Origin of the sequence: Litoreibacter sp. (assembly GCF_039974535.1) — a bacterium.
GTDB lineage: Bacteria > Pseudomonadota > Alphaproteobacteria > Rhodobacterales > Rhodobacteraceae > Litoreibacter.
In genome coordinates this window covers 112,044-471,931 of sequence record NZ_JBDWIU010000012.1, presented here as the reverse complement: position 1 = coordinate 471,931, position 359,888 = coordinate 112,044, and the positions used below count along the sequence as shown (strand labels likewise).

The window sequence follows — 359,888 nt, the reverse complement described above, 5'->3', positions numbered from 1 at the left end:
GATCTGAAACGCGCCCTCAACAATGCCAAAGTCAGGGATAATCACCTGAAACTGCGGCACTTCTCCGTCAAAGAAAATTTGGCGCGCGCGCTCATCCGTGCCCTCGTCGCGAAACACGCCAGACCCCGAGATCGAGGCGCTCTTGACCCCCGCCCCAGACAGCAATTCACGCCAGCCTCCGGCACTCTCCATGGAGGTCACATCAACCTGCTCCGCGTTAAACGATATCCGCGTGGCGCGAAGCCCCGCGATGGTCTCGAACTGCCCGTCACCGGTCAGATCCACTTTCAACAATAAGTCCTTGCCGCGTTGTACGCCCATGGCCCGTCTCCATCCGTTTGTCTCAAAGGAAAACGCCCGCGTATTCACGCATCACGCCCCTCATCATTGCTTCAAAAATACCTAAGTTCCGCCGCTCACCTCCGGCACGCCGATCGCGGCAAATTCACCCGTCATCCACACGCGCCCGAAACGTCATGTCGATACGCCGCACCGCACCAGTCCCTACACGGCTCGCCTTGGCCTTAAGGAACCGGCACGACACCAGCCGCCCCCGCTCCAGCGCTAAATCCGCATCAATCAGCAAATCGCACACCGCAGCGCCCGCTTGTTTCGCCGTGGAAAACCCCGCCGCATCCGTCACCACGGAAATCACAAACTCATGCAGCGCGCCGCCCGCCGATCCGTCCGATCCCGCGCGCACGTTCTCTGGTCCCAAGGTGACATATAGCTCCGGCAGGCTGCCCGCAGGCTCCGCATCAAAGATCGCCCCTCCCACAAGGGCACTCAAACCGCTGTCCCCCGCCAATGCCCCAAAGACCGCCCCTTGCAGGGCTGCTGATACTGCATAGGTCATCCCGTAACCTCCTCAGTGGCAAAGCAGGTCAGGTAGCGCCCATCCAGGTCGTATTCAGCGACACCAAGTATCCGGTACACCCGCGCGCCCTCACGAAACCGCTGATCGGGTTGCGGGCGGGCGTACGATCCCTCCGCCGCGCCTCGCACCACAATCTTGTAGGCCACAGCCGAGACCGTCACCCCCGCTCCAAATCGCTCGCGCCCCGTGCCCGCTTTCATCTGCGCCCATAGCTCACCAAGCGGCATCCACGCTTCCGTGTACCCCCCTGCGCCATCCGCCACACGCACCGCGTGCTCAAGCGTCAGGCGTCTGTTCAACACCACAGCCATCAGCGCGCTCCCAGTACACGAATGTTGCGGTATGGCTCGAGCAAAGACACCACTCCAAACGGCATGGCCTTCACCACGCCGCTCATCTCATGCCGGTGCTCGTAGTAATGCGCGCCCAGCATCAAAATCGCTTGCTGCATATCCGCTGGAATGTCGTCCCAACTGGCGCCGAACCCCGCGGTGAAGCTCACCACCGCTTCACCGTCCTCGGAAATGCTCGGCAAGCAAGACCCTTTGGCAAACAATCGCGGGCGGTGCGTGTCTCGCTCCAAGCCGTATAGCTCCGTATCTACCTCGCTCACGTTACCTTCAACGTCGCGCAACCCAACGCTGGTGATCGCGGTCACAGGGGCCACAGGCAGCGGTTGATGCCCATACTCGGCCCATCTGGACAAACGCCACTGCAAAACCCGCTCGAACAATACCTTGCCCGTGCGCGCCTCCACGGCGGCAAGCGTGGCGCGTAGATATCCTGCCAGCAGGTCATCTTGCAGGCTGTCGTCGGCAAAGCCGGTCCCTAGACGCAAATGCGCCTTAAACGCCTCAATCGGCAGGGCTTCAAAGGGGGTGGTGGTCAGGTCAACCAGCTCCATGATCCATCTCCAAACGGTCAGTTTCAGTAAGTCGCAATTGCGGAGTGCCGGGCGCGGTGCATCCCGCGCCCGGCCGGATCAGCTTTAGGAGGTCGCGAACTTCAGCAGCTTGATCGCGGCAAAGTCCGACACGTCGCCGCCCACGCGTTTGGTGGCGTAGAACAACACATGCGGTTTGGCCGAGAACGGGTCACGCAGGATGCGCAGGTCTGGGCGCTCCGCCACGGTGTAGCCTTTGGAGAAGTCGCCAAACGCAATCGCGGTCTCACCAGAAGCAATGTCCGGCATGTCCTCGCCAATCAGCACAGGGTAGCCCATCAAGCGTGCAGGCTCGCCCGCCGCCAAGCCGTCAGACCACAAGAAGCGCCCGTCCGCGTCCTTCATCTTGCGCACGGCACCCGCCGTTTTGGAATTCATCACAAAGGCCGCGTTGGAGCGATAGCGCGCACCCAGAGAGTACACCAAATCCACAATGCTCTCCGCCGGAGTGCCAGAGGCAAAATCACCGTCCACGCCGGTGGCGATGTAGCCAATGTTGCCCCATGCCCAGATCGCATCATCCACGGCCGTGTGCGTCAGGAAACCCTTGGGCTTGTCCACGCCGTCACCCATGATGAACGCCTCAGACTCAGCCGCCGCGAATTTGTCCGCGATGCGGCCCGCAAGCCAGCCCTCCACGTCAAACGCCGCGTCGTCCAATAGGCGCTGCGATGCCTTCGGCAAGGCAGACAACTCGTGCAACGGAATACTGATGCGGTCGAACTGCGGCGTGTCCGTCTCCGGTGAGGCCGCTTCCGTCGCCCAGCCAAAGCCCAGCTCGGTATGGTCCACCAGCACGTCGTAGGATGTGGCTTCCACATTCACCACATTGGCAATGGCGCGCAGGGACGCGGTGGACTTCAGCACTGTTGCAACCGTGTCGGATGTCTGCGGATCCACCAAGTAGCCACCATCTGCAGCCACAGCAGTGGTCAGACCTTTTTCCTCAACTTCGAGGCCGCGCAAACCATCGTCATCGCCACTTCGTAGATAGGCTTGAAAGGCCTTCTGATGAGGCACCTCGGCCTCAACAGCCGTGGATAAGGCCGGGCGTGCGGTGCGGGCGAAATTCTTGCGATCCAAATGGGTCATACGGTCTTCCTGTGATTGTAGTCGGGATTTCACGTCGGCCTGAAACTGGCCGAAGTCGTTCATAAATCCGGCCATCTCTTGGGCCAGATCAAAAGCCGGAGCCGTGCCATCAGGCGCGCGCCCTCCGGCCCGGGACTTAGTCTCGGGTTTGGTCATGTCATGTCCTGCATGTTGCTACGTTGTGATGCTCAGCCCTCGCTGAGCGTATGACGCAGGGTGCGAAACACCCCCGCTAGGTCCTGCGCCGACGTGTCCAGCGCGGCATCGTCGGATTTACCCGCCACCCGCGCCTCTTGAAGCATCGGGAAGGTCACAAGCGACACCTCCCATAACTCCAGCTCTGCCAAGTGCCTCCGGCCTTTGGCATCCCTCTCGGCCTTCACCGTTCGGTATCCGATGGACAGCCCGTCGATGGCCCCCGCCTCGATCAGGGCCGCCGCCTCAAACCCTTGGCGGGTCTCGGTCAACAGGCGTCCCTTCACGTAGAGGCCGTGCGCGTCTTCGCGCACCTCATCCCAAACGCCGATGGGCTGCGCGGGGTCGTGTTGCCACAACAGTTTCACGCTCGTGCCGCTGGCCTTCAGCCGCTCAAGCGAGCCGCTATACGCCCCCTGACGCACCACGTCGCCGCCCTGATCCACTTCGCCAAATACGGACGCATAGCCCGTAATCGTGGCATTGGCACCCAGCTCGACTTGATCGCCTATTTGGCAAAATTTTCGCTCTAACTCAGGCCCGTAATAATCTGACATCATTCACCTATTTTGAATTATCTACGGCAGAAAAACGCCGGTTACAGTTTCCTTCAACACGGCGGCAGCCACGCCAAAGATCGTCAGCCAAACGCGCTTTTCCAGCCGCTCCAGCCGCGCCTCGATCTGACCCAGCCGGTAATCCAGCGCAGTCCAACGTTCCGCCTGCACCCGCTCCAGCGCTTCCAACTTCAACATCGGGGCCAGCTCCATGCCGCTTTCAAACGGCTCATAAAGATAGCGCGATCCCCCGCCCCTATGTGGGCGCTCTTTGGCCTCCATCAGCTAGGCTCCGCAGGCAGCCCCAACAGCACGCGCTTCTCAGAGGCACTCAAGAAGTCCGCGCCAGCCACGCGCTTCCACTGCGCCTCACGCTCCACGCCCAAGGCGGGGATTTGGTCCAGATCCGCGCTCAAGCTCACCGCCTCGCCGGACAACTCCCCCAGCCAATGCGACACCGATCCCAGCACCTTGGCTGCCAATGGCAGCACCGTCAGACGGTAGAACGCGCGGTTCGCTTCCGCGTAATTGGCGTAAGTCGCGTCACCTGGTATCCCCAGCAACATCGGCGGCACCCCAAAGGCCTGCGCAATCTCGCGCGCGGCGGCCTCTTTGGTCTTCTGAAACTCCATGTCCGACGGTGAGAACCCCATCGGCTTCCAGTCCAAGCCCCCTTCCAGCAGCATCGGGCGCCCCGCATTACGCGCCCCTTGGTGATGCGCCTCCATCTCAACCTGCAGCCGCTCAAACTGGTCGTTGGTCATCGATTGTTGGCCATCCCCACCTTTGTAGACAATAGCGCCAGAGGGCCGTGCCGCATTATCCAGCAGCGCCTTCGACCAGCGCGACGCGCTGTTATGCACGTCAATCGCCGTCGCTGCCGCCTGTAGGGGCGAGAACCCATAGTGGTCATCTTGCGGATGAAAACTGCGAATATGGCAGATCGGGGCCAAGTCGCCCGTCATGCTAAACCGATGCTTGCGTCCCCCCACCGCGTATTCATAGGCCGCAGGCCAGCCGTCCGCACCGGGCACCAAATGCATCCGTTCGGAGCGCAGCACATGCAGCTCCACCGGCACACCGTCCCCAAGGCCCACCGCCTCCAGATACCCGTTCCCCGACAACAATAGCTGCCCGTACAAAGCCTCCAGCATCTCCGCGCGGCCCTGCGCTTGGTTGGGCCGCGACATCAGCGCCAGCACCGGATGCGTCTCAAACCGTTGCGCCTCGTCTTGCAAAACCAGCGGCAAGGCCGCCGCCGCCTCCGCTATCATCTTCACGGATCGGAACCCCACAGGGTTCGCCGCAAAGCCAGAGCGCGTCAGTGACGGCGTGTCCCGTGGGCTCCACGCAATGCCGCGCCCGCCATAAGCCAGCACCTTGCCCGTGGCCGAGGCCTTCGCTTCCGGCACATCCGCCTGCGCCATATCCACCGACCCACGCCGCAAAAAGTCAAACACCATCATCCGGCTCCTGTTCGTCCAAAAGAAAAGGCCCCCTTGGTGCGATCCAAAGGGGCCTCAATTGTCTGTCGTCTAAGGCCTACCTTGGCCGTTCATCGCGTCTTGAGGGCAATTTAGCGCACAGCCCCTAAGATCAAATTACACCACCGTACGGTGCCCTGCTTCGGGCTAAAGTGTGCGTATCCGTGCGTGCGGGGCCGCCGCACCCGTCAACTCGGTCAATGCCCAAACCAAAGCATCCACACGGTCCGGCGACCCAGACCCGTGAAACCCCGTGGTCGTCATCTGGCACATCTGGTCTTCCAATGCGCCCAAGTCGCCAAAGTGTTTCACGCGCCCCTGTTCGTATAAAGCCGCCACAGGTTCCGCCCGCGCCGCCTTGCCGCGCGACGCATGCACAGACCGATACGGCACCAATGGGTCCAACTGGTGGATCAAGGTCTCGACCAAATCCCCCCCTTGGTTCACTTCCGCTACGATCCGGTCCGCGCCGTGGCGCTCATAGGCCGCAATCGCGGCATGCGCCCAGCCCGTCGGGGTCGCACCTTCCACTGTGGCGTCTTCAATCACCACCGCGCTCCAGTGCTTGCCACTGCGCACCAAGCCCGCAACCACAATCCCACACGCGTCCGAGGCTTTCTTCGAAGACACCGCAGGGTCCACCGCCACAACCACGCGCTCAAACTCCGGCAGCTCCGCCACGCGCGCATCTTCCAGCATCCCAGAGGCCCACAAAGCCCCCTCTAAATCGTCCAGCAACAAGCCGTCCAATTCCTGACGCCCCATCCGTGTGTTGCCAAAACGGGCGCGCACTTCCTCCAAGAACGATCCCGCCAAATTGGCGCGGTTCGCTTCCGTCGGCGCATGGGTCACAACGGTGGTGCCCGCGTCCAGCACTTGCTTCAGCACCTTCACGTTGCGCGGGGTCGTGGTGATCACCTGTTGCGGGCAGTCGCCCAAACGCAGGGCGAATTGCAATTGGTCATAGGCGTCACGCGCCTTCTTCCACTTGGCCAGCTCATCCACCCAAGCCGCGTCAAACTGCGGTCCGCGCATGTGCTCTGGTGATGACGCGCTATGCGCTTCCGCCACTGCCCCATTCGGCCAAACCAAACGGCGCCGCGTCGCTTGCCACTCTGGCCGCCTGTCAGGGGGCGAGCACGCCATGATCCCGCTATCGCCAAAAATCATCACATCGCGCACCTGATCGAAGGTCTCACCCACCAAGGCCACCCGTTTAGCTCGACCCGCGTCACCGGGCATGTCGCCCTCAACCATTCCGCGTACCCATTCGGCGCCCGCGCGGGTTTTACCCGCGCCGCGCCCCCCCATGATCACCCAAGAGCGCCAGTCGCCCTCCGGCGGCACTTGGTGCGGATGTGCCCAGAAATCAAACAGATACGGCAGTGCGCACAGCTCATGCTCACTCAACCCGTCAAGAAATGCCTCCTGAACCGCGCGCGGCTCGGATGCTATCAAGTCGGCGCCCGATCTCAAGTCGGGCGTCTCCAAGGTTAAGGGCGTATTCCCCTGCTCGGCCGGCACGCTTTGTGCGGTGTTCATCTAGTTTTCCTTCCGCGTCTCTACTCATATTCAACAATTGCTGAAGCTCTGCTCTCAGCATCGGTTTAAAACTCGGCGGGACCGACTGATCCTCGCGCACTCGTTGCCATTCCCGCCTGACCTTGACCCTCAGGTCTTGGGTCATGTTGGTCAGGTCTTCCAATATCTCGTCTACAGTTTGCGTCACCGATGGGTCCGGCGAACCGGATTTTTCGGGGGTCTCTGTCATGGGGCCTCCTACCTCTGTCGCGCAATGCGATTAGGCTCAGTCAGGGGTCGAAAACGAAAAAAGCGGCCAAGGGTCTGATGCCCTATGCCGCTTTCTCAAATGTTTCCGTCTTGAGAGGTCTTATCCCTCATCCGCGCTCAAAAGTCAAGAAAATCCAACCTCGCTGAACCTGCGAACGCTGTGTCTTAACAAAGAGTTAGCGCATCAGTTGTTAGCGTTCCGTTCCGCTTCAATCTTGCGCCACTCGGCCACGTTTTTGTTGTGGTCTTGGATGGTGACCGCAAAGGCGTGACCGCCCGTGCCGTCCGCCACAAAGAAGATAAAGGGCGTCTCATCGGGGTTCAGTGCTGCCTCAATCGCCAATTTACCAGGGTTGGCAATCGGCGTCGGGGTCAGGCCCGGAATGGCATAGGTATTGAATGGCGTCTCGCGGTCCAGCTCGGAGCGCCGCAGGCCACGCCCAAGCACACCCTCGCCACGCGTAATCCCATAGATCACCGCAGGGTCCGTTTGCAGTTTCATCCCTTGGCGCAAACGGTTGGTAAACACGCTGGCCACTTGGCGGCGCTCTTCGGCGATGCCGGTTTCTTTCTCGATGATAGAGGCAAGGATCAACGCTTCCTCGGGCGACGCCAGCGGAACGCTCGTATCCCGCGCCTCCCAAGCGTCGGCCAAAATCTTCTCCTGAGCTGCCTGCATCTTCGCAATCAACTCGTTGCGGTCACTGCCCGGCTTCAGCTCATAGCTGTCCGGCGCAAGGCTGCCCTCTGCAGGTGTCGCGGCAATCTCGCCTTCCAACACATCCAATGCCTTCAGACTGTCCGCAATCTGCCAACTCGTAGCGCCCTCGGCCACAGCCACACGGTAGCGCACATCACGGTCGTCACGGGCCTCGACATAGACCTGCGGTGCCTCATCTTCGCCTGGCACAAAGCTCGCGGTCTCAACGTAGGCGTTGGTTGCAGGGTCCAACTCGCGCACAACGGCGCTGCGTGCGGTGACACCAATGCGGTAAACCACTTCCGTGCCGCAGGTGTTCTGGCCACCGCGCGTCACGATGTCCACGATCTCCTCCATCGAGGTCTCGGCAGGCACCAAAAAGCTACCCGCTTTCAGCTGCTGGGATTTCTCGGCGTAATCCGCACCGATCCGGAAGATGCGCCCGTTGGACACAGCCCCCTTCGCCTCCAAGTCCCGCGAGACCAAGGCCATCGAGCCACCCAATGGAACACGCACGCAAATTGCGTCCTCCAACGGGCCACTGCTGGTGTATTGCGACTTGCCCCAGCCCACCAATGCGCCAGCGCAAACCAGCAACAAGATGAACAGGGTTAGGAAATTGGAAGCGATGGATTTCCACATGAGCGGATTACACTTTCCCCATAATCAGGCAGGCGTTGGTGCCGCCAAAGCCAAAACTGTTGGACAGAACCACATTAACTTCACGCTCCACCGCCTTGTTTGCACACAAGTTAATGTCCGTGTCAGAAGCAGGGTTGTCAAGATTGATCGTCGGCGGGCAAACATTGTCGCGCATCGCCAAGATGCAGAAAATTGCCTCAATCGCACCAGCCGCACCCAGCAGGTGACCCGTCATGGATTTCGTCGAAGACATCGCCGCATCCTTGCACGCATCGCCAAGCAACCGCTCCACGGCACCCAACTCGATCGTGTCCGCCATGGTCGATGTGCCATGCGCGTTGATGTAGTCGATCTGGCTTGGCTCAATGCCCGCACGCTTCACAGCCGCACGCATCGCGCGTTCTGCGCCCTCGTGATCCGCTGGCGGGGCGGTGATGTGGTGCGCGTCGCCTGATAGCCCGTAGCCCAGCACTTCGCCGTAAATTTTCGCGCCGCGCGCTTTGGCGTGCTCGTATTCTTCCAGCACAACAACGCCAGCGCCCTCGCCCATAACGAAGCCGTCACGGTCCGCGTCCCATGGGCGCGAGGCCTTGGTTGGGTCTTCCGCACCAGTGGTCGATAGCGCCTTGCAGGCGTTAAAGCCCGCGATGCCAATTTCGCAAATCGGGCTTTCCGCACCGCCTGCGACCATCACATCCGCATCGTCCAATGCAATCAGCCGTGCCGCATCACCAATGGCATGCGCACCTGTAGAGCACGCCGTCACAACCGCATGGTTCGGACCTTTAAAGCCATAGCGAATGGACACTTGCCCAGACACCAAGTTCACCAAAGCACCTGGAATAAAGAACGGCGAGACGCGGCGTGGGCCACGTTCCTTGATCAACACCGCAGTGTCCGCAATAGACGACAGACCGCCAATGCCGGACCCGATCATAACGCCCGTGCGTTCCAACGATTCCGTATCCTCAGGCGTCCAGCCCGCGTCTTCCACCGCTTGTTGCGCCGCCGCCATGCCGTAAAGGATGAAGTCATCAACTTTACGCTGCTCTTTGGGGTGCATGTAGTCGGCGGCGTTGAATTCGCCCTCGCCCTCGCCGCGCGGTACTTCGCAGGCGTAGCCGGTTCCCAGATGGGTGGCGTCAAATTTCTCAATGGTGCGCGCGCCGGATTTTCCCGCCAACGCATTCTTCCACGTGGTCTCCACGCCGTCGCCCAAAGGCGTCACCATTCCAAGACCGGTAATTACTACTCGACGCATACCCCACCCCTTTTGTTTTGTAGCACAAGGTTTATCCCTCGCGTCATACACGCCTACCCCCCATAGGGGCAAGGCATCTGCGTATGAATTCACATTAGCGTTTCAGATGGGGCGGGAACTTCCCGCCTTCAACCCCCTGCGCTATAAACCGAGCATGTATCAAGTCTACAGCATCGATCATTCTCTCTATTGCGCGAAACTGCGCCTCGCCTTGCGCACCAAGGGGCTCGAGTGGTCCGATGTGCCCCCACCCAGCGATTACCTCTCCTGGGTTCCCACAGGAAATCTGCCCGCGCTGGTGGATGGCGACCTGACGCTTACTGACAGCGAGGCAATTGCCGAATACCTTGAGGAAAAGCACCCTACCCCCGCAATGCTACCCCAAGGCATTATCCCACGTGCCAAATGTCGTGAGCTGTCGCGGCTTCATGACACAAGGCTAGAGCCAGCCCTGCGCCTGCTGTTTCGCAATGTGGCACCAACAACCCGCATCCCGTCCGAGATTGAGGCCGCCCATATTGAGATTACCAAGCGCCTCACCGCGCTAAGCACGCTCCTTGACCAAAGCCCGCTCCCCCGTGATCGCTTGTGGCTCAGTGATTGCGGGTTGATCGTGACGCTGGAATGGCTCGACATTATGGAGGCCCACGCCGTGCTGCCCTTGTTGCATTGGTCAGACACCGTACGCAGCTACCGTTCGCAGATGCAGGCACTGCCCCAAGTCGCAACAGAGCTGGCGTTTTACCGCCCGCATATGGCGGAATGGATGGACAGCAAGCGCACGCCCTAATTCCCCGCCGCACGTTACTCGCTCACCCCACCATAAACACGTCATAGCGCGTGGATTTGCCCAGTATCTGGTGCGAGCAGGCCCGCACGCCCTCAATCGGGTCGGCCTTTGCAGGCCATTTTAGCACCACCCGTTTGCGCGCATGCTCTAGCGCAGAACGCAGCAGGTCGGCCGCGTCCTCATCGGTGCCCACGATCTCGCGCACTTGGCGCAGCTCCCGCTTCACAAGCGCTGAGTTTTTGCGCGGCGGGTGCATGGGGTCGATCAAAACCGCCTCGCCCCCTAGGTCCGGCAACAGGTCTTTGGCGTCACCGTGCAATAGGGTCATCCGCTCTATGATCTCGCGAAATTCGCCGCCCTCACGCGCGGCGTCCTGCATGCCTTGCGCCAACAAGGCGTGCATCTGTGCCGAGCGCTCAATCATCGTCACTTGCGCCCCAAGGGACGCCAACAAGAACGAATCCCGCCCAAGCCCTGCGGTCGCATCCACAATCATCGGGGTCTTGCCTTTGCGCAGCCCCATGGCCTTAGCCAAATCCTGCCCGCGCCCGCCGCCAAACTTCAACCGATGCCCAACAGCACCACCGACAAAATCAACCCGCAGCTCGCCCTCTTTTGTCATGCTCTGATCACCGCTAAATTTCGTTGAGAGCGTGGCATCCGCGTCCAGTACCCCTGCACGCGCAAGTCATACGCGCACAGCCATTGATTTGAAGGGGAAAGCGCCAAACTTGCTAGAATTTAGCTCTCAAGGGCGCTTTGCAGGATAGCCGTCGGGGATCGACCAGAAGTTCTGCTGACGAGAGGTCAACGGCCTAGTGGCACTCCCCGGTGCCGCACCTGTTTGTAACAACAGCGCTATGTCGGACAAAGCGCCAGGGTCGGTGGCGTAATAGCTGTGGTTAATCAAGCCAGAGGTCTGGGGCACATCGACGAAATCGACATTGCGCACGTTTTTGAAGATTTGACGCTCCGTTTCGTTTAGCGCCGTGTTCTGCAGCCGCCCAAATCTGACGCCATCCATAAGGCGTTGCGACAATCTCAGCGCGCCGTCCGAGCGGTTGGTGTAGACAGTAATGCGTCCGATCGCAGGGGCAAACCGCTCCGCAATCAAGCGCTGACCAACAACACCGAAGTCGAGATCTGGGGCCGCGAGGATCAGGTTCTTAACCTTGAGGACTTTGCGCGGGTTCTTGCCCCCGCCGCGAGCCTCGATGACCAATTCGCGCAGGGCTGTGGTCACAACATCGGTTCCCCTGCTGTGGGCAATAATGTTGATGTCGCGCACCTCGGGAATGTCGGCAAGGACCCGCATCATTTGCTTGAAATGGAACAAGGTAAATTCGCCGGATTCTCGGTCCGTGAAGTACCCCAGAACGCCACCACTGCCCGACGGCCATGAATACAGAATGGGAACGCCATTGCGGCCCGCAAAATGCCAGACATTCGTGAGAGCAAAGGCTGCCTCGTTGAACTCGGTGTTCACTCCATGAACCAACATCGTGACTTCGGAGCCACCAGACTTCTTCAGTTTGCCGCGAATAAGGGACCGGAATTTCTGTATCGCTTTGCGTTGCTCAGCCTGTGCCTTTGGCAAAATTTCAGGCCGACCGTTTCGCACCGCAAACGGCAAAGGCGTCTGCGGGAAATTCCCAACTTTGGCAATGCCGGCGACTTCCAGTTCAAACCCTTTACGGGATCCGTCTTCATTGCTGGTAGAGACGATCTCATCCCAGCCTATGTCGGATTCAAATCCAACCGAAACCGTGCCAAACTTCAACGCCCGAGAGCGCCCTGTCCCAAACCCGCCGCTCACAAGTTCAACGCGGTCTGTTGCATACACCAGCTCAGCGCTAGAGGAGCGATTAAACGGGGAAATGTTCTCAGCGGGGTATTTCGTCCCCTCGACATAAAGCGTTGGGGTGGGCGAAAGCTTAGGAACCGCGGTGCAAGCGGACAGCGCAATCGAGACGAACGTCATGATATATATATATTTAGATAGCATCCGCGCATCTTACCTGAATTTCTTTAACACGCGCAAAAGAATTCGGGGGCTTTCAACCAACATTACCGTGAAACCCGTGAATGACCAATTCGCTCGTGGGTCTCCATGCGTATCCGAAGGCTCCCGCTAGCCAGTGCAGGCATGTTCCGTGATGTATCCACGTGGGCGCCAAATGCGTTCCAAACAACAAAAATGGCGCCCCAGAGGGCGCCATTTTTAGTCTCGTCAAAACTGTAAGCTAAAGCTTAGGAAGCTTCGGAGATGAATTTTGTCGCGTCGCCGAAAGTCTGGATGGTTTCAGCAGCGTCGTCTGGGATCTCGATGCCAAACTCTTCTTCGAACGCCATAACCAGCTCAACGGTGTCGAGGCTGTCTGCGCCCAGATCGTCGATGAACGATGCGTTTTCAACAACTTTGTCTTCTTCTACACCAAGGTGCTCGACAACGATTTTCTTAACGCGGTCTGCGATATCGCTCATGTTGTATTCCTCGTATTTGCTCGGGCATTGCCCGATTGGTGGCGGGTAGGTTTCCCTACCCAGTTGGTGATTGGCCATTTGGCCTGTTATATCGTCGCAGATGCGACAGCCGAGGTATCCCCCAGCAATAGCTGCGCCGCCTATAGCACACCAATTAGGGAACGCAAACGCTTATGCAACCCATTGCTGACCTAAGGTAAGACGCCGCTAGGCTACGCTTAGATCATCGCCATTCCGCCGTTCACATGCAGCGTAGTGCCTGTGGTATAGCCCGCTTGCGTGCTTGCCAGATACAGTGCTGCCGCCGCAATCTCGCCCGCGTCACCCATGCGACCAGCAGGAATTTGCCCAAGGATACCAGCCTTTTGATCATCATTCAGCTTGTCCGTCATCGCGGTGCTAATGAAGCCCGGTGCGATGCAGTTCACTGTGATGCCGCGTGATGCAACCTCGTAGGCCAGCGATTTGGACATGCCCACCATACCCGCCTTGGAGGCCGCATAATTGCCCTGCCCCGGGTTGCCAGTGGCCCCCACAACACTAGAGATATTTACGATCCGGCCCCAACGCGCCTTCATCATGCCGCGCAAAACGCCTTTGCACAGCTTGAAGGTCGAGGTCAGGTTCACGTCGATCACCGACTGCCATTCGTCATCCGACATGCGCATAAACAGGTTGTCGCGGGTGATGCCCGCGTTGTTGACCAGCACGTCCACGGACCCCATCGCCGCAACCGCTTGCTTTGGCAGAGCGTCCACGGCGTCCATGTCGCTCAGGTTGCACGGCAACACATGTGCGCGCTCGCCCAACTCGGCAGCCAAGGCCTCCAACGGCTCCACGCGGGTGCCAGACAGGCCAACAGTTGCGCCTTGTGCGTGCAGCGCCTTGGCAATTTCGCCGCCGATGCCGCCCGATGCGCCAGTGATCAGCGCTGATTTTCCGTCTAGGTTAAACATCTTACTGCCCCTTCTTAATTTAGCTTAACGTGTCACCACGCCGTATTTAATCATTTCACTTCGGGTCATCACATGCACGTCGTCAAACGGTGCGGCCTCTATTGTGAACCAATAAAAAGCATCCGAGCCCAACATATCTTCAGTATAGTCGCGTGTCTGGTCGTGCTCTGAGGAGTCGCGCGGGTAGTCACGCGCCGACCCAAAACCGCTTTTCCATTCATGCACACCCATAACCGCCCCTGCGGCCACGCTGCGCTCGACGCCGGCTAAGAATAAATCAACCCCGCCGGAAAACACCTCCGAGTCCGCAGTCATGCGTGTATTGAGGCCTCGCTCGCGCAGTTGGTAACCCATTTCAGCCACGACCTCATCATCAATCGAGCCTTCAACATCACCCAACACCACTTCCCTCAAGGCAGGATTGTCATCAAGCGCTTGAGTGAATTGACGCAAGGCACGCGTATTTATAAGGCCATCGACATGTAACGCATCTCCTTTTACCTGCAATTGCAGGGTCTGGGACATATTCTCCACCGTCCCACAGCCCGCCAACAAGGCTAGGCCAAAGAGGCCAGCTTTAAGCATTCAGCGCGTCCACTGCCGCCTTCACGTCCGCAGCCGTGCCAACCGCGCGGCTGGTTATGTCGCGGTTGATGCGGCGGATCATGCCGGACAAGGCTTTGCCCGCGCCGACTTCCCAAACCTCTGTCACGCCCTGCTCGCCCATGTAGCCCACGCTTTCGCGCCAGCGCACGGAGCCCGTGACCTGCTCCACAAGCAAGTTGCGAATGGTTGCCGGATCGCTAATAGACGCCGCCAGAACGTTCGCCACCAGTGGCACCGAAGGGCGCTCAATATCAACGCCACCCAAAGCAACCGCCATGGCTTCCGCCGCAGGTTGCATCAAGGTGCAATGGAACGGCGCGCTTACCGGCAAAAGCACCGCACGCTTGGCACCGCGCTCTTTGGCCAGATCGACCGCGCGCTCCACAGCTGCCTTGTGGCCAGAAACCACAACCTGCCCCGGATCATTGTCGTTGGCGGCTTGGCACACTTCGTCGCCTGCAGCTTCCTCTGCCACGGCTTGCACCGCCTCAAAGTCCAGCCCCAGCAAGGCTGCCATTGCGCCCACGCCCACTGGCACCGCCTCTTGCATGGCCAAGCCACGCGCACGCAGCAACCGCGCGGTGTCCGCAACCGAAATTGCACCAGCCGCCGCCAGTGCCGAATATTCGCCCAAGGAGTGCCCAGCCACGTAAGATGCCGCCTCAACGCCCACACCTTCCGACTTCAACGCCGCCATCACCGCCAAGGATGTCGCCATCAAGGCGGGCTGCGCGTTTTGCGTCAGGGTCAATGTGTCCTGCTCGCCGTTCCAGATAAGGTCCGACAGCTTTTCGCCCAAGGCGTCATCAACTTCATCGAACACCGCTTTGGCTTCTGGGTAGGCCTCCGCAAGATCGCGTCCCATCCCAATGGTCTGGGCCCCTTGTCCCGGAAATACAAATGCGCGCATGGACTGCTCCCCTATAATTTTCTTCGCGTTTTAAACGGGTCTATCCGACCCGCCGCCGCCTCACAAGCTCCCCCAAGGGCAACGCGCACAAATCCTGTGCACTGCTTGGTGATTTCCATTACCGTTATACAGAGTTTAAGTAGCCAGCACCAAATTCAGGAATGACCAATGCGCGCCAACAGCACCACCACTTATGGATCCGTGACCAAGAGCTTTCACTGGCTGACGGCCCTGCTGGTCATTTCCATGATCCCTCTGGGCATCTACGCCAACGGGCTTCCCTTCGATACTGGCGAGGCCTTGGCGCATAAGGCGCAGATGTTCTCGGTCCATAAAACACTTGGGGTGTTCATCTTCTTCACCGCCCTCGCTCGCATCATCTGGGCGGTGAGCAATCCCAAACCTGCGCTGCTGAACGCGGATAAAAAGATGGAATCCCTGCTGGCTGAGATCGTGCATTGGTCCCTCTATGCCGCATTGGTTCTTGTGCCCCTGACCGGCTGGGTTCACCACGCCTCCACTACGGGATTTGCCCCGATTTGGTGGCCATTTGGGCAAGACCTGCCCTTTGTCCCCAAGAATGAGGTGCTGGCCCATAATTCCGCCTCCCTACACATTATATTCGAGCGGGTCTTGGCCGTCTCCATCGTGCTGCATGTTCTGGGCGCGTTGAAGCACCACTTCGTCGACAAGGACATCACCCTGAAGCGCATGCTCCCGGGCACGACGGAACCTGATAGCATCCCCCCCCAACATCGCAGCTTCACCCCCATCTTTGGGGCCATCGGCGCCTATCTGTTGGCCTTGCTGGTTGGGGCAAGTCTGGGGCTGTTCTCTGCCCCCGCGCATGATCATTCAGATGGGCATCATGACCACGATCATGATCACGGCCATGAAACTGTGCAAGAAGCAGTCGTGGACAGCGGCTGGGCCGTTCAAGACGGCACCCTATCGATCACCGTGCGCCAATTCGGGGCCGACGTGACGGGCAGCTTTGCCGAGTGGACCGCAGCCATCAACTTTGACGAAAGCGCAGATGAGGACGGCAAGTACGGCGACGTCGAGGTACAGATCGCCATCGCCTCCCTCACCTTGGGGTCCATCACGGGGCAAGCCATCGGGCCAGAATTCTTGGACGCCGCCACCCATGACACCGCCACCTTCAAGGCCGACATCCTAGCAGATGGGGACGGCTACACCGCCAACGGGACATTGACGCTTGCAGGCACCACCTCGCCCGTGAACCTGCCCTTCACGCTCCAGATCGATGGCGACACGGCCACCATGCAGGCCCAGTCAAGTTTGGACCGCAAGGACTTCAAGGTCGGTGAATCCTACCCCGGCGAAGGCTCCGTCAGTTTCGCCGTTGGGGTAGGCGTAGAGCTAACCGCCACCCGTAACTAGAGCTTCGTCAAGGCGTCACTAAAGAAGCTCTCCGCACCGAAGTTGCCGGATTTCAGCGTCACAGCGATCTCCTCGCCCGCGCTTTGGGCAAAGCACCACGGCACACCGGGGGCGATCTCGGCGCCGATGGTCAGCCGTGTCACACCTAGCGCCTTGGTCACGGCGCCTGAAGTCTCGCCCCCAGCCACGACGAAACGCCGCGTACCAAGTTCGCGTGCTTTCACGGCCAAGGTGGCTAAAGCGTCCTCGACCAATGCGCCCGCTTTGGCGATGCCCAATTTGTCTTGCGCAGCCTTCACATTAGAAGGCTCCGCTGTGGCATAGATAATCTTGGCGCTCTCTAAAGGCTGCTTTTCCAACCAAGCCAGCGCCGCACCTACGCCTTCTTGCGCCAGTTCCAGCGGGTCCAGACGGTAGCCATCGGCCTGCCTCAGATAGTCGGAAACTTGCGCGCGCGTCATGGCCGAGCAGCTGCCCGACAAAACTATCGCTGCTTCCGGCAACTTAGGCGTCGCCATCTTCGGTGCGTCTGCATCAAGGGTGCCGTCCTTTAGATACAACTCCGGCAATGCCATCGCGACGGCGCTGCCCCCCGTCAGGAACGTCATGTCGCGGCAAGCCTCTGAGATCACTTGCAGGTCGTCGTTCGACACAGCGTCCACGACCACATGCGCCACGCCATTTTGCTTTAACTCCGCCAATCGGGCACGCAAGGCGTCCGCGCCCTTCTCGACCACCAACCGGTTCGCCAACCCAACGGGGCGTGTAACCTGCGGCTCCAACAAGCGCATCAAATTGCTGTCGCGCATTGGGGTCAGCGGGTGATCTTTCATCGGGCTTTCGCCAAGGGGTTGCTCCCCCACAAACAGGTTGCCCATGAAGATCGAACGGCCATTCTCTGGGAATGCAGGGCAATAAATCGTCTGATCCGCCCCAAGCCGCGCCATCAGGGCCTCTGCCACAGGGCCGATGTTGCCTTGCGCCGTGCTGTCAAAGGTTGAGCAATACTTCCAAAAGAACCGTGCTGCGCCCGCAGCTTGCAGCCACTCCAGCGCGCGCAGGCATTCGGCCACGGCCTCCGCCACCGGCTCCGTGCGGCACTTTAGGGCAATCACCTCGAAGGCCGCCGTATCCGTGGGCGGCGCATCGGGGACGCCCATATGCAGGTTCACCCTCACACCCGATCGCGCCAGAAGCCCCGCTAAATCGGTGGCCCCTGTAAAGTCATCCGCGATGCAACCAAGAACCGTCATGCCATACCCGGCAAGGTGATGCCGCCCTTAGTTGCCAACAACTTAGCCACCGCCGCGTCGTCTTCGCGCCCCATGCCCGCCGCCGAGGCCTCTTTAAACAAGGCCAATGCGGTTTCGGACAAAGGTACCGGATGCGTGTCCGCCTCGCCCGTCACAATGCCAAGGTCTTTGACGAAAATATCTACCGCTGAATGCGGGGTGTAATCCCCCTCCACGATATGCGCTCCACGGTTGCCGAACATCCAAGAGTTGCCCGCGCATTCCTGAATAACCTCATGCAGCATGCCCAAATCCAGCCCGATCTTGGCGCCCAATGTCATGGCCTCCGCCGCTGCTGCAATGTGGACGCCAGCCAAAAGCTGGTTAATCATCTTCACCTGAGAGCCTTTGCCAGCCTCGTCGCCCAAGCGGTAAACCTTGGTGGCAATCGCGTCCAAACAGGCTTCAGCCGCGTCAAATGCCTCGGCGCGTCCTGCGGCCATGATCGTCATCTCGCCGGTCAGTGCTTTGGCCGAGCCGCCCGATACCGGTCCGTCAATCGCCAACATGCCCGCCGCCTCGATGCGCTGCGCAAGGTCCACGGCCCGCGACGGTTCCATGGTAACACATGTGACAAAGACCGTGCCTTGTTTTGCGGCAGCAACCGCTCCGCCCGCCCCGAACAACACGTCCTCGGCCTGCTCCCCGTTCACAACGAAAATGAGCACCACATCAGCCCCTGCGCAAGCGTCACTCACGCAAGCATGGCTATCACCGCCCTTTGCGGCAAAGGCTTCCAGCACGTCCTCACGGATATCGACGCCCTGCGTGGTGATGCCAGCCCTTAGCAATGAAACTGCAGCACCCCAGCCCATAGAACCCAGCCCAATAACGGCTGCGGTAGGTAGTTTTGACATGAGGCCCTCCCAAGCACAAATTTCAATATTATTAGATAATTTCGAAATTTGTGCATTTTCTTGAGAATGCTGTCAATTGCAGATGCCCCTTCCAATCCGCCAAAACAAAAACCCCGCCGGTTACACTACCGACGGGGCTTAGCTGTGTTTAGCACCAAGGTGCTTTAATTATTCAACTTTTTCAGCTTCTACAGAAATCTGAATTTCGACTTCGTCGCTTACATATGGAACAGCAAGATCAACACCATACTCGGAGCGCAGAACAGTGGCCGTCGCGTTGAAGCCCAACCATTCTTTTTCGCTTTGTGGGTGCTTGCCGGATTTGTTCAGAACTGCGTCCAGAACGATAGGCTTGCTTGTGCCGTTGATGGCCAAGTCGCCTGTAATCTTTGCGGTCTTTTCGCCAGTCACTTCGATACCGGTAGATGTGAAGGCGATAACGCCACCCGATGCCGCGTCTAGCATTTTAGGAGAAAGGAAATGTGCTGTGCGCTTTTCCCACCCCGTAAACATGCCTGCAACCGGCATGGACACGCTTACCGAAGACTCGGCTGGGTGTGCCTCATCATAGGCGATTTCGCCTTCAAAGCCCGAAAACATGCCATATGTCGTGGAAAAACCAAGGTGGTTATAGCTGAAAACGATCTGGCTGTGGCTGGCGTCTAGCTTGTATTTGTCAGCCGCGAAGGAAGCAGTGGAGGCCAGCGCGAAAGCGGCGGCAAGAACGAGGGATTTCATGATGGATGGTCCTTTTCAAAATGGCGTAGAGCGAATGTTATTTTCTATTCTTGGCTTGGAAAGGCAATTCCACCCTGATCAACAGATTGTGTGCATATATGCGAAACAGTTGATCGCCCGAACAATCTTAAAAACAAGGGCCAAACCCCTTGCGCCCTGCCCCATCCCTGCTATACCGCGCGAACCTTCGTGAAACTATTTGAACCGCGATGCCACTCGTGGATGGGTGCGAAGGTCCAAGATGCCCGTCCTGTGAAGCACGCCTTAAAAGTAAGAGGAATTACACATGCCAATGTATGAGCACGTGTTTATCTCGCGCCAAGACCTGAGCAACACACAAGCTGAAGGTCTTATCGAGCACTTCTCCGCAGTCCTGTCGGACAATGGCGGCAAAGTTGTCGAGCACGAGTACTGGGGCCTGAAGACTATGGCCTACAAGATCAACAAAAACCGCAAAGGCCACTACGCATTCGTTCGTTCAGATGCACCTGCCCCAGCTGTTCAGGAAATGGAACGCCTGATGCGCCTGCATGACGACGTCATGCGTGTTCTGACCATCAAGGTCGACGAGCACGAAGAAGGCCCATCCGTTCAGATGCAGAAGCGCGACGAGCGTGAACGCCGCCCTCGCAACTAATATTGTTGACTTGAAAATAAGGAGCTAAACCATGGCTGCTAAACCATTTTTCCGCCGTCGTAAGTCCGATCCGTTTGAGGGCGATAACGCCCCGAAGATCGACTATAAAGACACTCGCACCCTGCAGCGCTACGTTTCCGAGCGTGGCAAAATCGTCCCATCGCGTATCACCGCTGTTGGCGCCAAGAACCAGCGTGCGCTGGCCCGTGCCATCAAACGCGCACGTTTCTTGGCCCTTCTGCCCTACGCAGTGAAGTAAGGAGCAAAGCACATGCAAGTTATCCTTCTGGAACGCGTCGCTAAACTCGGCCAAATGGGCGAGATCGTAGACGTAAAGCCGGGCTACGCCCGCAACTACCTCTTGCCACAAGGCAAGGCGATGAACTCGACCAAAGCCAACATGGCGGTTTTTGAAGCGCAAAAAGCGCAGCTCGAAGCCAACAACTTGGAAACCAAGAAAGAAGCCGAAGCAATGGCTGACAAACTTGGCGGCCAACAGTTCATTGTGATTCGTCAGGCATCTGACGCTGGCGCTCTGTACGGCTCCGTTACAACACGTGACGCAGCAGACAGTGCCACAGCCGAAGGCTTCACGATCGACCGCGGCCAAGTCGTGCTGGAACGCCCGATTAAATACCTCGGCGTTCATGAGGTGATTGTACGTCTGCACCCTGAAGTGGACACCACATTCGCACTGAACGTGGCACGCTCTGTTGAAGAAGCAGAACTGCAAGCCTCCGGCAAGTCCATCCAAGAGCTGGCAGCTGAAGCAGAAGCTGAAGCTGAGTTCGAAATTTCCGAACTGTTCGACGATATGGGCGCTGCGGCGGCTGACGACGACGAATTGACTGACGCGGCTCCTGAAGCCCCAGCAGAAGAAGAAGTTAAAGACGAGGAGTAAGCCCCTCTTCACTTCTTACAGATTTAAGGCCGCCTTTTCTAAGGCGGCCTTTTTCTTTGCGGAATATTCTTCACGAAGAAAGCCGCCCCCGAAGGAGCGGCCAAATAGATGCTAAAAAGGCAGTTTAAAATTAGGCAACGCCAGTGTCTGCGCGCAGGCGACGTAGCAATGGTTCTAACTCCATCATGTCGCCACCAAATAGTTTAACGCGGTGATCCCCATGGGCGCGCAAATTGATACGCCCGTAGTCCCAACGGGTCAGAACACTGCGCAGGTCAGTCATCAGGTTGCTACCTTCAAGATCAATGCGGGTGATTTCCTCAAAACGAAACGTTGTGCGGGAACGCTTGAACCCCGTAATCCCGTGACACACCACATGCAGAACACGCCCTTTAAGGTCGACTTGCACCTCGCCGCTCTTTCCGGAAAGGGCGCCGCTAAAGACAAAAGCAGAGGCAACAATGAACAAAACCGAAGACAGCATGACTTTCGATAATATTGGATCACCTGGGAAGTTCGCATCTGCCAGCGTCCAGACCATTCCGCCAGCGGCTATCAACCCCAAGCAGGTCGCGACAGCCGCGATTCTAGCAACATAAGAGAGAGAGCCATCTGGCTTAACTTCTTGAACACGGTATCCTCGCGATGAGTGCTTTACGTCCACGGATGACTGCTGTTCCGGTCCGTCTAATGTGTAATCCATCAAAGTCATTACGTTTCCCTTACCGTAAATTAGATGGAAACAATCTGGCGGTGAAATATGACAACATTTCAGCAAATGTGAGCCATTGCAGCGGCATTTTGGACTGGACAGCAGAACAACAAAAAAGGCCGCCCGCAAGGGCGACCTTCAAAAAATCATTGTAAGTCAGAGGTTTAGGAAGCTTCTTCTTCCAAAGCTTCAACAGCTTTCTCAAGATCCGCCTTTTTAACGGTCTTTTCTTTGACTTCAGCCAGCTCGAAAACATAGTCGACGACTTTGTCTTCAAAGATAGGTGCGCGCATTTGCTGCTGCATCTGTTGGTTTTGCTGAACGAACTCGAAGAACTGACGTTCTTGGCCCGGGTATTGGCGGGCTTGGTTCATGATGGCTTGGGTCATTTCCGCGTCGGAGACTTCGATCTCGTTCTTGCGGCCCATTTCAGCCAACAGCAGACCTAGGCGTACGCGACGCTCGGCCAAACCTTTGTGCTCATCAGTCGTTTCAATCTCAGGTTGTTCCTCAGCTTGAGCCGCTTCTGGGTTCTCTTCATGGTACAACTGCTGAGCGATTTGGCCAGCTTCAGCATCAACCAAGGAAGGTGGCAGCTCAAACTTAACCAATGTGTCCAGCTCGTCCAGCAGCTTGCGCTTTTGAACTGCGCGCGATGCGCCACCGAACTCAGCTTCCAAACGCTCGGCAACCTGTGCTTTCAGTGCTTCCAGATCGTCAGCGCCGAACTGTTTGGCCAGCTCGTCGTTCACTTCAGCGGCTTTAGGCTCTTTAACTGCTTTGATTTTGCATTCGAACACTGCGGCTTTGCCAGCGAGGTGCTCTGCTTGGTATTCAGCAGGGAAGTCGACTTTAACTTCGGCTTCTTCGTCAACTTTCAAGCCAACCAATTGCTCTTCAAAGCCTGGGATGAAGGAGTTGGAGCCCAGAACCAGCGGGTAATCTTCAGCCGCGCCGCCTTCAAAGGCCTCGCCGTCTACTTTACCAAGGAAGTCGATGGTGACTTGGTCGCCGTCTTTAGACTTGGAGCCTTTTTTGCGGTCTTCGAAGTTTTGAGCGTTCTCAGCCAAGTTGGCCAATGCTTCTTCGATGTCTTTGTCTTCCGCCTTAACAACCAGCTTTTCCAGCTTGATCGATTTCAGGTCCACATCAGGAATTTCTGGCAGCGCTTCATAAGCAACGGAGACGTCAACGTCGTCGCCCGGCTTCCAGTCTTCGTTTGTCATTTTGATTTCTGGCTGCATCGCAGGGCGGTCGCCAGTTTCTTCAAAGTGCTTGGACATAGCGCCATCGATGCTTTCTTGCATCGCTTCGCCCATCACGCGTTCACCGAACTGCTTTTTCAGCAGCGCCATAGGCACTTTGCCTTTGCGGAAACCCTTCATCTCAACTTCGGGCTGCGCCTCGAGAAGCTTTTCGTTCACTTTCTCTTCCAGCTCAGCCGCGGTGACTACGATGTTGTAGCCGCGCTTGAGGCCTTCGTTCAGGGTCTCGGTGACCTTCATTTCAGTCGTCCTTATATATAATGGTGCGGGTGAAGGGACTTGAACCCCCACGCCTTGCGGCGCCAGAACCTAAATCTGGTGCGTCTACCAATTCCGCCACACCCGCATTTCGTTGCTTGCAAAAGAGTCGCCTCTTTTGCCTGCTTCGCGCCCATGTAGCAAAGCCCGCCACAGGATGCGAGACGAAAATTACGAATTTCGAAATCAAATGGTAAGGGAAGCCTTACCCATAGCCCCATTCGCCGCAGTTTTATCCCGACATGGCCTTGGACTCGTCAGGGTCACGTCCAGATTTTGCCTCATTTGGCCATCAAACATTGTTCATCGGATAAAAATATAAACGAATGGGAAAATAACATGTCTGCCAACATGAACCAAAACTTCCACAGGGAAACTGAAAACAAAGTGACCGGCCTTCTTGGCGGCTCACAAATTTTGACAATGCGCGGCTATGTGCCAATCTCCAGCTTGAAAGCTGGTGAGCGCATCGTCACTCGCAACGGAATGCGCACCCTTTCGGACTTGCACGTAGAATCCCACATGATGCGCCCCATTCGCGTTGGTCACGGCACACTCGGCTTCTCGCGTCCAAACGCTGACATGATGATCGCACCTGACCAAGAGGTTATGGTTCGCGACTGGCGCGCCGAAATGCTATTTGGCCGTGACATGGTTATCGCGAACATTAGCACAATGGTTGACGGCAAATACATCGCTGAAGAGCAAGAGTTGGCTTTGCACGATGTCTACCAGCTTCGCTTTGACAGCGAAGAGGTCTTCTATGCAGACGGTCTCGAAGTCATCTCCGACTACGCTGAGGCTTCCGTAATGGGCCCAGAGGATATTTACGCTGCCGCATAAGGCCGTGATTTAAGCACGACCTTGCTATCTAGCGTTATTATTTTGGCAGACGGAGCCTCGGTATAACGAGGCTCCACACCACCACACTCGTTAAAACACAACTAAACACCCAATTCGCGAAATACAGATGGGATTTGCTTCGGTAAATCCTCGGCGATGAGCCCCGGCCCAAGCATTGCAGCGGCCTTGGCGTGCAGCAGCGCTCCGACCTCGGTCGCAAAATCTGGCCTTGCCCCTTTAGCCAGCAAGCCCGTGATCAAGCCTGCCAAGACATCGCCCGCCCCCGCCGTCGCCAGGTATGCTGCATTTGGCTCGGAGACAGTGTCCACAACAGCTACAGTAGGACATTCGGGGGTCGCGATGGTTGTCTGCGCCCCTTTATATAGCACTACTGCCCCAGACAAATCTGCCGCGCGCTGCGTGGCGTCCTTCTTTTCATCCAAGGTAAACGGGGTCTCATCCTCGCCTAATCCCGGAAACAGGCGTCTAAACTCGCCCGCATGTGGGGTCAGCACGCAGTTTTCGTGCAGCTGGGTGAACAACTCGCGGTCCTGCGCCATCAAGGTCAGCGCATCTGCATCCAAAACCATCGCGCGCTTGGTGGCCAGCGCCGCGCGAAGAATCAAGGCTTGCTCGCGCTCCAAACCGAAGGCGGGCCCTATACAAATCGCATTGATCCGCGCGTCCTCGGCCAAGATCAGCGATAGATCCAAGGCTTCCGACACCTCACGCAGCATGATTCCCGTCAAATGTATCGCGCATTCAGGCAAGGCGTCTTGCGGCGCGCCAACAGTCACCACCCCTGCCCCAACGCGCAACGCTGCCATCGCCGTCAGTCGCGCGGCACCGGTGCTATATGCCGGCCCAGTTAAAACAAGGGCCGCGCCATGATCGAATTTATGTTGATCGGAGCGCTTGCGAAGAAGGTCGAGTTGCGATGGTGAAATGTTCAAGTTCATGAACCAATATCCTTAACAAACACATAGAGAGCCAATAGGCCCCAACTACATTGTCGTGGCTTTGGGTGTTAGTATGAAATGTGACCGCGAGATCAGCAGCATCGCGTCGCTCCGCATGTAAAAGTTTTCTTTTCGCACGATTTCGCGCCATACTGCCTAAAATTTAATCACATCATGTATCAGCGAGGGACCTATATACTCCTTCACCAGTCTGCCAATTGTACCTCCGAATTGAAAGTGATCTGACGCAACTACGAGCAGCAAAGGGAGTCGATCTGCGATGAAAAAGATTGAAGCTATTATCAAGCCGTTCAAATTGGACGAAGTGAAAGAAGCGTTACAAGAGTTGGGCATTCAAGGCCTCTCCGTGACCGAGGTCAAAGGTTTTGGCCGCCAAAAAGGTCATACCGAGCTCTATCGCGGCGCAGAATACGTCGTAGACTTCCTGCCAAAAGTTAAAATCGAAGTAGTGCTGGCCGACGACCTGCTGGATGGCGCTATTGAAGCGATCATCGAAGCCGCTAAAACCGATAAAATCGGCGACGGCAAAATCTTCGTCTCCACTGTGGAGCAAGCCATTCGCATTCGTACCGGTGAATCCGGCGACGACGCGCTGTAATTGAATACAATCTTAACTGACAGAAGAGGAACCGTCAGATGAGCAACAAAGATCTGTTGAAAACCATCAAAGACGAGGGTGTTGAATACGTCGACATCCGTTTCACCGACCCACGCGGCAAGCTGCAGCACGTGACTATCGTGGCTGACCTCGTCGATGAGGACTTCCTGGAAGAGGGCTTCATGTTTGACGGCTCCTCGATCGCGGGTTGGAAATCCATCGACGAATCCGACATGAAGCTGATGCCAGACGCGAAATCCGCGTATATGGACCCCTTCTACGCCGAGAAAACCATCTGTGTGCACTGCTCCATCGTAGAGCCAGACACCATGGAGCCTTACGACCGTGACCCACGCGGCACAGCCGAAAAAGCGGAAGCCTACCTGAAAACAACAGGTATCGGTGACGTGTCCTACTTCGGCCCAGAAGCTGAGTTCTTCTTGTTCGACGACGTTCGCTTCTCGGTTGAGATGAACAAAGTGTCCTTCGAAGTTGACGCCCAAGACGCATCTTGGAACTCCGACTCCGAATACGAAATGGGCAACATGGGCCACCGCCCAGGCATCAAAGGCGGCTACTTCCCCGTCAACCCAACTGACGCGGTTCAAGACCTGCGCTCGGAAATGCTGTCCACCATGAAGCGCATGGGCATGAAGGTCGACAAGCACCACCACGAAGTGGCGTCCTGCCAGCACGAGCTGGGCTTGATCTTTGGCTCCTTGACACACCAAGCGGACGAGCTGCAAAAGTACAAATACGTGATCCACAACGTGGCACACGCCTACGGCAAATCGGCGACCTTCATGCCGAAGCCAATCGCAGGTGACAACGGCACCGGTATGCACGTGAACATGTCGATCTTTAAAGACGGCAAGCCTTTGTTCTCGGGCGACAAATACGCTGACCTGTCGCAAGAAGCTTTGTACTTCATCGGTGGTATCCTGAAGCACGCCAAGGCGCTGAACGCGATCACCAACCCGTCGACCAACTCCTACAAACGCCTGATCCCAGGCTTTGAGGCTCCGGTTCTGCGCGCCTACTCCGCACGTAACCGCTCGGGCTGTGTACGTATCCCATGGGCCGAATCCCCCAAGGCAAAGCGCGTAGAAGCTCGCTTCCCAGATCCAGCTGCGAACCCATACCTGTGCTTCGCGGCCCTTCTGATGGCTGGCCTTGACGGCATCAAAAACAAAATCGACCCGGGCCCATCGTCCGACAAAGATCTCTACGATCTGCCACCAGAAGAGTTGGCAAACATCCCAACTGTCTGTGGCTCGCTTCGCGAAGCTCTGGACGCTTTGGAAGAAGATCACGAGTTCTTGTTGGCTGGCGACGTGTTTACCAAGTCGCAAATCGAGGGCTATGCAGAGCTGAAGTGGGAAGAGGTTTACGCCTACGAGCACACACCTCACCCAATGGAATACAAACTGTACTACAGCTGCTAATTTCCCGCGGTAAGCAATTCGGAAAAGGCATCCTTTCGGGGGTGCCTTTTTCTTTTGGGAACTATGGCACCGCAGGCAGCTCCGCTGGCGATAACTCAGGTGGCAACTCAGGTGATACCTCAGGCGGCAGGTCATTCAGTGGCGGCAACGCGACGTCGGGGCTGGTTTGCGTCACCTCCACATCCGGCGGAAGCTGAGCGACTTGCTCCAATGGGACCTCGTTCATTGGGGACTGTTCCGGCCCGTCCAGGCGAAATGCACGGCATCCGTTCAGCTGGCCCAAACGTCCCTTCCCGATCAACACCCCATCACGGTCGCACAAATGAGTGCGAAACAAGATATCTTGCGGCAGCGGGATGACGGAGCCTTCCTCTAAGCCCAGTAACGTCGTGGCTGGCAAGCGGATCGAAGGGAGATGCGCCGTCACCTGCAGATCGCAATCCTTAAGGGCAGCGACCATTGCCGGATTGATCTTCTTCGGCTTAGGCTTTTCGACCTCTTTCGCTGCAGGGAACAAGAGTATTGCTTGCGCGGTTTTCAGACCGGGGCCCAAATCTAGCGTGACTTTCAAGACATCATAAGCCGGCTCCGACAGGGACAGGCTTAGGGCCGCGCGGTCTGTTTGTGAGCTGCCGCAACTATATCCTGTCAGGGCTTTGGCGTCGCGGCGATCCACGCTCACCTCCGCCAGTTTAGAAGTCAGGGAAACCGCGAACCCCATACTCAAGGCCGCGTCAATCGCGGTGACAGGGCGCTCAACCCTTGGGGCGGCAGATATACGGCCCAAGGTTTGCTGCTCGATCAACGCATCAACCAAAGCCCCATCAAACACGATCAATGCCTTTGCGCCTTCGCGGCCTTCCAACATATGAGGCACTGCGATATCTGGGATTTGCGCCAATGCCTTTCCCTGCGACAGGCGGCAAGCATGGGTCTCGCGAATGAGCAAATCGATCCCGTGATCCACCTTCGCAGGTCCACGAAACAAGCTATCCGCTATCTCCTCAAGCAATATATGGCTGGCACCGCGTTTGGGTTTGCTGGGGCGCACCATGAGCGCCAATGCGGTGTTAGGTCCGGTCACGTTATCTACCTGCGTGTTCTTGGGTTGTTCCAAGGTAGATTTGACCGCAAGTTCCTGCGAATTGATTAACCGCATCAATTTGAGGGAATTAAATTATCACAACCTGAGTTTAGTCTCGCGACAATGGCAAATGCACCCGGAATGCCGCACCACCCTGCCCCGGAACATAATCCAGACTTCCCCCCAAACGGTGCATTATCTCGCGGCTGATCGCCAACCCAAGCCCCGCACTACCGGCGGCCGCTTGGTCACTCAAACGCGCGAACTTCTCAAAGATCACCGACGCGTCCTTGGGCGCTATACCCATTCCATTGTCAACGAAATCTATATCAACGCTGTTGCGGGATGCGGTCACAAGGATTTTCAATTGCGGCTTATCGGCAATGCAATATTTCTGCGCGTTGGAGATCAAATTGATAAGCACCTGACTTAACCGGTCCGTGTCTGTGTTCAGCGTCACATTCTCGCGCTCCATTTTGCGGCGAACAGACAGCCCCCCTTCCTTGCGGTCGCTCAATCCTGAGGACGCCACTGCGCGGTCCAACAAGTCACGCAAATTGGCTTCTTGCTTGTTCAAGACCACCTGCCCGTTTTCCAACACGCTAAGGTCCAGCAGGTCATCAAGCAGGCGCGTCAGACGGATGCTTTCCTCGTGGATGATGCCTGAGTAGCGGGCGCGTGCCGCGTCATCCATCCCGCCTTCCATCAGAAATTCCGAAAACGAGCGGATCGACGTCATCGGCGTGCGCAACTCGTGGCTAACCTGGCTCAGGAACGCGTCTTTTTGCACAGAAAGTGCGGTCAGCTTGGCGTTGGCCTCGCGCAGTTTTCGCGCGGTTTTCTCCAACTCAAAGGACTGCGTTTCCAGCTTGCTGGAGTATTCCAGCATCTGCGCGCTCTCGTCCGCCACCGCTAGCAAGTCCCGCACCGTAATAGAGGCCTGACCGTTAATTTGTGCGATCATCGCGTGGGCTGTCGCACCGCCCACAGAGCCTGCAAGTTCGCGCTCCAACAGGGTGATGAAATCGGGGGTGGCATCCGGCAAGTAGCCCGCCTTGCCTTGGCGTTCTGCCTCTTTTTGGAACAAGGTTTGCGCCTCTCGCGCACCAAGCAGGCGCTGCGCCATGACCAATAGGTCCTCGGCTTCCGCCTGCCCGCCAATTGGGGCGATGGCCCCGTCGCCGCGGTCAAAAACGTTGACGAAAGTGGCCCCTTGCAATCGCTCCATCGGGGTTGGGAACGACACCAAGGACACCACAACAAAAGCCATTGTATTCAATGAAATAGACCAGAACATGGAGTGCACCAATGGGTCCATCCCCTGTACGCCCATCAAGGCTTGCGGACGTAAAAACTCTAGTCCTAGCGGGCCATGGTCCAGCATCGACATCGGAAACGCGCCGATCGCCGGTATGAACAACGTGTAAAGCCACAGCCCGAAGCCCACGATCAACCCCGCGATGGCCCCGCGACGTGTGGCTCCGCGCCAGAACAAGCCGCCAAGAAGGGCCGGCACCACCTGTGCCACCCCTGCGAAACTAACGAGGCCGATGGCCGAGAGCGCCGCCGTCCCCCCCGTGGTGCGGTAGTAGGTGTAGCCAAGCCCCAAAACGGCCGCGATTGAAATCCGGCGCGACAACAAAACCACACGGCGCATATCGCCGGACATGGTCGCGCCACCGGTTCGAGTTTTCAGCCAAATCGGCACCACAATATGGTTCGACACCATAGTCGCCAACGCAATGGAAGCCACGATCACCATTGATGTGGCCGACGAAAACCCACCAAGGAACGCCAAAAGCGCAAGCCCCTCTTGTCCCAATTCAAGCGGTAGGGTTAACACAAACAGGTCTGGGTTGGCCCCATCGGGCATCACGGCCAGCCCGACCACCGCAATGGGTAAAACAAACAGGCTCATCGCCATCAGGTAGGCCGGAAACGCCCAAGCGGCGATCCGCAGGTGCCGCTCGTCCGAGTTCTCAACCACCAGAACCTGAAACATGCGCGGCAGGCAAATGATGGCAGCCATCGACAGGAATATCATGGCAGTCCAACGACTTGGGCTGGGCTCCCAACGTGAAACAGGGCTGGCCTCGATCACTTGCATGGTGTCCGATAACCCGCCTGAGGCGCCCCAAACCACGAAGATGCCGACAGCAAGCAATGCCACCAGCTTCACGATTGCCTCTAGCGCGATGGCGGTTACAACGCCGTGGTGGCGCTCGTTTGCGTCCAAGTTTCGCGTACCAAAGACGATGGTAAACAAGGCAAGACCAACAGACAGCCAAAATGCGGTGGAGTTCAGGTCTGAATCGCGTGCTACCTCGTTGGGGAAGTCAGTGAACACCGCCATCGACAAGGTCACCGATTGCAACTGAAGTGCTATATAAGGCGTGGTGCCCGCGATGGACAGCACGGTCACAATCACCGCGATGGCCGAGGACTTGCCGTAGCGGCTGGAGATCATGTCCGCGATGGAGGTAATCCGCTCCGCCTTGCCGATCCGCACCAATTTGCGCAAGAGCCACCACCACGCGAGAAACACAATCGTTGGACCCATGTAGATGGTCAGGTACTCCAACCCCGACCGCGCCGCATTCCCCACCGCGCCATAAAAGGTCCACGCCGTGCAATAGACGCTTAGTGACAACGTGTAAGTCCAAGGCGATCGCAGCCATTTGGACGGACCTCGCTCTTCGTGTTGGTCCGCGTAGAAGGCCACGCCAAACAGCACCATCGTGTAAACCAGCGCCACAGTGATCAGAATATTGAAGCTGACCATTAACTGTGGCCCTCGTCGTCTTTATCTTTATCGCGGCTTTCGTCGATTGGCGCATCGGCTCCTGCCAATCCACGCGCAATCGTGGCGCAGGTCCCGATCAGGCAAATCCAGACAAAGAAGAAATAGACCAGCCGCAAGGCAGTCGTTCCCGATTGGTTGCCAGCATTGGGCGTGCCCAGCAAAAGGGCGGGCATGACGAATAGGAACAGGCCAACAATTGGAAGCAGTTTTGCCGCATCACTGAGGCGGCGGTGCTGATAAACGCGGCGTTCCAAAAACAAACTGCGCGAATTGGTGTTGTTGCTGGTTAGACCAATCCGGCGCCGGCCCTGCCCTTTGGGTTGCGGTGATTCCGGCATCCCAAATCCTAGACCTTGTCAGTGGAGGCGGCGTAGAGTTCTCGCACCTTGCCCAGCATCTCCTCGTTGGAGAATGGTTTGGTCATGAAGTGGCTCACCCCGTAGCTTTCCGCCAATTCGCGATCCTTGGTTTGGCCGCGCGCAGTCAGCATCAAGATAGGTAAGTCCTTAGTAGTATTGTCATTTCTCAAGTCTTTAAGGATGTCAAACCCGCTACGACCAGGCAGCATGACATCTAACACCAGGACATTCGGCTTGACGCGCTCAACCGCCTCAACCGCGTCGGACCCTTGCGAATGAATACGCACGGTCCAGCCATCGCGCTCCAAAAGAAAGCTGATCGCCTCGATAATATTAGGTTCGTCTTCGACCAGTAAAACTGATTTTGACATGACCCTCACCTCCCCAAGTTTGGCCGCTTAAGACCATTAGGCCTTAAACTGATCAGTTGTCAAAATGCCAAATTGTCAGCTTTGCGTAATTACAGTCGGCTCTCGCCGTGCAGCACAGTGTGTGCGCGCGCAAACACGGCACGAACTACCGACCTGTATTGCGCTCTCGGAAACCTCCGCATCCTGCGCAATCAACAGCATGATCGCTTGATAAACAGGTGGGTGATCAAAGCGTAACGGGCCAGATGGGTGTGCCAAGGCCAAGGCGATGAATTGCGCGCGGTCTTCACTTTCAATCACTTGTCGAATGGGTACCCCCGGTGACCTTAGCGCGGTATATAATGGCCAAAGTGGACAGCCTGCCCCAAACCACGGCAGAGCCAAACCCGATGGGGACTTGCGTGCGAGCAACGCACCGGCCGCATCACAACTGACCAGCCCGATGTCGGGCACGGTGGCGCTACGTGGCAGACTTGCAAGACGGCGAAACGCGGCTTCGAGCGGGACATTGAAACGCGTAGCCAAACCCGCAGGGTCAAATTTCAACTCAATTGCCGCTTGCGTAAACTCGTCTTGCGGCATCGCCGCTGCATCCGCGCGGTAGTTGGCAAAATAATCTAGCGCTAATTCGCGTGCCTCCTCGCTGTCGACTTCAGCCATCTTGCCTGCGAGCTCTTCTGGGGTGGCGCCCTTCTCCAACTCTTCGAGATGGTAACCGCGCGAATCCAATGCGGCAAAAACTGCCTCTAGCGGCGTCGCACTGCTCGCCTCCTTGCGCGACAAGTGATCCAGATGCGCCGCCATCGAGGCCGAGCTATCCGCCAGCCTGCGGCTTTCCGTGTCGATATTCGAATAAAAGCGCGCCTGCCATTCGGCCCCAAGATCCGGGGTCGCCACCAAGATGGAGGCGGTCGAGCGAATGGCCGAAACCGTCGAGAGCACCTCATGCATCTTATCCGACAAAACGGGGTCATGGGTCAGGCGGTCGTTCAACCCGCCAACTGTTTGCTCCAATGCGCGAAGACGCCGGTGTTGGGCGGTGATTTTCGCGGCCCACCCGGGAAACCGCGCCACAAGATCCTCTATCTGATCCAGCTCCACCACGGTGTCCGCATCCGATGCGGCCGCGTCTTGCAGCTCAGCTACGACGGCTCGCTCCGCCCCTTGGCTCAGGATAGATGGATCAATTCCCAGCACCTCGGACAGAGACAACAAGGTCTTGCCTCCGATTCTGCGGCGGTTGTGTTCAATTAGATTAAGATAGCTTGCGGATATGCCTATTTGACGCGCCAAGTCAGCCTGTTTGAGGCCTCGCATCAAGCGGTGCTCTCGGATTCGAGAGCCGGTTAAAGCTGATTTTGGCATGTGACCTCCTGCAAACCATCACCGGCAATGTGTAGAAATCATGAACGAATCCAACATGCTGCCGCAGTGCGTTGAAAATTACTTTACACTTTCTGCACTGGCAATGTCCATTTGTTTACAAATTTTCAAAGCAAACCCAATGGCTTGTTGCGCGATTTACGAACCCTACCCGATACTGGGGATGGCCTGCAAACCATTCAGGCTGCGGCTTTTCCTGAGGAGGAGGAAGCCAAAATCACTTAGGGAGGATTTAAATGTCCAAATCGAACTTTACACGTCGTGGCTTTCTAAAGACGTCTGCAGTGGCAGGCGGTGCTTTGGCAATGCCGACGATTTACAGCGGCGCCGCTTGGGGTGCCAGCTACCTGAATGAGCCAACAGGCTCGTCAGTAACGCTGGGCTTCAACGTTCCACAATCTGGTCCATACGCGGATGAAGGAGCCGACGAGCTGCGCGCATATGAGCTGGCAGTTGAGCACCTGAATGGCGGCGGCGACGCTGGCATGATGAACACCTTCTCGTCCAAAGCCCTTAAGGGCAACGGTATCTTGGGCAAGAAAGTGGAATTCGTCACAGGCGACACACAAACCAACACAGATGCTGCACGCTCTTCCGCGCGCTCGCTGATTGAAAAAGACAAAGCAGTGATGATCACTGGCGGCTCCTCTTCGGGCGTGGCCATTGGTGTGCAAGGTCTGTGCCAAGAAGCTGGCGTGATCTTCATGGCTGGTTTGACACACTCCAACGACACCACCGGTAAGGACAGAAAAGCCAACGGCTTCCGTCACTTCTTCAACACCGAGATGTCCGGTGCGGCGCTTGCGCCAATCTTGGAGGCCAACTACGGCAAAGACCGTAAAGCCTACCACCTGACAGCCGACTACACTTGGGGTTACAGCCAAGAAGGCTCGATGAAGACCTACACAGAGCGCATGGGCTGGGAGACAGTGAACACTGTCAAAACACCTGTTGGTGCTGGTGACTTCTCATCCTACATCACTCCGGTTCTGCAGTCTGGTGCGGATACGCTGATCCTGAACCACTACGGTGGCGACATGGTGAACTCGTTGACACAAGCCGTTCAGTTCGGCCTTCGTGATGCGCAAGCAAACGGCAAAGACTTCACAATCGTTGTCCCACTTTACTCGCGCCTGATGGCTCGTGGTGCTGGCGAAGCTGCTAAAGGCATCTTCGGTTCAACCAACTGGCACTGGTCCCTGACCGACGAAGGCTCCAAAGCATTCGTTAAATCCTTCGGCGAGAAGTACGGCTTCCCACCATCGCAGGCTGCGCACACATGCTACGTGCAAACGCTTCTCTATGCGGATGCGGCAGAACGTGCTGGCACATTTAACCCATGTGGCATCGCAGAAGCTCTCGAAGGCTACGACTTCGACGGCTTGGGTAACGGCCCAACTCACTACCGTGCTGATGACCACCAGTGCTTCAAAGACGTTCTGGTTGTGAAGGGTAAAGAGAACCCAACATCCGAGTTCGACCTTCTCGAAGTTGTGGAAGTCACACCACGTGCGCAAGTTGAGTACGCAGTTGACCACCCTGACTTTGCGGGCGGCGACTTGGGCTCCTGTAACCCAGGCGCGTAAGCCAAGCTTATAAATACGAACGTGGCCCGCTTCTGCCAAAAGAAGCGGGCCACGGCACCACGCCACCTCAGACGTATGCACGCTCTGAGGTTTCGGCAGGAACACCCCAACAGGCGAGATGGGAAAGATGGACGCAATCATACTTCAACTCTTAAACGGTTTGGACAAAGGCTCCGCATATGCGTTGATTGCCTTGGGCCTGACCCTTATTTTCGGCACGCTCGGCGTCGTGAACTTTGCCCACGGCGCATTGTTCATGCTGGGTGCCTTTTGCGCGGTGACGCTCCAAAAGTTGTTCACGCTCTCGATCATAACGCTCGACGAGACCAAGACAGATTTTCTGGGTAATCCTGCTAAAGTCAAAACCCCTTATGTTGAGGCATGGTTCGGACCGGAGGTCGGCGCGACGCTGATCGGCTGGTCGGTTCCCTTGGCCATTCTGCTCGCCATTCCGGTGATGTTGCTCGTCGGCTTCATCATGGAGCGCGGGCTTATCAAGCACTTCTACAGCCGCCCCCACTCGGACCAAATCCTAGTTACATTCGGTTTGGCCATCGTGATCCAAGAGATCGTTAAATTTTACTACGGCGCGAACCCAATCCCAACACCGGCACCTGAAGTGCTGCGCGGATTCTTTGATTTCGGCGAGTTGCTAGGATACGGCCCCAACACAATCATCTACCCGATGTGGCGGATCGTGTACTTCGTCTTCACCATTATCATCCTCGCAGGTGTGTTCGCCTTCTTGCAATTCACCACCTTCGGGATGGTTGTGCGCGCTGGCATGGCCGACCGCGAAACCGTGGGCCTGCTGGGCATCAACATTGACAAACGCTTCACCATTATGTTCGGCATCGCCGCCGCTGTGGCGGGGCTGGCCGGTGTTATGTACGCGCCAATCAACTCGCCCAACTACCACATGGGCATGGACTTCCTTGTCCTAAGCTTCGTTGTGGTCGTGGTGGGCGGCATGGGCTCTCTGCCCGGCGCTGTTCTTGCGGGCTTCTTGCTAGGTATTCTCGAGAGCTTCTCGTCGATGAACCAGATCAAGCAAATCCTGCCGGGCATCGACCAAATCATCATCTACCTCGTTGCAATCATCATTCTACTAGTTCGTCCTCGTGGCCTTATGGGTCGCAAGGGTGTGATGGAGGACTAAACCAATGCTAGGTCTCGAAAAGAAAGACACCTCCCTGCTGCTCGTCGTCATGGTCTTGACGATGTTCGCGCCCTTCATCTTGAACCCGTTCCCAGTGGACTCAGCGATGGCGCAGTTCAACGCGGGCTACCCTGATTTGATGCAACGCTTTGTGATCTTTGGCATCTTTGCCATCGGGTTTAACATCCTCTTCGGCCTCACGGGGTATCTATCCTTTGGCCACGCGGCCTTCTTGGGTGTCGGATCATACTCCGCCGTGTGGATGTTCAAGCTGCTAGGTTACAACATCATACCGGGCATCTTTTTGTCGGTGATCACATCGGGCCTGTTCGCCCTGTTGATCGGCTACATCTCGCTGCGTCGCTCGGGCATCTACTTCTCGATCCTGACGCTGGCCTTCGCGCAAATGTCGTTCGCACTTGCCTATTCAGTGCTGACGCCACTGACCAACGGCGAGTCAGGATTGCAGGTCTACAACTCCGACCCGCAAGTGTTCCACTCCGACGCGATGCCAAATATCCCGCATCTATTCGGCCAAGAGATGCAGTCCACCTTCAAGTTGGAGCTGGGCGCATGGAGCTTTGACTTCAACACAGGTTACTACTTCAGTGCGGTCATCATGGTCATCATGTTCTACTTGGCGATCCGCATCTTCCGCTCCCCTTTCGGGCTGATGTTGAAGGCGATCAAAACCAACCAAACGCGCTTGAACTACACCGGCCTGAACCCACGTCCCTACACGCTGGCGGCCTTTGTTATCTCTGGCATGTATGCTGGGTTGGCAGGTGGTCTCATGGCATCTATGGACCCGCTTGCAGGCGCCGAGCGCATGCAGTGGACGGCCTCGGGCGAAGTCGTGCTGATGGCCATCCTAGGTGGTGCAGGAACACTGATCGGCCCCGTCTTGGGCGCAGGTTTCATCAAGTACTTTGAGAACATCTTCTCAAAGATCAACGACACGGTTTTGCACCAATGGTTCGCCTTCCTGCCCGACGGCATCGAGGACTTCGTGATCCTCATCATCCACCCCTTCGTGGGCAAGGGCTGGCACCTGACGCTTGGCCTGATGTTCATGGCGATTGTTATCTTCTTGCCCGGTGGGCTTGTTGAAGGTGGCCAACGCATTGCTGCGAAATTCCGTAGCAAGAAGGTCAAAGATGACACCCCTGCCGCCGACCAAACCCCCGCTGAATAAGGAGCATTAGACATGGGTATCCTAGAGATCAAAAATGTCGGCAAACGCTTCGGCGGGCTGCAGGCACTGGGCGACGTAAACCTAAGCGTCGCTGAAAACACCGTACACGCAATTATCGGCCCGAACGGGGCCGGTAAATCCACGCTGCTCAACTGTCTTGTGGGCAAGCTGATCCCTGACACTGGATCGGTAACCTTTCAGGGGCAATCCTTGCTGGGCCGCAAGCCACACGAGATCAACCAAATGGGCGTCTCTCGCGTGTTCCAAACTCCGGAGATTTTCGCCGAACTGACCGTATATGAAAACGTCATGATCCCCTGCTTTGCCCACCGCGACGGATCGTTCAAATTGAACGCCATCTCCGCGGTGCGCCACCAATCGCAGATCAAGGACATGGCCGATGCCATTTTGGAAGACGTCAGCATGAGCGACAAACGCCACATGACCGCGTCCTCGTTGTCGCGTGGTGACAAACGCCGTCTAGAGATGGCTATGTGCCTTGTGCAAGAGCCAAAACTGCTGCTGCTCGACGAGCCTACTGCGGGCATGGCACGCGCCGACACCAACAACACCATCGACCTCCTCAAAGAGATCAAGGAGAAGCGCGACATCACCATGGCCATTATTGAGCACGACATGCACGTGGTGTTCTCCATGGCCGAGCGTATCACGGTGCTGGCGCAAGGCACCCCATTGGTCGAGGACACGCCAGAAAACATCAAAGGCCACCCGAAGGTACGCGAAGCGTATCTTGGTGAGGCGCAGGTTTAGGAGCCGGAAAAATGAATGTGAAACCCGACTTCAACAAGAACGCCAACAACGCGGCCACCGCCCCCGCCTTTTTATCAGTGTGGGACATCGAGGCGTACTACGGCGAAAGCTACATCGTACAAGGCGTCAGTTTTAACGTGCATGAAGGCGAAATCCTCGCCCTTCTGGGCCGCAACGGCGCTGGCAAGACCTCGACCTTGCGCACCATCGCGCGCATGGGTGATCCGCAATTGCAGCACGGTGAAATTTGGCTGGACCACCAGCCACTGCACAACATGGCCGCATATCAAGCCGCCGGTGCAGGCATCGGGCTAGTCCCGGAAGATCGCCGCATTATCCCTGGCCTGACGGTTGAGGAAAACCTGCAGTTGGCCCAAATCGCCCCACCGATCGGCTGGTCGATTGAACGCGTCTACGACTTGTTCCCGCGTTTGGGCGAGCGTCGCAAGCAAGAGGGCGTGACCCTTTCAGGTGGTGAGCAGCAAATGCTAGCCATCGCACGGGCCTTGTGCCGCGACATCAAAGTGCTGCTGCTCGACGAGCCATACGAGGGCCTTGCTCCTGTCATCGTGCAAGAAATCGCGAAAACGCTACAAATCATCCGCGATCAAGGCATCACAACGATCATCGTGGAGCAGAACGCCGTGGCCGCTTTGAAGTTGGCCGACCGTGCTGTGATCCTTGATACTGGCTCGGTGGTCTTTGATGGCTCTGCGCAAGAGGTGCTCGAGAATGACGCCCTACGCGCCGAGTATCTGGCGATCTAAGCCAGCTGGATTTTACTAAGATTTGAGGCGTAGTTTTCACGAACTACGCCTTTTTTCATGGCCTTCGTTAAGATCCTGATGACAGTATTTGCGCACGTTAGATGCGGGTGGACTCCTCTGATATGGAAGGGCAATGCGATGGCGCTGCTTTCTCAACACCTGTCCGGCTTAATGCCGATCCCCAACAGACCCAATCACGCTGTAAGCGTTGTGGCCGAAGTGCCAAGCACCTCACCGGTTATAGGACCACAAGCTCGGCAATCCCAAATCCTAGAAGTAGCCCCTGCGATGGTGTCGGCGGCGGCTTTGTTCGCACCAGATTTCCAGCACAACCCCGCCCTGCGCGACCGCGAGCAGCATGAATTGCAATCACTTTTAAGAACCATGCAGGGAATTGAGACGCCTCCCCCTAAAGGAGAACATGTAGACCTCTTGGTTCCGCGCCCTACCAAAGATGATCCTTAACCGAATTACGCCACGGAAATTCATATCTTTTCACCTAATCAGCCTTGGCCTATAAGCAGACTAGCAAAATCAAAGCCGCATTACCGGACATGGTCTGGCAAGTAAGAACGGCACTTCGGTCGAGGACTAATTAAATGGCAAAAAACTCCCATGACGGCGACGTCGCTTTCGTAAAAGCGTTGGCCGAAGTATTAAAAACTAACGACCTCACCGAGCTTGAGGTGATGCGCGAGTACGGCGAAGATGACAGCCTAAACGTTCGCGTCTCCAAGCAAGTTAATGTTGTACAACAAGCGGTTGCGGCCGCTCCTGCACCTATAGCCGCCGCAGCTCCGGCCGCCGCACCTGCCGCCGCCGCAGCGCCCGCCGCTGACAATGACGATCCCGCCCAACACCCAGGTGCCGTGACATCACCAATGGTCGGCACCTGCTACTTGCAAGCCGAGCCAAACACCCCTGCATTTGCCGCCGTCGGCGATAAGGTGACCGAGGGCCAAACCTTGCTGATCATCGAAGCCATGAAAACTATGAACCACATCCCTGCACCGAAATCCGGCACCGTGAAACGCGTGTTGGTCGAGGATGGCACACCAGTGGAATTCGGCGCGCCGCTGATGATCGTGGAGTAAATCTCCATGTTTAACAAAATTCTGATCGCCAACCGCGGCGAAATCGCACTGCGCGTCATCCGCGCGGCGCGTGAAATGGGCATCCAATCGGTTGCCGTTCACTCCACCGCCGATAGCGACGCGATGCATGTGCGCATGGCCGACGAGGCGGTCTGCATCGGGCCGCCTTCCGGCACCGAAAGCTACCTGTCGATCCCCGCGATTATTTCCGCGTGCGAGATCACTGGTGCGGAAGCAATCCACCCCGGCTACGGCTTCTTGTCCGAGAACGCAGGTTTCGTGCAGGTCATTGAAGACCACGGCCTGAAATTCATCGGCCCAACGGCTGACCACATCCGTGTCATGGGCGACAAAATCACCGCCATCGAGACCATGAAGAAGCTTGGCGTGCCTTGCGTTCCCGGCTCCGGCGGCGGCGTACATTCTGTTGAAGATGCCATGCGCATCGGCGAAGAAATCGGCTATCCGGTGATCATCAAAGCCACAGCTGGCGGCGGCGGTAAGGGCATGAAGGTTGCCCAATCCGCTGATGAGATGAAAAGCGCGTTCCAAACTGCGCGCGCCGAGGGCAAAGCCAACTTCGGCAACGACGAAGTCTACATCGAGAAATACCTGACCACGCCACGCCATATTGAGATACAGGTGTTTGGCGACGGCAAAGGCCGCGCGGTTCACTTGGGCGAGCGCGACTGCTCCTTGCAGCGCCGCCACCAAAAGGTGTTTGAGGAGGCCCCTGGCCCTGCAATCGACGCTGAAACCCGTGCGCGAATAGGTAAGGTTTGCGCCGACGCGGTTGCCAACATTGACTATGCTGGCGCTGGCACGATCGAGTTTTTGTATGAAAACGGCGAGTTCTACTTCATCGAAATGAACACCCGCCTACAGGTGGAACACCCTGTGACCGAGGCCATCTTCGGCGTAGATTTGGTGCGCGAGCAAATCAGGGTTGCCGCTGGCGAGGACATGTCCTTCCAGCAAGAGGACCTAGAGGTGAACGGCCACGCGATTGAGGTTCGGATCAACGCTGAAAAGCTGCCTAACTTCAGCCCCTGCCCCGGAAAAATCACGCAATATCATACTCCTGGCGGTCTTGGCGTTCGGATGGACTCGGCGCTTTATGCCGGCTATTCGATCCCTCCCTATTACGACAGCTTGATTGGGAAATTGATCGTTCACGCCCCTGATCGCCCTGCGGCTTTGGCCCGGTTGCACCGTGCGTTGGGAGAGCTGATCGTTGACGGTATCGACACCACCACGCCTCTCTTCCACGCGCTTTTGGCTGAGGAAGACGTCCAAACCGGTAACTACAACATCCACTGGTTGGAACATTGGCTAGAGCAAAACACATAATCGGGAGTTGCGCGTTAAGCGCAGCCCTGCTTTTCTTGCCCCATGGCCAAAGATGAAACTGCTCTTGAGCTGACACCGGACTTAATCCTGAACGCATATGCGCAAGGGATTTTTCCGATGGCCGAAAGCCGCGACGATGACAGTCTGTTTTGGCTTGATCCGCAACTGCGCGGCGTGATGCCTTTGGATCAGTTTCACATTTCAAAGTCCTTGCGCAAAACAATCCGGCGCGAGCCCTACCAAATCAAAATAGACACCGACTTCGCAGGTGTCATTGAAGGTTGCGCTGACCGCGAAGAGACGTGGATAAACACGCAAATATTCAGCATTTACATGGACTTATTCCAAGCAGGTTATGCCCACTCGGTTGAAGTTTGGGAGGGGGATGATCTTGTGGGCGGCGCTTATGGGGTGTCGCTGATGGGTGCATTCTTCGGGGAATCCATGTTCTCGCGCCGTACAGATACCTCAAAAATCGCCATGGCCTATCTGGTTTCTAGGCTGAAAACCGGCGGATACACCCTGCTCGACACCCAATTCCTGACCCCACATTTGGCGTCGATGGGCGGGATCGAAATCCCTCGCGCTAGTTACCGCCGAGCCCTGCGGGCCGCTCTAGAGGTCGAGGCGAACTTTCACCGGCAACCACAGACGGTGTCCGGTCATCAAGTTTGCATCTGATCGCCCAGACGTCATAGCGCGGGTGATCCATTGCATTCAGCGCCGGACTAGAGGCGACCATCCACCCCTCAAACGCTGAATTATGAGTGTTGCTATCTATGATAGACAGTTGAACGAAAGCGTCGCCGTTCGGGTTTCCTTTGGGGTAGCGGCAATCGCCCATAGTGATCTGCAGCGGGCCGAATTGCGTCGTCTCCCCAGAGGTTAGGATGATATCGACGCTCGCCCCTGCCAGTTTGTCCAAACCGCGCATAACAGCCTGCGCAGCACTAGATGCTGACGAGCGCGTCTCTGATTCCACAGGTCCATTTCCCAGACTAATGACTGTGTTGTTGCCTTCAATCGTGGTTTGCGCAAACAAAGGCTGAGCCAACATTAGAAAAGTCGCGACATAGCGCTTCATTCGTCGCCATCTCCGGCCACAAACTTCATCAGCAGCGTAATTAAGGAGACAGAGCTTTGCGTGTCTTCAATCTCGCCACCGGCTTCCAAGTTGAACGGCGAGCCGCCTGGGATAACTTCGACAAAATTCCCGCCCAAAAGCCCTTCGGAGCTGATGGAGATTGCGCTGTCGTCGGGGATCTCGATGTCGTTCTTCATAGTGAAAGTTGCATCGGCGCGGAAGGTTTGTGGATTTAGCGACAAGTCCGTCACCGTGCCAACCTTCACGCCTGCCATCCGCACATCGGTGCCAATTTTCACGCCCTCAGCCGAGCGAAAGCTCGCGGCCAAAGGGTAGGAATCCCCACCCGTAGAGAAGGAAGTCGCCCCCATCGCGAAGACGAGAAATCCCACCGCTACAGCCAAAACACCTGTTCCGACGATTACTTCTGTTGTGTTTTCAGACATTTGTGCCCCCGCAAGCATTGTGCCTTATTCAGGCGTCCAAGCTTCGTAGTCTTGATGTGCTTGTGGTTTCGCCTGACGCAACGACCCTTGTGGCGCATAAGCCATCGCAGTCCCTGTCAGGTTCGGCTGATGCGGCTTTTCCCAAGATTTATGCGCAATCGGCGCATCGGTCGGTGGCTCGTCCCAAGTGTGGTGCAGCCAGCCATGCCAATCGGGGCTCACGCGGGAGGCCTCGGCCTCGCCGTTATAGATCACCCAACGCCGTTTGCCGTCGGCCGTTTTGTAAAACGTGTTGCCCGCATCATCCTCGCCAACTTTCACACCTTTGCGCCATGTGAATAGCTGCGTGTTCAATGTCTGGCCGTTCCACCAAGTGACGGCGCGAAGAAGAGTGTTGAGAATGCCCATGTCGGCCTCCGAAATTCATCTTGCGTTATATGGACCATCATGCGGCAACAGTCCAGTGTGGCGCGCCCTCTACGGGCTTGGTTTATAGGCCGTAACTTCAATCTCGATACGGTATTTAGGGTCAATCAACCCACACTCGATCATAGTCGCGGCAGGTGGATTGTCGCCAAAGGCTGCGCGTAATGCGGGCCAGCACGCCTCAAACTCGGCGGCGGCGGGCAGCATATAACTGACCCGTACGACGTCCGCAAAACCAGCGCCGGCTTCACGCAGTGCATTCTCGATGATCGTCAGGGCAGATGCGCATTGCGCCGCCGCCCCCAAAGCTGGCTCACCAGTATCCGTCTCAGGGGCTGCAACAGTTCCCGCAACATGGATCCAATCGCCTGCGACAACAGCGCGGCAATACCCGACTTTTGGTTCAAATGCACCGCCTGAGGAAATCCGGCGAATGGCCATTAGCTTGCTTCGGCCTCAGCCTTCTCTTTTGCTTCACCGTAGATGATCAACGGCTTGGCGGAACGGCCAACGGCATCTTCGTTCACGACAACTTCGTCGACGTTTTCAAGCGCTGGCAGCTCAAACATGGTGTCGAGCAGGATATCTTCCAGAATTGAGCGCAAACCACGTGCACCTGTTTTCCGCTCAATCGCGCGTTTTGCAATCGCGAGCAAAGCATCCTCGGTGAAGGTCAGCTTGGCATCTTCCAACTCAAACAGGCGTTGGTATTGCTTAACCAATGCGTTCTTAGGTTCGCTGAGAATGGTAACAAGCGCGTCTTCGTCGAGGTCTTCCAAAGTCGCGATAACCGGCAAACGGCCCACGAATTCAGGGATCAGGCCGAATTTCAGCAGATCTTCAGGCTCGAGATCTTTGAACAGCTCGCCCACGCCTTTGTCATTCTCTTCGCGAACATCCGCGCCAAAGCCCATCGCGGACCCCTTGCCGCGTTGCGCGATGATCTTGTCCAGCCCGGCAAATGCACCGCCGCATACAAACAGGATGTTCGTCGTGTCCACCTGCAGGAATTCCTGCTGCGGATGCTTACGACCACCTTGCGGTGGCACGGAGGCAACTGTGCCTTCCATGATTTTCAGCAAAGCCTGCTGCACACCCTCACCCGACACGTCGCGGGTAATCGAAGGGTTGTCGGACTTACGGGTAATTTTATCAACTTCATCAATGTAGACGATGCCGCGCTGCGCGCGCTCTACATTGTATTCAGACGCCTGAAGCAGCTTGAGGATGATGTTTTCAACATCTTCGCCCACGTAACCGGCTTCGGTCAGAGTTGTTGCATCGGCCATGGTAAACGGCACGTCAAGGATACGGGCCAGCGTTTGCGCCAGCAGTGTTTTACCGCAGCCCGTTGGGCCGATTAGCATGATGTTGGATTTCGCCAGCTCGATATCGCCGGACTTACCCGCGTGATTCAAACGTTTGTAGTGGTTGTGAACTGCCACCGACAGCACGCGCTTGGCGTGGCTTTGTCCAATGACGTAGTCGTCCAGAACTTCGCAAATCTCTTGTGGCGTTGGAACACCGTCGGCCGCTTTTAGGCCAGCCGTCTTAGTTTCCTCACGAATGATGTCCATGCACAACTCGACGCATTCATCGCAGATGAAGACTGTCGGGCCCGCAATCAGCTTGCGTACCTCATGTTGGGACTTGCCGCAAAACGAACAATAGAGGGTGTTTTTACCGTCACCAGAGTTGTTTGCCATTGAGCCACCTATTCCTGAATTACGCGCATCGATGTTGGAACGTATAAATTCGTTTCCGCCTGTGGCTCCAAGTTAGGCCAGCAACAAGGGAGGTACAACGCCAAAAACGAATATGTTACGCCCCGCATCCCAATGGGAAACGAGGCGTTTAATTTAGTTACTTGTCGTCGTCGTCTTTGCTGCGATTCTCAACGATTTCATCGATGTGACCCCAGTCCTTGGCCTCTTCAGGCGACATGAAATTATCGCGATCCAGCGCCTTTTCGACGGACTTCTTCGTTTGACCAGTGTGTTTCACGTAGATGTCGTACAAACGGTCTTTCAGTTTTTGCGTCTCGGCAGCGTGAATCATGATGTCCGACGCTTGACCTTGGTAACCGCCCGACGGCTGGTGAACCATGATCCGCGAGTTCGGCAAGGAGAAACGCATGCCTTTTTCCCCGCCAGCCAACAACACAGACCCCATGGAGGCCGCCTGCCCGATGCACAGCGTCGACACCTTCGGTTTGATGTATTGCATGGTGTCGTAGATCGACAGACCGGACGTCACCACACCACCAGGTGAGTTGATATAGATGCTGATTTCCTTGGAGGGGTTTTCCGCCTCAAGGTGCAACAATTGAGCAACCACCAGATGGGACATGCCATCGTGGATTGGACCGTTGATAAAAATGATCCGCTCCTTCAACAGGCGCGAGAAAATGTCATACGCCCGTTCGCCGCGGCTGGTCTGTTCAACCACCATCGGAACGAGGTTCATATAGGTTTCGACTGGATCGTGCATACCTGCCTGCCTTCTGCTTTTGAGCGCTTCGTAATGCGTAAATGTGAACGCAAGGTTAGTGTCGGACAAAAACGGGTGCAAGCGCATCTCGACGTCTTCGTGCCTACAGATGACTTGGGTGCTATAATTCCGGGTTCAAGGCACGGGGTGTTCATCAACCTTTCCGCGAGTTAACCATGAAACAAGGATGCTTATTCTTGATGTGAACCTTGACACATTCCAATGGTTACGGCTCTCTCACGTTGCTCACCAATCTCGACTGCAGCATAAAGGCTCTCGACGCCAAGTGGGTTATGACCACCTCAACTTTGGCAACTAAAGCGCTGCAAAAAAACGGAAAATCTATGTCAACGACAGCCCCCTTACGTAAAGAAGCTTTGCAATTGTTTGACGTGGCAATATCCGCAGCCGACCCCGCCCGCGCGGTTGAGCGCGCGTTGCACGGCACATCGCTAAGCGCGGACGGGACCCTTTATCTGATCGCAGTGGGCAAGGCCGCCGTCCCTATGATGCGCGCCGCGTTAACATTCGTGAATCCCGACACAACGATCGAAACCATTGCGGTCACCAACCCCGAAAATGCGGCCCCCATCAAAGGTTGCCGCGTTTTGCAGGCCAATCATCCTGTTCCCGACAGCGCAGGCGAGGCCGCCGCCCTAGAGGTTGAGGCCTTGCTTCGCCAAACCACCCCACAAGATCGCGTTGTTGCGCTCATATCGGGTGGCGGGTCGGCCCTGCTGCCTGCCCCCGCGCAAGGGATAACCTTGGACGACAAGGCGCGTGTTAACAAAGTGTTGCTTGGCTCTGGGTTGGATATCAACGACATGAACCACATCCGCCAACAGCTTTCTCGCCTAAAGGGCGGCGGATTATTGCGCGCGGCAGCCCCTGCGCCGGTCACGGCCTACATGATTTCCGACGTTGTGGGCGATGATCTGCGCGCCATCGCCTCTGGTCCGACCGTGGCCCCTATTGGCAACCGCGCCAGCGCTAAGGCCTTGTTGGAAAGTGCAAATATTTGGGACGACATGCCAGACAGCGTCCAAACCCTGCTCACCTCGCCAGAGCCACAGGCGCAGGAGTTGCCCAAGGCGCAGAACCACCTGATCGCGTCCAACCGCCAAAGCTTGGACGCCATGCGCGCCGCCTGCCCCGAGGCGCAGATCATCAGTGACCGACTGGAAGGAAACGTCGCTGACGTCGCCCCCCAACTGGCCGAGGTTTTCCGCGCGTTACCGCAAGACGGCCCCGCTGTGTTGCTGTTTGGCGGAGAGACGACAGTGACCCTAACAGGGAGCGGCAAAGGTGGCCGAAATCAAGACCTTGCCCTGCGAATGGCGCTACAAGGCATCGAGGGGGATTGGGTGTTTCTGTCGGGCGGCACAGACGGGCGGGATGGCCCAACGGATGCGGCAGGCGGCATTGTGGATATGGGGTCAATGACCCGCATGAGAGCTGCGGGCCTTGATGCGGAGGCATTGCTTGCAAACAACGACGCCTACAACGCGCTGAGTGGCTCTGGGGATTTAGTGATGACCGGTGGCACGGGCACGAATGTGGCCGACGTGCAGATATTTATTCGGCGGTAAACGCGAGCCCTAAGGCTCGCGGAAGGCTTCGCGGGATTTGTACAGCGGCTTCGTCAGGTACTGCAGGATCGTCTTTTCGCCGGTGTGCAATTCGACCTGAGCCAGCATACCAGGGCGAATTTCGACCGACTTTTGGCGCTGTGACAGCTTGTCTGTATCAACCGACAGCAGCACTTTGTAGTGCGGGTCGCCATCGGCCACCCGCTCGTCCTTGAACGTATCCGCCGAGATCACCTGAACCTTGCCCTCAAGCGTGCCGTAAATGGTGTAGTCATAGGCGGACAGCTTCACGGTCGCGTTCTGGCCGGGGCGCAGGCTGGCAATGTCCTTGGGCTTTACTTTAGCCTCAACGAACAGCTCCTCCCCCATTGGGATGATTTGGAAAATTTCTTCGCCGGGGCGCACAACGCCGCCGATGGTCGAGATCGCCACGTTGTTCACGATGCCGCGCATGGGCGAGCGGATCACCGTCCGTGCCAATTGGTCTTTGCTCAGTTTCATGTTCTGGCGCAACGTCGCCAGCTCTTTGAGCGTGTCGGAGTATTCGGAGGCGCGTTCCAACTCGGCCCTCGAGACGATCTCTTTGTATTTCGCTTCCGCATCCGTGTTGGTTTTGCGCGCATTGCTGGCCTCGACCAAGGACACGATATTCTGTTGCAGCAAATCTTCCATCAAGAGCGACTCGCGGCGGGTCTCTTTGAGAATCGCGCGGGCGCCGTCTGTGCGGCCTTCGTAGTCGGTTTGGCGCGCATTCAGCAGCGCACGTTCGGAGGCCACGATCTCGGGCTGGCGGCGTTCCAGATCACCCTCAACGTAGAAATCAAACTGGCCAGCAAGCTCTGCCTCTAGGCGCATGCGGCGAATGTCCAGCGCATCGATCTGGTCTTGCAAATCATCCACCGAGGTTTGGAAGTTGGTCACCGACAGGCGGGCCAAGATGTCACCGGGGTTCACCGTGTCGCCTTCAGAGACCAGTAGCTCCGACAGGATACCGCCTTCAAAGTTTTGAATAATTTGCGGGCGTGAGGAAGACACGAACTCCCCGTCCGAGCGCACAATCTCGTCCACCCAAGCAAAGGACGCCCATGCGATGAAAGCTAAAACTGTCAGGCCGATGATGCGGATCACCCAAGATGGTCCACGCAGGTCCTCGTCAAATGCTGCGTCGATAGTGGCCATTACTTGCCCCCTTTCGGCGTGTTGATTTGAACGCCTGCTTTTGTCTTTTTAAGGTGGTCCAAAACTTGCTGACGTGGGCCATCCACGGACAGCTTGCCGCCCTTCAGGATCATGACCCGTTCGGTCAACGCAAGGATCGGCATGCGGTGCGTCGCGATGATCGCGGTGCGCCCCTTCAGCCAAGCTTGCAAGTGGCCAACCAGCGCAGTCTCCAACGATTGGTCCAATGCTGCCGTTGGCTCGTCCAGCAACACCACGGACGGGTCCTGCAGCCACAAACGTGCCCAGCCAATGGACTGGCGTTGGCCGATCGACAGACCAGCGCCGCCATCGTGAATTGGCAGATCCAACCCTTTGGCGTGCTCGCGCACATAGCGGCCAAGCCCCGCAAAATCGAGTGCCGCCAACAGGCGGGCATCGTCGCGCTCTAGGCCCGACAGGTTCAGGTTTTCGCGCAAAGAACCTGCAAAAAGACGAACCTCTTGGCTAAGATACCCAACACCACGGCGCAGGTCCTTGGGGTGGATTTGTCCCATATCGATACCGTCGATCAACACGCGGCCTGTGTCGGGTGCGTAAAGGCCTGACAGCAGTTTAATCAGTGTCGACTTGCCCGAGCCATTCGCACCAAGGATTGCCACATGTTGCCCCGCTGGGATGGCCATGCCACCCAGATCAAGCACAGGTACCGCGTCTTCGTCGTAGCGGTGAACCACGTCGCGCAGCTCAAAGCGGCCCGTGATCCGTTCGCGGCGCAGGTAGCTGCGCTCCGCGTCATAATCTTGCGGGCTTTCCACGACGGCATCCAGTGCCACAAGTGCGGTCTTCACGTTGGACCAACGCGCCATAGTCGCGGCCAGTTGTGTCAGTGGTGCCAAAGTCCGCGAGGTCAAAATGCCCACGGCAATGATCGAGCCGACGGTGAATTCCCCTGCGAACACAAGGAAGGTCCCCAAAACGACTGCCCCAACATATGTTGCTTGCTGAACCCCTTGCGACCAGAAGGTCAGCGCGGAGGACAGGCGGCGTTGCTCAGAAGATTTCAATGCGGACAGCGCGTTCAGCTCGCTCCACAGACGGGCGAAACGCTCTTCGCCACGGTGGGACTTGACTGTGTCGGCCTCGTAGATGGCCTCATGCAGCAAACGGTTGGCCTTGACGGACGCGCCTTGCGTCTCCTCGGTCAATTTCATCATGCGTTTTTGCAAGAAGAACCCCGGCAGAACCATCAAGATGCCGCCCAAGACCAAAACCCAAACCACATTGCCCGCGATGGAGCCAACAAGCAGCAAAAACAAGAAGATAAACGGCACATCGGTCAAAGAGCCGATGGTAGATGCCGTGAAGAACTCGCGGATGGACGAGAATTCGCGCATCGCAGAGAACGTCCCCGACGGCGTAGCACCCGGAGTGCCTGCGCGCATGCCCAAAAGGCGGCTCATCAGCGTTTGTTGGACCGACAATTCGATCTTGCGACCTGCCCCATCCATCATGCGTGCGCGGGCAATTTTCAAGAATGCCTCAAGCGTCAGCGCGCCCATGGCACCAATTGCCAGAACCCAAAGGGTGGCGTGGGATTGATGCGGGATTACACGGTCATAAACTTGCAAAGAAAACAGAGCCACGGCCACAGCCAGAATATTGGCGACGAAGGAGCCCGCAGTAATCTCAATCAGGTGACGTTTGTATTTTGGGAACTCGCCCCAGAACCAATGGGTTGGCTTCGCCTCAAGGCGGTGCTTCTCCTCAACTTGGCGCATCGAGCTTTCAGCCTTCAGCACCTTGCCGGAAAACACTTTAGCAAACTCAGCCAAAGGCACTTCAGTGCGGCGGTCACCAATGGTGTCGTCAAAAATCGTCAGGGTTTGGTCATGTTGCTCCAGCACCAAAACCAGCTGGCCGGTTTTCATCTCAACAAGTGCGGGCCACAGGTCGTTGCGCAGGCGCACTTCGCGCACCGAGCAGACCAAGCCCAAAGACTTCATCACACGCGCCAGCAACTCTGGCGACACACCGCCCTTGTCTAAGGGCTGCTCAATTGCGGCGTCCAGAATGTCGGACGGCTGCAAATCAACACCAAGCAAGCCCGCATAGACGGACACCAAGTCAGCGCGACTGCGCAACTTCTTGGAGAACCGTCCAGCTTTTTCGGGCTCTCTTGGCATTGGGACGCGCAGGCCGGGATCGTTGGCGACTGACGTCGGGGTCTCAACTGGTTTTAGTTTAGCAGTGTTAGATGCTTGGGCAGCTTTGGCCCGTGCCATGTCAAACGCAATGACTGGGCTGTTCATATATCCTCACCATCAACCAGTGCGCCCAAGTGGTGGGCAATCTGCAATTCTACCAGTGCGATCTGGTAGGTCAGGCCAATCTGGTCGCGCTCCGTTGCGACTTTGGTTTCATAAACGCTAACCACATCCATCACCGGACGTTGGCCTGCGCGATACTGGCGATCGAACAAAGTGAAGTTCTCATTGGCCAAGTCGAGCAAGCCCTCCCCTTGCGTATGCTGGCGCTTCAGCGAGATCAGGTTTTGCTCCAACCTGCGCATAGTGCGCGATTGATCTTCTGTGGCTTGGTCCACGCGGCGACTTGCAGCTTCTCTCGTCGCCTCGATTGCCTTCAAGCTGGCCTTCGTTCCAAAGCCGAACCTATTGGCGGCACCTGCGTTCAAACCAACGCCGGACCCGTCGCTGCCCAGAACCGCTTGCCCCGACACGCTGGGCAAGAAGCCCGCACGGTCAATACTGGCCTGCGCAATATCACGGTCCATCTCGGCTTCGGCGCGAAGGATTTGCAGCGGCCTTGCATTCTTAGCACTGGCAACAGACCCTAACCCGCGAACATCGCTCAATGATTTCAATGACATCGCGTTCAACTCTGCAATGGCGGTACGTGCCGCTTCCAGATCTGAGCTGCGTTGGTTTTCTGCTTCAGCTAGTTTCTGGTTCACGACATGTACATCAGCAGGGTTCGAGACCCCACCACGCACACGTTGCTCCATGATCCATGCAAATTCGCCCAAACGGCTGGCGGCACGGCTGCCGGATTCTGCCTGCGCACGACCACGCTCAGCGGTGATGTACAACTCTAGCGCGGTAAAGACGCGGTCATTTGTATCTTCGGCCAAGGTCACAGCCGCAACCTCAACATCAGCCTTCGCAAAGCTACGTTCTGCTTTGCGGCGCCCATTATCAAACAGCACTTGGTCAATGACCAAAGAGGCCACGAATTCACCAAGCGACGTCAAAGACAAGGACGGCCCAATCGTCGGCAACCAGTTCTTGGAAGCCGCCTCGGCGCGCAATTTGGCGGAGCGCAGCTCTGCCTCTGCCGCGCGCGAGTTTGCAGCCAGAACGGACCCCGCAACCTTGCCATAAGGCGAGCGTGCGTCAAGGACCGCTTCGCGGCGTAGCAATCCGTCAATTAGGTCAGAGCTTTCCTTGCCACCGGTCCCACCCGAGAGTGCGACCTGAGGCTCGGCCACGTCGCCGGTTAGGGTTTCGCCTAGATCAATGCTGGATGTGTTGCGCGAGACCGTATCATCCTGTGGCTTGCGCTTCAGGAAGCCAAAGATCGGCGTCGTCTCATGCGTTTCGCCCGTCTGCACGCGTTCGGCAAATCGGCCTGTCGTCTTAACGTTTTTAGTGAGAACGGGACGCTCGCCGGAGAATGCTCCGCGTGTCGCCTCATCGCCCATACAGCCCATTAAAGCTGCAGTTGTGGTGCCTGCCAACACCATGCGCAAAATCGCGCGTTTTCGTGTACCCTGTCCCATGCGGAGCCCCTTCTTGTTAATCGAGAGGTTGGAAAGGGCGTATCCTTTGCGAATACGCCCCCGCCCGCTTTTAGTAGTTTACTGTCACGGCTTGATCGATAATCAAGCTGCCGTCGTCGCCCAATGTGTAGACGTCGAAGACGCGGCCACCAATTGTTTCTGTAGCGCCCGTTTGCTGTGCGCCAGATACGTTGACCACATCGGAGCTTTCGCCGTGGATGATCAAGGAGTTGGTATCGTCCGACAGGCCCAACAGGTCTGCTTCGGACAACGTCAGCTCACTCTCTTGAACAATCGACAAGTCAATTGCGCCCACATCGAAGGATCCCAGCCCTGCGATGGAGACATCAACCGCACCAGGTGCACTGTCGTCGAGCACAACCAAAGTGGCGCTTTCATTGCCCACTGCATCCTCGGAGTTGATCACCAAGCTGGATCCATCAGGGATAAGCTCGTTGAAGGTGAAGTCCAAGCTTGCGTCACGCACACCCGCAATTGCCGGTGTCGTGTCGGTATCATATGCCACGTCCGAAATTTGGCCCGTATCGCTGACTTGGCTGATCGCAACGATTTCGTCCGATAGCTCAGTGCTGATGTTCGACACGCCAGCGCCGTTTGTGAACTCGGTGTAGGAGATCACAACCGGAGCATCTGGCACCTCGGTATCAACTGTCACCGGTGTCGAGACGCTGTCGGGGTTGCCGTTGCGGTCAATGGTGGTGACCGTCACCTCGGAGGTGTATTCGCCTTGCGGAATTTCATTTGGATCGAAGGTGATCGACCAATTCCCGTTGGCGTCGATTACAGCGGCCTGTGCAGGCAGGGTATGGAACGTCACAAGAACTTCTTGTGCACCGGGTTCGGTTGTCCCCGTCAGGGTAAAGCCGGTCCCAGCCTCCGCCGCATTAACGACACCATCGCCTGTAACAGCATTCACGCCCAGGTTTCTGACGACTGTGTCAATTTCAACCGTGCCATTCGCTACAGCCGTGTTGCCCGCAGCATCCGTAAATGTCGCTTGAACCGGAACTGTTGTCTCCACGCCCGCAGGCACATCGCTTGCAGCGAAGGAGGCAACCCAGTCACCATTGTTGTCGGTTACAACCGTGCGCGTGGCACTGCCGAACTCAACTTCAACACGGGAATTGGCTTCTGCCGTCCCTGTGACCTGAACACCATCACTGGCCTCCGCGATATTGACGACATTGTCAGTCTCGACATTCAGCGTATTCACGGAAACATTCGCGATAGTATCGACCGCGAAGGTCGAGCTAGTCGTCGCTTGGTTCCCGACCGCATCTGTCGCTACAGCGGATACATTCACGTCATATTCGCCACCCGGTAAGGTGCTTGACGGGAAGTTCGCAGACCATGTGCCATTGGAGCCCGCAACAACCGTTTGGGTTCCCAATGCTACTCCGGCATCCGTGGTCAAAGTCACCACAACTGAGGCGCCCGCTTCCGCAGTGCCGTCCAATTGTGTGCCGTTGCCGCTTTCGACAAGGTTCATCACGTTATCAGCGCCGGTGTTATTCCCGGTGATCGCTACATTCGTGACCGTGTCGATCTGCATCGTCGTGTTGTCGATATCAGTGTTGCCGTGCTCATCGACGATGGAGACAGACACATCAACGGTCTGCTCACCTGTTGGGATTTGCGATGGCTGGAACGTCACGTTCCACGTGCCATCCGCACCCACTACACCAACCGCCGTGCCACCACCTGCGACCGCAACGGTAACTGTACCGCCCGCCTCGCCTGTGCCGGACATGGTCACACCGTTCGCATGCTCAACCGCGTTGATGATGCCAGTGCCTGCGGCCTCACCGTCGATTTCGCTGATTTCAACATGGGTGATCGTGTCTACTGGGATCGTGGCAGACGTTGTCTCGGCGTTACCCGATGCATCTGTCGCCACCGCAGTTACGGTCACATCATACTCACCACCAGGCAAAGTGTTCGATGGGTACTGAACTGTCCATGTGCCGCCAGAAGACGCCGTAACAGTTTGAGTGCCCAGCGTATCGCCAGTTGGCCCCGTCAGCGTCACCACAACCGACGAGCCCGCTTGCGCGGTCCCGCTCAGCTCGGCAACCGTAGCGGCTTCATCGTTGTTATAGGTGCCATCCGCGCCTGCGTTATTGCTCGTGATCGCCACGTTTGTGATTGTATCCACAACGAAGGTCGAGCTGGATGTCGCGCTGTTGCCAGCCGCATCGGTGGCCACTGCAGTTACCGTCGCATCATACTCGCCATTTGGCAGTGTGCTTGCGGCAAACTCAGCAGACCAGTCACCTGAAGAGGTTGCGGTAACCGTTTGAGTTCCCAGAACTTCGCCATTTTCACCAGTAAGCGTAACAACAACCGACGAGCCCGCTTGTGCGGTCCCATTCATTATGGTCGCACCGCCAACTTCGGCCTCATTGTAGATGCCGTCAGCACCGGAGTTATTACCAGTAATCGCGACCTCAGCGAAGGTATCCACGATCATTTCAGCCGTTGCGGTTGCTTGGTTGCCGTAGGCGTCCGTGCTCGTCACCGTCACAGTGCTCGTGTACTCGCCAGTGCTGACCTGATCTGAGCCAAAATCAACAGCCCAGCTCCCATCCGCGTCAACTACAGCCGTTGCTGTCGCACCGTTTTCTTCGATAGTGACGACAACATTTGCCCCCACTTCACCGGTACCAGTCAGCGTCACGCCGTCGGCGTGCTCAACTGCGTTGATCACATCGCCAGTACCGGTTGCAGCACCGTCTATCGTCAACACGTCAACCGTCGTTACGGTATCAACACGAACCACATCGGTAATAGTAGTAACATTGCCCGCATCATCGGTAGCGGTAATAGTGACATCTACGTCATACTCGCCTTCAGGGACTTGAGTTGTGTCGAAAACAACTTCCCATGTGCCATCTTCGCCCACAGTCGTTTCTTGCGTCTCACCGTCGATCTCAACAACGATGTCCACACCAGCTTCGCCAGTGCCGCCAATCTCTACGCCGTCAGCGTGATCCTCGGCATCAAATACGTGATCAACGGAAACAACACCGGAGTCCAATGCAACCTCAGGCGCACCCTCATCCGTCTCATCAGTCTCATCCGTATCGCCAGCACCGCCACCGCCTCCACCGAGCAATGCAGCACCACCAACCGCAGCAGCCGCCGCAGCGGCACCTAGGCCCGAAGCCCCAACGCCACCCAAGCCCGCAAGGATCGGAGCCGCCAGCAAAGTTGGAACCTCTTCGGACGCGACCGCATCAGCCGCGATGATCGTATCGACATCTGAGCCACCCACATAATAGAGGGCATCATCAGGGCTCCATTTACCGAACACTTGCGCCTCGGCGTATTCCGCGTTGACCAAACCCTCTTGCGCGCCAGCCAGATCAACCTCGGTCAACAAGCCATCAGCACTGATGTAAAGGTCAGCGTCCGCGCTGAAGTATCCCTCGAGGCGGATCTTACGCCCATCAGTCAACGTGACGATAACTGCATCGCCCGACCGCTCGTAACCCGCCACCTGAAACCTGCGAAGGTTCAAGGAAACATCATCACCACTGTTGATAAAAATTGTATCAGCGGCTTCGGCTTCCGCCAGAACGCCACGCCTTACGTTGCCCGCACGATCACGAACTACGAACTCAATCGCTTCCATACTTACTACTCCGCCTCTACTCTCGGGCACTTTTGCGCCTCGATTTATTATCCTTAACGTAAAGCAGAAATGTTCGATTTATCCAAGGGGAAATGCCAATATATTCGCTCATTTTCTACATATTGTGGTTTTCGCCACATTTACAGCAAGATATTAATTCCAAATATTGAGCCGAAAGGCTGATTTTTGACCACCTCGGCCAAATCGGGCCCCACGCACCCTCTTCCAGCCGCTCAACTTGACCCATCTCGGTGTCGAAACATGGCAAGCTCACCATAAATGCCGCGATATTTGTCATTTCCCGCCTGCCAACCTGAAGAGGTCCAGCCAAATACGGACAAAGCCCCCCCACCATTGCGACCAAGTGCACCTTGAAGGCTTATTTTCAATCTAAAACAAGAAATTACTGGGGGAAGTTAAAGTCGCAAAACGCCCTCAACGCGAACGATATAGCGCGTCTCGCGTCAGTGTGTGGCATGAGGGCTGCCCAAGAATTGGGGGCCATATGTTGCCCCTCGCGCGACGCGAATGCCGCGCGAGGGATTTTTAATTACGCAATATCGAAGCGATCCGCGTTCATCACCTTGACCCAAGCAGCCACGAAGTCGTTCACGAACTTCTCGGCGTTGTCGTCTTGTGCGTAAACTTCCGCATAAGAGCGCAGGATCGAGTTGGAGCCAAACACCAGATCAACCCGTGTCGCCGTCCATTTGACCGCATCAGTCTTGCGGTCACGGATCTCGTACAAGCGCTTGGACACTGGCTTCCATGTGTTCCCGATGTCGGTCAGGTTCACGAAGAAGTCGTTGGTCAATGCGCCCACGCGGTCCGTGAAGACACCGTGTGCGGTGTTGTCGTGGTTGGTGCCAATGACACGCATACCGCCAACAAGAACGGTCATCTCATGCGCGCTCAGGCCCATCAGCTGCGTGCGGTCCAGCATCATTTCCTCGGCGCTTACCGCGTAGTCGGCTTTCTGCCAGTTGCGGAAGGCGTCGTGGACTGGCTCCAAAGGCTCGAAGGACGCCGCGTCAGTCGTCGCATCAGTTGCGTCGCCGCGACCTGCGCTGAACGGAACCGACACGTCGAAGCCTGCGGCTTTCGCGGCCTGCTCAACACCCAAGTTACCAGCCAGAACGATAACATCCGCGACACTTGCGCCCGTGTCCGCCGCGATGCCTTCCAGCACGCCCAGAACTTTGGCCAGACGGGTAGGCTCGTTGCCGTCCCAGTCTTTTTGCGGTGCCAAACGGATACGTGCACCGTTCGCACCACCGCGCATGTCAGAGCCACGGTAAGTGCGTGCGCTGTCCCATGCGGTTGAGACCATCTCACTCATGGACAACCCGCTTGCGGCGATCTTCGCCTTAACGGCGCTTACGTCGAAACCGGTGTCCCCCGCAGGAACCACGTCTTGCCAGATCAGGTCCTCGGAAGGCGCTTCTGGTCCGAGGTAGCGAACCTTTGGCCCCATATCGCGGTGGGTCAGCTTGAACCAAGCCCGCGCGAAGACTTCGGAGAAGTAGTCAGGGTCTTTGTAGAACTTCTCGGAGATCTCACGGTAGATCGGGTCTTTGATCATCGCCATGTCGGCGTCTGTCATGATCGGGTTGCGACGCACGGATGGGTTCGCGGAATCGACTGGCTTGTCTTCCTCCTTGATGTCCACCGGCTCCCATTGGTTCGCACCAGCAGGCGACTTGGTCAGCGCCCAATCGTAGGTGAACAGCAAGTAGAAATAGCCGTTGTCCCATTTGGTCGGGTTGGTCGTCCAAGCGCCCTCAAGGCCACTGGAGACTGTGTCGCCACCAACGCCCGTGCCGTTCGGGTTGCTCCAGCCAAGGCCCTGCTCTTCCAAGCCAGCGCCTTCAGGCTCTGCGCCAATCGCATCGGCATCGCCGTTACCGTGACATTTACCAACGGTGTGACCACCAGCCGCCAAAGCGACGGTTTCTTCGTCGTTCATCGCCATGCGGGCAAAGGTTTCACGCACCTGCTTGGCCGTAGCCAGCGGGTCAGGGTTGCCGTTCACGCCCTCTGGGTTCACGTAGATCAGGCCCATTTGGACCGCGGCCAGCGGGTTTTCCAGCGTCGACGGGTCGGAGACATCGTCGTAGCGGGTATCGCTTGGCGGCAACCATTCTTTTTCAGCGCCCCAATAGATGTCAGTCTCAGGTGCCCAGATGTCCTCGCGGCCATATGCGAAGCCGTAGGTCTTCAGCCCCATGGATTCGTAGGCGGCGTTGCCCGCCAAGATGAGCAAGTCAGCCCAGCTGATTTTGTTGCCGTATTTTTTCTTGATCGGCCACAGCAAGCGACGGGCTTTATCAAGGTTCACGTTGTCAGGCCAGGAGTTCAGCGGCGCAAAGCGCTGGTTGCCTGTGTTGCCGCCACCACGGCCATCGGCCAAACGGTAGGTCCCCGCCGCGTGCCACGCCATGCGGATCATCAAGCCACCATAGTGACCCCAGTCAGCAGGCCACCAGTCTTGGCTGTCTGTCATCAACGCATAGAGGTCTTTTTTCAGCGCGTCATGGTCAAGGGATTTCACCTCTTCGCGGTAATCGAAGTCCGCGCCCATCGGGTTTGTTTTGGTGTCATGCTGGTGCAGGATGTCCAGATTCAACGCATTTGGCCACCAATCCATGACCGAGGCTTTCAAATCCGTGTGCGATCCGTGCATCACTGGGCATCCGCCGGTTCCGCTAGCTTTGTTTCCGCTCATTTTCTTCTCCGCTTGCTGTGTTTGATCACGGTGCTTTGCCGGGAAGGTCACGAAAGAATCCCCCCGAGGCACCACGTTCTCGACGCGACATATAGCCCGCCCAATCCATAGTTAAAATTTGTATTTTCTAATCATGTCTATAATCTGTAGTTATGAATCAGATTACCCTTAAACACCTCAGATATTTCGAAGCCCTCGCCCACCATCAACACTTTGGGCGAGCGGCGGATGTCTGCGCAATCTCGCAACCGGCGCTGTCAGTGCAGATGAAAGAACTCGAGCGCATTCTAGGCGCGCCGCTGATTGAACGCGGTGCCCGCCAGATACGACTGACGCGGCTGGGGGAAGAGTTCGCCACCCGTGCGCGTGATGTTCTACGCTCGGTGGATGATCTGGGCGACCTTGCACGCGCGTCCCAAAGTGACTTGTTTGGCCCCTTTCGCATCGGCATTATCCCGACGATTGCCCCCTACCTTCTGCCCGCCTTCGTCAAATCCTTGGCTCTGCACCACCCCGATTTGGATCCGCATCCGCGCGAGGCCATCACGCAGCGCTTGATCGATGACCTTCTGGACGGGCGGCTGGATGTCGCCGTGGTCGCCTTGCCCACCTCCGAGCCAACACTCACCGAGGTGGCCCTTTTTGACGAGGACTTCGTCTTGGTTCGCCCGCAAGAAGACGCCGACAAGCCGGTCCCCAACGCCCAAAGCCTCGCCGAAATGCGACTGCTTTTGTTGGAGGAAGGACACTGCTTCCGCGATCAGGCAATTTCCTATTGCAGCCTGTCGTCTTCCGCCCCGCGCGACTTGATGGAGGCCAGCTCCCTATCAACCTTGGTGCAAATGGTGGGGGCCGGAATTGGCGTCACCTTGATCCCGGAGATGGCCACTTCGATTGAGACGCGGTCCGCATCCGTGTCCATCGCCCATCTCCCCCAACCGCAACCTTCGCGCACGATTGGCATGGTTTGGCGCAACAGCTCGCCCTTAGCGGATCACCTCACAGGCATCGCAAAGTTGTTTCGAGACATCGGCACCGCCAACAAATAAACGGCTCAGTCGTTGTCCGACACGCCTGCCCCTGCCCCCAACATCCGCGACGCCTCGGTGGCAGGCGCATAGGTGCGCTGCGCATACACATTGAGCCGCGCCCAAGTTGTGGCATCCACCTGCCTGCGATGTGCGGGTGGTTTCAGATATTCGCTGCGCCCTGTCACACGGCGGCATGACAACGCATCGGCAGAGGTCGCCCCGACCTGCCCCTTCGGGTCCCCGACCCACAGGCTATAGCCGTCAGATTGCAGACACATGTCTTGCCAAGCAACCTCAACCACAGCCCCTATTTGCAAGGCCGCCCACGCCGCGAAGGGTGCCATCAACATGGGTTGGCACACATTCGTCATCTCGATTGCGGCACCTTCAACCAGCTTTGACGCGCAATCGTTTAACGCCGCACCACTGGCCAAGGGGCAAAGCATCCCCTTAGGCGCGGCCCACGACCCCTCAAGCGACGCGGGGGCCAATTCGCGCATCTCGCGCCCGTCGATCTCATCCAACAGATTTGCCAAAGCCGTGGCCCCTGAAAATTGATGCGAGGCAAGCCAACGGACCGCCTTTCCCGCCTCCTCCGCCATGCCCCACGACAGGCCCGCACCGCGGGTCGCGCGCTTCACCAAAGCATCTATTTCATTGAGGGAATTGCTCATGCGCTGACGTCCATCGGTGGGTACGGCCAATCATCGCCCCCGTGGCTGTGCAGCTCTTCGGGGTATGGCGCGTTGCCAAACAAACAAATGCGCACCCATCGGTCAGAGCGCGGGTCAAAATGCGTGGCCCCAAAGAACGACAGCTTGCAGCGCAACATATCAATCGGCATCAGATCAGAGCCAATCGTGTTGTCGCGAATTTCGCTATAAGGTGCGCGGGCTACGATTTGGGCACGGCGCGCGGTGTGGCGATGTTCAGGATGGGCCAGCAAGAACTCCGCCAAAGTTGCATCATCGCTCCAGTCCTGTAGCGCTTGATGCAGGGCTGCGGCATCGCGCCCCGGAGCCAAAGGTTGCTCATAATCCGCAATTGGTTCTTCAAACCGTTCCCCCAAACGCGGCTCCAGCTTCTCTTCAGAGACATACCAAGCCCGCGCTGAATATTCCTTTTGCGTCCAGTCGATACTTAGCGCCCAATCGTAAGTTTGCGCCAATTGGCTTCGCAGCTCGGCGACCCTCATCGTCCCATCAATGCTAAACATCGCCGCATCACTGTCGGACATTTGCAACTCAAGGTCATCGACCAGCTCACCATATGGCTCCAGCATCAACGAGGCCAAACATTCCTGCGCATCCTGACCAAGCGCGTCTTCGGCCCAAAGGTACAGACTATCCCAAGGCTGCGAAGCACCGAAGTCATATGCATTAATGTAGCCAGATAGAGCATTCATATCATTGCGTAATAATTCCAGCTTACCAACCTGAACAGGATGCTCTGACTGCCACAAATCAACGGACAACATGGACCGGTTGAACAACTCAAGGAAGCTCGTGATATCCTTAGACTTTGCGGTCCTGATTGCCCGAACTCGTGCAATTGCCGTCTCACGAGCAGATACCCAATTGTTGATCAGCTTTGGGTGGTTCAGCAAGAACGGCGCCATGCCAAGGCCCGTTGAATTTCCGATCCCCATGCTGCGGGCGATCTTTGGGTCCAGCACTGCGGAAGTCTCGCCACCGCGCATGTTGGCCATATGCTGCACCAAGTCGCGCACGTAAGTGCGGGTCAAGAAAACAGACAGCATCTCGACCTGAAACGGGGCTGCAAATTCAGGGCGATCTGCGATCATTTCGCGATCCGCTGCCCCCAGCTTTCCAGAGCCGTAAACCGCCGTGGTCCGCATTAAGTACCCCACCTTGGCGATAGCTTCCGCCTCCGGCTGCACGCCCTTGGCCAAACAGGCCACGACCTCCTCCCACAGCCTGACCGAGCGGTTTGCCCGCGACACTGACAATTCGCGGCCCGACACCCGCCCCGCCTCTTGGAGCGGAATATTTTGGCGCAAACGCTCAATATCGTCTTCATTGGGAACCCCATCAAACAGGGTGAACGTGCTGTCCCAAGCCTGCGCGATCACACGGTCAGAGCGTTGGTTCGCGGGTAAATCATGCGCGAAAGCGATTAGGGAATAGGTGCGATCCGGCGTATGGGCACAGTAGACCGCGTGGCCCACTCCGCGTCGGTCAATCGTGAATTCAGGTCGCGAGAACTGCCACTCCTCGCGCCTCATGCGGCGGATCAAAATACGCATAAAGGACAGGCGCGACTGGTGGAACGACCCAAGCCGCGAGAGCCGCATAACGACTTCTGGCGTTCGCAACGGAACGGTCGGAATTTGCGTTTGAGACACGGCTCCTCCCGTTGGCTACATAGGCGTGAAGTTTTCAGCGTAGAAGCGATACCAATTACCACCCATAACGCCTGCGACCTCTTCTTCGTTCATACCGACAGTACGCAGACCTTTTGCGATGTTTTCAAAGTCCCGATTGTCGTTAAACCACTTGGGCATAGGCGGAAAACCGGGCGCGGCGGCTGAGCCCTCGCCGTAGTCGATTTCCTTGCTCCAGCGCCCGACGCGCATCCATTCCACGACGCTATCGGGCTGATCCTGACACAGGTCCGTCCCAATGCCTAAGCTTTGCACCCCAAACTTATCCGCCGTGCGCGCAATCATCTCGCAAAAACTGTTCAGCGTGCAGTCGGTCTTGTCTTTTAGATGATGCGGGTAGACCGAGAAGCCAAGCATCCCGCCATTTTCCGTCACCGCGCGGATGACGTCGTCCTTCTTGTTGCGCAGCGCGGGGGACCATTCATAGGGGTTTGCGTGGGTGATCGCGATGGGCCGCTGAGATAGATCCGCCGCCTCTATTGTTGACCTATCCGCCGAGTGGCTCATGTCCACCACCAAGCCGACGCGGTTCATCTCCTTGATCACCTGATTGCCCATGCGGGTGATGCCGGTGTCCACATCTTCGTAACAGCCCGTCGCGAGCAGGGATTGGTTGTTGTAGGTCAGCTGCATGAACCGCGCGCCCAAGCTGTGCACGATCTCGACCAAGCCGATGTCGTCCTCGATGGGGCTGGGGTTTTGGAAGCCAAAGAAGATCGCCGTGCGCCCCGTTTTCTTCGCCTCATCCACGTCGCGGGCCCATTGCCCCTTCATGATCAGGTCTGGGTATTGCTCGAACCATCGGTTCCACTGCTCGAAGTTCTGCACGGTTTCACGGAAATTTTCATGGTAGGCGATGGTCACATGAACCGCATCAACACCACCCTCGCGCATTTGGCGAAAAATCTTCTCGGACCAATTGGCGTACTGTAGATTGTCGATCAACATCATGCGTGGGAAACCCTATGAATTAAAGGCACTTAGCCGCTGCAAGCGCCGATGGTATTCAGTCGTATTCTGACCCTGCCCGAAAACATCAAACCTGTCCAACGCGGACTGCACCCAGCGGACTTGGATATGCGGATACTGCGCGAGGTGATTTTTCACACCGTATACAACGGCATACTGTAGACCTTTGCCGCGACTTCCGATAAGAGACGGGCAACTCAACTCAAGAGGTCCCCCTATGTCAGATATCATCTATACTAAAGTCGACGAAGCACCTGAGCTGGCGTCCGCGTCCTTCCTGCCAATCATCCAGAAATTCGCCGCTGCTGCTGGCGTCTCTGTGGGCACCAAGGACATCAGCCTTGCGGGCCGCATCTTGTCGCAATTCCCAGAGTTCCTGAAGGAAGATCAACGTCACTCCGATGATTTGGCCGAGTTGGGCCGTTTGGTAAAAACTGCCGAAGCCAACGTGATCAAGCTTCCCAACATCTCGGCCTCCGTGCCGCAGCTGGTGGCCGCGGTGAAAGAACTTCAGTCGCAAGGCTTCGCCCTGCCCAACTACCCTGAAACCCCCAGCACCGACGAAGAAAAAGCTGTGCGCGCAAAGTACGACGGCCTCAAAGGGTCCGCCGTGAACCCAGTTCTGCGCGAAGGCAACTCTGATCGCCGCGCCGCCAAAGCCGTCAAAAGCTTTGCGCAAAGCAACCCGCACCGCATGGGCGAGTGGACTGCCGACAGCAAAACCCGCGTCGCCTCCATGTCTGGCGGCGACTTCCGCTCCAACGAGGTTTCGGCCACGCTAGCAAAAGAAGCCACTGCGAAAATCGTGCTGGAAACAGCCAATGGCGAAACCGTGTTGAAAGACGCAGTAAGCTACCCTGCGGGCACCGTGGTTGACGCCACCTTCATGAGTGCCGCCGCCTTGGACGCGTTCCTCGCCGACGAGATCGAGAAGACCAAAGCCGAGGGCACATTGTTCTCGCTGCACATGAAGGCGACGATGATGAAGGTCTCTGACCCGATCATCTTTGGCCACGCGGTCAAGGTCTTCCTTGCCCCAGTCTTCGAGAAGCACGGCGCCGCCATGGCTGATCTTGGTGTGAACCCGAACTCCGGCCTTGGCGATCTGTTGTCCCGCGTCAGCGGCAACGCCGAGATCAAAGCCGACATCGACGCCTGCATCGCGGCCCGCCCGCCAATGTATATGGTCGATTCCGACAAGGGCATCACCAACCTGCACGTCCCGTCCGACGTGATCATCGACGCCTCCATGCCCGCGCTGATCCGTGCGGGCGGCAAAGGCTGGGGGCCAGACGGCAACGAAGCTGACGCGAACTGCGTAATCCCCGACGACTCCTACGCGCCGATCTACGACGAGAGCGTCAAGTTCTTCAAAGAGAACGGCAAGCTGAACCCTGCCACCGCAGGCACCGTGCAAAACATCGGCCTGATGGCGCAAAAGGCGGAAGAGTACGGCTCCCACCCGACCACATTCGAGATCGCGGAAGCTGGCACCGTTAAGATGATCCTTGATGACGGCACAGTGCTGCACAGCCACAAGGTAGAGGCTGGTGACATCTGGCGCTCCGCCTCGGCACGCAAAGCGCCGATTGAAGACTGGGTGAACCTTGCCATCTCGCGCCAAAAGGCCGAAGGCACCCGCGCCATCTTCTGGCTGGACGCCACCCGCGCCCACGATGCCGAATTGATCGCCTATGTGAAACCGATCCTTGAAGCCCAAGGCGTGGCCGACAAGTTCGAGATCATGGCCCCACGCGAAGCCACCCGTGCCTCGCTGGAGACCATCACCAAGGGCGAGAACACAATCGCCATCACCGGCAACGTTTTGCGCGACTACCTGACCGACCTGTTCCCAATTCTGGAGCTGGCGACATCGGCCAAGATGCTGTCCATCGTGAAGCTGATGAACGGCGGCGGCTTGTTTGAGACTGGCGCTGGTGGCTCTGCCCCTAAGCACGTGCAACAGCTGGTTGAAGAAAACCACCTGCGTTGGGACAGCCTTGGCGAGTTCTGCGCCTTGGGCGAAAGCCTGACGTTCCTAGCGGACGCCAAGGGCAACGAGAAAGCCCGCGTGTTGGGCGAAGCAGTGGATGCAGCCACTCAAGGCATCTTGGATAACGGCAACTCCCCATCGCGCAAAGTTGGTGAGCCTGACAACCGTGACAGCCACTACTGGTTCGCACGCTATTGGGCAGAAGCCTTGGCGGCACAATCCAGCGATGCCGATCTTGCAGCGCATTTCGCCCCAATCGCCAAAGCCCTGGTTGACGGTGAGGCCAAGATCACAGCCGAGCTGGTAAGCGCACAAGGTCCCGCAGTTGATTTGGGCGGCTACTACCACGGTGACGCTGCCAAGACCGCGGCTGTGATGCGCGCATCAGCGACTTTGAACGCCATCATCGGGTAATCCCCCGCCACATACGAAAAAAGGCCGCACATCAACTTGATGTAGCGGCCTTTTTTGCACCTCTTCATAGAGGTAAAACCGCTCTATCCAAACGAAACGAAGGCCCCACAAACATTGCAGGACCTTCGCTATGGCATCGGGAAAACGGGCAAAAGCGCGAGCTTCGACAACTGCCACAGCCTACAGCTCGACACCTGCTATCCCATAAATAAACTGTATTAACGCCCTACCATTACAAACGCACAACTCGCTAACAACCTCAATAACACACTGACTTAAAACCATTTTCAGGTAGCCGCGTGATGAATAATTCCTAGCTGGTCTTTTGAAATTTCTCTAGGTGGCAGGTGGGGGATCGTGGAAAGTTTCCCCTTTGGCGCTCATCATTTTAAGCGCCACAATCCACTCCTTCAACGTCACAGAACGCCATGACGACAAGAAAATTTTGAAGCTATGACGCGTACCAGCCCGCGCGATCACATAGCCACCACTTTCAGTCCGCGAGATAAACCCCTGCTCGATCATTTTGGAGTATTGCTTGTGAATAACGCTGTAGGAAAACCCTGTTCGCGCTGCCGCATCTTTGATCTTCACCCCTTGCGAGTCTGCCTCCCACTCAATGACCTTTAGCCCAGCGATGTAGGAAAACTCCATCTTCACAATACGAGCCAACCGGTCCAACGAGAGTATGAACATAAAGTAAGCTCGCAAAGGTGCCTTGCCACCATTCACCTTGAAGAAACGATACAAAAAATGGCGCACATCAGGGTGAATTTGCCTTTGCCAGTGACGCACCCTACGAAAGCACACCCTCCAGCCGTAGTCCGACAACGAGAACCCGTTGCCATGACGCTCGTACTCGCCGCGCTCCACCCCTTTGTTCATATAATCTCTGATGATAGCACGGTCCATCTGCGCGGCATTCGCCAAACCCGAGATCGTCCAAGGCACGTCAGAAAACGCCATAAGATAGATTTCAATGATGCACTTGTTGCGCACCAAACCAGATTTGGTCAGCGCGGCAATGAGTTCCAAGCCGACCAACTCAATTCTGCGCCGGCGTACTGTATTCTTGAAGTTCAATGATCGTCTCTCGCACTACTTGTATAAAACCGTGCCGAAATATCTGGCGGTCTGCAAGGTCCCTAATCTTTATCCTGCACGCCATCATCACATCAGACATGCGGCCCTTCTTATATGTATTCAGCTAAGTACCAATCCCATTCGTTGGGAAGAGTTGGCAGGTTCGACTTTCCTTAACTGGGAGCCTTAACGTTAAAACAATCAGTGCTTGTTTCTTGGCGCGGTTTAGAAAGCTCGCACTGGCGTCTTCGTTCTTCTAACGGTTGAAGCTCTCGGGGCGCGAATGGGTGCTAGCGTTACCCCAATTGGAACCTATGCGACCCGTCGCATTCCCTTTGGGAGAATTGACAAGGAATACTGATAGCCCCAAATCACGCAAATCAAATTAGGGGATATAAGCGCCAAATATAAACTTAATAAATTGACAAATTAAGCCAAAATGGCGGAGGAGGTGGGATTCGAACCCACGGTAGACTTTCACCTACGTCGGTTTTCAAGACCGGTGCATTCAACCACTCTGCCACTCCTCCGACGGTTACGACTTAGCTGGGCATTTTTGATTCTGGAACCCCTAGGTTGCGTTCTTTCCTCACGCCAATTTTCGCCGACAGACCAAGGGACTACTTTGCAAAATCAAGTTTATTTACTACTGTGCACGAAAGATGACCGTTCGTAGGCGGATGGTCGCGTGTAAAGTCGTAACAAGCGACGGGTAAAGCGCCCTAAAGGGCGTCGGGGCAAAGGGCAGTATAATGGGTCACAAATCTACAATGTCACGCAGTTGGAGAATTGCAATTCTACTGGGTGCTACAACGGCACTTGCAGCTTGCGAAGACGGCCAAGGCTTTGATTTTTTAAAGAAAAAAGAAACTAGTGAGATCGCATCTTCGGATGTAGAAACCAGCGGAAGCGTCAATACCGTTGAACGCGAAGTCGAAGCGCCAGATGTATTTCAAACCAATGAAGATGGCCTTTGGGACGGTCGCCCGTCGTTGGGTGGTGTGTGGGTTGCCTTCCCTGGCGTCAAAGACCCTGAGCGCGTCGTTATCCGCAACTTGAGCAACAACAAAACCGTAATTGGCGCTCTATTCCGTCGCGAGCGGGATAATCCTGGCCCAAAACTGCAACTTTCTTCTGACGCAGCCCAAGCTTTGGGCATGATCGCGGGTCAGCCGACAAAAATGAGCGTGGTTGCGTTGCGCACCGAAGCCGTTCCAGTTGCACAGCCTGCGATATCTCAACCCGCCGGTGATGAAAGCTTGCCTGCTCCCGACACCATAGAGGCCCAATCGCTTGACCCGATCGATCCGGTTGAACAAGCTAAAGCCGCGCTCGATAAAGTCGCAAAACCGGTTACACCTGTACCTGCAGTTACTACCCCCGCCGTCAAACCTACCCCTGCGGCGGCACCTGCGCGCAAATCATCTAGCTTGGACAAGCCATTCATCCAGATCGGGATTTTCTCGGTCAAAGCAAATGCCGACAATACAGCCACATCTTTGCGTGGAATCGGCATCCTGCCATCTGTAAAAGAGGGCACCAGCCAAGGTAAAAAGTTCTGGCGTGTGATTGTTGGGCCTTCCAGCTCATCATCAGAACGCGCTACACTGCTTAAGAAGGTTAAAGAGTTGGGCTTCAATGATGCCTATTTCGTTACAAACTAGATCAAGACCAACTTAAGGATCCGTCATGAGCATCCGCGCTGCCTCGCTTATCGCCGCCCTATCGTCCGCTATCTGCATGAGCTTTGCCGCTCATGCGTTTGATACGTCAGCAAAATCCGCCATCGTGCTAGACTTAAGCACCGACCTGACCTTAATGGAGAAGAACGCCGATATGGCCCTTCCTCCGGCGTCTATGTCGAAACTTATGACCTTGAACATGGTGTTTGAGGCCTTGGAAGACGGGCGTTTGTCGTTGGACCAACGCCTGCCCGTCTCGCAACACGCGCAGAACTACGGCGGCTCGACAATGTTTCTCAACACACGCGACCGTGTGTCCGTTGAAGAGTTGATCCGAGGCGTAATCGTCCTGTCCGGCAATGATGCCGCCGCTGTTTTGGCCGAAGCGATCTCCCCTGATGGGACTGAGCGTGGCTTCGCTCAGATGATGACAGAGCGCGCGCAAGACCTAGGGATGACAAATTCCACCTTTGCCAATTCCAACGGCTGGCCTGCCCCTGCACAACGCATGTCCATGCGTGACTTGTCGATCTTGGCCAAACGCCTGATCCAAGTTTACCCGCAGTATTACGGCTACTTTGCCGAGACCGAATTCGCCTTTGACAACCGCGCGCCTGATAATCGCTTCAACCGCAACCCACTGCTCAAGCTGGGCATCGGGGCGGATGGCTTGAAAACCGGCCACACAACAGAGGCTGGCTACGGGCTTGTCGGCTCAGCCAAGCAAGGCAACCGCAGGATCATATTTGTGCTGTCTGGCCTCACCTCCCCGCAAGACCGCGCAACGGAAAGCGAACGCATCACCAACTGGGCCTTCCGCCAATTTGCCGAGCAACAGCTGGCCGAACAAGGCGTGGTTATTGCCGAAGCCGAAGTCTGGATGGGCACTGCTGCAAATATTGGCATGGCCGCGACGCAAGACATCAAAATTCTGGTTCCGGTGTTGAATAAGGACGGCGTCAAAGCAAAAATTCAGTATCAAGGCCCGCTGGAGGCTCCGATCACCGCAGGCGACAAGATCGCCGAGTTGATCGTGAATGTCCCCGGCATCGGGGACGCGACCCATGACCTTGTCGCCACAGAGACCGTCAACAGTGGTGGCTTCATGGTTCGCGTGCGCACCGCGGCAACCGTGTTGTTCCGCCAGCTCACTGGACAGGCTGCGACTTTGTTTTGAGCGGAATATTTTTGACATTTGAGGGCATTGATGGCTCAGGCAAGTCAACGCAATCACGTCTATTGGCCGGTCACCTAGAAGCTGCGGGCTTTGAGGTGGTGCTCACGCGCGAACCCGGCGGCTCACCTGGTGCGGAAGACATTCGCCGCCTGCTTGTTGAAGGGGAACCTGGGCGCTGGTCCGCCGAGACCGAGATCTTGCTGTTCACCGCCGCGCGCCGCGACCATCTGGAACGCCTCATCACCCCTGCCCTAGAGGCCGGTAAAATCGTTATCTGCGACCGCTTCGCCGACAGCACCCGCGTCTACCAAGGGGCTACGCGCGGTGACCTGCGCAGCACCGTCGATACGCTGCACGATCAGATGATTGGGCGCGAGCCTGACCTGACGCTGATCATCGACATGGACCCCGACATAGCACTAGAGCGTGGGCTAGCACGTGGCTCTGGCGAAGACCGCTTCGAGGACTTCGGGGCCGAATTCCAACACAAACTTCGCGCGGGCTTTCTGGGGCTGACCTCGGAGTTCCCCAATCGCACCAGCCTGATCGACGGCACCAAAGGGGCACAGGATGTGGGCAATGACATCGCGGCCGTGGTTGATGCATTTCTGGCAGACCGCGCATGAGCGACGACGGCCTCCCCACCTCCGACCAGATCGACGGCGCGCCGCACCCGCGCGAAACCGCCATGCTTATCGGTCAGGACATGGCACAATCCAACTTCCTTGAGGCCATCAACGGGGACCGCCTTCATCACGCTTGGATGATTACCGGACCGCGCGGCGTGGGCAAGGCGACCTTGGCGTGGAAACTGGCGAAGTTTTTGCTGGCAAATCCCCCAGTTGATCCAAACGATATGTTCGGTGCCCCGCCCCCACCGACGACGTTGGAGATTGATCCAAACCACCCGATTGCGACCCGCATGACTGCGGGCAGCGAGCCTGGGTTGTTCGTGCTCAAACGCCCATATGACGCGGACAAGAAGAAGTTCAAACAGCAGATCACCGTCGACGAGGTGCGCAAGCTGAAAGGGTTCTTCTCCCTCTCTGCCACCGAAGGCGGACGGCGGATTGTAATCGTGGACGCGGCTGACGACATGAACGTCTCTGCCGCCAATGCCTTGTTGAAGGTGTTGGAGGAGCCGCCAGCGGACGCTTTGCTATTCCTGATCAGCCATCAACCTTCGCGCCTGTTGCCCACCATACGGTCACGTTGCCGTGAATTGCGCTGCGTGACGTTGGATGCAGATAAGATGTCTGGCGCATTGAGTGCGACCGGCGCGGACGTTGGCCCCCATAGTGCCGCCTTGGCGGAATTGTCGGGCGGATCTGTTGGTGAGGCATTGCGGATGCTCAACCTTGGCGGGCTGGAGGTGTACTCCGATCTGGTCGCCTTGGCCGCCACCTTCCCCAAGCTGGACCGCACGATGATGGTGGCTTTGGGCGAAAAAGCCGCCGCACGTGGGCAAGACGCCCGATATGAATTGATGCTGCGATTGGCAGATGTACTCCTGTCGCGTTTGGCACGCGCAGGCTTGGGCATCCCGCTAACCGAGGCCGCCCCTGGTGAATTAGCAATGCTGGCACGCCTATCGCCTAATGAGAATGCGGCGCGTGCATGGGCCTCCGTGTCGGCAAATATTTCGTCACGAGCACAGCATGGGCGTTCGGTGAACCTTGACCCTTCCGCGCTGGTCATTGATATGGTTCTGGCAATGAACGAGGTGGCTGCGAAAACCGCGGCCTAACGAGGCCAAGAATGAGCACCCCCGAGATAACAGACAGTCACTGCCACCTTGATTTCCCCGACTTCGACGGGGAGCTGCCAGAGGTGATCGCCCGCGCCCATGAGGCCGGTGTTACGCGCATGGTCACCATCTGCACCAAGCTGCGCCTAGAGCCACAAGTGCGCGCCATCGCCGAAGCCCACCCATCGGTTTACTACGCCGCTGGCACCCACCCGATGAGTGCCGCAGATGAGCCGTTGGCCACGGTGGACGAATTGCTGGCCCTTGCCAAGCACCCCAAGTTCGTGGGCATCGGCGAGACGGGCTTAGATTACCATTACTCTGCCGAGAGCATGGACATCCAAAAGGAAAGCCTGCTGGTCCATATCGAGGCCGCGCGTCAAACCAAGCTGCCCCTGATCATTCACGCCCGCGCCGCTGACGACGACATGGCCCGCATTCTGGCGGACGAGCATGCCAAAGGCGCCTATACTTGCGTGATGCATTGCTTCTCGTCTTCAAAGGAATTGGGGCAAGCGGCTGTGGACTTGGGCTTCTATCTGTCGATGTCCGGAATTGCCGCCTTCCCCAAGTCTCAAGACCTGCGCGACATCTTCGCAACCGCGCCGCTGGATCGCATTTTGGTAGAGACCGACAGCCCCTACCTTGCCCCGCCCCCCTACCGCGGCAAGCGTAACGAGCCGGGCTATTCCGCCCACACGGCAAAGGTCGGCGCGGAGGTCTTCGGACTGGACTACGCCGAGTTCGCCGCCCAAACACAGGCCAACTTCGAGCGCCTTTTCTGGAAGGCCGCATGAAGCGCCGCTTCACCATATTGGGCTGCGGCTCTTCTGGTGGGGTGCCGCGCCTTGGCGGGCATTGGGGCGATTGCGACCCGAACAATCCGAAGAACCGGCGCAGACGTTGCTCCCTTCTGATCGAGCAGATCGGCCCGAACGGCACCACATCGGTGCTGGTCGACACCTCCCCCGATTTGCGCTCCCAACTGTTGGACGCAAATGTCGGCCGCTTGGACGGGGTGGTCTACACCCACGCCCACGCGGACCACGTCCACGGCATCGATGACCTGCGCATGGTCGTCTACAACATGAAGGAGCGGTTGACGGCTTGGGCCGATGAGGAAACGTCACAGAGCCTTTTGTCGCGCTTTAGTTATATATTTGTGCAACCCGTGGGCTCCCCCTACCCGCCGATTGTGACGCTGAAGCCCATCAAGGGCCTCATTGAAGTCACTGGCGCTGGCGGCACCATTCCCATCGCGCCGTTCAAAGCGAACCATGGCACCATCGATGCCCTTGGGTTCCGCGTTGGTGGTGTGGCCTACCTGCCCGATGTCGCTGATTTCTACGACGAGACATGGGCCGCCCTTCAGGGCTTGGATTACTTCATCATCGACGCCCTGCGCCGCACCCCACACCCAAGCCATTCGCATTTGGAAAACACGCTGGGGTGGATAAAAACACTGGCCGCCAAGAACGCCATCATCACCAACATGCATATCGACCTCGACTACGCCACGCTTGAGGCCGAGACCTCCGACCACATCACCCCCGCTTACGACGGCATGACCATCGAGGTCGACGTCTAGATGGGCGCATTGCTAGAAGTCATTTTGCCAGTTTTCCTTGTGATCGGCGCGGGCTTCTTGGCGGTGAAACGCGACCTGTTCTCGAATGAGGGCGCAGATGCGTTGATGAAGTTCACCCAAACCTTCGCCATCCCCTGCCTGCTGTTTCGCGGGATATCAGAGTTGGAACTGGGCACGTATTTTGAACCTCGCTTGCTGGTCTCCTTCTACCTGCCAGCCCTTGTGGGCTTTATCCTTGGCACCTTGGGCGCGCGCTTGATGTTTGGCCGCCCTTGGGAAGACAGTATTGCGATCGGGTTTTGTTGCCTCTTCTCGAACTCCGTCCTGCTGGGCCTGCCGATTACCGAGCGTGCTTACGGTGCGGACGCCTTATCACCGAACTATGCGCTAATCGCTATCAACGCGCCGTTTTGCTACGCGGTTGGCATCACGTCGATGGAGATTGTGCGCAACAAAGGCCAAGGCATGTGGCCCACCGCCAAGGCCGTATGGCGCGCGATCACCCATAATGCGCTAATCATCGGGATCACCTTGGGGTTCATTGTGAACATCACTGCCCTGCCCCTGCCTGGGGTGCTAACGGATGCGATTGATCTGATGATCCGTGCCGCCTTGCCGGCCGCGATCTTTGGGTTGGGCGGCGTTCTCGCGCGCTACAAGCTAGAGGGGGACATAGGCCCCGTGATCATGATTTGCGCGTTGATGCTGATCATCCAGCCCAGCCTGTCTTGGCTGATTGCGGGTGGCCTTGGGCTGACAACCGGTGCGTTCCGGTCCGTGGTGCTCACCGCAGCCATGGCACCGGGGGTGAACGCCTATGTGTTCGCCAATATGTACGGCGTCGGCAAACGGGTGGCGGCATCAGCGGTGCTGATCTCAACCGCGCTGTCCGTGCTTACGCTATGGGTTTGGTTGGCGGTTATTCCTTAGTGTAGGAGCGCAACAAAACCTGTGCTTCGTGGTTCTCAAGCGGTGGGAATGCCAATTTACCGTTGCTTTGTGCCGTAGCTGCTTTTGGGTCCAGCTGCGCACTTTCGACGGGGACACGTTCCGCGAAGATGATGTGATGCGCGTCAAATCCTAGATAGCCGTAGCGGGCCATGCCCCCCACATCACGCGTGACTGTCACGCCGTTGACGAAATCACGGGCAGCGACCAGCACCTCCCATTCGCCGAACAGCAAGTCCGCTTGCCAACCAGCGAACCGAATGCGGTGGTTGGCAGTTACGCATAGGTCATGCTCATTGTTCAAGGTACCCGCTTTGAAGCGGATCGGGGCCGCGTCGTCCAATGCCTCAAACCGCTTCACCCCCATGGACCGGATGGGTTGCGCCCCGTGGTCCAATGTCTCCACCATGTCGCCGACTTTCAAGTCTTGGATCAGTTTGTCACCCAAGGGCGTCAGAATTTGCGTCCCCAATGCAAAGCTAGGGCTTTGACGTCTTGCACGTGAAACTGGCAGCACGGTCGCACCTGAAAAGTGAACTTGTAATTGCGACATTTTAATTCCTTGGGTGAAAAACTTTGAAATAAATTAGCGGGGAATTCTGTCGCAATGGCGACGGCAACCCCGCCAAGCATGTCAATTCCATGGCAAATCTTCATTGTCAGGAAAAACTCTGTTTCCAAATTGGAACCGAGCCCGCCGGAAATCGCTTAATGGGTCACGCATAATCATACTGTCAAACAGACTATAGGTAACGGAACCGTGATGGGGTATAATAGCTCATCTTTCCAACCAAGGTTTATTGCAATGCATTCTCATATTATGATCCGCAGCGTCTGCGTGTCCCTGTGCACAATGACATCAGCTTCGTTGGTGACATCGGCGGCAAATGCCCAAATGGTGACCCAGCAAGACTACCCTCGCCTTGAGTATAGCGACGCCACCGTCGGCAACACCTTCCTGACCTACCGCAATGTAATTGCTCAACGTCGCCGAGGCACCTCCCAGCCAGCCGTTCGCCAAGACAGCTCTGAAGCTGCAGCGTGGAACGGGATTTCATCGGTGTGGGTGTCAGCAGATACAAAGCAACTCAACGGCACCTATACAGGCGAATCCGCCAATCTGATCTTCGGGGTTGATGCGCTTTTGGGAGATTCCTTCATTGTCGGCATAATCGGTGGGTACAACGACTCCTCTGTCGATTTACCGGGAGGCCAGCGCGTCAAAGCTGAGGGTTTCTCGATTGGCCCCTACTTCTCGGCGCGCTTGTCAGATAACCTGAGCCTTGATGGCTTTATCGGCTTCGGAAATCCGGATTACGATATCGATGGTGGCCAGTTCTCTGGGGACAAGACATTCGGCAACCTGACCCTTAGCGGCAGCATCCCTCTAGAAAAAGCCGAGCTGTCACCTTTCATCAGCGTGGCCTCTGTGCGTGAAGAACTGCCTGCGTTTAGCAGCGTTGCACCCGTTGTGGCCTATGCCGCGACCGAGATCAAAAGCTTCGTGACAACCGTCGGGACCGGCATCCACTTTGATGCCGTGGACAAGGGCAACCTAACCTATCTGCCCAACGCAGGGGTCGAGATTGACTACGTGCGCAATGATGACGGCTTTGGCAATGTCGACAGCTTCACGACCCCGCGCGTCAGCGGCGGCGTGACCATCATAAGCGACGTCGGGGCTTTGAACATCGGGGCAAACGTGTCGCGCACATCAGAAGGCACCACCACTGTCGGCGCTAGTGCCGCGTACTTCTGGCAGTTCTAAGTCATTTGAAAGGCAGGGTATTCGCCATGGGTTTGGCGGGTGCCCACCATCACTCTGCGAGGACCGCGGCCTCGACCGTGTCGTCCCACCCTAAGTAAAGCGCATCGCCGTCTCGGATAACCGGTCGGGCCATCACCTTGGGCTTGGCTGCGATCTGGGCCTCTGCCTCGGAGTTCTTTAGCCAATCATTAAGCGCGCGGTAGTCGTTGGTTTTGCGGTCAACCAGCCGATCGCCGAACTCATTGATCAGCTCGGCCAATTCATCTTCACTTAACGGGTCCGCACGGACATCGCGGAACTCTACTGTCTTGCCTGCTGCTTCAATGGATTTCCGCGCGCGCTGGCAAACCGAGCATGTGCTCAAACCATAGATCAACATGTCAAACTCTCCCTTTACGACGTCTTAGGCACACTCTTGCACAAAAGCGGGCAAAGCAACGGGAAACGTAATTTTTAACGGGGATATGGTGCGGTCGGAGGGACTCGAACCCTCACTCTTGTTACAGAACAGCGACCTCAACGCTGCGCGTCTACCAATTCCGCCACGACCGCAAAATCATAGGGATGTGGGCGGCGTTCTAGCGTGGGTCTTCGCCCTTGTGAAGCGCTAAATCACATCAAATGAAAAAGGCCGGATGTGTATTACACATCCGGCCCCCAGATTATTGTAAATTGCCGCGCCTATGGCTCGACTTTGAAGATCGGCAAAGCCGACGCGGGCTGCACTTGCGGCACCGCATTGGTGTTGTTTGCCAATGACATCGAGGCGTTGCGCAGCAGTGAATTGCGCTCTGGCTGACCCGGTGCAAAGACTGGCGTCGCACCGTTCTCGATGGCTTTGAGCCCCTGATCATACCAAGGCAGCGCCAAGTCAGAGCGTTTGGAAACCCCGAACCCCTGCGCCAAGTGGTGCCCCAAGAGTTCGGAATACACCTGTTCACCCAACACAGTCAGCAACAAGGCCGAGCCGATTGCCACATCCATATTGTCAGTTCGGTAACCAACGGACAGGCAAATCTTCGCGGTGCCTGCCAATTGGACTGGCGACATGCCCGTGCTTAGCACGAAGCCCGATACATCCTGCATCACGGCCGTATGCGGCTTAAGCGACGTCGCGGCCACATGCTCTTGCAACGCGGGGCCGAACCCTTCGCATTGCCGAGCGATTTGATCGGGGGTGAAGCCTTGGATTTTGGCAGACAGCTGCTCCCCTTCGGCGATGGCGTAGGTCCGCGCGAGACAGAATTGCTCGTTCAGCGCCAAGTTGGAGTCGACCATTGTCTCAGTGGTCATAAAACCACCGTTGGTCGAAGTCAGCAAAGATACCTGATTACAATGCGACGCCAACGACACGGCGGTGGTTTGCCCCATAAAGTTAGGCAGTCCCTCTGAGAGCGCGCTCCCCGCGGATCCAGCGCCAGCAACAGCAGTTACGGTTGTGGTTGTTGTCGTAGTCCCACCACCTAGCACCTGCGGCTGCAAAACCTGAGGTTGAGGTGCTACAACCACTGTCGTTGCGGGAATTTGTGGCGTTGGAGTTGCCACACCAGCCGCTTCATTGCGGTAGCGGGTCAAAAGGCCACGCGGACCAGTTGGGCTGGCTGCGATCAATTGCGAGGTTGCGACGCCTCCCGACAAAGCGCGGCTATAGCTTTGCAGCAGGAAGTTCTTCTCATAGTCGGTCAGCTGGCCCGTTGCCGCATACCCCATATGAGCCTGATAATTGGAAATAGCAGCGCGAGAGTTTCGCCCCAATACTCCGTCCGGTGTGCCCGCTGGGAATCCGAAGTAATTCAGAGATGTCTGAATATCGCGGCGCTCTTGGCGTATATACGAGGGAACGGCGGCCCTTTGCGGCTTTGCCTTCTTGTATGTTCGCTTTTTCACGACACGCTTTTGCTTACCAGCGTTTCGCACGACAGCTGAGCCAACCACCCCTGCAACAATGCCCGCAGCGAAGTCACGACCGTCTGCGGCCACGCGGCTAGCGGGTATGGCGATCATGGCCGTAGCGGCACAAGCCATTGTAATATTTTTAAAAAACATGCAAATCCTCCAAGTACAGATAAAATAATTGCCCTAAGATAACATGCTTCACCGGAAAATCTCGTGAAAAATACGTGCAAAGCCAACAAAAAAAGGCCGTTCTAACATGGTAGAGTGGATCACAACTGACGGGCTAACCGACTACGCGCAAGCCGTGGAGTTCATGGAGCAGCGCGCCAATGCCATCCATCAAGGCCTAGAGTCTGAGTGCATTTGGCTCGTCGAGCACCCACCGCTCTATACCGCCGGCACCTCCGCTGACAGCGCCGATCTCGTATCGCCTGACCGCTTTCCTGTGCATGAGACCCGCCGCGGTGGACAATATACCTACCATGGCCCCGGCCAACGGGTGGCCTACGCAATGCTGGATCTGAACAAGCGCGGCCGCGATGTGCGCAAATATGTGCAAAACCTTGAGGCGTGGGTCATCGACACCTTGGCCGAGTTCAGCGTGACGGGTCATATCCGCGAAGGTCGCGTCGGCGTTTGGGTGGAGCGGCCGGAAAAGCCGCTGAACCCAGACAGTACGTTGGCTGAAGACAAGATCGCCGCCATCGGGGTACGCCTGCGCAAATGGGTGACCTTTCACGGGCTGTCGATCAACGTGGAGCCTGACCTAGAACATTTCAGTGGAATCGTTCCGTGCGGAATATCCGAGCATGGGGTCACCTCCCTTGTGGATTTGGGGCTACCGGTTACGATGAACGACGTTGATGTGGCCTTAAAATCAAGCTTTGGACGCGTTTTTGAGGGTGAAGTCTAAAAAGCCGCACAGAATGCGACATTTTGCGCCTCCTGCGGCAGCTTGCTACATTGCCCCCGCGCACTAACGCCTCTAAAACGACCAAACAATAAACGGGGCGACTCTGCCCTGCCTTTAGCGTGGGGACTAACGGCCCTACCGAAAATGAGTGGAAACGGGAGAAACGCATGGCGGACGCAGCCATCCAGGAACATGACCACGACGAACGGGGCTTTTTCACCCGTTGGTTCATGTCCACAAACCATAAAGATATCGGGATCTTGTATCTCTTCACCGCCGGCCTGATGGGCTTGGTATCCGTTCTCTTCACCGTTTACATGCGGTTGGAGCTTATGGAGCCCGGCGTGCAATACATGTGTCTCGAAGGCGCACGTCTGACAGCTGCGGCTGTTGCGGACTGTACCCCGAACGGCCACCTGTGGAACGTTTTGATCACTGGCCACGGCATCTTGATGATGTTCTTCGTCGTGATCCCTGCCCTGTTCGGCGGCTTTGGCAACTACTTCATGCCACTGCAGATCGGCGCGCCTGACATGGCGTTCCCGCGTATGAACAACCTATCCTACTGGATGTATGTGGCTGGCTGTTCCTTGGCTGTCGCATCCCTGCTGACACCTGGCGGCAACGACCAGCTTGGCTCCGGCGTTGGCTGGGTGCTTTACGCGCCGCTGTCCACTTCCGAGCAAGGCATGTCCATGGACTTCGCCATCTTCGCGGTTCACCTCTCGGGTGCCTCCTCGATCCTTGGCGCGATCAACATGATCACCACGTTCCTGAACATGCGCACACCCGGCATGACGCTGCACAAAGTGCCGTTGTTTGCTTGGTCCATCTTCGTGACCGCATGGCTGATCCTTCTCTCCTTGCCAGTTCTTGCTGGTGCGATCACCATGTTGCTGACAGACCGTAACTTTGGCACCACCTTCTTCCAAGCAGAAGGCGGCGGCGACCCGATCTTGTACCAACACCTGTTGTGGTTCTTTGGCCACCCAGAAGTGTACATCATCATCGTTCCGGGCTTTGGTATCATCTCCCACATCATCGCGACCTTCTCCAAGAAGCCGGTCTTTGGCTACTTGCCAATGGTCTACGCGATGGTTGCAATTGGCGCGCTTGGCTTCGTCGTGTGGGCGCACCACATGTACACAGTCGGCATGAGCCTGTCGCAGCAGTCCTACTTCATGATGGCCACTATGGTGATCGCGGTGCCTACCGGCGTTAAGATCTTCTCGTGGATTGCTACCATGTGGGGCGGCTCAATCGAGATGAAGACGCCAATGCTGTGGGCCTTCGGCTTCTTGTTCCTGTTCACCGTTGGTGGTGTAACCGGCATCGTGTTGTCGCAGGCTGGCATCGACCGCGCCTACCACGACACCTACTATGTTGTGGCGCACTTCCACTACGTGATGAGCTTGGGCGCCGTGTTCTGCATCTTCGCGGGTATCTACTTCTACCTGCCGAAAATGTCGGGCCGCATGTACCCTGAGTGGGCTGGTAAGCTGCACTTCTGGATGATGTTCATCGGTGCGAACATCACCTTCTTCCCGCAGCACTTCCTTGGTCGCCAAGGCATGCCACGTCGCTACATCGACTACCCAGAGGCCTTTGCCTACTGGAACTACGTGTCGAGCTGGGGTGCGTTCTTGTCCTTCGCGTCGTTCATCTTCTTCATCGGTGTCATGGTCTACACGTTGACCAAAGGCCGCCGCGTGACTGAGGCGAACCCGTGGAACGAATATGCGGACACACTGGAATGGACACTGCCGTCCCCTCCACCAGAGCACACGTTCGAAATTCTGGCGAAGCAGTCGGATTGGGACAAAGGCCATAGCCACTAAGCGGCCATGCCTATTGAACCTATAAACCTACCTGAAGGGGCCTCGGATTATCCCGAGGCCCTTTCGTCGTATCAGGGCCAAGCCCCGCGCTACCGCGTGCTGCTATACCCTCACCGCTCCCTGCCCCGCAGCGGTTTCGTTTTCTTCATTGCCGCGACCTCCGTCATGCTGTCCTTGCCAATGCTTGCATTGATCAACACGTCCGTGTTTTGGGGCATGCTCCCCTTCATGGTCATCACTGTGGTCGCGATCTGGATGTTCCTGATGCACAGCTACCGCAGCGGTCAACTGGTCGAGGAGCTCAGCCTTTGGCCAGACCGCATCACCTTGGTTCGTCGCAACCCCAATGGTGAATTGCAATCTTGGGAGGCCAACCCATATTGGGTAGAGCTCACATCCCATGACAAACCCGTCCCCAATTACCTAACCTTGCGCGGTGGCCCGCGTGAGGTAGAGCTAGGCGCATTCCTGCCCGCAGACGAGCGCGAACAGCTAAAAGAAGAACTAGAGAACCAGCTTCGGCTCCTTGCTGTAGAACCTCGCTAACTTGCAGGGTTCGTCGCAAAACCTGTTGGCCACCCTCATGTGGAACGACCACATTTACCCCAACTATTCCGCTTCCCAGGGATGGCAAATTTCACATTTCTTTACAAAATCGATAATTTATTCGTAAATTAAAAATCACGATAATTTCTGGGAGGATTCTATGGGACACTATAAGAAATTTTGCACCGGTCTAACCTTGGCAGTTATAGGCCTTATGAGCAGTGTGACGCAGGCCGACGCGGCCAGTTGCATGGAGGTTACATTGACGGGAACCCAAGGTGGGCCGCCCGTTTTCAATGGTCTCGCAGGGGCTGGCACCCTTGTTCGTTACGGCACCGAGGAAAACAACTGCTCCTCAACTATCCTTCAATTCGACGCAGGGCGCGGCACCCTGCAACGCTTGTCCGAGGCCAAAGTTCCCGCAGGGAAAGTTCAGGCCGTGTTCCTCACGCATATTCACTCCGATCATGTCGATGGGCTTGGGGACCTGATGCAAGTGCGGTGGCACTTTGCCTCCAAAGGCCCCAAGGTAGATCTCGTGTGCAACGATGATGTAACCTCCCCCAAAGGGTTCGTTTTGAGCTGTGCCAATCTCGCGAAACACATCGGCGTGCCCTATATCCAATCGGGCGAAATCTCCCAAAGACTGGCGGAAAACGGTGACCGACTGTCTGGCGGCCCATCCGATCTATTCAACATCGGCACCTTTAAAGCCACGAATGACGCGGCCGAAGTTTGGCGCAAGGATGATGTCGTTGTCACAGCCATCGCGTCTCGCCACATTCCCGGGCACGCATCTTACCGCGTTGATACACCCGCAGGAAGCGTCGTCATCGGTGGGGATGCGGGCAATGACAAACCAATGCCGCCACGCGACACCTCCACTTCAGCAAGTGTCGAAGCTTTGGCTAAAGGTGCCGACATCTTGGTCCATAGTACGATCCACCCTGCGATGGGGCCTGAGGGTGACAGCGGCTTCCCGCCCCCGATCTTTTTCCGGCAAAGCACATCGTCAGACCTAGCGGCTTTGGCAGAGCGTGCCGGCGTTAGCAATTTAATGTATACGCATCTTATCCCACCTTTAGGCGCTGCGCGGCAGGGTCCGTTCAAGGTTCCTGGTGGTGGGCTGTCCAAGGCCGACTATGACGCCTCTGCTCGCGAGGCAGGATATTCGGGCAATGTGGTTGTGGGAACCGACTTGGCAACGATTAGACTTGTTGCCGAATAACTCATCATCTCCAATGCCATCGCTCGGGATAAATATTCGGGCGGTGGTGTTGCCTATAAAATCTACGTCAGCTTTCACTTTCTCTGTTAAACACTGAGCACCTATCAGGAGCTCTCCATGATACGACTTTTAGCATTGCTTGGTGCAATCTCATTTAGCGGGTCCCCTGCCCTTAGCGATACTGTCTTAGGTCGCAATTACGTGGTCGTTGACGGGCGCAAAGACACCAACCGCCCCGCCCCTCTCGTCATCGCGATACACGGGTTTCTAGGCAATGCGTCCAACATGCAACGAAAGACCGGCTTTGATCGGCTTGCGAAGCGTCACGGATTTATCGTCGCCTACCCCAACGGGAGGCTTAGGCGGTGGAATGATGGTCGCAGCTCCCGCAACAAGACCGATGACGTCGCGTTCCTATCCGCGATGATCGCCAAGATGGTCACCAGCGGACAGGTTAGATCTGGGCGAGTTTTTGTTGCTGGGCATTCCAACGGTGGCGGAATGGCGATGCGAATGGCCTGTGATCGTCCCGACCTTGTTCGCGGAATATCAGTGGTCGCCACAAAAACCTCAACCAACTACCAATGCCGACAAGGCCCCCCTGTCCCTGCGATCTTCATGCACGGAACTGCCGATCCTATAGCCCCTCATGCGGGCCGTCCCGAAGGAAGCCGATTGGGCGGCACCTTGTCGGCCGAGGCAACTTTGGACCTTTGGAAGGTTCGCAATCGATGCACCGGCGCACCGCGCAGCCGAACCTTCGATAAAAAGAACGACGGCACTTCAGTCAAAGTCACACGCCACACCAATTGCCGCGCCGCCTTGAACTACGTGTTAATTGATGGTCATGGTCACGACTGGCCCAGCCTAAATGGAAAGGCCACGCGCCTCCAAGGTCCGGCATCAAATGAGGTTGGCGCATCAGCGTTGAGCTGGGCTTTCTTCAGCCAGCTCTAAAACGGGCCGTTATCCCAATCGCGCCTTAACCATTGGTCCGACGCTGCCAAAATCCATTTGGCCGGTGTATTTGCCCTTAAGAATACCCATTACGCGGCCCATGTCGCGGATGCTTTCAGCGCCCACTTCCTTGATCGCGTCATCAACGGCAGCCTGCGAAGCTGCCTCGGACAACTGTGCGGGCAGAAAATCTTCGATTACCTTGACCTCGGTCAGCTCACGCTCCGCCAATTCCAAACGGCCACCCTCTTCATAGGCGCGCGCGCTTTCTTGGCGCTGCTTTACCATCTTGCCAAGAATCGCCAAAATTTCGGGGTCGCCCACGCTTTTACCATCGACGCGCAACGCAATGTCTTGATCCTTGATCGCCGCATTAATCAGGCGCAATGTGCCCAAGCGGGCCGCGTCCTTGGCCTTCATGGCCTCTTTCAGTGCGTCTGTGATGCGTGTGCGCAAATCATTGGGCATTAGGTGCTTTCCGTGAAACCTTCGTAAGGCGCGACTTGTACCCAAAACACCGAAACAGCACAATACTCCCTTTACGCGTTGCAAAAAAGGCTATTGGCGTGGTTGACGCCCCCCACGCCCCCCCGTAGATAGTCCAAAGTTTTGCATTCAGCCCTGTGGGAGAAACCGCCATGACCGCCAAACCGACAGCCTGTCTTGTTCTGGCCGATGGCACCGTATTCTACGGCCACGGTTTCGGGGCTACGGGTCAAACCACCGCCGAACTTTGCTTCAACACGGCAATGACCGGCTACCAAGAGATTATGACCGACCCCTCCTATGCGGGCCAAGTTGTGACCTTCACCTTCCCTCACATCGGCAACACAGGTGTAACCCCCGAGGACGACGAAACCGGTGATCCGGTGGCCGCTGGCATGGTCGTCAAGTGGGACCCAACACGCCCATCTAACTGGCGCGCCACTGGCGAGTTGACCGAATGGCTCACCAAGACGGGCCGCATTGGCTTGGGCGGCGTAGACACCCGCCGCTTGACCCGCGCGATCCGTTCGCAAGGCTCGCCGCATGTCGCAATGGCGCACGACCCTCAGGGTAACTTCGACCTAGAGGCCTTGGTCGTGGCTGCTCGCGGATTTGCAGGGCTTGAGGGCCTTGATCTGGCCAAAGAAGTTACCTGCGCGCAGTCCTACACGTGGGACGAGCAACGCTGGGCATGGCCAGACGGCTTCACCAAACGTACCGAGAAAGGCCACAAGGTTGTGGCCGTGGACTTCGGCGCGAAACGCAACATCCTGCGCTGCCTCGCCTCCGCCGGTTGTGATGTGACCGTATTGCCCGCCTCCGCGACTGCTGAAGAAGTGCTGGCCCATAATCCTGACGGCGTATTCCTGTCTAACGGCCCCGGCGATCCGGCGGCCACTGGCGAATATGCGGTTCCGATGATCAAGGATGTGCTGAAGCAGGATATCCCCGTTTTCGGCATCTGTCTTGGCCACCAAATGCTGGCTTTGGCTCTTGGCGCGAAAACCATCAAGATGAATCACGGCCACCACGGAGCCAATCATCCTGTTAAGGACTTGGACACTGGGAAGGTCGAAATCACCTCGATGAACCACGGCTTTACCGTCGACAGCCAAACATTGCCCGAAGGCGTGTTAGAGACGCATATCTCCCTATTTGACGGGTCCAACTGCGGTATACGTTTGGCAGATCGCCCTGTTTTTTCAGTACAATACCACCCCGAGGCCTCCCCCGGCCCACAAGACAGCTACTACCTGTTCGAGCGCTTTGCAGCCGCCATGGACGAGAAATCATCCGTCTCTGCTTAACCGCGTCTTAACCTGAATCGTCCAATTTTCCCACGCTGCCTTTGCGCTGGAGAATTGGATGACTGCCCATATCAAGTCTCACTTTCAGGATGCGACTTTGTCGCCCCAAAAGGCTTGGCACGAAGGGTATAACCCTGACGCATATGGAGACGGGCAGCGCTACAGCCCATCCTTGCTGGGCCAGCAACTGGCAGATCAAGGCGTCCTTAGCTCTCATCAGCTTTTGGTCGCCCTCGCGCTGCAAGCCCGCCAGAACGTCCCCCTTGGGGAAATTCTCGTCGCGCAAGGCTTTGTCTCCGAAGAAGATCTACTACGAACCCTCGCCAAGCAGTTCGACACCTACTTGGTCAACCTTCAGCAATCCCCTCCCAATCCGCACTTATTTGAACAACTCGCCCCGCAAGATTGCTTGCGGTTCGGGTTTGTTCCTTGGCGCGCGCGCAACGGGCACATTATTTTCGCAACCGCCCACCCTGAACGCATCAACAGCATCAAGGTTAAACTTCCGTTAGAGATGGAGAATGCCGAGTTCGTGCTAGCGGCAAATGAGGATGTCCAGAATGCTATTCACGAAAACTACGGCGACCAGCTCGCCGCGCAAGCAGAGATACGCACACATCCAAGCGACAGTTGCCGAAATTGGTCGACGTCCCTGATGCAGGCAGTTTTGGCGGGCTTAGTATTGATGTGCGTCATCGGCGGGCTTTACGCTCCTAATTGGGTCATCTGGACCCTGTTTGGAGCCGCAATCTTCTCTCTGTTCTTGAACACCGCCCTCAAGCTTGGCTGCGCCATAATCGCGGTCCGCAAAGCCCCCGACCCACCGCATCATGATCCCCCAAAATCTGCCGCGCGGTTGCCCAAAATATCTATCCTTGTTCCGTTATTTCATGAACGCGACATCGCAGGGGCTTTAGTTAAACGCTTGGCGCGATTGTCCTACCCGCGCGAATTGTTGGAAATCTGCCTTGTGGTGGAAGCCAGCGACACGATCACAGAGCAAGCCTTAACCAAAGGTGGCCTACCCAAGTGGATGCGCGTGGTGCGGGTGCCAAAAGGTGGGGTTCAAACGAAGCCAAGGGCGTTGAACTACGCCTTGGATTTCACCTCAGGCGCGCTGGTCGGGGTTTACGACGCCGAAGATGCCCCCGCCCCCGGACAGTTGCACGAAGTTGCACGAAAATTCGCACGCGGCGGAGATGATTTAGCATGCATCCAAGGCGTTTTAAGCTTCTATAACGCCGAAACAAATTGGTTATCGCGTTGTTTTTTCTTCGAATATGCAGGCTGGTTCAGGGTCATGTTGCCGGGTTTACAAAAATTGGGGTTCGCTATCCCACTGGGGGGGACAACCTTATTTTTCCGGCGTGACATCTTGGTAAAACTAGGTGCCTGGGACGCCCACAACGTAACCGAAGACGCCGACCTCGGCATGCGCCTCGCACGACGTGGGTATCGTTGCGAGATGATGAACTCCATAACCCAAGAAGAAGCCAACAGTCGCATTTGGCCATGGGTGAAACAACGCTCACGTTGGTTAAAGGGCTATGCTGTCACGTGGTGTGTCCACATGCGTCGACCGGTGCTGCTTTGGCGGGAACTCGGCGCATGGCGGTTTCTAGGGTTTCAAATCCTGTTCCTCAGCTCGCTAATGTCATCCTTCTTAGCTCCCGTTTTATGGTGGAGCATGATCACCTTCCTGACCGGATGGCCAAACCCCGTTTTCGACCCAATGCCAAGCGCTTGGGTCTACATCTCGACCGCGCTTTTAATAACCACCGAGGTCATCACCCTAGCAGTCTTCGCCATCGCCGCGCTCCATATCAAACAGCGGCCTAATTTCAGCTGGATCGCGACCCTGCCCGTCTACTTCACTTTCGGGACTATGGCCGCATACAAAGGTCTCGGGGAGTTGCTGTTCAACCCATTCTACTGGGACAAAACCGAACACGGCATGTTTGGTGGCGCAACTGACGTGTCAATCTGTGCTGATGTCTCCGGCGTCGATCCGCAAGCGGGTCTGGAAAGCCGTCGATAAATGCTCTCGTAGCGCTTTGGAGGCGGCCGCCCCATCACGTGCTTCAATCGCTTGCACAATTGCCAGATGCTCTGCCAAGGCAATTTCTCCGCGCCCTTCGGCTGCCAATGATGTCGTCGCCAAAAGCGCCATAGAACGGTAGACCAAATCAAGTTGACGCACCAAGAACTGGTTGTGCGACGCGAGGTGGATTTGTCGGTGAAAGCGGCGGTTTGCTTGCGATAGCTTCGATGGATCATTCAAAAACGCGTGGTCTTCCTCAACCATCGCGTAAAGTACTTTCACTTCTTCCGTCGCCGCGTGCTGCGCCGCCAATTCTGCGGCCAGCCCCTCAAGTGCGGTGCGAACAGTATAAAGCTCCGCCATCTGGTTGTGATCGAGCGATGCGACAATAAGTGAACGCCCGTCGCGGGACAGCATCGATTGTGTCTCGAGGCGTTGCAGCGCCTCACGGATCGGCGTGCGCGACACCCCAAAACGATCCGCCAATTCGCTTTCAACCAAACGGTTTCCCGGCTTGTAAACGCCAGTATCAATCGCGTGTAGTATCAACCCGTAGGCATCATTCGCGGCAGGTACATCAATGCTCATAAGTCGTTACTCTCAAATTCATTTCGCCACGCTAGCCGTAGGCCTTACGTGGTGCAAGCAAATGGCCGCCGAAACATTATTGCGGTTGCGGCTCGTGGCGTTAAAGTTCTGGGCATGCCAGCAAAACACTTCACGCACATCCGCACTTGGGTCTTTGACCTTGATCACACGCTCTACCCCCCAGAGATGCAGCTCTTTTCGCAGATCGAGGTGCGCATGGCCAATTGGGTCATGAAAGAGCTGGGGGTGGATCGCGATGAGGCCAACCGTCTTCGCGCGAAATACTGGCGCGAACATGGGACGACCTTGGCCGGCCTGATGCGCCTACACGGTGTCGACCCCGAGGGCTATCTGGTTGATGTGCATGACATCGACTTCACTGTGCTCGATCCTGATCCGAAGCTCAGAGAAGCAATAAATGTGCTACCAGGGCGGAAGATCATCTACACTAATGGCACCGCCCCATATGCAAAAAACGTTATAAATGCCCGTGGGTTATCAGGGGTATTTGATGAGGTTTACGGTGTGGAACATGCTGATTACCACCCAAAGCCTGATCAGGCCGCCTTTCAAACAGTCTTCGCCAAAGACGGCCTCGACCCGACCTCATCTGCCATGTTTGAAGACGACCCTAGAAACTTGGCCGTCCCCCACGCTTTGGGGATGCGCACGGTGCATGTCGCGCCAGAACCGCAACCCGAGGATCACATACACCACCACACCGACGACCTGCGCGGCTTTCTGACCCAGATCGCCCGCTGCCCCTTGGCGTCGCCCCTTAAGCGGCTTAACTTAAAGCCATGACTACCGATATTTTCATCTCTGGCGGCGGCGTCGCTGGCCTAATCGCGGCCTGCTTATTTGGCAGCCAAGGGCTAAATGTCACATGTGTGGATCCCGCCCCGCCCGTGACTGAGCGTGATGCCGACGGCGCTGACCTCCGCTCCACCGCGTTTTTGCAACCAGCGATCCCTGTTCTGGAATTGACCGGCGTCTGGCACAGGCTCGCCCCGCACGCGATGCCGCTTCATACCATGCGCATTGTGGATGCGGGCGGTGATGCCGCTTTGCCCCGTGCCACCCGCGATTTTGATGCCACGGACATCTCTGAGATGCCCTTTGGCTGGAACCTTCCCAACTGGTTGATCCGCCGCGAGTTGGTGGCGCGACTGGCTGAGTTGCCAAATGTTGAGTTTCTGCCCGGTACCGCCTGCACCAAAATTTTCACCCGCTCTGCCTCGGCCAAAGTTTGGCTAAGCGATGGCACGATTAGAAATGCCCAACTGGTGATCGCTGCTGACGGCCGCAACTCCCTGATCCGCGACAACATCGGAATTGACGTCAAAACAACCCGTTACGGGCAAAAAGCGCTGGCCTTCGCAGTCACCCATCCGATCCCGCACAACAATGTCTCGACGGAAATCCACCGCACCGGCGGCCCGTTCACCTTGGTGCCATTGCCAGACTTCGACGGCAAACCCAGCTCTGCAGTGGTGTGGATGGAAAAAGGCCCTGAGGCCGCACGCCTACATGCCCTGCCCGAGGACGCCTTCAACGCCGAAATGTCGGAGCGGTCATGCCACCTATTTGGCCCGCTCACCCTCGCCTCCAAACGCGGGCTATGGCCGATCATCGCGCAAGTGGCAGAGCGTTTCAGCGCCGAGCGCGTGGCCTTAATCGCCGAGGCCGCCCACGTGGCGCCCCCGATTGGCGCGCAAGGGTTGAACATGTCGCTGAGCGATCTAAGCGAGCTGTTGGAGTTGAGCAAAACGCTTCCATTGGGCAGCAAGGATATGTTGGGCGCCTATGACAAGAAGCGCCGTTTTGCCGTGCGTGCGCGGGTCGCGGGCATTGATCTGTTGAACCGCACATCCATGTCGCAAGCCGCATGGATAAAAGACCTAAGATCGGCAGGGATCGGGGCGATACATGACGCTGCCCCAATCCGAAAATCGCTTATGAAACTTGGGCTTGGAACCCGTTAAAGCACTTCATCCGTGATCTCTTGCAACGCCTTCAACGTGCCCTCAACGTCGTAGAGCTTATCAAGCCCAAACAGCCCTAGGCGGAAGGTGCGGAAGTCATCCGGCTCATCGCATTGCAACGGTACGCCCGCTGCAATTTGCACGCCAATCGCGGTGAATTTAGACCCGTTTTGCACATCCGCATCATCGGTGTAGCTGACCACAACACCCGGTGCGCCAAAACCATCGGCGGCCACGGACGTGATGCCTTTAGCCTTCAACATCGCCCGCACGCCGTCGCCAAGCGCCCATTGCGCGTCACGGAGTTTCTCGAAGCCGTATTCGCGGGTCTCGATCATCGTGTCGCGGAAGGCGCGCAACCCGTCCGTTGGCATGGTCGCGTGGTAGGCGTGGCCGCCCCCCTCGTAGGCCTCCATGATGTTGAGCCACTTCTTCAAATCAATCGCAAAGCTGTCGGATGTGGTCTCGTCAATCTTGGCACGTGCGCGGGCCGACATCATCACAAGCCCCGCACATGGCGTGGCCGACCAGCCCTTTTGCGGCGCGGAGATCAGAACATCCACGCCCGTCGCTTGCATATCAACCCACGCGCAACCGGACGCGATGCAGTCGAGGACCATCAACGCGCCGACCTCATGCGCCGCGTCGGCCATGGCTGTGATGTAGTCGTCCGGCAGGATCACACCGGCGGAGGTTTCCACATGCGGCGCGAAGACCACGGTTGGTTTTTCTTCAAGGATGCGGGCCACCACGTCCTCAATCGGGCATGGCTGGAACGGCGCGCGGGTGTCGTTGCCAGTTTGGCGGGCCTTCATCACTGTGGTCTCGGACGGCAAGCCGCCTGCTTCCATGATTTGGGACCAGCGGTAGGAGAACCAGCCGTTGCGCACCACCAAGGCCCGCTCATCCCGCGCAAACTGACGCGCCACGGCTTCCATCGCATAGGTGCCACCACCGGGGATCACGGCCACGGCCTCGGCCTTGTAGACGTCTTTCAGCATGCCCGAGATATCGGTCATCACCGCCTGAAACGCCTTGGACATAGAGTTGAGGGAGCGGTCGGTGAACACCACCGAGAATTCGCGTAGACCGTCGGGATCAATGTTTTCGAGCAATGCAGACATGGGTAAACCTCCTGAGTTTGGGAGGGACGTTAGGAGGGATTGTAGGGCGATGCACGAAGAAAATTAATCGAGGGAAGAGGTCATTCTGTCACGTCTCCAGTGCGCGATCAAACGCAGCCTTTAATCCCTCCTCAAATACAATGTCGAGAAACAAAATGTCTTTCCTTTTGATGGCACCTCGTTCTAGCCACTTACACCAACTGCTGAATTCCTTAATCTCGGAAGGACTCAACTTGGTTGCAGCGAAGACTAGTTCATCTGCGGCAGAGTCGCGCTGGCTACGAGTTGAAATTAAGGTGGCTTTACCTGTCTTTCGTTTTTTGCTCGAATTGATAACTGTTTTCACAAAATTACTGGTCGCCTCGGTAAGTTCAGCGCACGCTACAAGAAAACTATGCAAATCTACTAAAATGCTCTCGGGCAAACTTGGCATTCGAGTATCACATGCAATGCCTTTTACTTCTGCTTGAAGAGAAACGGTTTGCCCAAGGCGACGTAGCTCGCGACTGATATTGTCTGATAAGCGCAACTGAGGTCTATTGTGTTTTATGTTAGCCATACGAACCTCTCCGTTCTCAAGCTAGATTGAGCAACATCTCAACACAAGACATCGACAAGGCTTCCTAACTCACAACGGCCCCGCTAACCGCTCCTCGCTCAGCAACACGTTGGCTTCCACATCCCCTACCCCCGGCAAGGTCATGACGCGGCGGCGCAACACGCGCTCGAAGTCGGACAGGTCGCGGGCGACCACGCGCAGGCGGTAATCATAGAGGCCCAACACGTGTTGCACGGTTTGCACCTCTGGGATGGCCGTCACCGCGCGCTCGAAATCCTCTAGGCTGACGCGACCTTTGGTGGCGAGCTTCACCCCAAGGAACACCGTCACCCCGAAGCCAAGCGCCTCTGCGTCCAGATCAACGCGACGGCCGGCCAACACGCCTTCGTCTTGCAACCGCTTGATCCGCCGCCATGTGGCGGGCTGGCTGAGGCCTAATTCGCGCCCCAACGCCCCCGCACTTAAGGTCGCATCGGCCCCAAGAGCGCGCAGGATGGCGAAATCTGTGGTGTCCCAGCTCATATCAGCCCCCTCATATCGGTAGTGTCTCGGTGGCCTTGATGGTGGCCACATGCATCAAGGCCTCCAACTCCGCGATATGTGGCAGGGTCAGGATGTGGTTGCGGTACAGGCTTTGGTAATGCGCCATGTCGCGAGCGATCACCGACAGGCGCACATCGACACGGCCAAGGAAGGTCTGAATGGCGATCACCTCAGGAATTTTGCGGGCGGCATCTTGGAAATCGTCAAAGGCCCGCGGGGCGGTTTTATCAAGCGTGAAGCGCAAAGAGACCTCAACCGCGAAGCCAAGCTTGGACCAATCAATCACCGCGTGCTGCCCTTTCAGGATGCCCTTGGCGGTGAGCTTGTCGAGACGTCGTGCGGCGGTTGCGGGTTGCATCGCGCAGCGCTCCGCCAGCTCCGACACAGGTGCGGTCGGATCGGATTGTAAATAGCGCAAAAGGCGGCGATCAACGTCATCAAGCATGAATTTTTAATATAAGATCGCAAAGGCGAATACTAGAGTGTATATTGTGAAGACATACCATCACTTCAACTCTAGCACCTTATGCCCCAGCCTATATGTTGGCCCCCAATCGAAACCAACCATGAGGACGCCCGACATGCGCGTTTACTACGATCGCGATTGCGATGTTAACCTGATCAAAGACAAAAAAGTTGCCATCCTTGGCTATGGCTCCCAAGGCCACGCCCACGCGCTGAACCTGCGCGACTCTGGCGCGAAGAACCTTGTCGTAGCACTGCGCGAAGGCTCCTCCTCCAAAGCGAAAGCCGAAGGCGAAGGCCTGAAGGTTATGGAAATTTCCGAAGCCGCAGCTTGGGCCGACGTCATCATGTTCACCATGCCCGACGAATTGCAGGCTGAAACATACAAGAAATACGTGCACGACAACATCCGTGAAGGCGCTGCAATCGCGTTCGCCCACGGGTTGAACGTACACTTCGGCCTGATCGAGCCTAAAGAAGGCATCGACGTCATCATGATGGCGCCAAAAGGTCCGGGCCACACGGTTCGCGGCGAATTCACCAAGGGCGGCGGCGTGCCTTGCCTTGTTGCTGTTGACAAAGACGCATCCGGCAAAGCGCTGGAAATCGGCCTGTCGTATTGCTCCGGCATCGGCGGTGGTCGTTCCGGCATCATCGAGACTGACTTCCGCGAAGAGTGCGAAACCGACCTGTTCGGCGAGCAAGCCGTTCTGTGTGGCGGTATCGTTGAGCTGATCCGCATGGGCTTTGAGACCCTTGTGGAAGCTGGTTACGAGCCCGAAATGGCTTACTTCGAGTGCCTGCACGAAACCAAGCTGATCGTGGACCTGATCTATGAAGGCGGCATCGCCAACATGGACTACTCGATCTCCAACACAGCCGAGTACGGCCAGTACGTATCCGGTCCGCGCATCTTGCCTTACGACGAGACCAAGGCGCGTATGAAAGCTGTTCTCAGCGACATTCAGTCCGGCAAATTCGTTCGTGACTTCATGCTTGAGAACGCCGTTGGCCAGCCAACCATCAAATCGTCGCGCCGCGCGAACGACGAGCACCAGATCGAAGTTGTCGGTGGCAAACTGCGTGACATGATGCCGTGGATCTCCGCTGGCAAAATGGTCGACAAAGCGAAGAACTAAGCCCGCAAGGTTCGGCTCCGACCGAACTGTGGCTGAAATCGGAAAAGGCGTCTCGCAAGAGGCGCCTTTTTCATTTACCGATTACCCCATGAGCACCCCATCCCCCGAAAACCCCGGCCTGTTGAACTGGCTCCTCGTCATCGTCCTTGGCATCATCTGGGGCGGCGCCTTCATGTCCGTACGCCTGTCCTTGGACGGGTTCGGGCCGTGGACTGTAGCTGCTTGGCGGACTGGCATAGGAGGTGCGACCCTCGGGGTCATCGGCGCATTCTTGGGGCAAGGCCTGCAAACAATCCCATCCGCACGGGCTTGGTTTTTCGCCATCATCATAGGCGTAGGCGCTGTTGCCCTGCCCTTTGGAATGCTGAGCTGGGGCCAGCAATTCATCCCTTCCGCCTTTGCTGGCGTCGCCATGGGCGCGGTGCCCCTGCTGGTTTTGCCGCTGGTCTACATCTTCTCAAAAGAAGAAGGCATCGGGCCGCGCCGCGTCATCGGTATGTTGTTGGGATTTGTCGGGCTATTCATATTGGTAGGACCCGGTGCCGCCGCCTCCACGGGGCACGAGAACGAATGGCTCGGGCGTCTCGCCTGCCTTGCCGCCGCTGGATGCTATGCCAGCGGGTCGGTCGTCACCCGCCGCGCGCCAAAGATGCCACCGATTGCATTTGCCACTGCGAGTTTGGTTGTGGCCGCCGCCGTTTTGATCCCAATCGCTGCCGTCACCGAAGGCTGGCCTAACAGCTTCCCTGCACAACCCACCACCGCACTGATTTACGCAGCCTTATTCCCAACCGCATTGGCCGCCGTCATTCGCGTGCGTGTTATCACCACCGCAGGCTCGTTATTCATGAGCCTGACCAGCTATCAGGTGCCAATCTGGTCGGTAATACTTGGGGTGAGCTTCATGGGGGAAACCCTTCCCTCACAACTATTTTTAGCGTTGGCGATCATCTTGACAGGCATCGCCATCAGCCAGTCTCGCGCCTTGACTTCGATGTTTAAGCGGTAGCGGCTTGAACGGCCTGCACGACGCTGCCAACAACCTGCGTCAGCTTGGTTTCATCTTCGCATTCCGCCATGACACGGATCAACGGCTCGGTGCCCGACTTGCGGATCAGTAAGCGGCCATTGCCGACCAACGCCGTCTCTGCCTCCGCAATCGCGGCCTTCACACTGGCATCATCGAGTGGCAATTGCCCCGCGCCGTAACGCACATTTTCCAGCAACTGCGGGCAGCGCTCAAATTGCGAGACCAAGGCGCTTGCAGGTTTATTCAGCTGCTTCATGGCAACTAAGAATTGAAGCCCCGCAACCAAGCCGTCGCCGGTTGTTGCATAGTCGGTCATTACGATGTGGCCCGATTGCTCTCCGCCTAGATTGTAGCCACCTTCGCGCATCCGCTCGACCACATAGCGGTCACCGACATTGGTGCGCTCAAGACGCAGACCTTTACTTTCTAGGTGGCGCTCAAGTCCGAGGTTACTCATGACGGTGGCCACCAAAGCGCCGCCCTTCAACCGGCCCTCCTCAGCCCATCTGGTGGCCATCAAAGCCATCAACTGGTCCCCGTCGGCCACGGCCCCGGTCTCATCCAAGATCATCACACGGTCCGCGTCACCGTCCAGGCAAATACCCACATCCGCATCATGGGCCACAACGGCCTCGGCGGCAGTGGTCACATTGGTGGAGCCACAGCCTTCGTTGATATTATAGCCGTTTGGCGACACCCCCACGGGGATCACTTCCGCGCCCAACTCCCACAGGACTTCCGGCGCCGTTTTATAGGCTGCCCCATTGGCGCAATCGATCACCACCTTGAGACCCTTGAGGGTCATGCCATAAGGCAAGGTGGATTTCACCCGCTCGCCATAACGAAAGCGACCATCATAGATATGTTTGGCGCGGCCGATGTTTTCAGATTGTGCGGGTCGGATTTCCTCGTCTAGCAAGGCTTCAATCGCCATCTCATCCTCGTCCGACAGTTTAAAGCCATCAGGCCCAAAGAACTTGATGCCATTGTCGTAATGTGGGTTATGCGAGGCCGAGATCATCACCCCCACATCCGCGCGCATAGAGGTCGTCAACATCCCAACCGCAGGGGTCGGCACAGGCGACAACAGCAACACATCCATCCCCGTAGAGGTAAATCCAGCCGTCAGCGCCGTCTCGAACATGTATCCCGACAGCCGTGTGTCCTTGCCGATAACCACACGGTGGCGGCCTTTACCCTTGCGAAAATAGCGACCAGCAGCCGCCCCAAGCTTCAACGCCATCTCAGCGGTCATCGGGTAGACGTTTGCGCGACCGCGGACACCGTCAGTGCCAAAGAATTTACGTGCCATGGGCGGTAATCCTGTCTTTGTTCCCGCGATTGGTTTCGCGAAGATTTCTATTGTGCGTGCAGTGCCCGCCATAAAGCGAAGGCTTGCCTATGTTCATCTATATCATGTGCACGAACAATATGAACACCCTGCATAAGGCCACTTAACGCCAGTGAGACCGACCCAGATGCGCGGTCCTCCGCCCGTTCCGCCCCACCAATGTTACCGATGAAACGTTTACGTGACACACCAAGCAGGACCGAGCACCCCAACGTGTGAAACAGGCTTAAGTTTCGGATCAGCGCCAAATTATGCGCTTGGGTCTTTCCAAAGCCGATGCCCGGATCGACAATGATGCGCTCCTTGGCCACGCCAGCGGCAATGGCCACCTCCACCCGCTCGGCCAGATGGTCGAACACATCCAGCACCACATTGTCGTATTGCGGGTTTTCTTGCATGGTTTTGGGATCGCCTTGCGCGTGCATGAGGCAGATGGGCGCCCGACTGCGCCGCGCCACTTCGGCCATAGCACTGTCGTAATGCATCGCGGACACATCATTGAGCATCGTCGCCCCAGCCGACAACGCGGCCTGCGCCACGGCGGCCTTGCGCGTATCGATTGAAATCGGCACCTCAATACCTGCAGCACGCAGCGCCGCTATCACGGGAGCGGTTCGCGCGACTTCCTTGTCTTCCGGCACAAAGGCAGCACCGGGCCGAGTGCTTTCTCCGCCAATATCGATGACATTTGCGCCCTGTGCGATCATCGCTTGCGCATGCTCAACGGCCGCCTTTGAGGATGTGAACTTCCCTCCGTCCGAAAAGCTGTCCGGCGTGACATTCAGCACCCCCATGATCGCCGCGCGGTCCTTGGGCAACCCCGGTAGCGTTCTGGGCGCGCTGAGCACATCTAGCGATGCCGACGGCAACTCGGAGGCGGGCATCAACCCATGGCGAACCCCTCGCTCTAATGGTTCCACCCGATCAAACCACAATGGACCACCGTGCAAAAGCACAGCGTCGGTGGGCATTTTTGCGTCCATTTGAACGATCGGGCGGTAATAGATGGTCATAGCCCCAAGCTACCCCAGCAAGTCGCGCGGGGCCAATACCTCATCCACGCTTAGAACATTACCGGCCCCTTGGGCCATCTCGCCGATGGAAATCACGCGGGTCGCGTCAAATTCCTTGGCAAGCCACTGCGTCAATGCAACCGCGTCGCGTGTGTCGACCTCCGAGCCGCCCGTCGCGTCCAAAACCAGCTTCGAAGGGGCCCAAACGCTCATTTGGTTCTGCTTGATCGCCCAATCCAGTTCGGTGCGCGTCGAGACCACCACGCAGCGGCGGTCACGCGCCGCCAGCATCCACGCGTTTTGCTCTAGCGCCAAAAGATCGATCCGCCGTTGCGCAGCGGGGTTCGACGCTTGTGGCGCAAGTGCCTGCCCCATTGGCACGCATAGGACCACGGGGGCATTTGCGTTCTCCAGCACGTCCAGCACTTTGCCCAAATCGTCGGACGCAATCACATCGTTGCCAAGGTATGCAACCAATGGGGCGGCTTCCATCACGACGTCCGCCACGCTCGCCAACATCTCGCGGTCGCGCACGATTTCCACGCCAAGGGCTCCGGGTCCACGGTCTAGTTTTTCGATGCGCACGAAAACCCGAGCAGCCAGCGGGTCTGCAAGGATGTCCTCAGCCACTTTCGCGGCCAAGGTTTCCAGCAAATTCAGACGTTCTGCTTGCAGTTCGCGGTCAATGGCTTCGGTGATGGTATCGTAGGACAAGATCTTGTCCACATCGTCGTCCACCCCGCCTGCCCCAGTCAATTCGGGCAATTGGACCTCGACCACGATGTTGAAGCATATGCGTTGCAAGGTGCCGCGTTCTTGTTGGAAGGCACCGATCTCCACCTCGCGAATGTGGTCACGTAGGGAAATCCGGTCGCGTAACTCATTGCCGGAGGTCGCCTCGGCGCGTTCACTTGGGTGCGCGAATGCCAATCGAATATCAGAACTCATGCTGCGGGCCTTCCAGTCGCGGGGCAGTGTTATGCGCTCTCTAGCAGGCGAAGCCTGTGAAGCAACAGCCCATTTGCGACCTATTTGCGACGATCTACGAGGCTTAGGAGCGCGCGTAGAACAGGTGCACCCCATGTCGTGCTGTACGGCGGAACTTGGAGGCCCAGCGTGGGTTCACAGCAGTGGTGTGATAGAACGTGGCCCCACCCGCCAAGTTGCGCGGCGCGCCACTAAGCATCATGCGTGCGATCTTACCGACACGGGAAAATGCTGAAGGTTCGGTGATCCTCTCAGGTTTCCCGTCGCATGTGTAGGTGAACTGGCAGGCAAATTTGCGCCCTGTTCCTTGGTGGATCACACCACAAACGGTGTCGGGGAACCGCGAAGATGACACGCGGTTCAATATAACTTCGGCAACAGCGATCTGACCTTTAACGGTTTCGCCGCGTGCCTCAAAGTACAGCGCCTCTGACAGACAGCGCCATTCTGGGCCACCCGTGGCTGCTGGCAGCGCATTTAAGGTCTTCGCATCCGTGATCAGTTGGCCGTTTCCAGCGCCCCTGCGACCGATGGGTGTAGAAATCTTAACCAAGCGTTCCGGCCGCAATGACGCCAGACCTTCTTGGTTAACTTTTTCGGCCTTAAGCAGGGCAGAGTTAAAGGCCAATGAGCCGCCAGAAGCGGTCCCTTCAGCAGATGCAAAACCGCCTGTCCAAATCAGGCACAGCGCGCCAGCCGCTTTCATTGCAACGCTACGAAACATCATCACTCACTGCCTTGGGGCCGTGCCCCATCTACACTGGCCCTAGCTGACCATCAGAGGCGGGATTTAATAGGTGTTGGTTAAGGAATCCACCCATCCGACGCGACTCGCGTCAATTCGCCTTAAAAACAAGAATATTCATCTACATATTGTGTATTTTGTTTAAGTCGGAACAAACCCGTCGTCTTCGGGGAACTCGAAAACATCGTCTTCTTCCAATGGAGCGCGAATCGCTAGCTGCGCAGCCGCAAGCCTCGCGACGGGCACCCGGTATGGTGAGCAGGACACATAATCCATCCCCAACGAGCGGCAAAAAGCGATACTCTCGGGGTCGCCTCCGTGCTCTCCACACACCGATAATGTGAGCTTGGAGCGCACCTTCCGTCCCCGCTCTGAGGCCAGTTGCAACAGCTCACCAACCCCATCTTGATCCAACGCCAAGAACGGGTCTTCTTCAAAGACACCTTGGTTAACGTAATCCGACATGAACCGCCCCGCGTCATCGCGCGACAACCCGTAGGTCATTTGGGTCATGTCGTTGGTCCCGAAACTTAGGAAGCTTGCGTGGGTGGCGATGTCGCCCGCCCGAAGTGCCGCGCGCGGTGTCTCAACCATGACGCCAAAGCGGTATTCCAAGGTCTTGCCGGTCTCGCTCATCACGTCGGCCGCGACGGCATCGATGCGGGACTTGATGATTTCCACCTCACGCTTGGCCGAAACCAGCGGGATCATGATCTCCGGCATGACGCTCGCCCCTTCCGAGGACGCTTCGATCATGGCCTCAAAAATCGCCCGTGCTTGCATCTCGTATATCTCGGGGATCGTGATCCCCAAGCGCACGCCGCGCATACCCAGCATCGGGTTCACTTCGGAGAGATCATCAATACGGGCCTGTGCCTCGCGCGCGCTCATGTTCATTGCATCAGCCAGCTCGACAATGCCCGCGCGGGTGGACGGCAAGAACTCGTGCAATGGCGGGTCAAACAGACGTACGCAAACGGGCCGCGGCGCCATGATGCGGAACATGTCTCGGAAGTCTTCGCGCTGCATTGGTAACAGGCGTGACAGGGCTGCTGCGCGGTCCTCCGTGGCTTCGGCAAAAATCGCTTCGCGCAACACCGTCAGGCGGTCTTCGCCGAAGAACATATGCTCGGTGCGGCAAAGCCCAATGCCTTCCGCGTTAAACAAACCTGCGGCCTCAGCGTCCTCGGGCGTATCGGCGTTGGCCCGCACACCGATGTCGCGCAACTCGTCAGCCCAAGTTAGCAATTCGCGGAATGCGCCGCTTAGCCCCGCCTCCTTCAATGGCACGGCGCCAGCAAGCACCTGTCCGTTGGTGCCGTCCAAGGTCACAATGGCCCCTTCGGCAAAAATGCGGCCATCTGTGGTCTTCATTGTACGGGCTTTGGAGTTCACATGAATGTCGGTGGCCCCCGCCACACAAGGTAAGCCAAGGCCGCGGGCAATCACAGCTGCGTGGCCGTTGGCCCCGCCCCGCTCGGTCAGAATACCCTTGGCGGCGTGCATACCGCGTACGTCTTCTGGGCTGGTTTCGCGACGGACCAAAATACAAGCTTCGTTTTGCGCGGCAGCCGTTTGCGCCGAGAACGCATCAAACACCAACTTGCCTGTTGCAGCGCCCGGACTGGCGGCAATCCCACCCGCAAGCAGGTCGCGCACAGCATCAGGGGCGACTTGTTGGTGCAGCAGCTCCGAAATAGCACCAGGTTCTATCCGCAGCACCGCATCTTCACGCGAGATGATCTCGTCATTGGCTAGCTGAACAGCCACCGCCACATCAGCACGCGAGCTGCGCGGCGTGCTCAGCGCGTCAAGGATATACAAGTTGCCCCCCTCAAGGGTGAACTCGATCTGCATTTCTTGGCGCAGGCCCACGCGGGCAACATCACCCAAGCGGCACAGTTCTTGAAAAACCTCAGGCTGGCATTCTTCCAGCGACCTGCCGCGTGGATCACGGGTCAAGAACATGGTGTCGTCTTGCTTGCCACTTAGCGCGTCGCGCCCTTGGCTTTGACGCATGTAGCGACCAACCTCTTGTGCGTCGCCACTGTCAGAATCGATAAACTGGATGACACCGGAGCCACTTTCGCCCTTACCCATCCCGAAGGCCATGCGCTGAACAATAAGCCCCAGCCCCGCATCCTCTGGGGCGCCTTTGGACATGCGCAGCAATCGCGCGGAGGTCCCCTCCCACGCCCGCGCCATGGATTTCAGCACGTTGAAAAGCTGCGTCTCCACGTCTTGCGGGAAGGCTTCGTCGGTTTCGTCTTCATAGGCGTGAAGAGCCATCTCAACAGTCAGGTCGGGGATGTCGAAAATTTCGTCGTCTAGGCGATCCACATCTACCGCGTAGGCACGGATAAACTTCAGGTGCAATGCAGCCGCAGCGTCCGCCCCAAGGCGAGAGGCAAAGAAAGCCTCATTCGCGCGGTTCATGCCGATGTTAAGAATGGTACCCGGCCCGCCCCAATCGGTCTGCACCGGTGAGGAGCGCACGGACATCACAGGCCAACTGCCAAAATAGTCCAGCAGTTCCTTCATGTCGGGCTGCTGCCCACCTGCGATCGCGCGCACGGTCTCCGCCGAGATGGCCACCGTGTCGGGCACAGGCATATCTAGACGGATCAGGCGCTGCAGGCATTTCGCCCGCGCGCCATGCCGCTTGCCGTGGAGCGCCGCAGTGGGCGTAATCAGCTCAAAGTTCAAGTAGTCCAACATACTGCGGCGCAGCATAGGGCAGATCACGCGTCACGCAAGCGTGTCGCGTATTTGACTTAGCGAATTGCTAAAACTGTTACCCTTCGACCTTCGTCAAATCAGCCACCCCGCCGCAAATCACACGGATACGGTGCAACAAACACAAGCGGTTACGGCGTACGATCTGGTTGTCGTCATTCACCTGAACCGCATTGAAGAACGCGTCAATCGGCCCGCGAAGCTGCGCCATCGCAGCCATGGCTTTGGCGAAGTCGCCCTGCTCCATCGCCGGTTTGATCACGGCTTCGGCGGTGTCGAGCGCTTTGAACAGGGCCTTCTCCTCGTCGCTTTCGGCGAACTTGAGGTCAGGGTCCAACTCGTAGGACACGCCGTCTTTCTCTTCTTCCTTCGACAGGATGTTGTTGGCGCGCTTGAACCCTTGGATCAGGTTTTCACCGTCATCAGTTTTCAACGCCTCTGACAGTGCCTCGGCCCGTTTCACCAAAAGGTTCAGATCGTCGCTGCCTTCCATGGCGATACAGGCGTCGATAATGTCATGACGCACGCCCTTGTCTTTGAGGAAGACTTTGAGGCGGTCGTGGAAGAAGGAGAGGAGGTCAAGATCGACTTCGTCATGTGGACCTTTCTTAAAGCGCCCCTCTACACCTGCTTTTTTGTGCTCATCAGCGGTTTGAATGTCTTGAGAAGCTACTGCTTCGTTTACCATCAATTGAAAGCGGTTAAGTGAAGTCGACCATCCAAGTTGCGGAAGTAGGTTTACCTGAACATCATTCTCCAACACCAACCGAATAACACCCAACGCCGCACGGCGCAGTGCAAACGGGTCTTTCGAACCTGTAGGCTTCTCGTCAATCGCCCAGAACCCTGTCAGCAGGTCGATCTTATCGGCCAATGCCACCGCAACCGAAACGGGCGCAGTCGGCACATCATCTGACGGCCCCAAGGGCGAATAATGCTCTTCACAAGCAGCACCCACTTCGGGCGGCATCCCTGCGGCATCCGCGTAGTAGCGGCCCATCAGGCCTTGCAGCTCTGGGAATTCATACACCATCTCGGAGGACAGATCGGCCTTGGCGACACGCGCCGCCTGCTCTGCCAGATCAGGATCAGCGCCCACAGCAGGTGCGATCTCGCGCGCCAAGGCGGCAATGCGCTCGATACGTTCTTTTTGGCTGCCCAGCTTGTTGTGGAAGGTCACGTTCTCCAGCGCGTCGATCCACGGCTGCATTTTGTCACCCTTGGCGATGCGCAGATCGTTTTCCCAGAAGAACGCCCCATCGGCCAAACGCGCAGACAGAACCCGCCCGTTGCCCGCCAGAATGGTGGCCCCTTGGTCAGCGGTCTCGATGTTGGCGACGGTCACATATTGCTCGATCCGGCCCGTTTTGGGGTTCTTCACCGAGAAGAACTTCTGATGCTCTTTCATCGAGGTCTTGAGGACCTCGGCAGGCAGGTCCAAGAACTGCTCCTCGATCTTGCCCATCAACACGACAGGCCATTCCACCAGCCCTGCAACCTCGGCCAAAAGCCCGCGATCTTCGACCACTTCCATGCCCTGCGCGAAGGCCTGATTGGTGGCGTCGGCCCAGATGTGTTCAGCCCGCTCGGAGGCGTCCAACACAACCTTAGCGCGCTTTAGCTTTACCGTGTAATCCTCAAAGGACGTTACAGAAAACGCATCCGGCGCCATGAAGCGGTGACCTTGCGTAGTGTCGCCAGATTTGATGCCGTCGATGTCCAGATCAACCACCTCGGCCCCTGCCTCATCGGACAAGATGCACAGGACCGAATGCAGCGGGCGCACCCAGCGCAGCGTGCCTGTGCCCCAGCGCATGGACTTGGGCCACGGGAAGTTGCGCACGGCGTGCTCCAGCACCTCCGCCACGATCTCGGCGGCAGGACGGCCCGGCTTGTCGATCACGGCGAACCAGACTTGGCCCTTCTTGTCGTCGCGAGCTTCCAGTTGGTCTTGGGTCAGGCCGGTGGAGCGCAAGAAGCCCGCCATCGCCTGCTCTGGTGCGCCGACCTTGGGGCCTTTGCGTTCTTCTTTGACCGCAGGCGATTCCGCCAGCAGCCCTTCCACCGACAGCGCCAAGCGGCGCGGGGTCGAGAAGGCACCAGCGGAGGCATAGCTCAGCCCCGCCTCCACCAAACCGTTGGTGACTAGCTTTTTAAGATCCTCGGCGGCACGGCCCTGCATACGGGCAGGAATTTCTTCAGAAAAGAGTTCAATCAGAAGATCAGGCATATCAGTTGCTTTCTGTCGGTCGTGCTGGGCATTCGGGGCCGACGGCTGTTCCGTCATAGGCCTTTTGCCCGCAATCATTGAGCTGCTGCCACACATAGCCGCGCCCGTCGTCGAAGATGACCACAATGCGGTCCACCCCGTATTCAATGTTCTCGCGGCCCAAGAACGCCAAGGCGCTGCCGTCTTGCAATGCGTCACCAATTTCGGTGGCGTTGAAGCAGTCGAACCAGTCGGGCGCAGTCAAAGGGATCGCGCCATGGGCCAACTCGTAGGATTCCGTCAGCAGGGAGTGCGACATCGGCGTGCTGAAACACGCGCGGTAGCGGATGGGCGATGAGGTCGCGTTGATCGCGGTGATATCATCGGCGATGATTTCCTCCGGCTCCCCGCTTGAGACCGACACCAACTCCACCGCGTCGGGGACCGCCACCTTATCGTAAAAGTGGTAGACCTGCAGGTAGTAGAGGCCCGCGCCCGCTATCAGAGCAATTACCATGATCCCGATCCCAATTATCTTGCCGTTCATGCGGCTGGTTCAGGGGTGTAGCCCCCTGCCGCCGTCTGAACAAAGGCATCCGCACAAGCGACCGTCAGCGTGCGCACCCGCCCGATGTAGGCTTGGCGCTCGGTGACCGAGATTACCCCACGCGCGTCCAGCAGGTTAAACAGGTGGGACGCCTTGATGCATTGATCGTAAGCCGGTTGCGCCATGACGATGCGGCGGCCTGTCTTTGGATCGTCTGCAGGCAGCGCCAAGATGCGGGCGCATTCGGCCTCCGCGTCCTTGAAGTGCTGCAACAGGGTGTCTGTGTCGGCCACGTCGAAGTTCCAACGCGCATATTGCGCCTCGGCCTCGCGGAATACATCGCCGTAGGTCAACGGGATCGGCGCGTCAGGGTCGTTGAACGGCATCTCGTTGCCGTCGTCATAGCCCAGCACATACATCGCCAAGCGCTCTAGCCCATAGGTCAGCTCGCCCGAGACAGGTTTGCAGTCATGCCCGCCGACCTGTTGGAAGTAGGTGAACTGCGACACCTCCATGCCGTCGCACCAGACTTCCCAGCCAAGCCCCCATGCGCCAAGCGGCGGGCTTTCCCAGTCGTGCTCCACAAAGGGGATGGCGTGCAGCCCCATGTCGATGCCGATGGCTTCCAGAGAGCCGAGGTACAACGCCTGCAAATCCGGCGGGGACGGCTTGATGATCACTTGGTACTGGTAATAGTGCTGCCAGCGGTTCGGGCTGTCGCCATAGCGCCCGTCGGTGGGGCGGCGCGACGGCTGCACGTAGGCGGCCGCCCAAGGCGTGGAGCCTAAGGATCGCAACGTCGTCGCAGGGTGGAACGTGCCCGCGCCCACTTCCATGTCGTAAGGCTGCATGACCGCGCAGCCCTTGGCCGCCCAGTAGTTTTGCAGACGCATGATGATCTCCTGAAAGGAGCGCGGTTTTGGTAGCGTTTCAGCCATGATGCTTGCCCTAATGGTAGTTTGGCTTCTCAATAGGCAACCCGTGTGGAGGGGTCAATCAACTCAGCCCCTCAAACAACGCTGTGATCACGAGGTTTTCGGGTGCGCTTGCTGCCCCAGATGATATCTTGCGCCAGATAAGAATCGGGGCGGCCTTAGATCGCCTAGGGGATCAATGGGGATTTGAGTATGTCGCGCAGTGTTTTTGCCGCTTTGTTTTTGACCGCATCGGGGGTCGCATTCTCTGCTGCGGCACAATCTTGGGTGCAGGTCGAAGCATTGCCCAACCTGCGCACGGCCGAGGAACGCGCCCGCGCCTATAGCTCTGCCCTGAAGGATGTGAACGGCTTTAGGCTTGGCTCCGGTTGGTACGCATTGACCCTTGGCCCATATGACGACGAAGAAGCCCAAGATAAACTGCGCGAATTGCGCGGTGCAGGTATCATCCCCAACGACAGCTACATCTCCGACAGCGCGCCATACCGTCAGCAATTTTGGCCCATTGGCGGAAATGCCACGGCCCCAGCCCCATCCACCGCACCCGAAGCTGCACCAGAGGCGACTGAACAAGCGACAGTGGAGCCCCCCACTCCAGAACCGGTAGAACCCGAAATCGTTGAAGAGACACCGCGCCAAGCCCGCGCGTCCGAAGGATTGATGAGCCGCGACCAGAAGAAAGAGCTGCAAGTCGCGATGCAATGGTTTGGCTTCTATAAGTCCACCATCGACGGATCATTCGGCGCGGGCACCCGCAACTCCATGGCACAGTGGCAAGAGGCAAACGGCTTCCGCGCCACGGGCATCTTGACCACCACCCAGCGCACAACCTTGATGGACAGCTACAACGGCGCTTTGGCCGCATTGGGACTGGGCGTGGTCAGCGAGGAGAAGGCGGGTATCGACATCACCATGCCGATCGGCCTCGTGGAGTTTGAAAAATACGAATACCCCTTCGTTCAATACGGCGAAAAGAACGGCAACGGCATGCACGCCATGCTTATCTCGCAGCCCGGTGACGCGGACACATTGTTTGGCCTCTACGAGATCATGCAAACGCTGGAGATTGTACCGCTGGAGGGCGAGCGCTCAAAGGGACGCAGCTCCTTCACGCTGACGGGGCAAAACGACAAGATACACTCCTACACCTATGCTCGCACTGAAGGCGGCTACGTCAAAGGCTTCACCCTCGTGTACCCGCCCGCCAAAGCGGCGGAGATGGAGCGTGTCATTGAGATCATGCAAGACAGCATGGTCATCAAGGAAGGCACCCTGACGCCAGACTTGTCCGACGAGGCCACCCAAGGCGTAGACCTTTTGTCCGGACTGGATGTGCGCCAGCCCACTTTGTCACGCTCGGGCTTTTATGTGGACGGACGCGGCCGTGTTTTGACCACCGCCGAGGCCGTAAAAGCCTGCGGGCGCGTCACTTTAGACGGCACATATGAGGCCAAGGTCACAGCGACAGGAAACGGCTTGGCCCTGCTTGAGCCTGACACCAGCCTTGTGCCGCTGAACTACGCCCGCTTCTCAACCTCCCTTGGTCGCTTGCGCGCACCTTTGGCGGTTGCGGGGTATTCCTATGAAGGCGCGCTGGACGCTCCGACGCTGACCTACGGCTCTTTGCAAGACATTAAGGGTTTGGGCGGCGAGGAAGAGCTGGCACGTCTCGATCTTGCGTCTCTGCCTGGCGACGTTGGCGGGCCGATCATCAACGAAACGGGGGCCGTAACAGGCATGTTGGTTGAGCACGGCATCGATGGCAAAGCGCTGCCAAGCTCCGTACGCTTCGCGTTGAAGGCAGGTGAATTGGCCACATTCCTAAGCGAGAACGGCGTTGTTGTGGATGCCAGCGACAGCACATCACAGCTAGACGCGGAGGACTTGGCAGTGTTTGGCACTGACATGACCGTGCTGGTAAGCTGCTGGGAATAGGCGAAATTGGGCAAGAATGGGGCATATTTGCCCAGTGCCCCCTCAATTTTTGCATAGCTGATAGAACCACAAAACATAACTCGCACGAAAAAGCCTATATTTTACGCACTCTGTGCATTTGCGCACGATCACTGTTTATCAATCGCTCTAACGGTCTTCGATTCAGAGGACTAGGTAGACGTCAAACAGATCCACCAGATTAGGATGATTGATATGACACATAAGAATTCGCTTAACTTCGCCTCCGGCCTTCGCACCACACTTATCGCAGCTGCTGTAACATTGGCCGCTGTGCCTGCTGCCTTGGCTGGCAACACAAACACAGGCTTGCAGAACTTTCTGAACGAGCCCACAGATTTCGTAGTCTTGTCCGAAGGCGCGCCGGGTTCGGTGACCTTCGCCTCCATGATGGGCAACAAACTTGCGATCCAGTATTCGGTTCCGACCCATGCTGGTGACACATTCGGCGAAATCGTCGGCACCATCGACCACCAAGGCGTCTTTGTCGGCAACAGCGTGATGATCACGCAAGACGGTCAGGGCCGCGCGGCTCCGGTTTCCATGTCCTTTGACGACAATGGCTCGCTGCTCGCCTCCGACAATGGTGCAAACTTCGTGCCAATGGCGCTCTACTACACTGAGTAAACAAACCACCGGCGGCATGGGTCCTCCCCCCATGCCGCTGGGCCGCATTGCAGATGTTGCCCCTAGGGTCCGAGCCCGATATGCTCCCCGTATGAAACATGTCCCAAAAGAAACCACCGATGATGCACTTATTCAGGAATTCCTGAACAAAGGCGGCAAAGTCAGCGTAGGAAAAACCAAGCCGCTGAAACCCGAGTTGGGTCTCAGCAACAATGTTTGGAACAACAAGCTGACCAAAGAAGAAAAAGCAGCCCGCGACAAAAAGTAAGCGGGCTTGGCTACAGGTGCCCTAGCTATGGGGTACGCTCGCTTTGTCGAGGCGCCTTACTGGGCGCCAATACTCGTCTACTGCGCCGTCTCTGGCGTGATGTGGATCAGTGTCGGCCCCGCCGCACCCAGCGCATCCTTGATAGCCCGCTTGAAGTCTTCGATTGAGCGAGGCGCTGCGGCCCTTGCCCCGTATGCCTCGGCCAATTTGACGAAGTCGGGGTTGCGCGCGATCACCGCATTTGGGGCGATTTGGGCGCGGGTCATGCTGTCTTCGATCTCTTTCAGCTTGCCGTTGTCCCAAACGATGATCGGCAGGCTCAGCCCCAGCTCCACCGCAGTTGCCAATTCTTGGATGTTGTATTGGAACCCGCTGTCCCCGTTGAGCGAAATCACCGGCTCATTTGGCCGTCCCATCTTGCCGCCAATCGCGGCGGGCAAGGCGTATCCCAAAGTGCCAAAGCCCGACGGATGATGCCAATGGCTGGGCCGAGACATGGGATAGGTCTCATTCGCGACGTAAGCGAATTGCGTCATGTCCGAATAGATCATCGTCTCGGGCGGCAAAACGTCGTGCAGAGCCTCGACCAAAGGCACAATGCCGGGGCGGTCCGCATCAGACTCGTTGCGCCACAGCTTGCGGGTGTTTGCAACCGTCTCCGCACTCCAATCGCTGGAAGACGCCTCCAACATCGGCGCAAGAGCCTCAACGAACACGCGGCAATCCGCCAAGACAGGATCGGTTGGGTGATGGCGATCCACCAGCACCTCTGGGTCGAGATCAACGCGGATCAGTGGGCAATCATGCCCCAAAGGATCACGCCACAAGTCGCATTCTGACAGCTCACTCCCCAGCACTAGCACCACATCGGCCTGTGCCATGATATCTGCGCTGCCTGTGCGCCCCAAGGTCGCTCCGAAGTTCAAAGCAGTATCATCGGCGCAAATCCCGCGCCCCGCGTTGGTCATGAAAATCGCAGCCCCCGATTTGGTTGCGATCTCCGCGGCGAATGCCCCTGTATGCTTGGCACCACCGCCAAAGATCACAACAGGACGGCGTGCCTCCGCGAGCATCTTGGCGATACGCGTCAGTTGATCCGTGTTTGGCGCATCGAAGGCAATCTGCACTTCGCGGAGGGGGGCTTCGGCTGCATCCGCCTCCAACAAGGCGATGGGTGCGTTGATCAACTTGGGACGCGGACGTGACGTCTGAAACTCCATCAGCGCGCGGTCTACCAAGTGATACGCTGCATCTGCCGTGCGGGCCGTTTGCGACCATTCGGCAACCGTGGCCCCTGCCCCTTCTTGATCCAGCATTTGGTGCAACTGCCCACGGGTTGCCACGACCTCATCCAAGCACGATGCGATCACAAGTAACGGCACGCTATCCGAGTAGGCCTGCCCAACCGGGTTCAAAATATTGCACAATCCGGGCCCCGTGATCACATATGCCACGCCCGGCTTACCGGTTGCGCGGGCATAGCCATCCGCCATGAAGCCTGCGCCTTGTTCATTGCGGGCCAGAACATGGGTGATCCCCGCCTCCTCGATCCCGCGGTACATCTCTTGGTTGTGCACACCGGGGATGCCAAAGATCACTTCGACGCCGCGGTTCTTCAACATATGCGACATCTGCGCGCCAAGGGGTTTGATGGACATGTTATGCTCTCCAGAAACGAACAGTGAAAATTGCGTAGACGGCCAAAAGTTCCAGCCGCCCGATGAGCATGGAGCCCGCAAGCAACCATTTGGCGGTGTCGTTCAGGCCCGAGAAATTGCCAGCGGGTCCGATCTCATCCCCTAACCCCGGCCCGATGTTGGCCAGCGCGGATGCAGCACCCGAAACCGAGGTAATGAAATCCAAGCCCGTCATGCCCAACAGCACTGACAGGACCCCCATGGACACAAGGAACAGTACAAAGAACGACATCACCGAGGATATAACATCCTCGCTCACCGGCTTGCCCTCGTAACGGGGTTGGAAAATACCATGTGGTGTGTGGATGCGGCGGATCTGCGACTTGATGGATGCGAATAGCAATTGGTAGCGGAAAATCTTCACCGAACAAGCGGTTGAGCCCGCGCAGCCCCCGACAAGGCCAAGGAAGAAAAACAAAGCCACCGCGAAGCTGCCCCAAAGCTGGTAATCAACGCTGGCGTAACCCGTCCCAGAAATGATGGAGACGACGTTAAACAGCCCCTCGCGAAACCCCACCGAGACCGAGTCGCCAAGGGCATATAGGCGGAACAAGGTCAGCAAGATCGTTACCAAGAAGATCGCCACCAAATACGCGCGAAGCTGGCTGTCGCGCAGCAACGGCTTGGCCGAGCCAGAGAGCAACTGCACGTAGCGCACAAATGGCAACGACGCCAAAATCATGAAAAATGACGCCACATATTCCGGCGCGCCCTGAAACGCTCCAAACGACGCGTCCGAGGTCGAGAAGCCGCCGGTGGACATGGTGGTCAACGCGTGGTTGATCGCCTCAAAGGCCGACATGCCAACCAACGCATAGGCCACCCCACACGCGATGGTCAGGCCGATGTAGAAGTAAGCGATTTGCGCTGCAATTTGCACCGCGCGGGGCAGCACTTTTCCCATTGTGTCGAAGGATTCCGAGCGGAAAATTTGCATGCCGCCGACGCGCAGCTCTGGCAGGAACACCATCGCCACAACGATGATACCAATGCCACCAAACCACTGCAGCATAGAGCGCCACAGCTTCAAGCCCATGGGCAAGTCCTCAAGCTCTGTGAACACCGTGGCACCTGTTGTGGTCAACCCGGACATCGACTCGAAAAACGCGTCGACATAAGACGCCTCGGTCGCGCCGATGTACATCGGTAAGGCTCCGAAAATCGGCAACGCCAGCCACACACCGGTGGTCAGCAAAAACGTTTGTTGAATGGTCAGCCGGTTGCCGACCCCGTTGGATGTTGCCAGTGCGACAAACACCCCCACACCAGCCGTGATCACCGCGCTCTCAGCGAAGGCAGCCCAATGGCCATTGCCAGCCCAAAGGTCCAGCGCCATCGGAATCAGCATGGAAGCCCCAAGGCAGGCGGTTAAAAGGCCAATCACATAGGCCACTGGGCGTGCATCAAACATAGCGCCAAGGCTTGAAGCGGCGGTGGCGCAGTGTCAAGCGGTGGCGCGATCTATGCCTAAGTTTGAGGCAATATGTTTGGGTGGCGCCTCACGCCGCATATTGCGCTTTTGGGATGGCGCGTTGCCCCTCGAGTGCGGATGAAACGCCCCCTATTGTTATAGGGGCGTGTCCCCAATTCCATTTTTGCACCCATGGTGTTCGCGGAAACTAACTTCGGCCTTTTTCAGGCGCCATCTCGTAGCGTTTTTAGTCCTAACGTAACCGCAGCGCCGATTAGGAATACACTCCCAATCCGGTGAACCAGCGCCGTTGCATTGCCCTTCAACTTTGCGGCCAGCCAGTTGGCGCTGGCGCCATAGCTGCTCAAAAAAAGTCCGTCTACGATCAGGTACGTGATCGAAAGGGCCAAGAATTGCGGGACAAAAGACATATTCGGGTCGATAAATTGCGGAAACAGCGCGGCAAAGAACACGACGGCTTTGGGGTTGGCTGCAGAGGTTAGAAAACCTTGGCTCCAGAGCATCGCCAGCGACGCAGATCGTGCCGCATTTGCCGCCGAATTGGTGTGACCTGCGTTGCGCCACATACGAATACCCATCCAGACCAGATATGCCACTCCAGCCCACTTCACGACCGTCAGGGCGTTGTGCGAGGCAACGAGGAGCGCGGCCAGTCCAAGGCCCGCCGCAAGCATCTGAAATGCATTGGCAGTTAGATCGCCGGCCGCCGTCGCAAGTGAGGGCCTAAAGCCATGCGTCAGGCTGTTGGATAGCATCAGCAAGTGGCTCGGCCCTGGCGTGATCATGAAGGCGAGGACCGTCGCAAGATAAGTCAGCCAAATCTCGAAGCTCATTTGCTGATCCGCGTATTTAGATACTCATGGTTCACGCTCGTCTCAACTCCAACACTCATGTCATCTCCTTTGGGATTATGTGTGATGTACAACTTGACCCGCTCCATGAATGGGGCCATTTTTCTAGCAATCGGGCCAGCTTCGGAGACGCAAATTGAACCAAATGGGCACCTCGGCTGCGGATCCAATTCAACAGATTGGACGAGCTGTCGTCATTTTGTCGAAAGACTATGCTCCTGAGCACTGCACCGAGTTGCATCAACACTCACGCGCGCAGTTTCTGTTTGCCAAGACAGGAACGATGCGGGCGCGAACCGCTCTTGGATCATGGATCGTGCCACCCGGGTACGGCTTGCTCATTCCTGCCCACGCGGAACACCAGATCGAGATGTTCGGGATGGTCGCCCTCCGCTCGGCATATATTCATACCGCCGCTCTACCTATGCGACATCAAACAAGGTGCAGCGTCATACATGTATCGCCCCTTCTATTCGCTTGCATTGATCGGCTATCCGCCGAACCAGCAGAATACGATCTTGGCGGGATAGCTGGGCACATTGCCGCAATCATCATCACTGAAATTGCGGACACACCGCCGTCGGCAATGGCTTTGCCATTTCCCACAGCGCCAAAACTTGGCCCCCTTGTTCGCGCTATGCTCAATGATCCGTCCGACCCACGATCAATAGACGATTGGGCGAACGAATTAGCGATGAGCAGGCGCTCTTTTACGCGCTTGTTTCGTAGCGAAACCGGCATGTCATTCGATCAATGGCGTCAGCGGCGGCGGTTTCAGGCTGCTTCGGAGTTAATGGCCCTTAAGATGCCGATGCCTCAAATCGCCGCTGAGGTAGGGTATGGATCCGTGTCTGCCCTTAAAGCCATGCTGGCGAAGTTCGAATAAGGGCTCAAAGCCAAGCTTCACCCCTACGCCACCGTGTACCTCACAAATGTGTTCTCTCGCGGCGAAACCTTTCGTCAACCGCCCTCACGACCTTGACCCCACCCTCACACAGGAGTATCCAAAAGTCCGTGGCGATTTGTTACCGGATTGCGGGCCACGTTAAATATGCTGCTAAAGAGGATGGATTGCTATGAGCCTCCCCCCTTTTCCCGGTGGAGGCTTTTTATTTGGGTGACGCCCAAAAGAGGATAATATGACAAAAGACTGGTCCCCCCGCACGAAATCCGTCCACAGCGGCACACGCCGCTCGCAGTACGGCGAGATGTCCGAAGCGATATTCATGACGCAAGGCTTCGTCTACGACAGCGCCGAGCAAGCTGAAGCCCGCTTTATCGAGAGCGGTCCCGACGAATTCATCTACGCCCGTTACGGCAACCCCACCGTGCGCATGTTCGAGGAACGCATCGCCGCATTGGAAGGCACCGAGGACGCATTCGCGACCGCATCAGGCATGGCAGCCGTAAATGGCGCGCTGACGTCCATGCTGAAGGCTGGCGACCACGTTGTATCTGCCAAGGCGCTATTTGGCTCCTGCCTCTATGTGCTGGAAGACATCCTGTCGCGCTTCGGCGTTGAGGTCTCCTTTGTCGAGGGCACCGATCTGGCCGCATGGAAAGCCGCCGTGCGCGATGACACCAAGGCCGTGTTCTTGGAATCTGTGTCCAACCCAACGCTGGAAGTGATCGACCTGAAAGGCGTGGCCGACATTGCGCACGCCAAAGGTGCGCTGGTTGTGGTCGACAACGTCTTTGCGACGCCGGCCTTCTCAAATGCCGCCGAGCTTGGCGCGGACGTCATCGTCTATTCCGCCACCAAACACATCGACGGCCAAGGCCGTTGTCTAGGCGGCGTGATCTGCGGCACACGCGAGTTCATCCGCAAAACGGCTGAGCCCTACCTCAAGCACACTGGTGGCTCCTTGTCGCCATTCAACGCTTGGGTGATGCTGAAAGGCCTTGAGACCATTCATCTGCGTTGCAATGCGCAAGCCGAGAGCGCGCTGTTCATTGCGGAGGCGTTGGAAGGTCACAACAAGCTGGACCGCACCCTGTATCCCTACCTGAACTCTCACCCGCAACAGTCTGTTGCAAAAGAACAAATGAAGGCTGGTGGCACGGTAATTTCCTTAGATATCCAAGGCGGCAAGGACGCGGCTTTCAGGTTCCTAAACGCGTTGGACATCATTTTGATCTCCAACAACTTGGGCGATAGCAAAGCCATTGTGACCCATCCGGCCACGACGACGCACCAACGCCTGAGTGAAGAACAGCGGGCGGAATTGGGCATCACTGACGGGCTTGTCCGCATCTCGGTCGGCTTGGAAGACAAGGCTGATCTGTTGGACGATATCCGCCAAGCGTTGGACGCCGTTTAACACTGTAAAACAGACCAATTTGGCGCGGCCTCCCAATGGCCGCGCCACCAAGCAGGACCGTTAAGCTGATACCGATCATCAGAAACTCTTGATGGTCATCACAGCCACCCAATGCATCAATGCCGCCACCAGTTGGGCAAATACGCATCTACGCTGACAGACGCCCACGATTTACCCAAAGGGGGCGCAATGCGAGATTTAGACCTAGAGACATTCAAGAAAGTTGTAATGGCCGGAGTTGTCGGCGAGTTGCTATTCGAGGCCTACTCGTGGCTGCTATCTCCCATCCTGTTTGGCCCAATACTGGAGCCTGCCAAGCTGGTCACCGCCATCGTCGCCAAGGTAACCGGCGTCGTTCTGCCTTATGGGCCAGCCTTTGTTATCCACTTCCTAATTGGCTCCGTCCTCTTTGCCTTGATGGTTTACGCATTGAACAAGATTTTGAACAAGGGCTACGTGTTGGCAGGCCTCGTGACGGGCTTGATCTTGTGGTTTGTCGCCCAAGGCATGCTCGCCCCCTTCATCGGGCGGCCCTTCATGATGGAATTTGGCGCGTACACGCAGTCCTCCTTCATAGCGCATACCAGCATGATGCTTGTGATCGGGTTCGTCTTGTCGAAATTGATGGCCAGCAAACCCGACTAAACAACGCAGAGCGAACAAAATAAGTCGGTTTTCCTTTGTCAGGTCTGGTTTGCCCCCCATATAAGAGGGGCAAGCAGCCGCGACCCAAGGAGGGAAGCCCGATGAACGTCCATAGCCCCGAGCCTGATGAGCCGACCCGCGAAGAGGCCGAAGCCGCCCTTGCCGTGCTGCGCCAATGGGCAGGCACCGCCGACCCCGTAGTGGTGGCCGAGTTGGACCCGCTCGTGTCGCGCCTGATCCCCGGTGCGGAGCTGGCCAATTACCCTGCCCTTGCGCGCGCCTACCCCGAAGCATTCGCGGTGGACGAGGCCTATAAAGCCAGCATGCCCGACCTGCAAAACGGCCCCTCCTCGCTGATCCGTGGGGCCAAGCAGCACATCCAACACGTCGGCATTTCGAACTTCAGACTGCCGCTGCGCGTTCATTCGCGCGACGGTGATGACCTTACGCTGGAAACCTCGGTCACCGGCACCGTATCGCTCGACGCGGAGAAGAAGGGCATCAACATGTCGCGCATCATGCGCAGCTTCTACCGCCACGCCGAGCAGACCTTCAGCTTCGAGGTAATTGAAGAGACCCTAGATGCCTATAAGACCGACCTTGAGAGCTTTGACGCCCGCATTCAGATGCGCTTTTCCTACCCTGTGAAGGTCGAAAGCCTGCGGTCCGGCCTGATGGGCTACCAGTATTACGACCTCGCGCTAGAGGTCGTGGACACCTCCGGAACCCGCAAGAAAATCCTGCATTTGGATTATGTCTACTCCTCCACCTGCCCCTGCTCGCTGGAGTTGTCAGAGCACGCCCGCCAATTCCGCGGCCAACTGGCGACGCCCCATTCCCAACGCTCGGTTGCGCGGGTGTCGCTGGAGGTGGATTGCGACGCCGACTGCCTGTGGTTTGAGGATGTGATTGAGCTATGCCGCGCCGCCGTCCCAACCGAGACGCAAGTCATGGTCAAACGCGAAGACGAGCAAGCCTTTGCAGAGCTAAACGCAGCCAACCCGATTTTTGTTGAGGACGCCGCACGGTCCTTCTGCGAACAACTCCAAGCCGACCCGCGCATCAAGGACTTCCGCGTGATCGCTTCGCACCAAGAGAGCCTGCACAGCCATGACGCCGTATCGGTCATGACCGAAGGCCCAACCTTTGCCGCCGACAGTTTGGACCCCAAACTGTTCAACACGCTGTTTCACGTCGGTTAAGCCTAGGCACCCTGCTTGGCTGCATAGATTTGGCCTTTAGCGCAGGCCATGGCAGATTGCAGCGCGCATTCAACGGCCTCATGAATTGACACGGATCTATTGATTTGACAGTGTTTTCTTAGCCAGATTGATGTAAAGGGTTCCTGTGAAAAACTATATCTCCCGACAAACATCGGTAGAAAAAAGCGCAGTTCTTGAGGCACCTGTACGATTTTTCGGAACATGTCGGGTTCGGGAAAACTGTTCAATTGGGCAGTTTACCTTTATAAATGACAAGACGACTTTATTCCCCGAAACCACCATTGGTCGGTATTGCTCAATCGGGAAATCAATCGAAATTGGCGCACCAACCCATCCAGACGATTGGGTGACCAGCAGTCCTGTTGCCTTTGCGATTGAAAGGCATTTTCCCAACGAAAGCTCAATATTTCCCCAGTCCGAATTCAAACAGTACAAGCCGACGGCAATCGGTTCTGATGTGTGGATCGGGTCGCTTTCGATTATCTTTGCGGGGGTAAAAATTGGGCATGGTGCAATCATCGGCGGCGGATCAGTTGTGACCTCCGACGTGCCGCCATACGCCATCGTCGCGGGCACCCCCGCCAGAGTATTGCGGTACCGCTTTGATGAGGCAACAATCCAACGCTTACTTGCCACTCAATGGTGGAAACTGGAGCCCGCAGACGTCGGCAGACTTGATCTTGATAACCTTTCAGAAACTCTCGATGAGTTAGAGGCAAAAGGCTCGGTCTAACTTTTCAAATATTGACTCGCATTCATTATATCTATAATTCCCGATATATGGATAAAAAGCATGCACTCGACGCCTTCGCCGCCCTCAGCCAGCCCACGCGTCTTGACGTGTTTCGCCTTCTTATTAAAGCGGGCAAAGACGGGATGACGGCGGGCGATATTGGCGCGACTTTGGAGGTGCGCCAAAATACCATGTCCACCAATCTGGCGATCCTCACCCGCGCGGGTCTGATCCGCAACGAGCGGAACGGCAGAAGCATCCGCTACTTCGCCAACTTTGACGGGGTACGCGGCTTGCTCGGCTTCCTCATGGAGGATTGCTGCGGCGGGCATGCGGATCAATGCCAACCCCTTATAGATAAGGTTGCCTGCGCTTGCTAACGCCCCCAAAACACACGAACCGAAAGAGACCTTCATGAGCATTGTCATTCACCACAACCCTGACTGCGGCACCTCACGCAACGTGCTGGCGGCCCTAGAGGCCACGGGCGAGGCGTTAAGCGTTGTAGAATACCTCAAAACCGGCTGGACGCGTCCGCAACTCCTCGCACTATTCGCCGCCGCTGGCCTAACCGCGCGCGACGCCTTGCGCACGTCAAAGTCCCCAGCCAAGGAGCTTGGCCTCCTGGAGCCATCCGTCACCGAAGATGCGCTTCTTGACGCGATGCTGGAGCACCCGATCCTCGTGAACCGCCCCATCGTGTGCACCCCCAAAGGCGTGCGCCTGTGCCGTCCCAGCGAGGTTGTGTTCGATCTCCTTGATGCGGCACCCGAAGGGCTGACCAAAGAAGACGGCAGCGCTTTTCACACCACGTCCAAATAACCCCACCCTAAGCAGAAACAGTTCAATGACCGACACCCCCCAACTAGACGACGCGTATTTCGCGCAGCCCACGCTTTTGCAGGCGACACCCTCCAGCACACATAGACCGCGCATCGCGATGCTTTACGGCTCCCTGCGTGATCGCAGCTTCTCGCGCCTCATGACCGAGGAAGCCGCCCGCGTCCTGACCCGCATGGGCGCAGAGGTGCGTATCTTTGATCCACGCGACCTGCCCCTGCCCGACAGCGAGGACGCGGACCACCCCAAGGTGGCCGAATTGCGCGAGTTGGTCACATGGTCCGAGGGCATGGTCTGGTGTTCGCCCGAGCGTCACGGCGCCATGACCGGCATCATGAAGTCACAGGTCGATTGGATACCCCTCAGCCTAGGCGGTGTGCGCCCGACCCAAGGCAAAACGCTGGCGGTGATGCAGGTCAACGGCGGATCGCAGTCGTTCAACACCGTCAACCAGCTGCGCATCTTGGGCCGTTGGATGCGCCTGTTGACGATCCCGAACCAATCCTCCGTGGCCAAGGCCTTCTTGGAGTTCGACGACAACGACCGCATGCTGCCCTCCCCCTACTACAACCGCATGGTGGACGTGATGGAGGAGCTGATGCGCTTCACCTTGCTGACCCGCGACGTCAAGGACGACCTTGTAGACCGCTACTCAGAACGCAAAGAAAGCGCCGAGGAATTGTCGAAACGGGTGAACCAGAAGGCTTAAGCGTCTTCTTTTTCCGGCCCTTCCGGCTCATCCGAGTAACGCTGCAACATGCCCGCTTGCGCCATGAAGAAGGCGAACATCGCGGCCGGAAAGCCGAAGGTTTCGATTTTCACCCAAGCGTCGGTCGACATCAATCGCCACACCAGCTCGTTCGCCACAGCCAATGTGGCGAACATCAGCGCCAGCCGTTTGGTCAGGATCATCCACCCCTCGGGCTTAAGCGGCAAGAAATCGTCCAAAACATATTCCAACCACGACCGTTTCAACAGCAGGCCCAACCCAAGCACGGAGGCGAAGAAGCCGTAGACGATGGTGGTCTTGATCTTGAAGAACTTCTCGTCGTTGAAATAGATCGTCAGCCCGCCGAAAAAGATCACCATAAAGGCCGTTAGCACCTGCATCCGGCTCAGTTTCCCGGTCAACTTCCACAAGATACCCGTCGACAGAAGCAGCAATGGAACGAACAATGCGGTCACAACGATAAAGCCGGAATATTCAGTTCCGCCAATAGTGTAGACCTCTTCCTTCATCTTTATGTAGGCCACAAAGAACAGCAGAACAGGCCCCAGTTCCAACGCCGATTTCAACCCTTGAGAGATTTTCTTCTCAGCCATGCTCTAGCCTCCTACTTCCACAATTACCGCGCCCAATGCGATGAGCGCCATTAACGTCAGGCGGCGCGGACCGACCTTTTCGCCCAAAACCAACCAGCCAATCAAGGCCGCAAATACCGTTGATGTCTCTCGCAGCACCGCCGCCTCGCCCACATTGTCGAGGCGCGTGGCCAGCATGATCGACCCAAAGGACATAAACGCCACAAATGCGCCGATGACCCCACGCGCCATCAAGGGGCCAAGCGTCGGGCGCTCCGTCTTGCGCCACCACAGGTATGCGGCCAGCGGCGGCATGAAGAACAGCCCGTCTATGAAGAAAAACCACGCCAAAAAGGTGAACGGGTTGGCCGTCGCGCGGATGCCGTAGGCGTCATAGGTGGTGTATGCGGCGACCAAAAGCCCCGTGGCCACCGCAAACCAAAGTGCAGGCACCAGCGTATCGCGGTCCACCGTGATGGTGCGCAGGTTATATGCCGCCAGCCCATAGATGCCCGCTAGCAACGTCGCGACCCCCAGCCACTGCACCGCGTTGAAGGTCTCGCCGAACAAGAAATACGCCCCGATGACCGCAAACAACGGCCCCGTGCCACGCACGACCGGATAGACGACCGTGTAGGCCCCTTTGGTGTAGGTGAAGCCTTGCAGCAGCTTGTAGACCACATGGATGACGAAGACCGTCGCGAAGATCGGCCACATATGCGGCTCCGGCCACGGCACCACGAACAGCGCGAAGGGCGCGGCCATCACGCCGTAGCTGAAATCAATCGCGCCGCGCGACAACCATGGGTCATGGCGCCCCTTTTGCAGCGCCCCGAATATGGCGTGCAGCAAGGCCGCCATCAGGGCCAAGGTCAGCGCCAATTGGTGCCCCGCCTCGGTGCCTTCTAGGGAGATGAGCCATTCGCTCATAGGGTCACTCTGTCGCCGTCCCCGTTAGGGCTTGGGCGAATTCTTCAGGGTCAAACGCAGCCAGATCGTCGATCTGCTCCCCCACGCCGATAGCGTGAATGGGCAGCCCGAACTTATCCGCCAAGGCCACCAACACACCGCCTTTGGCTGTGCCGTCCAGCTTGGTCATCACCAAACCCGACACATCGCTGATCTGGCTAAACACATCCACTTGGTTCAGCGCGTTCTGACCCGTCGTCGCGTCCAGAACCAGCAAGGTGTTGTGCGGAGCCGTCTCGTCCTTCTTGCGGATCACGCGAACGATCTTGGCCAGCTCCTCCATCAAGTCGGCCCGGTTTTGCAAGCGACCCGCCGTGTCGATCATCAGCAGGTCCGCGCCGTCGGCTTCGGCTTTCTCCATCGCCTCAAACGCCAAGGACGCAGGGTCGGAGCCTTCAGGAGCCGTCAGCACAGGCACGCCCGCGCGGTCGCCCCAAACTTGCAATTGCTCTACAGCAGCGGCGCGGAAGGTGTCGCCTGCGGCAATCACCACCTTCTTGCCTGCATTAGAGAATTGCAGCGCCAGCTTACCAATGGTCGTCGTCTTGCCCGACCCATTGACCCCTACCACCAACACCACCTGAGGGCGCTTGGGGTAGATCGGCATGGGCTTGGCGACAGGCTCCATGATCTTGGTGATCTCGGAGGCCAGCAGGTCCTTAATTTCTTGGGTGGACAGCTTCTTGCCAAAGCGCCCTTCCGCCATGTTCGCCGTGACTCGCAGCGATGTGTCCACGCCCATGTCCGAGGCGATCAGCAGCTCCTCCAACGCCTCCAGCATATCGTCGTCCAACTCGCGGCGAACAACAACTTTTTGCTCCTTGCGCCCAAGCATCCGGCCCAACAGACCTGGCTTCTTAACGGGGGCTTCCGGCTCATCCGTCCCAGCCAAAATCGCCGCGGCTTGCGGCGCATCAAGTGCTGCGACCACATTGGCCTTGGCGGTTTCTAAGTCTTGCGCTGCTTGGGCTGCGGCGTCCTCTGCGAGTTTCGCTTGCGCGGCGGCGTCTCCTGCTGCCTGCTTAGCCATGCGCTCAGCTTCCTCAGCCTCTGCCGCTTCCTTGGCGGCGCGCGCCTCATCTGCCGCGCGCTTTTCCGCATCTCTGAGCCGCTGCTGTTCCGCCTGTGCCGCTGCCTCCTGTCGGGCCTGCTCTGCTTTCGCTTCTGCTTCAAGCTTGGCGGCGACTTCAGCGGCATGGGCCTCTTGGGCTTGTTGCTCATCTGCCAACCGCGCAGCGGCCTGTTGCGCCTCCTTGGCGGCAAGGGCTGCAGCTTCTACCTGACGGGCGGTTTCTGCGTCTTGGCGGGCTTTTTCCTCGGCCTGCTTGGTCGCTTCTGCTTCCGCCACGCGTGCGGCTTCTTCCTGCGCGGCACGTGCCTCGCTCAGGCGTTTGGCCTCTTGAGCTTCTGCTTCCTTTGCGGCAATCGCCGCCGTCTCAGCGACACGCGCCTCTTCGGTCAATCTTGCGGCTTCCGCCTCAGCCGCCTGTGCAGCTGCGCGCTCCGCGCTGTCATCAACCGGATCGGCTGTAATCTGAGGGGGTTCCACCTGCTCCTCAACGCCACCATCCTCGACAATCGCGTCCAGCCCCTCCTCCAATTTGGAGGACGATTTGAACAGCTTGCTTTTGAGCTTCTTGAAAAAGGACATGTGGGTCTTCGAGGCCTTGAATGTTCTAACTTTAACCCACCTAACCTCTCATGCGGCCAGATGGAAGATGTGGCGCTCAAATGCGTGTCGGGTTAGGTCTGGTTTCATGAGATGGTTCTTTGCACTTTTGCTGATGGCAGCTCCCCTGGCAGCCCCCGTCGAGGCCGCCCCGCCCGACCCGATGTGCACCACGGGAAAATGGGGGCAAGTTCAGTGCATTCGCGCCGAGCATTTCGTTCATGACATGTGCCAGCTCATCGAAGCCACCACCGCGACCCACGGGTTAAACCCGCATTTCTTCACGCGGCTGATCTGGCAGGAAAGCCGCTTCAACCCCAACGCCCTGTCCCCAGCCAACGCAATGGGGATCGCGCAGTTCATCCGCTCCACCGCGACCAAGCGCGGGCTGAAGGATCCCTACAACCCCGCCGACGCGCTGGATCATTCCGCGCAATATCTGGCAGAGATGGTGCAGCGCTACGGCAATGAGGGCATGGCCGCCATCGGCTACAACGGCGGCGAAGGTCGCGCCGAAGGCTTCTTGCAAGGCAAAGGCCTCGCCTCCGAAACTGAAAACTACGTACCTATCGTCACCGGAGTGGATGCCGACGCTTGGCGCGACGGGAAGCCCAAAACCCACGATATGCGCCTCTCCAAGACCGAAGACTTCCGCACAGCCTGCTACGCCTTAGCCAAAAAGCGGCAACTCACGCCCCTGCGCCAAGCCCCGCGCTATAAGCCATGGGGCGTGCAAATGGCGGCAGATCGTACCAAGTCAGGGGCGCGCGCGCAGTTTGATCGACGCACCGCCAGTTGCCGCCGCACTGTAGCTGGCGAAAAGCTGGACCTGATCTATAAGAAGCACCGCGTGGCGAAACTGAAAGGCTGGTACATGGCCCGCATCAGCCGCAATAGCCGCAAATCGGCGCAAAACCTGTGCAACAGCTTGCGTCGACAAGGATGCTCCTGCGCCGTTTACAAGAACAATTGATGAGGTGGGTGCCTAGAGGCGCGTGATGTTTGCACCTGTATTGTGCTAAATAATCCACGCCGCGATTTAGACAACCAGCCGAAAAAGGCAAAGCTTGTTGCAGCCCAAAACAGGCTACACCTCATCCTTGAAGTGCGTCATCACCATGCGAATGGGGTTGGGCGCAGCCTGCCCCAAGCCGCAGATGGATGCGTCGCCCATTGCGGTGCACAGCTCCTCCAACAACGGTTGATCCCATGTATCGGCTTGCATCAGCTTGACCGCTTTCTCGCAGCCCACGCGGCAGGGCGTGCATTGCCCACAAGACTCGTCCTCAAAGAAACGCAGCATATTGAGAGCGGCTTCCTTGGCTGAATCTTGGTCTGACAGCACCACCACCGCCGCCGAGCCGATGAAGCTTCCCAGTGGCTGCAACGTGTCGAAATCCAACGGCACGTCGTTGATCGACGCCGGTAGCAGCCCAGAGGACGGCCCGCCCGGCTGATACGCCTTAAACACATGACCGGACATCATACCGCCAGCGGCCTCGATAATGTCGGTGATGGTGGAGCCAGCAGGCAACAGATGCACCCCGGGATTGGCCACACGCCCCGAGACCGAATAGCTGCGAAGTCCGATGCGGCCATTCTTTTCGGTTGAATTCAAAACCTCAGGCCCCTCGCGACAGATGCGGGCAATCCAGTGCAAGGTCTCAATGTTGTGCACCAAGGTTGGCTGCCCAAACAGCCCGACCTGCGCCACATAGGGCGGACGGTGGCGCGGTAGGCCGCGCTTGCCTTCGATGGATTCGATCATCGCGCTTTCTTCACCGCAGATATAAGCGCCTGCACCACGCCGCAGCTCGATAAAGCCTGCAGGCGCGATGCCCGCCTGTTCAAGGGCCGCGATTTCACGACGCAGGATTTCCAAAACGGCCGGATATTCGTCGCGCATGTAGATGTAGCAACGCTCCGCCTCGACCGCCCATGCGGCGATCAGCATCCCCTCAAGGAACAGATGCGGCGTGCGTTCTAGGTGGTAGCGGTCCTTGAATGTGCCAGGCTCACCCTCATCCCCATTCACGGCGAGGTAGCGAGGGCCGGCGTTGCCACGCACGAAACCCCATTTGGTTCCCGATGGGAAACCAGCGCCACCAAGCCCACGAAGCCCGCTCTCTTTGATCAGCGCTTGCACATCTTCCCAGTTTCCACCCTGTTGAAGCTTTAAGAAAGATGCATAGCCACCTGTTTTTTCGTATTCAAAAAAGGTTTCATAGTCAGGAATATGCGCATGAGTGTCACCGGCCAGAACAGCCGCCTGCACCTTATCCGGTGTGGCGTGATCAATATGGTTGTGGCCGATTTCCAAGACCGGTGCGGTGTCGCAGCGCCCCATGCAAGGCGCGCGCAGCACGCGAACTTCCGAGGCATCAAGCCCATCTTCCAAGGCCTCCTTCAAGGCCTGAGCCCCTGCCAATTCGCACGACAGCGAGTCGCACACACGGATGGTCAGCGCAGGCGGCGGCACCTCATCTTCTTTCACCACATCGAAATGGGCGTAGAAGCTCGCGACTTCGTAGATTTCGGCCATAGAGAGGCGCATCTCCTCGGCCAAGGCACGCAAATGTGCGGCGGACAGATGTCCATGTTTATCTTGGATAAGGTGCAAAAACTCGATCAAAAGATCGCGGTTGCGCGGATGCGCGCCCAGAAGCGATTGCACCTCGGCCAAGGCATCATCGTCATATTGGCGGCCTTTGGTGAACTTGCGCCCACGTCCTTTGCCTGACTTCCACACGCCCTTGCGTTCATCCAATGCCATGATGCTCTCCCGATCTTGCTTGGGGTAAACCTAAGCGTTGCGGGACGCTTGAGAACACGCAAAAACGACCTAAACGCGTCTTGCTGCGCAAGTAGGGCCGCAAAACTTCTAGCCATTTCCATGATTTGGGCACATTCGTTCTGTTTAGGAAACCTCAAACCAAAGTTAACACGGACGAATTCAATGCCACGCTCCTTTCTGGCCTTCACGCTTGCTACGTTGTTCCCGCTGCCGTTCCTCTTAGCAGGTGCAATTTTTGGCGGCTGGGCTGTTTGGATCGCCTTGTTCTACATGACAGCAGTTGTGGCTGGCATTGACGTTGTGGTTCCCGCCTTGTCGCGAGACGGCGAAGCTGCGGAAGATGAAGAAGCGGACATGTTGTCCTTGATGCTGGTCGGGGTCCATTTCTTCTTACTGTTCTTGATGATCTGGGCGTTGTCCGGTCACGGCACCGCACTGCTGTCGATCAATGGTATTGCATTGTTTATCGCTGCCGGATTGTACTTTGGGCAGGTGAGCAGCGCAAACGCTCATGAATTGATACATCGCGGATCATATGGCATGCGCCGCGCTGGTAGCGCCGTTTACACATCGTTATTGTTTGGACACTACGCCTCGTGCTGTTTGCGCATTCATGATCCTTTCGTAGGCACCGAACGCGACCCTGCCTCCGCGAAGATGGGGCAAACGATCTACCAGTATTTAGGCCGTAACTGGCTGACTGGATTTGCCATAGGGTTAAAGGCTGAAAACCAACATTTGACCAAGCTCGGCGCGGACCGTTGGGATCGGCGCAATCCGTTTTTGCAATATGTGGGCGGTGCCGTGGCGTTGTTGCTTTTGTCTTTGTTGATCGCTGGCTGGAGCGGGGTGGTTGTCTGTGTCTTGCTGTCTCTATTTGCGCAGTTGCAAATCCTTTTGTGCAACTACGTCCAACACTATGGATTAGAGCGCTCGACTGATGAGCACGGCAATTATGCCCCCGTAAATGTCACCCATTCTTGGAACGCCCCACATTGGATGTCGTCGTTGCTGATGTTGAATATGCCACGACATTCGGACCACCATGTGCATCCTGAGAAGCGGTTTACCTTGCTCGACATTCCTGCACGGGGTGAGGCACCAATGCTGCCCTACTCCCTCCCTGTTATGAGCTGCATTGCCTTGCATGCTGCCCAATGGCGAAAAGTTATGGACCCGCACGTTGAAGCGTGGCGTAGCGCTTGACGAGGTGAGCTGCAGGGATCATCCTTTGCCTCATGAAAAAACTCGCCATTCTCGTATTATTTGCTTTGCCCGCACAGGCAGAAACCATGATGACTGCAACGGACTTTGAGGCATTTACCAAAAATTCCACTGTTGCCTTCAACCGCCACGGCATGCCCTTCGGAGCAGAGCAATATTTGGACGATCGCCGCGTCATCTGGAGCTTTCTAGACGGAAATTGCCAACGAGGGGTTTGGTACGATGAAGGCGATCAGATTTGCTTTCACTATGACGGTCAATCAAACCCGCTTTGCTGGCATTTTTTCGATGACAACGGCCAGCAATCCGCGCGTCTTGTCGGGGACGATCCTGTGGACGACTTGATCGTCGTAGGTAAGAATAAGCAGCCCTTGGCGTGCCCCGGCCCGGAAGTTGGTGTTCGCTACAGTATTGAGTGAGTGGTTTGCGCCAGCTCGCATGCGGGGGCCAGCCCCCGCGCCCCCGAGGTATTTTAGAAGCAATGATGAAGTAGCGTCAGTCGTCGAAGAGGCTTGGCTGACCTGACTTAGGAGGCTTTGGCTTTGGTACCAGTTTAGCCGCAGCGCCGACGGGAATGCGCGCATCTTTGAATTGCACCTCCAGAGTTGCTGCTTTCTTGGCGGTTTTACTGTCAGTGACCACCTTGTCGCCGTCCCAGACCACCGCGTAGCCACGATCTAGGGTGGCTTGGTAGCCCAGTGTTTCGCGCAGACGGTCTAGCTTTTCCACGTTGGAGCGCCAATTTGCGACTTGGCTTGAGCCAGCTTGCGACGCCGCATGCGTGGCCCGTGACAGACGATCGCGTTGGAGTTTTAAATCGCGATGAAGCCCGTTTGCGTTTAACCCGCTTTTAACGCGGTCCAAATGTGCGCGGGACCTCTCAACGCGGCGTTCTAGCGCGACACCTAAGCGCGTAGTGGCTTGGTCAAGGCGAGCCTGCATCCGCTCTGTTTGGCGCGCCAAAATTGACGGGCGCAGGGGGGAGGCCGCCTTCTCAAAGGCCAGACGTTTGGCGGCGGCCCCTGCCTTGAGGGATGCATCCAAGCGCCCGCCTACAATATCGAAGCGTTGGCGTGCAATTTGCGTCAGTTCCTCGCGGCGTGGTAAAGCTCGGGACACATCTGCGAGGCGTTGCTTGCGGGCGCTGACCATGCCGGTGAGGGCTTGCGCCATGCGTGCGCCATAACTGTCCACCGTTGCCAGCAGCTCCAGCCGCACAGGGACCGCCAATTCCGCCGCCGCCGTTGGGGTTGGCGCGCGCATATCGGACACATAGTCGATCAAGGTGGTGTCGGTCTCGTGCCCAACCGCCGAGATCAGAGGGATTTGCGAGGCCGCAGCGGCGCGGGCGACGTTCTCCTCGTTAAAGCCCCATAGGTCCTCGATCGAGCCGCCACCACGCGCCACAATCAACAAGTCGGGGCGAGGCAACGCCCCGCCCGGGGTCATCGCGTTGAAGCCCTCGATTGCGGAGGTGACTTGGCCCGAACAGGCCTCGCCTTGAACCGCGACGGGCCAAATCAGCACTTTGCGCGGAAAGCGGTCCCGCAAGCGGTGCAAAATATCACGAATGACTGCCCCTTGGGGCGAGGTCACCACGCCAATGATCTCCGGCAGGTAGGGAATGGGTTTCTTGCGGGCGGGCTCAAACAGGCCCTCGCCTTCAAGCTGCTTTTTACGCTTTTCGAGCATCGCCATCAATGCGCCGACACCTGCGGGGCGGATTTCCTCGATCACCATCTGGTATTTGGACTGCCCCGGGAAGGTGGTCAGCTTGCCGATGGCCACGACTTCCATCCCCTCCTCCGGCTTCACGGCCAGCTTGGCGGCTTGCCCCTTCCAGATGATAGAGGCCAGCACCGCGCGGTCGTCCTTGAGGTCCAGATAGACATGGCCCGAGCGGGCAATCATCACGCGCCCCACCTCGCCTTTGATGCGCACGCGGCCAAACTCGCCCTCGATGGTGCGCTTCACCGCGCCCGCGATTTCGGTGACCGTGTATTCCGGCTCGTTGCGCCCGGGTTGATCGTCGTCAAGAAGGTCCATGTCGTAGCTCTTGTGATGCCTGCCCGCGCAGCTTAGAACGCCCGAAACCGAAGGGGAAGCGACTATGAACATATTGATCCTTGGAAGCGGCGGACGCGAGCACGCATTGGCTTGGGCCGTAAAGCAAAATCCCAAGTGCGACAGGCTGATTGTGGCCCCCGGAAACGCCGGAATTGCGGGCGTGGCGGAATGCGCCGCTTTGGACATTATGAACCCTGACACGGTGGTGGACTTCGCCCAGAGCCAGTCCATCGACTTTGTTATCATCGGCCCAGAGGACCCATTGGCTGCCGGCGTGGCCGACAGGTTGCGAGCCGCGGGCATCTTGTGCTTTGGGCCGTCGGCGGCTGCCGCGCGTCTTGAGGCATCCAAAAGCTTCACCAAGGAAATCTGCGACGCGGCCAACGCGCCCACCGCAGGTTACGCGCATTTCACCGACCTTGAAGCGGCTAAGACCTACGTGATTGAGCAAGGCGCTCCCATTGTGATCAAAGCCGACGGCTTGGCGGCCGGCAAAGGCGTTGTTGTGGCGATGGAGTTGCAAGAGGCACTAGACGCGCTGGACGACATGCTGGGCGGCGGATTTGGCGCGGCAGGTGCCGAAGTGGTGGTCGAGGAGTTCATGGAGGGCGAAGAGGCCTCATACTTCATCCTGTCGGACGGTAAAACCGTGCTGCCCATCGGTACTGCGCAAGACCACAAGCGCGCCTATGACGGCGATGAAGGCCCCAACACAGGCGGCATGGGGGCCTATTCCCCCGCCCCTGTTTTGTCTGACGAGATCGCCGCCAAGGCGATTGCGGAAATTGTGCAGCCCACTATTGATGAGATGGCCAAACGCGGCACCCCCTACCAAGGCGTGCTTTATGCGGGCTTCATGATCAAGGACGGCCAGCCGCGTCTTGTGGAATACAACTGCCGCTTTGGCGACCCGGAATGTCAGGTGCTGATGATGCGCCTAGGCGCGCAAGCCTTGGATCTGTTGCTCGCCTGCGCCGAGGAACGTTTGGACACCGCCAAGATCAACTGGGCCGACGACCATGCGATCACAGTCGTGATGGCGTCCAAGGGCTACCCAGGCGCATATGAGAAAGGCACCGTCATTGGCGGGCTTGAGGCTTTGCCAGAGGATAGCTCCAACATGGTGTTTCATGCGGGCACGAAGGCCAATGGCGACCAAATCACGGCCAATGGAGGCCGCGTCCTCAACATCACCGCACGCGGCGCCTCCCTGAACGAAGCGCGCGAGCGGGCTTATGCGATGGTCGACAAGATCAACTGGCCAGAAGGCTTCAACCGTACCGACATAGGCTGGCGCGCGCTTTAGCGGCAGTCCAAGGCCGCGTTCAATGAGGCGCGGCCTTCATGCGGGCCAAGGTCACGCAATTTGAAGTCCTGCCCGTCAAAACGGGTCGCAATCACGCGGCGCCAATCATCCGTGGCGGTGATCATCTCAATCCCGCCATCGCAGTCACGTATGCCGCCACCGATGTCTGTCTCGCCAATGCGGTGGTTGGTCAGCCCGCGTTGATCCGCAACATGTTCCAGCGCACCATTGCGGTAGCGCCAGACCCGCAAAATCTTGGCCAAATGCGGGCGATCGATATAGGCCAACTCAATATGCCCGTCCCCGTCCAGATCAGCCACCCCCACAGGGGATAGCCAGCGGTTAGAGCGCCCGATATGCGGCGTGAAAGCGATCTTGCCAGTCTCGTCGTAGACCGCCAATTGCGCGCCCGTGTTCAACTGACTCTCGACGACCACCACTTCAGGCTTTCCGTCGCCATCAACGTCGGCCAAACGCGGCTCCACATCTTCAAAGACGCGATCCTCGGGGAGCTTGATTTTGACTTTGGTCTTATGTGCCCAATCCTCGACCACCAGCTCTAGCGTACCCCATTCGATGGCGTCGCCTAGAACACCATGGGCGTAGCGGGTGGTCGGATCGGCGTAGCGTGCCTCTACAATTGTGTCGGCAGCGGCTGCCCCGCCTGCAACACAGCACGCGACCAGCCACGCGCGGCGCGCGAGACTGGGCAGAATGCGCGACGTTAGACGCCGCGCCATAATCAGATTTGTTTTTCAGGCAAGCGTACGACAAGGCCGTCCAATGCATCCGTGACCTTCAGCTGACACGTCAGGCGGGATGTGTCCGCATTGGGCTCATATGCGAAGTCCAGCATGTCTTCCTCCATCGCCTCTTTCGCGGGAACCTTAGACACCCAAGCCTCATCCACATAAACGTGGCAAGTCGAGCAGGCACATGCGCCACCGCAATCGGCCTCAATACCCGGAATATTGTTGTCGCGGGCACCTTCCATGACGGTCAAGCCGTTGCTGACGTCAACGACATGCTCTTTGCCGCCGTGCTCGATGTATGTAATTTTGGCCATATCAGTGCCCCTGTCTTAGCAATTTCTCTTAAACGGATGTAGTGCAAGCCGCCCTCTTTTGCCAGCCCTTAGCGACACCGACGATTGCTGCCCGAAAGCCGCACTGCGCATGCCTCTCCTTTTCACAGTCTTGGCCCCTATACTTGTTTTGCGCTACACTTAACGAAACGCGACATCAGATCGCACAACATAGGGCCGAGCAGAAATGCCCCAAACGACCACAACTCGCAGCCTTAGCGCTGCCATTTCGCTTGCTATATTGGCAGGCTGTGCGCCATTGCCTGTTGGCCCAGATGTGACCAAGCTGCTCTCGCCCAACACGATTATGCCCGTCGACATGAAGCCCCCGTCCAACATTCCCGGCATGTGTTGGGGGCATATTCCCGGGCCTCAAATCACGCAGATCGTATCAGACATCATAATCGCCACTCCGGCCCAGATCGGACCAAATGGCGAAGAGCTGTCTCCTGCAATTTATCGTGAAGTCACCCGCCCGCAGACATTTAACGAGGGGGAAGGCCGTTGGTTTACCCGCACCTGCGACGCGGACATGACGCCAGACTTCGTAATGACCTTGCAACGCGCCTTGTCCGTACGCGGGGTATACCGCGGCGACATCAACGGCGTTCTGGATCAGCGCACCCTGCGTGCAGTGCACAAATATCAAACGCCACAAGGCCTCGACAGTGCGGTCCTTAGCCTGTCTGCCGCACGCCAGCTTGGATTGATCGCAGTTGAGATTGAACCAGCAGAGGCCTCAGATACTTAGGCCCCTTCCGGTGCTGTATTGCTTTGCGATGGGACGCCACATGTACCGCAGAACTTGTAGAAAGAGTTCTCACGCGTTCCGCAATTCGTGCATTCGCTAAACAGACAAAATCCGCAGTGAACACAGTAGTCCACTTGTGGAGCGTCCTCCGCCGCGCCCTTTGCACGTTTCTTTTTCGCCCCAAACCCACGGTCACAACTGGGGCAAACGCCGCTTGAGATCTTCTTCACAGCCGTTTCATATTCGATCAGCTTGCGTTTCTCGGTCTCGGGGCGTTGCTCTTCAGATTTCTTGTTCTTGAGATAAGCCGTCATCTTTTTGATCGTGAAATGCGCAAAGATGAGCGCCATTGTGATCCCCACAATGTAGCGCACGTACCCGCCATAAGATGGCAGGTAAGGCACCAATTCCACAAAGAAGGCGAACAGCGAGAACAGGATAAAGCTGCGATAAATCGGCCAGTAGGTCGAGCGCCACTTTTTGGCAATCATCCACGCGGAAATCAACAGCAACGGCAAGGTCAGCGCCAAGCGGAGCAAGAACACCTTCAGCACTTCGAACTTACGAGCGGCCTCATAAGGGGCGTCCGCATCATTATGGATTTGCGCCCGCTCACCGTGAAGTTCCGACAACTGGTCGCGCAATTCTTGTGACGTTCGCTCAAGCTCCTGAATTTCTCGGGCAGCTGTGCGCTCTTCGAGCTTTATTCGCTCAATGGCCTCTACGCGTTTGATCACTTCAGGATCTTGATCACTCGATCCAATTGCTGTTCGTGTCCTCAACCAACGCTCAAAGCTGTCACGTTGGACCTTATAATCGAGAGCAAAAGAATCGACGCGAAAGCGTGCATCCTCAATCGCGTCCTCATTTACGCGTTGCTGCGTCTCCAAGCCCGCGATTTTGACCTCAACGGCATCGAGCTTGTCCGTTTCAACAAATTCAACATGCGAAATCCGCTTACCAGCTGTGGGCACATCGGACATGATCTTGCCGCCCAGTTGGATCAGCAGCCCAGCGATCACGAAGGACATTAACCACATCGACAGCTTGTACCAAAACAAGGGGCGGCGTACGGCTTTCATGACATGTCCAATGCGTTTTGTGCTTCAATCAAAATTGATTAGCAAACCAACGGACGCATAGCAACGTATTGCCCCCCCGCGCCTCAACCAACAGCTGAAACCAACAAAATCGGAGCGCCCTTCCCTATCTATCTATGGGTGGGACACCATCGCGACGGTACAGTGTAGGAGGGACTTGCGCCGGCTTCCTTAGCAGCCTCAATCTCATTTTTTCAAACAACCGGAACCACACGGACTGTTTTGCCCACAAGGCGAAACACCGTCGTCAACAGACTAAATTGGTATTTGTTGTCCCTTTTTAGTAATGATGATAGACATTGCCTCGCGTTCTGCAGAGGGATCAAGTTTCATAGGCTACTCCTTAGATGCCAACCGCTGAGCTAAACTTGGTTCATGACCTACCCCGATAAGGCCTCTCAATTTATGTGAGCCTATTGTCTGCAGATAGCATTTAAGAAGGCGCCCTCATTAAAACTGGCGTTGAATCCAGAGAACAAGCACATCGAATTTCTGGTGTGATCCCATGACAATTGATTAACCTACGAGGTAATAGATTATGTCTGAAAACATTTCCTACCACCGCATTGGCAAGATTAAATGCGCGCTCCACCAAATTGATGATTTCAAGAAATTTATGGAAGTTGACGTGAAGCCCGTTTCGACAACGGAAGAAGAGGTTATTGCAGCACTCTTCAAGTCGGCGACCCTCCCTCCCTCGACTACAATTCAGCAAACCCTGGGAATTGGGCGAGATCGTTACAAAATTGATTTCAGCGGCAGCTCTAGCGCCGTGATGGCGGCAGCGTTGAAGTTGCCTTTCAAAAATTACATGTCCCTATATGGCACATACATTCCCCCAAACCATTACAAGCACGGGTGGAGATCACGGCTGGCCCAAAAAGGGACCGACAACGCTTTGAAAAAGGCGAAGCATTTGGAATGGCGCAATTCGGCTAACCCTCTTTTAGGGGGGCGTACACCTGATCAAATTTTAGCGCGCGGTTTCGGCCCAGTAGAAATCCCTCGCGTCGGGTTCGTCTGGGTCGGCATCGTCTCCACAGGAGGGTCACGCAGCGTCGTGGAAATCCAGACCTACCCCTTTAGTGGCGACAAAAATTTCGACAATAGCATTCGTTGGTTCATGCAACGCGGAACAAGCCTGAACCAAGCGCTTAGGCTGAACAGCCAACATACAGAGGTGTTATATCAACAAGCGCTCATAGGAAGTATTGAAGTTCTACTTGGCGCATTGAAGACTATGCCAGGTAGGTCCGCCCCGTTATCGGTTCTTCGAAGAACTCTAAAGACAGCGGATCAAGTTAATAAGTCATTGGGCGCGATTAAAAGCATCATTTCCAAGACGGAAGCTGCTGAAAAACTGGCGAATTCTAGGGTCGGGATTGAGGGGAAAGTTCAAACCCTCAAAAGGGTCCCTCCGGTTGCCATTCCTGTACTTTGACATAGCGGCATCACGGGCCCAGACTTAAGCAACGAAAAAGGGCGCCCCAATCGGAGCGCCCTTTCCTGTCTCTATTAGGGCGGATCACCCGTCCAAGCTAAGCGCCACGAAGCGTGGGTCACCGTCGCGGCGGATGAGCATCAGGAAGGACTTGCGCCCCGCTTCCTTAGCGTCCTCGATGCGGGCCTCAAGATCGTCAACAGACGAAATCTTTTGCTGGCCAGCTTCAACGATCAAGTCGCCTGCACGTAGGCCCTTCTCAAAGGCGTCGCTGTCTTCAGCCACATCCTTGACCACCAAGCCATCCAGTGACGCGTCCAAACCAAGCTGCTCTCGCAGGTCGTCGGTCAGCACGGCCACGGTCATGCCCATGATCTTGCTTTCCTCGATCTCTTCTTTGTCCAGAACAACCGGAACCGCAGTGGCCTCAGCCTCTTCGCGGCGGCCCAATGTCACCTTCAGTGTCTCGGACTTGCCTTCGCGGATCACAACCACGCGAACCGCCTTGCCCACTTCGGTGTTGCCCACCAGGCGAACCAAGCCGCGTGTGTCCTTAACTTCGTTGCCATCAAACGTGGTGATAACGTCGCCCGCCTCAATACCGGAATCCTTACCGGGACCATCTGGCACGTCAGTTACCAAAGCACCTTTGGCTGATGCGAGTTCCAGCGCTTCCGCCACATCCTCGGTCACATCTTGGATGCGAACACCCAACCAGCCACGACGGGTTTCGCCGAACTCTTTGAGCTGGTCCACAACCTTGGTCACAACGTTAGACGCCATCGAGAAGCCAATCCCGATCGAGCCACCCGACGGGGACAAGATCGCCGTATTCACGCCGATGACGCCACCATCCACGTTGAACAATGGACCGCCCGAGTTCCCGCGGTTGATCGCAGCATCCGTCTGAATGAAATCGTCGTAAGTGCCCGACAAAGCACGGCCACGTTGCGACACGATACCCGCAGAGACCGAGAACCCTTGGCCCAACGGGTTACCAACGGCCACAACCCAATCGCCAACACGTGCGGCGTCGCTGTCACCAAAGGACACGAAGGGCAATGGTTTCTCGCTGTCTACCTTCAGCAAGGCGATGTCGGTCTTCGGGTCGGTGCCGATCAGCGTGGCCGTCAGCTTATCGCCCGAGAAGAACTCGATCTCGATCTCATCGGCTTTGTCGATCACGTGGTTGTTCGTGACGATGTAGCCGTCTTCGGAGATCACAAAACCCGACCCCAGTGCGGAGGAGCGGCGCGGGCGCTGACCCTCTTGCTGGCGATCAAGGAAATCCTTGAAGAAGTCTTCCAGCGGCGAGCCTTCGGGCACAATCGGGCGTTGGCCCTGTCCCGGCTCAACCCCTGCCACAGTTGTGGAGGTCGTGATGTTTACAACCGCAGGGCTGACCTTATCGGCCAAGTCTGCGAAGCTCTCAGGGATTTTAGCGTTGGCTGCAATGGCTTGCGCCAGAACCAATGCAAACCCCAGCACCAACATCGCAAGGGCCTTCATCGGCCTTGCCTGTCGGTCGGTCACTGTAAGAATATCTGCTTTCACGTTTTCGCTCCTCTGTGCGAAGTCTGCCTATCTTGCGCTCCCCACCAATCGCCGAAGAGGGATACGCTGTGCACTCAATCTGTGCATGCGCACGGGGGTAATCAACCTTCAGGTCTGTCGCATTGCTTCAACTCACTGTGAGAGTTGTGACAGTCTAGTTCAAGCCAACATAACACATATGAACATTAACATCGGCAAAATCATGCTCTTAAACGTTACGAAAGTGATGAGCGCGTTACCGCTTCCGTCACCTCCACCCGCATCAAACCTTCGCGTGGTGGCAGGGCTTCTGGTGTCTTAACGTTCCATGCCAACCCCATCCGCGACAATATCTTGATAAACAAATACCCCGGATCAAGCTGCCCCCGCTCAATTCCCAGCCGCGCCGAATGTGGGAAGGCGTGGTGATTGCCGTGCCAGTTCTCCCCAAAGGTGAGCAGCCCCCATCCGGGCAGATTATAGCCTTGCACAGGAAGCCCCTCGACGCACCACCCCTGCTGCCCACGGCGATGCGCGAAGTGACCCACCATCCAATGCCCGCTAAGTGAGACGAAGATGCGCAGGCTGATACCCCAAAGAACCCACGCCCATCCCCCCATAAGATACAGCGGTATTGCGAGGGGCAATTGCTGTGCCATCCATGTGCGCTCAACGCTTCGGTAGAAAGGATCATCCGCCACCTCTGCCTCGATTGTGAACCTAGGGGGTTTAGCGAGGTCGAACCGGCAGCACATCTGCCACCACGCATCGCGCCAAAACCCCGCCTCATGCGATGGATGGGGTGGGCAAACCGGTTGGCGCTGATGCCAGTCGCGCATGTCATGGGCGCGGATCATTCCAAATGGCCCCGCCATGCCTACCAGTGTCCCCAGCCAAACCAAGAGGTATTCGATCCAACGAGGCGCCTCAAAGCTGCGGTGGATAAGCAGCCGATGCATGCCTACTGAATGCCCCGCGCAAATAGTCACGCCAGACAGGACAATAAAGACAAGGAGCGCATCGAGCTGAGGAAAGGCGATAACCCCAAAAAGGCCCGCCACCGCGTGGCCCATCACCCACGCCACCTTGACCGGATCTGCTTTCACCTGCCCCGACACGGCGCATGTGCCCGCCTCGGGGATGACCCGCTCCGTTGCGACCCAATTGACGGGCGGCTCCATACCCTACCCTTCGGCGCGGGTGGCAACATCGCGTGCCAACACATCCATGGCCAGATGCGCCGCCCCTTTGGTCAACGGGGTGAAGAACCACGACGGCGCAAGCAGGCGGTCATACTCCAAGCTGACAGACAGGCGCGTGCCCTCCCCGTCAGGCACCACGGAATAGGTTAGGTATTGGTGCTGCACCCAGCGCCCAATGGGACTGGTATCTGAGAGAACCTTGAAGACCGCAGTCGTTTGCGTGCGCTCCACCACTTGCAAAGTCAGGTAGCCTGTCCCCTCGCGACCCGCGATTTTGACCTTGCGCATGGCACCAAGCCCTACGCCTTCATCGATCACCACGCCCACCGGCTGCGGGAACACCTGCAATATGTCCGGCAATGGGAAGCTGGGAGATGTGGCCACCCCCATCGCGTCCCAAACTTTGGCCGGAGACGCGTCGACAAAGCGTGACGCTACGCCTTCATTCGCGACCCCAAAGGCGTATGAGTTGGGCAAGCCCTCCAAGCTGCAAACACACAGAGCAGCTGTCGCCAAACCCACGCTGCCGAAATCGAACAAACGGCTGTCAGGGCCGTCGCGATCACCTCGGCTCAAAGCATTCACAACGGCAGCACCTCCTTTAAACAGTACATACCCTATAGCGGCTAAAATGGATGCCACCCCCACGACGATGGCGACACAGAACATCACCCCGAGCATCCCTGAGATTAACCCAGCAACCGCGTCTAACGCAGATGCGGTCGCGGGTTGAGGTGCAATGAAGCTTCCAAGCAGCAAGATCGCAGCCATCCCGATGGAGGTTTGCGCGGTACGGCTAAATGCCACCCTCGCGAAGCCCTGCGCAAAGCCGCGTGTGGCGGCGATCCAGCACAGATGCGCCATCAATATGATAAGTAAGGGAGTAATAAACTGTAGGCCGGTCTTTACGTACGCCGACTGCGACACCAGCCAGGCGTAATACAGGGATGCAGCGGCGGCACCGCCATGTGCGATAATTGCGGAGGTCTTAAAAATACGAAGCATTGCGGTCTCTAATAATTTTCACCACACACTGCCCAGATCATGCGGGCTTGTCTATGCTTTCCGTCCCGCTCAGAACGCGCCCTTGGCGACCCAAACCAGAAAAACACCAAGTGCCAATGCCGCCAACCCCAACAGGCGGCGGGTCTCATGGGGGATTTGGCTCATAGCTTTGAGGATGTCCTCCATACGCGAAGGGGCCAGTGCAAGCACCAGCCCCTCAATCACAAGCACAAGCCCTACGGCCAGCGCAATATGGGTTAGCATCAGTTCGCCGCCGCGCCCAAGTCGGACTTCAGGTAGTCGAAGAACGGGCTGTCGGGGTTGATCACCAGCGTGGAGTTGCTGCCTTTGATCGACTTCTCATAGGCATCCAGCGAGCGGCGGAATTCAAAGAATTCCTCGTCAGCGCCGTAGGCTTGCGCGAAGATGGCGTTCCGGCGGGCATCAGCCTCACCACGAACAACGTCTGCGGTCTTTTGGGACTCAGACACCAGCTCTACCACCGTACGGTCAGCTTGCGCACGCACACGCAACGCAGCTTCTTCACCGCGCGCAATCTCGTCCGCGGCTTCACGTTCACGCTCAGCACGCATACGGCTGAATGTCGCGTCAAGGTTCTGCTCTGGCAGGTTGGTTTGCTTCAGGCGCACATCCACAACCTCAAGACCCAGCGGCAATGCTTTGGCGCGGGCTTGTGTGGTAATACGCTGCATTAGCTCGGCACGGTCAGCGGACAGGATGGTGTTAGATGTCACACCGTCCGAACCCAGAACCTCACGAATAACGGGGTTCAGGATGCCTTCCAAACGGGCTTCAGCCGCACGAAGACCGCCGACACCAACCGCTTGGCGGAATTGGATCACATCTTTGACGCGGTAACGCGCGAAGGCGTCCACAACCAAACGACGGTCATCAGATGGGGTAACCTCGGTCGGAACGGTATCCAACGGCAAGATACGCGCATCATATTTGACAACTTCCTGAACAAACGGAACTTTGAATGACAGGCCAGGTTCTTCTTTTACAGATTTGATCTGCCCGAATTGCATCACTAGCGCTTTTTCACGCTCGTCGACGATGAACACCGACGACAGGATCACAAAGATGATCCCCACGAGGGCGATCAGGGATATGGTTCCTTTGGTCATTAGTTGGACCCTCCGGTAGATGTCGTGCGACGCAACTCATTGAGCGGCAAGTAAGGGACAACGCCCTGCCCGCCCTCGGAGGAGCTGTCGAGGATGATTTTGTCGGCACCGGCATAAACGCGCTCGACTGTTTCCAGCCATAGGCGTTTGCGGGTGACTTCGGGCGCTTTCTTGTACTCTTCCAAAACGGCGGTAAAGCGGGATGCCTCACCTTCGGCTTGGTTGACCTGCTGCGCGCGGTACGCTTCGGCCTGCTCTAGCAGCTGGGCCGCTTCACCACGGGCACCAGCAAGCTGGCGGTTGGCATATGCATCCGCTTGGCGTTGCAACGTGTCACGTTTCTGCTCTGCGGCCTGCACTTCACGGAAGCTGTCGATTACCTCACGTGGCGGGTCAGCCTTGTCGAGGTTGAGGCGCACGATGTTCACACCAGAATCGTATTGGTCCATCGTCGCTTGGATCAACTCCTTCGTGGTGTCGGCAATTGCCTGACGATCACGGTTCAAGATCGGAGCCAGCTCGGAACGCGCGATAACTTCACGCATCGCGGATTCAGACACCGCGCGGATGGTTGCACGAGGTTCCGCAAGGTTGAACAGGAATTTGGCTGGGTCGTTGATGTTCCAGATCACTTGGAAGTCCACATCAACGATGTTTTCATCCGTGGTCAGCATTAGGCCCGCAGAGCCGTTGCCACCAAGGCCAATGTCCTCGATTTGCTCGCGGGTTACGGGCAGAACTTCTGCAGTGACCACAGGCCAAGGCGCAAAGTTCAGACCCGGCTCGCCAGTGGCGGAGTATTCGCCAAGGAACAGCTCAACGGACTGCTCTTCAGGCTTCACAGTGTAGAACGACTGGAACAACCAGACCGCCACCGCGCCCAAAGCGATGAGGCCAAAGGTCCCCGCCGTAAATCCTGCACCACCGGAGCCGGAGCCACCGCCGCCTGTGCCATTGTTAGAGCCACCGCCGCGACCGCCCATCAGGACGCGCAACTGCTCTTGGCCTTTTTTCATCAGCTCATCGATCTCAGGGATATCACCGCCGGGTTTGCGCCCGCCGCCATTGTTCGACCCATTGTTGTTGGAGCCGTTAGACCCATCTCGATCATCTCCCCCGCCGCGGTTTCCACCGCCGCCCCAAGGTCCGCCATTGTTACCGGCCATGCAGCATTATCCTCTTGTCAATTCGTATATGTTCTATTGCTTGGTGATAAGTGGGGCCCAACGGCCCCAATATCAAGCGCTTCTTACAGGTGCCTTCATAGTAACCAGCTCTTCCGACATGGTCGGGTGAACTGCGCAGACTTGGTCGAACTGAGCCTTGGTCGCTTTCATCTTCACGGCGATGCCCGCGAGCTGGATCATTTCGCCTGCCGCAGGGGCCACGATGTGGCAACCCAGCACGACATCGGTGTTCTTGCAGACCACCAGTTTCATCAACACGCGGTCCTCGCGGCCAATAAAGCTTTGCTGCATCGGCTTGAACGAGGTGGAGTAGATATCAACCGGACCCGCTTTGCTGGCCTCTTCCTCGGACATGCCGACGGTGCCCAGCTCTGGCTGCGTAAAGACTGCCGCCGGGATCAAGTCGTGATCCACAGGTGTCGGATTGCCATTAAAGACAGTTTCAACGAAGGCCATGCCCTCGCGGATTGCCACAGGCGTCAGGTTCACGCGGTTGGTCACATCGCCAATCGCATAGATCGAGGGCTGGCCAGTTTGGCTGTACTCATCCACGGTGATCGCCCCACCGCGACCAAGCTCAACGTCCACATTCTCAAGGCCCAAACCATCGGTGTTAGGTGCGCGGCCCGTCGCGTAGAGGACTTTCTCAAAAAGTGCCTCGGTGCCGTCAGTTGCTTTGACCTGCACGCCGCCGTCGGCTTTTTGCATGTCTTCAACATTGGTGCCCACGCGCAAATCAATGCCCCGTGCCTTCATCATGTCGGCAATCAGGCCGCGTGCCTCATCGTCGAAGCCGCGCAGGATTTGGTCCCCGCGGTAGAACAATGTCACGTCCACGCCCAGCCCGTGCATGATGCAGGCGAACTCGCAGGCAATAAACCCGCCGCCAACGATCAGCATCGACTTGGGCAGCGCGTCCATATGGAAGATGTCGTCAGACACCATCGCCAGATTGGTATCAAAGCTCTCGTTTGGACGCACAGGACGCCCGCCGGTAGCGATCAAGATGTGTTTGGCAGTTTTCTTTGTGCCGTCGGCCAAAGCGACTGTGTGCGCATCCACGACGGTCGCGCGCGACAAGAAGGCTTCAACGCCGGAGTTCTTCAGCAGGTTTTGGTAAATTCCCTCAAGACGATCCAACTCACCATTCAGACGTGTGGAGAATTTGGTCCAGTCAAAGTCCCCCATGGAAACTTCCCAGCCGTAATCCTCAGCTTCGCTCATCGCGCCGGTGTAGCTGGATGCAAAGACCATCAGCTTTTTGGGGACACACCCGCGGATGACGCAGGTGCCGCCCATACGGCTTTCCTCGGCCAAACCCACTTTTGCGCCGCCGCCCGCAGCCACACGCGCTGCACGCACGCCGCCAGAGCCGCCACCAATTACGAAAAGGTCAAAGTCAAATTCCATCAGAGAGTCGTCCTTACTTAATCTGCTATGTCGACAAACAGGTTGTCCGTCTCTTGCACGTCGATCTGTTCGCGCTCCACGGTCCCGTTGTTAATATCGCGAACTTCCACAGTGCCGTCGCCATTGCCAATCACAACCACGTCACAAATATCGATGAAAAGCCCGTTCTCCACCACGCCCGGTATTTGGTTCATCACCAGCGACAGTTGGCGTGGGTTGCCAATTCGGCGCAGCTCTAGGTCTAGAATAAAGTTGCCCTCGTCCGTGACAAAGGGAGCGGCCCCATTCATGCGCAAGGATGAGTTGCGGCCCAAAACGTCCAAATTCACCAGTGTTTCTTCAATCAAGGCCTTGGAGGTTTTCCAGCCAAATGGGATTACCTCTATCGGCAACGGAAAGGTGCCAAGGGTTTCAACCTGCTTGGATAGGTCTGCAATCACAACCATTTGGTCGGATGCCGTCGCCACGATTTTCTCCAACAGCAGTGAGCCACCGCCGCCTTTGACCAAGTTAAGGTTGTGGTCATATTCATCCGCGCCATCAATCGTCAGATCCAGCCACTTCGCCTCATCCAGCGTCACAATGGGCACACCAACGCTCTGAGCTAGGTCAGCAGTGCGTTTGGACGTCGCGACGCCCGTAACTTTTAGCCCGTCATTTCTGACCATCTCGCCTAGGCATTTCACCATCCATGCGGCCGTGGATCCGGACCCCAGTCCGACCTTCATGCCATCTTCCACATAATCTACCGCTCGCTTAGCTGCGACGAACTTAGCCTTATCAATGGGGGATAGCGTGCCTGACATAGAGGTGTCCTCGAATGGTGTCCGAGGCGCTTATACGCCTTATGCCCGCGCGGTGCGAGACTTAAAGCCGCGAAAAATGTGTTCTCTATACCTTACGCCGCCCTCAGCCGCGTACATCTATTTATCAAGTGGATCGCGCAGCCCAGTCATTGGTCCCTATCATTGACTGGGCGACACCAATGACTTGAGCACCAAGTCAACGTGTTCGACTGGCAATAAAATTAACATCAATCGCGTGTTCACGGTGACTTTGACCGGCCCTGTCACCTCGTTCGACGTGCCCCCGCGTGTCGCAGGCGACATAAGCAGTCCGTCAATAGGGTACTTCAAACCGTGACTGCGGCCAGACACCTCACCCATTGGGTACAAAGAGAACCGCGTCCCCGCTGGCAAGTCGATCTCAAACTCATGCGGAGCCAAGAAGCACAAGTCCTCCTCCCCCATCAATATACAGGCCTGCTCGGGATGGCGGACCAATGCCGTGCAAGCCGCCAATTCGTGATCCAACCGCCCGCCCGTAAATCCATGCGCAAGAATCGCTGGGGCTTCAATCGAGCGTAAGCACTTCTCGAAATCGGTGCTGTCTTGCTCTGCAATATGATGAACGCTGGTTGGGTCCAGCTGCTCTCGGGTTTGGGCACTTAGGCTATCCATATCCCCGATCACGGCCTCAGGAATCGTATCATTTGCCATTGCAAGCTCAGCCCCGCCATCCGCACAAACGAGAATCGGTGCACGTTTAAACGATTGAATTACATGTCTAAAATGTGTCGGACCCCCACCCAAAAGTGTCACAAATAAGGGGGTGTGTACAATTCTTGCCATAGTGCGTGTATTAATGGACACACTGGAAACAAACGGCAAGATTTCTACGTAAAAATCATCTGAATTGGCCTGTTTTTGTTTCCAGTCTGCAAATTCCAAGTGTTAGCTTTGGTCCGTGGTGGGAGAAAGTGAGTTTACCGTGGTTGGTGATAGTAAAATTTTAACAGTCTCATATGGGACGTTTTCATGTACTCTAGAGGGGTTCGACGAACCGTTCTCGACGATGAAAGCAATTGCGGAGTATTTCCGTGATCTAGCGGCTGATGACCGCTACTTTGGTGCGGAGCCTCCGACACCAGATACAGATATGCTGCATAAAATTGCAGAAAGCACGATCCAGCGCCGCGTCGCTGCCGAACTGGCAGAAAACGGTGTGATCTTGCGTCAACAAGAGGCGCAGCAGCCTGTTGCGCCAACGCCCCCTGCCCTTGCAGTTGAAATGCCCAAAGCAGAAGTTCCGGTAGAGCAGACACCGGCACATACCGCTGAGGTCATGACATCCGTTGCAGAGGTGCCAATTGCCCCGCAGCAAACACCTGTGCGCGCAACAGTGGCCCCTGCAATGCCGACAGCTGCGCCGACGCAGGCACCTCAGGAAGCAAAAGCGACTGAGGGCGATACGGTCGCAGAAAAGCTGCAACGCATCCGCGCGGTCGTGGCCCGCGAGAACGCAAGCCCGGCTCCCTTCAGCGAAGACCAGCATGCAGAAGAATTTGCGGCGACGGACACCGACTTCGAAGAAACGGCCCCAAGCGCGCTGTTCGACACTCCGGTTGAAATTGGTCTGAACGACCAAGAAGATGGAAGCACTTTAGACGCTGTCATGGCGGGTTTGAATACACCCGATGAAGACGCCGTCGAGGGCGAAGCTAAAGATATGGCTGATGCGGAAGCTGAGGCCGAGGCAAAAGCGAAGGCCGATGCAGAAGCGGAAGCCGAGGCAAAAGCAAAGGCCGATGCGGAAGCAGAAGCCGAGGCGAAAGCAAAGGCCGACGCGGAAGCCGAGGCAAAAGCAAAGGCCGATGCAGAAGCCGAAGCCGAGGCTGAGCCACAAGCGGATGTTCCTGTAGCTTCCGAAGACGACGGTGTTGCGATCGAAGAAGAGGCACCGCGCACTAAGCCGCGCCGCCGTATCATCGTTCAAAAGATTTCTCGTGCCGACATGGAAGCCGCTCAGGCAGCCAAAGAAGCAGAACTGCCGCCTGAAATGGAAGCAGAACTGATGGCCGAATTGGCCGAAGTGGAAGCTGAAGTCGCAACCATCGACGCGCCTGCCGTTGAAGTGGAAGAAGTTGAGGTCGAGGCTGAAGTTGAGGTCGAGGCTAGCGCCGACGCTGCAATCGACACCGAAGTTGAGGCTGAAGTAGAGGCTGAGACCGAAGTCGAAGCGGAAGACGAACCACAAGACGACGATTCAGACAGTATCTTGTCCCGCCTGACTGGCTCTATGGACACGCCAATCTCCTTCGACGAACCAGTTGAGGACGACGCAGAAGAAACCGCAGAGTTGGAAAGCCTTGATGGGTCAAGCGACGACGATGACGTGTTGAAATCCTTGATGGAAGACAACGCTGAAGCCGTCATCGAAGACGCGCCGGTTGAAGATGCTGACATGGCTGCAGCGAAAGCAGAGCGCGTAGAAGAGCGCAAACGCAAGTCGCTTGCTGCCATGAACGAGGATGACGCGATTGAGCGTTTGATGACGACAACTGGTTCGCGCCTAGATAACGATGAAAGCTCGGTTCGCCGCGCCTCCATCGCGCATCTTAAAGCAGCCGTTGCCGCGACCAAAGCCGACAGCAGCATCGCCAAGGCCGCGGACAAACGCGAGGAAGAAGAACTGGACCAGTATCGCGATGATCTGGCCCGCGTTGTTCGCCCTGGCCGTCCCGTAGCGAAAAGCAACCGCTCGGATCGCCCATCGCCTTTGGTTTTGATCAGTGAGCTACGGATCGATCAACCGGAAGAAGCTGCAGATGCAGTAGCGGCCTCGGCCCCTACCGTTGACGTGCGCCCACGCCGCGTGACCCATGGCAACCTTGCCCTGCAAGACGAAGACGAGCAATTCGACGAAGATGAGAACCTGTTCAACGAAGAAGAACAGATCAGCTTTGCCGAATACGCTGCTAAAGCTGGTGCGTTGGAACTTCCTGACCTGCTAGAAGCCGCCGCTGCGCATTACATTGAAATCGAGAGGGCCGATCACTTCACCCGCCCGATGCTAATGCGCAAATTGGCAACGATTTCCGGCCCAGATGCGCCGTCGCGTGAAGATGGCCTCCGCGCCTTCGGCTCGCTGCTACGCACTGGCAAAATCGTAAAAACCGACAACGGCAAATTCACGCTCTCCAAGAGCTCGAAATATGCCTAAGAGGCCCGCTGGCCGGGTCTGCTCCCGGCTGGGCACCAACCACGGGACGAGGAGCGCAGCAATGCGCTCCTCGTTTCGCGTTTGAAGGGGTAGGTTCAATGAAAACCCCGCACGCCGTCGAGACGGTCATATTCGATCATGTTGGGGGGTAAGCAACACGATCTGCTCATTCTTTGCTGCCAGTCAACCGAACATATCTAGCTCTAGCTGTAGGAACCCACCAAACCACACCGCATGGTCACGGTGATCTGCCAGATGGTCACCTGTTTCCGGGTGCGCAAAAACAATAAGTTCACCGCGATTGAGCGCCAGCCATGGTGCGAGTTCGGCAAACACCTCTGGGCTGCACCCCAACTGGCATGACCACATGGGATGCGGGCCAACCTCGCGTTCATGCACCCGCCCCTTTGCCAGATCAAACGTCGCCTCGGCCGCGTCGGCCAATGCGCGGGCCTGATCAACCGTGTCCGCATCGAAGTAGATATGAGCGTGCCAGCTCTTAATCGTGGTGGGGTCGGTCATGGGGTATCCTTTTGATCCCTAGCGGTCGCACAACCAAGCCCCCAGACACGTCTACTCGTCCGCGTCCGGATCGGCCTGACCGATGCCCTTGAAGATAAACTTAAACGGCAGCGCCCAAACGATTCCCAAGATTACATAAATGGCAATCTCAACCAACACATGGGGGCGCTCCAGCACTCCCAAGATAGACCACGCCACCGCGATATAAAGCGGTAGGCCGATGATCAGGATCACCAGCGCCCAGCGGCGGCGTGCTTTGTAGCTTAGGGCCATCTCAGATCAATCCGAGAACGGGTCAGTGACGAGGATGGTGTCTTCACGCTCTGGCGAAGTCGACAGCAAGGCCACTGGGCAATCGATCAGCTCCTCCACGCGGCGCACATATTTGATCGCCTCCGCAGGAAGATCCGCCCAAGAGCGCGCGCCCTCGGTGGATTGCGACCAACCTGGCATGGTCTCGTAGATAGGTTTGCAACGGGCTTGGTGGCTCGACGCGGTTGGCAGGTAGTCGATGCGCTTGCCGTCCAGCTCGTAGCCGACGCAGATTTTCAGCTCCTCGAAGCCGTCCAACACGTCCAGCTTGGTGAACGCAATGCCGGACACGCCGGACGTCGCGCAAGTCTGGCGCACCAGAACCGCATCAAACCAGCCGCAGCGACGTTGACGACCTGTCACGGTGCCAAACTCATGGCCTCGCTCGCCCAAACGCTGGCCGTCGGCGTCTTGCAACTCACACGGGAAAGGCCCCTCGCCCACGCGGGTTGTATAGGCTTTGACGATGCCAAGGACGAAATCAATCGCACCCGGTCCCATGCCAGATCCCGTTGCGGCCTGACCTGCGATCACATTGGAGGATGTCACAAACGGGTATGTCCCGAAGTCGATGTCCAGAAGTGCGCCTTGCGCACCTTCAAACAAGATACGCTTTCCGGCTTTGCGCTTTTCTGCCAGCACCTTCCAAACGGGGGCGGCAAATTGCAGCACGGAGGGTGCAATAGCGAGCAATTGTTCAATCAACGCTTCGCGATCCACCAGCTCTAGGCCCATTCCGCGGCGCAGGGTGTCGTGATGCTCCAGCAGCCGGTCAACACGGGTCTCCAGCGTTTCGCGGTCAGCCAAGTCGGCTACGCGAATGGCGCGACGGCCTACTTTATCTTCATAAGCTGGCCCGATGCCGCGACCGGTGGTGCCGATCTTGGTGCCGGGATTCGCAGCCTGCTCACGGGCTCGGTCCAACTCGCCGTGTACCGGCAGGATCAGCGGCGTGTTTTCCGCGATCATCAGGTTATCGGCGTTGATCTCAACATCTTGGCCCTGCAACAACGCGATCTCTTTTTCCAAGTGCCACGGGTCCAAAACAACCCCGTTGCCGATGACCGACAACTTGCCCCCGCGCACAATGCCAGAAGGCAATAGCGACAGTTTGTAGACCTTGCCGTCGATGACCAAAGTATGGCCCGCGTTGTGACCACCTTGGAAGCGCGCGATGACGTCTGCACGCTCCGACAGCCAATCCACGATCTTGCCTTTGCCCTCGTCGCCCCATTGAGCGCCGACAACTACCACATTAGCCATGCTGAATTCCTTGTCTCGGAGATTAAACCCGCGCCCGTATACAAGCGCTTGTTCGTGGGGGGAACCCTCAAATGGCGGGTTGCGCCACGACGCCGCCCCTACTACATACCAGCAGAACAATTGCGTCATAGGCCACTGCCCCATGGAAAACATCATTCTCACCGTCCACTTGATCATCGCTTTGTGCTTGATCGGTATCGTGCTCATTCAACGCTCTGAGGGTGGCGGTTTGGGTGTCGGCGGTGGTGGCGGTGGTGCTGCGACCTCTGGGCGCCCTGGCATTACGGCTTTGGGCAAGCTGACATGGGTTTTTGGCATCGCTTTCGTGATCACCTCGATCACCCTGACCGTCCTCGCTGCGCGCAATGCCAACACCGGCTCGGTGCTTGATGGGGCGGTTATCACGGCCCCTGCGGAAGGCGAAGCGCCCGTCGGTGACGCATTGCTGCCACCGACCCTACCATCCTCGGGTGACGCACCTTTGGCCCCGCCACGCGTCGACGAATAAAGCCAAATTACCACTAATTATGGGCGGTTACGTTAAGCCGCCCACATAATATTGCGGCGCACGGTTGCGGGAGCGCCCCGAATCCTTTATGTCTTAAATCCCGTGAGTAAGGGCATTTTCATGCCCTGAAACACCACTAATATTCAGGTTACACGGGACACATCCAGCCATGGCAAGATACGTATTCATCACAGGCGGGGTGGTTTCCTCTTTAGGCAAAGGCTTGGCATCGGCGGCCCTTGGTGCATTGCTGCAAGCACGCGGCTACTCGGTTCGCCTGCGCAAGCTGGACCCCTATTTGAACGTCGATCCGGGCACCATGAGCCCGTTTGAACACGGCGAAGTTTTCGTCACTGACGACGGTGCGGAAACCGATCTGGACCTTGGTCACTACGAGCGCTTCACCGGCGTCGCGGCGCGCAATAGTGATTCCATCTCATCGGGTCGGGTCTATTCCACCGTTTTGGAAAAAGAGCGGCGCGGCGATTATCTGGGAAAAACGATTCAGGTGATTCCTCACGTCACCAACGAGATCAAAGATTTCATCGAAGTCGGTGACGACGAGGTCGACTTCATGCTTTGCGAGATCGGCGGCACCGTCGGCGACATCGAGGGCCTGCCCTTCTTCGAGGCCATCCGCCAGTTCGCCCATGGGCGCCCGCGCGGTGAATGCCTGTTCATGCACCTGACCTTGCTGCCTTACCTGGCAGCCTCGGGCGAGCTGAAGACCAAGCCGACGCAACACTCGGTCAAGGAGTTGCAATCCATCGGCATCGCACCCGACATTCTGGTCTGCCGCTCCGAGCACCCTATCCCCGAAAAAGAGCGCGAAAAGCTGGCCCTGTTCTGCAACGTGCGCCCTGACAGCGTGATTGCAGCCTACGACCTCGGCTCCATCTACGACGCGCCGCTGGCCTACCACAAAGAGGGGTTGGACACGGCCGTGTTGAAGGCCTTTGGCATCTCGCCCGCGCCCAAGCCCAAACTGCATGTTTGGGAAGACGTCTCCGACCGCGTGCACAATTATGAAGGCGAGGTTCGCATCGCCATCGTGGGCAAGTACATCCAACTTGAAGACGCCTATAAGTCGATCAAAGAGGCCTTGATGCATGGCGGCATGGCCAACCGCGTCAAGGTCCGCGTGGAATGGGTCGACGCCGAGGTCTTTGATCGCGAAGACGCGGCACCGCATCTGGAAGGCTACCACGCCATTTTGGTGCCCGGCGGCTTTGGCGAACGCGGCACCGAAGGCAAAATCAAAGCGGCGCAATTCGCCCGCGAAAAGAACATCCCCTACTTGGGCATCTGCCTTGGCATGCAAATGGCCGTCGTCGAGGCCGCCCGCAACTTGGCTGGCATGACCGACGCGGGCTCCGAAGAGTTCGACCATGAGGCGGGTGAAAAGCGTTTTACTCCAGTGGTTTACCACCTCAAGGAATGGGTGCAGGGCAACCACAAGGTCAAGCGCAAGGAAACCGACGACAAGGGCGGCACCATGCGGCTAGGCGCGTATAACGCGACATTGACCGAAGGCTCCAAAGTGGCCGAAATTTACGGCGACACCGCCATCGAGGAACGCCATCGCCACCGCTACGAGGTGGACACTAAGTACAAGGAGGCACTTGAGGAAAAGGGCCTCATCTTCTCCGGCATGTCCCCCGATGGCAGCCTCCCCGAAATCGTGGAGGTCAAAGACCACCCGTGGTTCATCGGCGTGCAGTTCCACCCAGAACTCAAGTCGAAACCCTTCGCCCCTCACCCGTTGTTCCGCGACTTTGTGCGGGCAGCCAAGGAAAACTCAAGATTGGTGTAGCCTATGCTAGAGAAGTGGTTCAAACGCGCGACCCCCGAGGCACGGCCTCTGCCCACTCCGACCGCTGAGCTATCTTTGGGCGCATTACTGGTGCGTATGGCCAAGGCCGACAGCAACTATCATGCGGCAGAAATTAGCGTCGTAGATCGCATTCTGGCCACGCAGTTCAATCTCTCCCCGCTGGAGGCGGCCAAGATGCGTGCAGATTGTGAACGCCTAGAGAAAGCCGCCCCTGACACCAAGGAATTCGTGGAACTGGTGAACGCCAACATCCCCGCCGATCAAAGGAACGCACTTCTTGAGGCCTTGGCGGATGTGGCAAGTGCGGACGGCATTCAGCACCCCGAGGAACAGGCGCTGATTAAGAGCCTCGCCGTAAGCCTTGACGTGTAATATAAGTAAGCAACCGAAAGGATGCCCATGACCAAAGCCTACTGGATTGCCCACGCTGAGATTTCAGACCCGCAGGTCTATGAGCAGTACAAAGCCGCCAACGCAGCCCCCTTCGCGCAATACGGTGCGCGGTTCGTCGTGCGTGGTGGGGCCCAAGAGGTCCGTGAAGGCCAAGCCAAGTCGCGCACAGTTGTGCTCGAATTCCCATCACTGGAAGCCGCGCAAGCCTGCTATGACAGCCCCGCGTACCAAGCCGCTCTCAAAATCCGAAACCCCATCTCCGACGCCGATCTTGTGATCGTCGAAGGCTATGATGGCTAGCTGACGAACAGCCAACACGATGAATGGTGCTCTACCAATATGATTGCTGATTTTTTCAAACGCCTAACGGCAGCTAAAGACGCCCCCCTTGATGCGGGGGATGCCCGCCTAGCCCTCGCAGCCTTATTGGTGCGCGTGGCCCGCGCGAATGATGACTACACCACCTCCGAGATAGCAAAGATCGACGTCATCTTGGTCCGCCATTACCCTGATCTGGATGCCAACGCTGCCGCGGCATTGCGTGCGGAGGCCGAGGAGATCGAAGACACCGCCCATGACACGATCAAATTCACGCGCTCCATCAAGGACGCAGTTGATCTAGAAGACCGTATGGAGGTGGTCGAGGCCCTGTGGGAGTTGGTCCTCGCCGATGGTGAACGTGATCACGAAGAAGAAGGCGCATTGCGTCTGATCGCTCCGCTTTTGGGGATCAATGACCGCGACAGCGCCCTCGCTCGGCAACGGGTAGAGGCACGCGAAGGCGCGAAATGATCCTGCGACGCCCACTTTGCTCCACAACTCATAAGGTGGGGCGCCGCACTCCATAACATCCGACGAACGAGGGCCATATGAAAATCGGAATTCTCGCCTGCGGCCACGCAGCTCCCGAAGTCATCGACAAGTTTGGGGATTTCCCCAGCATGTTTCTGGACATGCTGGATGGTCATGGGTTCACCTTCGAGACTTACGATGTGGAGCACCTACAGTTCCCCACCAACATCAATGACTGCGACGGCTGGCTGCTAACGGGATCACGTCACGGTGCCTATGAAGATCACCCCTTTATTCCCCTGCTCGAAACCTTCATCCGCCAAACTTATGCGGCCCACGTGCCTATGGTCGGTATCTGCTTTGGACATCAGATAATCGCGCAAGCCCTTGGCGGGCATGTCGAAAAATATAACGGCGGCTGGGCCGTCGGGCTGACTGACTACAACTTCGACGACCTAGGCCCGGTGCAATTGAACGCTTGGCATCAAGATCAAGTTTTGAGCGCACCTGAAGGCGCGGTCACAGTGGCCTCCAATGATTTTTGTAAGAATGCGGCACTGATCTACGATACGCGCGCTTTCACGGTTCAGCCCCACCCCGAATTCCAAAGCACCGTGGTCAACGAATTCGTGCGTCTTCGTAAAGGCACTGCCGACTATCCTGACGACAAAATGGATCAGGCCAAAGAGAACACGTCACAGCCCAACAGCAATGACGCACTCGCAGCCAAGATTGCCGCGTTTTTCAAACAGCCACGTGAAGCTGCTGACCCGGCAATCCACACGAACTAGCTATCATAAACCCGCATCTGCAATAGGTATCGTTCACACAAGCCCTTTTCGATTACCTAAAATTAAGTTATAGATTTTCCGAAAGTAGTTTTTGGAAAAGGCGAAACTGCAATGCGTGACCTCCCTGTTGAAGCCCCAAACACCTATAACGCCGAGCCGATCCCCGAGGCCGCACGCGCGGCTATCGACGAGTTGATGCGCTCTGGCGACTTGTTCCGTTACACCGCACCGGAAAATTCCCCCGTCGCATTGTTGGAGCAAGAGTTTGCCGAGCTTCTAGGGGCCAAATTCGCACTGGCAGTATCCTCCTGCTCCGCCGCGTTGTTCCTCTCGCTAAAGGCACTGGATTTGCCGCGTGACGCGAAGGTTTTGATCCCCGCGTTTACCTTTGCCGCCGTCCCGTCTGCGATTGTGCACGCTGACTGCTTGCCCGTTTTGGTTGAGGTTGCGGACAACTACCGTGTTGATATCGCAGACCTAGAGCGCAAGATCGTGGATGCCGACGCTGTGTTGATCAGCCACATGCGTGGACACACCTCTGATATGGACGAGATTTTGCGCCTTGCTGGTTTGCACAATGTACCCGTCATCGAGGACGCTGCCCATTCGCTTGGCACCCAATGGGATGGAAAGAACATCGGGACTTTGGGAAAAATTGGATGCTTCTCGTTCCAAAGCTACAAGATGATCAATGCTGGCGAAGGTGGCATCATGATCACCGACGATGCGGAGTTGGTTGCTCGCGCGGTCATCATGTCAGGCGCGTATGAAAACAACTGGTCCAAGCACGCCATCATCGCCGACGAAGCCGCTAAATGGCAAAACAAGCTGCCCCTCTACAACCTGAGAATGCAAAACCTCAGCGCCTGCGTGATCCGCCCGCAGCTGCCAGAACTTGCGCGGCGCGTCACAAACGGGCGCAGCAATCATGACTATGTGGCCAAACGCCTAGAAGACAGTGGCTACTTTAGCGTCCCTGCCCCGTTGCCCCCAGAATTACGTGCGCCGGATTCTATCCAGTTCAACTTGAACGATTTCACGGCTGAGCAATCCCGCGCCTTCATGGATGCCACCAAGGCGCGCGGCGTGACCACGCAAGTCTTCGGACTGTCAGAAAACAATGCTCGTGCGTTTTGGAATTGGCAATTCATTCCAGGTGACACCCCCGAGTTGCCCCAAACCCGAGCGATGCTGGCCAAGGCCTGTGACACCCGCCTTCCTGCCCGCCTGACACGCGAAGAGCTGGACTACATTGCGGAGGCCATTATTGCCGCCGCCACAGATGTGCGCGGCTAATTCCTAGTCAAGAATACGCATCTTATCTTTAAGCCACGGCATTTTGTGGGTGCAATATTCCACAATGCTTTGCTGAAATAACGGGCGCATCTCATCAGCCACGCGGGCGGGCATGTCCTGCGTAGCCCCCTTGTGGGCCATCAACGATATACGCCGCGAAATCGGCTCGAACGGCAGATCAAACACATCGACCCGCTCGATGAAGCGCTTGGCCCGCATGACGCCCAAAGGGGTCAGAATCGTCCAGCCCTCTCCCTTTGCCACCATCGCCATAATGGCGTGGTAGCTGTCCAACTCGAAACGGTGCGATGCCTGTAGTTTCACCCGTGACAAATGCGACGCAATCTGGCGCCCCATCACATGGCGGGATGTGTATAGGATCAATGGGTTAACCCTAAGTGTCGCCATCAGGTCAGCCCCCTCACGCACCATCCGGCGTGGGGTCACGACCACGAAGGGATCCTCCATCAAGGGATGCACCTCGTAGGATGGGGACAGATCACCCGGCTCAGCGGCGACGACCATATCTAAGGCGCGTGCTTCCATTTGGTCCAGCAGCCGGTGTGAGGCCCCCGTTTCCAGCAAGAACTGCGCCTTTGGCATCCTCTCGGCCAAGCCGGTCAAAAGCGCCGGCGTGACGTCCGCGTCGAAGTCTTCAATCACCCCAAGGCGCAACCGCATCCGCTCCGACAAATCTTTAAGCGCCAGCTCCGAGGTTGCCATTGCGGCCTCGTGCAGGATTGTCTGCGCACGCCGTAAGAATAATTCGCCCGCTTGGGTTAAGGGCATTGGTCGTTCGGTTCGTGTCAGCAAACGCGCGCCAAGGGCGGCCTCAAGGTTGGACAATTGCTGGCTAACGGCAGACGGGCTAGCGCCCAGCCGGCTTGCGGCGGCCGTGATCGATGGCTCCTCTGCAGCGGCGACGAAAATTTCAACCTGCCAAAGCGTGATTTTTCCCGGAGTGTCGACCATTCAAGTTCCCTACAGCAATCCGATAAAGCCCGTTCATCGAGCTTCCCCGTGGGGCGCAAGATACCATTCACACCACCGAACCCAAGCGCCTTTTAAAGCCGCTCAGGCCTCTTACTTTGCCATTTTCGAGAGAGCAGCCTGCATGTCAGCAAGCTGCTTCTTGATCGCCTCAAGTTCGGAGTTGTCTTCTGTGGAGGCTGTTGTTGCTGCATCCGCATCACTTGAGCTGTCTGCGCCCGGTGCACTCCAACCGCCCATCATGGTTTTCATGAAGGCTTCTTGCTGCGCTTTGATCTGCTCAAACCCTGGCACCCCCGCAATCGGGTTGGCAATGGTTTCAACCATCTTGCTTTGCCCATCGCGCAACATGTCGAAGCTTGCTGCAAGGAAGTCTGGAACAATGCTTTGAGCATTGGTGGTGTAGCTGCGCACAAGATCGGTCAACACGTTGATAGGAAGGACATTTTCACCCTTGCTCTCGTTGTCGGCAATGATCTGCAACAGATACTGACGGGTGAGGTCGTCGCCGGACTTCAGGTCAATAATCTGAACATCCCGCCCCTCTTTAATGAATCCCGATATATTATCTAGCGTAACGTAGTCACTGGTCTCCGTATTGTAGAGCCGACGCGAGGCGTAACGTTTAATCAGCAACGGTGTCTCATCAGATTTCGCCACGAAAAACCTCCCAGTATTGCAACGCAGAAAAAATGCTAGCGCAGGTGCAGAAGAAAAGAAAGGGGCGTAAGCCAGGCCCCACTTGCAAAGCATGCCAAAGCCGCGTCATTCTACAAGTGTCGAGATATATTTAAACTAAAGAGTATTAGAAGGAATTGCCTCATGCGTAATTTTGAAGGCCAAGTTATTGCAATCCGTCGTCTCACCGGCGAGGTCGATACAGAAATCACCAAACTTTTGGGGATCAGCGAGCCAGTAAAACCCGGAACCGCAACACATGCGGACCTTGTGCGAAAGATTGAGCTTTGGCGTGGCCGCGCGGCCAACATGGAAAAGGCCATTCGCTCCGAGGAAGGGCTGCTTAACATTTCCCACGCCAGCGCGATCAAGAAGCACGGCAACTTTGACATCAAGCAGAGCTACAACAGCAAGATGGGCAACATGAGCCGATTACGCAAAGATCTGTTGAAGCTGTCGGCCAAGATTGCGGATCTGATCAATGCGGCGACCGCTCCAGTCAGCGAAGACGTTGCAATCATGAAGGGGCTGCAATCCGCCCTAAAGGCAATTACCGAAGGCGGCGAGGACATCAATCTCTCCCTCACTCAATCGCAGCAACTCACCGCGGAGATCAGCAAAGCCAGTGGCCCGTTGGAGCCAATCGAAGGCTACAACCCCAATCAACCAATTGGATTGTTAACCTTGGCTTTGGTGATGTTTGTCACGGCGAAGAAGGTACTTAGCCGCAAAGCTTAAAAGTGCGCATTCCCAAAAGAAAAAGGGTGGGCCCAAGGCCCACCCTATAATTCTGCGCGCTAAAGGGAGGAGTTAGCGGCAGTATTTGAAGCGTCTAAGCTTAAGCAGCTTTCGTTGCTTTCTTAGCAGTCGCTGTCAGCTCGTCAGTTGCTTTTTTAACAGCGGCTGTTGTGTCTTCTTGGATGTCTTTGCCAGCAGCCATCAACAGCTCAACAGTTTCCATTTGAACTTTTTTCGCAACTTCAGCGAAAGCAGCCATGTGCTCTGCGGAAGATTCTGCAGTTGCAGAAGCGAAGTCAGTAGCAGCTTTAGCGTAGTCTGTAGGCTCTGCTTGGGCTTTAGTAACGCCGGACATTTTTGTCAGGGTTTCTTTTGTCCATTTGGAGGACAGCTCAGCAGAAGTTGCTGCTGCGTCCAGTGCAACTTTGGACATTTTTTCGCCCAAGGCAGCAGAGTTTTTAACTGCTTCGTTGTAAGCGGACATGTCTACTGGGAATGCAGCTGCCATGTCGGAGAATACTTTAGTGAAGTCTTGTGTGTTGTTAGCCATTGTCTTGATCTCCAATAATATTGGGTCAGTCGCGACCCTGTAACTTCGTTTGCGTCTGCAGCATATGTACATGCCGCGCCGCAGCATTACAAGTATTTTTCTGCACTGCAGCAAAAAAACTTTCCAATGATAGGCTTCTTGGGCCAAAAACAAGAAAGGCGCAGGGCGATCTCTCGCACCTACGCCTTAAAATACTAGGGTAAGTAAGCTTATCCCTTGTTCGACTTGATTAGCACATAGGTGCCCGGAGCGGGTGCAAGTATAGGAAACGTCTCACTTCCCGGCTCTCTTGCAGCAACCATTGAGGATGACTTCTCCGACAACCACTTGTCCCAACGCGGCCACCAAGACCCCTCGTTGAAATCAGCGCCCGCCCACCAGTCATCCTGCGTGCCCGACATGTCCCCGTTCGTGTAGTGGCCATATTTCTTCTTCGACGGCGGGTTGATAATCCCCGCAACATGCCCCGATTCCGAGACAATGAACGTCTTATCCTTCGAGCCGAACTGTTTGATACCCGTATAGGATCCCCGCCACGCCGCGATGTGATCCGTCTCGCAGGCAATCGCGCAGATTGGCAGCTCAATATCCGATAGGCCCAATGTCTCGCCCAATAGCTGCATCGTGCCCTTGGCAAGCTTGTTGTCCTGACAAAGGTCGCGCAAATACTCAACGACAAAGCGCCCAGACAGGTTCGTGCTGTCCCCGTTCCAATAGAGCAGATCAAAGGCCGGAGGCGCCTCACCCATCATGTAGCTTCGGATTGCAGGCCCATAGACCAGATCATTGGCCCGAAGGTAGGAGAACGTCCGCGACATAAAGAAGGAGTGCAAATAGCCCTTCTCCGCGACCTGACGCTCAATCCCGTCGACGAAGTCATTCTCCAGGAAGATCCCCATCTCCCCCGGATCTTCAAAGTCGGAGAGCATGGTAAAGAATGTCGCGGATTTAACCGTCTTGTCCCCACGCTTTTTCAGCAAGGCCAGAACCAACGACAGCGTGGTGCCAGCAATGCAATACCCCACAGCGTTTAACTGTTTTTGCCCAGTAATCTTCTTTACCTGTTCAAAAACAGTTAGGTAGCCATCGTCCACATAAGTATCGAGACCAACATCCGCGTAGCTTTCATCGGGATTGATCCAAGATACGATAAAGAGCGTGTGCCCCTGATCGACCAACCATTTGATCAAAGAGTTCTGCGGTTTGAGGTCCATCACGTAGAATTTGTTAATCCACGGCGGGAAAATCACGATGGGGGTCGCGTGAACCTTCTCGGTGGTGGGTTTGTACTGGATCAATTCAAACATCTTGTTGCGGTAAACAACCGACCCTTCGGTCGCGGCGATGTTTTCACCAATCTTGAAGGCGGTTTCGTCCGCCAAGCTGACAAGCAGGTCACCTTCATTGGCCTCGATGTCGTGAACGAGGTTCTCCAACCCTTGTACCAAAGAGGCGCCGTCGGTCTCAACCGCGCGCGAAAGCGCATCGGGGTTTGTAGCGAGGAAATTGGTGGGCGCGAACATATCCACGATTTGTTGCGCAAAGAAAGAAACACGCCCCTTCTCATGCGCCTCTAACCCTTCAAGCCCCTGAACTGCATCGGTAATTGCTTCAGAGGAGTACATGTACTGTTGCTTGATAAAGTTGAAATACGGGTGCGTGTCCCACAGTTCTGACTTGAAACGACGATCGCTTGGGCCTTTATCTTCCGGCGGCTCAATCTTGCCATTCGCCAGTTGTTGCTGCGCATCTACATAATGTTTTAGGGATTTCCCCCAGTAATTCACTTGCTGCTCAAGAATTTTTGATGGGTTGTTCATCATTTCCGCCATATAAGCGGCGACGGCTTGCACGTAGACTTCCTGCCCCGGGGCCTGAAGCCCATGGTCTGCGGACTTTTTCTTGCCCATCGCAGCAACGAGACGCTTGGATAATTCGTCCATCTTCGCGAGGTTCTCATTCAACCGTTCCAGCTTCTCGGCGGCGTCATTGTCACTCACATTGTCAGTTTTGGTTGTCATCTCATGCGTTCCACAATATCTTGATGCTGCAACTGCGAAATAACGTCTCCTGCTCTCAAAGCAAATCACGAATTTCCATAGTGGCAAAGTTTAAGCTCGAAAGGAGCCTCCTGTGAAGTATATGGCAACTTATGACCTGATGGAAACTATGCGCGTCACCAATCAATGGTTGGGTGCGACGGCGCAAGCCATGGGGGCCTTTCCTGCAGTGGGGAACGCAAACCCGTTCTTCAAAATGCTGGGCGCTTGGGGCGAGGTTACGGAACGCTCCTTTTCTCGTATGGTAACTAAACCGGATTGGAACATCGCCTCCGTCGTTGGCGAAGATGGCCGCGACCATCTGGTGGACGTAGAAGTTACCGTCGCGAAGGCCTTTGGCGACCTGATCCACTTCAAAGTCGATGACCGCCCCACAAAGGATCGCAAGATTTTGCTGGTCGCCCCAATGTCCGGTCACTACGCCACGCTGCTGCGCTCCACTGTTGTTAGTCTGCTGCCCGATGCGGAAGTCTACACAACCGATTGGCACAATGCCCGCGACATCCCCGTCAGCGAAGGCAAGTTCGACGTCGAGGATTACACCCTTTATCTGGTTGATTTCCTTCGAGAACTCGGCCCCGACACTCACGTTATCGCCGTATGCCAGCCTGCCCCATTGGCGCTGGCTGCGACGGCCTATCTGGCGGAAGAAGACCCATCGGCACAGCCGCGCTCACTGACGTTGATCGGTGGTCCAATCGACCCAGATGCAGCGGCCACTGATGTGACCGACTTTGGTCGCAGAATTACGATGGGACAGCTAGAGGAATCCGCCATCCAACGCGTTGGCTTCAAATACAAAGGCGTTGGTCGCAAGGTCTATCCGGGCCTTTTGCAACTGTCGTCCTTCATGTCCATGAACGCGGAACGTCATAGTACAGCCTTCTCAGAACAAATCATGCGTGTGGCCCAAGACGAGGCTCAAGAACACGACAAGCATAACCGGTTCTACGACGAATACCTGTCGGTGATGGATATGACCGCCGAATTCTACCTTTCAACGGTAGAGCGCATCTTCAAAGGTCGCGAAATTGCCGACAATCGCTTTGTGGTCAACGGAAAACCCGTCGACATGAGCAAGATCACATCCGTAGCGGTGAAATCCGTTGAAGGGTCCGAGGATGATATCTCCGCCCCTGGTCAGTGCATCGCAGCATTGGACCTTTGCACTGGCTTGCCCGACGACAAGAAAGCGTCTCACGTGGAACCCGGTGCAGGTCACTACGGCATTTTTGCAGGTAAAAGCTGGCGCAAAAACATTCGCCCGCTGGTTTTGGAGTTCATTGACGCGAATTCCGACGTGCCCAAAAGCAACGTAGCTCCGCTTAAGAAAAAGAAAGCTTAGGCCTCGAGCCAAGCTTTCATGGCGGCATTGACCGCTTCAGGTTGCTCCAATGTCGGCAAATGGCCGGCATTGGGCACGATGTTCAACACCGCGCCCTCGATCAGCTCCGCCATGAATTGATGGCGGGCCACAGGGCAAAGCGCGTCGTATTCGCCGCATAAGATCAGTGTCGGGATCTTCAACTTGCGCAATGTACTTTGTTGGTCTGGGCGGCGCTGCAATGCACGTGATTGGCGCAGGTACACCCCCTCACCCATTTCCAAGGCCATATCCATAACCAAGTCCAACACCGCTTGGCGTCCTGCCCCTGGTGCCAGATAATCTGGGTTCATATCTTCTCGGATCACCTCGACCAAAGACCCCGCCAGAACGCGGGCGATTTGTGGCTCTCGCGCGGCAGCATAGGTTGGTGTCTCTGACAATGAATTGGTATCCATTAACGCCAATCGCGTTACACGCCCGCCCGCGCGGCGCGCCACCTCCATCGCGACAATGCCGCCCATGGACAGCCCCGCAAGAGCAAAGCTGGACGGTGCTGCGTTCAAAATATCGACGGCCATAGTTTCGACATTCTCATGGGCACTGATCGGAGCAATCTGGATGGCACGGTCACGACCGAAGGCTTTGATCTGAGGCCCGTACAATCGTGCATCGCACATCATTCCAGGCAGTAAAACGAGTGGCTCAGGCATCCATAGCTCCTTGCGAGATCATTGCGCGGTCGCGCCGATTGGTTGTTTTGGAATATCGGAAAAATACAAGCAACGTCACAAAAAACAGAAAGAATGCGCCATTTAGTGTAGGATTTTGAACAAACCACTCACAGCGTTCTCAGCGCGAGCCAACCAAAAACAGCGCAATTCCGCCCCTTTTGTCGTCGAAAGTGCGTGGCATGGCAATCGTCAATCACGTAACTGGCGATAAGGCGTTACCCATTTACCTATGCCACTTATCGGGCTTTCAGTTGTTATTTGACCTGCACACTGGAGACCCATGTTTTCAATCTGGTCAAAGTGAAGTGCCCGAGTATCGCCATCTAAGGTCCTTCGGCCAACGTTTTTGAGGTCCACGCCTTTGGGACAGCTGGTTGGAGCATCCCCCGATATTTGGGAAAATCACTATATCTGGCCGCGCGGGTTTTTTGATCCTCATCGGGCTCCGCTCCGGACGCCAGCAACTTACCTCGTGGTGTGATGTAGCTAGAGATTGTGCGGCGCGCGATGGGTTCCCACGTCAAGTTGAAGGCCGCGAGCTTGGGGAAATACCATTGCTCCGAATAGGGCAAGTGGTCGTGTATCCAATAGGCCAAGTCCCGCCAATCCCGACCTTGGGCGTATTGGTCAGCGAACCAAGGGATTACGATGCTCGCCCCCCCAATAGGTTTTGTCGCAGACCGGTCCCATATGTGGCATTCGCCGGGGTATTCATTACGCGCGCAATTCAATTTATTCTCGTTGCCAAAACGGTTTAGCGCAGGTGACCGGTACCCCGAGCGCACCGTAACGCAGCCAAATGTCTCGTGCAGCGGGTCCAACAGCTCGGTGCAAAAAGCGCGACCCACTTTCAAGGTCAACTCCACATCCTCGGGGATATTTTGCACCTGATGAAAGTTACCAATCTCCGAGTACAAGAACTCGCGCATGAAGAAATGCTTCGACAACCGCTCGCGGCCCAAGGTCTCGAGCGACCACATGGAGGCGGGTTTGCGGCGTGCCATATGCGTCTACAACCCCGCCGCCCAGTCCTTGATCAAAACCACGGTTTCATCTGTTTGGCCCGGGCTAAGGATGTCGCCCGCGACGACGTGGTTGAACGGGTCATCCCCCTCGCCCATCACGCGCGGCGCCAATTGTACCGGTGCGCCCCATTTGGTGGAAATTGCACGCGTGGTCTCAGCAGAGACCACCGCATCCTCATCCGAGAAAATGAACAATGCGGGCGTTGTGACCTGCGTGTAATCCACGCCTCGCGCATGTTTCACCAAAGCCGCCATCGGGATCAAGGCTGTGGTCGGGTAAAGCGTTGTCCAATATTTTGCATGACCCTCATTTTCGGGGTCAAAACTGCGCTCTGCGCCCGCGACCAATGCCGCCCAACTGCGCGCCAGCGGCCATTCCAACAACGTCGCGAACGGGGAGCGCACGCGGAAGTTGGGCGAGACCATAACGATGCCTTTGACCTGCTTCATCAGCTTTGGATTACTGGCGGCAATGGCAATTGCAGTGCCCCCTGTAGAGGTTGAGATCACCAGTACCTCATCGCCAATCCGCCGCCCGATTGCCAACGCTTCTGCGGTGTCTTCCAACCAGTCGCCCGCGACGGTTTCAGCCATCGCCAAACTGCCCCGCCCATGCCCCGTGATGCGGGTGAAAAACAGGTTCGCCCCAAGCTGTTCAGCCAGCTTATCTGGCACAGGCCTGATCTCTTCTGAGGTGGCTGAAAAACCGTGAATATTCACAATTGCCAAAGGTGTTTTCGCCCCAACTTCACCTGCCCAAATGATACGCTTCTCAACCCCTTCGGTAATGTCGTCAAAGGGGGCTTCTTGCGCCTCAAGGTATGCATCAAGGTCATCTCCCAACATATTACTATCAAACGATATATCTACATCTACTGATTCTCTTGGAAAAAACATCCAAATAGCACCACCCACGATGAAAACCGTCAGCAAGACGCGCCCAAGCCATTTACCAAAGGTCTGCATTACACTGCCTCCAACACGTCAACCACCGCGGCCTCGACCATCGCCAATGCCACCTCATCCGAGAAGCGATGATCGGCCCCTTTTAGCAACGTCAATTGCATGTCCGGCCCAGTCGCGTGATCCAGCAGCCGAAGCGCCACGGACATGTCCACATCCGCGTCTGCTGTGCCTTGCAAAAACCGCGTCGGGAATGGCAACGGTAATGACGCACGCAGCACCAGATTATTGCGCCCCTCTTCGATCAATCTCTTGGTGATAATGTAAGGCTCGCCGTAATCGGACGGCAGGGCCACCTGCCCTGTTTCCAGCTCCGCTTTTTGGGCGTCGGTGAAGCCGCCCCACATGCTGTCTTCGGTAAAATCAGGTGCCGCTGCGATGGTCACCAATGCGGCGATTTTCTGTGGTATACGCTTGGCCATCAACAGGGAAATCCAGCCCCCCATGGAGGACCCAACAAGCACCTGCGGCCCCTCGGTCAGCGCCTCAATCGCGTCTTGAGCGTCCTGCGCCCAATCGCCGATTGCGCCTTCTGTAAATTCACCCGACGACTCTCCATGCCCCGAATAATCGAACCGCAAAAATGCGCGTCCCTGCGCCTTGGCCCACGCCTCTAGGTGAATGGCCTTCGTACCGCCCATATCAGATTTGAAACCGCCCAAGAACACCACCCCGGGCCCCGTGCCAGGTGTTTGGTGGTAGGCAATGCGGCGGCCAGAGGCTGTGTCGAGAAAGTCAGGCATGAAGCCTCCGTCAAAAATCATTGCGCATAAGCTAGCGGATGGCACATCGGTTGCAACCGAAAGCCTAGCGTTTGAACTAGCCATGAATTCGCCTATTTCAACATGATAGCGTGCATCCCTGCTTGACCTCAGGTTCAGCGAGCGGCATTTACCCCCTACACATAACCCGCAACCGGGCGTTCCGTGGGCGCCAAACTGACGAGGAGCCAAAACATGGCCTCTATCTCCCTTACATTTCCCGACGGCAATTCGCGTGACTATGAAGCAGGTGTCACCCCTGCCGAGGTCGCAGCCTCCATTGCGTCATCTCTTGCCAAAAAAGCGATCTCTGCCACCGTAAACGGTGAACACCACGATCTGCAGTGGCCGATTGATACTGACGCGCAGATCGCCATCAACACCATGAAGGACGAAGCCCCCGCGCTGGAACTGATCCGCCACGACTTTGCCCACGTCATGGCCCGCGCCGTGCAAGCCCTATGGCCCGACGTCAAAGTTACCATCGGCCCAGTGATCAACAACGGCTGGTACTACGACTTCGACCGCCAAGAGCCGTTTTCATCGGAAGACCTCGGCGCGATTGAGAAGAAGATGAAAGAGATCATCAACCTGCGTGATCCCGTTCGCACCGAAATCTGGGACCGCCCCCGCGCTGTTAAGTTCTACGAAGACAACGGTGAGCCATACAAAGTTGAGTTGATCGAATCCATCCCTGGTGACGAGCCTTTACGCATGTATTGGCACGGCGACTGGCAAGACCTGTGCCGTGGCCCTCACCTGCAACACACTGGGCAGATGCCAGCGGACGCCTTCAAGCTGATGTCCGTGGCCGGCGCTTATTGGCGCGGCGACAGTGACCGCCAGATGCTGCAACGCATCTACGGCGTGGCGTTCCAGAACAAAGAAAAACTGAAAGAGCACCTGCATTTCCTTGAGGAAGCCGAGAAGCGTGACCACCGCAAGTTGGGCCGCGAAATGAACCTGTTCCACATGCAAGAAGAGGCCCCCGGTCAGGTGTTCTGGCACGCAAACGGCTGGAAGGTTTACACAACCCTGCAAGACTACATGCGCCGGATGCAAGAAACTGACGGTTATGAAGAGGTTAACACGCCTCAAGTTGTCGACCGCAAGCTCTGGGAAGCCTCAGGTCACTGGGACAAGTACCAAGAGAACATGTTCATCGTCGAAGTGGATGAAGAGCACGCTCGCGAAAAAGCCGTCAACGCGCTCAAGCCGATGAACTGCCCTTGCCACGTACAGGTGTTCAACCAAGGCCTGAAGTCCTACCGCGACTTGCCGCTGCGCATTGCTGAATTCGGCTCATGCAACCGCTACGAGCCGTCAGGCGCGCTGCACGGCATCATGCGGGTTCGTGGCTTTGTTCAGGACGATGGCCATATCTTCTGTACTGAGGACCAGATCGAGAGCGAAACCAAGAAGTTCATCGCCTTCCTCGCGAAGGTCTATGATGATTTGGGCTTCCACAACTGGACCATCAAACTCTCCACCCGCCCTGAAAAACGGGTTGGCTCCGATGAGACTTGGAATTTCCTTGAACAGTCCTTGGGCGACGCCTGTAAGGCCGCTGGGTATGACTATGACATCCTAGAGGGCGAAGGCGCTTTCTATGGACCGAAACTCGAGTTCACCCTGACGGACGCTATTGGGCGTGACTGGCAATGCGGCACACTGCAGGTGGACAGCAACCTCCCCGACCGCCTAGAGGCCAGCTACATCGGCGCGGATGGCGACAAGCACCAACCCGTCATGTTGCACCGCGCGACGCTTGGATCCTTCGAGCGTTTCATCGGCATCTTGATCGAGGAGCACGCAGGTAAGCTGCCGTTCTGGCTGGCTCCGCGTCAGGTGGTTGTGGCGTCTATTATCTCGGATGCGGACGACTATGTGTATGACACTGTTGCCAAATTGAAGGCCGCAGGCATTCGTGCCGAGGCGGATATTCGCAACGAAAAGATCAACTACAAGGTGCGCGAGCACTCTGTCGGCAAGGTGCCGGTGATTTTGGCTGTTGGGAAAAAAGAAGTTGAGGATGGGACTGTTACTTTGCGCCGGTTGGGGCAGAAGCAGACCTCTGTGGTGGCGGTTGATGCTTTGGTGGCAGACCTCAAGGATGAGGCCTGCCCTCCTGACCTTAAGTAAATATTAAGCAAAGACGGCTTGTACGTCCTTGCCCCAGCCTAAATGAAGCGTCCCGTTATCAATGACGGGGCGCTTCATTAATGTGGGGTGTGCGGTGAGCTGGTCTAGGGGGTCGGCGGCGCGCTCGGCCTCGGTCATGCCGCGCCATGTGGTGGAGCGGGTGTTGACCAAAGCCTCGCCGAATTTCGCCAAAAATCTGGCCAGCTCGGCGCGGTCCAAAGGGGTGGCGCGGACGTCGATAAATTCGGCATCCGGCAGTGCTTTGAGGGCCTTGCGGCAGGTGTCGCAGGCCTTGATCCCGTAGAGTTTCATGCGGTTTTCCTTTTCGATTCTCGCTACAATATGGGCAGTCTTGCGAATAATGTCCATAAATCGCGCAAGTGAACTTATTGTTTATCAATCACTTAACCTAAAAATACGTATCGAGACGTGGCGGAATAATATCAGTTATTGCAGTTTTAAAATGCTGGCCTAATCTGTTGCCCGTGAGACAGATTTAAGTTTCGGCCTACTTCTACGGATGCGGACCACTAACTTGAAGACACTGCTGCACCACCCCGCCACATAACGTGGGCGGATACTAGAAGGAGACACGGAATGGCCACTGGCACCGTAAAATGGTTCAACACCACCAAAGGCTTCGGCTTTATTGCACCCGACGATGGCGGCAAGGACGTCTTCGTTCACATTTCAGCCGTTGAGCGCGCTGGCCTAACAGGTCTGCGTGACGACCAAAAGATCCAATACGAGATGATCGAGGGCCGCGACGGCCGCGCGTCGGCTGGCGACTTGGTAGCACTTGATTAAGGGTTCGCTGCCCGAATAATCGAAAAAAGCCCGCTTATTTTAGCGGGCTTTTTTGTTGGATTTTACTGTCTGCGAGGCGTCTGCGATGTGTCTGCCTTTTGTCGGGCAAGGTAAATCAGGTGGCCCTATCCCAGATTCATTGGCAGCACCCGAACCGAGGGCCTGGTGCGAAACGCGCCCGCCCCGTTGGAGCGGTTCGGGTGTGGCACGATCTTTGTTCGTACGTGGTGGCTCAATACCATACGACAAATAACTGTTGATCTTTGTTAAAGAAATTTTTTAACGTAGCCACATTAGTCCATTTCTTGAGTATTAACAAATGACATTGCTAGCCCAATACCACTGCCTAAATTGCGGACATGAGTTCGAAATAGAAATTCTAGAACGATCAGAAAAGCAAGAATATGAAAAGCAAAACAGGCCGACTCAACCTGTGACCTGCCCACAATGCCATAGGCGAGACCTTCGAACTGGCTGGGGTTAATTACCCTGCAGAGGTCGAATTAATTCGGACCAATAGTATTCGGCAGATGCAAGCTTATCAAATGAGTCCTGCTGCCCTGAAAATCTTAACCCGAGTGGTTTGAGATAGATACTGTGTTCATTCGTTTCTAGGTTCAATTGCTCGCTAAAGCCGCTGTCATTGAATGAAAGCGATATTACCCTTCCCGCTTGAAAACCCATTTGCGATTTTCGTGATATCGATACATGAGAGACACGCTTGCCGTGATTGTACAATGTTGCTGTAAAAGAGTAAGAGTCCACTCGTTCAATAGCGGCTTCAACAGAAGCATTACGATCTGTTAATTCACGTAGTGAATTATCAAAAAATTCGAAAATGAACTCAAACGCCGACGCTAAAAACTCGTCCTTTTCTCGATCCGTCCAAATTTTGGCGATCGCCAAGTTACTAGACCTAACAGCAGGTCTGACGTCCACTTCACTTCTTACTTTCTCGTCCTTTGCTTTGAGTTTCGATGTTGCCCCTTTCGATTCCTCGACTGCAATTTGGCGAATTTCTTTTGCGACTACTGTCATAGCCTCATCACGATCACGCCAAATACTAATGGGTCGCCCGTCAGTAGGAGTTGCCAGAAGTGATCCAAATGGGGCTGAATGCCAATCACAAGAACGGACGATTATGGGGACAACTCTAGCATCACCACATTCATTCATCGAAAGGGCTTGTTTCATTTCATTCCCGTAACAGTAGTCAGAAGCAATAAAGTCTGAACTGATCAATAGAAGAACTATCTTAGAACGGCCTAATTCTTCAGAAATCACATCGTCCAATGATTGCCCCGCCGTAATTCGGCGGTCGTGCCAAACGTCGATCAACTCCTGTCGACGGAGTAAGCTTAAATGGCTTTCAAGTTCTTGTCTAAATTCTTCATCTTTATGACTATAGGAAATAAATACTTGAGTCACTCAACGACCCCCATAAACTCCCGCCATTCGCCTTTGCTCATGCCGGAGGTCTCTTGGGTGACGTCCTCGCCTTTTAGCATACGGCGCAAGCAGTCGACGCCTTTGCCGGACAGCTGCGCGCCGCCCAAGCGGTAGTCCTCGAACGCAGCATAAGCCGCGGGGACCCAATCGGCGACGACCTTACAAATCGCATCCGCGTAAACCCTAATTTCATACTGTGCATGGCTATCTGCACGCAGGCGCAAGAAGTGAAACAGATTATGGAGGTCAACTTTCCAGTACCACTGCGTATAGATGTTAGCGGGCAGGTTCATGCGGGCCAGCTCGCGGGCTAGGCCGTCTTGGCCATCGTCAGAGATCATCTTCTCGTAGTTATCATAGGCCCGAGTGCTGTCGGACTTGAGGATTTCCAGCACGCGTGCGGCCTCCTCTCCCTCCAGAATTTGGCCGCGGCCTTGGTTGTTCACCACGCTTTGCGCGTTCACATGCTCGGGCGCGGGGATATAGAACTCGCGGTCGAGGATGGAATAGCGGGCGGAGTACTCATTCACGTTGGCCGTCCGGTGGCGGATCCACTGGCGGGCCACGAAAACGGGCAGTTTGACGTGCAGCTTGATCTCGCACATCTCGAAGGGCGTGGAGTGCCAGTGGCGCATCAGGTAGCGGATCAGCCCCTCGTCGTTTTGCACCGACTTGGTGCCCTTGCCGTAGGACACCCGCGCGGCCTGACAGATGGCTGAATCGTCGCCCATATAGTCGATGACGCGGATGAACCCGTGATCGAGAACCTCATGGGCGGTGTAGAGGTGCTGCTCCATCCCCGGCACGGTGGCGCGCATGGTTGTATTCGTCTGGGACCGCGCCTCGGCGATTTCCTGAGCTTGTTCGGTGGAAATGGGCATATGCGGTCTCCGGCGCGTAAGGATTCGTAGCTTGAGGGCACATATTGCGTTAAGTGAGGGGCACACATCAAGATGATGTTAGCGTTATCCACAGGCTATTCCCTATCCCCTTGAAAGCGGGGCGATTGTTTAGCAACACTCGACAAATTCGCCCCCAAATGGGCCGCTGCAACGTTGACTTTCACCCCCCATCAACGGACCTTCCGTGCAAAACGCGTCCAAGTGCGCTTATTCGGGCAGTGAGATATACACATGACATTTGATACCGCCATCAAGGCATTTGGCATCCTTTCCATTTCCGCATTGGTCGCCTGCGGCGGCGGCGACGGCTCGAACCCAGTGACGGGTGGCGATGAGGTCACCGCAGCCGATCCCACCGACCCGACAGACCCAGCTGACCCGGCAGAGACTGTGAACGGCCTGCCAGCAGAATTGGCAAACAACCTGAACGCGGTGAACTACGACCCCGCCAACGAGACATTGACGCTAGAGCTAACCGGCTTCGACGCCCCGGGCGAGCCCGCCGTATACGTTCGTGATAGCAGCATTGATTCCGCGGTCGCCGGCTACCAAGCCTACACCCGACAAGACGACCCAACAGATCGCTTCTTCCTTGCCATTGGTGGCACCAGCGCTGGCGGCGAAGTCAGCGCGATTGCCATCAGCGACGGCGGCCAGTTTAACCGCTTCTTTGGGGGCGGCTTCTATGAGCAAGATGGGACGTTCGCAGGCCGTGAAAGCGGGTTGGTATCCTACGCTGGCAACTACGCCGCCACAACCAACCTGAACGCCCTCGGCACGAATTTGGCCACCCCGCCCGCCTCCACACCAGCCGAAATTTTGCCGCGTGAACCCGCGACCATTGAGGGGCGCATCTTCCTAAACGTTAGTTTCCAGGAAAACAGCATCAATGGCCAAATCATCGAACGCGAGTTCACTGAATATCCGGCCATCACCCTAGAAGACATCCGCCTCGTTGAAGGCGTCATTGCAGACGATGGCACATATCTTGGCTCCACGGAGATTGACGTCAATTCATCCAACGGCGCGTTCGGGGGAACCTTCGGCGGAGAAGGCGGGACTGCCATTGCGGGTGTGACTAACCTCACTGACTACACGGATGACATTGAAAACGAAGAAGAGTTTGGTGTTTTCGTACTTGAACGCTGTGGCACTGCGGCCTCCACATCCGACTTGTGTGACGGGGTTAACCCCTAGGCCAGCAAGAGTGAAGGTGTGAGGCATTGACCCTCCCCCTAGCCTTATCAAAATTCAAAATGCGACGTGCACTCATGCGCGTCGCATTGGCATGTGGCATCGCCACTGCGACCATCGCCCCAAGCAGCGCCTTGGCGCAACGCGTCACCGTGTCATTGGACCAAGCCCACAACATCGGCCTAGAAGCCTTTAAGCAGCGCAACTACAAGCTGTCTTACAGCGTTGCCAAGCAACTGCTCCAAGCGCGCGAGGATGACATTGGCGCCCTTATTCTTCTGGCAGCGAGCGCCCCACATGTTGGTGAGCACAAGGAAGGCCGCATCGCTGCGCGCAAAGCCTACCTGAAGTCCAAGAACCCCACCCACAAGTTGAATGCCGCGACCTACGCGGCCGTGGCCGCCGCCAAGGAAAAACGCCCCCTGCTCACCCAATTGTGGTTGCGGCGTGCTTATCAGCAGGCCGAAAGCGACGCGCAACGAACCGCCATCGGAAATCAGTACCGCCAGTACTCGCGAACAAGCCCTGTTAAGTTGTCGTTTGCCGTAAGTGTATCTCCAAGCTCCAACCTGAATGGCGGCTCTGAGAGCCAATTCCTGACGATCGATGGCGCTTTTCCAATTGGCATCCTAAATGGTGCCGCGCAGGCGCTAAGTGGTCTTCGCGCACAAGTCAGAGGTCGCCTGACCTACACATTGTCCGAGGAAGTCGCCCACAAAACGACCCTGACATTCGCGGGGAATGTCTCGCGGGTACGGCTGTCTAGCGGCGCACGCGCCCTTGCGCCAACGGTTAGCAATAGCGACCTTGGGGACACCGAGCTATCCGCGCGCATCACGCATCAAATCGCGCACCAAGGACGCCCCATTCCCGACACCTACTCATTCGCACTTGGCCAAACATGGTTTGGGGGCGACGAATACTACAGCTACGCCACAGCCAGCCTTGGCCGAAGCTTTCGCTTTGGCAAGAAAACACGGCTTAATGTCAGCGCGACCCACACGCACCAGATCTTTGCTGGCACTCAATCGGACATTGGAGTGAGCGTGCTTCGCTTCAATCTCGCACGCCAACTTCAAAATCGTGATGTTTTGCGAGCAAGTTTCAGCTTGAGCGATTCTCAATCCGACAGTAACAACAGCGTCTACCAGTCCTATTCCGCCAGTCTTGGCTACCAGTTGGGCAAACCGATTGGCCCCGCTAGCCTCTCTGCTAATGTGAGTTACAGCGAAACGACCTACGACAATTACCGCATTGGGTTTATCCAAGTCCCCGGGGGCCGCAAAGACCAAACGACCCATGCCAAACTGGACATGACATTTAACGACATAAGCTACATGGGGTTTGTCCCGCAAATGAACATCAGCCACATCCGCACCACGTCCAATATCAGCCGTTTTGAACGCAAAACCACAGGCGTTGGCTTCAGCTTTGTCAGCGCATTTTAACGTGAACCAGAACTCCCCCATAACCCACCGCATTGAGCGCTCCCTTGGAGACTTTGTACGCGCCCGCACCAAAGGTGCCTCGCGCGAGGTCATCATGTTTGTCCTCAAGCAGGGCTGGGCCGCGTTGTTTGGGATGATGTTCCTTATCGCCCTCATTGGCAGCAAGCTTCTTTGGCAAGATGACTGGCCGATAGCACGCTACGACGGCCTGTTTGCATTCGCCATCATCACCCAGGTCGGCATGCTCTACTTCAAGCTGGAAACATGGGAAGAGGGCCGCGTCATTCTTGCACTGAACCTTATTGGCATGGTGTTTGAACTATTCAAAGTCCACATGGGCAGCTGGTCTTACCCCGAACAAGGCCTCTTTGTTCTAGCGGGCGTGCCCCTGTTCGCGGGGTTCATGTATGCCTCGGTTGGCAGCTACATCGCCCGAGTGGTACGAATATTTGACATGCAGTTTGCCCCCTACCCGCCGCTATGGGCCACCTTCGCCTTTGGGGCCGCAGTCTACATCAACTTCTTCACACACCATTTCACCACGGACGTCCGGTTGGGGCTATTTGCGCTCTCGCTCATTTTGTTTCTCCGCAGCCGCATCTGGTTCTACGTGGACAATACCCCCCGATGGGTGCCGCTACCTGCCGCCATTTTCCTATGCGCCCTTGGGCTTTGGATTGCTGAAAACATTGGCACCATGACCGGAACGTGGATTTACGCCGGCCAAGGCGCGTTTGAGCTGGTCAGCTACGCCAAAATTGGATCGTGGTACCTGCTGCTTTGGGTGGCCTTCGTCACCGTCACATTGGTCTCGCGCGGCGCTTTATCGCGTGAAGCGGTGCAACCGCCAGTTAGGTCCTCGCCATCCGCGACGAAGACGCTAGACTGACGGGGACATCGAAGAAGGAGCCCCCGATGAAAGTCGAATTTCTACACACCATGGTCCGCGTGAAGGACCTGGATAAATCCCTCGAATTCTACAAAATGCTTGGCCTGATCGAGCGCAAACGCAGCGATCACGAAGGGGGCCGGTTCTCTTTGGTGTACCTATGCCCGCCAGAGCAAACCGACGGTCGCGCCGACCTTGAGCTGACCTACAACTGGGACGGCGACGACGAACTGCCCACCGACGGGCGTCACTTTGGCCACCTCGCCTACCGCGTCGAGAACATCTACGAGATGTGCCAACAGCTGATGGACGCAGGCGTCACCATCAACCGCCCACCGCGTGACGGGCACATGGCGTTCATCCGCTCGCCTGACAACATCTCGATAGAGCTTTTGCAGATGGACAAGCCGCTGCCTGCCCAAGAGCCTTGGGCGTCTATGGAAAACACCGGCCACTGGTAACCACATGCCACTGCGAGTGATTGCGGCCCCGTTTTTGACGGGGCCGTTCTGCATTAGAGGCTGTCTCTAACCGCCTGCTCCACCGCGTTGACGGCCTCGCGGATGTCTTGTGACGTGGTGCGGTGGTTTACGAGGGCCGCACGTAGGCAGGGGCGGCCTTTGATGTTGGTGGTAGAGAACACCGCCTCGCCACTGAGTTGTAACTTCGCGGCAATCTTGGTGACGTCACCTTGGCTGACATACATGCAGCACACGTTGGAGCTGACTTTGAATGGCAACTCCAGCACATCCGACGCCTCGACCAATTCACCCATCAATGCCGCCTGCTTGCAGTTGTCGGTGATTGACGCGCTGAACGCCCCCTCCCCGATGGACTTGATCGCGGTCCAGATCTTGAGCGCCTTGAACCCGCGAGACAGCTCCAACCCGTAGTCGCACATCCACAAATCGCCGCCGCCCAAACCCTCGGCCTGCTGCTCCAGATAGTTGGGGCGCGAGGTGAATGTGTTGAAGTGCAGCTCGCGGTCATAGATCATGCAAGCCCCGCAGTCATAGGGGATCGACATCCATTTGTGAAAGTCGCAGGCGATGGAGTTGGCCCGCTCCATCCCGTCCACAAGCTGCTTCCAAGGGGCATCAGCCAAGCGCGCCCAAAACCCAAACGCCGCGTCCACATGGAACCAAATGTCTTCTTTGGCGCAAAAATCAGCAATGGCGTGCAGCGAGTCATAAGAGCCTGTGTTGACCGAGCCAGCGGTGCCAACGATGGCCAGCGGCACACGGCCCTTGGCGCGGTCGGATGCGACGGCGTCTTTGAGTGACGCGAGGTCCATTCGCATATCATCATCGGTGTCGACCACATGGATTGCACCCGCGCCAAAGCCCATCACCTCAAGCGCCTTGCCGATGCACGAATGCGTCCCCTTGCGTACATAGACGGAAACAGGCGGCAGGGATTGAATGCCCTTTTGGCGGATGTCATGTCCGAACTGGCGGTTACGCGCGGCGGTGAGCGCTAGGATCGTGGCCTGCGATGTGCCCGAGGTGAGGATTGCGGAGGCCTGCTCCGGCAGGCCGGACACCCCTAGAAGCCAGTCTAATGTGGCCCGCTCCACTTCCATCGCGCCGTGATCGCGCCCGCCGCAATTGCTGTTCATGGTTGCGGCGACCAGTTCGGCGCCGACGGAGACAGGCAGCCCCGCCCCATGCACCCAACCAAAGAACTTCGGATGTGTGTTGCCGGTGGCGTAGGGCATAATGTCTTGGGTCAAATGCGTCATGGATTGCGCCGCACCCACCCCGATTGCATCCGGTGTGAGGGCCATTTTGTCGGCCATATCGGCGGGCTTGGGTTGCCACGGCAACTCCCGTGCGGCCTTCATCCGGTCCAGACAGTCATCCATCAGCTTGTGCATGTCGCGGCTGAAGTCATCCCAGTTCTCAGGGTCGAGGTGGTGGCCTTCGGAGGTCATAGCGGTGTCTCTGGTAATTGGGGGCATTAGGGGGCATCGTTACCCCGCTATGTAGGTCATAGGCGCCCCGACATTCAACGCCGACCTTCGCTATGCCAAAGGAACATCAGCTATTCGCAAAGGACCCGTCACGAATTCGCAAGGCGGGTTCTTTGTGCGGGGAGGTGCAGGAGGACTTTAAGGCAGATGTTTATGCACATTGCAGCGAATGGCAGGTTTGAGCGCAAAGTGACGTCTTATGTTGAGTCAGAAACTACGGCGTCGACTTCAATCTCGACAAGCCATTCAGGATTCACAAAACGGTCAATCGCCATTATCGTATCTACTGGCCGCGCATCCTGACAATAGGCCTTTCGAGCCTCTATCGCCTGCTTCCAGTCGTCGATATCGGTTAAAATCACACGTGTGCGAACGATATCCTGAAGACCTGATCCAGCTTCTTCCAAAGCAGATTTGATGATTTCAAAGCACTGTTTTGTCTGAAGAAAAACGTCGCCGACACCAACTGTATTACCATTAACGTCAACCGGAGCGGTGCCTCCAACAGCTATAAATTGGCCAACTCGAACTGCACGGCTGAAACCAACAATAGCCTCCATTGGGTTTCCGTTTGAGATCAGTTGTCTTTCATGCGCCATAAGTATCGTTCCTAGATGCCAATTCACCTTTAGTCAAATTAAGGGGCTATGTTATGCGGGATTTGAACGGCAGAAATGTCCGCACAGCCCCCCTTCGCCCGAGACCACGGCCTTCCTACTCAGGTAGGGATCAACGCGGCACCGATCCGGCGGCCCTCGGACAGCAGCACGTTATAGGTGCGGCAGGCGGTTGGGGTGGACATCAGCTCCACACCGATTTCGGCCTCGTCCAACGCGCCGCGCAATGGGCGCGGGATTTGGGTGATGTCTGCGCCTGTGCCGATGAACAGCACATCAAGCAATTTGGCGCGGCTGAGGATGGTGTCACGGTCGTCAAACCCGCCCCATGCAAAGCGCTCGGTTGGGAGCAATAGCACCGCCCCCTCGATCACCTCGCCACCGACGCGAAAGAAGCCCGGCCCATAGCTGTCGATGGGCGGCGCGATGTCGTAAGTGATTTCGGTCAGTTGCATAGTCTTAGTCCCAGATTGGCAGCCCCATAAGGATGGCAATTGCGATTATGGCATAGGCGGTTGTGCGGTAAAACACCTCAAAGCGCGGAATGAAGATGGCTTGGCCCAACATAGCCCCCGCGCCGTAGGGGATCAGCAAGAGCACCCCCAGCGCTACGGCCTGCCCCGACAACATATTTTGCACCGCCATGCTGGGAAGCAACAGCAAGCTGCTGATGGTGAGGAACACCAAAGAGTTTGCGCGCACCTGCGCGACGGGGGCCGTGCCGCTGAGTTGGAACAACAACATCACCGGCCCCAAAAGCCCCGTCGCCCCGCCGACGAAACCTGCCGAAAATCCGACGCCAGCCTGCGTGGCTCGGTACTCGGACAGCTTCTGGCGCCAACCACTGACCAATGCGGCGAGGGTCACGGCGGCGACGGCTAACACCGCCCAACGAATGTGGACCACGTCGCTGACGCGCAGGATGTAGATGCCAATGGGTGCGCCTAGGACCGAGCAACCGATCATGGTGAAGACGGAGGGTTTGTCCATCTGCCCCCAAGCGCGAGGCACCAAGGTGACAAGAGAGGCAAGGGCCGAAACTGAAAAGGAGGCGACCGCCAACTCGGGCACCCAAAAGATCGTGGCTACGGGCATGAAGATCAAAGCAGAACCGAACCCTGCAAAGCCGTAGACGATTCCGGCCACGACGGTGATGAAGGCGACCCAGCCCAAGCCCGGTTGGGCAAGGGTTGAGGTCAATAACTCAAGCATCAATGTTGGCGTATTGGCCACCAGCGTTCGGGTCCTTCTTGGACCAATCACGCTTCACACCAAGGAACAGCAGGATCGTCGAGGCCACGAAGATCGAGCTATATGTCCCAACGATAACGCCCCAGATCATGGCGAACACGAAGCCACGGATCACATCGCCGCCCAGCACGAAGAGCGCAATCAGCGCCAGCAACGTGGTGACGGAGGTCATCATGGTGCGAGACAAAGTCTCGTTGATCGACACGTTCAGCACCTCGGCCAATGGCTTGGCCTTATACTTGCGCAGGTTCTCGCGGACACGGTCAAACACCACCACAGTGTCATTGATCGAGTACCCCACGATGGTCAGCAAGGCCGCGATGATCGCGAGGTCAAACTTGATCTGCAACTCCGAGAAGATGCCAAGCGTCAAGATAACGTCATGCACCAAGGCCACCACAGCGCCCAAGGCGAACTGCCATTCAAAGCGCATCCAGATGTAGATCAACACGGCACCGATCGCCATGAGCACGGCGATAGCGGCGGTTTGGATCAACTCGCCCGACACCTTTGGTCCGACGGATTCCACGGAAGGGAATGACAAACTTTCATACGAAAAGGATGATGACGTCACTGGAGTTGTGATCGCAGCTTCAATCTTCTCCCAAGACCCGAAAGGAAGTTCAGCAGGTAACGTATAGACAGCACCTTTGTCGGTTAGTTCGTGGGACGCGGCAAAACCTGCAGACGTCAATTCAGCCTCAATGCCAGCCGCATCTAACTCGCTTCCTGCTACGGCTACCACCTCAAGGATGAGTGCACCGCCAACTGCGCGGCCAAGCCCCTCTTCCACACTACGGATCGTAGCGGGCGTTACCGCCTCGTCGCCCTCTTGGGCTTCGATGCGCACCATGGCGACGTTTTGATCGTCATCAAAGTTGGGATCGAACACCTCGGTGACAGATATGTCGCCAAGCCCTGCTGGCTCCAGCGCGGCGCGGTAAGCTGCCACATCTACAGGCAGCGTGCTTTCGGTACGGATCGTTGTCCCGCCGCGAAAGTCGATGCCGTAGTTCAAGCCTTGGATCAGGAAGGATGCAAATCCCACCACCACCAGAATGGCCGAAATGCCCAACCATAGTTTCCATTTGCCAAAGAAGTCCCAAGACGTCTCGGAAGGTACTAGTTTCAAACGCATCGGATTATACCTCGATCTCTTTGGGGCGACGGCGGTCAAACCAGAACACGATCAACATCCGCGTCACGTAGATGGCCGTAAACACAGACGTCATGATGCCAAGGCCCAGCGTCACCGAGAAGCCGCGCACAGGGCCGGAGCCCATGACGAACAAGATGACGGCCACGATGAATGTTGTGATGTTTGCGTCCAAAATGGCGGAGAGGGCTTTCTCGTAGCCCAGCTCGATTGCGCGGGCTGGTCCTTTGGAGGTTTTCAGCTCCTCGCGGATACGCTCGAACACCAGCACGTTGGCATCCACCGCCATACCGATGGTCAACACGATGCCCGCAATGCCCGGCAAGGTCAGCGTCGCACCGATGAGCGACAGCAAGCCGAAGATCAGGCCCACGTTGATGATCAACGCGACGTTGGCGAAGATGCCGAAAGTGCCGTAGCTAAGGACCATAAAGACCAGCACGGCGATGAAGGCCACGATGCAGGCGATTTTACCCGCGTCGATGCTGTCTTGGCCAAGCTCTGGCCCGATTGTGCGTTCCTCTAGGAAGTCCATCTTGGCTGGCAAGGCCCCTGCCCGCAGCAACACTGCAAGGTTGGTAGATTCCTCCACCGAGAAGCTGCCACTGATCTGGCCAGAGCCACCAAGGATAGCCTCGCGAATAACTGGAGCGGAGATGACCTCGTTGTCCAACACGATGGCAAAAGGTGCGCCGACGTTTTCGCTGGTGAAAATGCCGAACTTACGCCCCCCTGAGGAGTCGAAACGGAAGGTCACCGAAGGCTGGCCGTTTTGGTCAAATGCAGGTTGTGCGTTGGCCAAATCTTCGCCCGACACGATTGGGGTTTTTTCCAGAACATAGAAAGTGCCCCGCTCTAGCGGATCAATGGAAGGGGCAAGGAGCTGACGCCCAGTGATCCGCTCGTTTGCGTTCGATGTGCGTGAGACAACAGCGTGGAAGCCCAGCTTGGCGGTGGTGCCGATCAGTTCTTTCAACTCAGTGGCGGAGCCGATGCCCGGCACCTGAATAAGAATGCGGCGCTCGCCTTGACGCTGAATAGTAGGCTCGCGCGTGCCCGCCTCATCCACGCGGCGGCGGATGATTTCAAGCGACTGCTGCATGGTGCGGTCGTCGGTGGCGGCGCGCTCGGCCTCGGATAGGGTTACGGTGATGATGTCGCCCTGCCCTGAGACCTCAATGTCGTTGCTGCCGGTGCCGGTCAGGCTGACAACAGGCGTGGCCAAGCGGCGCACAAGGGTCAGCGCCTCTTGCAGGCCCGCGGGCTGCGAGATTTTCAGCTTCAACTCACCGGGTGCCGCGTTTTGGCGGCGGATGGTGCCCACGGTGTCGCGGGCATCACGCAATGTATCGCGCACTTCTGGCCAAAAGCCATCCATGCGGCTTTCATAGACGTCTTCCACATGCACCTCGGCCAGCAAATGCGCCCCGCCCCGAAGGTCGAGACCCAAATTCACCAGACCCGACGGCAAAAAGCCCGGCCAACCAGACACGTCGGCGGTAAGTTCCGGCGTGGTGGCGGCACCGGCGTCAAGCGCGGCGGTGGCATCGTTGTGCTTTTCTACGGTGGTGTAGAAACCGTTGGGCAGCGCAAGCGCCAACCCAACAAGCACCGTCAGCAGGATCAAGACCCGCTGCCAGGAAGGCATCTGAAGCATGTTTTAGCTCGCTGGTTCGGTTTTGCTGACCACGGAAGCCAAGGTCGATTTGATCACGCGCACTTTCACGCCCTCAGCGATTTCGACTTCAATTTCGCCGTCTTCTTTGACCTTGGAGACTTTGCCCACAATGCCACCTTGGGTGATCACTTGGTCCCCACGACGCACGGCTTCAACCATGGCTTGGTGGTTCTTCAGCTTCTTTTGCTGAGGGCGGATCAGAAGGAAATACATGATCGCGAAGATCAAGATCAGTGGGAGGAATGAAGCGAAAGCGCCTCCGGCGCCTCCGGCGGCCTGTGCATAGGCAGGTGTGACGAACATCTGCAGTCCTTTTGTTTGTGGGCCATAGCGGCCTTTGTCAGTTGCGGGGCACCCTATCGCCGCCACGCATGAGGCGCAACGGGGATAGTAGCCTTCGATCAATGTGATATATCGGGGTCATATTTTAGATTTAAAGGACTTGGGATGGGAGATTACACCACCGAAACCATTTACCGCTGCCGCCCGCAAGATGCAGCCCTCCTCGTGGCTGCGACTGAGCAAGACGCCAGATTTGATGCCCTTACCAAAATTCATAATAACGCGAGCCAACGCGTGGAGTTTCGAGGCTATAATCATGACCATGAAGCTCATCTTGAAGAGCTTTTTCGGTTCTACCTCCCCGATGAGCGCGTCTCATTGAGCGAATACGCGCAACACCCACTGGTCCATTTTCGTACCGTCATATCCAGCGAGGTCGCTGAGCAAGCAAATGTTGTGCTCGATCTCATTGGTAAGGTTCAACACGACCCCACCCCCATAATTGCCTCGCTTAAGGAGCGCATGCAAAAGGTCGTGGTCTTCTTTGAAGGCGCCGTCGCCGCCCCAAAGCAAAGCCCCTTCATGTTACAAGAACACCAAAGGGGCTTGGCCAGCGCAAAGCAAGCGTTGGAGCAGTTTCGCCTGACGCCCGACGACATTCGCATCGTTTATGAGCTTGCAATGGTAGGCGGGTTTTATTCAGGAGATGGTCCTGAAGAGCTGAATGAAATGGACAAGCGCATCTCCCCTCGCCATCCAATTATCGGATCTCTCGCGCAATCTTTTGGCTTCCTTAAGACAATCGTTGCAACCTACGAAGACGCCGCTGATGCCGGAGAAGCCATCGTACATTTACAGACCTATGGAACTTGAAGCCCCACTCGTCATAAGACCCCCGACATTGTGTAAACTTACACGAAGACGATCCCCCTGTATGACATCCGCATGATCAGCTTGCGGGTGGCAAGGGGTGCAACGGCTTTACGGGCGGAATATTCACACTTACCGTGAGGTGGGTATTGTGAATGCAATTTTGAACAGTCTGAGAAATTTGAATGCAAAATAAAGACCATGAAGCGCAGATTGAGCGCATCAGGAAACTCATCAGCACCGCAAAGGCCAACTGGTTCGGCTTACTGTCATATCTCGCGTTCGTTGGGGTTACATTGCTGGGGGTTGAAGACGCCGACTTCTTCATTCCGTCACGCCAAACAGAACTGCCTTTGATTGGTGTGTCTGTACCAACCGCATTATTCTTCTACATAGCGCCCAGCCTTGGGGCCATGATCTACGTCTGCTTTCACCTTCATCTAATGAAACTTTGGGGACAACTTTCGAAGGCGCCTGCTCACATAGTCGGCGTACCGCTTTCTGATCACATACCACCTTGGTTCCTTGCCGACTACGCCCTTGGGCTGCGAGTAGATGGCGCATTACAGCGGCGCCCTTTGGATAGGCTTGCGCATCACATAGTCAGCGCATTGGCATTTTGGGCCACCCCACTTGCGCTTGCAGCGTTCTGGTTTCGATCCATGCCAAAACATGACCCGTGGCTGACCGGGCTGGCCATCTGCGTCCCGTTACTTCTCACCGTTTACGTTGGAAAACGGAGCCACGAGCAATTGGTTACGTTGATGAAGCCGCTTGCGGATATTCGCACAGTCGGCAGGTTTGCGTGGTTGTTTGTAGCGATAATATCGTTGCTGTTCGGGCATGTGTCATCTTACGGGATCTACGCTAACGGCCCTAGGATGCGTGCACTCAACCTCTCGTTAGGGTTGCCCGTCTCTGCCAATTTAGAAGGGGTAAATTTCTCACAAACTCCCGATGATTGGCAAGATTTCGACGCAGCTAGAGACACTTATCGCCGAGATTGGTGCGCGCATCGCGCCATTTCGCCTCAAGCCTGCGGGCCAGCAGATCAAATAACTTCGGATATAACCAATAACCTCGAGTTCGCGCGCGGCAACTGGTGTAGTGAATTCCTCGAAACGGGCCGAAACTGTACTGACTACTTCGAAGGTCTTGAACAGCAATTTCCCAAAGACTGGCAGGAATTTAGAAAGCATGCGCTCGCAAATTTAGGCAGCGTGAATTTAAGCGCTTACGACCTAAGAAACGCAAACCTTAGCAATGCGCGTCTAGAGGGCGCAAACCTGCAAGAGGCCAAACTGTCAGGCGCGAACCTCCGCGATGCACGACTGGAGGGCGCAGACCTCACCAGTGCTCGCATGGCATTTGCTTACCTCCGCGGAGCGCAGCTGAAGAGCGCACAACTTACAGCTGCACAACTAACCGAGGCGAATCTTCAATTCGTGAGGCTAGATCACGCGGACCTCAACGGAGCGCAGTTGGACGGGGCAAATCTAATGTTCGCCATATTGAACGAAGCAAATCTATTGCTTGCGAGTTTGAAGGGCGCAAATCTGCGCGGAGCGTATCTGACGGGAGCAAACCTTAGCGCGACACAGGTGGACAACCGCACGTCTTTGAACCCAGTTACTCTTCTAGGGGCCGCATTAAGACGTGTGGATTACGCGAACGTGGCATTGGAGCAGTCGCAAATCGATAAATCTTTTGGGGATGCTTCTGTGATACTTCCTCAGGACATCAAACGCCCACCCCATTGGCCAGATTGGGAATTAGCTGGGAAGGACTTCGACGACGAATGGCGTAAATGGCTGGCTGATCCTGCCTCTTACATCCCGCCGGAAAAACCGTCATAAGCCCCTCACATAATGTAAACCTACAAGAGGACGATCCCCATGCATGACATCCGCATGATCCGCGAGACCCCAGAGGTCTTTGACGCAGCCATGAAAATGCGCAAGTCGGATGTCTCCTCTGTGGACGTTCTGGCCATCGACACCGCCCGCCGCGCCAAGATTGCGGCCGCCGAAGACGCCAAAGCCGCGCAGAACGCCGCCTCCAAAGAAGTGGGTGCCGCCAAGGCCAAAGGCGACGAGGCCGAGTTCGAGCGCCTGCGCGCCCTTGTGGGCGAGAAGAAAGCCGAAGTTGCGCGCCTGAACGACGAGGCCAAGCTAGAGGACGAAAAGCTGGCCACCTTGTTGATGAGCCTGCCCAACATCCCCTTTGAGGACACGCCCATCGGCGAGACCGAAGAGGACAACGTCGAGATCAACCGCTGGGGCACGCCGCGCCGCTTCCCGTTCACGCCGAAAGAGCATTTCGTGCTTCCGGGCGTGGTTCCGGGCATGGACTTCGAGACGGCGGCGAAACTGTCCGGCTCGCGCTTTGTGGTGCTCAAGGGCGCCGTTGCCCGCCTGCACCGCGCGTTGGCACAATTCATGCTCGACACCCATGTGGAGAACGGCCTGACTGAGACTTGGGTCCCCGTTTTGGTGAATGAGGCCATGATGTATGGCACGGGCCAGTTGCCGAAATTTGGCGAGGACAGCTACCAAACCACGGACGGCCAATGGCTGGTGCCGACGTCGGAGGTGACCCTGACCAACATCGTGAACGGCGAAACCGTGGATGAGGCCAAGCTGCCGATGCGCATGTGCGCGCATTCGCAGTGCTTCCGCTCCGAGGCGGGATCGGCGGGTCGCGACACCTCGGGCATGCTGCGCCAGCACCAGTTTGAGAAGGTCGAGATGGTGTCGATCACCAAGCCGGACGACAGCCGTGCCGAGTTGGACCGCATGACCGCCGCCGCCGAAAGCATCCTTGAGAACCTGCTGCTGCCGTTCCGCACGGTGGTTTTGTGCACAGGCGACATCGGTTTTGGCGCGCAACGCACGCATGACATTGAGGTCTGGCTGCCTGGGCAGCAAGCCTACCGCGAGATCAGCTCGATCTCGGTGTGTGGTGCCTTCCAAGCCCGCCGCATGAACGCGCGGTTCAAGCCTGCCGAGGGCGGCAAGCCTGAGTATGTGCACACGCTGAACGGCTCTGGCCTTGCTGTTGGGCGCTGCTTGATTGCGGTGCTGGAAAACGGCCAACAGGCTGATGGCTCGGTTGAATTGCCGGTGGCGTTGCATCCCTACTTGGGCGGCAAAACCACCTTGGATCCATTTGGCACGCTGATTTAGGTGACACTTCAGACAGAGGGGCGTTCATGAAAGCTTTGGCCACATTGATTGCGACCATGGCGTTTATGATCGCCCCGCTGATCACGGACGGCTTCGCGGGCTTTCGCCCCGACCAATTCCCCATCCCGCAAGACAACGCGCCGGTGCAGCCTTCGGGCTACGCCTTCTCTATTTGGTCGGTGATCTATCTGTGGTTGCTGGTTTCCGCCATCGCTGGGTATTGGAGGTATCGTGACGCCCCTGAATGGGACGCGGCTCGCCTGCCCCTGATATTGTCGCTCGGGGGTGGTGCCTTTTGGATCAAGCTGGCGACAGTCTCGGTGATTTGGGCAAGTGTGTTGATTTGGGTCATGCTGGGCACGGCTCTTTGGGCGCTGTTCGCGGGGCGTGGGATTAAACCTGCGTGGGCTTTCGCCTTACCTGTTGGGCTATATGCCGGATGGCTGACGGCGGCATCTTGCGTCTCCATCGGGTTGCTGGGTGCTGGATATGGCGTGGGCGGCGGCGCGGTGCACTGGGCGATGTTGATGATCGCGGTGGCGATGCTGTTGGGCGGGATCGTGCTACGCCGTGCGATTGGCGTCTGGAGCTATGCGCTGGCCCTTGCGTGGGCCTTGGTCGGCATCATGGTTCGAAACGGGGTCGAAACCCCGCCCGTCACCCTATTTGCACTGGCAGGAGTTGTGGTAATTTCGGGACTGGCCCTGCGTCAGTTACGCAACCACACCTGAGGCGGCTTTACCCACCGCCCCATTTTGCCTAAAGCTAGACAAAAAACAGGGCGGCAAGCACCATGCGCATTCTGATTACCAATGACGACGGCATCAACGCCCCCGGCCTTGAGGTCATTCACGCCATCGCCACTGAGGTGGCTGGCCCTGATGGTGAGGTTTGGACCGTCGCCCCCGCCTTTGAGAAATCAGGCGTGGCGCATTGCATCAATTACGCCCAGCCCACGATGATTGCGCAGTTGGGCGAGCGCCGCTTCGCCGCCGAAGGTGCCCCTGCCGATTGCGTGTTGGCGGGTGTTCATGACGTGATGGCGGACGCCAAACCGGACCTGATTTTATCTGGGGTCAACAAAGGCAACAACTCGGCCGAGAACACGGTCTATTCCGGCACCATTGGCGCTGCGATGGAAGGTGCTTTGCAGGGGATCAAATCGATCGCCATGTCGCAATACTTTGGACCAGCCAATGCTGGGCTGGAAAACCAGTTCGAAGCCTCCGCCCAACATGGCGCGGCACTTGTCAAAAACTTACTTAAAAACGGCATTTGGGGCGGCGAAACCTACCAAACCTTCTACAATGTCAACTTTCCGCCCGTAGCAGGCGCGGATGTCAAAGGCACGCGCGTTGTACGCCAAGGGCTGCGTCCAACGGGCGGTATGGCCGTTGAAAGCCATATGCCACCCAACGGTCGCAAATACCTGTGGATCAAGGGCAACCCGCAAAACACCAATTCGGGCGAGAACACGGATGCAACGGTCAACATCGACGGCTGGATTTCGGTCACCCCAATGCGCTGCGATTTGACGGCGCATGATTTGCTGGCCGATCTGGAGACGCGTCTGACATGAGCGAGGAAGCGACCTCAGAGGCGGAACGCAAGATGCAGTTCCTATACGGGCTGCGCTCCAAGGGTGTGATGGACCCAAGGGTTCTGACGGCTATGGAGAAAGTTGATCGCGGGGCCTTTATCACTGGGACCTTCGCGGAACGCGCTTATGAGGACACCCCGCTGCCGATTGCTTGCGGGCAAACGATATCCCAACCTTCCGTGGTTGGATTGATGACGCAGGCCTTGGACGTACAACCACGCAACAAAGTTTTGGAGGTCGGCACCGGCTCCGGCTATCAGGCCGCCGTGCTGAGCCACCTTGCGCGGCGCATCTACAGCGTGGATCGCCATGCCCGTTTGACCCGCCCCGTGCGCAGGCTGTTTCAGGATTTGGACATCACCAATGTCACCATCGTCACAGGCGACGGTAGCCACGGATTGCCCGAACAAGCGCCCTTCGACCGCATCCTTGTGACCGCCGCCGCCGAGGATCCGCCCGGCCCCCTCTTGGCGCAGCTGCGCGAGGGAGGTATCATGGTGGTACCGGTGGGGCAGTCCGACGCGGTGCAAAGCCTGATCAAGGTAACAAAGACCCCGCAAGGGTTTGACTACGAAGAATTAATGCCAGTTCGCTTCGTCCCTCTGCTAGAGGGTCTGGGACAGGACTAAACCAAAAGGCCCAGATATAAGGGCCATGGATTGAGGAAGAAGAATATGCGGAACAGGCGTTTCAGCAAGTTATTGCCTATGGTGGCACTGGGTTTCGGGCTATCGGCCTGCGACGGGCAGATAGGGCAAAGCTTTTCCAATCTGGATCTTGATTTACGCGGCAACGCCGGAGGCTTGGATACCTCCAGTGCCGCGCGGCAAGCCACCGGAAATCGCCCCAGCCCTGACGCACGCGGCGTTATTTCCTACCCGAATTACCAAGTCGCTGTTGCCGAACGCGGCGACACCGTGGCCTCCGTCGCAAACCGGATTGGCGTTAACCCACAAGAATTGGCCAGCTACAACGGGTTGCGCACAAGCGACGTGTTGAACAAGGGTGAAGTTCTGGCCCTTCGCGGCACGGTCCCCGCCGCGACGAGCACCGCAACGCCGACGGAAACACAACCACTCGACATCACACAGATCGCGACCACCGCAATTGGCCGCGCACCAACAACGACGACATCCACAATCCCGCGTGTTGATGGACCGGAACCCATTCGCCACCAAGTAGCCCGTGGCGAGACGGCGTTTTCCATCGCACGCCTTTACAATGTCTCAGCCCGCTCTTTAGCGGAATGGAACGGGCTTGGGCCTGACCTAGAGGTTCGCGAAGGGCAGTTCTTGCTGATCCCTGTGGCCAAAGATGGCTCGCCAACAGTGAAGTCCCCTGTGCAAGAAGCGGCTGTCGTGACGCCGGGTGCCGGCACTCCTACGCCGCAGCCGCCATCAGCGGCACAACCCTTGCCAGATGAGAAAATTGAGCCAAAAGTAACCCCTGTAGTAGCTCCAGCGGCCCCAAAAACCGCCGTGAGCAGCGCGTCCAAGCTTCTGACGCCAGTTTCAGGCAAAGTATTGCGCCCGTATAAGAAACGCACAAACGAGGGCATCGACATTGCTGCCAGCTCTGGCACGCCCGTCAAGGCAGCCGCCGATGGGGTCGTTGCTGCGATTACACGTGATACTGACCAAGTTCCAATTCTTGTCGTGCGCCACCCTGGCAACTTGCTGACGGTTTACGCCAACATTTCGGACATTGAGGTGAAGAAGGGCGACAAGGTTTCGCGCGGCAAGACCATAGCCAAGGTCGGCGGCGGCTCCCCTAGCTTCTTGCACTTTGAGGTCCGTGAAGGCTTCGAAAGTGTCGATCCAACCCCGTTTTTGAATTAGAAAATAAGGCGAAAACGAGGAACTTCCTTAAAAACCTTCTCGTTTTCGTCTAAATTGGATCACAGAATACTCAAAATTGGCTGGCATTGTTTACCAATCGTAAACAGTAAGCGAGTCCTTCAGTGTCCATCTTCTACGGATATTCCAATGCCATTTTTGGCACCCAAAGCACCGTAAATGGCGCTGCGCAAAACTATGCGTTTGGGCCACCTACGGGGGGTACTTGGACATGGGCCGGAGAGACTACGAGCTTCCACGTCCGCGAAAACGATGGAGCCATCACCTACAATGGTGACAACACCAACGAACAGGTCAACCCAAACGAACGGCTAGGTGCCATTTGGGAGCAAGTGACGCTGATTGACGGCACTTACTACCAAACAATCTGGGACTACACCTTCGAGGTCACTGGACCTGACGGAACAGTTTACCGGATCGGGGTTATCGACGTTGATCTAAACAATGACGATGATCTCAATGACACAATCGGCGGCGCTTCCGAGGACGGGTTTTACCTTGTATTCCCTGATGGCGTTCCACCGGCTGGTGTGGACTATACCATTGGTGGGATTGTTGAAAATGATGGCGGCACCCCGCATGCTGGATTGGGTGCGCAAGTGGTTTGCTTTGCTGCTGGTACCAAAATTTTGACCGAAAACGGACCGGTTGCAGTGCAATACTTGCAACCCGGGGATCTGGTTATGACCCGCGACGCCGGATTACAGGAACTCACTTGGACGGGCGCGCGTCGTGTCGATGCTCTGGGCGACCTCGCTCCAATCGTTATTAGCAAAGGCGCACTTGGCAACTCTCGTGAATTGGTCGTCTCGCCGCAGCACCGGATGTTGATCGAAGGTTGGCGGGCCGAGTTGCTATTTGGCGAGGAAGAAGTCTTCGTAAAGGCCAAAGACCTTGTGAACGATGAAACGATATACGTGCGCGAAGGTGGTAAGGTGAACTACCACCACATCCTGTTTGATGACCACCAAGTGGTCTTCGCCGAAGGGGCTGCTGCAGAGAGCTTCCATCCCGGGCCACAAGCATTGAGTGCCTTAGATCATGGTCCACGTGACGAATTGCTTGGCCTCTTTCCTGAATTGGCACATGTGACAACGCCTGTCATGCCCGCAGCTCGGATGAGTTTAAAAGGCTATGAAGCCACTTGTCTGCTGAACTGATTTGTTTTCCTACGAGTAAAAGTCCACCAACGGCTGCGTCGTGTCATACCCCGCCTCCTGCAATGCGGGCTTTAGGACTGACCACAGGTTTTCAGCATCGTCAGACTCCTCGTAGGCTTTGACGGCATCCGAGATCAGGGAGACGACTGCATCGTCAACGCTCTCCCCCCCTCTCCCTGCGCCCTCGGGTGGTGGTGGTGGACGAACTGCAACATCAGCTTCGGCTGGTGCCCTTGCAACGGGACCGATACCCGCTTGTTGCGTCAGACTACGCGCGTCGATACCCGCATCACTAAGCACATTCGCCAAACCGCTACCGGGCGTGATGCCTAGGTCCCGAATCTTGGACACGATCTCCCTGGCGTTTTCATCAGAGAGGTTATCCCCGTCATAATCGGACAAGAAATTCGTCAGTTCTTTCCCCTGACTTTCGGTAAGCTTCGGCTCCCGAGATAGTGGCGGCTGCATGCCGCTTACACCTGATATCCCTTGCATCGACTTACGCTCCTGACTTTGGCCTGACTTTGGCCTGACTTTGGAAAGCCCTCAATGCATCAAATACCCAGCCATCCGTAAAGGAGCCGTCAACAAGCGCGAGTTGAATAAAATTCGAACGATTTAAGGGGCGTCGGAAAGAGCTATATTGTCAGCCCGCGCCGCCCTGCCAGATCGGTGAAATACTGCCATGCCACGCGGCCCGAGCGACCACCACGGGTCTGCTGCCACTCAATAGCCTCGGCATAGAGCGTATCCTCGTCAATCTCGACACTATGCGCCGCGCAGTAGCCACGGATCATGTCGAGGTATTCATCTTGCGTACACGGGTGGAAACCCAACCACAGCCCAAAGCGGTCCGACAGGGAAACCTTCTCCTCCGTCGCCTCGGAGGGGTTGATGCCCGCGCCCCGCTCGTTCTCGATCATATCGCGCGGCATGAGGTGACGGCGGTTCGAGGTGGCGTAGAAAATCACGTTGTCCGGGCGGCCTTCGATGCCCCCGTCCAGCACGGCCTTGAGCGATTTATAGTGCTGGTCGTCATGGCTAAAGCTGAGGTCATCGCAGTACAGCACGAAGCGATGATCCGACGCGCGCAGAAGGTTCAGCAGCCGCCCGATGGACGGCAGATCTTCGCGCTGCACCTCTACCAGCTTCAACGGCAAGCCAGCGGCCACGATATCGCCGTGGACCGCCTTTACCAGCGAGGATTTCCCCATCCCGCGCGAACCCCAAAGCAGCGCGTTATTGGCCGAGAACCCGTTGGCGAATTGCAGCGTATTGGCGTGCAACGTGTCGCGGGCGCGCTCGATCCCGATCAGCAGGTCAAGCGCCACGCCATTGACGTTAGGCACCGGCGCCAAGCGGTCAGGGTCGGCGTGCCACAAGAAGGCTGACGCCCCATCGAGGTCCGGCGCGTCACTTGGTGGCGGTGATATCCGCTCCAGTGCTGCCGCGATGCGGTCCATGGGGTCGTCAATCATCCCGTTCATTACGGACCACGATCCTCTGGGTGATCTTCGGTTGGGGCCTCATCGGCATCATCCTCGTCATCCCACAGGCCTTCTTCGCGCAGCTTAACTTCGCGGTCTTTCTCGACCCGTGCGACAAGGAAGATGGAGATTTCATAGAGGCCATAGACCACAATAAACAGGATCAGCTGCGTGGTGACATCAGGTGGCGTCACCAATGCGGCGACGATCAAAATGCCCACAACCGCGTATTTACGGGTGCTGCGAAGGCCATCGGCAGTGGCCAAACCGGCCTTCCCCATAAGCGTCAGCAGCACGGGAAGCTGGAAGCACAATCCGAAGGCCACGATCATTTTCAGTGTAATATCAAGGCTCTCATTGACCTTGCCGTTAAAGACAATGTCGATGCCTGTGTCGCTGGTGGCCTCTGTCACTTCGCCTGACGCCACGATGGCCGCAAAGAACGACGGCAGGTCCGCGAAGCCTAAGAAGAACTGCATGGCCAGCGGGACCACGACGTAATGCGCGAAAGATGCGCCCAGCAAGAACAGCAGCGGCGAAGCCACCAAGAATGGCAAAAACGCATTCTTTTCGTTCTTATAGAGCCCCGGCGCCACGAAGCGCCAAAGTTGGTAACCGATGACTGGGAAGGACACAAACAAGCCCCCCACCATCGAGATGCGGATCAAGGTGAAGAAGTATTCTTGCGGTGCGGTGTACTGCATCACCGGATTTGGATTGCCGAGCGAGCGCATGGTGTTTTCGATCGGGACCAGAAGGAAGTCCAGAATGGCGCTGCCGAAGGTGAAGCAGATAACCATGCCGACGATAAACGCCATGGCCGCGCGGATTACACGGGTGCGCAGCTCGGTCAGATGCTCGATCAGCGGGGCGGAGCTGTCTTCTATATCGCTCTCGGCGCTCATGTGTCGGCTTTCTTGGCTTTGGGCTTAGGCTTGGCGGCGGGCTTTGCTTTGGGCTTGGCTGCTGCTTTGGCTGTCTTTGGCTTCGCGGCAGCTTTGGGCTTCGCAGGGGTCTTCGGCTTCGTGGGGGCTTTGGGTTTAGCCTTAGGCTTGGCGGCTGCTTTTGGCTTCGCGGTTTTCGACTTTGCCGCAGGTTTCGCAGCGTCGGCCGCTTTGCTGCCAGCAGCCTTGATTTTCTCAGCGGCCTCCGCGCGTTCTTTTGCAAGCTTCTGGGTCTCAGAACCTTCAGGGAACTTGTCGAAATTGGTAGCTTCTCGGATTTTGTCCAAGCCCATTTTAGTTGGGTTGGTCGCGGCCTTCACCGTGTTGGCGACATCTTTGACGCCTGCCTCGTCGGCGGCGTCTTCCATCGCGCGGCTGAACTCACGGGCCATGCGTTTGGCCTTGGCGGTGAACTGCCCCAGCGTACGAAACATGCCTGGCAGGTCCTTGGGTCCCACCACGATCAAGGCCACAAGCCCGATCACCAATAGCTCGGTCATGCCTATGTCAAACATAACGCGTGCCTCCGGTTTGCACTACCGCCCTGCTCACGAGGATCAGGCTTTGTCTTTTTCGTCTTCAGGTGTCACGTCTTTGACCGCGACCTCAGCTTCGTCGAGTTCTTTGGTGCTGTCATCTACGCCCTTTTTGAACGCAGTGATGCCTTTGCCGACCTCGCCCATCAGGCCCGAAATTTTGCCACGGCCAAAAAGTACCAGCACAACGACGGCGATCAGCAGAATGCCCGGCAATCCAATATTGTTCAACATGAGTAGCTCTCCCTTAATCGCGGCCCCAAACTTGGGTGCGAGTGAATGTATCTACTTACTATCTAGGGATTAGATGAGGTGGGGAAAAGGCGCAAAACGTCGAAGCTGCGGAGAAAACCCCATGAATTGCCGCGACCTAGCGCTTGTGTGAACACTACTGACAGGTTTATGTCAGTTGTGGGGTGTCACAAAGGCCATATCGGAACAGAATCATTAAGGAGTTTTGAAATGTCCGCAGAACACTCGTCGCAAGTCGCCGAAATCGTCACCTTTGAGCTGAACGAAGGGGTCAGCGACGCTGACTATCTCGCGTTAAACCAGAACAGCCAAGCCTATATCAGCTACGCGCGCGGATATGTGTCACGCCAACTGACCAAAAGCCCTGATGGGCGCTGGACAGACTACACCATTTGGCAAAACATCGAGGATGCCCAAGCCGCACAAGCCGGCTTCATGGCACAGGACTTCGCCCCAGCGATGATCGGCGCTATCAATGGCGAAACCCTACGTATGGAGCATCAAGACGTGCTTTGGAGCCCTAGCTAACGAATGCGGCGCACCGACCGCCTTTTCGACCTGATCTTGCTACTTCGAGATGGTCGCCTGCACCGTGGCGAAGATTTGGCACGGACGCTGGAGGTATCGGTGCGCACCATTTACCGCGACATGGAAACGCTGCAGCTGTCCGGCGTTCCCGTGGAGGGCGAGCGCGGGATGGGCTACATGATGACCGCCCCGATCACCCTGCCCCCTTTGAACCTGACACTGGTAGAGCTGGAAGCCCTGCACCTTGGCATGGCCATTGTCGGCGAAGTGGCCGATGACGAACTGCAAGGGGCCGCGAAAACCCTGTCAGCCAAAATCGACGCCGTTTTACCCGAAGACCGCTCAACACCGCCCACGGGTTGGGGATTTGCTGTCTACCCGTTCAAGGACGCCGCGGGTGGCTTCCGCTTCATGCCGCAGCTGCGCACCGCAATTCGGACGCGCCAGAAGTTAAGCATCACCTATGCCACCGAAGACGGCAGCCCAAGCGAGCGGGTTATTCGACCGCTGCAAATGGAATACTGGGGCCGTGTCTGGACGGTGTCCGCATGGTGCGAATTGCGCAATGATTTCCGCATGTTTCGCGCCGACCGTATCCGCGCATTAAAACCACTGGCAGAGCTGTTCGTGGAGGAGCAAGGCAAATCGTTGGCCGACTTACTCGCCCGCGAAGAAGCGTGTCATGGGGCGGGTAATTCAGGCGGCAACTAAGGCGGGCAACTAAGCGCGCATATATTGCGAAGACATCCGGTAGTCTTTGGACGGCCCGAGCACGCGCCAATCAGTTTCCCATTTTGGCCAATGCATAAAATCATAGCTGACCTGATAATAATCGGGATCGCAGTGATGGTCATCGTCAGGCATCAGACGGTCCAGCGCAATGTTGTGAAATGGGCGCCCATCCTCGAACTCCACCGCGATTTTACCCGCGTCCTCGCCCTCAAAACCGCGCCAAGTGTAGCGGCGGGTGGCGATCATCGCGGGCTGCTTGCCGTACACCAGCTCCCCCTCTTCCACGTATTGCAGCTCTAAAGGGCCGCTGCGGGTAAAGGTGGCATATCCGGAAAACCGACCCTCAAAGCCGTTTCGACGATCCTCAATCACACGTGCCAGTTTCCACTTTCCTTCAAACTGGTCCAAGCCTTCAAGCATCTGATCCTCTTACTCTGTGTAGGTTCCGATCGTCTCGGCACCACTATCACCGACAAACTTTAACGCCGTGCTATCTGCGCTACGCGCCATCTGGTAGCAAGCCCAACCGTCCGCTGGCGGCCATTGGCTGCAATATGTGTCCCCTTCGACCCGCCAATACCCCCAACTGTCACGTCCGCTAGTATATAGCGTTCGACCCGAAGCATAAAAATGCTGGGACGCATTTTCGTACGCCAACCCGCGGTCTCGTAAGGCTGCATCAATCTCATTGCCCGATAACGATGTCCAAACAGTATCTCCCACGCAAGGACTACATAGCACAAATGTTGCGATAATGGCAGCGACGCCCTGTCTCATATGGCTTATCTCCGGTTGTTCCTCACGCGAGGTCAGTTTAAGACGCCCGCAACTGCCACGCAAACTATGAGAGCGCTTCATATGATCCCTCGTTATTCCCGCCCCGAGATGGTTGCCATTTGGTCACCTGAGACCAAGTTCCGCATCTGGTACGAGATCGAAGCCCACGCCTGTGATGCGATGGCTGATCTAGGTGTGATCCCGCGCGAAAATGCAGACGCCGTTTGGAAAGCCAAGGACGTCGAGTTCGACGTGGCCCGCATCGACGAGATTGAGGCCGTCACCAAGCATGACGTCATCGCCTTCCTGACGCATTTGGCCGAGCATGTTGGCTCCGACGAGGCGCGCTTCGTGCACCAAGGCATGACATCTTCCGACGTTCTGGACACCTGCCTGAACGTGCAGCTTGTCCGCGCATCCGACATTTTGATCTCTGACCTCGAAGGTCTGCTTGCAGCACTCAAAACCCGCGCGCTTGAGCATAAAGACACAGTACGCGTCGGCCGCTCCCACGGCATCCATGCAGAACCTACAACAATGGGTCTGACCTTCGCGCGGTTCTACGCCGAAATGGACCGCAACCTGACACGCCTGAAAGCGGCCCGCGAAGAGATTTCTACAGGTGCGATTTCCGGCGCTATCGGCACATTCGCCAATGTTGACCCACGGGTTGAAGAGCATGTGTGCGAGAAACTTGGATTGTCCCCTGAGCCGATCTCGACGCAGGTGATCCCGCGTGACCGCCACGCGATGTTCTTCTCGGTGTTGGGTGTTATCGCATCCTCGATGGAAAACATCGTCATCGAGATCCGCCACATGCAGCGCACCGAAGTGCTTGAAGGCGCGGAGTTCTTCTCCATGGGCCAAAAAGGCTCCTCCGCGATGCCACACAAGAAAAATCCGATCCTGACTGAGAACCTCACTGGTTTGGCCCGCCTTGTGCGCATGACCGTGATCCCTGCGATGGAGAACGTGGCCTTGTGGCACGAGCGTGACATCTCGCACTCCTCGGTGGAGCGCACGATTGCCCCAGACGCGACCATCACATTGAACTTCGCCCTGAAACGCCTCACCGGCGTCATCGAGAAAATGCTGATCTTCCCGGACAACATGCTCGACAACATGAACAAGTTCCCCGGTCTGGTTATGTCGCAGCGCGTTCTGTTGGCCCTGACACAAGCTGGCGTAAGCCGCGAGGACGCCTATTCCATGGTGCAGCGCAACGCGTTGAAAGTCTGGGAACACCGCGTTGATTTCCGCGAAGAGCTGCTTGCGGACGAAGACGTCGTCGCGGCTTTGGGTGTAGATGGCATCAACGAGAAATTCGACATGGGCTATCACACCAAACACGTCGACACGATCTTCAAGCGTGTCTTCGGCTAAGGCCATTACGCGACCAAAATTGTCGAAACGCCCGCCTTTTGCGCGGGCGTTTTGCGTTTTTGTGGCGTTATGGTAGCGTCTTTCGCACAGACAACAGGAGAGAACTCAGATGAAGACCAAAACATTCTTGGCCGCTCTGGCCCTCACCCTGACGCCCGCTCTTGCAGCGGCTGAATGCAGCTACGGCCAACACAAACAAGCCGCGTCCTGCCAAGCAGGGTCAACGTGGGATACGGCCACCGGTGCATGCGTAAGCAGCCCGACGGGTTAATTCGATCAAGTACTTAAGACAACAAAGGGCGGCGCATCGACTTTAGCGCCGCCCTTTGTTCATTTGTCACAAATGCGGGCTACCTCACTCGTTGCTTGTCACGTCGCGTTAATCTCTGGCCCTTCTATTCAGTAGTGCGAGAGTTATTACGGGATGGGATGCTATGGATTTGGTTGCACAGCCACGCGCGGGCGCGGGCTTTGGTATTGGCGGGAAGATTGCCACCACGGCATTTTCCTTTAGCGCCACCGACACACCGATAAAATTGAACGGGGCACAGAAGGCCGCCGTGATTGTCCAAATGATCTTGCATGCCGATGGTACGATCCCGCTGTCCATTATGTCCGAGGCCACGCAAGTGCATCTGGCCCGCGTTTACGCCTCCATGGGGCCGATCAACAAGGCCACTGTCGCCTCCGTGCTGACGGAATTCGCGAAACATCTGGAAGCTCACGGGCTTAGTTTTCCTGTCGATACAACCGCTGCACTCGACGCATTAGAGGGAAATCTAAGCGACAGCCTGCTGGAACGGATGCGCCAGATCCACAGCCCCACCCTGCCTAAAAACACATGGGAATTGATCGCAGATATCCCCCCTGAAGAATTGGCCGAGCGTATAGCATCCGAAAGCCCGCGCATCGGGGCCATCATTATGTCGAAACTTCCAGCAACAGCGTCCACCAATGTGATGGAGCTTTTGGAGCTGGAGACTGCGAACGCAGTAACTTTCGCTATATCCGAGACCGCCGCGGTGAAGCCAGAAACCGTTGATATCGTGGCACAAACGATCTTGGAGGGCCAAGAAGGCGACGCAGCAGCTGGCGCATTCGTTGCAAAACCAGTGGCGCGGGCCGCATCCCTGCTCAACGCGGCAGGCTCGACCCAGCGCGACGCGGTTTTGGACGCGTTGGACACGCTCGACGCGGCCTTCGCGGCACAAGTTCGCAAGGCGATCTTCACCTTCGCCGACATTCTCACTCGTCTGAAACCAACGGACATTCCAGCCATTATTCGCGTCCTGCCCGGCGACGAATTAAACGCCGCATTGAAGGCAGGATCTGGAGAGCATCAAGACGTTGTGGACTTCATCTTGGAGAACTTGTCGAAACGCATGGCCGACGCCATCCGCGAGGAAATGGGCGAAGCAGACACCATCACCGGCAAAGCGGCCGAAGCCGCGATGGGCAAATTGACCGCTGCCATCAGGCAGCTTGAGGAAAGCGGGGACTTGACGTTGATCGTTTTGGAGGACCCGCAAGTTTAAACGAAAAAGGGCGGCCACGATCGGCCGCCCTTTCCCATTCATTGGTTGTTACCGGTGCTTAATGAGCGACTGCACCAGACGCGCCGTTACCCTTGGCTGCGAGTGCGGCCGCGGCGGCTTCTTCTGCGGCCTCGTCCCATTCAATCGCTTCAGGCTCTGAGATCAGCGCCAGCTTCAGCACTTCGGAGACGTGCTTCACCGGAATAATTTCCAGACCCGCTTTCACGTTGTCAGGTATTTCCGGCAAGTCTTTCTCGTTCTCGGCTGGGATCAGCACTGTCTTGATGCCGCCACGCAAAGCCGCCAACAGCTTCTCTTTCAAGCCGCCGATTGGCATGGCGTTTCCGCGCAGGGAGACCTCGCCTGTCATAGCGATGTCCTTACGCACGGGGATCTTCGTCAGTACCGACACGATAGATGTTACCATCGCCAAGCCAGCGGATGGGCCGTCTTTCGGGGTTGCCCCGTCCGGCACGTGCACGTGGATGTCGATCTTGTCAAAGGTTGGCGGTTTTACACCAATCGTCGGCGAGATGGAGCGCACATAGGAGGACGCCGCATCAATCGATTCCTTCATCACATCGCCCAGCTTACCAGTGGTCTTCATCCGGCCCTTACCAGGAAGGCGCAGCGCCTCGATCGACAGCAACTCGCCACCGACAGACGTGTAGGCCAAGCCGGTCACCACGCCGATCTGGTCATCCTGTTCGGCCAAACCGTAGCGATATTTCTTAACGCCAAGGTAGTCGTCCAGATTGTCAGGCGTGATCGTCACTTCGGTCTCGGCTTTGCGCACGATCTTGGTGACGGCTTTACGGGCCAGTTTGCCGATTTCGCGCTCCAAGTTCCGCACGCCCGCCTCACGGGTATAGGTGCGGATCATTTCCAGCAATGCTTCATCGGTCAGCTCGAACTCGCCCTTTTTAAGGCCGTGGTTCTTCACTTGCTTGGAGATAAGATGTTGCTTGGCAATCTCGGACTTTTCGTCCTCGGTGTAGCCAGCCAGAGGGATGATCTCCATGCGGTCCAGAAGTGGGCCGGGCATGTTGTAGCTGTTCGCCGTTGTTAGGAACATGACATTGGACAGGTCGTATTCCACTTCCAAGTAGTGGTCGACGAAGCTGCCGTTTTGCTCTGGGTCGAGCACCTCAAGCATCGCGGATGCCGGATCACCGCGGAAGTCCTGCCCCATCTTGTCGATTTCATCGAGCAAGATCAGCGGGTTCGTGGTTTTCGCCTTCTTCAACGCCTGAATGATCTTACCTGGCATGGAGCCGATGTAGGTCCGGCGGTGACCGCGGATTTCAGATTCGTCACGCACGCCACCGAGCGAGATGCGGATAAATTCGCGCCCTGTCGCCTTGGCCACAGATTTACCAAGCGATGTCTTACCAACACCCGGAGGGCCCACGAGGCACATGATCGGGCCTTTGAGCTTCTTGGAGCGTTGCTGAACCGCCAAATATTCGACGATGCGTTCTTTGACCTTCTCCAGACCGTAGTGGTCATCATCAAGAACCTTCTCGGCTTTCGCCAAGTCCTTTTTGACCTTGGATTTAACACCCCAAGGGATGCCCAAAATCCAATCCAGATAATTACGCACAACTGTGGCTTCCGCGGACATCGGGCTCATGTTCTTGAGCTTTTTGACCTCTGCGTCGACCTTTTCTTTGGCCTCTTTAGACAGCTTGGTTTTGCCAATTTTGGCTTCCAATTCGGCCACTTCATTTTGGCCTTCTTCGCCGTCACCAAGTTCCTTCTGAATGGCTTTCATTTGCTCATTCAAATAGTACTCACGCTGGGTGCGTTCCATCTGGTTCTTGACGCGGGATTTGATCTTCTTCTCGACCTGCAGCACGGACATTTCGCCCTGCATCATGCCAAAGACTTTTTCCAAACGCTCAGCAACGCTAAGGGTTTCCAGAAGCTCCTGCTTTTGGTGAACCTCGACGCCCAAATGACCCCCAACCAAATCTGCCAATTTGTCTGGCACTTCGGTTTCAGCCACGGAGGCCAAGGCCTCTTCGGGGATGTTTTTCTTAACCTTGGCGTAACGCTCGAACTCTTCGGCGACGGTCCGGATCAGCGCATTCACTGTTTCCTCATCGCCCAGAGTCTCCTCCAACGCGATGGCTTCTGCTTCAAAGAAGCTATCATTTTCAACATATTGGGAAATTTTTACCCGCGACTGCCCTTCAACAAGTACCTTCACTGTACCATCTGGTAACTTCAGCAATTGCAGCACATTGGCCAAAACGCCAACCTCATATATGCCGTCAGAGCTTGGGTCGTCTTCGGACGGATCAATCTGGCTCGACAACAGGATTTGCTTGTCGTCTTTCATCACCTCTTCCAAGGCGCGCACAGACTTGTCACGGCCCACAAACAGCGGAACGATCATATGTGGGAACACCACAATGTCACGCAGCGGCAGGACAGGATAAGAAAGGGTCTTTTGCTCGGTCATCATATTTCCTTTTTAGCAAAATCGCCCAAGCCCCGCGTTCGCAGCAACTGTTGGGCAATCTCCGGTGTCGAGCTTAGAGGTGGGTGTCCCCTACTCCTCTTTCAAGCGTTCACCGATTTGGTTGCCATTAGTGTGAACGCCCCAAGCGGGGGATACAAGCGGATCAAGGCGCAAAATCGGCCCAATTTCCCCCTGACTGTCATTGGAAATACCAAATCCAGCCTCACTACTGCCCCAAAGCGTGTTTAAAAAAGGGAAATAACAAGTATTACAACCGTACGGATGCGCACGCATGCTCGCACTACTACTAAGACATTACCGCCGTTTCGCCATGTTTTCCGGCGGCTTAGCCTTGTTCGGCATAGCCGAACTTTCCATTTTGGAATTTGAAATATCAACCATAGGCTATATCGGCTTATTTGTCGGCGCATTGGTAATTTCAACGATCGTTGGGCTGGGCATCTATAAGACCGTTCCTCGATATCGTGGTTTTCTTGAAATTTCGGGCATGTCCGCAATCCTCACAGCAGCAGCGTTATTCTATCTTGGGAAATTTGGCGAGATGGGTACGTTTTTCGCAATATGCGCCATTGCACTGTTGGGAGCATTGACCGCTTTGATCTGGAAGGGCCTACACGGGCGATATGCTCACAAAATTGGGACCGAAACCACGTGGCGAGACCGTTATTCCGGCCATATCCCCTATCCTGCGCGATTGGTTTGGCGACATGTTGTTCCCGGCGCCGCGGAACCTAGCGATCATTGCACTGGCATGATGGCCCGTTATGATGAAGATGACGAGGATGAAGACACCGTTCACGTTACATTCAAAGGCCGCAAAGACCGTGCTGCCGTCTATGCCCTGACTTTTCTGGAACGTGACCACCCCTCGTCGTGTCGGTTTTTCTTTCAAGGAACCGAGGCTGACGGCACATTTGTTGACGGCACTTTCTCGCTTCAAACAACAACTCTAGATCGCGATTCCTGCTTTATTTCCTGCGTCGAAGAACGTGCGGGAATGAGCATCGGACGATTGCTTGAGCGTTGGTTCGACGATGCTCTTGGCTATCAACACGACAGGCTTCTGGAAATTTTAGAGAAGCGGTATGGTGACACTTACGGCCCCAACAAATCCACCATGATGAGCGCGGAGTAAGCGCGGCCTAACTGTGCTATAGGCCAAGGTCCCGATTTAAGGTAGCGTCCCGACATGACGCATCTGACCTACCATATCGACGAGCCGGAATTCATGCATGCAGCCCGCGCCTATTGGTCCTATCGGGGCATAGGTGACCTCGGCAATTGGCTGCTTGCCGCAATCGCGCTCACTTCAGGGACTGGACTTGTATATTGGGGGCTTGGTGTTGGTTGGGTCTGGATTGGCGCCGCTGTGATTTTCGCCGTCATGACCATCATGCGAAACGTTCTGTGGCGGCGCGGCTATCGAAAAATGGTGAAATACACCGCTCCAATTAACGTCACCTTTAGCCACGACATGGTTGAGACGCAGTCGGCGCAGGGACAATCCGCACTGCCTTGGACCACCTTCAAAAAGTATGTGGAAACGCCGGATTATTTCTTCCTGACATTGCCAAAGCGTGGACTGTCGATCATCCCTAAACGTGCTTGTAAAGACGAATGGGAACTCGACACATTGCGCGAACTGATTACGGCAAAGCTTCCCCGCGCAAAGATGCGGTGGACCTGATCACTACAGCCGCTCTATGTCGCCTTCGGCGCGATCCTCGTGGAATTTCTTCACGAAAGCGGACAACTCACCGGCTGCAATAGCACCACGCAAACCCGCCATAAGCTCTTGATAGTAATGTAAGTTATGCCAAGTCACGAGCATCGAGGATATCATCTCACTCGATTTGAACACATGGTGCAAATAGGCCCGTGAATACTGCGAGCAGCATGGGCATGTGCAATCCTCATCCAAAGGACGCGGATCATCCATGTGGCGCGCGTTCTTAATGTTCACCACAGCACGGCGCGTAAACGCTTGCCCTGTCCGGCCAGAGCGCGACGGCAGCACGCAATCGAACATGTCGATGCCCCGCTCTACGGCACCGACGATGTCGTCGGGCTTACCAACGCCCATAAGGTAGCGCGGCTTGTCATGGGGCAACTGATCCGGCGCGTAGTCTAGACAGCCAAACATGGCCTCCTGCCCTTCGCCCACGGCTAGGCCACCAACGGCGTATCCCTCGAACCCAATCTCGGTCAGGGCCTTGGCGCTTTCCTCACGGAAATCTTGCTCTAGCCCGCCTTGCTGGATGCCAAAGAGCGCGTAGCCCGGGCGATCGCCAAATGCGTCACGGGAACGCGCGGCCCATCGCATAGAGAGCTGCATGCTTTCATTGATCCGGTCGCGGTCTGCGGGCAATGCGGGGCATTCGTCAAAACACATCACGATGTCGGAGCCGAGCAGCTTTTGGATTTCCATCGACCGCTCGGGGCTAAGCATATGCTGGGAGCCGTCGATGTGCGATTTGAAGGTGACGCCCTTCTCGGTCAGCTTGCGCAGATCGGCGAGGCTCATCACCTGAAAGCCGCCGCTGTCGGTCAGGATCGGGCGATCCCAATTCATAAATTTGTGCAGCCCGCCCAAATTGGCGATCCGCTCCGCGGTTGGGCGCAGCATCAAGTGATAGGTGTTGCCCAGCAAAATATCCGCGCCCGTCGCACGTACGCTTTCGGGCATCATCGCCTTCACCGTGGCGGCCGTTCCCACCGGCATAAACGCCGGCGTGCGAATTTCCCCGCGCGGTGTTGAGATTACACCGGTACGTGCTTTGCCATCTGTGGCGTGAAGGTCGAATTTAAATCTCTGTGTCATAGGTCCCGCTTTAGGGGTAAATGTTAGTTCTACGCAAGGGACATGGTCACAAATGAATCGCCGCTCGCTGCTTATATCAATGCTTGCAAGTGTGGCACTGCCCGCCCACGGGCAATCGACCCGCTATGAGTTGGAGAACTCTTTGACCGAGCGTGCCAAGTGGCGCAGCTTTGGCAATAAGGACTGGCTCACTGGCGATCCAATTGAACGAGCCCGCTCTGGCCGCTCCCGCGTCAAAACATATGAGTTAGAAAATGTAGGTGGTGGCACCCCAGTGGCGCGCCTAAAGTCGCTTATTGCATTAGCCGAGGCAGGCCCGAAGGGGTATGACGCCGTGCACGTCGGCGCGAAGGTGAAAACCCCAAGGCCACCAACGCAGATGACCCTTGGTCAGATACTTGCTTGGATCAAACGCACCCCGGGACAGCCTCATGCCATAGGGCGTTATCAGTTCATCCCACCCACACTGCGGGTGTTGGTCAAACGTGCTGGGCTCCCCACAACAGTGCGCTTCTCCCCACCAGTACAAGATCAATTGGCAGATTTATTGCTCGCCGATGCAGGTCTGCAAAAGTTCCAAGCGGGTCGTCTGTCGCGCAAACGCTTTATGAATAACCTCGCCAAAATATGGGCTGGACTGCCAAACTCCTCGGGGAAAAGCCATTATGATGGCTTCGCAGGCAACCGCGCCACGATTACGCGTACTTATTTTGACGCGAAAATGCGAGAGTTCTTCCCCGCCGCCTAAGAAACTTAGCCAGATTGCAACAAGAACAAACTAAATCGTGCACCTGCGGTACTGGACGATGCTGCGTTCAATCCTTATATCTTTGCTCAACTACTCTTTATGGACGCTGAAAATGAACCAGCCAACTGAACACCTCGAAGGCGCGCCGCTGATTAAGCCGTCTTCCACCGACCATCCGCTCTACGACAGTGTCGTGGAGGCATGCCGCTCGGTCTATGACCCTGAAATTCCAGTGAATATCTATGATCTTGGCCTTATCTATACCATTGATATTACCGACCAAAACGAGGTCGCTATCATCATGACCTTGACCGCACCGGGTTGCCCCGTTGCCGGTGAAATGCCCGGTTGGATCGCGGAAGCCATTGAGCCAATGGCAGGCGTCAAGCAGGTCAGCGTCGACATCAGTTGGGAGCCACCTTGGGGCATGGAAATGATGTCCGACGAGGCTCGTTTGGAATTGGGGTTCATGTAATGTTTTCTATTCCCGGCAAACAGGCGGTTTCCATCACGGATCGGGCTGCGCAGCAGATCGCGAAGCTGATGGACCGTGACGGGCATAAGGCATTGAAAGTAGGCGTCAAAAAAGGCGGCTGCGCAGGCATGGAATACACCATGGACTACGTGGATGAAGTCGCCGCCAACGACGAAGTGGTTGAGCAAAACGGCGCCCGCGTGATCATCGCCCCCATGGCGCAGATGTTCTTGTTCGGCACTGAAATCGACTATGAAACCAGCCTGCTGGAAAGCGGCTTCAAGTTCAACAACCCCAATGTCTCCGAGGCATGTGGGTGCGGCGAGTCGATAAAGTTCGACGAGAGCCTATTCCAAAAATGAGCGTGGGCGAGGCAGACATTGCCTTCGCTCGCGAACTTTTCGTAAATATCCCAGCCATATCCACCCGCAAAATGATGGGCGGCCTTTGCCTGTACTCTGAGGGTCAGATATTCGCCCTACTCCATTCCGATGGGCAAATTTTCCTGAAATCGCAGGGTGACTTTATCCCCGAAATTGAAGCTCTTGGCGGAACACGCTGGACCTACACGCGCAAGGACGGCAAAGTGACCGGAATGCCGTACTGGTCGCTTCCCGATCAGTTTCTTGACGACCCATCCGAGGCCAGCGCCCTTGCCGCGCGCGCCTTAGAACATCTCTAAAGGACGAAGACCCTATGCGCCGTAAGCTTGCCGCCGGAAACTGGAAAATGAACGGGGTCTCTACCCAATTGGCCGAGGTCGAAGCCCTATGTGCGGCTCATCCTAGCCCCCGCGTTGACCTGCTCATCGCCCCACCCGCGACATTGATCTCGTCAATGGTCGTCAGTGCCGCCAATCACGCCTTGGAGGTCGCAGGACAAGACTGCCACGGCGAGAAAAACGGCGCGCACACGGGCGACATTTCGGGAGAAATGCTAAAGGATGCGGGCGCGTCCTATGTGATTTTGGGCCACTCGGAGCGCCGCGAAGATCACAGTGAGAGCGACGACGATGTTCGCAGCAAAGCCCGCGCCGCATTGGCTGCCGACCTTAAGGTCGTGATCTGCATCGGCGAAAGCCTGGAAGAACGCGAAGCTGCCAACACGTTGGAAATTATCGCGGGGCAATTGGCAGGCTCCCTGCCCGACATTTTGACCGGTGAGAACACGGTCATAGCCTATGAACCTATCTGGGCCATCGGCACAGGCAAAGTGCCTACACTGGCGCAAATCGGCGAGGTTCACGACTTCATCAGATCCAAGCTCCAAACCCGCTTCGGGGAAGGCGTTGGCCGCTCCATCCGCCTGCTATACGGCGGCTCAGTAAAGCCTTCGAATGCGTCCGAAATTTTTAACGTCTCCAACGTGGATGGCGCATTGGTCGGCGGCGCATCCCTTAAAGCCGAGGACTTTTCAGGCATAATCAAAGCCTTGGAAGACGCCATCTGAATGAAGCGCGTCTCACAAGCGCCAACGGATGTCGGGCTAAACCAAGATCCCTACCCCTTCTACGACCGTATTCGCCCACTAGGCCCATTGGTCTGGTGGGAGGATTACAACATGCCCGTAGCTGCGTCCCATGAAGCGGTCTCGGCCCTCCTGCGTGATCGCCGCTTTGGCCGAGAGAACCCTTATCCGCCAGTGATCCCAGATCACCAAAAACCATTCTATGCAGTCGAAGCCCACTCCATGCTGGAGCTGGAACCGCCCCGCCACACCCGCCTGCGTGGCTTGGTCTTGCGCGCCTTCACGTCGCGCCGCATCAAGGAACTGGCCCCTGAGATTGAGACCCTAAGCCACGAATTAATAGACGGATTCCCTGAGGCTTCGTTCGACTTACTTAGCGAATTTGCGCAGAAACTCCCCGTGATCATCATCGCCCGCCTGTTGGGTGTGCCCGAGGAAAAAGCTCCTGACCTTCTGCGCTGGTCCAACGCCATGGTCCGCATGTATATGGCTGCCCGCACCCGCGCAGATGAGGATGCCGCCGCACAGGCAGCCACAGATTTCAGCGCCTACCTGCGCACCTACGTTGAAGCCCGCCGTGAAGCCCCTGCCGATGATCTGATCACGCATCTGATCGCCGCAGAGGAAGACGGGCAACGTCTGTCCACGGACGAGTTGATCACCACATGTATATTGCTGCTCAATGCGGGGCATGAGGCCACGGTTCACACCCTTGGAAATGGGGTCAAAACCGCGCTTGAAACCGGCCTGAGACCGGATACGCCAGATGCCTTTGCCGAAGAAGTCTTACGGTTCGACCCGCCACTTCACATGTTCACAAGGTTCGCGATGGAGGACATCGTCGTCTTCGGTCACAGCTTCAAGAAAGGCGAACAGGTCGGTTTGCTGCTTGGGGCGGCCAACCGCGACCCTGCCGTTTATCCCAACCCCGAAACGTTTGATCCAAACAGAGCTATGCCCGCACACACCAGCTTTGGCGCAGGATTGCATTTTTGCGTCGGCGCCCCCTTGGCAAGGTTGGAGCTGTCCATCGCACTCAAGGCCCTGTTCGACAGATGCCCAAATCTGGCGCTGGCCGCGCCACCGGAATACGCCACAAGCTACCATTTCCATGGGCTCACGCGGTTGATGGTCACGCGGTAATTCAAGAATGTCGGGCCGCGCAAGCGGCTCATTTAGGTCAGGCTGGGAACACGAAGCACCGGTCGCGGCGCATGGTCAGCCATAGGGTCGTGCCAGCTTTCGGCAAGAACACAGCCGGCACCGTCGCCTTCAGCATAGAGCCGTCAGACTCCATGCGGAACTCCACCAAGCTTTCACGTCCCATGAACCGCGCCCGCTCCACAATTGCGCGCGCTGGTGTGCCATCTTGCGGCGTCGGATTGGGACCTTGCCCCTTTCGGTCAAAGTCAATTTTCAAGTGCTGGGGGCGGATCACGATCTCAACCCCGCCCCCGTCCGAATGGCCTGGCGTCAGGAACTGCCCGAAAGGCGTATCCGTCAACGCTCCATTAGACTTGCCGCGTATTACATTGATATCGCTGAAAAACGCAGCAGCGGCCTTATCAACCGGCGCGTTGTAGATATTGTAGGGATTGCCTTGCTGCACGATCTCACCACCACGCATAAGCGCTATTTCATCCGCCATGCGCATCGCTTCATGCGGCTCGTGGGTGACCAGCAAAACGGCGGTGCCTTCTTCTTTTAGCACCTCCAACGTCTCGTCACGAATACCGTCGCGCAAGCGGTCATCAAGGCCAGAGAATGGCTCATCCATCAGCATGATCTTTGGGCGTGGGGCCAAGGCGCGCGCCAAGGCCACCCGCTGCTGCTCGCCGCCCGACAGCTCATGCGGGTACATGTCACCAAAGCCCGACAGCCCAACGCGCTCCAACAACTCGCCTACCCGCATGGCGGCGTCCGCTTTGGCAAGGATCAACCCAAAGCCCACGTTTTGCGACACACTCAGATGCGGAAATAAGGCGAAGTCTTGGAACATCAACCCAATGGAGCGCCCCTCAGGCGGCACCCGCAGCCCATCGCCGCAGATCAGCTGGCCATCGACCCATAGCTCGCCACTGGTCTGACGCTCGACACCCGCAATGATGCGCAAGGTCGTGGATTTACCGCAACCCGAGGGACCGAGAAGACAGGTCACCTGCCCCGGCGCCACGCTGAGAGACAGATCTTCCACGACCCGCTTTCCTGCAAATTGTTTACAGATATTTTTCAGCTCTAGCCTTGGGGTCACGATATGCGTCGCCTTTTAACCGATCAAAACAATCGGAAAATTAGGTAACAGCCTCTCCCCTAGTCGGCAACCCTGCGTGAGCCGATCAGCACAGCTGCGAAGCCCACGACCAGAACGACCACGCAAATTGCCAACAACTGCTCGTACTTAGGCGCATCCGGCAGGATGAACGCCATGAACTCCGCCCCGCGCAAGAAATACGCCGCAGCCCCTGCAATCGCGGCCCCAAAGGAAACCACGTAAGACCACAGTGGGACAGACCAGCCGAAAACGAACACAGCAACCATGATCGGCGTTAGAAACATCGACGCCGTGCCAGAAACCGCAACCGCGTCAAACAGTGTCGAATTCCCCCACAGCGTCAGAGCACCGCCCAACACCATGAAGACCACCATGACCATACGGCCACCCATCAGCGAGCGCGGCGCGAGGCGTAGTTCTTCAACGCACAGACGTGATGCCGATGACAGGGCCGAGTCCAAGGTCGACAATGCCGACACCAGCAGAGACACCAACAAAGCAACGAAGACCCATGACGGGAACATGCCCGCCCAAGTGGTCAACAACTGCCCCTCGTAAGCCGCGCCCAAGTTCGCCGCATGGATGCCAAAGACGCCAAAGGCCAAGATGCACAAGGCAGACAGCCAAAAGGCGTGGAGGAAGGAATTGCGGGTGGTTTTGGGGTCCGCGATAAAACCGCGATCCATCATAACGGGGTCATGCGCAGGGTATGAGAACACCTGAAGCATCGCCACGGCCAACAGCACCCACCCTTGGCGCTGCCCCGACGCCCCTTCCGAGGTGATGATTGCCGCCATTGAGAAGTCAGGCGACGCGATAAGGTAGATGAAGGCTACCCCGAACACGGCCAAGAACAACACCATCTGCACCACATCCGTGCGCAAGGCAGCGCTAAGCCCACCCCACGCGGAATAAGCCAACCCCAGAACCGCAACGACGATGATCGCGTAAGTCCCTGCGTTCGCAACTTCTGGCAAAACGGCGTTAAAAATCAGGCCGACCACTAACAGGTTGGCGAATACTTCAGACAACAGACGCAAGGCGATGACCACGTTGTAGCCGCCCTTGCCTACTGAGCCGAACAAAGCCCCCAACCAATCCTGAACGGAGCTAGCTTCCCGTGTCCGCAGTTGCCCAATGATATAGCCCCCGGTCAGGAACGACAGGTAGTAGGCCGCGTAGGCCAATGTGCCTGGCGCGCCGTAATAGTAGCCAAGAATGGCAGAATTCATCAGTGAGCGGGCGAATATCCAAGTGGTGACTTGGCTCAACACCAAAGTCCAAAGCCCTGGTGCACGTCCGGCTACCTGCCCCTCGAAAAAGCCCTCGACCGAGGCACGACGGGGCGCAGTCACGAAAGAGAACACAATGACCACTCCGAAGGCGGCAATGACGTAGAGGCTAAGCATGGATATTTCCCGTCTTGGAAGTCAGTGTATATCGGCCATAGCAAAGCCCCGCCCTACGGGCGAGGCCTAAGATGAACACCAACAAAATCGTGATGGATCAAAGCGTTGAATTTACGCCGCCACCGTCCAGCAGGATGTTCTGCCCGACAATGAACCCAGAGTGCATAGAACATAGGAATGCACAGGTCGCGCCGAATTCTTCACGTGTCCCGTATCTGCGGGCTGGGATGGTTGCTTCGCGGGCCGCACGTGCGTCATCCACCGAAATCCCTTGCTGCGCGCTGACCCCGGAATCCAGTGATGCGGCGCGGTCCGTCGCGTGAATGCCCGGCAGCATGTTGTTCATTGTCACGCCAGATGGCGCGACTTGGCGAGATGTGCCTGCGACGTATCCGGTCAATCCGGCGCGCGCAGAATTCGACAGGCCAAGCACCGGAATGGGTGCCTTAACCGATTGGGATGTAATGTTAACTACACGGCCCCAGCCTCGCTCCATCATCCCGGGCACCAGCGCCTTGATAAGCGCAATGGGGGTCAGCATGTTGGCGTCGAGGGCGGCAATGAAGTCTTCACGATCCCAGTCGCTCCACATTCCCGGAGGGGGACCGCCAGCGTTGTTAACCAAGATATCGACCTGCCCTGCGGCATCCAACACCTTCAAGCGACCCTCCTCGGAGGTGATGTCGGCGGCAACCGCCGTGACCTCCACCCCAAATTGGTCGCGAATGCTTTGAGCCGCCTCTTGCAGCGGGCCATCAGTCCGAGCGTTCATAATCAGGTTAACGCCAGCCTCGGCCAATGCCTCCGCGCAGCCGCGCCCCAAGCCTTTGCTCGATGCACAAACCAATGCCGTCTTGCCTTTGATGCCTAAATCCATGTCTCGCCCTTTTGATGTGTCTTAATTTGTCTGCGTCAGTGCATGACTAGCACCCAAATTTGGCCTCGTCGATTCGTGAGTTGCGCGCCCAAACAACATCAGGCATCCGTCCTTGGCGCGTAAAAAGGCGTCAGAAGAAGGACATTGTTTCCACCAACCTACACTTTTGAGTGAATTTTAAGCGATTTCCCCTGAAATTGTTGCTTTAGACAAAAGATAAGGGGTAATGAAAACCATACTATGGCGGTGGGGTTCGCCAGAGGGTGCAAGCGTGGGGGCGCGGGTATCTTGATCTGGCTTAGCTGATAATTGCTGTACGTTTACGAGTGAGCTGCCACATGCAACATCAACTACCGACCGAATTCATCGCAAGCCATGCGTTCTTAGTCTACCCTGCCGCGGAGTTCCGCGTCACGAACGGGGTTAACCATGGCGATGCGGTTTCAGGCATCAAAGATGTGTGCCTCGGTGACGGCTACAGCTTGAAGCGCAGCGCGCAAATTTACTCCATGGACTTATCCGAGAAGCTCGGCGCTGGCCCCCGTCCGACATTTTCCGTGTCTGACGGCAGCCAGATCGAGGTGCCCGGCACAAGAACAAGCATCACGGCGCGTTTGACGTTCATGACGCAAATCGGCGCCTCCGTGGATGCGCTGATCATTACCTGCGACGCCCCCCATGCTCGCGACTACCTTTACCCGCTTGGCCCAATCGAAACCGGTGTGGAATACACGCTGATCGCGGCTGAGGACGCCCCAACCGAGGTGCCACTCGCCGATCTCACCGGCATGAGCTTTGGCCGTGGCACGCGTATCACAATGTCCGACGGCTCGCAGCGCCCAGTTGAGCTGCTCAAGGCCGGTGACCGCGTTTTGACACGCGACAATGGCATGCAACCCATTCGTTGGATGGGGTCGCGCACCGTGCAAGGTGCTGGCGAGTTCGCCCCTGTCGTGATTGCGCAAGGCGCTATGGGCAACGCTGAAACCATCACCGTCAGCCAGCAGCACCGCATGCTGGTGTCCGACTGGCGCGCCGAGGTTATGGTGGGGTCGCGCGACGTGCTGATCTCGGCCATTGATCTAGTGAATGACGACACGATCTACGTGCGCAAGGGCGGCTTCGTCGAGTACACGCAGCTGGTCTTCGACCAACACCAAATCCTATACGCCGAGGGCGTGCCTTCCGAGAGCCTGCATATGTCCAAGCAGATCCTAAACGGCCTGCCCGCAGATGTGGCGTCCGAGGTGCTGCAGCTGTTCCCTGACCTGCCGTCCGCAGAGCCAAAATTCAGCCGCGTCCCGCTAAAAAGCAAAGACGCAGTGAACCTGCTGCGCCAAGCGGGCCGGATATAACACCACCCGCTTGCGTCCCGCCTATAGAGCCCTTTATTGGTAAAGGGCTCGATTATAGCCCCTAATCCACGTAGAAGAACTCTTCGCGCACGATTTTCCCGTTTGCGACGTGGTAAACTGCGACCTCTTCCATATCGCTGATCTCGCCGTTTTCTTTGCTTTTGGCCTTCATCTTGAAGATTACCGCAAAGCGGTCATCGCCATGCGGATATGGGCCATCAACATTTGCGTCTAGGATTTCAAAGGCGCTAGCGAACCATTCGTGTTTGCCTTTGATGCCTTCAATGCCAACAGTTTCACGCCCGTTGCCCAAGTCCCTTGCCTCGACCGATACGGCGTCTGTCGCGTAAATCTTGTCTAGGTTTTCCTCTTCGCGGCCCTCGCGGCAGCCTGCGACCAATTCATTTGCGATTTCAATCAATGTCATTGGTTAATCATCCTCGTTATGTTCCTTTAATGTTCCAGACCATGCCCCAGATGCTGCAACTGATCAAGCAACCCTTCTGACCGATTGCGGAACGCCGCTGACGCCTCTATATCCCAACACATGTTAGATCGCGCACATAACCAGCCTGAATTGCCGCCCGAGATTGCTCGTCGACGGACTTTCGCCATCATCTCGCACCCCGATGCGGGGAAAACGACGCTTACCGAGAAATTCCTTCTCTATGGTGGCGCGATCCAGATGGCTGGCCAAGTACGTGCCAAAGGCGAGGCCCGCCGCACCCGTTCCGACTTCATGCAGATGGAGAAAGATCGCGGGATTTCGGTGTCGGCCTCCGCCATGTCGTTCGACTTTGATAAGTACCGCTTCAACCTTGTCGACACGCCCGGTCACTCCGATTTCTCGGAGGATACCTACCGCACGCTGACCGCAGTTGATGCGGCCGTCATGGTGATTGATGGGGCCAAGGGCGTAGAGAGCCAAACGCAAAAACTGTTTGAAGTCTGCCGCTTACGCGACCTTCCTATCTTGACCTTTTGCAACAAAATGGACCGCGAAAGCCGCGATACATTTGAGATTATTGACGAAATCCAAGAAAACCTTGCGATTGACGTGACACCTGCGTCTTGGCCCATTGGCGTGGGTCGCGACTTCATGGGGTGTTACGATCTGATCAATGACCGCCTTGAATTGATGGACCGTGCAGACCGTAACAAGGTCGCCGAGAGCATCGAGATTAACGGGTTGGACGATCCGAAACTGGCCGAACATGTGCCAGAGGCGCAGTTGAAGCAATTCTTAGAAGAGATTGAAATGGCGAAGGAATTGCTTCCCACCTTCAACCACCAAGACTTCCTTGACGGAACCATGACACCGATCTGGTTCGGTTCTGCCATTAACTCGTTCGGGGTGCAGGAATTGATGCAGGGCATCGCGGATTTCGGCCCACAGCCACAGCCGCAAAAAGCCAGCCCACGCGCAATTTCACCTGACGAGACAAAGGTTTGCGGCTTTGTCTTCAAAGTCCAAGCCAATATGGATCCCAAGCACCGCGACCGCGTGGCCTTTGTGCGCATGGCCTCGGGCCACTTCAAACGCGGCATGAAACTGACCCATGTACGCACCAAGAAACCTATGGCGATCTCAAACCCTGTGCTGTTCCTCGCCTCTGACCGCGAATTGGCCGAAGAGGCTTGGGCCGGCGACATCATGGGCATCCCCAACCACGGCCAGCTGCGCATCGGCGACACGTTGACCGAAGGCGAGATGATCCGCGCCACGGGCATCCCCTCCTTCGCGCCGGAATTGCTGCAAACCTGCCGCGCGGGTGACCCGCTGAAATCCAAGCATTTGGAAAAAGCGTTGATGCAGTTCGCAGAAGAAGGCGCCGCGAAAGTGTTCAAACCGGCCTTCGGCTCCGGCTTTATCGTGGGCGTTGTGGGCGCATTGCAATTCGAGGTGCTCGCCTCACGCATCGAGTTGGAATACGGCCTGCCCGTGCGCTTTGAGGGTTCGCAATTCACCTCTGCCCGCTGGGTTACCGGCGACAAGGACGCGGTGGACAAGTTCATCGAGGCCAACAAGCAGCACATCAGCCATGACAACGACGGCGACGTGGTGTTCCTGACCCGCCTGCAATGGGACATCGACCGCGTGGCCCGCGATTACCCCGATGTGACGCTCAGCGCGACCAAGGAAATGATGGTGTAATTCACGCCCTTCGCAGAAGTGTCGATTTGCGTCGGCACTTCTGTTATGCTTGTTATATCATGGCCAGAAATCGGCCTAAAACTAAATTATAACAAACATATAGAGCAGCGCACGTGACCACATCCCAAACACCTGAGAAGATGCCCAAAGGGCTTCTGGCCGCAGCCCATTGGGCCGCCGAACGCACCCCAGAGACACGCAACCGTGCCGTTGATCTCTACCGTGCCATCGCCATCAGTTTTGTCATATTAGGCCATTGGCTGCTGGTCGCTGGTGTGATCCGCGATGGCGAGTTGGAATTCGTCATCCTGCTGGCCGAACAACGCTGGACCCATTACGCAACCTGGTTGTTCCAAGTGATGCCGGTCTTTTTCTTCGTTGGCGGCTTCTCCAACGGGTTGTCTTGGACATCAGCGTGCAAGGATCCTGTGAAGAAATCCGCGTGGGCCTCTTCGCGCCTGTCGCGCCTGTTGAAACCCACGGTTCCTGTCGTCCTCGCTTGGGCCGTTGCAGGCGTCGTAGCGCACGCTTTGGGTGTCTCCGTTGAGTTAATCTCAACTGCATCGCAAGCCGCGCTCGTGCCTGTTTGGTTCCTCGCCGTCTATATCATCATGACCATGGCCGTCCCTGTAACGATGGCGATGTGGGATAAGCTGGGGATCACATCCGTGGGCTTGCTGGCACTTGCGGCAATCTTGGTGGATGCTATCGCTTTTGGCGCAGACCAAGGCTGGCTACGTTGGACCAATTACGCCTTCGTTTGGCTAGCGGTTCATCAGCTTGGCTATTGGTGGGGACAGGCGAAACGCCCTAAGCCTTGGGCCCTTGGTTTTATCGCTATCGGCCTCGCATGGCTCTACATCTTGATTGTGCACTTCGGCTTTCCGGTCGCCATGGTCAGCGTTCCGGGTGCTGAGATGTCCAATACCCGCCCTCCTACTACCGCTATGCTTGCCGTGGGCAGCGTACAAATCGGCATCATCCTTTTGCTCACGGATGTGGCTCAAAGATGGCTGCAGAATACTCGTATCTGGGCATGGGTCATCGTGTTCAACCAGATGATCATGTCGATTTATCTATGGCATATGACAGCGCTTTTGATCGTCGTTGGCATCACGGCCTACCTGTTTGGCGGCATCGGTCTTCACGAGGCCCCCGGCACAGGGTTATGGTGGGCCATGCGCCCAATTTGGGTGATGTTATTCACCGCCGTTCTTATCCCCTTTGTGCTGGTCTTCGTGGTGTTCGAGGCGGGAAGTAGAACAAAGGCCGAGATGCGCCCGGGTCCTTGGCAGGCGATGTTGGGTGCGTTGATGACTTGCTCAGGATTAGTGACAGCCGCCATGGTAGGGCTGGGCAAGGAGAACTCCATTGGCGTCAATTGGCTGGCGGTCGCGTTGGTCGTCTTGGGCGTACTCGTGGCGACACGCCGATTCTCTCGGAGTTAGATCGTCATCAATTGGTTGATTTTTCGTGAATTGTTGCAAACAGGCGCTTGTTTTATACCAATAAAGCGCCTGTTTTCCCGTATTTATTGACCTCTGCATCTACTCGGGCTACATGCTGCGTACCTGTGGAAAACGTCCACAAGTCGACGCAGGGACGCGTTGGAACCTGCGTCCCCAATTTCTGCCGCATGTTGCCCCATGGTGGGGCTGCGCAATTTGGATATACATGACAAAATTCACAGACCTGAAGTTGCACGCCAAAGTTCTTAAGGCGATTGACGAAGTTGGCTACACAGAGCCTACCCCCATTCAAGCCGGCGCTATCCCGCCCGCTTTAGAGGGCCGCGATGTTCTAGGCATCGCGCAGACCGGTACGGGCAAAACTGCCAGCTTTACCCTGCCGATGATCACCTTGCTGAACCGTGGACGCGCGCGGGCACGTATGCCCCGCTCCTTGGTTCTGGCCCCTACCCGCGAATTAGCGGCGCAGGTTGCAGAGAACTTCGACCTCTACGCCAAGCACACCAAGCTGACCAAGGCCCTGCTGATCGGCGGCGTTTCGTTCAAAGAACAAGACGCATTGATCGATCGCGGCGTTGACGTTCTCATTGCCACGCCGGGCCGCCTTCTGGACCATTTCGAACGCGGCAAACTGATCTTGTCTGACGTTAAAGTCATGGTTGTTGACGAAGCCGACCGCATGCTGGACATGGGCTTCATCCCTGACATCGAGCGCATCTTCCAGATGACACCGTTCACCCGCCAAACATTGTTCTTCTCGGCCACTATGGCGCCAGAGATTGAACGGATCACCAACACCTTTTTGTCCAATCCAGAACGGATCGAAGTGGCCCGTCAGGCGACGACTTCAGATACGATCACGCAATTGCTCTATGAGCTGCCCGGCACCCGCCGCGACGCTCAAGCCAAGCAAAAGCGCGACTTCCTGCGCAAGTTGATCGACCAAGAGGGCGAGAAAGTCACCAACGGCATCATCTTCTGCAACCGTAAGGTTGATGTGGATATCGTTGCCAAGTCGTTGAAAAAATACGGCCATGACGCGGAACCGATCCACGGCGATCTGGACCAAAACCACCGCATGCGCACGTTGGAAGGTTTCCGAGACGGCAAAATCCGTTTCCTCGTGGCCTCCGATGTCGCGGCACGTGGGTTGGATATTCCGAACGTGAGCCACGTGTTCAACTTCGACGTTCCGGGCCATGCCGAAGACTATGTGCACCGCATTGGCCGCACCGGTCGCGCGGGCCGTCTTGGGACTGCGATGATGATTTCGACCCCCAAGGACGAAAAGCAATTGGCGGCGATCGAAAGCTTGATCGAAACACCAGTTCCACGCGGCGACGTTGGCGAGCAAAAAGCGCCCGTGTCCAAAGCAACGGAAGCCGATGTAGCAGCCGACACCAAAGAGGAGCGCCCGACGAAGTCGCGCTCCCGCTCCCGCAGCCGTTCCAAGGCCAAAGAGGCTGAGGTGAAGGTCGTGGAAGTAGAGGCCACAACCGAAGCCCCTGCCCCTGTCGATGAGACACCCACTGAAGCAAAGGCCAAGCCTGCGAAGAAGGTGGAAGCTGCAGCTGAAAACAAGCCTCGTGAAAAAGAAGCCGCACCCAAGCAAGAGAACGCACCGCGTTCGCGCTCACGTGGTGGCAAAGGCCGTGGCCGCAACGAAGACCGTGGCCCGAAAGTCGTGGGCTTGGGCGACCACCTGCCAACCTTCATCGAGAAAAGTTTTGCGGAGCGTCGCGCCGACTAAGCGCCACGTCACACCCAATTAAAAAAGCCCCCGAAGCGGAACAGCTTCGGGGGCTTTTTTGTAAGCTATGTCTAAGAGACTTAGGCCGCCAATCTTGAAATCAGCACAACCACTTCGGGCTTCTTGCCAATTTCCTTTTGGGAGGTCTGGCGCACGATCCGCTTGATCTGCTCTTCCAGCTTGTCGTCATTGGCAACGGTCTTGGCATTGGCGCGGCCAAGGAACTGGCCCACCTCTTCCTCCAAGATGTCTTGCAACGGCGCGCGGGATTTGCCCGTCTCTGGCAGGCCGCGAAGCTCACACCACGCATCAGACAGCGGATCATCCTCTTCGTCGATCAAAATGCCAATCACCACCTGCCCGTTCAGAGCCATGCGGATACGGTCACGCACGACCCCGTCCAAAGCCCCGATCTGGACAGAGCCATCTAGGTACAAACGACCCGTCTCGATAAACTCAACCACCTCAGGGCGGTTACCGGACAGCGACACCATTGTGCCATTTGGTGCCACTACAGAGGCGATGCCATTGGCCTCACCGATCTTGGCATGCTCGCGCAGCATCCGGTGCTCCCCGTGGTTCGGGATCAAGATTTGCGGCTTCACCAGACGGTGCATTTCTTCCAAATCAGGACGGTTCGCGTGACCAGATACGTGAATATCCGCCATCTTGTCGTCGATCACATCGACGCCCATCTCACTGAAGTTGTTGACGATTTGGCCAACGGAGGTCTCATTTCCCGGAATGGTCTTGGACGAGAACAGGACCGTGTCCCCTTCGCGCAAGGATATGCCAAGGAACTTGCCACGCGACAGTTGCGCGGTGGCGGCGCGGCGCTCGCCTTGGGATCCTGTGGCCAAGATCAGCAGGTTTTCGCGCGGCACGTCGCGGGCCTCTTCGGGCAAGATGTAGGGCGGGAAGTCGGTGACCACGCCCGTCTCGATCCCAGCCTTCACCATGCGCTGCATGGAACGGCCCATCAGGCAAACCGAGCGCCCTGCCTCACGACCAGCTTCGGCCAAGGTCTTCACCCGTGCGATGTTGGACGCGAATGTCGTCGCCACAACCATGCCCGTGGCCTCGCGGACCAATGGTACGATGTTCGGGCCTACGGTTGCCTCGGAGCGGCCTTCGTGGCGCGAGAACACATTGGTCGAGTCGCAGATCAACGCCTTGACCGGCGCCAAAGCCGCCCAAGCCTCGCGATCAAACGGCTCGCCCAGAACAGGTGTCTCGTCGATCTTAAAGTCGCCAGAGTGAACCACCCGCCCGTCAGGCGTATCGATGACCAATCCAGCACTTTCAGGGATCGAGTGCGAAATGGGCATGAAGCCCACTTTGAAATCACCGACCTGAATCTGCTCGGGCATCGCCCCGATCACATTGATCTCGGAGCCGTCATAGCCATGCTCGGCCATTTTCAGCGCGGCGATATGGCCGGTGAATTTGCGGGTGTAGATCGGAGCCTTAAGGCGGCTATACAGATGCCCCACAGCGCCGACGTGGTCTTCATGCGCGTGGGTGATAAAGATGCCGTCCAACCGCTTGGCGCGGTCCGCGATCCATTCGATGTCTGGGAAAATCAGATCAACACCAGGGGTGCTGTCCATGTCCGGGAAGGTCACGCCCATGTCGACCAAGATGAAACGCTCTTTGCCCGGTTTCCCGTAGCCGTAGAGATACATGTTCATGCCGACTTCGCCCGCCCCGCCAAGGGGAAGGTAGACCAATCGTTCGCCTGCCATTTTTAGCTATTCTTTCTATTGTGCGTATTGATGACCACCAGCCCATGCATGGTCAGATCATCGTCGAATTCATCAAATAGGGCGTCTGCCTGCTGAAACAGCGGCGCCAACCCCCCGGTGGAAATTACTTTCATATCGCGGCCGCGCTCGGCTTTGATGCGGGCGCAGATCTCTTTGATCAGGCCGATATAGCCCCAGAACACACCCGACTGCATGCACGCAACCGTATTCGTACCGATTACTGCTTGTGGCTTGGTAATATCGACGTGTGGTAACGCCGCAGCCGCTTGGTGCAGCGCCTCCAAGCTCAGGTTCACCCCCGGCGCGATCACACCGCCGATATAGGCCCCGTCGCTATCAACCACATCAAAGGTGGTCGCGGTGCCGAAATCCACGACGATCAGGTCGCCGCCAAACAGGTCATGCCCTGCGACGGTGTTCACAAGCCGGTCGGGGCCAACTGCCGTGCCTTCGTCCACGCGTACATCCACAGGCAGCTCGCAGCCGTCTTTGCCCACCACAAGCGGGCGCGTGTTGAAATAGCGGTCTGTGAACACCCGCAGGTTAAAGACAACTCGCGGCACGGTGGAGGAAATGATCACTTCCGTGATCTCAACGTCGATCTTCTCGAACCGCATCAGGGTCGACAGCCAAACGTAATACTGATCCGCCGTACGCTGCCATTCGGTTGAGGTGCGCCACGTCGCGATAAACTGCTCCCCATCCCAGATGGAGAACACGGTGTTGGTGTTTCCGCAGTCGATCGCCAGTAGCATGTTTTAGCCCTTATTTCTTGCCCCGTGCATATACCCCATTGCGTACAGGGTCAAAGCACACCGATTCACTGAAAATACACGTCAGCTGCGGCAATGGCTTCCACACCTTTGGGTGTGCGTAGGATCAGGTTACCGGAGGCATCGATCCCATCAAACGTACCGGTGAATTCATCGCGAACCGTGCGTGCAGTGATCACCTCACCCAATCGCGCGGCTTTAGCCAGCCATGCCTCGCGGATGGGGGCGAAGCCGAAGGTGGTGAATTGAATTTCCCAACGCGCATATGCCGCGGCCAACTCCAATCCGAAGTCCTCCGCATCTACCGAGGCACCGACGCATTGTAAGCTGACCGGAGCAACTGCACGTTGCTCGAGATCGGCCGTATCCGGGGCGTCCTTAAGGTTCACCCCTATCCCAATGGCAAGACTATCAAGGGAGCCACCCTGCCCCGCGCTCGCCAGCAAAATGCCCGCCAGCTTGCCGCCGTGTAGCAGCACATCGTTGGGCCACTTAAGCGTGAACGCTTCCGCCCGCCCCGTCAGCGCCACGCAGGTGTCAAACAGGGCGAGTGCCGCCACGAAGGAGCGTAGCGAGACCAGCTCAGGAGGTTCTTTGGGATGCAGTACCAAGGTGCCCGCGAAGTTACCCTTGGGGTTTGACCATGTGCGACCACGGCGACCATGTGCGGCGGTCTGCTCTTTGGCGATGATCCATGTCGGGCCAGCCAATGTTCCGGCCCGACGGTTTGCTTCCGCCATGGTGCTGTCCACGCTCTCCAGCGTGATCAACCCATAGCCTTCCGGCCACTTAGTGGACAAGTGCACCAGCGGCAGCCATCGCCAAGCCCTCAATGCCGAACAGGTTGATAACGCCCACCAACATCACCGCCGCGGAGCCCATCAAGAACAGCCAATTGACCATCGGCATGGAGCCGTTCAGCTCGTCACGCTCTTCGCCAAAGTACATGTAATAGATGACCCGCAGGTAGTAGAATGCACCAATAACGGAAGCGACCACACCTGCCACAGCCAGCCATGCCATGTTGGCGTCAACAGCGGCTTTTAGGACGTAGAACTTCCCGAAGAAGCCCACCATCGGCGGTATACCCGCCAGCGAGAACATCAAGACCAACATCGCCAAGGCGCGCAACGGCTCTTTCTTGGAGTAATTTTGCAGCGCGTCGATGTCAGTCACCGGCTGGCCGTCCTTCTCCATCGACAAGATGAAGGCGAAGGTGCCGATATTCATGGTCACATAGATCGCCATATAGATCAGCATCGCCTGCACGCCTTCTGCCGTGCCCGACGCCAAGCCCATCAAGGCAAAGCCCATATGCGCAATGGAGGAATAGGCCATCAGGCGCTTGATGTCGCGCTGGCCAATGGCTGCAATCGCGCCAAGGAACATGGAGGCAATCGACAAGAACGCCACGATCTGGGACCAGTCAGCAACCGCGCCGCCAAATGCATCGTGCACAACGCGAGCAAACAAGCCCATCGCCGCCACTTTCGGGGCCGTCGCGAAGAAGGCTGTGATCGGTGTGGGCGAGCCCTCGTATACGTCAGGGGTCCACATGTGGAAAGGCGCGGCTGACACCTTGAAGGCCAAACCAGCGACCACGAAGACCAAGCCAAACAGCAGGCCAAGCGAGACATCGCCCGCATGTACGGTGGAATAGATGCCCGCAAACAATGTCGTACCAGCGTAGCCGTAAACCAGCGACGCACCATAAAGCAGCATGCCCGAGGATAGCGCCCCCAGCACGAAATACTTCAAGCCAGCCTCAGTGGACTTCGCCGAGTCGCGGCGCAGGGAGGCCACAACGTAAAGCGCCAAGGATTGCAGCTCCAACCCCATGTATAGCGCCATCAAGTCGCCCGCAGAGACCATCATCATCATGCCCACAACAGACAGGGCAACAAGGATCGGGTACTCAAAGCGGAACAACCCGTGGCGGGTCATATAATCTTGGCTGAGCAGCAAGATCGCAGCAGCTGACAGCAGGATCGTCACCTTGGCGAAGCGCGAGAAGCCGTCATCCACAAAGGCGCCGTCGAAGGCTTCGTTTGCCCCCCCACCGTTGATGCCAATCCACGCGGCAAGTGCGACAAACACTATGCTCGTGGCCCAAAGCACCAGTGGCGCGGATTTATCCTTGGTCGTATAGACCCCACCCAGCAGCGCCAGCATGGCGAAAAGCGCCAGCAAGACTTCGGGCAGAACGATATTCAGGTCAGCTTGGATCATCTTATCCGTCCTTAGTGTCCGGCCACAGCCGTGGTCACGCCGCCGTCTAGCAACGCAGTATCATAGTTGGAGACCAGCGCTTCTACGCTTGGCCCGATCAGGTCCAGCACCAACGCGGGGTAGACACCCAGCAGAATGGTCATGATGACCAATGGTGCAAAGATCGCACGCTCACGTGTTGTCATGTCGGTGATCGACTTCAGGCTTTCCTTAATCAGGTCCCCCATGACGACGCGGCGGTAGAGCCACAGCCCGTAGGCTGCCGACAAGATCACACCAGTGGTCGCAAACATCGCCACCCAAGTGTTGACTTGGAACACGCCCATCAGCGTCAAGAATTCACCGACAAAGCCCGAGGTCCCCGGCAAGCCAACATTGGCCATCGTGAAGAACATGAAGATCAGCGCGTAAGCGGGCATCTTGTTCACAAGGCCGCCGTAAGCGTCGATCTCGCGGGTGTGCATGCGGTCGTAGATCACGCCCACGCAAAGGAACAACGCCCCCGAGATGAACCCGTGGGAAATCATCTGGAAGATCGCGCCGTCAACGCCTTGCTGGTTCGCCGCGAAAATGCCCATGGTCACGTAGCCCATGTGGGCCACCGATGAATAAGCAATCAGTTTCTTCATGTCCGACTGCACAAGGGCCACCAGCGACGTGTAGATAATCGCAATGGCGGAGAGCCACAAAACATAGCTCGCCATGACGTCCGCCCCAACGGGGAACATCGGCAGCGAGAAGCGCAAGAAGCCGTAACCGCCCATCTTCAGCAAGATCGCCGCCAGAACAACGGAGCCAGCGGTCGGCGCTTGAACGTGCGCGTCAGGCAACCACGTGTGAACGGGCCACATCGGCATTTTCACCGCGAAGCTGGCGAAGAATGCCAAGAACATCAAAGTCTGCAACCCACCCACGATGGTGACGCCTGCAATGCTAAAGCTCTCGGATGCGAAAGTATGTGTCAGTAAGCTCGGAATGTCCGTGGTGCCTGCGTCCATATACATGGCAATCATGGCAACCAGCATCAGCACGGAGCCAAGCAGCGTGTAGAGGAAGAACTTGAACGACGCGTAGATGCGGTTCGCCCCGCCCCAGATACCAATAATCAAGAACATCGGGATCAGCCCCGCCTCAAAGAAGAGGTAGAACAAGATCAGGTCCAGCGCGCAGAACACGCCAAGCATCAAGGTCTCGAGCAGCAAGAAGGCGATCATATAGTCCTTCACCCGCGTCTTCACATCCCAGCAGCTGGCAATGACCAGCGGCATCAGGAATGTGGTCAGCAAAACGAAGGTGACGGAAATGCCGTCAACGCCCATCTTGTACTTCAGGCCCACCAGCCAGTCGCGTTCCTCTACGAACTGAAAGCCCGTGTTGGCGGCGTCAAAGCCGGTGTAGACAAAGATCGACAGCAAGAAAGTCACGCCAGTCGCAATCAGCGCCAGCCACTTGGCGTTGCGTTGCGAGGCTTCATCATCGCCGCGCAGGAACACGGCCAATATCAGCGCCGCAACCAGCGGCGTGAAGGTGATAACGGAAAGTAAGTTGTCCATTAGTGACCGCCCCCGACGCCAGTCTCAATTGTTGGGCCGCCAACTGCGAACCAAGTGATAATTAGAACCACGCCAATCACCATTGCGAAAGCGTAGTGGAACATGAAGCCCGATTGCGCACGACCAGCAAGGCGGGTCAGGAACGGCACGGCACCCAGTGCAACCCCGTTGATCGAGCCGTCGATGACGTTGCCGTCGCCGCGGGTCCACAAGAAGTTGCCAAGCCATTTGGCCGGGCGGATGAAGATAAAGTCATACAGCTCGTCGAAGTACCATTTGTTCAGCAAGAACTGGTAGAGGTGCTTCTGGTTCTTGGCCAAACGACCCGGCAGGCTTGGGTTCTTGATGTAGAACAACCAAGCAGTGAAGAAGCCGATTAACATCGCAATGAACGGTGCGACCTTAACCCAGTTCGGGGCGTGGTGTGCGTTGTCCATCGTGTGGTTGTCGACGCCCATGTAGATAGCGCCCTGCCCTGGGACTTGCGGCTCACCGTGATCACTCTCATCGGCGTGATCGTCATGTCCGTCGTCGGTGCCAGCAGCAACCGCTGCCATGCTCAGTGTGTTTGGATCAACCAATGCGTGGTGCTCGCCTTGGGTCATGCCGAAGAACTTCTCCACATCGTGGTGGTCGCCGAAGAATGGCTTGAAGAACACCATGCCCGCGAAGACTGCGCCCACAGCCAGCACCCCAAGAGGCACCAACATAACCATCGGGCTTTCATGCGCGTGCTCATGCGTGTGCTTGTCGCCGCGCTCCGTGCCGTAGAACGTCATGAACATCAGACGCCACGAGTAGAACGACGTGAACACAGCCGCGATAACCAGCAACCAGAAGGCGTAGCCAGACCCGCCGCCCCATGCGCTCTCGATGATCGCATCTTTGGACAGGAAGCCCGCAAAGCCGATGTGGGTCAGCGGAATGCCAACCCCCGTGATTGCCAAGGTGCCGATCATCATCGCCCAGAAGGTCAGCGGGATCTTCTTACGCAGGTTGCCGTAGTTACGCATGTCTTGCTCGTGGTGCATCGCGTGGATCACCGAGCCTGCGCCAAGGAACAACATCGCCTTGAAGAAGGCGTGTGTCAGAAGGTGGAACATCGCGACCGAGTAGACGCCAACACCAGCTGCAACGAACATGTAGCCCAGCTGCGAGCAGGTCGAATATGCAATCACGCGCTTGATGTCGTTTTGCACAAGGCCCACTGTCGCTGCGAAGAAGGCAGTCGTCGCCCCCATCACCACGATAAACGACTTGGCGTCCGGTGCGAATTCCATCAGAGGCGACATGCGGCACACAAGGAAGACACCAGCCGTCACCATGGTCGCGGCGTGGATCAAGGCCGACACAGGCGTCGGGCCTTCCATCGCGTCGGGCAACCAAGTGTGTAGGAACAATTGTGCCGATTTGCCCATCGCGCCGATGAACAACAAGAAAGCCAACAAGTTCGCCGCGTTCCAGTCAGTCCACAAGAAGTGCAACTGCGTCTCAGCCAGCTCAGGGGTGGCTGCGAAAACATCCGAAAAGTTGATGCTGTCGGTCAGATAGAACAGCCCGAAGATACCAAGCGCGAAGCCAAAGTCGCCGACGCGGTTTACCACGAAGGCTTTGATGGCAGCGGCATTTGCGGACGGCTTTTTGTAGTAGAAACCGATCAGCAAGTAGGACGCGACGCCCACACCTTCCCAGCCAAAGAACATCTGAACCAAGTTGTCAGAGGTCACCAGCATCAGCATCGTGAAGGTAAAGAACGACAGATACGCAAAGAAGCGCGGCTTGTAACTGACGCCTTCGCCGAAGTGTTCGTCATGCGCCATGTAGCCAAAGGAATACAGGTGCACGAGGCTCGATACAGTGGTCACGACGATCAGCATGATCGCGGTCAAGCGGTCCACGCGGATGGCCCAAGAGGTGTCCAACGTGCCAGATTGAATCCAGCGCAGCAGCTCGATGGTTTCGGTTGTACCGTCGAACGTCAAGAAGACGATCCAGCTCAGAAGCGCCGATAAGAACAGCAGCCCAGTGGCAATCACACAGCCCGCCTGCTCGCCGATGAACTTCCAGCCGAAGCCGCAGATCAAGGCACCGATCAGGGGACCAAAGAGGATGATGGTTTCCATAGTGACTTAGCCCTTCATCACGTTGACGTCTTCCACGGCGATGGTGCCGCGGTTTCGGAAGAAGCAGACCAAAATGGCCAGCCCAATCGCCGCCTCAGCCGCCGCAACCGTCAGCACGAACAAGGTAAATACCTGTCCTGCGAGGTCGCCGAGGTAGCTGGAGAAAGCCACGAAGTTAATGTTCACCGCGAGCAGCATCAGCTCGATCGACATCAAGATAATGATGACGTTCTTGCGGTTCACGAAGATGCCGAAAATGCCGATGACGAACAAGGCCGCCGCTACGGTGAGATAGTGCTCAAGTCCGATCATTTGGCGTTTTCCTTCAACATAGTCTCGATTTTTCTCTCAGAAGTTTTCATCACAACCCCTGCCCCGGCTTGACGTCTTTCAGCTCCATCTGCTCGCTTGGGTCGCGGTAGATTTGGCTCAATACGTTTTGGCGCTTGATGTCTGGGCGGTGGCGCAGTGTCAGCACGATAGCGCCGATCATCGCGACCAGCAGGATCAGGCCCGCCGCTTGGAACAGGTAGATGTATTTGGTGTAGATCAGCTGGCCCAAGGCCGCCGTGTTCTGCGTGTCTTCCAATGCCGGTGCAACCGCATCGCGCAGATCAGCCGCGTTCTCAGCACCTGTCCAAGCGCCGAAGACCAAGGCCAGTTCCATCAACAAAATAACGCCGATCAATCCTGCGAGCGGTACGAATTTCGCCAACTCACCGCGCAGCTCCGCGAAGTCGACATCCAGCATCATCACCACAAAGAGGAACAACACCGCAACCGCGCCCACGTAGACGATGATCATCAGCATGGCGACGAATTCCGCGCCGAGCAAAACAAACAGCCCAGCGGAGGATAGGAACGCCAAGATCAACCACAGCACCGAGTGCACGGGGTTGCGTGACACCACAACGAACATGCCCGAGGTCACGACCGTAATGGCAAATAGGTAGAATGCGAAATCAGCGAAGCCCATTAGCTTGTCCCTTCTTCGTCCAGCACTTCCGTCGCAAGCTCCATCGCTTTTGACATGGCCGGTACGCCGCCAAACATTGCCGCTTGTGCAATCGTTTCGGCAATCTCTTGTTTCGATGCACCCGCCTCGACGAGGTGGCGCACGGTAAGTCTGATCTGGGCTTCACCCTGAGCACCTTGAATCGTCAACCCCGAGAGGGTCAGCAATAGGCGCGTCTTGGCATCAAGCCCTTCGGGGCTCAACCCCTTACCCATGAATTGCTCCATCATCTCTGAGGACATGGTGGGCATAATGTTCTCGAAGCCCTTGGGCGTGAAAGCCTCTAGCGCAGGGTTCATGGTTTTCGCCATGTCCTGCCCCATTTTTATGAAGGCCTCAAAAGGGTTGCTCTGGTCGCTCATGCGTCGGCCTCCTCGGCGTCAAACACCTCGATGGCGGCATTCATCGCGTTGATCATCGCGGGAAAGCCGCCGTAAAGCGTCATCTGGAAAATGATCTCGCAGATCTCTTCGCGACTGGCGCCGACGGCACGGGCCGAGCCGATGTTCACCTTCAACTGCGGGCGAGTTTGAGAACCCATCGCCGTCAAAGCCGCGATCGTGGCCAACAGACGTGTCTTTTCGTCCACCCCGCCACGCGCATAGAATTTGCCGTAAGCCACATCCACGACGGTTTCGGCCAAGCCGGGAACCAGCGCGTCATAGCGGGCGCGTAACGCGTCCTCCATGCCGGGGTTCACCTGCTCGGACAATTCCTTGCCGCGTGCGTATGTGCCTAGGCTATCGATCATCTGTAGGGCGCGTCCATTTCTAGGTTCCGAGCGATCTCACCCTCCCAACGTTCGCCGTTCGCCAGCAGCTTGTCCTTGTCGTAGAACAGCTCTTCGCGGGTCTCGGTGGCGAACTCGAAGTTCGGGCCTTCAACAATCGCGTCCACTGGGCAGGCCTCTTGGCAGAAACCGCAGTAGATGCATTTGGTCATGTCGATGTCGTAGCGGGTGGTGCGTCGCGAGCCGTCGTCGCGTGGCTCTGCATCGATGGTGATCGCTTGCGCAGGGCACACCGCTTCGCACAATTTACACGCAATGCAACGTTCTTCCCCGTTAGGGTAGCGGCGCAACGCATGCTCACCGCGGAAACGCGGGCTCAACGGGCCTTTTTCGTGCGGGTAGTTCAAGGTGGCCTTTGGCGCGAAGAAGTACTTCAGCCCCAGTTGCATGCCTTTGAACATGTCGAGCAGCAGGAAATATTTTGCCTTGCGGCCGAAAGATACTGACATGGTTTAACCTCCCACTGCCCAGCGGGCATAGGCCCCGCCGAATGCACCGAATTGAGCAAAGAATGCGACCAGCACGACCCAGCCCAGCGACAGCGGCAGGAACACTTTCCAGCCAATGCGCATCAACTGATCATAGCGGTAGCGCGGCACGATGGCCTTCACCATGGCGAACATGAAGAAGAAGAACGCCATTTTGCCAACCATCCACAAAGGACCATCCGGCAAGAATGGGATCGGGGACAACCAGCCGCCAAAGAACAGCAAGGTGATCAGCGCGCACATCAAGAAGATGGCGATGTATTCACCGGCCATGAACAGCAGGAACGGCGTTGAGGAGTACTCAACTTGGTAGCCCGCAACCAGTTCCGATTCAGCCTCAGGAAGGTCAAACGGTGGGCGGTTGGTTTCGGCCAAGGCGCTGATAAAGAACAAGAACACCATCGGAAGATGTGGCAACCAATACCAGCTAAAGAAGCCGTAGTTGCCATCTTGCGCACGCACGATGTCGCCGAAGTTCAGCGAGCCCGTGGAAAGCACAACGCCGATGATGATCAACCCGATTGAGACCTCATAAGAGATCATCTGCGCTGCAGAGCGCAGACACCCAAGGAACGGGTATTTGGAGTTCGACGCCCAGCCGCCCATGATCACGCCATAAACTTCCAAAGAGCCAATGGCGAAAACATAGAGAATAGCGACGTTCAAATCGGCCAACACCCAAGTGTCATTGAACGGAATCACCGCCCAAGAGATGATCGCCAGCACAAATGCCAGCATCGGCGCTAGCATGAACACGAATTTATCCGCGCCCGCCGGAATAACGATTTCCTTGACCACATATTTCAATGCGTCAGCCACCGATTGCAGCAGCCCAAAGACGCCCACAACATTTGGCCCACGGCGCATTTGTACGGCGGCCCAGATTTTCCGGTCGCCATAAACCAAGAACAGCAGGGAAATCATCACGAAAGCGATCATTGCCAAGCATTGGGCGGCGATGATCAGTGCGATCCCTAGTCCAGATGAAAGAAATTCAGCCATGGTCCCTCAAACTGTTGGTATGCCGGTTTCGGCACATTCTGCGACGGCCACTTCGGCGTCGATTGTTTGCAATCCGTCGGGCAGCGCAGCCGAGATGGTGTAAACCGCATCTCCGGCCCAAAGGCCACCCTCTTCCTGTACGTTTGTGCGCACATGACGTGCAAATCCGAAACCTCGGATCAGCGCGTATTGTGCGGCCGCACATTTTCCATAATCCGCAACGTCCGCATTCGTCCGCGCGCCCTTCATCCGCACCAAAAAGCTGACGAGGTCATCGTCGAGCCGTCTGGTTTCAATGCCAAGATACTTCGGCGCAAAATAGTCCTGCGACGGGTTCTCGGTTGGGGTACAGGCCGCTAGCATGGCTGCCCCCAGAAGGAATATGCGCGTGCGCATGTCACGTTACTCCGCAGCCATCGGGGTGTTCGCCCGTGCTTTGGCATTCGCCGATAGCTCTGCCATCAATTCCGACGCGCGTGCGATCGGATTGGTTAGGTAGAAATCCGTCAAGGCGGGGCGGAAGTCCGCTTTGCCCATCTTCTTAACCTTCAACGGTGTCCAAGTGTTCTCTGGCACAACGTCGATATTCGCCAGATGCGGCACATCGGCAATCAGCGCAGTGCGCAATTGAGCCAAGCTGTCATATGGCAATGCCTCGCCCAACTCCGCAGACAAGGCGCGCAGAATGGCCCAGTTGTCTTTCGCCTCACCCGGCGCGAAGCCCGCGCGAAGGGCCAGTTGTGGGCGTCCTTCGGTGTTCACGAACAAGCCTTGCTCTTCTGTGTAGGCGGCACCTGGCAGAATGATATCCGCGCGATGCGCCCCGCGGTCCCCGTGTGAGCCTTGGTAGATCACAAATGGGCCAGCTTCGATTTCGATCTCATCTGCGCCTAGATTGAAGATCACCTCAGCGTCTTTGATGCCGTCCATGCCCGCGTCATTGGTGCAGCCCGCGTCCATCGCGCCCACACGACCTGCGGCGGTATGCAAGATCATCAGTTTCTTGTCGCCAGATTTCTCGCAGATTGCTTGAACCGTTGCCAAAACTGCTTCGCCGTCCGCTTCGCGCAACGCACCTTGGCCAATGATTGCCACGCAATTCAAATCTTGTAGCGCCGCCATATCGAGGTCGGCGACATGTGCTAGCGCAGCACGGTCCGTTCCCATATGTTCGTATTCGTAGGTGAGGTCGACATTTTCGCCGACAACAATAACATCAGCGCCGCGCGACCACGCCTTACGAATACGAGCGTTCAACACAGGCGCTTCTATACTTGGGTTCGTGCCAATAAGCAGAATTTTATCAGCTGTATCAATATCAGACAGAGACGCCGTACCAGCATACCCAGAGCGGTTACCTGCAGGCAGTTTTGCCCCATCCGTGCGGCATTCAACAACGCCGCCTTGGCCTTCAATCAATTGCTTGAGCGCGAACGCCGCCTCAACCGGGGCCAAATCGCCAACGAGACCAGCAAGTTTTTTGCCCTTCATCGCGGCAGAGGCCGCTTCAAGCGCCTCGCCCCAGCCTGCTTTGCGCAGCTTGCCGTTTTCGCGGATGTATGGCGTGTCCAAACGTTGGCGACGCAGACCGTCCCATACAAAGCGCGATTTGTCGGAAATCCATTCCTCGTTCACGCCATCATGGTTACGCGGCAAGAAGCGCATGACTTCACGCCCTTTCGTGTCCACGCGAATGTTAGAGCCGAGGGCATCCATCACGTCGATGCTTTCGGTCTTGGTCAGCTCCCACGGACGGGCGGTAAAGGCGTAGGGCTTGGAGACCAACGCGCCAACGGGGCAAAGGTCAATGATGTTGCCCTGCATGTTGGAATTCAGGGTTTGCCCCAAATAGGATGTAATCTCTGCGTCTTCGCCACGGCCCGTTTGGCCCATCTGCGTGATGCCAGCCACCTCGGAGGTGAAGCGCACGCAGCGGGTGCAGGAGATGCAGCGGGTCATATGGGTCTCAACCAATGGGCCAAGGTCCAGATCATCTGTCGCGCGCTTTGGTTCGCGGTAGCGAGAGAAATCTACGCCGTAAGCCATCGCTTGGTCTTGCAGGTCGCATTCGCCACCTTGGTCACAAATCGGGCAATCCAGCGGGTGGTTGATCAGCAAGAATTCCATCACCCCTTCGCGGGCCTTTTTTACCATAGGCGAGTTGGTTTTCACCACAGGCGGTTGGCCTTCAGGACCGGGGCGCAAATCGCGTACCTGCATCGCGCAAGAGGCCGCAGGCTTAGGTGGGCCGCCGACGACTTCAACCAGACACATGCGGCAGTTGCCCGCAATCGTCAGACGCTCGTGGTAGCAGAAGCGCGGAACTTCGACGCCCGCTTGCTCACACGCTTGGATCAGGGTCATCGCCCCGTCGCATTCGACCTCAGTGCCGTCGATGATTACTTTTTTTAGGTCGCTCATAGCTCTAAGCCTTCGATTTTTTGTATTTGGCGCGCGAGGTTACGGCGCCGTCCGATGACAGTTGTCAATCTGTTGAGGTGCCGGCCCGCTTTCATATTCCAAGCCCTAGATCGGCTAGCCATCCAATCAAAATTATGATCGCAGCAAAGACAACGCCACCCAATATTGGCTTGATCCAGCCGTAAAACCCCTTGGGACCTCTCATACGAGCTGGATTCTCCCAACCGCAGTGGATGCATTTTTGCCAGTAAAAAGATCGAAACTTTTTGCATTCGATACACCAACTCTGATCCGCGGCCTCCCAAAACATGAGATACCTCAGTAATCGCCTCTTGTCGGGGGTACGTTTTTGATCGTCCATCCATCATTCCGCAGCCACTTGGCAGCCATGTGTTTTCCACATGGTCGCGTCTTTTAAATAGTCCCAGCCAAACGCCTCGGGGCTGTCGCCCTGTGTGTTCAGCATCTCAAGTCTTTCAAGCGCCTCGTCCAAAGTCGGCGTATGCCCGATGGGCACCCACCACATGACGAAGTGCATTTTGTCCAGCACCTCAAACCACTCTTGGCGCTTCTCGTAGAATTGTTTGTGCACAGTGCCCCAGACGAATGTCTCTAGGCTGGCAGCATCTTCCCAAACGGTCAGGTTCGGCACATATTGCGGATCGCCCGCAATCGCGTGCTCGGTCGCCCCCGGCGTGCCGGAGCCTTCCAGCATCCACACAAAGCCAGGCATCCGTTTGCCTAGACCGTTGATCCGCTCAATGTTGTCGATGAACTCTGCGACACGCGGATCACCCACAGGAGCGAGTAGCTTTCCGACGTTCAATTCTGCAAGGTGATGCCCGATCATCTGGACACCTCCGCAATGTCGGCGCACGCAAACACGGCCGCCAAATTGGCAGCAGAGGCGTCGGATCCCGTTTTCATTGCGCTCGACATTCTCATTCCATCCTAGCGCGCGACACAGCGCGCGTTAAACACCAGCTTGTTTCCGTCTTGAGTGAAGGCCCAGTCGTCGCTGACAGGGCTGACCTGCCATTCCGCTTCCGAACCGCCAAAGTTCAATAAGCAATATTTCGTAGCCTCAAAGCGCACGCTTTCACGTACTTCTTCAACACCTGCACCCTTGTTTTCAACCGAGATCGCAATATCGCGCTTGTCGTCGCCCTTTGACAGCTTGGCCTTGAATGGCAAAGCTCGTTCGCTCTCTGCACCGCGAGATTTATCACGCGCCAGTGTCGAACAAGACGCCGTGGTCAACACTAAGGCCGTTATGAGAGCCGTACGGATCATGTCTTCAGTCCCGATCCGTCAATCACTTGGCCAGTTTCCAAAACACCGACGCAGAACACCTTGATGGTCAGCAGACCATCCGCGCGCGTACGCGTGTCAGGGATCGCGTTCTCGCCCTCATGGCAGGCAATCTCGATCGCGCGGATCACCGCACGGTTTTCGTCAGTTGTAGGGATCGCAGTGCCATCTTTATAGCGCATCACGATGCGCGACGTGTCAGCTGCGCGAACAGCTTCAACGATCTCAATCGGTGGGCCTTTCGGGGCCTCTTCCGTTACCGGACCGGTTGGAACACATGCTGCAAGCACAGCGAAGGCGGGGATGAAAGCAAACGCGCGCATCATTCTGCTGCCACTGCTGACACGCGGCCAGTCCGTTTATGTTTGATACGATCCTCGATCTCGTCGCGGAAGTGGCGCACCAGACCTTGGATCGGCCAAGCCGCCGCATCGCCCAAGGCGCAAATGGTGTGGCCTTCGACCTGTTTGGTCACGTCGAGCAGCATATCGATTTCCTCAACCTCTGCTTCGCCAGTGACCAAGCGGTCCATCACGCGCATCATCCAGCCCGTGCCTTCACGACACGGGGTGCATTGCCCGCAAGACTCGTGCTTGTAGAACTTCGATAAGCGCCAGATGGCTTTGATAATGTCGGTGTTTTGATCCATCACAATCACAGCGGCCGTCCCTAGGCCCGAGCGTTGCTCACGCAGCCAATCAAAGTCCATGATGCAATCGTTTTCCATCATCTCGCCGGGCAACATCGGCACCGACGACCCACCAGGGATCACGGCCTTCAGGTTGGACCAGCCGCCGCGAATGCCGCCACAGTGGCGGTCAATCAGCTCCTTGAACGGGATCGACATGGCCTCTTCGACCACGCATGGGTTGTTCACATGGCCCGAGATCGCAAACAGCTTGGTGCCCGCGTTGTTCGGGCGGCCAAAGCTGGAGAACCAATCGCCACCACGGCGCAGGATCGTTGGCACCACGGCAATGGATTCCACATTGTTCACAGTGGTCGGGCAGCCGTACAAACCGGCGCCTGCAGGGAACGGCGGCTTCATACGTGGCATGCCTTTTTTGCCCTCTAGGCTTTCCAGCAGGGCGGTTTCTTCGCCGCAGATGTAGGCCCCTGCCCCGTGGTGCAGGTAAATGTCGAAATCCCAGCCGGATTTGGCCGCGTTCGGGCCAACTAGGCCGGCCTCGTAGCATTCGTCGATGGCGGCTTGCAGCGCCTCTTTCTCGCGGATGTACTCGCCGCGAATGTAGATGTAGCAGGCGTTCGCGTTCATCGCGAAGGAGGCGATCAGGCACCCCTCAATCAACGTATGCGGGTCATGGCGCATGATTTCGCGGTCTTTGCATGTGCCCGGCTCAGATTCGTCGGCATTCACCACCAAATAGCTGGGGCGACCGTCGCTTTCCTTGGGCATGAAGGACCACTTCAGGCCTGTCGGGAAGCCCGCGCCACCACGGCCACGCAAGCCCGAGGCCTTCATGTCTTCGACAATCTTGTCGCGCCCGCCCTTGATGATTGCGGCGGTGCCATCCCAATGCCCACGGGCTTTCGCGCCCTTTAGGGAGCGGTCATGCATCCCGTAAAGGTTGGTAAAGATGCGGTCCTTGTCTGCAAGCATAGCTTTCGCGTCCTGTCTGATCTTCTTGTGTCGCGTCGCGCACCTACTGTCTGGCGTGCCACACTCGTAATAATACAACCAACGCCCATATGAACGCGGCCCCTGCCATCATGTCTAACAGGAAGGCGTATTTCGCGGGCAGTCCAAGCTGCCCCCCGATCACCTGCGCCCCGACCCAGATCAGCATCGTGGCAAAAATCACGATTGCTGCTTGTCGCGCCTGTTTGACCATGCGCGGGTCCTCTTGCGAGGGCCCGCTCATCGTTTAGTCTTAGGAGGGGTCAATAGACCCCGCCCTTTTCCACTTTCTTCGAGAACTCGGTCTGGCCGCCTTTGGCCAAGATCTTGGCTTGCTTCACCCATTCATCACGGGAAACGCGGCCTTTTACGCCCTCAAGATTGTTGTCGGCCCATTCCACTTCTTTTTTGCGCCAGCTGGCAACTTGATCGAAGTGGTACACGCCTTGCTTGTGAAGCTCGCCTTCCAATTTCGGGCCAACGCCTTTGATCTGCTTGAGATCATCTGGGCCGCCGTCACGGGCTTTGGTCAAAAGCTCTGGCTTGCCGTCAGCAGCGACTGGCTTGGCTTTAGCTTTCGCAGCAGCGGGTTTAGCAGTCTTCGCTTTTGCGGCTGGTTTGGCAGCAGTTGCGGCCTTGGCTTTAGGTGCTGCCTTCGCCTTCGGAGCGGCTTTTCCGGTTGCTTTCGCCTCAGCAGCCTTCGCTTTAGGTGCTGACTTAGCTTTTGGTTCAGATTTGGTTGTCGCAGCTGTACCCGAGGTGGATTTCGCCGCAGTTTTCGTAGCCGCAGGCTTTTTGGCTGCAGGTTTCTTAGCCGCTGCCGGTTTCTTCGCGGCGGCTGGTTTCTTCGCGGTGGTTTTCTTCGCCGCAGGCTTTTTAACTGGTGTGTCAGCTTTGGCATCAGCGTCAGCTTCGTACTTCCATTCGCCCTTGCGAGACGCTACGTCCGCTTCGCCCTCTAAATTAGCAGAAGGTTTAACTTTCGGCTCACTGCTCGCCGCAGGGGTTGTCGAGGCTGCTGCTGCCGTGGAAGCGACGGCTGATGTAGACGCACTGGCCGAGGACGTTGTCGCGTCGCCGCTCGATGCCAAGGGGGCAGATGTTGTGGAGGAGCTATCGCTACTCGCAGGCATGGAGGTCGAGGCCTCCGACTTGCCACAAAACGCCAAGTTCAACAGGAACCCGCCAGCGATCAATGTTACGAGCCCCCAGAAAGCTGCGGCTAAAAAGCCGAATTCGCGCATCGACATCAGCAATGCGGCGACCAATACGCCCGCTACCAATGATACGAGCCAGCAAACTGATTTGCAGCTCGACTGATTAGTGTTGTTCTCTCTCATTCTTCGTACTCCCCGTCTGTTTCAGACTAGTAGACGTCGCCTTTTTTTACGCGACTTGAAAATTCCGTTGCACCACCTTTGGCTAGCACTTTGGCTTGCTTCACCCACTCGTCCCGGGAAACGCGGCCTTTGAATCCTTCTAGGTTTTCGTCGACCCATTCCACTTCTTTCTTGCGCCAGCTGGCGACTTGATCGAAGTGGAATACGCCTAGTGTATGAAGAAGGCCTTCAAGTTTTGGGCCTACCCCTTTGATCATTTTCAGATCATCTGCGCCGCCGGATCGTGCCTTTTTCAAAAGCTCCGGTTTCCCGTCAGCGGCAACAGGCTTGGCTTTGGCCCCAGTTTTTGTAGCAGTTTTTGTAGCAGGTTTTTCCGCTGTTTTGGGCGCAGGTTTGGCGCTCGCCTTAGCCGGTGCTTTCGGCTTCGCGGCGGGCTTCGCCTTTGTTTCAGCTTTGGGTTTAGCCTTACCCTTGCCGCCATGTTGCCAAGGGGCCAGCAATGGAACCTCGGTTCCGTCAATGCGCTTCACCGTGTCGCCGATATCAGCCGCCAATTGCACAGACGCATTATACTGCGTCTTGCCGCTGTCAAAATCCGTCAACGATGTCAGACCCTTGCGCGGCTCTGCAGCGTAGCGACCATTTTGCGAACCCGGTGTAGGGACATCACCTTTGGACAGCATATCAATCATCTGACGAAAGCTCTTGGCGCTCAGGTCTTCGTAGTAATCTTTCCCGATTTGCGCCATGGGCGCATTGGCACAGGCACCCAAACACTCGACCTCTTCCCACGAGAACTTGCCGTCAGCAGAAATCTCATGCGGTTTCTCGGCGATCAATTCTTTGCACACCCCGATCAAATCTTCCGCGCCGCAGATCATGCAAGACGTCGTCCCGCAAATCTGAATATGCGCGATAGAGCCGACAGGTTGCAGCTGAAACATGAAGTAGAACGTCGCCACTTCCAACGCGCGGATATAGGCCATGCCCAGCTTGTCCGCCACGTGTTCTATGGCGGGGCGGGTCAGCCAGCCCTCTTGCTCCTGAGCGCGCCACAACAGTGGGATAATCGCGGAGGCCTGACGCCCCTCCGGATACTTGGTAATCTGCGCATCCGCCCACGCAAGGTTTGCGGGGGTGAAAGCGAAGCTATCAGGCTGATCGGCGTGAAGTCTGCGAAGCATGGAGGTCTGAAGCCTTTATCTGTGCGTCAAGGACGGCGCTTACGCGCACGCCCCTACGGTGGAGCGGATACCGCCGCCGGGTTGTTCGATCGCTTGCAGCTGGGCGACTGCCTCTTCTTGCACTTTGTCCAGCTTGGTGTCTTTCCAGCCCGTAAGGTTGCGGATTTCAGCGTGTGTAATGCCGTCAAAATCAATGCAGCCAACCTGCGCCATCGCGGAGGCGTAACGGCCCAAATCGATGTCATCAACACTCAACTCGGGTGAAGGAAGGCAGGCGCTCAAGGTCAAGGCGCCCACTGCGGCGAATGCGGAAAACTTTTTCATCGATCAATCTCTCCAAAAACTACGTCCATCGTACCAATAATAGCGGCCACATCAGCAAGCTGGTGACCTTTGCACATGTAATCCATAGCCTGCAAATGCAGGAACCCAGGTGCTTTAATTTTGGCGCGGTAAGGCTTATTCGTCCCGTCCGCCACCAGATACACGCCGAACTCACCCTTAGGGGCTTCGATCGCCGCATAGACTTCACCTTCAGGGACGTGGAACCCTTCGGTGTATAATTTGAAATGATGAATAAGCGCTTCCATGGAAGTTTTCATCTCGCCACGCGCTGGTGGGGTCATCTTGCCCCGCGCCATCACGTCGCCCTTCTCCACCCGCAGTTTGTCGATGCACTGGCGCATGATCGACAGCGATTGACGCATCTCTTCCATGCGGCACAGGTAGCGGTCAAAGCAGTCGCCGTTTTTGCCAACGGGGATTTCGAACTCAAGCTCGTCGTAGCACTCATAAGGCTGCGAGCGGCGCAAATCCCACGCGAGGCCAGAGCCGCGCACCATCACACCAGTGAAACCGTAATCGAGAATGTCTTGCTCGCTCACGATGCCAATGTCGGCGTTGCGTTGCTTGAAAATACGGTTGTCGGACAGCAGGCCATCGATGTCATTAAGGACATCAGGGAAAGTTGTTGTCCAAGTCTCGATGTCATCGATCAACGCATCCGGCAGATCTTGGTGAACCCCACCCGGACGGAAGTAAGCCGCGTGCAGACGAGCGCCACAAGCACGCTCGTAGAATTCCATCAGCTTTTCACGTTCCTCAAAGCCCCAAAGCGGCGGCGTCAGTGCGCCTACGTCCAAGGCTTGCGTGGTCACGTTCAGCAGGTGGTTCAGGATACGGCCGATTTCCGAGTACAGCACGCGGATCAAAGATGCGCGGCGTGGAACTTCGGTGCCAGTCAGCTTCTCGATGGCCAAGCACCAAGCGTGCTCTTGGTTCATCGGGGACACGTAGTCCAAGCGGTCGAAATACGGCAAGTTTTGCAGGTAAGTCCGGCTCTCCATGAGCTTCTCGGTCCCACGGTGCAGCAGGCCGATATGCGGGTCACACCGCTCAACGATCTCGCCGTCCAACTCCAGAACCAAACGCAACACGCCGTGCGCCGCAGGGTGCTGCGGGCCGAAGTTGATGTTGAAGTTTCGGATCTTCTGCTCGCCCGTCAGGGTGTCATCGAATTTGGAGCCGTCCATCATTTGTCAATTCCCGGAATAGTAACCTTGTCGCGATAAGCCATGACCCACAGCAAAGGGATGACTGTGAACGGTGTGATCGTAAAGATCGCAAACCACGATGGTAGGTTGAACTTTGGCAGGAACATCCAGAAAGGGATGATCGTCAGTAGCGCCATGATCAGATAAAGCCACATTGGCATTAGCCCTTCGCCCCCTCTTCAGCCTTCTCGTCACCCGGCATGATGTACTCGGCACCTTCCCATGGCGACATGAAGTCGAACTGGCGGTATTCTTGAACCAGTTTCACTGGCTCATACACAACGCGCTTCTCGGCCTCATCGTAGCGGACCTCGACATAGCCCGTCGTCGGGAAGTCTTTGCGCAATGGGTAGCCGCGGAAACCGTAGTCGGTCAAAATGCGGCGCAAATCGGGGTGGTTCGAGAACATGATGCCGAACATGTCGAAAATTTCGCGCTCGAACCAGTTGGCCGCCGGGTAAACCTCGCACAAAGACGGCACGATTTCGTCCTCGCGGATCGCTGTCTTCACGCGGATGCGGTGATTTTGGTACATCGACAGGTAGTGGTAAACCACCTCGAATCGCGCCTCGCGGGAGGGGTAATCCACCGCCGTGATGTCCACCATCGTGGAGAAGCGGCAAGCGCGGTCGGTCTTTAGAAACTCCGAAAACGCTTCAAGCGAGCTAGGTGCGATATGCACGGTCAGCTCGCCAAATGCGATCTCGGTGGTCAATACGCAGTCAGGGCGTTTCAGCTCTAGATGAGCTGCAAGTTCTTGAAGGGCAGCAGTCATCGAATGATATTCCCCGTCCGACGGATTTTGCGTTGCAACTGAAGGATACCGTAAAGCAGCGCTTCGGCTGTGGGTGGGCAACCCGGCACGTAGAGGTCAACCGGCACGATCCGATCACAACCACGCACAACGCTGTAAGAATAATGGTAGTAGCCGCCGCCGTTCGCGCAAGATCCCATAGAGATCACGTAACGCGGTTCTGGCATTTGGTCGTACACCTTGCGCAGCGCAGGGGCCATTTTGTTGGTCAGCGTGCCCGCCACAATCATCAGGTCCGACTGGCGTGGGGAGGCGCGCGGTGCTGTGCCGAACCGTTCCATGTCGTAGCGCGGCATGGCGGTGTGCATCATCTCAACGGCGCAGCACGCCAAACCAAACGTCATCCAGTGCAGCGAGCCGGTGCGCGCCCAATTGATGATGTCCTCGGTCGAGGTGACAAGGAAGCCCTTGTCCTGCAGTTCAGTGTTCAACGCTTGCGTGGCGACTTCTTTGTCCCAGCTGGCGGTGTTTGCTCCGGTTGCTACTCCCATTCGAGTGCTCCCTTTTTCCATTCGTAAGCGAAGCCGATTGTCAGCACCGCGAGGAAGATCATCATGGACCAAAAGCCCAGCAGCCCCACATCCTTAAAGGCTACCGCCCAAGGGAAGAGGAACGCGACCTCTAGGTCAAAGATAATGAAGAGGATCGACACCAGATAGAACCGCACGTCGAACTTCATGCGTGCGTCATCGAAGGCGTTAAAGCCACACTCATACGCAGAGACTTTTTCAGGGTCGGGATTTCGGACTGCGACAACGGCCGCGGCTAGAATCAAAACCAATCCCAAACCAATGGCTATTGCCAGAAAAATAAGAATGGGCAGGTATTCGCGTAGAAGCTCGTCCACGTATGTCTCCTTCTCGCCTGCATGATCACAACATGCAGAAGTATTGGCTGCGCTGATCTTTACGCCTGAGCGCCAAGGCGGTCAACCGATGGAGCCCCTGAGATTTGATCGAAAACTCCCATTTTTTGACCACATAAATCTTACTATTTTACTAGGATTTCACAGTTTACCCCCTCACAACGCCGACCGCTCGAAAACCGAGTCGCGCCCTACCCCAAGCGGCGCAGCAGCTCAGGCGACGGGTTGCCCGTGGGCTCTAACCCAATGCTGCGTTGGAATTCAGTAATAGCCGCCTTGGACTTAGGCCCCAACACACCGTCAGCGCCACCGGTGTCAAACCCGTTGACCGTCAGACGCTCTTGCAGGCGCTTGCGGTCCCTGATCGTCAGCCCGTATTTATCCGGCCCGAACGGTGTCTTAAGTGGGCCACCTCCTGCCAAACGGTCCGACAAATGCCCGACACCAAGCGCATAGTTGTCGGAATTGTTATATCGCTTGATCGCCTTAAAGTTCTGCCCCACCGAGAACCGTGGACCACCTGGGTCGGGTTGCAACCCGCCACTGGTCACTTCGCGCCCCCAAGGCTGCGAACGTTGCCAGCCGGAGCGTGCCAAATACGCGGCTGTCGACGCCAAAGCATCAGATGGATCCTCTGCCCAGATGTCGCGACGCCCATCGCCGGTGAAGTCCACCGCAAACAACTGGTAAGATGTCGGGATAAATTGCGTGTGCCCCATAGCCCCCGCCCAAGACCCGACCAAGCGATCCGGCGTGGTGTCGCCTGTTTGCAAAATCTTCAACGCGGCAATCAGCTGCTTCTCAAAGAACGCGCCCCGCCGCCCTTCGAACGCAAGCGTAGCCGTGGCAGAAACCACTGGTATATCGCCACGACGGGTGCCGAAGTTGCTCTCTACGCCCCAAATGGCTGCAACCACATTTGCAGGCACGCCGTATTTGGCCTCAATCGCGTTCAGTCGCGACCGCTCCCGCGCAAAAGCAATACGGCCAGCGGCGATCTTTTCCTCGGAGGCGACGATCGCCAGATAGTCCTCAAAGCTGCGTTTGAACTCCGTCTGATTGCGATCGCGGTCGATCACATCCGGCAAGAAGCCGACCCCGCGCAGACCCGCGCGCAAGGTGGCGTCAGAAATCCCGCTAGACGAGGCCCGTGACCGGAAGCTTTCAATCCAGCGGTCAAAGGCGGCATTGGGGACCGGACGCATGGAAGAGACCGCAGCCTTGGCAACTGGGGCTGTGCCACCACCCGCACTACAGGCTTGCATGGCGGAGGCACCGGTAAGGGCTATAAAATGACGACGTGTGAACATGGACTGCTCCCTCTTGTGGGGTTATTTTGCAGCACTGTAACCGATGCGGCCCCGTCAAGGAACGGGTCAATTCATCACATTTCCCCGTGAAAATCTCCGTGAAAAATTCGCCCCTTGTCCAACGGCTACTGGTGCAGCTATTTCAGCGCCCGCATCACTTGGCTGCCAGCACGTGGCGGAAGGTTCGCCCTGACCACCACTCCTCCCTGCCGGACGATAAATCCCGCCAGCGCATGTGCTCGGGGTCAGGATGCCATTTGATTGCGCCCAGTCAAAGCTGTCGCGGTTCCATTCCTGCATATCTTCGCTGACGTCGTATTTCGCCTTAAACAACCCAACCGTTACTTATTCCATGGCGCTTTCTGCTTGTTAAAGAAAGCCGCGATACCTTGGGCACTTTCATCACTCTCCCATCGTGTCACCAATGCCTGAATGGAGTGCGCAACCTCTGCCTGTGCAGGTGCGCCCCCCAAATGAAGCGCCAGCGCTTTGGCCTCCGCCACGGCCCCCGGTGCACAAGACAAGTAGGGGGTTATTTCCGCCTCAATGGCGGCATCCAAGTCGTCTGATAGGCTTGCTATAATTCCAAGGGCTTGGGCTTCGGCCGCATCGAACACGCGACTAGACATGAACACACGGCGTGCGTTGCCCTCTCCCATGCGCGCAATCACGTAGGGGCCGATGGTGGCGGGGATCAGGCCCAGTTTGGTTTCGGTCAGGCCGAACTTTGCGTCCGTCGTCGCAATTGCCACATCGCACACGCAAGCCAAGCCCACGCCACCGCCAAAGGCAGCCCCTTCGATGCGACCAATCACCGGCTTGGGCATGGCGTTCCATGCGCCCAGCATCGCCGCCAGTTTACCCGCTTCATGGGCACGCGTCTCGCCATCCGCGTCGATCTGCGCCCGCATCCAATTGAGATCACCGCCCGCGCAAAACATAGCGCCCGCACCGCGCAACACCACCGCACGCACGTCACCGTCCGCTGCGAGCTGTGCCGCGCAGGCCGCCAGATCAGCGATCATTTCGCCCGACATCGCATTGCGCTTATCGGGGCGGTTCAAAGTCACCGTGGCCACGCCACGCGGGTCGATCTCTAGCAGCAGGGTTTCAAACATCATGCCTCTTCCTGAGGAGTTAAGTCCTCGTAAATCCAAACCATCCGGTCACAAAACCAAGTCTTCGATATCATCACCAACATCATTCCAAACACGGCCCATTCCCACCAAAATGCCCAAAGCCCCCACGCCATCACAAGTGCTGCAGGAACCGTCATTAGCCCCAGCCAAAATGTTGCGCGTATGTGGTGGGCATCCACCTCGCCTTTACGGGTCAAATACAACTGCTCCCCAAGCACGACTTTGCTGGCCCATGTGCCCAATCGTTTTGGGGCCGGAAAAACGCGCGGGTTGAGCCACGTCCACGCACACACCAAAGCGACCAGAGCCAAGGCCCACCACCCGATCCAAAGGCGTGACCACACCGCGAGCACGAAAAGCGGCAAGATGCTAAATCGGCTCCACACAGACCAAGGGTTCGCATGGCGCGCCCATACCGTGTCATTCATCCCCATGAGGCGCTCAGCAATTGAAAGCGGTTTAATCACGTCAATTACCCTCGCATGCTTTGGGCCAAAGCCGCTGCCTCAGCCACGATATCCGCGTCGATCCCTGTGGCAAACCCTTTGGCTTCAACATGCCTTAGCACGGCCTCCGTCGCGACATTCCCTGCCGCACCGGGCGCATAGGGGCAACCGCCCAACCCACCGACAGCCGCGTCAAACACCCGAACCCCATGCGACAGCGCCACATCAATGTTCAACAAGGCCCGCCCCGAAGTATCGTGGAAATGCCCCGCGAGCTTATCCGCAGGTGCAACCTCTAGAACTGCGTGCAGCATGGCTCCAATTTGATCCGGTGTAGCCCGACCGATGGTGTCCCCCAGTGAAACCTCATAACAGCCCAGCTCAAACATCTGCGCCACCACCCGCGCCACCTGCGCTGGATCAGTTGGCCCGTCATAGGGGCATTCGGCCACGCAGGACACATACCCGCGCACCCGCATGGGGGCCGCATCCATAATCGGGACAAACCGCGCGATGCTTTCCTCAATCGAGGCGTTCACATTCGCCTTGGAGAACCCTTCGGACGCGCTGGCAAACACCGCCACCTCATCCGCCTTCGCGCTAATAGCACCCTCAAGCCCGCGCATATTCGGGGTCAGGGCCGCGTAGGACACGCCATCCCTGCGGGCAATCCCAGCCAAGACCTGCGCACTGTCGGCCATTTGCGGCACCCATTTTGGGGACACAAAGCTGGCGACCTCGATGCGCTTGAATCCAGCCGTAGACAGCAGATCAACTAAGGCGATCTTATCCGCTGTGGCGATCTTTGCGGCCTCATTTTGCAAACCATCCCGCGGGCCGACTTCGAATATCTCGACCTGCTTCGTCATGAGGGGATCTCGAAGAAGTCCTGCGGATACAGGCGCTCCCCAACAGGGGGCAAAGACGCCTGAAATGCGGGCCGTGCCGTGACCCGTTGATACCACGCCTCAAGCAGCGGGTAGCCGTCAATTTTGGTGAAATGCTGCCCAGAATAAACCGAGTAGCCGCAAGACACATCCGTCGCCGAAAATCCGCTATCTAATAGGTAGTCCCGCCCTTGCAGGCGCTCCTCCAATGCGGCGTAGCATTTGCCGATCCGCGCGGCCTCCAGTTTCATCACGATGGGGCTGCGCATGTGGTCCTCGTATAGGGCAACATGCTGTTGGGTTAGAGCGGCGCAATGCTGGGTGATGGTTTCGGCGAAATGCACCCAGACAAGCCAGCTTGCCCGTTCAGGATCGCCTGCAGCGCGGCCCATGTTGGCCTCAGGGAACCGTTCGCAGAGGTACTGCGTGATCGCCCCCGTCTCGAACAAGGTTTCGCCGTCGATTTCCAAGGCAGGCACACGGCCCGAGGGGTTAAGCGCCAGATACTCCGCCGAGCGCAGGTTTTTACCGAACGCATGCACCACTGTCTTGAACGGCACCCTTAGCTCATGAAGCAGCCACAAACTGCGCATGGAACGGGTTTGATGCGCGTGGTGAAGTGTGATGTCAGTCATCAGCGACCTCCATCCGCACCAAAGCCACGCCCGCCGTGACCTGATCCCCAGCACTGGCCATGACCTCAAGCACGGTGCCGTCAGCCGCCGCGCGCAGGGCGTGCTCCATCTTCATGGCCTCCAGCACCAGCAACCTGTCGCCCGCTTTCACTTGTGCGCCTGCCTCCACGTCCACAACCCGCACCAATCCGGGCATTGGGGCGCGGGTGACCCCGTCCCCTGCCCCTTGGCCCTCATCTCTGGCCAGCGGGTCTGGCACCGTGAAGGCGTAGGTATCGCCCCAAAACACGGCCCCGACTTCGCCGTCGCACCAAATCTGGGCGCTGGTTTTCGCCCCATCGATGGACCAAGCGCCTCCGAGATGTGCGACCTCATGCGTGGTCTCGTCGATGGTCACCTTGAAACGGCTGTGGGATAAGGTTTCCACCCGCGCGGTTTGCAACGCGTCAAAAGCAAACTGCGCCGATTGCGCCCCCCCGCCCCAAAGCGACATACCGGCAAAATCAGGCTGCCCTTGGTGAAGTCCCAAAGCCGCGATTGCCGCCAAGCTTTGCGACTTCGTGCAGGGCGCGGGCGCTGCCGTCAACGCCTCCAAGTCGCGTTCGATCAATCCGGTGTCCACTTCGCCCGCGCTAAAACCGCCATGCTCAGACAGCGCCGCAAGGAAGCCGATGTTGGTGACTGTCCCGCCGATTTGCGTGGCTTTGAGCGCACGAGTTAATTGCCCCAGCGCCGAGGCGCGATCCGCCCCATGCACCGTCAGCTTGGCGATCATCGGGTCATAATGCGGGCTGATCTCGCCACCTTCGCGCACGCCCGTATCGATCCGCGCACCTGAGGCGAACTGCAGATGATGCAGCACCCCCGTCGCGGGCAAGAAACCCGCAGGCACGTCCTCTGCATATATCCGCGCCTCGAAGGAATGACCCGTGATCGACAACTCATCTTGGCGCAGGGGCAAGCCTTCACCCGAGGCCACGCGCAGTTGCCATTCAACCAGATCAACGCCAGTGACGGCCTCGGTCACAGGGTGCTCCACCTGCAAGCGAGTGTTCATCTCCATGAAATAGAACCGATCCGTACTCAGCCCGTCGGAGGCATCCACGATGAACTCCACCGTGCCTGCCCCCGCATAGCCCACGGCCTGTGCGGCGCGAACTGCGGCTTGTCCCATGGCCTCGCGCATCTCGGGCGTCATGCCAGGGGCTGGCGCTTCCTCGATCACCTTTTGGTGGCGGCGCTGCAAAGAGCAGTCCCGCTCAAACAGGTGCACCGCTTGTGTGCCGTCGCCAAAGACCTGCACCTCAATGTGGCGCGGGGTGGAGACGTATTTCTCGATCAACACCGCCGCGTTGCCAAAGGCTTTTTGCGCCTCGGTTTGGGAAGCCTCCAACTCCTGTGCGAAGTCGGCCGAGCGGTCCACGCGGCGCATCCCCTTGCCGCCCCCGCCTGCCACCGCTTTGATCAAAACGGGGTAGCCGATTTTGTCGGCCTCGGCGGCGAGCTTGTCTTGTGCCGCATCATGATAGCCCGGCACCACGGGGACGCCCGCTTTGAGCATCAGCACCTTGGCCGCGTCCTTCAACCCCATGGCGCGAATGGCGTGGGCGGAGGGGCCGATGAAGGCCAAGCCAGCGGCCTCCACGGCCTCCACAAAGTCGGGATTTTCGGACAAGAAGCCGTAGCCCGGATGAATGGCTTGCGCACCAGATGCCTTGGCCGCCGCGATGATCGCATCCCCGCGCAGGTAGCTTTCAGCGGGTGTAGCGCCGCCCAAGGATATGGCTTCATCGGCCATCGCCACATGGCGGGCTTTTGCGTCCACATCGGAGTGCACGGCGACGGTGCCGACCCCTAGGCGGCGGCAGGTGTCGATGATCCGGCAAGCAATCTCGCCACGGTTGGCTATGAGGATTTTAGAGAACATTATCAGGTGCCTCCCTAGGGTGCACAAGTCGCCCAAACCTGTGTCTGTAGATCAGGTTCGGGCGAACTCCGTCTGCCCAGTAAATTATAAACGGAATTGAAACAGGAAACGTACTGAGCAAAGTCAGCCAGACCAAGACCCAAGCCGCGGCCCATTTTCGGAGCAGCGCCACGAGGGTGAGATAGCTCACAAAAACCATCGGCAAAACCTCAAGGCTGCCAAGCGTCAAGGCAAGATAGGTCCAAAACGCGCCGCAAATAGAGATGAAGCTTAGCATAATAAGCATCCCGCCACGCATCCGTGCCAATGGATGTGACAATGCCCAAGTTCGCCCGACGTGGACCCATTCCCACTCGATTGTTTTATCCGACGTTCGGTGTGCCGCCGACCCGCCGTAGGTTTCGCCAATGAAATATCTGTCGCGTCCGGGCATTCAACTACATCCTAAACACGCCAAAGCGTGTCTCTTCTATCGGGGCATTCAGGGCCGCACGCAGGGACAGGGCCAACACGTTGCCGACTTTGCGAGGGTCGATGATCCAGCAAGCATTCTCGCCGCGATTGGCTATATGGCCTTTAGAAAACATCGCGTTTAAATCTCTTCATAGCATTATTGAGGTGACGTTCAGTGCGGGCATCTAATGAAACGAGAAGGCATCTGATCGGGGACAACTGCGCCTCGCGAACGGCTACATCTGCTGCCAAGTCATGTGGGTAACAGTAGGCCCCCGTGGAAATCGTTGGGAACGCAATGCTTGTACATCCAGCACCTTCAGCCAAGGCGATGGATTTCTTGTAGCAATCCGCCAGAAGGTCTTCTTCGCCAGAACCCCCACCCCGCCATATTGGGCCAACCGTATGTACGATATGCGTTGCTAAGAGTCCGTGCCCATTTGTTAACTTAGCCTCGCCAGTCGCGCAGCCCTTTAGCAATTTGCATTCTTCGAGTAGCTTTGGTCCTGCTGCACGATGTATCGCACCATCGACGCCACCTCCACCTAGCAACGAACGGTTTGCGGCATTTACGACGCAATCGACATCCATTGTCGTGATATCCCCACGAACGATTTCCATTAATCCTGCCATCACATCCTAAACACGCCAAAGCGTGTCTCCTCTATTGGGGCATTCAGGGCCGCGCGCAGGGACAGGGCCAACACGTCGCGGGCCTTTCGGGGATCAACGATACCGTCATCCCACAACCGCGCGGAGGCATAGAGCGGATGCGACTGCTCCTCGAACATATCAATCGTGGGTTGCTTGAAGGCGGCTTCCTCTTCCGCCGACCAAGTGCCGCCCTTGCGCTCAATCCCGTCGCGTTTCACAGTGGCCAGAACCCCCGCCGCCTGCGGGCCACCCATGACCGATATCCGACTATTGGGCCACGACCACATAAAGCGCGGCTGATAGGCCCGCCCCGACATGCCGTAGTTCCCAGCCCCGAAAGAGCCGCCCACCACCATCGTCACCTTGGGCACCGATGTTGTGGCCACCGCCGTCACCATCTTGGCCCCGTGGCGCGCGATGCCTTCGTTCTCATATTGCTGGCCGACCATAAAGCCGGTGATGTTTTGCAAGAACACCAAGGGGATGCGCCGCTGAGAGCAGAGCTCCACAAAATGCGCGCCCTTTTGGGCCGCCTCGGAGAACAGCACCCCGTTGTTGGCAATGATCCCCACCTGCATGCCGCAGATATGGGCAAAGCCGGTCACCAAGGTCTCGCCGTAACGTTTCTTGAACTCGTCAAAGCGAGAGCCATCAACGACGCGGGCAATCACCTCGCGGATGTCGTAAGGCGTGGTCAGGGACGCAGGCACGACGCCCAGCAGCTCGGACGGGTCATAAAGCGGCGCGTCATATGTGGCGGACGCGCCATCCACCTCGCCGCCCAAATTTCCAACCGCCTGACGCGCCAAGGCCAAGGCGTGGGCGTCGTCTTCGGCCAAGTAATCCGCCACGCCGGACAAGCGCGTGTGCACATCGCCGCCGCCTAAGTCTTCGGCGCTGACGACCTCTCCCGTCGCGGCCTTCACCAAGGGGGGGCCTGCGAGGAAGATGGTGCCTTGTTCCTTCACTATGATCGTCACGTCGGACATGGCAGGCACATATGCGCCGCCCGCGGTACACGACCCCATCACCACCGCGATCTGCGCGATGCCCTTGGCCGACATCCGCGCCTGATTGTAGAAGATGCGCCCGAAGTGGTCGCGGTCAGGGAAGACCTCGTCTTGGTTGGGCAAGTTCGCCCCGCCGCTGTCCACAAGGTAGACGCAAGGCAGGTGGTTTTCCTCAGCGATCTCTTGTGCGCGCAGGTGCTTCTTTACGGTCATCGGGTAATAGGTGCCGCCCTTCACGGTGGCGTCGTTGCACACCACCATGACCTGTCTCCCCCCGACCAAGCCAATGCCCGCAATCACGCCCGCACATGGGGCAGCACCACCGTACAAACCATGTGCCGCCGTGGCCCCGACCTCCAGAAACGGAGAGCCCGCATCAAGCAAGTTCGCCACACGGTCCCGCGGCAGCATTTTGCCACGTTTTAAGTGGCGTTCCCGCGAACCTTCGCCCCCGCCCAGCGCCGCCGCTTGGGCCGCGTCTTGAACGACTCGCAACGCCTCTAGGTTCGCCGCCTCATTGGTGCGGAACGCCTCGGAGCTTGCGGATATGTCGGAGGTTAACCTCATTGCTTGCCCCCCCAGCCATCGCCAAAGTTAAGCCTAATGGCCTGCTCTGCCGTCGTCTCTAGCTTGCATTGCGCGACCACAGATTCGCCACCTGAACCACCAACCCAATATGCGAGTTCAACATCGCAAGATGTGTCTCTATGTCTGCGCCACGCATTGAGCGCATCTCGCGTCATATCAATAAGGTCGACGGATGGCGCACCAATTACCGCGCGATCTACTTCGAACTTTTCCGCCCGTACAATCTGGGACGCCTGCCCGATGGCGAGCTGCCTTTCCCAAAACGTAAACTCATCAATGATACAATCGGTCATCGCGGCATTTGATTTGTGTGGTAGCCCCTCACGGCAAGTCTTGGCACCTTCGCCTATGCATTGCTCGAGGTCTCCCGAAGAATTCTCGATACAAGATTCCATCGTTTGTCCCAGTGAGCTTAACATCACATCCTCGGCGAGAACTGGTGCTCCTGCCAACGCTGCAAACAGAATAGAGCTTAATACGCATGTGTGATATCGCATCACTGCTCCTTAAACTCGCAGTACCCAGCGGCAGATCGCCCGTCTAAGCAGGCAGCAAATTCGCTAGACAACCCTGCAAATTCGCTGACCTCGCACCCCAAGCGCGCACTTTCCGCCCCAGTGGGTTTCGTGCTCGCCACCTCTTGGCACTTTTGCGCGACATAGCCGGTCCATTGCCCCATCAGGTCGAGCAACTCAAACGCGCCCCCCGAGGTGACTGCCTCAATCACATGTGTTTGCAGGGTTTGAACCGTGCCGGACCATTCCTCTCGCATACCCCCAAGGCAGGTGACATGGGCATCCGTTCCGACCTCATGAGACACGCAAGGCTGAAACATCAGCTCCACGCATTGAGGCCAAGTCGTGCTGCCCTGCTCCATGTTTTCCAAACAAGCCAGCACGAGCACTTTATCCTGCGCGATGGTGGTGTCGGCTACGACTGGCGTGCCTATAAGGACGGCAACTAGCGGCAAGTACTTCATAGTAAATCCTTTTCCATATCCCACACGTAAATTCCCTCCATTAGAACCGCGCCTTCATTTCGCGCAAAGTTTGCAAAAACGATGTGTTCTCACGCAAGATACAGGATATGGCCTTGGGTACGGCTTCGGACCCGCCAAAAACTGATTTCTCAGCGGCAGCCGTCCAGGGGATCAATACTCCCGTCGCTATAACATCCCAAAGGAGCTTCACACTCACCCCATCGCCCCCATCATCTCGCGGCCCACCAGCATGCGCCTGATCTCGGATGTGCCCGCACCGATCTCCATCAGTTTGGCGTCGCGGAAAAGTCGCGCCACGGGAGCGTCGGCAAGGAAGCCTGCCCCACCCATCGCTTGCACGGCTTGGTGCGCTTGGACCATGGCTTGCTCGGACGAATACAAGCAGCACGCCGCCGCGTCTTGGCGGGTAATTGTGCCGCGGTCGCAAGCACGCCCCGCCTCGTAAACATAAGCGCGCGCAGAGTTCATCGCCGTATACATATCGGCGATCTTGCCTTGCATCAGCTGGAACGAGCCGATGGGTTGGCCGAACTGCTTGCGCTCCGCCATATAGGGCATGACCTCGTCCAAGCACGCGGCCATGATGCCAGTGCCGATGCCTGCCAAAACCACGCGTTCATAATCAAGGCCCGACATCAGGACGCGCACGCCGCGCCCCTCCTCGCCCAAGACATTCTCGAACGGGACTTCCACGTCGTCAAATATCAACTCGGCGGTGTTGGAGCCGCGCATGCCCAGCTTGTCGAAATGCGCAGAGGTGCTGAAGCCCTTCATAGACTTCTCGATGATGAACGCCGTGATCCCCTTGGGGCCTGCGTCAGGGTCGGTCTTCGCATAAACCACCAAGGTGGAGGCGTCCGGCCCGTTGGTGATCCAATACTTGTTGCCCGACAGGCGGTAGTGGTCGTTGCGCTTTTGGGCCCGCAAAGACATAGACACCACGTCGGACCCCGCCCCTGCCTCTGACATAGCCAAGGCGCCGACGTTTTGGCCAGAGATCAGGTCAGGCAGGAATTGCGCCTTTTGCTCGGTCGTGCCGTTCAATTTGATTTGGTTGATGCAAAGGTTGGAATGCGCCCCGTAGGAGAGCGACACCGAGGCCGATGCGCGCGCGATCTCTTCCACCGCTATGACATGGGCGAGGTAGCTCATGCCCGATCCGCCCTCTTCGTCAGGTACCGTAATTCCGTGCAGACCCAACTCCCCCATCTCGCGCCACAAGTGGGCGGGGAATTCATTGGTCGCGTCGATCTCGGCGGCCAAGGGCTTCACGCGGTCTTGCGCCCAGCGGTGCACCATCTCGCGCAGGGCATTTACATCGTCACCCAAATCAAAATTCATCGAGGCGTTAAACATGTCAGCGATCCCACTTATTGAACACGTGTTCAAATACTAGTCTGAGGATTTTCGCCGGTCAATACCAGCGCGCCATTTGCGCCGCATGAGCGATTTAGAATCAGACGCCTCCCTCAAACACGACTGGCGCAGTTAATCGTCACCATCTCAAAAATATTTTCCGCCGCCCGAAAAAAGGTAAGGAATACCCTACCTCGAAAACGGCAAAAACCGCCTAAGTCATTGCCAAAACAGCATTTACCTTGCACCTGTGGGGGTTGCGTCTCATTTTCAACACAATGTCTGTTCCGATACACTGAGTCAAAAAATGATCTATCTAGCCTTCTATAGGGGAGAGGGTCGGCCGTTTAGCGATACGCTTGTAAAATGGGTTACCCGCTCTGAGTTTTCGCATGTTGAATTGTTAGTAAGTTCCCGACCACCAAAAACCGGAGAAACCCATAGCTGCGTCACGGCGCAAGGAAAAAACGGTGGCGTATGTGAGCGCGACCTGTATTTCCGCGAAGGGGCGTATGAATTTGTTCAAGTGCCTTGGGCCCCCCATGACACATTAGAACGCGCCAAACTGCACATGGGCCGCGGCTATGACTACTGGGGATTGTTAATGAGCCAGTTCATTAACTTACGGCGCCATATCAAAAATCGGTACTTTTGCTCCAAGCTGTGCGCTCAGGCCTTGGGCCTGTCAGAAGCGCATACCTATTCCCCTGGGGACCTCAAACGCATCGTCGAGGAGCACAACCGCGTGTACCGAATGGCCCATATGGCTGCCAAACCAATCACGGTGTCGTCAGCGCAGCCCAAGGGTGTGTTCACACCGCCGCCAGCAAATCTGCCCGATCACCCAGACACTAGGTTTCCGTCATTGGCCCGCCAAGGCCGCTCGGCCTTTCAGCGCGCGGGCTTCGCTTTGAATAATGCGCGCAATGAGATCGCAATCCTCGACCGTGAATGTCAGCGGGAGGCGCATATCCAACAGGCCGGAGAGGATTTCATCCGTCCGCGACAAAACCTGCGGCCGCGCGTATCGCCAACTGTCGTAGCGAGACGTGAAGGCTACGGGCTCTGGCACGCCGAACCACTTAAGCTCCACGCCTCGTGCGGTGCATCGAGACGCAAACTCTTCAATTTCTCCAGCGGACGCCTCGGGGAGCCGAAATTGGATCGATGACCCCACAAACCCACCGCGCGGGTCGCGTTCAATAATTTGCAAACCGGGCGCATTTCGAAGCCCGGCTTCAAGCGCAAGGTAGAGCGTATTCCACGCCTCAACCTGCTGGGGCAGTTTTGCAAGCTGCGGGCGTAAAATGGCCGCTCGCAGGTTGTCCATACGACCCGAAATATTTGGAGTGTCGTATTTCACTTGCTCAAACGCCTCGGCAGGCGGCGATGCCAAGTGCCGCTCGAAAAGCATATAAGAGCCAGACAACATGATCGCCCGCGCCATCAAGTCAGGGTCATCCGAGACCAAGAACCCACCTTCGCCAGAGTTGATATGCTTATAAGTTTGGCTGGAGTAGCACCCGATAGCCCCGTGGCGTCCCGAAGGCGTGCCCTGCCAATCCGCCCCCATCGTGTGGGCGCAATCTTCAACCACCAAGACCCCCGCTGCGTTGCACATCGCCATTAGGCGGTCCATGTCGCACAAATGCCCGCGCATATGTGACAACAGCAGGTACTTTGAGGCCGAAGCCTCGATCTGTGCCTCCAGATCATCCAGATCGATGCTCAAATTTTCGGATGTCTCGACATACAACGGCTCCGCCCCAAGGGAAGCAATCGCACCCGGCACAGGAGCCAGAGTAAAGCCGTTGGTCAGAACCGTATCGCCGGCCTTCACCCCCACCGCACGCAGCGCACATCCTATCGCATAACCGCCCGACGCCACCGCTAACGCGTATTTTGCCCCCGTATAGCTTGCAAATTCTTGCTCAAGAAGCGCGGTCTCCCCCAGCTCCCCTTCAGCCACGTTATAGCGGTGCAGACGCCCGTGCTGCAAAACAGCCATCGCGGCGGCAATCCCTTCGTCTGGAATAGGCTCTTGTTGGGTAAAACTACCTTCAAAAACTTCAAACATCGCAAGGGCCTCCGTCAAATCCAGCCTAGACCTTGGCGGGGCACGGAATGAAGGTCAAGCAATCAGCCGCGACACAATTTCATCAAGCTCGTCAAAGTGGTCCATCAACGCCTCAGGCTTCAACGCCGCCACATCAAAATCCCCAGGCCCGAAGGTCACCAAGATCGAAGGCCTGCCTGCATTTGCCGACGTGTCGCGGTCGGTTTTTGTGTCCCCCACCAAAACGGATTGCGCGGGATCGCCACACGCACGCGTCACCGCCTCGATATACGGGGTCGGGTCGGGCTTGCGCACGGGCAAGGTGTCAGCCCCCACGAGGCTATGGAACACGTCGCGAAAATCCAGCTCAGCCATCAACTGCTCGGCCAAGCCTTCCGGCTTGTTGGTGCAGATGCCCACACGGTAGCCCGCGTCCCGCAAGCGCGATACCGCTTCGCGAGCCCCCGGATACAGTTTGGTATGAGTGGCAATGTCTTTGCCATATGCCTCCAGTAAAATCGGGTACTGCGCATCAAGGTCGGCCTCATCAAAGGGGATGCCCAACCGCTCAAACCCCAAGGTCAACATGGCACGCCCCCCTCGCAGTGCCGTCCCCGCATCGGTTTTTGTGGTTAAAACATCCTCATGCCCCAACCCCCGAAAACACATGTTCGCAGCGGCAAGCAAATCCCCGCTCGTGTCGGCCAAGGTGCCATCAAGATCGAAAATTACCGTGCGCATAGCGGCCTCCTGTAATGCGGCGAAACCTGTTGTGACTTAGGCGCACCTTGCGCTGCAGTACGATATCGATAGAACGAGGCCAACAAGAAGGAAAGGCCGGGCAACCGGAAAAGGTCCCAACTGTGAGCAGAACACCAATTGCACTCATTCTATTGGCCGCTGGCCAAGGCAGCCGCATGAATTCGGACCGCCCGAAAGTCCTGCACGAGATCGGCGCTGGACCGCTGGCCGTTCACGCCTTGCGTGCCGCCACAGCCTTGGAGCCTGACAAAACCGTCGTGGTCACTGGGCACGGGGCCGAGCAGGTCGAAAAAAGCCTTTCCAAGCATTACGACGACTTGGAATTCACGCGCCAAACAGAGCAAAACGGCACGGCCCACGCCGTCGACCAAGCCCGCGCGGCGTTGAGCGGCTTTGAGGGCGACGCCCTCGTCCTATATGGCGATACGCCCTTCGTATCTGCCGAGACACTGGAAAGCATGGCGGAGGCCCGCGAAGACGCGGATGTCGTGGTGCTGGGGTTCAACGCGAAAGACGCAGGTCGCTATGGTCGTTTGATCACCAACGGCCCCTCCCTTGAGCGGATCGTCGAGGCCAAAGACGCAACACCCGAGGAACTGGCCGTAACCCTGTGCAACTCCGGCGTCATCATGTGCCGCGCGCAAACCATGTTCGAACTGATCGCCGACGTCACCAACGACAATGCCAGCGAAGAATACTACCTGACCGATATCATCGGCCTCGCCCGCGCACGCGGCCTGTCCGCCGCAGCCGTCACTTGTGATGAAGCCGAAACCCTTGGCATCAACACCCGCCACGAGCTTGCCGCCGCAGAAAGCGCGTTCCAAGCCCGCAAACGCGCTGAAGCCTTAGAGGACGGAGTTTCGCTGGAACACCCCGACAGCACCTTCTTCGCGTTTGATACCGTGGTTGGCCGTGACGCCGTGGTCGGGCCAAACGTGGTCTTTGGCCCCGATGTGACCGTTGAATCCGGTGCGCATATCAAGGCGTTCAGTCATTTGGAGGGATGCCACGTCGCCCGCGACGCAGTTGTCGGCCCCTTCGCCCGCCTGCGCCCCGGCGCGGAGCTGCAAGAAGGTGCAAAAGTCGGCAACTTCGTTGAGATCAAGAATGCGACCTTGGCCGAGGGCGCGAAGGTAAACCACCTGTCCTATGTGGGCGACGCTCACATCGGCGAACGCGCCAACATCGGCGCAGGCACGATTACTTGCAACTATGACGGCGTGTTCAAGCATCGCACGACCATCGGCGCGGATGCATTCATCGGGTCAAATACCTTGCTAATCGCCCCTGTTGATGTGGGCGCCGAAGCCATGACAGGATCTGGCACAGTGGTGACCGAAGATGTGCCAGACGGCGATTTGGCTTTGTCGCGGGTACGTCAAACAAACAAGATTGGGTTTGCTCGAAAACTGATGCAAATCCTTAGGGCTAAAAAGATGAAAAAGGACGCGTAAATGTGTGGAATTGTTGGAATTTTGGGGAAGAACGAAGCCGCCCCAATCATCGTTGAAGCGCTCAAACGCCTTGAATATCGCGGCTATGACAGCGCAGGCATTGCGACAGTAAACCAAGGCGAATTGGATCGCCGCCGCGCGATCGGCAAACTCGTAAACCTCTCCGACCTATTGGTGCATGAGCCGCTCGCGGGCAAATCTGGCATCGGCCATACCCGCTGGGCAACTCACGGCGCGCCTACGGTGACGAATGCTCACCCGCACCGCTCCGGCCCCGTCGCAGTAGTCCACAACGGGATCATTGAGAACTTCAAAGATCTACGCGCTGATTTGGAAAAAGACGGCTTTACCACCGAAACTGAAACCGACACTGAAACCATCGTTCTTCTGGCCCGCCGCTACCTTGAGCAAGGCCTTTCTGCCCGTGATGCCGCTGAGAAGACCATCGACCAACTGGATGGCGCATTCGCTTTATGTTTCTTGTTCCATGGTGAAGAAGACTTGATGATCGCTGCCCGAAAGGGCTCACCCCTGGCAATCGGCCATGGTGACGGCGAAATGTACGTGGGCTCAGACGCCATTGCTTTGGCCCCGATGACCAACCGCGTCAGCTATCTCGAAGAAGGCGACCGAGCAATTCTAACCCGCGACAGCCTTGAGGTTTACAATGCCGAAGGCAAGCTGGCAAACCGCGCTGTGAAGACGATATCACTGGATGAAGCTCGCATCGAAAAGGCTGGTCACAAGCATTTCATGTCTAAGGAAATCGCTGAGCAACCCGTGGTACTCGCTGATGCCTTACGTGCCTATAGCTCCGCTGACGCCAAAGGTATTGAGTTGCCAAGCGGAACACTCGACTTCACCAAATGCGACCGTATCACGATGGTTGCTTGTGGGACGGCCAACCTCGCCTGCCAAGTGGCGAAATACTGGTTTGAGCAGGTTGCTGGCCTTCCCGTTGATGTCGACATCGCATCCGAATACCGCTACCGCAGCCCTGTTATCTCGGACAAATCCTACGCTTTGTTCGTGTCCCAATCAGGCGAGACCGCGGACACTTTGGCCGCCCTTCGCTATGCCAAAGAGCGCGCGGCTATGATCTTGTCCGTGGTGAATGTGCCCGAAAGCTCCATCGCGCGCGAAAGCGACTTGGCCCTGCCGATTATGGCGGGTGTGGAGGTTGGGGTCGCCTCGACCAAGGCCTTCACCTGCCAACTACTGGCGCTCGCAGCCCTCGCGTTGAAAGCGGGTCACCAACGTGGTCACATTGATGATGCCGCACTGGCCGCCCATATGGCGGACCTGAACCTACTTCCGGGCATATTGAACCAATCTTTGTCCTTGGAAAAAAGCATCAAGCGCGTCGCACGCAAAATAGCATCCGCACAAGACGTGCTATTTTTGGGCCGTGGCCCCATGTATCCCCTAGCACTCGAGGGCGCATTAAAACTAAAAGAAATCAGCTATATACACGCCGAAGGTTATGCGTCAGGTGAGCTAAAGCACGGCCCCATTGCATTGATCGACAAGACCGTGCCTGTGGTGGTCATGGCCCCAACGGACGAGCTGTTCGATAAGACCGTCTCCAACATGCAAGAGGTAATGGCGCGTGGTGGCAAGGTGGTTCTGATCACCGACGCCCAAGGCGCAAAGGCCGCAAGCGACGGTGTTTGGGAGACTGTGATTATGCCTAGCATCAGCCCCTTCCTCGCCCCGATCCTCTATGCGGTTCCCGCGCAGCTGCTCGCCTACCACACGGCGGTTGCCAAAGGCACCGACGTTGACCAACCCCGTAACCTAGCCAAATCGGTAACTGTCGAATGACCCCACAAGACGCGCTTGCACATCTAGATAGCTTGAAGGATGAGACCAAATTCGAGAGCCTCGCGAAGCATCACGGCGTAGATCGCCCCTACCTTGGCATTGCGACACCGGTGCTCGACCAGCTTGCAAAGGACTGGCGTGGTGACGATCTGCACACGCGTCTGACACTCGCAGCCGGCCTATGGGACAGCAACATCCATGAGGCCCGTATATGCGCTGCAAAACTGTTGACCCAAGCCCGTATTCGTCCCGATGACACGCCTGCGTGGGAGTTGTTGGTCGGTTGGTTGGCCGACTTGGATTGCGTGGCCATCGCCGATCAGGTCGCCAACGCCGCGTCTAAGCGCGTGATCTGGGACACTACCCGATTGGACGAGATAGATGGGTGGACCACGTCGGAGCATGTTTGGACGCGCCGCGCCATCTTCGGTGCCACCCAACCTTGGACCAAGCAAAACCGCGCCAAGCTAGAGGACGAGGCCATTCGTGACCGCGCTCTGGCATGGGCCACCATATTGGCCGAGGATCATGATCCCCTTATCCAACGCGCAATTGCATGGTGGCTTCGTGACTTGTCGCGCCATGATGTTCCGCGCGTGCAAACCTTCCTTGAGGAGCACGGCGAGCGGATGACCCGCTCAGCCCGCCGCGAGGCAGCCCAAATGCTAAAACGCCAAGCCTAAAGTCTGGAAACCTTCAGCGTCGCGAGATCGGTCAGCCCTAATCCCAACGCCCGCATAGCGGCTAAGGATATGCGGCTTCCGGCCGAGGCCGCCCCCTCTATCGGGATCAACTTGACCTGAACCACCGCCCCGCCTTCTGTCTCAACCGAGCCTTGGGTTTCTTCGCTCACCAATGGCGTGCGCAGCCAGAAACCTTGCTCCGTTGGGTCGCCCAGGCTGGCCACTGTGGTGCCAAGCTGAGACGTGGCGTTAGTCGGAACAGCCTTGGCGGCGGCCTTTTCAGCCTCTGTCGTTTGATCCAAGGATGCGGCTGATTGTCCGATGCTCGACACTTCAACAGATGCAGGGGCTTCCAGTGGTGTGGTTTCCACCGCGTCCTCGGGAAGGTTGATTGCGCTCAGCGGCTCAGAGGCCGCAGGAGCAGTGGTTTCGGGCCTTTTCCCCAACCCTTCAAACGGATTTTTAAACTCCCCACCGCAAGCGGACAGGGACAAGATGAGGGCGGCTGGAAGGATATATTGCTTCATAACAAATAGTTTATCTGGTCTTATTTGGATCATCAACGGTCTTAGGCGGGTTGTGGCAGTCTCTTGCGCAGACTACGCTGCCCGCATGAAAGCACCTTTGATTGACCCGTTCCAACGTGCCATCACGTACCTGCGCCTTTCCGTCACGGATCGTTGCGACTTTCGCTGCGTCTACTGCATGTCCGAGAACATGCAGTTTTTGCCGAAAAAAGAGCTGCTTACGCTAGAAGAGTTAGACCGCATGTGTACCGCCTTCATCGGGCTGGGCGTCGAGAAGTTGCGCATCACAGGTGGCGAGCCATTGGTGCGACGTGGAATCATGGGCTTCTTTGAAGGCATGGGACGGCATCTGGAAAGCGGGGCGTTGAAAGAGCTGACGTTGACCACTAACGGCTCCCAGCTCGAAAAATATGCGGCTGATTTGTATTCCGCAGGCGTGCGCCGCGTGAATATCTCGCTCGATACACTCAACGAGGCAAAGTTCGCCGAGATCACCCGCTGGGGCCGCCTGCCCCAAGTTTTACGCGGTGTTGAGGCCGCGTTGAAAGCAGGCCTGCGCGTCAAGATTAACGCCGTGGCCTTGAAAGACTTCAACGAGGAAGAGCTGTTTGACATTGCTGCATGGTGCGCTGATTTGGGCATGGATCTGACCTTCATCGAAGTGATGCCCATGGGCGATATCGGCAATGAAAACCGCATCGGCCAATATTGGTCCTTGGACGACCTGCGCGCCAAGCTGGCCGAGGAGTTCACCCTGACCGACCTGTCCGAACGCACCGGCGGCCCTGCCCGCTACATGCGTCTGGAAGAAACCGGCCAAAAGATCGGGCTTATCACGCCGCTGTCACATAACTTCTGCGAAAGTTGCAACCGCGTGCGGATCACATGTACCGGCGAAATATACACCTGTTTGGGGCAAGAGGGTAAATCCGACCTGCGCGGCCCGCTGCGCGCGTCCGAGAGCGACGGCCCGTTGGACGACGCCATTCGCGCGGCGATCGGCATGAAACCCAAAGGCCACGACTTCGACTATTCACGCCAAGAGCTTGGCGGTCAGATGTCGCGTCACATGAGCCATACGGGTGGCTAAGACATGGCTGTTGCGGTTTGCAAAGCCGTGGCTGGCGGGATGGCTCAGCTTATCTGCCGCATCGATAACTCATGAGTTCGTCTCCTTCGGCTACACCCACGGGTATTTCACTGGCGAACGTAATCTTGGCTATGGCGTCTATCCTACAACACCAATGGGTATCGTCATCGAGTCGCTTGTAATCAGTGCGGTCGCAGGCATTGCAATTGCGGTTTCCTGCGCGTTGATTAGCCACCACATAGTTAGGTTGATCCTCGCCGCAGTACTTTGGCTGATCTTATGCCGTCAAATCTACTTCATGACTGCCTATGGATACCGCAGTGATTTTGGGGCGACTTGGCTGTGGCGAGAACCATTTTGGGCGCTGATGTGGTCCCCTTGGCTGACCCCGCTCGCCACCCTGTTAGGGCTTCTCCCGTTCCTATGGAGCATCCGCAACCGATAAGCTCGCTGGTATGCGCTTGCCTCTTGTGCCACACAGTCGCCTAACCTGCCCTTAGCCTTCGAGACCACAATGACCCTATTCGAAATTCTGCTGCTATTGTCCGCCGCCTTTGGTGCGGGGGTGCTGAACACTATTGCGGGGGGCGGTACGTTTTTGACCTTCCCTGCCCTCGTCTTCGTGGGCATCCCGCCTGTGGTGGCCAATGCGACCTCCACCGTCGCGGTACTTCCGGGCTACTTGGGTGGCGCGCTTGGGTTTCGCAAAGAGGTTATGGAGTTCGACCGCAAGCAGCTGTTCCGCTTAATTGGCATCGGCCTACTCGGTGGCGCGCTTGGGTCTTTCTTACTGTTGATCTCATCAGATCGCGCCTTCTCGGCCTTGGTGCCGTTCTTGCTGTTGGCCGCGACGCTGATCTTCCTGTTCGGGGCACGCATCCGAGCTTGGGCCGCCTCGCGTTCGCAGTCTGTCACGCCCTTCGGCTTCATCGGCATGTTCGCGGTGTCGACCTATGGCGGCTACTTCAACGGCGGCTTGGGCATCATCTTACTGGCGCTCTTCTCGCTTTGGGGAATGACTAATATCCACCAGATGAACGGGCTGAAAACCTCCATGAGCTTCATTCTGTCGGTCATCTCAGTCGCGATTTTTGCAGGGGCTGGGATTATCGAATGGAAGGCCGGCCTGATGATGATGGTCGCCTCCACCGCAGGTGGTTATGCGGGGGCGCCTATCTCCAAGGCACTGCCGATGTCCGTAGTGCGCACCATCGTCGCCACAGTCGGCTTTGTCATGAGTGCCGTGTTCTTCTACCGTGTCTTTATCGCTGGGTAAGGCACCCCCACCCAGCGACTTAGCATTTGGTTAACCGGCCGAGAGCCGCTGCTCCACGATTTCGGCCCACCAGCTACATCCGGCGGGAATCGCTTCATCCGTGAAGTTGTATTCGGGGTGGTGAACTGCCGCCGTGTCCCCGTTGCCAACAAGGATATATGCGCCCGGGCGCTCCTCTAGCAAATAGGCGAAGTCTTCGCCGCCCATCACCAACGGGGCCTCTTCGCAGGCGCCGGACACTTTTGTGGCTACCGAGGCTGCGAATTCGGTCTGCTCGTCGTGGTTCACCATGACCGGATAGCCCTTCATGTAGTTCACATTCACCGTGCCGCCAAAGGTGCTGGCCACGCCTTGGGCAATGGCTGGCAACCGCTCTTCCGCCAAGTCGCGCAAGGCGGTCGACATGGTGCGAACGGTGCCCTTTAGGGTGACCGTCTCAGGGATCACATTGAAGGCTTTGCTTTCGGTCTCGAACGAGGTCACGGAGACCACGATCTGCTCCACAGGGTCCGCATTCCGCGATGCAATAGTCTGCAACGCCAAAACCAAATGGGACGCCATCACAGTGGTGTCGATGGTTTCTTGCGGTTTAGCCGCGTGGCCACCTTTGCCCGTCACGGTGATCTCAAACGTATCAGTCGCGGCAAAGAACGCGCCCGAGCGGATCGCGAAACTGCCCACTGGACGGCCCGGCCAATTGTGCATGCCGTAAACCTCGTCGATGGACCAGCGATCCATCATACCGTCTTCGCACATCTCGCGACCACCGCCGCCGCCCTCTTCGGCGGGTTGGAAGATCACGACCACGGTGCCGTCAAAATTGCGGGTCTCAGACAGATACTTTGCGGCGCCCAATAACATCGCCGTATGACCGTCATGGCCGCAAGCGTGCATCGCACCCGGTGTTTTGGAGGCATAGTCCAAGCCCGTCGCCTCAAGAATAGGAAGCGCGTCCATGTCGGCCCGCAAACCAATCGTTTTGCCAGAGGTGTTCGACTTACCTTTGATAACCCCCACGACGCCCGTGCGCCCGATGCCCTCAACGACCTCGTCGCAACCAAATGCCGCCAGTTTCTCTGCAACCAATGCTGAGGTCCGGTGGGTCTCAAACAAAATCTCAGGATTTTCATGGATATCACGTCGCCATTCGGTGATCTCGGGCAGAAGTTCGGCAAATCGGTTTTTAACAGGCATGGGAAATGTCTTTCGGAAGGAGGGATGAAGTTTTGTAATCGTAAAACGTGTTAATCAGCGAGGTGATCCACCAGCTTTTCCATAAATTCCAGTCCCGCTTTGAACTGCGAGACCTCTAGGAATTCATTGGGTTGGTGCGCTTGCGCAATGTCACCGGGGCCACAGATGATGGCGGAGTAGTCTTTTTCCTGAAACTGCCCCGCCTCAGTGCCATAGCTGACCACATGGCTGGCGTTATCGCCAGTGAGACGTCGCACAAGTTGCTCCGCCGCGCCGTCAGCTTCAGGCTGCAAGGGCGGGACGTGAAAGCGTTGGTTGATCTCTATTCGGGTCTCCGGCACGACGGCTTGCATCATGGCCTCCACCTCGGCCACTCGCTCGAACAAGGCGGCGCGGTAAGTCTCGATGTCGTCCCCCGGCACGAGGCGGAAGTCGATCCCGAACTCGCAATCCTTGGCGGTGATATTATGAGCGGTGCCGCCCCAAATCTTGCCCGTATGGGCGGTGGTAAATGGCGGGTCAAACTGCGCGGCCATCGGACTTGGCGTCGCTGACATATTCGCGTCGTTCACTTGGTTGGCCCATTCAATCAGCTTGGCCCCATACATAATGGCATTCACGCCTGTATGCATCAGCGAGGAATGAACCTCGAACCCATGCATATGGATCCACCAGCCGTAGCCCCCTTTGTGGCCAGACACCGCCTTCATCATAGACGGCTCACCCACCACAACTGCGCTGGCGGCGGGCAGATGTTTGCGCATCTCGGCGATCATCGGTGGGGCACCAAGGCAGCCGACTTCTTCGTCATAGCTTAGGGCAATTTGCAAAGGTAGCTTCACGCCACGTTCCAGCGCCATTGGCACAGCGGCCAAGGCAAGCGCGTCGAACCCCTTCATGTCGCAGGTGCCGCGGCCATAAAGCTTGCCGCCCTTCTCAACCACGGTGAAAGGATCAGTGTCCCATGCTTGGCCTTCGACCGGCACCACATCAGTGTGGCCAGACAGCACAACCCCGCCATCAACGCTTGGCCCGACATTGGCGTAGAGCGAGGCCTTGTTGCCTTCATCATTGTAAACCCGCGTGGCTGAAACTCCGTGTCCTGCAAGATAGTCCTCGACCCAGTCGATCAGGTCCAAATTGCTGACGTTGCTGACGGTCTGGAAGGACACCAACTTGTCGAGAATGTCGCGCGCATTCATGATCGCAGCACCATGTGGCCGGCCTCTACCTCGTCGTAGACCGATGGCCCTGGCTCGTGTCCAAGTGGGAATATCGGCGATGGAATGGGCTTGAAATTCAGATCCGATTCCAGCTTTCGCTGGGTAGGATCGGCAATCGGCACCGCTGACAAAAGCGCTTGGGTGTAGCTGTGTTGCGGATTCTCGAAGATTTGGCGGCGCGTGCCCAGCTCGACAATGCGCCCCAGATACATCACGCCCACATGGTGGCTAACGCGTTCAACCACCGCCATGTCGTGACTGATAAACAGCAACGAGATGCCTAAGTCGGCTTGCAGCTCCATAAACAGGTTCAAGACTTGCGCCTGTACCGACACATCCAACGCCGAGACGGCCTCATCCGCAATGATGACCTTGGGGTTCAATGCCAAGGCCCGCGCAATGGCGATACGTTGCCTTTGCCCGCCGGACAATTCGTGCGGATATCGGCGCATGAAGCTTTGCGGCAGTTGAACGCGGTCAAACAAGTCGCTGACCCGTTTGTCTATATCGCGGTTTGAGACCTCACCAAAGTTGCGAAGCGGCTCTGCCACTTGGTCCATCAACTGCATCTGCGGGTTAAGCGAGGCAAACGGGTCTTGGAACACCATCTGCATATCCTTGCGCGCCGCACGCAGGTCAGTGTTGGACATGCCCATGACATCGGTGCCGTCTAACATCACCTGTCCAGACAAGGGATCAATCAACCGCAAAATCGAGCGCCCTACGGAGGACTTCCCGCACCCAGACTCGCCAACGAGACTTAGGGTTTCACCGTGCTTGATAGAGAAGGACACATCCTCAACAGCGTGGACATTGGACACAATGCGCCGCATCAAACCGCCGCGAACCGGAAATCTTGTCGTCAGGTTTTTGACGTCTAGAACGACCTTGTCGTCATAGGTTTTTGCCGCTTTCAGCTCGCGCCCCTCGTCGCCCAGAAGGCGCATAGGTTCTGGCGCATCCTTGCCGCGCATTTCGCCTAAGCGCGGCACGGCAGCCAACAAAGATTTGGTGTAATCGTGCTGCGGGTTGTTGAATATTTGCTCAACAGGGCCGTCTTCAACCTTTTCGCCGCGGAACATCACCACCACGCGGTCAGCGATCTGTGCCACCACCGACATATCGTGCGTGATGAACATGACGGCTGCACCTGTTTCACGTTTCAGCCGGTCGATCAGGGCCAAAATTTCCGCCTGAATGGTCACATCCAGCGCCGTGGTAGGCTCATCCGCGATCAGCAGCTTAGGCTCGCATGCCAAAGCCATCGCGATGACGATACGCTGCCTCATGCCGCCTGACAGCTCATGCGGGTATTGGGACAGGCGCTGTTCAGGCTCGGGGATTCGGACTTGGCGCAGCAATTCAAGTGCGCGTTCGCGGGCCTGAGCTTTGTTCATGTCCTTATGAATACGTAAACCTTCGGTCAGCTGTTTCTCGATGGTGAAAACCGGATTTAAGGACGTCATCGGCTCTTGGAAAATCATTCCAACCTGATTCCCGCGAATCGAGCGCATGGTTGGTTGATCCGCTTGAGTGACATCAATCGGGTCACCTTCCGTAACGTCAAACAGCAGGCGACCGTTGGTGATTTCTCCACCGCCAAACTCCACCAGCCGCATCAATGATAGGGACGACACAGATTTCCCTGAGCCCGATTCTCCAACCACGCAAACGGTTTCGCCAGCTTTAACTTCAAAGCTGACATCCTTCACACCGACGACAGGGCCGTCCTTAGTTTGAAACTCTACCCGTAGGTTTTCAAAGGTGGCTATTGTTGGTGAATCAAGCATGGCTTTCCCTTTTCAGGCGTATGAGTTGAAACGCTAGTTCCATCGCGCCGCCGGTGTCAAACGATGTGCTCGCATTTTGAGCTTGTCGAATAGAAATATTAACTGAATGGTCAAATTTATATCCATTAACGATTTGCAACGCTTGCAATTTGTTTGAAAATGAGTGGAGTATCAGCAAGGCCGCAAAAAGCGACCACAATAAATTTACAAACAAACTGGGGGGTTTGGTGTCGATTTCCAATAATTTGATCCAATACCGTACGACGCCATTTGGTCGCCCCCTATTCAACAAGGAGTGACACAATGACATTAAAAACAACCCTTCTGGGGGCTGCTGCCTCGCTGGCCTTTGCGCCAATGGCGATGGCTGATGGCCATGCCGGAGAGCGTGGTCGTGACGGCAACGTGTCTATCATTTATTGGCAAGCGCCATCTATCTTGAACCCGTTCCTATCTGGCGGGACCAAAGATATCGAAGCCGCGTCAATGATCATCGAACCACTGGCTCGCTACAACGAGACAGGCGCACTGGTGCCATGGCTCGCCACAGAAATCCCAACAACTGCGAATGGCGGCGTCTCCGAAGACCTGACCTCCATCACGTGGAAGATCACCCCGGGCATCACTTGGTCCGACGGCACAGCCTTCACATCGGCTGACGTGAAATTCACCGCCGACTACTGCATGAACCCTGATGGTGGTTGTGCGCAGGTGACCAAATTTGAGGGCGTAACTTCGGTCGAAGCCATTGATGATCTGACCGTGAAGGTCACCTTCGACAAACCTACCCCATTCCCTTACGGCCCCTTCGTCGGCGGGGAGAGCCCGATCATCCAAGCCGCACAATTTGCAAACTGCACAGGCGCTGCAGCCTCCAGCTGCTCGACAGAGAACTTCAACCCAATCGGTACCGGCCCGTTCAAAGTTGTTGAGTTCAAGCCCAACGACGTGATCACCATGGAAGCCAACGACAACTACCGTGAAGAGGGCAAGCCTGCCTTCGCATCGGTGACCTTCAAAGGTGGCGGCGACGCGACGGCTGCGGGTCGTGCGGTTATGGAAACCGGCGAATTTGACTACGCTTGGAACCTTCAGCTGTCACCAGACGTCATTGCAAATATGGAAAAAGGCGGCAAAGGCACGCCGGTTGCAGGATTTGGCCCGCTGGTTGAGCGCATCATGCTGAACCAAACCAATCCATCCGCTGACCTGAGCGACGAAGATCGCTCCGTGATCCGCCCACACCCGTTCTTGGGTGATCCGGCTGTCTACCAAGCCATGTCCATGGCTATCGACCGCCCGTTGTTGGTGGAAGTGGGCTACGGCAAAGCCGGTAAAGTTACTTGTAACTGGGTTCCTGCCCCTGACGCGTTCAACTCCACCTCCATGACTTGCGACCAGCAAGATATCGAAGGTGCGAAGAAAATGCTGGAAGACGCTGGCTGGACTGATAGCAACGGCAACGGCACACGCGACAAAGACGGCGTTGAGCTGAGCGTGCTATATCAAACATCCACCAACGCGGTACGTCAGGACTTCCAAGCCCTGATCAAACAGTGGTGGTCAGAAATCGGCATCGGCGCGGAACTTCGCAACATCGACGCATCCGTGTTCTTCGGTGGTGATGCGGCCTCTCCTGATACGTTCCAGAAGTTCTACGCGGACGTGGAAATGTACGCCAACACCTTTAACGGCACGGACCCACAATCCTACCTTGCGAACGGTCTTTGCGACAAAGCACCATCGCCATCCACACAATGGCAGGGCGAAAACATCTCGCGCTTCTGTAATGAAGAGTACGATGCCCTGCACGCACAGTTGGCTGAGACTGCTGGCATCGAGGCCCGCGCTGAGATTGGCAAAAAGTTGAACGACATTATCGTGCAAAACGGCGGTATGATCCCGCTGGTGCACCGTGGTCGTTTGTCCGCACATGCCAATTCTCTTGGTGGCGTGATCCTGAACGTCTGGGATAGCGAGATCTGGAACACGGCCGACTGGTACCGCGTTAAGTAATCTCTAAACCTTGTGAGGCGGGCCTGCCCCGCCTCACATCTCCCACCCTTCCCTAAGACCTGAACCGAGGCGCCGACTTATGTTCACCTTCACGATCCGCCGGTTGATCCTTACGGTCCCGACGCTTCTGTTCATATCTTTTGTGATCTTCATGATCGTAAAGCTCAGCCCGTCTGACCCGACAGGGAACTTGCCCCTGACGATCCCTTCCGAGGTCCGTGAGCAGATCCGCGAGGCGCTTGGCGTCAACAAACCGCTGATGGTACAATACGGATTATGGCTCAAGCAATTCTTCTGGCTGGAGCCACGCATCTATCTGGAACAGGCTTTCGGCTGGGACATGGGCACCGCTGGTGAAACCCGCCTGATTTCCTACCAGACCCGCTCCCCCGTTATGGACCTGATCATGCAGCGCATGCCGCAAACCTTAATGGTGGTGGGCACGGCCTATCTGGTCGGAATTCTGATCGCGCTGCCCATCGGGATTATATCGGCCTACAAACAGTATTCTGTGTTCGACCAGATCGGCACATTGGTCTCGATGATCGGCTTCTCCGTGCCGCCATTTTTCTCGGGCGTCTTGGTGATCGTGCTGTTCTCGGTCATGATCCCAACCGACAGCTTGTTCTGGCTGCCCTCGATTTATGACACCACCCATGAGGTGGTGGATTGGGAAAGCTTCAAGTACCAGTTCCGACAGATGATCATGCCCGTGATGGTTTTGGCCTTGCAGATCACCGCGCAGATCTCGCGGTTCACGCGGGCCTCCATGCTCGACAACCTCAACCAGGACTATGTGCGCACCGCGCGCGCCAAGGGCCTAAAGGAGCAAAGCGTCGTGCTGGTCCACGTGCTGCGCAACTCCATGATCCCTGTGGTCACCGTGATCGCCCTTGGCATCCCGTCCATCTTTGGGGGCGCGATCATTACCGAGCAAGTGTTCAAGGTGAACGGCTTGGGCCAACTGCTGATCATCGCCATCCAAGGGGGCGACGTGCCAACGGTGCAAACACTGACATTCATCTTCGCGATCCTGATCGTGCTCTTCAACCTGATTGCCGATGTCCTTTACGGCATTTTGGACCCGAGGATCCGCTATGACTGATACAACACAACTTGACGCCCCACCCCGCAGCCAGTGGTGGGATGTATGGGATCAATTCAAAAGCCACAAAGGTGCGCTTTTGGGGGCCATCTTCTTCTTCATGATCATCCTTGGGGTGCTATTTGGCCCATGGATTTGGGGGATCGACCCAACGTTCATCGACATCCGTTCCCGCAACCAAGGCCCCAGCCTTGCGCATCCCATGGGTACCGACCAGCTTGGCCGTGACACTTTTGCGCGAATGATGGCAGGGGGGCGTGTGTCCTTGGCTGTGGGCCTGACCGCGATGGCGCTGGCTTTGGGCTTGGGCACATTGGTCGGGGTCCTCGCGGGCTACTACAAGAAGATTGACGGCCTACTGATGCGGACGACTGACTTGTTTCTGGCCCTACCCTTGTTGCCGCTCCTGTTGGTCATCATCATGCTGTTTCGCGACAAGCTGAACGCTGCCTTCGGGCCCGAGGGTGGTATCTTCGTATTGATGGTGGCAGCCATCGGGGCGACATCATGGATGCAAACCGCGCGGATCGTGCGTGGCGACGTGTTGGCAATCAAGGAGCGAGAGTTCGTGCTCGCAGCTCGCTCCATCGGCACCCCGAACCGGCGTATGATCACCCGCCACATCCTGCCCAACGTGCTGTCCCCGATCATGGTGTCCGCAACCTTGGGCATCGCAAACGCGATCATTACAGAAAGCGCGCTGAGCTTTCTTGGTCTAGGCTTCCCACCGGATTTCCCAACTTGGGGTCGCCTGCTGTTCGATAGCGTCGACTACCTGCAACAGTACCCCGAGCGGGTAATGTGGCCCGGCTTGGCGATCTCTCTGACCGTGTTGTCGGTGAACTACATGGGCGACGGCTTGCGCGATGCGTTGGATCCGAAAATTCGCGGGCGCTAAACTCCCGCGCAAAGCTGACAATCAAAAGGCCCGGATGCTCAACGCTCCGGGCCTTTTAAATTCCGAACATGATGGAAAGGCTTAGCCCTTCATCTTCTTCATCACCATGCCGACAACCATTTGTACGACCATGCCGCCTACGCCGCCGCCGATGAGGTTTCCGGCAATAGCGCCGATGTCCATGCCGCCCGCAGCATCACCGCCCGCAGCGCCCATCAGGCCGCCGATGAGTGATCCGCCACCTACGCCGCCGACCGCGCCAGCAACCAAGTTGCCAATACCGCCCATGCTGCCACCAGCGTTAACTTTACCGCCTGCCATGCCGCCTACGGCACCACCGACAAGTTGTGAAATAAGTGTTTCCATGAGTGTCCCTCGCTCTGTTGTCCCGTTGATCTACGCCAACCGGTGTGCGAAATGATCACTTTTTAGGCGAAACTGTCAACATATTGTGTAAATTGACGTAGCGCCTACCCCATCTTCTCTCGAATTCTGTGGACCATCCACCATACGGTCAAAATAACGATCGGAGTGGTAATTGCCGCCAAACCCAGTTTTGACAACCCAAATGCATAGGCCGCAGGTTGTGTCACATAGAGCACCAGATTGACCGCGTAATAGCTGATCGCCACCACCGACAAACCTTCAACCGTTTTTTGCAAGCGCAGTTGCAGGTCGGCACGTTGGTCCATGCTTTCAAGTAGCTTTTGGTTCTGCGCGGAGCGCTCCACATCCACGCGGGTCCGCAACAGATCGCCCGCGCGAATGGCCCGTTCCGCCATGGTTTGCAAACGCCGCTCCGACGCTTTGACGGTGCGCATAGCGGGATCAAAGCGCCGCATCATGAATTCGGTGAAGGTCTGGCGCCCCTCTAAGCGTTCCTCGCGCAGAACCTCAATGCGTTGGTTCACAATCGCCTCGTAAGCGCCTGTCGCGCCAAAGCGAAACGACGATTGCGCCAACAGGCTTTCCAACTCCGCCGAGGTCGCCAACAACTCGTTCAGCGTCTCCTCCGAGTCGGTCGCCCCTTTGGTCATCGCCATCATAAGCCCTGACAAGGTCGCATCCAGCTCCCCCATTCGAGGGTCAATTTCACGCACCCGCGCCAAGCCCAACATCGACATGCTTTTGTAGGTCTCGATCTCGCACAACCGCTGTACGATCCGTCCGATCCGGCGCCTCCCCGTCCCTTTCGCCGTAAACACAGCCAATCGCATATGCCCCGCGGCATCGATCCGAAAATCCCCCGCAATAGTTGCAGCCCCATCTAGCACAGTGCTAACGGCTAGGCTCTCTGGCACGAACCAATCATCGACAAGTTTCGAGACAACCTTCGTCCCCGGCTCTTCTTCCACACGGATCAGCGCGGAAGTGATCCGTACCCCCGGCGCGTCTGTGAGCCAGTCGGCAGGGAACGCATCAAAAGCCTTAGGATCAAACGGGCGATCCTCCAAGTTTGGCATGAACAGCGTATAGGTTACGAACTCGGTGTGTTGCTCCCACTTGAGCTTGTATTTACCCAGTTCACCAAACCAATGGGTCGCATCAGGCTGTGGGTGTTGCGCACCGTAGCGGTCTAACAGTTGGGTCAGATGAGTGTGGTCCGCACCGCGGTCTCGCTCCGCCGCTTGTTCGGGGCGTTTGATCGCCAAATAGATAGCCCCACAAGGCGCATCCAATGACGGAAACGGGCGGGCGTGTAGCTCGTTGGCCAATGCGTAGCGTAGCGGGTGGTCTTGAATAGGTGTCATGTGTTCAACCGTTGGTCTTGATCTCATGGAGATACGCCAAGAATGTTTGCAAGAAAAGAATTTTATATTAAAAATCAAATAGTTAGAAGTATGCCATGGTATGCAATTAGCTTGATAAGCCCCCCCTTTTAAGACAAGGCGTTGATTTACAACAAAACATAGCCCCAAAGCAAAAATGCCGCCCTGCTGAAAAACAGGGCGGCAAAAGCTCAATCGCTAAAGGATTAATCTTGCAGCTTGTCTTGTGTCTTCGTCTCGAAGTCCGAAGCGTCATGACGCTCGTGCAACTGCCCTTCCAGCGGACCAGAAGTCCGGTTGACCATCACACCGCGCTGGACCGCCGGACGTGCCGCGATCTGCTTTTCCCAACGCAAGACATGCTCGTATTCGTGCACGCTTAGGAACTCGCCCGCTTCATAGCCACCACCGGTGACCATGCGGCCATACCATGGCCAAGTTGCGATATCAGCGATCGTGTAGGTGTCACCTGCAAGGTACTCGTTGTCCTCAAGGTGCTTGTCCAACACATCCAATTGACGCTTCACTTCCATCGCGAAACGCTCGATCGGGTATTCCTGCTTGGTTGGGGCGTAGTGGTAAAAGTGGCCAAAGCCGCCACCAAGATACGGTGCGGAGCCTTGCAGCCAGAACAGCCAGTTCATGGTCTCAGAGCGCTTTTCAGGGTCGGCAGGTAGGAACGCCCCGAATTTTTCGGCCAGGTAGAACAGTATCGAGCCGCTCTCAAACACCCGCGTCAACGACTTGGTGTCGAACATCGCTGGGATCTTGGAGTTCGGGTTCACATCCACGAACCCGCTGGAGAACTGGTCCCCCTCGCCGATTTTGATCAGCCATGCGTCATACTCCGCGCCAGAATGCCCAAGCGCCAACAGCTCTTCAAGCATGATGGTGACCTTTTGGCCGTTCGGTGTCGCCAAGCTATAAAGCTGGAACGGATGCTTGCCGACGGGCAGGTCCTTATCATGGGTTGGACCAGAAATAGGGCGGTTGATCGATGCAAAGGTGCCGCCGGATGGCTGCTCCCACTTCCATACTTTCGCGGGGACGTATTCTTCAGTCATGTGATTGTTCTCCTTTGCGCACAGAGAACCCCGTGCAGCGCGTTTGTGCAATTCCAAAATGCGCACAGAGTTTGTGCGCAGCCATAAAATAAAACAAGCCCCGCCATTTCTGGCGGGGCTTGCAACGTCAAACATATGTTCAGCTTAGTCAATCTTAGGCAGCAAGCTGTCCAAGGACGCCTTCGCATCACCGTAGAACATCCGTGTGTTGTCCTTGAAGAACAGCGGGTTCTCGATGCCCGAGTAGCCTGTGCCTTGGCCACGCTTGGACACGAACACCTGCTTGGCTTTCCAACATTCCAACACCGGCATGCCAGCGATAGGCGAGTTAGGATCGTCCTGTGCCGCTGGATTAACGATGTCGTTGGAGCCGATCACAATAGCCACATCCGTCTCTGGGAAGTCGTCGTTGATCTCGTCCATCTCCATCACGATGTCATACGGCACTTTGGCCTCCGCCAGCAGCACGTTCATGTGGCCCGGCAAACGACCCGCAACGGGGTGGATCGCGAAGCGCACGTTCTTGCCTTGGGCGCGAAGCTTGCGCACCAGCTCAGCCACGGAGGACTGCGCTTGTGCCACTGCCATGCCGTAGCCCGGGATGATCACAACGCTGTCGGCCTCATTGAGAGCCGTGGCCACGCCGTCTGCATCGATGGCGACTTGCTCGCCCTCAACCGCCATCTGTGGGCCAGTTGTGCCGCCGAAGCCGCCCAAGATAACCGAGATGAAAGAGCGGTTCATCGCCTTACACATGATGTAGCTGAGGATCGCGCCAGAAGAGCCAACCAGCGCGCCAACCACGATCAACAGATCGTTGCCGAGGCTGAAGCCAATCGCCGCCGCAGCCCAGCCAGAGTAGCTGTTCAACATGGACACAACCACTGGCATATCCGCGCCGCCGATGCCCGTGATCAGGTGGTAGCCGATGAACAGCGCCGCCAAAGTCATCAAGAACAGCGGGAAGAACCCGCCTGTGTTGAAGTACCAGATCAAGGCCAACAACGAGACCGCAGCAGCACCCGCGTTCAACATGTGACCGCCTGGAAGCTTCTTGGCTGCGCTGTCTACTTTGCCCGCCAATTTGCCGTAAGCCACGACAGAACCTGTGAAGGTAACCGCACCGATGAAAATGCCTAAGAAAAGCTCAACCCGCAGGATCGAAATCTCAACGCCCGATTTATGCGCCAGCAATGCAGCGAAGCCTTCCAGCGCGTGGCGCTCGGCCTCGCCCATGGCCATAACACGGCCCAGCTCGATATGCGCGATTAGGCCAACGAAGACCGCCGCCAAACCAACGAGCGAGTGCATGGCTGCAACCAGCTCTGGCATCTCGGTCATTTTAACCTTGGTTGCCAATTGATACCCAATTGCCCCGCCGCCTGCGATCAGCAGAAGCGACAAGAACCAGTAGCCAGCACCGGGGCCCACAAGCGTTGCAGCCACGGCCAAAGCCATGCCCACAATGCCATACCAAACGGCGCGTTTAGCGCTTTCTTGGCCAGACAAGCCGCCAAGCGACAAGATGAATAATACAGCGGCAACAACGTAAGCCGCGGTGGTAAATCCGAATTCCATGATCTCTACCCCTACTTACGATTTCTGGAACATGGCGAGCATACGCCGTGTCACAAGGAAGCCGCCGAAGATGTTAATGCCGGTCATGAAGACCGCCAGCGCTGCCAGCAAGATCACAAGGAAGGACCCTGATCCGATCTGCATCAATGCGCCCAAAATGATGATCGACGAGATGGCGTTGGTCACGGCCATCAAGGGTGTGTGCAGCGAATGCGCCACGCCCCAGATCACTTGGAAGCCGATGAACACCGACAGCACAAACACGATGAAGTGCTGCATGAAGCTTGCCGGTGCCACAAGGCCCACAGCCAGCAACAGCGCCGCGCCAACCGCAATCAAAGTGACTTGCGTCTTGGTCTCTTTTTGGAAGTCCGCAACCTCTTTGGCCGCTTTTTCTTCCGCCGTCAGCTCTGGCACTGCCGCCTTCTTAGGGGCTGCAGCAATCGCGGCTACCTTTGGTGGTGGTGGCGGGAATGTGATCTCCTTGTCGAAGGTCACGGTCGCGCCGCGGATCACGTCGTCTTCCATGTTGTGGTCGATCACACCGTCTTTTTCTGGTGTAAGATCGAACAACATGTGTCTGATATTGTTTGAATAAAGCGTCGAGGCCTGTGCGCCCATACGGGATGGGAAGTCGGTGTAGCCGATAATGGTCACGCCGTTGTCGGTGACGATTTTTTCATCCATGACGGTCAGCTTACAGTTGCCGCCCTTCTCAGCCGCAAGGTCAACGATGACCGAGCCGGGCTTCATCGCGGCGACCATATCTTCGGTCCACAGCTCTGGCGCTTCGCGGTTCGGGATCAACGCGGTGGTAATCACGATGTCGACCTCTGGGGCCAACTCGCGGAACTTTGCCAGTTGCGCCTCGCGGAACTCTGGCGAGGACACGGAGGCGTAGCCGCCTGATGCGGAGCCGTCCGCTTGCTCTTCCTCAAAATCGAGGAAGACGAATTCTGCGCCCATCGATTCAACTTGCTCTGCCACTTCTGGGCGCACGTCGAATGCATATGTGATCGCGCCAAGCGATGTCGCGGTGCCAATGGCGGCCAAGCCAGCCACACCAGCGCCCACAACCAAAACCTTGGCTGGAGGAACTTTACCCGCAGCCGTCACCTGGCCGGTGAAGAAGCGACCAAAGTTGTTACCGGCTTCGATAACTGCGCGGTAACCCGCGATGTTAGCCATAGACGACAAAGCGTCCATCTTCTGAGCGCGAGAAATCCGTGGAACCATTTCCATCGCGATCACGCGTGCGCCCGCTTTCTTAGCGGCTTCCATGCCTGCCTCATTGGCGGCTGGGTTGAAGAAGGAGATCAGGGTTTGCCCGTCGCGCAGCTTCTTGCTTTCTGCAGTGCTGGGTTGGCGCACTTTGACGACAACGTCTGCGGCTTTCCACAATGCGGCGGCGGTCTTTACGACCTCAACGCCTGCATCTTTATATACTTTGTCCGAAAAGCCAGCCAACGCGCCTGCGCCCGCTTCGATCACACATGTGTGGCCAAGTTTCTGGATTTGCAACGCAGATTCCGGCGTCATGGCAACGCGTGCTTCGCCTTCGTAAGTTTCTTTCGGTGCCCCGATTTTCATTGAGGGTCCCCCATCGTCTAAGTGAATTTCATTCGCAGATAGATCGTCAATATCGTCGCCTTTGACGATTCACAAGCCGATGAGTGGTATACGAAAGTATACTGTATTGATTGAATAGTATCACGCAATATTCTGTCGCACTGGACGTGCGCCTCATCCGCGTTAGGGTGAAGCCAGTGGAAAAGGAAGCCAAATGGAACTTGCGGGCAAACATGCATTGGTAACAGGTGGTGGCACGGGCATTGGCCTCGCCATTGCAAAGGCACTGGCGGACGCTGGCGCACAGGTCACGATATCGGGCCGCCGGATGGACGTGCTGCAAAACGTCGCAAGCCCCTCTATGCACCCTCTCCTCATGGATGTGACGGACCCAGACCAAGTGTCGTCCGGCGTCGAGGCCGCCATCACCGCTCGCGGCCCGATCCAAATTTGTGTGCCGAACGCGGGCATAGCTGAGGGGCGGAGCCTGTCAAAAATGGATCTAAATTTCTGGCGTCGCACCATGGCCACCAACCTCGACGGCGCGATGCTGACCATTCAAGCCTGCCTGCCTTCTATGCTGACAACCGACTGGGGTCGCGTGATTGCAGTGTCCTCCATCGCGGGGGTACGCGGGTTGCGTGGCGCACCCGCCTACACCGCTTCCAAACACGGGCTTATCGGCCTAATCCGAGGGCTAAGCGAGGACTACATGGGCGGCCCCTACACCTTCAACGCGCTGTGCCCTGGCTATGTGGACACCGAAATCGTCACCCGCAGCACCGTCGAGATATCCAAACGTGCAGGCCTATCGGAAGAAGACGCGCTGAACACCATGGTCCGCTCGAACCGCCACAAACGCCTGATCGATGCCAGCGAAGTAGGCGAAGCCGCTTTGTGGCTCTGCGGCGCTGGCTCGGGCTCAATCAACGGGCAAACCGTCGAAATATCGGGCGGGCAGGTTTAAGGGGCCAACATGGATATTTTTAAGAAAACCCGCGCCATGTTCCACCTGCCCGAGAACATGACATATCTGGACGGCAACTCCCTTGGGCCCCTTCCCTATGCCGCGCAAAACCGTGTGGACGCCATGATGCGGGACCAATGGGGTGAGATGCTGATCACCGGATGGAACAAGGCAGGATGGATGGACCAGCCGTCGCGTGTGGGCGACCGTGTGGGCAAACTCATCGGCGCAGAGGCGGGCCATGTGGTGATGGGCGACACCCTGTCGATCAAGGTCTACCAAGCGCTGGCCGCAGCACTGGAGTTAAACCCCTCGCGCAATGTCATCTTGTCAGACAGCGGCAACTTCCCCTCCGATCTGTACATGGCCGAGGGGCTGATCCGCATGCTGGACCGCGACCTAGAGTTACGTGTCGTCGCTCCGAAAGATGTTGCCAGCAACTTGGGCGACGACATCGCCGTCATGATGCTAACGCAGGTAGACTACCGCACTGGCCGTATGCACGACATGGAGCAACTGACTAAACTGGCCCATAACGCTGGTGCGATCACCGTTTGGGACTTGGCCCATTCCGCAGGGGCGGTTCCCGTCGTTGTTGCTGCTGCTCAAGCCGATTTTGCCGTCGGATGCAGCTACAAATACCTCAATTCCGGCCCCGGCGGCCCTGCCTTCATCTATGTGGCCCCGCGCCATGCGGAAGTGGTAAACCCCGCCCTGTCCGGCTGGCTTGGCCATGCGTCCCCTTTCGCCTTCGATCTGAACTACAAACCCGGATCAGGGATCGAGCGGATGCGAGTGGGTACACCGCCCGTGATCCAGATTGCCGCCCTTGAGGCCGCTTTGGACGTTTGGGACATGGTCGATATGCAAGACGTCCGCACCCGTTGCATCGAGCTATCAGAACTGATGATCACCGAGGTCGAGGCACGCTGCCCCGACCTAACCCTTGCCTCCCCGCGCAACTCAACCGAGCGTGGCAGTCAGGTCTCCTTCGCCCATGAGGAAGGCTACGCCATCATGCAGGCCTTGATCGCCCATAGGGTAGTCGGAGACTTCCGCGCACCGAACATTCTACGCTTTGGCATAACACCGTTATATGTGGGAGAAGAGGACATCCTGAAGGCTGCAGAAACCCTGCAAACCATCATGGACGGCCGTCTATGGGATCGCGACGCCTATAAAACCCGCGCCCGCGTCACCTAACGGCGCAAGTGATAGGTTAAGGCCGCGTTGATCACGTAGTCGATAACCTGCGCCTCCGCGTCCAACAACACGCCACGCTTGCTTTGCAACGCCGGCAAATCGCCGAACCTAGCGCGGGCATCCTCGATGATCGTGGTGCTACATGGGACCATCATCGCCGCCTGTCCCGACAGTTGAGCAAGACGAATGGTCGTCCCCGTTTTAGGTGCGTTCGTCAGATAGGCAGGCTCTCTCCATTTCAAGGTTTCGGTCAGAGGTCCAACTTCCGCTATAGTCTCGGCGGTTTGGTAAATAACCTGACGTATCGCCAGAAGGCGCTTCGTCGTCTCAGGGGGGAACCCTTCAAATGCGCGCAAAACGTCAACGGGTGGTAATTCAGCTAAACTCATGAGCCCTCCTTTGAGATTAATCCTACACTACCTCTGATGCCGCTCACAAATCTTGCTATACTCAACACGACCCGACCTGCCAAAATGGCATAGTTTGGGACACAGGCAATAAACGAGCACCCAATGAACACCTTCCTTTTCGCATCGACATTATACCTGCTAGCGGCCTGTGTCGCAGTCCCCTTGGCGGTGCGCCTAGGGTTGGGGTCGGTTTTGGGGTATTTGACTGCAGGCATCATGATTGCCCCGCTCGACAGCTTGGTTGGATCGGACGCGCAAAGCCTGCAGCATTTCGCGGAATTTGGCGTCGTGATGATGCTGTTTCTCATCGGGTTGGAGCTGGAGCCTCGTGCCCTTTGGGACATGCGCCACAGGCTAATTGGCCTTGGAGGGCTACAAGTCGGCCTGACCACCGGCTTGATCCTAGCGGCAGCGATGGCCTTGGGGGTTCCATGGCACGCCGCGACGGCGATCGGGTTGATATTTGCATTATCTTCGACGGCTATCGTATTGCAAACACTGAATGAAAAATCTCTAATGGGAACCAACGGCGGGCGCTCAGCCTTCTCGGTGTTGTTAACCCAAGACATCGCAGTGATCCCGATGTTGGCGCTGGTGCCACTGCTTGCTTGGCCCGGTTTGAGCAATATCACAACTGCTGCTCACGGCAGTGATGGTCATGACGCTGCAAGCAATGTGATAAACATGTTGGACGGCTTGCCGGGCTGGGGCGTCACTTTGGTGACCTTGGCCGCCATCGCCCTTATCGTCATCGGAGGGCACTTCCTAACCCGCCCCATCTTCCGCTACATCCACCGCGCCCGCCTGCGCGAGATGTACACGGCCGTATCACTGTTGTTCGTGGTGGGGGTCGCCGCCCTCATGGTCCTCGTGGGCTTGTCCCCTGCTTTAGGCGCATTCCTTGCGGGGGTCGTCTTGGCCAACAGCGAATTCCGGCACGAATTAGCTGCGGATATTGAACCCTTCAAGGGCCTGTTGCTGGGCTTGTTCTTCATCACAGTGGGTGCGGGGATCAACTTCACAACGCTGATGGGGGCGCCGCTGGTGATCCTTGGGCTTACAATCGGCGTGATGGCGATCAAAGCGGGCGTCCTTTTCGTTCTGACACTTCTGTTTAAGATAAAGGGCCGCGACAGAATGCTGTTCACTTTGGGCTTGGCACAGGCGGGGGAGTTCGGCTTCGTGCTGACCAGCTTCACGGTGCAGCAAAACGTCATCCCAACCGAGATGGCAGAGACGTTGCTCCTAGTCGTCGCCTTGTCGATGCTTCTCACGCCCTTGTTGTTCATCGTTTACGACAAGCTGCAGCACAGGTTCTCGGATCATCGCGAGGCCGCACCGCACGACCACATTGACGAGCAGCAACCCGTCATCATTGCGGGCATTGGTCGCTTTGGGCAAGGCGTGACCCGATTGCTGAAAAGTTCCGGTTTTCAAACTACGGTTTTGGACCATGACTTACCCTTGATCCAACTGATGCGCCGCTTTGGCTTCAAAGGGTACTTTGGCGACCCTACCCGCCCCGAAATGCTACATGCAGCGGGGCTGGCCGAGGCCAAGTTGCTGGTTGTCGCAGTCGATGACAGGAGCGCCGCCAATAGTATCGTCAAATTCGCCCGCAAAGAGCGCCCAGATCTAAAGATCATCGCCCGCGCCCGTGACCGTGCGCATGTATTTGAACTGTACAAAGCAGGTGCCGATAAGATCGTGCGCGAAGTGTTCGACAGCTCCCTACGCGCCGGACGCTACGCCCTAGAGGAATTGGGACTGACCGAACATGACGCCCATGAGCAAGAAGTAGCCTTCTTCCGAATGGACCGTGCCGCCATGTCTGAACTCTCCATCCTTTGGGACCCCAACATCCCCGTTAGAAAAAATGAAGCCTATCTGGAGCGCGCAAAAGAACTTAACCGCGACCTAGAAATTGAGCTCCTCGCAAAGCTAACAAAGCCCAAGGAGCCACAAGGCGACGACACTTAACCGTCTGACACACCTGCCTCAGCGAAGGTTGCCATGCCGCTATGACACGCAACTGCAGCCTTCAGCACACCAATCGCCGCCGCCCCGCCAGAGCCCTCGCCCAAACGCAGTCCCAAGGACAACAGTGGCTCTTTGCCCAAGCCGTCCAACATTTTGCGGTGCGCACCCTCGGCGGATAAATGCCCTGCAACACAGTGGTCCAAAGCCCCTGTACGCGCTTTCTGAAGCACAGACGCCGCAGCGGTGCAGATAAAGCCGTCCAAGATCACCGGAATGCGGTGCGCACGGGCGGCTGCAATCGCGCCAACCATGGCCGCCAACTCGCGCCCGCCCAAACAGCGAAGTACCTCCAGCGGGTCACGCGACGTATGCAGCGCCAAGCCCTCGTCGACAACGCGCGCCTTATTGGCCAAGCCCGCGTCATCCACCCCAGTGCCGCGCCCAACCCAGTCGGTTCCAGTGCCGCCAAACAAGGCCGCACCCAATGCAGCAGCGGGTGTTGTGTTGCCGATCCCCATCTCGCCTGTGACCAATAGATCCGCGGAGGGGTCAACCGCGTCCCAACCCGTTTGCAAGGCTGCCACGCATTCTGCTTCGCTCATCGCAGGGCTTTGGGTGAAATCTGCGGTCGGCGTGTCCAGATCAAGGGCGTGGACGTTCATCGTCGCACCAAAGGTCTTCGCCAATTGGTTAATCGCAGCCCCACCATGCTCAAAATTCGCGACCATCTGCACGGTCACTTCCGGCGGGAAGGCCGAGACCCCTTGCGCGCAAACCCCGTGGTTGCCCGCGAAGATCACAATCTGCGGGGCGTCCAGCGTTGGGCGATCCGTGCCGCGCCACCCTGCGTACCAAATTGCCAAGTCCTCAAGACGACCTAGGGCACCTGGTGGCTTGGTCAGTTGACCATTGCGCGCCTGCGCCCCAGCCACCGCTTGCGCATCTGCGTCAGGGGCCGCCGCAAGGGCGTTGGAGAATTCGATCAATGTTGTAAACGGGGCCATGTTCTGCTCGCGATTGTAAATGCTGCTGCATCTGTTTACCCCTGAGGCACACAGATACAAGTAGATGGCGGCGTCACCTTATGAACAAATCCGACATGGCCCTCATAAAATGCGAAGATATTTGGGTGGCACTGGGCCTTTTGACCCGATTGCCCCTGCCAGATCGCACTTGGAACGAGGCCCGCCCCGCCGCAATGGCCGCATGGGCCTATCCGGTAACGGGTCTAATTGTTGGAGGGATCGCCTGCGCCATTGCCTGCATTCTTATCGCCCTTGGTTTGCCATCAGGAATGGTCGCCGCAGCGGTTTTGTTGTGCTTGAGCCTGTTGACCGGAGCCATGCATGAAGACGGTTTGGCAGATACCGCTGACGGTCTATGGGGTGGCACCACGGTAGAGCGTCGTTTGGAGATCATGAAAGACAGCCATATAGGCGCGTATGGTGTCATTGCCCTGATCGCTGGTTTTGCCATGCGGTGGAGCGCACTGACCGCCCTGCTGACAGCCGGCTGGATTTGGGGACCAATCATCGTCGCTGCCATGACATCCCGCCAAGTGATGTCATATGTCATGGGCGCACTTCCGAATGCGCGCGATACGGGCTTGTCGAATTTAACGGGGCGCCCGTGCGGGAAGGCCCCGATTGTCGGTGCGGCCCCCTGCCTCATCGTCATCCTTTTGGCATTCGGTATCTCGGGACTTCTGCTCGCCTTCATCGCAGCCATAAGTGCATTCATGTGCATCGCAATCGCACGCGCGAAAATAGGTGGCCAAACGGGGGATATCCTCGGCGCAACACAACTGGTCACTGAAATCGCAATCCTCGGCGCGATTGCTGCGCTGGTGCTCTAGTGCCCCAATAGAAAAAGCCGCCCGCCCTTATCAGGCGCGCGGCTTTGTAGATGTCATTTAGACCGGCTTAAGCAGCGACGGTGCGGCTGATCAATACGTCGTCGATTTCTTTCATCGAAGATGGCTCATCCTTGCCTTGAACAACCGCAATTTCGCGGGTCAGACGCTCAAGGGCCGCTTCATAAAGCTGACGCTCAGAGTAGCTTTGCTCGCGTTGGTCGCCATGGCGGTGCAGGTCGCGGACCACTTCAGCAATGGCGATCAAATCGCCCGAGTTGATCTTTTGTTCATACTCTTGCGCACGGCGCGACCACATTGCGCGCTTCACGCGGGCTTTGCCTTTAAGGGTTTTGAACGCTTGGCCCACAAGGTCAGGCGAGGACAGCGGACGCATGCCCACTTCGATCGCCTTATGCGTTGGCACGCGCAGGGTCATCTTGTCTTTCTCGAAGGCCACTACGAACAATTCCAGCTCGATGCCCGCAACTTCTTGCGTCTCGATGTTGACCACTTTGCCTACGCCATGTGCTGGGTAGACAACGAACTCGTTGGGGCTAAAGTCTTGTTTTTTCTTGCTCATTCATATTCGTTCCCACTCGGAAACGCCCTTCTTAAACAGCGAAAAAGACGGGCCGGAGAAATGCCTCCGGTCAATCCTAAGTCTTGTCTGATTTTCAGCACCCGAGTGAAACGTCGTATAGGTGCCCTTGTTCCTTTGAAGGCACCATACCACAGAATCGGTTCAATCAAAAGCCATGCTGGTTTTATGTCTCCCGTAGGCCTTTGACTTCGCGCAAAACTGGCGTCTTAGCCGCCCTCGCCGGGCTTCTCGGAGAAGTACTTCTCAAGCTTGCCATCTTCGCCGTCGCGTTCTTCTGCTTCGGGAAGTTGGTCTTTTTTGGTGATGATAACCGGCCACAGCTCCGAGTACTTGCGGTTAAACTCGACCCATTTTTCCATGTCTGGCTCAGTGTCAGGGCGAATAGCGTCGGCCGGGCACTCTGGTTCGCACACGCCGCAGTCGATGCATTCATCTGGGTGGATGACCAACATGTTCTCTCCCTCGTAGAAACAATCTACTGGGCAAACTTCTACACAATCAGTGTATTTGCAGGCGATGCAGGCGTCGTTGACTATATAGGTCATGAGCGGTGTCCGATTTTTCTTACGCGCTTGTCCTAATGCTCATCACAGGATCATTCAAGACCACGATCACGTGAAAGATCCAGACTGCGGCGATCTTTCTTAGTTGGCCGCCCCCCAACGCGGTCTGCACCGGGGGTCTTCGGCTTGACTAACTGTACAGGGGTTTTATCGATGAAGAGCGTTTGGGCCTCTGGTGCCGGCCCACGCCGATCGCCGCATGCGGCGATCTCCACCACCCTGATCTGATTGCCCTGCGGGAAAGTCAGTGTGTCCCCAGCTCCGACTTTGGTGGCAGCTTTGTCGACTTTATTCGAGTTCACCCGCACATGCCCCCCACTGACCAGTTTGGCCGCCAGCGTGCGCGTCTTGAAGAAACGCGCATGCCAGAGCCATTTGTCTAGGCGGATTTTGGAGGGAGCCCCGGTCAGTCTTTTTTCAGCCCCATCAGGGCTGCTGCAAACGGGTTGTCAGGATCGATGGCTTTTTCCTTCTTAGGCGGGCGAGCCTGATAGTTTTGCGCCTTGTTGTCGCGGCGCGGGCCACCCTTGCCTTTAGGTTTGCCACCCTGCTTGCCTTTGCCACGGTTGTCGCCTTGCGGGCGGCCACCTTCGCGCGGCTTGCGCGTACCAAAGCCACCCCATGTGAAGGTATAGAACACCTCCTTCTCAGGGACTGGAGCGGAAGCTGCGGCCTCAGCATCTGTCTTCTCAGCCGGAGCCTCGGGCGTTTCAGCCTTTGCGGCACCCTCTTGCGTAGGAGCTGCCTCTGCTGGGGCCGCTTCCGCGCTTTCTTCGGCTTTCGGGGCCTCGGCAGGAGCCGCTTTGACCTTGTCACGCTCGTCCTTCGCGGCCTTGTAACCAAGTCCGGCCATCAGGTTCGCGAATTGCTCCAGCGTCATGCCGGTAATCGACAGCATGTCGGCTTTGGCCTCAAAGCCACCACGGCTGTCTTCGGCACGCAGTTGGTCGGCCAAGCGTTCCAACATATCAATCCGGATCGCCCGCTCGCCCGCAAGGCGGTAGCCAGCTTGGGTGTAGTAGCCCTCAGGCGCATCAGCGACGGACGGCACAGTTACCAGACCGGGGGGCGGGGATTCGGGGAATTCCGCCAAGTCTTTTTGCAACGACCACAAAACCAAGCGCAAACGCGTAGGCGCGGGTTTCAGCAGCAAAGGCATGAAGATGGTAAACTGACCAAAGCGAATGCCGTGCTTGCGCAATGCGCCGCGCGCATCTTGGTCCAGCGCCTTCACGTCTGCAGCAACCGCGTCGCGGGTCAAAACGCCCAAGGCTTCCGACACCTGAAAGGCAAAGCCCTTGGCCAAACCGGTCAGCGTCTCGTCGTTGGACAGCGCCATCATTGGCTCAAACGCGGCCGTAATCTTGCGGTCAATGAAGTGTTGCAGGCGGCGTTTGACCTTCTCGGCCACATCCGCACCTGCTTCGTCATCAACGAAAGCCTCGACTTCTGGCTTCAGCGCGGAGGCGCCTTTCACCAGCTTGCCCACGGCCATGTCGCCCCACATCAGGCCACCTTGCTCGGTGAAGTCCATCTCGGTATCGGGCGCGTTGTAAAACTTGTCCGCGCGCAGGTTGAAATGCGGCGTTAAGGCCGCCAGCGCGGCTTGGCGCAGCATTTTGGCCTCGTCCGGGCTAGAGGTTTGATCCTGCCGGAACCGAAACCCATCAAGACGGCCGATCATCTGATCTTCTACCGTCACTTCACCCTTGTCGTTCACGTCAGCCACGAGGCTCTCCTTCTGCTTCAACCGCCGCAGCAACACTGAGGTGCGCCGGTCGACAAATCTTTGCGTCAGCGCCCCGTGCAGGGCATCCGACAATCGGTCTTCTACAGCACGGGTTTCCCCGCGCCAATGGGTTTCGTCTTGGACCCACCCTTTGCGTTGCGCAACATAGGTCCATGTGCGGATAAACGCCAATCGCTTGGACAGCGCATCTATGCCACCATCGGTCCGGTCGATACGGGCAATCTGGCGTCCCAAATAATCGCGCGGCACTTGGCCCTTGTCGTGCAAGTAGCCAAAAATCGCCTCCAACAAGGCGGAGTGTTCGCCCTGACTGATTCCCCTGAAGTCGGGAATGCGGCACACGTCCCACAGCAGTTTCACATCCTGCGGTGTGGATACCCGCGCGTCCACCTCCGTCACCTCGCGCAAGGATTTGAGGGCCAGCACGTCATCCGCGTCCCGTGCGCGGCTCAGCCAGTCATCATCCGTGTGCTTCTCCAGGCTTTGCAGCAAGCGCCCGATGGAGCCGAACTCAAGCCGGTCATTGCGCCATTGCAGCTTCTTAATCGGGGTAAATTGCGCCGAAGTGATCGCGTCCACAATCTCTGGCTCTAGGTCCTGCGCCTCGCCCGTCACCCCAAAGGTTCCAGGTTGCATGTAGCGCCCTGCCCGCCCGGCTATTTGTGCCAACTCGTTGGGCATAAGTCTGCGCATGCGCCGCCCGTCAAATTTCGACAACGCGGAGAAAGCCACATGGCTCACGTCCAAATTCAGCCCCATACCGATGGCGTCCGTGGCTACCAGATAGTCGACGTCCCCGTTTTGATACATCTCAACTTGCGCGTTGCGCGTGCGCGGCGACAGTGCCCCCATCACAACCGCGCATCCGCCCTTTTGGCGACGGATCAACTCGGCGATGGCATAGACGTTTTCAACCGAAAATCCGACAATCGCGCTGCGCGGCTTTAGCCTGCTGATCTTTTTGGAGCCCGTATATGTCAGCTCCGAGAACCGATCGCGCCGCACGAATTGCGCCTTTGGCTCCAGCGCGGCAATCGCGCTTTTCATGGTGTCGGAGCCCATGAACAGCGTCTCAAGTAACCCGCGCGCGCGCAGCAATCTGTCGGTAAACACATGGCCGCGCTCAGGATCGGCGCACAGCTGTATCTCGTCGATCGCTAGAAAATCCGCGCCCATGCCGTCGGGCATGGCCTCCACCGTGCAGACCCAATATGCGGCGCGGTCAGGCACGATACGTTCTTCGCCCGTGATCAGCGCCACAACAGAAGGGCCGCGAAGGGCAACGATTTTGTCGTAGACCTCACGCGCCAACAGCCGCAGCGGCAGGCCAATGATGCCTGTACGATGCGCCAGCATGCGTTCAATTGCGTAGTGGGTTTTGCCGGTATTCGTGGGGCCAAGAACCGCGGTCACGCGTGCCTGTTGGCTCATATCTTGCCCTTAGTATTCAGACGTCGAAACGTATCGCTAAATGTCTTGGCCGGAAACTTTCTTCTCCAGCCGCTCAATAGTTTCTTTTAGGCCTTCGCGGTGGGGATGTATAGCGGCTGCGGCCTTATAGGCGGTTAAGGCGTCAGCGTCATTTCCAAGCTCTTCCATAATGCGCCCGAGCCCTTGCATTGCGCCAAAATGGTTGGGGTTAAGAGCCAACGTGCGCTGAATATCTGCAATGGAGAGGCCGTATTGCTCTGCGTTGAAAAAAGCAGTCGCCCGCGCGTTCCAACCTTCGGCGAATTCTGGCGCATGGTCAATCAAAGCGGTCAGGTGCTCGATTGCCTTTGAAAAATCGCCCGCCTCCATCGCCCGACGCCCGCGCATCAATAGCAAATCCATCGAGGCTGACCCTGATTTGGACCATTCCGCCCAAATTTTGCGTTCAATCGCTTCCACGTCTTGTAGTTCCGGCTCAGCCAGTTGAGTGTAGAGTTCATCCAGTTTCGCCTCATCGGCATAACTCGGACCACTAAGAGCCATAATCGATACGAATGCCGTAACGAAAATATTGAGGACTGTGCGGGAAACCATCATAATGCCTGCAAGTCTAACGGGTGATTTGCGAAAATCAAAACCTACAAATGCCCGTTCAATCACTTTTATAGGAGATCTGGATCATGAGTGACGTAATCAACAAAGCCGTAGAGGCCCTTGCAGGCAAAATGGACGGCGGCTTTGACGGCTCCGTTAAGTTCGTGATCGAGGGCGAAGGCGCCATTATGGTTGACGGCGACGGTGTGCGCGCAGGCGACGACGAAGCAGAATGCACCATGACCGCCGACACCGAAACCTTTGAGGCGATTCTCTCGGGCGACTTGAACCCAACCTCGGCCTTCATGACCGGCAAACTGTCCGTCGATGGCGATATGGGCACCGCAATGAAGCTGGGGTCCGTTCTGTCGTGACCCTTACCCCTGCCCCATTCCACGCCGATGTCGCCAATGGACCCGAAGGCGGATGCGCCTACTGGCTCACCACATCGGATGATGTTCAAATACGCATCGGCGTTTGGAATGGCGGGGACAAAGGAACCGTGCTGCTTTTTCCGGGTCGCACAGAATTCATCGAAAAATATGGGGCAGCCGCAAAGGCCTTTCAGGACCGCGGCTTCTCAACGGTAGCGGTTGATTGGCGCGGGCAAGGCCTTGCCGCCCGCGCGCTCGACAATCGCCTCATCGGTCACGTCGACAAATTCAACGAATACCAAGCGGATGTCGCCGCTGTCATTGCTGCCTTGCCAGAATTGAACTTGCCTAAGCCGCTTGGGCTGTTCGCGCACTCCATGGGGGGATGCATTGGTCTGCGGGCCTTGATGGAGGGCCTCCCTGTCGTTGGAGCTGTCTTCACTGGCCCCATGTGGGACATTGCCTTGGACCCCGTGCGCCGCAGCGCTGGCTGGGTGTTGTCCAGCCTGACACGCAACACACGGTTTGAGCGACTTATAGCGCCCGGAACCTCCGAGACCTCCTACGTGTTGGCCCACCCCTTTGAAGACAACCTGCTGACCCGTGACACGGGTATGTTTGAAAACATGCGTCAGCAATTGATCGCGCATTCAGATCTTGCCCTTGGTGGCCCTTCCTTTGCTTGGTTCAACGAGGCGCTGAAAGAATGCCGCGCTTTGGCACTTAACCCATCACCTGACGTGCCAACGATCACTTTCCTTGGCACCAATGAGCGTATCGTCGACATGGACGCCATTCGTGACCGCATGGCCCGCTGGCATAACGGCGACTTGCGCATAATCGAAGGCGGTGAGCATGAGGTTGCCATGGACCTACCCGATGTTCAGGCAGAGGTCTTCGATGGCGCCGTTGAGTTGTACCTGAAAGCTGCGGCCGACGCTTAGGCGTCGACCAGCACGCCGTTCTCCAGCCGGACAACTCGGTCCATCCGACCAGCCAACTCAAGATTATGGGTCGCTATAAGTGCGGCCAAACCGGTGGAACGCGCCAAGGCCATCAACGCGTCAAACACCTGATCCGAGGTACCCGGATCAAGGTTGCCCGTCGGCTCGTCCGCCAGCAACAATCCCGGTTTGTTGGCCAAAGCACGACAGAATGCGACGCGTTGTTGCTCGCCTCCCGACAACTCACCCGGACGATGCGCGGCCCTTGATGACACGCCGACCTTCTCCAGCAGCTCAGAAGCATAAGCCTCAGCATCGCGCTTGGACACGCCTGCAGCCAGTTGCGGCAGTACGATGTTCTCCAACGCGCTGAATTCCGGCAGCAGGTGATGGAACTGATAGATAAACCCGACCTTGGACCTGCGCGCCGCCGTGCGTGCACGATCACTCCTGCCGCTTAGGTCATCCCCGTCGATCACGACGCGTCCCTTGTCAGGCGTGTCGAGCAACCCAGCAGTGTGTAGCAAGGTGGACTTACCCGCCCCTGAGGGGGCGACCATGGCGACGACCTCGCCAGCGGCGACCTCGAGCTGAACACCGCGCAGCACCGCGATCTCGTTAGGTTTGCCCGTGTTATAGACCTTCTCGACACCGTCGAGCAGCAACGCCGCATTACTCATAGCGCAAGGCCTCCACAGGGTTCATCCGCGCCGCACGGCGGGCCGGAAAGATAGTCACAACGAAGCTGAGGAACAGCGACAATGAAATAGCAGACAGCACGTCGCCCATCTCAAGGCGTGCTGGCAACTTGGAGATCAGCCGGATTGACGGGTCCCAAACGCCCCCACCAGCAACCCAATTCACAACGCCGAAAATCTGGTCAATATAGATGGCAAACAGGCACCCAATGATCATGCCAAGGATCGTCCCGATCACCCCGATGGAGGCCCCGCAGATGAAGAATACCCGCAGCACAGAGCCTTCGGATAACCCCATCGTGCGCAGGATACCAATGTCGCGGCCCTTGTTTTTCACCAGCATGATCAAGCCGGAGACGATGTTCATCGAGGCAATCAACACCAGCACGGAGAGGATCAAGAACATCACATTGTCCTCCATCTCCAACGCATTCAGGAATGCGCCCGAGCTATCGCGCCACGTCCACAAAAGCGCCCCCTCGCCAGCTGCCGAGAGCAACGCGCGTTCTTGCTTGGTGACGTTTTCGGGGTCATCAAGGATCACCTCGATCTCATCAGCCACGCCTTCGCGGTTGAAATATTCCTGCGCCTTGTCGAAGGGCATATAGACCCGCGTGCGGTCAATGTCGTAGCGGCCAACTTGGAAGATGTAGACCACCTCAAACGCCACGATACGTGGAGAGGTGCCGAAAGCTGTCTTGGTGCCATTCGGCGAGATCAGCCGAACTTTATCCCCGACAGACGCGCCCAAGCTGCGCGCAACGCCCCAACCGATGGCAATTGTCATGCCATTATTGGCCAAACCAAATTGCGACAAATCCCCTAGTTTTTGTTCCGGATCGACCACGCGGCGCACGCTCGCCAGATCATCGGCGCGGATGCCGTAGACCTCCGCGCCGGCATTGCCGCCCGATGCCACCGAGGCCATAACCTGCCCCTTCACCAAGGGAGCTGCACGAACAACACCTTCAGCCGCGGCCATCTGAGCCGTTAAGCCGTCATAATCGTCGATGACTTGAGCATAGGTTCCCGTCGATGTGGTTTGTCCCGACGAATAGACCGTGACATGGGCGTTCGCGCCCAAGATCGTGTCTACAAATTCATAGCGAAAGCCGGACCGAACAGCCAAGGTGATGATCAACGCTGCAACCGCCAAGGTGATGCCGATCAAGCTGATCCACGTCATCACGGACACGCCGCCTTCCGCGCGTTTGGCACGCAAATAGCGCCATGCGATCATCCATTCGAACCCCGAAAACGGGGGGGTAGTGGTGGGGCCGTTGCTGCTCAACTGCGTTCTCCGCTTTGCTTTTGCCGTCACGTTTGCGCTGATCCTTTATGCGGGTCAAGTCTGCGGCGGCAACATGTCGCCAACACTTCATTATTGGGCGCAAGCCGAACCTCCAAACTGAATTCAGATCATTTCTCCCAAAATATCACCCGATTTAGGGATTTTCCACCACGCTTTGCGTTGGAAATGCGCCCGATGGTACGACAATATGTCGTACACACTTATGTGAAGGACCGAAAAACAACTCGTCCGTCAAGCGCGTGAAGGCCTTCCAATTTGAAGTCTCGGTTCCTCGCCTGAATGCAAAAAAATGAAAACAGACGGTCGCAATGGGAGACAGTATTATGTCAACGAAATTAGTAATTGGCCTTGATGGGCACAGCTCGGGGGAGCGCGCATTAGAGTTCGCAAAATCTCTAGCTGAGCAGATCGGGACCTGCGAAATACACGTGATTTATGTCATTGAGTGGTCGCCATATTCTTTCCAAACCGCCGAAGAAAACGCGCAACGCCATAAACGCCGTGAAGAGGAAATCTCCACCGCGCAAGAACGGGTTGTCACGCCAGCAATCGCATCGTTGACCAAAGCCGGCCTCACGGCAAATGGCCTCGTCCGTCACGGTAATGTTGCTGACACGTTGAACGATATCGCCAAAGAAACCGGTGCTGCGCAAATCATTGTAGGCCGTTCCACCGAGTCTGGCTTGTCCAAACGCATCTTTGGCAGCTCAACCGCGAACCTCGTGATGGAAGCCAGCGTGCCCGTCACCGTTGTCAACTAAAGGGGCTGACATGAAACGTATCAATCAATTCGCGGCGTCTGCTGCACTTCTGGCCGCTTCTGCAGGCCCTGTCTTGGCGCAAGAGGCCGAAGGTCTCGATGCCCGTGTAAACGCTGCCTTCGCGGCGGCAACTGGGCCTTTTGTGGGCTTCATCTTTGCTCCACTGCCCTTTAACGTGATGGGCCAGCCCTTCCCGTGGATCGTGATGTGGCTGGTGATCGGTGCCGCAGTTTTTACCCTGTATTTCGCCTTCGTTCAGTTCCGTTTCTTTAACCATGCGATTGCGCTGGTGAAAGGCGACTACTCTGATCCAAATGACGCAGGTGAAGTCAGTCACTTCCAAGCCTTAGCCACCGCGCTGTCGGGCACGGTTGGCCTTGGCAACATTGCCGGTGTGGCCGTTGCCGTGGGCATTGGTGGGCCGGGGGCCACATTCTGGATGATCCTTGCGGGTCTTTTGGGGATGGCCTCCAAGTTCACCGAATGCACTTTGGGCGTGAAATATCGCAATGAATATCCTGATGGCACCGTCTCTGGTGGGCCGATGTACTACATCTCGAAGGGCTTTACCGAGCTGGGACTTCCTGGCGGCAAAATCCTAGCGGTCCTGTTCTCGGTGTTCTGTATCCTTGGCGCACTTGGCGGCGGGAACATGTTCCAAGCCAACCAAGCTCACGCGCAAATCCAAGGCGTTCTTGGCTTTGAGTTCTCTGGGTTGATTACTGGCTTCATCTTCGCAGCTATCGTTTTCGTTGTCATCGTAGGCGGCGTGAAATCGATCGCATCCGTCACCGAGAAAGTGGTCCCTTTCATGGGTATCCTCTATGTTGGTGCGGCACTGATCATCTTGATCGTCAACTACGACAAAATCGGCTGGGCCTTTGGCCAAATTTTCGGCGGGGCGTTCACTGGTTTGGGCGTTGCAGGCGGCATGGTCGGCGCGTTGATCCAAGGGTTCAAACGAGCGGCCTTCTCAAATGAGGCGGGCGTTGGCTCGGCGGCGATTGCGCACTCTGCGGTGAAGACCAAAGAACCAATCACCGAGGGTTTCGTATCCTTGCTTGAGCCACTGATCGATACCGTGATCATCTGCACAATGACCGCTTTGGTTATCACCATCTCGGGGCAGCTGATCATTGATCCAGAAACTGGCAACTACATGCTGAATGAAGCTGGCTCCGCAATTGCGACTGTGGACGGCAACGGTGGCGTGGCACTGACTTCGGCAGCCTTCGCATCCGGCATCAGCTGGTTCCCATATGTGCTGGCGATTGCTGTGGTTTTGTTTGCCTTCTCAACCATGATCTCTTGGAGCTACTACGGCCTCAAGGCTTGGACATACCTGTTCGGCGAGGGCAAAACCTCTGAGCTGGTGTTCAAGCTGATCTTCTGCGTGTTCATCGTCATCGGTGCCGCAGCGAGCCTTGGCCCAGTGATCGACTTCTCCGACGCGGCAATCTTCGCCATGGCGGTGGTCAATATCTTCTGCCTCTACTTCCTGATGAAGCTGGTCAAGGCAGAGTTGGCGTCCTACTCCGCGCGTCTGTCATCGGGTGAAATCAAGAAGTTTACTCACTAAGTTGAGCACAAGTTAAAACACTAAGGGGCGCCTCTTATGGCGCCCCTTTTTTATTGCACCGCTTGGCGGGCATCTAATTAATCTTGCGCAGGGCAACGGTCAGCCACGTGGGCAAACCACCGCCACCTCACCGAACGGCAATCAGTCCAGCGCAGCAACCGCTTCGGACAAATGCGCCAAACGCGCGTTCAGTTCTTTGGAAATCTCGGCAATCTCTTCTTGCAGTTGCTTCTTGGTTATCGCCACTGCCTTGCCATCGCTCAACAGGTGATCCAACTCATCCACCGCCGCGGCCAAAAGCGGGGAAATCTCCATGCGGACCTCGTCCGACCCCGCCATCGGCTTGCCCAGACGTTTAAAATCATAGCTTCGGCGTTTGGGTAGGATCGATCCGCGCGGACGGCCGTAGTTAATCTTCAGCACATCCATATCGTTTGATACCCGCACCAAAGAGTAGTGCACAATCTGATTGGGATTGCGGACGCCCATTTCGGACAGGTTTGGAGTTTCTACGCTCATCTGAATTCCTTCACGTTAATGCCGACTAAAATAGCTGGAGCCTTCACAGTATAACTTCGCACATAAAAAGCGACGATTTACTGGTGGGTGGGAAAAATTGCGAAGCAATCGGCCTGTAGCGTTTATTCCACAGGCCGAATGCGGGAAGCTTAATGGTTGGCGTAGATCGCGGCCACCTTGGCCACTGCATCCGCCGGCGACATCTCTTCGCTTTCGCCAGTGCGGCGCGATGTCAATTCGACCACGCCGTTTTTCAGACCGCGTGGGCCAACAGTGATGCGCCAAGGCAGGCCGATCAGATCCATCGTGGCGAACTTGCCCCCTGCCCGTTCTTTGCGGTCATCATAAAGCGGCTCAAGCCCCAAACCGGTCAAAGATTTATACAGGCTTTCACAGGCTGCATCCGCGTCTTCGTCGCCCTGCTTAAGGTTCACAATACCGCAGTGATAAGGCGTGACACCTTCGGGCCAGATGATGCCCTTATCGTCGTGGCTGGCTTCAATAATAGCACCCAACAAACGGGACACACCGATACCGTGCGACCCCATGTGAACAGGCACAGGCTTGCCGTCAGGGCCTTGGACGGTGGCTTTCATTGCCTCCGAATACTTGGTGCCGAAGTAGAAAATCTGACCAACCTCGATGCCACGAGCGGTCTTGCGACGTTCCTCTGGCACTTCATTAAACAGCGCCTCGTCATGCGTCTCGTCGGTGCGGGCGTATTTGGTTGTGAATTCTTCCATTACGCCTGCGCATTGTTCCACGTTGTCGTAGTCAATCTCACGATCGCCAAAGGTCAGATCGGTCACCGCACTGTCGTAGAATACCTCCGACTCGCCCGTCTCCGCCAACACCAAGAACTCATGCGTATCATCGCCACCAATCGGGCCACTGTCGGCACGCATTGGGATCGCTTGAAGCCCCATACGCTCATAAGTGCGCAGGTAGCTGACCAGATGGCGGTTGTACGCATGCAGCGCGTCTTCCTTGGTCAGGTCGAAGTTGTATCCGTCCTTCATGTAGAACTCGCGACCACGCATGACGCCAAACCGCGGGCGGCGCTCGTCGCGGAATTTCCACTGGATTTGGTACATGGTCAAAGGCAGGTCTTTGTAGCTGCTCACGTGGGAGCGGAAGATGTCGGTCACCATCTCCTCCGCCGTTGGGGTAAACAGCATGTCGCGGTCGTGGCGGTCTTTGATGCGCAGCATCTCTTCGCCGTAATCGTCATAGCGGCCAGACTCTTTCCACAAATCAGCAGATTGAATCGTCGGCATCAACATCGCCATATGACCCGCACGCTCTTGCTCCTCATGGACGATATTCTCAATCTTCTTGAGAACTTTGTAACCTAGCGGCAGCCAAGAATAGATGCCCGCCGAGGATTGTTTGATCATGCCAGCACGCAGCATGTAGCGGTGCGACACGATCTGCGCCTCAGAAGGCGTTTCTTTCAGGACGGGCAAAAAGTAGCGGGACATGCGCATGATATTTGGTCTCTCTCATGAGTGGTTGCACTTGGGTTACGCCAATGCCCGCCCCTTGCCAAGTTGGGGCGTATGATTTTTCACTAAATCGAGAAAATCAGCCTGCCTAACGGATCACCGTTTCCGCATCCAACGCTGAGGCCAAGGATGCAAACCGCGCCTGTGCCACCTCGCCAAACAGGGCTTTCGTATCAGGATGCAGCTTCAGTTTCAGGACCCGCTTTTTAGGGTGCCACTTGAGCTGCCCCATCAATTCAGGTCGTTGAACCGAGAACATCGCCCCAAACCGCATGGCTTTGCCCAGCACCTCGGCGTCGCGCAGTTCCCGTGCGGACAGCAGATCGAACAACTCTTGAAACGGGGTGCCATTGCGCGAATTCTTGTAGCGGTGCAGCAAAGCCGTTCCCAAGAAAACGCGTCCTGCGTGATCCAATCCCCCAAGATTGGCGCGGGTGGAATTGTCGAAAACAACCTCCGCACGGTAATCGGGGTGCGCGCGCCAGCTGACATCATGCAACAGGCAAGCGGCTTTTATCAGGCGAATACGCTCTGGCGAGGCCTTCTCAAACAAGGGTTCAATGAAGCGGTACAAAAACTTGCCAAATCCGGGAATACGGGCGTTCGCGGCCTCATCATAACGGCAGGCTTCGATCAAAGGATCGCGGCGTTTCAGCTCAAACGGCATCTGCTCATACAGCAAGCCTTCGCGGATCCCGTAGCTTGAAACCGCCACCGACTTGGGTTTGAACCGCTGGATCAGCGACTTGAGCACTTGAGCCGCAATCGGCACCAAACGCATCCGCGCCTCGGAATTACCGGTCATCGCCCGCAATTCGTCCACGCTAAATTTATTGATCCATTTCACAGTTTGCAGGATTGATTTGGCTGTCATTCGATACTCGTGAAGCACCTTCAACGGATAGCCGCGCCGCTCCATATCCAGCCGCGCGATTGCCCGCCAAGAGCCGCCCACCAAGAACAACGTCTTGTAGTCGCCATCAATTTGGCTGCGCAGATCATCCACAGTGTCGTCAATCACGGCTTTGCGCGCTTTGGCCCCGCCCTTGAGGCTCATCAATTTCAAAGGGCCGATTTGCGAGGACACGCGCCGCCCAACGGCCCCGTCAGACAATTCCGCCAATTCCATGGAGGAGCCGCCGATATCGCACATCAACCCTTTTGCCTCCGGCCAACCAAGAAATACGCCCTGACCAGACAGTCGCGCTTCCTCCGCTCCTTCGGCGACCCAAAGGTTCAATCCGGTCTCGCGGGCAACCTCGGCGCAGAAATCCGGCCCATCCGCGGCGTCGCGAACCGCAGCGGTCGCTACGCAAGTCATCGGCGACACGCCCATGCCCTTTGCCAACAACGCGAAGCGACGCAACGCGGCCAGCGCGCGGTCGCGGCCTTCAGGGTTGAGATGCCCCGTTTCCGCAACGCCCGCACCTAACCCCGCCATTACCTTTTCGTTAAAGAAATACGCAGGGCTGCGCGCGGCGCCGTCAAACACCACCATCCGCACAGAGTTTGAGCCCACGTCAATGGCCCCTACCCGCTTTAGCGCCTTGGATTTTGGGTCGTTGAACAGGGGGCGGCCAAAGGGGCCGTCGTCGTCGTGATGTCCGTCCAAAGCTCGTCTCGCTTTTGGTTCATTTCCCGGCCTCGACCATGCCGCTTGGCAGCCCCACACGTCAATGTGAAATGAGTGCATTGTGCTAAATTTGCCAGCGCAAACCTAGTCCGGTGTGTGGGTCAACTCCGGCACATCCCCCGCGCCCGCCGAGCCACGGCCCGACAGCGACGGGTTCTCCATGAAGAAGCGGTGACAGTTGAACGGGTTCTCTTGCCCGTCAACATCCGCCCGCACGTAGGATCCATCCGGCGACAGTACCCAACTTTGCGTGGTGTCCGCCAGATTGGCGGCCATAATCTGGCTCATCACCTGCGCTTGCACGGTCTTGTTTGTGATCTCGACTAATGTCTCCACGCGGCGGTTCAGGTTGCGGCTCATCCAATCGGCGGAGGACATGTAGACCTTGGCCTTCTTCGATGGCAGCCCGTGCCCATTGCCAAAGCACACGATGCGCGAATGCTCCAAGAACCGCCCGACGATGGACTTCACCCGAATGTTCTCGCTTAGCCCCTTGATGCCGGGGCGCACCGCGCAAATGCCGCGCACAACAAGGCTGATTTTCACCCCCGCCTGCGAGGCGCGGTAAAGCGCATCAATCACATCAGATTCGACCACCGCATTCATCTTGGCCCATATCTCTGCCGGCTTCCCCTCCGCCGCGAAAGAGGCTTCCTTGTCGATCATCTTGATCAGCTTTTTCTTCATACCCGTGGGCGAAAGGTAAAGGTTTTCAAGGTGTTCAGGCTGAGCATAGCCGCCAATGTAGTTGAACACTTTGGTCGCGTCGCGCCCCAAAGAGGCATCACAGGTGAACAGGCTCAGGTCGGTGTAAATACGCGCGGTGATAGGGTGGTAGTTACCAGTGCCATAGTGCGTATAGGTCACCAAAGTGTCCCCCTCGCGCCGCACCACCGTGCTGATCTTAGCGTGGGTTTTATAGTTGATGAACCCGTAGACGACATGCGCACCAGAGCGTTCCAGCTTGCGCGATTGGCGGATATTAGCAGCCTCATCAAAGCGCGCTTTCAGCTCCACCAAGGCGGTGACGGATTTGCCGTTCTCCGCCGCTTCGCACAAAGCCTCCACAATCGGGCTTTGGTTCGAGGTGCGGTACAAGGTTTGCTTGATCGCCACCACATTCGGGTCCCGCGCCGCCTGCGCCAAGAAGCGCACGACCATGTCGAAGCTCTCGTAGGGGTGGTGCAGCAGCATGTCCTTCTGGCGAATGGCCGCGAACATATTGCCGTCGTTGTCTTGTACACGTTCAGGCACACGCGGCGTAAAGGACGGCCATAAAAGGTTTCGAGGGGCGGCAGACACCAGCTCCCCCAAATCAGCAAGTCCAATCATGCCAGCAATTTCAATGACGTCCTTTTCGGTCACCTCAAGCGATTTCATCACCAGTTTTCGCAGCTTGGATGGCGCGCCTGAGCTCATCTTGAGGCGAACAACTTCCCCACGCCGCCGCCGCTTCAACGCCACCTCAAATTCGCGCACCAAGTCTTCGGCTTCTTCTTCAACCTCCAAATCGCTGTCACGCAGAAGGCGGAATGCGCAATGGCCCGTCGCGGAATAGCCAGGGAACATCTCCTCAATCTTGAGGACCAGCAATTTTTCCATCGGCAAGAAGCGCTGCTCGCCCTGCCCCGCAGGCATGGTGATGAAACGCTCAATTTGCGCGGGGATCGGCAACAACGCTTGCAGGGTGCGCCCATCTTTGGCCCGCTCTAGCTGCAGCGCCAGTGAGAAGCCTTCATTCGGGATAAACGGGAACGGGTGTGCGGGGTCAATGGCCAAGGGCGACAGCACCGGAAACACATTTGACATGAAGTAGCGGTCAAGAAACTCACGATCGGCCTCATTCAAGCAATCCTCGTCCAAAAGACGGATATTGCTGGCTTCCATCTCGCCTTTCAGCGCTTCCCACACCGCGTCTTGCTTGGTGATCAACGCACGGGCGTCTTCGTCAATTAGAAGCAGTTGCTCTTCTGGCGTGCGACCATCTGCCGACGGAGATCGTTTGCCCGCATTCGCCAACTCACGCAGGCCAGCGACCCGCACGGTGTAAAATTCATCCAAATTTGTGGACGATATCGCAAGAAAGCGCACACGCTCCATCAGCGGGACACGCGGGTTTGCGGCCTCGCCCAAGACACGCCAATTGAACGCAAGCCAGCTTAGCTCGCGGTTGAAGAACCGATCCGGACCCTGCGCGTCGAGATCAGCGATCTCCACGGGTTGCGGGTAATCGGCGGTCAGAAAGTCGGCACCACACATAGGAAGCGTCTTGATTTGAGAATGTAGGGTCACAATGACGAATGTGGGGATTTAGCGCGGCGGTGTCCAGATGCTCGGATGTTAATCACACGAAATTTCGGCCAAAACATCACGGGCCAAACCTTTGCCAATGGGGCGTTTCTCGGCCAATGCACGCACATCCATAGCCTCGACAAAGCCGCGAACAGCCTCAAAACTGCGGGGCAATCGCGGCATCACATAGTTCAAAAGGTCAGGCTTGATAGCAATTTGGCGGTCCGAAAACATCTTCATCACCAAGGCCATCAGCAACATATCGTCCAAGGCCTCCAACTTCGCGACCGACGTTCCCGACATGCGGCTTTGCAAGTCCGGCAACGCAAAATCCATCCGTGCTGGGGCGGTGGCTGTGGTGACCAGCAGTGGATGAGCGCCCTCTTGCATCAGGTTGTGCAAATGAAACGCCTGCACTTCGGAATCGCGCACGCCGACGATGCGGTGCAAATCCTCTACAACCAGCGGGCCTTGCGCCAAATCCACAGGATCGGCCAAATCACGCGCCGAGACGACACGCGCACCCGCGTCTTGCGCCCAAACCATGGCAAGATGGGTCTTCCCCGCACCAGACGGGCCAACCAAGATCAACTTGTTCAGCGGCCAGTTCGCCCAATCCTCAACGGCGGCGACAGCCAATGCATTGGCGTCAGCTACAAAATAATCCTCCCGCCCCAGCGCTTCTTTCGCGGGCAAGGTAAAGGCCAGTTGTTCAGACATCGTTTATTCGTCTTCCTGCGCCGAGTTGTTGTCCAACCCTTTGTACAGCCGGCTAAGACGGTATTGATCCGTCCCAAAGCGCGTCACCACGCCGATGGAGGCCGCCACAGGCACCGCTACCAGCATGCCGACGAAGCCGAACAACGACCCAAAAACCGATAAGGCGAACATCAGCCAAACAGGATGCAAGCCCACGCTTTCGCCTACCAACTTGGGTGTCAGGATGTTGCCCTCAAGAAATTGCCCAGCCACGAACACGGCGGCCACAGCGCCAATCATGACAGGCGTATCCCAAAACTGGAACAGCGCCAGTCCAACGGCCAAGACGCCGCCAATGACGGCACCGATATATGGGATAAACGAGATAAGGCCCGCGATGAAGCCCACCACGAGGCCAAATTGCAGCCCCACCAGTATAAGCCCTACGGCGTAGAACAGCCCAAGGACCGCGCAAACGGTCATCTGGCCGCGCACAAAGCTTGCGAGTGTTATGTCAATCTCCGCCGCGATCTTGCGGATCTGCGGGGCATGATCGCGCGGTATCAACGTGTCGACTTTAGCAATCAGGTTGTCCCAATCCAGCAATAGGTAAAAGGCCACTACGGGCACGACGACGATGAACACAACCGCATTGATAACCCCCAGCGCAGAGGCAAACACACTTTTGGCAAAGGCACCGCCCCGTTCTTGGATTGTAGCACCGATGGAGGCCAAGGACTGGCGCAGGGTTGAGGTCTCGTCACCAAGGGATGGGAAACGCTCGGACAAAAAATCGCGCAGGCGGGCAAATAATTCTGGCGCGCTTTCGAACAAGCCCGCCGCCTGCCCTACGATCATTGGAATGATCAGCACTGCCATCAAGATGAATACAAACAGCGCAACTAGGCTGATCACGGTGGTCGCGACGACGCGACTGGCTCCCATGCGTTCTAACCGGTCTGCCAAGGGGTCAAGCCCGTAAGCAATTGCCCCACCGACGATAAAGGGCAGCATCACATCGCCCAAATACCACAACGCCAATAAGAACACCGCCGTTGCAATGCCCCAATATTTCGCCTGATCGCGGACTGGTAATGCCATAAACTTTCCTCTTGTTAGGTCCAGATGTGACCTATGGAGAGGCCGGTTTCAAGGTCGGGCCCAATTTCACCGCGAAAACTTGTCGCACCCTGTTATAAAAATGTGATCCGAACGCTATATCTCTGCGTAACCTTATAAATTCACTCAAGTTACGACAGGAACCCCAGTAATGAGCCTCGCGCGCGCCTTCGACAAGTTCTTCAACCACGATGCCTCGGGTGGCATATTGTTGATGTTATCAGCAGTTGCAGCCCTGCTTGTCGCCAACTCGAGCCTAGCCCCGGCCTACGACAGTTTTCTGAATGCCACCTTGTCCCTGACGCTCAACGGCGGAGGCCTCTCGAAAGCGCTGATCTTGTGGATCAACGACGGGCTCATGGCGATCTTCTTCTTCCTGATCGGACTGGAGCTGAAACGAGAGCTGCTTGAAGGGAAACTAAAGAACCCCCGCGACGTGATCCTTCCAGGTGTGGCGGCCCTTGGCGGCATGATGCTGCCAGCCGTGGTCTTCGTTTACTTCAACTGGGGCCTGCCCAGTCTTGGCGGCTGGGCCATCCCCGCCGCAACAGATATCGCATTCGCCTTGGGCATACTCGCCCTTGTCGGGTCACGCGCCCCGGTGTCGTTGAAGGTGTTCTTGCTGACGCTAGCCATTCTCGACGACCTTGGCGCGATCATCATCATTGCTCTGTTCTACACCGCCGAGCTGAAAGTTGACTACCTGCTCTACGCCTTGGCACCGCTCGCAGGTTTGGCATGGTTGAACATGAAGGGTGCCCATCGTTTAGCGCCTGCGATCCTGCTTGGTGCGATTATGTGGTTCTTCGTGCTGAAATCCGGCGTGCACGCGACGCTTGCGGGGGTGATCACCGCCTTCTTCATCCCGTTGAAGGACAAATACGGCAAGTCGCCTTTGCACGCCCTAGAGCACGCCTTGGCTCCCTACGTTTTGTACTTGATCGTTCCGGTCTTTGCCTTCGCAAACGCGGGCGTGGTTTTGACCGGCCTCACCATGGCCGACTTCATCGCCCCACTGTCGTTGGGCATCATGTTGGGCCTGATCGTCGGCAAGCAGCTAGGCGTCTTTGGCTTCGTGTTCGTGATGGTCAAATTGGGGTGGGCGCGGCTGCCACATGGGGCCAATTGGCTGCATATCTACGGCGTGGCCTGCCTTGCGGGTATCGGGTTCACCATGTCGCTGTTCATCGGCAACCTTAGCTTTGAGGACCCAGCAATGATGAACCAAGTGCGCTTGGGCGTCTTGTCGGGGTCGGTCCTGTCCGCGATCCTTGGATACACCGCATTGATGATCGCGTCAGCGCGCAACAATGAAGATCCAGAAGCCCTTCCGGCAGAGTAAGTTCATCATCATCCAAAAATTCCTACGCCCACCTCTCTAAAGGTGGGCGTAGGGTTCTCCATTACCCGCGCGCTTTGCGGATCAGCGCTAGGATGTCTTTTGCGGCTTCAGGAATGTTCGTCCCCGGCCCGAAGATCGCTTTGACGCCCGCGTTTTGCAGGAACTCGTAGTCTTGCTGCGGGATCACCCCGCCACAAATCACCAAGATGTCCCCTGCCCCTGCGGCGTCCAATGCCTCTATCAGTTTGGGTGCCAAGGTCTTGTGCCCCGCCGCCTGAGAGCTGATGCCGATGACATGCACATCGTTGTCCACAGCGTCTTGCGCCGCCTCCTCAGGGGTTTGGAACAGCGGGCCCACATCCACATCGAAGCCGATGTCGGCAAAGGCCGTGGCGATCACCTTGGCCCCACGGTCATGGCCGTCTTGGCCCATCTTCACGACCAACATGCGCGGGCGGCGGCCTTCTTCCTCGGCGAAGGACTCCACGTCTTTTTGGATCGCCGCGAAGCCCTCGTCGCCCTCATAGGCTGCGCCGTAGACGCCCGCCAAAGTCTTCACCTCAGCGCGGTGACGGCCGAATGATTTCTCCATTGCCATGCTGATCTCTCCTACCGTTGCCCGTGCGCGGGCGGCGTCTACTGCCAAGGCCAGCAGGTTGCCCTCACCCGTGGTTGCGCCAGCTTCCAATGCCTTCAGAGCGGCGTCACAGACAGATTGGTCACGCGTGGCCTTGATCTTCTCAAGTCGCGCGATCTGGCTTTGACGCACTGCGACATTGTCCACATCCAGAATATCGATCGGGTCTTCTTTGTCCAAACGGAACTTGTTGACGCCGACGATCACTTCCTCGCCACGGTCCACTTGTGCCTGACGCAGAGCGGCAGCTTCCTCAATGCGCAGCTTTGGCATGCCGGAGGCCACGGCCTTGGTCATGCCCCCCATCTCCTCGATCTCTTCGATGAGCTTCCAAGCTTCTTCCGCCAGATCGGAGGTCAGTTTTTCTACATAGTAAGACCCCGCCAACGGGTCGACCACCTTGGTCACCTTGGTCTCATTTTGCAAAATCAACTGGGTGTTGCGGGCAATCCGTGACGAGAAAGCCGTCGGCAGCGCGATGGCCTCGTCAAACGAGTTCGTGTGCAGCGATTGCGTGCCGCCCAAGACTGCCGACATGGCCTCGTAAGCGGTGCGCACGATGTTGTTGTAGGGGTCTTGTTCTTGCAAGCTGACCCCTGATGTTTGGCAGTGGGTACGCAGCATCGAAGACTGCTCTTTCTTCGGCTCAAACTCCTGCATGATCTTATGCCACAAGAACCGCGCCGCACGCAGTTTGGCGGCTTCCATAAAGAAGTTCATGCCGATAGCGAAGAAGAAGCTAAGCCGCCCTGCGAAGGCATCCACATCCATGCCGTTTGCAATCGCCGCGCGCACATATTCGCGCCCGTCCGCCAGCGTGAAAGCCAGCTCTTGGACAAGGTTCGCACCCGCCTCTTGCATGTGGTAACCCGAGATCGAGATCGAGTTGAACTTCGGCATATCAGACGCCGTGTAGGCGATGATGTCCGACACGATCCGCATCGACGGCTCTGGCGGGTAGATATAGGTGTTGCGCACCATGAATTCTTTAAGAATGTCGTTCTGAATGGTGCCCGATAGCACCGCGCGGTCATGGCCTTGCTCTTCGCCCGCGACGATGAAGGACGCCAGAACGGGGATCACCGCGCCGTTCATGGTCATCGACACCGACACTTTGTCCAAGGGGATGCCGTCGAACAGGATTTTCATGTCCTCAACGCTATCAATCGCCACACCCGCCTTGCCTACGTCACCGACCACGCGCTCATGGTCGCTGTCGTAGCCGCGGTGCGTGGCCAGATCGAATGCCACGGACACGCCTTGTTGCCCCGCATCCAGTGCTTTGCGGTAGAAGGCATTGGATTCTTCCGCCGTGGAGAAGCCCGCATATTGACGGATCGTCCAAGGGCGGCCCGTGTACATGGTAGATCGCGGCCCACGGGTGAATGGCCCTTCCCCGGGCATGGAGCCCATGTGGTCCAAATCAGCCGCGTCATCCTCGGTATAAACCGGCTGGATCGCGATCCCTTCGGGGCTGTCCCACGTCAAACCATCTAAAGGACGGCCGCGCAGCTCTTTCTCAGCGCGTGCTTCCCACGCTTTTCGTCTGTCGTCGCTCATGATGGCTTCCTTCTGTCATGTCTGCCTCGCCGAATGTGCCTCCGGTCGGGTCTAAATAGGTCATTCCCGCAGAACCTGTCGCATTGGCTTTGAGCCAAGAGATATCTGCGCGGTAGTCTTGTTTTAATTTGAGCAATTGGTCGGCATTAAACGGCATGTAGCGTGCGCCCTGCCCAGCCGAGGCCAGCCGAAGTGCCGTGTCGATGTCACCGCGCTCAGCCGCGATACTTGCGAGTTGCGTCGCTGTCGCGGAGGCGTTGGATTTGTGCGGCTTTTCCAATGCCCCCAATGGAATTTCCCGCCCAAGTATACCGGACACCAGAGGGAGCGGGTTAGACACCCAGCCCTCAAACGGCCAAACCACAATCGAGGCGTTTGGGAATATGGTCTTAATATCTGCAATCAGATCGCACCAACGACGTGGCTGGGTCACGAGCCGATCTAATTTCGCAGGAGAAGGCAGACTTGCTCCCATTTCCGCGCGAAACGCCAATTGTGAGGCCCAGTGCAAATCATATGCGCGGATTGCCAAACCAATGCGCAATTTACGCCCCTCAAACGCGGGGCGAACCCGGGCCAGCCTATCCGCGGCCTGCCCATAGAGGCGGACGGCGCTCAGGTTTTGCGCCATGGTGCCGATCAGGTTTTCTTCGCTAATCACAAGCTGTTGCCGGTGTTCAACTTCTAACCGCGCAAACTCCATGCGAAGCCGCCCACATGAACGCTCACCTAGTGCTTTGCCTGGCCCGTTCACCTGTGATGGGTCTTTAATCAGCCCCGCCAACAAGCCATTGCGCGTTTTGTCCGGCCCCCAATACGCCACGCCCGCGCGACGCAACTCTGCCCGCTGGCTGTTCAACAACACCTGCAAACCGGTCGATCCGGTTCTATGCGCCCCTAAATGTAAGCAAATTTCCACAACACACGCCCCCAACGCGCCCGCCACCCTATGCGGCAAGCTGGAGCATTCGGTGTGCCTGCAAAGGCTGATCATTCGCTTAACGGGGGCAATTGGCGAAATTGTGCGCAATCCTCCCATTCCATTCCTGCAAATGCCCCCTATATTGGGGTCACAGGGAGGTGCCATGAAGCACGCTATCACACTTGTTTTTTCAGCATTATTTGCCACCAACACGCTTGCAGCAAGCCTGCCTGAAGAGGCGTTGCAAGATGGGTCACCTATCGGCCCATATGACGCAGTTGAGGCTAATTTGAGTGATTTTCTCTGGCTCAAACGGCCCATTGTGGTGTTTTCCGACACCCCAGCCGACCCACGTTTCAAGCGCCAGATCGAATTACTAGAGGCCCGCGCAGATGCCTTAGTCGATCGCGATGTGGTGGTTTTGGTGGATACCGACCCACAAGAGCCATCCGCCATTCGCGAAAAATTGCGCCCACGGGGGTTCATGTTGGTGCTGATCGGCAAAGACGGCGGCGTGAAGCTACGCAAGCCCTTCCCTTGGGACGTGCGCGAGTTATCCCGCGCCATCGATAAAATCCCGTTAAGGCGCCAAGAACTTGAAGAGAAACGTGCGACACAAGCGCTTGAGCTTGGCAATTGAGCCCTTGCTTCATTGCGCATTAACACAAAATCAGCTAGATTAAGGACAGGAACGGCATTCTGCCCTACCGCAGCCCCAAGAGGTGAGTGATATGTCGAACAAGACGCCAAAATCCCCTCCCCCTATGACTGGCCAGACGGGCCCGCGCCCCGGCTATTAGGTTTCGCAGCACGCCCCGTGCTGTTGCGCAACGCCTTTAGGGCCATTTCCCCACGCGCCAAAGCTTCCTGTTTCAAAGCGATGTAGTCGGTGTACATGCCGATACGCTGGACTTGGTCCATCTCGCGAAACAAATCCGAGCGCAGGTCGTCAATGATCGCATCCACCGCAAACACCTGATTGTAGTACCCGACCACTGGCTGGATCACCGGATCGGGCAGGATGTGCACATCCGCGACCAAAGCCGCGAAAATCGTGTCATTCCGTTCGCTTGGCACTGCGGGGATGTAGCTGCTGTCGTCTTCCATCGCGCTGACGATCCGCGACCAAGTGGCCGATAGATCAAACAGCTTCAGCGTCATGACATAATGATCAATCTCGGCAATCAGGGCGGTTTGCACGTCTTGCACCCGCTCAAGCCGGCGGCGGCGATCCCGTTTGCGGTTTTGCCAGCCGTTAAAGACCCAGCCGAGCGCAATAAACACACCACCCACAACGGCTTGCGGCACCCGCGCGTCTATGAAGTCGGCCCAAGTCACAAGGTCTATTCGAACTCCATAATGATGTCGTCCACCGCCAAGTTGTCCCCTGCGGCCGCGTTGATCTTGGCGACCTTGCCTTTGCGTTCCGCCCGCAGGATGTTTTCCATCTTCATCGCCTCAACGGTGCATAGGGCTTGACCGTCCTCGATCTCATCCCCCACTTCGACATCTACTTTGACGATCAATCCCGGCATTGGGCAGAGCAGCATTTTCGACGTATCAGCCGGCAACTTCTCGATCATCAAACCCGCAAGTTCCGCCTGACGCGGGGTGCGCACATGCACCTTTAGCTCCGCGCCGCGGTGACGCACGCGGAACCCGCCAGAGATCTTGTCGACCTTCAGCACCAGCTTTTCGCCGTCCACCTTCAGCTTGGCTAGGCTGTCACCGGGTGTCCATTTGGAGGTTACGCGCTGTGTCGTCCCATCCGCATGCTTGATCGTGGCGCCCTTTGGGTCCGCCTTGATCTTCACGTCAAAGCGTTCGCCTTGCAGGGTGACAACCCAATCCTTGCCCACCTTGCGGCGGTGGTTGTTCATGGTGCCTGAGATACGCGCGCGGCGAATTTCGGCCACGCGGTGCATCGCAGCGGCAGAGGATGCGATGCGCATCAATGTCTCTTTTGGCAGCTCAACCCCTTGGAACCCTTCGGGATATTCTTCCTCGATGAAGGCGGTTGTAATATCGCCCGACACAAATTTCGGGTGATCCATCACGGCAGCACAGAACGGCAGGTTGTGGCCAATGCCCTCCACCTCAAAGCTGTCGAGCGCCACGCGCATATGCTCAATAGCCTCGGCGCGGGTTGGTCCCCATGAGCACAGCTTGGCGATCATCGGATCGTAATACATCGAGATCTCGCCGCCCTCATAGACGCCTGTGTCATTGCGCACCGCGCGTTTGTCGTTGGCCTTCTCCGCCGGTGGGCGGTATTTGGTCAGACGGCCAATCGACGGCAAGAAGCCACGATACGGATCTTCGGCATAGAGGCGCGATTCCATCGCCCAGCCGTTCAGCTTGATGTCTTTTTGCGCCAGCTTCAGCTTCTCGCCGTAAGCCACGCGGATCATCTGTTCAACCAAGTCGACGCCGGTGATCAGCTCGGTCACTGGGTGCTCAACCTGCAAACGAGTGTTCATTTCCAAGAAATAGAAGTTGCGGTCGCCATCAACGATGAATTCCACCGTGCCCGCAGAAGTGTAACCCACGGCTTGTGCCAAGGCACAAGACTGCTCGCCCATGGCCTTGCGGGTTGCCTCGTCCAAGAAAGGCGACGGCGCTTCCTCAATCACCTTTTGCTGGCGGCGCTGAATGGAGCATTCGCGCTCGCCCAGATAGATGCAGTTGCCATGCGCGTCGGCCAGCACCTGAATTTCAATGTGGCGCGGTTGGGTGACGAATTTCTCAATAAAGATGCGATCATCGCCAAAGGAATTCGCGGCCTCGTTCTTAGAGGATTGAAACCCTTCGCGGGCCTCATCGTCGTTCCACGCGATGCGCATCCCCTTGCCGCCGCCGCCCGCGGAGGCTTTAATCATCACCGGATAGCCAATCTGCGTGGAGATTTTCACCGCCTCATCCGCATCCTCGATCAGGTCCATATGACCCGGCACCGTGGAGACCTCTGCCTCTTGGGCGATCTTCTTCGAGGTGATCTTATCCCCCATCTTCTCGATCGCGCCCTTAGGTGGCCCGATGAAGGCAACGCCAGCGGCTTCTAGCGCTTCGGCGAATTTGGCGTTCTCAGACAAGAAGCCGTAGCCTGGGTGCACGGCTTCCGCGCCCGTGTCCTTGATAGCCTGCATGACCTTGTCGATCACGATGTAGGATTGGTTCGCAGGGGGCGGCCCAATATGCACAGCCTCATCCGCCATTTGCACATGCAACGCTTGCGCATCGGCGTCCGAGTAAATCGCCACCGTCTTGATGCCCATTTTTCGGGCGGTCTTGATGACACGGCAGGCAATCTCGCCACGGTTGGCAATCAGGATTTTCTTGAACATTAGGAAAGGTCCCCTGTTACCCAGCTTTGAGGCTGGGGGTCTTGCATCAAAAAAGGCCGAGGCGTGCGAACGCACACCTCGGCCCTGTTGGTTCGGTTAATTTTCGTCGATAAGTTACTTGCAGACGCCTGCGTCGTCGCAGAACACGCCCGCAGCACCACCCAAGATTGCCCCAGTAAGGGTCGATCCACCAGTGGCCGAAGCGACCACCGCCCCTGCCCCTGCGCCGACAAGGCCGCGCTCGGCGTCGTTATCGCAGGCGGATAGAGCAAATGTTGTAAAAAGACATGTGGCGGCGATGAATGATTTTCGCATGAGGTATCTCCTTGGTTGTTCAAGGAGACCCAATACGAGGACGCATCATTTGAAATCATCTTTTTGTACGCATGGCCATTCGGGCGAAGAGTTGCGCGAAACCTTGTATTGAAGTCGGCACAATTTTGCCCGTGCATAGCCTTGCGCAAAAAAAGAGGTCTGCTCAAATGAACAGACCTCCTTAGGGGGGAAGGGTAACGGTCTTGTATTTGCAAGCTAGCTGCTGGGATTGTGCAACTGGCTTGCATAGGAACGATGCGATGCGCCGTGTCGGTAAGAAACTCCAAAAAGCGAACAACACAAAAGTAAGCGTCCTTTCGCCCAAATTTCAGATATGGCAGCGCGATATCGCTCATTATTCAATGAACTCTTCAGCAAATGCATTGGGGAACGACGCCTGCACGCGGCGATAGTCGATGCGCATCAACGCATCGTAACTCGCTGGATCGAAAGGATCCTCTGCTGCAATAACCTCGCGGCCAAAAAGCCAGCTCAGACGACCAGCGTCCAAATTCCCCCGCTCAAACGGCTCTTCACCGAAATGCTGCACCAAGGCCCAGATGAAACCAGCGTCGGCACGGCGGTCGGCAGGACGGCGGTCGGCAAACCGCTCTCGGGCTTTGATCGGGGTTGGGCCACTTTTGTTGTCGCGACGAATCGTAAACTGGAAATCGCTGCCCGGAAGGCGCGAAGGAAAGCCCTTGTGTTTTAACATGGTGTCACCTGAGTAGTGATGCCGCAACGCCAGCCCACATGGGCACGCGAACGGAGCGCACGAGGGCGGATCGGCGGCATGGTATTGTTGAATGTCTGGGAAGAGGCCGCATTCGCAAATTGCGTTGTCTGGCCGGTAGGGTTTTGCGGGGCGATGCGAAAAGCCCGCCCCGCAAATGTAGTATTAGAACTTGCTGTAAGTTGTTTCTTCAACAACTGGTTCAACAATAACAACTTCTTCTTCTTGTTGGCCGCCGCATGCTGCGACGATTGCAACGAAGCCAAAGGCTGCGAGTGCTTTGATGCTCTTGGACATCTGAGTCTCCTGTTTTGATCTGACGAATCACTAATGGGGCTAATCCCCACTCCTTCTTCGCACACATTAGGGGTCACAGAAATGTAACCTCGACGCAAGGTAGCTGTTCTATTGAAGAAAAAATATATCTCAGATGCATCGATTGCAGGACGTGTTGCTAATGCAACAATCGAATTTTGAGGTGTATATCCACCATTAAGGCATTGATTAAATGTCATAAACCACCCCAAACACAGGTTCCATCGACCACTGAGAAGACATCAAAGTACTGAACAATGCTCGGCGCGGGTTCGCCGAATACCGTCTTTTCAGCGGCTACAGAGATTACAATTTCAGTTGCATTGGGTGCGAACTTGCTAACGATTCTAAGCCCTTCGGTGTCACAGAGCGACTGAATGTCACGTTCAATCACGTCGAATCCAAAATTGCTCTGGTCTGCGATTTCGTTTGCCACCAATCGCAATCGCACCACCCTACGAACCGCTTCATAAGCACCGGCGGGTTCAAATAGCACCTCATGGCGCTGATATTGCACGTCAGATAACGCAATCAATGCATCCTGTTCAGCCGACGCCGCCCCAGTCCCGATCAACAATGCCAATGCCGCTAGCTTCATTCCGGCCGCCTCGCGACGCAATCAATCTCAACCAATGCACCAACGGCCAAAGCCGTCACCCCCACCGTAGTGCGCGCAGGTAAACGGTCAGCTGGGAAGAAGCTTTTGTAGGTTTCGTTGAACGTCGCGTAATCGCGTTCAAATTCGGTAAGGAAGCAGCGGCATTGCACGACATGGCTCAGGTCCAAGCCTATACCTTTCAGTACTGTCTCTAAGTTCAGCATAACTTGGCGTGTCTGCGCCTCCACGCCCTCATCAAGCGGGTCCGTCGTGGCTCCGCCCGGTTTGGTCGGCATCTGGCCTGTAAGGATCACCCAGCCATCACTTTCCACCGCATGAGAGAACGGGGCAACATGCGTAGGCGCGTCAGATATATTGTGAAATTCGGTCATACGAGCCTCATAATGGAATATTGTCGTGCTTCTTCCAGGGGTTCTTCAGCGACTTGCCCCGCAAGGACGCAAAGGCCCGCGCCACGCGGCGACGGGTGGAATGGGGCATGATCACCTCGTCGATGAAGCCCTTCTCGGCCGCGACAAACGGGTTGGCAAAGCGGTCTTCATAATCTGCAGTGCGTTCCGCGATCTTCTCTGCATCGCCCAGCTCAGAACGGTACAAGATTTCCACCGCCCCCTTGGCCCCCATCACCGCAATCTCGGCGGTGGGCCATGCGTAGTTGAAGTCACCGCGTAAGTGTTTGGAGGCCATCACGTCATAAGCCCCGCCATACGCTTTGCGGGTGATCACTGTCACTTTCGGCACGGTCGCCTCGCCATATGCAAACAGCAATTTCGCGCCATGTTTGATCACGCCGCCATATTCTTGGGACGTCCCTGGCAAGAAGCCCGGTACATCCACCAAGGTCAGGATCGGAATTTCAAACGCATCGCAGAACCGCACAAACCGCGCGGCCTTGCGCGAGCTGTCGATATCCAAGCATCCCGCCAAAACCATCGGCTGATTGGCAACCACACCAACGGTCTGCCCTTCTAGGCGGATAAAGCCAGTTAGGATATTCTTCGCAAATTCTTCCTGTATCTCAAAAAAATCGCCCTCATCAGCCAGCTTAACAATCAGCTCCTTCATATCGTAAGGCGTGTTGGCATTGGCAGGCACCAATGTATCAAGGCTCGCCTCAAGGCGAGCTGGATCGTCAAAGAACGGGCGCACCGGGGCCTTTTCACGGTTGTTCAGCGGCAAGAAATCCACCAAGCGACGCACTTCGGCCAAGGCCTCCACATCGTTCTCAAACGCGCCATCCGCAACCGAGGACTTCTTGGTATGCGTGCTAGCCCCGCCCAACTCTTCTGCCGTCACAACCTCATTGGTCACCGTTTTGACCACGTCAGGTCCGGTGACAAACATGTAGGAGGAGTCCTTTACCATGAAGATAAAGTCCGTCATCGCAGGCGAATAAACCGCGCCACCAGCACATGGCCCCATTATCAGACTGATCTGCGGGACGACCCCCGAGGCCATGATGTTGCGTTGGAACACTTCTGCGTAGCCTGCCAAAGAAGCCACCCCTTCTTGAATCCGTGCACCACCGGAATCGTTAATCCCAATCACCGGCGCGCCGTTTTGAATGGCCATGTCTTGGATTTTGCAAATCTTCTGTGCGTGGGTTTCCGACAAGGAGCCACCGAACACCGTGAAGTCCTGCGAGAACACATAGACAAGACGCCCATTGACCGTACCCCAGCCTGTCACGACGCCGTCACCCGCAGGGCGATCTTTTTCCATGCCAAAATCAGTGCAGCGATGCGCCACAAACATGTCGAACTCTTCAAAGCTACCCTCATCAAGCAGTAGCTCGATCCGCTCACGCGCTGTCAGCTTACCTTTGGCGTGCTGTGCAGCGATGCGACGCTCGCCCCCGCCTTGGCGGGCCGCATCGCGGCGATCTTCAAGTTCACTAAGGATATCACTCATGGCGCGGGGCTCCCGTTCTAGTTACAATGAACCTACACATGTGCCGCGCTGCGGCAAAGGATCAAACGGCAAATTTGCAAATAATGCAAAATTCTTGAACTGATAACTGCAAAACTGCAAATAACTAAACTAATGGGTTCACCTTCCAAATTTCGCCGCCTATCGTCCGCCACATGAGTTATTCATCAGCGCGGCTATTTGATCGCGCCACCCCGCCACATCTCATTACGCTTGTCCTCCTCGCTGGAGTGTCAGCCATGAACATGTCTATATTCCTGCCGTCCCTTCCGGTCATGACCGAGGCGTTCAATACGGAATATGGCGTGATGCAATTATCGATCTCGCTGTACTTAGCTTGCACGGCGGTGCTTCAAATTCTGATCGGGCCGTTATCCGACCGCTACGGCCGCCGCCCCGTAGTGATGGGCGCGCTTGGCGTCTTCTCCGCCGCATCCCTTGGATGCTACTTCTCCCCCACAATCGAAGTGTTTTTAACGTTTCGCATGATCGGCGCCAGCGTGGCGGTGGGCATGGTGATGTCACGCGCCATCGTGCGCGACGTTGTCCCGATGGAAGAATCGGCCTCAACCATGGGGTATGTAACGATGGGCATGTCGCTGGTCCCAATGTTCGCCCCAACGGTCGGCGGCTTTATTGATGAGCTGTTCGGCTGGCGCGCCATCTTCTTGTTCACCTTCGCCTTTGGCATCGGGTTGGCATGGCTTTGCTGGGCCGACCAAGGTGAGACAAATAAGGCGAAATCCGTCAGCTTCATCGCTCAGATCCGCGATTACCCAGAGCTTTTCACCTCGCCGCGCTTTTGGGGCTATGCCCTGTCTGCAGCCTTCGCCTCTGGTGCGTTCTTTGCCTTCCTCGGTGGCTCCCCCTATGTGGCCTCCGTGGTTTATGAGCTACCATCTACGACGTCCCGCTACCTGTTTGGCGTGCCTGCACTGGGCTACTTTGCAGGCAACCTCTTCACCGGACGATATGCTGTGCGTATCGGGGTAAACCGGATGATCCTTATCGGCTGCATCATCCTTGTGGTCGGCATGGCGGGGTCGCTGATCGTGACCGCTACGGGCTTTGGGTCTGCCTTCACCTTCTTCGGGTTTTGCACCTTCGTGGGCTTGGGCAACGGCTTGGTTCTACCCAATTCGAACGCAGGCCTTTTGTCCGTACGCCCCCACCTCGCGGGCACGGCATCAGGCGTGGGCGGCGCTATTATGATCGGCGGTGGCGCAGCGTTAGCGGCACTGTCAGGCGCACTACTGGAAGGCGGCAACGGCAGCTTCCCATTACAATGGGTCATGCTCCTGAGCGCGATTGCCAGCCTCTTCGCCATCACCTTCGTCCTACGCCGTGAGAAGGCAATCGCCGCGACTTGAGAATGTAGTTTGCAAAGGTTATGCTCGGAGGTAGCAAAACTGCAAAGGCGCGTGCGACATGGCCCCTCGAAAACTCTATGCTGGCACAAAACTACGTGAACTTCGCACCCGTATGGGGCTGACTCAAAAGGCTTTTGCAGAAAAGCTCGGCGTATCCCTGCCCTATCTCAACCAGATGGAAAACAACAATCGGCCTGTCTCCACTGCCGTGGTCCTTGCTATGGCCAGCGAGTTCGGCTTCGACGTCACCGAGCTGTCGACCGGCGACGCGGAACGCATGGTCACCGATATGTCTGAGGCCCTATCCGACCCGATCTTCGCCGAAATCGCCCCGCCTTTGGCCGATTTACGCCTTGCCGCCTCCAACGCCCCAGCCCTGTCGCGCGCCTTTATCGAGCTGCACCGCGCCTATCGCCAAACCCATGAGCGGCTGGCCTCTTTGGACGAGGTTTTGGGCCAAGAAGCCACGAATTTGCAGCCCAGCCCGTGGGAAGAGGTCCGAGACTTCTTTCACTATTGCGACAATTACATCGATGCGGTGGATCACGCGGCCGAACGGTTTGCCAGCACCATTGGCGGCGACGTTTTGCGCAGTGATGCGTTGAACTTTGACTTGCAGTTCTCTGACTCAAAACAAATTCGCGCCTATGACACGGCCAGCAACACACTCCGGCTTGCAGCCAGCTCCGCGCCGTCGACACAGCGCTTTCAGCTGCTGCACCAGATTGCGCTTCTCGAACAAAATGAGCTTTTGGACGCAACTTTGGACCTCGCGCGGTTCCAAACCGACGCCGCTCGTCATATCGCCAAGATTGGCATGGCTAATTACTTCGCGGGCGCGACCTTGATGCCCTACACCGCCTTCCTAGAGGCCGCGCAATCCACGCGCCACGATCTGGAACAGCTCGCCGATCAATTCGGCGCCTCAATCGAGCAAGTCGCCCACCGCCTCTCGACCCTGCAGCGCCCCCGCGCAAAAGGCATACCCTTCTTCTTCGTGCGCGTGGATCAGGCGGGCACCATCACCAAACGCCATTCCGCCACGCGGTTACAATTCGCGCGCTTCGGCGGCCCCTGTCCCCTGTGGAACGTCCACCGCGCGTTCGAAACCCCGGGGCGATTCTTGCGCCAATTGGCCGAAACCCCCGATGGCGTGCGCTACATCTCCATCGCACGCGACGTCTCAAAACCGGGGGGCAGCTTCACGGCTCCTACGCGCCGCTATGCCATCGCATTGGGTTGCGAGATGACCCACGCCAGTGAAATCGTCTACGCCGATGATATGCTTCCTGCCGGCGCACAAGCCTTTGAACCCATAGGGATTTCCTGCCGCATTTGTCCACGAAAAGAATGCCACCAACGCTCCGTCCCACCGCTGGAAAGCAAGCTTACCGTTGACCACGACCAACGCGACACCCTGCCTTACAAGGTGGATTGATGCGCTTCCTTCTTCGCGCAATTGTCCTGCTCGCGCTGTTCTTTGGCGGGTATTTCACGCTGGAACGCTTCGTCGTCTACCCGCTTGACCCGCGCAGCATCACCCCATCGGATTCCCGCCTCAAGGTGGCGAAGGTCAACGACATGGTCGTCTGGGTTGCGGATGCCAAACGCGGCAAGCCCACCGTCCTTTACCTGCACGGCAATGCGGGCCACATCGCGAAACGCACTGCCCGCTTGCAACGGCTGATGGATCGCGGCTACGGCATTGTCGCCCCATCTTATCGCGGGGGAAATGGCAGCAAAGGCTGGCCAACAGAGACCGGAATATCAAAAGATATCAACGCGATGTATGACGCCCTTACGAGCGGGCAACTCACCGGCACGCCGACCACGCCCATCATCTACGGCGAAAGCATCGGAGCCGCCGTCGCCATCAATCTGGCCACGACTGCGACACCCCGCCCTCGCGCCATAGCACTTGAGGCCCCGTTCACCTCGCTTAAAGACGTCGCTGCTCATATGCATCCGCAATTGCCACTGGCGACGGGGTTGATGCTCTCTAAATGGCCCAGCCTTGAGCGCGCGCCCGACCTGCAATCACCCCTTCTTATCCTTCACGGCGAAAACGACGACTTCATCCCGCCCACGATGGGCCGTGCGATCTTGCAAGCCGCAGGTTCCAAGCAGAAGGAACTTTACGTGGTAAAAGGTGCGGGCCATATCAATATGTGGACAGGTGACGCGCAACGTCGCCTCTATAAGTTCCTGCAACAATTCTGAGGCCTTGATGGACCACCACGCCAAATATCCCGGATTGTCCGATCTCAAGGCCCGCGCCCGCAAACGTATTCCGCATTTCGTGTGGGAATACCTCGATAGCGCTACCGGCACCGAGGCCACGTTAAAGCGCAACCGCACCAAGTTGGACGAGGTGTTGCTGCGCCCCTCCATTCTGCACGGCGAGTTCACCCCCGATCTTGGCACCACATTCTTAGGCCGCGACTACAAGCTGCCCTTCGGCATCGCCCCTGTTGGCATGTCTGGCCTGATCTGGCCCAATGCCGAAAAGACACTGGCGGCGGAGGCCGCGCGTCTAGGCATCCCCTACTCCATGTCCACCGTCGCCACCCAAACGCCGGAAGACGTGGCACCTCATTTGGGCGAGGACGCGTGGTTCCAGATGTATCCGCCTCGCGATCCTGAAATCCGCAAGGACATGATGGCGCGCGCCAAGGCCGCTGGGTTTAACACCTTGGTAATGACCGTCGATGTACCCGTGGCCTCGCGCCGCGAACGCCAAACCCGCGGCGGGTTAACACAGCCGCCGCGCCTGACGGGGCGTTTGGCCATGCAGGCTGCGATGTGCCCTACATGGCTCAACGGCATCCGCAAAACCGGGATGCCACGCATGAAGCTGATGGACAGCTACGCGGAGCAATCGACCAGCCGCTCCTCGACGGAACATGTCGGCTACCTGCTGCGCACCTCGCCGGATTGGGACTACGTCAAATACCTGCGCGATGAATGGGACGGCCCACTGATCCTCAAGGGCGTGTCCAATGCCGACGACGCGGCACGGTTGCAAGACGAGGGCGTGGACGCGCTTTGGGTGTCCAACCACGCGGGACGCCAATTCGATGGCGGGCCATCCACGATCGAAGTCCTACCGGATGTGCGGGCGGCGACCAGCCTACCGCTGATCTTCGACAGCGGGATTGAAGGCGGCCTGGACATCTTGCGCGCCATCGCCTTGGGCGCTGACTTCGTAATGCTAGGGCGGGCATGGCACTACGCGTTGGGGGCCTTGGGCGATTCTGGTCCAGCCCATCTGGCGGACATGTTTGCCAAGGATTTGGCCTCAAATATGGGGCAATTGGGGGCTAAATCGCTCAAAAGCATATCTTCCCGACTTTTTTAGCCCCATGAAAATCAAGGGCATAACAATCGTTTAGCGCTAACGAGGGCTGGCTATACCCACCTCTAACTAGTTTACGACATGCGACTTTGGCCCTATGCATGCCGCAACTGCACAACTAGGGGTCCTCCTACCATGGCCGATTTCCAAAAAATCCTTATCGCAAACCGCGGCGAAATTGCTATCCGTGTGATGCGCGCTGCCAACGAGATGGGTAAAAAAACCGTCGCCGTATATGCCGAAGAAGACAAGCTCGGCCTGCACCGTTTCAAAGCCGACGAAGCCTATAAAATCGGCGAAGGACTTGGCCCAGTAGCCGCCTACCTCAGCATCGAGGAAATTATCCGCGTCGCTAAGATGTCCGGCGCTGATGCGATCCACCCCGGCTACGGCCTGCTGTCCGAGAACCCCGAGTTCGTAGACGCCTGCAACGATGCTGGCATCAAATTCATCGGCCCCAAAGCCGAAACCATGCGCAAACTTGGCGACAAAGCCTCCGCGCGTCAGGTCGCGGTCGATGCAGGTGTTCCGGTTATCCCAGCCACCGACGTGCTGGGCGACGACATGGACGCCATCAAGAAAGAGGCCGCAGACGTTGGCTACCCGCTGATGCTTAAAGCGTCTTGGGGCGGCGGTGGTCGCGGCATGCGCGCGATCAATTCCGAAGACGAGTTGGAAGAAAAGGTCCTTGAGGGCCGCCGCGAAGCGGAAGCTGCATTCGGTAACTCCGCTGGCTTCCTTGAGAAAATGATCGTGCGTGCCCGCCACGTTGAAGTTCAAATTCTGGGCGACAGCCACGGCCAAATTTACCACCTGTACGAGCGCGACTGCTCGGTTCAGCGCCGCAACCAAAAAGTGGTGGAGCGCGCACCAGCCCCCTACCTGTCGGGCACACAGCGCGAACAGATCTGTCAATTGGGCAAGAAGGTCTGCGAACATATCGGCTATGAGTGTGCAGGTACTGTTGAGTTCCTCATGGATATGGACAGCGGCGAGTTCTACTTCATCGAAGTAAATCCACGCGTCCAAGTTGAGCACACCGTCACCGAAGAAGTCACCGGCATCGACATCGTGCGCGCCCAAATCCTGATCGCCGAGGGCAAATCCCTCGTTGAAGCCACAGGCTGCGCGTCGCAATATGACGTCAAACTGGACGGCCACGCGCTGCAATGCCGTGTCACGACCGAAGACCCGCAGAACAACTTCATTCCCGACTATGGCCGCATCACCACCTACCGGTCGGCCACAGGTATGGGCATTCGCCTTGATGGCGGCACCGCCTACGCGGGCGCTGTCATCACACGCTACTACGACAGCTTGCTGACCAAAGTGACCGCATGGGCGCCAACGCCAGAGGCATCAATCAACCGTATGGATCGTGCATTGCGCGAATTCCGTGTGCGCGGTGTGTCGACGAATATTGCCTTCGTGGAAAACCTGCTCAAGCACCCAACGTTCTTGAACTACGAATACCACACCAAGTTCATCGACGAGACGCCTGACCTCTTCGACTTCAAAAAGCGCCGTGACCGCGCCACGAAGATCCTGACATATATCGCCGACATCACGGTCAACGGTCATCCTGAAACCGAAGGCCGCCCCCTGCCCGCTGAGGCCCGCACGCCCAAGGCGCCTGCGCCGCAAGCTCAACCTGCTTATGGTACGCGCAACATTCTGGAAGACCACGGCCCCCAAGCCGTCGCCGACTGGATGTCCGACCAAAAGCAACTGTTGATCACTGACACGACCATGCGTGACGGGCACCAATCCTTGCTGGCGACCCGTATGCGCTCGGTCGACATGATCCGTGTAGCACCGACTTATGCGTCCAACATGCCTGGCCTGTTCTCCATGGAATGCTGGGGGGGTGCGACATTCGACGTCGCCTACCGCTTCTTGCAAGAATGCCCGTGGCAGCGTCTGCGCGACCTGCGCAAGGCCATGCCAAACCTGATGACGCAAATGCTGCTGCGCGCCTCCAATGGCGTGGGCTACACCAACTACCCCGACAACGTGGTGCAGGAGTTCGTGCGCCAAGCGGCGGAGACCGGTGTTGACGTCTTCCGCGTGTTCGACAGCCTGAACTGGGTTGAAAACATGCGCGTGGCGATGGATGCGGTTGCTGAATCCGGCAAGGTTGTCGAAGGCACTATCTGCTACACAGGCGACATCTTGAACCCTGACCGCGCGAAATACTCGCTGCAGTATTACGTTGAGATGGGCAAGGAGTTGAAGGCCGCTGGCGCGCATGTGCTTGGCCTGAAGGACATGGCGGGCCTCATGAAGCCAGCCTCCGCCCGCGTTCTGGTAAAAGCGTTGAAAGAAGAGGTCGGCCTGCCGATCCACTTCCACACGCATGACACCGCAGGTGTGGCAATCGCGACGATTCTAGCCGCCTCCGAGGCTGGCGTGGATGCGGTCGATTGTGCCATGGACGCGCTGTCCGGCAACACGTCACAAGCCACCCTCGGCTCCGTGGTAGAGGCCTTGGCCCACACCGACCGCGATACTGGCCTAGACATCAAAACCGTACGCCAAATCTCGGATTACTGGGAAGCCGTACGCGGCCAATACGCAGCCTTCGAGAGCGGCATGCAGGCGCCAGCTTCCGAGGTCTACCTGCACGAAATGCCCGGTGGTCAGTTTACCAACCTTAAGGCGCAAGCCCGCTCTGTTGGCTTGGAAGAGCGCTGGCACGAGGTCGCGCAGACTTATGCCGACGTGAACCAGATGTTTGGTGACATCGTGAAGGTAACGCCGTCCTCTAAAGTTGTGGGCGATATGGCGTTGATGATGGTTTCCCAAGGTCTGACGCGCGACGAGGTTGAGGATCCGAAGACCGACGTGGCCTTCCCCGACAGCGTCATCGACATGATGCGCGGAAATTTGGGACAACCTCCGGGTGGCTGGCCGAAGGCAATCCAGAAGAAGATCCTCAAAGGCGAGAAGCCGATGACCCATCGTCCCGGCGAAAAGCTGGCACCGATTGATCTGAAGGCCACCCGCAAGGAGCTGGAAGCCAAGCTGGAAGGCGTCAAAATCGACAACGAGGACCTCAACGGCTACCTGATGTATCCGAAAGTCTTCACCGATTACGCCGAACGCCACGAGGTCTACGGCCCTGTGCGCACCCTGCCCACGCGGACCTTCTTCTACGGCATGGAACCCGGCGAAGAGATCAGCGCAGAGATCGATCCAGGCAAAACGCTTGAAATCCGCATGCAAGCTTTGGGTGAGACCGATGACAAAGGCGAAGCCAAAGTCTTCTTCGAACTCAACGGCCAGCCACGTGTCATCCGCGTGCCAAACCGCAAATCAACATCCGCCACAGCACGCATGCCAAAGGCCGAAGTTGGCAACCCCAACCACATTGGCGCGCCAATGCCGGGCGTTGTGGCTACCGTTGCCGCGAAAGTGGGCGCAGCGGTCAAGGAAGGCGACTTGCTGCTAACGATTGAGGCCATGAAAATGGAGACAGGCATTCACGCAGAGCGCGACGCGGTCATCAAAGCGGTACATGTCGTCCCGGGTGGCCAGATCGACGCCAAGGACCTGCTGGTCGAACTCGAAGACAAGTAGCTCCTGCCCCGCCTAATATCCTGCCCCAATATGTGGCGGCTGGAAACGACACAAAATTTTGCCTAGCGATGGATCATTCCCGTCGCTAGGCTTTTCTTTGCGCCCTACATTCAGGCAACACGTAGACTAGGGGATACCGAAATGAAGCTTATTGTTTTGACCGACCCGCATCTGGTCGAAGTTGAGGGGCAAATCATTGGGCTGTCACCCGTAAAGCGCTTGCGCCAAGTGCTTGAGCACGTCGCAAAGTTCCACCCAGACGCCGCACATATGGTCGTCCTAGGCGATTTGACCCACCACGGCCGCTCCGCCCAATACGCCTTGTTGCGCGACTGTCTCGACGGGGTCAAAGCACCTGTGTCTTTAATGCTCGGGAACCACGACGACCGCGAGGCCTTCTTTGAAGCCTTCCCCGACGCGCCCCACACCGCGTCCGGCCACGCGCAGCATGTGGTGCAGCTTGGCCATCATCAACTGATTTGCCTCGACAGCTTGGACCCTAATGCCAAACCCCAGCATTCCGGCATCCTATGTGGGGATCGCATGGCGTGGTTGCGCGATGCACTTGTCGCCGCGAACGGTGCGCCTGTCACCGTGGCACTACATCACCCGACATTTTCCACCGGCTTGGACGGTATGGACGACATCCGGTTGCGCAATGACGCGGAGTTCCATGCCCTGATCGCGGAGTTCCCCAATGTGGTGCAGCTCTTATGCGGCCATGTTCACCGTACAATCAGTGGCGGCGCAAGCGGCACGCCATTTGCCACCTTCAAAAGCACCTGCCACCAATCTCCGCTGACCTTGGGCCTCAAAGGAAGCGATCATTCCATCGACGAGGCCGCAGGATACGGCATCGTCTTATTCACCGATAGCGGTGTTATCGTTCACCACGACGACCTGAGCCCACGCGGAGAGCCCACAGTTGATGGTCACTCCGCCTGACACTTTCTCAGATGGCCCAAAAGGCGTGCCCGCCTAAACCGTGCCTTCAAACGGTGTCCGGTCACCCAAGATGTAGCGCACCAAATCCACGTAATCGAAAACCAGCGAGATCAGGATCACGCCCATCACGGTGCTCAGAATGACCTTTGGGATCATCGGCAGATCCGGTTTACGCCAAACGACAATCAGGAAGAAAATAAGTGGGGTCCAAAAGACGATATGCGGAAGGCCCAGAAGTTTGACGTAACCTAGGGCGCCGTAAAGCTTCTGGGTTAGCAGGCCAGATGCAACGCTCGCGATTGGCGTGATGAGGCCAGCCCACCGCGTCGGCTTCCAAAACACCAAGGTAGCTGGCAGGATAAAGGCGCAAAGGAATAACACTCTAAGCCACATCCCGATCCAAGCGGGCTGCAGTGCGATGGCTTCTTGCATGGTCATTTTGAAACTCCAGGTTGGGTTTCGCTTATGTTGTCGGTGAGGCGATCTTCGTCAATGCCAACAGGATGTCACCACATAATTGTGAAGCCATGGGGCGTTTAATAGGGACCCTGCTTCAGCCCACAGTGCCTAATATCGCTGGGATGCCGGAATGTGCATTTACGCACCAAACCTGTCAATAACACATATAAATACGCTTCTTTAAAATGAAACTTTATATATTTCACATAGTTAACAAAAACTACCGCCAGCCACATCACGTGAATTTACGTTCCAATAACGGCTTCGCTAGTGAGCGTGAGGTTTCGTTGATATCCTCTCGCCGCTTGATCGGCCAACATTGTCTCAACACGAAACAACGAAGATATAGGAAGTGAGACACCATGACTTACACAGCAACCAAAAAAACTGCATCCGCACTCTTCGCCGCAATTATCGGCGCAAGCGTCATGCTTGCTACCCCCAGCACAGCAGAGAGCTTCAACGCTCAAACCGTCCCCGCAGTATCCTACAGCACCGGTGACGCGGTGCTCATACAAGCGAAATCAAGGTATTACGGGCACAAAAGGCATCATGGCGCATCGCGTCATCATGATTTTTCGCGACACTACGGGCATTCTCGCCCTCACCAGTCTGCCCGCAGCTACAGGCGGCTAAGCCATCTTCTGAACCTCCGTCGTAGTCGTGACAGTGGCACTTACGCGCAACAACGCACACGCAACACCGGCTCATACGCGCCCGCCAGAAGCCGGTCGCGCCTCAACCCTTATAGGGGCTAATAGAAATGAATTCCGTCCCAAACCGCTCGACGAAGGCGCCAGAAGTGGCGCCTTTTAGTCGTACGGCGCTCGAAACCCGCTGTCTCACACCTTGATCCTCAGGATTTGAGCAACAACGTCTTGTTGCCCCCGCCCGCCGCACTTAGGTTGGCTGGGAACAAGATCAAAGGACGCCCCATGCGCACACCATTTCTGCCCGCCCCCAAGCAACCTCTTCGTGACATCATCGAGGGCGGCGGCGGCTTGGGCGACCTGCCCGACTGGGATCTAAGCGACCTCTACAAGGCCCCCGACGCCAAGGAATACACCCGCGACATGGAGTGGCTGGATAAGGCCTGCGCCCAGTTCGCATCCGACTATGATGGCAATCTGGCCGATCTGGACGCCGCGGGCCTGTTGGACTGCGTGACCCGCTACGAGAAGATCGACATGATCTCTGGGCGCATCATGTCCTACGCGGGGCTGCGGTATTACCAAAACACCACCGACGACGAGCGCGCGCAATTCATGGCCAACGCGCAAGATCAGATCACGAACTTCACCACCCCGCTGGTATTCTTCTCGCTGGAGATCAACCGCATCCCTGACGAGCAGCTCGACGCGCTCTTTGCCCAAAACGCGGACCTTGCCCGCTACAAGCCCATCTTCGACCGTTTGCGCGCCATGCGTCCCTACCAGCTGTCCGATGAGCTGGAAAAATTCCTGCACGACCAATCCACCGTGGGGGCCGCCGCTTGGAACCGCCTGTTTGACGAAACCATCGCGGCGCTGCAATTCAACGTGGATGGCCAAGAGCTGAACATCGAAGGCACGCTCAACCTGCTAACCGACCCTGACCGCGCCAAGCGCGAGGCCAGCGCCCGTGAGCTGTCGCGCGTTTTTGGCGAGAACGTCAAACTCTTCGCCCGCGTCCACAACACCCTTGCCAAGGAAAAGGAAGTTGAGGACCGCTGGCGTGGCATGCCCACCCCGCAAACCGGCCGTCACCTCGCCAACCATGTGGAACCCGAGGTCGTCGAAGCCCTGCGCAACGCCGTCGTTGCCGCCTACCCCAAGCTGTCGCACCGTTACTACGAGTTGAAGCGCAAGTGGCTGGGCCTTGATGTGATGCAGGTCTGGGATCGCAACGCGCCCTTGCCGATGGAAGACCCGCGCCTTGTGGGCTGGGAAGAGGCACAAAACACCGTCATGGAGGCCTACCACGACTTCGCCCCCGAAATGGCGGGCATCGCGGAGCCGTTCTTTAACCGAGGCTGGATTGATGCAGGTGTGAAACCCGGCAAGGCCCCCGGTGCCTTTGCCCACCCCACCGTCGCGGATGTGCACCCCTATGTGATGCTCAACTACTTGGGCAAACCGCGTGATGTGATGACGCTGGCGCATGAGCTAGGCCACGGCGTCCACCAAGTTCTGGCCGCAGGACAAGGCGAATTGCTGTCCTCCACCCCGCTGACCTTGGCGGAAACGGCTTCGGTCTTTGGCGAGATGCTGACCTTCCGCAAAATGCTGTCCAAGGCCAAGACACAGGCCGAGCGCAAGGTCATGCTCGCGGGCAAGGTCGAGGACATGATCAACACCGTGGTGCGCCAGATCGCGTTCTACGACTTTGAATGCAAACTCCACGCCGCCCGCGCCGAAGGCGAGTTGACCCCAGATGATATCGGGGCGCTGTGGATGTCGGTGCAGGCCGAAAGCCTAGGACCGGCGTTTGAATACATGGAAGGCTACGATACCTTCTGGTCCTATGTGCCGCACTTCGTCCACTCGCCGTTCTACGTCTACGCCTATGCGTTCGGCGACGGCTTGGTGAACGCGCTCTATGCGGTCTACGAGGAAGGCGGCGACGACTTCCAAGACAAGTATTTCGACATGCTCAAGGCGGGCGGCTCGAAGCACCACAAGGAGTTGCTGGCCCCCTTCGGGCTGGATGCTTCCGACCCTAAGTTTTGGGACAAAGGCCTGTCGATGATCTCTGGGATGATCGACGAGCTGGAAGCGATGGAAGACTAGATTTTTCACGTTCGGCCCGCCTCTGAAACGAGGGCGGGCCGGACGTGAACGTCTTACAGTGACAAAAGTGTCTGACTTCGAGATTAGGCCCGATTAAGCCCGTGTCACAGTCCCAATTCAGTCAGGCTGGGGTGATCATCAGGTCTGCGCCCTTGTGGCCAACGGAACTTGCGATCTTCCTCATTGATCGGCAGATCGTTGATGCTCGCAAACCTCCGCTGCATGAGGCCTGATGCGTCAAATTCCCAGTTCTCATTCCCGTAAGACCGGAACCAATTGCCACTGTCGTCATGCCATTCATAGGCGTATCGCACGGCAATTCTGTTGTCGGTAAACGCCCAAAGCTCCTTGATCAGGCGGTATTCCAGCTCCTTGATCCACTTTGCCTCAAGGAATGCACGGGCTTCATCGCGGTTGGTCACGAAGGTGGACCTGTTGCGCCACTGCGTGTCCTCGGTATAGGCCAATGCGACCTTGGCGGCATCACGGCCGTTCCAACCGTCCTCAGCAAGCCGAACTTTCTGGCGGGCGGTTTCCTCGGTAAAGGGCGGCAATGGTGGGCGTGTTTCCATGGGGTGAAATTCTCCTGTCAGGTTTTAAAATTCTGATACACCCTCACTGTCTCAACGGACTTTGCGCGGCAAATAAGAACTTCGTCATCTGGATTTTCTTTCACAACATGCGCCCCGAAGTCGAGATGTGCAATAACGCCGACACAGCTCCTAACCAGTTATCACCCAGAGCAAACTGGACGCACAAAACCATACCGTCAGCAGCATGATAAGCATCGAGATTTTAGCGAGCACTTTGTTTTCTCTGAAATCTTTGTAGGTACAGACGACAATGGGAAGCAGAAGAAAGTACTTCAATATTGTTCCGTAGTTATAGAAGAACCGATCAATAGAAGTCCCAAAAAGAGGTCAGTGATTTCCTGTCCAATCCTTCGCGAAATACATAAAAAATATGCTTGTACCCAGCACGATCAGAAGTGTGTAAATTGCTGAAATCTTCATGGCTATGTAGTTATTGTGGTTTGAACATAGAAACCAGAACAACGAGGTGGCGCGCGCCAAGTGATGGCTATTTCCCCTCATGCGACCAAGCAGCAGGCATTGGTTATGTAGCAGAAAATTCACTCAGGGCTCAAAAGAGCCGCTCGCGACTACACACATGAATATCTTATTAGGAATTTTCTGTCTTCAGGTCAGACTGACATGAGAGTGTCAAAATCACCTAACACTCAACATTTCGTGTATGCCGTGTCCCAGCTCCTTGATTTCGGGCTACACTCCATCAACGCAATTTCCCGCCGTGCAGGCGTGTCACCCAGGAAGGATCATCAAGATGAGCAACAGTGAAGCGGAGACCCTCGCGCGAGCAAAAGATCGCGGCTCTCATGGACGCCAGCAAGACGACGGGGTCCTTGTCATCCGCACGGTGGCGATGCCTGCCGACACCAACCCAGCGGGCGACATCTTCGGGGGCTGGATCATGTCGCAGATGGATTTAGCCGCCGGAAACATGGCGGGCCGCGTATCCCAAGGCCGTGGCGCTACCGTCGCCGTTGAAGCCATGCAGTTCCTGCGCCCTGTCAAAGTCGGCGACGAAGTCACGCTTTATGCGACACTGGTGAAGGTTGGCAGAACCTCGATGCGAGTGCATGTGGACGTCTGGGCGCGCGCCCGCTTTGCCAAGGATGGGGCTAAGGTGACCAGCGCTGACTTCGTCTTTGTGGCTCTCGACGATGATGGCAACCCGCGCCAGCTTCCCGATACCTAAGGCGTCTCGCACTACCCAAAATCGTGCAGCGTCCCTTGGATCACCGAGGGACGCTGCAACTTATCTAATGGCACTCACGCGGCAACAGCGCATCGGGAAATCCCTGAAGGCAAACCGGCCGCAAGAACCGCCTGATCGCCATGGTCCCGACCGAAGTCGCCCCGAAGTTCGTGGAGGCGGGGTATGGCCCGCCGTGAACCATCGCGTCGCTGACCTCGACCCCCGTTGGAAAGCCATTCATCAACAAACGCCCTGCTTTACGTTCCAACACAGGCAGCAGGCTTTGTGCCGCCGCGTGATCTTCTGTGTCCAGATGCAGCGTGCAAGTTAACTGGCCCTTCAGGCTGCGTGCGACGTCCTGCATCTGAGCCGCGTCTTTCACGCGAACGACCAGCCCGAGGGGGCCAAACACCTCCTCCTCCAGCTCATCGTTGGCCATCCACTCTGCCCCTGTGGTCTCAAACAGAAACGGGCTGGCCTCGCGCTTGCCGCAAGTCGTGGACAACAGCGTCTTTACGCCCTCTGCGCCCCCAAAGCGTGTCTGCCCAGAGCGGTACGCCTCCGCGATCCCGTCGGTGAGCATAGTTTGCGGCGCAACCTCCTCCAAGGCAGCTGTCGTGGCGGAAATAAACGCATCCGCGTCAGGCCCGTCGATGACAACCGCCACGCCGGGGTTGGTGCAAAACTGCCCCGCCCCCATGGTCAAAGATCCCGCCCAAGCGGTGCCAATGTCTTCGCCCCGATTTGCCAAGGCGGATGGCATCATAAACATTGGATTGACCGAGCCAAGTTCGCCAAAGAACGGGATAGGCGTGTCGCGTTGCGCACATAGATCAAACAGCGCGCGCCCCCCAGCCAGTGATCCGGTAAAGCCCACCGCGTTGATCAACGGGTGCTGGACAAGTGCCGCCCCCATCTCGCGCGCGCCGTCTTGAATTAGCGAGAAGACGCCCGCATGCACACCGCAGCTTGTGATCGCCGCGTTGATGGCTTCGGCGATGATCTCGCTGGTGCCGGGGTGTGCGCCGTGCCCTTTGATCACAACAGGACACCCCGCCGCCAAGGCCGCCGCAGTGTCCCCACCAGCGGTCGAGAACGCCAGCGGGAAGTTGGATGCGCCAAACACCGCCACGGGCCCGATCGGACGTTGTACCAGTTTCAGGTCAGGCCGTGGGATCGGGGCACGATCAGGCAGGGCCGCGTCGTGGCGCAGGTCAAGATAACCACCATCCAGAATATATGAAGCAAACAGGCGAAGCTGCCCCGTGGTGCGTCCGCGCTCCCCTTGCAGGCGGGCTTCGGGGAGGCCGGTTTCTTGGGTGCCAATCTCAGTGATCGCGTCAGCGCGTGCCTCGATCTCATCCGCAATCGCGTTTAGGAACTCCGCGCGGTCTTGGGCGCTGGAATAGCCGTAGCTCCAGAATGCCTCCTCGGCGGCTTGGCAGGCGGCGTCGACATGGGCGGATGTGCCAACCGAATATTCATGAGATGGCCCATGGGCGGGCGTAGAGGCGGTGCTGGCGTCCCCGTCTACCCAGCTGCCTGCGATAAGGTGTTTTCCGTGCGGTTTAAAAGTCATGTTGCGTCTCGCATTCTTGTCTTGGAATTGGTCATTTGTAAGCGCCGACTTAGGAGCGGTTGGCTTTCCATTCTTCGAACTCGGCCAAGTTTTTCTCGTCCGTCGCGGGGTATAGCCCGATGATGCTCGCCCCTGCCTTTACCTTGCTCAGCACAAAATCCTCATAGGCGGTCATTTCTGTCGCCTCAATGGCGGCCTCCTCGGCCAAATGGGCGGGCAGCACGATGATGCTGTCATCATCCCCCACAAGGATATCGCCGGGAAACACGGGCGCGTCGCCACAGCCGATGGGCACGTTGATATCAATCGCCTCGTTGATAGTCAGGTTGGTCAGGCTCGCGGGGCGGTGGTGGTAGGCGGGCATCTCCAGCTGGGCGATGCTCATCGCGTCGCGAAACCCGCCATCGGTGACAACACCCGCGACGCCGCGCGCCATCAGTCGCGTCACCAGTATATCGCCCGCCGAAGCCGCATAGGCGCTTTTGCGGCTGTCCATCACCAGCACATGTCCCTCTGGGCACATTTCGACGGCGTGGCGTTGCGGGTGCTTGGGGTTGCGAAATTCGATCAACTGGTTCCGGTCTTCACGTGCCGGCATGTAGCGCAGGGTGAACGCAGGACCGACCATGTTCTTCCCCTTTTGCGACAGGGGGTGCACGTCTTGGATCACTTGATTGCGCAATCCACGTTTGTACATGACCGTGCAAAGCGTCGCGACGGACACTTTCTCGAGCATGGCTTTGGTTTCGGGCTTTAGCGGGTGCTCGGTCATCTAGGGGTCCTCCATCTGCGGGTCGGGTGGTAATTTCGTTCCTCGCGGCAGAAATGTAAATTTCACAATTAGATTGCTGCGATACATAAAATGTATCAATTATACCTCTCAATTCCCCTGCATAACGAGCACTTACATGGTCCAAGGACAGTTTGAATTCTTCCAAATGAGGTGTTTCGTTGCCGTCGCCGAAGAGCTTAGCTTTCGCAGAGCAGCGGAGCGCATGAACATGACGCAACCTCCTTTATCCAGACAAATCAAAATCTTGGAAGAACGTGTTAACCTCACCTTGCTGGAGCGCAACAACAGACATGTTCGCCTCACCTCCGCTGGCGAAAGCTTTTACCACAGCGCTATCGACATCATTCAACGCGCAGAGCACGCGATCCTGAATGCCCGTCAGGCGGAGCGCGGTGACGTTGGGAACATCTCCCTTGGCTTTGTCCCCTCTGCCGCGATGAAATTCATGCCATTGATCGCCCAGCGCATGGCGCAAGAGCTTCCCAACGTGGGCCTGACCCCGATTGAAATGATGGGCTACGAGGTGATTGAATCTCAACGCTCCGGCCGCATCGATCTGGGCCTGACGCGAATGGAGCAGCCTCGCGGCGAGATAGAGCGCACAAGAGCGGTCAGCGAACCTTTCGTCATGGCCATCCCCATAGGGCATCACCTGGCGACAAAATTCGACCTTTCAATCAACGACTTCGACGGGGAACCTTATGTCTCCTACACCAAAGACAGGGGCGGCTTTTTGATGGAGACGATGGGCGCGTTATTCTCGTCTTGCGGGATAGTGCCTGACACCAAAATGGAGGCCAGCCAAACCCACGCAGTGATCAGTCTGGTCAACCACGGCCTTGGCTTCGCCATCGTGCCCAAGTCGGCGCAAGTTATGCAGCTAGAGAACATCGTCTACCGCGATGTAAAGCTCCCCAAGCAGTTCCGGTCGGACATGTATCTTGTGTCTCGCTCCGGCCAAAAGTCCGCCGTTCGTGACCGCGTGAAGGACTTGATTATCGACGTCTTGGCAGAGTTTCGCGTGGAAGGTTAGCTAGCACACCTCAGCGGCGTCGCGGCCTGAAAACCAGCACGACCTTGGCCACGGCAACAAGTACCAGCGCGCATAGGGCGGCTTTGGTTATGGTCTCCATTGCGCCCTCAATAAGCAACGCGTGGAGCGTGCTGCCAAGCGCTATCACAACCGCCAACCCCAGATGCAGACCACGCCATGTGTGGGGCTTAAGCCTCAACCTACGTCGCCCCTTCGCAACGAGGGCCGTCGTAAAAACGGCCCACATGGCCACAACGCCCCAGACGGAAAAGGATGTGGGTGAAGTAAAGGTTAACGCGTCGATGACGTCAGGCGGGCTGGTGATCCAAAGCCCTGCGACGTGTCCCACGACACATAAAACCAACGCGCCGCCGATAACGCCGTGCGCGCCTCGTCCACGTCGCGCCTCAAAGCCGGGCAAATACCCTGCCACCAACAGCGGCTGAATAAGCAATAGCGCCATCGCAAAAATACCCGCAAATCCCGCGAAGATGTAAATCGGTCCGCGCCACGCCAAAAACGGGCTAAGGGCGGCGGCCCCGATGGGCACCGCCACAACGGCCAAAAGACCGCCCCATATTAAGATGCTACGAATGCGTCCGCCCTGCCCGCTAGACCGGCTGAAGGACGAAATCCACGTTCAATGTGGTGTCACGGGAGTTGGACATAACAGGGCGTAGGAACACGGTCTCGAACCCCTCACCCTCGAACGCCAGATGCCCATGCGCCTGCCCAAAGGCTGGCACGATCTGCGGCATCTCCAGACGGAAGTTGCCCTTCGCATCGGTCAGGGTCGCCCCGTGGCTTTGCGCGTCACGCTCGTGGCCTTCGGTGGTATGCGCCCAAATCTGGATGCGTTGTCCCGAAAGCGGGGCACCATCGCCCGCCCTGAGCACGCTGCCCGTCATCCAAAACCCGCCGCCGCCAATCCGCTCCACTATTGGGGCACCGGGCTGGTAGTTGTTCGATCCACCGCGCATCGTCGGTGTTGGGGCCAATCCTTGGGCGCGTGCCGGCAGCAAAAGGCCGGACACGGCTGTCGCGGCCAGCGCACCTGTCGTCGCCAATAGCCCACGTCGGGTGGTGTTCAAGTCTGACATAGCATCCTCTCCTTTACCGTGGCGAAATCATAATTGCTTTGCGCTCGATTGATAGGGAGCGGGCGCCAATGCGGCAAGTCAGAGTTTCACAGTTCTGTGAGAACCTGATCATCATGGCCCCAATCCCAAAATAATTTATCTTTGGACCTGCTTACTTCGATGCCCCTTTGCCGGACGAACTAGACATTGAGAGCAGCATAGGTTTCGCCTAGGGATAACAAATGAACATTCTTGCTATTTCTGGAAGTGGCCGCGAGGCCTCCACCAATACAGCCTTACTTAGGGCCGTCTCGAAAATCGCTCACCCAACTCATGAGGTGGTCGTGTTTTCTGGTGTAGCCGAACTACCAGTATTCTCACCTGACGCCGAGAATGGCCCTCTACCACAGCCCGTTCAAGCCTTCGCCGACATGATTAACAAAAGTGACGGGTTGCTCTTCTCAAGTCCCGAGTATGTCAGGGCAATTCCTGGCGGCCTGAAGAACGCAATCGACTGGCTCGTATCCCGAGACGAAATCATCGCAAAGCCCATAGCGTTGATGCATGCTTCTCATCGGGGTGACGATATGCTTGCTCAACTGCGGCTGGTTTTGTCTACCGTCAGCGATAGGTTCATGCTCGACCCTTTCATCGCCTTCGATCTTCTCAAGCTATCTCCCGATGAAATACTTCAAGAACTGATGACCTCAGAAAACCGCGCGAAAGTAGAAGGTTTTATAAAGGATTTTACAGCCCGTTGTTCATGAGCATTAGCGAAAACCCGAAGGTCGTTGCCCCCAATGCCCCGCGCTGCCAAACTGATCGCAGCCAAGCAACAGCAGACGGGTAACGATCCATGACCAGAGACGAGTACAACGCATTTTGCGCCTCCCTGCCCGCGACCAATCATGTGGTTCAATGGGGCAACTCGGACGTCTGGAAGGTCGGCACCAAGCTGTTTGCCGTTTGCGGCTGGAACGATGGTAAGGACGCGTTCACCTTCAAGGTGTCCGACATTGCATGGGAAATTCTACCCGACATGCCCGGTCTACGCCCTGCCCCGTACTTGGCCTCGCGCGGCATGAAATGGATACAGCACTACGAGGAACCCGGCCTGTCCGACACCGAGCTCAAAGCCCATATTGAGGCCTCATACGACATGGCCAAATCCAAGCTCACCAAAAAGCTGCGCGCAGATTTGGGGATCTAACCCGCAGCCGCAAAGACCGCATCGATCAAAGCTTGCGTCCCCTTAGCGTCCTCCAGCGACCACGGATAATCCACGCCCGTCCCAACCGAAGCGCAGAAGGCCTCCACCTGATTGACGTAGTGGTTCGCCGCAGGGAAGCGCTCCATGCGGATATCCCCACCCTGATGCACCTCAATTTGCGCCATGCCGTAGACATTCGGATTGAACGGCGCAGTGAGTTTGATCAGGCCTGCGTCCCCGTGAAAGACTACCTCTTGGAAGGGCTGCATCCGCGTGGACACGTATCCATTATAGGCCGCCCCTGCGATCTGCCCCTGCACGCGTGACAATGTATCCACCCCTGCCACTCGTTCAATCTGGGCCGAGATTTGCTCAAACTCCGCCCCCAGTACGTAGCGCGCGCAGCCTAAGGCATAGACACCAATATCGGGCAACGCACCGCCGCCCAAATCCGCCTTGTTACGGATATTGTCAGGGTCGCGGTTGTCATATGAAAACGCGCAAGTCAGCTGTTTCAAGTCCCCCACAGCACCATTCGCCACAAGCTCCTTCGCCCGTTGCCACTGCGGATGATGGACGATCATATAGGCCTCGGTCGCCATCAGACCTGTGCGATCCCGCGCCTCAATCAAGACGTCGATGTCGCTTGCCTTCATGGCCACGGGCTTTTCTATCAACACATGCTTCCCAGCGGCCATCGCCTTCAGGCCCCACTCCACATGCAATGTATTGGGTAGCGGTATGTAGACCGCATCAATCCCATCATCTGCCAAAAGCGCGTCGTAATCCGTGTGGCGCTTGAGGTCCGGAAACTTGTTGGAAAACCTAGAGAATTTGTCGTCAGAACTGGTCGCCAACGCCGTTAATCGCGCCCCACGTGCGGAGTGTATTGCGGGGCCCATATGCTCAAAGGCAAAGTTTGCGGCACCTAAGACACCCCAGCTCAACGGTTTCGTCATGATCATCTCCTCCAACGGTTTCGCTGAAGGTTAGTGCCTCAACCGTCGCCCGCCAAGCGCCCATCGAGGGCGGCGCGAATAATATCGCGCGCGCGCGCATAGTCCGCCGCGTATTCGCGGTCGCTTGCTTCGGCAGCACTCGCACTAATGCGTTCTTGCAAGTCGCGTTCCGCCGCAATCGCGCCTTCGGACACGACGTCCATAATACTACGCCCCGACGCGTTGACCGCAGTCGGGTCCGCCCCAGCCGCCAGCAAAGCTTGCACAATAGAAACATCGCCTCCCGCAATCATCAAAGGTGGATACCCCGGCATGAAGCTTTGAGACACGTGTGACGGTGGGGGAGCATCCGGATCAGCCCCATGCGCCAGCAAACTTATCGCCAACTCTGGCTGCCCATTTAGCAACGCCAGATGCAACGGCGTGAGCCCCATCTGGGTGGTGCCCGCCACCAGCTCGGCCGGAAGCAATTTCAACATGTTTTCCGCATCCGACGCGCCTGCGAAGTAATTAAACGGTGAGGCCGCCGCATGCAGCACGTTATAGCCGCGCTCGCTGCGCACTTTGGGATCGGCACCATGGGCCAAAAGCAACTTCACCATTGAAGGAACTGCATCCATATGCCCCGTGGCCCAAATTATCGGCACCGCACCGTAGCGCCCTTGCGGGGCGTTGAGGTCTAAATTTGGGTGGGCCGTCAAGAACGCCTGCGCCGAAGCGACACTGCCCTTCAGCATCAAGTCTCGCAATTCTTGGTAAGGTTGGGGCAGTACGTCGACCTCGAAGCTATCCACGTCATCCGTCACCATGTCGAGAACCTGACGGGTGATCAATTCCTCAAAGCGGCCATTATCCCCGACCTGCAACGCCAGTTTCATCTCGGTATAATAGAGATCTAGTGCCTGCATCTTCGCCTCACTCATGGCGGCGGGATGCTTTAAGGATCGGCGCCCTTCATTCAGGTAAGCCCCTGTGACACTTAGACAAAAAATCGTAAACAACACCACAGGCGTCACGCGCGAATACATCATTCAACCACCAATTCGATCACTTCTTACTTAATCCGGCACAGCCCTTCGCCCCGCGACCACGAAAAAGGGCCGCGCATTGCACGGCCCTTGTCTCAATTCAGTTTGGCAAAAGTTAGGCGCTCTCAAGCAGCCCCTTGTCCGCCGCCAATTCACGCATGCGCTCTTGCAACTTCTCAAAGGCGCGGACCTCAATCTGGCGGATACGTTCGCGCGACACGTCATATTGTGTCGACAACTCTTCCAACGTGATCGCCTTCTCTTGCAAGCGGCGTTGCACCAAAATGTCCTTCTCGCGGTCATTCAGCACGTCCATGGCCTCCGCCAGCAATTCGCGGCGGGTTTCCATCTCGTCTTTGGCCTCATAGTCGCTTGCTTGGTCAGCGTTCTCGTCTTCCAACCAATCTTGCCACTGCGTAGCACCCTCGCCGTCAGCCGAGACCACCGCGTTCAACGATGCGTCCCCGCCAGACATCCGGCGGTTCATCGAGATCACTTCTTTCTCGGTCACGTTCAGGTCGTTGGCGATGCGCGATACGTTTTCAGGGCGCAAGTCACCCTCTTCCAACGCACCGATGCGATTCTTGGCTTTGCGCAGGTTAAAGAACAGCTTCTTTTGCGCCGACGTCGTGCCCAGCTTCACCATGGACCACGACCGCAGGACGTATTCCTGAATGGAGGCGCGGATCCACCACATTGCATAAGTCGACAGGCGGAAGCCCTTCTCTGGGTCGAACTTTTTGACCGCTTGCATCAGGCCCACGTTGGCCTCCGAGATCACTTCAGCCGTCGGCAGGCCGTAGCCGCGATAGCCCATAGCGATCTTCGCCGCGAGGCGCAGGTGGGACGTGACAAGCTTGTGCGCCGCACCGCTGTCCTCGTCATCTGCCCAACGTTTGGCCAGCATGTATTCTTCCTCAGGTTCCAGCATCGGGAACTTGCGGATTTCTTGCATATAGCGGTTTAGGCCCTGTTCAGGGCTTGGAGCTGGTAATGATGTGTAATTCGACATAGTGCGTGCCCCCCTTAATAGGTGTGCCAATACGGATAATGAACATATGAGCAGGTTGCGCCCTACTCAAGTTTTTGCAGCGCACATACACTGTGCGCCTTTCTCAATAGTTAATGTAGGAAGCCCGAGGTCGTTCGTTAAGGGGTATGTTACGACTATTCACATAAATGTCAGGAAATTAGCCCAATTCCTCTAAAAGCGCTTGAAAATCAGGCGGCAAAACCGCCTCAAACCGCATCATTTCACCAGAAACAGGGTGTTTGAACCCCAAAGTGGCCGCATGAAGCGCTTGACGTGGGAAGGCTCGGATCGCCTCTTGTGCCGTCTCTGGCAGCGCATTTTTGGCCAATTTCCGCCGACCACCATAAACTGGATCCCCCACGAGCGAGTGCCCGACATGGGCCATATGCACGCGAATTTGATGCGTGCGGCCGGTTTCCAACCAGCACTCCAGCAAGGACACCACAGGCGGCGTGCCAAAGCGCTGCAACAGCCGCGCCCGCGTCACCGCATGACGGCCCGTGTTTTTCACCACCGCTTGGCGCTGGCGGTCGGTCTTGTGACGCGCAAGGTTCGCGATCACGCGCAGGATGTTGCCCTGCTCAAACGCCACCCCCGGCAGGCCGTTGATGCGCGGGTCGGATGCCTCAGGCACGCCGTAAACAAGTGCGTTGTAGCGCCGCTCAACCGTGTGCTTCTCGAACTGCTTAGCCAGTCCCTGATGCGCAATGTCGGTCTTGGCCACGACCAATAGCCCCGAGGTTTCCTTGTCGATACGGTGCACAATGCCCGGTCGCTTCTCCCCGCCGATCCCCGACAAGCTGTCCACGCAGTGATGCAGCAAAGCATTCACCAAGGTACCATTAGGCGATCCGGGTGCCGGATGTACCACCATGCCCGCGGGCTTGTTGACCACGATCAACGCGTCGTCCTCATAGATCACATCCAGCGGGATATCTTCGGCCACGGTGTCGTAATCGACCGCTTCACCAATGGTGATCATCCAAACTTGGCCCAGCTGCGCCTTGGTTTTGGGCTGATCCACAATCACCCCGTCCAGTGACACCGCACCTTGTTCAATTAATTTGACCAAACGTGAGCGGCTCAGCTGCGCCTCCACTGGTGCAAACAAGGCCAATGCCTTATCAAGGCGCGCAGGCGGGGCGTCAGTGATCTCGACCGCGATAGTTTGAGGCGACATGGACAATAATCCCGAAATTCCGGCGGAAGAGCCCGCCAACCTAAAGTTCTTGCGACGCTTGGTAACAACCCTGACCGCAACGATGATTGTGGGCCTTGTAGTGATGATTACATTGGTTGTCATCCGCTTGAACGCTGGTGCGCCGGACATCGCCATTCCAGACTACATAACCTTACCCGACGGCACTGAAACAACCGCCTTCACGCAAGCCCCCACATGGTACGCGGTGGTGACATCCGACAATCGGATCCTGATATTCGATCGCGACAGCGGCGAGCTCACGCAGGAAATTAAGGTAAACTCTCGCCCATAGGTTCAGAGCGTGTCGTCGATAACGGCGCACGGACATGCGCAAATCTCTTCACGGATCGCATCAACTACCAACTTGAAGGGGGATGGTACCGCCTCCCCGGCTCGAACGGGGGACCCCTGGTTCCACAAACCAGTGCTCTAACCAACTGAGCTAAGGCGGCACACTGCGTGGGATTTACCCATAGGTGTGAGCGATTGCAAGACCGCTGATGCGAATAATTCGCCGAATTTGAAATTCCCTTCCGCACCCGCCCCTTGCCTCGCGGCGGCATCAGGGCTACCTCAGGGTCACGCCAAGACAAAGAGGGTCCTATGGGTATCAACAGCGAAAGCGAAATCGCCGGTAACTTGCAAATCGGTCCAACCACCGACGGCATGGTACGTATCTATGTCGAGGCCGACGGCGTTGAGCTGCCTTTCGATTTTGAGCCCGAAGAAGCCGAAGAAATTGCCGAAGAAATTCGTGCGGCCGCAGCTGGCGCCCGCACGATGTCCAAAGGCAAGTAACGCTAGTTCAAGCAGACGCCATTGCGGTAGCTGCCCACTTCGCGCACCACCTTGGACGGGGCCGCCTCAATGCGCCGCCCTGTCAGCTCGGAGCGCAGCACCCGCCCCACCAAATCCGTCAATGCCGTGACGCGGTAGCAAGACACAGTGGGTTCTTGGTGGCCGTAGCCCACGCCGCTGTCATCGGTTAGGAACATGTAGCGGCCACCCGTTTGCACCGCCGCTTGGCGCATGAGGTATTCCGCCTCAGGCCCAACCCCGCTGGCCCCAAGCCCAAACACTTGGATTCCCTTAGACGCCGCCTTGCGTGCCGCTTGCAGGTAGGTTTTGGCGCGATTGTTATGCTCCGGCGCATCGGCGACGTGGATCATCAACCGCTCCCCCTTACCACTTCGCCATTGCATACCAGCCGCCGAGGCTAAAGCTCGACCAGCCGCCTCAGGGTAGTCCCCGCCACCGCCCGCAGACTGCTGACGCAGCCAACCTTGCATCTGCGACTGTTGCTTGGTGAAGCCATAGTTTTTCACCACATACGCATCCCCATCATCGCGGTAGACCACCAAACCATAACGAATATCGACGCCACTTGCCGCCCGCTTGGCCTGACGTGTTAGCCCCTTCAATTCCTTGGTCAGCCACGCCAATTCATCCGCCATTGACCCCGTCGTATCCACCACAAACACCATATCCAAGAAGTCCGGCTTCCAGTCCCCACTAAACGGCAGTTGTACCTGCGCACGCTGGCCAGTCTTCAGGCGTTGCACCATGGGGGCACCCTGCTCCTCTGGGATCGCGCGCAACTCGACCTCGCGCAATAGCCCTGCCCCAAGGCTCGCCGGAAAGACCGAGATCATGCCGTCCACGCCCGAGTATCCAGAATAGAACGGCTCCTGCGCACCCGGCTTGCGCAATGTGATCCGCACCCCCGGTGCAGGTTTGCCGTCGGCCCCGCGCAACTGCGCCAACACGGGCGTCGACAGGTTCGCCATCGGCAGTTTTAGCTCTTTGCGCGATTTGGCCTGATAGCGGGTGAAGGCCGCGAGGTTCAATGCGTCGTCAATATCGCCCGCTGTGACAACGCCGCGCCGCGCACGCCCTGAATTGCGAGACGGAGGCAAAGGAACAGGTGCCGGTGCAATTGTCGGTGCAATTGTTGGCGCGACCTTAGCGCTTGCGGGGGCTATTGCCGGCTCAATCAACACAGGCTCACTTAACACCACTCCTTCTGGCATGTCACATGCGGACAAAATGGCACTGGTCACAAGGGCCATGCAGGGAATCATTCGGGGAAACACTCTGGGGGCTGAAAATGTCTTGATCATGGGGAACTCCAATCAATGTGTACCTTGCACATATTTCAAATTCGCTTGCTGCCGTCAAGAAAAATGTGCATATTGCGCATATGTTGGATTTGCTAGATGCCCTCCTCGCCCCGTTTGCCCGCCTCATGGTAACCCTCGGCGTCCCCTTCCCCGACTTGGCGGAGCGCCTGAAAGCGCATTATGTCGAAGCCGCACGTGAAACCTGCGATGGGAAACCAACCGACAGCCGCCTGTCAGTGATGACCGGATTACAGCGCCGCGACGTCGCCCGCTTGCGCGACTTCCGCCCCAATGAGCCGCGCCTGACCCACCTGTCACGCCTTGTCTCCCTGTGGCAGACCGAGGCGGATTACGCGGATAAACCCCTGCCCAAAAGCGGCCCCGCCCCGTCATTCGAGGCGCTGGCATGGGAAGTGCGCCGCGACGTCCACCCGCGCACGATGTTGGACACGCTGATCGCCGCGGGGACAGTATCGGTGGACGGCGAGACCGTGACCTTGGTTGAGACCTCCTACCAACCGCTGGCGGGGTCCGAGGACCAAATGGCCTATCTCGCGCGCAACATGGGTGACCACCTGAGCGCTGCAACGGTCAACATCACCTCCGACGCGCCGCCCTATTTTGAGCGCGCGGTGCATTACGCCGCCCTCTCGCCCGACCAAGTCGCCACGCTGGAACAGCAATACCGCGACGGGCAAATGCTGTTGCTTGAGAAGCTCAACAGCCAAGCCGCCGCGATGAAGGCGTTGCCAAGCGATGCGTCTCCCGTCAGATTCCGTGCAGGCGGATATTTCTACTTTGAGGACGCAAAATGAAGCGGATAGCAGCGGCGATCTTGGCACTGACTTTGGCAGGGTGTGCCACCCCCGAATACCTCATCCTTGAAGAACCGATTATCGCCGAGACCACCGTTGAGGCCGCCCCACACGCGAAGGTTGAGGAATGCGTTCCCGGCGAAGACGACGGCATCGGCGGCACCGGATGCTCGGTTGATTAAGGGGCCACTGAGGGTAACCCACGGGTTACCCAAGCCGTGCGCCGTTAACACTTTTCTTGTGTTAAAACAGCCGAACGAACCGAACGGCTTTACCTATGTTTACAATGAGTTAACTCAATCAAATCAAAATCAGGCTGGATTTGATGTGATTAGGCAAGGCGTCTAAAGTCTGGGTCGCGCATCTGGTTTAGCCTCAACGCGGCAACGCGCCCGAATTTTTGCGTTAGCACCCTGCGTCGCGCTCCGGCCAGCTTATCTTCAGGGCACATCCGAACGATCTCGGCGTCATAAGCATCAGCGATAATCAGACCTGTGGTGTCGGGCAATAGCTCGGTTGGGAAATCCCCATCCACCGCCCAAAAGTAGCGATCACACCATTGCAAATAGCCGTGCCACTTGGTGTCAGACTGGAAATCCGCGCGAGAAGATTTGCATTCAACAACCCACAACTCCCCTTTCGGCCCAAGGCCCATAACATCCACCCTTTTTCCGCGCTCGGGCGTAAATTCCTCAATGCAAGCAAAGCCATGCGTTGTTAGGTGGCGCGATACACCTCGGGCCAAAAGCTGACCGGGTTGCAAGTTAAATGGCGGTTTCAAGGGCATTCAAGGAATGTGAACAAAACGTAAACATAAATCAACTAAAATGAATCACTTGACGCGATACCTTTTGGTTTCATATATAAATGATACCAAATAGTTTCACTTACAGGAGAGCCCCATGCGCTTCCCCCTACTCGGCTTGGCAACGCTGATTACACTGCCCGCATTTGCAGAGCCACAGATTACCAATCTCCCGACGTCGCAACTCGATTGGCAAACCACCCCTGAAGGGGTCGCCTTCGCCGCACTTGAAGGAAACAGGTTCGAGAGCGCCTATATGGCCATGGTGCGCCTCCCTGCAGGCCTAGCCAGTCCGCCCCACGTGAAAACCGCCAATATGTTTGGCATCGTGGTGGAAGGGGAAATGACACATGTCGCCCATGTGAACCCGCAAACAGCACCCGTTTTATCGGCTGGGGCATTCTATAAGATCCCGAAAGACCTGCCCCATGTCTCCAGCTGCGTATCGGACGTGCCTTGCGTCGCATTCCTGTATCAGGACGGCCAGTTTGATTTCCTTCCCGTAGGCCAGCCATGATCACAGAACAACCCACCTTCAAGGCCCTCGCCGACCCGACACGCCGCGAGATACTGCGCCAATTGAGCGAGACCGACATGACCATCGCACAAGTCAGCGACAACTTTGACATGACCCGCGCCGCCGTCAAAAAACACCTCACTGTACTAAATGACGGCGGATTGATCACCGTCCGCACCCGAGGGCGCGAGCGCGTGAACGCCCTGAACCCCGAAGGCTTCGCCCCTGTGCGCGATTGGCTCAACTTCTTCGAGCAGTTCTGGGACGACCGCCTTACCGACTTGAAATCTGCCATTGAAAAGGACCACTCCGATGACTGAGGCCACCATTCGCAAATCCATCTACCTTAAAGCCCCCAAAGCCACCGTTTGGGATTACCTGACAGAGCCGGACAAGCTGGCCATTTGGTTCCATAAGCCCAAGGTCGCATTAGCTGACGGGCAAGAGTACGCCATGTATGGAACAGAGAGCGGCGACAAGCTGATGTGGGGGAATGTGGTGAAAGCGCAGCCACATGACTACCTTGAATACACCTTCACAATCGCCCCCATGGGCGGTGCCACCAGCTCCGTCAAATGGACGCTGGAAGAGGTGGTGGGAGGCACGCGCCTGTCGTTAGAGCATTCTGGCCTGCCGCAAGGCGAGGACGCATTTGGCCTGACATTGGCATTGGATAAGGGCTGGGACGATCATCTGGGCCGTATGCGAGCCGATGCCCACGCCGATTAGAGCCGATTAACATCGTCCCGCTCCCTTGCGTTGCAGCGAGGGAGCGCCTAAATCGGTTATGACGGTTCTGCCCTTCTTGTAACATGAACGCTACATTCTGGTGGCCTTAAGCAATTCCTCGGGAGCTGGCTCTGTCTGGACCCTGGTTCAGTTACCTGGTGCCCACCTGTACATACAGGTCTGCGGGAATAAGCGTTCTACGGTTGTGGTGGTTCCGTCACCTACCTTCGCCAACCGGAGCCCCGAATGCTGCGCCTTGCTTTGCCCATTGCGATTGGCCTTGCCTCCGCGTCCGCTAGCTTCGCGCAAGTCGATATCCGTTTCACCGAAGGCACCCCCACCGATACGTTCACCCTCACCAATACCGGCTGCGCATTGAGCGCGGTCACAGTGGTGATTGACGGGACGGGTAGCTACGGAGGGATGATCTTCGACACGAAAGATGGCGGCGCGGTCTCTGACGCGGCCCAGCCATTCCAAATCCTTAACGGACAGATAAGCGCGGTGGCCGTAGAGGACGCAGGGCCCTTGCTACGTTTCCAAGTGCTTGATTGGCCCTCCGAGAGTGTCGTCAGCTTCACCATTGATGTGGACGATGTGTTGCGCCACGGCGATCAGGGGCGCACGCAGGTCTCGGGCGGTGAAATTGCGGGCGCGGAAGTGCGCATCAGCAGCGACACCGCATCCGGCTTCGGCGTCTTCGACAATACTCGCCGCGCCACCGTGCGGAGGCTTTGCGGCTCTTAAGCGCGATTTACTTGAAGGCGTCGGGCTGTGCTTCACGGGCCATGTGGTCGAGCACGGCGTTGACGAATTTTGACTCTTTGCCCTCTGGGAAGAAGGCCTTTGCCACGTCGACGAACTCCACAATCACCACCTTAGGCGGCGTCTTGGCGGCAACCAACTCGGCCCCCGCCGCGCGGAACAACGCACGCAGGGTCGGGTCAATCCGGTCGATGGGCCATTTGGCCACCAGCGCGTGGTCGGTCATTTGGTCAATCTGCGACTGCTCGGCCACAGCGCCATCAAGCAGGGCACGAAAGGTTTCAACGTCGCCTTCAACCATTTCGTTGTCGTCGATCACCTCGCCAAAGCGGTGGTCCTCGAACTGGGTGCGCACCTTATCGATGGTGTGATCGCTGTGCTCCATCTGGAACAAGGCCTGCACGGCGTAAAGACGAGCGGCGGAGCGCATAGCGCGTTTTTGATTACCTGAAGTGGTCATGCGATCTGGAAACTCTCATCATCGTCGTTTTTGCGCGGCAAGAATCCCACGCCAGAATTGGAAGCGCCGTATTTGCGCTGCAATGCGATGAGATGCAAGGCCGCTTGCGCCGCTCCGCCCCCTTTGTTTTGATCTTTCGGGTCTGCGCGCACCTCGGCTTGTGCGCGATTTTCCACCGTGAGGATGCCATTGCCGATATTTGCGCCTTGCAAACCCAGCAACATCAACCCGTGAGAGCTGTCATTGCAGACCGTGTCATAATGCGTCGTCTCGCCGCGAATGATACAGCCCAAGGCCACAAACCCGTCGAAGTTGCTTTGGCGAAAGGCAATGCGAATGGCGGGCGGGATTTCCAGCGCACCGGGAACCTCGATCACCTCGACGCTGGCGCCTGCCTTCTCGGCCTCGGCCTTGGCACCTGCCACCATATTGGCCGCGATGTCCTTGTAGTAAGGCGAGACAACGATCGCCAACTTAACCGGCTTGTCGAACTTTGGCGTGTCTAGGATGTGGTGTTGCTCTGTTGCGGCCATGCGATCAGGCTCCTGTAATTGGGCGGGTGCCGACGATGGACAGCCCGTATGCATCTAGGCCCACGACCTTGGGCGACGGCGAATTGGTCAACAGCTCCATCTGCGACAGACCGAGGGCTGCGAGGATTTGCGCCCCCAACCCGTATTGGCGCAGAGTTTGCGGGGATTGCCCGCCCTCAGCGTCGATCTTCATTTGGGTGTCGCGCAGCAGAACCACAACCCCGCGCCCCTCATTGGCGATGGCCTTCATGGCTTGCGCCATCTCGGACGCGGGGCTTGGACCAAGACCCAACACATCCTCGACGGGGTTCAGAGCATGCATGCGCACCAACACGGGGGCATCAGTGCTTAGATCCCCTTTGGTCAGGGCGATATGTTCAGCGCCCATGGTCTCGTCGGTGAAGACCCGCATCGTCCAGTCGCCGCCGAACTCAGAGCTCACCTGTTGCTGCGCGCTTTCCTTGACCAGATTGTCGTGGCGACGGCGGTAGGCGATCAGGTCCGAGATCGTGCCAATTTTGAGGTTATGTTGCTCAGCGAAGGCCACCAGATCAGGCAGGCGCGACATGGTACCGTCCTCATTCATGATCTCGCAGATCACGCCAGATGGGTTCAGCCCCGCCAAGCGCGACACGTCCACGGCGGCCTCGGTATGGCCCGCACGCACCAGCACGCCACCATCGCGGGCGCGCAATGGAAACACATGGCCCGGAGTTGCGATGTCAGCGGCGGTTTTACCCGCATCAATAGCCACCGCCACCGTGCGGGCGCGGTCATGCGCCGAGATACCCGTGGTGACACCTTCGCGCGCCTCGATGGAAATGGTGAACGCCGTCTCGTGGCGTGACGAGTTGTAGGATGCCATGAGGGGCAAACCCAGCGCATCGATACGCTCTGACGTTAGGGTCAGGCAGATCAACCCACGACCATGTTTGGCCATGAAATTCACCGCCTCTGGCGTGGCCATTTGCGCGGGGATCACCAAGTCGCCCTCGTTCTCGCGGTCCTCGTGATCGACAAGGATAAACATCCGCCCGTTGCGAGCGTCGTCGAGGATTTCCGAGATCGGAGAAATGGCGTCTGAATAGTCAGTCATGGGCAGCATCCTTTGATGCTTTGCCAATTAGAGGGTTTGAAGCTGCTTGGGAAGGGTTCGTGCCAAATGCCGCTGTGCTCCGCCATGTTGAAGCGTTTGAGTTTAGGTATTTTTGAAGCGGTGATGGCAGGAAGGTTGCGCATTTTCGAGCAGTGTTGGTCTAGGTGGAGAAGTAGCGCTCGGATGGGATGAAACCTGCCAGCTTACCGGCGACGGACCAGTCTCGCTCAAAGCTCGTGTCGCCGATGACCAGCACGCCGTCGAGCGGCAGCCTTTGCTTGTGCAACGGGGACTGCACCGCACGGCGGATTTCGGACCAGCTTTGCGCGAAATGCGGGGCGCGATCTGTGGGCATGTGCAGGCCTTGGGCTTGCAAAGTGGCCTCGGCCTGCTCCACCGACATGGGCGCGTGGATGAGCGCTGCATGCTCCGCCTTGATGGGGATTAAAGCCGCAGCGCGCGGGCTTTTTTCTGCGTCGCGCATCATGCGCAAAGCATTGTTTGAGAAGAGAAACCCCACCACATCGCGCCCCGTAGAGGCCCGCACGGACGCGTAGGTCTTATAGGGCAGACCTAGGGCTTGAGCCCGTTTGACGCGGGCGCGCAAAATCTCGATTGGAAGGTTGGGAATGAGTTGCGCACGTGCCTTGGTCCAAGCGTGTTTGCGAAAGGCGAAACCTGCCTCCATCGTGGGGCCGTTGTTATGACCGATCTTTGCAAGCGTCATGGCGCATCCTCCCTTGATGCAATCAGACTAGCCTAAAAGATGCGTCACACAAAAGCCGGAGAGACCAAAATATCGTTGGGGTAGCTTTCGCTCCCGATTTTAAAGCCGATTTCGCCTAATTTGGTGAAACCTTGGGCGGCGTAGAAATCACCGGCCTTGGTGTTTTCGCAGTTTACCGCCAGCCATATAGGTGCATCACGGCCTCGCGAACCCGCGTGTAGCAATGCCGTCCCAAGCCCCCTGCCCTGATGACGCGGCTGGATGTAGAGCGACACCACCTCGCCCAAAACAGTACCGCCCACCGGATCAAGGCTGCCCTGATCGAGGTGAATGAACCCGTCGATACCGTCATGATTTTGCGACACGATGAGGACGTGGTCCTCGTCATCGATCCAGCCTTGAAACCGGTCAGGGGTGAATTGCGCCAAGGCAAAATCGGCGAAATGCGCGTTGATGCCTTGGCGGATGTAAGTGCCAAACCACACCTCAATCGCCAAGGCGGCGAGGCTGGAGGCATCCGCAGGCGTGGCCGCCCGCAGCTTTGACGTTATCAATTGCCCCATTCTTGCAGCCGCGCCACATAGCGGGCCAGCGTGTCGATCTCGAGGTTAATGCGATCACCGACCGTCACATCGCCCCAGTTGGTCGCGACTTTCGTGTGCGGGATAAAGTTCACGCCGAAGCGCACGCCGTCCACCTCGTTTACCGTAAGGGAGGTGCCATTAAGGGCCACGGAGCCTTTAGGGGCCACAAACTTCGCCAAATCATCCGGGGCCTCGAAGATCACGCGGGTGCTGTCGCCCTCGGTCGTCATCTCAACCACTTGAGCGACACCGTCGACATGTCCTGACACGATGTGGCCGCCCAACTCATCCCCAAGCTTCAATGCGCGTTCTAAGTTGAGGCGCGTCCCCTCAGCCCAGCCGCTGATGTTGGTTTTTGATACACTTTCCGCCGAAATCTGGACGTCGAACCACGGGGTGTCATCCGTGCCGCGCTCGATCACGGTAAGGCAGCAGCCGTTGCAGGCAATGGAGGCCCCAATGTCGATGCCCACCGGATCATAGGCGCAAGAGATACGAGCGCGCAGGTCGCCCTCCTGAGTGAGCCGGGTCACCCGCCCAACGTCCGTGATGATGCCTGTAAACATTGCTGCAGTCCCTTTTGCTACTTAACTTGGGATTAACGCGACAGGGCAACGGCTGCAAGGTTCCCGCGTCCATAAGGTTTCGATCCCACCTTGCCACAGTTACGTCGAATTCGGGCCTTACCTAGGACGCATGGGGTGGGCAATTTGGGCCCAGCTTGTATGAGTAATTGGTGAACCACGTGAAGGCTATGCTATGACCCTGTCCGGCAAGGACAAAACATTCCTGTTTCTGCAAGGACCGCATGGGCCTTTCTTCTACCGTCTTGGCAAAATGCTGAAAGCGGCGGGTGCGGATATTTGGCGCGTGGGCTTCAACAAGGGCGATGACGCCTTCTGGTTCTCCAACGACAGCTACATCCCCTATTTGGGCAGCCACGACGACTGGGAGGATGAATTCGTCCAGATCGTGGAAGCCAAATCCGTCACCGACTTGGTGCTATATGGCGACACACGCCCTATCCACGCCAAGGCCATTGAGCGCGCCCGTGCGTTGGGCCTGCGCATTCATGTGTTTGAAGAAGGCTACCTGCGCCCCTATTGGGTTAGCTACGAGCGTGGTGGCGCCAATGGACATTCGCGCCTGATGGATATGTCCGTGGGCGATATGCGCGAGGCGCTAGAAGGTCTCGATCTGGACCTGCCCGATGCTCCCGCCCGCTGGGGGGACATGCGCCAACACGTGTTCTACGGCATGGTGTACCACTACTTCGTGTTCTTGCGGAATTGGAAGTACCGCAACTTCCGCCCGCATCGCTCCCTGAGCGTGACCAAGGAGTTTCAGCTCTACCTTAAGCGCTTGCTGACGATGCCGTTCACCGCCTTGCAGCGCCGGCTGGCGACCCTTCGCATCAAGCATGGGGGTTTTCCCTATCATCTGGCGCTTTTGCAGTTGGAGCACGACTCCAGCTTTCAAATGCATTCGCCCTTCGACACAATGACCGACTTCCTTGAGCTAACCATAGAAGGTTTCGCCAAGGGGGCGCCTGCGCATCACCATTTGGTACTCAAGGCGCATCCGCTTGAAGATGGCCGCGTGCCACTGCGCCATGAAATCAAACGCATCGCCAAAAAGCTGGGCGTTGAGCACCGCGTCCATTATGTCCGCGGGGGCAAACTGGCGGGCTTGATGAACACGGCCCGCTCGGCGGTGACTGTAAATTCCACCGCGGCACAACAGGTGCTGTGGCGTGGATTGCCGCTGAAGGTCTTTGGCGAGGCGGTTTACAACAAGCCTGAGTTCGTCTCGACCCAGAGCCTACCGGATTTCTTCACGAACCCGACACGCCCTGACAGCCGTGCCTACCGCGATTACCGTCATTACCTGCTGGAGACCTCGCAAATTCCGGGCGGGTTTTACTCTGCCCGCGGGCGTCGCCAATTGTTGCGCCAAGTGGTCGACATGATGCTGGTACGCGAAGATCCTTACGACGCTTTGGTGGCCGGAACGGCGGCACCGCGCCAACAGCTGCACGTGGTGAAGTAGAGCTGCAATCACACCCGAAAGACCCTAGCGGGAACTTGCCACTGCGACGCACTGGCAACACTTATGCGTGGGCCAAGACGACAGGGCTAGCAATTCTTTTGTCTTTCGATAGGGTTAAAAGAAAAACTTGAGGCAGTCTCATAATCGAGGAGGACACCAGTGAAAAAATTGGGTCCCAGAGCTACGAAATTCGTGGCCTTTACACTAGTGGCCGTAATGGCCGCGTCTTGCGGGTTGCCGAAGTCCGGTCCCGGAAAACGCCAAATCTTCGCGGGCTCTGTCCAAAAAGAAGGCGATGCATTCATTGTGTCTGTGAACAGCCGCGTGACGCTCGCGACCGCTGTGCAGCCCGTATTGGGCTTCAGCGATAGCTTTCTGAATTCAGGTGTTGTTGGCTCGGATATTATCCGTCCAGGCGACACACTTGGCCTGTCAATCTGGGAGAACGTCGATGACGGCCTTCTGGCCCCTGAAGGCGCAAGCGCAACTGATCTGAGCGAAGTCCAAGTTGACGGCGCTGGCTTTATCTTTGTGCCCTACGCTGGCCGCATCAAAGCTTCTGGCAACACGCCAGAGGCGCTGCGCCGCGTTATTACCGGCAAACTGGACACCCAAACCCCTGACCCGCAAGTCCTCGTGCGCCGTGTGGCTGGCGATGGTGCGACAGTGTCATTGGTTGGTGGTGTAGGCCAACAAGGGCTGTTCGCGATTGAGCGCCCCACCCGCACGTTGTCATCTATGATTGCGCGTGCTGGCGGCATCTCCATTGAACCGGAAGTGGCCCAGATCACGGTTATTCGGGGTCAGCAACGCTCCAAGATTTGGTTTGAAGATCTATACTCCAATCCAAAGTTTGACATCGCTCTGCGTCCCAACGACCGCATTCTCGTCGAAGAAGACAGCCGTTCCTTTACCGTTCTGGGGGCAACTGGCGCGCAGAACCGTGTTGAGTTCGTGTCCCAAACTCTGTCCGCGATTGAAGCAATCGCGCAAGTTGGCGGGTTGAACTCCAACCTAGCGGACCCAACCGGGGTCTTCGTGTTTCGCAATGAACCGAGCGAGATCGCCAACTCCGTTTTGGGGCGTAGCGACCTTCAAGGATCACAACGCTTTGCCTATGTCTTGGACCTGACACAGCCCACCGGCATGTTTGAGGCCCGCGACTTCGTAATCCGCGACGGCGATACCGTCTACGTGACCGAAGCACCATTCGTGACATGGAACAAAACAATCTCGGCGCTGACTGGCTCTTTGACGTCCGTCAACGCCTTGTCGAGCATCGGTGGCTAATCTACCGAGCTTTGATGAAGCCGTGGGCGGGTCCTCCCCTCGCCCGCGGCTTTTCTATTTTAACGGGGGTTTCTTCACCCAAACCCGCGTGCGCCGCATTCTTGATCTATGTGGCTATGATCTGACCCTTGGAAAACCATCCTCAGAGGACCTAATTGCAGTTTGGGGCAAAAGCCCCACCTCTGGGCGCGGCGAAAAGGTTGCGGATGTCACCGATGCGAAGCTTGTCCATGTAGAGGACGCCTTCCTGCGCTCGATTTATCCCGGGCGCGATGGCGATCTTCCATTGGGCCTGAGCGTTGATCACAAGCGACCTTATTTTGACTGCGCGGGCCCATCGGATCTAGAAGACCTTCTATCAAGTGAAGCATTCGATGACGCGCATGAGTTGACCCGCGCACGCGAAGCCATCGCGCGCATCAAGACCCTAAACCTTTCAAAATACAACGATTTTGACGCGTCGGCCACGATCCCCAGTCCCGGATATGTCCTTGTCGTCGATCAAACCCGAGGCGATGCCTCGATCAAACACGGCCGCGCCACGGCGGATCATTTCCGCGAAATGTTGACCTATGCGCAAGAAGAGCACCCCAATGCGCGCATTGTCATAAAGACCCACCCGGAAACCACCGCAGGTCACCGTGACGGCCATTTCAGCACAAGCGACGCCGTTGGACGGGTTTCGCTCTACGACGAGAAAGCCAGCCCTTATGCGCTCATGGACGGGGCAATTGCGGTCTACACCGTAAGTTCTGGCATGGGGTTTGAAGCCATATTAGCGGGCCATTGCCCCGTGGTGTTTGGCCAGCCCTTCTACGCCGGATGGGGTCTATCGGACGACCGGCAGCCGGTTGATCGGCGGCAACGCAAACTGACACGACCACAACTGTTTACTGGTGTGATGCTGCGTTACTGTAAATGGTACGACCCTTATCGCGATACCTTGTGCGAGGTTGAGCAAGTCATCGACACGTTGGAGGCCATGACCCGCGCCCATCGCCAAGACAAAGGCGGCCATGTCGCCCATGGGATGCGCCTATGGAAGCGCGCCCCATTGCAAGAAATTTTCGGTCCAAAGCCCCCTGCCAAATCCGGCCAAGTGCGATTTATCGCAGATGCGGAAGCTGCTTTGAAGGCTGCACGCGGTGGGTCATTGCTCGTTTGGGCGAATAAAGAACCCGAAGGTTTTGCACTTAGGGCGCAGACGTTGAAAACCAAAATGCTGCGCGTCGAGGACGGGTTTATCCGCTCCCGTGGGCTGGGCGCGGATTTGGTCGCACCGCTGTCTTTGGTCACCGACGACAAAGGGATCTACTACGACCCAACCCGCCCAAGCGCCCTAGAAGCCCTCATTACCGAGAGCGGAACCCTGCCCCCAGCCGCATTGCACCGTGCCCAGCGCCTTAGAGCCAGCATCGTGAAACTGGGGCTCAGCAAGTACAACCTCGGTGGGGATACCTTTGAGCTGCCCACCGACGGGCGCGAAGTCATACTTGTCCCCGGGCAAGTGGAGGACGACGCCTCAATAAAACTGGGGACCAAGGACGTATCGACCAATGAAGCCTTAGTGAACGCGGTGCGCCGCGACTTTGCGGACGCCTTCATCATCTACAAACCCCATCCGGATGTGGAAGCTGGCCTGAGAACAGGCGACACCTCCGCCGACAACGCGGATTTCATCGCTCATACTGCGGACGCTATGGCGTTGATCGCCACGGCGGATCGCGTTTGCACCATGACATCCCTGCTAGGATTTGAAGCTTTGATGCGCGACGTTAAAGTCACTTGCTATGGCGCTCCGTTCTATGCGGGTTGGGGCCTAACGGATGATCGCGGACCTGTACCTGCCCGACGCGGACCTGACGCCACCTTGGACGGTTTGGTTCATGCTGTATTGATTGACTACCCCCGCTACTACGACCCTGTGACACGGCAAGCCTGCCCCGTTGAGATCGTCGTAGAGCGGCTGGCAAAAGGCACGGTTCCCCCAGCCAGCTTGCGAAACCGCTTACTGGCCAAGGCCCAAGGCGCTGTCGCTGGATACGCCCATCTTTGGCGATAAAAAAAGGCCCCCTCGGGGAACTCGAGGAGGCCTTAGATAGATCAGGTCCGGGGAGTGACCGATCTTGGGGGGATTATCTAACGATGCGCTCAGCAGCGGAGTCGTTACCCAGTGCAAAGAAGGACAGCAGGTCGACGTTTGCACGAGTGGCAGGGCGAGCGGTGAACTGGATTTGGTTTTCCGCAGCGGACCCGTTGGCCAATGCGCCGGCTTGTTGCGACCTGAACACGTCACCTCGCGAGGTGTTACCAACAAAACGTTCGGCGGCGGAGTTGTTGTCCAATGCGAAGTAGGAGGCAGCGTCGGTTACTTGAGCAAAAGCAGGAGCAGTTACGGACAGGGCGATGATTGTTGCGATTACAGTTTTCATTTTATGTACTCACTCTTGTTTATTTTCAGGCTCTTGCCCGATGTGTGTGTCGGCGTGTTGCCGTTTGATGAAACCAATATGACGCCTTCCATTCAGCGCTTCAACGCATGTTAACGGTAACAAATATCAATATTGGTGCATAAATGCACATCCATGACCGCGGACTCGCGCACCCCATAACGCCCGCGTGAGAACCCACTCACGAATTGTGAGACCATTGAAATACCAGCGAATTCGGGCGATTCTCGTTAGTGCTTGCTCGCAGCGGGTTCCGCCCCCATATCTATAGATATGCTAAAACTCGCCCCCATCCTGCTCGCCATCCTCTATGCATTGGTTTCCTATAAGTTCTCTGCATGGAAAACCGCGAAGACCTTGGACGAGCAATCCACGCTGCTGAAAGATCCTGAGCTGGACGGCCTTAATCACGACATGGCCAGCGCGTTGGACCTTCCCAAGATCAAGGTCCATATCTTTGAAATAGAACCAATCAACGGGTTGGCCGCCCCCGATGGCCGCATTTTCATTACTCGTGGTTTTTTCAACAAGTATAAGGAAGGCGAGGTCACGGCTGCCGAATTGGCATCGGTGATTGCGCATGAGTTAGGGCATGTCGCCCTTGGGCACTCGCGCCGCCGAATGATCGACTTCTCTGGCCAGAATGCCATTCGCGTGGCCCTTGCCACGGTTTTGGGGCGCATCATCCCCGGTGTTGGCGTCTGGATCGCCAATATGCTGACCACCATGCTGGCCGCACGCCTGTCACGCAGCGATGAATATGAAGCGGATGCCTATGCCTCGGCTCTGTTGACGAAAGCTGGCATCGGCACGGAGCCGCAAAAATCACTGTTCAAAAAGCTCGACACGCTTACGGGCAGTCTTGGGGCTGGCACCCCTGCTTGGCTATTGAGCCACCCCAAAACCACTGAGCGCATTGAAGCCATTGAAGCCCGCGAGGCCAAATGGGGCGTGACCCTGGATTGACACGAAGCTAGGCTGCCCTTTGAGGAGGGCCCTTCATGCCAACATATACCGGATCATGCCATTGCGGCGCAGTCACCTTTGAAGTCAGCGGCGACATTGAGCAGTTGACCACTTGCAATTGCAGCCTATGCCGCAAGAAGAACGCGCAGATGGCGCGGGTCCATAAGGACGCGTTCAAAATGACGGCGGATTGGGACACGGTCAGCCTGTACCAATGGAACCTGAAGATCGCGAAACACTACTTTTGCAAGACCTGCGGCATCTACACCTTCCACCAAAAACGCTCGGAGCCGGATTACTTCGGGGTGAATGCGCAATGCTTGGACGGGTTTGACCCCGCGTCCGTGCCTACGATACCTGCGAACGGTGCGGCCATGTCGGTGGCGGATTAGACGTCGATTGCCTTGCCCAAACGTGGCAAGCGCGCGCGTTTCATCAAAGAACGTAGGCCCAACGCCTCGCCCGACATCTCGCAGGCCACTTTGTGCACATCGCGCACGACCTGCTCGACCGCTTGCGGGGTGTCCATCCACAGGTCCATCAAAAACTCGTCAGGGCTGAGGCGTTTGACCCCCTCAAAGGCCAAGGTTTGGCGCGGGAAGTCCTTGGCGTTCATCGTGACCAGCACGTCAGCCGATCCGGCAATGGCCGAGGCCAGCACGTGAATGTCGTTCTCGTCAGGCAAGTGGAGCCGCGCCATGTCGCCTGCGCGGGGTTGGATACAGGCCTTGGGGAACTGCGACTTGAGCACCGCCACCTCGCCGCGTGCTTGCACTTCGGCCTCTGGCCCCAGCTTGACCGTGGCCCGCGCCCATTCCTCTAAGATGCGTTCGGACCACAAAGCATCATACAAGCCCAGCCGCGCGCAGCCCACCAGCACTTCACGAAGCACGGTGGGGTAGATCACGCAGGCATCAAGCAACGCCCGCATTAGTCGAGCCGCAGAACGATGGCCTTGAGGTATCCGCTTTCAGCCAGCGCAGGGTGCAGCGGGTGATCGGCCCCAGCGGAGCCCGTGTGCACAATCTGGGCCTGACGCCCAGCTCGGCCAACACCGCGCAAGCTGGCTTGGCGAAATTTGGTCAAATCAGCCGCGTGAGAACACGAGCACAGCACTAAGTAACCGCCCGGCTTCACCAGCTTGGCCGCCATTGAGCCGACACGGCTATAGGCAGTCAGCCCGTTGGACAGCGCCTGTTTGTTAGGTGCGAAGGCTGGCGGGTCGGCCACGACCACGTCAAACTGCTCTCCCTCACTTTGCAGGGCTTCCATCACCTTGAAGGCGTCGCCCTTGCGGGTGGAGAACTTGTCGGCCACGCCGGAGGCCTCTGCCCCCTTCTCGGCCAAGGCCAGCGCCGCCTCGGAGCCATCAACGGCCAAGGCGCTTTCGGCACCAGCTGCCAAAGAGGCCAAGCCAAAGCCGCCCACATGCGAGAACACATCCAAGACGCGCCCGCCTTTGTGCAGCTTCGCAGCCCACGCATGGTTGTCGCGTTGGTCAAAGAACAGGCCGGTTTTCTGCCCGCCCACAACGTCCGCCATATATGTAGCACCGTTCATCGGCACTTCGATCAGGCCGTCATGCTCGCCGATCAAGAAGGAGGACACATCATCCAGCCCTTCCAACCCGCGCGCCCGACCTGCCGCGTTTTTGTAAACAGTGGTGGCGCCTGTGACCTCGACCAAAGCGGCGGCTAAGCCTTCGCATGCGGTCTCAGCCCATGCGGCGTTGGGCTGCATCACCAGGACGTCGCCGAAGCGGTCCACGATCACACCAGGAAGGCCATCAGCCTCCGCGTGGATCAACCGGTAGAACGGTGCGTCATACAGATGCTCTCGCAAGGTCAAAGCGCGGCGCACACGTGCCAGCAGCCAATCCTGATCCAGCACGGCGGCAGGATCGCGGTCCATGACGCGGCAGATGATCTTGGATTCATTATTGATGGTGACCACGGCGATTGGCTCGCGGTCGCTATCCTCCAACACGGCCAGCGACCCAGGCTCAAGGCGGCGGGCGCGGCGGTCGGTGACCAGCTCGTCTGAGTAGACCCAAGGGGCGCCGCCACGGATGGTCAGGGCGTTGGCCTTAGGCTTCAGGCGGATTACAGGATAGGGCGAGGCGGAAAAAGGGAGGGATGTCATATCCCTCCCTTAATAGGTATTTTCAGTGGGCGAAAGCCCGTGTGTTCGGCAAAACCTTAGCGAGTGATGCCTGTATAAGCGTCCGGAGGCGTAATATCCGCCTTTGCGACCACGCGCAGTTCCTGCCCGCCGTTGAAGGATTTGCGCATAAGGCTGGCCAGATGGCTTTGAATGCGTACCTTTTGCGTCTCGCCACGGCGTTCCGCTGCGAAGGCAAGGTCGCCGCCATAGGCTTTCAAAGCTGCTTCTACTTTTATCGGTCCGTGAAGCGCCAAGCCGGTTGCGGCGTCGACCACAGTCAATGTGTAGATGATATTGTGCACGCCACCGACCGAATAACGTGCTTTTTCGGTCAACGAATGGAAGCGGCTCACTGTGATGTCGAAGTAAACTGGGCGATCACCGCGCAAATGGGACAGGCCAAGGGTTATGCCATCGTCGATGATCTTGGCAACCTGTTCATGGCGGTTACCAAATGGATCCTCGCGCCACACAATGTCAGCAATCGGGTAATATCGGTTGGCCTCCGAGGACTTCAAGTCACCGGGCACCCGAACGCGCACATCAGCCAAGCTCCAACCCGCGCTCAATGCGTTTAGCTCGGCCGCTACAACTTGACCGGTGTCAGTTGCGTTTCGTGTAGCCGTTTCAATACTTGAGCCGCTGGACGCACAAGCGCTAAGGCCTGCGGCAACGGTCAATGCTGCGATGGTCTTGATCAAATTCATTTCTCAACCCTTTCGGCGCGGTCATTCATTCGCGCATGTGTTGCGTAAGCTTGGTTAAACTTGATCAACAATTGGGGCAGAAATGAGAAAATCCCAGTTCGCTTTAATGACGAAACTGGGATTTCTTTATGTATCGTAGGCAGCTAGTGCCGCCTGTGAAGGTAGTCTTAGGCAGCTTTAGAAGCGTTCAAAGCTGGTGTCGTGAACTTGGATACGATCCACACGCGAGCAGCTGCGAACAGGCCAACAGTGTATTCTGCGCGCAATTGGCGTGCTTGGCGTTCAATGGCGTCAAGGTCGACAGTGTTTTGGTTATCGATGTTCATATCGGCACTCTTTCGTGTTTGCGTTGTTGAGTTAAACATAGGTCAGCCCAACCAGCGCGACATCCCCTAATGCCCGTATTTCCGCCATGCAAAAAACGCATAGCTACGCCGCAACCCCTTGCCCTTAGGTTATTCTACAACTTCGACAACGCTCACCAAATGACGCAACGTCGATATTGCGACAAATTCAGCTAACCTCCTTAAAGACGTCATCCTCATTTCTCGGAGCACAAAATGACCAGCCAACTAGACGATCTGACCACCATTCTTCACGGCAAAGCCATGGGCGCGATCAAGGGGACCGCCAAGCTGGTCGTTAAGGATCTTGGCTCAATCATTCTATCTGAAGAGGGCGCGATACAATCTGACGAAGACGCCGACGTCACCCTTATTGCCAACGAGGCTTTATTTCGCGCCATTCTCGACGGAGCGCAAAACCCAATCACCGCGGTGATGACAGGCAAGCTTAAGGTAGACGGCAATCAGATGCGTGCGTTGAAGGTCAGTGAGGTTTTAACCGCTTAAACTTTAAGCCGACTTTAAAATCTGCGGGCGCTCGCCCTCGGACCATGCTTTCGCGGCCTCGCCGAAGGCCCCAAACAGCGGACGCGACACAGGATCATGCGCGGCGCGGTATTCTGGGTGCCATTGTACAGACAGACAAAATCCAGGGGCGTCTTTAATGTAGATCGCCTCGGGCGTGCCATCGGGTGCCACGCCATCAATCACCACGCGCTCCCCTGCTGCCTTGATCCCTTGGCCATGCAGCGTATTGGTCATAACTTCCCGCGCGCCCATCAATTGATGAAACGGGCCGCCGTCGGTAAAGCTCACCGTGTGGCGCAACTCGAATTTTTCCTCAATCGTCCCGTCGGGTGGCATGCGGTGGTTCATCCGGCCAGGAAGGTCGCGAATTTCCGGATATAGCGTCCCGCCCATGGCGACGTTGACCTCTTGAAAGCCTCGGCACACACCAAAAACCGGCTGCCCCCGCTCAACGCATGCACGGATCAACGGCAATGCCACACGGTCGCGCGATCGGTCAAACGCGCCATGCGCTTCGGTCTCATCCTCACCGTACTCTTCAGGATGAACATTGGGTCGGCCACCGGTAAATAGGAATCCATCACATACAGACATTAAATCGTCGATATCGATAAGCGAGGGGCAAGACGGCACAATCATCGGCACAGCACCCGACACTTCCGCAATCGCCTGACAGTTCATGGCCCCTGCCATATGAGCAGGATATTCATCATTCACCAAATGTGCATTGCCAATGATCCCAACAACCGGACGCGCCATAACTCATAAACTCCGTTTTAAGTCTATGGTTTTGTAGCCCAAGTCCTAGCGCAGGTATAGATGTGCCCGCGCACAGAGGTTCTGCGCGCAGGCGAGCTGAGTAAAAACTAGGCAATTCTTTGGGCTGCGGCCTAGATCTCTCCTGTCAAACCCGCTGCATCAATCCCCGCCATAGCCGCGATAGCGTCGTTGTCCGATGTATCGCCAGTGACACCCACGGCCCCGATAACCACGCCCTTCTTGTCACGGATCAAAACACCCCCAGGCACAGGGATAACCGCCCCACCGTAGACACCATTTACTGCATTGATGAAATGAGGTTGCTGCTCAGCTCGCGCCAATTGCGCCGTACCGGCCATCCCAAGCATCACCGTGCCGTAGGCCTTGCCGCGTGCAATTTCGAACCGCCCCGGAGCCGCGCCATCCTCACGCTCAAACGCTTGCACATGCCCACCAGCATCAAGCACAACAACCGATAGTGGTTTAAGCTCTAACTCTTGGCCTTTGGCGATCGCTTTGCGCACAATTGTGCGCGCCTTGTTCAATGAAACTCCTGGCATATGTAGCCTCCTCTTATTTCAACGATGGCACTTTAACTTTGACATCATTGCTTCAAAAATACCTCGGGGTGTGGGGCAGAGCCCCACGACTTATCAAGGGGTAGAAAGGGGCAGCCCCCCGACCATTCACCTCACGTAAGACGTGGCGAAGTCAACTCGCTTTCAGCTCCAAACGACGCGCATGCAATACCGGTTCCGTGTAGCCAGAGGGCTGTACGCGCCCCTTGAACACCAAGTCGCAGCACGCTTGGAAAGCAATTCCGTCAAAATTTGGCGCCATTGGAGTATAGCTCGCATCCCCCTCATTTTGCGCATCCACAACAGCCGCCATTTTGCGCATAGCGCCCATGACCGCCTCTTGCGACACCACGCCGTGGTGCAGCCAGTTCGCCAAAGCTTGCGAGGAAATCCGGCAGGTTGCGCGGTCTTCCATCAGACCCACGTTGTTCATGTCAGGCACTTTGGAGCAGCCCACGCCCTGATCAATCCAGCGCACCACATAGCCAAGGATGCCTTGCGCATTATTCTCGACCTCACGCATGATCTGATCCTCGGACCACATCCGGTAAGTCGCCAGCGGGATGTCCAAAATAGTCTCAACATGCGCACGACGCCCGCCCGCCTTCAGCTTGGCTTGCACAGCGAACACATCAACCTTGTGGTAATGCAGCGCGTGCAGGGTCGCAGCTGTGGGGGACGGCACCCACGCACAGTTCGCGCCGGACTTCGGGTGCTCCAGCTTTTGCTCCAGCATGGCACCCATCAGGTCGGGCATGGCCCACATGCCCTTGCCGATCTGTGCGCGTCCTGACAGGCCACATTCCAAACCGATGTCCACATTACGGTTCTCGTAGCCGCCGATCCAAGCCTTGCGTTTGATGAAATCCTTGCGCGAGAACGGACCCGCCTCCATCGAGGTGTGTATCTCGTCGCCCGTGCGGTCCAAAAAGCCTGTGTTAATAAACGCCACACGGGATTTGGCGGCAAAGATGCACTGCTTAAGGTTCACCGTGGTGCGGCGCTCCTCGTCCATGATGCCCAGCTTAACTGTGTTGGCGGGAAGGCCCAGCACCTTCTCAACGTGGGTGAAAATCTCATCTGCAAAGGCCACCTCTTCCGGCCCATGCATCTTCGGCTTCACCACATAGACAGAGCCATTGTGAGAATTGCGCAGACCTTCGGACTTTTGCAAATCATGCATCGCGATCAACGTCGTGACTATCGCGTCCATCAGCCCCTCAAAGACCTCGCCGCCGTCACGGTCCAGCACCGCTGGGTTGGTCATCAGGTGGCCCACGTTGCGCACCAGCATCAGCGCGCGGCCTTTGACGACCAAGTCGCCCCCGTCGGGGGCTGTGAAGTTCAGGTCATCGGACAGCTTGCGGGTAATGGTTTTGCCGCCCTTCTCCATCACCTGCTGCAAATCACCGCGCATCAGGCCTAGCCAATTGGAATAGGCCTGAACCTTGTCTTCGGCATCTACGCAGGCCACGGAATCCTCGCAGTCCATGATCGCCGACACCGCGCTTTCCATGCGCACATCCGCCAGCCCTGCTTGGTCATGGCTGCCGATGATGTGTGTGCGGTCAAATACCAGCTCCACATGCAGCCCGTTGTTGCGCAACAGCACAGCACTTGGCGCTTTGGGATGCCCCCTATAGCCCACAAATTTCGACGGATCCGTTAGCGGCGCATCATCCACCAACAACGCTTCATCTCTGATATGATAGCGGCGTGCGTCAGCATGGCTGGTCCCGTTCAACGGGAAGGCTTCGTCCAAGAAAACCCGCGCGCGTGCCACGACCCGTGCGCCGCGACCCTTGTCGTAGCCAGCTTTCGGCGCGGCTGTGCCCATGGCATCCGTGCCGTAGAACCCATCATAGAGGCTGCCCCACCGCGCGTTGGCGGCGTTCAGCGCATAGCGGGCGTTGGTGATCGGTACCACCAGTTGGGGCCCCGCGACCGAAGCAATCTCGGGATCGACATTCGTTGTATTAATTTCGAAGTCATCACCTTCCGGCAGCAAATACCCGATCTCGGTCAGAAAAGCCTTATAGGCAGCATGGTCATGTACCTGATTTTGGCGCGCGGCGTGCCATGCATCTATCTGGCCTTGAATCGTTTCGCGCTTGTCCAGCAGGGCCTTATTTTTAGGACCCAAACCATGTGCTATGTCTGAGAACCCTTTCCAAAACGCATCAGCCGTCACACCTGTGCCCGGCAGGGCCTGACCCTCGACAAAATTGACCAGAAGGCTATCTACTTGCAATCCATGCTTCTCTACACGCGTGTTTGTACTACCGCTCATCTTGTTTTCCCTCTCATTGGGCCGCTTTTGGAATTGGGTCTTTCTTGCTATCTATGGAAAAAGTTTCCTATAGGCAACAAGCTTGGTAAGAAATAATTACCAATTGGGACATTCCCGCCTAGAAACCGCCCGGCTATGAGCTTGCACGTGGGCATGGCCTCTCCTACGGTTCGCCCTCGGAAACACCCAAGAAGGACCGCCCCATGAAGGACGCCGCAGCGACAATCGACCCACGCACAATCTACCTTAAGGACTACACGCCCCCGTCCTATTTGGTGGACAGCGTGGAGCTGACGTTCAAGCTGCATCCCACTGAGACCCGCGTGATCTCACGCATTGCCTTCCGGCCCAACCCTGATGCAGCCGACAAGACCTTCTACCTACACGGCGAGAAGCTGCAACTGATCTCCGCGACCATCGACGGCGTTGATGCGCAGGCGAAACTGACCGATCTGGGGCTAACCGCCCAAGCCCCCGACGCCCCCTTCGTCTTTGAGGCAGAGGTGGAAATCAGCCCCTCGACCAACACCGCACTGGAAGGGCTATACATGTCCAACGGCATGTATTGCACCCAATGCGAGGCCGAGGGCTTTCGCAAAATCACCTACTACCCCGACCGCCCCGACGTCATGTCCGTGTTCAGCGTCACGGTTGAAGGCAAGGAAAAGGTCAAGCTCTCCAACGGCAACGACCTTGGCGGTGGCAAGTGGCACGACCCCCACCCCAAACCAGCCTACCTGTTCGCGCTGGTCGCAGGTGATTTGGTCAACCTGCACGACACATTCACCACCAAGTCAGGGCGCGAGGTTGATCTGAACATCTATGTGCGTGATGGCGATCTGCACAAAACCCCCTTCGGCATGGACGCCTTAAAGCGCTCGATGAAATGGGACGAGGATGTCTATGGCCGCGAATACGATCTGGACCTGTTCAACATCGTCGCCGTGGATGACTTCAACATGGGCGCCATGGAGAACAAGGGGCTGAACATCTTCAACTCCTCCGCCGTTCTGGCCTCGCCTGACACGTCTACGGATGGGAACTTCCATCGGATCGAGACGATCATTGCGCATGAGTATTTCCACAATTGGACCGGCAACCGCATCACCTGCCGCGACTGGTTTCAACTGTGCTTGAAGGAAGGCCTGACGGTTTTCCGCGACCAGCAATTCTCGGGCGACACACGAGGCCACGCAGTGGAACGCATCGCGGATGTATTGCAACTGCGCGCGCGCCAATTCCGTGAGGACAACGGCCCGTTGGCGCACCCAGTCCGGCCCGATAGCTTCGTCGAGATCAACAACTTCTACACCGCCACCGTCTACGAGAAGGGCGCCGAAGTGATCGGCATGCTCAAAACGCTGATCGGGGACCAAGCCTACTACAAAGGCTGTGATTTGTATTTCACCCGTCATGACGGCCAAGCCTGCACCATTGAAGACTGGCTTAAATGCTTTGAGGAGGTCACAGGCCGCGACCTGACGCAGTTCTCTTTGTGGTATTCGCAAGCCGGCACGCCGCGCGTCTCCGTCAAAGAAGCTTGGAAAGATGGCACTTACACGCTGACCTTTACGCAAAGCACCCCTGCCACACCGGGCCAAGACACCAAAGACCCGCGCGTCATCCCAATCGCTGTGGGCTTGCTTGATGAGACGGGCAAAGAAGTCCAAGCCACCCGCATCTGCGAAGTCACCGACGAGGTTCACGCCTTCCGCTTCACCGGTTTGGACGTCAAGCCGATCCCGTCGATCAACCGTGGCTTCTCGGCCCCGATTATTCTGGAGCGCGACCAAAGCAACGAGGAACGCGCCTTCCTGCTGGCCCATGACACCGACCCGTTCAATAAATGGGAAGCCGGCCGTGCCCTAAGCCGCGATGTGTTGGTGCGCATGGTCGCTGAGGATGCCACCCCGGATCAGGCCTATTTGGATGCCTTGGTGGCGGTAGCGCGCGATGACACACTTGACCCGGGCTTTAAGGCTCTGGTGTTCTCCGGCCCCTCGCAAGACGACATCGCGCAAGCCTTGGTCGACGGCGGACTGACCCCCGATCCGACCAAAATCCACCTCGCCGCGCAGACGTTCAACCTGTCCATCGCGCAAGCCATGCAGGACCTGCTGCAGCGCATCTATGCCGAAATGCAGGTCACCGGCCCTTATAGCGCCAAGTCCGAGGACGCCGACAAACGCGCATGGGGCAATGCGGCCTTAGCCATGTTGTCGCGCCTTGATGGCGGAGCGCAAGCCGCCAAGCAATTCGACGATGCCGACAACATGACCCAGCAACTGGCGGCCCTAAGCTGCCTGCTGCGCGCAGAAGTGGGCGAGACGCAAAATCAGGCGTTCTACGATCAATGGAAAGACGACCGTTTGGTGATCGACAAATGGTTCGCCATGCAAGTGTCCCACGCCAAGCTGGATGCGGCTCCCAAGGCGGCACAGGCGCTGACGGCCCATGCCGATTTCGACATCACCAACCCCAACCGCTTCCGCGCGGTGTTCGGGGCTTTGGCTGGCAACACGGCGGGCTTCCATTCGCCTGACGGGTCGGGCTATGCCTTGCTGGCGGATTGGCTGATCAAGCTGGACGCGATCAACCCGCAAACCGCCGCCCGCATGTCCACAGCCTTCGAGACATGGAAGCGCTACGACGCGGATCGCCAAGGCATGATGCGCGATGCGCTGGAGCGGATCAAAGCCACGCCAGACCTAAGCGGCGACCTCACAGAAATGACAACCCGAATTCTAAACGCATAGGGGCCACAGTTCGGCCCAATTCCGCGCTATAAGAAACCGTTGAAACAAAACATAATGAGTTTGGTAAATGCCAGTAATTTTAGCGATCTTAGGTGCTCTTGGCGCAGCGATTTTTTACTATATCCGCTCACGCGGCCCAATTAGCTCGGGCCGTGACCTGATCGAGGCCGCAAGCGAAGTTCGCCTTGCCGCACGTCGTTTCGGCTTCAAGCGCAATGCCAACCGCCACCCAGCCGAAGACATTGAGGACCCTAAAGTCGCGATTGGCGGTATCGCGGTGGCCTTCTTGGAGATGGACACCCTTCCATCGCAAGAATCCCACATTGAGATGATCCGCGAAATGCAGAACGCTACGCATGTCAGCCTGAAAGATGCTGAGGAGCTGGTTGTCCTAGGACGTTGGTTGATGAGCGAATGCGGCGGTCCAGAACAGGCCGTGTCGCGCCTTGCCCGCAAGCTGTACAAACTTCGCGAAGCAGAGCAATTGGCCCCCTTGATGCAGATCCTCAATGCGATTGGCACCTCTAGCAATGATGGGCTGTCCGACCGCCAACGCGACGCGCTGGCCGACATCAAAACAGCGTTCAAACTATAAACTGAATTGAGAACCCAAAATGGCTCGTAAGACAAAGACAGTTCTGATCACAGGTGCCAGCTCTGGCATTGGCGCAGCGACGGCCGTTCTGGCCTCCAAAAGCGGCTATGACGTAGGTATTCACTACAACGGCGACTTGAAGGGCGCACAGCTTGTCGCACAGATGTGCGAACAAGAAGGCGCGATCACCCATATGTTCCAAGGTGACGTCTCGAACCCCGAGGACGTCGTGCGGATATTCGAGAGCTTTGACGCCGCCTTCCCGCAGATGGACGCATTGGTAAATAACGCAGGTATCGTGGACCAGCCACAGCGGCTGGAAGAGATGTCATATGACCGCCTGCGCCGGATGGTGGACGTCAACTTAATCGGCGCAATGCTCGTGGCCCAACAAGGCGTGCTGCGCATGTCGAAAGCTTTCGGCGGCGATGGCGGCGTGATCGTCAATACCAGCTCGGCTGCGGCAAGGCTGGGTTCAGCCAACCAATATGTGGATTACGCGGCAACCAAAGCCGGAATTGACATATTCACCAAAGGCTTGAGTGACGAAGTTGCAGCTGACGGCATCCGTGTCGCCGCCATTCGTCCCGGCTTGATCGAGACCGCAATTCACGCCAAAGGTGGCCTGCCTGATCGGTGCGACGATCTTGCAGACTCAGTCCCTATGAAGCGCCCGGGCGATGCCGAGGAATGCGCCCACGCGATTGTCTACCTC

General features: G+C 57.0%; 360 protein-coding genes, 4 tRNA genes and 1 riboswitch (1 of these 365 only partly in view). Of the genes, 144 read left to right on the top strand and 220 right to left on the bottom strand.

The genetic code is table 11. From position 1 onward, the window contains the following. The 11 genes from ABJN86_RS15300 to fabF all read right to left on the bottom strand — a co-directional run. On the bottom strand, window positions 1-321 hold a 321-nt coding region (locus tag ABJN86_RS15300; RefSeq protein ID WP_348432279.1), incomplete at its 3' end, for a phage major tail protein, TP901-1 family. Window positions 322-445: 124 nt separating this feature from the next. Then, window positions 446-856: a DUF3168 domain-containing protein gene (locus ABJN86_RS15295; protein WP_348363075.1), complete on the bottom strand. Its 411-nt coding sequence runs from the start codon at window positions 854-856 to the stop codon at window positions 446-448. Continuing rightward, a complete protein-coding gene (locus ABJN86_RS15290) occupies window positions 853-1,188 on the bottom strand; it encodes a phage head closure protein (RefSeq protein ID WP_348363076.1) in 336 nt (111 codons plus the stop codon). The genes ABJN86_RS15295 and ABJN86_RS15290 overlap by 4 nt, the downstream gene beginning before the upstream one ends. Continuing rightward, a complete protein-coding gene (locus ABJN86_RS15285) occupies window positions 1,188-1,781 on the bottom strand; it encodes a head-tail connector protein (protein WP_348363078.1) in 594 nt (197 codons plus the stop codon). The genes ABJN86_RS15290 and ABJN86_RS15285 overlap by 1 nt, the downstream gene beginning before the upstream one ends. Before the next feature lie 84 nt (window positions 1,782-1,865). Next, entirely contained in the window at window positions 1,866-3,068 is a 1,203-nt protein-coding gene (locus ABJN86_RS15280; protein ID WP_348363080.1) for a phage major capsid protein, read from the bottom strand. Window positions 3,069-3,100: 32 nt separating this feature from the next. Then, a complete protein-coding gene (locus tag ABJN86_RS15275) occupies window positions 3,101-3,664 on the bottom strand; it encodes an HK97 family phage prohead protease (RefSeq protein ID WP_348363757.1) in 564 nt (187 codons plus the stop codon). 21 nt (window positions 3,665-3,685) lie between these two features. After that, window positions 3,686-3,946, bottom strand: coding sequence for a hypothetical protein (locus tag ABJN86_RS15270; protein WP_348363081.1), 261 nt, complete (start codon window positions 3,944-3,946; stop codon window positions 3,686-3,688). Then, the gene (locus ABJN86_RS15265; RefSeq protein ID WP_348363083.1) at window positions 3,946-5,127 is read right to left on the bottom strand and encodes a phage portal protein; all 1,182 of its coding nucleotides are present in this window, start codon (window positions 5,125-5,127) and stop codon (window positions 3,946-3,948) included. Before ABJN86_RS15265 ends, ABJN86_RS15270 begins: the two co-directional genes overlap by 1 nt. Before the next feature lie 168 nt (window positions 5,128-5,295). After that, the gene (locus ABJN86_RS15260) at window positions 5,296-6,624 is read right to left on the bottom strand and encodes a terminase family protein (protein ID WP_348363758.1); all 1,329 of its coding nucleotides are present in this window, start codon (window positions 6,622-6,624) and stop codon (window positions 5,296-5,298) included. Between the two features lie 499 nt (window positions 6,625-7,123). Further along, window positions 7,124-8,281, bottom strand: a complete 1,158-nt coding sequence (mltG, locus tag ABJN86_RS15255; RefSeq protein ID WP_348363085.1) for an endolytic transglycosylase MltG — start codon at window positions 8,279-8,281, stop codon at window positions 7,124-7,126. 7 nt (window positions 8,282-8,288) lie between these two features. Continuing rightward, a complete protein-coding gene (gene fabF, locus ABJN86_RS15250) occupies window positions 8,289-9,542 on the bottom strand; it encodes a beta-ketoacyl-ACP synthase II (RefSeq protein WP_348363086.1) in 1,254 nt (417 codons plus the stop codon). A gap of 106 nt (window positions 9,543-9,648) precedes the next feature. Here fabF and ABJN86_RS15245 point away from each other — a divergent pair, with 106 nt between their 5' ends. Continuing rightward, window positions 9,649-10,332, top strand: a complete 684-nt coding sequence (locus tag ABJN86_RS15245) for a glutathione S-transferase family protein (RefSeq protein ID WP_348363087.1) — start codon at window positions 9,649-9,651, stop codon at window positions 10,330-10,332. Between the two features lie 22 nt (window positions 10,333-10,354). On the opposite strand, the gene ABJN86_RS15240 is transcribed toward ABJN86_RS15245, so the two are convergent. The 6 genes from ABJN86_RS15240 to fabD all read right to left on the bottom strand — a co-directional run bounded on the left by ABJN86_RS15240 (window position 10,355) and on the right by fabD (window position 15,288). Continuing rightward, window positions 10,355-10,954, bottom strand: coding sequence for a class I SAM-dependent methyltransferase (locus ABJN86_RS15240; protein ID WP_348363089.1), 600 nt, complete (start codon window positions 10,952-10,954; stop codon window positions 10,355-10,357). 126 nt (window positions 10,955-11,080) lie between these two features. Then, window positions 11,081-12,337 carry an alpha/beta hydrolase gene (locus tag ABJN86_RS15235; RefSeq protein ID WP_348363091.1) on the bottom strand — a complete coding sequence of 419 codons (1,257 nt, stop codon included), beginning with the start codon at window positions 12,335-12,337 and terminating at the stop codon, window positions 11,081-11,083. 245 nt (window positions 12,338-12,582) lie between these two features. Next, on the bottom strand, window positions 12,583-12,816 hold the full coding sequence (locus ABJN86_RS15230) for an acyl carrier protein (RefSeq protein WP_348363092.1): 234 nt from the start codon (window positions 12,814-12,816) through the stop codon (window positions 12,583-12,585). 218 nt (window positions 12,817-13,034) lie between these two features. Beyond that, window positions 13,035-13,772 carry a 3-oxoacyl-[acyl-carrier-protein] reductase gene (gene fabG, locus ABJN86_RS15225; protein WP_348363094.1) on the bottom strand — a complete coding sequence of 246 codons (738 nt, stop codon included), beginning with the start codon at window positions 13,770-13,772 and terminating at the stop codon, window positions 13,035-13,037. A 24-nt stretch (window positions 13,773-13,796) separates the two neighbouring features. Next, on the bottom strand, window positions 13,797-14,357 hold the full coding sequence (locus tag ABJN86_RS15220) for a hypothetical protein (RefSeq protein ID WP_348363095.1): 561 nt from the start codon (window positions 14,355-14,357) through the stop codon (window positions 13,797-13,799). Next, complete coding sequence (fabD, locus tag ABJN86_RS15215; protein WP_348363096.1) at window positions 14,350-15,288, bottom strand: ACP S-malonyltransferase; 939 nt, start codon at window positions 15,286-15,288, stop codon at window positions 14,350-14,352. Before fabD ends, ABJN86_RS15220 begins: the two co-directional genes overlap by 8 nt. A 168-nt stretch (window positions 15,289-15,456) precedes the next feature. On the opposite strand from fabD, the gene ABJN86_RS15210 reads away from it, so the two are divergent. Then, window positions 15,457-16,692, top strand: a complete 1,236-nt coding sequence (locus tag ABJN86_RS15210; protein WP_348363097.1) for a cytochrome b/b6 domain-containing protein — start codon at window positions 15,457-15,459, stop codon at window positions 16,690-16,692. Here ABJN86_RS15210 and otnK read toward each other — a convergent pair. The 3 genes from otnK to ABJN86_RS15195 all read right to left on the bottom strand — a co-directional run bounded on the left by otnK (window position 16,689) and on the right by ABJN86_RS15195 (window position 19,579). Beyond that, window positions 16,689-17,945: a 3-oxo-tetronate kinase gene (otnK, locus tag ABJN86_RS15205; protein WP_348363099.1), complete on the bottom strand. Its 1,257-nt coding sequence runs from the start codon at window positions 17,943-17,945 to the stop codon at window positions 16,689-16,691. The genes ABJN86_RS15210 and otnK overlap by 4 nt on opposite strands. Further along, the gene (gene ltnD, locus ABJN86_RS15200; RefSeq protein ID WP_348363101.1) at window positions 17,942-18,841 is read right to left on the bottom strand and encodes an L-threonate dehydrogenase; all 900 of its coding nucleotides are present in this window, start codon (window positions 18,839-18,841) and stop codon (window positions 17,942-17,944) included. Before ltnD ends, otnK begins: the two co-directional genes overlap by 4 nt. Before the next feature lie 168 nt (window positions 18,842-19,009). After that, window positions 19,010-19,579 (bottom strand): YceI family protein, encoded by a 570-nt coding sequence (locus tag ABJN86_RS15195; RefSeq protein ID WP_348363103.1) that lies wholly within the window; start codon window positions 19,577-19,579, stop codon window positions 19,010-19,012. A gap of 286 nt (window positions 19,580-19,865) precedes the next feature. On the opposite strand from ABJN86_RS15195, the gene rpsF reads away from it, so the two are divergent. Genes rpsF through rplI form a run of 3 tightly spaced genes read left to right on the top strand, consistent with a single transcriptional unit; the run spans window position 19,866 to window position 21,117 of the window. Next, a complete protein-coding gene (rpsF, locus tag ABJN86_RS15190) occupies window positions 19,866-20,216 on the top strand; it encodes a 30S ribosomal protein S6 (RefSeq protein WP_348363105.1) in 351 nt (116 codons plus the stop codon). Between the two features lie 31 nt (window positions 20,217-20,247). Next, window positions 20,248-20,475, top strand: a complete 228-nt coding sequence (rpsR, locus tag ABJN86_RS15185; RefSeq protein ID WP_073139131.1) for a 30S ribosomal protein S18 — start codon at window positions 20,248-20,250, stop codon at window positions 20,473-20,475. Window positions 20,476-20,487: 12 nt separating this feature from the next. After that, entirely contained in the window at window positions 20,488-21,117 is a 630-nt protein-coding gene (rplI, locus tag ABJN86_RS15180; RefSeq protein ID WP_348363107.1) for a 50S ribosomal protein L9, read from the top strand. Window positions 21,118-21,247: 130 nt separating this feature from the next. On the opposite strand, the gene ABJN86_RS15175 is transcribed toward rplI, so the two are convergent. The 3 genes from ABJN86_RS15175 to ABJN86_RS15165 all read right to left on the bottom strand — a co-directional run bounded on the left by ABJN86_RS15175 (window position 21,248) and on the right by ABJN86_RS15165 (window position 23,440). After that, window positions 21,248-21,829, bottom strand: coding sequence for a hypothetical protein (locus ABJN86_RS15175; protein ID WP_348363109.1), 582 nt, complete (start codon window positions 21,827-21,829; stop codon window positions 21,248-21,250). Between the two features lie 164 nt (window positions 21,830-21,993). Beyond that, window positions 21,994-23,334 carry a trigger factor gene (gene tig, locus ABJN86_RS15170; RefSeq protein WP_348363110.1) on the bottom strand — a complete coding sequence of 447 codons (1,341 nt, stop codon included), beginning with the start codon at window positions 23,332-23,334 and terminating at the stop codon, window positions 21,994-21,996. Window positions 23,335-23,355: 21 nt separating this feature from the next. Next, window positions 23,356-23,440: transfer RNA gene (locus ABJN86_RS15165), tRNA-Leu, on the bottom strand. A gap of 251 nt (window positions 23,441-23,691) precedes the next feature. Between ABJN86_RS15165 and ABJN86_RS15160 the strand changes: the two genes are divergently transcribed. Next, window positions 23,692-24,195 (top strand): Hint domain-containing protein, encoded by a 504-nt coding sequence (locus ABJN86_RS15160; protein ID WP_348363112.1) that lies wholly within the window; start codon window positions 23,692-23,694, stop codon window positions 24,193-24,195. Between the two features lie 101 nt (window positions 24,196-24,296). On the opposite strand, the gene ABJN86_RS15155 is transcribed toward ABJN86_RS15160, so the two are convergent. After that, window positions 24,297-25,154, bottom strand: a complete 858-nt coding sequence (locus ABJN86_RS15155) for an NAD(P)H-hydrate dehydratase (protein ID WP_348363114.1) — start codon at window positions 25,152-25,154, stop codon at window positions 24,297-24,299. A gap of 280 nt (window positions 25,155-25,434) precedes the next feature. Here ABJN86_RS15155 and ABJN86_RS15150 point away from each other — a divergent pair, with 280 nt between their 5' ends. Both ABJN86_RS15150 and glnA read left to right on the top strand, forming a co-directional pair. Beyond that, window positions 25,435-25,773, top strand: coding sequence for a P-II family nitrogen regulator (locus tag ABJN86_RS15150; RefSeq protein ID WP_348363116.1), 339 nt, complete (start codon window positions 25,435-25,437; stop codon window positions 25,771-25,773). Between the two features lie 38 nt (window positions 25,774-25,811). Then, window positions 25,812-27,218 (top strand): type I glutamate--ammonia ligase, encoded by a 1,407-nt coding sequence (glnA, locus tag ABJN86_RS15145; RefSeq protein ID WP_348363118.1) that lies wholly within the window; start codon window positions 25,812-25,814, stop codon window positions 27,216-27,218. Window positions 27,219-27,279: 61 nt separating this feature from the next. Here glnA and ABJN86_RS15140 read toward each other — a convergent pair whose 3' ends face one another. From ABJN86_RS15140 to ABJN86_RS15120, 5 genes are all read right to left on the bottom strand, one after another. Further along, window positions 27,280-28,302, bottom strand: a complete 1,023-nt coding sequence (locus ABJN86_RS15140; RefSeq protein ID WP_348363120.1) for a FliM/FliN family flagellar motor C-terminal domain-containing protein — start codon at window positions 28,300-28,302, stop codon at window positions 27,280-27,282. Between the two features lie 109 nt (window positions 28,303-28,411). Next, complete coding sequence (locus ABJN86_RS15135) at window positions 28,412-31,084, bottom strand: ATP-binding protein (RefSeq protein ID WP_348363121.1); 2,673 nt, start codon at window positions 31,082-31,084, stop codon at window positions 28,412-28,414. Then, on the bottom strand, window positions 31,084-31,443 hold the full coding sequence (locus tag ABJN86_RS15130) for a hypothetical protein (RefSeq protein WP_348363123.1): 360 nt from the start codon (window positions 31,441-31,443) through the stop codon (window positions 31,084-31,086). Before ABJN86_RS15130 ends, ABJN86_RS15135 begins: the two co-directional genes overlap by 1 nt. A gap of 8 nt (window positions 31,444-31,451) precedes the next feature. After that, window positions 31,452-31,835, bottom strand: a complete 384-nt coding sequence (locus ABJN86_RS15125; RefSeq protein ID WP_348363125.1) for a response regulator — start codon at window positions 31,833-31,835, stop codon at window positions 31,452-31,454. Between the two features lie 75 nt (window positions 31,836-31,910). Continuing rightward, on the bottom strand, window positions 31,911-33,200 hold the full coding sequence (locus ABJN86_RS15120; RefSeq protein WP_348363127.1) for a short-chain fatty acyl-CoA regulator family protein: 1,290 nt from the start codon (window positions 33,198-33,200) through the stop codon (window positions 31,911-31,913). Window positions 33,201-33,454: 254 nt separating this feature from the next. On the opposite strand from ABJN86_RS15120, the gene ABJN86_RS15115 reads away from it, so the two are divergent. The 9 genes from ABJN86_RS15115 to aat all read left to right on the top strand — a co-directional run bounded on the left by ABJN86_RS15115 (window position 33,455) and on the right by aat (window position 41,821). Next, window positions 33,455-34,804: a substrate-binding protein gene (locus ABJN86_RS15115; protein WP_348363128.1), complete on the top strand. Its 1,350-nt coding sequence runs from the start codon at window positions 33,455-33,457 to the stop codon at window positions 34,802-34,804. A gap of 127 nt (window positions 34,805-34,931) precedes the next feature. Continuing rightward, the gene (locus tag ABJN86_RS15110) at window positions 34,932-35,963 is read left to right on the top strand and encodes a branched-chain amino acid ABC transporter permease (RefSeq protein ID WP_348363129.1); all 1,032 of its coding nucleotides are present in this window, start codon (window positions 34,932-34,934) and stop codon (window positions 35,961-35,963) included. A 4-nt stretch (window positions 35,964-35,967) separates the two neighbouring features. Then, entirely contained in the window at window positions 35,968-37,158 is a 1,191-nt protein-coding gene (locus ABJN86_RS15105) for a branched-chain amino acid ABC transporter permease (protein WP_348363130.1), read from the top strand. Window positions 37,159-37,170: 12 nt separating this feature from the next. Then, entirely contained in the window at window positions 37,171-37,929 is a 759-nt protein-coding gene (locus tag ABJN86_RS15100) for an ABC transporter ATP-binding protein (RefSeq protein WP_348363132.1), read from the top strand. A gap of 11 nt (window positions 37,930-37,940) precedes the next feature. Continuing rightward, window positions 37,941-38,696 carry an ABC transporter ATP-binding protein gene (locus tag ABJN86_RS15095; RefSeq protein WP_348363134.1) on the top strand — a complete coding sequence of 252 codons (756 nt, stop codon included), beginning with the start codon at window positions 37,941-37,943 and terminating at the stop codon, window positions 38,694-38,696. Window positions 38,697-38,834: 138 nt separating this feature from the next. Then, entirely contained in the window at window positions 38,835-39,161 is a 327-nt protein-coding gene (locus tag ABJN86_RS15090) for a hypothetical protein (RefSeq protein ID WP_348363135.1), read from the top strand. A 134-nt stretch (window positions 39,162-39,295) separates the two neighbouring features. After that, complete coding sequence (gene accB, locus ABJN86_RS15085) at window positions 39,296-39,790, top strand: acetyl-CoA carboxylase biotin carboxyl carrier protein (RefSeq protein ID WP_348363136.1); 495 nt, start codon at window positions 39,296-39,298, stop codon at window positions 39,788-39,790. A 6-nt stretch (window positions 39,791-39,796) separates the two neighbouring features. Beyond that, window positions 39,797-41,140 (top strand): acetyl-CoA carboxylase biotin carboxylase subunit, encoded by a 1,344-nt coding sequence (gene accC / locus ABJN86_RS15080; RefSeq protein WP_348363137.1) that lies wholly within the window; start codon window positions 39,797-39,799, stop codon window positions 41,138-41,140. A gap of 42 nt (window positions 41,141-41,182) precedes the next feature. Further along, window positions 41,183-41,821: a leucyl/phenylalanyl-tRNA--protein transferase gene (aat, locus tag ABJN86_RS15075; protein ID WP_348363139.1), complete on the top strand. Its 639-nt coding sequence runs from the start codon at window positions 41,183-41,185 to the stop codon at window positions 41,819-41,821. Here the strand turns inward: aat and ABJN86_RS15070 are convergent. The 6 genes from ABJN86_RS15070 to ABJN86_RS15045 all read right to left on the bottom strand — a co-directional run bounded on the left by ABJN86_RS15070 (window position 41,727) and on the right by ABJN86_RS15045 (window position 45,586). Next, window positions 41,727-42,074 carry a DUF2155 domain-containing protein gene (locus tag ABJN86_RS15070; RefSeq protein ID WP_348432280.1) on the bottom strand — a complete coding sequence of 116 codons (348 nt, stop codon included), beginning with the start codon at window positions 42,072-42,074 and terminating at the stop codon, window positions 41,727-41,729. The two genes, aat and ABJN86_RS15070, sit on opposite strands and share 95 nt — an antisense overlap. 146 nt (window positions 42,075-42,220) lie before the next feature. After that, window positions 42,221-42,670, bottom strand: a complete 450-nt coding sequence (gene mlaD, locus ABJN86_RS15065) for an outer membrane lipid asymmetry maintenance protein MlaD (RefSeq protein ID WP_348363143.1) — start codon at window positions 42,668-42,670, stop codon at window positions 42,221-42,223. 24 nt (window positions 42,671-42,694) lie between these two features. Next, complete coding sequence (locus ABJN86_RS15060; RefSeq protein ID WP_348363144.1) at window positions 42,695-43,078, bottom strand: NADH:ubiquinone oxidoreductase subunit NDUFA12; 384 nt, start codon at window positions 43,076-43,078, stop codon at window positions 42,695-42,697. Between the two features lie 69 nt (window positions 43,079-43,147). Continuing rightward, window positions 43,148-43,537 carry a RidA family protein gene (locus ABJN86_RS15055; RefSeq protein ID WP_348363145.1) on the bottom strand — a complete coding sequence of 130 codons (390 nt, stop codon included), beginning with the start codon at window positions 43,535-43,537 and terminating at the stop codon, window positions 43,148-43,150. Continuing rightward, the gene (gene clpX, locus ABJN86_RS15050; protein WP_348363147.1) at window positions 43,537-44,802 is read right to left on the bottom strand and encodes an ATP-dependent Clp protease ATP-binding subunit ClpX; all 1,266 of its coding nucleotides are present in this window, start codon (window positions 44,800-44,802) and stop codon (window positions 43,537-43,539) included. The genes ABJN86_RS15055 and clpX overlap by 1 nt, the downstream gene beginning before the upstream one ends. A 157-nt stretch (window positions 44,803-44,959) precedes the next feature. Continuing rightward, window positions 44,960-45,586, bottom strand: coding sequence for an ATP-dependent Clp protease proteolytic subunit (locus ABJN86_RS15045; RefSeq protein ID WP_298256757.1), 627 nt, complete (start codon window positions 45,584-45,586; stop codon window positions 44,960-44,962). Window positions 45,587-45,930: 344 nt separating this feature from the next. On the opposite strand from ABJN86_RS15045, the gene ABJN86_RS15040 reads away from it, so the two are divergent. Continuing rightward, window positions 45,931-47,175: a DUF4147 domain-containing protein gene (locus ABJN86_RS15040; protein WP_348363149.1), complete on the top strand. Its 1,245-nt coding sequence runs from the start codon at window positions 45,931-45,933 to the stop codon at window positions 47,173-47,175. 9 nt (window positions 47,176-47,184) lie between these two features. Here the strand turns inward: ABJN86_RS15040 and ABJN86_RS15035 are convergent, their stop codons facing one another. The 5 genes from ABJN86_RS15035 to katG form a co-directional block, all read right to left on the bottom strand. Then, entirely contained in the window at window positions 47,185-48,354 is a 1,170-nt protein-coding gene (locus tag ABJN86_RS15035) for an HlyD family type I secretion periplasmic adaptor subunit (protein WP_348363151.1), read from the bottom strand. Then, window positions 48,354-50,519, bottom strand: coding sequence for an ATP-binding cassette domain-containing protein (locus ABJN86_RS15030; protein ID WP_348363760.1), 2,166 nt, complete (start codon window positions 50,517-50,519; stop codon window positions 48,354-48,356). Before ABJN86_RS15030 ends, ABJN86_RS15035 begins: the two co-directional genes overlap by 1 nt. Window positions 50,520-50,641: 122 nt before the next feature. After that, window positions 50,642-52,132 carry a TolC family protein gene (locus ABJN86_RS15025; RefSeq protein ID WP_348363153.1) on the bottom strand — a complete coding sequence of 497 codons (1,491 nt, stop codon included), beginning with the start codon at window positions 52,130-52,132 and terminating at the stop codon, window positions 50,642-50,644. Between the two features lie 70 nt (window positions 52,133-52,202). After that, the gene (locus ABJN86_RS15020) at window positions 52,203-55,787 is read right to left on the bottom strand and encodes an Ig-like domain-containing protein (protein WP_348363155.1); all 3,585 of its coding nucleotides are present in this window, start codon (window positions 55,785-55,787) and stop codon (window positions 52,203-52,205) included. A 550-nt stretch (window positions 55,788-56,337) separates the two neighbouring features. Continuing rightward, window positions 56,338-58,512, bottom strand: a complete 2,175-nt coding sequence (gene katG, locus ABJN86_RS15015; protein WP_348363157.1) for a catalase/peroxidase HPI — start codon at window positions 58,510-58,512, stop codon at window positions 56,338-56,340. A gap of 152 nt (window positions 58,513-58,664) precedes the next feature. Here katG and ABJN86_RS15010 point away from each other — a divergent pair, with 152 nt between their 5' ends. Beyond that, window positions 58,665-59,561 (top strand): LysR substrate-binding domain-containing protein, encoded by an 897-nt coding sequence (locus ABJN86_RS15010; protein WP_348363158.1) that lies wholly within the window; start codon window positions 58,665-58,667, stop codon window positions 59,559-59,561. A gap of 5 nt (window positions 59,562-59,566) precedes the next feature. On the opposite strand, the gene ABJN86_RS15005 is transcribed toward ABJN86_RS15010, so the two are convergent. The 3 genes from ABJN86_RS15005 to ABJN86_RS14995 all read right to left on the bottom strand — a co-directional run bounded on the left by ABJN86_RS15005 (window position 59,567) and on the right by ABJN86_RS14995 (window position 62,895). Then, on the bottom strand, window positions 59,567-60,217 hold the full coding sequence (locus ABJN86_RS15005; protein WP_348363159.1) for a DUF3726 domain-containing protein: 651 nt from the start codon (window positions 60,215-60,217) through the stop codon (window positions 59,567-59,569). Next, window positions 60,214-61,857, bottom strand: a complete 1,644-nt coding sequence (locus tag ABJN86_RS15000) for a hypothetical protein (protein ID WP_348363761.1) — start codon at window positions 61,855-61,857, stop codon at window positions 60,214-60,216. The genes ABJN86_RS15005 and ABJN86_RS15000 overlap by 4 nt, the downstream gene beginning before the upstream one ends. A gap of 66 nt (window positions 61,858-61,923) precedes the next feature. Then, entirely contained in the window at window positions 61,924-62,895 is a 972-nt protein-coding gene (locus tag ABJN86_RS14995; RefSeq protein WP_348363763.1) for a membrane dipeptidase, read from the bottom strand. Window positions 62,896-63,133: 238 nt separating this feature from the next. On the opposite strand from ABJN86_RS14995, the gene ABJN86_RS14990 reads away from it, so the two are divergent. Then, window positions 63,134-65,323 carry an NADP-dependent isocitrate dehydrogenase gene (locus ABJN86_RS14990; RefSeq protein ID WP_348363161.1) on the top strand — a complete coding sequence of 730 codons (2,190 nt, stop codon included), beginning with the start codon at window positions 63,134-63,136 and terminating at the stop codon, window positions 65,321-65,323. 336 nt (window positions 65,324-65,659) lie between these two features. Here the strand turns inward: ABJN86_RS14990 and ABJN86_RS14985 are convergent, their stop codons facing one another. Both ABJN86_RS14985 and ABJN86_RS14980 read right to left on the bottom strand, forming a co-directional pair. Then, complete coding sequence (locus tag ABJN86_RS14985; RefSeq protein ID WP_348363162.1) at window positions 65,660-66,406, bottom strand: hypothetical protein; 747 nt, start codon at window positions 66,404-66,406, stop codon at window positions 65,660-65,662. 440 nt (window positions 66,407-66,846) lie between these two features. After that, window positions 66,847-66,936 (bottom strand) — tRNA-Ser (locus ABJN86_RS14980). Window positions 66,937-67,158: 222 nt separating this feature from the next. Here ABJN86_RS14980 and ABJN86_RS14975 point away from each other — a divergent pair. From ABJN86_RS14975 to ABJN86_RS14945, 7 genes are read left to right on the top strand one after another with little or no spacing between them, the layout of a single operon-like run. Continuing rightward, on the top strand, window positions 67,159-68,070 hold the full coding sequence (locus tag ABJN86_RS14975; protein ID WP_348363164.1) for an SPOR domain-containing protein: 912 nt from the start codon (window positions 67,159-67,161) through the stop codon (window positions 68,068-68,070). A gap of 25 nt (window positions 68,071-68,095) precedes the next feature. Next, window positions 68,096-69,265 carry a D-alanyl-D-alanine carboxypeptidase family protein gene (locus ABJN86_RS14970; RefSeq protein WP_348363166.1) on the top strand — a complete coding sequence of 390 codons (1,170 nt, stop codon included), beginning with the start codon at window positions 68,096-68,098 and terminating at the stop codon, window positions 69,263-69,265. Further along, the gene (tmk, locus tag ABJN86_RS14965) at window positions 69,262-69,891 is read left to right on the top strand and encodes a dTMP kinase (RefSeq protein ID WP_348363168.1); all 630 of its coding nucleotides are present in this window, start codon (window positions 69,262-69,264) and stop codon (window positions 69,889-69,891) included. Before ABJN86_RS14970 ends, tmk begins: the two co-directional genes overlap by 4 nt. After that, window positions 69,888-71,012 (top strand): DNA polymerase III subunit delta', encoded by a 1,125-nt coding sequence (locus ABJN86_RS14960; RefSeq protein WP_348363169.1) that lies wholly within the window; start codon window positions 69,888-69,890, stop codon window positions 71,010-71,012. Before tmk ends, ABJN86_RS14960 begins: the two co-directional genes overlap by 4 nt. Before the next feature lie 11 nt (window positions 71,013-71,023). Continuing rightward, the gene (locus ABJN86_RS14955; RefSeq protein WP_348363170.1) at window positions 71,024-71,809 is read left to right on the top strand and encodes a TatD family hydrolase; all 786 of its coding nucleotides are present in this window, start codon (window positions 71,024-71,026) and stop codon (window positions 71,807-71,809) included. Beyond that, window positions 71,806-72,600 (top strand): MBL fold metallo-hydrolase, encoded by a 795-nt coding sequence (locus tag ABJN86_RS14950; RefSeq protein WP_348363171.1) that lies wholly within the window; start codon window positions 71,806-71,808, stop codon window positions 72,598-72,600. The genes ABJN86_RS14955 and ABJN86_RS14950 overlap by 4 nt, the downstream gene beginning before the upstream one ends. Beyond that, window positions 72,601-73,530, top strand: a complete 930-nt coding sequence (locus tag ABJN86_RS14945; RefSeq protein ID WP_348363173.1) for an AEC family transporter — start codon at window positions 72,601-72,603, stop codon at window positions 73,528-73,530. Here the strand turns inward: ABJN86_RS14945 and ABJN86_RS14940 are convergent. After that, window positions 73,520-74,101, bottom strand: a complete 582-nt coding sequence (locus tag ABJN86_RS14940) for a Hint domain-containing protein (protein ID WP_348363174.1) — start codon at window positions 74,099-74,101, stop codon at window positions 73,520-73,522. The two genes, ABJN86_RS14945 and ABJN86_RS14940, sit on opposite strands and share 11 nt — an antisense overlap. Window positions 74,102-74,353: 252 nt before the next feature. Here ABJN86_RS14940 and ABJN86_RS14935 point away from each other — a divergent pair, with 252 nt between their 5' ends. Next, window positions 74,354-75,316 (top strand): autotransporter outer membrane beta-barrel domain-containing protein, encoded by a 963-nt coding sequence (locus tag ABJN86_RS14935; protein ID WP_348363176.1) that lies wholly within the window; start codon window positions 74,354-74,356, stop codon window positions 75,314-75,316. Window positions 75,317-75,365: 49 nt separating this feature from the next. On the opposite strand, the gene ABJN86_RS14930 is transcribed toward ABJN86_RS14935, so the two are convergent. From ABJN86_RS14930 to ABJN86_RS14920, 3 genes are all read right to left on the bottom strand, one after another. Further along, entirely contained in the window at window positions 75,366-75,695 is a 330-nt protein-coding gene (locus ABJN86_RS14930; protein ID WP_348363178.1) for an ArsC/Spx/MgsR family protein, read from the bottom strand. A gap of 86 nt (window positions 75,696-75,781) precedes the next feature. Further along, window positions 75,782-75,868: transfer RNA gene (locus ABJN86_RS14925), tRNA-Leu, on the bottom strand. A 129-nt stretch (window positions 75,869-75,997) separates the two neighbouring features. Beyond that, a complete protein-coding gene (locus ABJN86_RS14920; RefSeq protein WP_348363179.1) occupies window positions 75,998-77,362 on the bottom strand; it encodes a peptidoglycan-binding domain-containing protein in 1,365 nt (454 codons plus the stop codon). A 70-nt stretch (window positions 77,363-77,432) separates the two neighbouring features. Between ABJN86_RS14920 and lipB the strand changes: the two genes are divergently transcribed. From lipB to ABJN86_RS14895, 5 genes are all read left to right on the top strand, one after another. Further along, window positions 77,433-78,125 carry a lipoyl(octanoyl) transferase LipB gene (gene lipB, locus ABJN86_RS14915; RefSeq protein WP_348363764.1) on the top strand — a complete coding sequence of 231 codons (693 nt, stop codon included), beginning with the start codon at window positions 77,433-77,435 and terminating at the stop codon, window positions 78,123-78,125. A 167-nt stretch (window positions 78,126-78,292) separates the two neighbouring features. Beyond that, complete coding sequence (ctaD, locus tag ABJN86_RS14910) at window positions 78,293-79,963, top strand: cytochrome c oxidase subunit I (protein ID WP_348363180.1); 1,671 nt, start codon at window positions 78,293-78,295, stop codon at window positions 79,961-79,963. Window positions 79,964-79,969: 6 nt separating this feature from the next. Beyond that, window positions 79,970-80,509, top strand: coding sequence for a DUF2244 domain-containing protein (locus ABJN86_RS14905; RefSeq protein ID WP_348363182.1), 540 nt, complete (start codon window positions 79,970-79,972; stop codon window positions 80,507-80,509). Between the two features lie 160 nt (window positions 80,510-80,669). Continuing rightward, on the top strand, window positions 80,670-81,737 hold the full coding sequence (locus ABJN86_RS14900; protein WP_348363183.1) for an MBL fold metallo-hydrolase: 1,068 nt from the start codon (window positions 80,670-80,672) through the stop codon (window positions 81,735-81,737). 117 nt (window positions 81,738-81,854) lie between these two features. Beyond that, the gene (locus ABJN86_RS14895) at window positions 81,855-82,694 is read left to right on the top strand and encodes an alpha/beta fold hydrolase (RefSeq protein WP_348363185.1); all 840 of its coding nucleotides are present in this window, start codon (window positions 81,855-81,857) and stop codon (window positions 82,692-82,694) included. Between the two features lie 9 nt (window positions 82,695-82,703). Here the strand turns inward: ABJN86_RS14895 and ABJN86_RS14890 are convergent, their stop codons facing one another. Further along, the gene (locus ABJN86_RS14890) at window positions 82,704-83,162 is read right to left on the bottom strand and encodes a GatB/YqeY domain-containing protein (protein WP_348363187.1); all 459 of its coding nucleotides are present in this window, start codon (window positions 83,160-83,162) and stop codon (window positions 82,704-82,706) included. Between the two features lie 170 nt (window positions 83,163-83,332). Between ABJN86_RS14890 and carA the strand changes: the two genes are divergently transcribed. Then, on the top strand, window positions 83,333-84,487 hold the full coding sequence (gene carA / locus ABJN86_RS14885) for a glutamine-hydrolyzing carbamoyl-phosphate synthase small subunit (RefSeq protein ID WP_348363188.1): 1,155 nt from the start codon (window positions 83,333-83,335) through the stop codon (window positions 84,485-84,487). A gap of 58 nt (window positions 84,488-84,545) precedes the next feature. Continuing rightward, on the top strand, window positions 84,546-86,525 hold the full coding sequence (locus ABJN86_RS14880; RefSeq protein ID WP_348363190.1) for a glycosyltransferase: 1,980 nt from the start codon (window positions 84,546-84,548) through the stop codon (window positions 86,523-86,525). Here the strand turns inward: ABJN86_RS14880 and ABJN86_RS14875 are convergent. Next, complete coding sequence (locus ABJN86_RS14875; protein ID WP_348363192.1) at window positions 86,466-87,116, bottom strand: GntR family transcriptional regulator; 651 nt, start codon at window positions 87,114-87,116, stop codon at window positions 86,466-86,468. The genes ABJN86_RS14880 and ABJN86_RS14875 overlap by 60 nt on opposite strands. Before the next feature lie 114 nt (window positions 87,117-87,230). Between ABJN86_RS14875 and ABJN86_RS14870 the strand changes: the two genes are divergently transcribed. Then, window positions 87,231-87,920, top strand: coding sequence for a pyrimidine 5'-nucleotidase (locus ABJN86_RS14870; protein ID WP_348363193.1), 690 nt, complete (start codon window positions 87,231-87,233; stop codon window positions 87,918-87,920). After that, complete coding sequence (locus tag ABJN86_RS14865; RefSeq protein WP_348363194.1) at window positions 87,917-89,101, top strand: UbiH/UbiF family hydroxylase; 1,185 nt, start codon at window positions 87,917-87,919, stop codon at window positions 89,099-89,101. The genes ABJN86_RS14870 and ABJN86_RS14865 overlap by 4 nt, the downstream gene beginning before the upstream one ends. On the opposite strand, the gene ABJN86_RS14860 is transcribed toward ABJN86_RS14865, so the two are convergent. The 4 genes from ABJN86_RS14860 to ABJN86_RS14845 form a co-directional block, all read right to left on the bottom strand. Further along, complete coding sequence (locus tag ABJN86_RS14860) at window positions 89,098-90,225, bottom strand: aminotransferase class V-fold PLP-dependent enzyme (RefSeq protein WP_348363196.1); 1,128 nt, start codon at window positions 90,223-90,225, stop codon at window positions 89,098-89,100. The two genes, ABJN86_RS14865 and ABJN86_RS14860, sit on opposite strands and share 4 nt — an antisense overlap. 88 nt (window positions 90,226-90,313) lie before the next feature. After that, the gene (locus ABJN86_RS14855) at window positions 90,314-90,784 is read right to left on the bottom strand and encodes a hypothetical protein (protein ID WP_348363198.1); all 471 of its coding nucleotides are present in this window, start codon (window positions 90,782-90,784) and stop codon (window positions 90,314-90,316) included. 69 nt (window positions 90,785-90,853) lie between these two features. Continuing rightward, window positions 90,854-91,306, bottom strand: coding sequence for an Lrp/AsnC family transcriptional regulator (locus ABJN86_RS14850; RefSeq protein ID WP_348363199.1), 453 nt, complete (start codon window positions 91,304-91,306; stop codon window positions 90,854-90,856). Window positions 91,307-91,316: 10 nt separating this feature from the next. Next, window positions 91,317-91,772 (bottom strand): Lrp/AsnC family transcriptional regulator, encoded by a 456-nt coding sequence (locus ABJN86_RS14845; protein WP_348363201.1) that lies wholly within the window; start codon window positions 91,770-91,772, stop codon window positions 91,317-91,319. A gap of 136 nt (window positions 91,773-91,908) precedes the next feature. On the opposite strand from ABJN86_RS14845, the gene ilvC reads away from it, so the two are divergent. Continuing rightward, window positions 91,909-92,931 (top strand): ketol-acid reductoisomerase, encoded by a 1,023-nt coding sequence (gene ilvC, locus ABJN86_RS14840; protein WP_348363202.1) that lies wholly within the window; start codon window positions 91,909-91,911, stop codon window positions 92,929-92,931. Between the two features lie 88 nt (window positions 92,932-93,019). Continuing rightward, entirely contained in the window at window positions 93,020-93,940 is a 921-nt protein-coding gene (locus tag ABJN86_RS14835) for a DMT family transporter (RefSeq protein WP_348363203.1), read from the top strand. Here the strand turns inward: ABJN86_RS14835 and glmM are convergent. The 8 genes from glmM to ABJN86_RS14795 all read right to left on the bottom strand — a co-directional run bounded on the left by glmM (window position 93,930) and on the right by ABJN86_RS14795 (window position 104,487). Continuing rightward, window positions 93,930-95,273, bottom strand: a complete 1,344-nt coding sequence (gene glmM, locus ABJN86_RS14830; RefSeq protein WP_348363205.1) for a phosphoglucosamine mutase — start codon at window positions 95,271-95,273, stop codon at window positions 93,930-93,932. The two genes, ABJN86_RS14835 and glmM, sit on opposite strands and share 11 nt — an antisense overlap. A 47-nt stretch (window positions 95,274-95,320) precedes the next feature. Beyond that, window positions 95,321-96,325 (bottom strand): dihydropteroate synthase, encoded by a 1,005-nt coding sequence (folP, locus tag ABJN86_RS14825; RefSeq protein WP_348363206.1) that lies wholly within the window; start codon window positions 96,323-96,325, stop codon window positions 95,321-95,323. Between the two features lie 9 nt (window positions 96,326-96,334). Further along, complete coding sequence (locus tag ABJN86_RS14820) at window positions 96,335-97,273, bottom strand: dihydroneopterin aldolase (RefSeq protein ID WP_348363208.1); 939 nt, start codon at window positions 97,271-97,273, stop codon at window positions 96,335-96,337. Between the two features lie 103 nt (window positions 97,274-97,376). After that, on the bottom strand, window positions 97,377-98,039 hold the full coding sequence (locus tag ABJN86_RS14815; RefSeq protein ID WP_348363209.1) for a cell wall hydrolase: 663 nt from the start codon (window positions 98,037-98,039) through the stop codon (window positions 97,377-97,379). 159 nt (window positions 98,040-98,198) lie between these two features. Then, on the bottom strand, window positions 98,199-100,790 hold the full coding sequence (locus ABJN86_RS14810; protein WP_348363211.1) for a putative PEP-binding protein: 2,592 nt from the start codon (window positions 100,788-100,790) through the stop codon (window positions 98,199-98,201). 61 nt (window positions 100,791-100,851) lie between these two features. Continuing rightward, entirely contained in the window at window positions 100,852-103,023 is a 2,172-nt protein-coding gene (gene glyS / locus ABJN86_RS14805) for a glycine--tRNA ligase subunit beta (protein ID WP_348363213.1), read from the bottom strand. Window position 103,024: 1 nt separating this feature from the next. Beyond that, window positions 103,025-103,549, bottom strand: a complete 525-nt coding sequence (locus ABJN86_RS14800) for a DUF6446 family protein (RefSeq protein WP_348363215.1) — start codon at window positions 103,547-103,549, stop codon at window positions 103,025-103,027. After that, on the bottom strand, window positions 103,546-104,487 hold the full coding sequence (locus ABJN86_RS14795) for a glycine--tRNA ligase subunit alpha (RefSeq protein WP_348432278.1): 942 nt from the start codon (window positions 104,485-104,487) through the stop codon (window positions 103,546-103,548). The genes ABJN86_RS14800 and ABJN86_RS14795 overlap by 4 nt, the downstream gene beginning before the upstream one ends. 189 nt (window positions 104,488-104,676) lie before the next feature. Between ABJN86_RS14795 and ABJN86_RS14790 the strand changes: the two genes are divergently transcribed. The 3 genes from ABJN86_RS14790 (at window position 104,677) to ABJN86_RS14780 (ending at window position 107,332) form a co-directional block, all read left to right on the top strand. Next, window positions 104,677-106,419, top strand: coding sequence for a trypsin-like peptidase domain-containing protein (locus tag ABJN86_RS14790; RefSeq protein WP_348363217.1), 1,743 nt, complete (start codon window positions 104,677-104,679; stop codon window positions 106,417-106,419). Between the two features lie 213 nt (window positions 106,420-106,632). Then, complete coding sequence (locus ABJN86_RS14785) at window positions 106,633-107,064, top strand: hypothetical protein (RefSeq protein ID WP_348363219.1); 432 nt, start codon at window positions 106,633-106,635, stop codon at window positions 107,062-107,064. A 91-nt stretch (window positions 107,065-107,155) separates the two neighbouring features. Further along, window positions 107,156-107,332, top strand: a complete 177-nt coding sequence (locus ABJN86_RS14780; RefSeq protein ID WP_348363221.1) for a hypothetical protein — start codon at window positions 107,156-107,158, stop codon at window positions 107,330-107,332. Window positions 107,333-107,409: 77 nt separating this feature from the next. Here ABJN86_RS14780 and ABJN86_RS14775 read toward each other — a convergent pair whose 3' ends face one another. The 3 genes from ABJN86_RS14775 to ABJN86_RS14765 form a co-directional block, all read right to left on the bottom strand. After that, on the bottom strand, window positions 107,410-108,990 hold the full coding sequence (locus ABJN86_RS14775; protein ID WP_348363222.1) for a thiamine pyrophosphate-dependent enzyme: 1,581 nt from the start codon (window positions 108,988-108,990) through the stop codon (window positions 107,410-107,412). 1 nt (window position 108,991) lies between these two features. Further along, window positions 108,992-110,440, bottom strand: coding sequence for a TrkH family potassium uptake protein (locus ABJN86_RS14770; protein WP_348363224.1), 1,449 nt, complete (start codon window positions 110,438-110,440; stop codon window positions 108,992-108,994). Window positions 110,441-110,664: 224 nt separating this feature from the next. Continuing rightward, on the bottom strand, window positions 110,665-111,294 hold the full coding sequence (locus ABJN86_RS14765) for a LysE family transporter (protein WP_348363226.1): 630 nt from the start codon (window positions 111,292-111,294) through the stop codon (window positions 110,665-110,667). Between the two features lie 163 nt (window positions 111,295-111,457). Between ABJN86_RS14765 and ABJN86_RS14760 the strand changes: the two genes are divergently transcribed. The 8 genes from ABJN86_RS14760 (at window position 111,458) to arsH (ending at window position 117,783) form a co-directional block, all read left to right on the top strand. Next, a complete protein-coding gene (locus tag ABJN86_RS14760) occupies window positions 111,458-112,198 on the top strand; it encodes a helix-turn-helix transcriptional regulator (protein ID WP_348363766.1) in 741 nt (246 codons plus the stop codon). A gap of 118 nt (window positions 112,199-112,316) precedes the next feature. After that, window positions 112,317-112,394, top strand: a riboswitch (SAM riboswitch). Window positions 112,395-112,451: 57 nt separating this feature from the next. Further along, window positions 112,452-113,633: an O-succinylhomoserine sulfhydrylase gene (gene metZ / locus ABJN86_RS14755; protein WP_348363228.1), complete on the top strand. Its 1,182-nt coding sequence runs from the start codon at window positions 112,452-112,454 to the stop codon at window positions 113,631-113,633. A 189-nt stretch (window positions 113,634-113,822) separates the two neighbouring features. Then, window positions 113,823-114,278 (top strand): hypothetical protein, encoded by a 456-nt coding sequence (locus ABJN86_RS14750; protein WP_348363229.1) that lies wholly within the window; start codon window positions 113,823-113,825, stop codon window positions 114,276-114,278. A gap of 101 nt (window positions 114,279-114,379) precedes the next feature. Further along, the gene (gene folE2, locus ABJN86_RS14745; RefSeq protein WP_348363231.1) at window positions 114,380-115,480 is read left to right on the top strand and encodes a GTP cyclohydrolase FolE2; all 1,101 of its coding nucleotides are present in this window, start codon (window positions 114,380-114,382) and stop codon (window positions 115,478-115,480) included. 145 nt (window positions 115,481-115,625) lie between these two features. Further along, window positions 115,626-116,234, top strand: coding sequence for a CatB-related O-acetyltransferase (locus tag ABJN86_RS14740; RefSeq protein ID WP_348363233.1), 609 nt, complete (start codon window positions 115,626-115,628; stop codon window positions 116,232-116,234). A gap of 47 nt (window positions 116,235-116,281) precedes the next feature. After that, window positions 116,282-116,614 (top strand): metalloregulator ArsR/SmtB family transcription factor, encoded by a 333-nt coding sequence (locus ABJN86_RS14735; RefSeq protein WP_348363235.1) that lies wholly within the window; start codon window positions 116,282-116,284, stop codon window positions 116,612-116,614. Window positions 116,615-116,648: 34 nt separating this feature from the next. After that, a complete protein-coding gene (gene arsC / locus ABJN86_RS14730; RefSeq protein WP_348363236.1) occupies window positions 116,649-117,056 on the top strand; it encodes an arsenate reductase (glutaredoxin) in 408 nt (135 codons plus the stop codon). 25 nt (window positions 117,057-117,081) lie between these two features. Then, window positions 117,082-117,783 (top strand): arsenical resistance protein ArsH, encoded by a 702-nt coding sequence (arsH, locus tag ABJN86_RS14725; protein WP_348363237.1) that lies wholly within the window; start codon window positions 117,082-117,084, stop codon window positions 117,781-117,783. Here arsH and ABJN86_RS14720 read toward each other — a convergent pair. From ABJN86_RS14720 to ftsY, 3 genes are read right to left on the bottom strand one after another with little or no spacing between them, the layout of a single operon-like run. Then, window positions 117,780-118,397, bottom strand: coding sequence for an inner membrane-spanning protein YciB (locus tag ABJN86_RS14720; protein WP_348363239.1), 618 nt, complete (start codon window positions 118,395-118,397; stop codon window positions 117,780-117,782). The two genes, arsH and ABJN86_RS14720, sit on opposite strands and share 4 nt — an antisense overlap. A gap of 3 nt (window positions 118,398-118,400) precedes the next feature. Next, on the bottom strand, window positions 118,401-119,306 hold the full coding sequence (locus tag ABJN86_RS14715; protein WP_348363240.1) for an EamA family transporter: 906 nt from the start codon (window positions 119,304-119,306) through the stop codon (window positions 118,401-118,403). A 4-nt stretch (window positions 119,307-119,310) separates the two neighbouring features. After that, window positions 119,311-120,693: a signal recognition particle-docking protein FtsY gene (gene ftsY / locus ABJN86_RS14710; RefSeq protein WP_348363768.1), complete on the bottom strand. Its 1,383-nt coding sequence runs from the start codon at window positions 120,691-120,693 to the stop codon at window positions 119,311-119,313. Window positions 120,694-121,129: 436 nt separating this feature from the next. Here ftsY and ABJN86_RS14705 point away from each other — a divergent pair, with 436 nt between their 5' ends. Further along, complete coding sequence (locus tag ABJN86_RS14705; RefSeq protein ID WP_348363242.1) at window positions 121,130-121,987, top strand: lytic transglycosylase domain-containing protein; 858 nt, start codon at window positions 121,130-121,132, stop codon at window positions 121,985-121,987. A 114-nt stretch (window positions 121,988-122,101) separates the two neighbouring features. Here the strand turns inward: ABJN86_RS14705 and ABJN86_RS14700 are convergent, their stop codons facing one another. Continuing rightward, window positions 122,102-123,787 carry an NAD(P)H-dependent oxidoreductase subunit E gene (locus ABJN86_RS14700; protein ID WP_348363243.1) on the bottom strand — a complete coding sequence of 562 codons (1,686 nt, stop codon included), beginning with the start codon at window positions 123,785-123,787 and terminating at the stop codon, window positions 122,102-122,104. Window positions 123,788-123,970: 183 nt separating this feature from the next. On the opposite strand from ABJN86_RS14700, the gene ABJN86_RS14695 reads away from it, so the two are divergent. Continuing rightward, the gene (locus ABJN86_RS14695; RefSeq protein ID WP_348363244.1) at window positions 123,971-125,014 is read left to right on the top strand and encodes an alkane 1-monooxygenase; all 1,044 of its coding nucleotides are present in this window, start codon (window positions 123,971-123,973) and stop codon (window positions 125,012-125,014) included. A 32-nt stretch (window positions 125,015-125,046) separates the two neighbouring features. Then, window positions 125,047-125,451, top strand: a complete 405-nt coding sequence (locus ABJN86_RS14690; RefSeq protein WP_348363246.1) for a hypothetical protein — start codon at window positions 125,047-125,049, stop codon at window positions 125,449-125,451. 76 nt (window positions 125,452-125,527) lie between these two features. On the opposite strand, the gene xseA is transcribed toward ABJN86_RS14690, so the two are convergent. Beyond that, window positions 125,528-127,078 carry an exodeoxyribonuclease VII large subunit gene (gene xseA / locus ABJN86_RS14685; RefSeq protein ID WP_348363248.1) on the bottom strand — a complete coding sequence of 517 codons (1,551 nt, stop codon included), beginning with the start codon at window positions 127,076-127,078 and terminating at the stop codon, window positions 125,528-125,530. A 64-nt stretch (window positions 127,079-127,142) separates the two neighbouring features. Here xseA and purD point away from each other — a divergent pair, with 64 nt between their 5' ends. Then, complete coding sequence (gene purD, locus ABJN86_RS14680) at window positions 127,143-128,405, top strand: phosphoribosylamine--glycine ligase (protein WP_348363249.1); 1,263 nt, start codon at window positions 127,143-127,145, stop codon at window positions 128,403-128,405. Here the strand turns inward: purD and ABJN86_RS14675 are convergent. Together ABJN86_RS14675 and ABJN86_RS14670 are read right to left on the bottom strand one after the other, a co-directional pair. Continuing rightward, the gene (locus tag ABJN86_RS14675) at window positions 128,402-129,145 is read right to left on the bottom strand and encodes a VCBS repeat-containing protein (protein WP_348363250.1); all 744 of its coding nucleotides are present in this window, start codon (window positions 129,143-129,145) and stop codon (window positions 128,402-128,404) included. The genes purD and ABJN86_RS14675 overlap by 4 nt on opposite strands. 2 nt (window positions 129,146-129,147) lie before the next feature. Continuing rightward, window positions 129,148-129,471: a 2Fe-2S iron-sulfur cluster-binding protein gene (locus tag ABJN86_RS14670; protein WP_348363252.1), complete on the bottom strand. Its 324-nt coding sequence runs from the start codon at window positions 129,469-129,471 to the stop codon at window positions 129,148-129,150. A 205-nt stretch (window positions 129,472-129,676) separates the two neighbouring features. On the opposite strand from ABJN86_RS14670, the gene ABJN86_RS14665 reads away from it, so the two are divergent. Continuing rightward, the gene (locus ABJN86_RS14665; protein WP_348363253.1) at window positions 129,677-130,240 is read left to right on the top strand and encodes a peptidoglycan-binding domain-containing protein; all 564 of its coding nucleotides are present in this window, start codon (window positions 129,677-129,679) and stop codon (window positions 130,238-130,240) included. Here ABJN86_RS14665 and ABJN86_RS14660 read toward each other — a convergent pair. Further along, on the bottom strand, window positions 130,237-131,322 hold the full coding sequence (locus ABJN86_RS14660; RefSeq protein ID WP_348363254.1) for a hypothetical protein: 1,086 nt from the start codon (window positions 131,320-131,322) through the stop codon (window positions 130,237-130,239). The genes ABJN86_RS14665 and ABJN86_RS14660 overlap by 4 nt on opposite strands. A 556-nt stretch (window positions 131,323-131,878) precedes the next feature. Here ABJN86_RS14660 and ABJN86_RS14655 point away from each other — a divergent pair. After that, entirely contained in the window at window positions 131,879-132,781 is a 903-nt protein-coding gene (locus ABJN86_RS14655; protein WP_348363256.1) for a hypothetical protein, read from the top strand. A gap of 84 nt (window positions 132,782-132,865) precedes the next feature. On the opposite strand, the gene ABJN86_RS14650 is transcribed toward ABJN86_RS14655, so the two are convergent. The 9 genes from ABJN86_RS14650 to ABJN86_RS14610 form a co-directional block, all read right to left on the bottom strand. Further along, a complete protein-coding gene (locus tag ABJN86_RS14650) occupies window positions 132,866-134,290 on the bottom strand; it encodes a Do family serine endopeptidase (protein WP_348363770.1) in 1,425 nt (474 codons plus the stop codon). A 260-nt stretch (window positions 134,291-134,550) separates the two neighbouring features. After that, the gene (locus ABJN86_RS14645) at window positions 134,551-135,495 is read right to left on the bottom strand and encodes an acyl-CoA desaturase (RefSeq protein WP_348363257.1); all 945 of its coding nucleotides are present in this window, start codon (window positions 135,493-135,495) and stop codon (window positions 134,551-134,553) included. A 3-nt stretch (window positions 135,496-135,498) separates the two neighbouring features. Next, on the bottom strand, window positions 135,499-136,521 hold the full coding sequence (locus ABJN86_RS14640) for an SRPBCC family protein (protein WP_348363258.1): 1,023 nt from the start codon (window positions 136,519-136,521) through the stop codon (window positions 135,499-135,501). A gap of 69 nt (window positions 136,522-136,590) precedes the next feature. Beyond that, window positions 136,591-136,785 carry a DUF2065 domain-containing protein gene (locus tag ABJN86_RS14635; protein WP_348363259.1) on the bottom strand — a complete coding sequence of 65 codons (195 nt, stop codon included), beginning with the start codon at window positions 136,783-136,785 and terminating at the stop codon, window positions 136,591-136,593. Then, a complete protein-coding gene (locus ABJN86_RS14630) occupies window positions 136,785-137,669 on the bottom strand; it encodes a protease modulator HflC (protein ID WP_348363260.1) in 885 nt (294 codons plus the stop codon). The genes ABJN86_RS14635 and ABJN86_RS14630 overlap by 1 nt, the downstream gene beginning before the upstream one ends. Next, a complete protein-coding gene (gene hflK, locus ABJN86_RS14625) occupies window positions 137,669-138,835 on the bottom strand; it encodes an FtsH protease activity modulator HflK (protein WP_348363261.1) in 1,167 nt (388 codons plus the stop codon). The genes ABJN86_RS14630 and hflK overlap by 1 nt, the downstream gene beginning before the upstream one ends. A gap of 72 nt (window positions 138,836-138,907) precedes the next feature. Next, window positions 138,908-140,266 carry a glutathione-disulfide reductase gene (gene gorA / locus ABJN86_RS14620; RefSeq protein WP_348363262.1) on the bottom strand — a complete coding sequence of 453 codons (1,359 nt, stop codon included), beginning with the start codon at window positions 140,264-140,266 and terminating at the stop codon, window positions 138,908-138,910. Window positions 140,267-140,283: 17 nt separating this feature from the next. Continuing rightward, on the bottom strand, window positions 140,284-141,072 hold the full coding sequence (rpiA, locus tag ABJN86_RS14615; RefSeq protein WP_348363263.1) for a ribose-5-phosphate isomerase RpiA: 789 nt from the start codon (window positions 141,070-141,072) through the stop codon (window positions 140,284-140,286). A 159-nt stretch (window positions 141,073-141,231) separates the two neighbouring features. Further along, window positions 141,232-141,897 (bottom strand): thiamine diphosphokinase, encoded by a 666-nt coding sequence (locus ABJN86_RS14610; RefSeq protein ID WP_348363264.1) that lies wholly within the window; start codon window positions 141,895-141,897, stop codon window positions 141,232-141,234. Between the two features lie 139 nt (window positions 141,898-142,036). On the opposite strand from ABJN86_RS14610, the gene ABJN86_RS14605 reads away from it, so the two are divergent. Further along, window positions 142,037-144,268, top strand: a complete 2,232-nt coding sequence (locus tag ABJN86_RS14605) for a hypothetical protein (RefSeq protein ID WP_348363266.1) — start codon at window positions 142,037-142,039, stop codon at window positions 144,266-144,268. A gap of 183 nt (window positions 144,269-144,451) precedes the next feature. Here the strand turns inward: ABJN86_RS14605 and ABJN86_RS14600 are convergent, their stop codons facing one another. The 3 genes from ABJN86_RS14600 to ABJN86_RS14590 are packed head-to-tail and all read right to left on the bottom strand — an operon-like array spanning window position 144,452 to window position 146,365. Further along, window positions 144,452-144,790, bottom strand: coding sequence for a DOPA 4,5-dioxygenase family protein (locus ABJN86_RS14600; protein ID WP_348363267.1), 339 nt, complete (start codon window positions 144,788-144,790; stop codon window positions 144,452-144,454). Window positions 144,791-144,841: 51 nt separating this feature from the next. Further along, complete coding sequence (locus ABJN86_RS14595) at window positions 144,842-145,063, bottom strand: DUF2842 domain-containing protein (protein WP_348363268.1); 222 nt, start codon at window positions 145,061-145,063, stop codon at window positions 144,842-144,844. A 6-nt stretch (window positions 145,064-145,069) separates the two neighbouring features. Next, window positions 145,070-146,365 (bottom strand): adenylosuccinate synthase, encoded by a 1,296-nt coding sequence (locus ABJN86_RS14590; RefSeq protein WP_348363269.1) that lies wholly within the window; start codon window positions 146,363-146,365, stop codon window positions 145,070-145,072. Between the two features lie 142 nt (window positions 146,366-146,507). Between ABJN86_RS14590 and secG the strand changes: the two genes are divergently transcribed. The 7 genes from secG (at window position 146,508) to ABJN86_RS14555 (ending at window position 151,979) form a co-directional block, all read left to right on the top strand. After that, on the top strand, window positions 146,508-146,873 hold the full coding sequence (secG, locus tag ABJN86_RS14585; RefSeq protein ID WP_348363270.1) for a preprotein translocase subunit SecG: 366 nt from the start codon (window positions 146,508-146,510) through the stop codon (window positions 146,871-146,873). A gap of 169 nt (window positions 146,874-147,042) precedes the next feature. Further along, entirely contained in the window at window positions 147,043-148,686 is a 1,644-nt protein-coding gene (locus tag ABJN86_RS14580; RefSeq protein ID WP_348363271.1) for a CTP synthase, read from the top strand. Window positions 148,687-148,689: 3 nt separating this feature from the next. Further along, entirely contained in the window at window positions 148,690-149,079 is a 390-nt protein-coding gene (locus ABJN86_RS14575; RefSeq protein WP_348363272.1) for a TerB family tellurite resistance protein, read from the top strand. A gap of 27 nt (window positions 149,080-149,106) precedes the next feature. Next, window positions 149,107-149,400 carry a DUF1330 domain-containing protein gene (locus ABJN86_RS14570; RefSeq protein ID WP_348363274.1) on the top strand — a complete coding sequence of 98 codons (294 nt, stop codon included), beginning with the start codon at window positions 149,107-149,109 and terminating at the stop codon, window positions 149,398-149,400. Window positions 149,401-149,439: 39 nt separating this feature from the next. After that, window positions 149,440-149,892: a TerB family tellurite resistance protein gene (locus ABJN86_RS14565; RefSeq protein WP_348363275.1), complete on the top strand. Its 453-nt coding sequence runs from the start codon at window positions 149,440-149,442 to the stop codon at window positions 149,890-149,892. Between the two features lie 77 nt (window positions 149,893-149,969). Further along, the gene (locus ABJN86_RS14560) at window positions 149,970-150,683 is read left to right on the top strand and encodes a type 1 glutamine amidotransferase (protein ID WP_348363276.1); all 714 of its coding nucleotides are present in this window, start codon (window positions 149,970-149,972) and stop codon (window positions 150,681-150,683) included. Between the two features lie 111 nt (window positions 150,684-150,794). Continuing rightward, complete coding sequence (locus tag ABJN86_RS14555) at window positions 150,795-151,979, top strand: aminotransferase class I/II-fold pyridoxal phosphate-dependent enzyme (RefSeq protein ID WP_348363278.1); 1,185 nt, start codon at window positions 150,795-150,797, stop codon at window positions 151,977-151,979. Between the two features lie 3 nt (window positions 151,980-151,982). Here ABJN86_RS14555 and ABJN86_RS14550 read toward each other — a convergent pair whose 3' ends face one another. After that, the gene (locus ABJN86_RS14550) at window positions 151,983-152,951 is read right to left on the bottom strand and encodes a LysR family transcriptional regulator (protein ID WP_348363279.1); all 969 of its coding nucleotides are present in this window, start codon (window positions 152,949-152,951) and stop codon (window positions 151,983-151,985) included. A 111-nt stretch (window positions 152,952-153,062) separates the two neighbouring features. Further along, window positions 153,063-153,629, bottom strand: a complete 567-nt coding sequence (gene phaR, locus ABJN86_RS14545; RefSeq protein WP_348363281.1) for a polyhydroxyalkanoate synthesis repressor PhaR — start codon at window positions 153,627-153,629, stop codon at window positions 153,063-153,065. 162 nt (window positions 153,630-153,791) lie between these two features. On the opposite strand from phaR, the gene ABJN86_RS14540 reads away from it, so the two are divergent. Then, on the top strand, window positions 153,792-154,385 hold the full coding sequence (locus ABJN86_RS14540; RefSeq protein ID WP_348363283.1) for a hypothetical protein: 594 nt from the start codon (window positions 153,792-153,794) through the stop codon (window positions 154,383-154,385). Window positions 154,386-154,485: 100 nt separating this feature from the next. On the opposite strand, the gene ABJN86_RS14535 is transcribed toward ABJN86_RS14540, so the two are convergent. Continuing rightward, window positions 154,486-154,935 carry a phasin, PhaP gene (locus ABJN86_RS14535; RefSeq protein ID WP_348363284.1) on the bottom strand — a complete coding sequence of 150 codons (450 nt, stop codon included), beginning with the start codon at window positions 154,933-154,935 and terminating at the stop codon, window positions 154,486-154,488. A 209-nt stretch (window positions 154,936-155,144) separates the two neighbouring features. Continuing rightward, a complete protein-coding gene (gene phaC, locus ABJN86_RS14530; RefSeq protein WP_348363286.1) occupies window positions 155,145-156,956 on the bottom strand; it encodes a class I poly(R)-hydroxyalkanoic acid synthase in 1,812 nt (603 codons plus the stop codon). A gap of 112 nt (window positions 156,957-157,068) precedes the next feature. Between phaC and phaZ the strand changes: the two genes are divergently transcribed. Continuing rightward, window positions 157,069-158,340 carry a polyhydroxyalkanoate depolymerase gene (gene phaZ / locus ABJN86_RS14525; protein ID WP_348363288.1) on the top strand — a complete coding sequence of 424 codons (1,272 nt, stop codon included), beginning with the start codon at window positions 157,069-157,071 and terminating at the stop codon, window positions 158,338-158,340. Here the strand turns inward: phaZ and ABJN86_RS14520 are convergent. The 4 genes from ABJN86_RS14520 to ABJN86_RS14505 all read right to left on the bottom strand — a co-directional run bounded on the left by ABJN86_RS14520 (window position 158,337) and on the right by ABJN86_RS14505 (window position 161,784). Then, window positions 158,337-159,032 (bottom strand): alpha/beta fold hydrolase, encoded by a 696-nt coding sequence (locus ABJN86_RS14520; protein WP_348363290.1) that lies wholly within the window; start codon window positions 159,030-159,032, stop codon window positions 158,337-158,339. The two genes, phaZ and ABJN86_RS14520, sit on opposite strands and share 4 nt — an antisense overlap. Window positions 159,033-159,376: 344 nt before the next feature. Further along, window positions 159,377-160,033 carry a hypothetical protein gene (locus tag ABJN86_RS14515; protein ID WP_348363771.1) on the bottom strand — a complete coding sequence of 219 codons (657 nt, stop codon included), beginning with the start codon at window positions 160,031-160,033 and terminating at the stop codon, window positions 159,377-159,379. 30 nt (window positions 160,034-160,063) lie between these two features. Further along, on the bottom strand, window positions 160,064-160,924 hold the full coding sequence (locus tag ABJN86_RS14510) for an alpha/beta hydrolase (protein ID WP_348377725.1): 861 nt from the start codon (window positions 160,922-160,924) through the stop codon (window positions 160,064-160,066). 119 nt (window positions 160,925-161,043) lie between these two features. After that, window positions 161,044-161,784: an alpha/beta hydrolase gene (locus tag ABJN86_RS14505; protein WP_348363293.1), complete on the bottom strand. Its 741-nt coding sequence runs from the start codon at window positions 161,782-161,784 to the stop codon at window positions 161,044-161,046. 213 nt (window positions 161,785-161,997) lie between these two features. On the opposite strand from ABJN86_RS14505, the gene thrS reads away from it, so the two are divergent. After that, the gene (gene thrS / locus ABJN86_RS14500; RefSeq protein ID WP_348363295.1) at window positions 161,998-163,944 is read left to right on the top strand and encodes a threonine--tRNA ligase; all 1,947 of its coding nucleotides are present in this window, start codon (window positions 161,998-162,000) and stop codon (window positions 163,942-163,944) included. A 3-nt stretch (window positions 163,945-163,947) separates the two neighbouring features. Here the strand turns inward: thrS and ABJN86_RS14495 are convergent, their stop codons facing one another. Continuing rightward, window positions 163,948-164,256, bottom strand: a complete 309-nt coding sequence (locus tag ABJN86_RS14495) for an ArsC/Spx/MgsR family protein (protein ID WP_348363296.1) — start codon at window positions 164,254-164,256, stop codon at window positions 163,948-163,950. A 285-nt stretch (window positions 164,257-164,541) separates the two neighbouring features. On the opposite strand from ABJN86_RS14495, the gene ABJN86_RS14490 reads away from it, so the two are divergent. After that, entirely contained in the window at window positions 164,542-164,751 is a 210-nt protein-coding gene (locus ABJN86_RS14490) for a cold-shock protein (RefSeq protein WP_021099906.1), read from the top strand. Between the two features lie 480 nt (window positions 164,752-165,231). On the opposite strand, the gene ABJN86_RS14485 is transcribed toward ABJN86_RS14490, so the two are convergent. Both ABJN86_RS14485 and thyX read right to left on the bottom strand, forming a co-directional pair. Next, window positions 165,232-166,179, bottom strand: a complete 948-nt coding sequence (locus ABJN86_RS14485; RefSeq protein ID WP_348363298.1) for a toll/interleukin-1 receptor domain-containing protein — start codon at window positions 166,177-166,179, stop codon at window positions 165,232-165,234. Further along, window positions 166,176-167,081, bottom strand: a complete 906-nt coding sequence (gene thyX, locus ABJN86_RS14480) for an FAD-dependent thymidylate synthase (protein ID WP_348363299.1) — start codon at window positions 167,079-167,081, stop codon at window positions 166,176-166,178. Before thyX ends, ABJN86_RS14485 begins: the two co-directional genes overlap by 4 nt. 252 nt (window positions 167,082-167,333) lie before the next feature. Here thyX and ABJN86_RS14475 point away from each other — a divergent pair, with 252 nt between their 5' ends. The 4 genes from ABJN86_RS14475 to ABJN86_RS14460 are packed head-to-tail and all read left to right on the top strand — an operon-like array spanning window position 167,334 to window position 171,094. Further along, window positions 167,334-168,299, top strand: a complete 966-nt coding sequence (locus ABJN86_RS14475) for a hypothetical protein (RefSeq protein WP_348363300.1) — start codon at window positions 167,334-167,336, stop codon at window positions 168,297-168,299. Window positions 168,300-168,358: 59 nt separating this feature from the next. Next, the gene (locus ABJN86_RS14470; protein WP_348363302.1) at window positions 168,359-169,744 is read left to right on the top strand and encodes a surface lipoprotein assembly modifier; all 1,386 of its coding nucleotides are present in this window, start codon (window positions 168,359-168,361) and stop codon (window positions 169,742-169,744) included. A gap of 1 nt (window position 169,745) precedes the next feature. Next, window positions 169,746-170,633 carry a DUF817 domain-containing protein gene (locus ABJN86_RS14465; protein WP_348363303.1) on the top strand — a complete coding sequence of 296 codons (888 nt, stop codon included), beginning with the start codon at window positions 169,746-169,748 and terminating at the stop codon, window positions 170,631-170,633. Between the two features lie 26 nt (window positions 170,634-170,659). After that, complete coding sequence (locus ABJN86_RS14460; RefSeq protein ID WP_348363304.1) at window positions 170,660-171,094, top strand: VOC family protein; 435 nt, start codon at window positions 170,660-170,662, stop codon at window positions 171,092-171,094. Between the two features lie 53 nt (window positions 171,095-171,147). On the opposite strand, the gene ABJN86_RS14455 is transcribed toward ABJN86_RS14460, so the two are convergent. The 7 genes from ABJN86_RS14455 to yajC all read right to left on the bottom strand — a co-directional run bounded on the left by ABJN86_RS14455 (window position 171,148) and on the right by yajC (window position 177,610). Then, a complete protein-coding gene (locus tag ABJN86_RS14455; protein ID WP_348363306.1) occupies window positions 171,148-172,593 on the bottom strand; it encodes a pyridoxal-dependent decarboxylase in 1,446 nt (481 codons plus the stop codon). A 209-nt stretch (window positions 172,594-172,802) separates the two neighbouring features. After that, entirely contained in the window at window positions 172,803-173,204 is a 402-nt protein-coding gene (locus ABJN86_RS14450; protein WP_348363307.1) for a RidA family protein, read from the bottom strand. Window positions 173,205-173,323: 119 nt separating this feature from the next. Continuing rightward, window positions 173,324-173,677: an Mth938-like domain-containing protein gene (locus tag ABJN86_RS14445; protein WP_348363308.1), complete on the bottom strand. Its 354-nt coding sequence runs from the start codon at window positions 173,675-173,677 to the stop codon at window positions 173,324-173,326. Window positions 173,678-173,681: 4 nt separating this feature from the next. Continuing rightward, window positions 173,682-174,455, bottom strand: a complete 774-nt coding sequence (locus ABJN86_RS14440) for a sulfite exporter TauE/SafE family protein (protein ID WP_348363310.1) — start codon at window positions 174,453-174,455, stop codon at window positions 173,682-173,684. Continuing rightward, window positions 174,427-175,611 (bottom strand): protein translocase subunit SecF, encoded by a 1,185-nt coding sequence (gene secF, locus ABJN86_RS14435; protein ID WP_348363312.1) that lies wholly within the window; start codon window positions 175,609-175,611, stop codon window positions 174,427-174,429. The genes ABJN86_RS14440 and secF overlap by 29 nt, the downstream gene beginning before the upstream one ends. 4 nt (window positions 175,612-175,615) lie before the next feature. Then, window positions 175,616-177,286 (bottom strand): protein translocase subunit SecD, encoded by a 1,671-nt coding sequence (gene secD, locus ABJN86_RS14430; RefSeq protein ID WP_348363313.1) that lies wholly within the window; start codon window positions 177,284-177,286, stop codon window positions 175,616-175,618. Window positions 177,287-177,289: 3 nt separating this feature from the next. Beyond that, entirely contained in the window at window positions 177,290-177,610 is a 321-nt protein-coding gene (yajC, locus tag ABJN86_RS14425; protein ID WP_348363314.1) for a preprotein translocase subunit YajC, read from the bottom strand. A 144-nt stretch (window positions 177,611-177,754) separates the two neighbouring features. Here yajC and ABJN86_RS14420 point away from each other — a divergent pair, with 144 nt between their 5' ends. From ABJN86_RS14420 to ABJN86_RS14385, 8 genes are all read left to right on the top strand, one after another. Further along, window positions 177,755-178,462 carry a hypothetical protein gene (locus tag ABJN86_RS14420; RefSeq protein ID WP_348363317.1) on the top strand — a complete coding sequence of 236 codons (708 nt, stop codon included), beginning with the start codon at window positions 177,755-177,757 and terminating at the stop codon, window positions 178,460-178,462. A gap of 182 nt (window positions 178,463-178,644) precedes the next feature. Next, a complete protein-coding gene (locus ABJN86_RS14415) occupies window positions 178,645-180,315 on the top strand; it encodes a pentapeptide repeat-containing protein (protein WP_348363318.1) in 1,671 nt (556 codons plus the stop codon). A gap of 39 nt (window positions 180,316-180,354) precedes the next feature. Continuing rightward, a complete protein-coding gene (serS, locus tag ABJN86_RS14410; protein WP_348363319.1) occupies window positions 180,355-181,644 on the top strand; it encodes a serine--tRNA ligase in 1,290 nt (429 codons plus the stop codon). A gap of 26 nt (window positions 181,645-181,670) precedes the next feature. After that, window positions 181,671-182,375, top strand: coding sequence for a hypothetical protein (locus ABJN86_RS14405; protein ID WP_348363320.1), 705 nt, complete (start codon window positions 181,671-181,673; stop codon window positions 182,373-182,375). A gap of 62 nt (window positions 182,376-182,437) precedes the next feature. Continuing rightward, complete coding sequence (surE, locus tag ABJN86_RS14400; RefSeq protein ID WP_348363322.1) at window positions 182,438-183,223, top strand: 5'/3'-nucleotidase SurE; 786 nt, start codon at window positions 182,438-182,440, stop codon at window positions 183,221-183,223. Further along, on the top strand, window positions 183,220-183,873 hold the full coding sequence (locus tag ABJN86_RS14395; RefSeq protein WP_348363323.1) for a protein-L-isoaspartate(D-aspartate) O-methyltransferase: 654 nt from the start codon (window positions 183,220-183,222) through the stop codon (window positions 183,871-183,873). The genes surE and ABJN86_RS14395 overlap by 4 nt, the downstream gene beginning before the upstream one ends. Before the next feature lie 45 nt (window positions 183,874-183,918). Beyond that, window positions 183,919-185,082 carry a peptidoglycan DD-metalloendopeptidase family protein gene (locus ABJN86_RS14390; RefSeq protein WP_348363324.1) on the top strand — a complete coding sequence of 388 codons (1,164 nt, stop codon included), beginning with the start codon at window positions 183,919-183,921 and terminating at the stop codon, window positions 185,080-185,082. Window positions 185,083-185,204: 122 nt separating this feature from the next. Next, window positions 185,205-186,260, top strand: a complete 1,056-nt coding sequence (locus ABJN86_RS14385) for a Hint domain-containing protein (protein WP_348363326.1) — start codon at window positions 185,205-185,207, stop codon at window positions 186,258-186,260. A gap of 9 nt (window positions 186,261-186,269) precedes the next feature. Here the strand turns inward: ABJN86_RS14385 and ABJN86_RS14380 are convergent, their stop codons facing one another. From ABJN86_RS14380 to ABJN86_RS14360, 5 genes are all read right to left on the bottom strand, one after another. Next, window positions 186,270-186,728, bottom strand: a complete 459-nt coding sequence (locus ABJN86_RS14380) for a hypothetical protein (RefSeq protein WP_348363327.1) — start codon at window positions 186,726-186,728, stop codon at window positions 186,270-186,272. 170 nt (window positions 186,729-186,898) lie between these two features. After that, window positions 186,899-187,738 carry an ATP-binding protein gene (locus ABJN86_RS14375; RefSeq protein ID WP_348363773.1) on the bottom strand — a complete coding sequence of 280 codons (840 nt, stop codon included), beginning with the start codon at window positions 187,736-187,738 and terminating at the stop codon, window positions 186,899-186,901. Window positions 187,739-187,746: 8 nt separating this feature from the next. Then, the gene (tatC, locus tag ABJN86_RS14370) at window positions 187,747-188,652 is read right to left on the bottom strand and encodes a twin-arginine translocase subunit TatC (RefSeq protein WP_348363329.1); all 906 of its coding nucleotides are present in this window, start codon (window positions 188,650-188,652) and stop codon (window positions 187,747-187,749) included. Next, window positions 188,649-189,206, bottom strand: coding sequence for a Sec-independent protein translocase protein TatB (gene tatB, locus ABJN86_RS14365; protein ID WP_348363331.1), 558 nt, complete (start codon window positions 189,204-189,206; stop codon window positions 188,649-188,651). Before tatB ends, tatC begins: the two co-directional genes overlap by 4 nt. Before the next feature lie 42 nt (window positions 189,207-189,248). After that, entirely contained in the window at window positions 189,249-189,461 is a 213-nt protein-coding gene (locus ABJN86_RS14360; RefSeq protein ID WP_348363332.1) for a twin-arginine translocase TatA/TatE family subunit, read from the bottom strand. A 228-nt stretch (window positions 189,462-189,689) separates the two neighbouring features. On the opposite strand from ABJN86_RS14360, the gene ABJN86_RS14355 reads away from it, so the two are divergent. Further along, on the top strand, window positions 189,690-190,007 hold the full coding sequence (locus ABJN86_RS14355; protein ID WP_348363334.1) for a hypothetical protein: 318 nt from the start codon (window positions 189,690-189,692) through the stop codon (window positions 190,005-190,007). Between the two features lie 3 nt (window positions 190,008-190,010). Next, window positions 190,011-190,718: a YafY family protein gene (locus ABJN86_RS14350; RefSeq protein ID WP_348363335.1), complete on the top strand. Its 708-nt coding sequence runs from the start codon at window positions 190,011-190,013 to the stop codon at window positions 190,716-190,718. A 9-nt stretch (window positions 190,719-190,727) separates the two neighbouring features. Here ABJN86_RS14350 and ABJN86_RS14345 read toward each other — a convergent pair whose 3' ends face one another. Continuing rightward, window positions 190,728-191,159, bottom strand: coding sequence for a DUF6314 family protein (locus ABJN86_RS14345; RefSeq protein ID WP_348363337.1), 432 nt, complete (start codon window positions 191,157-191,159; stop codon window positions 190,728-190,730). Between the two features lie 438 nt (window positions 191,160-191,597). Between ABJN86_RS14345 and purB the strand changes: the two genes are divergently transcribed. The 3 genes from purB to ABJN86_RS14330 all read left to right on the top strand — a co-directional run bounded on the left by purB (window position 191,598) and on the right by ABJN86_RS14330 (window position 194,434). Continuing rightward, complete coding sequence (gene purB / locus ABJN86_RS14340; protein ID WP_348363338.1) at window positions 191,598-192,899, top strand: adenylosuccinate lyase; 1,302 nt, start codon at window positions 191,598-191,600, stop codon at window positions 192,897-192,899. 109 nt (window positions 192,900-193,008) lie between these two features. Then, window positions 193,009-193,170: a hypothetical protein gene (locus ABJN86_RS14335; protein ID WP_348363340.1), complete on the top strand. Its 162-nt coding sequence runs from the start codon at window positions 193,009-193,011 to the stop codon at window positions 193,168-193,170. Window positions 193,171-193,333: 163 nt separating this feature from the next. Then, complete coding sequence (locus tag ABJN86_RS14330; RefSeq protein ID WP_348363341.1) at window positions 193,334-194,434, top strand: FliG C-terminal domain-containing protein; 1,101 nt, start codon at window positions 193,334-193,336, stop codon at window positions 194,432-194,434. 58 nt (window positions 194,435-194,492) lie between these two features. On the opposite strand, the gene lon is transcribed toward ABJN86_RS14330, so the two are convergent. Continuing rightward, complete coding sequence (lon, locus tag ABJN86_RS14325) at window positions 194,493-196,901, bottom strand: endopeptidase La (RefSeq protein ID WP_348363343.1); 2,409 nt, start codon at window positions 196,899-196,901, stop codon at window positions 194,493-194,495. Window positions 196,902-197,193: 292 nt separating this feature from the next. Here lon and ABJN86_RS14320 point away from each other — a divergent pair, with 292 nt between their 5' ends. Further along, a complete protein-coding gene (locus ABJN86_RS14320) occupies window positions 197,194-198,057 on the top strand; it encodes a hypothetical protein (protein ID WP_348363345.1) in 864 nt (287 codons plus the stop codon). Between the two features lie 54 nt (window positions 198,058-198,111). After that, entirely contained in the window at window positions 198,112-198,609 is a 498-nt protein-coding gene (locus ABJN86_RS14315) for a YcxB family protein (RefSeq protein WP_348363346.1), read from the top strand. Window positions 198,610-198,612: 3 nt separating this feature from the next. On the opposite strand, the gene tgt is transcribed toward ABJN86_RS14315, so the two are convergent. Next, complete coding sequence (gene tgt / locus ABJN86_RS14310; RefSeq protein WP_348363347.1) at window positions 198,613-199,743, bottom strand: tRNA guanosine(34) transglycosylase Tgt; 1,131 nt, start codon at window positions 199,741-199,743, stop codon at window positions 198,613-198,615. Window positions 199,744-199,795: 52 nt separating this feature from the next. On the opposite strand from tgt, the gene ABJN86_RS14305 reads away from it, so the two are divergent. The 6 genes from ABJN86_RS14305 to ABJN86_RS14280 all read left to right on the top strand — a co-directional run bounded on the left by ABJN86_RS14305 (window position 199,796) and on the right by ABJN86_RS14280 (window position 203,576). After that, window positions 199,796-200,491, top strand: a complete 696-nt coding sequence (locus ABJN86_RS14305) for a hypothetical protein (RefSeq protein WP_348363348.1) — start codon at window positions 199,796-199,798, stop codon at window positions 200,489-200,491. Window positions 200,492-200,603: 112 nt separating this feature from the next. Further along, complete coding sequence (locus tag ABJN86_RS14300) at window positions 200,604-200,966, top strand: SUF system Fe-S cluster assembly protein (RefSeq protein WP_348363349.1); 363 nt, start codon at window positions 200,604-200,606, stop codon at window positions 200,964-200,966. Then, window positions 200,966-201,328: an iron-sulfur cluster assembly accessory protein gene (locus ABJN86_RS14295; RefSeq protein ID WP_348363350.1), complete on the top strand. Its 363-nt coding sequence runs from the start codon at window positions 200,966-200,968 to the stop codon at window positions 201,326-201,328. The genes ABJN86_RS14300 and ABJN86_RS14295 overlap by 1 nt, the downstream gene beginning before the upstream one ends. Beyond that, window positions 201,325-201,648, top strand: coding sequence for a TfoX/Sxy family protein (locus ABJN86_RS14290; RefSeq protein WP_348363352.1), 324 nt, complete (start codon window positions 201,325-201,327; stop codon window positions 201,646-201,648). The genes ABJN86_RS14295 and ABJN86_RS14290 overlap by 4 nt, the downstream gene beginning before the upstream one ends. 14 nt (window positions 201,649-201,662) lie before the next feature. Beyond that, window positions 201,663-202,415, top strand: coding sequence for a triose-phosphate isomerase (gene tpiA / locus ABJN86_RS14285; RefSeq protein WP_348363353.1), 753 nt, complete (start codon window positions 201,663-201,665; stop codon window positions 202,413-202,415). Further along, on the top strand, window positions 202,416-203,576 hold the full coding sequence (locus ABJN86_RS14280) for a cytochrome P450 (protein WP_348363355.1): 1,161 nt from the start codon (window positions 202,416-202,418) through the stop codon (window positions 203,574-203,576). A 37-nt stretch (window positions 203,577-203,613) separates the two neighbouring features. Here the strand turns inward: ABJN86_RS14280 and ABJN86_RS14275 are convergent, their stop codons facing one another. The 3 genes from ABJN86_RS14275 to ABJN86_RS14265 form a co-directional block, all read right to left on the bottom strand. Next, on the bottom strand, window positions 203,614-204,687 hold the full coding sequence (locus ABJN86_RS14275; RefSeq protein WP_348363775.1) for an ABC transporter ATP-binding protein: 1,074 nt from the start codon (window positions 204,685-204,687) through the stop codon (window positions 203,614-203,616). 56 nt (window positions 204,688-204,743) lie between these two features. Then, a complete protein-coding gene (locus ABJN86_RS14270; protein WP_348363356.1) occupies window positions 204,744-206,114 on the bottom strand; it encodes a sodium:proline symporter in 1,371 nt (456 codons plus the stop codon). 97 nt (window positions 206,115-206,211) lie between these two features. Continuing rightward, window positions 206,212-206,991 (bottom strand): SDR family oxidoreductase, encoded by a 780-nt coding sequence (locus ABJN86_RS14265; protein ID WP_348363357.1) that lies wholly within the window; start codon window positions 206,989-206,991, stop codon window positions 206,212-206,214. Window positions 206,992-207,329: 338 nt separating this feature from the next. Between ABJN86_RS14265 and ABJN86_RS14260 the strand changes: the two genes are divergently transcribed. After that, a complete protein-coding gene (locus ABJN86_RS14260; RefSeq protein WP_348363359.1) occupies window positions 207,330-208,346 on the top strand; it encodes a Hint domain-containing protein in 1,017 nt (338 codons plus the stop codon). Window positions 208,347-208,407: 61 nt separating this feature from the next. Here the strand turns inward: ABJN86_RS14260 and ABJN86_RS14255 are convergent, their stop codons facing one another. Then, on the bottom strand, window positions 208,408-208,773 hold the full coding sequence (locus ABJN86_RS14255; protein WP_348363361.1) for a nuclear transport factor 2 family protein: 366 nt from the start codon (window positions 208,771-208,773) through the stop codon (window positions 208,408-208,410). Between the two features lie 120 nt (window positions 208,774-208,893). Between ABJN86_RS14255 and ABJN86_RS14250 the strand changes: the two genes are divergently transcribed. The 3 genes from ABJN86_RS14250 (at window position 208,894) to ABJN86_RS14240 (ending at window position 213,720) form a co-directional block, all read left to right on the top strand. Next, a complete protein-coding gene (locus ABJN86_RS14250) occupies window positions 208,894-210,501 on the top strand; it encodes a peptide chain release factor 3 (RefSeq protein ID WP_348363363.1) in 1,608 nt (535 codons plus the stop codon). Between the two features lie 113 nt (window positions 210,502-210,614). Next, a complete protein-coding gene (locus ABJN86_RS14245) occupies window positions 210,615-211,949 on the top strand; it encodes an acyltransferase (RefSeq protein WP_348363364.1) in 1,335 nt (444 codons plus the stop codon). A gap of 226 nt (window positions 211,950-212,175) precedes the next feature. After that, a complete protein-coding gene (locus ABJN86_RS14240; RefSeq protein WP_348363365.1) occupies window positions 212,176-213,720 on the top strand; it encodes a DEAD/DEAH box helicase in 1,545 nt (514 codons plus the stop codon). 80 nt (window positions 213,721-213,800) lie between these two features. Here the strand turns inward: ABJN86_RS14240 and ABJN86_RS14235 are convergent, their stop codons facing one another. From ABJN86_RS14235 to ABJN86_RS14030, 42 genes are all read right to left on the bottom strand, one after another. After that, window positions 213,801-215,465: a ribonuclease J gene (locus ABJN86_RS14235; protein ID WP_348363366.1), complete on the bottom strand. Its 1,665-nt coding sequence runs from the start codon at window positions 215,463-215,465 to the stop codon at window positions 213,801-213,803. Window positions 215,466-215,467: 2 nt separating this feature from the next. Next, window positions 215,468-216,241 (bottom strand): type III pantothenate kinase, encoded by a 774-nt coding sequence (locus tag ABJN86_RS14230; RefSeq protein WP_348363367.1) that lies wholly within the window; start codon window positions 216,239-216,241, stop codon window positions 215,468-215,470. A gap of 65 nt (window positions 216,242-216,306) precedes the next feature. Then, window positions 216,307-217,065 carry a biotin--[acetyl-CoA-carboxylase] ligase gene (locus ABJN86_RS14225; RefSeq protein WP_348363368.1) on the bottom strand — a complete coding sequence of 253 codons (759 nt, stop codon included), beginning with the start codon at window positions 217,063-217,065 and terminating at the stop codon, window positions 216,307-216,309. Next, complete coding sequence (gene nuoN / locus ABJN86_RS14220; RefSeq protein ID WP_348363369.1) at window positions 217,049-218,488, bottom strand: NADH-quinone oxidoreductase subunit NuoN; 1,440 nt, start codon at window positions 218,486-218,488, stop codon at window positions 217,049-217,051. The genes ABJN86_RS14225 and nuoN overlap by 17 nt, the downstream gene beginning before the upstream one ends. A gap of 11 nt (window positions 218,489-218,499) precedes the next feature. After that, a complete protein-coding gene (locus ABJN86_RS14215; RefSeq protein WP_348363371.1) occupies window positions 218,500-220,041 on the bottom strand; it encodes an NADH-quinone oxidoreductase subunit M in 1,542 nt (513 codons plus the stop codon). Next, window positions 220,041-222,164: an NADH-quinone oxidoreductase subunit L gene (gene nuoL / locus ABJN86_RS14210; protein WP_348363373.1), complete on the bottom strand. Its 2,124-nt coding sequence runs from the start codon at window positions 222,162-222,164 to the stop codon at window positions 220,041-220,043. The genes ABJN86_RS14215 and nuoL overlap by 1 nt, the downstream gene beginning before the upstream one ends. A 6-nt stretch (window positions 222,165-222,170) precedes the next feature. Next, complete coding sequence (gene nuoK, locus ABJN86_RS14205) at window positions 222,171-222,476, bottom strand: NADH-quinone oxidoreductase subunit NuoK (protein WP_348363374.1); 306 nt, start codon at window positions 222,474-222,476, stop codon at window positions 222,171-222,173. A gap of 49 nt (window positions 222,477-222,525) precedes the next feature. Continuing rightward, window positions 222,526-223,140, bottom strand: coding sequence for an NADH-quinone oxidoreductase subunit J (locus tag ABJN86_RS14200; RefSeq protein ID WP_348363375.1), 615 nt, complete (start codon window positions 223,138-223,140; stop codon window positions 222,526-222,528). Continuing rightward, on the bottom strand, window positions 223,140-223,541 hold the full coding sequence (locus ABJN86_RS14195; protein ID WP_348363376.1) for a carboxymuconolactone decarboxylase family protein: 402 nt from the start codon (window positions 223,539-223,541) through the stop codon (window positions 223,140-223,142). Before ABJN86_RS14195 ends, ABJN86_RS14200 begins: the two co-directional genes overlap by 1 nt. Continuing rightward, window positions 223,538-223,930 (bottom strand): carboxymuconolactone decarboxylase family protein, encoded by a 393-nt coding sequence (locus ABJN86_RS14190; protein WP_348363378.1) that lies wholly within the window; start codon window positions 223,928-223,930, stop codon window positions 223,538-223,540. The genes ABJN86_RS14195 and ABJN86_RS14190 overlap by 4 nt, the downstream gene beginning before the upstream one ends. After that, a complete protein-coding gene (gene nuoI, locus ABJN86_RS14185) occupies window positions 223,927-224,418 on the bottom strand; it encodes an NADH-quinone oxidoreductase subunit NuoI (RefSeq protein WP_298257133.1) in 492 nt (163 codons plus the stop codon). The genes ABJN86_RS14190 and nuoI overlap by 4 nt, the downstream gene beginning before the upstream one ends. A gap of 3 nt (window positions 224,419-224,421) precedes the next feature. Further along, window positions 224,422-225,459: an NADH-quinone oxidoreductase subunit NuoH gene (gene nuoH, locus ABJN86_RS14180; RefSeq protein ID WP_348363379.1), complete on the bottom strand. Its 1,038-nt coding sequence runs from the start codon at window positions 225,457-225,459 to the stop codon at window positions 224,422-224,424. A gap of 6 nt (window positions 225,460-225,465) precedes the next feature. Continuing rightward, window positions 225,466-225,855: a hypothetical protein gene (locus ABJN86_RS14175; RefSeq protein WP_348363381.1), complete on the bottom strand. Its 390-nt coding sequence runs from the start codon at window positions 225,853-225,855 to the stop codon at window positions 225,466-225,468. A 6-nt stretch (window positions 225,856-225,861) separates the two neighbouring features. Further along, window positions 225,862-227,880, bottom strand: coding sequence for an NADH-quinone oxidoreductase subunit NuoG (gene nuoG / locus ABJN86_RS14170; protein ID WP_348363382.1), 2,019 nt, complete (start codon window positions 227,878-227,880; stop codon window positions 225,862-225,864). 364 nt (window positions 227,881-228,244) lie between these two features. Further along, the gene (locus ABJN86_RS14165) at window positions 228,245-228,730 is read right to left on the bottom strand and encodes a DUF3291 domain-containing protein (protein ID WP_348363384.1); all 486 of its coding nucleotides are present in this window, start codon (window positions 228,728-228,730) and stop codon (window positions 228,245-228,247) included. Between the two features lie 101 nt (window positions 228,731-228,831). Then, entirely contained in the window at window positions 228,832-229,173 is a 342-nt protein-coding gene (locus ABJN86_RS14160; protein WP_348363385.1) for a hypothetical protein, read from the bottom strand. Next, entirely contained in the window at window positions 229,170-229,517 is a 348-nt protein-coding gene (locus ABJN86_RS14155; RefSeq protein WP_348363386.1) for a hypothetical protein, read from the bottom strand. The genes ABJN86_RS14160 and ABJN86_RS14155 overlap by 4 nt, the downstream gene beginning before the upstream one ends. Then, window positions 229,514-230,812, bottom strand: a complete 1,299-nt coding sequence (nuoF, locus tag ABJN86_RS14150) for an NADH-quinone oxidoreductase subunit NuoF (RefSeq protein ID WP_348363387.1) — start codon at window positions 230,810-230,812, stop codon at window positions 229,514-229,516. The genes ABJN86_RS14155 and nuoF overlap by 4 nt, the downstream gene beginning before the upstream one ends. 43 nt (window positions 230,813-230,855) lie before the next feature. Further along, a complete protein-coding gene (locus ABJN86_RS14145; RefSeq protein WP_348363389.1) occupies window positions 230,856-231,074 on the bottom strand; it encodes a DUF5337 domain-containing protein in 219 nt (72 codons plus the stop codon). A 19-nt stretch (window positions 231,075-231,093) separates the two neighbouring features. Further along, window positions 231,094-232,170, bottom strand: a complete 1,077-nt coding sequence (locus tag ABJN86_RS14140; protein ID WP_348363390.1) for a hypothetical protein — start codon at window positions 232,168-232,170, stop codon at window positions 231,094-231,096. 26 nt (window positions 232,171-232,196) lie between these two features. After that, window positions 232,197-233,354, bottom strand: coding sequence for an NADH-quinone oxidoreductase subunit E (locus ABJN86_RS14135; protein WP_348363392.1), 1,158 nt, complete (start codon window positions 233,352-233,354; stop codon window positions 232,197-232,199). Between the two features lie 39 nt (window positions 233,355-233,393). After that, complete coding sequence (locus ABJN86_RS14130; protein ID WP_348363393.1) at window positions 233,394-233,678, bottom strand: hypothetical protein; 285 nt, start codon at window positions 233,676-233,678, stop codon at window positions 233,394-233,396. Further along, window positions 233,675-234,886: an NADH-quinone oxidoreductase subunit D gene (locus tag ABJN86_RS14125; RefSeq protein WP_348363776.1), complete on the bottom strand. Its 1,212-nt coding sequence runs from the start codon at window positions 234,884-234,886 to the stop codon at window positions 233,675-233,677. Before ABJN86_RS14125 ends, ABJN86_RS14130 begins: the two co-directional genes overlap by 4 nt. Beyond that, complete coding sequence (locus ABJN86_RS14120) at window positions 234,886-235,062, bottom strand: hypothetical protein (RefSeq protein ID WP_348377726.1); 177 nt, start codon at window positions 235,060-235,062, stop codon at window positions 234,886-234,888. The genes ABJN86_RS14125 and ABJN86_RS14120 overlap by 1 nt, the downstream gene beginning before the upstream one ends. 5 nt (window positions 235,063-235,067) lie before the next feature. Continuing rightward, window positions 235,068-235,682: an NADH-quinone oxidoreductase subunit C gene (locus ABJN86_RS14115; protein ID WP_348363396.1), complete on the bottom strand. Its 615-nt coding sequence runs from the start codon at window positions 235,680-235,682 to the stop codon at window positions 235,068-235,070. Then, on the bottom strand, window positions 235,679-236,212 hold the full coding sequence (locus tag ABJN86_RS14110; RefSeq protein WP_348363397.1) for an NADH-quinone oxidoreductase subunit B family protein: 534 nt from the start codon (window positions 236,210-236,212) through the stop codon (window positions 235,679-235,681). Before ABJN86_RS14110 ends, ABJN86_RS14115 begins: the two co-directional genes overlap by 4 nt. After that, window positions 236,203-236,568, bottom strand: coding sequence for an NADH-quinone oxidoreductase subunit A (locus ABJN86_RS14105; protein ID WP_348363399.1), 366 nt, complete (start codon window positions 236,566-236,568; stop codon window positions 236,203-236,205). Before ABJN86_RS14105 ends, ABJN86_RS14110 begins: the two co-directional genes overlap by 10 nt. 209 nt (window positions 236,569-236,777) lie before the next feature. Further along, window positions 236,778-237,851 (bottom strand): lytic murein transglycosylase, encoded by a 1,074-nt coding sequence (locus tag ABJN86_RS14100; RefSeq protein WP_348363778.1) that lies wholly within the window; start codon window positions 237,849-237,851, stop codon window positions 236,778-236,780. Window positions 237,852-238,237: 386 nt separating this feature from the next. Continuing rightward, complete coding sequence (locus ABJN86_RS14095; RefSeq protein ID WP_348363780.1) at window positions 238,238-239,014, bottom strand: crotonase/enoyl-CoA hydratase family protein; 777 nt, start codon at window positions 239,012-239,014, stop codon at window positions 238,238-238,240. Next, window positions 239,014-239,502, bottom strand: a complete 489-nt coding sequence (locus ABJN86_RS14090; RefSeq protein ID WP_348363400.1) for a DUF6653 family protein — start codon at window positions 239,500-239,502, stop codon at window positions 239,014-239,016. Before ABJN86_RS14090 ends, ABJN86_RS14095 begins: the two co-directional genes overlap by 1 nt. Window positions 239,503-239,507: 5 nt before the next feature. Then, a complete protein-coding gene (locus tag ABJN86_RS14085) occupies window positions 239,508-240,350 on the bottom strand; it encodes a hydroxymethylglutaryl-CoA lyase (protein WP_348363401.1) in 843 nt (280 codons plus the stop codon). Continuing rightward, a complete protein-coding gene (locus tag ABJN86_RS14080) occupies window positions 240,347-241,003 on the bottom strand; it encodes a glutathione S-transferase family protein (RefSeq protein WP_348363403.1) in 657 nt (218 codons plus the stop codon). The genes ABJN86_RS14085 and ABJN86_RS14080 overlap by 4 nt, the downstream gene beginning before the upstream one ends. After that, window positions 240,996-242,930: a biotin carboxylase N-terminal domain-containing protein gene (locus ABJN86_RS14075; RefSeq protein WP_348363405.1), complete on the bottom strand. Its 1,935-nt coding sequence runs from the start codon at window positions 242,928-242,930 to the stop codon at window positions 240,996-240,998. Before ABJN86_RS14075 ends, ABJN86_RS14080 begins: the two co-directional genes overlap by 8 nt. Next, window positions 242,920-243,363 (bottom strand): hypothetical protein, encoded by a 444-nt coding sequence (locus ABJN86_RS14070; RefSeq protein WP_348363406.1) that lies wholly within the window; start codon window positions 243,361-243,363, stop codon window positions 242,920-242,922. Before ABJN86_RS14070 ends, ABJN86_RS14075 begins: the two co-directional genes overlap by 11 nt. A 4-nt stretch (window positions 243,364-243,367) precedes the next feature. Continuing rightward, window positions 243,368-243,517, bottom strand: a complete 150-nt coding sequence (locus tag ABJN86_RS14065) for a hypothetical protein (protein WP_348363408.1) — start codon at window positions 243,515-243,517, stop codon at window positions 243,368-243,370. Next, a complete protein-coding gene (locus tag ABJN86_RS14060; protein WP_348363410.1) occupies window positions 243,507-244,004 on the bottom strand; it encodes a macro domain-containing protein in 498 nt (165 codons plus the stop codon). Before ABJN86_RS14060 ends, ABJN86_RS14065 begins: the two co-directional genes overlap by 11 nt. 11 nt (window positions 244,005-244,015) lie before the next feature. Then, window positions 244,016-245,614 (bottom strand): carboxyl transferase domain-containing protein, encoded by a 1,599-nt coding sequence (locus ABJN86_RS14055; protein WP_348363412.1) that lies wholly within the window; start codon window positions 245,612-245,614, stop codon window positions 244,016-244,018. After that, window positions 245,611-246,132, bottom strand: coding sequence for a lysozyme inhibitor LprI family protein (locus ABJN86_RS14050; protein ID WP_348363413.1), 522 nt, complete (start codon window positions 246,130-246,132; stop codon window positions 245,611-245,613). The genes ABJN86_RS14055 and ABJN86_RS14050 overlap by 4 nt, the downstream gene beginning before the upstream one ends. Further along, the gene (locus ABJN86_RS14045; protein WP_348363414.1) at window positions 246,132-246,614 is read right to left on the bottom strand and encodes a hypothetical protein; all 483 of its coding nucleotides are present in this window, start codon (window positions 246,612-246,614) and stop codon (window positions 246,132-246,134) included. Before ABJN86_RS14045 ends, ABJN86_RS14050 begins: the two co-directional genes overlap by 1 nt. 213 nt (window positions 246,615-246,827) lie before the next feature. Next, entirely contained in the window at window positions 246,828-247,991 is a 1,164-nt protein-coding gene (locus tag ABJN86_RS14040; protein WP_348363415.1) for an acyl-CoA dehydrogenase family protein, read from the bottom strand. An 862-nt stretch (window positions 247,992-248,853) separates the two neighbouring features. Next, on the bottom strand, window positions 248,854-250,068 hold the full coding sequence (locus ABJN86_RS14035) for an aminotransferase class I/II-fold pyridoxal phosphate-dependent enzyme (RefSeq protein WP_348363417.1): 1,215 nt from the start codon (window positions 250,066-250,068) through the stop codon (window positions 248,854-248,856). 54 nt (window positions 250,069-250,122) lie between these two features. Next, entirely contained in the window at window positions 250,123-250,788 is a 666-nt protein-coding gene (locus ABJN86_RS14030) for an HAD-IA family hydrolase (protein WP_348363418.1), read from the bottom strand. Between the two features lie 122 nt (window positions 250,789-250,910). Between ABJN86_RS14030 and glmU the strand changes: the two genes are divergently transcribed. Genes glmU through ABJN86_RS14015 form a run of 3 tightly spaced genes read left to right on the top strand, consistent with a single transcriptional unit; the run spans window position 250,911 to window position 254,773 of the window. Then, window positions 250,911-252,266 carry a bifunctional UDP-N-acetylglucosamine diphosphorylase/glucosamine-1-phosphate N-acetyltransferase GlmU gene (glmU, locus tag ABJN86_RS14025; protein ID WP_348363420.1) on the top strand — a complete coding sequence of 452 codons (1,356 nt, stop codon included), beginning with the start codon at window positions 250,911-250,913 and terminating at the stop codon, window positions 252,264-252,266. Further along, the gene (gene glmS, locus ABJN86_RS14020; RefSeq protein WP_348363421.1) at window positions 252,267-254,090 is read left to right on the top strand and encodes a glutamine--fructose-6-phosphate transaminase (isomerizing); all 1,824 of its coding nucleotides are present in this window, start codon (window positions 252,267-252,269) and stop codon (window positions 254,088-254,090) included. Further along, complete coding sequence (locus ABJN86_RS14015) at window positions 254,087-254,773, top strand: DNA alkylation repair protein (protein WP_348363423.1); 687 nt, start codon at window positions 254,087-254,089, stop codon at window positions 254,771-254,773. The genes glmS and ABJN86_RS14015 overlap by 4 nt, the downstream gene beginning before the upstream one ends. Here ABJN86_RS14015 and ABJN86_RS14010 read toward each other — a convergent pair. Continuing rightward, entirely contained in the window at window positions 254,770-255,300 is a 531-nt protein-coding gene (locus ABJN86_RS14010; protein WP_348363425.1) for a hypothetical protein, read from the bottom strand. The two genes, ABJN86_RS14015 and ABJN86_RS14010, sit on opposite strands and share 4 nt — an antisense overlap. Window positions 255,301-255,385: 85 nt before the next feature. On the opposite strand from ABJN86_RS14010, the gene moaA reads away from it, so the two are divergent. The 3 genes from moaA (at window position 255,386) to ABJN86_RS13995 (ending at window position 257,666) form a co-directional block, all read left to right on the top strand. After that, a complete protein-coding gene (gene moaA / locus ABJN86_RS14005) occupies window positions 255,386-256,390 on the top strand; it encodes a GTP 3',8-cyclase MoaA (RefSeq protein ID WP_348363426.1) in 1,005 nt (334 codons plus the stop codon). Then, complete coding sequence (locus ABJN86_RS14000; protein WP_348363428.1) at window positions 256,383-256,835, top strand: hypothetical protein; 453 nt, start codon at window positions 256,383-256,385, stop codon at window positions 256,833-256,835. The genes moaA and ABJN86_RS14000 overlap by 8 nt, the downstream gene beginning before the upstream one ends. 69 nt (window positions 256,836-256,904) lie before the next feature. Further along, on the top strand, window positions 256,905-257,666 hold the full coding sequence (locus ABJN86_RS13995) for a sulfite exporter TauE/SafE family protein (protein ID WP_348363430.1): 762 nt from the start codon (window positions 256,905-256,907) through the stop codon (window positions 257,664-257,666). A 30-nt stretch (window positions 257,667-257,696) separates the two neighbouring features. Here ABJN86_RS13995 and ABJN86_RS13990 read toward each other — a convergent pair whose 3' ends face one another. From ABJN86_RS13990 to ABJN86_RS13975, 4 genes are read right to left on the bottom strand one after another with little or no spacing between them, the layout of a single operon-like run. Beyond that, a complete protein-coding gene (locus tag ABJN86_RS13990; protein WP_348363431.1) occupies window positions 257,697-258,860 on the bottom strand; it encodes a M20 aminoacylase family protein in 1,164 nt (387 codons plus the stop codon). A gap of 50 nt (window positions 258,861-258,910) precedes the next feature. After that, a complete protein-coding gene (gene argE, locus ABJN86_RS13985) occupies window positions 258,911-260,062 on the bottom strand; it encodes an acetylornithine deacetylase (RefSeq protein WP_348363433.1) in 1,152 nt (383 codons plus the stop codon). Next, the gene (locus tag ABJN86_RS13980; RefSeq protein ID WP_348363435.1) at window positions 260,059-261,873 is read right to left on the bottom strand and encodes an ABC transporter ATP-binding protein; all 1,815 of its coding nucleotides are present in this window, start codon (window positions 261,871-261,873) and stop codon (window positions 260,059-260,061) included. The genes argE and ABJN86_RS13980 overlap by 4 nt, the downstream gene beginning before the upstream one ends. Further along, window positions 261,866-262,114, bottom strand: coding sequence for a hypothetical protein (locus ABJN86_RS13975; protein WP_348363437.1), 249 nt, complete (start codon window positions 262,112-262,114; stop codon window positions 261,866-261,868). The genes ABJN86_RS13980 and ABJN86_RS13975 overlap by 8 nt, the downstream gene beginning before the upstream one ends. Before the next feature lie 62 nt (window positions 262,115-262,176). On the opposite strand from ABJN86_RS13975, the gene ABJN86_RS13970 reads away from it, so the two are divergent. The 3 genes from ABJN86_RS13970 (at window position 262,177) to ABJN86_RS13960 (ending at window position 265,892) form a co-directional block, all read left to right on the top strand. Further along, entirely contained in the window at window positions 262,177-263,889 is a 1,713-nt protein-coding gene (locus ABJN86_RS13970) for a peptide ABC transporter substrate-binding protein (protein WP_348363438.1), read from the top strand. A gap of 79 nt (window positions 263,890-263,968) precedes the next feature. Beyond that, on the top strand, window positions 263,969-264,994 hold the full coding sequence (locus tag ABJN86_RS13965; RefSeq protein WP_348363440.1) for an ABC transporter permease: 1,026 nt from the start codon (window positions 263,969-263,971) through the stop codon (window positions 264,992-264,994). Next, window positions 264,987-265,892: an ABC transporter permease gene (locus ABJN86_RS13960; protein ID WP_348363442.1), complete on the top strand. Its 906-nt coding sequence runs from the start codon at window positions 264,987-264,989 to the stop codon at window positions 265,890-265,892. Before ABJN86_RS13965 ends, ABJN86_RS13960 begins: the two co-directional genes overlap by 8 nt. 81 nt (window positions 265,893-265,973) lie before the next feature. Here ABJN86_RS13960 and ABJN86_RS13955 read toward each other — a convergent pair whose 3' ends face one another. The 5 genes from ABJN86_RS13955 to ABJN86_RS13935 all read right to left on the bottom strand — a co-directional run bounded on the left by ABJN86_RS13955 (window position 265,974) and on the right by ABJN86_RS13935 (window position 271,893). After that, on the bottom strand, window positions 265,974-266,258 hold the full coding sequence (locus ABJN86_RS13955; protein WP_348363444.1) for a hypothetical protein: 285 nt from the start codon (window positions 266,256-266,258) through the stop codon (window positions 265,974-265,976). Between the two features lie 104 nt (window positions 266,259-266,362). Beyond that, on the bottom strand, window positions 266,363-267,643 hold the full coding sequence (locus ABJN86_RS13950) for a DUF3422 domain-containing protein (protein ID WP_348363445.1): 1,281 nt from the start codon (window positions 267,641-267,643) through the stop codon (window positions 266,363-266,365). Window positions 267,644-267,867: 224 nt separating this feature from the next. Beyond that, window positions 267,868-268,725, bottom strand: coding sequence for a glutathione-dependent disulfide-bond oxidoreductase (gene yghU / locus ABJN86_RS13945; RefSeq protein ID WP_348363447.1), 858 nt, complete (start codon window positions 268,723-268,725; stop codon window positions 267,868-267,870). Window positions 268,726-268,869: 144 nt separating this feature from the next. Then, on the bottom strand, window positions 268,870-270,303 hold the full coding sequence (locus ABJN86_RS13940; protein ID WP_348363449.1) for an NAD(P)(+) transhydrogenase (Re/Si-specific) subunit beta: 1,434 nt from the start codon (window positions 270,301-270,303) through the stop codon (window positions 268,870-268,872). 15 nt (window positions 270,304-270,318) lie between these two features. Then, a complete protein-coding gene (locus ABJN86_RS13935; RefSeq protein ID WP_348363451.1) occupies window positions 270,319-271,893 on the bottom strand; it encodes a Re/Si-specific NAD(P)(+) transhydrogenase subunit alpha in 1,575 nt (524 codons plus the stop codon). 193 nt (window positions 271,894-272,086) lie between these two features. Here ABJN86_RS13935 and ABJN86_RS13930 point away from each other — a divergent pair, with 193 nt between their 5' ends. Together ABJN86_RS13930 and kynU are read left to right on the top strand one after the other, a co-directional pair. Continuing rightward, window positions 272,087-272,839, top strand: a complete 753-nt coding sequence (locus tag ABJN86_RS13930; protein ID WP_348363453.1) for an SDR family oxidoreductase — start codon at window positions 272,087-272,089, stop codon at window positions 272,837-272,839. Between the two features lie 9 nt (window positions 272,840-272,848). Then, the gene (kynU, locus tag ABJN86_RS13925; protein WP_348363454.1) at window positions 272,849-274,042 is read left to right on the top strand and encodes a kynureninase; all 1,194 of its coding nucleotides are present in this window, start codon (window positions 272,849-272,851) and stop codon (window positions 274,040-274,042) included. Here the strand turns inward: kynU and ABJN86_RS13920 are convergent. Continuing rightward, window positions 274,039-274,431 carry a DUF1801 domain-containing protein gene (locus ABJN86_RS13920; protein WP_348363456.1) on the bottom strand — a complete coding sequence of 131 codons (393 nt, stop codon included), beginning with the start codon at window positions 274,429-274,431 and terminating at the stop codon, window positions 274,039-274,041. The two genes, kynU and ABJN86_RS13920, sit on opposite strands and share 4 nt — an antisense overlap. A gap of 123 nt (window positions 274,432-274,554) precedes the next feature. Here ABJN86_RS13920 and ABJN86_RS13915 point away from each other — a divergent pair, with 123 nt between their 5' ends. After that, window positions 274,555-276,432 carry a cation:proton antiporter gene (locus ABJN86_RS13915; RefSeq protein WP_348363457.1) on the top strand — a complete coding sequence of 626 codons (1,878 nt, stop codon included), beginning with the start codon at window positions 274,555-274,557 and terminating at the stop codon, window positions 276,430-276,432. Here ABJN86_RS13915 and cobT read toward each other — a convergent pair. Further along, window positions 276,429-277,436 carry a nicotinate-nucleotide--dimethylbenzimidazole phosphoribosyltransferase gene (gene cobT / locus ABJN86_RS13910; RefSeq protein ID WP_348363459.1) on the bottom strand — a complete coding sequence of 336 codons (1,008 nt, stop codon included), beginning with the start codon at window positions 277,434-277,436 and terminating at the stop codon, window positions 276,429-276,431. The genes ABJN86_RS13915 and cobT overlap by 4 nt on opposite strands. A gap of 80 nt (window positions 277,437-277,516) precedes the next feature. Here cobT and ABJN86_RS13905 point away from each other — a divergent pair, with 80 nt between their 5' ends. Then, window positions 277,517-278,287, top strand: a complete 771-nt coding sequence (locus ABJN86_RS13905; RefSeq protein ID WP_348363461.1) for an adenosylcobinamide-GDP ribazoletransferase — start codon at window positions 277,517-277,519, stop codon at window positions 278,285-278,287. 67 nt (window positions 278,288-278,354) lie between these two features. Here ABJN86_RS13905 and ABJN86_RS13900 read toward each other — a convergent pair whose 3' ends face one another. The 5 genes from ABJN86_RS13900 to ABJN86_RS13880 all read right to left on the bottom strand — a co-directional run bounded on the left by ABJN86_RS13900 (window position 278,355) and on the right by ABJN86_RS13880 (window position 283,229). Then, window positions 278,355-278,867: a CarD family transcriptional regulator gene (locus ABJN86_RS13900; RefSeq protein ID WP_348363462.1), complete on the bottom strand. Its 513-nt coding sequence runs from the start codon at window positions 278,865-278,867 to the stop codon at window positions 278,355-278,357. A 227-nt stretch (window positions 278,868-279,094) separates the two neighbouring features. Next, the gene (fdxA, locus tag ABJN86_RS13895; protein ID WP_348363464.1) at window positions 279,095-279,433 is read right to left on the bottom strand and encodes a ferredoxin FdxA; all 339 of its coding nucleotides are present in this window, start codon (window positions 279,431-279,433) and stop codon (window positions 279,095-279,097) included. Between the two features lie 50 nt (window positions 279,434-279,483). Beyond that, complete coding sequence (locus tag ABJN86_RS13890) at window positions 279,484-279,861, bottom strand: RNA-binding S4 domain-containing protein (protein WP_348363781.1); 378 nt, start codon at window positions 279,859-279,861, stop codon at window positions 279,484-279,486. After that, a complete protein-coding gene (locus tag ABJN86_RS13885; protein ID WP_348363466.1) occupies window positions 279,858-282,632 on the bottom strand; it encodes a helicase-related protein in 2,775 nt (924 codons plus the stop codon). The genes ABJN86_RS13890 and ABJN86_RS13885 overlap by 4 nt, the downstream gene beginning before the upstream one ends. Window positions 282,633-282,668: 36 nt before the next feature. Then, complete coding sequence (locus ABJN86_RS13880) at window positions 282,669-283,229, bottom strand: tetratricopeptide repeat protein (RefSeq protein ID WP_348363467.1); 561 nt, start codon at window positions 283,227-283,229, stop codon at window positions 282,669-282,671. 83 nt (window positions 283,230-283,312) lie between these two features. On the opposite strand from ABJN86_RS13880, the gene ABJN86_RS13875 reads away from it, so the two are divergent. Together ABJN86_RS13875 and ABJN86_RS13870 are read left to right on the top strand one after the other, a co-directional pair. After that, window positions 283,313-283,600, top strand: a complete 288-nt coding sequence (locus tag ABJN86_RS13875; protein WP_348363468.1) for an SCP2 sterol-binding domain-containing protein — start codon at window positions 283,313-283,315, stop codon at window positions 283,598-283,600. Next, complete coding sequence (locus ABJN86_RS13870; RefSeq protein ID WP_348363470.1) at window positions 283,597-284,544, top strand: alpha/beta hydrolase; 948 nt, start codon at window positions 283,597-283,599, stop codon at window positions 284,542-284,544. The genes ABJN86_RS13875 and ABJN86_RS13870 overlap by 4 nt, the downstream gene beginning before the upstream one ends. On the opposite strand, the gene ABJN86_RS13865 is transcribed toward ABJN86_RS13870, so the two are convergent. Then, window positions 284,541-285,224 carry an ABC transporter ATP-binding protein gene (locus ABJN86_RS13865; RefSeq protein WP_348363471.1) on the bottom strand — a complete coding sequence of 228 codons (684 nt, stop codon included), beginning with the start codon at window positions 285,222-285,224 and terminating at the stop codon, window positions 284,541-284,543. The genes ABJN86_RS13870 and ABJN86_RS13865 overlap by 4 nt on opposite strands. Next, window positions 285,217-286,482: a lipoprotein-releasing ABC transporter permease subunit gene (locus tag ABJN86_RS13860; protein WP_348363783.1), complete on the bottom strand. Its 1,266-nt coding sequence runs from the start codon at window positions 286,480-286,482 to the stop codon at window positions 285,217-285,219. Before ABJN86_RS13860 ends, ABJN86_RS13865 begins: the two co-directional genes overlap by 8 nt. Window positions 286,483-286,877: 395 nt before the next feature. Here ABJN86_RS13860 and ABJN86_RS13855 point away from each other — a divergent pair, with 395 nt between their 5' ends. Further along, window positions 286,878-287,315: a universal stress protein gene (locus tag ABJN86_RS13855; RefSeq protein ID WP_348363473.1), complete on the top strand. Its 438-nt coding sequence runs from the start codon at window positions 286,878-286,880 to the stop codon at window positions 287,313-287,315. 10 nt (window positions 287,316-287,325) lie between these two features. Then, window positions 287,326-288,894, top strand: coding sequence for an alanine/glycine:cation symporter family protein (locus ABJN86_RS13850; RefSeq protein WP_348363475.1), 1,569 nt, complete (start codon window positions 287,326-287,328; stop codon window positions 288,892-288,894). A gap of 141 nt (window positions 288,895-289,035) precedes the next feature. Here ABJN86_RS13850 and ABJN86_RS13845 read toward each other — a convergent pair whose 3' ends face one another. From ABJN86_RS13845 to ABJN86_RS13820, 6 genes are all read right to left on the bottom strand, one after another. Continuing rightward, complete coding sequence (locus ABJN86_RS13845; protein ID WP_348363476.1) at window positions 289,036-289,413, bottom strand: DUF3461 family protein; 378 nt, start codon at window positions 289,411-289,413, stop codon at window positions 289,036-289,038. Between the two features lie 149 nt (window positions 289,414-289,562). Then, complete coding sequence (proS, locus tag ABJN86_RS13840; RefSeq protein ID WP_348363477.1) at window positions 289,563-290,900, bottom strand: proline--tRNA ligase; 1,338 nt, start codon at window positions 290,898-290,900, stop codon at window positions 289,563-289,565. Between the two features lie 106 nt (window positions 290,901-291,006). Further along, a complete protein-coding gene (locus ABJN86_RS13835; RefSeq protein WP_348363479.1) occupies window positions 291,007-292,530 on the bottom strand; it encodes a Ppx/GppA family phosphatase in 1,524 nt (507 codons plus the stop codon). A 105-nt stretch (window positions 292,531-292,635) separates the two neighbouring features. Then, entirely contained in the window at window positions 292,636-294,810 is a 2,175-nt protein-coding gene (locus ABJN86_RS13830) for an RNA degradosome polyphosphate kinase (RefSeq protein ID WP_348363480.1), read from the bottom strand. Window positions 294,811-294,891: 81 nt separating this feature from the next. Next, a complete protein-coding gene (locus ABJN86_RS13825; protein WP_348363481.1) occupies window positions 294,892-295,563 on the bottom strand; it encodes a DnaA/Hda family protein in 672 nt (223 codons plus the stop codon). A gap of 3 nt (window positions 295,564-295,566) precedes the next feature. After that, a complete protein-coding gene (locus ABJN86_RS13820; RefSeq protein ID WP_348363483.1) occupies window positions 295,567-296,643 on the bottom strand; it encodes an AI-2E family transporter in 1,077 nt (358 codons plus the stop codon). Window positions 296,644-296,812: 169 nt separating this feature from the next. On the opposite strand from ABJN86_RS13820, the gene nhaA reads away from it, so the two are divergent. After that, window positions 296,813-298,003 (top strand): Na+/H+ antiporter NhaA, encoded by a 1,191-nt coding sequence (gene nhaA, locus ABJN86_RS13815; protein ID WP_348363484.1) that lies wholly within the window; start codon window positions 296,813-296,815, stop codon window positions 298,001-298,003. 61 nt (window positions 298,004-298,064) lie between these two features. Here the strand turns inward: nhaA and scpA are convergent, their stop codons facing one another. Beyond that, window positions 298,065-300,200 (bottom strand): methylmalonyl-CoA mutase, encoded by a 2,136-nt coding sequence (scpA, locus tag ABJN86_RS13810; protein WP_348363486.1) that lies wholly within the window; start codon window positions 300,198-300,200, stop codon window positions 298,065-298,067. Then, entirely contained in the window at window positions 300,160-301,119 is a 960-nt protein-coding gene (locus ABJN86_RS13805) for a hypothetical protein (protein WP_348363488.1), read from the bottom strand. The genes scpA and ABJN86_RS13805 overlap by 41 nt, the downstream gene beginning before the upstream one ends. A 166-nt stretch (window positions 301,120-301,285) precedes the next feature. Here ABJN86_RS13805 and ABJN86_RS13800 point away from each other — a divergent pair, with 166 nt between their 5' ends. Beyond that, complete coding sequence (locus ABJN86_RS13800; RefSeq protein WP_348363490.1) at window positions 301,286-301,762, top strand: DUF4174 domain-containing protein; 477 nt, start codon at window positions 301,286-301,288, stop codon at window positions 301,760-301,762. Between the two features lie 122 nt (window positions 301,763-301,884). On the opposite strand, the gene ABJN86_RS13795 is transcribed toward ABJN86_RS13800, so the two are convergent. The 8 genes from ABJN86_RS13795 to ABJN86_RS13760 form a co-directional block, all read right to left on the bottom strand. Then, window positions 301,885-302,460: a hypothetical protein gene (locus tag ABJN86_RS13795; protein ID WP_348363491.1), complete on the bottom strand. Its 576-nt coding sequence runs from the start codon at window positions 302,458-302,460 to the stop codon at window positions 301,885-301,887. A 5-nt stretch (window positions 302,461-302,465) separates the two neighbouring features. Then, window positions 302,466-304,466 (bottom strand): acetyl/propionyl/methylcrotonyl-CoA carboxylase subunit alpha, encoded by a 2,001-nt coding sequence (locus ABJN86_RS13790; RefSeq protein ID WP_348363492.1) that lies wholly within the window; start codon window positions 304,464-304,466, stop codon window positions 302,466-302,468. A 114-nt stretch (window positions 304,467-304,580) separates the two neighbouring features. Beyond that, window positions 304,581-304,781 carry a hypothetical protein gene (locus tag ABJN86_RS13785; protein WP_348363493.1) on the bottom strand — a complete coding sequence of 67 codons (201 nt, stop codon included), beginning with the start codon at window positions 304,779-304,781 and terminating at the stop codon, window positions 304,581-304,583. 355 nt (window positions 304,782-305,136) lie between these two features. Further along, a complete protein-coding gene (locus tag ABJN86_RS13780; RefSeq protein ID WP_348363495.1) occupies window positions 305,137-305,496 on the bottom strand; it encodes a hypothetical protein in 360 nt (119 codons plus the stop codon). Window positions 305,497-305,679: 183 nt separating this feature from the next. Beyond that, on the bottom strand, window positions 305,680-305,811 hold the full coding sequence (locus ABJN86_RS13775; RefSeq protein ID WP_348363496.1) for a hypothetical protein: 132 nt from the start codon (window positions 305,809-305,811) through the stop codon (window positions 305,680-305,682). 214 nt (window positions 305,812-306,025) lie between these two features. Continuing rightward, on the bottom strand, window positions 306,026-306,427 hold the full coding sequence (locus tag ABJN86_RS13770) for a DUF6497 family protein (RefSeq protein ID WP_348363498.1): 402 nt from the start codon (window positions 306,425-306,427) through the stop codon (window positions 306,026-306,028). Next, window positions 306,424-306,819, bottom strand: a complete 396-nt coding sequence (locus tag ABJN86_RS13765; RefSeq protein ID WP_348363500.1) for a RidA family protein — start codon at window positions 306,817-306,819, stop codon at window positions 306,424-306,426. Before ABJN86_RS13765 ends, ABJN86_RS13770 begins: the two co-directional genes overlap by 4 nt. A 7-nt stretch (window positions 306,820-306,826) precedes the next feature. Then, entirely contained in the window at window positions 306,827-308,359 is a 1,533-nt protein-coding gene (locus tag ABJN86_RS13760) for an acyl-CoA carboxylase subunit beta (protein WP_348363501.1), read from the bottom strand. A gap of 173 nt (window positions 308,360-308,532) precedes the next feature. Here ABJN86_RS13760 and ABJN86_RS13755 point away from each other — a divergent pair, with 173 nt between their 5' ends. The 6 genes from ABJN86_RS13755 to ABJN86_RS13730 all read left to right on the top strand — a co-directional run bounded on the left by ABJN86_RS13755 (window position 308,533) and on the right by ABJN86_RS13730 (window position 317,626). After that, window positions 308,533-309,747, top strand: a complete 1,215-nt coding sequence (locus tag ABJN86_RS13755; RefSeq protein WP_348363503.1) for a multidrug effflux MFS transporter — start codon at window positions 308,533-308,535, stop codon at window positions 309,745-309,747. Window positions 309,748-309,805: 58 nt separating this feature from the next. Continuing rightward, complete coding sequence (locus ABJN86_RS13750) at window positions 309,806-311,185, top strand: short-chain fatty acyl-CoA regulator family protein (protein WP_348363505.1); 1,380 nt, start codon at window positions 309,806-309,808, stop codon at window positions 311,183-311,185. Continuing rightward, window positions 311,185-311,967, top strand: a complete 783-nt coding sequence (locus ABJN86_RS13745; protein ID WP_348363507.1) for an alpha/beta fold hydrolase — start codon at window positions 311,185-311,187, stop codon at window positions 311,965-311,967. The genes ABJN86_RS13750 and ABJN86_RS13745 overlap by 1 nt, the downstream gene beginning before the upstream one ends. Before the next feature lie 7 nt (window positions 311,968-311,974). Further along, window positions 311,975-313,105, top strand: a complete 1,131-nt coding sequence (locus ABJN86_RS13740; RefSeq protein WP_348363508.1) for an alpha-hydroxy acid oxidase — start codon at window positions 311,975-311,977, stop codon at window positions 313,103-313,105. A gap of 132 nt (window positions 313,106-313,237) precedes the next feature. Then, window positions 313,238-316,681: a pyruvate carboxylase gene (locus ABJN86_RS13735; RefSeq protein ID WP_348363509.1), complete on the top strand. Its 3,444-nt coding sequence runs from the start codon at window positions 313,238-313,240 to the stop codon at window positions 316,679-316,681. A gap of 141 nt (window positions 316,682-316,822) precedes the next feature. Continuing rightward, window positions 316,823-317,626 (top strand): phosphodiesterase, encoded by an 804-nt coding sequence (locus ABJN86_RS13730; RefSeq protein ID WP_348363511.1) that lies wholly within the window; start codon window positions 316,823-316,825, stop codon window positions 317,624-317,626. Window positions 317,627-317,659: 33 nt separating this feature from the next. Here ABJN86_RS13730 and ABJN86_RS13725 read toward each other — a convergent pair whose 3' ends face one another. Continuing rightward, window positions 317,660-318,064 carry a hypothetical protein gene (locus ABJN86_RS13725; protein WP_348363513.1) on the bottom strand — a complete coding sequence of 135 codons (405 nt, stop codon included), beginning with the start codon at window positions 318,062-318,064 and terminating at the stop codon, window positions 317,660-317,662. 956 nt (window positions 318,065-319,020) lie between these two features. Between ABJN86_RS13725 and ABJN86_RS13720 the strand changes: the two genes are divergently transcribed. After that, the gene (locus tag ABJN86_RS13720; protein WP_348363515.1) at window positions 319,021-320,853 is read left to right on the top strand and encodes a M3 family oligoendopeptidase; all 1,833 of its coding nucleotides are present in this window, start codon (window positions 319,021-319,023) and stop codon (window positions 320,851-320,853) included. Between the two features lie 104 nt (window positions 320,854-320,957). Here ABJN86_RS13720 and ABJN86_RS13715 read toward each other — a convergent pair whose 3' ends face one another. Next, complete coding sequence (locus ABJN86_RS13715; protein WP_348363516.1) at window positions 320,958-321,425, bottom strand: nuclear transport factor 2 family protein; 468 nt, start codon at window positions 321,423-321,425, stop codon at window positions 320,958-320,960. A gap of 871 nt (window positions 321,426-322,296) precedes the next feature. On the opposite strand from ABJN86_RS13715, the gene ABJN86_RS13710 reads away from it, so the two are divergent. Continuing rightward, window positions 322,297-322,632, top strand: coding sequence for an acyl-CoA thioesterase (locus ABJN86_RS13710; RefSeq protein ID WP_348363784.1), 336 nt, complete (start codon window positions 322,297-322,299; stop codon window positions 322,630-322,632). A 64-nt stretch (window positions 322,633-322,696) separates the two neighbouring features. Here the strand turns inward: ABJN86_RS13710 and ABJN86_RS13705 are convergent, their stop codons facing one another. Both ABJN86_RS13705 and ABJN86_RS13700 read right to left on the bottom strand, forming a co-directional pair. Then, entirely contained in the window at window positions 322,697-324,211 is a 1,515-nt protein-coding gene (locus tag ABJN86_RS13705; protein WP_348363517.1) for an aldehyde dehydrogenase (NADP(+)), read from the bottom strand. 49 nt (window positions 324,212-324,260) lie between these two features. Continuing rightward, on the bottom strand, window positions 324,261-324,983 hold the full coding sequence (locus tag ABJN86_RS13700) for a ribonuclease activity regulator RraA (protein ID WP_348363519.1): 723 nt from the start codon (window positions 324,981-324,983) through the stop codon (window positions 324,261-324,263). 136 nt (window positions 324,984-325,119) lie between these two features. On the opposite strand from ABJN86_RS13700, the gene ABJN86_RS13695 reads away from it, so the two are divergent. Beyond that, entirely contained in the window at window positions 325,120-326,037 is a 918-nt protein-coding gene (locus ABJN86_RS13695; RefSeq protein ID WP_348432276.1) for a LysR substrate-binding domain-containing protein, read from the top strand. A 10-nt stretch (window positions 326,038-326,047) separates the two neighbouring features. On the opposite strand, the gene ABJN86_RS13690 is transcribed toward ABJN86_RS13695, so the two are convergent. Both ABJN86_RS13690 and ABJN86_RS13685 read right to left on the bottom strand, forming a co-directional pair. After that, window positions 326,048-326,593: a ferric reductase gene (locus tag ABJN86_RS13690; RefSeq protein WP_348363786.1), complete on the bottom strand. Its 546-nt coding sequence runs from the start codon at window positions 326,591-326,593 to the stop codon at window positions 326,048-326,050. 55 nt (window positions 326,594-326,648) lie between these two features. After that, on the bottom strand, window positions 326,649-327,137 hold the full coding sequence (locus tag ABJN86_RS13685) for a twin-arginine translocation pathway signal (RefSeq protein ID WP_348363521.1): 489 nt from the start codon (window positions 327,135-327,137) through the stop codon (window positions 326,649-326,651). A gap of 221 nt (window positions 327,138-327,358) precedes the next feature. Here ABJN86_RS13685 and ABJN86_RS13680 point away from each other — a divergent pair, with 221 nt between their 5' ends. Together ABJN86_RS13680 and ABJN86_RS13675 are read left to right on the top strand one after the other, a co-directional pair. After that, a complete protein-coding gene (locus ABJN86_RS13680; protein WP_348363523.1) occupies window positions 327,359-327,883 on the top strand; it encodes an NADPH-dependent FMN reductase in 525 nt (174 codons plus the stop codon). An 89-nt stretch (window positions 327,884-327,972) separates the two neighbouring features. Further along, a complete protein-coding gene (locus tag ABJN86_RS13675; RefSeq protein ID WP_348363524.1) occupies window positions 327,973-328,326 on the top strand; it encodes an MmcQ/YjbR family DNA-binding protein in 354 nt (117 codons plus the stop codon). Here the strand turns inward: ABJN86_RS13675 and ABJN86_RS13670 are convergent. The 4 genes from ABJN86_RS13670 to ABJN86_RS13655 form a co-directional block, all read right to left on the bottom strand. Beyond that, on the bottom strand, window positions 328,323-329,285 hold the full coding sequence (locus ABJN86_RS13670) for a Gfo/Idh/MocA family oxidoreductase (RefSeq protein WP_348363526.1): 963 nt from the start codon (window positions 329,283-329,285) through the stop codon (window positions 328,323-328,325). The two genes, ABJN86_RS13675 and ABJN86_RS13670, sit on opposite strands and share 4 nt — an antisense overlap. 38 nt (window positions 329,286-329,323) lie before the next feature. Further along, complete coding sequence (locus ABJN86_RS13665) at window positions 329,324-330,316, bottom strand: ankyrin repeat domain-containing protein (RefSeq protein ID WP_348363527.1); 993 nt, start codon at window positions 330,314-330,316, stop codon at window positions 329,324-329,326. Between the two features lie 112 nt (window positions 330,317-330,428). Then, a complete protein-coding gene (gene rpoH / locus ABJN86_RS13660; protein ID WP_348363529.1) occupies window positions 330,429-331,325 on the bottom strand; it encodes an RNA polymerase sigma factor RpoH in 897 nt (298 codons plus the stop codon). A 178-nt stretch (window positions 331,326-331,503) separates the two neighbouring features. Then, window positions 331,504-332,526 (bottom strand): RluA family pseudouridine synthase, encoded by a 1,023-nt coding sequence (locus ABJN86_RS13655; protein WP_348363531.1) that lies wholly within the window; start codon window positions 332,524-332,526, stop codon window positions 331,504-331,506. Here ABJN86_RS13655 and ABJN86_RS13650 point away from each other — a divergent pair. Continuing rightward, complete coding sequence (locus ABJN86_RS13650; RefSeq protein ID WP_348363532.1) at window positions 332,525-332,839, top strand: DUF6476 family protein; 315 nt, start codon at window positions 332,525-332,527, stop codon at window positions 332,837-332,839. The genes ABJN86_RS13655 and ABJN86_RS13650 overlap by 2 nt on opposite strands. An 83-nt stretch (window positions 332,840-332,922) precedes the next feature. Here the strand turns inward: ABJN86_RS13650 and ABJN86_RS13645 are convergent. Beyond that, window positions 332,923-332,999 (bottom strand) — tRNA-His (locus ABJN86_RS13645). Window positions 333,000-333,150: 151 nt separating this feature from the next. Here ABJN86_RS13645 and ABJN86_RS13640 point away from each other — a divergent pair. Beyond that, window positions 333,151-333,345 carry a DUF6324 family protein gene (locus tag ABJN86_RS13640; RefSeq protein ID WP_348363534.1) on the top strand — a complete coding sequence of 65 codons (195 nt, stop codon included), beginning with the start codon at window positions 333,151-333,153 and terminating at the stop codon, window positions 333,343-333,345. A 2-nt stretch (window positions 333,346-333,347) separates the two neighbouring features. Here ABJN86_RS13640 and ABJN86_RS13635 read toward each other — a convergent pair whose 3' ends face one another. Beyond that, a complete protein-coding gene (locus tag ABJN86_RS13635) occupies window positions 333,348-334,616 on the bottom strand; it encodes a vWA domain-containing protein (RefSeq protein ID WP_348363536.1) in 1,269 nt (422 codons plus the stop codon). 68 nt (window positions 334,617-334,684) lie between these two features. Here ABJN86_RS13635 and ABJN86_RS13630 point away from each other — a divergent pair, with 68 nt between their 5' ends. Then, a complete protein-coding gene (locus ABJN86_RS13630) occupies window positions 334,685-335,482 on the top strand; it encodes a DUF6502 family protein (RefSeq protein WP_348363538.1) in 798 nt (265 codons plus the stop codon). After that, window positions 335,479-335,664: a hypothetical protein gene (locus ABJN86_RS13625; protein WP_348363539.1), complete on the top strand. Its 186-nt coding sequence runs from the start codon at window positions 335,479-335,481 to the stop codon at window positions 335,662-335,664. The genes ABJN86_RS13630 and ABJN86_RS13625 overlap by 4 nt, the downstream gene beginning before the upstream one ends. Window positions 335,665-335,813: 149 nt before the next feature. On the opposite strand, the gene ABJN86_RS13620 is transcribed toward ABJN86_RS13625, so the two are convergent. Then, a complete protein-coding gene (locus ABJN86_RS13620) occupies window positions 335,814-336,269 on the bottom strand; it encodes an MmcB family DNA repair protein (RefSeq protein WP_348363541.1) in 456 nt (151 codons plus the stop codon). Window positions 336,270-336,384: 115 nt separating this feature from the next. On the opposite strand from ABJN86_RS13620, the gene ABJN86_RS13615 reads away from it, so the two are divergent. From ABJN86_RS13615 to ABJN86_RS13600, 4 genes are all read left to right on the top strand, one after another. Beyond that, the gene (locus ABJN86_RS13615) at window positions 336,385-336,804 is read left to right on the top strand and encodes a DUF4437 domain-containing protein (RefSeq protein WP_348363543.1); all 420 of its coding nucleotides are present in this window, start codon (window positions 336,385-336,387) and stop codon (window positions 336,802-336,804) included. Further along, window positions 336,801-337,124 (top strand): metalloregulator ArsR/SmtB family transcription factor, encoded by a 324-nt coding sequence (locus tag ABJN86_RS13610; RefSeq protein ID WP_348363544.1) that lies wholly within the window; start codon window positions 336,801-336,803, stop codon window positions 337,122-337,124. Before ABJN86_RS13615 ends, ABJN86_RS13610 begins: the two co-directional genes overlap by 4 nt. Continuing rightward, window positions 337,117-337,533 (top strand): SRPBCC domain-containing protein, encoded by a 417-nt coding sequence (locus tag ABJN86_RS13605; protein ID WP_348363545.1) that lies wholly within the window; start codon window positions 337,117-337,119, stop codon window positions 337,531-337,533. The genes ABJN86_RS13610 and ABJN86_RS13605 overlap by 8 nt, the downstream gene beginning before the upstream one ends. A 246-nt stretch (window positions 337,534-337,779) precedes the next feature. Next, complete coding sequence (locus tag ABJN86_RS13600; protein ID WP_348363547.1) at window positions 337,780-338,280, top strand: hypothetical protein; 501 nt, start codon at window positions 337,780-337,782, stop codon at window positions 338,278-338,280. 7 nt (window positions 338,281-338,287) lie between these two features. Here the strand turns inward: ABJN86_RS13600 and nusB are convergent, their stop codons facing one another. The 6 genes from nusB to ABJN86_RS13570 all read right to left on the bottom strand — a co-directional run bounded on the left by nusB (window position 338,288) and on the right by ABJN86_RS13570 (window position 342,264). After that, window positions 338,288-338,758, bottom strand: a complete 471-nt coding sequence (gene nusB, locus ABJN86_RS13595) for a transcription antitermination factor NusB (RefSeq protein ID WP_348363549.1) — start codon at window positions 338,756-338,758, stop codon at window positions 338,288-338,290. Then, entirely contained in the window at window positions 338,755-339,291 is a 537-nt protein-coding gene (locus ABJN86_RS13590) for a 6,7-dimethyl-8-ribityllumazine synthase (RefSeq protein WP_348363550.1), read from the bottom strand. The genes nusB and ABJN86_RS13590 overlap by 4 nt, the downstream gene beginning before the upstream one ends. 4 nt (window positions 339,292-339,295) lie before the next feature. After that, a complete protein-coding gene (ribB, locus tag ABJN86_RS13585) occupies window positions 339,296-340,387 on the bottom strand; it encodes a 3,4-dihydroxy-2-butanone-4-phosphate synthase (RefSeq protein ID WP_348363551.1) in 1,092 nt (363 codons plus the stop codon). Between the two features lie 160 nt (window positions 340,388-340,547). Next, window positions 340,548-341,114, bottom strand: coding sequence for a hypothetical protein (locus ABJN86_RS13580; RefSeq protein WP_348363553.1), 567 nt, complete (start codon window positions 341,112-341,114; stop codon window positions 340,548-340,550). A 44-nt stretch (window positions 341,115-341,158) separates the two neighbouring features. Further along, a complete protein-coding gene (locus tag ABJN86_RS13575; protein WP_348363555.1) occupies window positions 341,159-341,677 on the bottom strand; it encodes a GNAT family N-acetyltransferase in 519 nt (172 codons plus the stop codon). Next, the gene (locus ABJN86_RS13570; protein ID WP_348363557.1) at window positions 341,665-342,264 is read right to left on the bottom strand and encodes a riboflavin synthase; all 600 of its coding nucleotides are present in this window, start codon (window positions 342,262-342,264) and stop codon (window positions 341,665-341,667) included. Before ABJN86_RS13570 ends, ABJN86_RS13575 begins: the two co-directional genes overlap by 13 nt. Before the next feature lie 193 nt (window positions 342,265-342,457). On the opposite strand from ABJN86_RS13570, the gene ABJN86_RS13565 reads away from it, so the two are divergent. The 3 genes from ABJN86_RS13565 to ABJN86_RS13555 all read left to right on the top strand — a co-directional run bounded on the left by ABJN86_RS13565 (window position 342,458) and on the right by ABJN86_RS13555 (window position 347,099). Next, complete coding sequence (locus ABJN86_RS13565) at window positions 342,458-343,747, top strand: capsular biosynthesis protein (protein WP_348363558.1); 1,290 nt, start codon at window positions 342,458-342,460, stop codon at window positions 343,745-343,747. A 216-nt stretch (window positions 343,748-343,963) separates the two neighbouring features. After that, window positions 343,964-345,037 (top strand): polysaccharide biosynthesis/export family protein, encoded by a 1,074-nt coding sequence (locus ABJN86_RS13560; protein WP_348363787.1) that lies wholly within the window; start codon window positions 343,964-343,966, stop codon window positions 345,035-345,037. Further along, entirely contained in the window at window positions 345,030-347,099 is a 2,070-nt protein-coding gene (locus ABJN86_RS13555) for a capsular polysaccharide biosynthesis protein (protein WP_348363559.1), read from the top strand. Before ABJN86_RS13560 ends, ABJN86_RS13555 begins: the two co-directional genes overlap by 8 nt. 73 nt (window positions 347,100-347,172) lie before the next feature. Here the strand turns inward: ABJN86_RS13555 and ABJN86_RS13550 are convergent, their stop codons facing one another. Then, window positions 347,173-347,469: a hypothetical protein gene (locus tag ABJN86_RS13550; RefSeq protein ID WP_348363561.1), complete on the bottom strand. Its 297-nt coding sequence runs from the start codon at window positions 347,467-347,469 to the stop codon at window positions 347,173-347,175. A 291-nt stretch (window positions 347,470-347,760) separates the two neighbouring features. On the opposite strand from ABJN86_RS13550, the gene ABJN86_RS13545 reads away from it, so the two are divergent. Continuing rightward, a complete protein-coding gene (locus ABJN86_RS13545) occupies window positions 347,761-348,453 on the top strand; it encodes a M48 family metallopeptidase (protein ID WP_348363562.1) in 693 nt (230 codons plus the stop codon). Between the two features lie 35 nt (window positions 348,454-348,488). Then, entirely contained in the window at window positions 348,489-348,845 is a 357-nt protein-coding gene (locus ABJN86_RS13540) for a GFA family protein (protein ID WP_348363564.1), read from the top strand. Here the strand turns inward: ABJN86_RS13540 and ABJN86_RS13535 are convergent. The 4 genes from ABJN86_RS13535 to ABJN86_RS13520 all read right to left on the bottom strand — a co-directional run bounded on the left by ABJN86_RS13535 (window position 348,842) and on the right by ABJN86_RS13520 (window position 351,649). Next, window positions 348,842-349,384, bottom strand: a complete 543-nt coding sequence (locus ABJN86_RS13535) for a PIN domain-containing protein (RefSeq protein WP_348363566.1) — start codon at window positions 349,382-349,384, stop codon at window positions 348,842-348,844. The genes ABJN86_RS13540 and ABJN86_RS13535 overlap by 4 nt on opposite strands. Next, window positions 349,384-350,595 (bottom strand): class I SAM-dependent rRNA methyltransferase, encoded by a 1,212-nt coding sequence (locus ABJN86_RS13530; RefSeq protein ID WP_348363568.1) that lies wholly within the window; start codon window positions 350,593-350,595, stop codon window positions 349,384-349,386. Before ABJN86_RS13530 ends, ABJN86_RS13535 begins: the two co-directional genes overlap by 1 nt. Before the next feature lie 56 nt (window positions 350,596-350,651). Beyond that, the gene (locus ABJN86_RS13525) at window positions 350,652-351,323 is read right to left on the bottom strand and encodes a DUF6778 family protein (RefSeq protein WP_348363570.1); all 672 of its coding nucleotides are present in this window, start codon (window positions 351,321-351,323) and stop codon (window positions 350,652-350,654) included. 167 nt (window positions 351,324-351,490) lie between these two features. Beyond that, the gene (locus ABJN86_RS13520) at window positions 351,491-351,649 is read right to left on the bottom strand and encodes a hypothetical protein (protein ID WP_348363572.1); all 159 of its coding nucleotides are present in this window, start codon (window positions 351,647-351,649) and stop codon (window positions 351,491-351,493) included. Between the two features lie 234 nt (window positions 351,650-351,883). On the opposite strand from ABJN86_RS13520, the gene ABJN86_RS13515 reads away from it, so the two are divergent. Further along, entirely contained in the window at window positions 351,884-352,174 is a 291-nt protein-coding gene (locus ABJN86_RS13515; protein ID WP_348363573.1) for an SCP2 sterol-binding domain-containing protein, read from the top strand. A 3-nt stretch (window positions 352,175-352,177) separates the two neighbouring features. On the opposite strand, the gene ABJN86_RS13510 is transcribed toward ABJN86_RS13515, so the two are convergent. The 3 genes from ABJN86_RS13510 to ABJN86_RS13500 form a co-directional block, all read right to left on the bottom strand. Continuing rightward, window positions 352,178-352,954, bottom strand: a complete 777-nt coding sequence (locus ABJN86_RS13510; protein WP_348363575.1) for a gamma-glutamyl-gamma-aminobutyrate hydrolase family protein — start codon at window positions 352,952-352,954, stop codon at window positions 352,178-352,180. 131 nt (window positions 352,955-353,085) lie between these two features. Further along, window positions 353,086-353,514: a heme-binding protein gene (locus ABJN86_RS13505; protein WP_348363576.1), complete on the bottom strand. Its 429-nt coding sequence runs from the start codon at window positions 353,512-353,514 to the stop codon at window positions 353,086-353,088. 151 nt (window positions 353,515-353,665) lie between these two features. Next, entirely contained in the window at window positions 353,666-355,822 is a 2,157-nt protein-coding gene (locus ABJN86_RS13500) for a malate synthase G (RefSeq protein ID WP_348363577.1), read from the bottom strand. A 203-nt stretch (window positions 355,823-356,025) separates the two neighbouring features. Here ABJN86_RS13500 and pepN point away from each other — a divergent pair, with 203 nt between their 5' ends. The 3 genes from pepN to ABJN86_RS13485 all read left to right on the top strand — a co-directional run. Continuing rightward, window positions 356,026-358,578, top strand: coding sequence for an aminopeptidase N (gene pepN / locus ABJN86_RS13495; RefSeq protein WP_348363579.1), 2,553 nt, complete (start codon window positions 356,026-356,028; stop codon window positions 358,576-358,578). Window positions 358,579-358,645: 67 nt separating this feature from the next. Continuing rightward, window positions 358,646-359,173 (top strand): hypothetical protein, encoded by a 528-nt coding sequence (locus ABJN86_RS13490; RefSeq protein WP_348363581.1) that lies wholly within the window; start codon window positions 358,646-358,648, stop codon window positions 359,171-359,173. Window positions 359,174-359,192: 19 nt separating this feature from the next. Further along, window positions 359,193-359,888: the 5' portion of an SDR family oxidoreductase gene (locus tag ABJN86_RS13485; protein ID WP_348363582.1), read on the top strand. 60 nt of this gene lie beyond the right edge of the window; only the first 696 of its 756 coding nucleotides appear in the window; its start codon is at window positions 359,193-359,195; the stop codon falls past the right edge of the window.

Bases quoted from the DNA above. Each gene is read 5' to 3' on its own strand.
- ABJN86_RS15295 (WP_348363075.1), bottom strand. From the start codon at position 856: ATGACCTATGCAGTATCAGCAGCCCTGCAAGGGGCGGTCTTTGGGGCA.
- ABJN86_RS15290 (WP_348363076.1), bottom strand. From the start codon at position 1,188: ATGGCTGTGGTGTTGAACAGACGCCTGACGCTTGAGCACGCGGTGCGT.
- ABJN86_RS15285 (WP_348363078.1), bottom strand. From the start codon at position 1,781: ATGGAGCTGGTTGACCTGACCACCACCCCCTTTGAAGCCCTGCCGATT.
- ABJN86_RS15280 (WP_348363080.1), bottom strand. From the start codon at position 3,068: ATGACCAAACCCGAGACTAAGTCCCGGGCCGGAGGGCGCGCGCCTGAT.
- ABJN86_RS15275 (WP_348363757.1), bottom strand. From the start codon at position 3,664: ATGTCAGATTATTACGGGCCTGAGTTAGAGCGAAAATTTTGCCAAATA.
- ABJN86_RS15270 (WP_348363081.1), bottom strand. From the start codon at position 3,946: ATGGAGGCCAAAGAGCGCCCACATAGGGGCGGGGGATCGCGCTATCTT.
- ABJN86_RS15265 (WP_348363083.1), bottom strand. From the start codon at position 5,127: ATGGTGTTTGACTTTTTGCGGCGTGGGTCGGTGGATATGGCGCAGGCG.
- mltG (WP_348363085.1), bottom strand. From the start codon at position 8,281: ATGTGGAAATCCATCGCTTCCAATTTCCTAACCCTGTTCATCTTGTTG.
- fabF (WP_348363086.1), bottom strand. From the start codon at position 9,542: ATGCGTCGAGTAGTAATTACCGGTCTTGGAATGGTGACGCCTTTGGGC.
- ABJN86_RS15245 (WP_348363087.1), top strand. From the start codon at position 9,649: ATGGGGCGGGAACTTCCCGCCTTCAACCCCCTGCGCTATAAACCGAGC.
- ABJN86_RS15240 (WP_348363089.1), bottom strand. From the start codon at position 10,954: ATGACAAAAGAGGGCGAGCTGCGGGTTGATTTTGTCGGTGGTGCTGTT.
- ABJN86_RS15235 (WP_348363091.1), bottom strand. From the start codon at position 12,337: ATGCTATCTAAATATATATATATCATGACGTTCGTCTCGATTGCGCTG.
- ABJN86_RS15230 (WP_348363092.1), bottom strand. From the start codon at position 12,816: ATGAGCGATATCGCAGACCGCGTTAAGAAAATCGTTGTCGAGCACCTT.
- fabG (WP_348363094.1), bottom strand. From the start codon at position 13,772: ATGTTTAACCTAGACGGAAAATCAGCGCTGATCACTGGCGCATCGGGC.
- ABJN86_RS15220 (WP_348363095.1), bottom strand. From the start codon at position 14,357: ATGCTTAAAGCTGGCCTCTTTGGCCTAGCCTTGTTGGCGGGCTGTGGG.
- fabD (WP_348363096.1), bottom strand. From the start codon at position 15,288: ATGCGCGCATTTGTATTTCCGGGACAAGGGGCCCAGACCATTGGGATG.
- ABJN86_RS15210 (WP_348363097.1), top strand. From the start codon at position 15,457: ATGCGCGCCAACAGCACCACCACTTATGGATCCGTGACCAAGAGCTTT.
- otnK (WP_348363099.1), bottom strand. From the start codon at position 17,945: ATGACGGTTCTTGGTTGCATCGCGGATGACTTTACAGGGGCCACCGAT.
- ltnD (WP_348363101.1), bottom strand. From the start codon at position 18,841: ATGTCAAAACTACCTACCGCAGCCGTTATTGGGCTGGGTTCTATGGGC.
- ABJN86_RS15195 (WP_348363103.1), bottom strand. From the start codon at position 19,579: ATGAAATCCCTCGTTCTTGCCGCCGCTTTCGCGCTGGCCTCCACTGCT.
- rpsF (WP_348363105.1), top strand. From the start codon at position 19,866: ATGCCAATGTATGAGCACGTGTTTATCTCGCGCCAAGACCTGAGCAAC.
- rpsR (WP_073139131.1), top strand. From the start codon at position 20,248: ATGGCTGCTAAACCATTTTTCCGCCGTCGTAAGTCCGATCCGTTTGAG.
- rplI (WP_348363107.1), top strand. From the start codon at position 20,488: ATGCAAGTTATCCTTCTGGAACGCGTCGCTAAACTCGGCCAAATGGGC.
- ABJN86_RS15175 (WP_348363109.1), bottom strand. From the start codon at position 21,829: ATGACTTTGATGGATTACACATTAGACGGACCGGAACAGCAGTCATCC.
- tig (WP_348363110.1), bottom strand. From the start codon at position 23,334: ATGAAGGTCACCGAGACCCTGAACGAAGGCCTCAAGCGCGGCTACAAC.
- ABJN86_RS15160 (WP_348363112.1), top strand. From the start codon at position 23,692: ATGTCTGCCAACATGAACCAAAACTTCCACAGGGAAACTGAAAACAAA.
- ABJN86_RS15155 (WP_348363114.1), bottom strand. From the start codon at position 25,154: ATGAACTTGAACATTTCACCATCGCAACTCGACCTTCTTCGCAAGCGC.
- ABJN86_RS15150 (WP_348363116.1), top strand. From the start codon at position 25,435: ATGAAAAAGATTGAAGCTATTATCAAGCCGTTCAAATTGGACGAAGTG.
- glnA (WP_348363118.1), top strand. From the start codon at position 25,812: ATGAGCAACAAAGATCTGTTGAAAACCATCAAAGACGAGGGTGTTGAA.
- ABJN86_RS15135 (WP_348363121.1), bottom strand. From the start codon at position 31,084: ATGGTCAGCTTCAATATTCTGATCACTGTGGCGCTGGTTTACACGATG.
- ABJN86_RS15130 (WP_348363123.1), bottom strand. From the start codon at position 31,443: ATGCCGGAATCACCGCAACCCAAAGGGCAGGGCCGGCGCCGGATTGGT.
- ABJN86_RS15125 (WP_348363125.1), bottom strand. From the start codon at position 31,835: ATGTCAAAATCAGTTTTACTGGTCGAAGACGAACCTAATATTATCGAG.
- ABJN86_RS15120 (WP_348363127.1), bottom strand. From the start codon at position 33,200: ATGCCAAAATCAGCTTTAACCGGCTCTCGAATCCGAGAGCACCGCTTG.
- ABJN86_RS15115 (WP_348363128.1), top strand. From the start codon at position 33,455: ATGTCCAAATCGAACTTTACACGTCGTGGCTTTCTAAAGACGTCTGCA.
- ABJN86_RS15110 (WP_348363129.1), top strand. From the start codon at position 34,932: ATGGACGCAATCATACTTCAACTCTTAAACGGTTTGGACAAAGGCTCC.
- ABJN86_RS15105 (WP_348363130.1), top strand. From the start codon at position 35,968: ATGCTAGGTCTCGAAAAGAAAGACACCTCCCTGCTGCTCGTCGTCATG.
- ABJN86_RS15100 (WP_348363132.1), top strand. From the start codon at position 37,171: ATGGGTATCCTAGAGATCAAAAATGTCGGCAAACGCTTCGGCGGGCTG.
- ABJN86_RS15095 (WP_348363134.1), top strand. From the start codon at position 37,941: ATGAATGTGAAACCCGACTTCAACAAGAACGCCAACAACGCGGCCACC.
- ABJN86_RS15090 (WP_348363135.1), top strand. From the start codon at position 38,835: ATGGCGCTGCTTTCTCAACACCTGTCCGGCTTAATGCCGATCCCCAAC.
- accB (WP_348363136.1), top strand. From the start codon at position 39,296: ATGGCAAAAAACTCCCATGACGGCGACGTCGCTTTCGTAAAAGCGTTG.
- accC (WP_348363137.1), top strand. From the start codon at position 39,797: ATGTTTAACAAAATTCTGATCGCCAACCGCGGCGAAATCGCACTGCGC.
- aat (WP_348363139.1), top strand. From the start codon at position 41,183: ATGGCCAAAGATGAAACTGCTCTTGAGCTGACACCGGACTTAATCCTG.
- ABJN86_RS15070 (WP_348432280.1), bottom strand. From the start codon at position 42,074: ATGCGCGGTTTGGACAAACTGGCAGGGGCGAGCGTCGATATCATCCTA.
- mlaD (WP_348363143.1), bottom strand. From the start codon at position 42,670: ATGTCTGAAAACACAACAGAAGTAATCGTCGGAACAGGTGTTTTGGCT.
- ABJN86_RS15060 (WP_348363144.1), bottom strand. From the start codon at position 43,078: ATGGGCATTCTCAACACTCTTCTTCGCGCCGTCACTTGGTGGAACGGC.
- ABJN86_RS15055 (WP_348363145.1), bottom strand. From the start codon at position 43,537: ATGGCCATTCGCCGGATTTCCTCAGGCGGTGCATTTGAACCAAAAGTC.
- clpX (WP_348363147.1), bottom strand. From the start codon at position 44,802: ATGGCAAACAACTCTGGTGACGGTAAAAACACCCTCTATTGTTCGTTT.
- ABJN86_RS15045 (WP_298256757.1), bottom strand. From the start codon at position 45,586: ATGCACGATCCAGTCGAAACCTATATGAACCTCGTTCCGATGGTGGTT.
- ABJN86_RS15040 (WP_348363149.1), top strand. From the start codon at position 45,931: ATGTCAACGACAGCCCCCTTACGTAAAGAAGCTTTGCAATTGTTTGAC.
- ABJN86_RS15035 (WP_348363151.1), bottom strand. From the start codon at position 48,354: ATGGCCACTATCGACGCAGCATTTGACGAGGACCTGCGTGGACCATCT.
- ABJN86_RS15030 (WP_348363760.1), bottom strand. From the start codon at position 50,519: ATGCCAAGAGAGCCCGAAAAAGCTGGACGGTTCTCCAAGAAGTTGCGC.
- ABJN86_RS15025 (WP_348363153.1), bottom strand. From the start codon at position 52,132: ATGGGACAGGGTACACGAAAACGCGCGATTTTGCGCATGGTGTTGGCA.
- ABJN86_RS15020 (WP_348363155.1), bottom strand. From the start codon at position 55,787: ATGGAAGCGATTGAGTTCGTAGTTCGTGATCGTGCGGGCAACGTAAGG.
- katG (WP_348363157.1), bottom strand. From the start codon at position 58,512: ATGAGCGGAAACAAAGCTAGCGGAACCGGCGGATGCCCAGTGATGCAC.
- ABJN86_RS15010 (WP_348363158.1), top strand. From the start codon at position 58,665: ATGAATCAGATTACCCTTAAACACCTCAGATATTTCGAAGCCCTCGCC.
- ABJN86_RS15005 (WP_348363159.1), bottom strand. From the start codon at position 60,217: ATGAGCAATTCCCTCAATGAAATAGATGCTTTGGTGAAGCGCGCGACC.
- ABJN86_RS15000 (WP_348363761.1), bottom strand. From the start codon at position 61,857: ATGCGGCTCTCGCGGCTTGGGTCGTTCCACCAGTCGCGCCTGTCCTTT.
- ABJN86_RS14995 (WP_348363763.1), bottom strand. From the start codon at position 62,895: ATGTTGATCGACAATCTACAGTACGCCAATTGGTCCGAGAAGATTTTT.
- ABJN86_RS14990 (WP_348363161.1), top strand. From the start codon at position 63,134: ATGTCAGATATCATCTATACTAAAGTCGACGAAGCACCTGAGCTGGCG.
- ABJN86_RS14975 (WP_348363164.1), top strand. From the start codon at position 67,159: ATGGGTCACAAATCTACAATGTCACGCAGTTGGAGAATTGCAATTCTA.
- ABJN86_RS14970 (WP_348363166.1), top strand. From the start codon at position 68,096: ATGAGCATCCGCGCTGCCTCGCTTATCGCCGCCCTATCGTCCGCTATC.
- ABJN86_RS14960 (WP_348363169.1), top strand. From the start codon at position 69,888: ATGAGCGACGACGGCCTCCCCACCTCCGACCAGATCGACGGCGCGCCG.
- ABJN86_RS14955 (WP_348363170.1), top strand. From the start codon at position 71,024: ATGAGCACCCCCGAGATAACAGACAGTCACTGCCACCTTGATTTCCCC.
- ABJN86_RS14950 (WP_348363171.1), top strand. From the start codon at position 71,806: ATGAAGCGCCGCTTCACCATATTGGGCTGCGGCTCTTCTGGTGGGGTG.
- ABJN86_RS14945 (WP_348363173.1), top strand. From the start codon at position 72,601: ATGGGCGCATTGCTAGAAGTCATTTTGCCAGTTTTCCTTGTGATCGGC.
- ABJN86_RS14940 (WP_348363174.1), bottom strand. From the start codon at position 74,101: ATGTCGCAATTACAAGTTCACTTTTCAGGTGCGACCGTGCTGCCAGTT.
- ABJN86_RS14935 (WP_348363176.1), top strand. From the start codon at position 74,354: ATGCATTCTCATATTATGATCCGCAGCGTCTGCGTGTCCCTGTGCACA.
- ABJN86_RS14930 (WP_348363178.1), bottom strand. From the start codon at position 75,695: ATGTTGATCTATGGTTTGAGCACATGCTCGGTTTGCCAGCGCGCGCGG.
- ABJN86_RS14920 (WP_348363179.1), bottom strand. From the start codon at position 77,362: ATGTTTTTTAAAAATATTACAATGGCTTGTGCCGCTACGGCCATGATC.
- ctaD (WP_348363180.1), top strand. From the start codon at position 78,293: ATGGCGGACGCAGCCATCCAGGAACATGACCACGACGAACGGGGCTTT.
- ABJN86_RS14905 (WP_348363182.1), top strand. From the start codon at position 79,970: ATGCCTATTGAACCTATAAACCTACCTGAAGGGGCCTCGGATTATCCC.
- ABJN86_RS14900 (WP_348363183.1), top strand. From the start codon at position 80,670: ATGGGACACTATAAGAAATTTTGCACCGGTCTAACCTTGGCAGTTATA.
- ABJN86_RS14895 (WP_348363185.1), top strand. From the start codon at position 81,855: ATGATACGACTTTTAGCATTGCTTGGTGCAATCTCATTTAGCGGGTCC.
- ABJN86_RS14890 (WP_348363187.1), bottom strand. From the start codon at position 83,162: ATGCCCAATGATTTGCGCACACGCATCACAGACGCACTGAAAGAGGCC.
- carA (WP_348363188.1), top strand. From the start codon at position 83,333: ATGACCGCCAAACCGACAGCCTGTCTTGTTCTGGCCGATGGCACCGTA.
- ABJN86_RS14880 (WP_348363190.1), top strand. From the start codon at position 84,546: ATGACTGCCCATATCAAGTCTCACTTTCAGGATGCGACTTTGTCGCCC.
- ABJN86_RS14875 (WP_348363192.1), bottom strand. From the start codon at position 87,116: ATGAGCATTGATGTACCTGCCGCGAATGATGCCTACGGGTTGATACTA.
- ABJN86_RS14870 (WP_348363193.1), top strand. From the start codon at position 87,231: ATGCCAGCAAAACACTTCACGCACATCCGCACTTGGGTCTTTGACCTT.
- ABJN86_RS14865 (WP_348363194.1), top strand. From the start codon at position 87,917: ATGACTACCGATATTTTCATCTCTGGCGGCGGCGTCGCTGGCCTAATC.
- ABJN86_RS14860 (WP_348363196.1), bottom strand. From the start codon at position 90,225: ATGTCTGCATTGCTCGAAAACATTGATCCCGACGGTCTACGCGAATTC.
- ABJN86_RS14855 (WP_348363198.1), bottom strand. From the start codon at position 90,784: ATGGCTAACATAAAACACAATAGACCTCAGTTGCGCTTATCAGACAAT.
- ABJN86_RS14850 (WP_348363199.1), bottom strand. From the start codon at position 91,306: ATGAGCTGGGACACCACAGATTTCGCCATCCTGCGCGCTCTTGGGGCC.
- ABJN86_RS14845 (WP_348363201.1), bottom strand. From the start codon at position 91,772: ATGCTTGATGACGTTGATCGCCGCCTTTTGCGCTATTTACAATCCGAT.
- ilvC (WP_348363202.1), top strand. From the start codon at position 91,909: ATGCGCGTTTACTACGATCGCGATTGCGATGTTAACCTGATCAAAGAC.
- ABJN86_RS14835 (WP_348363203.1), top strand. From the start codon at position 93,020: ATGAGCACCCCATCCCCCGAAAACCCCGGCCTGTTGAACTGGCTCCTC.
- glmM (WP_348363205.1), bottom strand. From the start codon at position 95,273: ATGGCACGTAAATTCTTTGGCACTGACGGTGTCCGCGGTCGCGCAAAC.
- folP (WP_348363206.1), bottom strand. From the start codon at position 96,325: ATGACCATCTATTACCGCCCGATCGTTCAAATGGACGCAAAAATGCCC.
- ABJN86_RS14820 (WP_348363208.1), bottom strand. From the start codon at position 97,273: ATGAGTTCTGATATTCGATTGGCATTCGCGCACCCAAGTGAACGCGCC.
- ABJN86_RS14815 (WP_348363209.1), bottom strand. From the start codon at position 98,039: ATGATGTTTCGTAGCGTTGCAATGAAAGCGGCTGGCGCGCTGTGCCTG.
- ABJN86_RS14810 (WP_348363211.1), bottom strand. From the start codon at position 100,790: ATGCTGCGCCGCAGTATGTTGGACTACTTGAACTTTGAGCTGATTACG.
- glyS (WP_348363213.1), bottom strand. From the start codon at position 103,023: ATGCCTGATCTTCTGATTGAACTCTTTTCTGAAGAAATTCCTGCCCGT.
- ABJN86_RS14800 (WP_348363215.1), bottom strand. From the start codon at position 103,549: ATGAACGGCAAGATAATTGGGATCGGGATCATGGTAATTGCTCTGATA.
- ABJN86_RS14795 (WP_348432278.1), bottom strand. From the start codon at position 104,487: ATGGCTGAAACGCTACCAAAACCGCGCTCCTTTCAGGAGATCATCATG.
- ABJN86_RS14790 (WP_348363217.1), top strand. From the start codon at position 104,677: ATGTCGCGCAGTGTTTTTGCCGCTTTGTTTTTGACCGCATCGGGGGTC.
- ABJN86_RS14785 (WP_348363219.1), top strand. From the start codon at position 106,633: ATGACACATAAGAATTCGCTTAACTTCGCCTCCGGCCTTCGCACCACA.
- ABJN86_RS14780 (WP_348363221.1), top strand. From the start codon at position 107,156: ATGAAACATGTCCCAAAAGAAACCACCGATGATGCACTTATTCAGGAA.
- ABJN86_RS14775 (WP_348363222.1), bottom strand. From the start codon at position 108,990: ATGTCCATCAAACCCCTTGGCGCGCAGATGTCGCATATGTTGAAGAAC.
- ABJN86_RS14770 (WP_348363224.1), bottom strand. From the start codon at position 110,440: ATGTTTGATGCACGCCCAGTGGCCTATGTGATTGGCCTTTTAACCGCC.
- ABJN86_RS14765 (WP_348363226.1), bottom strand. From the start codon at position 111,294: ATGAGCTTCGAGATTTGGCTGACTTATCTTGCGACGGTCCTCGCCTTC.
- ABJN86_RS14760 (WP_348363766.1), top strand. From the start codon at position 111,458: ATGGGCACCTCGGCTGCGGATCCAATTCAACAGATTGGACGAGCTGTC.
- metZ (WP_348363228.1), top strand. From the start codon at position 112,452: ATGACAAAAGACTGGTCCCCCCGCACGAAATCCGTCCACAGCGGCACA.
- ABJN86_RS14750 (WP_348363229.1), top strand. From the start codon at position 113,823: ATGCGAGATTTAGACCTAGAGACATTCAAGAAAGTTGTAATGGCCGGA.
- folE2 (WP_348363231.1), top strand. From the start codon at position 114,380: ATGAACGTCCATAGCCCCGAGCCTGATGAGCCGACCCGCGAAGAGGCC.
- ABJN86_RS14735 (WP_348363235.1), top strand. From the start codon at position 116,282: ATGGATAAAAAGCATGCACTCGACGCCTTCGCCGCCCTCAGCCAGCCC.
- arsC (WP_348363236.1), top strand. From the start codon at position 116,649: ATGAGCATTGTCATTCACCACAACCCTGACTGCGGCACCTCACGCAAC.
- arsH (WP_348363237.1), top strand. From the start codon at position 117,082: ATGACCGACACCCCCCAACTAGACGACGCGTATTTCGCGCAGCCCACG.
- ABJN86_RS14720 (WP_348363239.1), bottom strand. From the start codon at position 118,397: ATGGCTGAGAAGAAAATCTCTCAAGGGTTGAAATCGGCGTTGGAACTG.
- ABJN86_RS14715 (WP_348363240.1), bottom strand. From the start codon at position 119,306: ATGAGCGAATGGCTCATCTCCCTAGAAGGCACCGAGGCGGGGCACCAA.
- ABJN86_RS14705 (WP_348363242.1), top strand. From the start codon at position 121,130: ATGGCAGCTCCCCTGGCAGCCCCCGTCGAGGCCGCCCCGCCCGACCCG.
- ABJN86_RS14700 (WP_348363243.1), bottom strand. From the start codon at position 123,787: ATGGCATTGGATGAACGCAAGGGCGTGTGGAAGTCAGGCAAAGGACGT.
- ABJN86_RS14695 (WP_348363244.1), top strand. From the start codon at position 123,971: ATGCCACGCTCCTTTCTGGCCTTCACGCTTGCTACGTTGTTCCCGCTG.
- ABJN86_RS14690 (WP_348363246.1), top strand. From the start codon at position 125,047: ATGAAAAAACTCGCCATTCTCGTATTATTTGCTTTGCCCGCACAGGCA.
- xseA (WP_348363248.1), bottom strand. From the start codon at position 127,078: ATGGACCTTCTTGACGACGATCAACCCGGGCGCAACGAGCCGGAATAC.
- purD (WP_348363249.1), top strand. From the start codon at position 127,143: ATGAACATATTGATCCTTGGAAGCGGCGGACGCGAGCACGCATTGGCT.
- ABJN86_RS14675 (WP_348363250.1), bottom strand. From the start codon at position 129,145: ATGGCGCGGCGTCTAACGTCGCGCATTCTGCCCAGTCTCGCGCGCCGC.
- ABJN86_RS14670 (WP_348363252.1), bottom strand. From the start codon at position 129,471: ATGGCCAAAATTACATACATCGAGCACGGCGGCAAAGAGCATGTCGTT.
- ABJN86_RS14665 (WP_348363253.1), top strand. From the start codon at position 129,677: ATGCCCCAAACGACCACAACTCGCAGCCTTAGCGCTGCCATTTCGCTT.
- ABJN86_RS14660 (WP_348363254.1), bottom strand. From the start codon at position 131,322: ATGAAAGCCGTACGCCGCCCCTTGTTTTGGTACAAGCTGTCGATGTGG.
- ABJN86_RS14655 (WP_348363256.1), top strand. From the start codon at position 131,879: ATGTCTGAAAACATTTCCTACCACCGCATTGGCAAGATTAAATGCGCG.
- ABJN86_RS14650 (WP_348363770.1), bottom strand. From the start codon at position 134,290: ATGAAGGCCCTTGCGATGTTGGTGCTGGGGTTTGCATTGGTTCTGGCG.
- ABJN86_RS14645 (WP_348363257.1), bottom strand. From the start codon at position 135,495: ATGGAGCCGCCCGTCAATTGGGTCGCAACGGAGCGGGTCATCCCCGAG.
- ABJN86_RS14640 (WP_348363258.1), bottom strand. From the start codon at position 136,521: ATGCTTCGTATTTTTAAGACCTCCGCAATTATCGCACATGGCGGTGCC.
- ABJN86_RS14635 (WP_348363259.1), bottom strand. From the start codon at position 136,785: ATGCTAACCCATATTGCGCTGGCCGTAGGGCTTGTGCTTGTGATTGAG.
- ABJN86_RS14630 (WP_348363260.1), bottom strand. From the start codon at position 137,669: ATGACCAAAGGAACCATATCCCTGATCGCCCTCGTGGGGATCATCTTT.
- hflK (WP_348363261.1), bottom strand. From the start codon at position 138,835: ATGGCCGGTAACAATGGCGGACCTTGGGGCGGCGGTGGAAACCGCGGC.
- gorA (WP_348363262.1), bottom strand. From the start codon at position 140,266: ATGGAATTTGACTTTGACCTTTTCGTAATTGGTGGCGGCTCTGGCGGC.
- rpiA (WP_348363263.1), bottom strand. From the start codon at position 141,072: ATGTCAGGCACGCTATCCCCCATTGATAAGGCTAAGTTCGTCGCAGCT.
- ABJN86_RS14610 (WP_348363264.1), bottom strand. From the start codon at position 141,897: ATGGCAAGAATTGTACACACCCCCTTATTTGTGACACTTTTGGGTGGG.
- ABJN86_RS14600 (WP_348363267.1), bottom strand. From the start codon at position 144,790: ATGACCGACCCCACCACGATTAAGAGCTGGCACGCTCATATCTACTTC.
- ABJN86_RS14595 (WP_348363268.1), bottom strand. From the start codon at position 145,063: ATGGCCCTAAGCTACAAAGCACGCCGCCGCTGGGCGCTGGTGATCCTG.
- ABJN86_RS14590 (WP_348363269.1), bottom strand. From the start codon at position 146,365: ATGGCTAATGTGGTAGTTGTCGGCGCTCAATGGGGCGACGAGGGCAAA.
- secG (WP_348363270.1), top strand. From the start codon at position 146,508: ATGGAAAACATCATTCTCACCGTCCACTTGATCATCGCTTTGTGCTTG.
- ABJN86_RS14580 (WP_348363271.1), top strand. From the start codon at position 147,043: ATGGCAAGATACGTATTCATCACAGGCGGGGTGGTTTCCTCTTTAGGC.
- ABJN86_RS14575 (WP_348363272.1), top strand. From the start codon at position 148,690: ATGCTAGAGAAGTGGTTCAAACGCGCGACCCCCGAGGCACGGCCTCTG.
- ABJN86_RS14570 (WP_348363274.1), top strand. From the start codon at position 149,107: ATGACCAAAGCCTACTGGATTGCCCACGCTGAGATTTCAGACCCGCAG.
- ABJN86_RS14565 (WP_348363275.1), top strand. From the start codon at position 149,440: ATGATTGCTGATTTTTTCAAACGCCTAACGGCAGCTAAAGACGCCCCC.
- ABJN86_RS14560 (WP_348363276.1), top strand. From the start codon at position 149,970: ATGAAAATCGGAATTCTCGCCTGCGGCCACGCAGCTCCCGAAGTCATC.
- ABJN86_RS14555 (WP_348363278.1), top strand. From the start codon at position 150,795: ATGCGTGACCTCCCTGTTGAAGCCCCAAACACCTATAACGCCGAGCCG.
- ABJN86_RS14550 (WP_348363279.1), bottom strand. From the start codon at position 152,951: ATGGTCGACACTCCGGGAAAAATCACGCTTTGGCAGGTTGAAATTTTC.
- ABJN86_RS14540 (WP_348363283.1), top strand. From the start codon at position 153,792: ATGCGTAATTTTGAAGGCCAAGTTATTGCAATCCGTCGTCTCACCGGC.
- ABJN86_RS14535 (WP_348363284.1), bottom strand. From the start codon at position 154,935: ATGGCTAACAACACACAAGACTTCACTAAAGTATTCTCCGACATGGCA.
- phaC (WP_348363286.1), bottom strand. From the start codon at position 156,956: ATGACAACCAAAACTGACAATGTGAGTGACAATGACGCCGCCGAGAAG.
- ABJN86_RS14520 (WP_348363290.1), bottom strand. From the start codon at position 159,032: ATGCCTGAGCCACTCGTTTTACTGCCTGGAATGATGTGCGATGCACGA.
- ABJN86_RS14515 (WP_348363771.1), bottom strand. From the start codon at position 160,033: ATGTGGTCGCTCGAGACCTTGGGCCGCGAGCGGTTGTCGAAGCATTTC.
- ABJN86_RS14510 (WP_348377725.1), bottom strand. From the start codon at position 160,924: ATGTTGGGAGATGACCTTGATGCATACCTTGAGGCGCAAGAAGCCCCC.
- ABJN86_RS14505 (WP_348363293.1), bottom strand. From the start codon at position 161,784: ATGCCTGACTTTCTCGACACAGCCTCTGGCCGCCGCATTGCCTACCAC.
- thrS (WP_348363295.1), top strand. From the start codon at position 161,998: ATGGCCTCTATCTCCCTTACATTTCCCGACGGCAATTCGCGTGACTAT.
- ABJN86_RS14495 (WP_348363296.1), bottom strand. From the start codon at position 164,256: ATGAAACTCTACGGGATCAAGGCCTGCGACACCTGCCGCAAGGCCCTC.
- ABJN86_RS14490 (WP_021099906.1), top strand. From the start codon at position 164,542: ATGGCCACTGGCACCGTAAAATGGTTCAACACCACCAAAGGCTTCGGC.
- thyX (WP_348363299.1), bottom strand. From the start codon at position 167,081: ATGCCCATTTCCACCGAACAAGCTCAGGAAATCGCCGAGGCGCGGTCC.
- ABJN86_RS14475 (WP_348363300.1), top strand. From the start codon at position 167,334: ATGACATTTGATACCGCCATCAAGGCATTTGGCATCCTTTCCATTTCC.
- ABJN86_RS14470 (WP_348363302.1), top strand. From the start codon at position 168,359: ATGCGACGTGCACTCATGCGCGTCGCATTGGCATGTGGCATCGCCACT.
- ABJN86_RS14460 (WP_348363304.1), top strand. From the start codon at position 170,660: ATGAAAGTCGAATTTCTACACACCATGGTCCGCGTGAAGGACCTGGAT.
- ABJN86_RS14455 (WP_348363306.1), bottom strand. From the start codon at position 172,593: ATGCCCCCAATTACCAGAGACACCGCTATGACCTCCGAAGGCCACCAC.
- ABJN86_RS14450 (WP_348363307.1), bottom strand. From the start codon at position 173,204: ATGGCGCATGAAAGACAACTGATCTCAAACGGAAACCCAATGGAGGCT.
- ABJN86_RS14445 (WP_348363308.1), bottom strand. From the start codon at position 173,677: ATGCAACTGACCGAAATCACTTACGACATCGCGCCGCCCATCGACAGC.
- secF (WP_348363312.1), bottom strand. From the start codon at position 175,611: ATGCGTTTGAAACTAGTACCTTCCGAGACGTCTTGGGACTTCTTTGGC.
- secD (WP_348363313.1), bottom strand. From the start codon at position 177,286: ATGCTTCAGATGCCTTCCTGGCAGCGGGTCTTGATCCTGCTGACGGTG.
- yajC (WP_348363314.1), bottom strand. From the start codon at position 177,610: ATGTTCGTCACACCTGCCTATGCACAGGCCGCCGGAGGCGCCGGAGGC.
- ABJN86_RS14420 (WP_348363317.1), top strand. From the start codon at position 177,755: ATGGGAGATTACACCACCGAAACCATTTACCGCTGCCGCCCGCAAGAT.
- ABJN86_RS14415 (WP_348363318.1), top strand. From the start codon at position 178,645: ATGCAAAATAAAGACCATGAAGCGCAGATTGAGCGCATCAGGAAACTC.
- serS (WP_348363319.1), top strand. From the start codon at position 180,355: ATGCATGACATCCGCATGATCCGCGAGACCCCAGAGGTCTTTGACGCA.
- ABJN86_RS14405 (WP_348363320.1), top strand. From the start codon at position 181,671: ATGAAAGCTTTGGCCACATTGATTGCGACCATGGCGTTTATGATCGCC.
- surE (WP_348363322.1), top strand. From the start codon at position 182,438: ATGCGCATTCTGATTACCAATGACGACGGCATCAACGCCCCCGGCCTT.
- ABJN86_RS14395 (WP_348363323.1), top strand. From the start codon at position 183,220: ATGAGCGAGGAAGCGACCTCAGAGGCGGAACGCAAGATGCAGTTCCTA.
- ABJN86_RS14390 (WP_348363324.1), top strand. From the start codon at position 183,919: ATGCGGAACAGGCGTTTCAGCAAGTTATTGCCTATGGTGGCACTGGGT.
- ABJN86_RS14380 (WP_348363327.1), bottom strand. From the start codon at position 186,728: ATGCAGCCGCCACTATCTCGGGAGCCGAAGCTTACCGAAAGTCAGGGG.
- ABJN86_RS14375 (WP_348363773.1), bottom strand. From the start codon at position 187,738: ATGATTGACGACCCCATGGACCGCATCGCGGCAGCACTGGAGCGGATA.
- tatC (WP_348363329.1), bottom strand. From the start codon at position 188,652: ATGAGCGCCGAGAGCGATATAGAAGACAGCTCCGCCCCGCTGATCGAG.
- tatB (WP_348363331.1), bottom strand. From the start codon at position 189,206: ATGTTTGACATAGGCATGACCGAGCTATTGGTGATCGGGCTTGTGGCC.
- ABJN86_RS14360 (WP_348363332.1), bottom strand. From the start codon at position 189,461: ATGTTGAACAATATTGGATTGCCGGGCATTCTGCTGATCGCCGTCGTT.
- ABJN86_RS14355 (WP_348363334.1), top strand. From the start codon at position 189,690: ATGTCCGCAGAACACTCGTCGCAAGTCGCCGAAATCGTCACCTTTGAG.
- ABJN86_RS14350 (WP_348363335.1), top strand. From the start codon at position 190,011: ATGCGGCGCACCGACCGCCTTTTCGACCTGATCTTGCTACTTCGAGAT.
- ABJN86_RS14345 (WP_348363337.1), bottom strand. From the start codon at position 191,159: ATGCTTGAAGGCTTGGACCAGTTTGAAGGAAAGTGGAAACTGGCACGT.
- purB (WP_348363338.1), top strand. From the start codon at position 191,598: ATGATCCCTCGTTATTCCCGCCCCGAGATGGTTGCCATTTGGTCACCT.
- ABJN86_RS14335 (WP_348363340.1), top strand. From the start codon at position 193,009: ATGAAGACCAAAACATTCTTGGCCGCTCTGGCCCTCACCCTGACGCCC.
- ABJN86_RS14330 (WP_348363341.1), top strand. From the start codon at position 193,334: ATGGATTTGGTTGCACAGCCACGCGCGGGCGCGGGCTTTGGTATTGGC.
- lon (WP_348363343.1), bottom strand. From the start codon at position 196,901: ATGACCGAGCAAAAGACCCTTTCTTATCCTGTCCTGCCGCTGCGTGAC.
- ABJN86_RS14320 (WP_348363345.1), top strand. From the start codon at position 197,194: ATGCTCGCACTACTACTAAGACATTACCGCCGTTTCGCCATGTTTTCC.
- ABJN86_RS14315 (WP_348363346.1), top strand. From the start codon at position 198,112: ATGACGCATCTGACCTACCATATCGACGAGCCGGAATTCATGCATGCA.
- tgt (WP_348363347.1), bottom strand. From the start codon at position 199,743: ATGACACAGAGATTTAAATTCGACCTTCACGCCACAGATGGCAAAGCA.
- ABJN86_RS14305 (WP_348363348.1), top strand. From the start codon at position 199,796: ATGAATCGCCGCTCGCTGCTTATATCAATGCTTGCAAGTGTGGCACTG.
- ABJN86_RS14300 (WP_348363349.1), top strand. From the start codon at position 200,604: ATGAACCAGCCAACTGAACACCTCGAAGGCGCGCCGCTGATTAAGCCG.
- ABJN86_RS14295 (WP_348363350.1), top strand. From the start codon at position 200,966: ATGTTTTCTATTCCCGGCAAACAGGCGGTTTCCATCACGGATCGGGCT.
- ABJN86_RS14290 (WP_348363352.1), top strand. From the start codon at position 201,325: ATGAGCGTGGGCGAGGCAGACATTGCCTTCGCTCGCGAACTTTTCGTA.
- tpiA (WP_348363353.1), top strand. From the start codon at position 201,663: ATGCGCCGTAAGCTTGCCGCCGGAAACTGGAAAATGAACGGGGTCTCT.
- ABJN86_RS14280 (WP_348363355.1), top strand. From the start codon at position 202,416: ATGAAGCGCGTCTCACAAGCGCCAACGGATGTCGGGCTAAACCAAGAT.
- ABJN86_RS14270 (WP_348363356.1), bottom strand. From the start codon at position 206,114: ATGCTTAGCCTCTACGTCATTGCCGCCTTCGGAGTGGTCATTGTGTTC.
- ABJN86_RS14265 (WP_348363357.1), bottom strand. From the start codon at position 206,991: ATGGATTTAGGCATCAAAGGCAAGACGGCATTGGTTTGTGCATCGAGC.
- ABJN86_RS14260 (WP_348363359.1), top strand. From the start codon at position 207,330: ATGCAACATCAACTACCGACCGAATTCATCGCAAGCCATGCGTTCTTA.
- ABJN86_RS14255 (WP_348363361.1), bottom strand. From the start codon at position 208,773: ATGACATTGATTGAAATCGCAAATGAATTGGTCGCAGGCTGCCGCGAG.
- ABJN86_RS14250 (WP_348363363.1), top strand. From the start codon at position 208,894: ATGTTAGATCGCGCACATAACCAGCCTGAATTGCCGCCCGAGATTGCT.
- ABJN86_RS14240 (WP_348363365.1), top strand. From the start codon at position 212,176: ATGACAAAATTCACAGACCTGAAGTTGCACGCCAAAGTTCTTAAGGCG.
- ABJN86_RS14235 (WP_348363366.1), bottom strand. From the start codon at position 215,465: ATGGCAGGCGAACGATTGGTCTACCTTCCCCTTGGCGGGGCGGGCGAA.
- ABJN86_RS14230 (WP_348363367.1), bottom strand. From the start codon at position 216,241: ATGCTACTGGCGATCGACTGCGGAAACACCAACACCGTGTTCTCCATC.
- nuoN (WP_348363369.1), bottom strand. From the start codon at position 218,488: ATGATCCAAGCTGACCTGAATATCGTTCTGCCCGAAGTCTTGCTGGCG.
- ABJN86_RS14215 (WP_348363371.1), bottom strand. From the start codon at position 220,041: ATGGACAACTTACTTTCCGTTATCACCTTCACGCCGCTGGTTGCGGCG.
- nuoL (WP_348363373.1), bottom strand. From the start codon at position 222,164: ATGGAAACCATCATCCTCTTTGGTCCCCTGATCGGTGCCTTGATCTGC.
- nuoK (WP_348363374.1), bottom strand. From the start codon at position 222,476: ATGATCGGACTTGAGCACTATCTCACCGTAGCGGCGGCCTTGTTCGTC.
- ABJN86_RS14200 (WP_348363375.1), bottom strand. From the start codon at position 223,140: ATGGGCTTCGCTGATTTCGCATTCTACCTATTTGCCATTACGGTCGTG.
- ABJN86_RS14195 (WP_348363376.1), bottom strand. From the start codon at position 223,541: ATGAGCGACCAGAGCAACCCTTTTGAGGCCTTCATAAAAATGGGGCAG.
- ABJN86_RS14190 (WP_348363378.1), bottom strand. From the start codon at position 223,930: ATGATCGATAGCCTAGGCACATACGCACGCGGCAAGGAATTGTCCGAG.
- nuoI (WP_298257133.1), bottom strand. From the start codon at position 224,418: ATGTCAGTATCTTTCGGCCGCAAGGCAAAATATTTCCTGCTGCTCGAC.
- nuoH (WP_348363379.1), bottom strand. From the start codon at position 225,459: ATGGCTGAATTTCTTTCATCTGGACTAGGGATCGCACTGATCATCGCC.
- ABJN86_RS14175 (WP_348363381.1), bottom strand. From the start codon at position 225,855: ATGCGCACGCGCATATTCCTTCTGGGGGCAGCCATGCTAGCGGCCTGT.
- nuoG (WP_348363382.1), bottom strand. From the start codon at position 227,880: ATGAGCGACCTAAAAAAAGTAATCATCGACGGCACTGAGGTCGAATGC.
- ABJN86_RS14165 (WP_348363384.1), bottom strand. From the start codon at position 228,730: ATGATCGGGCATCACCTTGCAGAATTGAACGTCGGAAAGCTACTCGCT.
- ABJN86_RS14160 (WP_348363385.1), bottom strand. From the start codon at position 229,173: ATGATCCGTACGGCTCTCATAACGGCCTTAGTGTTGACCACGGCGTCT.
- ABJN86_RS14155 (WP_348363386.1), bottom strand. From the start codon at position 229,517: ATGATGCGCGCGTTTGCTTTCATCCCCGCCTTCGCTGTGCTTGCAGCA.
- nuoF (WP_348363387.1), bottom strand. From the start codon at position 230,812: ATGCTTGCAGACAAGGACCGCATCTTTACCAACCTTTACGGGATGCAT.
- ABJN86_RS14145 (WP_348363389.1), bottom strand. From the start codon at position 231,074: ATGAGCGGGCCCTCGCAAGAGGACCCGCGCATGGTCAAACAGGCGCGA.
- ABJN86_RS14140 (WP_348363390.1), bottom strand. From the start codon at position 232,170: ATGAGAGAGAACAACACTAATCAGTCGAGCTGCAAATCAGTTTGCTGG.
- ABJN86_RS14135 (WP_348363392.1), bottom strand. From the start codon at position 233,354: ATGCTTCGCAGACTTCACGCCGATCAGCCTGATAGCTTCGCTTTCACC.
- ABJN86_RS14130 (WP_348363393.1), bottom strand. From the start codon at position 233,678: ATGAAAAAGTTTTCCGCATTCGCCGCAGTGGGCGCCTTGACCTTGAGC.
- ABJN86_RS14125 (WP_348363776.1), bottom strand. From the start codon at position 234,886: ATGGACGGCTCCAAATTCGATGACACCCTGACGGGCGAGCAGAAGATC.
- ABJN86_RS14120 (WP_348377726.1), bottom strand. From the start codon at position 235,062: ATGTGGCTTTATCTGATCATGGCGCTACTGACGATCATCCCTTTCTGG.
- ABJN86_RS14115 (WP_348363396.1), bottom strand. From the start codon at position 235,682: ATGACTGCTGCCCTTCAAGAACTTGCAGCTCATCTAGAGCTGAAACGC.
- ABJN86_RS14110 (WP_348363397.1), bottom strand. From the start codon at position 236,212: ATGGGAGTAGCAACCGGAGCAAACACCGCCAGCTGGGACAAAGAAGTC.
- ABJN86_RS14100 (WP_348363778.1), bottom strand. From the start codon at position 237,851: ATGCAAGCCTGTAGTGCGGGTGGTGGCACAGCCCCAGTTGCCAAGGCT.
- ABJN86_RS14095 (WP_348363780.1), bottom strand. From the start codon at position 239,014: ATGTTTGAAACCCTGCTGCTAGAGATCGACCCGCGTGGCGTGGCCACG.
- ABJN86_RS14085 (WP_348363401.1), bottom strand. From the start codon at position 240,350: ATGACGAAGCAGGTCGAGATATTCGAAGTCGGCCCGCGGGATGGTTTG.
- ABJN86_RS14080 (WP_348363403.1), bottom strand. From the start codon at position 241,003: ATGACTGACATCACACTTCACCACGCGCATCAAACCCGTTCCATGCGC.
- ABJN86_RS14075 (WP_348363405.1), bottom strand. From the start codon at position 242,930: ATGTTCTCTAAAATCCTCATAGCCAACCGTGGCGAGATTGCTTGCCGG.
- ABJN86_RS14070 (WP_348363406.1), bottom strand. From the start codon at position 243,363: ATGCCCGGACGCGACAGATATTTCATTGGCGAAACCTACGGCGGGTCG.
- ABJN86_RS14065 (WP_348363408.1), bottom strand. From the start codon at position 243,517: ATGTTTTCTAAAGGCCATATAGCCAATCGCGGCGAGAATGCTTGCTGG.
- ABJN86_RS14060 (WP_348363410.1), bottom strand. From the start codon at position 244,004: ATGGAAATCGTTCGTGGGGATATCACGACAATGGATGTCGATTGCGTC.
- ABJN86_RS14055 (WP_348363412.1), bottom strand. From the start codon at position 245,614: ATGAGGTTAACCTCCGACATATCCGCAAGCTCCGAGGCGTTCCGCACC.
- ABJN86_RS14050 (WP_348363413.1), bottom strand. From the start codon at position 246,132: ATGCGATATCACACATGCGTATTAAGCTCTATTCTGTTTGCAGCGTTG.
- ABJN86_RS14045 (WP_348363414.1), bottom strand. From the start codon at position 246,614: ATGAAGTACTTGCCGCTAGTTGCCGTCCTTATAGGCACGCCAGTCGTA.
- ABJN86_RS14040 (WP_348363415.1), bottom strand. From the start codon at position 247,991: ATGTTTAACGCCTCGATGAATTTTGATTTGGGTGACGATGTAAATGCC.
- ABJN86_RS14035 (WP_348363417.1), bottom strand. From the start codon at position 250,068: ATGTTTGAAGTTTTTGAAGGTAGTTTTACCCAACAAGAGCCTATTCCA.
- ABJN86_RS14030 (WP_348363418.1), bottom strand. From the start codon at position 250,788: ATGCGCACGGTAATTTTCGATCTTGATGGCACCTTGGCCGACACGAGC.
- glmS (WP_348363421.1), top strand. From the start codon at position 252,267: ATGTGTGGAATTGTTGGAATTTTGGGGAAGAACGAAGCCGCCCCAATC.
- ABJN86_RS14015 (WP_348363423.1), top strand. From the start codon at position 254,087: ATGACCCCACAAGACGCGCTTGCACATCTAGATAGCTTGAAGGATGAG.
- ABJN86_RS14010 (WP_348363425.1), bottom strand. From the start codon at position 255,300: ATGAAGCAATATATCCTTCCAGCCGCCCTCATCTTGTCCCTGTCCGCT.
- moaA (WP_348363426.1), top strand. From the start codon at position 255,386: ATGAAAGCACCTTTGATTGACCCGTTCCAACGTGCCATCACGTACCTG.
- ABJN86_RS13995 (WP_348363430.1), top strand. From the start codon at position 256,905: ATGACCCTATTCGAAATTCTGCTGCTATTGTCCGCCGCCTTTGGTGCG.
- ABJN86_RS13990 (WP_348363431.1), bottom strand. From the start codon at position 258,860: ATGCCTGTTAAAAACCGATTTGCCGAACTTCTGCCCGAGATCACCGAA.
- argE (WP_348363433.1), bottom strand. From the start codon at position 260,062: ATGAATGCGCGCGACATTCTCGACAAGTTGGTGTCCTTCCAGACCGTC.
- ABJN86_RS13980 (WP_348363435.1), bottom strand. From the start codon at position 261,873: ATGCTTGATTCACCAACAATAGCCACCTTTGAAAACCTACGGGTAGAG.
- ABJN86_RS13970 (WP_348363438.1), top strand. From the start codon at position 262,177: ATGACATTAAAAACAACCCTTCTGGGGGCTGCTGCCTCGCTGGCCTTT.
- ABJN86_RS13965 (WP_348363440.1), top strand. From the start codon at position 263,969: ATGTTCACCTTCACGATCCGCCGGTTGATCCTTACGGTCCCGACGCTT.
- ABJN86_RS13960 (WP_348363442.1), top strand. From the start codon at position 264,987: ATGACTGATACAACACAACTTGACGCCCCACCCCGCAGCCAGTGGTGG.
- ABJN86_RS13955 (WP_348363444.1), bottom strand. From the start codon at position 266,258: ATGGAAACACTTATTTCACAACTTGTCGGTGGTGCCGTAGGCGGCATG.
- ABJN86_RS13950 (WP_348363445.1), bottom strand. From the start codon at position 267,643: ATGACACCTATTCAAGACCACCCGCTACGCTACGCATTGGCCAACGAG.
- yghU (WP_348363447.1), bottom strand. From the start codon at position 268,725: ATGACTGAAGAATACGTCCCCGCGAAAGTATGGAAGTGGGAGCAGCCA.
- ABJN86_RS13940 (WP_348363449.1), bottom strand. From the start codon at position 270,303: ATGGAATTCGGATTTACCACCGCGGCTTACGTTGTTGCCGCTGTATTA.
- ABJN86_RS13935 (WP_348363451.1), bottom strand. From the start codon at position 271,893: ATGAAAATCGGGGCACCGAAAGAAACTTACGAAGGCGAAGCACGCGTT.
- ABJN86_RS13930 (WP_348363453.1), top strand. From the start codon at position 272,087: ATGGAACTTGCGGGCAAACATGCATTGGTAACAGGTGGTGGCACGGGC.
- kynU (WP_348363454.1), top strand. From the start codon at position 272,849: ATGGATATTTTTAAGAAAACCCGCGCCATGTTCCACCTGCCCGAGAAC.
- ABJN86_RS13920 (WP_348363456.1), bottom strand. From the start codon at position 274,431: ATGAGTTTAGCTGAATTACCACCCGTTGACGTTTTGCGCGCATTTGAA.
- ABJN86_RS13915 (WP_348363457.1), top strand. From the start codon at position 274,555: ATGAACACCTTCCTTTTCGCATCGACATTATACCTGCTAGCGGCCTGT.
- cobT (WP_348363459.1), bottom strand. From the start codon at position 277,436: ATGGCCCCGTTTACAACATTGATCGAATTCTCCAACGCCCTTGCGGCG.
- ABJN86_RS13905 (WP_348363461.1), top strand. From the start codon at position 277,517: ATGAACAAATCCGACATGGCCCTCATAAAATGCGAAGATATTTGGGTG.
- ABJN86_RS13900 (WP_348363462.1), bottom strand. From the start codon at position 278,867: ATGAGCAAGAAAAAACAAGACTTTAGCCCCAACGAGTTCGTTGTCTAC.
- fdxA (WP_348363464.1), bottom strand. From the start codon at position 279,433: ATGACCTATATAGTCAACGACGCCTGCATCGCCTGCAAATACACTGAT.
- ABJN86_RS13885 (WP_348363466.1), bottom strand. From the start codon at position 282,632: ATGAGCCAACAGGCACGCGTGACCGCGGTTCTTGGCCCCACGAATACC.
- ABJN86_RS13880 (WP_348363467.1), bottom strand. From the start codon at position 283,229: ATGATGGTTTCCCGCACAGTCCTCAATATTTTCGTTACGGCATTCGTA.
- ABJN86_RS13875 (WP_348363468.1), top strand. From the start codon at position 283,313: ATGAGTGACGTAATCAACAAAGCCGTAGAGGCCCTTGCAGGCAAAATG.
- ABJN86_RS13865 (WP_348363471.1), bottom strand. From the start codon at position 285,224: ATGAGTAATGCGGCGTTGCTGCTCGACGGTGTCGAGAAGGTCTATAAC.
- ABJN86_RS13860 (WP_348363783.1), bottom strand. From the start codon at position 286,482: ATGATCGCATGGCGCTATTTGCGTGCCAAACGCGCGGAAGGCGGCGTG.
- ABJN86_RS13855 (WP_348363473.1), top strand. From the start codon at position 286,878: ATGTCAACGAAATTAGTAATTGGCCTTGATGGGCACAGCTCGGGGGAG.
- ABJN86_RS13850 (WP_348363475.1), top strand. From the start codon at position 287,326: ATGAAACGTATCAATCAATTCGCGGCGTCTGCTGCACTTCTGGCCGCT.
- ABJN86_RS13845 (WP_348363476.1), bottom strand. From the start codon at position 289,413: ATGAGCGTAGAAACTCCAAACCTGTCCGAAATGGGCGTCCGCAATCCC.
- proS (WP_348363477.1), bottom strand. From the start codon at position 290,900: ATGCGCATGTCCCGCTACTTTTTGCCCGTCCTGAAAGAAACGCCTTCT.
- ABJN86_RS13830 (WP_348363480.1), bottom strand. From the start codon at position 294,810: ATGTGTGGTGCCGACTTTCTGACCGCCGATTACCCGCAACCCGTGGAG.
- ABJN86_RS13825 (WP_348363481.1), bottom strand. From the start codon at position 295,563: ATGTCTGAACAACTGGCCTTTACCTTGCCCGCGAAAGAAGCGCTGGGG.
- ABJN86_RS13820 (WP_348363483.1), bottom strand. From the start codon at position 296,643: ATGGCATTACCAGTCCGCGATCAGGCGAAATATTGGGGCATTGCAACG.
- nhaA (WP_348363484.1), top strand. From the start codon at position 296,813: ATGAGCCTCGCGCGCGCCTTCGACAAGTTCTTCAACCACGATGCCTCG.
- scpA (WP_348363486.1), bottom strand. From the start codon at position 300,200: ATGAGCGACGACAGACGAAAAGCGTGGGAAGCACGCGCTGAGAAAGAG.
- ABJN86_RS13800 (WP_348363490.1), top strand. From the start codon at position 301,286: ATGAAGCACGCTATCACACTTGTTTTTTCAGCATTATTTGCCACCAAC.
- ABJN86_RS13790 (WP_348363492.1), bottom strand. From the start codon at position 304,466: ATGTTCAAGAAAATCCTGATTGCCAACCGTGGCGAGATTGCCTGCCGT.
- ABJN86_RS13785 (WP_348363493.1), bottom strand. From the start codon at position 304,781: ATGCGAAAATCATTCATCGCCGCCACATGTCTTTTTACAACATTTGCT.
- ABJN86_RS13780 (WP_348363495.1), bottom strand. From the start codon at position 305,496: ATGTTAAAACACAAGGGCTTTCCTTCGCGCCTTCCGGGCAGCGATTTC.
- ABJN86_RS13775 (WP_348363496.1), bottom strand. From the start codon at position 305,811: ATGTCCAAGAGCATCAAAGCACTCGCAGCCTTTGGCTTCGTTGCAATC.
- ABJN86_RS13770 (WP_348363498.1), bottom strand. From the start codon at position 306,427: ATGAAGCTAGCGGCATTGGCATTGTTGATCGGGACTGGGGCGGCGTCG.
- ABJN86_RS13765 (WP_348363500.1), bottom strand. From the start codon at position 306,819: ATGACCGAATTTCACAATATATCTGACGCGCCTACGCATGTTGCCCCG.
- ABJN86_RS13760 (WP_348363501.1), bottom strand. From the start codon at position 308,359: ATGAGTGATATCCTTAGTGAACTTGAAGATCGCCGCGATGCGGCCCGC.
- ABJN86_RS13755 (WP_348363503.1), top strand. From the start codon at position 308,533: ATGAGTTATTCATCAGCGCGGCTATTTGATCGCGCCACCCCGCCACAT.
- ABJN86_RS13750 (WP_348363505.1), top strand. From the start codon at position 309,806: ATGGCCCCTCGAAAACTCTATGCTGGCACAAAACTACGTGAACTTCGC.
- ABJN86_RS13745 (WP_348363507.1), top strand. From the start codon at position 311,185: ATGCGCTTCCTTCTTCGCGCAATTGTCCTGCTCGCGCTGTTCTTTGGC.
- ABJN86_RS13740 (WP_348363508.1), top strand. From the start codon at position 311,975: ATGGACCACCACGCCAAATATCCCGGATTGTCCGATCTCAAGGCCCGC.
- ABJN86_RS13735 (WP_348363509.1), top strand. From the start codon at position 313,238: ATGGCCGATTTCCAAAAAATCCTTATCGCAAACCGCGGCGAAATTGCT.
- ABJN86_RS13730 (WP_348363511.1), top strand. From the start codon at position 316,823: ATGAAGCTTATTGTTTTGACCGACCCGCATCTGGTCGAAGTTGAGGGG.
- ABJN86_RS13725 (WP_348363513.1), bottom strand. From the start codon at position 318,064: ATGACCATGCAAGAAGCCATCGCACTGCAGCCCGCTTGGATCGGGATG.
- ABJN86_RS13720 (WP_348363515.1), top strand. From the start codon at position 319,021: ATGCGCACACCATTTCTGCCCGCCCCCAAGCAACCTCTTCGTGACATC.
- ABJN86_RS13715 (WP_348363516.1), bottom strand. From the start codon at position 321,425: ATGGAAACACGCCCACCATTGCCGCCCTTTACCGAGGAAACCGCCCGC.
- ABJN86_RS13710 (WP_348363784.1), top strand. From the start codon at position 322,297: ATGCCTGCCGACACCAACCCAGCGGGCGACATCTTCGGGGGCTGGATC.
- ABJN86_RS13705 (WP_348363517.1), bottom strand. From the start codon at position 324,211: ATGACTTTTAAACCGCACGGAAAACACCTTATCGCAGGCAGCTGGGTA.
- ABJN86_RS13700 (WP_348363519.1), bottom strand. From the start codon at position 324,983: ATGACCGAGCACCCGCTAAAGCCCGAAACCAAAGCCATGCTCGAGAAA.
- ABJN86_RS13695 (WP_348432276.1), top strand. From the start codon at position 325,120: ATGGTCCAAGGACAGTTTGAATTCTTCCAAATGAGGTGTTTCGTTGCC.
- ABJN86_RS13685 (WP_348363521.1), bottom strand. From the start codon at position 327,137: ATGTCAGACTTGAACACCACCCGACGTGGGCTATTGGCGACGACAGGT.
- ABJN86_RS13680 (WP_348363523.1), top strand. From the start codon at position 327,359: ATGAACATTCTTGCTATTTCTGGAAGTGGCCGCGAGGCCTCCACCAAT.
- ABJN86_RS13675 (WP_348363524.1), top strand. From the start codon at position 327,973: ATGACCAGAGACGAGTACAACGCATTTTGCGCCTCCCTGCCCGCGACC.
- ABJN86_RS13670 (WP_348363526.1), bottom strand. From the start codon at position 329,285: ATGACGAAACCGTTGAGCTGGGGTGTCTTAGGTGCCGCAAACTTTGCC.
- ABJN86_RS13665 (WP_348363527.1), bottom strand. From the start codon at position 330,316: ATGATGTATTCGCGCGTGACGCCTGTGGTGTTGTTTACGATTTTTTGT.
- rpoH (WP_348363529.1), bottom strand. From the start codon at position 331,325: ATGTCGAATTACACATCATTACCAGCTCCAAGCCCTGAACAGGGCCTA.
- ABJN86_RS13650 (WP_348363532.1), top strand. From the start codon at position 332,525: ATGGACAATAATCCCGAAATTCCGGCGGAAGAGCCCGCCAACCTAAAG.
- ABJN86_RS13655 (WP_348363531.1), bottom strand. From the start codon at position 332,526: ATGTCGCCTCAAACTATCGCGGTCGAGATCACTGACGCCCCGCCTGCG.
- ABJN86_RS13640 (WP_348363534.1), top strand. From the start codon at position 333,151: ATGGGTATCAACAGCGAAAGCGAAATCGCCGGTAACTTGCAAATCGGT.
- ABJN86_RS13635 (WP_348363536.1), bottom strand. From the start codon at position 334,616: ATGGCCCTTGTGACCAGTGCCATTTTGTCCGCATGTGACATGCCAGAA.
- ABJN86_RS13625 (WP_348363539.1), top strand. From the start codon at position 335,479: ATGAAGCGGATAGCAGCGGCGATCTTGGCACTGACTTTGGCAGGGTGT.
- ABJN86_RS13620 (WP_348363541.1), bottom strand. From the start codon at position 336,269: ATGCCCTTGAAACCGCCATTTAACTTGCAACCCGGTCAGCTTTTGGCC.
- ABJN86_RS13615 (WP_348363543.1), top strand. From the start codon at position 336,385: ATGCGCTTCCCCCTACTCGGCTTGGCAACGCTGATTACACTGCCCGCA.
- ABJN86_RS13610 (WP_348363544.1), top strand. From the start codon at position 336,801: ATGATCACAGAACAACCCACCTTCAAGGCCCTCGCCGACCCGACACGC.
- ABJN86_RS13605 (WP_348363545.1), top strand. From the start codon at position 337,117: ATGACTGAGGCCACCATTCGCAAATCCATCTACCTTAAAGCCCCCAAA.
- ABJN86_RS13600 (WP_348363547.1), top strand. From the start codon at position 337,780: ATGCTGCGCCTTGCTTTGCCCATTGCGATTGGCCTTGCCTCCGCGTCC.
- nusB (WP_348363549.1), bottom strand. From the start codon at position 338,758: ATGACCACTTCAGGTAATCAAAAACGCGCTATGCGCTCCGCCGCTCGT.
- ABJN86_RS13590 (WP_348363550.1), bottom strand. From the start codon at position 339,291: ATGGCCGCAACAGAGCAACACCACATCCTAGACACGCCAAAGTTCGAC.
- ribB (WP_348363551.1), bottom strand. From the start codon at position 340,387: ATGACTGACTATTCAGACGCCATTTCTCCGATCTCGGAAATCCTCGAC.
- ABJN86_RS13580 (WP_348363553.1), bottom strand. From the start codon at position 341,114: ATGACGCTTGCAAAGATCGGTCATAACAACGGCCCCACGATGGAGGCA.
- ABJN86_RS13575 (WP_348363555.1), bottom strand. From the start codon at position 341,677: ATGGGGCAATTGATAACGTCAAAGCTGCGGGCGGCCACGCCTGCGGAT.
- ABJN86_RS13570 (WP_348363557.1), bottom strand. From the start codon at position 342,264: ATGTTTACAGGCATCATCACGGACGTTGGGCGGGTGACCCGGCTCACT.
- ABJN86_RS13565 (WP_348363558.1), top strand. From the start codon at position 342,458: ATGACCCTGTCCGGCAAGGACAAAACATTCCTGTTTCTGCAAGGACCG.
- ABJN86_RS13560 (WP_348363787.1), top strand. From the start codon at position 343,964: ATGGCCGCGTCTTGCGGGTTGCCGAAGTCCGGTCCCGGAAAACGCCAA.
- ABJN86_RS13550 (WP_348363561.1), bottom strand. From the start codon at position 347,469: ATGAAAACTGTAATCGCAACAATCATCGCCCTGTCCGTAACTGCTCCT.
- ABJN86_RS13545 (WP_348363562.1), top strand. From the start codon at position 347,761: ATGCTAAAACTCGCCCCCATCCTGCTCGCCATCCTCTATGCATTGGTT.
- ABJN86_RS13540 (WP_348363564.1), top strand. From the start codon at position 348,489: ATGCCAACATATACCGGATCATGCCATTGCGGCGCAGTCACCTTTGAA.
- ABJN86_RS13535 (WP_348363566.1), bottom strand. From the start codon at position 349,384: ATGCGGGCGTTGCTTGATGCCTGCGTGATCTACCCCACCGTGCTTCGT.
- ABJN86_RS13530 (WP_348363568.1), bottom strand. From the start codon at position 350,595: ATGACATCCCTCCCTTTTTCCGCCTCGCCCTATCCTGTAATCCGCCTG.
- ABJN86_RS13525 (WP_348363570.1), bottom strand. From the start codon at position 351,323: ATGAATTTGATCAAGACCATCGCAGCATTGACCGTTGCCGCAGGCCTT.
- ABJN86_RS13520 (WP_348363572.1), bottom strand. From the start codon at position 351,649: ATGAACATCGATAACCAAAACACTGTCGACCTTGACGCCATTGAACGC.
- ABJN86_RS13515 (WP_348363573.1), top strand. From the start codon at position 351,884: ATGACCAGCCAACTAGACGATCTGACCACCATTCTTCACGGCAAAGCC.
- ABJN86_RS13510 (WP_348363575.1), bottom strand. From the start codon at position 352,954: ATGGCGCGTCCGGTTGTTGGGATCATTGGCAATGCACATTTGGTGAAT.
- ABJN86_RS13505 (WP_348363576.1), bottom strand. From the start codon at position 353,514: ATGCCAGGAGTTTCATTGAACAAGGCGCGCACAATTGTGCGCAAAGCG.
- ABJN86_RS13500 (WP_348363577.1), bottom strand. From the start codon at position 355,822: ATGAGCGGTAGTACAAACACGCGTGTAGAGAAGCATGGATTGCAAGTA.
- pepN (WP_348363579.1), top strand. From the start codon at position 356,026: ATGAAGGACGCCGCAGCGACAATCGACCCACGCACAATCTACCTTAAG.
- ABJN86_RS13490 (WP_348363581.1), top strand. From the start codon at position 358,646: ATGCCAGTAATTTTAGCGATCTTAGGTGCTCTTGGCGCAGCGATTTTT.